Here is a 406961-nt window from a genome sequence, read left to right as displayed (position 1 = left end):
CGCAAGCCGCCGCCCACATGTCCCTTCATCTAAACCTACAATGTCAAAGAGCCGACAAAAAGACCGACACTCGCATAACTTCCCTTTCGAGAAGCTTGGAGCATCTGGTTTTTTGCGACCGCAGCAACCAGACCGTGTGGCCGTTCGCTGCGGTGACACCCCTCTAGGCACCTCCCCCAACCCCGTCAAATGCAAATTTCACTTTTATGGCAATTTTTGACTGATCACGGTCGAAAGCCCTCTGGCCGGCTCCTCGAGAGCTTCCAGCGCTAATAGCTCGAGCGTAAGTTTGCGCTGCCATGCAGCAGAGCAAAAAGCCGCTGCTTGGGTGAGCATGGACGCAGAACGTCAGACATGAAAAAACCGGCGCACGCCTGATTGCGTACGCCGGTTCTGTCTCTCGGTCAGCTGGCACTCGGCCAGGCTGGCATTACTTGCGGAGCGTGAGACCGCCACCGAAGCGCTTGTTGAAGCGCGCGACTTGGCCGCCCGTGTCGAGCATCGTGCCCCGACCGCCGGTCCATGCCGGATGCGCGAGCGGATCGATTTCGAGCGTCATCACATCGCCTTCCTTGCCCCAGGTCGACCGCGTCTGGTACTTCGTACCGTCGGTCATCTGGATGGTGATCATGTGATAGTCGGGATGCGTATCGGCCTTCATCGAAAGTCTCCGGTATTGTGGCTGGTTCCGACCAGCCTGAAAGGAAGGCGCGCCCGTACACCGCAGCACGCCGAGTTACAAGATGGGCGGTTTCATGCCTTGGGCGGATCCGCGATCATCGCCGTGAAATTGGCTTCGGCGACAAGCTGTCCGTCGACAAGAGCACGACCCGCGAACTTGCAGACGCTGGCGCGCTTCTGAACAAACGAGACGTCGAGCTGCAGGAGAACGCCGGGTTCCACGGGCTTGCGGAACTTGGCGCCGTCGATCGCCATGAAATAGACGAGTTTGCCCGAGCCGGCGAGGCCGAGCGACTCGACCGCGAGGATTCCGGCCGCCTGCGCCATCGCCTCGACGATGAGCACACCCGGCATGATCGGGCGCCCAGGAAAATGTCCCTGGAAGAACTGCTCGTTCATCGACACCGCCTTGATCGCCGTGATCGACGTGTCGGGGACGAGGTCCACGACACGATCGACCAGCAGCATCGGATAGCGATGCGGCAGCGCCGCCATCACCCGGCCAATGTCGAGCGGACCGCTCGACTGGCCGGATGCGGCGTCGGATCCAGTGTGTCCGTTGTCAGCGCTCACGGAATCGCGCCTCAGCGACCCTGGGGCTGCGTACGCGCTGGTGCGCCACGCGCAGGAGCCGCCGGTGCAGCGGCAGCCGCGCCACCCTGCTGACCCTGCTGGTTGGGCTGCCAGCCTGCGGGCGGCGTGATGCCGACCGTTGGAACCAGTCGGTCGAGCTCGGCCGTGATCGACGTGGTGATGTCGGCCGCCGGCTGCGCGAACAGCGCTGCGTCGGGACGCAGCAGGAGCGTGACGTTCTTTGCGCGCACAGCGTTGGTGACCGCGTCGCCGAGCTTCGCCTGGATCTGCTCGATCACATATTGCTGCGCACGCTGCGCGGGCTGGGTCAGGCGGGCGAGCTCCTGATTGGCTGCGGTTTCGCGTGCCTGGATCGTCTGCGCCTGAGTCTGCAGAGCGGCAGCGTTCGGTGTCGGTGCGCGCTGCGCGGTCTGGAACGCGGTCACGAGCGGCTGAAGCTCACGTGCGATCGCCTGGCGACGCGTTTCAGCCTGATCGAGCTGAGCCTTGTAAGTCGTCTCGATCTGACCACGCGCGGTGGTCCACGCCTTGGAGGCGGCAATCGCGCCCTGGGGATCGGCGACTGCGATACCCGAAACCTGGGCCTGCGCCGCGGGAGCGACGATCGCGGCGGGCGCGAGCACTGCCGCAGCGAGGAGAAGCGTCTTGAACGTCGTCATCAGAACTGTGTCCCTACGTTGAAAGTAATAAGCTTGGGGTCGTCACCCGGCTGCGTGAGCAATGCCTTGGCGAGATCGATACGCAGCGGTCCGAACGGCGAATTCCAGTTCACGCCGATACCGACCGACAGACGCGGTCGCGGCGAATTGCCGAGGAAGGTTTCCTTGAACGGCGCGATCGCGCTGGTCGCGATGATGTTCGCCTCTGCCCCGGCGCACGCGCCGCCGAGCGTATCCGAATAGCCGGTCTGGCACGTCGTGGCACGCTGCGCGGTCTCGGTCGCGCCGGTCGGCGTATACGTATTGAAGTAGAGCTGGCGACCCGCGCTGTCGAACAACGGCGTGTTGATCGGCAGCACCGTGACGTTGCCGTTCGCGTCGACCGAGGTCGGGAAGGTCGCCGTCGGCAACGGCCGCGTGATCCCGAACAGGCTGCCGACCTGCGCATAGATCGTCGGACGAAGCCCGAGCTCACGAGCACCCGAGCCCAACGGGATCTCGATTTCCGCGCGCGCCAGGTAATAGGCCCTGCCGCCAAGCGCGTCATCGACGATCTGGTTACGATCGGTCACGACGGTCTGCGTGCCATCCGCCGCGGTGACATATTGCTGGCGCAGCACGCGCGGCCCGACGCCGCGAATGTCGAAGCCACGGAACTGAGGCTCGCCAAGATAGAAGCGGTCCGTGATCCGGACGCGGTCGACGCCTTCGCCACGGCTCTTCTCGAGCGAATGGATATAGCCGCCCTCGGCGATGACCGACCCGATGAAGCCGCTGCCAAGATTCCAGAACTTCGACCCTTCGGCACGGGTACGAATATATTTCACGTCGCCGCCAAGACCGGCGAAGTCCTGGCTGAACGAGAAGCGCTGGCCCGCGGTCGGACGCAAGCGGCTGTTGAGCGTGTCGTAGATGAGCGAGTAGCCGATCGACGACGTCCAGCGGTTGCCGAGCGCCTCGCAGAGATAACGACCGGCCTTGAGCGGATCGCAAACACCGTTCGTGAAATAGGAGGCCTGGTCGAGGCCGACCTCGTCATAGGACAGGCCGTATCGACCGGAAAGCGACCAGAATTCGGTCAGCGGCACGCCGGCGCGGATCTGGAAGCCGGTCGAGACCTGCGAATAGGTCGTCTGGCGATCGTTGCCGACATAGTTGAACGAGTTGAAATCGCGCCGGAAGAGGTCGCCGCCGATCGCGATATTCTTGTCCAGCAGGTAGGGCTCGGTGAAGCCCAGTTCGATCGATTTCGAATAGCTGGAATAGTTCACGCCGGCGCGGAGTTCCTGCCCCTTGCCGCGGAAATTACGCTGCGTGATGTTGGCCTGGATGATGAAGCGTTCGAGGCTCGAATAGCCTGCCGACAACTGCAGTTCGCCGGTCGACCGTTCTTCGAGATTGGTCTCGAGAATGACGCGATCGGGTGCGGAACCCGGCGTCTGCTTGATTTCCATCTTGTCCTGGAAATAGCCCAGCGAGTTGATGCGATCCTGCGAACGCTTGACCTGGAAGCTGTTGAAGGCGTCGCCCTCGGCAAGGCGGATCTCGCGACGCACGACCTTGTCCTGCGTCTGCGTGTTGCCGTTGATCTCGACGCGCTCGACATAGGTACGCTTGGCTTCGGCGATGTTGAAGTTAATCCCCATCGTCAGCGTTTCGGCGTCCTTCTGGAACTCCGGGTTCACCTCGGTGAACGCATAGCCGAACAGGCCCGCGGTCTGGCTCAGATTGTCGACCGAATCCTCGACCAGCTTCGCGTTGTACCATTCGCCCTTCTTGAGCGGCAGCGTCGACGCGAGCTTCTTGTTGTCGAAATCGCGGATCTGGCTGTCGACGGTGACGTCGCCGAACTTATACCGCTTACCCTCCTCCACCACATAGGTGATGATGAAGTCCTTCTTGTCCGGCGTCAGTTCGGCAACGGCGGACGTGACACGGAAATCGGCATAGCCTTCGGTCAGGTAGAACTGGCGCAGCTTCTGCTGGTCGTAGCTCAGGCGATCCTGGTCATAGCTCGTCGCGGACGACAGCAGGCGGAACAGACGTGCCTGCTTGGTCGCCATCTGTCCGCGGATCTGGTCGTCGGAGAACACCTCGTTGCCGAGGATGTTGATCTGACGGACCTTGGACTTTGGTCCTTCGCTGATCTCGAACACCACATCGACGCGGTTCTGGTCGAGATTGACCATCTTCGGGTCGACGACCGCAGCAAAGCGACCCTGCCGGCGATACAGCTCGATGATCCGCGCAATGTCCTGACGGACCGCGGTGCGCGTGAAGATCTGGCGCGGCGCGAGCTTGATCTCCTTGGTGATCTTGTCGGCCTTGAGCGCCTTGTTGCCCTCGAGGATGACGCGGTTGATGATCGGGTTCTCGCGGATGCGCAGGACGATGTTGCCATCCTCCACGCCCGAGATCGAATAGTCCGCGAACAGGTCGCTGGCCTGCAGGTCCTTGAGCGCCTGGTCGAGCGTTTCGGCGGTGTACGGAATCCCCACGCGCAGCTTGGTATAGCTGAGCACCGTCTCCGGCTCGATGCGCTGCGAACCCTCGACGCGCAAAGTCTTGATCAGCGTCTGGGATACAGGAGCCGCCAAGGGCGTTGTAGCTGCAGGTCGAGGGGTAGCCGCAGGTCGCGCGGCCGCCGGTCCCGTCGACCGAGCGACAGGTGCCGGTACGGTCTGTGCCCAGACGGGCACGCCGGACAGCATCGTTCCTGCGAGAAGCAGGGCGCCGTTACGCGCAAAAGTGTAACCGTTGATTGCTGTCACCAAACCCACCCCAAGAAACTTGCATACGCAAGGGCGCGCCCGCCCTGCCCTAACCGCGTCACCCGATCAAGCCGGCCAGATTCTTCCACAGGCCGAAATTGCCCAGATCGTTGAAGGTCACGAGAAGCATGAGCGCAAGAATGGCCGCCAGCCCGCCGCGGAAAGCCCATTCCTGAACCTCCGGGTCGACGGGCCGGCGACGAACCGCCTCGATCGCATAGAAAAACAAATGTCCGCCATCCAGCATCGGCACTGGCAGGAGATTGATGAACCCCAGATTGATGGAGACGAGGGCAATAAGGAACACATAGGCCTCGATCCCCAGCGACATCTGCTCGCCCGACACCTTGGCGATGCTGAGCGGACCGCCCAGCTCCTTGACCGAACGCCGCCCGGTTATCACCTGGCCGAGCGTTTCCACCATCATCGACACGATCTCACCCGTCCGCTTGACCGCGACGACGGGGGCCTCGAGCAGCCCGACGGGAACGATCACGGGCTTGGACCCGGCAATCCCAAGCCGACCGACTCGAAATTCATTGCCAAACCGATCACGCTGCAAGTCGGTCGCGATGACGAGGTCGCGCGAGATCTGCTGCCCGTCGCGCGTCACGTCGATGCGGACGCGCTCGCCGGCACGGATTCGCGCGAAGCGGGCCATGTCGTCGAATGTCTCGATCGAGCGACCGCCGAGCGCGGTGACGCGGTCTCCCGCCTGAAGCCCTGCCGCGGCCGCCGGACTGCCCGGCATCGCCGCACCGACGACGGGCGGCATGCGGATATCGCCATAAGCGAGCGCGAAGCCGCCGAGTATGACGATCGCGACGATGAAATTAATGACGGGCCCCGCGGCAACAACGATCGCGCGCTGCCACACGGATTTTGCCTGGAACGTCTGCCGGCGCTCGGCCGCTGGAAGTGCAAGCCAGTCCGCGGAAGGCTGGCTGGCCGGGTTCATGTCGCCGGCAAACTTCACATAGCCGCCGAGTGGCAGCCAGCCGAACTTCCAGCGCGTCCCGCGCTTGTCGGTGAAGCCTGCGATCTCGCGGCCAAAGCCGATCGAAAACGCGTCAGCCTTGATGCCGAAATACCGGCCGGCAAGATAATGGCCCATCTCGTGAACGAACACGAGCGGTCCGATCACGAGGACAAAGGACAGGATCGTCAACAGGATACCCGGCGTTTCGATCAAACCACGCAATCCTTTACCCGCTTGTCCGCCAGTATCCGCGCCTCGGTATCGATCGCCAGCACGGCCTCGACGCTGTCCGGCGCAACCGGGTCGTAGCACGACAGCGTATCTTCCACGATTGCGGCTATTTCGAGGAAGCCGATACGTCGTTGCAGGAAAGCCTCGACCGCGACTTCGTTGGCAGCATTCAGGATCGCTGGCCGGGCCCCGCCCGCTTCCAGCGCCTCGCGGGCCAGCCGGAGCGCAGGGAAGCGCGCCGGGTCGGGCGCTTCGAAATCGAGGCGGCCGATCGCGACCAGATCGAGCGGCGCCATCGGCGTCGCCATTCGTGCGGGCCACGCCAGCGTGTGCGCGATCGGCGTCCGCATGTCGGGGGGGCCGAGCTGCGCAAGGACCGATCCGTCCTGATAGTCGACAAGCGAATGGATCACCGACTGCGGATGAATGACGATTTCGATCCGGTCATGCGGAATCGGAAACAGCCGGGCCGCCTCGATCAGCTCGAGCCCCTTGTTCATCATCGTCGCGGAATCGACCGAGATCTTCGCGCCCATCGACCAGTTGGGATGCTTGACCGCCTGTTCGAGCGTGACGTCGCGCATTCGTTCGGTCGTCCAGTCGCGAAACGGACCGCCGCTGCACGTCAGGATGATCCGTCGCACGCCCTCGGGGCGCGCGGAGTCGAAGCACTGGAAGATCGCGTTGTGCTCGGAATCGGCCGGCAGCAGCACCGCGCCCGATCGCGCCGCGGCGGCCAGGATCACGTCGCCCGCGGATACCAGCGGTTCCTTGTTCGCGATGACGACGGTGCCGCCCTGCTCGATGGCAGCCATGACGGGTTTCAGCCCCGCACATCCGACGATCGCCCCCATCGTCCAGTCCGCGCCCGATGACGCGGCCTCCGCGATCGCGTCCGCGCCCCCGCCTGCGCGGATACCGGTGCCGGCAAGCGCCGCGCGCAGATCGGCGAGGCACCGCTGATCGGCAACGACCGCAAGCTCGGCGCGCGTACGGATCGCGGCCGCCGCCAATCGGGCGACGTCGCAGTTGGCAGTCAGCGCGACGACGCGGAAGCGATCGGGCTCGCGTTCGACGAGGTCGAGCGTCGAGGTCCCGACCGAGCCGGTCGCGCCGAGGATCGTGATCGTCTTCATGGCAGGAGGTGCGGCAGCAGGATAAGCAGCGCCGCGACCGGTGCAACGGGAACGAGACCGTCGAGGCGATCCATGACGCCGCCATGGCCGGGCAGGATATTGCCGCTGTCCTTGACGCCGGCGACGCGCTTCAACCAGCTCTCATAAAGATCGCCGCCTTGCGCCAGTGCCGCGAGGATCGGGGTCGCCAGCGCCAGGCGGAGCGGCAGTGCATAGCTATAGTGCAGCGCGGCCGCGACGAGGCTTGCAAGGACAATCCCGCCGATCAGGCCCGACCATGTCTTGTTCGGGCTGATCACCGGTGCGAGCTTGGGGCCGCCGAGCGTCCGCCCCGTGAAGAACGCGCCGATGTCGCAGGCCCAGACGAGCGAAAGCGCCCAGAGTGTATAGAGAATGCCGTCGTCCTGACGGCGGATCACCATCAGCGCGAGCACGGGCAGCCCGCAATAGATCACCCCAAGCGCGAGCCGCGGCCGGCGGGTAATGATGACAACGAAGAACGTCGCGCCGGCCAGCAACCCGAGCGTGAAGAAGTCGCGGACGACGATGATCAGCGATGCAGGCGCCATCAGCGCGAGTGGAACCGACAGCGCGAACTGCGCGGTCCGCTTGGTCGCGCGATCGACGCCCTGAAGCATCGACCATTCGGCCATCATGAACAGCGCGGCGAGCACGCCGAGCAGCCAGAAGACGATCCCGCCCATCATCAGCGCGACGGTCGCGACCGCAATCATCGCGACGCTCGCGATCATCCGCAGTTGCAGGTTCGACGGTGTGCGAAGCGCCTGATCGGGCGCCTTTTCAGGGTCGGTAAGCGTCACAGCCCACCATAACGGCGCTGGCGCAGACCAAACGCCGCGACCGCGTCGGCGAGCGCGACGCCGTCGAAGTCGGGCCACAGCGTGTCGACGAACAGCAGCTCGGCATAGGCTGCCTGCCACAGCAGGAAGTTCGACAGACGCTGCTCGCCCGAGGTGCGGATCATCAGGTCGAGCGGCGGCAGGTCATGCGTGTCGAGTTCGGCCTCGATTCCCGCCGCATCGATGTCGGCAGGATCGAGCGAGCCGTCGCGCGCACGCTCGGCGAGGCGCCGCGCGGCGGTCACCAACTCGGCATGCGCGCCGTAGTTCAGCGCGATCGCCAGGATCGGACCGGTGTTGGTCGCGGTGCGCGCGATCGCATCGTCGACCATCGCCACCAGATCGGGCGAAAAGCTGTGATAGTCGCCGATCACGCGCAGCCGGACATTCTCGCGCGCGAGTTCGTCGAGATCGCTGCGGATGAAATGCCGCAGCAATCCCATCAGATCGCTGACCTCCTCGACCGGGCGACGCCAGTTCTCGGACGAGAACGCGTACAGCGTCAGCGCCTCGATCCCCATGGCACGCGCGGCGCGCGTCACCTTGCGCACCGCCTCGACCCCGGCCTTGTGCCCGGCAAAGCGCGGCAGGAACCGCTTCTTCGCCCAGCGGCCATTGCCGTCCATGATGATCGCGACATGACGCGGCACCGCGCCGCCCGAAGGGACGGCAGCCAACGGCGCAGTCGAAGAGGCCAACGGCCTCACTTGCCCAGGATTTCCTTTTCCTTGGCGGTCGCGGTCGCATCGAGATCCGCGATCGTGCTGTCGGTCAGCTTCTGGACTTCGACTTCGTGACGCTTGCGCTCGTCCTCGCCGAATACGCCCTTCTTCTCGTCGACCTTCAGCGAATCCATGCCGTCGCGACGCACGTTGCGCACCGCGATGCGCGCCTTCTCGGCATACTGGCCGGCGAGCTTGGCGAGCTCCTTGCGGCGCTCCTCGGTCAGGTCGGGAATCGGCAGACGCAGCGTCTGGCCGTCGACGATCGGGTTCAGCCCGAGGCCGGCTGAGCGGATCGCCTTGTCGGTCGGGCCGACATTCGACTTGTCCCAGACCTGCACCGACAGCATCCGCGGCTCGGGCGCGGACACGGTCGCGACCTGGTTGAGCGGCATCGACGAGCCGTAGACCGTCACCATCACCGGATCGAGCAGCGCGGTCGACGCGCGGCCCGTGCGCAGACCGGCCAGGTCATGCTTCAGCGCTTCGACGGCACCCGCCATGCGGCGTTCCAGGTCGCTCTTGTCATACGCTGCCATCTTAACTCTCCTGCTCGTTCTGAACGACCGTCGACACGCCATCACCCGCCAGCACCGCGGCGAGATTGCCGGGTTCGCGGATGTTGAAGACGACGATCGGGATATTGTTGTCGCGGCACAGCGCGATTGCGCTCGCGTCCATGACCTTGAGGTCGTCGGACAGCACGCGGCTGTACGACACCGTCTCGTATCGCACCGCGTCGGGGTGAGTCTTCGGGTCGGCGTTGTACACGCCGTCGACCGAGGTGCCCTTGAACAGCGCATCGCACTTCATCTCGGCAGCACGCAGCGCGGCGCCCGAATCGGTGGTGAAATAGGGGCTTCCGACGCCCGCCGCGAAGATCACGACGCGACCCTTTTCAAGGTGGCGCTCAGCGCGGCGGCGGATGAACGGCTCGCACACGCTCGCCATCGGGATCGCCGACTGGACGCGCGTGTCGATGCCGATCTGCTCGAGCGCGTTCTGCACCGCGAGCGCGTTCATCACGGTCGCGAGCATGCCCATATAGTCGCCGGTCGCGCGGTCCATCCCGCGGGCGGCGCCGGCCATGCCACGGAAGATGTTCCCGCCGCCGACGACGATGCAGATCTCATAGCCCTTGGCTCTGATGTCGGCGATCTCCTGCGCGACACGCGCGGTGACGGTCGGATCAATCGACAGGCCGGACGGTCCCATGAGGACCTCGCCCGACAGTTTCAGCAAAATACGTTTGAAGCGCGGAGGCGTCATAAATCTCGAATTGTGATTGGCGGGGCGGCGCGGACCTTAGGCGGCGAGCGCCACGATGGGAAGCGCTGCGCAACGCCTGCACCGATTCCTGACGGCAATTCGACGGAAAAATCATCGGCCTCGGTCGTGCGCACACGACAAGTAGCGTCATTCCCGCGGAGGCGGGAACCCATAATGGCTGGCGTCTGTATCGATCACCGCCCGTGGAGGATGTGGATCCCCGCCTGCCCGGGGATGACGGAGCGGGCGGAATACCACCGCCTTGTCCTTCTCCCCTTGGGGAGAAGGTGGCCCGGTAGGGCCGGATGAGGGGGCGTGAGGTTCGCGACCTCGCCACTCCCCTCACCCTTCCCACGGCCAAGCGGCCGCGGGCCCCTTCCCTCTCCCCGGACAGGAGAGGGAGAGTAGGGTTACGCCTGCGGAACGCCCGATGCGGCAGCGACTTCGGCTGCGAAGTCGGACTGCTCCTTCTCGATGCCTTCGCCGAGCTGGAAGCGGACATAGTCCACCAGCTTGATCTCGGCGCCCGCATCCTTGCCGGCCTTGGCGACGACGTCGGAGATCTTCGTCTTGCCGTCCATCACGAACAGCTGGCTGACCAGCGCGTGCTCCTTGCGGTACTTGGCGATGCCGCCTTCGACCATCTTGGCGATGATGTCGGCAGGCTTGCCCGATTCGGCCGCCTTCTCGGTCGCGATCGCGCGCTCGCGCTCGATCTCGCCCTCGTCGAGGTCCGCTTCGTTCAGCGCCTTCGGGAATGCGGCAGCGATGTGCATCGCGAGCTGCTTGCCGAGCGACTGGAGAACCTCGTCAGACGCCTCCGATTCGAGCGCGACGAGCACGCCGATCTTGCCGAGGCCGGGAGCAGCGGCGTTGTGGATGTAGGGAACGACCGCACCCTTGCTGACTTCCAGCGTGCGCGAGCGGCGCAGCGACTGGTTCTCGCCGATCGTCGCGACGTTGTTCGTCAGGACTTCCTCGACGGTCTTGCCCGACGGCATCGCCTGCGACTTGAGCGACTCGATGTCGCCGCCCTTCGCGAGCGCGATCTGAGTCACGTCACGGACGAACGACTGGAACTGGTCGTTCTTGGCGACGAAATCGGTTTCCGAGTTGACTTCGACCGCAGCCCCCTTGGTGCCCGACACGGCGACGCCGACGAGGCCCTCGGCCGCGGTACGGCTGGACTTCTTGGCGGCGGCAGCGAGACCCTTGGTCCGCAGCCAGTCCATCGCCTGATCCATGTCGCCGGCGTTCTCGCTGAGCGCCTTCTTGCAATCCATCATGCCCGCGCCGCTCTTTTCGCGCAGATCCTTGACCATTGCTGCCGTGATATCGGCCATGTCTCTCATCCTTGTTTAGGTCTGAATGTAGTTGCGGGCGAGGCAGAGCGAATGCCCTACCCCGCCCGCATGACGGTTCGGCGACGACGCTTATGCGTCGATCTGGCGCTCACCCTCGGCCGCGAACTCTGCGGCGGTCTCGGCATTCGCCGCAACCTGTGCCGTGTCAGCCGAAGCTTCCACGACCGGCTCGGCAACAGCCTCTTCCTTCGGCGGCTCGATCATCGCACCGATGTCGGCACCCGTGCGGCGCTGCTGCTCCTGGCCGCCACGCGTCGCGGCGATCGCGATCGCCTCGCAGTACAGGCGGATGGCGCGGGCGGCGTCGTCGTTCGCGGGAACCGGGAAGGCGATGCCGTCCGGCGACACGTTCGAATCGAGGATCGCCACGACGGGAATACCCAGCGTGTTCGCTTCCTTGATCGCCAGCTCTTCCTTGTTCGCGTCGATCACGAACATCACGTCGGGAATGCCGCCCATGTCGCGGATGCCGCCGAGCGAGAGCTCGAGCTTGTCCTTCTCGCGGGTGAGCTGAAGGACTTCCTTCTTGGTCAGGCCGACGGTGTCACCCGACAGCATTTCCTCGAGCGTCTTCAGACGCTTGATCGAACCCGAGATGGTCTTCCAGTTGGTGAGCATGCCGCCCAGCCAGCGATGGTTGACGAAGTGCTGGCCTGCGCGACGTGCGGCGTCCGCGACGGGCTCCTGCGCCTGACGCTTGGTACCGACGAACAGGACCTTGCCGCCGCCGGCGACGGCCGACGAGACGAACTCGAGCGCGCGTGCGAACAGTGGCACGGTCTGCGAGAGGTCGAGGATGTGGACGCCGTTGCGGTCACCGAAGATGTAAGGCTTCATCTTGGGGTTCCAGCGATGCGTCTGGTGACCAAAATGTGCGCCCGTTTCAATGAGCTGCTGCATCGAGACGACTGGTGCCGCCATAGGGATATATCCTTCCGGTTGTGCCTCTGGGAAGCGGATGACGTGCCGGCCGAATGACCGAAACGCACCGGGCTATGATGCCTCCCATGCGGGGTTAGAGGCGCGGCCCTTAACCGGGTGCCAGGCAAAACACAAGCCACAGAGCGTCGCTTGACAGTCGGAACGCAATGAGAACATAAAGGGTTCAGAGGGGAACAGATGTTCGACTCGGCGCAGATTCGGCCCCGCATGACGGGAATCAAAATGCGACGAACGGAACGAAGTTTCTGGCCAAGTGTTTGCGGACGTTAGTGAATTGTTCGCAACTTACAGGAAGGCGGACGTGATGTTGGTTCTGAGCTTCGTGATATTCGCAGGTGCATTCGGGGTTGCAGGGATGACGATCGTCACGGCGATCGCCCCGCAATGGAACCGTATTGTCCGGCTTGCGCTCGGCAACGTCGAGCCCGCCTTCCAGCCGCTCCGGGCGCTTGCGGTTGCCGAGCGCCGGATAGCGGTCAGGCGCTGGGCGTCGACGTCGGTTCAGCCACCCGCGCGCCGCTGGAACGCTGCCGCCTGACCTTGGCGTAGCTTGCGATGCTGAACGGCATCGAGATCAGATAGAGAATGCAGATGATGCTGAGCGTGTGCCATGGCGCGCTCACCAGCGCTGCACCGAGCAGGACGACGAGCGCAAGCGCCTCGAACCTGACGTTCCGGCGAAGCTTGAGCGACCCCCAGGAATAGGTCGCGATGCTCGATACCATCAGCAGCGCGACGAACGCGATCCACGGCGCCACCAGATAGGGCGACGCGAAACGCGGCTCGTCGGTCCAGAACCAGAAGAACATCGGCATGAGCGCGAGCCCGGCCCCCGCAGGCGCGGGAACGCCGGTCAGGAAGCCCGCGGATTTATGCGGCTGGTCGCTTTCATCGATCTTGGCGTTAAAGCGTGCGAGACGTAGCGCGCAGAACACTGCGAAGATTAGCGCAGAGATCCAGCCGACACGCGGAAGTGCGGCGAGCGACCAGAGATAGACGATCAACGCCGGCGCGACGCCGAACGAGATCGCATCGGACAGCGAATCGAGCTGCTCGCCGAATCGACTCTCGCCGTGCAGCATCCGGGCGATCCGGCCGTCGAGCCCGTCGAGCACGCCCGCGACCATGATCATCGCGACCGCGCTCTCCCATTGTCCACCGATCGCGAACCGCACACCGCTCAGGCCGGAACACAGCGCGAGCGCGGTGACTGCGTTCGGGGCGACGGCCCGCAGCGGAAGACCGCGCGGGGCGCGACGCGGTCGACCGGATCGAATCGGGCCACGCGCGTCCGCCGGCACGGCCGGATCGTGTTCGATCACTGCGCGATGCCGCCGACCGGCACGCCGCCGACGCGGCCCAGCACGGTCTCGCCTGCGATGCTGCGCTGACCGAGGCACACCTGCGGCACGACATGATCGGGCAGGTACACGTCGACCCGGCTGCCGAATCGGATCAGACCGATCCGCTGACCGACCGCAACCATGTCACCCGCCTTCACGAAGCCGAGAATGCGTCGTGCGACGAGGCCCGCGATCTGCGTGAAGCCGATTCGCATGCCGTTGCGATCCTCGACGACGAAATGCTGACGCTCATTCTCTTCGCTCGCCTTGTCGAGGTCGGCGTTGAGGAACTTGCCCGAGATATAAACGACCTGGCGGATCGTGCCCGCGATCGGCGTGCGATTGATATGCACGTCGAACACCGACATGAAAATCGACACGCGGACGAGCGGTACGTCGCCCAGCCCGTTCTCGCCGGCCAGTTCGCGCGGGATCGGCACGCGCTGGATCATCGTGATCAACCCGTCGGCGGGCGCCACGATCAGACCTTCGCCCTGCGGCGTGGTGCGGACGGGATCGCGGAAGAAGGTCGCGACCCAGATTACGACGCCGACCATCGGCCAGAACAGCACATGGCTGACCATCGTCAGCAGCAGCGTGATGCCGGTCGCGATCGCGACGTATTTATAGCCTTCCGGATGGACTGCGGGAAATCGCCATTTGACCGTGGAGGTCGTGACGGGCGGCTTGTCGAGCGATGCCATAGCGTGCGGGTCTATCCGTGCTGAACGCGCGATACAACGCCGAACCTGAACGAGCCCGCGATCAACGCTGTCGTCAATTGCCCGGCCGGGCGGTTGATCGACGCCGTCGGCTCCCCTAGACGCTCGTCCAACCCCCTCCCCCGAAGGACCGACTATGGCGAAGATCAAGGTAAAGAATCCGATCGTGGAGATCGATGGCGACGAGATGACCCGGATCATCTGGGAATGGATCCGTGAGCGCCTGATCAAGCCGTATCTCGACATCCAACTCGATTATTACGACCTCGGCGTCGAGCATCGCGACGCGACCGACGACCAGGTCACGATCGACAGCGCGCTCGCCACGCAGAAGCACGGCGTCGCGGTCAAGTGCGCGACGATCACGCCCGACGAGCAGCGCGTGACCGAATTCGGCCTGAAGAAGATGTGGAAGTCGCCGAACGGCACGATCCGCAACATCCTCGGCGGCACGATCTTCCGCGAGCCGATCGTGATCAAGAACGTCCCCCGCCTGATCCCGGGCTGGACGCACCCGATCGTCGTCGGCCGCCATGCGTTCGGCGACCAGTATCGCGCGACCGATTTCCTCGTCCCCGGCCCCGGCAAGCTGCGTCTCGTGTTCGAAGGCGATGACGGCGCGACGATCGACCGCGAGGTGTTCCAGTTCCCGTCGGCGGGCGTCGCGATGGCGATGTACAATCTCGACGACTCGATCCGTGATTTCGCACGCGCGTCGATGCATTACGGCCTGAACCTGAAATGGCCGGTGTACCTGTCGACCAAGAACACGATCCTGAAGGCCTATGACGGCCGCTTCAAGGATCTGTTCGCCGAGGTGTTCGAGGCCGAGTTCAAGGACAAGTTCAAGGAAGCGGGCATCGTCTACGAGCATCGCCTGATCGACGACATGGTCGCATCGGCGCTGAAGTGGAACGGCGAGTTCGTCTGGGCCTGCAAGAACTATGACGGCGACGTCCAGTCGGACCAGGTCGCACAGGGCTTCGGCTCGCTGGGTCTCATGACCTCGATCCTGCTGACCCCGGATGGCAAGACCGTCGAGGCCGAGGCGGCGCACGGCACCGTCACGCGCCACTTCCGCATGCACGAGCAGGGCAAGGCGACCTCGACCAACCCGATCGCGTCGATCTTCGCATGGACCGGTGGCCTCAAGTATCGCGGCAAGTTCGACGACACGCCCGACGTCACGAAGTTCGCCGAGACGCTCGAGCGCGTCTGCATCAAGACGGTCGAGGACGGCCACATGACCAAGGATCTCGCGATCCTGATCGGGCCCGACCAGCCCTGGATGACGACCGAGCAGTTCTTCGAGCAGGTCCGCTCGAACCTCGAAACCGAAATGGCCAACTGGGCGTAACTGAATTCCCCCGCTCCCCGATGACGGGAGCGGGGTTTTTCGTCAGACACTGCCCCCCTCCCGTCATCCTGACGAAAGTCAGGACCCAGAGCCAAAACCGCAGCGCTGTGTGACCCTGGATCCTGACCTTCGTCAGGATGACGGAGGAGTCTGAGGACGATGCAACACCACGGGTGACAATTCCGCCACGCCTCCCCTAAGGTTGCAGGCATGGCATTACGGCTCGACAACCAAAGTTTCAGCGACGCGCTCGTCATTCTCGGCGCCGCCGGGCTGGTGATCCCCGCATTCGCGCGATTCAAGGTGAGCCCGGTCATCGGTTTCATCCTGGTCGGATTGCTCGTCGGCCCTGCCGGGCTAGGTGCGCTCACGGGCGCCGCGCCGTGGCTTTACTACCTCACCATATCGAACCCCGAATCGATCGAACCGTTCGCCGAGTTCGGGATCATCCTGTTGTTGTTCTCGATCGGGCTCGAGCTCTCGTTCAAGCGGCTGTGGTCGATGAAACGGCTCGTGTTCGGCACCGGCGCGGCCGAGCTGATCGGCTCCGCGCTCATCATCGGCGTCGCGCTCCACTTCATCGGCCAGGGATGGGCCGGCGCGATCGGGCTGGGCTTTGCGCTCGCACTCTCGTCCACCGCGCTGGTCCTCCCGCTCGTCGGCACCACCGGCGCGGTCGGGCGCGGCGCGTTCGCGATGCTGTTGTTCGAGGATCTGGCGCTCGTCCCGATCATCTTCGTGCTCGGCGCGCTCGCGCCGACCGCGAGCGCCGATGGCTGGGTGGATATCGCCGGCGTGGCCTTGCGCGGCGGGCTGACCGTCGTCGCGATGTATGTCGGCGGCCGTGTCGTCCTGCCGCGGCTGTTCGGCCAGGCTGCACGGACCAAGAGCCCCGAGCTGTTCCTCGCGGCGTCGCTGCTGGTCGTCATCGTCGCCAGCGTCGCGACCACCGCCGCCGGGCTATCGCCGATCGTCGGGGCGTTGCTCGCCGGACTGCTGATCGCCGAGACCGAATATCACAGCGAGGTCGAGGTCATCACCGCGCCGTTCAAGGGCCTCGCGCTCGGCGTGTTCCTGATCTCGGTCGGGATGAGCCTCGACCTGCGGCTGATCGCGCAGAACTGGCCGTCGCTGCTGCTCGCGGTGACGGGCGTGGTCGCGGTCAAGGCGGTCGTGACGTTCCTGTTCCTGCGCGTCGCCAATTCGCGGCGCGGGGTGGCAGCCGAAACGGGCCTGTTGATGGGCAGCCCGTCCGAGACGACGCTGATCGTGCTCGCTACCGCCGCGCAGGCGCAGTTGATCATGCCATCGACCGCGTCGTTCTGGCAGACCGTCACCGCGATCGGCCTGACGATCACGCCGTTGCTCGCCAAGCTCGGCCGCACCGTCTCGCGCCAGCTGGAAAGCCGGGCAGTCGCGGACACGGGCGACATCGAGATCGACGACGACGGCCCCGGGACGGTCGTGATCGGCTTTGGTCGCGTCGGCAGGATGGTAGCGGACATGCTCGCCGTGCACGGGCAGAAATATGTCGCGGTCGAGGCGGATATCGATTCGGTCGAGGCCGCGCGGCGGCAAGGGCACCCGGTGCTGTTCGGCGACGTTTCGCGCGCGGAACTGGTCGACCGGCTGAAGCTGCAGACCGCGAAGGCGCTGATCCTGACGATGGACGATCCGGTGCTGACGGTCCGGCTCGCGCGGCGGGTGCGCGCGTTGGCGCCGGACCTGCCGATCGTGGCGCGTGCGCGTGATACCGCGCATGCTGCCGAACTCTACCGCGCCGGCGTGACCGATGCGGTGCCCGAGACGCTGGAGAGTTCGCTCCAGCTGGCCGAGGCGGTACTCGTCGATCTCGGCGTCGCGATGGGTCCGGTGATCGCGTCGATCCACGAGAAGCGCGACGAATTGCGGCAGGAGATCAAGAAGGCGGCGGACATGCTGGTCGAGCCGCGTATCCGGAAGGCCAAGCGCACGCCGCGCTCGGTTTAAGGCGCGAACTACGAGCTAAGCGCCGTTGTCGGCCATTTCCAAAAAAGGTCGACACCGCGCCGCTCCGCACGCCGGAAAGGCACGGTATACGACCGCACTCGATTACGCCGCCAGCGCGAAATCCTTGAAGCGATCGCGGAGCGCGGTCTTGAGCAGCTTCCCCGTCGCGGTGTGCGGCAGCTCGTCGACGAAGACGATCGCGTCGGGCAGCCACCATTTGGCGACGTGTTTCGCGAGGTGATCGAGGATCGCCTGATCGGTAACCTCGCTGCCGGGTTTGCGGACGACGATCAGCAGCGGGCGCTCGTCCCATTTGGGATGATACACGCCGATCGCCGCCGCCTCCGCGACTCCCGGACAGCCGACCGCGGCGTTTTCGAGATCGACCGAGCTGATCCATTCGCCGCCGGACTTGATGACGTCCTTCGAGCGATCGGTGATCTGCATCGTGCCGTCGGTGTGGAGCATCGCGACGTCGCCGGTGTCGAACCAGCCGTCCCCATCGACCGCATCCTCATCCGCGCCGAAATAGCGTTGCACCACCCACGGCCCGCGGACCTGGAGCTTGCCCGCGATCGACCCGTCGCGCGGGAGGACATTGCCCTCGTCGTCGACGATGCGCAGCTCGATCCCGAAGGGGACGCTGCCCTGCTTGCCGACGAGATCGAGCTTCTCGTCATGCGTCATGTCGTCCCAATGCGGCGGCGCGAAGCCGGCTGTGCCGATCGGCGAGGTCTCGGTCATGCCCCAGAGGTGCTTCACATCGGCCCCCATCCGCATGATCCGGTCGATCATCGCGCGCGGCGCCGCCGAACCGCCGATCGTGACCAGCTTCAGATACTCGGGCGCCTCACCGGTCGCGTCCATATGGCCGAACATCGCCAGCCACACGGTCGGCACGCCGGCGGAATGCGTCACGCGCTCCTGATTCATCAGGCGGCACAGCACCGCAGGATCGTTGACCGCGGAATAGACGACCTTCGCCCCCGACAGCGCGCAGGCGAACGGCAGCCCCCAGGCGGCGGCGTGAAACATCGGCACGACCGGCAGCACGACCGCGCTCGGCGACAGATCGAACACCCAGGGCGCGACCTCCGCCATCGCGTGGATCATCGTCGAGCGGTGCGTGTAGAGCACGCCCTTCGGATTGCCCGTGGTGCCGCTGGTGTAGCAGAGCATGCACGGATCGCGTTCGGGGCCTTCGACCCAGTTGTAATCGCCATCCTCGGCATCGAGCAGCGCCTGGAAACCGTCGGGGCCGAGATCGTCGAAGCAGATATAATGGCGGACGCTGGTCCACTGCCCGCGCAGCCGGTCGACGAGTGGCTGGAACGCCTTGTCGTAGAGCATCACGCGGTCTTCGGCGTGGTTGGCGATGTAGACGAGCTGTTCGTCGAACAGCCGCGGGTTGATCGTGTGGATCACGCCGCCCATGCCGATCGTCCCGTACCAGGCGATGAGGTGATGCGCGTGGTTCATCGCGAGCGTCGCGACGCGGTCACCGGCCGCGACACCGAGCTTTTCGAGCGCCTGCGCGAGCTTGCGCGCGTCGCGCGAAATGCCCGACCAGGTCGTGCGTGTCTCGCGACCATCGGCCCAGTAGCTGACGAGTTCCCGCGCCCCATGTTCGCGCGCAGCGTGGTCGATCAGCCGGGGGACGCGAAGCTCGAAATCCTGCATTCCACCCAGCATTCTCGCTCTCCCAAGCTGTTATCCGACCAGAGCGAGCCTCGTTTCAGAGGTCTTCAGCTCCACCTTGGTCACACCGTGCAACGACTCGATGTGCTCTGCAAGTTCGCCGTCGAGCAGAAAGTCGCGGCCGAGCAGGATGCAGACCTCGCCATCGGGGAGCGGCGCGCGGACCCGTACCTCGCCGCGCGCGCCGCGGTGCTCCGCGAGCAACGCGGCCAGCCCGGCGAATGCGGCCATGTCCGAGATCGTCACCACCACCTGGAACCGCGCGAGGTTGGCGAGCCCCTCGAACGGCTGGATCCGCTTGATGCTGACTCGCGGCGTGTCCTCGCCGGGCTTGCGATCGAGCTCGACGGTGATGAGCCCGCAACCGCCGGCCTTGGCGGCTTCCTCCAGATCCTTCGAAACCTGCTCGTCGAAGCACGTCGCCATGAACTGGCCGCTGGCATCCGAGCACTGCGCCATCATGAAGCGCTTGCCGCGCGCGGACGTGCGGTAGCGCGCGTCCTCGACCAGCACCGCCATCGTCGCGCCCGCGCGGCTGCCGTCGTCGGGGATGTTGAGTTCGGACAGAGCGGTATAGGCGCGCGCGCCGTGGCTGTTGGCGATGTGGCGGTGGCGATCGACCGGGTGCGCGGAGAAATAGAAGCCGAATGCCTCCTTCTCCTGGTCCATCCGCTGGCTGAGCGTCCAGCGCACCGACGGCGGCAGCTTGATCGCGTCGCCCGCGGGCTCGGCATCGCCGAACAGCCCGCCCTGCCCGCTCGTCTTCTGTTCGTGCGTGCGCGCGGCGATCGCAAGGATCGTCTCGGCGGTGGCATGGATCCCCGCACGGTTCGGGTCGAGCCCATCGAACGCGCCCGCGGCGGCAAGCGTCTCGAGCTGGCGCTTGTTCAGGAGCCGCGGGTCGACCCGCTTGGCCAGTTCGTCAAGACCGCCGAACCGTCCGTTCTGGACGCGCTCAACGACGAGCTTCTCCATCGCGCCCTCGCCGACCGACTTCAGCGCACCCAGAGCATAGCGCACCGCCAGATTGTTTCCCCGCGAAGGCGGGGACCCAGTCTGGGCACCCGCCTTCGCGGGTGAACTGTCTTCTTCCTCGGTGTCGGGCAGCACCTCGACGTCGAACTCGGCCTGGCTGGCATTGATGCACGGCGGCAGCGACGTGATCCCGAGGCGGCGCATGTCGTCCGTGAAGATTGCGAGCTTGTCGGTCTGGTGCAGGTCGTAGCACATCGACGCGGCGAAGAATTCGTGCGGGTAATGCGCCTTCAGCCATGCTGTCTGGTAGGCGAGCAGCGCATAGGCGGCCGCGTGGCTCTTGTTGAAGCCGTACCCTGCGAACTTGTCGATCAAGTCGAACAGCTCGTTGGCCTTCGCCTTCGGGATGTTGTTCACCTTGGCGCAGCCCTCGACGAAGATCGCGCGCTGCGCGTCCATCTCGGCCTTGATCTTCTTGCCCATCGCGCGGCGCAGCAGATCGGCGCCGCCGAGCGAGAAGCCCGCGAGGATCTGCGCGGCCTGCATGACCTGTTCCTGGTAGACGAAGATCCCGTAGGTCTCGGACAGGATCGTCTCGAGCGCGGGGTGCGGATATTCGATCGTCTCGGTGCCGTTCTTGCGGCGGCCGAAGGACGGGATATTGTCCATCGGGCCCGGTCGGTAGAGCGAGACGAGCGCGATGATGTCGCCGAAATTGGACGGGCGGACCGCCGACAGCGTGCGGCGCATGCCCTCCGATTCGAGCTGGAACACGCCGACCGTGTCGCCCTTCTGGAGCAGCGCGTAGACGCCGGCGTCATCCCATTCGAGCGCGTCGAGATCGACCTTGACGCCGCGCTTGGCGAGCAATTGCACGCCCTTCTGGAGCACCGACAGCGTCTTCAGCCCGAGAAAATCGAACTTCACGAGGCCCGCACCCTCGACATATTTCATGTCGAACTGCGTGACGGGCATGTCCGAACGCGGATCGCGGTAGAGCGGCACGAGCTGCGCGAGCGGCCGGTCGCCGATCACCACGCCCGCGGCGTGGGTCGACGAGTGGCGCGGCAGGCCCTCCAGCTTCATCGCCAGATCGAGCAGCTTTCGCACGCCATTGTCGTTGGCATATTCCTTGGCCAGCTCGCCGACGCCGTTCAGCGCACGCTCGAGCGTCCAGGGATCGGTCGGGTGGTTGGGGACGAGCTTGGCGAGCCGGTCGATCTGGCCGTAGCTCATCTGCAGCACGCGGCCGGTATCCTTGAGCACCGCGCGCGCCTTCAGCTTACCGAAGGTGATGATCTGCGCGACCTGATCGCGGCCGTATTTCTCCTGGACGTAGCGGATCACCTCGACCCGCCTGGTTTCGCAGAAATCGATGTCGAAATCGGGCATCGACACGCGTTCCGGGTTCAGGAAGCGCTCGAACAGCAGGCCGAGCTTGATCGGATCGAGATCGGTGATCGTCAGCGCCCAGGCGACGACCGAGCCTGCGCCAGACCCACGGCCCGGACCAACCGGAATGTCGTGATCCTTCGCCCATTTGATGAAATCGGCGACGATCAGGAAATAGCCGGGAAAGCCCATCTGCACGATCACGCCGACCTCGAACGCGAGGCGCTTGCGATACACCTCGCGCCAGCCGTCCTCGCCCTCCCCGTGAAGCTCGGTGATGCGCGCCAGACGCTTTTCGAGCCCGGCCTCGGCGTCGTCGCGCAGCAGCTTGGCCTCGCCCTCGATATCACCGGCAAGGCTGGGGAGGATCGGCTTGCGGTACGGCGCCATCACCGCGCAGCGCTGCGCGACGACCAGCGTGTTGGCGATCGCCTCGGGCAGGTCGGAGAACATTGCGTGCATCACCGGCGCAGGTTTCATCCACGCTTCGGGGCAACTGCGGATGCGGTCCTCGGTCTCGACATAGGTCGAATGCGCGATGCAGAGCATGGCGTCGTGCGCATCGCCGAACGCGCTTTCGGTGAAGCAGCACGGGTTGGTCGCGACCAGCGGCAGGGTGCGCTCGTAGGCGATGTCGATCAGCGCCTCCTCGGCCGCGATCTCGGTCGCATCGCCGCGGCGCGAGAGCTCGATATAGAGCCGGTCGCCGAACAGCCCTTGCAGCCGGTCGAGATAGGCGCGCGCGCGGTCGGGCTGGCCTTCGGCGAACAGGCGGGCGAGACCGCCCTCGCCGCCCGCGGTCAGCGCGATCAGCCCGTCGGTGTGGCGTTCGAGCGCGGCGAAATCGACATGCGCGGGCATCTCGATCGGGCGGTCGAGATGCGCCATCGAGACGAGCGCGCAAAGGTTGTCATAGCCGGTCGTGTTCTGCGCGTAGAGCGCGATCCAGTCGAACGGGGTGGTGACGCCGTCGGGCATGTCGGGGCGGCTGAGCCCCAGCATCACGCCGATGATCGGCTGCACGCCGTCCTTCTTTGCCGCGTCCGAATAGGCCATCGCGGCGTACAGCCCGTTGCGGTCGGTCAGCGCGGCGGCGGGAAAGCCGAGCGCGCGCGCCTGCTTGGCGATCGCCTTGGGATCGATGGCGCCGTCGAGCATGGTGTAGCAGGAGAAGACGCGGAGCGGGACGTAACCGGAATGCATGGGTGTGAGGTAGGCGTTGCGGCGTGATTCGACCAGTCGCGTTGGGGGAGAAGCCGGGCCAGGACGCGATGAGTTGAGGCGGGCGGTGTGGACGGCGACAACGGAGGCGCCTCCGCTGAGCTTCGACCGTCATTCTGGGCTCGACCCAGGATCCAGAGTCGCGGGCGACGGACTGCGTGGCTCTGGATCCTGACTTTCGTCAGGATGACGGGGGGATGTGGGTTGGGCGGTGCGTTGGCGCTGGCGCGCGAGACGGGCGCGGCCACGGTTGGGTTTAGAAGTGTTCTCCCGCAAAGGCGGGAGCCCAGTCTGGGCCGCCGCCTTCGCGGGGGGACACGCTTCTTCGGTTGCGAGCCTTATCCCCTCAAGCACCACCCCGGCGGAGGCCGGGGTCCAATTGGGGGACGGTGGTGGCGGAGGGTGCGCTTCGTTACTGCGACCTTTCCAATTGGGCCCCGGCCTTCGCCGGGGTGGCGGTGCGAGGGGTGACGGCGCGTTAGAGCAGCTTCTCGATATCCGTCCGAATGTCCGCAGGCTTGGTCGTGGGTGCGTACCGATCGACCACATTGCCCTCCCGGTCGACGAGGAACTTGGTGAAGTTCCACTTGATCGCCTTCGACCCGAGCACGCCCGGCGCATCCGCCTTCAGCCTCTCGAACAACGGATCCGCCTCCCCACCGTTGACGTCCACCTTCGCGAACACCGGAAACGTCACGTCGTAGGTCAGCGAACAGAAATTCGCGATCTCCGCCGCGTCGCCCGGCTCCTGCCCGCCGAACTGGTTGCAGGGGAAGGCCAGCACCTCGAACCCACGGTCGGCATAGTCGCGGTGGAGCGCCTCGAGCCCCTCATATTGCGGGGTGAAGCCGCATTTCGAGGCGGTGTTGACGATCAGCAGCACCTTGCCGGCATAGGCCGCGAGCGACGCGGGGGTGCCGTTGGCGGCCTTCACGGTGAAGTCGGTGATGGTCATGCGCGGTCCTCGTGTCGGGCGAGCAGATAGGTCAGGTTCTGACGGACGCCCGGCCATTCGTGGCGCAGGATGCTGTACACGACGGTATCGCGCAAGCGGCCGTCGGCCATCACCTGGTGCCCGCGCAGCACCCCGTCGCGCTTGGCGCCGAGCCGCTCGATCGCGGCCTGTGAGCGCTTGTTGAGGCTGTCGGTGCGGATCTGGACGCATTCGCAGCCGAGCGTGTCGAACGCATGGGTCAGCAGCATCCGCTTGGCCTCGGTGTTGACGCCCGTGCGCTGGACCGCGGTGGCGTAGAAGGTGCCGCCGATCTCGAGCCGCCGGTTCGCCGCGCTCATCCGCATGAAGCGGGTGCTGCCGCGGACGATGCCGTCCACCACCACCGCGAAGACCCGCGCGCGGCCAAAATCCTGCTGCTCGAACGCCGCCGCGAGCCAGCGGTCGGGGGCCTTCATCAGCGCGACATTGGCGTAGAACAGGTCCCAGAGATTATCCGCAGACGCGGCGGCGACCAGCGCGTCCTTGTCCGCCGCGACCAGCGGGCGGAGCGTGACGTGACGCCCGACGAGCGTCGGTGTCGCGTCCCAGCTCAAGCCAGCCGGCCCTCGTGCAGCCGGAACACGCGGTCCATCCGCGCGGCGAGCCGCTCGTTGTGGGTCGCGACCAGCGCGGCGGTACCCTGCTCGCGGACCAGCCGGACGAATTCGGCAAAGACGATGTCCGCGGTATGTTCGTCGAGATTGCCGGTCGGCTCGTCAGCCAGCACGAGCGCGGGCTTGTTGGCGAGCGCGCGGGCGACCGCGACGCGCTGCTGCTCGCCGCCCGAGAGCTGGCTGGGGCGGTGCGTGAGGCGGTGGCCGAGCCCGAGCTGGGTCAGCAGTTCGGCCGCGCGCGCATCCGCCTGCGCGCGCGTCGCGCCATGGACGAGCTGCGGCAGGACGACATTCTCGGTCGCGTTGAAATCGGGGAGCAGATGATGGAACTGGTAGACGAAGCCGAGGCTGTCACGCCGCACGACCGTGCGCTCATGCGCGTTGAGCTTCGACGCCTCGGTGCCGGCGATCTTGATCGATCCCTGGAAGCCACCTTCCAGCAGCCCGACCGCCTGGAGCAGCGTCGACTTGCCCGAGCCCGAGGGGCCGAGCAGCGCGACGATCTCGCCCGGTGCGATTCCGAGGTCGATGCCGCGCAGCACGTCGATCGTCGCGCCGCCCTGCGTGAAGCTTTTGGTCAGACCGCTGGTCTGCAGGACATAGTCGTACGCCTGCGCGCTGCGCCGCTCGATCGGAAGGCCATTATTCATAACGCAGCACCTGCACGGGGTCGGTACTCGCCGCCTTCCAGGCCGGATAGAGCGTGGCGAGGAAGCTGAAGATCAGCGCCATCAGCGCGATCACGATGATCTCGACGGGATCGGTCTTGGACGGGAGTTCGGTCAGATAGCGGATCGAGGGATCCCAGAGATTCTGCCCCGTCACGAGCTGGACGAAGTTCACCACCCCCTGCCGATAGAACAGGAAGACGAAGCCGAGCCCGAGCCCGGCGAGCGTGCCGAGTGCGCCGATCGTCGTGCCGACGACGATGAAGATCCGCATCAGCCCGCCGCGCGTCGCGCCCATCGTCCGCAGGATCGCGATGTCGCGCGTCTTGGCGCGGACCAGCATGATCAGCGACGACAGGATGTTGAAGACCGCGACGAGGATGATGATCGACAGCACGGTGAACATCGCGACACGCTCGACCGCCAAAGCCTCGAACAGCTGCGCGTTCATCGTCCGCCAGTCCTGGATGACCGCGCGGCCGCCGATCTTCTCGGCGAGCGGCCTCAGGATCTCGCCGACCTTGTCCGCATCGACGGTCTTCAGCTCCACCATGCCCGCGGCGTCGCCCATCAGGAGGAGCGTTTGCGCATCCTCGATCGGCATGATGATGTACGCCTTGTCATAGTCGTAGACGCCGATCTCGAAGATTGCGCCGACCTTGTAGCTGACGATGCGCGGCACGGTGCCGAACGGCGTGGTCTGCCCCTGCGGGCTGAACAGCGAGATGTCCGAGCCGACCTGCGCGCCGAGCGACTCGGCGAGCCGCGAGCCGATCGCGATCCGGCCGGACCCTTGCGTGATCGACTGGAGCGACCCCATCAGCACCTTGTCCTGGATCGTCGGGTTGCGGCGGATGTCGTCGACGCGCATGCCGCGGACCAGCACCGCCTCCGCGCGGCCGTTATAGGTCGCGGCGAGCGGCTGTTCGATCAGCGGCACCGCGCTGGTGACGCCGGGGGTGGCGCGCGCCTGTGCGACGATCTCGCGCCAGTCGGGCATCCGGCCGCCGAGCGGCTGTACCACCGCATGACCGTTGAGGCCGACGATCTTGTCGAACAGCTCGGCGCGGAAGCCGTTCATCACGCTCATCACGATGACGAGCGCGGCGACGCCGAGCATGACGGCGACGAGGCTGATCGAGGCGACGAGGAAGATGAACGCCTCGCCCTTGCCCGGCAGCAGATAGCGCCGGGCGATCATCCGTTCATAGCGTGACAGGATCATGGGTGCGGGGGTTCGATCGTTAGAAAAGACAGTCCTGCGGCTCTAGGACGCGGCCCGGCGCTAGGCAACCACTCCGCCCACCCGCTATCCGCTCAGCCCCTGAGCGCGCATGGCTAGATTGGTCTGTTGCGGATTCGACACAGCACCGATCCAATCGTGTGGTGCCGCCCGCAAACAGGGTGACAAACCCCCTGTAAGTATTTAGCAAAAACCTCGCTGAGACACAGGCAACGGCCGTGGTTCGGGGAATGCTTCTACGCCGCACCCAAGGTGCTGAGCGGAAGCGAAAAAATGGGGGCTGACGAGCGATCGTCACGCAGGCGCCCGGATCGGCAACGGTCCGGGCGTTTGCTTGTCCGGGACAGTTCTGGACTTGGGCTGTACTTCATCATCGTAGATTAGTTGCCGGGCGGAAAGCGGGAGCTTCCGGATCTCACTTCCCGCCCGGCGCCCCCCTTAGAGGGGATTCCTTTGCATATCCTTGCTGAACCGCATCAGAACGACCGCGATACCGTGACGCCGTAAGTGCGCGGATCGCCCGGCTGGCCGACGATCAGCCCCGTACTGCCCGACTGCAGCGCAAGGAGTTCGTAATAGTCCTTGCCGAACGCGTTGCGGACCCAGGCGAATACGTTCAGCCGGTCCTCGCCACGGAAGCCGAGGCGGAAGTTGCTGAGCGCATAGCCCTTGATGTTGGTATAGGCAGAGGGCGACGGGTTGGAGGAGAAGGTCGAGCGATAGCTTCCGTCATAGCCGAGATAGACCTGACCATCGAGATCACCGATCCGGGCCGGCAGGTCGTATTCCGCCCCGTACGAAAACGCCCATTTCGAGATGCCGGGCAGCCGCTGACCCGAGATGTTACAGTTCGACGGGCTGACGGTGCCGGTGCCCGCAGGCGCCGCAGGGCTGGTCGCGGTCGGTGCCGACCCGCCGGAGAGCTCGGGCGGACACGGCGCGTCGACGAAGCGGACATATTTGGCGTCGGTATAGGCACCGTTGGCATAGACGTTGAACCGCGAGGTCGGGCGGAACGCCGAGTCGAATTCGAACCCGCGCGTCCGGACCTTGCCCGCATTCGCGAGATAGCCGCGAAGCACCCCCAGCTGCCCGTTGGTGACGGTCGCCTGGTAGTCGTTGATCTCGGTCCAGAAGCCCGCGAGGTTGAGCGTCACGCGACGATCGAGAAACTGCGTCTTCAGCCCCAGCTCATAGTGGTTGACGGTCTCCGGCTTGACCGTCGCCGAGGCGAGGATCGGGTTGTTCGCGCCGTCGAGCGGGAGCCCCGACAGGTTGATGCCACCCGATTTGTAGCTCCGCGCATAGGTCGCATAGGCGTGAATGTCCTGCGCGACGTCATAGGCGAGCGTCGCATCGCCCGACACATTCCAGTCGTCGAAATCGGGGGTGTAGACCTGTGGCGCGAGCGTGCCGCACTGGTCGCGGACGACCGAACTCGCCCCCTGCGCCGCGGTCGAGCAATTCAGCACCGCGCCCGCGCCGGTCGTCACGACCGATACGTAGGAGCCCGTCTTCTTGTCATAATTGACGCGGACGCCGGGTGCGAAGGACAGCTTGTCGGTGACGTGCCACGTCAGCTTGCCGAACCCCGCGGCCGACGTGTTCTCGAACCCGATCGTGTTCACCGAGGTAAGCCCGTTGAGCACCGCGGGGTTCGACGCGTTCGCGCTGGTCGGGTTGAGCAGATAGCGACTCGCGGCGGGGCCCTGGACCTGCAATCCCTGGGTATCGATCGTCTGGTGGAAGTAGAACAGCCCCGCGACGTAATCGACGGTGTTGCGACCGTTGGACGACAGGCGAAGCTCCTGGCTGACCTGTTCCTGCTGCGACGGGTTCGCCGACACGGTGGTGATCGGCAGGCCGATGAAGTCGCGGTCGTTCGACGGCTTCCAGTCCCAGAACCGCCACGCGGAGACAGACGTCAGCGACACCGCACCCAGATCCCATTCGGCGAGCAGCGAGGCGCCGCCCAGTTCCTGCCGGGCACGCAGCGGGGTATCGAGATCGGTGACGCGGTCGAACGCGTCGCGCGATGGCGGCGCATAGCCGAACGCGGCCGCAAGCGCGTCGTACTGACGCGCGGTCGGCCGCTGCGTCTTGCCGACACGCGCGAAGATCTGCGCGCAGCAATCGGGGTCCTGGTGGTTGTAGTCACCCGACAGCGTCAGATCGAGATTGCCCGTCGCATGCCAGTAGAGCTGCCCCCGCAGGCTCTGATTGTCCTGCGCGTTGACGTCCTTGCCCGTGCGGACGTTCTCGATCGTCCCGTTGCGGCGCGTGATCGACGACGAGAGCCGGATCGCAAGCCTGTCGTCGACCAGCGGCCCCGACACCGACGCCTTTGCCTGGACGAACTGCAGATTGCCAGCGGTCAGCTCGATCCGCGCCTCGGGGGTGAAGCTGGGCTTGCGCGTATAGATGTTGATCGCGCCCGCGGTGGTGTTCTTGCCGTACAACGTGCCTTGCGGGCCACGCAGAATCTCGATCCGCTCGGTATCGGTGAAGTCGAACGTCGCCGAGGCGATGCGGCTGTAATAGACCTGGTCGACATAGATGCCGACGCCCTGCTCGATCCCGTCGTTGGTCAGCCCGAACGGCGCGCCGAGACCGCGGATGTTGGCGGCCGAGTTACGCGGATTGGTCGAATAGAATTGCAGCGTCGGCTGGAGCTGCGTGATGCGGTTGACATTGTACGCGCCGGTGTCGGCAATCGCCTGCCCGCCGATAACCGAGATCGCGATGGGGACGCTCTGGATCGTCTCGGCGCGACGACGCGCGGTGACGACGATGTCCCCCCCGCCCTGCTGCGCGGTGCCGAGCCGTCCGGTCTCGCGGGTGGAGTCACGCGACTGCCCCGCCGCGTCGGTGGGTGTGGACTGGGCCGAATCGGGCGCAGGTTGGACGGGTACGGCCGCCTGCGCCGCGAGTAGAAACGCTAATGTTATCGACATTCCGTGATTTCCCCTGAGCCGTCCCCGTTAAAGTCTACTGATTTGGTGGACGTTCAACGCGATTCGGCTTGGCCCCGGGAAAGCGTGCCTATCGACGCGGATAATTTTCCCCTGGTCGCGGGGATTTCGCCCTCTTGACGGATCCGGACGCGATCCCAGATCTGCACCGTGCAGTGCCAGACGGGCTGCGCGCCCAGGTCGCGCACAGGCGGACATGGGCTTTTGTTGGATTGCTCAAGACGAGGATTTGACCATGCGACTCGACCTTACCCCCTATCGCCGCTCGACCGTGGGTTTCGACCGGCTGTTCGACATGATCGAGACGAACGCGCGCGCTGCATCGTCCGACAATTATCCCCCGTTCAATCTCGAACGCATCGCGCAGGACCGCTATCGGATCACGCTCGCGGTCGCTGGTTTCGCGCGCGACGAGATCGCGATCACCGCGCAGCAGAACCTGTTGCTGGTGTCGGGCAAGAAGGACGAGAAGGCGCCCGAAGGACAGTTGCTCCATGTCGGCATCGCCAACCGTTCGTTCGAGCGGCGCTTCGAGCTCGCCGACTTCGTTCTGGTGCACGACGCGCGGCTTGCAGACGGCCTGCTGGTGATCGATCTGGTCCGCGAAGTGCCCGAGGCGATGAAGCCCAAGAGCATCGCGATCAAGACCGGCGCGCCGCTGGCTGCGGTCGACGCGAGCGCGGATCCGGCGGCGATCGACCAAGCCGCCTGAACGACGTTGCTTAGGGCTGTTGGGCGTCCGGACTCTTGGGTCCGGGCGCCTTTATTGTGTCTGGGGTTCGGAGTGTAGAAAAGTTCGCGCGGAGGCGCGAAGGCGCGAAGATTTTGGGATCTTATGAGGGTGGCGCCTGGATTTGGGTCCCTCGGCGCCTTTGCGCCTTCTCGTGATCAATACTTCGCTTTCGTGGGCGCCCTTTGGGGGGCGCCCACTGCGGTTCAGACCAGGCGGCTCTGCTTCACGGCGGCTTCGATGAAGCTGGCGAACAGCGGATGCGGGTCGAAGGGCTTGCTCTTCAGTTCCGGGTGGAACTGGACGCCGACGAACCAGGGGTGGTCGGGCCGCTCGACGATTTCTGGGAGCGTACCGTCGGGCGACATGCCCGAGAAGACGAGGCCGCCGCGCTCGAGCGCTTCCTTGTACCCGGTGTTGACCTCGTAGCGATGACGGTGACGTTCGGAGATCTCGGTGCCGCCATAGATCGACGCGACGACGCTGTTGCCCGCGAGCTTGGCGTCATAGGCACCGAGTCGCATCGTACCACCGAGATCACCCTCCGCCGCGCGCGTCTCGAGCCCCTCGCGACCCATCCATTCGGTGATCATGCCGACCACGGGCTCGTCGGTCGGGCCGAATTCGGTCGACGAGGCGTTTGGCACGCCGCTCAGGTCGCGTGCGCCCTCGACGCACGCCATCTGCATCCCGAAGCAGATCCCGAAATACGGGATCTTGCGCTCACGCGCGAACTTGACCGAGGCGATCTTGCCCTCGGCACCACGCTCGCCGAATGCGCCGGGGACGAGGATCGCGTCGCACGGCTCGAGCTGGCCGGCGATGTCGCTCTCGGCATTCTCGAACAGCTCGGCGTCGATCCAGCGGACGTTGACCTTGACGCGGTTTGCGATTCCGCCGTGGACCAGTGCCTCGTTGAGCGACTTGTACGCGTCCTGCAGGCCAACATATTTGCCGACCACGCCGATCGTGACTTCCCCTTGCGGATTGGTCAGCCGGTCCATGATCTCGGTCCAGCGCGACAGATCGGGTGCCTCGGCAGGCTCGATCCCGAACGCGCGGAGCACTTCGATGTCGAGGCCCTCGCCGTGATACTGAAGCGGCACGCCGTAGATGCTCTTCGCGTCAAGCGCGGGGATGACCGCGCTGGCGGGCACATTGCAGAACAAAGCGATCTTGGCGCGCTCGGACGGCGGCAGCGGGTGCTCGCAGCGGCACACGAGCACGTCGGGCTGGACGCCGAGCGCTGCGAGTTCGCGGACCGAATGCTGCGTCGGCTTGGTCTTCAGCTCGCCCGCGGCGGCGATATAGGGGACCAGCGTCACGTGGATGCTGATCGCCTTGCCGCGCCCTTCCTCGTTCTTCAGCTGGCGAATCGCCTCGATGAAGGGGAGCGATTCGATGTCGCCGACGGTGCCGCCGATCTCGCAGAGCACGAAGTCGACATCGTCGGTCTCGGCGCGCGCGAACGCCTTGATCGCGTCGGTGACGTGCGGGATGACCTGCACCGTCGCGCCGAGATAGTCGCCGCGGCGTTCGCGGGCGATGATCTGCTGATAGATGCGGCCGGAGGTGACGTTGTCCGACTGGCGCGAGGGCACGCCCGTGAAGCGTTCATAGTGACCGAGGTCGAGATCGGTCTCGGCCCCGTCGTCGGTCACATAGACCTCGCCGTGCTGATAGGGCGACATCGTGCCGGGATCGACGTTCAGATACGGATCGAACTTCCGGATCCTGACGCTGTAGCCGCGTGCCTGGAGGAGGGCGGCAAGCGATGCCGCCATGAGACCTTTACCGAGCGACGATACCACGCCCCCGGTGATGAAAATGTACCGAGCCATGGGAAGAGTCTCGTAGCGTGTGTTGGGGACGAACGACAAGAGCCCCGCGGATCACGCAGGGGCCTTTTGTCGGCGAATGGAGTGTTTAGTTGGCTAGCGGGACGGCGCCGTTGTCGGCCGGGGCCGGCGCAGCGACGCCCGCATTCTCGGCACCACCGGCGAACGGCGCGGCGTCGCCCTTGGGCTGCGCGGTCGGGACCGCGGTGGCCGCTGCGGCTGGCGTGCGTGCCAGCGAGGTATCGATCTCGCTGGTGCGGTGATTCGCGGCAAGCACCGCGAGCAGGATCGAGAAGAGCACGAACATCGTCGCGAGGACACCGGTCGCACGCGTCAGGAAATCCGCCGCGCCTCGTGCCGACATCAGCCCCGCCGGGCTGCCGCCCATGCCCAGACCGCCGCCTTCCGAGCGCTGCATGAGGATCACGGTGACAAGGGCCGCCGCGATGATCGCGTGGATGACAAGCAGAAAGGCGAACATTGCGCGGAAAACCCCGGAACTTTTGCGAAGGCGCGCACATAGGCGAGTCAGCGGCAACGATCAACCGCAACCCGGGCTCCGCATATCGCACCATGGGCCCGAAACCACGGAAACAAGCCGCGAGGGCGGGCGTTGTGACACCGTAATGACGCTCTTGGATGAGCATCGTGCTTAATATTCAGATGGCGGATCAACGCTGTGGCATCAATGGCAGTCAATACCCTATCAACCTGGATGACGGCTTTGGTTGATTATGTCCGGTCGGGTGAACCTGATCTGACCAATCGCCAGATGGCGCTCCTCCTGCTCGTCTACCTCAAACCCGGCCCGCATACCGTGCGCGGTCTGGCGCGTGCACTGAACGTATCGAAGCCCGTCGTAACGCGCGCCTTGAACAGGTTGGGTGCCCTCGGCTATCTGCGCCGGCAACGCGACGATAGCGACAAGCGCAACATCTTTGTCGCACGGACCAGCGAAGGGGCAGTGTTTCTTGAAGAATTCGGGCAATTCATCGGCGATAACGACGCCCAGCCCCACGCAGCATAAGCCTGACACCGTCTCGCCGCGCCGGGACGCCGTTGATTCGCCCCGGCAGAGCTTTGCGCTGACGGGGCGGTCGGTCGAGCTCGACCCGCGGACGCACGCGGTACGGCGCGACATTGCCGACATCCGCCTCGCCGAGCTCGTTTTCGCGCCGCATTACGCCGTTCCCATGCCGCGTACCGTCGCCCGCCCGGTGACGTTGCGCAGCGCGCGCGACGGCGACAGTGCACCAATGGCAACGCTCAATAGCGGCGACACGATCGAAGTGCTCGAGATCGCGGGCAAGTCCGCCTGGGGCGTTGCGCGGCCAAGCGGGCTGGTCGGTTATGTCGATCTCGATGCGATCGATCAGGCAGCGCCGGCGGCGGTGGCGGCATGAGCGCGACGGTCTTCATCGATGGGGCGGTCGGTACCACCGGGCTCGAAATCCGCGACCGGTTGGCGGGTCGCATCGATCTGGCGATCGCATTGCTGCCCGAAGAGCGCCGCAAGGATCCCGAGGCCCGTCGTCAGGCGCTGAACGACGCCGATTTCGTCATTCTCTGCCTGCCCGACGATGCCGCGCGCGAAGCGGTGGCGTTGATCGACAACCCGCGCACGCGCGTGATCGATGCGTCGAGCGCGCATCGCGTCGCGCCGGGCTGGACCTATGGCTTTCCGGAACTTCCGGGACAGGCGGAGCGGATCGCGAACGCCGCGCGCGTCGCCAATCCAGGCTGCTACCCGACCGGTTTCCTCGCGCTGGTCGCGCCGCTGGTTGCCACCGGGCTGATCCCCGCGGACCTGCCGTTGAGCATCAATGCCGCATCGGGCTATTCGGGTGGCGGCAAGTCGATGATCGCCGAGTTCGAGGCTGGCGGCGCGACTACCGCGTTCCGCGCCTATGCACTCGGTCTCGCGCACAAGCACATCGCCGAGATGACGCAGCACGCCGGGCTGACGCATGCCCCGATCTTTGCACCCGCGGTCGCCAACGCGTATCGCGGCATGGTGGTCGAGGTGCCGCTGCACCTGCATGCCCTGCCCGGCCGCCCCTCGCTCGCGGCCATCGAGGACGTACTGCGCGCCGCGTTCGAGGGATCGACGCTCGTCAACATCGCCGCCGGTGACGCTGGCGCGGTCGAGATCGAGGAGAATGCCGGCACCGATCGGCTTACGCTGAGGGTGTGCGGGAACGACGCGGTCGGCCATGCGCGGCTGATCGCGACGCTCGACAATCTGGGCAAGGGTGCCGGCGGCGCCGCAGTCCAGAACCTCAACATCATGGCCGGGGTCGACCCGGTCGCCGGCCTGGTCTTCTGACCGGGCAGTTCAGGAGCTTCCATGCATCGTAATCCCGTAGCCAAGCTGCTCCTGTTCGGCGCCACCGGCGATCTCGCGCAGCGCATGCTGCTGCCGTCGCTTTATGGCCTTCACGCCGACGGGCTGTTGCCCGAGGAGCTGACGATCACCGGTGCCGCGCGCCACGAATATGACGATACGCAGTACCGCGCGTTCGCCGAAAAGGCGCTCGGCGAGTTCCTGTCCGACGACCGCAAGGACGAGACCGCGATCGCGTCGTTCCTCGAGCGCATCCATTACCAGCCGACCGACCTGTCCGATCCCGCCGCGTTCCAGCCGCTCGCGGACAAGATCGGCGACATTTCCGGCGGTCTTGCGATCTATCTCTCAACCGCACCCTCGCTGTTCGAATCGGCGATCGAAGGCCTGCACAAGGTCGGGCTTGCGGGCGAGACGGTGCGCGTCGGTCTCGAAAAGCCGCTCGGCTACGACCTCGACACCAGCCGCGAGATCAACGACGCGGTCGCCCGGGCCTTCCCCGAGGAGCGGACCTACCGGATCGATCATTATCTCGGCAAGGAAACCGTCCAGAACATCCTCGCGCTGCGCTTCGGCAATTCGTTCTTCGAGCCCGTCTGGAATGCGCAGGGGATCGACAACGTCCAGATCACGATCTCGGAGACCGTGGGCCTCGAGGAACGTGCCGGCTATTATGAAAGCGCGGGCGCGCTGCGCGACATGGTCCAGAACCATATCCTCCAGCTGCTGGCGCTGATCGCGATGGAGCCGCCCGCGCGGTTCGAGGGTACCGACGTCCGCGACGAGAAGTCGAAGGTGTTCCGCTCGCTCCGCCTCATCAAGCCCGAGGAGGTGCCGCACGTGACGGTCACCGGCCAATATGGCGAAGGCGCGGTGAACGGGAAGTTCGTGAAAAGCTATGCCGACGAGCTCGGCGAAGCGTCGACCACCGAGACGTTCGTCGCAATCAAGGCGCATGTCGACAATTGGCGGTGGCGCGGCGTTCCCTTCTATCTGCGCACCGGCAAGCGCATGGCCGCCCGCCGCAGCGAGATCGCGATCCAGTTCAAGTCGGTACCGCATTCGATGTTCGCGGGGCGCGGCGGTCTGCTGCAGCCGAACATGCTGATCATCCGCCTCCAGCCCGAGGAATATGTCCAGCTGCTGGTGATGGCCAAGGAACCGGGTCTCGACCGCGAGGGCGTCCGCCTTCGCGAGGTGCCGCTGAACCTTAGCCTCGATGCGGAATTTGCGGGTACCCGCCGGCGGATCGCCTATGAACGCCTGCTGCTCGACCTGATCGAGGGCGACCAGACGCTGTTCGTGCGCCGCGACGAGGTCGAGGCGCAATGGACGTGGATCGATGCGATCCGCGAGGGCTGGAAAGCCAATGGAATGAAGCCCAAAAGCTATCCGTCGGGCAGCTGGGGCCCGTCCGCCGCGATCGCGCTGACCGAGCGCGACGGCGTGACCTGGCAGGACGACTGAGTTTTCTTCGAACGTGACGAACGCACCCCTAAAGTCCGTTCGTCCCGAGTAGTCATCGAGCTTGTCGAGATGGCGTATCGAGGGATTGGCCCGCTTGTGGCATTGTACCTCGATACGGGCTTTCGGCTTCGCTCGATCCCTACCCGGCACGAACGGTACCGTCGGGGCACGAACAATAATTACTGAGTGAGTTTGAGCATATGACCGAGATCGAATGGTGGGATTACGAGGATTCCGAAGAACTCGCCAACGCCGTTGCCGGCGATATCCAGTTCGTCATCGAGAGTGCGCTCGACGCGCGCGGCTCGGCGGTGATCGCGCTGGCGGGCGGCAAGACGCCGATGGCGGCGTATGAGAAGCTCGCCCAGGCCAAGCTCGACTGGAAGAAGGTCACGATCATCCCCGGCGACGAGCGGATCGTGAAGCTGGGCGATCCGCTGTCGAACGTCACCGCGCTCGCCAAGATCTTCCTGCCCAAGGGCGCACGCGTAAAGCCGATCGTCCCCGATGCGATCTCCGACTATAAGGCCGCTGCCCGCTCGGCGGATGCGCTGATGCAGGACCTGCACTGGCCGCTCGACTTCTGCCTGCTCGGCATGGGTACCGACGGCCATACCGCGTCGATCTTCCCCGGCCCCGATTTCGACGAGGCGCTGAGCGGTCCCAAGGAACGCCGCGCGGTGGGCGTGATGCCCGAGCCGCTGCCCCCCGAGGCGCCTGTGGCGCGCGTCACCCTGTCCGCGGCGGCGATCGCTTCGTCCAAGGCGCTGATGATCATGATCACCGGCGAGGAGAAGAAGACGCTGCTCGAACAGGCGATCGAGCAGGGTCCGTCGTCCAAATATCCGATCGGGCGCGTGCTGGCCGAGGTCGAGCTGCCCGTCGACATCCACTGGGCCGCCTGAGATGCTGAACGCCGTCGTCTCCGCGGTCACCGACCGGATCATCGAACGGTCGCGCGACAGCCGCGCCGCCTATCTCGCGCTGATCGACCGCGAGGGCGAGGCGCAGGTGCGCCGGCCGTCGCTGGGCTGCGCGAATCTCGCGCACGCCTATGCGGGGACCGAGGAGGACCGCGATGCGATGAAGGCCGATGCCGGCATGAACATCGGCATCGTGACGGCGTATAACGACATGCTGTCGGCGCATGCGGTCTATTACCGCTATCCCGAACTGATGAAGGTCTGGGCGCGCGAGGCCGGCGCCACCGCGCAGGTCGCGGGCGGCGTGCCGGCGATGTGCGACGGCGTGACGCAGGGCTATCCGGGGATGGAGCTGTCGCTGTTCAGCCGCGACACGATCGCGCTGAGCACGGCGATCGCGCTGAGCCACGGCACGTTCGAGGGCGCGGCGTTGCTCGGCATCTGCGACAAGATCGTGCCGGGACTGCTGATGGGCGCGCTGCGCTTCGGGCATCTGCCGATGGTGCTGATCCCGGGCGGGCCGATGCCGACCGGGCTGCCCAACAAGGCCAAGGCCGCGGTGCGCGAGAAGTTCGCCGAAGGGCTGGTCGGCCGCGAGGAACTGCTCGAGGCGGAGATCGGCGCCTATCATTCGAAGGGTACCTGCACCTTCTACGGCACCGCCAACACCAACCAGATGATGATGGAGGTCATGGGCCTCCACATGCCGGGCGCGGCGTTCGTCAATCCGGGCACCAAGCTGCGCCAGGAACTGACGCGCGCGGCGGTGCATAGGCTCGCCAAGATCGGCGCGCGCGGCGACGACTACCGGCCGCTCGGCCGCTGTGTCGACGAGCGCGCGATCGTCAATGCGGCGGTCGGCCTGCTCGCGACGGGCGGGTCGACCAACCACCTGCTCCACGTCCCCGCGATCGCGCGTGCGGCGGGGATCGTGATCGACTGGGAGGATTTCGATCGCCTGTCGGCGGCGGTGCCGCTGATCGCGCGCGTCTATCCCAATGGCTCGGCGGACGTGAACGCGTTCGAGGCGGCGGGCGGCATGCCCTATGTGATCCGCGAACTGCTGAGCGAAGGCCTGCTCCACGGCGACATCATGACGATCGGCGGGCAGGACCTGTCGGCCTATGCGAAGACCGCGGTCGTCGCGGACGGCGCGCTCGAATGGCGCGACACGCCCGACAGCGGTGACGAGACGATCCTGCGCCCCGCCACCGCGCCGTTCTCGGCGGATGGCGGCATGCGGATCCTCGCGGGCAATATCGGCCGCGCGTGCATCAAGGTGTCCGCGGTCGAGCGCGATCGCTGGATCGTCGAGGCGCCCGCGATGGTGTTCGACGACCAGCTCGACGTGATCGAGGCGTTCAAGCGCGGCGAGCTGGAAAAGGACGTCGTCGTCGTCGTCCGCTTCCAGGGGCCGCGCGCGAACGGCATGCCCGAGCTGCACAAGCTGACGCCGCCGCTCGGCGTGCTGCAGAATCGCGGATTCAAGGTGGCGCTGGTCACCGATGGGCGCATGTCGGGCGCGAGCGGCAAGGTGCCGTGCGCGATCCATTGCTCGCCCGAGGCGCTGCTCGACGGCGCGATCGGGCTGATCCGCGACGGCGACATGATCCGAGTCGATGCGGTGAACGGCACGCTCGAGGCGCTGGTCGACGCGGACGTGTGGGCGACGCGCGAGATGGTGACGTTGCCCCCCGCGGTCAGCGGCATGGGCCGCGAGCTGTTCGGCATGTTCCGCGGGCTGGCCGACGAGGCCGAGAAGGGCGCGTCGGCGATGCTGGCGGGCGCGGGACTTTAATAGATCCGTTCGTCCCGAGGAGGGATCGAGCGAAGTCGAGAGCCCGTATCGACAGGCGCGACGGCTACTCGGGTTGAACGGCAGGATTCAGGAGTGATGACATGGAAATCGTAGCGGCAGATATCGGCGGAACGCATGCGCGCTTCGCGATCGCCGAGGTCGAGAATGGCCGCGTCGTGACGCTCGGCGAGCCGGTGACGATGAAGACCGCCGACCACGCGTCGCTGCAGACCGCCTATCAGGCGTTCGAGGCGGGGCTGGGACGGCCCCTGCCCCGCGCGCTGGGCATCGCGGTCGCGTCGCCGGTCGCCAACGACGTGATCCGGCTGACCAACAATCCGTGGATCATCCGCAAGTCGCTGATCACCGAGCGGCTGAACGCGGACCAGTGGGTGGTGGTCAACGATTTCGGCGCGGTCGGCCATGCGGTCGCGCAGGTGCCCGACAGCGACTTCATCCACCTCTGCGGTCCCGATACCCCGCTCCCCGCCGAGGGAATCACCACGGTCTGTGGTCCGGGCACGGGGCTCGGCGTCGCGCAGGTGCTGCGTCACAAGAACCGCTATCAGGTGCTCGAAACCGAGGGCGGCCACATGGACTTCGCGCCGCTCGACGGGATCGAGGATGCGTTGCTCAAGCGGTTGCGCAAGACCTTCACCCGCGTGTCGGCCGAGCGCGTCGTCGCCGGGCCGGGGATCGTCGCGATCTACGAGACGCTCGCGGAGATGGAGGGCCGCTCGGTCCCCAGCCGCGACGACCGGACGATCTGGACCGAGGCGATCGACGGCACCGATTCGATCGCGCTCGCGGCGCTCGACCGTTTCTGCCTCGCACTTGGCGCGGTCGCGGGCGATCTCGCGCTCGCGCAGGGCGCCAAGGCGGTCGTGATCGCGGGCGGGCTCGGCTTCCGGATCAAGGATCGCCTGATCCGCTCGGGCTTCGACCAGCGCTTCGTCGCCAAGGGCCGGTTCCAGACGATGATGGCGGCGATGCCCGTCAAGCTCATCACCCATCCCCAGCCCGGCCTGTTCGGCGCCGCGGCCGCCTTCGCGCAGGAGCACACCCAATGACCACGACCCCCACGATCGTCGACATCATGCAGACCAGCGCCGTCATTCCGGTGCTGGTGATCGAGGATGCCGCGCTGGCGCGTCCGCTCGCCGAGGCGCTGGTCGCGGGCGGGCTTCGCGTGCTCGAGGTGACGCTGCGCACCGGCGCCGCGCTCGAGGCGATCGCTGAGATGAAGAAGGTGGAGGGCGCGATCGTCGGCGCGGGCACCGTCGTCAACACGCGCCAGTTCGGCGAAGTGATGGACGCGGGCGCCGAGTTCATTGTCTCGCCGGGACTCACCGAACGGCTCGCGACGCCGATCATCGAAAGCGGCGTGCCGTTCCTGCCGGGCATCGCCAATGCCGCCGACATCATGACCGGGCTCGACCTCGGCCTCACGCATTTCAAGTTCTTCCCGGCGGAGGCGAGCGGTGGGCTGAAGGCGCTGAAGGCGTTGGCCGCACCCTTTTATCAGGCGCGCTTCTGCCCGACCGGTGGGATCACCGAAGCCAGCGCACCCGAGTGGCTCGCATTCAAGCCGGTGCTGTGCGTCGGTGGGAGCTGGGTCACCGGCGGCACGATGGCGGAGATCGAGATGAAGGCGCGCGCGGCCAACGCGTTGCGGGGGTAAGGATCGGACGTGCGGCACTGGTGCCCACGTCCCCCCCTTCCCGTTCGTGCCGAGTAGAGACCGAGTAGCCCCGATGGGGCGTATCGAGGGCTCGTATCGAAGCACCGCTTATCCGAAGAGGGGGTATCGACGGAGGGGGCCCGTGCGCCAATTGTCCCTCGATACGCCGCTTCGACTTCGCTCAGCAGCTACTCGGGACGAACGGGGTGGCTGAGCGACCCGTCGCCATGCTGTCAGGCGCCGAGGGGGCGATTACATCTCGCCGCGGGCCTTGCGGATGGCGTACCATTTGCGGACGTTGGCGTTGTGCTGGTCGAGCGTGTCGGCAAACACATGGCCGCCGGTGCCGTCCGCGACGAAATACAGTGCGTTGGTCTGTGCCGGGTCCAGCACCGCATCGATCGACGCGCGGCCGGGATTGGCGATCGGCCCCGCCGGCAGCCCCGCACTCGCATAGGTGTTATACCCGTTCTTCGCGCGCAGCTCGGACCGCAGGATACGCCGGCCCAGCGGGCGCCCCCTGGTGATCGGGTAGATCACGGTCGGGTCCGCCTGAAGCGGCATGCCGTTCCGCAGGCGATTGCCGTACACCGCCGCGACCATCCGGCGCTCCGACGGCTTGCCCGTTTCCTTCTCGACGATCGACGCGAGGATGATCGCCTCGGCCGGGGTCGATACCGCGATGCCCGGCTTGCGCGCGGCCCAAGCCTTGGCGAGGTACCGCGTCATCGCGCTCTGCATACCCGCCACGACCGACGCGCGCGTGTCGCCGCGCTGGAAGGCGTAGCTGTCGGGAAGCACCGATCCCTCGGCCGGGACCGCTACCGTCCCGGTGAGCCCATCGGCCTTCATCAGCGCATCATGGACGAGCACCGACGGATAGCCCTCGGGCACCACCACCAGCCGCTGGAGCGTCTTGCCGCCCTGCAGCAGCTTGAGGATGTCCGACTGGCTCAGATGTGGCGGGATGCGGTATTCGCCCGCCTTGATCGGATCGCCCGAGCCGAAGATGCGGGTGTAGAGTCGGAAGCGGCTGGCGGAGCGGATCGCGCCGGCCTTTTCGAGCTCGGTCGCGGCGGCGGCGAGGCTCGACCCTTGCGCCACCTGGACGGTGAGCGTGCGCGCGGCCGGGCCGGCGCCGCCCCAACCCTGGACGACGAGGAACAGCGCGACGATCGCCACGAGGGCGAGGATCACTCCGAAACAGCCGACCTTGCGCATTAAAGTTCCCCGGCGAAGGCCGGGGCCCAGTTGGGCAGGCCCTCCGATAAAAGCACCATTCACCCAACTGGACCCCGACCTTGGGCCCCATCGAAGTATTACTTCGATGGGTGACCCTTCGCCGGGGCGCAGCGGTTACTTGACCAGCGTCATCACCAGCGAGGCATTGGTCCCGCCAAAGCCGAACGAGTTGTTCAGCACCGCACGGACTTCGCGCTTCTTGGCGACGTGCGGGACGAGGTCGACCCCCACGCAGCTGTCGCTCGGATTGTCGAGGTTCAGCGTCGGCGGGACGATCTGGTCGCGCAGCGCGAGGATGCAGAAGATGCTCTCGACCGCGCCGGCGCCGCCGAGCAGATGGCCGATCGCAGACTTGGTCGACGACATCGACAGGCCCGAGATCGCATCGCCGAATAGACGACGCACCGCGCCGAGTTCGAGCTCGTCGCCGAGCGGCGTCGAGGTGCCGTGCGCGTTGATGTAGTCGATGTCCTCGAGCTTGAGGCCCGACTTCTTGATCGCCATCTGCATCGAGCGGAACGCGCCGTCGCCGTCTGGATGCGGCGCGGTCACGTGATACGCGTCGCCCGAAAGGCCATAGCCGATCACTTCGGCATAGATCTTCGCGCCGCGCGCCTTGGCATGCTCATATTCCTCGAGCACCACAACGCCCGCGCCCTCGCCCATCACGAAGCCGTCGCGGTCCTTGTCATAGGGACGCGACGCCTTTTCGGGCGAATCGTTGAAGTTGGTCGACAGCGCGCGAGCCTGCGCGAACCCGGCGATGCCGAGCGGGCAGACCGTGCCTTCCGCGCCGCCCGCGAGCATCACATCGGCATCGTCCATCGCGATCATCCGCGCGGCATCGCCGATCGCATGCGCACCGGTCGAGCAGGCGGTGACAACCGCGTGGTTCGGCCCGCGCAACCCGTATTTGATCGAGACCTGACCCGAGATCAGGTTGATCAGCCGGCCGTGGACGAAGTGCGGAGAGACGCGGCGCGGCCCCTTGGTGTGAAGAACGATCGATTCGCTCTCGATCCCCGGCAGACCGCCGATGCCCGAACCGATCGACACGCCCGCGCGCCAGCTTTCCTCGACCGTCATCTCGGTCAGGCCGGCGTCTTCGAGCGCCTGGCCCGCGGCGTCGATGCCGTAGATGATGAACGGATCGACCTGCCGCTGGACCTTGTGGTCCACGCGCTTGCCCGGATCGAAGCCATATTCGTGATCGGCCGGCTTCACCTCGCAGGCGATCCGACAGACCTGATCGGACGCGTCGAAGCGCGTGATCGGGCCAGCCCCCGACTTGCCGGCGAGAATGTTCGCCCAAGCCGTTTCAACATCGGCCCCCAGGGGGGTGACCAGGCCTAGCCCGGTTACGACGACACGCCGCATGACCTCAAACTCCGTAAGCTTTCAAAACGAAACGGCTCCCCGCCCTCTTAGCCCAAGGACGGGGAGCCGCTCAGATCAAACCCATCAGGGCAGGTCCGAAGGCTCGGACCTCAGGCCCTGATCAGGCCTTGTGCTCGTCGATATAGGTGATCGCGTCCTTGACGGTGGCGATCTTCTCGGCCGCATCGTCAGGGATCTCGACGCCGAATTCTTCCTCGAACGCCATGACCAGCTCGACGATGTCGAGGCTGTCGGCACCCAGATCGTCGATGAAGCTCGCATCTTCGGTCACCTTGTCGGCTTCGACGCCGAGATGCTCGACGACGATCTTCTTCACGCGGTCTGCGGTCTCGCTCATGTTCGTTCCCTCTATCTTTGGGGGTTTTTGACAGTTCCTGAACGCCCGTAGAACGGGGTCCGTTTCGTGGCAAGCGTCAGTTCATCGGGTTAGGCGCTCACTCCACGCGATTGCGCGTCAGATCATCGCCATTCCGCCGTTCACGTGCACGGTCTGCCCCGTGACGTACCCGGCCTCGCGACTGGCGAGATAGACGACCGCCGCGCCGATATCCGCGCCCTCGCCCAGCCGGCCGGCCGGAATCTTCGTCGTCAGCGCGGTCTTCTGTGCCTCGGGCAGCGCGTCGGTCATCGGCGAGGTGATGAAACCCGGCGCGACGCAGTTGACGGTGATACCGCGGCTGGCAAGTTCCTGCGCCATCGATTTCGACATGCCGATCAGCCCCGCCTTCGACGCGGCATAGTTCGCCTGGCCGGGATTGCCGGTGACACCGACGATCGACGTGACCGAGATCATCCGGCCGAAACGTGCCTTCATCATCGGCTTGGCGGCGGCGCGCATGAGGCGGAACGCGGCTTCGAGGTTGACGCGGATGACGCTGTCCCACTCCTCGTCCTTCATCCGCATCGCGAGATTGTCGCGCGTGACGCCGGCATTGTTGACGAGGATATCGATCTTCCCGAGCTTTTCCACCGCCTGCGGCACGAGCGCGTCGACCGCGGCGCCATCGGACAGGTTGCACGGCAGCGCCACGTGATCACCACCGAGGCTGGCGCGAAACGCCTCCAGCTTGTCGGCATTGGACCCGGATACCGCCAGCCGCGCGCCTTGGGCTGCGAGCGCCTTGGCGATCTCGGATCCGATCCCGCCCGATGCGCCGGTAACGAGGGCTGTCATGCCTGTGAGGTCGAACATTCTAATCTCCAGTAGATTGGTTCACGCGGAGACGCGGAGCCGCGGAGGGGCGATGGTCGTTGACGATCCGTCGCACGCCTTCCTTGAGCGTCGCGCCACCGAAATTGATCAGCAACCCCACGGGCTGCCTGGTGAGGCGTAGATAGGTGAGCAATTGCTTGCCGTGGACGGCGGTCAGTTGCTCGACCGATTTGATTTCCACGAGAAGGCGCCCGTCGACAAGGAGGTCGATGCGAAAGGCCGCGTCGAAGCGCATCCCTTCAAATTCGATGTCTACCGGTCGCTGCCGCGCCACATGGTAACCCAGACTGGCAAGCTTGCCCGCAAGGACCAGCTCGTAGACGCTTTCGAGCAGACCCGGTCCCAAGTCGCGATGGATGCGGAGTGAGAGATCGAGCACATCACCGCTGATCTGATCGATCTCTGTCAAATCTTCTCTCCGCGGCTCCGCGTCTCCGCGTGATCACATCTTCTTCACCAATTCCTCGATGTCGTCCATCGTGATGACGCTGACCGTCTCGACGTCGGGGGCGATGCGCTTGACCATGGGCCCGAGCACCTTGCCGCCGAATTCGACGACCTGCCCAACACCCGCCGCGTGCATCGCCAGCACCGATTCGCGCCAGCGAACCATGCCCGTCACCTGCCGCACCAGCAGATGCCGGATCGCGCCTGGCTCTGCGACCGCGACCGCGTCGACGTTGGCGAACACCGGTACCAGCGGCGCGCGCAGGTCGGCCTCGAGCAAGGCCGCCTCCATCGCGTCGGCCGCAGGCTGCATCAGCGGGCAGTGGAACGGCGCGGAGACGGGGAGCAAGACCGCGCGCTTGGCGCCTAGATCCTTGGCGAGCGCAATCGCCTTCTCGATCGCGCGGCGGTGGCCGGAGATGACCACCTGCGACGGATCATTGTCGTTGGCGACCGTGCACACCAGCTCGGGCCCGCCCTCGGCGAGGATCGAATCGACCGCGGCGCCCGCGATCAGCTGCGCCTTCTCCAGATCCGCGCCGAGCAATGCGGCCATCGCCCCCTCGCCGACCGGTACCGCCGCCTGCATTGCCCGGCCGCGCAGCTTGAGCAGCCGCGCGGTGGTCGACAGGTCGAGCGCGCCCGCGGCGCACAAGGCGGTATATTCGCCGAGGCTGTGCCCCGCGACATAATCGGCCTTGTCGGCAAGCCGCAGACCGCCTTCCTTCTCGGCGACGCGCAACGTGGCGATCGCGTTCGCCATGATCGCCGGCTGTGCGTTCTCGGTGAGGAGCAGGTCGTCCGCCGGCCCCTCGCTCATCAGCCGGAACAGGTGCTGGCCGAGCGCCTCGTCGACTTCGGCGAAGACGTCACGGGCGATGCTGCTGGCGTCGGCGAGCGCCTTGCCCATGCCGACCGACTGGCTCCCCTGGCCGGGGAAGATGAACGCGCGCATGACCTCTCCTCTTTGAAGCGGGCGGACTAGAAAGGTGCGGCCCGAGTTGCAACCGCACGAACCTGAACGAAGGCGCCGGGGTTGCGACAAACTGCGACCATTTCGCCGTCCCTGCGACAAGCGCCTGCGACAACCGGCCCCCAGATTATGGAGGACGCCGCAGCAACGGCGCCGTGTTTCAACGGGAGATTACCCATGAAGAAGTTCATCCTCAGCGCACTCGCCGCCACCCTCGTCGCGAGCCCGCTGCTCGCCGCCGCCCCGGCCGAAGCGCAGCAGCGCCGCGAAGTGACCACCGTGCGCCAGAACAACAATGGCCGCACCGTCGTCACCAAGAAGACGGTCGTCCGCCCGAACCAGTATCGCAACTGGCGCGCCGGCCAGCGCTTCGATCGTCGCCAGGCGCAGAACTACCGCGTGATCACGACGTACCGCAACTATCGCCTCGCCGCACCGCCGCGTGGCAGCCAGTGGGTCCGCTCGGGCAATGACGCGGTGCTGATCAACGGCCGTGGCAACGTGGTCCAGGTGCGTGGCGGCGCGTTCCGGTAAGACCGTGTCGTCCTGAGACCCGCGCCGTCCTCGATAGACCCCGTCATCCTGACGAACGTCAGGATCCAGAGTCAGCCAGGACGGCGCTCCGTTACTCTGGATCCTGACGTTCGTCAGGATGACGGAGGAGGGGGTGGACGACGGAGGGGTAGAAGGGCCACCAGCACCTTCGACACCTTGCCTTTCCCCGCCAATCGGGTAAGGGCCATCGCAACCGGGGTGAGAGATTCGCGTCTCTCGCCCCTGTTTGCATTCTAGACGACAGCCGGAGGGGTGCACGCATGGGGCGTGTATCAGCGATCGGCCAAGACGAAGGACAAGACATGGCTCTTTACGAGCACGTGTTCCTTGCGCGCCAGGATCTGGCACAGGCGCAGGTGGACGCTCTGGCGGAAATCGCCACCAAGATCGTGAACGACAACGAAGGTCGGGTCGTAAAGACCGAGAACTGGGGCCTGCGTTCGCTGGCGTACAAGATCGCCAAGAACCGCAAGGCGCACTACGTCATGCTCGAGATCGATGCCCCGGGCAACGTGATCGCAGAGCTGGAGCGCCAGACGCAGATCAACGAAGACATCATCCGTTACATGACGGTCAAGGTCGACACGCTCGAAGAGGGCCCGACCGTGATGATGCGCAAGTCGGACCGCGACCGTGAGCGTCGTGGCGACCGCGAAGGTGGCCGTGAGGGCCGTCCTGACCGCGGCGATCGTCCGGACCGTGGTCCCCGTCGTGACCGCGAAGAGGGAGCTGAATAATCATGGCACGTCCATTCTTCCGCCGCCGCAAGAGCTGCCCGTTCTCTGCCAAAGACGCTCCCCGGATCGACTATAAGGACGTCCGGTTGCTGCAGGGCTTCGTGTCCGAGCGTGGCAAGATCGTCCCGTCGCGTATCACTTCGGTGGCCGCAAAGAAGCAGCGCGAACTGGCCCAGGCCATCAAGCGTGCGCGTCATCTGGGCCTGCTGCCCTACATCGTTAAGTAAGGAGCGCCCCCATGGACGTCATTCTGCTTGAGCGCGTCGAAAAGCTCGGCGCCATCGGCGACGTGGTGAAGGTAAAGGACGGCTATGCCCGTAACTTCCTTCTCCCGAACAAGAAGGCGCTTCGTTCGAACGAAGCCAACCGCAAGGTTTTCGAAGCGAACCGTGCGCGGATCGAGTCGGACAACGCATCGCGCCGTGCCGATGCCGAGACCGAAGCGAAGACCTTCAACGACACGACCGTGACCCTGATCCGTCAGGCGTCGAACACCGGTCAGCTCTACGGTTCGGTCGCGGTTCGCGATCTGGTCGACGCGCTGGTGGCCGACGGTCACAAGGTCGGCAAGTCGGCGATCGTGCTCGACAAGCCGATCAAGGCAATCGGCCTGTATACCGTCAAGGTATCGCTGCACCCCGAGGTGTCGGTGGCCGTCAAGGTCAACGTCGCCCGCTCGCCTGAAGAGGCCGAAATGCAGGCTTCGGGCGTCGACGTGATGTCGTCGATGTTCGAGCGTGACGAGGCTGGCTTCGTCGAGGATTACGATCCGAACGCAGAGCCCGGCGCCACCGCCGAAGCCCCGCGCGACCAAGAGGAAGAGGCGCAGGGCTAACCCCCTCGCCTTCTCCAGGCCAATACGAAAAGGCCCGCCCGGAGCGATCCGGGCGGGCCTTTTTGCTGTGTACGGCGGGGGAAACCTCAACCGGTCCTATGCCACGTATTCAGGGGCAGGTGACGCAGGCCCCGATCATCGCGGCCAGCGGGATCAGGGCGAAGACGATGGGGAATAGCTGTTTCATGGCCTGAACTCTTGGGAGACGGAATGAAACCGGAATGCGCAGCCGCGGGAAAGGTTGCGACAGGATTAACGCCGGAGGATCACGTCTAGCACGCCGTTCGGATACCCCTTTGACCGCGCGGGTTTTTTCCAGCCAGCCGGCGTAAAGTTTTTCAAACCCGTCAGGCCCGCCGCATCATGACTGTCGAGGTCAGGCGCCGCCGACACCGTGCTTATGGCACGATCGCATAGCTGACGAAGACCTGCGCCCGCGTCTCGATTGGCTTTGGCTTGAGGTCGATCGGGATCGCCGCGGTCATGCTCGGCGCGGGCGGTGCGGGGGGCGCACCCGGCGCGACGCGCGCTTGCGCGCCAAACTCGAAATTCGCCTGGTCGCGGACGCTGACGATCGGTCCGAGCCGTACCCCGGCACCGCTCGCCACGGCTTCGGCCCGCTGGCGCGCGGCTGCGATCGCGGCGGCACTGGCGCGACCCTGCGCCTCTTCCGGGTTCGCCAGGGCAAAACCCTGCAGCCGCGCATCGCTCGCACCCAGGCGCGAGGCAAGGCCGGCGGCGGTTCCCGCCTTGGCGACGTTCCGCGTCCGGACGGCGTTCTGCATCGTCGCGATATAACCGGTCACCGCGCAGTCGCCCGTGTTGAGCCGCGGCTGGCTGCCATAGCCGCGCCCGTCCGCACACGTCCCGCTACGCGCCTCGATGACGGTGATGTTGCTCGTGGTGAGTTCGCTCCCGGCGCCGAGCAATCCCAGGACGCCGCCCGTCACCGCCTTTTGCTTCGCCGCCAGCGCGGTGGTCGCCGCATCCGGCGTCGCGCCCTCGCCGCGCAGATAGACGTCGAGCAGTGCCAGATCGGGCGCGGTCTCGACGCTCGCCGTCCCGGTCACCTGGATGATCCGCTCGGACGACTCCTGCGCCAGCGCGGCCTCTGCAGGCACGATCTGCGGAAGCAGCAGCGCGACCAGGGCAAAGCGGTACATCATCGTCCATCTCCCGCCGCCCCTGTCCCCGGGTACCGGCGGCCGGACTATAGCAAGGCCGCAAAGCGGCGCCAGCCACGCCGCAAGGCGGTGCCTGCACCATAGGGCCAGCCTCGGTCACCCGAATGCCGACCGGGGGCCGCATCAGGATTGGTGGCAGACACACCCCTCCCCGCCCGCAGAAACGGGGAGGGGTGTGCCCGTTTATGCGAGCCTCAATATCCGGCACCCGCATATGACGTGATCACCATCGCCAGGGCATCCGGATCGCCGGTGGATGCGATGCGCGTCGTTTTCGCCTCTTTGCGAAGCAGCGCAACCTGCCGGTCATAATCGGCATAGTTGGCCGCGAAGAGAAGGTTCGCGACAAAACGCTGACCGGACCGGAACCCGTCCGGCATCACGGGCAACGTCCCCAGCCGGTTGATGGAGAGCATCGCGGCCCTGTCCAATCGCCGGTCACCCGATTTCCTGGTGACGGTCAGCGCCGTCGGTCGATTTGCACCATCGGCCCGGAAGCTGACGGACACGATCCCGCTTTTTGGCACCTCGTTGATGAATTGCGGGAAGACCATCACCCGCTCGAGTTTGCGGCTCACCGCGGTCACCCACCGGGCGGGCGTCTGCTTCAGAGCCTGGACCTGGATGTCCTGCTCCTGCGAGTTGGCGTATGACGACGATGTCGCGAACAACAGCCCAAGCGCGGATATGAATGCTTTGAGAAGTGTCATCACGATCTCCATTTCAGGACGATCGGCCGATGAGCGCGCGCATACCCTCTGCGGTATGAGCAGCGTCGATGTCACGGTCGAAGGGGGCGGCGTGATTCTGCGGTCAACGCGCCTTCCCGCGCTCGCTCTCCCGCAACCGGCAGCCGCGGTCAATTCGTAGAACTACCTAGGCGGCGCCGCGACATGTCCGCGCGCGCCTGACCCGGCTATTTGCGCCCGAACAGTTTCTCGATGTCGCCATGCGCCAGCTTCACCCAGGTCGGGCGCCCGTGATTGCACTGGCCCGAATGCGGCGTGATCTCCATCTCGCGGAGCAACGCGTTCATCTCGGTCACCGACAGGATCCGGCCCGCACGGACCGAGCCATGGCACGCCATCGTGCCCGCCACCGCGTCGAGCCGCTCCTTCAGCGACAAGGCCTCGTCGAAAGCCGCGAGTTCGTCGGCGAGGTCGGTGACGAGCCCCTTGGGATCGCTCTGGCCGAGCAACGCGGGTGTCGCGCGGACGAGCATCGCGCGCGGCCCGAACCGTTCGAGGTCGAGCCCGAACTCCGACAGCTCGGCCGCGCGCGATTCGAGTCGGTCGCATCCGGCCTCGTCGAGTTCGACGACCTCGGGGATCAGCAGCGCCTGGCTGGCGATCGTCCCCCCGACAAGCGCCGCGCGCATGCGTTCGAGGACGAGGCGTTCATGCGCGGCATGCTGGTCGACGAGGACGAGGCCGTCCTCGGCCTCTGCGACGATATAGGTCTTTGCGACCTGGCCGCGCGCGACGCCCATCGGGAAGGCGCTGGTCTGCGGCGGGGGCGTCCAGGCGGGTTCGGCGCGCGCCTGCGGGGGGGCGGCGAAGAAGGTCGGGCGGGCGTCGCTGACGCTGGCGTAGCTGCGGTTTTCCAGCGGCAGTCTTTGGTGCATGCCCTCACCGTCCCACCCACCTTGCGGGCGGGCCCCTTCCTCCCCCCCGGGGGGAGAGGCGGTTCCTTGTTGCCACATCGACAGGGCGGAGTCGCTCGCGCGCTGGCTGCGGTGGCCGGCGGCGTCGAGCGCGCGGCGCAGGCCCGAGACGATGAGGCCGCGGACCATCGCCGGGTCGCGGAAGCGGACCTCGGTCTTGGCGGGGTGGACGTTGACGTCGACCTGGTCGGTGGGAACGTCGAGGAACAGCGCGACGACCGCGTGCCGGTCGCGCGGGAGCATCTCGGCATAGGCGCCGCGGATCGCGCCCATCAGCAGCCGGTCCTTCACGGGCCTGCCGTTGACGAACAGATACTGGTGGTCGGCGATGCCGCGATTATAGGTCGGCAAGCTCGCGACCCCGCCAAGCACGAGCATGCCCGACTCGACCGGGCGCTCGATGTCGATCGCGACCGAATTGTCGGCGAGCGCGCGGTCGGTCAGCGTCGCCACGCGCCCCGGGCGATCCTCGACCTGCATCGCCGACATCGCGCGCCGGCCGTCATGCTCGATCGTGAAGCCGATATCGGGACGGGCCATCGCCAGCCGGCGAACGACGTCGAGACAGGCGGCATATTCGGCGCGGGGGGAGCGCAGGAACTTGCGACGGGCGGGAACGCGCGCGAACAGGTCCTCGACGATCACCCGCGTACCGGGGGGAAGCGCGGCGGGCGCCTCGCGCTCGACGCGACCATTGTCGACGATCCGCGACCACCCCTCCTGTCCACGGACGCGGCTCTCGATCGTCAGCCGCGCGACGCTCGCGATCGAGGGCAACGCTTCGCCGCGGAATCCGAGCGTCACGACCGATTCAATAAGCTCGTCCGGCAGTTTCGACGTCGCGTGACGCTCGAGCGCGAGCGCCATGTCGGCGGGTGTCATCCCGCATCCGTCGTCCACGACTTCGATCCGCGCGGTGCCGCCGTCGACCAGCACGACGGTGATCCGCCCCGCCCCTGCGTCGATCGCATTCTCGACAAGTTCCTTCAACGCACTGGCGGGCCTTTCCACCACTTCACCGGCGGCGATACGATTGACCAGATGCTCGGGTAGACGCCGTATTGACATGGGTTTGCGTCTAGACCAAGCGACGGCATCCCGCGACCCGCAAACGCCCCTCTTCTTTAGTTTAGGCACCCGGTGGAGGACAACGCCGGCGGGCCTCGCGAGATTATTGTGCGATGTGCTGCCCGTCCGGCGGCCAGGAATACGGGACCCTGATTGAATGGCCTTTTCGCGTTTCTTCAAGTTCATGTCGCATGACATGGCGATCGATCTCGGTACCGCGAATACCGTCGTCTATGTCCGTGGCCGCGGCATCGTCCTGAACGAGCCGTCGGTCGTCGCGGTCGAGACGATCAACGGCATCAAGCGCGTCAAGGCCGTCGGTGACGACGCCAAGCTGATGATGGGCAAGACCCCCGGCAACATCGAGGCGATCCGCCCGCTTCGAGACGGCGTGATCGCCGACATCGACGTCGCCGAGCAGATGATCAAATATTTCATCCAGAAGGTGCACGGCCCCCGCCGCTTTGCCCGCTGGCCCGAAATCGTGATCTGTGTGCCGTCGGGCTCGACCAAGGTCGAACGTCGCGCGATCCGCGATGCCGCGTCGAACGCGGGTGCCAGCACGGTCTGGCTGATCGAGGAGCCGATGGCCGCCGCGATCGGCGCCGACATGCCCGTCACCGAGCCGATCGGTTCGATGGTCGTCGACATCGGCGGCGGCACGACCGAAGTCGCGGTGCTCAGCCTGCGCGGGCTCGCCTACACGACGTCGGTCCGCGTCGGCGGCGACAAGATGGACGAGGCGATCGTCAGCTATGTCCGCCGCAACCACAATCTGCTGATCGGCGAAGCGACCGCCGAGCGGATCAAGCAGGAAGTCGGGATCGCCAAGCCGCCCGCGGACGGGATCGGCACGATCATCCACATCAAGGGCCGCGATCTCGTCAACGGCGTGCCCAAGGAAATCCAGATCAACCAGGGCCAGATCGCCGAGGCGCTGAGCGAGCCGGTCGCGACGATCGTCGAGGGCGTCCGCGTCGCGCTGGAGAACACCGCACCCGAACTGGCCGCGGACATCGTCGACCAGGGCATCGTCCTGACGGGCGGCGGCGCGCTGCTCCAGGGGCTCGACGAGGTGCTGCGCGACGAGACCGGGCTGCCCGTGACGGTCGCCGAGGACCCGCTGACCTGCGTCGCGCTCGGCACCGGTCGCGCGCTCGAGGATCCGCTGTTCCGCGGCGTGCTGATGAGCGGCTAAAAGAGGACTGGGGTGGAAATCGCATCGTCGGGACCGCGGGGATAGGGCCCCCGGGGCCGGCGATGCCCGAGAGCAAGGGGACAGGCGCATGGCGCCAGCCCGCGACCGTCGCACGGGGTTTTCAAGGCGACGCCAATATGGTGTGTTCGTTGGCTACGTGCTCGCGGTCGCTGGCGCGGCGGTGGGCGCGGCGCTGCTCGTCATGTCGACGTTCAACCCGCCGGCGTTCAGCGCCGCCCGGATGGGGATCGCGGGTGTCACCACGCCGGTCTCGTCGGGTCTCGCCTGGGCCGTCGGCGGGATCGCCGCGATCCCCGAGGCGATCGGCCAGTATTTCTTCGTGAAGCAGGAAAACATCGCGCTGCGCCGCGAACGCGACCAGACGCGCGCGCTGCTGATGCGCGCACGGGTCATCGCCTATGACAATCGCCGGCTGCGGTCGTTGCTCCACGTGCGAGACCGGATCGCCGATCCGGTGGTGTCCGCGCGGCTGGTCAGTTCGAGCGCGTCGAGCGGTCGCCGCTTCGCCTTGCTCAACGCGGGGCGGTGGAGCGGCGTCGGCCAGGGGATGGCGGTGCGCGGTCCCGACGGGCTGGTCGGCCGCGTCATCGAGACGGGCCCCAACGCAGCACGCGTGATGCTGCTCACCGACGTCGACAGCATCGTGCCGATCCGCCGGACCCGCGACGGCCTGCCCGCGATCGCGGTCGGGCGCGGCGACGGGATGATCGACGTGCGGTCGGTCAACGCCACCAACGTGCGGTTCAAGGCGGGCGACCTGTTCGTGACGTCGGGCGTCGGCGGGCTGTATTCGCCGGGCATCCCCGTCGCACGCGTGATGCAGGCGGGCGCGGATTCGGTGATGGCGCGGACCTTCGCGCATCCCGACACGCTCGACTTCGCCGTGGTCGAGCGCAGCTTCATGCCCGTGCCCCCGCCCCGGCCGATCGCCGCCCAGCCCGACGCGCGCCCGTGAGCACGCGAAACTCGGTCGACTACAAGCCGTTCGAACCCAAGGTCGCGGGCGGACGCGCGCGCGCGATCCCGTGGCTGACCGTCATGGCCGGATCGCTGATCACGATCGTGCCGATCGTCGCGACGATCCCGATCCTGCCGCCGTTCGGGTTCGTCATGCTGCTCGCGTGGCGGCTGCTCGCGCGCTACGCGTTGCGCCCCTGGGCCGCGGCGCCGCTCGGGCTGTTCGACGACCTCCTCAGCGGCCAGCCGCTTGGCAGCGCGGTACTGCTCTGGTCGCTCGCCTTCGTCGTGATCGACATGATCGAGCAACGGCTGGTGTTCCGCGACTTCTGGCAGGACTGGCTGATCGCGAGCGGCGGGATCGCGTGCTGCGCGCTCGGCGGGCGATTTCTTGCGGTCAGGGTCGGCACGCATGTCGACACCGTGCTATTGGCGCAGATCGTGATAACCATGATGCTTTTCCCCTTGGCCGCGCGCATCGTGGCGATGATCGAACGGCGTCGTGCCCAGGAATGAGTCGAATTCAGCAATGAGACGCCCGCCGCGCGTGGTGACCGAAATGTCGCAAGCCTACAGCTTCTCACGCCGCGCCTGGATATTGGGCGCGGCGCAGGGCGGCGTGGGCCTGATGCTGGCGGGGCGGATGGCGTGGCTGTCGATCGCGCAGAACGACCGCTACACGATGCTGTCCGAAAGCAACCGCGTGAACATGACGCTGTTGCCGCCACGACGCGGCTGGATCGTCGACCGCCACGGCGTGCCGATCGCGAACAACCGCACCGATTTCCGTGTCGACATCATCCCCGACCGGTTGCGCGACAAGGAGCGCGTGCTGCCGCTGCTCGGCCGTATCCTCCAGCTGCCGCCCGAGGAAGTCGAGCGGATCGCGATCGATCTCGATCACGCCGCCGGGTTCCAGCCCGTGCAGGTCGCGGAGAATCTCGACTGGGAGCGGTTCGCCGCGGTCAGCGTACGGCTGCCCGAACTCCCCGGCGTCGCACCGACGCGCGGCTTTGCGCGCAACTACCCCGCCGGCGCCGCCGTCGCGCATCTCACGGGCTATGTCGGCGTGCCCAATGTCGAGCAGTACAAGAAGACGCGCGACCCGTTGCTTGTCACGCCGGGCTTCAAGCTCGGCAAGGACGGGCTCGAAAAGATGCTCGAGGACGAACTGCGCGGCCAGGCCGGCGCGAAGCGCGTCGAGGTCACCGCACGCGGCAAGCTGGTCGCCGAACTCGCGACCAAGCCCGACGTGCCCGGCAAGACCGCGCGCCTGACCATCGACGCAGGCCTCCAGGAATATGCCGCACGCCGGCTCGGCACCAATTCGGGTTCGGTCGTCGTGATCGACTGCCGGACAGGCGAGATGCTCGCGATGGTGTCGATGCCCGCCTATGATCCCAACAGCTTCTCGGACGGGATCAGCCATCTCGAATGGCAGATGCTGAGCGACGACGATCACGTGCCGCTGATGAACAAGGTCACGCAGGGGCTGTATCCGCCGGGCTCGACGGTCAAGCCGATGAACGGGCTCGCGCTGCTCCATGCGGGCATCGAGCCGGGCGCGCGCGTCAACTGCTCGGGCGCGATGCGGCTGGGGACCAGCGTGTTCCACTGCCACAAGCGTGGCGGGCATGGTCCGCTCGATCTCAAGAACGCGATCATGCAGAGCTGCGACATCTATTTCTACGAGATGGCGCGGCGCGTCGGCTATGACCGGATCGCGCCGATCGCGCGGACGCTGGGACTCGGGCAGAAGTTCGACCTGCCCTTCTCGACGCAGCGCTTCGGGACGATGCCCGATCCGGCATGGAAGCTGCGCAAGTACAAGCGGCCATGGACCGTCGCCGATTCGCTCAACGCCTCGATCGGTCAGGGCTATGTGCTCGCCAATCCGCTTCAGCTTGCGGTGATGGCGGCGCGGCTCGCCTCGGGGCGCGACCTTCAGCCCAGCATCCTCGCAAGCCAGGTGCACCGCGACGCCCCCGCGCTCGACATTGATTCGGAGAACCTCGCCCGTGTCCGCGAGGCGATGTTCGGGGTGATAAACGGCGGCGGCACCGGCGGTGCAGCCCGGCTGCTCATCCCGGGCGTGGCGATCGCGGGCAAGACCGGCACCGCGCAGGTCCGTCGCATCACGATGGCAGAGCGGCGTTCGGGCGTGCTCAAGAATGGCCAGCTGCCGTTCAAGCTGCGCGACCATGCGCTGTTCATCGGCTTCGCGCCCGCCGACAACCCTCGCTACGCGCTCGCGGTCGTGCTCGAGCATAACGGCCATACGGTGCGCAACCTCGACACGCCGATGATCGCACGCGACATCATGACCTACATGCTCGACCGCGAACGCGCGCTGAAATCGCTGGCGGAGGTCGAGCCGACCTGGGGCGGCGACATCAGGACACGAATGGCGGCGACCGCGGCCGCCTATCGCACCGCGCAGTCGGCACCACCCGCCGCGATCGCGACGAAGACCGACGCAATCGTCCCCAGCGACGCGCCCGCGGTTGCCAATGCGACCGACAGCGCCAACCGCGCGCAGGCCGATCTGGCCACGTCCGACGGCGGCGTCGCCGAGGACGGCACCACGGAGCGTGTCCAATGACCTCGCGTATCGTCCCAGAACAGCTTGCCGCGCTGCCGTGGCGCACGCTGCTGCTCGTCGCCGCGATCGGCACCTTCGGGCTGGTCGTGCTCTATTCGGCCGCCGGCGGCTCGCTGCGGCCCTGGACGCTGCCGCAGGGCGTCCGCTTCTTCGTCCTGCTCGCAGGGTCGGTCATGCTCTCCCGCATCCCCGAACGCGTCTGGAAGGCGGCGACTTGGCCGACCTATGGCGCGCTCGTGCTCGCACTGGTCCTCGTCGAACTGCTCGGTGCGGTCCGGGGCGGGAGCCAGCGCTGGCTCGACCTCGGCTTCATCCGGCTGCAGCCGTCCGAATTGATGAAACCCGCGATCGTGCTCGCGTGCGCGCGCTTCTACGACATGCTGCCGCCCAACGAGACGCGGCGGTTCGCAGGGATCTGGCCCGCCGCGGTGCTGATCGGCATTCCCGCGGCGATCGTGATGAAACAGCCCGACCTCGGCACCGCGCTGATGATCTGCGCGGGCGGCGCGACGGTGATGTTCCTTGCGGGCATCCCGATCAGGCTGTTCGTCGGCGGCGCGGTCGCCGCGTCGGTCGCGATCCCGCTCGCGATCAACTTCGCGCTGCACGACTACCAGCGCAACCGCATCCTGATCTTCCTCGATCCCGAGAGCGATCCGCTGGGCACCGGCTACCACATCAGCCAGTCGAAGATCGCGATCGGATCGGGCGGGCTGTGGGGCAAGGGATTCCTCAACGGCACGCAGAGCCATCTCGACTACCTCCCCGAGGGGCATACCGATTTCGTCTTCGCGACGATGGCCGAGGAATGGGGGCTGGTCGGCGGCTGCCTGCTGATCCTCGCCTTCCTGCTCGTGATCCGCTGGGGGATCGAGGTCGGGCAGCGCGCGCAGTCGCGGTTCGCGCGGCTCGCCGCCGCAGGGCTCGCCACGACGATCTTCTTCTATGTCGCGATCAACCTGATGATGGTGATGGGCCTCGCCCCCGTGGTGGGCATCCCGCTGCCGCTGGTGAGCTATGGCGGGTCGTCGCAGATGACGGTGCTGTTGTGCCTCGGGATTTTGATGTCGATTGATCGCGAAAATCGAAAAACTGTTCGCTGGTAGGACGAAAAGGGGTTGCGGCCCCCGATGAGTCTGCTAACAGCGCGCCTCCAGCAGCGGGGCGCCACACCAAGGCGCCACCAAAACCGCCCCGGAATGGACGCATAGCTCAGTTGGTAGAGCAGCTGACTCTTAATCAGCGGGTCCTTGGTTCGAGCCCAAGTGCGTCCACCAGAGTTTCCAACGGCCTTGCAGCGATGCGGGGCCGTTTTGGTTTGGGCCATCCCTGACTCTCCCCGTTTCCCTGCGCTACATGAGTTCGGCGGACCCGCTGTGAGCTACCAGTCGCGTTCCACGCTCAGCCCTCTCCCATTTGATACAGAGCAACGCTTCAACCGCTTGAAAACGGACAATGTGGAGATATGGTAGCGCTAACGATAGGATAGGGGAGGATTGCTGATGGGCACGCAGTATCGCGCGTGGTTGATTGCCGCGCTTCTCGCAACGAGCAGCACGGGGGTGACGCAGGCGTCCGATCGTGCGCCACTCCGGCTCGACCGCTCCGATTATTTCGAGGCGCCGGGCGTCAACTGGCTCGTCTTTTCCAACGTCAACGAAGGGTTGTTCGCCGACGCCAAGATCAGCGGCGTCGAACTCATCCAGCAAGGCGTGCGCACCGCCACCAACGGCGATGTGCGCCTGTCCGCGACGCCGGGTCAGTGGGATCCGGCCGCCACCTTCGTCCGCCGGCGGGTCGACAAGGCGGCGGGTGTGATCGAGGTCGCGATGCGCTATCCCGACTTCAGCTATACCGTCCGCGCCGAACGGCGCGGTGCCATGGTCGTCCTGTCGGTGCTGCTCGACCAGCTCCTGCCAACGGCACAGGTCGGCAAGGCGGGGCTGAACCTCGAATTCGTGCCTTCTGCCTATTTCCACAAAAGCTATGCCGCCGACGGCAAGCCCGCGCTTTTCCCGCGCTATCCCGCCGACGCGATGACGCTGGCACCCGAGCGCAATCTGGCGAGCGGGCGCAGCGATGGTCCGGGCGCCGAACCGCAAGCCTTTGCGAGCGCGCGGCAGCTGATCCTCGCGCCCGAAGACCCCGCGCGGCGCGTCGGCATCACCACGCGCGAGGGGGCGGTATCGTTGTACGACGGGCGCAACCAGGCGCAGAATGGCTGGTATGTCGCGCGTCAGCTGCTGCCCGGCGGTCGGACAGGCAAGGTGATCGAATGGACGCTCGACGCCAACAGCGTTCCCGACTGGCTGCGCCCGCCGGTCATCGGCCATTCGCAGGCCGGCTATCGCACCGATCTGCCCAAGGTCGCGACGATCGAGCTCGACCGCGACGATCGCCGCGCGCTCCGCCCTCGCCTGCTGCGGCTGAACCCCGACGGCGTCTTCGCGCCGGTGGCGGCGGGGTCGACGCGCGAATGGGGCAACTATCTGCGCTATCGCTACGTCCGGTTCGACTTCAGCACGGTGAAGACGCCGGGCACCTATGCGATCGACTATGGGACGACGCGCAGCGCGCCCTTTCCGATCGGAGCCGACGCGCTGACGGGACTGTGGCACCTCCCCAACGACGTCTATCTGCCGATCGCGATGGATCATGTCGCCGTCAACGAAGCCTATCGCGTCTGGCACGGCGATCCGCACCGCGACGATGCGCGACAGGCCCCGGTCAAACACGAGCATATCGACCTGTATCGGCAAGGGCCGACGACCGACACGCGTTTCAAGCCCGGCGAGCATATCCCCGGCCTTGCGGTCGGCGGGTGGCTCGATGCCGGCGATTTCGACATCCGGACGCAGACCCAATATCAGGTCGTGCGTCAGCTCGCCGACGCGGTCGAGACCTTCGGGATCGACCGCGACACGGTGGCGGTCGACTGGACGACGCGGCGCGTGGAGATGCACGTGCCCGACGGTGTGCCCGACATCCTGCAACAGATTCGCCACGGCAGCCTGCAATTGCTGGCACAGTATGACGCGGTCGGCCATGCGATCCACGGTATCGTCGAGCCCGACGTTGGCCAGTACACGCATCTGGGCGATGCGGCGACCAAGACCGACGGGCTCATCTATGATCCGACGCTCAAACCCTATCAGCGCGCCTATGATTCGCGCGGCGGGCGCAGCGGTACGCCCGACGACCGCTGGGCCTTCACGACCAAGGCCTCCGCGCTCGATTATGGATCGGCGGCGGCGCTGGCCGCGACCTATCGCGTGTGGATGACGCGCGATCCGGCGTTCGCCAAACGCTGTCTCGACCGTGCGCAACAGGTGTGGGCCGACGAACACAGCCATGCACCCGACCTGTTCCGCCACGGCAACACGACGGGTGGCCCGCTCGACGCCGAAGAGTTCACCGCCGCGGTGGAGTTGCTCGTCGCGACCGGCGACACGCGCTACGCCGAACGGGTCGAGGCGCTTGCCCCGGCGATGCTGCGTCGCTTCGATGCAACTGCGACGACGATGGTGAAGGCGCTTCGCCACATGCCGGATGGCTATCGCCGGCAGGTCGAAACCGCGGCGCGCGACTGGGCAGCCCGCGCGAAGGTGATCGAGACCGCCAATCCGTTCGGCGTGCCGATCACCGCCGGGGGCTGGGCCGGGAGCGGCGCGGTGCTCAATTTCGGCCTGACCGCCGACGCGCTTCACCGCGCCTTTCCAGCGGTGGTCGACACCGCGCCGGTGCTGCGCGCGCTCGACTTCCTCCACGGGCATCATCCGGCGTCGGACCGCTCGTTCGTCTCTGGCGTCGGCGCGATGTCGAAGGAAGTGGCCTATGGCAGCAACCGCGCGGACTTCTCGTTCATTCCCGGCGGTGTGGTGCCGGGCGTCCTGCTGCTGAAGCCCGACTATCCGGAGAACCGCGACGACTGGCCGTTCTTCTGGGGCGAGAACGAATATGTCGTCCCGGAAGGCGCGATGTATATCACCCTCGCGAGCGCCGCCGCGCGGCTTTGACGCTCGATACCGGAGGCGCGCCACGCACGCGCCTCCGTCGGTTACCGGTCGAGCGTCGCATTCAATAATGCTGCGACCGACTGACGGACGCTGACGCCTCCTCCCTCGCCTTACCACGTCGGACGCCGGTTCATCTCCGCGATTTGACCGATTTTGCCGCCCGGCTTGCGGCTCGCGAATGCCGTGACGGGAGAGGTAACCGGCTGGCCCGCGGTCGCGCGGGTACAATGCGAGGCTAGCTCCATACACACGCGCTGGCCCTGCCGGATATATCGGCTATGCTGGATACATGGATATCGGCTTGGCAATTACCGCGCTCGGGGCGCTCGCGCAGGATACGCGCCTCGATGCGTTCCGCCTGCTTGTACGACACGAGCCGGACGGGATGGCGGCAGGCGAAATCGCCCGACAGCTCGGCGTGCCGCAGAACACCATGTCCGCGCATCTCGGCATCCTCGCCCGCGCCGGCATCGTGCGCTCCGAGCGGCACAGCCGGTCCATCATCTATCGCGCCGATCTGGACGGGCTGCGCACGCTGACGCTGTTCCTGATCAAGGACTGCTGTGCCAGCTCGGCCGAGCTGTGTGCGCCGCTCATCGCCGAACTGACCCCCTGCTGCTGAAAGGACGCGCCATGGCCGTCGACGTCGTGATCTATCACAACCCCGCCTGCGGCACGTCGCGCAACACGCTGGCGATGATCCGCAACGCCGGTATCGAACCGCACGTCGTGGAGTATCTGAAGACCCCGCCCTCGCGCGCGCTGCTGGTCGAACTGATCGACCGCGCCGGCATCACGCCGCGGGACCTGCTGCGCGAGAAGGGCACGCCCTATGCCGAACTCGGTCTTGGCGACGCCTCGCTGAGCGACGACGTGCTGCTCAACGCGATGATCGCGCACCCGGTCCTGATCAACCGCCCGCTGGTCGTCTCGCCCCTCGGCGTGAAGCTCTGCCGCCCGTCCGAAGCCGTCCTTGATCTGCTCCGCGAGCCGCAGCGGGGGGCGTTCGCCAAGGAGGACGGCGAACAGGTGGTGGACGCGGCCGGGCAGCGCCTCGGCTGATGCTCCTCGCCCTCGCCATCTTTGCCGTTACGATCGCGCTCGTCATTTGGCAGCCCCGAGGCCTCGGCATCGGGTGGAGTGCGCTCGGCGGCGCAGCCGTAGCGCTGCTCGTCGGAGTGGTCTCGCTCTCCGACGTCCCGGTGGTGTGGGGCATCGTCTGGAACGCGACCGCGACGTTCGTCGCGATCATCATCGTCAGCCTGCTGCTCGACGAAGCCGGGTTCTTCGATTGGGCCGCGCTCCACGTCGCCCGCTGGGGCGGCGGGCACGGCCGACGGCTGTTCGTCCTGATCGTCCTGCTCGGTGCGGCCGTGTCGGCGCTATTCGCGAACGATGGCGCGGCGCTGATCCTGACGCCGATCGTCATCGCGATGCTGCGAGCGCTCGGCTACCGCGACAGGGCGACGCTGGCGTTTGTCATGGCGGCGGGCTTCGTGGCCGACACGGCCAGCCTGCCGCTGATCGTCTCCAACCTGGTCAACATCGTGTCGGCCGACTTCTTCCGCATGGGGTTCGCCGACTATGCAGCGGTGATGGTGCCGGTCGACCTCGCCTCGATCGCCGCGACGCTGGTCGTGCTGCTGCTGTTCTTCCGCCGCGACGTGCCGACCAGCTACGACGTGGCCCAGCTCCGCGCACCGGCAGACGCGATCCGCGACTCGGCCACGTTCCGAACCGGCTGGATCGTGCTTGCCGCGCTCCTGGCGGGCTTCTTCCTGCTCGAACCGATCGGCGTGCCGGTCAGCGCGGTCGCCGCGGCCGGCGCGGTCCTGCTGCTTGTCGTCGCCGCACGCGGCCACGTCATCGAGACCCGCAAGGTCCTGCGCGGAGCGCCGTGGCAGGTCGTGATCTTCTCGCTCGGAATGTATCTGGTCGTCTACGGACTGCGGAACGCCGGCCTGACCGATCACCTCGCCGGTCTCCTCGATCGCGCCGCGCAGGGCGGCGTGTGGGGCGCAGCGTTCGGCACCGGCATCATCGCTGCGTTGCTGTCGTCGGTCATGAACAACATGCCGACGGTGCTCGTCGGCGCTCTGTCGATCGACGCGACCCACGCCACGGGCGCGGTCAAGGACGCGATGATCTACGCCAACGTGATCGGCTGCGATCTCGGCCCCAAGATAACGCCGATCGGCTCGCTGGCGACGCTGCTGTGGCTGCACGTCCTCGGGCAGAAGGGCATCCGTATCGGCTGGGGCTATTATTTCAGGGTCGGCGCGACCCTGACCATCCCGGTCCTGCTGGTGACGCTCGCCGCGCTCGCGCTGCGGCTCGGTGCCACCTGATGCCGCGGAATCGAACCAACCAAACAGGGACATACCCCCTGATGCCCCTACGCACGCTCCCCGACCCCGACCCCGACCACGTGCCCGCGACGGCGGCACCGACGCCTTCACCTGCCTGGCCGGCACGCTCGCACAGGAGGTGCATCAATCGCACCCTATTGCGCGCGAGGCATAGGCGGTAATTACCGGCCCCGCGACCACGCTGGAGGACGATGTCGCCGAGGCGCTGGCTAATCACGACGTCGCAGGCGATCCTCCAGCGGTGCGCGAGAGCATGCAGCATTTCAACCACGACATGACCCTGCTTTGCCAAGGAGACGAATGATGGGCGATATCCGTGAACTCAGTGTCGAGCGCCGCATAGCGGCTCCCTTGGAGGATGTCTGGCGGATCATGACGGATCGTTTCGAGGAGTGGTTCTGCCCGCGGCCCTGGCGCGCCGAAGCACGCGACATTGAGTGGCGTCCCGGAGGTCGTAGCCTGGTAGTGATGCATGGACCCGACGGCGAGGAAATGCTCAATGAGGGGGTGATCCTCGACTATGAGCCGAACCGCCGCTTTGTGTTTACCGACGCCTTCACCGTCGGCTGGAAGCCGAGCGGGCCGTTCATGGTCGGCGTGTTCGAGATCGTGCCCGACGGCGACGGCACCCGCTTTACCGCCACGGCGCGCCACTGGACCGACGATGCCCTGGAACAGCACCGCTCGATGGGCTTTGAAGGCGGCTGGGGCGCGATGGCCGATCAGCTCAACACGCTGGCCGAGGGAGGCGAGCTGTGACCTCCGCTTCGCCCGCCCCGCCGACGCCTTCCCCGCCGCCGGGGCTCGGACTGAACGGAATGGTGGCTTTCGGTCAGAGCAGACGCGCAGTTTTGCCGGGCCAGATCGTCGGTCGACCGACGTCGGTCCATGCCGGAATGCCTGTTCCGAGCCAGTTAGCCTGCCCACGGACCGGGGCGCTGTTTCAACGGGCCGGGACGACATAGTCGTGTGTTCCGATTTGCCGATGCAGCTTGAGTGAGCCGTCTGCCTGGCGCTGCCACAGCCGGATGCCGCCGCCCTTGACGATGCCCGACTGGCCGCCCGCGGTCCAATCGACGCGAAATCTGGGATATTCGATCACCCACGCACCGTGATTTTCGAACGCCAGGGTCCATACCTGGACATCGCGGAAGGTCGCGCCGGTTCCGGCCGCAGTATAGGCGGTCAGATAGGGGCGGATCTCGGCCATGCCGCGTTTGGGCGTATCGGCGAAGGGCATGAAGATGGCGTCGTCGGTGTAATCCACGAGTTTCGCCTCGACATCCTTGGTCCGCACAGCCTCGGCGTCGCGGTCATTATGCGCTCGCAGAAATTCGCCCAAGGGCCGGTCGGCTGCGGCTGGCGGGATCGGCGCGGCCGACGACTCCGGTATCGCGGTGAAGAAGCCCGCGGGATCGGCGAGGGCGCGGAAATAGCCCCAGGTGTCACCCTTGAGCCTGAGGCTGCCGTCCCGCTCGACGCCCCAGACATAAGCGTATTTCCCGCGCTCCTCGTCGGCGCGGTCGGACCAGCGGGTCGTGAAGGTTCCGATCTTGACCAAGGTGTCGCCCAGGTCGAACACGTCGCTCGGGACCGGGACATAATCGATCACCCGCCGCCGTTCGCGCATGGCGCGGTGATAGGCGGCAATCTGGCGGGTGCCCTGCAGCACCGGTTGATATTCGGGCATGCTTCGCGCGTCGGCGCGGTAGAGCGCGGCACGCTTATCGACATCGTTGGACAGTATCACCTCGCGCAGCATTCCATGCGCGGCGTTGACCCGCTCGCCAGGCGTTACCGGCGGTCCGAACAGCAGGGTTCGCGCGAAGAAGGGCAGAAGATCGGTGTAGAAACGTCCCTGTTCGCCCCAATGCCGGTCGCGAAAGCCGCCGCCATGCTCCTCGGCTTCGTGCGGCACGCCATATTCGGCGAGGAGATTGGACAAGGCCTGCGCGCCATAGACATGATCGACCAGCGTGTCCTGACGCCCCCAGTCGAACTTGAAGCCGCGCAGCGATTTGAGATTGTCGGCATGAGCGGGGAGCAAGGCCGTCAGCGCGAATCCCTGTTTAAAACGCGCCGTACGATCGCTGTCCACTACGATGCGCCCGTCGACACGCCGCGCCGGTGGATCGAAGAACAGCGGCGGTCGGTTCGGGTTCGGCGAGAAGGCCTGATAGATCGACGTGAAGATCAGCGAGAAGCCGTCGTCCCGCAGATCGTCGAGCGATGTCGCGCGCGCCATGCGTTCGAAGTTCGGGCGGCTGTGCGTCGGCTGGATATTCGGCCCGCTTGCCACCGGCTGCAGGCCATAGACCGCGCCGAACATTTCGGGATGGCGCATGCCGAAGCGGATCGCGCCATAAGCCCCCGGGCCATCCCCCGCGATCCCGCGCGAATCCCGGGTGGCGAGCGTGCGGTAGGTTGCATCGATGTGCGGCACCAGCTCGCGCACCATGAAGTCTTCCCAATTGCCCGTCACCGGCGAGTTCACGTACCACGAACTGCCCGCGGGGGTCGTGAAGTCGGCGGTCACGACGATGACGTCGCCGATCACACCTTGCGCGATCGCTTTGTCCAGCAGCGCCTTTGCGCCGTGGCTGGCGAAGGGTTCACGGTGATCTTCGAAGAAATAGTTGAGGAAATAGAGGACGGGAAAGCGCTTGCCCGGCTCGGCGTAGCGCGGCGGCAGATAGACCGTGAGGTTGCGGACTGGCGAGATGCCGATCTTGCTGCCGGCGAAGCTGGTCGATTGCAGCGTGCTGACAACGAGCCGGCTCTGCGGCTGTGCCATCGCCGGAGCGACGAACAGCGCCAGCAAGCAACAGGCAACGGCGTAAAGCTTGCGTAGCGCGCTCATGACGGTGCTCCATCGCTTTGCCGCGTGGGGAATGATGTACGCCGGAAGGGAATCACGAGTGTCTCGCGTTCCTGGCCCTCCGAGCGATTGAGGAAATAGACCGTGAAGCTATCCGGCCCGGTTCGCGAGAAAGTCGCGCCGTCGAAGTAGAAGCTGGTCGAATCGCGATCGACCAGCGGGCGGTCGATATAAGCCGCCTGCGCTTCCCAACCGGCGAGTTCCGGCGTGAAGTGCTTGACCCGAAGCGTCAGCGAATTTCCAATCTCGGCGAACACGCCGATCTCGTAAAAGGCCAGGTTCTGGGGAGCGAGCGCGCGGACGAAGCCCGGAAGCTGCCCAAAGCGAGGACTGAGAAGCACATGCTCGACCGGCCCATCGGGCATGTCGCCGATCCAGTGGCCCTCGATCCACGCCATGTCGGCGATCGTCGCACGCGGGGCCAAGCGGCCTTCGACGTGGAGCTTGATCGTGGCCCGGGGGTTGGCGAGCTGCGCCGATGAAGGGCTTGCGGGGAACAGGATCGCCAGCGCGAATACCGCCGTCGGAAACCTGAAGAGGGCATATGCCCTGTGCCTCAACCCCATGCCCACCCCCTGTTTTGGTTGAGCGGCATACGGGCCCGGAACGGGGTTTGCCGGCAATGGATTTTCGCCGGGCGGGTCCGGCGGATCGCCAAGCGGGATCAGCGGGTAAGGTAGACGTCGATTGGCTCGCGGTATCGCCGGCTGAACCGAAGTTCCGCGCCGCACGCCAGCCGCGCCACGCCGTCGCCGTGCGTGCCGGACCGGACTTCGACCAACCGGTCAAGCCGGACGATCGCGGCGCGATGGATGCGCGCGAACGCGGCCTGGGGCAACCGCGCCTCGAGCGACGTCAATGATTCGTGGATCAGCAAGCTGCGTCCGCCGGCATGGACTTCGGCATAGTCGCCGGCCGCACTGATCCAGTCGATCTCGTCGAGCCGAACCAGTTGCGCCAAGCCATTGCCGCGCGCGACGAGCCGGCCCTGCCCGCCGAGCAGCGATCGCATACCGTCGCGCTGGCCGCCGCCCATGCCGAACTGTCGCCGCACCCGCTCGATCACGCGGGCAAAGCGCTGGTCGTCGAACGGCTTGAGCAGGTAATCGAGCGCCTCCGCCTCGAACGCGCGCACTGCATAGGCGTCGAACGCCGTCACGAACACGACCAGCGGCATCGCATCCACGCCGATTGCCTCGATCACGCCGAAGCCGTCCATCTCGGGCATCTGGACGTCGAGAAACACCAGATCGGGCCGCAGCGTGCTGATTGCCGCCACCGCTTCCGCCCCGTGCCCCGCTTCGCCGACCATCTCGAAATCGCCGAACCCGGCGAGCGACTGGCGCACTGCGCGGCGTGCGAGCGGCTCGTCATCAATGATCAGGGTCCGGATCACCGCGGCACCAGGATGGTGACGCGAAAACCTTCGCCCGGCGCCGTGTCGATCTCGAGCGACTGGCGCTCGCCATGCAGCTGGCGCAACCGCAGCCGTGCGTTGCCGAGCCCGACACCCTCGCGGATCGCGCCCGCGCCCTTGCCGTCGTCGGCGACGCTGATCCTCAGCTTGTCGGCTGCGGGCTTCGCCTCGATCGTCAGCGTGCCGCCTTCGATCGACGGGGCAATCCCGTGGCGCACCGCGTTCTCGACCAGCGGCTGTAGCAGCAGCGCCGGCACCTGGACGGTCTCCAACCCGGGCGCGATATCGCGGACGATTCGCAGCCGTTCGCCCAACCGCGCTTCCTCAATCGCGAGATACGTATCGGTGAAGTCGAGTTCATCGGCGAGCGCGCTCTGCTGCGACCTGCGTTGGTCAATCGACAGCCGCAGCAGATCGCCCAGCCGCGCTATCAGCCGCTGGGCCACGATCGGATCGTCGGGCACCAGTGCGGAAATGGCGTTGAGCGTGTTGAACAGGAAGTGCGGCTGGAGCTGCGCGCGCAGTGCCGCGGTTTCCGCCTCTGCGAGCTGCGCCTCCAGCCGCGCCTCCGCGACTTCGCGATCGCGCATTGTCCTATAAGCGCGCGCGCCGAGCACGATCGCGACAAGCAGCGCGTAGATCATCAGATGAACGTGGATGCTGGTCGCCAGCTTCGTGATCAGCAGCGCAGTGCTCCACGGCGCCCAAGGCGCGCGGAAATAGAGCATCGCGTTCATCGCGCTGTACAGCGCCGCGTGCAGCACCGCGAAGACGAGCCCAAAGGCCAGATGAATGGCAAGCAGCCTGCCCAGCCGCCGCTCGTCGGCGAACGCGCGCGCCACCCGCACAACTCCGGGCGTTAGTGCGGCCCAGGCCGAATACCAGATCAGCCCATTGACCAATGCCTGCCCCGGCGCGAGCTTGGGGCCGCCCGCGAAACCCGCGGCATAGGTCTGGAACGCAGTCACCACCGCGATCGCCAGCCACGCGGCCCAAATGCCCAGATAGCGAAGGACGCCTTGTCGATGCGCTGCGGTCATGGCCAATCATGCACGATCGCCCAGCATTGAACAGCCGCGTGCCAGAGACCGCCCGTGACAGATGAAGGTGATGGAACCGCTCGACTGCGGTCGGCTGCTCGTCGCCAAGCCCGCCATGATCAAGACCGAAGCGCTTTGCAGATCGCCCACGCCCGCGACCACTCGCCCTGATCCGCTCCGTGCGTCCGTCAACGTCCATATCCGGCGAATCCAGACAAGCTTGCGAGTTTTTTCGATGATGCCGCGCATGATATGATGAAACAACGATCAGCAATCAGGTGGAGAGATCCGATGGCAGGCGTCTCCAATTGGCTCCTTGATCATACCGGCATCGGTGTCACTGACATCGTTCGATCTGCGCGGTTTTACGAGGCAGCACTTCGCCCCCTCGGGGCTAAAGTCGTCATGCGGATCGACTCGACTATGGCGCTGGCTGACGATGGCGACGGTGATTTGGCAGGCGTTGCTTTTGGTGCCGAATATCCCTCGTTTTGGCTCGACGTTTTTCATCCAACCGGGGTGAAGCAACACACTGCGTTCCGCGCTACGTCTCGCGAAGCTGTCGAAGACTTTCACCGATATGGGCTCGCTGCTGGAGGGGTGGATAACGGTGCACCGGGTCTTCGTTCGGATGGCTACCCCGAGGCCTATTATGCTGCCTTCCTGTATGATCCCGACGGAAACAATATTGAGGCCGTGTACCGTGAGTCGAGAGCGCCGACCTAGGGCACGTATCTCGTCTGGACCGGGAAAGGCGGTCCGCGCGTACTGTCGCGCGCCGCCAATGCCTCGTGCACGTAATCGAAGTCAGGCAACCCGCCGATGCGTCGGAGCAGGTGATCGGCAGGGGCATGATCGTCGAGCCGGACCCCATAAAACAGTGCGCATTGCGCATCTGCCCCCATAATGTTCGTGATCCTTCAATGCCTCTCGAATGTGGATTGCGCTTCCAGCCCATGTAGATAACCGTTTCCAGCGATCTCAGACGTTTTGCCACGTGCCTAAGCGGTGGTTAACGCCGCGCTGGCACCAATTGGCGTACCATCCTGATCTCTATACCGCCCTGCGCTGGCGGTCTTGCCGCCCTAGGTGCAGTGCGGATGAGGTAGATCGCTTCCGCGGCGCCATCAGCGTTCTGTTTCTGTACGCCACTCACCCTAGATTCGATGGCGCCGAGCTCAATCGTCCGCGGCGGCACGATTGTGAAGCCGCCACCTGCGCGCGCCTGTGCCGCCGCGATCAACTGCTGCCACACAGCTTCGTCGATCACGCCATCCGTGTTGGTCATGCGAACCGCGCAGGCATGGACCGGAGGCGCCTCCAGCGTGATGACGATATTGCTGGTACTCGCCTGTATGACCCATCCGTGCCCTGGGTCGTCGCGCAGATAATCCTTCACTTCCGTCGACGTCAGCGCACGCGCGCCGGGGAGCTTTGCCATAGTGGAGTCGATCCGCGCCTCGTCGGGAAAAACCCGGCCGCAGATCATATCGAAGATCTTCATCTGCCCCTCACCGCGGAAACGCGGAGCGTCCGCAGAGGAGGGCGCGGCGGCTTGCACGGCAAGGACGGCCAGGGCGGCAATCATCTGTTTTCCTCTTCCGGCGATGTCTTAAGCTGCCAAAGACCTCGGCGTTGCGCCAGTTGCGCCGCGGCTATACTCGCCACCTCGATCCACCGGTCTAAGGCCAATTCGTATCTGGCAATTTGCAGCAGGTTCGCGGTTGGAACCGGATCGTGCCTATCCCGTCACGGGAAGCAGACTCGGGATTCCGCGGGCGGCGACGACCCATCGATAAAAAGCATCGACCAAATAGACCCGCAGCATGGTCGGATCGATTGTCACTGCTTTTGTTGTTCCCAGACAGTCGCGCCCTTGGATTAGGATCGCCTGCTCTAATCCGCTTTCCAGATCTGATCCAGGCGAGGAGCGTACCAGGCGTGTCGTCAATTCAGGCTGGACCCGCACGAGGCATGCCGAAAACAGCAAGGCATCGAGATCAGATTTCAAGCGAAAGCGGTTTCGTCGACTTTCGGTGCGATTAAATCGACGGCGAACGACGAGATCTTCGGTCTCTGCGAGCGTCAAAGCGGCATCGGGTGCATAAAGACGCAACGCCGCTTCAAGGATCGCCCCGCGATCCAGTTTTGACGTCCCCCTTAACCGGATATCGCCCTCAGCGCTTCCCGACGGGTACCCGGGATAACACGCTCGATTGGTGACAATGATCCAACCTTGCGCGAATTGCGCCGACGAAGTGCCTGGTGGCCCGTCTATGACCTTGGAAAGCATGACCGGATCAAATGTGCCCACGCACTTGGCGAACATTTCAGACCGTTCATAGCTGATCTTTGATCCAAGCGCGGTTTGGTAATTCAGTGTGATACGCGTCGGCAGCTTATCTTTAGGAATGCGCAAGGCCCGAATGATGATCTCGTCGCTGGCGTCTGCATCCGGCAATACGGGGGCGGCGGCGCTGCCCGGAAGAGTGGCGTCTTGTGCGAACGCCAAGGTGGCGTTGGCGACGGCAAATAACAGTGACATCAGCCGAGCCATTCTGCGCATTAGCCACTCCCGGAAATAGTGTGCCGTTGATACCCAAACGCGAATAGCATGAATAGATGTCCGCTTTAAGGTCCCCATCCACACGATCGAAGCCTCAAGACTTGAGTGAAACTGGCCCGGCGGCGTGAGGCGACCAGGAAACAGTTCGGGTCAGCGGGGAGCGGCATGATCGAGTCCCGCCTCCAAACGCTCGTTCCGCTCGATCATTTCCAACGTTCGGCGACCCGGATCACCGTTTCAGACCGTTCGGAATGACGATAGCGGCGCGAGTGCTCCCGCCGACGATGGCATCTGGCTCGCTGCGCCGCCGCATCACATCAAAACCGCCCGGTCGCGTCGAACGCGGTTGTCCCAGTCAGCGAGAACGAGGCTATCGGGCATTGTCCTGCAAAATCCATTCCCTGCATACCAGCGCGCCCGGTAAAGATGAGGACCAGTTCCGAACGAACCTTGCCGACTTTATCGGCCTACACCAAAGCCTGATCGCTCCAAACGCTCGATAGCCCTTGACCTGGACGTCCATTGCCAGCTTCCGATTTTGAGCGCGCGAGCGGTTCATCGTCAGTGTTATCGCAGAAATCTCGCCATCAACCATCCAGAGCGAATTAAGGAGTTTTCAGGTTTCGGTTGAGCACATCGCTGCGCCGGACGTCTATCTATCATGATGAAGCCCACGCGACCTGCCGGCGCCACGCCTTCGCGCGACCTGTCGGCGCTGATGGAACGCATGCGGCCGGCGCTGATGGCGTTCTTTATCCGGCGGCTCGGCGATCCGGTGCAGGCGGAGGACCTGATCCAGGATCTCTTCATCCGCATGGCGACGATGACCAGCCCGGCGACGAACAATCCCGAAGGCTATATCTTCCAGGCCGCGGCCAACCTGCTGCGCGATCATTATCGACGCGAGGCCACGCGCTCGCGGTATCAACGCTCGAATGCGGGCGATCCGGACCTTGCGATCGATCCGATCGACGCCGAACGATTGCTGTCCGCGCGGCAGAGCGTCGGCTGCGTGGCGCGGACGCTCGGTGGGCTGCCCGATCGCACGCGTCAGATCTTCATCCTCTACCGGCTGGAGGGCATGCAGCGAAAGGCGATCGCCGACGCGTTCGGCATCTCGGTCAGCGCGGTCGAAAAGCATATCGCCAGCGCGATGCGCGCGTTGCTGGCCGTCATGGGAGAGGCGAAATGACCGCGCTCCGCCCCGATGCCGACGCCGATGCGGACGTCATCAACTGGTGCCTGCGCCTGAGCAACGGCACGATGTCGCCGCAGGACCGCGAGAGACTGCACGAGTGGTTGGCCGGCGACGCGGCGCGCGGCGAGCAACTGGGGGCGGCACTCGCCGCCTGGGACGCGGTCGAGGCGGATGCCGACGCGCCCGAGATGCTGGCGCTGCGCCGCGACGCGCTCGGCGCGGTCCACCGCGCCGGGCAACGACGCTGGCTGCGAACCCGGTTCGTGCCCTCCCCCATTCCCTGGGCCCGCCCGATGCTGTGGGCGATCGCCGCGGCGCTGGTGTTGACGCTGTCGGTCGGTTCGCTGTTGTGGTGGCAGGGCGGGCGCGATGCCTATCGCACCGGGATCGGCGAACGTCGCGTCATCGCGCTGGCCGATGGCTCGCGCCTGTCGCTCGATGCCGACAGCGTCGTCACGGTCGCCTTCACCGCACAGCGGCGGAACATCGTCCTCGAAAAGGGCCGGGCGCGGTTCAAGGTCGCAAAGGACCCGCTTCGCCCGTTCGCGGTGCGCAGCGGCCGCAACGTGATCGTCGCGACCGGGACCGAATTCTCGGTCGAACGGCTCAGCCGCGAGATCCGGGTCGCGCTGTTCGAGGGGCACGTCGCGGTGCTGCGCGATACGCCGCAGGGCCAGACGAACGCAATCGTCCGTCGCGACGGTCGCCGCCTCACGGTCGAGCGCGCGCTGACACCGGGCCATGAGATTGGCCTGCCAGTGTCGGGGACGATCGGCTCGATCGGTCCCGCGCTCGGCCCCATCGCCGGCGGCGAAAGTTGGGGCGCGGAACAGATCAGCTTCACCGCGGAGACGCTGGGTGCCGCCGCGGAACGGATGAACCGCTATGCCGAGCGACGCCGCATCGCGGTCGATCCCGGCGTCGCGGACGTGCGGATCAGCGGGGTGTTCAACGTCGGCGATGTCGACGCGTTTGCGCAGGCGATCGCCGCGACCTTCCCCGTCGACGCCACCGTCGACGACGCAACCATCCGGTTGAAACGCCATCGTTGATACCGGTTGCCGACCAAAGGAAGATCAATTGAAGATAATTGCGGCAATTTGCTGAGCATCTCGCCACCCCGTGCGTCATAAAAGTATAACAACACTAGGGGGCGGTGGATGACTGTGACGAAGCGTATGATCCTCGGCGCGAGCGGCGTTGTGATCGCGACGATGATGACGGCGGCGCCGGTGCTGGCACAGACGGGCCAGACCCAGCGGGTCGTCCGTGTCGACGTACGCGCCCAACCGCTTGGTCCCGCGCTACGGTTGCTCGGTCGGCAGATGCACGTGCAGTTGGTGTTCGACGAAGCCGCGCTTGGTGGTCGCGTCGCGCCTGCCGTCAATGGCGCGATGACCGCGGACGCGGCGCTGGGCCAATTGCTCCAGGGCAGCGGTCTGACGATGTCGCGGACCGGCCAGGGCGTCTATGTCATCACGCGCGCGGCCGCGCTCACGCGGGTGTCGATGGCGGCCCCCGGACAACAGACCGCGGGCGGTCAGGACGGTGCAGCGAGCACGACCGGCGACGCCGCGGCAACGACGGACGATGCGGTCCCGACGCCACCCCCCGGCGGCGACATCGTCGTAACGGGATCGCGCATCCGCTCGAAGAACCTCGTCGAAACCGCGCCGGTGACCAGCGTCACGCAGGCCGACATCAAGCTGCAGGCGGCGTTCAGCGTCCAGGAGGTGCTGAACCGCGTACCTGCGATCAAGAACAGCGACACCAATTTGTCCAACGGCAACGGGCGACAGCAATTCGATTTCCACGGGCTCGGTACCAACCGGACGCTCACGCTGATCGATGGCCAGCGGATCGGCGTTACCGAGGGCATCGACGCCTCGGTCGTGCCGGTCGGGTTGATCGAGCGGGTCGACCTGCTGACCGGCGGGGCGTCCGCGGTCTACGGGTCGGACGCGATCGGCGGGGTGGTGAACTTCATCCTGCGCAAGGACTTCGAAGGCGTCAACGCGAACGTCAATTACGGCTTCTACAATGCCGACAACCGCGACAACATCGCCGCGCAGGCCGCGCGCAATGCAGGGTTTGCGGTGCCCAGCGGCATGACCAACGATGGCGGCCGGTTCGATGCCAATATCAGCATGGGCAAGAACTTCGCCGGCGGTCGCGGCAATATCTCGATCTTCGGCGCATACAGTCAGGTCGAGCCCGTGCTGGCGTCGTCGCGGTCCTTCTCGGTCTGCCCGATCACGCTGTCGGGCCAGTCGGTGGTCTGCGCCTCGCCGTCGTCCGCGACCTCGGCGGGCTATTTCCAGGCGCTGTCAGGGCCCGCACAGAATGGCAGCATCCTGACCAATGCGGCCGGGGGTGGCCGCGAATTCGTCCCGTTCACGGGGACGAATGGCTATAATTACAACGAAAGCTTCTTCTTCCAGCGCGAGAACACGCGCTACAACGGCGCGGCGTTCCTCAATTACGAGGTGTCGCCCGCGATCCAGCTCTATGCCAACGGCCTGTATCTGCGGTCGGAGTCGCAGAGCCAGTCGGATCCCGCGACGATCCAGCCCGGCTCGACGCCGTACGACATCAACTGCAACAACCCCCTGCTGTCGGGACAACAGGCGGCGGCATTGTGCGGATCGGCGGCCGGCACGGGCACGAGCGTCCGGACCGACGTTCGCTATCGCTTTACCGAACCCCAGACGACCCGCTCGTCGAACGAGATCTATCGCGCGGTGGCGGGGGTTCGTGGCGATCTCGGCAGCGCCTGGCATTACGACGTCGGCGGAGTCTATTCGACCACCCTGTACCGGCAGCAGCAGACCGGCCGGATCGATCCCACCAAGGTCGCCAAGGCACTGCAGGTCGTCGACGTCAACGGCACGGCGACCTGCGTCGCGGCGGTCAACGGTACCGACCCCGGGTGCGTCCCGCTCGACATCTTCTCGACCAATGCCCCCAGCGCCGCCGCGGTCGAGTATCTGTCGTTTGCGCAGGGCGGCGGCGTTTTCCGCGAGCGCTATGAACAATGGGTCGGCAACGCGAACCTTTCCGGCGACCTCGGCGACTATGGGCTGAAAAGCCCGTTCTCGAGCAAGGGCATCGATATCGCCCTGGGTGGCGAATATCGCGCGAACACCTATCGCTCGCGCCCCGATGCCGCGTATCAGGCCGCGTTCGGCGCGACACCGTCGACGCTGTCGAACGATGCCGTGGATCTTTACGGCGAGGTCAACGTCCCGCTGGTCAGCGACAAGCCGTTCATCCGCGACCTGAGCATCGGCGCCGCGATCCGCGGGTCGAAATATTCGGGCGTCGAGAACATCCGGTCGACCTACAAGATCGACGGCAGCTGGCGACCGGTCGAGGACATCCTGTTCCGCGCGAGCTACAACAAGGCGACGCGCGCGCCGAGCATCTACGAGCTCTCGTCGAACGCCAATACCAGCTACGGCACGCTCGACACGAACACGCTGGGCGACCCCTGCGCCGGGACCAGCCCGGTCGCGAGCCGGGAGATCTGTGCAAGCACGGGTGTCACCGCAGCCCAATATGGCGCGATCCAGCAATGTCCGGATTTCCTGTGCACCGTGCGCAACGGCTCGGAGGGGCTGGTGACGCCCGAGGTGGCGCATACCTATACCTACGGCCTCGTCCTCACGCCGCGGATGCTGCGCGGTTTCTCCGCCACCGCCGATTATTACAGCATCGAGATCCAGAACGGCATCGGCTATTACCGCGCGATCGACTTCCTGCAGACCTGCGCCAACACCGGCTATGACTTCTTCTGCAGCCAGCTGCAGCGCAACGCCGACGGGACGCTGTTCAGCGATGCCGGCGCCGCGACGGGCTATATCAACCAGGGATACAGCAACCTCGGCCGGACCAACGCGCGCGGCTTCAATTTCTCCGCCAATTACGACACGCGGATGGGCAGCTGGGCGCGGTTCTCGACAAGCTATGTCGCGACGCTGCAGACCGCGAAGGGTGGCGATCTCGGGCTGCCCGATACCGACTATAATGTCGTCGGGCTGTTCGGCCCCTATGCGGGACAGGGCTATCGCCGCTATCAGCACAGTTTCCGGTTCACGCTGAGTTCGCCCGAGTCCGCGCAGACGCAAGGACTGGTCTCGGTCAATTGGCGTCACAATTCGGGGCTGAAGAACTCGCGCCTCGCTGGCAACCCGATCTTCGGCGAGGACGATCCGACCGTGCCGGCGGAGTACAAGTACCTGCCCGCCTACGACGTCTTCGATCTCAGCGGCAGCGTAACGGTATCGCGCGCGCTGACGTTGCGGCTGGTGGTCAACAACGTGCTGAACCGCGCGGCGCCGGTCCGCCCCAGCCCGCCGCTCGAGGCTGCCGAACGCGTCAACACCTCGCCTTCGGTCTACGACGCGCTGGGTCGGTCGATCAATATCGGGGCGACGGTCGATTTCTGAGCTGGGCACCAGGTCCCCCGCGTCCGGCTACGTATCGCGTCGCGCGGTCCTGGCCGGGGGTACGGGGTCGGTGCTTGCCGGCCTGCTCGCCGGAATGGGCGATGCTGCTGCCGAGCCGGGGACGGACGCACGCCACCGGATCACCGCCGATCAGCCCGCCACCGAGTGGTTGCTCGGCCATCCGGTCGGGAACGGGCAGCTGGGGGCGATGATGGGCGGCGGGATCGCGCGCGACGTGATGTCGCTCAATCACGACACGCTGTGGAGCGGGCAGCCAGCAGACACCGCCGATCATGACGGCCGGGATGCGCTGGCGGCGGTCCGTCAGTCCGTCTTTGCGGGCGATCCGGTGAGCGCCGATCGGCACAGCGCGGCGCTGCAGGGGCCGTTCAGCGCCAGCTACGCGCCGATGGCGGATCTCGAACTCGAGATGGATCATAGCGACGCCCCGCAGGCGTATCGGCGCGTGCTCGACCTCGATCGCGCGGTCGCAACAGTCGGCTATCGCTGTGGCGACGCGACCTATCACCGCGAATTGTTCGTCTCGCATCCCGACTCGGTGATCGTCCTGCGCCTGACCGCGGACCGGCGCGGGAGGATCGATTGCCGCCTCAAGCTGACCAGCAAACTGCGCGCGACGGCGACCGCCACCGCAAATGCCGGCGGCAACCGGATCACGCTGGTCGGCAAGGCGCCGACGTTGTGCGAACCCAATTACCGCGACGTCCCAAACCCCGTGCGCTATTCGGACACGCCGGGTCGGGGGATGGCGTTCGCGACGCTCCTGTCGGTCGAGACCGATGGCGGCGCGGTTACCGCATCGGACGGTGCGCTGCGCATTCGCGGCGCCACCTCTGTGACCGTCCGGATCGCCGCCGCCACCGGATTCCGCCGCTTCGACCTGATGCCGGACACGCCCGCGGCGGCCGTGCGCGCGTCGGCGGAGCGCATCCTCGCGACCGGCGCGCGGCATGGCTATACGGCGCTGCTCGACCGTCACGTCGCCGATCATCAGGCGCTCTACCGTCGCGCCGATCTCGCGCTTCACGGTGCAGCGGGTGATCGCGATACCCCGCGCGCCGCGCGCCTGTTCCAGCTCGGCCGCTACCTGATGATCGCCAGTTCGCGTGAGCACACGATGCCCGCCAATCTCCAGGGCGTGTGGAATACCGAACTGCGCCCGCCCTGGAGCGCGAACTACACCACCAACATCAATCTCCAGATGAACTACTGGCCCGCGGAGAGTTGCAATCTCGCCGACTGCCATCTGCCGCTGATCGACCATATCGAGCGGCTTGCGGCCACCGGCGCGCAGACCGCCCGATCGCTTTACGGCATGCCGGGCTGGTGCGTGCATCACAACAGCGACCTGTGGGCGATGAGCCATCCGGTCGGCGCGGGCGTCGGCGATCCCAATTGGGCGAACTGGCCGATGGCGGGACCGTGGCTGGTCCAGCATGTCTGGGAGCATTACCGCTTCGGCGGCGACCGCGCGTTCCTCGAGGCGCGCGGCTTCCCGTTGATGCGCAGCTGTGCCGAGTTCTGCGCGGCGTGGCTGGTCCGCGATCCCCGCAGCGGCCATCTGACCACCGCCCCGTCGATCTCGCCCGAGAATTTGTTCATGACGGCATCCGGCAAGACCGCGGCGATCTCGGCCGGCTGCACGATGGACCTCGCGCTGATCCGCGAGCTGTTCACCAACTGCATCGCGGCGATGCGCGTGATCGGCGACGTCGACGGACTGAGCGCCCGCCTCGCGGGATTGCTTAAGCAGCTCGAACCGTACCGCGTCGGCCGCTACGGCCAGCTGCAGGAATGGTCGACCGACTTTGCCGAGCAGGATCCGGGGCATCGCCACATCTCGCATCTGTATCCGCTCTATCCCGGCGATGCGATCGACCCGGTCCGGACACCGCGGCTCGCGCAGGCAGCCCGCGCATCGATGGCGCGGCGCGAGGCGCATGGCGGCGCCAGCACCGGGTGGAGCCGCGCCTGGGCGACCGCGGTGTGGGCCAGACTCGGCGACGGCGCGCAGGCCGGACGGTCGCTCTCCGCGTTCATCGCCAACAGCGTCGCCGCCAATCTGCTCGACACCCACCCCGCGCAACCGCGTCCGGTATTCCAGATCGACGGCAATCTGGGGATCACCGCCGCGATCGCCGAGATGCTGCTGCAAAGCCGCGAGACGGAAATCGCGTTGCTGCCTGCGCTGCCGCCGCAATGGACCTCAGGGCGCGTTGCCGGTTTGCGCGCGCGCGGCGGTCACGAAGTCGCGATCGCCTGGAGCGACCGGCATGTCGACGCGACCGTGACCGCCGGGGGCGAGCGCCTGACGGTCCGGACGCCGCCGGGGTTCGAAGCGGTGACGGTATCGCAGCACGGCAAGGCGGTCCGGTTCGAACGGACCCCGCATACGATGACGTTCGCGACCACACCGGGCCGCCCCTACCGCGTCGCGCTGCGCAGGCGTTCCGACGCCGCATGACCCAAGAGTTTTCAGGAGCCGCCATGTCGATCATCACCCGCCGCAAGATGCTGGCCTCGGGGCTCGCATCGGGCCTGGCCTCGATCAGCACGTCGAGCGGCTGGGCGCGCAAACCCGCGTCCGGGGCCGCGCCAGCACCCTGGGGCGCAACCCCCTCCCCGCGCCAGCTAGCCTGGCATGCGCGCGAGCAATATGCGTTCGTTCACTTCTCGATCAACACCTTCACCGATCGCGAATGGGGCTATGGCGACGAGGACCCCACATTGTTCGCGCCGACCGACTTCTCGGCGGATCAGATCGTCGGCGCGGCCAAGGCGGGCGGCCTGCGCGGTATCGTCCTGACCGCCAAGCATCACGACGGTTTCTGTTTGTGGCCGACGCTGCTGACCGAGCATTGCGTGCGCAACAGCCCGTTCCGCGACGGCAAGGGCGATATCGTCCGCGAGTTCGAACAGGCGGCACGCCGCGCCGGCATGGATTTCGGGATCTACCTGTCGCCATGGGATCGCAACCACGCGGACTATGGCCGCCCCGCCTATCTCGACTATTACCGCAAGCAGATCGTCGAGCTCTGTACGCGCTACGGTACGCTGTTCGAATTCTGGTTCGACGGCGCGAATGGCGGCGATGGCTATTATGGCGGTGCGCGCGAGACGCGGAAGATCGATTCCGAAACCTATTATAACTGGCCCTCGATCTTCGCATTGGTCCACCAACATCAGCCGATGGCCTGTACGTTCGAGCCGCTCGGCGCCGACCTGCGCTGGGTCGGCAACGAGGACGGGGTCGCGGGCGATCCGTGCTGGCCGACCATGGCCGATCACAAGCCGAGCCAGGCCGAGGGCAATGCCGGTTTGCGCGGCGGCCCCTTGTGGTGGCCTGCCGAGACCAACACCTCGATCCGGCCGGGCTGGTTCTATCACGCCGACGAGGATTCGAAGGTGAAGGATCCCCAGCGGATGCTGAAACTGTTTGACGAATCGATCGCGCGGGGGACCAATCTGATCCTCAACCTGCCGCCCGACCGCCGCGGTCGCCTCGCCGACCCGGACGTCGCGGTGCTGCACGCGTTCGGCGATGCGCAGCGCGCCACGTTCGCGAAGGATCGCGCCGAGGGTGCGATCGCATCGGCCGACCATGTCCGCGGGCCGGGCTTTGCCGCGGCCAACGTGCTCGACCGCGATCCCGCGCGCTATTGGTCGACGCCCGATTCCATCCATACGCCGAGCCTCGTGCTCGACCTGCCGCCCGGCACCAGCTTCGATCTCGTCCGTATCCGCGAATTCCTGCCGCTCGGCGTGCGCGTCGACCGGTTTGCGATCGATATCGACCATGGCGCGGGATGGACGGAGGTGGCCCGCGGCGACTGCATCGCGGCGCAGCGCGTCGTCCGCCTGCCGACGCCGGTCGTCGCGCGACGGTTGCGGCTGCGGATCGTCGCGGCACAGGCCTGCCCGGCGATCAGCGAAGTCGCGCTGTTCCGACAGGTCACCCCCGTCGCCGTGCAATTGCCCGCCGCCCGTGCGCGCGACGTGTTGCCCTCATCCGACCTCTCGGTCGTGTCCGCGACAGGGTCCGGCGCGGGCGCGCTGATCGACAATGATCCGGGCAGCGTCTGGCAGGTTCCGGTCGCAGCCGCCGCGGGATCGGCGACGGTCACGCTCACGCTCGCCAGGCGACAGCCGCTGGGGGGCTTCATCCTCACGCCCTCGCGCGCGGTCAACACCGACAGCGCGCCACCCAAACGCTTTGTCGTGGAGACCAGCCTCGACGGTAAAAGCTGGAGCAAGGCGGCGTCGGACGAATTCTCGAACATCGCCAACGCGCTCTCGCCGCAGCGCATCCTGTTCGGCACGAAGGCGGACGCGGTCTATGTGCGGATGACGTTCATCGGTCTTGCAGCGCCCAAAACCTATCTGGCGATCGCGGGCATCGACCTGTTTCGATGACTTTCGGACCAGGATCGGACTTGAGCCAGTCGGTATCTACCCGACAGAGCATAGTAGTAAGTGCGTGATTTACGTAGTCTACCTGGTGGCGAGCCGCATCGGCAACTTTATAGTTTACGACTTGGAGCTCACGTCTTGAAGCGGCCGATCGGAGATTTCTGATGAAGATCCAGGGCTTGTACGCGGTGGCATGTGTAACGGACATGCCGCGCGCTGAAGATTGGTATACGACGCTACTCGCCCGACCCGCTGACGACCATCCGATGCCCACGCTGACGCAGTGGCGGAACATCGGCACGGCAGGTATCCAACTGATCCTCGACGCCGATAAGGCCGGACAGTCCGTACTTACGATCGTAACCCCCGACATTGCGTGGGAAAGAGACAGGCTTGCCGATCTCGGTGTCGATATCGACCCGATCAGCCGGGGTGGTTTTGGCGCGATAGCCGAGATTTCTGATCAGGATGGCAACAGGATCATCATAGCGGAGCCGCCAAAGGGTTTCACGGGTTGACGTGAAGTCGGTCTCCTGGGTCACCCTCATGATCGCGGCCGGCCGTCTTAGTGCTTTGCTCGGGGCCGTCTTGTAGCGCCCGTTTACAAACTCGCGGAGCTTCGGACGTCGGCCCTGACTATCAAACCATGCCGCACTGGCTCCTGGTCCCTCCAAGCCGTGTAGGAGTCTTCGAACATCCGGGCACGGACGCCCCGCCGGGCTGGACCGATGTCCGCTTCCGCCGGGGCGACGGTAACTGGGCGGGATTGCCCAGCAGCGCGAGACTGCGGTCGCCCGCAACCTGGCGCCGGAAACCGGATGTTAAGCCCGCTGATGCATCCGTGAACGATGCTTCATCTCGCCATGCTGCTCGTGCAGGCCGCCCCCGCCGCCATCCCGTCGCCGCCGCCGCAACAGCCGATCGGTGCGGACGCGTCCGGCACAGCCGCCCCGGTTTCGCCGCCGGCCCCGTGCAGGATCCGGGATCGCAGGGGGCGGCTGGTGGACTTCAAACCGACGTTTTGCGAATCGCTGGCGAATTTCTTCAAGCCCCGTGCGCCCGCAGCGGGTCCGCCGTACACACTGTTGCAACTCGGCGTCGATCCGACGGGCAAGGTCGACCAGTGCAGCGTCGTCGAATCAAGCGGCGTGCCCCGGCTCGATGTGAGGGCGTGCGCGATCGCGATCGACAAGGCCCGCTATACCTCGACATCCGCGAAGGGCAGCCCGCGACGCCAATCGGTGCGGCTGCGTATCAGTTGGCCCGCAAGCCTCGCGACCATGATCGCAACACCTGTCCCCGCTTCACCCGCGGACGCTGCGAACGGCGCGGCAGCCTCGCCTGTGGCGCGTCCCGTGACAAGGCCGGTAGCGCAGCCTGTAGCCGAGCCGGTCGTCCAGTCGCGCCCCCTGCCCGCACCGGACCGCCGCGTCCCCGCGATAGCCCAGCGCACGGCGAGCGCAGCGACACCAAATGCCCCGAGCTATGCTGAAAAGCTCGCAGCGCAGCGCGGCATCCGCGGGCGCAATGTCGAACAGGGCTGGACGATCAGCGACTAGTGGCGTGACGTCGGCCCCGCGCCGCGCACCCGGTTACTTGCGTTTGCAGGGATATGCGCGCTGCAGGGCGTCGCGGACGACGAACGCGGGTGCGCCGGTCGCCGTCTTCCCGCGCGTGCGCAGATATTTGCGGACGATCGCGAGAACCTTGACCGTCGTGGCGCGCGTCGATGACGGGCAGATCTGGCGGGACCGCGACAGCGTATCGAACGCCCCGAGGATGTAGCCCGTGCAGAAATCGGGCGTCGGATCGGCGTCCTTGCCCCGACACTGCGCGACGAGCTGTTCAGTGGTGAGCGCACTGACGACCACCGCATCGCCGGGCGACGGAGTGCCCCGCGCCGGCGGGTCGGCCATGAGCAGCGCGGCCAGCGTCAACAGGATCATGATCGTCCTTCCGAACCCGCCCGTCGATCCGCCTCGACCGGCGCTTTGGCGAGCGGTCCGGCCGGCGGTATGTACGGCAGCAGCCGCAGGCGGGGAAACACCTCGTCGACCGGCCGCGAGTCGGGGAGGACGTAGACGATCCCGCCCTTTTTCTGAAACAGCGGGCGGAGCGTCTTGGTATAGAAACTGGTACCGACGTTGATGCAGCCGAACGTGACGCGATTGTCGTCGGGCGTCGGCGACAGCAGCCGCGCGACCCGGCGCTCTTTCTTGTTCGTCGTGATCACCGCATGCAGCGCGACCGAGTTGGCATAATCGACCCACAGCACGCGCTGGTTGCCGAACGCGCGACCGAACTTGGCGATGAAGCGCCCTGCCGGGGTCGTCCGTTCGGCCGGGCCGATCTCGGCAAGGCTCTTCGCGCCGACGCCGGGCGACGAATCGTCGCCGATGCCCAGACCGAGCAGCACGGGTGTCTGCCCCAGCGCCTTCCCATCGCCACCGAACAGCAGAAGCAACGCATTCTGCTTGTCGATCACGATATAGGGCATGCCGCGATTGTCCTTCGCGGCGGCGACCCAGGCGACGAGACGATTGGTCGCCTCCGAGGGCATGGGAGCGTCCGCCAGCGCCGCCTGCTCGATGGCAAGCGGTTCCGCACGCGGTTTGGGCATTGCCTTGCGCGCCCGCCGCTCGACACCCTTCGCCGGTACCGGCGCAGCGGTCACGGGCTGCGCCGCCAGCAGCGCGAGAACGGCGCTGGCGGCGATGCCGAGACGGCGGGCGTCATGGAAAGGCGCTGTCGCCGTCGTCCGGAACACGCGTGCGGGGCCGGGTCTTAGCCGCGGGGCCGGCGCTGCTGACGCTGCTGCTGCTGCTGCATCTGCTGGTCGAGGCCATCGACGCGGCCGTTGATCTGATCGATGCGCTGCGCGTTCTGCTGCGCCTGACCGGCAGCCGCCTGCGCCTGCGTGAGCGCCTGACCCGACGTTCCCTCGACGGTCCGAAGCCGGCCGTCCATCCCGTCGATCCGCGTGTTCACGGTCGCGATCTGCTCCCTGACGAAGCCCTTGGTGGCGCATCCGCCGAGCCCGACCGATCCGACCAAGATCATCGCAACTGCCGAATATTTAGGGAAACTTGTACGCATAGCTTGAACCTCCAAGATGGATTTGCGCACCCAGCGCGGGGTCTGTCGGACTGACAATCGATATTAGTCGAGACGTGCAGATCCTGCGGCGGGAAACGCGCGCCGGCCGGGCGCCGATCAGCAGACCCGCGAGCGCCGTGCGGACTCGGTCGGGCCGGGACGTTAACCAAACAAGGCGCTCAAAAGCGGCGGGTTTCGACCGAGGTCCCCGTCTTGACCCGGTAGTCGACGGGACGGTCCGGATCGATCGTCTGCGTCCAGTCCGCACCCGCATAGAGGCGGCGCGGCGGGAGCGTGCGGCAATCCTTGCCCGCCGCATCGCACTGGCGCCCTTCGTAGAGCTCGACATTGGTGCTGCCGGTGTTCGCCAGCACGAGCGCGGTTGCGGCGCGGGTGGCGGTGATCGTGCCGGCGAGCACCGGCGGGCGGACGATCACGAGCACGTCATAGCCGACGAGCAGCTTCAGCGCCGACCCCGCCGCGGAAATCTCGCCCGCGACCGGTTTGACGGTGACGCGGTAGATCCGGTCGCGCGCGCGCCGCGCACCGATCACCGCGATACGCAGCAGACGCCGCTCGCCGGGCTCGAGGATCAGCTTCTGCGGCGTGACCAGCAGGCCACTCGCTGCGGGATCGACGCTGGCAACGCGGCGTTCGCGCGGCGTGCCGGGATCGACGATCTCGGCCGGCTCGGCGACGACGTACATCCGCTCGGCCCCCGTGTTCCACGCCTCGATGTCGGCGCGTGGCGGGCCGCTGGCTGCGAGATCGACGACGACCTGGCTCAGCACGAGGTCCGCTTGTGCCGGCGTCGCCCCCAACAGCGTCGCGAACGCCAGCGCCGCAATCCATCGCATCATATGCCCGTCCTCCTTCGTCACGGCGTCGAATCCGCCATCTGCCTCGATGAAAATGCGCGCACGCAGATCAGCGTACCGATCGCCGCATAGCCCTCCGCGCCCGGCGTCGCCGCGACCGGCAGGCGGCATTGCCCGCCATCCGCCGTCTGCACCTTGAGCGTTGTCCGCACGCCGGCCTCGATCTGGAAATAGCCATTCTCGTCGGTCGTTCCGATCGCGTCGCCCGCATCGACCGCGGCGTTCGCGATCGGCGTGCCGTCGGCATGGACGATCCGGCCGAACATCGCGACGACGGGGTACGCCGTCCAAGACGCGCGCGCGACGGTGCCGGGATACACGCTGACGTCGCGCGCGCCGCCGTCGACATGAACCAGATCGGCGCCCGTCGACCGGATCCGCACCGCATAGCGGCGATAGGCCGGCACCGGCACCGACGCGGTGCGCCCCGCGCGAACGACGCCCCGCACCGTGCCGTCGATCAACAGCTCGAACGTTGCACTGGGATCGAGGCCGGCACCCTCGACCCCGACGAGGATCACGCTGTCGCTGCGTTCGCGCCCCTCGAATGCGAGACCCTGCCCGCTAAGGGCCGCCGTCGTCTGGAAGCCGAGCGCATATTGCGTGGCGCCGTTGCGCTCGCCGACCGGCTGCGCGAGATCGGCGGACACCGTCGCTGCGCGCGTTCGAAGATCCGCATGCCCCCGCGCCAGCGCACCATAGACCTCGCGCTCGAGCCCACCCGACAGCGCGACGTTACCGCCGAGTACGCCATCCCGCTGCCATGCACCGCCGATCCCGCCGACCAGCGCGGTCCCGCCACCGAGACGCGAACCGCCGTCGTCGCGCGCGCCGCCCCCCGCGCCCGATATCGTGCGTATGCCGGCATTGGCATAGGTCGACGACGCCCCGCGCACCCGTTGGAGGCTGAGCCCGAAAAACGCCGAACGGCCGCGATTGGACAATGTCATGTCACCGCGCAGACTGACCTGCAGCCCGCCGCGCTCGATGAGCGGCATGTAGAGCGTGGGGCCGATCCCATAGCTGCGACTGGCGCGGGCGTCGTCGCGGTAGAAGCCGGTGACGCCGATCTGGCCGGGGCGCAGCGTATAGCTGAGCGTGCCGTAGACCTGGACAAACGATCCCGCGCCAAGCCCGCGGACGCTGTCGATCGTGCCGACATCATAGCCGCGCGACAGGTCGCCGAGCGGGATTAGCGGCCGGTCGCCCCGGCTCCACACGCGCCGCGCGTCGAGCGTGTAGTTCAGCCTCGCGGATCCCGGCGAGGAAATCTGGACGAGCAGACCGGCATCGCCGCGGACCGAGGCAAGCGCCGCACCGCGGATCTGCGCGCGTTCGCCCAGCCAATAGCCGCCCAGCTCGAGCATCGCGGTGCGGTCGGTCCCCAGCAGCGTGGCATCGACCGCGACATGCGGCGACAGACGGCGCGCCACGCCCGCCTCGTAGAACGGCGTCCGCGACACCGCGACCGGCGTCCCCCGGCGGTCGTTCGCGAGCAGCCCCGCATAGGCGAAGAAGATCGGCTCGCCGACCGCCGCGATCGCGGCGTCCTTGGTAAAGAAACGCCGCTCGTCGCGAACAGCGCCGCCCGCTTCCTGGATGCGCAGGATCACCTCATACGCGCCGTCGGGCAGGCTCGAGCTGTCGAGCGCGTGGTTTCCCGCGTCATAGGTCCGCGACGACACCAGCCGCCCCTCGCGCAGGATGTCGACGCGCGAGCGTACTGCGAGCGACACGACCAGCGGACTTCCCGCGATCAGCATGCGGTCGAGCCGCGTATCCTGCTGGCTCTGCACACCCGCACCGACGATCTTGCGGCGGCCGGTGAGATCTATACCCGGCGCCCATAGCGCCCCGGCGGCATAGCGGACGCCGGGCTTGTCGAGTTCGGCGGCAAGCGTATCGACGACCAGACCGAAGCGCGACGAATAGAACATCTCGTTGCGCAGCCGCGCGTTGCGGTAGCCGAGGATCGCACGATTGTTCAGCGCGATCTCGGCAGTACCGCCGCTCCCCGCGATCGTCCCGCCAAACTGATCGACCAGCGACAGCCCGGCGGAAGGCAGCGGCAGATAGTGGCGCTCGGCAGCGGCATGGACGGACAGGGCCGACGGATTGACGACGATATCAACGCGGAACCGCGGCTCGTCGAAGACCACGCCCGCGATAGCCGGTTGCAGCGTCGCACATGCCGCCGGGACCGCGTCGGCCGCACAGACGAGCTCGGCATGCGCATCGAGCTCGGGCGCGCCCAGGACGACGCGGATCGCGGCGGGATCGCGCAAGTCCGGGATCAACGCGATCACCGCATCGACATCGACGAAGGTCAATCGCCCGGCCGCGTGGATGATCTGCGCCTGTCCGACGATCCGGCCGCCGATCTGCACGTCGACCACCGCCTGCTGAACGCTCGCGAGCTGATCGAAGCCCGCTGGCTGACCGACGACGACACCCGTCTTGCCGGTGCCGTCCTGCGCGAGCGCGACGATCGGCGCGATCGTGCCGGCGAGCAGCAGCGGCACCGCCAGCCTGTCGAGCCGGAGCCCGGATCCAGACATCGCCGATCCGCCGCTATTCTGCAGCGACGAGCAACGTGAGCGTACCCGTATACGCACCCGCGGTCGCCGCGCTGAGATCGGCTGCGCGGAGCGCGATGATCAGGCTTGCCGAGTCGTTACCAAGCACGCACCCGAGATTGAGCCCCAATCCCGTCGAGACGAGACCGCCCCGCGTGGTCCCGGGCTGGAGGGCAAGGCCATTCGACTGATTCGGACGCGCCGCCCATTGCACGTCGTACGCCATCGGCGCGCCGGCCCCTGCGAGCGTGAAGGCGCCACCGCCGCCGCTGCCGATCGCTCGGATGCTGTAGCCGCCCCCGAGCGATGTGGCCGAGACGCAGACGTTCCTGCTCTGCGTCACGTCACCCGCTGTCGTCGCCAGCACACCGAAGCTGAAGTCGGCGAGCCTGGTGATCTGCACCTGCTGCGCCCATGCGCGCTGAAGCAGGCAGGGCGACAGCGCGAGCGCGATCCCGGTCAGCAGCGTCGGCAGAACCCGCATCGCGCTGCGCGCCGCTCAGCCGGTCAGAGCGGGTTGACGAGCAGCGTCAGCGTACCGGTATAGCTGGTCAGCGATGCCATCGCCTGGAGCTGGGCCGGCGCGATCGACACGACGAGCGACGACGTCGTCGTTGGTGCCGTCGCGCAACCGGGCAGGACCGCGGTCGACACGAAGCCCGCCGACGCGGTCGCGGGGACGAGCGCAGTGCCCGTCGTCTGACCCGATTGCTGGCTCCACGCCACCGCATAGGTGACGGGCGTCAGCGCGCCCGACGCCAGCGTGAACGCCCCCCCGGTGCCGCTGCCGGTCGCGGTGATCGTATAGCCCTTGGTCGCGGTATTGCTCCATACGCACGTATCCTGCGGCTTCCGGGCTTCCGCGCCGGGGTCGACATTGGCGAGTGTGATGTCGGTAAGCCCGGTGATCTGCACGCGGCTTGGAACCGAGACCGTGATCTGCACGCTGCCCGTCGACGTCGCGCCCAGCGTGCCCTGCGTCGACGCCAAGGCCGGCGAGGCCAGCAGGACGGGGGCGACAGAACACACCGCCAGACCCAGTCGTCTCGACGTCTCTGGCAAAAAGCAGCCACGAACCATAGTGATGATCCGGTTCTTAATAGAACCCAGACCGGTTTCAACGCCAGACACCAATAAAGTCACTGCCATTCTCCGCCCAATCGCTGCTGTCGGCAAACATCTGTTCAGCAACCGTGGTTGAGCTTCGATTTGGCAGGCCGTGATTAACGAAACGTAATTACAGAGTTGACTGGTTCGCAAACAGGGGATTTATCGAAGTCATTCCCGTTTCAGTATCACCAGAACCGGTTTGTCGAGTTATTGCACATGGCGCCACCGGCCCCGCCGGTCGAGGGATCGCGAGATCGCCTGCGACAGCGTCAGCGGATATTGGCCGCGTCGGCATGGATTGAGAGCGAGCCCGCCCGGGCACGCGACCGCGGCAGGCTCTTCAGGCGAGCGCGTCGCGACTGCGGCGCAGGATGATGTAAAGCGCGCCCGCGCCGCCGTGGCGGGGATGCGCGCCGCGGACCGCGACGATACCGCCCGCATGGCGCGAGATCGACAGCCAGTCGATCACCGCGGCACGGATCGCGCCGCGCGCGTGCGGTCGCTCACTTTCGGGGCGCGGCGGCTTGCCCGTCACCAGCAACAGCACACGGTCGCCGCGCGCGATCGCACGCGCCAGCCCGGTATCGAGGATCGCATGCGCCGACGACAGCGTATGGCCGTGAAGATCGATCGAACTGTCGGGACTGACGGCGCCGCGCAGCAGCCGCTTGTCCCATCCGCCGTCGAGCGTGTTCGCCGGAGCGAGGCCCCGCGGCGCGGTCTTGGCCGGAGCGGAAACCACGGCCGCAGCCTGGGTCGGCATGCGAATGCCCTTGGTCGGTTTCACCTTGCGTGCCGGCCCGTTCGCGGGTGCGGCAGCGGGCGTTGGTGGCGCAAGCACGGCCGACCGCAGCGGCACCGCGCGGATCGGGCGCACGGTGGCCATCACGCGCGCCCAGAGCTGCGCCTCGTCAGCGTTGAGCGGCCGACCCGTCATAGCGCGCTCCATTCGCTGTTCCGGCGTTGAGCCGCGCCACCGTACCGATCGGCAGCAGCAGGAACGCGGTACCACGCCCCGCCATCCCGCCCGCGGTCGCCTCCGCCGCGGCGCCTGCGCCCCAGAAGGTGTCGAAGCGGTTGCTGCCCTTGATCGCGCCGCCCGTGTCCTGCGCGATCCACAGCCCGGTCGCATCCTGCCGGTCGAGCGACAACACGACCGGCGCGCCGAGCGGGACGAACTTGACGTCCGCCGCCGCGCTGACCTGCCCCGTCACGGCATACCCCATCGCCCCCTGCGGCGGACCGTCAAGTTCGCGGAAGAAGACGAAACTCTTGTTCTCGCGCATGATCGCCTGCCCCTCGACCGGATGATCGTGGAGCCAGCCGACGATCCCCTGCATCGATGTCTGCCCCGGCTGGAGCAGTCCGCGCGATTTCATCAGCGCGCCGATCCCGGTATAATCGCGCCCGTTCTGCGTGTCGTAGCCGATCCGCAGGATCGACCCGTCGGGCAGCCGGAGGCGTCCCGACCCCTGGATCTGCAGGAAGAACAGCTCGACCGGATCCTTCGCCCAGGCGAGGATCGGCGCGCTGTCGGTCAGCGCACCCTGCTCGATCGCGGTACGATCATAATAGGGAATGAAATTGCTGCCCGACACGCGCCCGCGGATCTTCTTGCCCTTGAGCGATGTCGAAAACGCGCCGAGATCGACGTCGATCAAATCGCGCGGTCGGCCATAGACCGGCGCATAGCCGTCGCGCCGGTCGAGCGACCCGGCGATCTCGGGCTCGTAATAGCCGGTTGCGAAGGCCTTGCCGTCGCCGACCTGAACCGCCTCGAACCACTGCGTGAAGAACGTACGCGCACCACCGCGTGGAACCGACGCCGCAGCGGCGCAGGCGGGCTGCCAGTCCGCGCCGCGCGTGAGCCCTGACTGATCGGTGCGACGCTGCAATCCCGGGCAACTTGTGAGAAACGCGACGCGTGCGGCTTCGGCCTGAAGCTCGCTGATCGGCAAGCTTGCAATGTCGGGGCCTGCAACGACACCCGCGGCGACGGCACGATCGGCCGGCGCGAACGGCGGCGCAATCGGAACGGGCAGGATCGGCACTGCGCCGACGATCCGCGCAGGATTCTGGATGCCGCGAATGTTCTCGCTGTTGCCCGCATCGCGCACCGGATGGACCCGACCAGGCTTGGCACGCGGATCACTGGTTCCGGCGATTGGCGAACGACCAGCCGACGGACGATCAGTGGGGGGCGCAACGCCACCCACGCACCCGCTCAGGGCGACGGCAAGAGCCAGTCCCCCGACGATTCCCCCCCGAACGCGCATCACGCCTCGTCGGTATCCGCCAGCTTCCAGTTCGGATCGCTGCTCTTCAGCGTCCGCGCAAACGTCCACACGTCATGCGTCTCGACCGCGTCGGTAAGCGAGCCCGCAATGACTTCGCCCGCCTCGTTGCGCGTGATCGCGGCGATATCTGCATCGAACCGCACCGTGATGCTGGCGTCGCGACCCGACACCGCGGCATCCGCGATGACCGCGCGCTCGATCGTCACGAGACGATTGTCGAGCGTTTCACCCGCCGCCTTGCGGGCTTCGATCGCCTCGACGAACGCCGCGCGGACGTCGTCGTTCGCCAGCGTGGCCAGCGTGTCCGCGTCACCCTTCCAGAACGCCTCGAGCGTCATGCGATACGCCGCCTGCGCGCCCTCGAGGAACTGGTTGACGTCGAACCCCGGCTCGCCGGCGACGATCGAGCGCAGCGCGGGCTCCGCGCGCGGCTCGATGTTGCGGTTCGCGATCGTCCGCTGTTCGGGCGTCGCATCGACCGTGCGCGCGATCGGCACCTGCGCGGGACGCTCCTCGGCCGCACGGGGCAAGGGCTGCTCATGACCGGTTCGCTTCCCGAGCACGCTATAGAGACGCATCGCAAGAAACCCTGCGACCATCGCGAGAAGAACAACGTAAAACAACACGGCCTCCGATCTTCCGGCCAACATAGGCCAAAGGCGTTACGATTCAAACCCGCTGCAAAATCCGAAGCCGTTGAAACGCCCGTCGGGCACTGCTACGCGCACCGCCTCAAGACACGAACGCGCGACACCTCCGCTTCGGTCCAATTTCATTCGCATGAAGGACTTGCAGATCATGGACGACCAGAACGGCATGACGATCGCAGATCAGCCGCTTGCCAATGGTGCCGACGAAGCGCCTGCAGCCGGCTTGATCTCGCAGTACGTCAAGGACCTCTCGTTCGAGAACCCGAACGCCCCCGCAGTCTATCAGAACCAGACGCCGCCCGCGATCGACGTACAGTTCAACATCGGCTCGGCACAGGTTGGCGACGAAGTGCACGAGGTCGTGCTCAAGATCGACGTTCGCGCCGAGACCGACGGCCAGGTCGCGTTCATCGTCGACCTGTCCTTTGCCGGGCTGTTCGGGCTTCGCAACATCCCCGCCGAGCACGTCCAGCCCTTCCTGCTGGGCGAGGCCCCGCGCCTGCTGTTCCCGTTCGCACGCCGCGTGCTGTCCGACGCCGTGCGCGACGGTGGCTTCCCGCCGCTGCTGCTCGAGCCGATCGATTTCGCGCAGCTCTACGTCCAGCAGTCCGAGCAGCAGGGCATCCAGCCGAACGTCGGCGATTTCGGCCAGGCCTGATCCGGGAGATCGGGGGCTGATCGGATGAACCTCGCCAAGGCGCTGGGATCGGTTGGCGGGCTGACGCTCGCCAGCCGGGTCCTGGGGCTCGTCCGCGACTCGCTGTTCGCGCGGTTCGTGGGCGCGGGGTTCGCCTCCGACGCGTTCCTGATCGCGTTTCGCCTGCCCAACATGTTCCGCGCGCTCTTCGCCGAGGGTGCGTTCTCCGCCGCGTTCATCCCGATGTTCAACCGCAAGGTCGGCGACAAGGACGGCCGCGGCCTGCCCGATGGCATCAGGTTCGCCGAGGACGCGCTGTCGGTACTGCTGCCCGTGCTGATCGGCATGACGGTGCTGCTCGAGCTCGCCGCATGGCCCGTCACCTGGCTGCTGACCTTCGGGTTCAACGGGGCGAGTGCGGAGCGGTTCGCCTATGTCGTCCACCTCTCGCGCATCACCCTGCCCTATCTGCTGCTGATCAGCCTCGTCTCGCTGCTCGGCGGCATCCTCAATTCGCTGCACAAATTCTGGATCAACGCCGCCGCGCCGATCCTGCTCAACGCGACGCTGATCGCCGCGCTGCTGCTGTTCCACGAGCACCAGCCGCTGCTCACCGCGCGCAACCAGGCGATCGCGGTGACGGTGTCGGGCGCGCTCCAGCTTCTCTGGCTGATCTGGGCCTGCCGCAAATCGGGTGTCGTGCTCAGGCTCAAGCGGCCACAACTCAATCCCGACGTGAAGCGGCTCATGGCGCTGATCTGGCCCGCCGCCGCGGGTGCGGGCGCGGTGCAGATCAACCTCGTCGTGTCGACCGCGCTTGCCGCCGCGCTGCTGCCTGCGGGATCGGTCTCGTACATCTATTTCGCCGACCGGCTGAACCAGCTGCCGCTCGGGCTGATCGGCATCGGGCTTGGCACCGTCCTGCTCCCCACGATCTCGCGCCAGCTCGGCCGCGGCGAGGAGGCGGAGGCGATGGCGACGCAGAACCGCGGCATGGAGCTCGCGCTGTTCCTGACGCTGCCCGCAACGGTCGCACTGATCGTGTGCGGCGTGCCGATCGTCGGCGCGCTGTTCCAGCACGGCAAGTTCGCGCTCGAAGACAGCGTGCTGACCGCGCAGGCGCTCGCCGCCTTCTCGATCGGGCTGCCGTCCTACATCCTCGTGAAGGTGCTGACGCCGGGCTATTATGCGCGCTCGGACACGCGGACGCCGGTGCGCTATGCGACGATGTCGATGGTCGTGAACCTCGTCCTCAACCTCGCCTTCATCAAGCCGCTCGGCCATATGGGCCCGCCGCTTGCCACCGCGATCGCGAGCACGGTCAACGTCGCGATGCTCTATCGCACGCTCGTCCGGCGGGGGCATTTCACCCCCGATGCGCGGCTCGTGCGGCGGACGTGGCGGCTGCTCGTCGCGGCGCTGATCATGGGCGGCGTCATGTATTTCCTCAACGACCTGTTCCAGCCGTTCGTGACGGGGACCGGAACCGAGCGCTGGGGGGCGATGCTGGTGCTGGTCGCGACCGGCGGCGTCGTCTATGCGATCGCCACCCTGCTCACCGGCGCGTTCCGGCTGGGCGACATCTCCACGCTCCTGCGTCGTTCCAGATAGGTTTTCCCATGCGCGTCGTCTCCGGCATCAAGCCCACCGGTAATCTCCATCTCGGCAATTACCTGGGGGCGGTGAAGCAATGGGTGACGCTGCAGGACGACGTCGTCGCGCAGGGCGGGGAGTCGATGTTCTTCATCGCCGACCTGCACGCGCCGACCGAATGGATCGCGCCCGCCGAACTGTCGTTACACACGCTCGAGGTCGCCGCGACGATGATCGCGGCGGGCGTCGATCCGGCCAAGTCGATCCTGTTCAACCAGGCGCGCGTGCCAGCGCACAGCGAGATGGCGTGGCTGCTCAACACCGTTGCGCGCGTCGGCTGGCTGAACCGCATGACGCAGTTCAAGGACAAGGCGGGCAAGAACCGCGAGGGCGCGAGCGTCGGGCTGTATGACTATCCGGTGCTGATGGCCGCCGACGTGCTGCTCTACAATGCGACCCACGTGCCGGTCGGCGAGGACCAGAAGCAGCATCTCGAGCTTGCGCGCGACATCGCGACCAAGTTCAACGGCGATTACGGCGTCGACCTGTTCACGCTCCCGGCGCCGCTGATCAGCAAGGCGGCGCCGCGGATCATGTCATTGCGCGATGCGTCGGCCAAGATGTCCAAGTCCAATCCGTCCGAACAGTCGGTGGTCAAGCTGATCGACAGCGACGACACGATCGCGGACAAGTTTCGCAAGGCGAAGACCGATCCCGACCTGCTGCCCGCGACCGTCGACGAGCTCGGCGACCGCGCGGAGGCACGCAACCTGCTGACGATCTATGCCGCGCTCGCGGACAGCGACCTGGCGAGCGTGCTGGTCGAATATGGCGGCAAGGGGTTCGGCGCGTTCAAGCCCGCGCTCGCAGATCTCGCGGTCGCCAAGCTCGGACCGATTCGTGACGAGATGGTGCGGCTGCTCGACGATCGCAGCGCGGTGACCGCGGTGCTGCGCGACGGCGCGGAGAAGGCGCGCGCGCTGGCGGCGCCGGTGCTCAAGCGTACGCAGGATGCGATGGGGCTGCAGGTCTAGGCTGCCGCGCACCCGTTGCGCCGACGCACCCTCCCGTCATCGTGATGCCCCCGTCATCCTGACGCCACTCCCGTCATCCTGACGAAAGTCAGGATCCAGGGTCACGAGCGGTGTGGGTTGTAACTCTGGATCCTGACTTTCGTCAGGATGACGGCGCCGGGTGTGACCGGCCTCAGCCCTCGAGCTCGCGCATCAGCACACGCACCGCCGCGTCGATATCGCGGTCCTGGTCGCGCAGTTCCTCGATCTTGCGGACCGCATGGATCACCGTCGAATGATCGCGCCCGCCGAACCGCCGGCCGATCTCGGGCAGCGACCGCGTCGTCAGCCGCTTGGCGAGATACATCGCGATCTGCCGCGGCCGCGCAACCGCACGCGCGCGTCGCGCCGAAATCAGGTCGAGCGGCTTCAGCTCGAAATGCGCGGACACGAGCTTCTGGATCTCGTCGATCGTCACGCGCTTCTGCGCCCCGCGAAGCACCTCGCCCAACGTCGCCACGGCGAAATCGAGGTCGATCGTGTCGCCCGTCAGCTGCGCATAGGCGACGACGCGGTTGAGCGCGCCTTCGAGCTCGCGGATGTTCGCATGGATCCGGCTCGCGAGCAGGTCGAGCACGTCGGTCGGCACGCGCATGTCGGGCAGGTCGACCAGCTTGCGGTCGAGGATCGTCCGGCGCAGTTCGAGATCGGGCGCCTTGATGTCCGCGACGAGACCGACCGCCATCCGGCTGATGATCCGCGATTCGACACCCTCAAGTGCCTGCGGGCAACGATCCGCGGAGATCACCAGCCGCTTGCCCGCCGCCATGATCTCGTTGACCGTGTGGAAGAATTCTTCCTGCGTCGCGTCCTTGCCGGCGATGAACTGAAGATCGTCGATCAGCAGCAGGTCCGCGCCGCGCAGACGCTGCTTGAACGCATGCGTGTCGCGCGCGCGCATCGATGCGACGAAATCATACATGAATCGCTCGGCGGACATGCACAGCACCGTCGCACGCGGGTTCGCCGCGAGAAACGCGTGGCCGATCGCGTGCATCAGATGAGTCTTGCCCTGCCCCGTGTCGCTATGCAGGAACAGCGGGCTGAACCGCACCGGACCCGGCTCGGCAAGCACCTTGGCGGCGTTGAACGCGACCTTGTTCGACGGATCGACGACGAAGCGCTCGAACGTGTAGCGCGGATCGAGCGGCGGGCGCTCGGGAAGGTGCGCCGCGATCGTATCGGCGGCGGACGGCGCGGGCTTCAGCGCCGGGTCGACGCCGAACTTCAACGACGCCTGGGCGGGCTCGACGACGGGCGCGGGGGCGGGTTTCGATGCCGCGTTCGCCTTCGTCCCCGACTCCGCCTTCAACTCCGCCCTGGCATCCTCCGCCTCGACAGCCGGTACAGCCTGCGGTGCGGGCTCATCGGGGACGATCGCGAGCACGACCGGCGCGGGACCGGGCGCGCGCGTCTCAATCTGCACTGTGCGGACCTGCGGCATGATCTGGCGGAACTCGAGCGCAAGCCGGTCCGCATAGTGATTGCGGACCCAGTTGGTCATGAACGCCGAGGGCAGCGCGAGCCGAATCGCATCGCTGTCCTCGCTCGGGATCAACTCGATGGGTTTCAGCCATTGCTCGAACAGCCGCGCGCCCGCGGATTCGCGCAACGACGCACGCACGCGGCCCCAAGCCTTTTCGGCCTCGGTCGCATGCACGGTCGATCCTCGCAAATTCGTCACGCGCACGCTTCTCCGACCCCGCGCGACAGCCACGCTGGTGATATAGTCCCGACAGAAAATGATACCCCGCGACAGCCATTTAGACCGCCCGGCATCTTCGCCCTATTGCCCGCGCGGTGATGATCCACGTCCGTGATTCACCGCCGCTGCGGGTTGCAGTTATGAAGCGATCGGCCCGTGTAGCAAGGCCCACGCACGTCACATTTTCGAAATAAAGCGGGTTGACTTGATCAACCCCCGGAAATGCGTCGATATTTTTATAAGTGGCTGTGTTTACGCATTTTTTGCGTTTTATGGCTTGGTGCGGCTTGACGTCGCGCCACTCGAATCGCGGGGAATCCTAGGGTTGCGCAACCACGCGATGGGTTCCCTTCGCAGACGCAAAAAACCCGCCGGAGAAACCCCGGCGGGTGATCTACGCAGCAGTGACGGTTCGCTCAGGCGAGCCCGGTCACGGCCTTGGTCAGACGCGCGAACTTGCGGCTCGCGGTGTTCTTGTGCAGCACGCCCTTGGCGACGCCGCGCTGGAGCTCAGGCTGTGCCGCGGCCAGTGCGGTGGTCGCTGCGCCCTTGTCGCCCGAAGCCAGTGCGGCCTCGACCTTCTTGATGAAGGTACGGATACGGCCGACGCGGTTGCCGTTCACTTCCGCGCGACGGTCGTTGCGACGGATACGCTTTTTCGCCTGCGGCGTGTTCGCCATGAAGCCCTCTGGATGTTCGAATGATGAAAAGGGGCGCCGGATTGCTCCTACGCCCTCTCGAAGCCGCGGCCCTAGCCACTCCGCGCCGAATCGTCAACCGACTTCGATCAGCCACGTTGGCAGCGGGGACACCAGAAGGTCGACCGCCCGCCCTCCGTACGCCGCCGCACGACCGCGCCGCATTCGCACGGCTCGCCCTCGCGACCATAGACGCGCCACTGCTTGGAGAAATAGCCGAGTTCGCCGTCGGGCCTGACATAATCGCGGAGCGACGAGCCCCCGGCGAGGATCGCGGCTGTCAGCACGGCGCGAATCGCCTCGACCAGACGGTCGAGCCGGAACAGCGAGATCCGCCCCGCCGCACGGCTCGGCGCGATCCTCGCCATGTGCAGCGCCTCGCACACATAGATATTACCGAGCCCGGCGACGATTCGCTGATCGAGCAGCATCGCCTTGATCGACGCGCCGCGCCCCTCGAGCGCGTCGAGCAGATACGCGCCGGTCAGATCGGGGCCGAGCGGCTCGGGCCCCATGCTCAGGAACGGGGGATAGTTGACGATATCGTCGGTCGCCCAGAGATCGAGAAACCCGAAGCGTCGCGGATCGTTGAGTGCGACGACCCGCCCCGCAGCCGTTCCGATCAGCAAATGATCATGCGCGAGCAGTTCGCTCGGATCGACTCGCCAGCGTCCCGACATGCCGAGATGGAACACCAGGGTATCCCCGCGATCGGTGTCGATCAGCCCGTATTTCGCGCGGCGCCCGAGCGCGGTGACGGTCGCCCCGGTCATCCGCTGGCGCAGGTCGACCGGGATCGCCTTGCGCAAGTCGGCACGGCGCGGCTCGACCGAGGTGAGGCGCTGGCCCTTGAGCACAGGCTCCAGCCCGCGCACGGTGGTTTCGACTTCTGGTAACTCTGGCACGATTTGCAGCTAGGTTGCGTTTGCCCGCGCCACAAGGCGCGGCTAGAGCGCAGCATATGAACGACTTGATCGCGCCCCCGGCTGCTCTCACGCCAGACACCGTCTCCTTCGGCTACGAAGACATCCCCGCCACCGAGAAGACCGCCCGCGTCGGCGGCGTCTTTTCGAACGTCGCGTCCAAATACGACCTGATGAACGATGCGATGTCGGGCGGCATGCACCGGCTGTGGAAGGACCGCTTCGTGCGCCGCGTGAAACCGCGCGAGGGCGAGCAGATCCTCGACATGGCGGGCGGCACGGGCGACATCGCGTTCCGCATGGAGCCGTCGGGCGCCTCGATCACGGTCGCCGACATCAACCCGCAGATGCTCGAAGTCGGCATGGAGCGCGCGCAGAAGCGCGGGCTCGACGGGTTGGTGTGGACCGAGGCGAACGCCGAGACGCTGAACTTCCCCGACCGGTTCTTCGACGCGTACACGATCGCGTTCGGGATTCGGAACGTCACCGACATCCCCAAGGCGCTGCGCGAGGCGCACCGCGTCCTGCGGCGCGGCGGGCGGTTTTACTGCCTCGAATTTTCGACCACCGTCTGGCCCGGTTTCGCCGAGGTGTACGACGCCTATTCGCACAAGATGGTCCCGAAGCTCGGCCAGTTGCTCGCGCAGGATGCCGACAGCTATCGCTATCTGATCGAGTCGATCCGCCGATTCCCGGACATGCCCAAGTTCAAGGGCATGATCGCGGATGCGGGCTTCGTGCAGACCAAGGTCGAGCCTTTGCTGGGCGGTCTGGTCGCGATCCACTCGGGCTGGAAGATCTAGTGATCACGCGAAGGCGCGAAGGCGCGAAGAATGGTTCACGCGGAGACGCGGAGACGCGGAGAGTAAGAGCCGCGGGCGCGCAACAGCGCATTTCCACTCTCTCGCTGATGATGAAGAGCCGCAGCCGCGGCGAGGCGTACCCCCTCCGCGCCTCCGCGCCTCCGCGCGAACCCATTCTGCCTTCTCTTCGCGCCCCTTCGGCGCAGCTCAGGACAGGCTTCGCGCCTTCGCGTGAACCAATCTCTATCTCCGGCGCACACGGCCTGTGACCGCCTCGACCACGCACATCTGGCGGCTCTTCAAATGGGGCCGCATCCTCGCCCGCCACGGCGCGCTGCGCGGGATCGAGCGTGACCCAAACACGCCCGCCCCCGTCCGTCGCCTCGCGCGGATCGCCAGGCTCGGTGCGCGCGTCCCCGCGGTGCCGCGTTATGCCGACGCGTTCCAGGCGATCGGCCCCGCCGCGATCAAGCTCGGCCAGACGCTCGCCACGCGCCCCGATCTCGTCGGTGAGGAAGCGGCGCACGACCTGCTCCGGTTGCAGGACCAGCTCTCCCCCGTCCCCTATGCGACGATCGAGGCGGCGATGCTGGCAAGCTTCGGCAAGCCGCTCGAGACGCTCTTCTCGCGCATCGACCAGGTCCCGGTCGGCGCCGCGTCGATCGCGCAGGTCCACCGCGCGGTCACGACCGACGGCCGCCAGGTCGCGGTCAAGGTCCTCCGCCCCGGTGTCGAGGATGATTTCGCGCGCGCGATCGACACCTATAGCTGGGCCGCCGCGCAACTCGAGGCGCTCAGTCCCGAGGCGATGCGGCTGCGCCCGCGGCTGACGATCGAGACGTTCAAGCGCTGGACCTTGCGCGAACTCAATTTCCGTCGCGAAGCCGCCTCCGCCTCCGAGCTCGCCGAGGGGATGACCGCCGAGCCCGATTTCATGATCCCAGCGATCGACTGGGCGCGCTCGACCAACAAGGTCATGACGATCGAATGGATCGACGGCATCAAGCTGTCCGATCGCGCGGCGCTGGTCGCCGCGGGCTATGACCTGCCGGGCCTCGCGCAGACGCTGGTTCGCGCGTTCCTGCGCCAGGCGATCGCCGACGGGTTCTTCCATGCCGACATGCATCAGGGAAACCTGTTCGCGCTGCCCGGCAACCGCATCGCCGCAATCGATTTCGGCATCATGGGCCGGATCGACCGGCGCGCGCGCGTCTGGCTCGCCGAGATCCTCTACGGCCTGATCACGGGCAACTACAAACGCGTCGCGGAGATCCATTTCGAGGCGGGCTATGTCCCCGCGCATCACGACGTCGCCGAATTCGCGACCGCGTTGCGTGCGGTCGGTGAGCCGATGCGCGGGCTGCCGGTCAAGGACATGTCGATCGGCATGATGCTCGACAGCCTGTTCTCGATCACGCGCGATTTCGACATGGTGACGCAGCCGCATCTGCTGCTGCTCCAGAAGACGATGGTGATGGTCGAGGGCGTCGCGACGAGCCTCAACCCCGACATCAACCTGTGGGAAGCCGCCGAGCCGTTCGTCCGCGACTGGATCCGCGGTGAACTTGGCCCAGAAGCGATGATCGCCGACCGGCTGATTGCGGATGTCCAGACGCTGACGCGGCTTCCCGAGCTCGTCCGCCGGATCGAGGCGCATTATCCTGCGCCGGGCGGCGCACCCCCGACGATGCCGCTGCGCGAGATCGAAGTCATCCGGATCGGCGGTGGCTGGCGCTACGCGCTCGTCGCGATCCTCGCCGCCGCCGCCGGCGTCGCGTCGACGCTCGTGTTCGGCTGAGTCGCGCGTGCGATGAACACGCGCAAGCGCTCGGGATTATGGCTTGCCGGCCCGACCCGGTTCGCCGGACTACCGCAGGCGCGGGCGCAGATGTACCTCGCCGTGCTCGTCCTGCTGCTCGCCTGCCTCGCGGTGATGGGCCCGCCCGCCCTCCCCTCGCTCGCGACCCGGGTCGGCGATCAGACCGACATGACGCTCTATCACGCCGTGATCGACCGCGTCCGTCACGGCGAACCCTATTACACCGTCGTCGCCGAGCTTCACCGCGCGGGCGGCTATCCGCTCAAGCCCTTCTTCACCGTGCGGCTGCCGACGCTCGCCATGGTCCAGGCGATGCTGCCGCATCTCGTCGTCCGGATGATGCTATGGCTGCTGTGTCTTGGCACCGCCGCCGCCTGGATCATCCGCGTGCGACGGATCGCGCCGCGCTGGCCGCCCTTGGCGCTGACCGGCGCCACGCTGATCGCGGCGATGGTGGTCAATGTGCAGCCCGGTCTCGACGTGTTCCATGAAACCTGGGCGGGGCCGTTGATCGCGCTGTCGCTCGCGCTTCGGCGTCCGGGCCAGTGGACCGCATCGGTCGCGCTGGGGCTGTCGGCGATGCTCCTGCGCGAAACTGCACTGCTCTATGTCGCGATCATGGCCGCCGCGGCGTTGATCGACGGCCAGCGTCGGGAAGCGGCGGCATGGATCGCCGCGATCCTGATCTTCGGCATCGCGCTTGCCGCGCATGCGCAAGCGGTCGCCCGGATCCTCGAACCGCTGGATGCACCGTCGAACGGCTGGTTCGGCTTTCTCGGGCTGGGCTTTTTCCTGCGTCTTGCGTCGCTGTCGACCGCGCTGACCTTGGCGTGGCCATGGCTCGCGTCGGCGATCCTCGTCGTGAGCGCGCTCGGCTGGACGGCATGGCGCGATCCGACCGCGTCGCGCGCGGTTGCGACGATCGGCGGCTATGCCGTGCTGATCGCGGTCTGCGCACGCAGCGACCATGTCTATTGGGTGCTGATGGTCACCCCGCTGCTTTTGCTCGGACTCGTCTTCGCGGTCGACGGCCTCCGCGACCTGATCGTCGCGGCGATGGACACGCGCCGCATTACGGTGACGCGCATAATCCGCTAGGGATCGTCGCCATGAAGCGCATTCTCCTCATCGTCGGTGGCGGGATCGCCGCCTACAAGGCAAGCGAACTGGTCCGTCTGCTCCGCAAGCGCGGCCATGCCGTCCGCTGCGTGCTGACCGAGGCGGGCCATCATTTCGTCACGCCGATGACGCTCGCCGCGCTGAGCGAGGACAAGGTCTATACGACGTTGTGGGACCTGAAGGACGAGGCCGAGATGGGCCATATCCAGCTCAGCCGCCAGGCCGACCTGATCGTCGTCGCACCCGCGACGGCCGACCTGATTGCGCGGATGGCCGCCGGGCTCGCCAACGACCTCGCGACCACGCTGCTGCTGGCGACCGACAAGCCGGTGCTCGCGGCCCCCGCGATGAACGTGCGGATGTGGACGCACCCGGCCACGCAGCGCAACGTCGCGCAGCTTCGCGCCGATGGGATCACCGTGATGGCGCCCGACGAGGGGCCGATGGCGTGCGGCGAATATGGTCCGGGCCGCCTGCCCGAGCCCGAGGCGATTGCAGACGCGATCGAGCAGGCGCTCGGCGAGGGTGCGGCGCCCGATATGGCTACCGGCCTGCTGGCGGGGCGACACGTCCTCGTCACGGCGGGGCCGACGCACGAGCCGATCGACCCGGTCCGCTATATCGCCAACCGCTCGTCCGGACGGCAGGGATTCGCGATTGCCGGCGCGCTGGCGGCACTCGGCGCCCGCGTGACGCTGATCGCTGGCCCGGTCACGCTCCCGACGCCGCCGGGAACGACGCGCGTCGACGTCGAGACCGCGCGCGAGATGGCCGCCGCGGTCGACGCTGCACTGCCCGCCGACGCCGCGGTGATGGTCGCGGCGGTCGCCGACTGGCGCGTCGATGCCGCCGGGCTGAAGATCAAGAAGGGCACGGCAGCGCCGACGCTCAACCTCTCGGAAAACCCCGACATCCTCGCGACCGTCGCGCACGCCGCACGTCGCCCCGCCTTGGTCGTCGGCTTTGCCGCGGAGACCGATCACGTCATCGAGCATGCCACCGCGAAGCTCGCCCGCAAGCGCGCGGACTGGATCGTCGCGAACGACGTATCGGGCGACGTGATGGGCGGCGATGCCAACACCGTCCACATCGTTACCGCGCATGGCGTCGAAAGCTGGGAGCGGCTCGACAAGACCGAGGTCGCACGCCGGCTCGCCGGAAAGATCGCCGAGGCGCTCACGGCCAGGTGAGCCGCTAATCCGCCTGATATTGATCGAGATTGCCTAGGAAGTCAGGACATTAGTGTCTCTGCCCAGCGTTGAGCAGCGCCAGCGAGTGGCACCGGAGAGACAGATCATGGCTGTGAAATTTGCAGGAACGATGAACGCGATCAACCGCGGCCTCGATTCGACCAAGCCCGCCAAGGGCGCGGACATCGTCGAGGATTGGGAGGCCGCACTGGCCGATATCGATACGCCGGGCGCAAAGGGCATCCTTCGCGACCTCACGTCGCTGCGCAAGCAGCTTGAAAAGGGTGAGCCCGACGCGGACCGTATCCACGCGCTGCTCCACCGCCTGGGCACCGCGACGACCAAGATCGCCGAAAAGGCGGACAAGTCGCAGGACAAGCTGAAGGCGCTCGGCGAAGCGCTGACCGAAGCCGGCGAGGACACGCCGGACGAAGACGAGGACGTCGAGGCCGCAGCCAACCCGAAGCGCGCGCGCAAGAAGGGCTGATGCAGGAACGGGCCGGATCACTCCGGCCCGTTCTATTTCGTGTCCACCGACCCGGCCGATCCCCCCGCCCCGTCTGTTTTGACAACAGCGGCATCCGTCGGGAGTTCGGCCGGTCACGTTACCGGCGAATCAGCCCGATTGCCTCAGCGTAACGGCTGATCGCGGCTCGCAAGCAGGCTCGTCGGAACAACCGGCCGAGCAGGGTTGGCGCCGATTTCCGCCACGAGGGCATCGAGCACGGTCGCGCGCGACTTTGACGACGCATGTGTTCGACTCCGGAAAAGCCCGCCATCGACGTCGCCGCCCTTCGTACGCCAGAATTGCGGTGCGGATCGCGGATCATAGCCGGCATTGGCCAGCAGATAGACGCCAAGCCGGTCGGCTTCGTCCTCGGTCTGGCGGATCAGCCGGCCGTTACGACCAAGCTCGGCAGTCAGCCCGCGACTGACCTTGGCCGCGTCGAGCCTTTCGCGGTGCCGCAGGATGTTGTGCGCGAGCTCGTGCGCGACGACCACCGCGATCTCCGCGTCGCTATAGCCTTCAAAGAATCGCTCGCCGATCTGGACGACCGCGCCGTCCGCGCTCGCACCCAGACCGCTCCCGAGCAGGATCTCGAATCGCGATCGACAGCCGGGCTCTGCAGGCACCGCCACCGTCAATGGCTTGCCGCCCCGCAGCAGCATCACCGGCACGGGCCGTCCGGTCGGGAGCGCCGCGACGATCGCCTCGGCGGCATCGCGATCCGCTGGCGTCTCGGTCCCCTGCGCGGCGCCGATCGCCGGAAGCTTTCTGTCACCCAGCGCGACGATCGAATCGCCTGCCGCGATCCCGGCCCGCGCCGCCGGGCCACCCGGGACGACCGCTTCGACCGCGACCAGCGTCTCAAACCCGAAGACCGCCATCGCATTCGGCCGCGCGTCGGTGCCATATTGGTTGAGCGCATGGATCGGCATGCCAATCTGTGGCTGTCGCCGGTCGCACAGCGCGACGTTGGCGGACGTCAGCCGGTATCCGATCGTCGCCAGTCGCAGGTCGGCCGCGCGCAAGGCCTCGAAAAACGCCTTGGGTGGCGGCGATTCGGCGGCTGGCGGACTTGCGGGCGCCATTGCGGAGACCGGGCCGATGATCGCCGCACCGAGCAGCGCGGGAAGCAGACGCAGGATAGAAGACATGACCGCCTCCCTACCGCGCTTGGCGGTCGACGCCACCCATCTTGTGCCCGCCCGGCGACCGGCGACCCAAACTGGCGCAGTCGGAGAACCGAGCGGTTCAGCGTGCGTTGTGACCGCTGCGGTAACGCCCTATGGCCCGTCGCAACGGATAGCTATTTTATGATCATGAAGTTTTTTCGGTCCAAGGACACCCGGCCCGCCGGCCGCGGGCCCAAGTCGACCATCCCAGACGGCCAGCGTGTCTATGCCGTCGGCGACATCCATGGCTGCGCGGATCTGCTCGACGATCTGATCGCGCAGATTGAGGCGGATGATGCCGCGCGTGGTCCTGCGGAGACGACGGTCATCTTCCTCGGCGACATCGTCGATCGCGGCCCTGCTTCGGCGGGCGTGATCGATCGTCTCATCATGCTGTCCGATGCTCGCCCCAACGTCCGGTTCCTGCTCGGCAATCACGAGGAGATCTTCCTCGGTGCGCTCGACGGGGAACCCAAGGCGCTGCGGTTGTTCTGTCGAATCGGCGGGCGCGAGACCGTGCTGAGCTACGGGATGGACGCAGCGGAATATGAGCGGCTCGACTATGAGGAGCTCGTCGAACGGCTCGGCCAGCTCGTTCCGGCCAGGCACCGGACCTTTCTCGACGCGTTCGAGGACCTGATCACGATCGGCGACTATGCGTTCGTCCACGCCGGCGTCCGGCCCGGAACACCGCTCGAGGATCAGCGGTCGTCCGACCTTCGCTGGATCCGCGATCCGTTTCTCGACCATCGCGGTCCGCTCGCCAAAATGATCGTGCATGGCCACACCGTCACCGAAGCCGTCGATCCGAAAGCCCACCGAATCGGAATAGACACGGGCGCCTATGCGACCGGACGTCTGACGGCGCTTGGTCTTGAGGGCGACCAGACCTGGCTCCTTCAGACCGGTTCCGCGATCACCTCGTCGGGAAACACGGCCGATCTCTGAATTCGCCTATTCTTTCTTTACCCGCATTGGCTATACATAGGTTGCGACGACGGCGTGTTGCCTTGTCGCAACAGTGTGGAGCGCTTCCACATCGTTTTGCATACTCGGTTGCCTCAGGCAGGCTTTCATGCCATTGCCTGACGCGACGAGCACAAAGGGAGTTCATCATGCGTCTTGGGAAGTACATCCTGACCGCAGCAGCAGCCACGATGGCAGTTGCTCCGGCCATGGCAGCACCGGCAAATTCGGCAGCTAGCCTTTCGGTTTCGAAGTCGGTTCGCACCGGTTCGGCATCGGCAAAGAAGAACGAGCTGGCAGGCGGCGGCATCATCGTCGCAGTCCTGGCAGCTGCAGCAGTTGTCGCGGGCATCGTGATCGTTGCCGACAGCGATGACAATTCGGACAGCAACTAAGCCTAGGCTTGGTTACTAAGGAATAGCGGCCTCCGGGCCGCTATTTTTTTGCCTGCTGAAGATCGGGCAGACGATCACAGTGAAGGCCTGGGGCGCTTTGCCACGCGATCCGCCAGCGGCAAATACCGCCCCCCCCTGTCACGGCGATGCTCGGACATCGGTGACACAGCGCGGTCATAACAGCCGAACAAGCTTGCCGCCACCGCGTTGACGCAGATCGCCGGCAAACCGCATCGTCATCCGCGTTACCAGGGCCCAAACGACGATAGGCCCGGGCCGACGCCGCAGCGCCGGCCCGAGCCGATCGAATCACACCATCATCGCGCGAGGGGCAGCGCGGACCGCCGCCCCGTCGTGTCGATCAGCGTGGCTGCGGAGCCGGAGCGCCGCCGCCTGGCATGCCGGCGCCGGGAGCACCCTGCATCTGCATTTGCATCTGCTGCTGCGCCTGCATCTGCTGCACGACGCTCTGCGGCAGGAAGTCGAGCAGTTCGACGTCGAAGATCAGCGTCGAATTGGCGGGGATCGGGCCGCTCGCCTTGTCGCCATATCCAAGCGACGGCTTGAGCCAGAACCGGTATTTCGAGCCCTTCGGCATCAGCTTGAGCGCTTCGGAAAAACCGGGAACGACGCCCGTGACGGGCAGCGGGGTCGGCTGCTGCGACTTGTCGAAGGTCGTGCCGTTGAGCAGCTTGCCCTCGTAATTCACCAGCGCGACGTCGGCATCGGTGGGCTTTGCCGCACCGGGCTTGCCTGCGGTCAGCACCTTGTACTGAAGGCCCGACGCGGTCGTGACGACGCCCTTTGCACGGGCGTTGCGCGTCAGCGGGTCGTCACCCTGACGGGCTAGCGCGACCGCACCGATAAGCGCCAGCGCGATACCGAGCCAGAGATAGACGAGATAGCTGCGCCTCACCGGCTGCAGCGGTACGGCGGTGACGGTCGACATCGGATGACCCCGGGTCTTCTGGTCACGCCCGGACGTCGTGCGTGCCGTGAATGAAACGATGCGGGGCGACCAATGCCGCCCCGTGAAGCCCCGACCCTATCTGAGGGCCGGGCGATACGTCTGGCCGGTCTTACCGTGCGCCGTCACGCTCGGCGCGCTTGCGCTCGAGCTTGCGCGAACGACGGATGGCAGCAGCACGCTCGCGCGCACGCTTTTCCGACGGCTTCTCGTAGTGGCGGCGCAACTTCATCTCGCGATACACGCCTTCGCGCTGCAGCTTCTTCTTGAGCGCGCGAAGGGCCTGGTCGACGTTGTTGTCGCGGACGATGATTTGCATAAACCCGTTAAGCTCCGGTCGAATAGATACGAATAGATAGCGCCGTCGCGAACAAGTCCGCGCCGCATGAACGGGAGCCCCTAACAGCGTGTGCCGCGGGTTTCAAGCCAAACCACCATATGCGCCGACCCGGCTGGCGGGTTTGCGACACCGCAGGGCCAAGGCTAAGAGCCGATGATGACCAGCCCCGCCCAGCCTTCTGCCCAGCGTCCCGAGAAGCACGCCATCGAGCGCGCCGACGAAGCCGCCATGCCGCTCACCCTGTACAACAGCCTGACGCGGCAGCTCGAGCGATTCGCGCCGATCGATCCGGCCAATGTCGGCATCTATTCGTGCGGACCGACGGTCTACAACTATGCGCATATCGGCAATCTTCGGGCCTATGTCTTCACCGATACGCTGTCGCGCGTGCTGTCGTGGAAAGGATACAGCATCACGCACATCATCAACATCACCGATGTCGGCCACCTGACGTCCGATGCGGATCTGGGCGATGACAAGATGGAGGCGGCCGCGCGGGCCACGGGTCAGGACATCTGGGCGATCGCGCGCCACTATACCGAGGCGTTCAAGCGCAACCTCGTCGATCTGCACATCCGGACGCCGACCCGATTCCCGCTTGCGACCGATCACATCGCCGAGATGATCGCCTTCGCCCAAGCGATCGAGGCCCGGCATTGCTACCGGCTCGCCGACGGGCTTTATTTCGATACCGCCACGGTGCCCGACTATGGCCGGCTGGCGCGGTCGCAGGACGATGCCGGCGAGAGCCGGATCGACCCCGTCGCGGGCAAGCGCCATCCGCAGGATTTTGCGATCTGGCGTACCTCGAACGCCGGCGAGAACCGCCAGATGGAATGGGACTCGCCATGGGGCCGCGGCGCGCCGGGCTGGCATCTCGAATGCTCGGTGATGAGCAAACAGTATCTCGGCGAGCGGTTCGACATCCATACCGGCGGGATTGACCACCGCGAGATCCACCATCCCAACGAGATCGCGCAGAACCAGGCGCATTGCGGATGCGCGGATACCGGCGCAACGCTCTGGATGCACAACAACTTCCTGGTCGAACGATCGGGCAAGATGTCGAAATCGGGTGGTCAGTTCACCACGCTCCAGACGCTGGTCGATCGTGGCTTCCACCCGCTCGCCTATCGCCTGATGTGCCTGCAGGCGCAGTATCGCAGCGAGCTCGAATTCTCGTGGGACAACCTCGTCGCGGCGACGACGCGACTGAAGCGGCTCGCGCTGACGGTGCAGACGCTGCGCGATCGCGCCGCGGCGTCCACGGCCGCGCCGGCCGACGCGCGGGTCGACGCGCGGCTTCAGGACTATCGGTCGCGGCTCGATGCGGCGATATCCGACGATCTCGCGACGCCGCGCGCGCTGCCGATCCTCGACGAACTGCTTGCCGACAAGCGCCTGTCGCCCGCGGATCGGCTGAGCGCGCTCGCCGATTTCGACGCGGTGCTCGGCCTCGATCTCGCGACGATTCGCCGCGAGGACCTGCGCGTCCGGCCAGCAGCGGCGACGATCGACGCGCAAGACGTCAGCGATCGGCTTGCCGAACGTCGCGCCGCGCGGGCGGCAAAGGATTTTCCCCGGTCGGATGCGATCCGCGACTCGCTGATCGCCGACGGGGTGGAGGTGATGGACGGCGACCCGATCGAATGGGACTGGCGGCTGGCCTGAATTCGCCACGATCCGCGCCGGAGCGGCCGGGATCGCTGTTGGGCGCGCGCCGGTAACGCGCTAGGTCTGGCCGGATGAAAGCCGTCCTCCCCGCCGCCGCCCGCCCGCTGCTCGAGTCGCATCTCCCGTCCGATCTCGCGGTGACGTGGTTCTCCAAGCCGGACGAGGCGATGACGGGAATCGCCGACGCGGAGATTGCGTGGGTCGACATGCAGCCCACCCAGCTGGTCGCCGACGCGATCCGCGCATCCGGCGCGCAGCTCAAATGGGTGTCGACGATCTACGCCGGTCTCGACGCCTTCCCGCTCGACGTCCTCCGCGAGCGCGGTGCGATCCTGACCAACGGCGCAGGCATCAACGCCGTCACGGTCGCCGAATATGCGGTGATGGGGGTCCTCGTCGCCGCCAAGCGCTTCGACACCGTCGTGCGCGCGCAGGATCGGCGCGACTGGCTGAAGGACGCGCCCGGCAAGGTCGAGCTGGCGGACACCAGCGCGCTGGTCATCGGCTACGGCACGATCGGCAGGATGATCGGCGAGCGACTCGCAGCCTTCGGCGTAGCGGTGACGGGGGTGACGCGTACCGGCCGCGACGGCACGATCACGCCCGATGCGTGGCGCGCCCGGCTTGGCGACTATGACTGGATCATCCTCGCCGCACCGTCGACCGGCGATACCAAGGCGCTGATCGGCGCGGACGAGATCGCGGCGTTCCGGAAAGGCGCCTGGCTCATCAATATCGCGCGCGGCGACATGATCGACGACGACGCGCTGCTCGCCGCGCTCGAAGCCGGGACGATCGGCGGCGCGTTTCTCGACCCGACGCATCCCGAGCCGCTTCCCGCCGACCATCCGCTCTGGTCTGCGCCGAACACCATTCTCACGATGCATCTGTCCGGCCGCAGCCAGACGACGATGTTCAAGCGCGGCGCAGCCTTGTTCCTGGAAAACCTGGCGGCGTTCCGCGCCGGTGCACCGATGACGAACGTCGCCGATCTACAGGCGGGCTATTAGGCCATTTGCGGCACGCGCCGCAGGGCCGTTGCCGTATCGGCGATCAGCTGCCCGCGACGCGGTTGCTCGACCGGTTATAGTCCTTGATACCCCGCCGCCGCAGGTTGACGCGACGCCGACGTTTGGCAGCGATGATCAGCACCGGCACGCCGACGAGCACGCCAGCGCCGATGATCGACAACGCAATGATGATACGCATTGGGATATCCATCGGAACGGCATGCCAAATTCGCGCGAAAAATAGAACCCCTCTCCTGACCCATATCTGTCATTATCCCGGTTCAGAATGCTGCGAATTCCGCAGCGCCTTAACCGAGCCGCGATGAACGGAACCGGCGCGATGCGATTTGGCCGCAAACGCGCGGTGGCGGACGCGGCTGCCACCACCCGATAGCTTTACTTCGTTGCGCAAAAACGCGTTTTGGCGCATGGCCGCGCCTCGAATTCATCAATCGGACGAACAATTATGGCCGCGAACTGGGCCCCCGACAGCTGGACCACGCACGAAGCTCGTCAGCTTCCGCTCTACCCCGACGCCAACGCGCTCGACGCCGCGACGGCGCAACTCGCGACCTTCCCCCCGCTCGTCTTCGCCGGCGAGGCGCGCAACCTCACGGCAAGCCTCGCCGATGTCGCGGCGGGCAAGGCGTTCCTGCTGCAGGGCGGCGACTGCGCCGAAAGCTTCGCCGAGCACAGCGCGAACAACATCCGCGACACGTTCCGCGTCATCCTTCAGATGGCGGTGGTGCTCACCTTCGCCTCGAAGCTGCCCGTGGTGAAGCTCGGCCGCATGGCGGGCCAGTTCGCCAAGCCCCGTTCCGCCAATACCGAGACGATCGGCGGCGTGGAGCTGCCGAGCTACCGCGGCGACAACGTCAACGACATCGCGTTCACGCCCGAATCGCGGATGCCCGACCCGCAGCGGATGATCCGCGCCTATTCGCAGTCGGCTGCGACGCTCAATCTGCTGCGTGCGTTCGCGCAGGGCGGCTATGCCAATCTTCACCAGGTGCATCGCTGGACGCACGACTTCATGGGCCGCAGCCCGTGGTCGAAGAAATATGCCGAGACCGCCGACCGGATCGGCGAGGCGCTCGAGTTCATGGCGGCGTGCGGGATCGACCCCGAGACCGTGCCGCAGCTCGCGCAGACCAATTTCTACACCAGCCACGAAGCGCTGCTGCTGCAATATGAGCAGGCCCTGACGCGGCAGGATTCGCTGACCGGCGACTGGTACGACACCAGCGCGCATTTCCTGTGGATCGGCGACCGGACGCGGTTCGAGGGTTCGAGCCATGTCGAATATCTGCGCGGCATCGGCAACCCGATCGGCATCAAGTGCGGGCCCAGCCTCGAACCCGACGCGCTGCTGCGGATGCTCGACACGCTCAACCCGGGTCGCATCCCCGGTCGCATGACGCTGATCACGCGCTACGGCTACGACACGATCGAAGCCGCGCTGCCCCGCCTGGTGCGCGCCGTGACGCGCGCAGGCCATCCGGTGGTGTGGTCGTGCGACCCGATGCACGGCAACGTCGTCAAGGCCGCCAACGGCTACAAGACGCGGCCGTTCGAGCGCATCCTTGCCGAGGTCCGCGGCTTCTTCGCCGTGCACCGCGCCGAGGGCACGCATGCCGGCGGCATTCATATCGAGATGACCGGGCAGAACGTTACCGAATGCACCGGCGGCGCGGTCGACGTGACCGAACAGAGCCTTGCGGATCGCTACCACACGCATTGTGACCCGCGACTCAACGCCAGCCAGAGCCTCGAGATGGCGTTCCTCCTCGCCGAGATGCTCAACGCGGAGATGGCGGAGCGCAAGAAGGTCGCGGCCTGACGATCCCGGTTGCCCCATCTGTTCGTACCGCGCGCCCGGTGGCCGCGGGATGCGTGGATGGGGCAACCGAGCGGTATCACTGCGGGATCAGCGGTCTTCACCCCGATCCCGCCCAAAACGACGTCCCATCCGCGATTTACGCATCAAGTCGCTTGACGCCCGCCCGCCCCTTTCGTAGGAGCGCGCCTCGACTACACGGCCCCTTCGTCTAGCGGTTAGGACGACGCCCTCTCACGGCGTAAGCACGAGTTCGATTCTCGTAGGGGTCACCAGTCCTTCATAACAGATTCAAGACTTCAAGCAGGCGTGGCCATTGACCCGCTGTGTGGTTGCCGCTCGTAAAGCCGACCACCGGTCGTGATACGTGACCCAGCACGACTGCACGCGCCGGAGCCTGCCCATCGGCTCAACAAAGATACATGATCAAGATTGAACGCGACTCGCGGCCCTTTGGGCCATGCGCGTAAATGGTCGGGAAGAGAGGATTCGAACCTCCGGCCCCTGCCTCCCGAAGACAGTGCTCTACCAGGCTGAGCTACTCCCCGACGGAGTCCGGCGCGGGGCCCTAGGGGCCCGGCCGGTGACTGGAGGGGCGCGTATAGCCAGCCGTTTCGGGCTATGCAAGCGGGTCCCGAACGATCTTCGCGTAAGTTTTCCGAACCGCGCGAAAAGACCGCAGTCGCGCGCATACCGCCCGCAGGGACCGTCATGATGACATCGATGGAGAATGGTGCACCCAGAGCGATTCGAACGCCCGACCCTCAGATTCGTAGTCTGATGCTCTATCCAGCTGAGCTATGGGTGCATCGCCGTGCAGAGGCTGCACGACAAAGCCGCCGTGAGGCGGGAAATCCTGGTGCACCCAGAGCGATTCGAACGCCCGACCCTCAGATTCGTAGTCTGATGCTCTATCCAGCTGAGCTATGGGTGCACTGGAGGGGCGCTGATAGCAGGCATTTTTCGCGGCGCAAGGGTGCTTGGCGATAAAGTTGTGCGGCGCGTGCCGTCGGCATACAGCGAACGGCATGAAACACGACCGCGCCGCCCGCCCTCTTTCCTCCGACGCCATCACGCGCCGCCCCATCCCCGCGACCGGAGCGCCGCTGCTCGCAGCGATGCTGCTCGCCACCGCCGCGTGCAGCAAGGACACGACCGTCTATCCGTCGCTCGGCATTCGTCCCGCCGAAAGCATCGGTTTTGCCGAGCCCGAGGTGAAGACGGTGGTCGCGAGGCCAGATCCGGCGCTCGATAGCGACATCGCACGCTACGAGGGCCGGCGCGTGGCTGTTGCTGCCGGGTTCGCCAAGGCGTCGGTGAGCGCGGAGCGATCGGCACGCGCGGCGCGCGGCAAGCCCGTCGGAAGCGAGGCGTGGCTTACCGCACAGACCGATCTTGCGCAGCTCGACGACTGGCGCGCGCAGGCGTCGCTGCTCGTCACCGACATCGAACGGCGCGCAACGGATCGCGCCGCCAAGCTCGAGCCGGCCTATCCCGCGCTCGACTCTGTCCGCGAGCGTGCGCAGGCCGACTCGGACCGCATCGGCGAGACGATCGGGCGTATCCAGGCGACGCTGCCCGCCGCCTGACTCCGTTTCGCGAGGCTTACCAGAGGCCTTTGAGCAGCGGCAGGATCGTCGAATAGTCGTCGGTCCACGGTGTCGTGCCGGGCGCCGCAACAATTGGCGTCCAGTCCGGGTTGGCGGTCGTCAGCGTGTCGATGACCCGCGGATCCCGCGAGAGCGCGATCCAGTCCGATGGCGACGCACGGTCACTCTCGGTCGGGGATGGCCGATACAGCAGGTGTGTCGCGGTCCAGCCGCCCTCCCGCGCCGTGGCTGCGACCACGGGCTGCAGGTCGAGATAGCGGTTCGAGATATGCACGAGCAGCAGCCCGCGGGGCGACAGCACGCGGCCATAGGTCGCGAACGCCTCGCGCGTCATGAGGTGCATCGGCACGGTGTCCGAGGAGAAGGCATCAAGCGCTAGCAGGTCGAGGCTCGACGAGCGCTCGCCCGCGAGCACGATACGCGCATCGCCGATCCGGATGCTGGGTTTCGGAAGGCACTGCGAGAGGTAGGTGAACTGTCCCGTGTCGCGCGCGATCCGCACGACCGCCGGATCGATCTCGTAGAACCGCCATGCCTGCCCGGGCTTCGCATAACAGGACAAGGTCCCCGTCCCCAGCCCGACGACGCCGACGCGCGCGCGGGGTCCGTACAGCGCCGGGAGCGCCTGCATCGCCTGGCCGATCCCGGAATTTGCGACATAATAGGTGGTCGGCGTCCGTTCGCGGGCGGGGGATCCGCGCAGCTGCAACCCGTGCACGGTGGTCCCGTGATCGAGTTCGCGGACCGCGCCGTCGCCGCGGACGGTGTACACGCCGAAATAGCTCCGCTCGCGCGCGCCGCTCTCGGCGCTGAGCTGCAACGCACGATATCCGCCGAACATCACCAGCGTGCTCGCCAGCACGATCGCATAGGGCAGCCGCGCCCCCAGCGTCGCAAGCCCGATCGCCGCGATCAGCAGGAACGCCGCCCCCTGGTGCTGGTCGCCGATGATGCCATCGGGATTCGTTATCCGCATTCCTGCCGCGACCGCGAGGATCACGACGATCACGCCCAGCGCGACGAGCCGGCGCATGCGATTGCCGATCCAGAGCGACCGGAACGTCGCGGTCAGGTACATCTGAGGCACCAGCACGCCCGCCGCCAGGATCAGCAACGGATATTCATAGGTCCAGTCGAAGATCACCGGTGCGAGCAACGCCGCGAAGACGCCGCCGAGCACGCCGCCTACCGACATGGCGAGATAGAAGCCCGTCAGGCGGTCGGCCGCCGGTCGACGCCGGTACATCGCCGTATGCAACGCGACCGACACCATGAACAGCAGCGTCAGCGCGATTCCCGCGCTGAACAGCGGCTTGTCGTTGAACCCGCCCATGATGATGCCGCCGAACAGCAGGATCGTCACCGGCGCGATCCGGGTCAGCAGATCGGCGAGCGTGCGATCCTGCGCGAAGGCGATCGAGAAGCTCAGGAGATACAGCCCGAGCGGCAGCACCCAGAGCAGCGGCATCGCGACGATATCGGTGGTGATATAGGTCGAGGTCGCAAGCATCAGCCCCGACGGGACGAGCGCCAGCGCGATCCAGTGCAGGATCTGCATCCGTCCGGGCGCGGGGCTGCTAGCGGCGACGTGCTCCGCGGTCGCGGTCCGCGGCAACCGCGTCGCGCAGACGGCGACCAGCACCGCGAGCGCGGCATAACCGATACTCCAGAACAGGCTCTGCCCGCGGTTCGCGAACAACGGCTCGACCAGCAGGGGATAGGCGATGAGACCCGCAAAGCTGCCCAGGTTGGAGGCGGCGTACAGCGCATAGGGATCCGCCCCGCCGCTCGACACGCTGAACCACCGCTGGATCAGCGGCGCCTGCGCCGATACCGCGAAGAACAGCGGCCCGATCGACAGGCCGAGCAGCCACGGCACCCAGACCGCGGGCTGCGCATCGGTTGGCAGGTCGAGCGCGAACAACCCGATCGGCAGCCATAATGCGGCCACCGCCAGCACGCCCAGATGGATCGCCGCCTGTGCGCGCGGTTTCACCCGGCCGAGCCAATGCGCATAGGCATAGCCGCCGAGCAGCAACGCCTGATAGACGAGCATCGCCGAATTCCACACCGCCGGGGCTCCCCCGAGCCGCGGCAGCGCCATCCGCGCCACCATCGGCTGGACGAGGAACAGCAGGAACGACCCGGCGAGGATCGTCAGCACGAACAGGGTGCGGCACCACCGCGCCATCACGGGGGACTCAGGCATTGGCAGGTCGCTCGATACGATAGAGGATGTGGCGGCGAAGCGGATCGGATAGGCCGAGTTCCGGATGGTCGAAATCGCCGTCCTCGACGCGGTGCATGCCCAGACGCTGCATCAGCCCCCGGCTGCGGCTGTTCGCCGGCACCGTGATGGCGACGATATGGTCGACGGACAGGTTCGCCCAGCCCCAGTCGAGGCTCCTTGCGGCCGCGTCGCGGGCATAACCCTGTCCCCAGGCATGACGCGCAAGACGCCAGCCAATCTCGATCTCGCCTGCGATCGGCGGTTTGGCGGGAAGCAGTCCGCAGAAGCCGAGGAACATGCCGTCCGCTTTGCGCTCGACGGCCCAAAAACAGTGGCCGCAGGGTTGCTGGCGCTCGACCATCCGGCCGATCGCGGCTTCTGCCTCCGCGCGCGTCGCCAGGCGGCCGAGATAACGCATCACCTCGGGATCGCGCCCCATCGCGGCAAAGGGTTCGATATCGCCGTCACGCCACGACCGAAGGATCAGCCGGCCGGCGTCCAGCCGAAACTCACCCATTCAGCAGCTTTGCCGCGTGTGCCGCATGATAGGTCAGCACGCCCGAGCATCCCGCCCGCTTGAACGCCATCAGCGTCTCGAGCACCAGCGCGTCGCGGTCGCCGGCCCCGGCTGCGACCGACGCCTCGAGCATCGCGTACTCGCCCGACACCTGGTACGCGAACACCGGCACCTCGAACGCCTGGCGGACGCGGACGATGATGTCGAGATAGGGCAGGCCGGGCTTGACCATCACCGTGTCGGCGCCCTCGGCGAGATCCATCGCGACCTCGCGCAGCGCCTCCTCGGCGTTGGCATTGTCCATCTGGTAGGTCTTCTTGTCGCCCTTCAGCAGCCCGCGGCTGCCGACCGCATCGCGGAACGGGCCGTAGAAGGCGCTCGCATATTTGGCGGCATAGGACATGATCTGGACGTTGTGATGCGACTCCGCCTCGAGCGCGGTGCGGATCAGGCCGATGCGGCCGTCCATCATGTCGCTCGGCGCGATGATGTCCGCGCCCGCCGCCGCCTGGTTCAGCGCCTGCGCGACCAGCATCTCCGCGGTCGTGTCGTTGACGACATAGCCCGCGGCGTCGACCAGCCCGTCATGGCCGTGGCTGGTATAGGGATCGAGCGCGACGTCGGTCAGCACGCCGATCTCCGGGACCGCATCCTTGAGCGCGCGGATCGCCTGGCACATCAGATTGTCGGGGTTGAGCGCCTCGCGGCCGTCCTCGGTCCGCCGTTCGGGCTGCGTATACGGGAACAGCGCGACACAGGGGATGCCGAGGTCGCGCGCTTCGCGAGCGCGCGCGACGATCTGGTCGACCGACCAGCGCGACACGCCGGGCAGGCTGGCGATCGGCTGTTCGACGCGCTCCCCCTCGACGACGAACAGCGGCCAGATCAGGTCGGCCGGGGTGAGTACGGTTTCGGCATGCAGGCGCCGGCTCCAGCCGGTCGAACGCGTGCGGCGAAGGCGAAGCGCGGGATAGCTTGCGGACATGCGAAGGGCTTTGCGGGATGGCAGGAAGCGAGGCAAGCACGGGCTTCACGCACGAAGAATTTTCCGCTGAAGCGTTACGGGTGCGAAACCGCGTTCCGTGCGTTGTGCGCTCGATGACCACCGCCCCATCCGATCCCGCCCCGATCAAGTCGGCTGCCCTCGTCGTGAACGCGAAGTCGCGCAAGGGGCAGAAGATGTTCAAGCGCGCGTGCGCGAGCATGTCCGGCCTGCCCTTTCCGGTCGATGCGCATGCGGTCGACGATCCCGATGATCTGGAGCAGACCGTCAGGACCGCGCTTGCCAAAAAGCCCGATCTGCTCATCCTCGGCGGCGGCGACGGCACGATCAGCGGGCTAGTCGATCTGATGGTCGGCCACGACGTGATTCTCGGCGTTCTCCCGCTTGGCACCGCGAACAGCTTTGCGCGTACGCTCGGCATACCGCTGACGGTCGAGGGCGCGGTCGATGTCATCCGGACGGGGGCGCCGCGGCGCATCGATCTCGGGATGATCGACGGTGACTATTTCGCCAACTGCGCGGCGATGGGGATCAGCCCCAAGATCGCCGAAACAGTCCCGCACGGCCTGAAGAAGATCCTCGGCCGGGTGGGATATCTCGGCTGGGCGGCGTATCAGTTCGCGCGCTTCCGGCCCTTCACGCTGATCGTCGGCGAGGGTGACGACGCGGTGCGCATGCGCGTCGTCGAGGTCCGTATCTCCAATGGTCCGTTCCATGGCGGTACCGAACTCGTCGATGCCGCCGCGGTCGATTCGGGCGAGATCGTCGTCCAGGCCGTGATGGGGCATGTGAAGCGCCGGCTCGTGATGAACTGGCTCGCCAGCGTCTTCCGCCACGAGTCGCGCCATGAAAAGGTCCGCGACTTTCGCGGCAAGAGCCTGAAGATCACGACGATCCCCAAGCTGCCCATCTCAATCGACGGCGAGGTGCTGGCAAAGACACCCGTGACCGCGAAGGTTGCCGCGGGGATCATCCGCGTGATGGCGCCGGTTTCCGTTCCGCCGGAGCGCTGATCGCGCGCTTGGCGGCGACGCTCAGCCGACGGGCATCGATCGGGCGGTCGGTTCGCAATCAGCTCTGGTCTGCTCGCCCGCGCCCTCCCCGGTGGCGTCCTGCGCGTTCGCTCCCGCAGCCCCGACTGATCCCGGCGCGACGATCCGTCCCCGCCGCCATCCGCCTCGCGCATAATAAGCGATCGTCAACAGCATCGACGCGAGCGATCCCGCGGGAAAACTCCACCAGATCGCATCCGCGCCGAGCATGGGCTCGAGCGCATAGGCGAGCCCGAAGCGGACCGGCCCCATCGCGATCGCAAGGATGACGAGCGGCCCGACGACCGCCCCGTTCGCGCGTACCGTCGCGGACAACACCATCGACACGCCGAACAGGATGAAGCTCCACCCCGCGATCAGGTTGATCCGCGTGGCGATCTCGATCGCACCGCCGTCCTGCCCCAGGAACAGCCACAGCACGTGCCGGTCGAGCAGCGTCAGCAGCGCGACCAGCCCGCCGGTCAGCGCAAGGTTCATCATCAGCCCGGCGCGCGTGATCCGGTCGACCCGGTCCCAGCGCCCCGCGCCGATATTCTGCGCCGCCATCGCGCTGACCGCCGCGCCGACCGCCATCGCGGGCATCTGGACATAGGTCCAGAGCTGGTTGGTCGCGCCATAGGCTGCGGTGGTCGTCGTGCCGTGACGGTTGACGAGCCCGATCATCGCCAGCGCCGAGGTCGAGACGACGAGCATCTGCAACCCCATCGGGACGCCCTTCACGACGATCGTCCGCAGCAGCGCGCGATCGGGCAGGATATAGCGCAGCTCCGCGCCGCGCAGCCGGATCGGCAGGTCCTTCGCATAGATATAGGCGAGCAGCGCGACGAACGAGACGGTGTTGGCGATCAAAGTCGCGAGCGCGGAACCCTCGATCCCGAGCGCGGGGATCGGCCCCCAGCCGCGGATCAGCAGCGGGTTAAGCGCGACGTCGACGACCGAGCCGAGCGCCATGAACTTGAGCGGCGTCAGCGAATCGCCGGTGCCGCGCAGCGCCATCGTCAGCAGCACGGTCAGGAACCCCGCGGGCATCGCGACGAAGATCACGCGCAGATAGGCGAGCGCGAGCGGATAGACCTCGGCAGGCGTCGCCAGCACCCGCAGGATCGCCGGCGCGACCAGCCAGCCGATTGCCACCGTCAGCACCGAGATGATCGTGAACAGCCCGAACGACGTGCCGAGCACGCGGCGCACCGCATCGATGTCGCGCCGCCCCATATTCTGGCCGATCAGGATCGTCGACGCCATGCCGAAGCCGAACACCGCGGCGACCAGCAGGAACATGATGATGTTCGCGTTGGTCGTCGCCGCCAGCGCGCGCTCGCCGAGAAATTGGCCGATCCACACCGCGTTGATCGAGCCGTTGAGCGATTGCAGGACCGACGATCCGAGCGTCGGCAGCGCGAACGCGAGCAACGTCTTGCCGATCGGCCCCGCGGTCAGGTCGCGCTGGCCGGTCTTCGCTGCAGGCGTGTCCGTCGCGTCAGGCATCGCAGTCGGGTCCCCTCCCCTGTGCATGCGGGGTCAGGACAGGCCCCGACCCCATATGCTGGCAGCTCTCGTAACGCACGCTCATGCCCGTCGCGTACAGCGGACGGAAATCAGCCCAGCCGGCCCAGCGCCGCCTGCAGCCGCGCGGCTTCCGCCGCCTTGTCGGCGTGATCCGCCTTGGCCTTCTCGACCGCTTCGGGCTTGGCGCGCTCGACGAAGCTCGCATTGCCGAGCCGGCCCGCCAGCGCGTCGCGTTCCTTCTCCGCCGCCGCGATCGCCTTGGTGAGACGCGTGCGCTCGGACTCGAGATCGATCACGCCTTCGAGCGGCAGGACGAAGGTCGCCTCGTCGACCACGACCTGCGCCGCGCCGCCGGCGGCTTCGCCCTCGGCATGCGTGACGCGCGCGAGGCGGGCGAGCGCAGGGGCCTGGCGTTCGAGCCGCGCCAGCGTCGCCGCGTTGGCATCACGGACGTGCAGCGGTAGACGCGCACCCGGCGGCACGTTCAACTCGTTGCGCGCGGTGCGGATTTCCTGAACCAGCCGGATCAGCCAGTCGACCTCCCTGCTCGCCTCGGGATCGAGCGACCGCGCATCCGCCATCGGCCACTGCGCGACGATCAGGTCGTGCTCGCGCGGATGGGCGGGATCGGCCATCGCGTGCCACAGCTCTTCGGTGATGAACGGCATGAACGGGTGGAGCAGCACCAGGATCTGGTCGAGCACCCAGCCCGCGACCGCCTTAGATTCGTCGTCGATCTGGCCGCGCTCGTCGCCAACCATCTGCGGCTTGATGAGTTCGAGATACCAGTCGCAGAAGCGGCTCCACGCGAACTGGTAGATCGCGTTGGCGGCGCCGTCGAAGCGGTAGTCGGCAAGCGCGAGGTCGACCGTCTGCACGGTCGCGATCGTCTCGGCGATGATCCACTTGTTGACCGCGAGCTCCGCGCGCGGCGCCTCCAGCGTGGTGCTTGCGACGATGCCGTTGGCCTGCGCGAAGCGGGCGGCGTTCCACAATTTGGTCGCGAAGTTGCGATAGCCCTCGACGCGCTTCTCATCCATCTTGATGTCGCGGCCCTGGCTCTCCATCGCCGCCATGAAGAAGCGCAGCGCATCGGCGCCATATTGGTCGATCAGCCCGAGCGGGTTGACGACATTGCCCTTCGACTTGGACATCTTCGCGCCATCGGCGGCGCGGACGAGGCCGTGCAGATAGAGCGTGCGGAACGGCACGTCCTTCATGAAATGCAGCCCCTGCATCATCATCCGCGCGTTCCAGAAGAACAGGATGTCGAAGCCGGAGATCAGCACGTCATTGGGATAGCGCCCGCCGAGCGTCGGGTCGGACTCCTCAGGCCAGCCCATCGTCGCAAACGGCCAGAGCGCCGACGAAAACCACGTATCCAGCACGTCGGGATCGCGCACCAGCGTCACCCCAGCGCCGGCGAGCGCCTGCGCTTCGGCCTCCGTCTCGGCGACGTACGGCGTGCCGTCCGGCCCGAACCAGGCCGGGATCTGGTGCCCCCACCACAGCTGGCGCGACACGCACCAGGGCTGGATGTTCTCCATCCAGTTGAAGAACGTCTTCTCCCAGGTCTTGGGCACGATATCGATCGCGCCGACGCGCACCGCCTCGATCGCGGGCTGCGCGAGCGTCTTGGCGTCGACATACCATTGGTCGGTCAGCCACGGCTCGATCACCACGCCCGAGCGATCGCCGTACGGCGTCTGAATCGTGCGCGGCTCGGCGTCGTGCTCGACGCCGTCCTTGTCGACATGCGCGATCAGGAAGCCCTCGGCCTTCAGCTGCGCGACGACAGCTTTCCGCGCCTCGGCGGTCGTCAGCCCGAGCAGGTCGGCGGGGATCAGCCCGTCGGACACCTGCACGACGCGCGCCTTGGCATCGAGCATGTTGAGCATCGTCCCCGCGGCCATCCCTGCCCGCTTGCCAACTTCGAAATCGTTGAAGTCATGCCCCGGCGTGATTTTGACAGCACCGGATCCGAGTTCGGGATCGGCATGATCGTCGGCGATGATCGGGATCAGCCGGCCGGTGATCGGCAGCTTCACCTGCTTGCCGATCAGCGCGGTGTAGCGCTCGTCGGACGCGTTGACCGCCACCGCCATGTCGGCGAGCATCGTCTCGGGCCGCGTCGTGGCGACCTCGATGAAACCCGATCCGTCGGCGAGCGGATAGCGCAGGTGCCAGAAGCTCCCCTTGATCTCGCGCGTCTCGACCTCGAGGTCGCTGATCGCGGTGCCGAGGCCCGGATCCCAGTTCACGAGGCGCTTGTCGCGGTAGAGCAGCCCCTGCTTGTGGAGGTCGACGAACACCTTGAGGACGGCCTTCGAAAAGCCCTCGTCCATCGTGAAGCGTTCGTTCGCCCAGTCCATCGAGCAGCCCAAGCGGCGGAGCTGCTGCGTGATCTCGCCGCCGCTCTCCTCCTTCCACGCCCAGACCTTGGCGATGAAGTCCTCGCGCGAGAGGTCGGTGCGCTTCTGCGGCGGGGACATTGCGCCCATCTGGCGCTCGACGACCATCTGCGTCGCGATGCCCGCGTGATCGGTGCCGACCACCCAGAGCGCGTCCTTGCCCTTGAGGCGTGCGTGGCGCGTCAGGATATCCTGCAGCGTGTTGTCGAGCGCATGGCCGATATGCAGGCTGCCCGTCACGTTGGGCGGCGGGTTGACGATCGTCCAGGGTTCCGCGTTCGGGCGGTCGGGGCGGAACTGGCCACTGGCCTCCCAATGCGCATACCAGCGCGATTCGATGGAGGCGGGGTCGAAGGTTTTGGGAAGCTCGCTCATGTCCGACGCCTTAGCGAGCGCGTCCGGGCTAGACTAGCCTCACGTCCGCGCACCCGGCTTGTCGAGCACCGCGCGAATCCGCTGGTTGAGTTCGTTGCGCCGATAGGGTTTGCGGATCAGTTCGAACGACCGGCTCCCCTCGTCGATCGCCTCGTCGGCAAAGCCCGTGGTCAGCAATACCGCGATATGCGGGAAGTCGCGCCGGACGCTCTGCGCCAGCGCGACGCCGTTCATGCCGCCGGGCATCAGGATGTCGGTGAACACCAGGCGAAAGTCGGTGTCCGCCGCGAGCGTATCAAGCGCGGCGCGCCCGCTGTTCACCAGCACGACGTCATAGCCAAGATCCTCGAGGATCGTCTTGCCGAGCTCGCCCACCTCGATCTGGTCCTCGACCATCAGCACGCGCTCGGCGCCGCCGGTACGCGGCGCGATCGGCCCGGCTGGCTTGCGCTCGACCGCACCGCTCGCGCGCGGGAAATAGAGCGAGACCTCGGCACCGCCGCCCGGCGCGTTCTGGATCGTGGCGAGCCCGCCCGACTGCCGCACGAAACCATAAACCATCGCGAGACCGAGCCCCGCGCCCTTGCCCATCTCCTTGGTCGTGAAGAAGGGTTCGAACACCTTGTCCGCGGTCGCCGGATCGATGCCGGGCCCGTCATCCCTGATGCTGAGGACGACATATTCGCCCGGTTCGAGCTTCGCCACGCCGTCATCCTCGGGCAGGACCGCGTTGCGCGTCGTGAGCGTGACGGTCCCCGCGCCGCCGAGCGCGTCGCGCGCGTTGGCGATGACGTTGAGCAGCGCCATCTCGGCCTGGACCGGGTCGATCCGGCAGTTCCACAGGTCGTTCGCCAGTTTCCGTTTGAGCACGACGCCATCGCCGATGCTGCGATCGAGGATCGGTCGGAAGTCGCCGATCAGCTGGTTGAGATTGAGCAGGCGGTCGCGCAACTCCTGCTTGCGCGCAAAGGCGAGCAATTGCTGGGTCAGCGTCGCGGCGCGCGATGCCGACGTCGCGATCGCATCCACCGCGCGCCGTGCCGCGCGGTCACTCGCGTCGATCCGGGCATCGAGGATATCCGCATAGCCCTGGATGACCTGAAGCAGGTTGTTGAAATCATGCGCGATGCCGCCGGTCAGCTTGCCGACGGCCTCCATCCGCTGCGCCTCGTGCAGCGCCTCCTCCGCCTCGCGCCGCCGCGAGATGTCGAGCTGGCTCGCGAAAAAATAGCGGAGTTCGCCGTCGTCGCCGAAGACCGGCGACACGAAGAGCGCGTTCCAGAAGGTCGAGCCGTTCTTGCGGTAATTGAGCACCTCGACCGCGATTTCTTCGCGCTTGGCGATCGCGGCACGGATCTCGTCGACGACGGTGCGGTCGGTTTCGGGCCCCTGCAGGAACCGGCAATTATACCCGAGGATCTCGTCCTGCGAATAGCCGGTCAGGAACGAGAACGCCTCGTTGCAGAAGATGATGGGGTTGTCGGGCCGGTGCGGATCGGTCACGACCATCGGCATCCGCGTGGTCTTCACCGCCGCGAAAAAGATGTCGCTCCCGGCGCCGGCGGGCATGATGTCGTGCAGGTGCGCGCTCGCACTCAAGGCATCGGTGTCTGTATCGGGCGCGGGCGGTCTGGACATGCCCAACCAAACCAAGTCCGTCGCACCGTGGTTCCGCCGGACTCCTGCCAGAACACGCGATTTGCGACGGAAGACGGGAGCCGGCCGCGCTTGAGCTTGTCCTCCCGCGACGGGTACATCTTCCGTAGCTCAGCGTCAGGTCAGGCTCGGGAAACGATGGGCGGGCCGCGATCTGACAGCCCGCCGATGATCAGGGCTGCTGGTTCATGATCTTGGCGATTTCGCGCGCGACCATGTCCTCGACCATATGCGGCAGGTTCGCATCGATCCACTCGCGCAGCATCGGTCGCAGCATCTCGCGGACCAGCCCTTCGAGCGTACCGTCACTGTTTGCGTCGGGCTTCACCATCATGCGCGTCAACGCCTCGAGCGGCGCGCGCGTTGCAGCGGCGGTTTCGCGCGACACGATCGGCTCGGCGGGCTCTTCCGGAACCGGGGCCTGCTGCGCCTGCGGGCGAGGCGCGGCCGGCCGTGGCTCGGCGTGACGTGGCTCGGCGTGCCGCGGTTCGGGCACCGGATCCACCGACGTCAGCACCGGCGATTTCGGCGGGCGGGGCGTACGGTCTACCATCGGCATCGGGTCGCTCAGTTCGAGAATTTCGTCGTCGTCGATCTCGTCGTCATAGTCGACCGACGGTGATGCCTGCATCGTGCGCGCCGGACGCCGCTGGCGGCTCGGCATGCCATCGCCCTCTTCGGCGATGATCCGTTTGATCGACGAGAGGATTTCCTCCATCGACGGCTCCGCGCTGATATCCCCCATCCGGACCATCCCAAACCCCATGGCCGGTCCCGCCCCTATTGGCGGCTCGGCGCGTCCCTACCTGTCGTCAATGCCGGGTTCCTGTCAACCGGACTGTCGAGCAACGGATCAAGTTCACGCCGCACATCGGCGGTCTGCGTGGGCGACTGAACGGTGCGCGTCGCCACCGGCAGCGCCTGGCCATCGCCGCCGAAATCCCAGATCTTCTTGTGGACGCGGTCATAATTGACGACCGGGTCGTAAAGCACGCCGCCGTCCAGACCCAGATCGCGCGCCTCGGCCTGCCCCATCGCCGCCAGCAGCGCAAAGCCCGCGACATAGGCGTCGCGGCGCGCGGTCACGAGCGTGACCTGGCTGTTGAGCAGCTCCTGCTCGGCGTTGAGGATGTCGAGGATCGTTCGCGTGCCGACGCTGTTTTCCGCGCGCACGCCCTCAAGGCTGAGCTTGTTCGCGTTCACCGCGGTCTCGGACGACTGGATCACCTGTTCCGACGACCGCCAGACCGCAAAGGCCGAGCGCGCCTGCGAGATCACGTTGCGTTCTGCGGCGGTGACATTCTCGATCGCGCGCGCATTGAGCGCCTCGGCCTGGCGGACCTGTGCAGCCGGACGCCCGCCCTGGAACAGCGGCATCGTCAACGACAGCCCGGCCTGAACCGACTTGTTCGCGTTCGGTACCGAGCCGGTCGTGCCCGTACCGCCGACCGCCGGGATCGAGCCAAGATAATTGGTATAGCTGCTCCCGCCGACCGCGTTGATTTGCGGCAGGCGCGTCGCGCGCGCGACGCCGATGTCGTACCGCGTGGCGTCGCGTTCTTTGGCCGCCGCGATCAGCACCGGATTGTTCTCGATCGCGACGGTCACCGCCGACGCCGGGCTGTCGGGCAGATGCGGCAGCGTCGGCGGCGGCTCCAATGTTCCCGCGGGCGTGCCGACGAGGCGGATATATCCCTCACGACTCGAGATCAGCTGCGCCTGCGCCGACTGCAGCTGCGCGCGTGCGAGTGCCAGCCGGGCCTCGGACTGCGCGACGTCGGTACGCGTCAGATCGCCGACCTGGAACCGGTCGCGGCTCGCCTGCAGATTGACGTCGAGAACGCGGACGTTCTGCGTATTCAGCCCGACGATCGCCTCGTCGCGGATCACGTCCATATAGGCGGCGACGACGTTGGTGAAGAGATCGGCCTCGGTCCCGCGCAGCGTCGCGCGGCCTGCCTCGACGCGGATCTTCGCCGCGGCGACCGAATTGCGGACCTGCCCGCCTAGATACAGCGGGATCGACACGTTGGCGCGTGCCACGCCCTGGCGCTGCGGGACGACGAACGAGTTGGACGCGTTGAGGACGAACTCCGAATAGTCCGCGGTCGCATTCGCAGCGGGCAGTCCGGCCGCGCGCGCGATCGGGACATTCTCGTCGGTCGCGCGCAACGTCGCACGCTGTCCGGTGATCGTCGGGTTGGTCGTGTAGGCCTTGGCCAGCGCCTCGCGTAACGTCTCCGCATCGACCGGTGCAGCGCTATAGATCAGCGCCACACCAGCAAGCAGGAAGCGGAAGGATGCGGCGCGCGGCATGGTCTTGCCTCAGAACTTGAAGGGTTGAGGAGTTGCGAATCCCGGCAGCACCACGCACTCGACGTCGACAAACGCCGCCATCGCGAACCCGCCATCGGTCTTGCGCCCCGATGCGAGCCGCGTCAGCCCACGCTCGGCGAGACCGGCGGCGACGCGTCCACCCGATCGAAGCTGCGCCACCAACATGTCGGGGATCGATTCGACCGCACCGTCGATGATCAGCACGTCGTACGGCGCGCCTGCCGCATGGCCCTCGTTGAGAGGCCCTTCGACGAGTTCGACGGTGTCGATGCCGGCCAGCGCCTCGCGCGCGACGGCGATCAGGGCGGGGTCGCTCTCGACCGCGACGACCGACGCGACGATTTCCGACAGCACCGCCGCGGTATAGCCGCTTGCTGCGCCGATCAGGAGGACCCGGTCGGTCGCGGTGAGATACGCCTCGGTCAGCAAGCGCCCCGTCGCCATGGGCAGGTTCGCGTAACGCCCCGCCCCGAGCGCGATCGCGGTGTCGCGATAGGCGATGCTGCGCACGTTCGCCGGCAGGAAATCCTCCCGTGGAACACGCGCCATCGCGGCGACGACGCGCTGGTCGTTGACGGCATTGGTACGAAGCTGGCTGGCGACCATCGCATGGCGCATCGCTGCGAAGCCGGAGCTGGTGGTATCGGTGCTGATCGTCGTCATGGCCTATCCTGTCGCACAACTGTTTTAGGTGCGCAATACACTTGTTTGCTGGCCAAGCTGTACCGTGCCGCTGCCGTTGCGCCAAGCGACTGCGGGGTGAAAATCGCAGCGAAAGCCGACGAAACCGGATCGTGGCGCGAGGTCCGCAGCGGATTCCGGGCGATTTCAACGAGAAGCGATGGGCGCCCCGCCCGCCCGTGTGACACCAAGATGCCGCGGGCGGGACGCCGAGGGCGCACGCATGGTTGCGGCACACCTCATCCCCGGCCTAGCACGTCCGCCTCGGGCGATCGCATCAATTCGCCCGCAATTTCAATCCGGATCGGGTGCAGGCGGCGTGTCGCCGTCGGAGAGGCCGAGCGGCGTGCCCTCCTGGGCTCCCATCGTCGGCACCGACGTCGACGCCATCGCGGCGATCGTCGCGGCCTCGATCATGCCAGGGGGCAAGGGCGATGATCCAGCCGGCGGTGCAGACACGGGCGCGGCTGGCGTACCGCGCGGCGCAGCATCGCCCTGGGGTCCCTGCGCCGGCGTCCCGCTGCCGATCGGGGCTATCGTCGACGGCACGTGCAGCACCTGCGTCGCCGCGCCGAGCACCGCGGCGCGCGCGCGGACGCTCGCGTCGAGGAACGGCGTGCTGCTCGCCATGAACCGCCGCGGCGTCATCCCGAGAAACGTATCGGCGTCGCGGAGGAAATGCGACATGTCGAAATAGCTCGGGTCGATCAGCGAATAATCGACCGTCCCGGGGGTCCTGAACAGCCGCAGGAACGATCGCAGGAAGCGCGCGCGGCGCAACAGCATCTTGGGCGTGAACCCGAAATGCCGGACCGAGATACGCCGCAGGGCATGGCCGGTGATGCCGAGCTCGGCAGCGACGGTCGCGACGTCGTGCGATCCGTCCCGCCCGATCATGTGGCTCAGCTGCCCGATCAGCGCCGCCTCGGCAGGCGGTGGCCCGAGCAGGTCGCACAGGATCGTGTCGAGCGCGGGCGCGACCTCGTCGTCACACGCGGCGAGCCGCAGCGCATCCATGAACCGTCCGGTCGCGATCGGCCCCATCGCCTCGCCCAGGGGCACGATCTTGTTGCAGTAATCGCCCGCCGACCGCCTAAACAACCGGCTCCAGGCAAGCGCGCTGACGCCGAACCCGATCATGATCCCGCCATTGGTGATCGCCTTCAGCGCGGTTCCGGTCGGGCCGTACAGCGTCGCGGGTGGCAGGTCGGCGAAGGTTCGGCGCCCGATCGAGACCGACACCGGCCCCGCATCGATCGTGAACCTGACATTCGCGGTACCGGGCAGGAAACGGTCGACCTGGCCCAGGCTTTCCGGTCCCGACGACCGGTAGACGTGATAGCCCGTGATGAGGTCGGTCAATGCGGCGCAGGGCTTGTCGTACCGGATCGCCATGCCGGGCGGCATCGCAAAGATCTCCGGCTGCACGCCGCCAAGGTTGGTCCCTCCCCTCACATCGATCGTTTTCACCAGAATCCCCGTTTAATCGCAGAATCTTGACACCTGAGTGCAGCAACTTGCGCACCACGACAAGCGGCGACCATGACGGCCAGATCCCACTCTCGGACTGGCTTCGAGGTTATTTTAGGCGCAAATTTCGCTCGAACGGTTGACCCGCCCGGTAAAAGCACGCATCTGCGCCCTCCGCAGCGCATCGAGGCCCGATGGCGGAGTGGTGACGTAGAGGACTGCAAATCCTCGCACCCGGGTTCGATTCCCGGTCGGGCCTCCAATCTGTCTAACTGTTATTTTACAGTGACTTAGCGCTGTCCAACCGCGCCACGTTGCAAATCTGGACATGCCCCCTCGGGTTGGATGTCCGGCATTGGTGGAGAGCAGACATTGCTGTTCTACTGTGGTCCGGTTCATATGAGCTATGCTCAACGGTCCCTACTGCTGCGATTGGATGGCCAGCGACCTTGCACATACGTGCGCGATGCACCCGGACCGAACAGACTGCCCAGACGCTTTCATAACTGAAATGAACGGGGGCTTCGGCCTGATGGTTCACGATGGCGGAAGCAGCGCTATCGAGATCGGCTTCTGTCCGTGGTGCGGCATTTCTCTTCCATCAATGGACCGTTGATGGTGGAAAGCGGTCGTTAGTACCCGCAAGGGGTAGCTATGCTCGGTCGATCATGCTCAGCGACATACAGGCCTGCTTGGAAGAAATTCTCGCCGCCGAAGAAGCGCCTTTGGTGGACTGGCCTTCGGTTGATCGCCTTTGCGAAAAGCTGGACCGCCAGCTTGAAGCTTCCGAGCAGGACGTGCCCGAAATTGTGGCTCATTTTCTTTCCGACAGCGATATTCGTGCCCGCGACAGGAGGTATGGCGACGCTCAGCGCAAGGCTATTCGCACCTATCTTTCGACCGGTGACTATTTCGACGGCGTGGCGGTGCCTTGGTGGGGGTGCTTAGCGCTGGTCGCAGGCTTCGGGGTGGTAGCCGTGTGGGCGCTGGCTTAGCCGGATGTCTGCAAGTGGGCGGAAGCGGAATGACCGGAATTGGTGATGAGGAGACCGGCAGCTTTCGGGCGCAAACCTCGATTAACTGCCGTTGAAAGGCTCCTCTAGCTCTTTAATCCAACCGCGTTCCGACAGGTCAGGTTGGAGACTCGCGAGCGCTTCGTTGAAGTCACGTTCCCACGGGAACCGTCCAGCGCCATCGGCCCGCACGAGTTGAACCGCCGGGAACTCGGTCCCTCGGTAAAACCATTCACTCGACCGCAGATATTTGACCCCGGCGTTTCGCTTTACCGGAAGGAGGTATACCGCCTCGTTAGACAAGACGTCCTTGATCGGCTGGCCAACACTAAACCGATGGCCCGCCCGCATTTTCTCGATCATTTGCGCAAACACATCGTGGGCTAGCTGTGGCGGGAAGTCGAACACGACTACTTCCGGCTGTTCGACGGCGAGCCAAAACCCGGTCGTATAGCTGAAAGCAGGATCGCCATTATCGTCGGACCCGACAGAGGTCGTCTGCCAGCCGTGTTCCTGAACCCGACCAATCAGCTCCACTTCGTAAGCCTTAAGGTTCGAGGGCGGATCGCTGATGACGGTCGTGGATGGTGGCATAGCTTATGTATGTAGCCGAAGCCCGGCGTCGGCAATTGGGAACGGCAACTTGGCTGGCGAACGACCGCATGTGGGCGTAAGCGGAACGGCCGGAGTTGGTGGTAAGCGGACCGACGGTTTTCGGGACGACTGAGTTCGTAAAATGACATTCGAATGCTAACGTCATAGGATGGGTAGAGACAGAACACGTACGAGCCGATTCCTAGGTGGTGGAGTCGTAGCTGCGTGGACCGTTTTGGCCTGGTACCCCGTAGCTTTCTTCGCAGGATGGACCGGGTCGATTTCCGATGTCCTCTTAAATCAAAACGGCGATCACCTCTGGGCGACGCTCGCCGTGTGGTTGATCGCGCTATCCCCCTCTATCGGTTGGTGGATGTTGCTCAAAGGTAAGTTCAATAACTTCTGACGACCGCGTTTGGGCAAGAACGGAATGGACAGAACGGACGCTATGGACGCTGACGGCGTACGCTCAGAACGGTTCCGAAAGTCACTAGCCCGCAAGCCAGAGCGAAATAAAGACTCCCTGCGAGCACCCCTAGTCCGGACAGTCCGTCTTTAGGAGCGGTATGCAAGTACCACTCAGTCAAAGCCACCTTCATTGGGTAGAAGCCCGTGGGGAGAGCAATAGCGCCCAGCAGAGTGGCGAGACTAAGTCGTTTCCACGTCATCCAGTAAGACTGCCAGCATAAACGATTGTCTGCAATTGGTGGATGCTTGAAGATCATTGAACGAGCGCATGTGGGCGTTAGCGGTCATTCGACGCGTGATGCGAAAACGCTCAAGCTGCCTTTACCTTCGTCCTAATATAAGGTTCCGCCAGTTAGCCATCACCCTTGGGACGCGGCGGAATGCCGTTGCTGTTAAAGCCTAAGTTAGACAACGTATCCGTTTGTTATTGCTCGTTTGTTCAAGGCCCGGTCGGGCCTCCAATCTTAGCGTTCAGGCGCGATACCGCGCCTCGCGGCTGCCCTAGATCAGATCGTAAAGGGCAGGCAATTCGCCCCCGGTGCCGCGGTCGCCTGTTCGCCCAAAGTGACGATATGATCGACGATGTCGTTGGGAACCGGGGTCGCGGCTTCGAGCCCGAACTCGCCGAGATACGACCAGGCTACCCAGCCCGAATACCGCGTGAGCCCCGGAATATCGAGCGTCAAGAAGCGGCCGATCGTGACCCCATAGTCTGACCGGATCCGGAAACCGCGCGACGACACGTCCTGGATATTGGCGGGATGCGCGTCGCCAAGCGGCGTTATCAGGAAGACGTCCAGATCGACGGCCCGCCTGGTCGAATAGCGCCTTTCACTGAGATCGGGCGAGGAATCGCTCGCAATACGCCGGTAGACGTTCACCGTTCAGCCTCGGACACCCCTGTCGGGGCGACAAGGGTCTCCTTCGGGATCTCCTCACCATCACCCCTGATGCTGTTCACGATCGCTTCCGCTTTGATCTTGAGTTCCCAGAGCACCGCCCTGTCCTCCTCCGTGACCACCTCACGCGCCTTCTGGTCGAACGCACACAACGCGCCGAGTGCCGCCCCATTCTCATCGAGCAGCGGCGCCGCGATGTAGAACCGTATGCCTTCGATCGTGTCGACATAGGGATTACCCGCGAACCGTTCGTCCGCGGCGGTGTCGGGCACGACGGTGAGGGAATCGGGCGACAGGATCGTATGCGCACACAACGACGACGATCGCTTGTAGATGCCGGCATCGAAACCGAGCGCGGAGACCAGATACGTCGAGTCCTGGTAGACGATCGTGATGGCGGCGGCCCGCGCGTGCAAAGCCCCTCTCACGCAGTCCAGGATCGAATGAAATTTTTCCTGATGCGGCTCGGCAAGAATACCGGTTCTGGCGATCGACTTCTCGCGATCGGATTCATTGTCCGGCTTACTCGCCACGCTATAAAACGAGATGGACATAACGCGCTCCCAGCACCGCAACCTGATCGTGTCGATCGAGCAGATGGGCAGCCACGCGGGTCCATTTGCTGGTCTCCGAATCTAGAGGCGAATGGCTAAAAAAGCGTTTTGAACGGCGCGACAGGACAGGAAAATATCGTGCACATCCCGGTACAAGCGGCGTTTGAGCGCTGCTCCGCTCACGCAGGCATCCAGTAGGGCGGCGCGCGGGGCGTCAGGTCGCTCCGGTCCGCTGGCCGCATCATCGACCAGCCTCGACGGTCAGTTGCGGTTGGTGAAATCCTTGATCTCGTCCGGCGTCGCCAGCCGTGGTCGCGCCTTGGCGTCGGGAGGCGTCGGCGCCGGCTTGCGTTTGACGGCGGTCGCGGCACGCTCGGGCGTTGGCGCCGCCGATACCGGGCTTCTGCTCGTGCCGCTGGTATCACTGACGGAGGATTCGGTCAGGTCGGACATGCCGCCATTGGCCTTGACCTCGAGTGCCTCCACGCGACGGGTGAGCAGATCCAGATCGAGCTTTTCCGGCGTCGTCTGCAACGCACCGACCTGTCGCTCGAGCTCATCGATACGCTTGTTCGCCGCTGCGATCCGCACCCCCGCCTCGAGACGATCGAGATCCTGCACGAGGGGATCCTGCTTGGCGACGTTCCGGTCCGTCGAAGGTGTCGGGGGCCGGTCGCATCCTGATGACAGGATCAGGCAGACGAACGGCAGGATAACTCGCGATCGGTGAAGCATCACCCGCGCTTACGATGCCGCCGACGGCGTGTCAGCCTGATTTGCACCCGCCGGGTTGGCGTCCGGCGCTGCTCCCGGCAATCGGATGGAGCAGCCGGCGTTCCGGTTCAGGCGTTCGGCAGTCTCGTCGTGCGCAGCCGCGACAGCAGCGCTTTTGCGTCGGCGGGTGCTGCCTGCTGGAACAGGCTGAACAGGGCTGCGTCGTCCATGTCGTCGATCGCGAAGCCGATCGGCAGCGCGATCGGCTGGCGGATCCGCGCGCCCGGCTGTGCTTCGAGCACCAGCGCGAACCAGGTCATCCCGACCGGCGAGGCGCCGATGTCGTCGGCGAATTCCTGCGCCACGGCCTGGCGAATGCGGATACGACGATCGGGGTTTGCCGCGAACCACGCGATGTCGCCCTGCTTGGCGATCTCGATAAGCCGTGCCTGCATTGTCTGAGCTCCACCGGTCATCTTCGCCTCCTCGCGCGCCTCGACGCGAAACCCGCCGGCCGCCCATAGCAAAGCCCTGCTCGCCGCCAACCCGCATGCGCCTCGTAAAGTGCTGCAATTACCCACCGTCGTGAAAATGCGACCGCTTGACGAAGGACCGCGCCGGACCCAACACTGTCGCCCGAGCGACGGACAGTGATCCCTCGCCGCCAGGAGAGGCATCATGAAAAGCACTTACGCAGTCGCGCTGCTGCTCGGCTCGATTCTATCAGCCGCCGGCCCTGCTCACGCACAGACCGCCACCACGGCCGGCACGGCCAGCGCGGGCGACCCTGTCGACCGCATGATCGTGTTCGGCGACAGCCTCGCCGATGGCGGTTACTATCTGACGCTCGATCCGCGGCTCGCGCGCGATGCGGGCAGCTTCACGACCAACCCCGACCCGGTCGCCCCCGAGGTTCTTGCCGCGCGACTCGGGCTCCCGCTCGACCCCGTCTATGGCAAGGGCGGGACGAACTATGCGGTTGGCGGCGCACGCGTGACCGCGGCGAACGCGCTGTCGATTCCGATCACCACGCAGATCGGCAACTTCCTCGCCGCGGGCGGCAGCTTCGGGCCGCGTGACCTCGTCTATATCCAAGGCGGCGGTAACGACTATTTCGCGTTTCAGGCGGCGGGCAGCACGAACAACGCGACGCTGACGACCGCCGCGACGCAGCTCGCCGCGCAGGTGTCGCGCCTGCAGACGTCCGGCGCGACGCGCATCGTCACGCTCGCGGTCCAGTCCGGCGGCGCCGCGGGGATCCAGCTGTTCAACCGGACCTATGCCGCCGCGCTCGCGGCAGCGAACGTCAACGCGCTGTATTTCGACACCGATCGTTTGTTCAACGAGCTCGTCACCAGCCCGTCGACCTATGGCTATACCAATATCACGGGTGTCGCCTGTACCGTCCCGTCGTCGCTCGCCTGCACGCGGTCGACGCTCGTATCGCCCAACGCGAACGAGACCTACATCCTCGCCGACAGCGTCCACCCCGCGGGCATCACGCAGCGGATCCAGGGGCAGGCGGTTGCAAGCCTCGTCAAGGCGCCCGAACAGATCGCCGGGCTCGGCTATGCCGCGCAGGCGATGTTCAGGGCCCAACGCGACCAGCTCGAAGGCCCCGAGCGTGGCGGTTCGCAGCGCGTCGGACGCGGGCTGTCGATCTTCGGCGGTGCCGCCTATCATTATTATTCGAGCGGCAATTCGGCGCAGCGCGTGGGGCTGAACGAACGCGGGTTCAGCGGGACGATGGGGGCCGACGTCGCGATCGGCGACGCCTCGGGAATCGGCATCGCCGGGGGATATTCGGACGGCAAGGGCGACTTCCAGTCGGGCGCAGGCAGCTACAAGCCCCGCGCCTGGTCGGCCAGCGGCTATGCGCGTGGTGAACTGGGCCCCGTCCGCCTGCTCGCCGACGGCTCGTACGGCGAGATCGACTATCGCCGGATCCGCCGCACGGTGCAGCTCGGACCGGCGATCCGCTCGCACGATGGCGAGACCGACGGCAACTACGTCGCCGGGCGAGTCACCGCCGCCTTCGACCTCGTCTCGCGCGGCGGTATCGCGTTCGGACCGGACGTTGCGGTCCAATATGACCGGGTCCGCATCGCGGGCTACGCGGAGAGCGGCGGGCTTTCGACGTCGGCGAGCTTTGGCAAGCAGGAGATCGAGAGCCTGACCGGTCGCTTCGGCGCGGTCGTCCGCTCGACGCCGGGGCAGCCGGTACGCGTCTTCGCGCGCGCTGGTTATGAGCGTGAATTCGACGACGATCCGCGCATGCTCGTGATGACGCCCGCCGGGGCGCCGATCAGCTTCACCAGCGGCGTCGAGCGGGCCGATCGCAACTATATGAGCTATGCGATGGGCGTCGACGGCCAGATCGCGGGCGCGCTTTCGCTTCGTGGTGGCGTCTCGGGCTATGCGCTGCGCGACGATCGCGACAGCGTCACCGCGTTTGCCGGACTCTCCGCCGCGTTCTGAGATGGACGACGCGCGCCGGGATGCAGCAGCCGCCTGTGTCCCGGCGCGCGGACAAGCGAGCGAAATCGCTGCACCCCGAAGGGTAAGTCATTGCTGGACTGGTGTTAAATGGCGGAGAGGGTGGGATTCGAACCCACGGTACCCTCGCGGGTACGCCGCATTTCGAGTGCGGTACGTTCGACCACTCTGCCACCTCTCCGCAAGGTCATCCGAAGTGCTGCGAGCAGCGCCTCCGATCGGTCGAGGGCGGGCCTCTAAATCAGACATGCGGTGAACGCAATAGGGGTTTTGGCGATTTTGCACACATGCCGCCAAAGCCGATGACGCGGGAGGGTCGCCCTGCCCGCGCCCGGCGACACCGCTTGTGCGGCGCAAAACAGCGCTTAGATTGGCAGCATGCCTCACCATGATATCCCCACCGATCCCGCTGCCCCCGATATCGCGGTTCCCGAAGGCAGCGTTGCCATCGCCCGGCAGGGTGGAGCATCGGACGTCATCGCACCGCCGATCGTCCACGCCAATTTTTCGATCGGCGATGTCGTGCGTCACCGCATGTTCGATTTCCGCGGCGTCATCTTCGACGTCGATCCCGTCTTCGCGAACACCGACGAGTGGTACGAGGCGATTCCGGAGCAGATGCGGCCGAAGAAGGACCAGCCCTTCTACCACCTGCTCGCGGAAAACATGGAGTCCACCTACGTGGCCTATGTCAGCCAGCAGAACCTCGTTCCCGATTCGACGGATGAGCCCGTCGATCATCCCGCGATCAGCGGCCTGTTCGGCGAATTTGCGAACGGCCGCTACACGCTGCGCCAGCTTCACCGCCACTAAAGCCGCCGGCCGCACCCGCGAATCGGCGCGTGGATCGATCGGGGGGCGTTTTCACGCGAGAATTACCGGTTGCGACCCCTTGATGGTTGACAGGACGGCGCCCCTCGCTTAGCTCCCCGGCTTCTCCCGGCGGACCCTGCGTTCGTGGGGCACATGTATTTGGAAAGTGACAAGGGCCATGTTCGCAGTCGTGCGCACGGGCGGCAAGCAGTATCGCGTCGCCGCCGGAGATAAGATCGTCGTCGAGAAGATCGAGGGCGATGCAGGTGCGTCGGTGACGCTGGGCGATGTGCTGCTGGCGGGCGAAGGCTCGGAGCTGCGCTCGGTCGAGGGTTTCACCGTCGCCGCAGAGATCATCGCGCAGGCGAAGGCGGACAAGGTCATCGTCTTCAAGAAGCGTCGTCGTCACAACTATCGTCGCAAGAACGGCCATCGCCAGCAGCACACGATCCTGAAGATCGTGTCCGTGGGTGGCCAGACCGCCAAGCAGACCGAGGCTGATGCCCCGGCCGCTCAGGCATAAGGAGTAGCTTCAGATGGCACATAAGAAAGCAGGCGGCTCTTCGCGCAACGGTCGCGATTCGGCCGGTCGTCGCCTCGGCGTCAAGAAGTTCGGTGGCCAGGCCTGCGTCGCCGGCAACATTCTCGTGCGTCAGCGCGGGACGAAGTTCTACCCTGGCACCAATGTCGGCATCGGCACGGACCACACGCTGTTCGCACTCGTCGATGGTCGCGTCGTGTTCAGCCAAGGCAAACTCGGTCGCAAGTTCTGCTCGGTCGAACTGGCAGCGAACGATGCCGCCGATATGGCAGTCGCAGCCGAATAACATCGGGTAACCGTCCGGGTTGCCCACCAGGGGGACCCGGGTCGCGAAAGCGAACCTGAACAAGGGAGACGGGTCACCCCGGCTCCCTTTTTTATTGCTCCCTCCCCGCGCCCGTCGCTGCCCCGTCATTCGGATGTGGCAGGAGGACAGGTGCGATGCGTCGAGGAGAGCAAGGCATGTTCGCGCGCACCAGAAGATTGACGTTACGCCCCGGCTGGCCGGAGGACGCGCCCGCATTGGCGAAGGCGATCGCCCATGAATCCGTGATCGCAAAACTCGCGCGCGCGCCGTGGCCCTACGCCGTCAGCGATGCGGATGCGTTTCTCGCCCAGCCGCGTGCCGGTCACGATCCGCGCTTCCTGATCGAGACGATGGAAGCGGGGGCACCGCGGCTGATCGGCGGCATCGCGATCGACCCGGACGGCGAGACGCATCAGCTCGGTTACTGGCTGACCCCCGACGCCTGGGGTCGTGGCCTCGCGACCGAGGCGGGTGAAGCGGTGATCGCGATGGCCCGCCACGCATTGGGCCTGCGCAGGCTGGACGCCTTCCACTTCGTCGACAATCCGGCCTCGGGCCGCGTGCTGACAAAGCTCGGCTTCAGGCCGACCGGGCGAATCGAACCGCGCGCGTCGCTCGGTCGCGGCGGCGAAGCACCCGCGGTGCTGCTCGAACTCGACCTCGAAGACCGATGTGCACCCATGCCGCTGGCGGCGTGATTTAGCCTTTGTTTGCTTGGCGCTTCCCACCACCCCGGCGAAGGCGGGGGCCCAGGTGGAAAGATCGCAGTAACGAAGCGATGACCTTCGCCAGCACCGTCCCATGATTGGGCCCCGGCCTTCGCCGGGGTGGTGCGTTTGGTGACGGTCTGTGACCTAGACCGTCATCCTGACGAAAGTCAGGATCCAGGGTTACGGGCAGTCCCGTTACGACTCTGGATCCTGACCTTCGTCAGGATGACGGGCCGCGTCACGCCACCGCCGCCACCCGCTTCGCCACCGGGAGCACCGCCGCCTCATACTCGCTCTCCGCCAGTCCGATCAGCGCGCGATCGTCATGCTTCCACGGATGGAACCGCGGCAGGAAATAGGCGGCCCAGACGCCCGCTATCTTGCGCGCCATCCCCGGATTGCCAAACGCATACCACGCCATCCGCGCCCAGACGCGGGGCCCCGTCAAACCGTCCTGCCGCAGCAGTTCGGCCATCCCGCGCGCCCGGCCGGTGAAGAACCGCCACGTCGTGATGAGCATCACCAGCGACTTCACCCGCCAGCGCGTAAAGCGCGGCCAGTCGCGGGTCGCATGCAGCCAGGTATCGTAGGCAACACCCTTGTGCTCGATCTCCTCGGCGGCATGCCACAGCCACAGCGCGGCCGCCTGTTGGTCGCCACCGCGCAGATGCTTCGGATTCGCGATCAGCTCGTGCGCCAGCATCGCGGTGAAATGCTCGAGTGCGGTGGTCGCCGCGAGGCTCGCGATCGGCGGGCGCCCCTTGGTCAGCGCCAGCGCGGCATCGACATCGGCCATCAGCGGCGCGACGTCATAGCCCTGGTCGGTGACATGCCGGTTGAACGCGACATGCTCGCGCGTGTGAATGACTTCCTGCTTAATGAAGGCGTTGATCTCGCCCGTCAGCCGGGGCGGCGTCCCCTCGCGAAATTGCCGGACGCTGTCGACGAAATAGCCTTCACCCTTGGGAAACGTGACCGACAGCGCGTTGTAGAACGCGGTCGCGATCGGATCGTCATTAAGCCACCAGCGACGAATCGCCGCACCGCGTCCGAAGCGTCGGTCGCGCGGCGTGATGGTCAGATCGGCGGGCGTGGTTGCTTTCGCCACGGAAACCTCCAAACAGGAATGGAAACACGTTACTTACAACGATGTAAATAGGTCTTCCGTTCCGTGCCGTCAACGCTCCGTAAACGCCTCTCTCCCACCGAATCGCGTGAGGCGGCGGTCGAAGCCGCCCGCGCCTTGCTGATCGAAAGCGGTCCCGGCGGGGTCACGCTGAAGGCGGTCGCCGCACGCGTCGGCCGCACCCACGCCAATCTGCTCCACCATTTCGGGTCCGCGGACGGGCTGCACACTGCGCTGATCACGCGGATGGCCGCCGACATCGTCGGGACGATCCGCGCCGCGGTACTCCAGGTTCGCAGCGGCGACGGCGATCCGCGCGACGTGGTCGAGATGACGTTCGACGCGTTCGGCAAGGGCGGCGCGGGAGCGCTGGCGAGCTGGATGATCCTGTCGGGCAATACGGTCGCACTCGACCCGATCCTGACCGCGATCCACGATCTGGTCGACGAACTGGCCGGCGGCGAACTGCCCGGTACGCGCCCGATCCAGGAGCAGACCTTGACGCTGGTGCTGATGGCGCTTGGCGACGCGCTGATGGGGGCGCCGATGGCGCGTGCGCTCGGCCTGCCGACGACCAAGGCGCGCGAACTCGCGCTCGACGCGCTGCTCGCGAGCAAGGACGCCGCCGCCTCCCCACTGGCCTGAACATCCCCGACTCGGAGAGGGTGGAGATTTTCGCCAATTTCGCTATGGGGCGGCGATGCATTTTCTAGACCAAGCCAAGATCTACGTACGTTCGGGTGAGGGCGGCCCCGGTGCCGTCAGCTTCCGTCGCGAGAAATATATCGAATATGGCGGCCCCGATGGCGGCAATGGCGGCAAGGGCGGCGACATCGTGTTCGAATGCATCGCCGGCCTGAACACGCTGATCGACTTTCGCTACACGCAGCATTTCCGCGCACCGCGCGGCTCGGGCGGGTCGGGCTCGAACCGGACCGGCGCGGGCGGCGAGGATCTCGTGATCCGCGTCCCGCTCGGCACGCAGGTGCTGTCGGAGGACAAGGAAGAGGTGCTGATCGACTTCACGCAAGTCGGTCAGCGCGAAGTGCTGTTCCGCGGCGGCGACGGCGGGCGCGGTAACGCCAGCTACAAGACCTCGACCAACCGCACGCCGCGCCAGCACGGCACCGGCTGGCCATTCGGCGAGGCGTGGGTCTGGCTGCGGCTGAAGCTGCTCGCGGATGCGGGTCTGGTCGGGCTGCCCAACGCGGGCAAGTCGACCTTCATCAACCAGGTGACGAACGCACAGGCCAAGGTCGGCGAATACGCCTTCACGACCACGCGGCCGCAGCTGGGCGTGGTGCGTCACAAGCAGCGCGAATTCGTCGTCGCGGATATTCCGGGCCTTATCCAGGGTGCGGCCGAGGGCGCAGGCATCGGTGACCGCTTCCTCGGGCATATCGAGCGCTGCCGCGTGCTGCTGCATCTGGTCGATGCGAACGACGCCGACGTCGCCGAATCGTACCGCATCGTTCGCGACGAGCTCGAGAATTATGGCGAAGGTCTGACCGACAAGAACGTCATCGTCGCGCTCAACAAGGTCGACATGCTCGACGCCGAACTGATCGCGGCGCTTTCGGCGGAGCTGGCGGAAGCGAGCGGCGCGGAGGTGATGGCAATCTCGGGCGCAAGCGGCGCGGGGATCGAAGCGCTTCTCGACAAGCTGATCGGCGCGATCGGTCCGGCACCCGGCGCGCCAAAGGAACTCGAAGAGGGCGAAGTCCCGGTCGCATGGTCGCCGCTCTGACCCTTAAAGCCCTCTCCCCTGCGGGGAGAGGGTTGGGTGAGGGGCTGTTTCAGGCGACACCGCCCATGGCCGCCCCTCACCCCGGCCCTCTCCCCGGCGGGGAGAGGGAGCAGTGATGTTTCCACCCTCGTCCTGCGCGCGGCTGATCGTGAAGATCGGCTCGGCGTTGCTCGTCGATCCCGACGGCAGCGTTCGGCGGGACTGGCTCACAGACCTTCTCGCCGACATCGCCGCACGAACTGGCGAGGGGCAGCAGATCGCGATCGTCTCCTCCGGCGCGATCGCACTCGGCGCGCGCCGACTCAGGCTGCCCAAGGGTGGGCGCGCCAGTCTCGAAGACGCGCAGGCCGCCGCGGCGACCGGCCAGATCGCGCTCAGCCAGGTCTGGGCCGAATTGCTGGCCGCGCAGGGGCTCAACGCCGCGCAGATGCTCGTCACGCTCGACGACCTCGAGGACCGCCGCCGCTATCTCAATGCCGCCGCGACGCTCAACCGGCTGTTGTCGCTGCGAGTCGTCCCCGTCATCAACGAAAATGACAGCGTTGCGACCGCGGAGATCCGGTTCGGCGACAATGACCGCCTTGCCGCGCGGGTCGCGCAGGCTGCGGGCGCGCAGGGCGTGATCCTGCTCTCCGACGTCGACGGCCTCTACACCGCCAACCCGCACACCGATCCGTCCGCGACTCATATCGCGAGCGTGGATCGGATCGATGCGGTCGCGGGCATGGCGGACGACGGGTCGGGCTCCGGCATGGGATCGGGCGGCATGGCGTCGAAGATCGCCGCCGCGCGGATCGCGACCGGCGCAGGCATCCCGCTGGCGATCGCATCCGGGCGGATCGCGCATCCGCTCTCCACCCCCGCCCGCCACACGCTCTTCACCGCCGAGCGCACGGCGTCTGCGCGGAAGGCATGGCTCGCGGGCGGGCTGACCGCGAAGGGTGCGATCCACGTCGATGCAGGCGCCGCGGCCGCCCTTGGCCAGGGTCGCAGCCTGCTCGCGGCGGGGGCGACGCGGATCGACGGCGGTTTCACGCGCGGCGACCTCGTGACGATCGAAGGGCCCGAGGGCACGATCGCGCGTGGGCTGGCGGAATACGACGCCGCCGATACCGCACGCCTGCTCGGCCGGCACAGCGACGATCACGCTGCGATCCTCGGCTATGCGCCGCGGTCCGCGCTGGTCCACCGCAACCATCTCGCGCTGCTGTGATCGGCCGCGCCATGAACACCCCGGGAGCGCGCGCATGATTCTGGCCATCACCGGCGGCACGGGGTTCGTCGGCAGCCACCTGATCGACCATGCGCTCGAGACCGGGCACACGATCCGCGCGCTCGCCCGCAAGCCGCAGGCCAAGCGCATCGGCGTGACCTGGATCGAAGGCGCGCTTGATCGCCCCAAGAGCCTCGCCACGCTGGTCGACGGTGCCGATATCGTCATCCACGTCGCGGGCGTCGTCAACGTGCCCGACCGCGCCGCATTCGCCGAGGGCAATATTGCCGGCACCGAGGCGATCCTGAAGGCGACGCGGCTCGCCGGCATCCGTCGCTTCATCCATGTCTCGTCGCTTGCCGCACGCGAGCCGGGGCTCTCGAACTATGGCTGGTCGAAGGCGGAGGCGGAGACGCGCGTCACCGCATCGGGTCTCGACTGGACGATCGTCCGCCCGCCGGCGATCTTCGGGCCGCGCGACCATGATCTGCTCGACGTGTTCAAGGCGGCGCGGTCGGGCTTCGTGCCCGTGCCGCCGGCAGGAACGCGAATCTCGCTGCTCTATGTCGAGGACCTGACGACGCTGTTGCTCGCGCTCGCCGAGATCCCCGCCGCGCCGTCGATCATGGAGCCCGACGACGGCGTCGCAACCGGCTGGGACAATCGCGATTTCGCGCGCGCGATCGGCACCGCGGTCGGCAAGCCGGTCCGCGTGCTGCCGACACCGCGCATGCTGATGCTGCTCGCCTCCGCCGCGGATCGTCTGATGCGCGGCAAGAAGGCGCGGCTGACGCGCGACCGCGTCCGCTATTTCTGCCACCGCGACTGGGTGTCGCACCAGCCGCCCCCGCCCGCTTTGTGGACCCCCGCCGTCCCGACCCGCCAAGCGCTCGCGCAAACCGCCGCATGGTATCGCGCCGCGGGGCTGCTATAGCGCCGAAAAGCCGCCGCAATTCCCTGTCAGGGATAACGGCGACACCGAAGGGATTATCATGAGCGACCGCCAGCAGATCTACGACACCGTCACCGCGCAGATCGAGCCGTTCAACAAGAAGGGCGTCGCACTGACCGACGCGACCACGTTCCAAGGCGACCTCGAGTGGGACAGCCTGACCGTCATGGATTTCGTCGCCGCGATCGAGGACGAATTCGACATCATCATCACGATGAACATGCAGGCCGAGATCGAGACCGTCGGTCAGCTCGTCGACGCGGTGGCGAAACTGAAGGCCTGACCCCATTGCCGTTCGTGCCGAGTAGGGATCGAGCGTAGCCGAGAGACCGTATCGAGGTACATGTCCCTCGATACGCCATTTCGACAGGCTCGATGGCTACTCGGGACGAACGGTCTGAGGCGTTATCACAGTCCAACCTCCTGGAACCGAACATGACCGAAGCCGCCACCACCGCCCACGCCCTCCCCCTCGACGTCGCCGAGGTCGCCCCCGAACGCGACCTGATGTCGAAGTTCGACGGCCTGATCGCCGAGCGCGAGGCGCTCGTGCGGTCCGGCGTGCGCAACCCGTTCACGATCGTGATGGACGAAGTGAAGTCGCCGACCCAGGCGGTGATCCGCGGCAAGGACACGATCCTGCTCGGCACCTACAATTACATGGGCATGACGTTCGACCCGGACGTCATCCAGGCGGGCAAGACCGCGCTTGACCGGTTCGGCTCGGGCACCAACGGCAGCCGCATGCTCAACGGCACGTTCCACGATCACATCGACGTCGAACAGGCGCTGCGCGACTTCTACGACATGACCGGCGCGATCGTGTTCTCGACCGGGTACATGGCCAATCTCGGGATCATCTCGACGCTCGCGGGCAAGGGCGAATACGTCATCCTCGACGCCGACAGCCACGCCTCGATCTACGACGGCTGCAAGCAGGGCAATGCCGAGATCGTCCGCTTCCGCCACAACGACGTGGCCGATCTCGACAAGCGGCTCGGCCGCCTGCCCAAGGAAGCCGGCAAGCTCGTGGTGCTCGAAGGCGTCTATTCGATGCTCGGTGACATCGCGCCGCTGAAGGAGATGGTCGCGGTCGCCAAAAAGCATGGCGCGATGGTGCTGGTCGACGAGGCGCATTCGATGGGCTTTTTCGGTCCCAATGGCCGCGGCGTGTACGAGGAAATGGGCCTCACCGATCAGGTCGATTTCGTCGTCGGCACCTTCTCGAAGTCGGTCGGCACGGTCGGCGGCTTCGTCGTGTCGAACCATCCGAAGTTCGAGATGGTCCGCTTCGCCTGCCGTCCGTACATCTTCACCGCCTCGCTGCCGCCGTCGGTCGTCGCCACCGCCGCGACCTCGATCCGCAAGCTGATGACCGCGCACGACAAGCGTGCCCAGCTCTGGAAGAACGCGCGGGCGATGCATGCCGGCCTCAAGGCAATGGGCTTCAAGCTCGGCACCGAAACGTCCGATTCGGCGATCATCGCGATCATCCTCACCGACCAGGAACAGGCGATCGCAATCTGGCAGTCGCTGCTAGAGGGCGGGCTGTACGTGAACATGGCACGTCCGCCGGCGACGCCCGCGGGCACCTTCCTGCTGCGCTGCTCGCTCTGTGCCGAGCACACCGACGAGCAGGTGCAGACGATCCTTGCCATGTTCCGGGAGGCCGGACGCGCGGTTGGCGTGATCGGCTGACCTTCATCCCCGCGTCCCGCCGGCGAAACGCTACCGCGTCCGCCATCTCCGGGCTGACATTGCCTCGTCGGTATAACGCAGGCTATCGTTCGTCCGTGACGCAGGACGAGGCCGACGCTATCGCCGTTGGGGGCGGCGGGACCTGGCGGACCATCACGCTCATCGTGATGGCACTGCTCGGTGCGGCGGTACTGGTCGCGCTCATATCGACGCTGAGCAGCGCCAATCGCGAGCGCGACCGCGCGCTCCGCCTCCAGGCGCACAGCTATGACGTGATGATCCTCGCACGGACGCTGTCGAGTACGATCGCACGATCCGAAGCCTCGCTCGGCCGCTACGTCATCAGCGGCGACAAGCAGCTCGGCCGGCTCTATTTCGAGGAATGGGTGCTCGCCGGGACCCAGATCAACCGCCTCGAGCGGCTCACCTTCGACAATCGGGAGCAGTCGGCGCGCGTCGCCGAGTTGCGCACCGCGTACGAGGATCGCGGCCGCGAGCTGTCGCTGACCGCGCTGAGCACCAATTACGGCAAGAACAGCCAGGCGCTCGCCCGCTATTATCAGGGCCGCAACGCCCCCACACTCATCGCGATCAACCGCACCCTCGACCAGCTGATCGCGAGGGAGCGGGCGCTGCTCGACAGCCGGACCTCCGGCGCGATGGGGTCCGTCGAACGATCCAGCTCGATCGCCGGCGTGCTCGCCGTATTCGGCATGTTGATCGTGCTCGGTGCGATCGGGCTGGGCTGGTTCACGATCCGCGCGGTCAGCGACCGGGTCGATGCGCAGGCCGATGCCGACATGGAGCGCGGCAGGGCGGAAGAGCTCTCGGCGGCGGTCGAGCAGGCGACGACCGAATTACGCGTCCAGGAATCGAAGCTCCGCCAGATCCAGAAAATGGATGCGGTGGGCCAGCTGACTGGCGGAATCGCGCATGACTTCAACAACATGCTTGCGGTTGTTCTTGGCGGCCTCGAACTCGCGCAGCGGTCGATCATCCGCGATCCCCTGACCGCCCGCCGTCACATCGAAAGCGCGACCGACGGTGCCAACCGGGCAGCGGCGCTGACCCGGCGGCTGCTCGCGTTCAGCCGCGAGGATTCGCTCAAGCCGGAGACACTCGGCGTCGCCGGGCTGGTCGAAGGCATGTCCGACCTGCTCGACCGCACGCTGGGCGATGCGATCACGCTCACCGTGGTCGACCGGTCCGACGGCTGGCGGGTTCGCGCCGACCGCGTCCAGCTCGAGAATGCGGTCCTCAATCTCGCCGTCAACGCGCGGGATGCGATGAACGGGCGCGGGACGATGACCGTGACGACGGGCGCCGTGGGCCTGGCCGCCAACGCGGTCGGCCATTGTCCTGCCGGCGACTATGCGACGATCGCCGTCGCCGACGACGGCAGCGGGATGAGCCCCGACATCGCCGAACGGGTGTTCGAACCCTTCTTCACCACCAAGGAAACCGGCAAGGGAACGGGCCTCGGGCTCAGCCAGATATTCGGACTCGTTCGCCAGCTCGACGGCGAGATCGAAATCGTCAGTGCGGTGGGCGAGGGAACGACGGTCACGCTCTATCTGCCGCGCGACCTTGCCGACCCCGTCGTCGAGGCCGATCCCGAACCGTCCGGCGAGACGGAAGGCGGCGACACCGACGTTCTAGCGTCGGAACAGGCGGCCGAGCCGGCGGTCGCCAGTGCGGGGTTGCGTATCCTCGTCGTCGAGGACGACCCGCGCGTCCTCGCATCGACGATCAACGCGCTCGAGGAACTGGGCCACAACCCGATCCCGTGCGACGATCCAGTCAATGCCGCCGCTCTGCTTGCGCGCCACGGCGCGGTCGACCTGATCATTTCCGACGTGCTGATGCCGCGCCAGACCGGCCCGGAGATGATCGCGGCGCTGCGCCCGATCTTCCCCGATGTCGCGGTCCTCTTCGTGACGGGGTTTGCCGGCGAGTCGGCGACCAGCGAGTTCGGTGATCACCAGGTCCTGCGCAAGCCGTTCACGCTCGCCGGACTCGAACGGGCGGTGATCGCCGCGATGGCGCCGGGCCGGCCATCGCCGCCGCGACAGATCGCTGCGGAATAGGCCGCGACCTCCGCGCCATACCACCTCTATATCCCGGCACGAAAGCTGGTATAGACCCGCGATTACTCCTCCGTCCGCGCTTCTCGCAGAGCCCCGCCTCATGAAATCCATCGACCGCTACATGGCCCGGCTGATCGCGGTCCCGCTCTTTTCGACGCTCGTGATCGCGGCGATGCTGCTGGTGCTCGACCGCATGCGCCGGCTTTTCGACTTCGTGGCCACCGAGGGCGGTCCGATCAGCGTCGTCTGGCGCATGCTCGCCAATCTGCTCCCCGAATATCTCGGGCTCGGCATCCCGATCGGCCTGCTGCTGGGCATCCTGCTCGCGTTCCGCAAGCTCGCGACCACGTCCGAGCTCGACGTCCTGCGCAGTGTCGGGATGAGCTACACGCGGCTGCTCCGCGTACCGTACATGTTCGCGATCGTCCTCGCGATCGCCAACCTCCTGATCGTCGGCTATCTCCAGCCGATCGCCCGCTATTATTACGAGGGGTTGCGCTTCGAGCTGCGCACCGGTGCGCTTGGCGCGTCGATCAAGGTCGGCGAATTCACGCATCTCGGCGACCGGATGACGCTGCGCATCGAGCAGAGCCGCGACAAGGGGCGCGAGCTGTCGGGGATCTTCGTCCACGCGCAGACGCCGAAGAACGACTGGATCGGCGTCACCGCGGCCAAGGGCCGGTTCCTCGCGACCGACGATCCCAACGTCATCATTTTCCGGCTCGCAAATGGCACGTTGATCCATGAGCGCCCCGAATTCAGGACACCGCGCGTCCTCACCTTCAGCAGCCACGATCTGCCGATCAACCTGCCGAAGTTCGAGAGCTTTCGCGTCCGCGGCGGTCGCAATCTGGAATTCACGCTTCCCGAACTCGCGCGCGCGGGCCACGAGGCCGCGACCCCCGAGTTGCGCGATGCAAGCCGTTCCGAGTTCCACTTCAGGCTTGCCGAGGTGGCGATGATGTTCCTGCTGCCGATGCTCGCGGTCGCACTCGGCGTGCCCGCGAAACGCTCGACATCCGGGCTTGGCGTCTTCCTGTCGATCGTGATGATCGTGACCTATCACAAGGTCAACCAATACGCCGCGGATGTCGGCGAGCTCGGGCGGATCGACCCGCTGATCGCGCTGTGGGTGCCGTTTACCGTCTTTGCCGGGCTGATCCTCTGGATGTACTACACCATCGCCTATGTGCCCGGCGGCGAACCGATCGGCGCGCTCGAGCGCGGGATCAGCCGTACGGTCAAGATGGTCACGAGCCGCCTGCCCGGCCGCCGCCGCGACAAGGAGGGTGCGGCATGAGCCGGGTGATGATGTTCCCGTCGCGCACGGTCGCCGTCTATATGGGCCGGCTGTTCATGACGCGGACGTTCAGCATCCTCGCGGCGCTCGTCCTCGTGCTGCAGGCGCTCGACCTGCTCAGTGAATCGGGCAACATCCTCGCCTTTGCCGGCAATGGCGACGCGCAGGTGTGGCACTATGTCAGCCTGCGCGCGCCGCAGATCATCGCCTTCGCGCTGCCATTCTCCGTGCTGCTGGGTACGATCCTGACGCTGATCACGATGAACCAGAACAGCGAGATTATCGCGCTGAAGGCGTCGGGGCTGTCCGCGCATCAGGTGCTCGCACCGCTGCTGATCGCGAGCCTTCTCGTCGCCATCGTCAGCTTTTCGTTCAACGACCGCGTGGTCTCGCGGGCAACCGCGACGCTGACGCAGTGGCAGAAGGTCAATTACGGCAAGATGCCGATCGACCGCGGTGACCGGGCGAATGTCTGGGTGCGCGACGGCGACGATCTCATCCAGGTCGAGCAGATCCGCGGCCGCGCGGCCGCAACGCGTCTCGGCGGCATCACGCTGTACGATCGCGCAGGCGGCAACCTCGTTTCGATCGTCCGCGCACCGCATGGCAAGCGCGTCGCCAATGGCTGGGAGATCGGCCCCGCGACGCGGTTCGACGTCGCCAGCGGCAATCTCTCGCAGCTCGGCACGGTCGTGGTCGGGCGCGACGTCAGGCCCGATCAGTTCACGCTGGCGACCGTCGATGCCGACAGCCTCTCGTTCGGTGCGTTGAAGGCCGCGATTGCCGATCTGGCCGATGCCGGAAGGCCGACCAAGGCGCTCGAGGGGTCGCTCTGGCATAAATTGTCGGGGCCGCTCTCGTCGGTGCTGATGCCGTTGCTCGGTGCCGTCGCAGCCTTCGGGATCGCGCGATCGGGCAAGCTGTTCATCCGCGCGGTGATCGGCATGGGGCTCGGTTTTGCCTATTTCGTCGCGGACAATTTTGCGCTCGCGATGGGCAATCTGGGGGCCTATCCGCCATTTCTCGCGGCATGGGCGCCGTTCCTGCTCTTCTTCCTGATCGGCGAAGCGGTCCTGTTCCGCACCGAGGAATAGCGGGTATACGATCGCTCGGGCGGCGGTTATCCGCTTGCCCTGGTGAATGAGCTTCGAGGGGCGATCGAATGGCTGGTACGATAACGATCCGCAAGGTCGAGACGACGCGCGATCGCAAGACGTTCATCGACCTGCCCTTCCGCCTTTATGCAGACGATCCTCACTGGGTGCCGCCACTGAAGTCCGAGGCACTCGGCCTCATCACGCCCGAGAAGAACGGCTGGTTCAGCCACGCCAAGGCGCAGCTGTTTCTCGCCGAGCAGGACGGGCGCGTCGTGGGTCGCATCTCCGCGCATATCGACACGCTGGCCCTGACGATGCCGCCCGAGCAGGGGTTCGGCCCGGGCGTCGGCCAATGGGGGCTCATGGAGGCGGAGCGCGAGGACGTCTTTCAGGCGCTGTTCGCTGCGGCCGAGGCGTGGCTGCGCGATCAGGGTATGAAACGCGTGCTGGGTCCGATCAGCATGTCGGTCTGGGAGGAGCCCGGGCTTCTGATCGAGGGGTATGACCATGCGCCGACGATCATGATGGGCCACGCCAAACCGCAATATCGCGGCTGGATCGAGCGCGCGGGCAACCTGCCCGTCAAGCAGCTGATGACCTATGAGGTCGATATCACCCGCGAGTTTCCGCCGATCGTCCAGCGGATCATCAAGTCCGGCGAGAAGAATGGCCGGATCGTGATCCGCAACGTCGACAAGTCGAAGTTCGATACCGAAGCGGCGATCATCCTTGGTATCCTCAACGACGCATGGTCGGACAATTGGGGTTTCGTTCCGCTCACCCCGCCCGAGATCAAGGACGTCGGCGTCAAGCTGAAGCCGATCGTGTTCAACGACCTGATCCGCATCGCCGAAGTCGATGGCAAACCGGTCGCGTTCATGATCACACTCCCCGACATGAACGAGGCGATCAAGCCGCTGAACGGCAATCTGCTCCCGTTCGGATGGGCCAAGCTGCTGCTTTGGCTGCGCAAGCCCCGGGTGCGGACGGTCCGTGTGCCGCTGATGGGCGTGGTCAAGGAGCTCCAGTCGTCGCGTATGGCGAGCCAGCTCGCCTTCATGATGATCGAATATATCCGTCGCGCATCGCTCGCCAACTATGGCGCGACGCGCGCGGAGATCGGCTGGATCCTCGACGACAACCAGGGGATGCGTTCGATCGCCGAGACGATCGAGAGCCGGATGAACAAGAAATATCAGGTCTATGAAAAGGCGCTCTGATCGCGCCTGACGCCCGGCACGCTAGAGAATGAGGCTGCTGCTTCCCGGACCATCGCCGCGCGCGTCGCGCGCGAGGATGCGGCCCATCGCCTCGAACAGCGCATCCATCGCGACCGGCTTGAAGATGACGTCGTCGGCCCCCGCGGCGATGCACCGCTCGCGCAGGTCGGGCGCGACGTCCGCGGTAATGACGATGATGGGCACCTTGGCCTTCTCGTCGCCGCGCGCGCGAATGATCGTGATCGCCGTGATCCCGTCCATCCCCGGCATCCGGAGATCGACCAGAACCATCTGAAAATCCTGCGCATCGAGGATCTCGAGGCCGCGCTCCGCACTCTCCGCTTCGGTCATGGTCGCACCGGCAACGCCGAGCATATCGCCAACGACCCGGCGATTCATTCGATCGTCCTCAATGAACAATATGTTCAAGACTTCCTCCGCGACGGGACCGGCAAGGCAGGCAGGCATTCCGTTACAAAAGGCTGTACGCTTCAAGCTGCCTCGGAGACAAGATCGGCAATTAAGTTGTTTTGCATTCCGGCGCTGTCAAAAAGGGCCGCGAGCAGTTCGGTACCCGAAACGGGCTTCCCGACGACACGCGTCGGCTTGACGATCAGCGCGTCGAGTTCAGGCAAACGTGACGCTGGCCAGAGCAGCGTGGTGGCCGCATCGCCCGCCGCGGCATGGATCCGCGTGATCTCCGCAGTGACATTCCCGGCGGCGTGCACCGTGACGTCGTCGATGAGGATGTGTGCGACGCGCGTCGCTTTCAGCGTCTCAACCGCCTCATCGACCGATGCGACGGCGAGCACGGAGTCGACATAAGGTGCGACCAGCGTCTTGAACATGCTGCGCATGATCGGGTTGCGATCGACGATCAGGAACGACGCGCTGGCCACCGAACCGCTTCCAGTCTCCGACCGCACGACGCTGTCGGCGACGATCAGCGGCAGGTCGAGCGTGAAAATGGTGCCCTGCCCGACCACGCTTTCGACGACGATCTCCCCGCCCATGGCCCGGGCCAGATTGCGCGAGATCGCAAGGCCAAGCCCGGTACCGCCATATTGGCGGGTCGTTCCCGCGTCGGCCTGACGGAATGATTCGAAGATATCGGCGAGCTTGTCGGCCGGGATGCCGATCCCCGAATCGGTGATATCGAGCAGCAACCGCGTCTCGCTCGAACGCAGGGTCACCGTAACGGCGCCCGCATGCGTGAACTTCAGCGCATTGGACAACAGGTTGAAGACGATCTGCCTGATCCGTGCCGCATCGCCCATGATCGTCGCCGGGCACCCCGCCATGTCGATGGTGAACGCCAGCCCCTTCCGCTCGGCCTGGACCTCCCACATCCGCGCGGCATCGCTCACCGTCGAACACAGGTCGAGCGGGCCATGCTCGATCGTCAGGTTCCCCGTCTCCATCTTCGCAATGTCGAGGATGTCGTCGACCAGCGCGCGCATCGTGACGCCCGCGCCGTGGACCACGCCCAGCCGGTCGCGCAGCCTGGTATCGAGCGCGGCGTCCGCGAGCATCACCTCGGTCATACCCAGGATGCCGTTCAGCGGCGTACGAATCTCATGGCTAGTCGTCGCGAGGAATTCGGTCTTCGCCGCCAGCGCCTTGGCCAACGCGCCGTTCGTCACCGCCAGATCGTCGTTCGCGGCGCGCACCTTGTCGCGGCTTCGACGGATCGTGACGAGGCCCACCGCGAGCATCCCGATCACCGCCAGAACCGCCGCCGCTCCCGCCAGAAACAGCAGGCGCTGCGTCCGTGCGCGCGCCTGTTCATACGCCACGCTGCGCTGGAGCTCGTCGGCGTGGAGCTTCGAGATCTTCAGTTCCTGGTTCGCAAAGTTGAACCGCGCGGCCATCAGCGCGGTGCTCGTGTTCGTCGCGAGCTTCGTCGCCTGATCGTCGAGCCGCTTGAGCGCCGCGAGATGCACGAGCGCCTCGTCGGGCCGCCCGATCGCCTTGTAAATGTCGTAGGCGACGGCATGCGCCTCGCGGAATGGCAAATTGGTCTTGGACAGGTCGACACCGTCAAAAAGCGGCGAGATCAGGGATGCCGCCCCCGCGTCATCGTGCCGCATCAAGGCAAGCCGTGCAGCGACCGGGAGGAGTCTTAGCAGACCCTGTCGAGCGTCATCGCGCGATGCGATCTGCAATGCTTCGTTGATTGCAACTTGCGCCCGCTTTGGATCTCCGGCTTGTAATTTGGTTTGCGCGATGTTGCCAAGGATCAACGACTCCAGCAACGGGCTGTCCATCGGCTTGACGGTTTTCAGCGCCAGCCGGAATTGCCCCTCCGCCTCTGGATACCGCCCCAGATCTTGCAGATACGACCCACGATTATTGTACATCGATACCAGTACGCCGGGATCCCCGCTGTACAGATCCAGCGCTTGTCCGAGATAGCGCAGCGCCGTCTCCGGATCCTTTCCGTCGGCGTAAAGTCCGCCGATCAGCATGAGAGCCTTGGCGCGATTGCGCGTGTCGGATGTCTGCCGAAAGATATCGTGCGCAGCGAGATAGTTGGCCAACGCAGCCCCGGCTTCGCCCTGTTCGCCATTTGCCCCACCGCTCGTGAGCAAAATGTTGCCGTGGAGGTTCGACCCTCTGTCAAACTTGGTGATCGTGTTAAGAGCAAGTTCGATGATCGGCGCTGCCCGGTCCGGCTGATCCAACCGGAGATAGGCCTCCCCCTGAAGCCAGTCCGCAGTCGCCGCTGCGATATGCCGGCGCCGACGATCTGGGATCTGGTTCGCCAGGGCTTGCGCAGCGAGTGCTTTGCGCACGACTGTATGGGGATCGGCCTGCATCGTCGCTTTCACATCGGCGATTGCGACGTCGAACCGTTCCTGCGCGCTTCTGGCCGTCGCGGCGATGGCAGGACCCGTTGCGAATATCAGTGAAACCGCGGCAAGCCCGGCAACGAACCTGACAGGCGCTAACACGCGGACTTCAACCGGCCTTCGCGACGACAGAGACGCGGCCGAACGGAGAGCGAATCTCCTGCGCGACACCGAGATGACGCTCTTCGTCGAGGAATGGCAGCAACGCGTCGATGCCGATCGGGCGGCTGATGAGGAACCCCTGAACCATGTCGCACCCCATGACGGACAGGAGCGCCATTGCGGATGCGGTCTCGACTCCCTCGGCGACGACCTCCATCTCGAGCGCGTGCGCGAGGTCGATCGTCGAACGGACGATCAGCGGATCGCGGTTCGAGCTCGTCAACTGCGTCACGAACAGCTTGTCGATCTTGAGTTCGCTCGCCGGCAGCTGCTTCAGATACGCGAGCGACGAAAGCCCGGCGCCATAATCGTCGATCGCGATGACGATCCCGATGTCCGCAAAGACCTGAAGATTGCGAATCGCGCTGTCCGGATCGCGAATCACCGACGTCTCGGTAATCTCGAAACCGAGCTGCGCCCCGCTCTTCTCGATCAAGGCACAGGCCTGTCGCACGAATCGGGCATCCGAGAGCAGCACGCCGGCGATATTGATGAAGATCGGGAGATCATGGCCGCGCGCAACCAGGATCCGCTGGTCGCGAATCACCTGTTCGATCGTCCACAGCGTCAACGTGACGATATCACGGCTGTCTTCGGCGATCGGGATGAAGTCGCTGGGCAGGACGAGACCGCGCGTCGGGTGGCGCCACCGCACCAGTGCCTCGACGCTCGACACCTCCTGCCGCCGCAGATGGACCTTGGGCTGATACTGCAGGAACAGCTGATCGCCCCCGATCGCCTGATGCAGTTCGCGCGCGAGAAGCTGGCGATCCACCGACGCATTGGCGATCGACGCATCGCGCGCGATCGGACCATGCTCGATTCGCGCATCCGCGAGCGCGAGTTCCGCCTCCTCGATCAGCCGCACCTCGTCATGCTGCGGCGCGTGAACCGAGGCGCCCCCGAGCGTCAGCTGGATGAGATAGCACTCACCGTCGATATCGAACGGCGTGGCGAACGCGCGCTCGATCTGATTCAGCACGAGATCAAGCTCGCACTGCGCATCGCCCTGCAGGCTGATGTCGATAAGGTCCCGTGCAGCCACCTCGGTTCGCGATTGCGGCAGCAGGGTCGCGATTCGCAGCGCTATGTCTGCAACGAGCGTATCGGCCCTGCGACGGCCGACGTGGCGCCGAAGATGCACGAAGTTGCCGACCTCGGCCAGAATGGCAAACTGCCAGCCGTGAAACGCGACCGGCGGCTGCGCGATCTCATTTGCCAATGACTCGCCTCCGGTCATGCGCACACCGCTGCATGGCAGGCCGCTAGGCGCGCAACCCGGCACGGGGCGGACAGGCGATAAAAGGGCTCGCTCATGGTGCCGACGCTAAGGGCGACGCCTGAAGAATGCGTTAAGCCTTCCCGCAACGGGACGTGACGATGGTTAATACGTCGTATACCACGTTGTTTTTTACTTAACGGCGCGTTAACTCAGTATTGCGCATCAACAGGCGCAAACAAGGGAGAACAAAAAATGCTGAAGTTCATTCTTTCGCTGGTGTACGGCACGCAGATCCGTCCCTGGTAAATCGTTAACGGTCCGGCGATCGCATGATTACGCGGAGTGACGCGCAGTCTGAGATCGCCGGGTCACTTTTGTGACAATGCATTTCAAGTTTATTTAACGCCATTTTGGGTTTGAGGCGTTTTGTAAAAGCCTGCGATCCGTAAGGGATTTTGGTCTTACGCAGGAGCGATCCTGCTCGCGTAAGCACGGCCTCCACTCCCCGTGTCATTGCCGGGGCCGAACGCAGAAGCGCGTAATTTTCGCTAGTTCGATCCAAGCGGCATCGACCGGCGCGCGCAGCCGGCCGCCCTCAAAGGCAACATCATTTCGCGATGACATGAAAAAGCCGGCACCCGTCTGATCGGATGCCGGCCTTTATCGTTTGCTCTGTCGCCCGCCGCGGTGCGAGGCGCTCAATAGTCCTTCGAGTATTTGACGCTCGCGTTCTGACCACCCTGCGACCCGGTCGACGACAACAGGCTCAGCGCCTTGGTCAACGCGATCTCGAGCTGCGTCGAGGTGAAGCCCTTCGCGTCGGTCACGATCTCCACATAGATGTTGTCGGTCAGGTACTTGCCCGCCGCGAGGCTCGTTCCACGCCCGCTCGCCTCGTCGGCACCCAGCACGCGCAGGCGATCGAACCCCGTCGCGGACCGCAGCTTGCCGAGCGGGTTGAGCCCGCCCCCACCCGACCCCCGCAGCGAATTGAGCGCGGCTGCAAGCTGGATCGCCTCGGTCGCCGATAGATTTTCCGGGTTCGTCCCGAACAGGAGCCTGCTCAACACCTCGTCCTGCGGCAACGCGGGAGTCGATGTGAACGCGATCTGCGGCCGCTCGCCGGTACCCGTGACGTTGATCACGACCGTGATGTTGTTGGTCGTCGTCGTCGCCTGGATATTGATGTCCGGATCGGTCAACGCACCGCCACGGAACCGGATCGTGCCGCGGTTCACCTCGAACCGCTTGCCTGCGAAGGAATAGGTACCGCGGACGATGTCGAGCCCGCCAGTGACGACCGGTGCGACCGACGTCCCACTGATCCGCATGTCCATCTCCCATTCCGACTCGAGGCCCATGCCGGACACGAACAGCTGGTTGGGCGCACGCACGCGCAGATCGAGCTTGATGAGCCCGGCCGGAGCCGCACGCGCCGGGCGGTCCGTCGGTCGACCCGGGCGGATCTCGCTCTTGCGACGTACGCCCGTAAGCTCGGGGACCTCGGCCTGACCCTGGCGGATGATCTCGTATCGCGCCTCGGGAACCTGGAGATCGCCCTGCAGCAGCGCACCGTCGCGGCCGTTGGTGAAGCGCACCGTACCCGTCGTCGTCGCACTCAAGGCATCGCTCTTGGCAAGCTGTGCATTGTTGAGCGTCGCGCGCAGATCGATCGGGAACCCGCTGTCAGCCGCAAGCCCGACGCTGCCCTGTGCCTGGACGGTACCGTCGCCAGCACGTGCCGCCAGCTGCGTCAGTTCGAGGCGGTCATTGTTGAACCGCGCGTTGATCCGCATCTGCGACAGCCGCGTGCCATATTGCTCGTTGTCATACGTCAGCGAGTCCGCCCGGATCAGACCGTTCAGCCGCGGCGCCTGCAACCGGCCGGAGAAATCGGCCGCGATCGCGATCGGCCCTGACAGTTGCTGGTTCGGCAACGCCGCGAGGCTGAACAGCACCGCGGACGGACCATTGTAGCGGATCCCCCCGGACAGCGGTGCAGCCATCAGTCGCTCCGACCACGAGGCCCCCGGCCCGAGCGGCTGGAGATTGGCGACCATCCGGCCGACGACGGTCGGCCCGCGACGGACGAGTGCGCGGCCCGTGCCGCCTTGTGCGCCGAGCGTCCCGGCGAACACGATGTCGACGGGGTCGGAAATCGCGGCGATCCCGGTCCGCGTGAAGTTGCGGACCGTGACGCGGGCATCCGCCGTCGGAACCGCCGCGCTGCCCGATTGCGCGAAGTCGAGGCTTCCCGTGGCGTTGCCGCCGATACCGAGGCTCGGCATGAGTGCGCTCAGGATCGAGAGATCGAGCTTGTCGAGCCGCAGCTGAGCATTGAGCCCGCTGCCATAGCTTCCCGCGAGGCGCGCCGCGCCCGCATTCGGTCCCTGCCCGAAATCGATCCGCGTCGGCGCGAGCCGGTAGGTCCCTGCCGTCGCGCTGATCCGGGCTGGATTGGCCGTGCGGAAATCGATGCCGTTCGCCTGGCCCTTGAGCGCGACGAGATACGAATCGGGGCTGAGCTGCGCGTTCATCGCGACGCGGAACGGTACGCCGCTCGACCCCGTCGCCAGCGCCTGCGCGGTACCCCGGCCACCGACATAATTCACCTTCGCGCGCGCGGCCGACAGCACGACCTCGCCGTAGCGCATGTCGGCGACCTGGACGTCGGCGATCACTTCCGGCGCCTTGGGGTACATCACCGCGTGCGCGTTCACGATCGCACGCCCGATGGTGAAGTCGACCATGCCGGGAATCTTGGCGCCATAGGCACGCGCGGCGACATCCGCGCGCTGGTAACCGCCCTGGTTGCCCAGCCGGACGTTCCCCTGGAGCCCCTGCCCTGCGAACTGCAGCGCGCCCGCGAACGGCCCCGGTGCCGTCTGCACGACCCGGCCGCTCGCGACGATCCCTGCGAATACGACTCGCCTGACGTCGACCGCCAGCTGCGCCGCGGGCGTTACGAGCACGTCGGCGGTGAACGGACCGTAATTGGTCCCCCCGCTCGCGACGACCGCATAGGCGCCGTTGCGTCCGACGATCCGCGCCTGGAGATTGACGAGGCCGACGCCGACGCCCGGCCGCGGTGCGCGCAGGACGACGACGGGCGCGGTCGCACTGCCCGTCACGCGCGCGGACAATGGGCCATACACCGTCGAATACGCGTCGGCATTGACCAGCACCACGCCGCTGGCCGGATCGAACCGCCCCTCGCCGCGCGTGATGCGGAACTGGGGTGCATTCATCCGCAGGTTGCGGAACGTGACGATCCCCTCGGGGCTGTAGCCGATGTCCGAACGGATGATCGCATTGCCGCCGAGGAACGTGCGTGCGCCCTCGTTGAAGATCTGCGACGTCTGCGCGACGACGCGGCCGGTGATCCCGAAACCACCATTGGCCCCGGGGACCAGCTTGGCGTCGGTCGACAGGTTGACGATCCCGATACCGTCGACGCGGTAGTTGTTGATCCGGCCCTTCAGCGCACCGGTGTAGCGACCCGTCGCCATGTTCGCGACGACCACGGCGGTCGCGTCGATCTTGTCCGACCGGATCTTGAGGTTGTCGGACAGGACGTTGACGCCCGAGATCGCGAAATCGCCATCGATCGCGACGTTGGTCGCAAGTCCGCCGACCGCCGCGTTGAGCCCCGTCACGCGACGCGCGCGAGCCTTGACCGGTACCAGGATCCGGTCGCTGTTGATGCGTGCCAGACCCTCGGCGTAGAGGTTCTCGACGCCCATGTCGCCGAATGCGATCGTTGCGGCACGCACCTTGTAGTCGACCGTCGGTGTCGCGAACGCACCGTCAAGCACGACACGCGCCGTCACGTCGCGGCCGCGCAGATTGGGGAGGATCGCACCCGGCGTCAGCAGCTTCGCGTCGACCGCAAAATTACCGAACCGGCTGTTCGCGAGATCGATCAGGCCGCCGGCGTCCACCGCCAGCGCATCCGACTTCAGCGTGATCCGCGTATCCGCCTTGCGGTCGTTCAGCGTCGTGTCGATCGCGACGTCGAGCTGCGGCGCGGTCAGCCGTTCGACCGGCCCTTCGAGATAGAGGCCCGGGCGAGTCGCGCCGCGCACCTCGATATGTCCGTTCTTCGCGGTCAGCGCGAGATTGGCGAGCTGCCCCCCGCCAAGTGTCGCGACCGCACGTCCCTGCCATGCCGCCCAGCTGCCGCGGCCATCGACGGTTGCCGTCAGTGGCGCCTTCAGCCCGCCCATCGTCGCGACCACGCCGCCAACGGGCGCCGCGAGCTTGAGATTGACGTCGAACTTGTTCTGCTCCGGCACCGCATCGAGCCGCAGCATGAGCCGATCGCCACCGGCAACGCCCGGCCCGCGCAACGCGGCGGCGTTGGTGGTCAGCTGAGCGCGCTTGTCGGCGATATGCACCGCGCCATCGATCCTGACGATATGCGTCTGCCCCGTGACCGGCTTGCCGATCACGAACCGGTCGATCCGCAGCCGGTTCACGTCGATGTCGAGGTCGGGCAGCAGCGGCGCGTTGGGATCGCTCGGCGTCGCTTTCAAAATCGGCCGGCGCTGGAGCGTCACCAGCGGGGTCGTCAAAGCACGCACGTCGACATGATTGCGCGCAAACGCGAACGGCCGCCAGTCGACCGCCAGCCGTGGGCTGGTGAGGAACACGCCCTTCGTATCGGACACGCGCAGATCGCTCAGCGTCATCGCGCCATAGATCGAGCCATCGATCCGCCCGACCTTGATGTTAAGGCCCGACGCGGTCGTGTAGCCGCCAATCTGATCCGCAACGAGGCGACGGCCGGGATCGGTGTTGATCCCGAACAGCACCAGCAACAGCAGGACGACGATCCCGACCACCGTCACGACGATCCATTTCAGGATACGCTGCCAGAGGGGGCGCTTGTCGATGCCCCCGCCGTCCGCGTTCGTCACAGGGTCGACCACCGGGTCGTGAGCGGGAGGGGTGCCGTTTTCGGCCATCAGAATGCCTGCCCGATCGAGATGTAGAGTGCGACCTTGCCGTCACCCTCGCGCGGGTTCAGCGGCGTCGCGATATCGACGCGCATCGGCCCGAAGCTGGTATAGAAACGCCCGCCGATACCCGCGCCGTAGCGCAGGCTCGAAAGGTCGGGCGTCGTGCTCTCGTAGCTGTTGCCCGCATCGACGAACGGGACGATCCCGAAATCGCCGAACCGGTACCGCGCTTCGAGCGCGAATTCGTTCAGGCTGCGTCCGCCGACCGGATCGCCATTCGGATCGAACGGCCCCAGCCGCTGATACCCGTACCCGCGCACCGATCCGCCGCCGCCGCCATAATAGCGACGCGACGGCGCCAGGTCGTCGCGGGCGACGCCCTGGATCGTCCCCGCCTTGGCGCGGCCTGCGATCACGATGCTGCTCGATACGGGATAGTAGAACGTCCCCTCGACCATCGCGCGGACATAGGGCCTGACCGCCCCCTGGACCGACGTTTCAGGACTCAGATTGACGCGGAGGCGATAGCCCTTGCTCGGATTGAGCAGGCTGTCCGACCGATCGAACAGCACCTGCCCCGGCAGCGCGACGATGCCATAGGTCCGCCGGACGTTTTCGCCACGCGTGAAGTCGTAGACGCTCTCGTTCGTACCGACGAGCTCGCCGCCATAATAATATGTCAGCGGCTTTTGCCAGATCGGCGTCGAATCGTAGCTCCAGCGGACGCCGACGCTCGTCGTGAACGCTTCATAGGCGTCGTAGTTCGAGTGGTTCGCACCCGCGGTCAGGCTGAACGTCCGATCGCGGCGGCCGGCATTGGCACGACGGAACGTCCCCGCGACACCCTGCTCCTGCGTGCCTGCGATCACCGACGCGATCAGCGCGCCTTCGTACGGGAAGAGATTGCGATGCTGCCAGGTGCCTTCGGCGCGGAACCCCTGCCCCGTCGAGAATCCGACGTTGCCGCCCAGCGTTCGTGCCGGACCCTTGGTCTGACGGACCAGCAGATCGACCTGCTCGGTGCCATCGGCATTGATCTGTCCGGTGCGCTGCGGGACCACCGAAACGCTCTGGAACAGGCTGGTCGCGACCAGTGCGTTGCGCAGGTCGTCGGTCAGGCGGTTGTCGTACAGTTCGCCAGGCTCGAACCGCGGGAAGACGTTCAGATGCTCGATATTGAAGACCGTGTCGCCTTCAGTGCGCAATTGCCCGAACGACGCGCGCGGCCCGACATCGACCGGAAGCGTATACGCGCCCGTCGCGGTCGGCGACTCGTCATCGAGCAGGATATCGCGCTCGCCGACCTTGACGAACGGATAGCCCATCTGCGGGAGCGTCAGCGAGACGTTCGCCTCTGCGCCCTGGATGCGGTCGGCCTGGATCGCATCGCCGACCTTAAGCGGCAATTGCTGCCGCACGAGATCGGGTGGTGTCGTCTGCGCGGCCTGCACCACGATCGACGACAGCGTGTACAGCCGGCCGGGCTGCGCGCTGACGATGGCCTTCAGTCTGCCCGGCGTTCCGGCGGCGGTCTCGATCGTCGAAATGGCGGTGGCATCGTAATATCCGAGCGATTTCAGCAGCCGGACGACCAGCGCCTCGTCTTCCTTCGCCCGCGCCGAAACCTGCGTCGCGTTGGCGGCCTTGCCGCCGCCCTTGAGCGCGGACAACGCCTTGTATCGTGCCTCCAGCCCGTCCCCGGCATCCGCAAGCCCCTTGATCTCGGCATCGTACCGGATCTCGGGGGCATTCTTGTCGCGGATGTCGGCACCGGTCGCCAGCGGCGCGGTGTCGTAGCTGGCGAGCGCGGGGAGCGGCTCGACGAGCTGCGGATCGTTCGGCCCGATCGGCGGCAGCACATCGCCGGACGCGGTGACCGCCGGAGCGCTCGACGTGGCCGGCTGAGTCGCTGGCGCGGTCTGCGGCGTGTCGGCGATCATCGGCTCGAGCGCCGCGTTGATATCGCCCGACAAGGGCGGCAGCGCGCTGTTGAATTCGGCGTCGGGAACGATCGGCGCGTCGGTCGCAGGGGACACCGGCGTCGACGATTGCCGATCGATGCGAGGGGCGTCAGGCCCCTTGGCAGGCGCAGACCCGGGCTGTGCGAGCTGCGCCGCGGCGGGCTGGATGAGGCCATTGGCGCCCGCCGCCAAAGCGATGGCGAGCCAATAATGCCGTCCGGTCGAACCTGTCACGCTAACTGCGAGTCCCCTTTGAATAGGGCGACCGCATTCGATTCATCCCCGTTAGCTGTTCCGAACGCTCGAAAGTTCTGAAAGTTTCGCACCGTTGCGATTTACGCGCAGCCGACCATGCCCGCGACCGGCAGGATCACCGTGTCGCGTCCCGGCCGGTCGATCCGTAGCGTCGCCGCAGGGATCATCGCCCCCGACGCGAGATCGTCGCGCGACACGATCGTCATGTCGAGCGCGATCGTCAGATCGCCGCCGCGATAGGTCGTGACACCGGCAAAGCCGAAGCCGCCGGCGCCGCTTTCATCGGCACGCAGGTAATCGATCGGCTTGCCGTCGATCGCGACCCGGATCCGCCCCGTTTCCGCCCCGGCCATCGCCACCAGCGTCCGGTCGGTCGTCCCCCACAGGAACGCGGCACACCCCTTTGCGGGCATGACCTGCTTGCCGATCGGACCCAGCATGGGCGCCGTGCTGCCCGATTGCCCCCCAGTCAACGAAGGGGCGGTCTGCGGAGTAGCGGTCGGTGGAGACGCGGTGGACGACGCTTGCAACGCAGCGGCAAAAAGCAATCCGATCATGGCGCGGTCGTTATCATGAATAGCCAGGCCGGATAAGCGGCGATCGCGAGCAATGCGCCGAACGGGAGCGCGGTGTCCGCGGTCACCGCGGCGCCGCGCAGCCGCGCCGACAGTACGACACCCAGCCCGATCATGCTGCCGATCAACAGGATCGCGGGCAGCATCTGCCAACCCACCCATAACCCGATCGCCCCGAACAGCTTCGGATCGCCGGCGCCCATCCCCTCGCGGCCCCGCAGCCGTCGATAACCGGCGGCAATGAGCCACAAGCTGCCATAGCCCACGCCGCCGCCGATCAGCCGGTCGATCGCGATCGGTCCGATACCGGCGATCCCACCGATCGCGCCGCCGATCGCCAGCAGGCCGGTCAATCGGTCGGGAAGCCAGAACGCGACGATGTCGAGCGCGGCAAGCGCGAGCAGGATCCAGCCAAAGACCGCACCGGCGACGCCCTCCGCACTGGGGGCAACGATCCCGGCGACCGCGCCGATCGCAACCGCGCAGGCCTCGATCCGCCAGTGGATCGGATCGATCGGCGCGCGGCAATGCCTGCACCTTCCTCGCGTCAGCACCGCACTGACGAGCGGGATCAGCTCGATCGGGCGAAGCACGCGACCGCAATGATCGCAGCACGACCGTCCCTCGACCACCGAACGATCCTGCGGCCAGCGGATCACGAGCGCCGCGATGAAGCTTCCGAAGATCGCACCCAGCCCGCCGAGAAGGACCGCGGCGACGAGCGGCATCGGCAGGTTTGCGATATCGATCATGCCTGCCGCGTGACGAGCGCCTGCCCCGCCGTCAATCAGGGAAGCGTTTCTTCCGCATCGACACCCCAGAGCGCATCGACCCTGACGAACCCGGCCTGCCCCTTGACGTCCATCAGGCACCAGCCGTTCGCGCACTGGCTCAGCCGTCCGACCACGCCGGGTGCGGCCCGCCACAGCAGTTTCGCGCTTTCGCTCGGACGCGCGCGCAGATCGATCGGCACCCCGCCGCGGACGATCGCGGTCCGCGTGGCGCTCATCAGATTGGCCTGCATCCAGCCTTCGGTGCCATCCGGATCGGCGATCTTGCGCCATTCCTTGTGGATCGCGACGACTTTCACGGGCAGGTCGGCGCGCTGGTACAGCCAGCTTGCCGGATAGGTGCGCGCAGGCCCCGTCCGTGTCCGCGCCCGCCCCGCCGCGATCGACGCGTAATAGGGGACCTTCCGGTCCGGATCCGCCGCGGCCGCCGGTTCGACGATCAGAAGCAACGTGGCGGTGACGGCGAAACCGACGGCAAAGAGGCGCATGGCGATATCCTGTAGCCCGACGCAGCCCGCGGGTTGCCAATCCCTATCGCGCCGAATGCTCCGGTTTCAACCACTAAGCGCAGGCCAGTGCGATCGCGCGCGATCGCGGGAACCGGCACGTGCGACGGGACCCTGCCGCTTCTTCGTTGACGCCTGCGACGGGGTTCGCCAAGCCGTCGGCATGCCCGATACCCGTCGCTGCCCCAATCCGAAGGTCGTCGTCACGCGCGAACTCGCGAACGTGGTCATGGACCGGATGGAGGCGTTGTTCGAAACGCACAACAACCGCGCAGACGAGAAGATGTCGCGCGACGCGCTGGCGGCCGCGATGGCCGACTGCGACGTGCTCGTTCCGACGGTGACGGACGATATCGACGCCGCGCTGATCGCCGGTGCCGGCGACCGCCTCCGCCTGATCGCGAATTACGGCGCCGGGGTGAACCACATCGACCTCAAGGCCGCACGCAACCGCGGGATCATCGTCACCAACACCCCCGGCGTCCTCACCGAGGACACCGCCGACATGACGATGGCGCTGATCCTGTCGGTGCCGCGCCGGCTGGCGGAGGGCGAAAAGCTCGTTCGCTCGGGAAGCTGGACCGGCTGGAGCCCCGGCGGGATGCTGGGCCACCGGATCGGCGGCAAGGCGCTCGGCATCGTCGGCATGGGTCGGATCGGCCAGGCGGTCGCGCGGCGTGCGGCCGCGTTCGGGCTGTCCGTCCACTATCACAATCGGCGCCGACTGCCCGTGTCGCTCGAAACCGCGCTGGGTGCGACATGGCATGATTCGCTCGACGAGATGCTCGCCGCGGTCGATATCGTCACGCTCCACACGCCGCTCAATGCCGACAGCCGCGACCTGGTCGACGCGCGTCGGATCGCGTTGCTTCGCCCCCATGTCTTTCTGATCAACGCGTCGCGTGGTGGTATCGTCGACGAGGACGCGCTGATCGACGCGCTCGAATCGGGGCGGCTTGCGGGCGCCGGACTCGACGTCTGGCGGCATGAGCCCGAGATCGATCCACGGCTGCTCGCGCTCGATAACGTCGTGATGCTGCCGCACATGGGCTCCGCGACGTTCGAAGGCCGGATCGCGACCGGCGAGAAGGTCATCCAGAATATCCGCATGTGGGCGGACGGACACCGCCCCCCCGATCAGGTGCTCGAAGGCTGGGCCTGACCGGTTTTTGGGAACCGATGCTGCGACGCGGCATTAGTTGGATACCCCCGGAGAGAAGGAGTATCCCCATGAAGAAGATCGCAGTTTCCGCCTTGCTGGTCGCATCCGCCGTTTCGATGAGCGCGTGTTCGACGCTGAAGGGCGCCGGCATCGGCGCAGCGGGCGGCGCAGGCGTCGCCGCAGCAACCGGCGGTAGCGTCGAAAAGGGTGCGGCAATCGGCGGCACCGGTGGTGCGGTCGTCGGCACCGTGGCAAAATGATCGGACGCGCGGGCCGGCCAACGGCCCGCGCGAACCGCGTTCAGGCGTGCGTGCCGAGCAACGCTGCGCCGAACCCGATGAAGATTCCGCCCGTCGCGCGATCGAACCCGCGGCGCAACGCGGGACGCCGAAGATGCCGCGCCAGCGTGCGCCCGCACATCGCGTAGACCCCGTACCAGAAGCTTTCCACGACCGCGAAAGTGACGACCAGGATCGCGAACTGCGGCGCCTGCGGGAATCCCCTGTCGACGAACTGCGGCAGGAACGCCGCCGCAAACAGCAGCAGTTTCGGGTTGCTGATCCCGATCACGAAGCCGCCGCGAAACAGCCGCCGCGCCGAGGCCGCGACGGGCAGCGCATCCGATCCGACATCGACCGGCGCACCGGCGCCACGCCATGCCTTGATCCCGAGAAACACGAGATAGGCGACACCGGCATAGCGCAAGGCGTCGAATACGCGCGGCCATGCAGCGAGCAACGCGGATACCCCCGCCGCCGAGGCGGCCAGCACGAGCAGGAGCGCGCACAGGCATCCCGCCATCGCGGCGATGCTGCGCCGCGCCCCGAACGCAACGCTTCGCGTCATCACATGCAGCATGTTCGGCCCCGGCGTCCCGCAGAGCAGGAACACCGCGACGACGAACAGCCACCAGAGATGCAAGGTCATCGCCACCCCTCCCCGTCACCGCCGAACGACGTTTAGTCGCCCGTCAGGATCCGATCGACGAGCTGCCCGACGCTTGGCACGAAGCCGTTCGAGTAGAACGGGTCCTTCTTGAAGTTATACGCGGCATGGCCCGCGAACATCAGGTTCTGCTCGATATCGCCGCCATGCGCGATGTCCTGCAACGTCTTCTGGATGCAGAAGCTGCGCGGGTCGGCAAGGCGCCCGGTCGAATTGGTCTCGGTATCCGCCCAGCTCGAGAACGAGCATTGCGACAGGCAGCCCATGCAGTCGGCCTGATCCTTGCGGATCATGCCCTTCTCGTTCGGGCTGACGAACACCAGCGTGTTGTCGGGCGTCTTGAGCGCATCGGTATGCCCCTCGCCGAACCACTGGCGTGCGCGCAGCAGGTCGTTGCGCGTGACCCAGAAATTCTTGCCCTTCACGCCGACGTCGAGCTGGAACACATGGTCGCCCGCCTCCTGCGTCGAGAACGCAATCTGGCGCTCGGACCGCGCCTCGAGGCTGCGCAGGAACGGGTTGCGCACCGCGGACGAATAGAAGCCGGTCGGCGAGAATTTGTGCAGCAGCACGTCGCCTTCTTCGATCTGCGTCAGCGCGTTCTTCCAGCCCTCGGGAATCGGGCTTTCGCGCGTCAGCAGCGGGCGCGTGCCGAACTGGAACGCGATCGTGCCGAGCTCGGGATTGTCGATCCAGTCGTTCCAGTCGCGTAAGTACCACACGCCGCCCGCCATCACGATCGGCACGTCGTCGGAGATGCCGCCCTCGCGCATCACGTCGCGCAGTTCCTTGACGCGCGGATAGGGATCCTGCGGCTTGAGCGGGTCCTCGGCGTTCGACAGGCCGTTATGCCCGCCCGCGAGCCACGGATCCTCGTACACGACCGCGGCGAGCCACTCGGCCGCCTTCGAATAGGCGCGCTTCCACAGCGCGCGGAACGCACGGCCCGAGCTGACGATCGGCAGATAGCTGACGCCGTAGGACGCGGTGATCTCGCTCAGCTTGTACGGCATGCCCGCGCCGCAGGTGACGCCCGCGACCTTGCCGCGCGTCCGCTCGAGGACGCCGTGCAGGATCCGCTGCGCGCCGCCCATCTCCCACAGCACGTTGATGTTGATCGCACCCTTGCCGTCGGCGATCTCGTACGCGCGCTCGACCTGCTGGACCGCACCGTCGATCGCGTACTGGACGAGCTCCTCGTGCCGGTCGCGCCGCGTCAGCGCCGCATAGACCTGCGGGATGATCTTGCCGTCGGGATCGTAACTATCTGCGTTCACGGCGGAAACCGTGCCAATGCCGCCCGCTGCAGCCCAGGCGCCAGCGGACGCGTGATTGGTCGCAGCGACACCCTTGCCGCCTTCCACGAGCGGCCACACTTCGCGACCGTTATAGACGATAGGCTTCAGGCCCTTGAACACGACGTCACCTCTCCCGGAAAATACGGCCCCCTATATCGCAAGGACGCAACGTGCGAGCAAATTCAGAGCGGGGTCAACGCCCCCGGCCGCCCCAGCGCCTCTTCGTACAGCGTCCGATAGCGCGCGATCATCACCGACTCGTCGAATTCGGCCGTCGCGCGCGCGCGGTTCGCAGCGCCGATCGTCGCGCGCAACGCGGGATCGGACACGAGCGCCTGCAACGCGTCGCGCAGCTTTACCTCGTCGGCATTGGCGGTGATGAAGGGCGCGTTTTCCGGCGACACCATCCGGGCGACATCGCCCACCGGATAGCTCGCGATCGGCAGCCCCGCCGCCATCGCCTCGACCACCGAGATCGGAAATTGCTCGCTGCGCGACGATAGCGCGAGAATGTCGAAATGGCCGATGTAGCGATAGGGGCGGTCGAGAAAACCGGGCATCACCAGCACTTTGCCAAGCCCCATTGCGGCGGCGGCCTGCTGGATCCGGGCGCGTTCCGGACCCTCGCCGATGATTACCAGCCGCACGCGCCCCGACACGCCGCCGACCGCACGCACCAGCGCGGCCAGGTCCTTCACCTCGCGCAGTCCGGCAAGCGCGCCGATCACGACCTCCTTGCTGTTCGGGACGAACCCGGGGATCGCCTTGGGGTCGGGCTTTTGCGCGTAATAGGCGGTGCCAATGCCGTTCACGATCCGGTGGACGCGCTCGCGGGGTTGTTTCCACGTCCGCAGCGCGATGTCCTCGAGCACTTCCGAGGGCACCGCCAGCGCGTGCGCCGCCCCCAGCGCGAGCCGGCGATAGATGTTGCGCTCGATCTTGAGGCCACCGGCTTCGTCCGCGTTGAAGCCGTCCTCGTGGTGGACCAGCGGCGGCGCCCCCTTGCCGAACGCGCGGCGCGCCATTGCCCCGTCGATCGCGCCCCAATTATACGTCAGCACGAGGTCGAACCGCCGCATATACTGCGCGATCGCCTCGTACCGCTTGACCGACGGCTTGCCGGTCAGCGGCGGCGGGTTCTGCGCGATCTCGTACCGGATGCCCTTGGCGATCGACGCCTGCGCGCCCAGCGCATCGGGCACGCCCGACACGATGCTGTGCTTCGCGCGATCGCCGAACGCGTTCATCAGCCGGACCGCCCGCGCCTCCTTGCCGCCGAGATCGAACGAGGAATGGAGGTGGAGGATGTTGACGGGAGCGGCCATGCCCGAGCGATGCCGATTCCCGCCGCCGGGTTCAAGGCTCAACAGCGTTTTCGCATGGTCGCCGCATTCAGGCTGCGAAGACCTGCTTCGGGATATGCGTGATCCGGCACGCCAGATCCGCCTCGCCGCTCGCGACGACGTAGAAATCGCCTGCGTCCGCGATGCCCGTCGTGAAGACGACATTGTCGAGATACAGGCTGTCCTTCAGCGGCTCGGTCAACGCGGGGCTGGGCTCGAGCAGCGGGGCGTGCTCGGTCGCGATCGTGATCGACGGATCGTCCTTGTCGAGGATCGACCAATAGGTGCGATAGATTCCGACCACGCCCGACGGCTCGACACCGTGCCACAGCGTCAGCCAGCCGCGATCGGTGAGGATCGGCGGGGCGCCGCCGCCCATCCGCGCGGTCGACACGGTGGCGGCATGCGGCCGGATTCCAGGCTTGTCGTGCGGCTTCCAGTGCAGCGCATCGGGCGAGCGCGACAGGTTGATCGAGGGGCCGGCGCGCCACTCGCTGCCCGGCGGATAGGCGAAATACAGGTCGCCGAGCGGCCGCGTCTGCGCCCAATATTGCCCGTCGATCAGCCCTTCGAAAATCAGCATGTCCTTGTTCTGGTGATCGAGGACGATCCCCTCGAGCTGCCAGTCGAGCGCGTCGTCGGACGAGTAAAGCGTGGTCGAATGCCGCTCCGGGCTGACCGAACAGGTGGTCATCAGATAGCGGTCGCCGACCTTCGAGATCCGCGCATCCTCGACCCCGTAGCACTGGTACGACGTGCGCGGCGCGATCGCCTTGTCGTAATGCACCGCGACGACCGAGCGGCCCTCGGGGTCGAGCTCGACGGGCAGCAGCCAGGACAGCGAGGTCAGCGCCATCACCTTCCACCCGCCGCCGCGCATCATGAACTTGCGCGGATCGGCGGTGTCGACAAGCTGCAACGGCCAGGGATCGAGCAGATAGGCGCCGTCCTGCCAGCGGATCGCATGGACGTTGCCGCCCTTGATCGGCTCGCGCAGCGCCTCGGCCACGCGCACCATCATCAGGAGGTTGCCATTCGCCAGTCGCGTCATCCCGGGATTGAACGCGCCGAGGACATAGGTCTCGGCGGCGACCTTCCCCGCCAGCGGCGAGCGCGACAGGTCGATGTCCGCGGGGGTGAAGACGAGCTGATCGAACATGCTATTCTCCTTGATGCGAAAGGCGATACCGCCAGTTCCTGATCGTCATCCTGACGAAAGTCAGGATCCAGAGCCACGAAAGACGGCCCTCGGTCACGCTGGATCCTGACTTTCGTCAGGATGACGGTGCGGGTGTGGCCTTCGACGAGGCTGCGCCGTCCGCCTGCGTTATTCCCCCTCGAGCGCGCGGGGCACGATGACGAGCTGCTGGATCACACTCCGTGTCGGCTGCGTCAGCAGGAACTCGACACCTGCCGCGATGTCCTCGGCGCGCAGCATCTGCTCCGCCGCGACCATTTCCCGCTGCTTCTCGTCGGGCACGTCGGGATATTGCATGTGGGAGCCGACCTTGCCCGGCTCGATCAGCGACACCCGGATCCCCTTGGGCCCCAGTTCGCGACGCAGCGCCTCGGCGAAGCCGGCGATCCCCGACTTGATCCCCGCATAGACGGTCGAGCTTGGTCCCAGGATATGCGCGCTAAGCGAGCCGATCAGGACGAGGTCGCCGATCGGCGTCATCCGGTGCGCGGCATGATGCGCGCTGAGCAGATAGGCGGTGAAATTGACCGCGATCGCATAGCGCAGCGCGTCCTCGTCCATCTGCGTCAGCCCGCCTGCAGCGACCGCGGCGTTGACGACGGTGATGTCGAAGCCGCCGAGATAGGCCTCGCCCGCATCGAAGAACGCGCGGACCTTGTCGGGATCGGCCAGTTCGGTGATCATCCCGTCGCCGTCACCGACCTCGCGGATCATTGCGAGCGCATCCTGCAGATACTGTTCGTCGCGTCCGCAGATATAGACCTTCGCGCCTTGCGACGCGAGCAGCACGGCGATCGCCCGGCCGATCCCCGTCGTCCCGCCCGTGATTATCGCGCGGCGGCCTTTGAGAGGGCGGACATGGGTATGCGCGTCGGCAGGTGAGGTCATGAAATATCCCGAGTGAGAAAAGCCTGGAGGACCGCGTACGAGCGATGTCCGTCGCATCTCCCCTTAGGTCGCGACGGCCGCCCTCTCAAGCGCACGGTCGAGCAGCCGGTCGATCGGCCCATGCAGCATCGTCTCGCTCAGCGTCGGCGAGTGCCCGACCCCCGGCACCGTCACCAGCTCTGCCTCGTCGAGCGACGCCGCCATCCGCTCCGCCACCGCGGCCGACAACAGGTCGGAGCGGCCGCCGCGGACGATCAGCGTCGGCACGTCGCGCAACGACCCCAAGGCCTGCCACATGTCCGGCCCCGCCTCATTGCCCGGGACCCTAAACGGCTCGGCGATCTTCAGGTCGTAATCGAGCACGATCCGCCCCGCACTGTTCAGCCGGTAAAGCCGCTTGGCCATCGCCAGCCAGTCCTCGATCGACCAGTCGGGATAGACGTCGGCGTTGTTCTCCGCGACGCAGCGCGCGGCATGCATCCAGGTCGGGAAGACGCTCGCCTTGCCGACATAGCCCCGGATCCGCGACAAGCCCTGCGCGTCGATCTCGGGGCCGACGTCGTTGAGCAACGCGGCGACCATCCGGCCCCGCGCGGGCCCGCCCATCAACATCGTCACGATCCCGCCGAGCGACGTACCGAACGCGACATAGCGATCGATCCCCTGCTCGGTCAGCAGCGCCTCGACATCCTGGACATAGGTGAGCGGGACATAGGACATCGGGTCCTTCGCGAACGCGCTCTCCCCACGGCCCCGGAAATCGACCGCGATCACGCGCCAGCGCCCCGCAAGCCGGGCCGCCAGCGCGTCGAAGTCGCGCGCGTTGCGCGTCAGCCCGGGCAGGCACAGGATCGGCGGCCGCCCCGGCTCGCCCCCCGGATAGTCGCGCGCATGCAGCCTGAGCCCGTCGTTGGACCACCAATAGAGGTTTTCGTAAGCGGCCATGGTTGCGTCCTTCGGGTAGCGGCCACCATATCGCTGCATGCCCATCGACCCGCAAGCCTCCCCAGCCTATCGCCCCGAAACCACGCTGCTTACGCTTGGGGATGCGTTCTTCGATCCCGTCATGGCGGCGGATTTTCCCGACACCATATTGCGCTTCCGGAACGACCGTGCTGCCGCACAGGTCGGGCTCGCCGGACTCGACGACGCGGAATGGACCCAGCATTTCGGACGCTTCGCGCCATTGCCGGACACGCTGCTCGGTCCGCTCGCGCTGCGCTATCACGGGCACCAGTTTCGCAACTACAATCCCGATCTTGGCGACGGCCGCGGCTTCACCTTCGCGCAGATGCGCGACGATCGCGGCCGGCTGATGGATCTTGGCACCAAGGGATCGGGCCAGACGCCGTGGAGCCGCGCGGGCGACGGTCGCCTGACGCTGAAGGGCGGCGTGCGCGAAATCCTCGCGACTGAAATGCTCGAGGCACTGAACGTCCCGACCTCGCGCACGCTGTCGCTGATCGAAACGGGCGAGCGGTTGCAGCGCGGCGACGAGCCCAGCCCGACGCGCTCCGCCGTCCTTGTCCGGTTGAACCACAGCCATGTCCGCATCGGGACGTTCCAGCGGCTCGCCTACGAGCGCGACGAGGCAAGCCTGCGCAAGCTCGTCGGCTACACGCTGCGCAACCTTTATGGAGAGGACAGCGACGACCCTGTCCTGCTGCTCGACCGCGTCGTGGGCCGCACCGCGCGGCTTGCGGCACGCTACATGGCGGCGGGCTTCGTCCACGGCGTGCTCAATTCGGACAACATCAACGTGACCGGGGAGAGCTTCGACTACGGCCCGTGGCGGTTCGCGCCGACCTGGGACCCGGGGTTCACGGCCGCCTATTTCGATCACGAAGGCCTGTACGCCTTCGGTCGCCAGCCCGAGGCAATCCACTGGGACGTGATGCAGCTCGCGGTCTCGCTCAGGCTTCTTGCCGAGAGCGAACCGCTGATCGCGGCCCTCGACACGTTCGGCCCACGCTACCAGACCGAGGTCAGCGAGGCGATCCTCTGGCGCCTCGGCGTCCAGCCAAGCGATCCGGATGGCGATCGTGCACTGGTCCAGGCAACCGAGCAGGCGCTTCGCACGACAGGCAGCAGCCTCGACCGCTTCTTCTTCGATGCGTTCGGGGGCGACCTGCCGCCGGAATATGGCGCGCCATGGGACGACGTCCGAACGCGACTCGCCGGGTATGCCGCGCGCAGGGATCGCGCGCATCCCTATTGGTCGGGAAGCCCGTGCAGCATGCTGATCGACGAGGTCGAGTCTATCTGGTCGGGCATCGCCGACCACGACGACTGGGGTGCGCTCGAGGCCAAGATCGCGGCGATCAGGGCGATGGGAGAGGCGCTCGCCTGATCCCGCAGGCAGCAACGCGATGCAGACGCCGAGCGCCATGGTGGAAACGGCCTGGAATTTCAGGCAAGAGCCGGACATGGCCGACGAAATTCTTTCCTACGAACCTGCGACCGGTGTCCTGTTGTGGCGCCACCCGATCGGCGATGTCGATGCCGAAGTCGGCATGGCGCGCGGCGGCTGGGCCGGCTGGGCATCGAAACCGCTCGCGTTCCGGATCGAGACGATGCGCCGTTTCGCCAACGTCGTCCGCCAGCGCAACGACGAGTTCACCGACCTGATCGCGCGCGAAACGGGCAAGCCCGTCTGGGAAGCGCGGAGCGAGGTCGAGACGGTCATCGCCAAGGTCGACATCTCGGTCAGCGCCTATGCCGAGCGCACCGCGCAGCGCCGGATGGAGGCGCCGATGAACAGCCGCGTCGCGCTGCGTCACAAGCCGCATGGCGTACTCGCGGTGCTCGGCCCGTATAATTTCCCCGCGCACCTTCCCAACGGACACATCGTGCCCGCGTTGATCGCCGGCAATGCGGTGGTGTTCAAGCCGTCCGAAAAGACCCCGGCGACGGGTGCGTTCCTCGTCGAATGCTACCGCGCGGCGGGCGTGCCCGAGGATTGCATCCGGTTGCTCGTCGGCGGCCCCGCCGAGGGCAAGGCGCTCGCCGCGCATCCAGATATCGACGGCCTGCTGTTCACCGGCTCGGCGCATACCGGGCTCGCGCTCAATCGCGCCTTTGCGGAAAAGCCCGAGAAGATCCTCGCGCTTGAAATGGGCGGCAACAACCCGATCATGGTCTGGGACACGCCCGACCTTCACACCGCCGCGGTGCTCGTGGTCCAGTCGGCTTTCACCACCGCCGGGCAGCGTTGCACCGCCGCGCGACGGCTGATCGTCCAGGAACGCCTCGCCCAGCCACTGCTCGACACGATCGAGGCGATGATCACGCGGATCATCGTCGACCACCCGCATGCCAACCCGGCACCCTTCATGGGCCCGGTCATCGACAATGACGCGGCCGATCAACTGACCGAGAGCTTTCTCGCCCTGCTGATGCGCGGGGGGCGCCCGATCCGGCATCTCGAGCGCCCGGTCGACACGCTGCCGTTCCTGCGTCCGGCGATGATCGACGTCACCGACATGGCGGACCGCCCCGACCTCGAGCTGTTCGGACCGATCCTGCAGGTCTTCCGGACCGACGATTTCGACGCCGCGATCGCCGAGGCAAACAACACGCGCTACGGTCTGTCCGCCGCGCTGATCAGCCAGACCCCGTCGCTGTACGACCGTTTCTGGGCGAACATCCGCGCCGGGATCGTCAACTGGAACAAGCCCACCAACGGTGCGTCGTCAGGCGCACCGTTCGGCGGCGTCGGCTGGTCGGGCAACCACCGGCCGAGCGCCTATTACGCTGCCGATTACTGCGCCTACCCCGTCGTCAGCAGCGAATCCGAGACCGCGCGCGCGAGCATCGGCATCGGCCTGCGCGACGCCTGACGCGGGGCGACAGGCGGCGCCGCGCACGCCGTCATTTCACCCCGCCGAGCCAGTCGTCGATCTTCTTCTCGAGCACGGGCATCGGCAGCGCGCCGGTATCGAGCACCTGCGCATGGAACGCGCGCGGATCGAATGCTGCCCCCTGCGCGGCCTTGGCCTTCGCCTTCACCCTGAGGATCGTCAGCTGGCCGATCTTGTATGCCAGCGCCTGCCCCGGGATCGCGATATAGCGCTCGACCTCCGCGGTGGCATCGGTTCGTCCCATCGGTGAGTTCTCGAGCATATAGGCGATGGCCTTGTCGCGGCTCCAGCCCTTGGCATGGATCCCCGTGTCGACCACCAGCCGCATCGCGCGCAGCATCTCGTCGTTCAGCCCGCCCATCCGCTGATACGGGTCGGTCTCGACGCCGAGTTCCTTCCACAGAGTCTCGGCATATAGCGCCCAGCCTTCGACATAGGCGGTATTGCCGCCGAACCTGATGAACGCGGGCAGCGCGACGTTTTCCTGTGCCAAGCTGATCTGGTAATGATGCCCCGGCACCGCCTCGTGCAGGTACAGCGTCTCCATCCCCCAGAGATAGCGCGTCGGCAGGTCATAGGTGTTGTAGTAGAAGATCCCCGGCCGCGTCCCGTCGGGCGTCCCCTGCTGGTACGAGCCGCCGGCATCGGTCTTCGCGCGGAAATCGGGGACCGGGCGGATTGCCAGCGGGCTCCTCGGGACCAGCGAGAACTGCGTCGCGATCCGCGCATCGACGCGCTTGCCGATCGCCTCATAGCCCAGCCGCACCGCATCCGCGGTCTTGGGCTGGAATTTCGGATCGGTGCGCAGATAGTCGAAGAATGCCGGCAAACTGCCCTTGAAGCCGACCGCGGCCTTCTGCGCCTCCATCTCGCGCGTGATGCGTGCGACTTCGGAAAGCCCGAGCCGATGCACCGCATCGGGCTCGAGCCGCAACGTCGTGCTGTCCTCGATCCGCTGCGCGTACAGCGCCGCGCCACCCGGCAGCGCCGAAAGGCCGACCGTGTCACGCGCCTTGGCGAGATATTCGTTCGCCAGGAAGTCGCGCATCCTCACATGCGCCGGGTTGATGACCTCGCGGACCTGCTTTGCATATGCCGCGGTGAGCCGCGTCCGGTCTGCCGCCGGGATCGACGCCGGAAACAGCGTCACCGGCGCATAGAAGGTCGATTTCTCGACGCCCTGCGCGATCAAATTGTCGAACTGGCCGATCATGTTGCGCACGACGAGCTTGGGCTGCGTCACCCCCTTTGCCATGCCTTCGCGCATCAGCGCGATCGCGCGGTCGAACACGGCTGCGTACCCTGCGTTGCGGCGCAGGTTGTTGTCATAGTCCATGACTGTCTTGAACGGCGCCCCGCCAGTGCCCGACGCGAAATCGGGATAGAAGGTCTGGAACCCGCCGAAGTGATTGATCGGTAGCAGCCGGTCGATGGCGACGATGTCGGGCGCAAGCCCCCGCAACGCCACCTCCTTGCCATAGCGGAACACGTCGTACGCGATCTGGTCGACGCGGGTCAGCTTGCTGCGGTCGATCGCGGTAATCGCCGCGAGGTCGCTCTCCGCGTTGCGCCGGTCGCGCGCGGTGCGTGCGTCGGTGAGATACTCGCCGAAGCTTGCCGCATAGCGCAGATCGCCGCGGAAGATCGCCTGGATCGGATCGTTGCGAAGATCGCGCTCGTCGCTGTCGTAGAACAGCCGCTTCAGCTTCGCATCCTCGGGCCCGTCGCCGGGGATCGGCGTGGGCGGCGGAAGCGCCTGGCCCGCCGCCGGCACCGCGCCGATGAGAGTGGTCGCGAGCAGCAAGGCGGCAAGGCAGATCGGGCGCTTCATCAAGATATCCTCACGTCGCTGGATCGACGATTAATCACCGCCCCTATCGCGCCGATTTCGACGCCACCAGTCCACAAACGGCATTTGGGGAAAGCAGGACTAGGATCGGGCCAAATAATGCTGGTGTCGCCTTTCTCACGGCGAGCCCCCATCTCCTTATCATGGCTAGTTTGTTGGATCCGAACGCGCGTGGGCGCGTCATTCTCGTCGGTGCCGGTCCCGGCGATCCCGGGCTGCTCACCGTTCGTGCGGTCGAGGCACTCGGGATCGCCGATGTCGTGGTGCATGACGGTCTGATCGATCCGCGCGTGCTCGATTTCGCATCGCGCCGGGCGCAGCGCATCTCGGTCGCCAAGCAGCGCGCGCGTCACACGCTGCCGCAGGAGGCGATTAACGCGCTCATCATCGCGCACGTCAAGACGGGGGCGGTCGTCGTCCGTCTCAAGGGCGGCGATCCCTTCGTCTTCGGCCGCGGCGGCGAGGAGGTTGAGGCGGTCCGCGCCGCGGGCCTGCCCGTCGAGGTGATCCCGGGCGTCTCCGCGGCGCTCGGCTGCGCGGCCGAAGCGATGCTGCCGCTGACGCACCGCGATCATTCCAGCGCGGTCAGCTTCGTCGCCGGTCAGTGCAAGGGGCTGACCGAACAGGACTGGTCGGGTCTGGCCGGACAGGGACGGACGCTCGTGATCTACATGGGCATCGCGACCGCGACCGACATCGCCGACAAGCTGATCGCCGACGGCGTCGCGCCGGACATGCCGGTCGCGGTGCTCGAACGTGGGACATTGCAGGGCTCGCGCGCGATGCGGACGTTGCTGGCTGATCTCGGACCGATGGTGGCCCGCGAACGTGTCGCCAGCCCGGCAATCATCGTGGTAGGCGAAGTCGTCGAACTGTCCGACGCGACCGACAAGCTCGCGCGTTGGGCTCGGGTGGCAGATGCTATGGGTGACGAGGTGCAGGCGTGAGAGTGCTGACGGGAAATGATCTGCCGACGGGCGACGTCATATGGTGGACCGGCAATGGCTGGTCGCGCCATATCGAGGACGCGGTCGATGTCGGCGTGGCGGGTGAGTCGATCCTCCGGGCGGAGGAAGGCGCACGCCGCGTCAACGTCCCCTATCTGATCGAGGCGACGCAGACCGACGACGGCCCCCGCCCCGCGCACATCAAGGACCGTATCCGGGCGCTTGGCCCGACGATGCGGCCCGACCTGACTCTCAAACCCGCGGATCCATCTGCGGGGAGCTGGGTCATATGATTCACGCGAAGGCGCGAAGGCGCGAAGAAATCAGTGAGAAGGTGGTTCGCGCGGAGGCGCGGATACGCGGAGGTGTTGCGCGTGCCGCGCAGCGGTACTCAAACTCGCTGATCGAGACAGATCCGATACCCGCTGACGCGGGTTCTTTCTTCTCCGCGTCTCCGCGCCTCCGCGTGAACCCGATCTTCTTCGCGCCATCGCGCCTTCGCGTGAACCAAATTCTACCGGGAACCCCCCATGTATAAGTACGACGAATACGACCAGGCGATCGTCGACCAGCGAGTCGACGAGTTCCGCGACCAGGTCCGCCGCCGCCTTTCGGGCGAGCTGACCGAGGACCAGTTCAAGCCGCTCAGGCTGATGAACGGCCTGTATCTCCAGCTGCATGCGTACATGCTGCGCGTCGCGGTGCCGTACGGCACGCTCGACGGCCGGCAGATGCGGATGCTCGGCCACATCGCGCGCAAGTACGATCGCGGCTACGGGCATTTCACCACGCGGCAGAACATCCAGTTCAACTGGATCCAGCTCGACCAGACCCCGGACATCCTCCAGGAGCTGTCGACGGTCGAGATGCATGCCATCCAGACGTCGGGTAACTGCATCCGCAACATCAGTTCCGACCAGTTCGCCGGCGCCGCCGCGGACGAGGTCGCCGATCCGCGCCCCTGGGCCGAGCTGATCCGTCAGTGGAGCACGTTCCACCCCGAGTTCACCTACTTGCCCCGGAAATTCAAGATCTGCGTGATCGCGGCGGACGAGGATCGCGCGGCGATGCGGCTGCACGATATCGGCATCGGTCTGCACGTTCGCGACGGTGAACTCGGCGCGAAGATCTATGTCGGTGGCGGCATGGGCCGCACGCCGATGATCAGCCACGAGATCCGCGATTTCGTCCCCGCCGACGACCTGATGAGCTATCTCGAGGCGTGCCTGCGCGTCTATAATCGCTACGGTCGCCGCGACAACATCTACAAGGCGCGGATCAAGATCCTGCTGCACGAGATCGGCCCCGACGAATATCGTCGCCAGGTCGAGGAGGAATTCGCCGCGGTGAAGGGCCTCGGCCTCGATCCGCCGCGCGCCGAGCTTGAGCGGATCACGAGCCATTTCGGTGCCCCCGCGTTCGACGAGAGCGCGTCCACCGAGATCGACCGCAGCGATCCCGACTTCGCGGTCTGGCTCGACCAGAACGTCAAGGCGCACAAGCAGCCCGGCTATGCGATCGTCAACATCAGCCTGAAGCCCGTCGGCGGCATCCCCGGCGACGCGTCGGCGGACCAGATCGACGTGATGGCCGATCTCGGCACGCGCTACAGCTTCGACGAGCTGCGCGTCACGCATGCGCAAAACATCGTCCTCCCGCACGTCCGCATGGCCGATCTGCACGCGGTGTGGTCGACGCTCAACGAGGCGGGCCTGGCCGAGGCCAATCTCGACCTGATCAGCGACATCATCGCCTGCCCCGGTCTCGATTATTGCAGCCTCGCCAATGCGCGCTCGATCCCGCTCGCACAGAAGATCGCGACGCGCTTCGGCAGCCTCGACCGCCAGCGCGACCTGGGCGAATTGAAGCTCAAGATCAGCGGCTGCATCAACGCCTGCGGGCATCACCATGCCGGCCACATCGGCATCCTCGGCGTCGATAAGAAGGGCACCGAGAATTACCAGCTCTCGCTCGGCGGCTCGGGCGCGGAGGATGTGAGCCTCGCCAAGATCACCGGCCCCGGCTTCTCCGAGGACGGCGTGGTCGACGCGATCGAACGCGTCACCGACCGCTATCTGCAGGTGCGTGATCCGGGCGAGCGGTTCCTCGACACCTACCGCCGCGTCGGATTCGAGACGTTCAAGGAGGCGATTTATGGTTGAGTATCCGGACCAGACGCTGCTCCGCTTCCGCGACGACGAGCCGCATGACGAGCCTGCGGTGACGCTCGATTCGTTCATCGGCCAGAGCAACGCGGCCGCGGTGCGGCTCGAGGCGGGCGACGATGCGCGCGCGCTGTTGCCGCAGATCGACCAGCTCGCGCTGATCGAGGTGAGCTTTCCCGGCTATCGCGACGGGCGCGGCTATTCGACGGCGCGGATCCTCCGCGAGGCAGGCTATACCGGCGAGCTGCGTGCGCAGGGTGACGTACTCGTCGACCAGATCCCGCTGATGCGGCGCTGCGGCTTCGACAGCTTCGCGCCCCAGGCCCCGATCGACATCGACGTCCTGCGCGCCAGCCTCGAACGCTATGATTCGCCCTATCAGAAGGCCGCGGACGGCGCGGTGCCGATCTGGAAGCTGCGCCATGGGTAAACCTGCGCGCCAGCTCGACATGATCGACGTGACGCCCGCCTTCACCCGCGCGGATGCGCAGGCGATGCAGGCGCGGTTCGAGGGCGTGTCCGCGCAGGACATGCTGCGCGAACTGCTCGCGGGCGAGTTGCGCGGGCGGATTGCGGCGGTGTCGTCGTTCGGCGCCGAGTCGGCGGTGCTGCTGCACATGGTCGCGCAGGTCGATGTCGACGTGCCGGTGGTCTTCACCAACACGCAGAAGATGTTCGGCGAGACTCTCGCGTACCGCGACGAGCTAGCGGAGAAGCTCGGTTTCACCGACCTGCGCGTATTCCGGCCCGATCCGCGGTTGCTCGCGATCAAGGACAAGACCGGGCTTCGTTGGTCCTACGATCCCGACGGCTGCTGTGACTTGCGCAAGGTCGAGCCGCTGCGCCGCGCACTCGCGCCGTTCGATTCGTGGATCTCGGGGCGCAAGGGGTTCCAGTCGGGGACACGCACCGCGCTGCCGCGGTTCGAGGAGGACGAGGGCCGGCTGAAGATCAACCCGCTGGCGGATTGGGACAAGGCCAAGCTCGACGCCTATTTCGCCGAGCACGACCTCCCCCGGCATCCGCTCGAGGCGCAGGGCTATCTCTCGATTGGCTGCGCGCCCTGCACGACAAAGGTGGCCCCGGGCGAAGATCCGCGCGCGGGGCGTTGGCGCAGCTTCGACAAGGTCGAATGCGGCATCCACGCCCCCGGGGGTTACGACCCGGTCATCTGATCCGTGTCCCTCTCCCCGCCGGGGAGAGGGAGGGAGGAGCCGGAGGCGACGGAAGGGTGAGGGGCGTTGGGAGGCAACGTCCCGAGCCTCACGCCCCCTCACCCTTCCCACGGCAAGCGCCGCGGGCCCCTTCCCTCTCCCCCGCGGGGAGAGGGAGATACACTCAATACTCGGCCAGATCCGAGAACTTCGTGATCGTCGGATCGAACTTCATCCGCACCTTGCCGGTCGCGCCGTGACGCTGCTTGGCGATGATCAGCTCGGCCAGGCCATAGACGCGTTCCATCTCCGCCGCCCATGACGCGTGATCCTCGAAGATCTTCGCGCTGTCGCCTTCGGTCGGGCGTTTGGGCTCCTTCGACGCGACGTAATAATCCTCGCGGTACACGAACCAGACCATGTCGGCGTCCTGCTCGATCGAGCCCGATTCGCGAAGATCCGACAGCATCGGCGTCTTGTCCTCACGCGATTCCACCGCGCGGCTCAGCTGCGACAGCGCGAGCACCGGGACATTCAGATCCTTCGCCAGCGTCTTCAGCCCGCGCGAGATCTCCGAGATTTCCTGGACTCGGTTGCCATCCTTGCTCTTGCCCGACCCCGACAGCAGCTGGAGATAGTCGACCACGACCAGCCCGATCTCGTTGTTGTGGCGACGCTGCAACCGGCGGACGCGTGTGTGCAGCGCGCCGATCGACAGACCGCCGGTATCGTCGATGAACAACGGCAGATTCTCGAGCTCGGCCGCGGCGGCCGCAAGCTGTGCGAACTCGGTACGGCTGATCTTACCCATGCGGAGCGATTCGGAACTGATCTGCGACTGCTCGGCGAGAATACGCGTCGCCAGCTGATCCGCGGACATTTCCAGCGAGAAGAACGCGACCTTCGCCCCCACCGAATCCTTCGGCGCGATCCCGTCGGCCATGTCGCGCATCCAGCGCCGCGCCGCGTTGAACGCGATATTGGTCGCGAGCGACGTCTTGCCCATGCCCGGACGGCCCGCGAGGATCATGAGATCGCTGTGATGCATGCCGCCGATCTTCGCGTTGATCGAATCGATGCCGGTCGTGACGCCCGACAGGTTGCCGCCGGAATTGAGCGCACGCTCGGCCATCTTGACCGCCGCGGTCGTCGCCTGCGCGAACGACTTCACCGAATTCTCCGAGCCGCCATCCGCCGCGACCTTGAACAGCTCTTCTTCGGCCAGTTCGATCTGCGCGCGCGGATTGACCTCTTCGGAGGTGTCCATCGCGCGGTCGACGAGCGTCCGCCCGACCGAAACGAGCGCCCGGAGCATCGCAAGGTCGTAGATCTGCTGTGCGAACTGGCGCGCACCGATCAGCCCGGCGCCGCTGCCGGTCAGCCCGGCAAGATACGCCGGCCCACCCAACTCGCGCATGCCCTCGTCCGCGTCGAACATTGGCCGAAGCGTGACCGGCGTGACCAGCATGTCGTTGCCGCGCAGCGTCTTGATCGCGGCGAAGATCCGCCCGTGGACGGGTTCGAAGAAATGCCCGGGCTCGAGCTTGTCGACCAGATCGTCGGCGAGCCGGTTGTCGATCATCATCGCGCCGAGCATCGCCGCCTCGGCCTCGACGTTGCGGGGAAGCTGCTGCGGCTCGGCCACAGCGGGGACGGGAAATGCGAGAGTTGCCATGCCGCGTAATACGCACTGCGCTGCGCCGCTCCAAGCCGGGTGCGTCAGAATGATGGGGATAAGTGGCGAAGCCGTGACGGCGCGACGTCATGCCCCTGCAGCAGAGAAGTGACAGGCGTAACGACCACCGCTATCGAACGTCGCATGGCCGACCCGCGGATCATCGACGTACAGCTCGACGAGCGCACCATCGCGTGGCGCACCGCGGACATCGAACAGGAGCGGCGGATCGCGATCTTCGACCTGATCGAGGGCAATCACTTCGCGCCGCAACGCCAGCATTCCGACGGCTATGCCGGCCCCTACCGAATCAAGCTCGAGACCGAGGAAGGTCGTCTCGGCATCCATATCCACCGTGAGGACGACACGCATCTTGAGACACTGGTGCTCGCGCTCGGCCGTTTCCGCCGACCGATCAAGGACTATTTCGCGATCTGCGACAGCTATTACCAGGCGATCCGCCAGGCGACGCCTGCCCAGATCGAAACCGTCGACATGGCCAGGCGTGGCATCCACAACGAGGCCGCCGAGCTGCTCAAGGATCGCCTGGCGGGCAAGATCGAGGTCGATTTCGACACCGCGCGCCGGTTGTTCACGCTCATCTGCGTGCTGCACCTGCGCGGTTGAGCAACGCTGATGGCGAATAGCATGTTGAAGATCGCGACGCTGTTGTTCGGCGCCGGCGGGCTCGGGATCGGCGGCTGGGCCTATGCGACCCAGTGGCATCCTGCGGCGGCGCTCTACCCGTTGCAGGGCATCGATCTGGGCGAGAACCCCCCGCCGGTCGAGTGGGGCACGGTGCGCGCGCGCGGGGCCGACTTCGCGTACATCGTCGCGACCTCGGGCAGCGACCGGCGCGATCCCGCGTTCGAAACGAACTGGGCGGCGCTGCCCGAGGCAGGGCTGCGGCGTGGCGCGGTTCACGTCTATTCGCTTTGCCAGCCCGCGGTCGATCAGGCGAACGCGTTCAACACCTTCGTTCCCGCCGCCAAGGATGCGCTTCCGGTCGCGATCGACATCCAGTTCCGCGACGATTGCACCGCACGGCCCGACAAGGCCATGCTCGTGAGCGACCTGACGCGGTTCGTGACGATGGTCGAGACGCACACGGCCAAGCCCGTGCTGCTCCGCATCGGCAAGTCGGTCGAGTCGACCTATGGATTGTCCGCCGCACTGCCACGGCCGATCTGGGCGATGGCCGATATCGTCACGCCCGATTATGCGGCGCAGCCGTGGCGGATGTGGCGTGCAAGCAGCTTTCGCCGCATCGAAGGCATCAAGGGACCGGTGAATTGGGACGTAGTGGCACGATGAGCGAGATATTCGATACCGAGCAAGCAACCCGCCTGATCGCCGCGGCACGCGATGCGGCGCGACATGCACATGCCCCCTATTCGCGGTTCGCGGTGGGGGCGGCCGTGCTGCTCGAAGACGGCAGCATCGTCACCGGCGCGAATGTCGAAAATGCGAGCTACGGACTGTCGCTCTGCGCGGAGACCGTCGCGATCGCGTCGGCAAGCGCGCAGGGCCGGCTGCGCGAGGTCGTGGCGATCGGCGTGATCGGCGGCGCGATGGATGCGGATGGCAGGGCGACCGGGATCGCCCCCGTCAGCCCGTGCGGCCGATGCCGCCAGGTGATCAACGAGGCCGCACAGCTGGGCGGACGCGATCTGCCCGTTCATTGCGGTGCGGCCGAAGGCGATGCGATCCGCAGCTATTCTCTGTCCGACCTGCTGCCCGACGCCTTCGGCCCCGCGGATCTCGGGATCCGCTGACCCCTGTCGGATCAGGTCCGCAGCGGTCGTCGGTCCCCGTCCGCATGCCGCACGATCGCCTCGCACAACCGGTGCGTCTCGACGATATCGGCGGCATCGGTCGCGAGTCCCGTCCGGACCGCGTCGAGAAAGTCCGCGCACATCGCCTCGAACCCGCGTTGGCGCGCGACCGGCGTCCAGTCGCCCCGACGGCGGTGGCGCTCGACGCCGTCGCACTCGATCGAGTCCGACATATTCGCCACCGACACCGTCCGGTTATCGCCGATCACGGTCAGCCGCTCCTCGTCGAGTCCCGAGTCGCGCTGCATCGTCCCCACCGCGTGAAAACCGTCCCCCGCCAGCGTCATCGTCACACCGTGGAGCCGTCGGTCGCGAACGATCGTCTCGATCGTCACGCGCGGCGTCGGGACCGGTGCAAGGAAGCGTAACGTGTCGACGACATGGATGAAGTCGTCGAATACGACGCGGCGTGGCGTGTCGGGCTGCGCGTACCGGTGCTTTTCCATCAGCACGAACGACCGGGCCGTGTCGCGCAGCGCGACATAGCCGGGTGCGTAGCGGCGATTGAAGCCGACACGCAGCAGGCATCCCTCCATCACGGCGAGGTCGACCAGCCGCTCCGCCTCTTCCCACGAGTCGGCGAGCGGCTTGTCGACGAACACCGGGATACTCCGGCGCAACAGCGTTTCGACCATCGCCGGATGCGCTGCCGTCGCGCTGTGGACGAACGCCGCGTCGAAGCCCGTCGTGGCAAGCGCCTCGTCGAGGCTCGAATGCAGCCCCGAGATCCGATACATCGTTCCGAGGCTGGCCAGCGTGGCGGGATCGCGCGTCGCGAGACGGACCTCGAGCCCCGGCGTCGACGCCAGCACGGGGAGATAGGCCTTCCGCGCGATATCGCCCAACCCACATAGCAGTACGCGCATCCCGTCCCCCGTCCCTCGGCGATGGCTCGCCGGCAGGCGCCCTTCTCTATCGTCGGTTTGCGCGCTGTCGAGCTTCCCCCTTGCCGTGGCACGCCATCCGCGCGAAAGCCCCGCGCGAAGGGGAGCTATCATGTCCGTCATGTCCGACCGCTGGATCCGCGAGCGCGCGCTTGGCGACGCGATGATCGAGCCATTCCACGAAGCGCAGCGACGCGACAGCTGCATCAGCTACGGCCTGTCCTCCTATGGCTATGACGCCAGGGTCGCGGACGAGTTCAAGATCTTCACCAATGTCGACAGCGCGATCGTCGATCCGAAGAACTTCGACGCGAACAGCTTCGTCGACCGCAAGACCGACGTCTGCATCATCCCGCCGAACAGCTTCGCACTGGCGCGGACCGTCGAATATTTCCGGATCCCGCGCGACACGCTCGTGATCTGCCTCGGCAAGTCGACTTATGCGCGCTGCGGGATCATCGTCAACGTGACCCCGCTGGAACCCGAATGGGAAGGCCATGTGACGCTCGAATTCTCGAACACCACGCCGCTCCCCGCCAAGATCTATGCGAACGAGGGCGCCTGCCAGTTCCTGTTCCTGCAGGGAAACGAGCCATGCGAGGTGAGCTATGCCGACCGCGCGGGCAAATATATGGGACAGCGCGGCGTGACGCTGCCCCGGCTCTAGTCGCGGGCAGCAACCTACATATCAGGAACGGTGCAAGGCGCGACGGGTAGCGCCCGCGCGCCGAACACCCCCCGCTTGACGCTTGCGGCTTTACCGCGTGGCGAGCTGTACCGACGGCGTGCCGAGCGCACGGCGGGCCAGCTCATGCGACGACACGACCTCGCCCGATGGCATGTCCATCGCGACCGGACGCCGCTCGAGCACCTCGGCGTACAAGGCGCGGGCCGCGGTCGCGCGTCCCGTCTTGCGGTACACCGCGGCCAGATTGAGCATCAGTTCGGGACGATCGGGATAGATCTGCCGCTCTGCGACAATGCTGCGTTCGGCGGTCGCGAGATCGCCCGCCACGATCGCCTGATACCCGTTCTGATCGGCGGCCAATGCCGGAGCCGCGACACCGGCGAGCGCGAGGATCACCAACCCGGAAATGCGCATGACTTCGTCTCCTATCGCCCTTCCTTGCCGGAAGGTTTCACTTTTGTGACACTGGTGTGTCACTTCCGTGACCGAGTCGCAAGACGTGATTCTTACTGCGCAGGACCGAGACGGATGGGCGGTGCGGCATCCCCGGCGGACAAACGAAAAGGGCGGCCCGTGAGGACCGCCCTGGACGTCGTTCCGGAGCTGTCGCGTGACTTAGAAGTCGTTGCGATACTGCTCGTTGCCGATGAAGCCGAGCTTGCTGATCGCCGACCGCTTCACGACGGCCAGCGTGCGATCCACGACTTCATACCGTGCCTGCGGATCAGGCTGGAAGTGAAGTTCGGGCTCGGGGTTCATGCTTGCCGTCTGGTCGAGATACTGACGCAGCGTCACCTCGTCGACCGGCGACCCGTTCCACGCAACCGTGCCCGCGGCATCGATCGAGATCTTGTTCTTCTCGGGGTCGATCGGGTTCTGCGGCGGGTTCGGGCTGTTGACCGGAAGGTCGACCTTGACCGCGTGCGTCTGGATCGGGATCGTGATGATGAACATGATGAGGAGAACGAGCAGGACGTCGATCAACGGCGTCATGTTCATTTCCATCATCGGCGAGCCGTCTTCTTTGCCGCCGCTCATTGCCATATTATGCTACTCCTAAATACGTCCGAGCGACCGTCAGCGTTCGGTGGTGCCGCCGGGGGGCGGCTCGGAGATGAAGCCGACGCGGGCAAAGCCGGCGCGCTGCATCGTATAGATCGTACCGCCGATGCACTTGTACGGCGTGTTCACGTCGCCGCGGATATGCGCCTCGGGCAGTTCCAGACCGGCAGCGTTCACGCCACCCTGACGATCGATCTCCGCCTTCAGCTTGGCCACAGCGCGATCGAGCAGCTCGGTCGACGTGACCGGGGACAGACCCCAATACACCGCACAGCTGCCATCGGCATTGGTGGTCACCGACAGCGAGACGTTCTCGGGCTTGGTAGTCGTCGGGTCGAACTTAACCTCGGGAAGCTTCAGCTGCACTGCCTGGACCGCAACGGTGGTCGTCACCAGGAAGATGATCAGGAGCACGAGCATGACGTCGACCAGCGGCGTCGTATTGATGTCCGATATCGAACTCTCGGTGGAATCGCCACCAACACTCATCGCCATGTGCGAACTATCCTATCCATTTAATCGCCGCCGGAACCGCCGGCGGCAATGAAGCGGGGCCACTGTCGCCAGCAGCCCCGCCTTTTCGCGTCTTAGTTGGCGCGCGGCACGCCACCGGTCTGGCCGGCGGTCGTGGTCGGCGTGACAGGCTTCACAGGAGCAGGCTTGGCACCCGATGCGAGGATCGGACGCACGGCGCCGTTCGAAGCAAGGAAGCCCAGCACGTCGTTCGAGAAGGCCGACAGGTCTTCTGCGATCGACTTGTTGCGGCGCTGCAGCCAGTTGTACGACAGAACGGCAGGAACCGCGACGACCAGACCGAGCGCGGTCATGATCAGTGCTTCACCGACCGGGCCTGCGACCTTGTCGATCGATGCCTGACCCGATGCGCCGATCTTCACGAGCGCGCGGTAGATGCCGATAACCGTACCGAACAGACCGATGAACGGCGAAACCGAACCGACCGTCGCGAGGAAGGCGAGACCGCCACCCAGCTTCGAGTTGATCGCGGCTTCCGAACGCGCCAGCGAACCATGCAGCCAGTCATGCGCCTCGACCGGATCGGTCAGCTTCGAATGCTGCTCCTGAGCGGCCAGGCCGTCGTCGACGATCTGCTTGTAGGCCGAGTTCTTCTCGAGCTTGGCCGAACCCTCGCGCAGGCTGTTCGAGGACCAGAAGGCCTGACGGACGCGCTTGCCCTGGCCGATGATCTTCTGCTGCTCGAACAGCTTCGAGAAGAGGATGTAGAACGACACCACCGACATCAGCACCAGGATGCCGAACACGGTCTGCGAAATCAGACCGCCTTCGCGAAGTGCCGCTTCAAGGCCGTACGGGTTGGCTTCGGCTGCTGCGGGCGCCGCCGCGGCAAGGATAGTGGTGAACATGGTCGGATGATCCTCTTAAGATTCGTTGGTCTGTTGCGCCGAGACGCGGATTAATTTTCCGGCAACGTCCACCGGATACGCTGCGTCGCACTCGATCGCATCGGATTGCCGTTCTGGTCGAGCGCCGGCGAGTAGCGACCACGTCGCGTCATCGCGGCACACGCTGCACGATCGAGAGCAGGCGAGCCGCTCGACGTCGTGACGGTGCAATTCTCGACGCGACCCTGGGCGTTAATATCCCAGCGCATCGCGACCGCGCCCTGCTCACCCGCACGGATGGCGCTTGGCGGATAGTCGTCGACGCTGACCCACGAAGCCGGGTTGCCCTTCGCGCCGGCAGCCTTGCTGACGGCCGGAGGTGCAGGCGGTGCCGGTGGCGACGGCGGCGCGGGAGGCGCCGGCGGAGCGGTTGGCTGGCTCAGCGGGATGATGTTCGACGTCGTGATCGCAGGCGCAGGCGACGGCGTCACCACGACCGGCGGCGGCACCACGACAGTGGTGGGCGGCGGCGGCAGGTTCGGCTGGTCAGGCGGCGGCGGCGGGGGCTCGTCCGGCGGAGGAGGCGGCGGTGGCGGCTCCACGTCGAACGTGTTTAACTTTTCGGTGGCCTTTTTCACGTACTGGTACGCGAGGCCGGTGACGAAAGCATAGCCCAAGGCAGCGTGAATCAGCGCGACGATGATGATCGCGACGATTTTGCCTGAGGACATCTTCTGGTCAACATAGGCCATTCAGCAACGACACTCCCTTATTCTGTCTGCCTTCACGCGGTCGCGCATGGGGGCAGGCGCAACGCAAACGTGTGCCGTGAAGCAAAATTCCACGCGGCAGTGCCTAATGTCTATCGCCACGTCCTGCGACACGCAAACGCTTTGTCAGACGCAACAAACGTACAAGCGCTCGATGGCAGATTTATTTCTGTAACGTTCATCCGCCATCGCGTAGCCAAGGGCGATGACCCTGACCCGCCACATTCCGTCGATCCTTACTATTTCGGCTCTGTTTGCAACGACGTCCGTGCCCTGGCAGCAGGTCGGCGCGCAAACCCCGCCACAGGCGTCGGCCCCCGCCCTGACGGTGCCCGGTCCCGTGTCGGGACAGGATGCCAGCCCCAGCCCGGCGTCACCCCCCGAGGCGAGACCCGGCCCGGCGACCGACGGCGTCACGACCATGACGCCCGAAGAGCTCGATCGGCAGTGGAATGCCGGATCGACGGGCGATTCGGGCGCCGCACCTGTCCCGATCCGGGGCGACGGCGCTTCCGTTTCGTCGCAAGCCGGCGACGCCGGCGCCGGCTATGCGGATCTGGCCGACCTGATTCTCGGCGCGCCGGTGATCGCCGACGGCGTGATTCGCTCGACGACGCGGATCAAGGGCGCGGAGGCTGCGGGCGTGGCACCGGGCCAGACGCGCTTCTATGTCGAGCTCGACGTCACCGCGCTGATCCGCGGCAGCAACGGCGTGGCGCCGCGGATCGGCTATCTGCTGGATGTCGCGCCGGATGCAAACGGGCGCCTGCCCAAGCTGAAGCGTGCGCGCGTGCTCGTGTTCGCGCGTCCGGTCGCGGGTACGCCGACGCAGGTCCAGCTGGCCGGCCGCACCGCGCAGCGCGACTGGACCCCGGAGCTCGACACGCGCGTGCGCGCGATAACAAAGGCGATCCTCGCGAATGACGCGCCGCCTGTGATCACGGGGACGGGCAACGCGTTCCATGTCCCCGGGGCGCTGCCGGGCGAAGGCGAGACGCAGATATTCCTGACGACCGCCGACCAGCGCCCCGTCTCGCTGTCGATCCTGCGCCGTCCGGGCGAGCAGCCCCGCTGGGCGGTGGCGCTGAGCGAGATCGTCGACGAGGCGGCAGGGCCCCCGGCGCGCGGCACCCTGCTCTGGTACCGGCTCGCCTGCGGCCTGCCGCCGGTATTGCCCGACCGCAGCACCGCGTCGCTCGCGCCTTCGGATGCGCAGATCGCGCGCGACGACTACCGGTTCGTGATCGCCGCGCTTGGTTCGTGCGGCCGCGCGCCGAGCTGAGCTAGCGCAGTTCGAGAACCTGCCCGGTCGTCGACCGCGCATTGTCGAGAAACGCGACCGCGCTCGCGACGACATCGGGCGTGGTCGTCGCGCCGGGCGCGACGGCGTTGATGCGCACCCCCGGCGCATGTTCGACGGCGAGCGGCCCGACGGCCGCGCGCGACAGCGCCGCCGCGAGCGGATCCGCACCGGGCGCGATCACGACCACGATCGACTCCGCGCCATCGGCGGCGGCGTCGCGCACCAGCGTCGCGATGTCCCCGCCGGGTGCAAGCGTCAGGATCACGCGGTCAGCGCCGATGGCGGACCAGCGTGATGCCGATCGCCTCGCCTGCCTCCGCGATCGCCAGCTTCACGATCTTGACGACGACCCGCTGGACACGCGCGTCCTGCAGGAACAGCGTCTCGCAGATATGATCGGCGACCGCCTCGATGAGCGTGAAATGCACCCCCTCGGGAAGCGCGGTCGTCGCCGCATGCTTGAGATCGAGATAGTTCTTCGACGCCGACAGCGGCGTATCGGGGTCGAACCGGCTCGGGCACGTCAGGTCGACGGTAAGCGAAATGCGCAGCGGTTGCGGCAGGTGCGTCTCCTCCGAATAAATTCCGGTGAGCACCTGCACTTCCATGTCGTGCACTTCGAGCTGAAGACTGTCTTGCATCGGCGCGCTCTAGCAGAGCCGTTACTGGAGGGAAGCCCGTGCGCCATCGTCGCGCGCGATCGGTTCCGCTTGCGTTCGACGCCGCCCTGCGTAAAGCGCGCGGCCCCGGACGCGCTCCCGTACCGGCGCTGGAGACACCGGTGATCGAGATCATCCCCCTGCACGACGTATCGGCCGATGCCGTCGAAGCGCTGCTCGACGAGGCGTTCGGCGCCGATCGCCATCGCCGCACGGCCTATGTGATCCGCGGGTCCGCGACGGCGATCGCGTCGCTAAGCTTCGCGGCGATCGAGGAGGGCACGCTTGTCGGGTCGATCCAGTGCTGGCCGATCGCGCTTGTCACCGCGGCCGGACAGCTGCCGCTGGTGATGGTCGGCCCGGTCGCGGTCGCGCCCGGCCACCAGGGCAGCGGCGTCGGACGGACGTTGATGGGGAGCGCTCTGGCGGCCGCGGAGGCGACCGGCCTTGGCGACGCGATGATGCTGATCGGCGATCCCGACTATTATGGCCGGTTCTTCGACTTCAGCGCGGAGCGTACCACCGCCTGGGACGCCCCGGGTCCGGTCGAGCGCCACCGCCTCCTGGCGCGGGGACCCAGGGTTCCCGACATGCCCGGCCTGCTGGCGCCGCGCGCGCGGATCGACGCCTGACGCGCTCGGGCGAAGCGGATATTGAAGCGAGGCGGGACCGTTTTGGTACATATCAAGCGTCATCAATCACCCCGCTTTGACCGTACCAAGGCTTTACGACAGGCCCGCCGCTCCTTACCTCGCGCCAATGCCCATGGATCCGCTTCCCGACCTGTCCTCGTTGAGCCTCGCCGAGATCGCGCGGCTAGCCGACGAGCAGAAACTGCCGCCCGTCGACAAATGGAACCCCAGCCACTGCGGCGATAGCGAGATGCGCATCGCCCGCGACGGCACCTGGTATCACCAGGGCACGCCGATCGGCCGCGAAGCGATGGTCCGGCTGTTCTCGACGATCCTGCGGCGCGAGGCCGACGGCAAGTACGTCCTGGTGACCCCCGTCGAGAAGCTGGACATCGTCGTCGAGGACGTCCCCTTCGTCGCCGTAGAAGTAAAGGCGGATGGCGCGGGCACGTCGTCGCGGCTCACCTTCCGTCTCAATACCGGCGATCTCGTGACTGCGGGCGAGCGGCATCCGCTGCGGTTCGTCGAGGATGCCGACGGGCCCCGGCCCTATCTGATGGTGCGGGGCGGCATGGAGGCGCTGGTGGCGCGGTCGGTCTATTACGAGCTCGCCGAGCGTGCGATTGCCAGCGACGACCAGCCCGTCGGACTGTGGAGCGATGGCATGTTCTTCGCGCTGCAGCCCGGTACCACGCAGGATCCGCCGGAAGACATCGCTGCGTGAGCCTGGCCGATCGACTGCACGCCGCACTCTCGCGCGACGTGGCGCCCGGTGTTGTTCTGCTCAGCGGCGATCATCCGGACGTCGAGACATCCCCGGACGTACCGGCCTGGCCCGCGGCGGTGCTCGTCGCGATCACCGAGCGGCGCGAGCCCGGCGTCATCCTGACGCAGCGGACCGAGACGCTGCGCAAGCATGCCGGTCAGATCGCCTTTCCCGGCGGACGCGTCGATGCCGGCGAGGACGTCGTCACCGCAGCCTTGCGTGAAGCCGAGGAGGAAATCGCCCTCTCACGCGACCATGTGACGGTCATCGGGCAGGCGGACGGCTATCGCACCGTGACGGGGTTCCAGGTCACGCCGGTGATCGGGGTGGTCCCCCCCGACCTTCTGCTCCAGCCAAGCGAGGCCGAGGTGGCGAGCGTGTTCGAGGTCCCGCTGGCGTTTCTGCTCGATCCGGACAACCACGTGGCGGCACAGGTCGAATGGCAGGGACGGATGCGGCACTATTACGAGATCCTGTGGCACGACCGTCGCATCTGGGGCGCAACCGCCGCGATGATCGTCAACCTTGCACGGCGGCTGCAATGGGCGTGACCCTGCCACACGCGGCGTGGCGGACGCGCCCGGGGCTCGAGGCGCTCACCGCGGTGCTTGGCGGCGGCGCGGACTCGCGGTTCGTCGGTGGCGCGGTCCGCGACACGCTGCTCGGCGTCGCCCCTGCCGCCCCCGACGCACTCGATGTCGACATCGCGACTCGCCATTCGCCGCAGGAGGTGCTCGACCGGCTTGCCGACGCGCGGATCAAGGCGGTCCCCACGGGGCTGGCGCATGGCACGATCACCGCGGTCACCGAGGGCGGACCGGTCGAGATCACGACGCTGCGACGCGATGTCGCGACCGACGGCCGCCATGCGACGATCGCCTATACCGATGACTGGCGCGAGGACGCCGCACGCCGCGACTTCACGATGAACGCGCTCTACGCCGACCCGGCGAGCGGCGAGATCTTCGACTATTTCGGCGGTCTCGACGACCTGACCGCTGGGCGCGTGCGCTTCATCGGCGATCCGCGGCAGCGTATCGCGGAGGATCACCTGCGCATCCTGCGGTTCTTCCGCTTTCACGCGCGGTTCGGGACTGAGGCCGACGCGGCCGGGCTCGAAGCCTGTACCGAGCGTGCGAACGACCTCATGGCGTTGTCGCGCGAACGGATCGCCGCCGAGCTGCTCAAACTGCTGGTCGCGCGGCGTGCGGTATCGGTAACGGGGCTCATGGTCGAACGCGGCATCTGGCGTGCGGTGTTGCCCGAGATCGATGCGGACGGCGTTGCCCGGCTCGCCGCGCTGGCCGAGCGGGAGCACGCAGCGGATATCCCGCCCGATCCGATCCGTCGCCTCGCCACGCTGATCCCGACCGCGGACGGCGATAGCGTGGCCGCGCGGCTCAAGCTGTCGAACACCAATCGCAAGCGCGTCGTCGCCGCGACGCAGGGTCCTGGCGACGAGGGGCCGCGTGCGCTTGCCTATCGCTGCGGCGTCGCGGGCGCGGTCGACCGGTTGCTGATTGCGGGCGACGATATCGCTCCGATCGCCGACTGGACGCCGCCCGCCTTCCCGATCAGCGGCGGTGCGCTTGTCGAACGCGGGTTGCGCAAGGGTCCCGACGTCGCGGCGATGCGCCGGCATATCGAGACGCAGTGGATCGTCGAGGGTTTTCCCGATGCGGCGCGGGTCGATGCGATCGCCGATTTGGCGGTCCGCGACGCGCTTGCCGAACCGCGCGCTATTTCAGGCTGATCGATGCAAAGGCCGCGTCCGCTTCGAGCGGCCGCGCGAAGACATAGCCCTGCCCATAGGTGCAGCCCAGCGCGCCGAGCGTCTGCGCGAGTTCGTTGGTCTCGATTCCCTCGGCGGTGGTCTTCATGTTGAGCGCCTGCGCGAGGCTCAGGATCGCGCGCACGATCGACACCTTGTCGCGGTCGGCGAGCATGCCGGTCACGAAGCTGCGATCGATCTTCAGAATGTCGATCGGCAGCTTCTGCAGATAGGCGAGGTTCGAATAGCCGGTGCCGAAATCGTCCATAGCGAGCGTCGTGCCGAGATCCTTCAGCGCATGCATCGCGGTCGCGATGCCATCCGGATCGGTGACGATCGCGCTCTCGGTCAGCTCGAGCGTGAACCGGTCGCCGGTCAGCCCGGACCGGCGCAACGCGGCTTCGACCACCGGTGCGATCGCGTCGCGCTGCAGCTGGATCGCCGAGAGGTTGACCGCGACGCGGACACCGCATGATCCGCCCGCGGCGGCGTCCCATGCCGACAGCGTCCGCGCGGCCGCATCGATCGCCCAGCGGCCGAGCGGCACGATCAGCCCGCATTCCTCGGCAACCGGAATGAACTTGGACGGCGGCACCTCGCAGCCATCGTCGTCGGTCCAGCGCGCAAGCGCCTCGAACGCGACGATCCGCTGCGTCGCCAGATCGCAGATCGGCTGAAACGCGAGCCGGAGCCGGTCGTTCTCGATCGCACGCCGCAACGCGGTCTCGAGCCCGAACTGTTCGCGCGCGATCGTGAATTCCTGGCGCTTGTACGTCTCCGAGCGCCCCGTGAGCTTGCCGCGCTTGACCGCGAATTGCGCGTTGCGGATCAGCTCGGCGATGTCGCCCGGCTCGTCCCGGCCATAGGCGATGCCGATCGAGCATTCGACGCGGATCTCGTAGTCGGTCAGCCGGAACGGTGCGACCAGCGTCCGCTGGATCCGTTCGGCCAGCCGGTGCGCCTCGTCGGGGTTTTCGTCGATCGTCATCAGGACCGCGAATTGATCCCCGCCGATCCGCGCCAGTGTGTCGCACGCGCGCAGCGCCCCCTTGATGCGACGCGCGACGGTGATCAGCATCTCGTCACCCGCGAGCGATCCCAGACATGCGTTCAACCGGCCGAACCGTTCGAGATCGATCGCCAGCACCGCATGCGAGTCGCGATGCTCGATCCCCTCGACCAGATTCTCGAACCCCTCGCGGTTCGGAAGCCCGGTCAGGCTGTCGGTCGTCATCTCGCGCTGCATGCTGCGCTCGGTCTGGATTCGCGATGTCTGGTCGATGAAGCTGATCGTGCACCGGTCATGGACGTGCGGCCCGCTCCGCGCGATCGTCACCCGGTAGAAGCGGCAGTCGATCGCTTCGCCCAGCGACCAATCGAAGTCCGTCCGCGTCTGCGCCGACCGGATGAAGGCCGTGATCCTGGGCGTCAGATCGGCCAGCATCGGCGAGCGGCCCGGCACGACGCCAAGCCCCGCCAGACGATAGGCGCGGTTCATCGCATAGAAATCGAGTCGCCCCGAATCCAGCGTCACCTGGACCATCGGGATCGGGATGAGTTCAAGCCCTCGCGCGACCAGCTCGGCCGGGACGATCGGTGGCGCTTCGGCGTCGTGGAGGACCGATTCCATGCCCCCTCGTACCCAAGCTTCGTTAATACGGCATAAAATTTACAAAAGACCCGCAGTGACTGGAACTGCAACCGGTTGGCAATGTTCTGGCCGCGGACGCCGGTCTATCGCCGCCTAGCTCTAGCCAAACCGGTTATCGCGCGGGAACCCGGTCGGTGGCATCCGCCCCGCCGCGCCGCGCGCGGTACGCCACGGTCCCAGATCCGCCTCGGTCCGCGTCCGCTTGGTCTCGCCGCCCATCGCCCAGCTCAGCCCGTTGGCGAACACGAAGGTGATCGCATCCGCCAGTCCGCCGTCGCGATAGCGTTGCAGCTGCACCCCCTGCCCGCGGCTCATCTCGACCAGCTCGTTGATCGGAAACACCAGCAATTTCCGGTTATCGCCGATCGCCGCGACATAATCGTCCGCAGGATCGACCGGACGGACCAGCTTGACCTTCTCGCCGATTCGCGGCGTCATCACCGTCTTGCCCTTGCGCGTCTCGGCGATCACGTCCGCCGCGGTCGCGATGAACGCGCGGCCATCGGTCGCGGCCACCATCAGCTTGGCCTGCCGCGCCGCCGGCAACAACGCGACGATCCCGACGCTGCCGTCGAGATCGATCATCGCGCGCACCGGCTCGCCGAAGCCGCGCCCGCCCGGCAGCTTGTCCGCCGCCAGCGTGAAGAACCGCCCATTCTCGGCCGCCAGCAACAATTTGTCCGTCGTCTGCGCGTGAAAGGCGAAGGCGGGGCCGTCGCCCTCCTTGAACTTCAGCGCCTCGGGACTCGCCAGGTCGTTATGGCCGCGCATCGCCCGGATCCAGCCGCGCTGCGACAGGATGACGGTGATCGGCTCCCGCTCGATCATCGCCTCGAGCGGGATGTCGCGCGTCGGCGCGGCCTCCTCGATCGTCGTCCGCCGCTTGCCGAGCAGCGTCTCGGCGCCATAGCGGTCGCGGATCTTGCGCAGGTCCGCCTTCATCCGCTTCTTCTGCAGCTTCGGGTCCGCGAGCAACGCGGTCAGCGACGCCTGTTCCTTGTCGAGCTTGTCGCGCTCGGTCTTGATCTCGAACTCTTCGAGCCGCCGCAGCGATCGCAGCCGCATGTTGAGGATCGCCTCCGCCTGACGATCGGTCAGGTTGAACTCGGCGATCATCACCTTTTTCGGCTCGTCCTCGGTGCGGATGATCTCGATCACGCGGTCGAGATTGAGATAGGCGACCAGATAACCGTCGAGCAGCTCGATCCGGTCGGCGATCTTCTCCAGCCGGTGCTGCGTCCGCCGCGTCAGCACGACGAACTGATGCTCGACCCACGCCGCCAGCGCCTCGCGCAGCGACATCACGCGCGGCGTGCGATCCTTGTCGAGCACGTTGAGGTTGAGGCTCACCCGTGTCTCGAGATCGGTCAGCCGGAACAGCCCGTCCATCAGCACCTGCGGATCGACGGTGCGGCTGCGCGGTTCGAGCACGATGCGGATCTCGGCGTCCGATTCGTCGCGCACGTCCGCCAGAATCGGCAGGCGCTTGGCGTTGATCAGGTCGGCGATCTGTTCGATCAGCTTGCCCTTCTGCACGCCATACGGGATTTCGGACACGATCAGCGTCCACATGCCCCCCTTTTCGCGCTCGATGCTCCAGCGCGCGCGCACCCGGAACCCGCCGCGCCCGGTGGCATAGGATTCGCGGATCACCGCGGGGGGATCGACGACCAGCCCGCCGGTCGGAAAGTCCGGCCCTGTCACATGCGCCAGGATCGCGTCATTGTCGGCATCGGGCTGATCGACCAGCAGGATCGCCGCCTCGATCAGTTCGGCGGCATTGTGCGGCGGGATGCTCGTCGCCATCCCGACCGCGATTCCGCTCGCACCGTTCGCGAGCAGATTGGGGAACATGCCGGGGAACAGCTCGGGCTCCTCGTCCTCGCCATTGTAGGTCGGGCGAAGATTGGCCGCATCCTCGTCGAGCCCGTCCATCAGGTCGACCGCGACCTGCGTCAGCCGTGCCTCGGTATAGCGGTAGGCGGCGGCGTTATCCCCGTCGATATTGCCGAAATTGCCCTGACCGTCGACGAGCGGGTAGCGCAGCGAGAAGGTCTGCGCGAGCCGGACCATCGCGTCATATACCGACTGGTCGCCATGCGGATGATATTTGCCGATCACGTCGCCGACGACGCGCGCGCATTTCTTGTAGCCCTGGCTCGGATCGAGTTTCAGCAGCCGCATCGCCCACAGCAGCCGCCGGTGCACCGGCTTCATCCCGTCGCGCACATCGGGGAGCGACCGCGCGGTGATCGTCGAGAGCGCATAGACGAGGTACCGCTCGCTCAGCGCGCTGTCGAAGGGGGCGTCGACGATGGAGTCGAAGGGATCTTTGAAATCGGTGACCATAGATTGATGTGGGATAGCAAGCGCCGCGCGAAGGTTCCACTGTTGTTCTCAACACCCCGAACAGGGTCAAAACGCCTACCCTGATCCGCCCCCGTCCCCGTCATCCTGACGAAAGTCAGGATCCAGAGCCAGGCCCCCAACCCATCTTGCACCAACCCGCAACGTTCGCCACCGTCCCGCTACGACCGCCCCGTACCCGCCGCCCAATCCTGGAAAGGCCCCGCAACACCGTGATCCGCCTTGCCTTTCTCGCGCTGGCCGCCATCTCCTCCCCGGTGACCGCAGAACCGCCCGCGCCCAGGCTCCTGACCTGGCCCGACCTCGTCAAACGCCCGAAGCCCAGCCCCGACGCGACCATCGCCTATGGCCCCGACCAGATGCAGAAGGTCGATGTCTGGCGACCAGCGGGCAAGGGCCCCTTCCCCGTCGTCGTGATGGTGCATGGCGGGTGCTGGACGACGAGCATCGCCGATCGCAGCCTGATGAACTGGGTCGCCGACGATCTGCGCAAGGACGGCATCGCGGTCTGGAACATCGACTATCGCGGCGTCGACCGCGCCGGCGGCGGTTATCCCGGCACGTTCGAGGACGCGGCGAAGGCGACCGACGCGCTGAGCGCCAACGCGGCGACGTTCGACCTCGACACGCGCCGCATCGTTGCGATCGGCCATTCCGCAGGCGGCCATCTCGCGCTCTGGCTCGCCGCGCGCGCGAAGCTCGCCCCGACCAGCCCGCTCTACACCCGCGCGCCGCTGCGCATCGACCATGCGATCAGCCTCGGCGGCCTTCCCGATCTCGAGGCGACGGCGGCCACCCCCGCCAATGGCTGCGGCACCGAGGTGGTCACCAAGCTCGTCGGCAAACCCAGCCCGGCCCGCGCGGACGTCTACGCCGACACCTCGGTCCCGCGCCTCCTCCCGCTCGGCATCGCGCAGGACCTGGTCAACGGCCGCGAGGACCGGATCATCCCCTTCCCCTTCGCCACCGACTATGTCGCCAAGGCAAGAACCGCCGGCGACACCGCGGTCCTCCACACGATCCCGGCGACCGGCCATGTCGAACTCGTCGCGCCCGAGAAGCCCGCCTGGGCCGAAGCGAAGCGACTGATCGCGGCCGCCCTGAAATGACCCTAGACCCGCCCGCACCCACAAAGGCTCGACCATGACCCTCGACGAAGCCCGCGCACTCTACGCCGCCGATCCTCTGGCAGCGTACCGCGAGCAGTTCGCGCTGCCCGACGGCGTGATCTATCTCGACGGCAATTCGCTCGGCGCGCTCCCCAGGGCGACGCCCGCCGCGCTCGCCGACGTCGCGACTCGCCAATGGGGCGACCGCCTCATCCGCAGCTGGAACGAAGGCTGGATCGACGCGCCCCAGCGGATCGGCGGCAAGATCGCCCCGCTGATCGGCGCCGCCGCCGACGAGGTCATCATCGGCGACACGACCTCGACGCATCTGTTCAAGGCACTGGTCGCCGCGCTCCGCGCCAACCCCGACCGCCACACCGTCCTGAGCGAGTCGGGCAATTTCCCGACCGACCTCCACATTGCCGAGGGCGCGGTCGCCTGCGTCCCCGGCGCCCGGCTAAAGGTGGTCGCGCGCGCGGATCTCGCAGAGGCGCTCGACGAGGACACCGCGGTGCTGCTGCTCACCCATGTCCATTACAAGACCGGCGAACGCTTCGACATGACCGCTTGGACCGCACGCGCGCAGGCCGCGGGCGCGCTGATGCTCTGGGACCTCAGCCACAGCGTCGGCGCGGTGCCGATCGACCTGACCGGCGCGGGCGCCGATCTGGCGGTCGGCTGCACGTACAAATACCTCAACGGCGGCCCTGGTGCGCCCGCCTTCCTCTACGTTGCCAAGCGCTGGCAGGAGGCCCTGGCCAGCCCGCTGTCCGGCTGGATGGGCCATGCAGCCCCGTTCGCGTTCGAGGATGCCTATCGCCCCGCGCCGGGGATGAAACGCTGGCTGGCGGGCACCCCCGCGATGCTGTCGACCGCGGCGCTCGAAGCCGCGCTCGATCTCTGGGCGGACATCGACCAGCACGCGGTCGCCGCCAAGAGCGCGCAGTTCTTCGACATCCTCGCCGCCGCCGGCGACGCGCTCGGCCTCGAATGTGTCAGCCCGCGCGATCCCGCCCAGCGCGGCAGCCATATCAGCTTCCGCCACCCCCATGCGCATGCGATCACGCAGGCGCTTATCGCGCACGGCGTCATCGGCGACTTCCGCGACCCCGACATCCTCCGCCTCGGCCTGACGCCCTTGTACCTGAGCCACGAGGATGTCTGGCGCGCAGGCGAGATCCTGCAGAAGGTCATTGAAACTGGCGAATGGCGTGCTCCCCAATATAGTCAAAGACTTGCGGTCACCTGACCATTTTCGCCCAACGTTGATCCTTATGATTTCCGGACCACGCTCTATCTTTTGTCACGCCCTCCGCTAGCTCTGCACTTGCAGCCTGCCGGCCAATACAGTCGTTGCATGGCAGCAGCGGTGCAGCGGGGGCGCAGGCATGACGAATCAGCGATCGGGGCAGGCCGAGTTATACGGCGTACAGATGTTGCGCGCCGTCGCCGCGCTCGCAGTGGTCGTTCATCACACGCTCGAGCAATCGAACGGGGCGGTCCACCGATTCAGTCCGGACTGGCTGACCATATCGGGTGCGTCCGGGGTCGACATATTCTTCGTCCTCAGCGGCTTCATCATGCTCCACGTCAGCTTCCGCGGCACCGACGCGCCGCCGACGCCGGGCGCCTTCCTTCTCCGCCGTGCGACGCGGATCTACCCGTTCTACTGGCTGTGCTGCCTTGGCGTCCTGACGATCTCGGCGATGGGATTCCTCGCCACGCATCATTTTCCGGCGAGCAGGGTCGTCGCCGCCCTCCTGTTGCTCCCGGGCGACACGATTCTCGGCGTTTCGTGGACGCTCGTCTACGAGGTCTATTTCTACCTGTTGTTCGCAGCGACCCTCAAGGCGCGTTCCGCGACCGTGTCGGTGCTTGCCACGACGGCGGCGATCCTGGCGTTGCAGGTCGCCGGCGCGCTTCTGCCTGCAAGCGACACGGCGTCGTTCCTCACGAGTCCGCTGCCGCTCGAATTCTGCTTCGGACTTGTCCTGGCCTACGCCCATGCGGCCTGGAGTCGACGGAACCGCAGCTGGCCCGTGCCGCCGATCTTGGCACTCGCGCTGATGGGACTGATGGCTGCCGCGCCGCTGTTCATCGTGCATGATGGCACGGCCGGCCTGCCGGCACTGCCGCGGGTGTTCGCCTGGGGCATTCCCGCCACTCTCGTCGTCGCCAGCGCGCTCTCGATCGGCGCACCACGCGGCGCGATCGCCCGGCTCCTCGTTCTGCTCGGCGACGCATCCTATGCGCTCTACCTCACGCACGTGTTCGTGATGATGGGCTATGGCCGCGTGATGAAGATCGAGGCGTTCCGTCACCTGCCGCAGCAGGGCTTTGTCGTGCTGATCGTCCTGCTTTGCCTGGCCGTCGGGCTGGTCGCGCACCTCGTTCTCGAAAAACCGCTGCTGGCGGTGGTCCGTCACGTGACGCGCCACCAGCCTCGTCGCGCAGCACCGATCGACCAGCCCGCGTGATCGGCGCCGCGCGTAACGCATACCGGATAGCGTACCGATCCGATTGCACCCCCCGCGCCCTTCGCCTATAGGCGCGGCCTATCCCGGCTCCGGCTCCGCGATCCGTTTCGTGGGGGCCGGGGCCGCTCACTTTTCAGGGGACCGCGCATGGCTCGCCGCCGCCAGATCTACGAAGGCAAGGCCAAGATCCTCTACGAGGGTCCCGAGCCCGGCACGCTGATCCAGTATTTCAAGGACGACGCCACCGCGTTCAACGCCCAGAAAAAGGGCACGATCAACGGCAAGGGCGTGCTCAACAACCGGATTTCCGAGCACATCTTCACGCTGCTCGATCATATCGGCGTGCCCACGCACTTCATCCGCCGGCTCAACATGCGCGAGCAGCTGATCCGCCAGGTCGAGATCGTCCCGATCGAGGTCGTCGTGCGCAATGTCGCCGCGGGCTCGATCTCGAAGCGCCTCGGGATCGAGGAGGGCACCAAGCTGCCCCGCACGATCATCGAATATTACTACAAGGACGATGCGCTCGGTGATCCGATGATCTCCGACGAGCATATCGCCGCGTTCGGCTGGGCGAGCCAGGAGGAGATGCATGACATCGCCGACCTCGCGATCCGCGTGAACGACTTCCTGTGCGGGCTGTTCGCCGGCGTCGGCATCCGTCTCGTCGACTTCAAGCTCGAATTCGGCCGCATCTTCGACAACGACTATGGCCGGATCATCCTCGCGGACGAGATCAGCCCCGATGGCTGCCGTCTGTGGGACATGGAAACCAACGAGAAGATGGACAAGGACCGCTTCCGTCGCGATCTCGGCGGCGAAGTCGAGGCCTATCAAGAGGTTGCACGCCGTCTTGGCCTGTTGCCCGAAGGTGGCGACAATTCGGTCCTCGACCTCGAAAAGCATCGCAAGAACCGGGGCAAGTAAATGAAACTCAAGGTTTTCGTGACATTGAAGCCCGGCGTGCTCGACCCGCAGGGCCGCGCCATCCACCACGCGCTCGGCAGCCTCGGCTTCGACGGCGTGCAGGACGTCCGTCAGGGCAAGCTGATCGAACTCGAGGTCGCCGACGATACCGACGACGCGACGATCGACGGCATGTGCCGCAAGCTCCTCGCCAACACGGTGATCGAGAACTACCGGGTCGAGAAGGCATGAAGGTGGTACTGTCATGAAGACTGCAGTCATCGTGTTCCCAGGATCCAACTGCGACCGCGACATCGCCGTCGCGCTGGAGGAAGTGACCGGCGTCAAGCCGCTGATGGTCTGGCACGGTGACGCGGACCTCCCCGCGGATGTCGGGCTGGTCGCAGTGCCCGGTGGCTTCTCCTACGGCGACTATCTGCGCTCGGGCGCGATCGCCGCACGCTCGCCGATCATGCGCGCGGTCGTTGAGCAGGCGGGCAAGGGTTTGCCCGTGCTCGGCATCTGCAACGGCTTCCAGGTGCTGACCGAAGCGGGTCTGCTCCCCGGTGCGCTGATGCGCAACGAGGGACTGAACTTCGTCTGCCGCGACGTCGCGCTGACCGTCGAGACCGCGCAGTCGCGCTTCACGTCGGGCTACACGGCGGGCGAGCGCGTCTCCTTCCCGGTCGCGCATCACGACGGCAATTACTTCGCCGACACCGAGACGCTCGACCGCCTCGAGGGCGAAGGCCGCATCGCGTTCCGCTATGCCGAAAGCGTCAACGGCTCGGCGCGCAACATCGCGGGCCTGCTCAACGACAAGGGCAACGTGCTCGGCATGATGCCGCACCCCGAACGCCGCATCGAAGCCGCGCACGGCGGCACGGATGGTCGCCGCCTGTTCGAAGGCCTGATGGAAGCCGTCAGCGCCTAAACCGTCAGCGCCTAACCCGTCAGCGCATAGACCGTCATCCTGGGCTCGACCCAGGATCCAGGGCCAGGAGCGGCAACTTTTGTAGCCCTGGATCCCAGCCTCCGCTGGGATGACGGACTGTCAAACCCGTGTGCGGAACGGCGAGAAGTCCGTCCCCTCGTCATAGACGTCGACCCCCTCGCGGCGCTTGAGCCATCCCACCGCGAGATAGGTCAGCGGGGTCAGCAGCACCTCCCACGACACCTTCAGCGCGAACTGGCTGATCATCACCATCAGCATCGCCTCGACCGGCCAGTCGGGCGCGCCATAAAAGGCGAGCGGATAGAAGATCAGGCTGTCGAATGCCTGCCCGACGATCGTGCTGCCGATCGTGCGCGTCCAGAGCATGCGGCCTCCCGTCCAGATCTTCATCCGCGCGAGCACGAAGCTGTTCGCAAACTCCCCGACCCAGAAGGCGGCGATCGACGCGAACACGATCCGCGGAACCTGCCCGAACACCGACTCGTAGGCGGCCTGCCCGGTCCACCCGGCATCGGGCGGCAACGCGACCACGACCGCGGACATCACGACCATGAACAGCATCGCGCCGAACCCCGCCCAGATGCAGCGGCGTGCATAGGCATAGCCGTACACCTCGGTCAGGATGTCGCCGAGCACGTAGCTGACGGGGAAGAACAGGATCCCTGCCCCGAACGGCCAGACCCCGATCAGCGGTAGATCGATGACCGCGCGCTTGCCCGCCCCGATGACGTTCGACAACAGCAGGATGGTGACGAATGCCGCCATCACGAAGTCGAAATAGCGGAACCGGCCACCCTGTACCGCATGCGCCGCGACGGGTGCGGGGGGATCGTTTTCGACGATATTCATCGCCGGGTTATGATCATGGTTCCAAGCCCGCGCAATGCGCGCTAATCGGTGGCCGTGCGCGCCCGTAGCTCAGTTGGATAGAGCAAGGAGCTTCTACCTCCTCGGTCGGGGGTTCGACTCCCTCCGGGCGCGCCAATCCCACTCATAAGACGGCGGAATTCAGCCACTTTCAGAGACGTGGGTGTCTAACCTCTCTGCACGGTTCGACATCTCCCAGCGCGCGAGGATGCCAATTGCGTCGTCTGCCATGCTGCGCTGATTGGCCGCTTCCGTATAGCGAGCGACCTCCTCGTTTTTCCTGTGACCGGACACCGCCTTCCTGGTTTGGTTGCCTTGGTTGAGTTCGGCCATGCGGCGCATGATCGCCTTGCGCAGTCCGTGCGCCGTGCATTGAGGGAACCCGGCGCGTCGCACTTATCGCGGAACCAGTTGCCGAAACCCGCTCGCGTGAACAGACGCCCCTGTTCGTTGATCAGGAAGCACAGATGGTTCTTGGCGGCGGGCATCGCGACGATTGCCTCCAGCAGCTGGGGCGCGACCGCGATCCACAAGACCTTCCCTGTCTTGTCCTGTACAACCTTGATCCGGCCGTCGACGATGTGCTGTCGGCCCATCCGTATCGCGTCGCTGCGGCGCTGGCCGGTCCAAAGCAAGAGTTCGAGCGCTAGACGGGCATTGGTTCCTAGCTGGTGGCGCGCGCGGTACTGATCAATCTCGTCTTCGGTCCAAGTATGATAGCCGGCGGATCGCTGCTCGACCAATAGCTTGACATGATCCGCCAGCAAAACCGGGTTGGTTGGGATCATGCGCAGCTTCACGGCGAAATTGAATAGGCGCACCAGCTCCTTGCGCAGCTTGCCGGCTGCGACTGGCCCGCCGATCGGGCGCAGGCCGCGCGCGGTGTGCACCATCTTCCGCTGCGTCTTCGCCGTCACGATGGCGTCGATGTGTTGGAACCCAACCCAAGCGACCGGCAGCTTGCCGTATTCCTCGCTGAACCGGCCGACGATGCTGCGGACCTTGCTCTGGGTGATCACCGTGGGGCCAAGGCGCGTCGGGGTCGCGAAGTAGCGCGCGACGAGATCAGCAATCGTGCCCGGGATCGCACGGTCGACTGCAACCCCGACCGTCTCGCTAGCATCCATGAATGCGCGATACTCGGTACGGAAATCCTCGGTGCCGAGGGCCGACTTAAAATAGCCGCCCGCGAAACCTTTGCGGCGGAATCGCAGCCGCTCCTTGCCATGCCGATCCTTGAAGCTGCTGACGTATTCGGGGAGGAACCGGCGGCGAGTCATATGGGGGTCACCTCTCCACGATCATTAATTCGGTCAGGCTTTGCCAATGACTATATCCCAAGGGTTCGGATCGGTGGGAGGGGCGACCGATTGACTTAGGATGACGATCTTTCCGTTCGGATCAATCTCAATGCGACCGACCATCATCCCGGCCTTCGCTGCGCCGCGCACCGCGCGGGTCACGTCGGCTTCCTTGAAGCGTGCTGCGGCGCTCATGCTGCTGCCCTTTCCTGCACTACATACCCCATTGCGCGGAGATCCATGTTCATGCGCGTGAGGAAGCGAATGCCACGATCGCGCGGCATGCGTTCCCACCAGAGCATCGCCTCCAGTGCCGCCGTGCAACCTTCATGATGGAGGAAGGGCCGCACCCGTGCGGTCGACGGATCATGCGAATCGACCAGCGCCCACAATTCCGTCATCGAGCGCACTAGAAAGCCCTCGCCGTACTCATTGGCGATCGCCTGCCGCGCTCGCTCCATCCGTTGCCGATGGCCGGCCAGCGCGCCCTGAATGCTTTCGATCCGTTCCGGCCTAGTCGTCGCATCGATGGGGGGCAGCCGGAGTTTCGCGTAATGCTGCCAGTCGATGGCGATCGTCGCGGCAACCCGCAACCGAGTAGCCGCGACCGCCGCCGTCATTCGACCCTGCTCCACGAGGGCGGGATCGCCTTCGGCACGCTGCGCGCGAACGTGCTCTGCTACGATCGCTAGTTCGTCGTAGGCATGAGTGAAGCGGGGACGTGTGTTCATGTGGTCGGCACTCCCCGCTTTCGGGGCTTTGCTACCGTACGACGCTGGAGCTTTGCGACGACGCGCACTTTTACCTTTGCGGCGAGGCGATCGGCAATGTGCTCGACGATCGCCTCAGTTGTGCGTGTCGCCGCCCAACTGATCAGCTGCATGGAGGCGCTCATGCGCAGGCCTCCGCGCGTGCGAGGGTGAGGACGGAACGGATCTCTTCGGGATCGGCAAGATCGAGCTGCCAGCTGCTCTGATAGCCGTGCTCCGTCGCCCATTCGGCAAAGACGCGGTTCAACCGCCGCGACAAGTCCGCGCATGCCTGATCGTTCCAGTGCAGCGGCCCGCCTTCACCGTTCTCGCCGAAGTTCTGATCGTTGAGCGAGTCGAAGCGATCGAAGACGGGCGCGACGTTGGGTTCGAAGACATTGAGATCGTTCTCGAATGGCTTCCCTTCCGCGACCGCAAACCGCGATCCGTGACGCAGCTTGCCCTTTGCAATGGCCTCGTCGCGGGTAGCGGCTGGGCCAAACCAAAACTCGGATGTCACCGTGCGTGCGTGGTGCCAAGGCATCAGAATGCACCCACGGCATACGCCCAGGCCAAGCGGCCAGCGATCATGATGAACAGCGCCATGGCGATGAACAGGCAGGCGACACCGATCCGATCCTGTCTCGCGCGCAACGAGCGAACGACGCCGATCCAGAACGGACATTCAGCTGGCGCCATCATGGCAGAGTGACGGCGCCGCATGGCTCGAACACTGTCGGGTGCCGCGAACGGCAGGCTCAGCAAGGAGCCGTCGGGCGCGCATGTCTGGCTGAACGCTAGGGCTGCGCAAGCGGTCGTCATCGATCGGCTCATCGTCAGCAGCAGGACTACGGCGCCGGTGCTGCGTATCGAGAACACGTACGCTGTCTCGATCACAGTGAAGGAATGCGTGATCGCCGTCCCGGCCGGCACGCTGCTCCAGTGGGGCGGCAAGGCTGCCCGGGTGACTTGGGGTAAGAACTGCACCCGCGATGCCAGGGGCTATGCGGTAAACACGCCGGTGACGGTCGCCGCGCCGCGGGGGTTCGATGCGGGCCAAGTTCTCGATGATCGCGATGGCAACGGGCTGGTGAAGCTGGGCGCGGCATGGGCCAAGAAACTTCAGCTGCCGACCGGCACGACGGTCCGATCGATTGGGGGCACTTGGTACGAAATCAGAAATTCAGCCAAAGCTCGCGCTGAGGGTAGGTAAGGACGCGTTATGCCGGGTTGCCAAACCGCTCGCGATGCACATAGCTCGAAGCTGTTCAAAATCAGTGAGTAGCAAATGGCTATCGAATCGGTTCGCGATGTCGTGTTTGGCGGGTTTTGCGTGGGGTGCGGCGGTTGCGCGGTCATGTCTAAGGGCGCGATAGTGATGGGTTTCAGCGAGCATGGCTCAGCACAGCCTGATCTCAGACTGTCGGATCAACGTGCAATCGAGCTTCCGCAAGCCTGTCCATTTTCAGATCGTTCGCCAAACGAAAACCAGCTCTCTCATCGTTTTAACGATGGGAAACATGCGTTCGACGAGCGGATAGGGCATTATACGGATCTAGCGGCAGGGCGCCTATCCGACGATGCCGCGTTGCAAGATAGTAGTTCGGGCGGTTTGACAAGTTGGCTCGTCGCACAGTTAATGGACCGCGATCTTGTGGATGGTGTCATACACGTCGGCCGGGAGCCGGATGGTGAGCAGAGGCTATTCGGTTACGTGATCTCTCGCGGAGATGTTCTGCGTCCCGAACGACGAAAGTCCGTGTATTATTCAACACATATGGCTGACGTCCTGCAATCAATAATCGGCGATGGGCAACGGTATGTAATAGTTGGCGTACCCTGTTTTATTAAAGCCGCCAGCATTCTGATGGGTGAGATACCGGATTTGGACGAGCAAATACGCTTCCGGGTTGGACTAGTATGCGGACATTTAAAAACGTCAGCGTTCGCCGAAGCTTTAGCATGGCAAGCCGACGTCCCGCCGAACGATCTTTTTGCTTTCGATTTTCGCGTCAAGGTTCCCGGCGAACCAGCCAATGCATACCGTCATGCAGCGCTTAGCTCACATGATCAGGAATGGCACTCAAAGCAGACAAATAGGACCCTCGGTGGCAATTGGGGCCACGGCATGTTCCAGCTAAACGCTTGCAACTTTTGCGACGACATTTTTGCAGAAACTGCAGACGTCTGTTTTGGCGATGCGTGGCTCCCCCGATATAGCCAGGACAGCCGGGGCACGAATCTGATTGTGTCACGCAACCCTGCCATCGACGCGATCCTAGAAGACGGGAAATCATCCGGCGCGATCGGATACGACACGCTAACGCCAAATGAAATCGCAACCTCCCAGGCTGGCAATTTCCGTCATCGATGGGATGGCTTGTCGGTTCGGCTAGCCGATGATCAGCGCTTGGGGCGCCCTGTTCCTACAAAGCGCATCGCCCCCGGTAGTCGCCCTGTGCCAAAGCTACGTCGCACCGTAATTCGCCTGCGACGAGCCATGGGCGAGCTAAGCCACGCAGCGTTCCGGCGTGCGAAGGCTGCGAACAACTTTTCGGTTTTCCAGGCAGAAATGGAGCCTCATGTCCGTCAGATGGCAAAGCTCGGCCGCCTGGAGAAACGGATTGGCCGGCTGCCGATCGTCCGAAACATCGCCAAACGGCTTAACATCATCTAGGGGCATCGACGTCTGCCGGAAGGATTATCGAACGCTATGAAAAAAATTGTGACGATCACCAATATGACTGGCGCCCGGAACGGTGGCTGCGAGGCACTGGTCGCGTCCATTGCAGATGGCGTCGCCAACAGTTGCGGTAGACAGAATGTCACGATCAATCTGGATAGCGCTGACGCGGTATATGATGCGCGCGCCTTCGCGGACCGTATCGATCGCGTTTTTCCGACCTCGCCAATCCCAAAGCCATCATGGTCACCCGCCGCTCAGAAAGCTGCGTATGCCACTATCGGCGGCATCGCTGAGAAGCGGGGAAAGGGTTCGGCGGCAATTGCCAATTTGCGTCGCTCCGACTTGTTGATAGCCACTGGGGGTGACGTGTTCACCTCCGACTACGGCGGCTTAGCAAAGCATGCCCGGACTCTTGCGGTAGGCCGACCGGTCGCGCTTCTTGCACAAACGCTTGGACCGTTTAGCCCGGCCGCTGAAGAGCGTTTCCGTAAGCTCATGTCGACGGTTGTCCTTTGCACTGTTCGCGAGTCCGAGACGCTTGGCTATCTTCAGGACAAGTTTCCCGAACTGAATGCCGAGCAAACGGCTGACGTAGCATTCCTACTGCCAGTTACGCCGAAGGAGGAGGCGCGTTCGATCCTCGAAGACATTTACCGGTTTCCGGTAGCCGGCCGCAAGCTGGTGGGCTTGTCGGTGAGTTCAGGTATCCTCTCATTCCGCTCCGAATTGAAGCCGGACGAGTATCTTAATGAGATTGCCGCATTCGTCGATCACCTTAATGCTAAGGGGTACGGCGTTGTTGTGATCCCGCACGTGCAGGAACGTGACCCCAAGAACAACGATATCTACGCTTGTCTCGAGGTGATGAAGCGAGTGAAAGCCCCTCAGGAGAACGTACTGCTCTCACTGACGACTCTCTCTGCATCTGATTACAAGGGCATTATCGGATTGTGCGACGCGCTCGTCGGGGCAAGGACCCACGCGACGATCGCATCGATGTCACAGGGCATACCTACTGTATCAATCGCGTACTCACGAAAGGCGTGGGGCATTATGCGCGACTACTATGGTCAGGAGCTTGGCACCGCTCTGACGATCGACGTCGCGAACCTGACGACCGCACGGTTGATCGAGGCGTTCGAGGCGGCAATCGATAACGGGCCGACAACAAACACGGCTGCTGAAATGAATAATCGTGCTTCTATAAACTTCGAACGCGTCAAAGAATTTCTGCGCCTTTGACCGTTATTGTTTATAAGCGCGAAGACTTAAACCTCGTACAGTAGTTTTGAATGTCGCGGCTTGCGGATCCAGGCCGCGACAGTTCTCTGGCTAACATGGCACGGCTACCATCAAAGAATTCTTCCAAGTCGAGGAATGCGTCGTCGTTATCGATTAGCCAAAATGTACCGCCTCCGTCTTCTGTCTCGGGCGCATAAAATTTCGCATCGCCCTCTTCGACCCATGCCTTAAGTGAACAATAATCCAGAACCAGATAGATCCGATCGGTTGGTGTATTAGGCGGACTACGGTTCACGATACTATCAGCCACGACGCTGATTTTAGAATTATCGTTGGCAAAGAAACGCATTTCTATATCTCCGGGACAGACGCGGTTTTCGCGCGGCTCATAAGCCATAAAAAGTGAGCACTAGGCCACGTATTGCGGGGCATGCCGCGAGCAACCACAAGGCATAGCTAACCCTCGCGATCGGCCTCGGCCACGTAAATTCACACGCTCTTAACGGGCGCAGGCATGAACCGCTCGATGCGTCCACCGATGGCACGCGGCAAGAGCGGCTGGAGCTCGCGGATGTTTGCCACCGTAAACTTGCGGGCGAAGATCAAAAGCGCAGCGAGATAGACCATGCCGCCCGCCCCTACACAGAGCACGAAGCGCGCGATCGCAGGAACGTCGTCGAGAACGAATAGCCGCAGCGTCGTAATCACAATCGCCATCAATGCGCCGCAGATAAACGGTGGCGCGATATTGGTGATGGCGCGCCATGGAGATACGCCGATACCTTTCTCAACAAAGCGCAGAGACAAGGGGGTAGTGATGTACGCCCGGAGAGTATGTCCCGCCGCTACAGCGATGGGTCCGAAACTGACGGTGCACAGCGCCACCACGAGATTGCCCACGAACCCTACCAGGGTCGCCCAGAATGTGAGGCCGGTACGCCCCGCAGCGGACAATGCCGGATTCTGAAAATAATTGAGCGTCGCTGGCCCGACCACCAGTGCAAGTGCGATCATGATCAATCCGGCCTCGTGCCATTTTGGACCGAACATCAGACGTACGATGTCAGGCGCCGTCGCGGCCATTCCGAAAAACAAGGGACAGGTTAGTAGCGCACAGGCGCGGGTAACGCGCAGATACGCAGGACCTATCTGCCCATTTGTCTCGTGGACGCGAGAAAAGGCGGACATGGAGGCCGACTGCAAAGGTGTGATCACCAGGCTGACGAGCATATTAAGCGCGCGCGATCCGACGCGATACTGCGCAATTGCGGCCGGTCCAAGAAAACTACCGATCAGCAGCGCGGTGACCTGAGCATTGCCGTTGGCGAGCAACTGGCTGCCAAGCTGGTGCGAACTAAACCGACCGAACTGCCTGTATTCGGCGAATGAGAAATGAAACCGCGGACGGAAGCCAGAGGATTGCCAGAGCAGCAGACTCGACATGCCCGACGCAAAAAGCCGGCTGATGACCATAGCCCACACGCCCCAGCCCAAATAGGCTAGCGTGACGCCAATGATGCCGCCGATGACGTTGGCGCTCATGCTTCGCCGTGCAATGATCTTGTGGCGAAACTCGCGCCGCAGCTTGGCGGTATGGACCGTCGAGGCCCCCTCGATCAGCAAAAGCGCCGACAGCGCCGCAAGTACATAACTGAACGTCTGGTCGTAATAGACGCCAGCGATTGGTGCGACGACGAAGCACAGGATGGCCGCGATCGCAATGCCGATGAAGATGTTGGTCCAGAACGCGGTACTCGACACGTCCCGGTCCCATTCCGGCCGCTGGATCAACGCATCCGGTATGCCGGCGACCACGAGGATTCGGCTGAACTCGATAAAGACCGAGGCGAAGGCCACGATGCCGAACTGTGCGGGGGTTAACAGCCGCGCCAGCGCAATGAAGACCACCATGGTCGATACGTTGTTGAAAACGCTGGCTGTCACCGTCCACACGCTGCTGGCAGCAAGCTTCCGCTTCACATTCATCCGACGGTGACCTTCTAATCGCATCGACGCAGCGTCGGCTTTTACGTGTGATGCCCGTTAAAAAGGGCGAGAGTAAATTGAAAGAAGCAATTTGTAAGGCCGCTGGCTCGATTGGCGACACTTGGCATGAGATTGCAAGGTGATTGATCCAGCCACGCCGACGCTTATCGCGCCTGACCGGAAGGCAACCGACGACGTCGCCGACAGAAGTTCAGGCAGCATGTCCACACAAATCGCTCTGTTGCCGAGCCTTTACGCCGGAGCAGAATCACCGTTGGACAGGGGCTGCCCTAGCGCTAGCTGACCCCTGCGACCTTTCCAGGGCAAAGGCGTCAGGGGCCAGTTGCGGCAATTTCAGCTGGCGACACCGGCTTCTTGCTCACCGTAACTCTCTTGGCGAACTTCATGAATGGCTTTTCTATGCCGAAGAACAGCGCGAGGCTGAATAGCGCCGCGATTGGAATTGCAATCAGCTGCACCGCCAGCATTCCGCGTTGCGATGCGCCAACAGCCCCAGCGAGAATGACTGCTAAGATGACCTGGATCGGCCGATGAAGCAGGTAGAGCGAATACGAGGCTTCTCCAAGAATAAATAAGGGCTTCGGGGTCGTTACCAGCCGAAACATCCGCCCAGTGAGCCGGTCGTTGTTCTGCCATAACAGATAACTATAAAATGCGCCCCAGATTGCTAATGGAACGGCATCTTTAGTCAGAGATATCGCTACTGATACAGCCAAGACAGCAGCAGGCAAAGGCGAGACCGGCAGGTTGACGAGCTTCGGGAATGCCAGCCGCGAAGCGATGCCGATTGCGAAATAGGGCGACGCCATCGCAATGAATGAAAGACCAAGAAAGTGACCAAAGAGGCCCTTCCATGCAAGCGCATAGAGGGCTGCGGCAGTCACCGTCAGCACAGTCAGACCTCGCGACGAGCGACACGCCGCGAGGATTAAAGGGGCAATGAGGTAGAATTGCCACTCGAGAGAAATGCTCCACGCCGCGGGTAAAAAGGTACGAGCCGCGTAGGGTAGGATCTCTCGCGGGATCATGCCGTGGAGCATCGTCGCATGTGCGAACAAATGCGCTGCCAAATGTTCGCGTTGAGACGTAGCAATGCCCTCAACGGCATTGGCATACGCCGTCCATCCTTTCTCATCTGACCACGGCGCGGCCGCAGTAAGTTGAGCCCATGGCTCGATTAAAAAGTACCCTAGCAGGCTGCACACCACGAACGCTGGATACAGCCGAAAAAACCGACGAATGATATATGGCACGTAAGCTTCGCGGCTAGTGGCGATGAGATGCGCAATCACAAAGCCGCTAATGATCATAAAGATGACCACCGCAGCATCGCCGTTTAGTAGAAGGCTAGTAACCGGACTGGACTCGTCGGCATAACCGGCGAGCCGCATGCCGTGCCCGACCGCCACCCATACGGCGAGGTAGAATCGCAGGCCAACAATCTCGTTAAAACGCTGATTCATTTCGCCCCCGCTTTGCCGGGAACCGCATACCGAACTCTTTGACAAGCGCAACTGAGCGGCCGACGCAAAGTGTATATTTGCGGGATGCTAATCCCGCTTCAGCGCATCAATAATGTCTCATCGCTTGGACGGTAGAGCGGGTCACCTTCTGCCGTTCAGTGCCCGCCCCCCCCTCGATCGCGTTGCGCTCCATAGAACCGGCGCCAACAGACTGGGGCCGCGCCCGCATTCAGCACCAACCCGACTCGCCACCGTCGAAGCGCGCGCTTCGACGGCTAAGGCACGGGTTCGATCCCCGATCGACCGGTAGCCAGCGACCTTGTTATCTAGACCGAAACGGTATCGCATCGGTATGCTGCGGATCCCGATAGCATAGATGTTGTCTAGGGTCATTGAAGCTTGGTCAGTCATGCGACATAGAACCGCGCACTGCCTAGCTTGAGTATGGGTTAAATGCCGTACGACTACTTTTCGCCGAGAGAGCCCGCGTCTGGATTCGCTTTTTATAATAGATAGTATAGCATTGCTAGATACCGTCGTCTTTAATAACTACCCCGTCGTCTAATACATACGCAGCGGGCATCGCCTTATACCAGGGAGGACGATAAGAGAAACTATCAACCGTCAGTGCGACACAACACTATCCTCTTTTGAGTAAGAGGCATACAATTCTACTGCCAAATATGATGCCCGGCGGCATCGACGTTGATCGACAATAAGGAGCTTCAGCAAATGGCATCTAAAATGATATGGAGCGCCATCTTGATCGCCAGCCCTGCGATTGCGGCATCTAGCGTTACACCGAAGCCCAATGCTCGCATTGGATCAGTTCAAAAGCCTTATATTTCAGCTGGCTCCTACCGCTGGCTGGATGACAACAAAGGGGATCCATCTGGAACCGTGATTGTGAATGCGACGATCAGCGCCAACCAACGGGGAGTCAACTTGGAACGGGAAAGCAGTAACATTACGATACGAGACAGCACTATCTCTGGCGTCAAACCGCAGCCCAATACCCTCTATCCTGCGGGGGTCTACGCCGAGCACGGTCAGAGTCTCTTGATAGAGCGCACGACGATCCGCGATTGGACGACAGTCCCAAACGAAAAATATCGTCAGGGAGACTGCATCGACGCGGAATGGGGATTTGTTGGACTCACGCTACGTGACGTAGTTTTATCTGGCTGCACCGATGGTGGTTACGATGGCAAAGCGCGCGACGTATTACTCGATCGCGTAAAGTCTACCGGTAATAAGAAGAATTACCGTTTTTGGTATTCGATGGTATCAGCGACTAGTATCGACAGCATAAATCCATCACAGATACACATAGAGACCAACACTCGCACTGATGGAACACACGGAATGGGCGCGGGGTCACTGACGGCTAAAAGGGTGACATTCAAATCAGGGGGTAAGCAACCACTTTTGTCATTAGGACCGAATGCATTTGTCAAAATCGATGAATGTGTGATCGCCGTTCCGGCCGGCACCCCTTTTGTTCGCTATCACGATGGCGGAAGTGCCTCCAACGTAAAGCTTATGCTCGGCAAAAGTTGCGGCCGCACAGCCCACGGAAATGCGATAAATACGCACGTCAACGTGCGTTGAGTTCCGGGCGTTCCCTAAGCCACCCTCACCGAGTGTTTGTATAGCCGTAATGGCCATATTTACGGCAACTGTACCCTTTTAGGAAATTGTAAGAATCAAATGCACCTCTCCCGCTTTTCCGCGTGATACCCATGCGGAAATTTTGCTGGGGGGGATAATGAAAAACAGTCAGTCACAAGTTTATTCTATACAGGGACTTCGAGGCTTAGCCGCTCTTGCCGTTGTGATTGCTCACTCGCTAGAACATGGAAAGCTCGGCGGCGTTCCTGCACTATTTACCGGGCGATTTGGCGTTGAGATATTCTTTGTTATAAGCGGGTTCGTAATCACTCTAGCTTCTGGCAATGGACGGTTTAGCCCTAGTAATTTTGCGATACGACGGTTTATGCGCGTAGTACCGCTATACTGGATTACGACATTGTTAGTTGCTGGCTTGGCAATCGTACTTCCGTCTATGTTTAAAAATACTACCTTCGACATCTTGTACTTTATCAAGTCGTTGGCTTTTGTTCCAGACCCGCTGCCCGGCACTAACGATTGGCGCCCATTGTTCAAATTAGGGTGGACCCTTAACTATGAGATGTTTTTCTACGCGATAGTCTGCACCCTTTTTTGGTGTCGCACCGGCCTCATCAGATCGGTATGCCTGATTTCAATCATGATCGTATTGATATTCGGCTCGTTCGGAGTTGAAATTCGCAGCGGCATACCTGCCTTTTATTTAAACTTGAATCTGATGCCATTCGCAGCAGGTGTTGTAATTTGTGAAGCATTCCGCCAGCGCCCCACGTTGATGGAGGGCGTCTCACCTTATTTCCCGTTTCTTGTAGTGGTCGCTATCGGCTCCATTTACTGGGCTTTGCAATATTCACATGAGGAATATCGCGCGCTTCCTGGACACTTGGCGCTAACATCGGCAGCGGTATCGGTGGTACTTACTGCATTATCCGCTGAGCGTTTCTTCAAGCGATCTGGGGCGCTTTGGTCATGGCTCGGAAATATCTCGTATTCTCTATATCTTCTACACATGTTTATTGTTGGTGCCGGTTGGGCTATAATAAGACGTATGGCGCACGGTCAAAGTGAAGCCATCATTACCTCGTCCGGAATACTTGCAATTATAATTATCAGTCTTGTTGCAGCGACTATAAGCTATAAATTATTCGAAGTTCCATTAGCGAAAATTGCAAAAGCCGTAACTGGAAAAAGTGGTCGATTTTCGGCAAAGGCACCAGTTATTGCTCCGGCCGCCTAACGCTATGATAGTTCCTACAGCATGTGAGACCCTGCCCAAGGTCGCACATGCTGTAGACTTGCCCACTTAACAAAGTGTTTTCTAACCAAGCATTCAATATGCTACCGCCAATGTAAGGGTTATTGGCTAATGATAGTTATATATATTGCGCTATGTATATTTTGGTTGGTTCCACTATTCCTTATTCTAACATTAGGATTTATTTGCCTTGCCTCAAACCGTTTCTTGCAACTTGTACGGGACCATCTGGGGATTTAAACATTGGCCTCGAGGTTGCGAACGACTGTACGGTTAGATTCACCAACTCGTCGATGCGCATACGGCACCCGAATTTGACCTTTGATGACCGAATAACCTCTGCTGGAGTCTCCGATCTCTGACTTGAGTGTTGGTATGTGGATCCTTAGGCCGTTCGTTAGCGGAAGAATCGCGTTCCCCGCTCGAACCCGCCCGGGCAAAGTGCGCACCAGCATCTGCAAATGAGCGAAGGCCTCTTGATAAGTCATATCCCTTTGCCCTGCATAGATTGGTTCTGCTGCACGCGTATTTTACGGCAAAGCTAGCTGCAATCCTGACGCGTTTTTGATATCTCACAACTACCGCGAACCGAGCCGCCTTCGGTTAGACACCAGCAACGGGACGCCGCAGAACGCCGTCGCCATTGCGGGCTGGGTTAGACTACCCATGCTATTGAATTTGCACAATTATTGAGACCCCTCCGGGCGCGCCAATCCTCGTCATTGGCTTGATCGCGACCAGCTGTACGGACCTACCAGCGTCCCCGTGAAGCCACCTGCGGTGCGCGTCGACAGGAACCGCGCATCGACCGTGTCCGCCAGCGTCCGACTGGTCCCAGCAATCGTGTAATCGAATGCCAGCGTCCCGCCGTCGGCACGAAGCGTCAGCGTCACCGGCCCCGTCTTCTGAAGCGGTGCCGATCCGACCAGCCGCTCGGCGCCCCCCTTGTCGCGGGTGTAGAGCGCGACGGCGGGTGTGCCGGCGATGCGCGTGATGCCGAAGAACAGATAGCTCGCGTCGCTCTGCATCGCGACGAGCCCCGCGCGGTCGCCGTCCTGTGAGGGGGTGAAGCGGACGGTGGTGCCGATCGTCGCGACGTGGTGCTGCTGGCGGCGTCCGACAAAGCCGGGAACGCCGGTGATGTCGCCGATCGGCGCGCCGCCGGTGATCACGAGGTCGCCGCGATCGAGCGTGTAGAACGGCGTCCGCGGCGTCCGCACGCCAACCCACTGCATCGCGAGCGTCTTGCCGTCGAACTCGTCGACATAGCCGAAATCGCCGCTGGTCGGCAGCACGGGCTTCGCACCGCGTGGCAAGGCCGGGGCGGTTGCGGCAAACGGGATCGCCTTCCCCCGAGGCAGGATCACGGGCCAGCCGTCCTTCCACGTCACCGGGAGCAGGAACGTCTCGCGTCCGATATTGTAAAAGTCGCCAGTATAGGGGCGCACCGCGAGAAAACTCGCCCACCATTGCCCGGTCTGCGTCTCGATCAGCGTGGCATGCCCCGCGGAGGTGATCGCATCGGGCCGCTCGGCGGGAAGGTCGCGCTGCGTCAGGATCGGATTGCCGGCATAAGCTTGGTATGACCCGCGCAGCGACTTGGCGCGCAGGATCACCTGCGAATGATTGACACTCGTGCCGCCCTCCGCCGCGCTCAGATAGTAGAAACCGTCCTTGCGGAAGATATGCGGCCCCTCGATCCAGACCGGCTTCTTGGTGATGTCGACCCCGCCATTGATCAGCTGCGTGCTCTCGCCGACCATCTTGCCGGCTCGCCAGTCATATTCCTGGATCCAGATCGCGCGGTGCCCGTCGTACCGCGGCGGCTCGTCGGGCGCGCGGTTGTTGACGATATAGGCGCGGTCGCCCTCCCAGTAGATCGAGGGGTCGATCCCCTCGAACGGCAACCAGATCGGGTTCGACCAGGGTCCGGCCGGATCTCTGGCGGTGATGACGAAATTGCCTTTGCACTCGACGCAGGTGTTGACGATGTAGAACACGCCGTCGTGATGCGAAATGTCAGGCGCGAATACCGCCTGCGAGGTGCGCATCCCCTTGAAATCGAGCTGCTCGGGGCGATCGATCGCATTGCCGATCTGCGTCCAGTTGACGAGATCCTTCGAGCGGAAGATCGGCAGGCCCGGAAAATGCGCGAACGACGACAGCACGATGTAGTAATCGTCGCCGACGCGCGTGATCGACGGGTCGGGATAATAGCCCGACAGGATCGGGTTGCGATACTCGCCGGGACCGACCGTCACGCGTTCCTGCGAGCGCCCCTCATAGGTGAACCGGCTGAACCGCGCCGGCTCCGCGGCGAATGCGGCCCCTGCGAGAAGCGGCAGGGTCAAGGCTGCTGACAGCGTTCGAAGTCGCATGGGGTAAAGATCCTCGTCCATTGGCGCGCGTCCACCTCACGGTGTGGATCACGATTGATACCGCTCCCATGACAGTAATCGCATCATGCTGTTGATGAAAAGGTCCGTGGGGCGCCCGCTGACGATTCTACCCCCCGGCATAGTCCTTGCGGATCACGCACAGCGATCTGTCGGCAGCTATCAACGTGGCAAACGTGAGGGATGCCACTGTGATGACGACGGACCAGATCGATCAGGCGAAGGACGAAGACGACGCCGCCTATTTCCAGCGCCGTGCCGAATGGCATCGTGGCCGCGCGAGTGTTGCGGACGATGTCGCGACGCGGCGACTCCATGAGAAATTCGCCCGGATGTACCATGACAGGGGTACTGACTAACCCGGAGCAGGATGGTATTTTTGGCCCAATTATAGACACATAAATACCAGGAACTTGCGAACCGGCTCAAGGTTTAAGCGTCCGGTCCGGATGCGATGATGCGCCCGGCAGAGCCGGAGATGCAGCCTTGAAAAGAGTGATCGCGATCATCGCGCCGTTCGCACTCGCCCTGCCCATCGTTGGATGTGCGGCTCCGGCGACGCGCATTTCGACGGGCCTGCAGCGCTATGGCCTCGACGCCTCGCGCGCGGATTGCGTCGGCACGCGGCTCCAGGCCAATCTCTCGCTCGGCCAGCTCCAGCGTCTTGGCAAGGCCGCCACCGCTTATCGTCGCGACGACACGACGCCAGGCGTGCTTACCCCGTCCGATCTGATCCGCGTTGCGGGCGAAGTGAAGGATCCGGCGATCGCGCTGGAAGTGGGCAAGGCCGCCGCGGGCTGCGGCGTGCTGCCCTGAACCCCATCGATCCACTCAACCAAAGGATGACGACATGAACAAGGACGAATTCCAGGGCGGTACGCGCTACGTCGGCGGCAAGGTCGAGAAGGCCGTCGGCGACACCGTCAACAGCCGCGACTGGCAGGTCGACGGCGTCGTCGACCAGGTCGCGGGCGGCGCGCAGAACCTCTATGGTCGCGCGAAGTCCGCGATCGGCGATGCGGTCGACGGCGCACCCGAGCTTGCCGACAAGATCGGCGCCGAGGCGCGCGATGCCGGTGAGCGTGCTGCCGAGGCGGCGCGTCGTGGCGCGCATGCGGCGCAGGCATCCGCCGAGGATGCCCCCCTTCTCTGGGCTCTCGGCGCCGCTGCGATCGGCTACGGCATCGCATGGCTCGTCCACGGACGTCGCGACTAAGTCATGGCGACCGCCCCTGTCCTCAAGACGCTTCGCGACTCCGCGGATCTGCGCCACCTGCGCCAGATCATCGCGGGGCTCGACGAAGGCGTGATCCTCGTCGATCCGGATCAGTCGATCCTGTGGGCGAACGATGCCGCGCTGGGGATGCACGGGGTCGACGCGGTCGAGCAGCTCGGCGGCACGGTCGATGATTATCGACAGCGCTTCCAGCTGCGCTACCGCAACAATCACAAGGTCGCCGGCGACGATTACCCGATCGAGCGCGTCGTGTCGGGCGAGGCGTTTTCGGAAGTCGTCGTCGAGGTCGCGGTCGCCGGCGAGGACGAACCGCGCTGGACGCATCAGGTGCGGAGCCTCGTCCTGACCGACGACAATGACGAGCCGGAATGCCTCGTCATGATCATCCAGGACGTCTCGGCGCAGTTCGAGGCGGAGGATCGGTTTCAACAGTCGTTCAACGCCAACCCCGCGCCGGCGATCATCTGCCGGCTGGCGGATCTGCGCTATGTGAAGGTCAACCAGGGTTTCCTCGACATGACCGGTCACACGCAGGACGCGGTGCTGGGCGAGACGCTCTATGCGATCGATGTGCTGGCAAACGCCGAGAAGCGCGACCTCGCCAAGGAACGGCTGTGCCAGGGACGGACGATCCCGCAGATGGAAGCCGACCTCACCCTGCCCGACGGCAGCACCAAGCTGGTGATCGTCGCGGGTCAGCCGATCGACATGGGCAACGAGCCCTGCATGCTGCTGACGTTCGCCGATCTCGAGCCGCGCCGGAAGGCGGAAACCGCGCTGCGCCAGAGCGAGGAACGCTTCACGCGGACCTTCGCCTGGGCGCCCGTCGCGCTTGCGATCGGTACGCTCGACGGCAACCGGCTGTGCGACGTCAACGAGACGTTCACCGACCTGACGGGCTTTTCGGCGGACGAGATCATCGGCCGACCGCTGAGCGAGGTCGGCCTGTGGGAAACGCCCGGCCTTGATGACGCGATCGACGCGGAGATCCGCGCAGGCCGGTCGATCCGCGACCGCGAGGTGCGGATCAGGACCAAGGCGGGCGACGTGCTCGACGGGATCGTGTCCGCCGAACAGATCGAGCTCGCGGGCGAGACCTGCGTGCTTTGGGCGATGCGCGACATCAGCGTGCGCAAGGCGTCGGAACGCGAGCTGGTCCGCGCGATCGAGGCGGTGATGCAGGATACGAGCTGGCTGAGCCGGTCGATCATGGAAAAGCTCGCGCGGATCCGCGCGCCGCAGGCCGAACCGCCGGGCGTCGGGCTCGACGAACTCACCCCGCGCGAACGCGACGTGCTCGCGCTGATCTGTCGCGGGCTCGACGACAAGTCGATTTCGCGGACGCTCGACGTCTCGGGCAACACCGTGCGCAACCACGTCGCGCGGATCTATTCGAAGATCGGCGTCAATCGCCGCAACGCCGCCGCGGCCTGGGCGCGCGCGCGCGGCTTCGACGGCGAGTCGGTGACGATATCGCACGATCGCGGCACCTCATTGCTGGAGACTGCATCATGACCACCCCCAAGCCCAAAGGCGCCAAGGCAGACGGCATCGAGCCCGCGGGCGCGGCCTCGAAGGGTCGTGCGCGGCAGGCGAAGGGATCGGTGCAGGAAGCGATCGGCAAGATCATCGGCAACCCGGTGGTCGAGCAGCAGGGATCACGCGAGACCGCGGCCGGCGCGCGTCAGGCGCGTGCCGAACACCCCGCCACACCCCCCATCGATACGGACGACAAGGACTGAGCGCGTCCGTCGACAGCTTTGATACAACAGGAGATTCTATGACGACCAATGTAACACCCGGCGTTTTGCCGGTCGACGACGCACGCTACGGCAAGGGCGTGACGCGCCTGTCATGGGGCGCGATCTTTGCGGGCGTCGTGCTCGCGGTCGCGGTCCAGCTCGTGCTCGGCATCCTCGGCACGGGCATCGGCCTGACGATGGTCGATCCGGTCGAGGGAACGACCCCGGGCGCTGCGGGCTTCGGCATCGGTGCCGGGATCTACTGGCTCATCACCACCGTCATCGCGCTTGGCGCAGGCGGCTATGCGGCGGCGCGCGTTGCCGGCGTGCATGACCGGTTCGACGGTCTGGTTCACGGTCTGGTCGTCTGGGGCGTGACGCTGATCCTGACGATGTACCTGCTCACCTCGGCCGTCGGCGGGATCATCGGTGGGGCCTTCCGCACCGTCGGTTCGGTCGCATCGGCTGCCGGCACTGGTATCGGTGCTGCAGCACCCAAGGTCGCCGACGTCGCCGGCGTCGATACGGGCGACGTCCGCGAGGAGGCCGCTGCCTATCTGTCCGACGCACCGTCCGATCCGGCACGGATGACGCCGGAACAGGCGCAGAAGGAAATCGCCAAGGAGCTCCCCGCGCTTGCCCGTGGTGGCCAGGACGGCGTCCAGGCCGAACGCCGGATCGTCGACATCGTCGCGGCGCAGCGCCAGATCAGCCGTCCCGAGGCTCAGGCGCAGGTGACGCGTGCCAAGGCGCAGTTCGTCAAGACCAAGAACGAAACGATCGACACCGCCAAGTCGGCGACCGACACCGCCGCCGGTGCCGCCGCAGGGACGTCGTTCATGATCGTCATCGCGCTGCTGGTCGGTGCGGCCGCAGCCGGCTTCGGCGCAACCACCGCGACGCGCCACCGCCGCGTCTGAACGAAGACGGCGTCGATCATCCCCGTGATCGACGCCGCTCCACCTATCGTGACGGCGACCGGCCCTGCCGTGCCGCCGTCACCCCGGTCGCGCCTATTTATGCGCGGCGATGTAGCGCTCGACCTGCTCGTCCAGAACGTCGAGCGGCAGTGCGCCCTGGTCGAGTACCGCCTCGTGGAAGTCGCGGATGTCGAACTTCGGCCCCAGCGCCTGCTCGGCGCGCTTGCGCAGCGCGGTGATCTTGAGCTGCCCGACCATGTAGCTGGTCGCCTGGCCCGGCCAGTTGAAATAGCGGTCGACTTCGCGGGCAATGTCGGTGTCCGAGACCGAGCTGTTCGCCTTGAAATAGGCGATCGCCTGCTCGCGCGTCCATCGGCGTGAATGGATGCCGGTATCGAGCACGAGCCGGATCGCGCGCCACACCTGCAGCGACAGCATCCCGAACCGGTCATAGGGCGTCTTGTACACCCCCATCTCGTTCGCGAGCCGCTCCGAATACAGCCCCCAGCCCTCGATATACGCGCCATATCCGCCGAACTTGCGGAACTTCGGGATGCCGGTCAGCTCCTGCTGGCGCGCGATCTGAAAATGATGACCCGGCGCGCCTTCGTGCGCGGCGATGCCCGCGACCTGAACCTTTTGCGTCTGGTTCATGTCGACGAGGTTGACGTAATAGATGCCCGGCCGCGATCCGTCCGCCGACGGGGGATTGTAGAACGCGGTCGACGCGGTCCCCTCACGCCATTTCTCGACCGCGCGCACCTCGAGCGGCGCCTTGGGCAAGGTCCGGAAATAGCGCGGTGCCGCCACCATCACCGATGCGATCACACCGCGCGCGTCCCCCAGATACTGCTCGCGACCCGCCGCCGTATTGGGATATTTCAGCGCCGGATCGGTCCGGATCTTGTCGAAGAACTGCTCGAGCGTACCCGTGAACCCGACCTCGCGCTTGATCGCCTCCATTTCCTGCCGGATCGCCGCGACCTGTTTGAGGCCGAGTTCATGGATCTGGTCCGCGGTCAGGTCGGTCGTGGTCGAATTCTTGAGCCGGTCGGCATAATAGGCCGCGCCGTTCGGCAGGCTCCACGCGCCGAAATTGCCCTTCGACAGCGGCTCGATCGCGTCGAGCGTCGCGAACATCGTGTCGTAGCCGCGACGGAACGGCCCCGTCAGCGCGGCGCGCGCCTCCGCCAGCAATTTCGTCTTGGTCGTCGCGGGGGCGTCCAGCGCCGCGACCTTCTTCGCGAAATCGGCCATGATCGTCGAATCCGGCCCCGTGTCGAACGGCGCACCCGTGATCACCGCGCGCGCATCGGCGCGTGCGGGGGCGAAATTGACCTTGTTCGGAATGATCCCGGCGGCGGCCTGAGTCCGCATCGTCGCCGACACCTCGCGCATCACTCGCTCGGTCTCGCGAAGCCGTGCGATATAGGCCTGCGCATCCGCGACGCTGGCCACCTTGTGGTTGTTGATCAGCAGCACGGGGATGTCCCCCGCCGGGCTGCCATTGGTCGACACCGGGAAACGCAGCGTCCGGAACGGCAGCGAGGCCCGGCCGCGCGCGACCTCATATTCGAACAGCCGGTAGCTGACGCGCGCGCTTTCGCCGAGCATCTCGGGCTTGAACTGCGCGTGCATCGCGACAAGTTGCCGCTCCGACAGCGCCTGCGATCGCAGCGCCGCGGCGTCGGTATAGTCGTCGAGCCGATCGTAATTCGTCTTCAGGCCCAGCTGCGTCTGCGATTCCGGGCTGAGCGCGAGTTGCGCGTCATAGGACTCGTCAAGAAACGCGAGCAGCGCGGCATCCTGCACCCCGGTCTTCGACGCTTGCGGCGTCTGGGCCGGTGCGGACGCACCCGTCAGGACGAGCGGGATCGTCGGCAACAGCATGAGGGCAAGGGCGAAACGCATGGCAGTCTCCTGTGGGAATGCGCGCTTCTCGCCCGCCGCCCCGCCCGACGCAATCGCACCGTCACGGTTTTTAGCGTTCGCCGCCCCGCCTCAGAGCGCGGTCGCGTACAGCGCGTGATGCGTCAGGATGAACAGCGTACGCCCCCCCTCCCCGCCGATCACGAGCTGGAGCGGGCGTTCGGGCACGTCGATCCGCCGTGCCAGCGCGCCGTCGGGCCGATAGACGAACACCTGCCCGTTCGCGACATAGACGTTCCCTGCCGCGTCGCGCGTCGCGCTCTCGCCGCCGCGATCGGCGACGACCTTCAGGTCGGTTACCTGTCCTGAATCGCCGACCAGCCCGCTATAGGTCCGGTTCTCCGATCCGTTGGTCAGGACGACGCGCTCGCCCGGCCGGGTGCCGACCAGCCCATAGGCGTCGAGCGTGTCAGACCAGCGCCACCCGCGATGATCCTCAGGCCCCTGGTTCCACACGCGAAACGCGGGCAGCGACAGCGATCCGTCGGGCGAGACATATTCCTGCGCGCGCGTCTCGCCCAGCTTGGCGGCGAACAGGTCGGCCATCGTCGGGTATTGATAGGTCACAGGGTCGATCCGGTCGTCGAATTCACCGTTTGCCCACACGTTGACGGGCATCAGCGTGCGCGATCCGCGGTGCGGCCGGGTCGCGGTGGGTGCGATCACGCGGACGTCGTCAGGCTTGGCGGGATCGATGCTGTACACGCTGCCGTCGCGGCCCGCCGAGGACTGCACGAGCAGGCTCCCCGACCCGTCGACCGCGAGGTTGACCGCATCGAGCGGCGCATCCGCAACGATCGACAGTCCGCCCGCCTTGGTCCAGCTGTGGATGCGCTGGAAATGACGGTCGATGAAGTATAATTTGCCCTGCGCGTCGACCGCGCCGCCGGCGATCGAGTAGAAGCCGCCCGCGAGCTTTTCGACGCCGGTCGAGACGGGGATCGCCGAGGTCGTCGCGGCCAGCGCGGGTGCTGCCGGGACATCGAGCCGCGCAAACTCGCGCTCGCGCACCTGTTGCTGCCGTGTCACGTCGAGGATCGCGTTCTCGAACGGGTATTTGCTCGCGCGCAGAAACGTCCCGCACCCCTTGGCGTCGCAGCTCGCGAACCCGCTCTCGGCGTTCACATGGACGTTGCGAAAGCGGATATTGCCCGATGCGTAGAGCTTGACCGCCGCGTCCATCGGTCCGGCGGTCCGCGTGACGCGGTAGCCATGGTAATTGGCGAACAGGATATTGCGCGAGTTCCGCATCTCGGTCGAGACCGCCTCGACCCCGTCGCGAACCTCCTGTTCGGTCTGGGGAGCGAGAAACTCCCAGTTCTCGACATGATCAAGGACGATTTCCGCCCGATAGTGATGCTCGGCCGACAATTGATAGACGTGCCCCAGCGTCTTGGTGTTCGACACGTAGAACCCGGCGGATGCGAGCGTGTTCGGTGACCAGAGCGCGGCAAAGGTGCCGCCGCCGCCATCGGTCACCCAGATGCTGGGATATTGGCCGTCGAAGCGCGAGCGGGGGTCGCCGAAGCCGATCGGGCTCCCCTTGGTCAGCACGGTCCCGCCGCCGCCTTGGATCTTGACGTCGTTGACCAGCGACGCCTCGCCCGCGCGCCAGAGCAGCGCGGTCGCACGCGGATTGACACCCCCCGTCCACAGCCCGAGCCCGGACACGATCGCATCGCCCCCCTTTGCACTCTGGATCAACGCCTTGGCGCCGCCGACCCCCATATAGGCGGGCGTCTCGTCGGGCAGATAGACGTGTGTCAGGCTCGGATGCAGGGCGATCAGGACGCTGTCGGGGCGCAGCTTGAGCGTTTCCGTCACGCGGTACCGACCCATCGGCAGATACAGCACGCGGTGCGTATCGATCGCACGTTGCAGCGCCACGGTATCATCGGTCGTATCGTCGCCCTTTACGCCCAGATCGCGGACGTTCGCCCACGACCGTACCGGGGGCAGCGCGCGGATCGCGGGCGCGCGCCGTGCCGGCAAGCGTGACAGCGGCGCCATGTCGATATCGGTCGCATATGCGCCGATCATCCCGAGACCGGCGAGCTTCAGCCCGTAGGAGAAGTCCTTGACGCGGTAGCGCGCGGCGGCACCGGCGATCGTCTTGCCGCTGTCGCGGAAGCTGACGAAGGTCGGGGTGTTCGCGGCGACCGCATTGTCGAAGCCGATCTGCGTGAAGACGCTGTTCTCGGCGGATATGACGACGCCGGCGCGGCTGACATTCTCGAACCGGACGTCCTTGCCCCACAGCGAGTCCGAATGGCCGCGGTCGATCTCGATCCCGACCGGCGTGTTGCGGAACGCGACGTTCACCAGCGTCAGGTCGACCTCATGTTCCCGGATCGCCGCATCGCGCTGCCCGTCGAAGTCGGAATCGATCAGCGTGAACTGCCATGCCGGCGACGTCTTTTCGGACATGATCCCATAGCGACCGCCGAAGAAGCGAAGGTCCTCGAACTCGTTGCCCGCCTGATACACGCCCGCCAGACCCGAGCCGATATGGAAGTCGCAGTGCCGGATGACCCCGTGCTGTGCGACGCGAAACCGGACCGCGACGGCGCCGGCATTGCCCGTGCCGATCCTGAAATCGACGTTCGAGATCGCCGAATAGAAGGTGCTCGATGTCGCATCGAAGATGCTGGGGTCGAACGGCACGCTGGTGCGCGGCGGCACGGGCGCCTTGCCGACGCGGTACTGGTCCTCGCCGGTAAAGCTGACCATCGCCGCGACGCCCGATCCGAACCCCTGCGCGGCGTCGCCCAGCAGGATTTCGGGTCGCGTCGCACCGACGCCGAAGATCCGCACGGCAGACCGCACGAAGATCGTCCGGCTGATCCGGTATCGGCCCGACGGCAGGAACACGACCCCGCCTTTCCCGTCCGCCGCGGCGGCATCGATCGCCTGCTGGATCGCGGCGCTGTCGTCGGCCCGGCCATCGCCGACCCCGCGGACGGTGATCGCGCGCGGATCCCCCGGCGCGCTGAGATAGACCGAGCTGGTCTTCGCCAGAGCCGGGGTCGGGAGCAGCAGCGCCACCCCGCAAAGCAGCCATCTCACATCCATCATCCGTCTCCCGTCGCTGGTCGCGTCGTGTAGGGCCAGGCCGTCCGCGCATCACGTGCCACGGCCGTCGTCGTCGTCGTCGTTCTCGTCGTCGGGCATGGGTCCGGTCCGGCGCAGAGCGCACCGGCCGCGCCACATGGCGGTGCTAGGATCCGCCGATCGCAAGGCCCTGCGCGACGATCGCCGCCTGCGTCCGGTTGCGGACGTTGAGCTTGCGCATCAGCGCGGTCATGTGGACCTTCACCGTGGCCTCGGCGATCCCGAGGTCGAACGCGATCTGCTTGTTGAGCAATCCCGAATGAACGCCGCGCAGCACCTTGATCTGCGTCGGCGTGAGACGGGGCATCGTACCGTGCGCCCCCGGCGTACCGTTCGCGGCTGCGGCTGCGGCTGACGGATCGCGGATGTCGAATGCGGTCGCTTCCATGGTCATCCTCCCTGTTTTCGCGGCCTTTTGTGGCGGCGGCACATCACCGCGACCCGGCTTCGACTGTTGCTTCTGCGATCCGGTTGTGCGGATTCGGTTGGACAGGTTTTCGGTATGGCGCGTTCATTTGTTCCCAATCAAGCCTTTTTCTTGCCAGAATGAAAAAGTCTGTCGTACAGATCCTGCCATGAGCGACAGGCGAAGACGCCGTCGGATCGAGAGGACATGCACGATGGCACGACCCCAGCAGACCCGATCTGCGCTGCCGACATCACGCCTGCCGGGCACGCATCGGTGATCGGCAGCGACTTGCGCCTGGTCATCGCGGCGGTCTCGGGGATCCTGCTCGCGGTGGTGATGATCGTGCGCGGGCGGCTGCATCCGTTCATCGGCCTGCTATGCGGTGCCTTCACGGTCGGCCTTCTCGCCGGATTGCCGCTGCCCGACGTCGCCAAGGCGGTGCAGAAGGGCGTGGGCGACATCATTGGCGGCACCGGGCTCGTCGTCGCGCTGGGGCTTTCGCTCGGCGCGATGCTGCATCTGTCGGGCGCCGCCGCGTCGCTTGCCAAGGGGGCATTGCAGCTGACCGGCGCGCGCGCGGCGCCCTGGGCGACGCTGGGCATCGCGATCGTCGTCGGGCTGCCGCTGTTCTTTGAGACGGGGCTCGTGCTGCTGCTGCCGATCGTGGTCGCCGCCGCCGAGGAAATGGCGGGCAGCGATGCGGCGGACCGCGACGCCGCCAAGCTCAGGCTGATCATGCCCGCGCTCGCCGGGCTGGGCGTGGTGCACGCGCTCGTCCCGCCGCATCCGGGGCCTCTGCTCGCGGTCGAGGCGCTCGGCGCCAATCTCGGGCGGACGATGCTCTACGGCATCATCATCGCCATCCCCACAGCGATCCTAGCCGGCCCCGTGCTCGCCCGGTTCACGACGCGCGGCGTGCGGCTGGTCGAGCCGGTGCTCCACGATGCCGGGCTGTCGATTCCTGCCCCGCCGCGCCCCTCCGCGCTGCTGATCGTCCTGCTCCCCGTGCTGATGATCGCGACCGGCGAGCTCGGCCAGATGATCCCCGGGCTCAAGGGCACCGCATGGCTGGTCGCGGCGAGCAACCCGGTGATCGCGCTGCTGCTGACCAACCTGCTCGCGCTGCCGCTGCTGTTCGGGCGACGCCTGCGCGAGGCGGCGATCCAGGACGCGGTCTGGCACGAGACGATGGGCGCGGCCGGCGCGATCCTGCTCGCGATCGGTGCGGGCGGTGCGCTCAAACAGGTGCTCGTCACCGCCGGACTGTCCGACCTGCTCGCGCGGACGGTGCTGATGTACGCGATATCGCCGTTGCTGCTCGGCTGGCTGGTCGCGGTCGGGATCCGCCTCGCCGCCGGGTCGGCGACGGTCGCGACGATCACCGCCGTCGGGATCATGCCGGGCGTCGTCGCCGGGTCGGGCGTGTCGCCCGAACTCGTCGTGCTCGCCGTCGGCGCGGGGTCGGTGTTCTTCAGCCACGTCAACGATCCGGGCTTCTGGCTGGTCAAGAGCTATGTCGGGACGAGCACCGCGGACACGTTCCGGACCTGGTCGATGCTGGAGACGACGATCTCGGTGGTGGGGCTCGCGATGGTCATGGCCATGAGCTATGTCGTCTGATTCCAATACCCTGTCTCAGGAGGCTCGCGTGGAACGGTCGCTTCCGGCCGAAGGTCGACTGGCGGATCGCGCCTATACCGCGATCGTCCAGATCATCGCGCGCGACGGGCTCGCGGTCGGCGACCGGCTCCCCGCCGAGGCACAGCTCGCGGCGACGTTCGGCATGTCGCGGACGATCGTCCGCGAGGCGCTTGCCCGGCTGGCATCGGACGGCATCACCCAGGCGCGCCGCGGTGCGGGCTCCTATGTGAAGCGCCGTCCGTCCGAACGGCTCGGCACGCACATGCCGATGGATGCGCTGGCGACGACGCTCGGGACGTACGAGGTGCGGTTCGTGCTCGAGGCCGAAGCCGCGCGTCTGGCGGCGCAACGCCGGTCGCGCCAGCAACTCGATGCGATCGAACGGACGCTCGAGGCGCTTCGCGCCGCGCTGCTGTCCAACGCCCCCGCGCATGACGAGGACTGGCTGCTCCACCGCGCGATCGTCGAGGCGACCGCGAACGCGGCGTTCGTCCATGTGTTCGACCATCTCGAGGACGCGGTGATGCGAATCCTGCGTGCCGGCGTCGACATCTCGCGGTCGCGCCCGCCAGAGGCGATCAAGGCGATGATGGACGAGCATGACGCGATCGTCGAAGCGATCCGCGCGCAGGACGCCGACGGCGCGGCGCTCGCGATGCGCTGGCACCTGTCGCAGGGGCGCAAGCGGCTGATGCCCTGACGACCCACCGGCCGGGCGCCACGGCCGGCCCCCGACCGAATTGCGACGTTGGTCGTAGATGCCCGATGCCCCGCCATATCGTACACCATGGCTGCAACGAAACGGGGTAGAACTGGACAGCCAGTCGACGTCCCCGTGCATCAAACGGGGATGGATGATGACAACGCACGCCGGGCGCACTCTCGCAGCAGTATTTGGTACCGCTACCAGTCTCTATGTCCTCGCGACCGCGCTGGCCTGTGCGCCGGCCTTCGCACAGACCAGTCCCGCGCCCGTGCTCCAGCCCACGCCCGCCGCCCCGCCGCAGGACAGCGCGGCAACGCCACAAGCCCCGTCCCCCGCGGACATCGTCGTCACGGGCACGCGCATCACCTCGAGCGGGTTCAACGCGCCGACGCCGACGACGGTGATCGGCGAGGATCAGATCCTCAAGAACGCACAGCCCAACATCTTCAACGCGATCGCGCAACTGCCTTCGCTCCAGGGATCGACCGGCGCATCGACGGGGACGTTCAGCACGTCGAGCGGTACGCAGGGGCTCAGTTCCTTCTCGCTGCGCGGGCTCGGTCCGATCCGCACGCTGACCTTGCTCGACGGGCAGCGCGTCGTCGGTGCGAACGTGACCGGGGTGCCCGACATCAGCATGTTCCCGCAATTGCTCGTCAAGCGCGTCGACGTCGTCACCGGCGGCGCGTCCGCGTCCTACGGCTCGGACGCGGTCGGCGGCGTCGTCAATTTCATCACCGACACGCGGTTCACCGGGTTCAAGGGCAATATCCAGGGCGGCATCACCAATTACGGCGACGATCAGCAGGCGCTGGTCCAGGCGGCGTTCGGCAAGGCGCTGCTGGGCGACCGGCTGCACCTGATCGTCAGCGCCGAATACGACCATGAGGACGGCGTCGGCCCGGGCGATTTCGGCACCGATCTCGCCAAGGGGCGTGACTGGTACCGCGCGACGACGCTGGTCAACACGGGGCAGGCGAACAACGGCCTGCCGCAGTTCAACTACCGCGATTACGCGCAGCCCTATCAATATGCGCGGTTCGGGTTGATCAACAACGGCCCGCTGCAGGGCATTGCGTTCGACCAGAACGGTGCGCCGTTCAACTTCAACTACGGGTCGAACGGGCGACCCACGGGCACCGGCGGCGTGACGGGGTGCTTCCCCGGCAACAGCTTCTGCGTCGGCGGCGACCTGTCGGGTGCGCCGGGATCGGGCGCGTCGCTCAAGTCCGCGCTCGAACGCCTCAACGGCTTCACCCGCGTCGGGTTCGATTTCGCCGACAACAACGAGGCGTATGTCACGGTCAACCTCGCGCAGGTGAAGACCAGCAACCAGCCGAGCCCGGGCTACAACCGCCCGAACCTCACCGTGCAGTGCGCCAATCCGTATCTGCCGCAGCTGATCCGCGACCGCTGCGCGACCGCCGGCATCACGCAGTTCGGCTTTGGCACGAGCAACGGCAATTTTCCCGATCCGCTCGTGCAGACCGACCGCCGCCAGTACCGGTTCGTCGGTGGGCTGAAGGGACGGTTCGACGTCGGCGGCACCGCCTGGAATTATGACGGCTATTACGAGCACGGCATCACGCTTGCGCATATCGATGTCGACAACACCGTGCTGCAGAACCGCTATGTCGCCGCCGCCAACGCGATCACGCTGAACGGCGCGATCGTCTGCGCAGACGCCGCCGCACGTGCCGCCGGATGCCAGCCGATCAACATCTTTGGCGGCGCGCAGCCTTCGTCGGCGGCACTCGCCTATGTCACGCCCGCCAACGGTCCGCTGCAGCGGACCAAGCTGACGCAGGACGTCGCCAGCCTGAACTTCTCGGGCGAACCGCTCAGCCTCTGGGCAGGACCGCTCGCCGTCGCGTTCGGCGGTGAATATCGCCGCGAGTTCTACCGCGTGCACGGCGATCCCTACGGCGCCGGCGTCACGCCGCTCAGCCCGAACAGCGCCGACTATCCCGCAGACCCGCTGCTCAACTCGACGCTGGGGAGCAACTGGGCGGCGGGCAACTACAAGAACGGCGGCGGCAAGTACGAGGTATATGAAGGCTTTCTCGAGCTCAACCTGCCGCTGTTCGGCAGCGACGCGGTCGGCCGTGCCAATCTGAACGGTGCGGGCCGCGTCACGCACTACAGCACGTCGGGAACGATCTGGGCGTGGAAGGTCGGCGGCACCTGGGAGACGCCGTTCGACGGCATCCGCCTGCGCGCGGTGACGTCGCGCGACGTGCGTGCGCCCAATTTGTCCGAACTGTTCGCCGCGCCGACCGTCACGACGCTGCCCAATTTCACCAACCCCTTCCCGCCCGGCGGCGGCGTCCAGGCGTTCCAGAACACCATCGGCAATCCGAACCTGAAGCCCGAGATCGCGCGCAATACCGAAGCCGGCATCGTCCTGTCGCATCCGTCCTGGCTGCCCGGCCTCGGCCTGTCGTTCGACTATTACAGCATCAAGCTCGACGGCGTGATCTCGACGCTGTCGGCGGACCAGATCGTCCGCTTCTGCTTCGAGGGCAATCAGGCGTTCTGCGGCGGCTTCGTCCTCAACAGCCCGACGCAGGGGGGCAATTTCATCAACGTCCAGCCGTTCAACCTCGCCTCGTGGAAGACCAGCGGATTCGACATCGAGGCGAGCTATCAGTGGAAGCAGCCGCTCGGCCTACCGGGCAACTTCACGATCCGCGCGCTCGGCACCAATGTCCGCGAATTCCTCGTGAAGGCCGGTATCGAAGGGGTCGCGACGGTCGACCAGGCGGGTGCGAACAATGGGGCGACCCCCGACTGGAAATGGCTCGCGACGCAGAGCTACGACAACGAGGTCTTCAGCCTGACGCTGCAGGAACGCTGGTTCTCCGACGGCAATTTCGGCAACCAGTATGTCGTCTGCACGACCGCTTGCCCGATCTCGACCGCGAACCATCCGACGATCGACTACAACACGATGAAGGGCGCCTTCTACTTCGATCTCGGCGGATCGGTGAACCTCTCCAAGCAGGTCAGCCTGTTCTTCAAGGTCGACAACATGTTCGATCACGACCCCGAGCCTGCACCGCAGACGAACACCGGGCTCGACGTCAATCCCGCGCTCTACGACACGCTCGGCCGCTTCTACCGGCTCGGCATGCGCGCGCGGTTCTGATCGCCGGCCCCGCGGTTGCGCCCGACCGCGGCCCGGTCCACCATGTCCTCGATCAAGTCGCATAGGAGAGAAATCGCCATGGACATCGCACGACGCGATCTCATCATTTCGGCAGCAGCGCTGACGCTGACCTCGGGGGCCTGCGCGGCGGAACGTTCGGACCGGCCACTCGGCTACGCGATCGTAGGGCTCGGTTCCTACGGTCTCGGCGTCATCATCCCGCAGTTCAAGAACTGCACGCACAGCCGGCTCGCGGCGATCGTCAGCGGTGATCCGGCCAAGGCGAAGCGCGTCGCGGCCGAGCATGGCCTGCCCGCCAGCGCGATCTATTCCTACGCCAATTTCGACTCGATCCGCGACAATCCGGACATCGACATCGTCTATGTGTGCCTGCCCAACGCGCTCCACGCCGAATACACCATACACGCGGCCAAGGCGGGCAAGCACGTCATGTGCGAAAAGCCGATGGCAGTCTCGGTCGCCGAATGCGAGGCGATGATCGCCGCGTGCAAGACCGCGAACCGCAAGCTGATGATCGGATACCGCTGCCATTTCGAACCGTTCAACGTGGAGGCGATGCGGCTCGCGCGCGCGGGCGCCGCGGGGAAGATCCGCTATGTCCGCTCGGAACATGGCTTCACGCAGGGCGATCCGTCGAAATGGCGTCTGAAGCGCGCCTTGTCGGGTGGCGGTTCGTTGATGGACATGGGCATCTACAGTCTGCAGGCGGCGCGCTACATGACCGGCGAGGAGCCGATCGCGGTGACCGCGCGCGAATCCACCGACCGCCGCGACCCGCGTTTCGCCGAGGTCGAGGACATGATCGACTGGACGCTCGAATTTCCCTCCGGCGCGATCGCCGGCTGCCAGTCGATGTACAGCGCGAACCAGAACCATATCCTGTTGATGGGCGACAAGGGGCGGATCGAACTCGAGCCCGCGACGCGCTACGAGGGCAACCAGATGTGGACCGGCAAAGACGGCCGCGAGCAACAGGTCACGCCGCCGCCCGGCCCCGCCAAGACGCAGTTCGCCGGCCAGCTCGATCACCTCGCGCAGTGCGTTCGCAGCGGTCGCGAACCGATCGTGTCCGGCGAAGAGGGCTTGCGCGACATGCGGATCGTCGAGGCGATCTATCGCTCCGCGCGCGAGGGGCGGACGATCGGGCTGGGCGGCACGGCATGATCGCGGCGAACGGCGTCAAGGCCGCTGCGCTCGCGCTGTTCGCGGCGAGCGTGCCGGCAATGGCGCAGACGGCCGACCCGACGCGCTTTGCGACCGGTCCCGACGTGACCGCGCAGGTTGCGGCGATGGCGAAGGCGATGAAGCCCGGTCAGGGCTTTGCCTGGCAGCCGCCGGTCCGCGACGGCAAGACGGTCGCGGCGCTCGAATATTGGAAGGCGCCGGGCCGTCCCGCGGTGCATCCGGCAGAGGCCGAATATGCGATCGTCATCGCCGGCAAGGGTACACTGCTGTCCGGCGGAACGCTGGTGGCACCGCGGCCCGTCAAGCCGGAGCTGACCGAGGGCGACCGCATCGTCGGCGGCACCACCCGGTCGCTCGCGCCGGGCGACGTCCTGCTGATTCCTGCGGGCGTCCCGCACGGGTTCGGGATCACCGGCGACCGGCTCGTCCTGCTGGGGATGAAACTCCCGCGCTGACGCCGGCGATCAGCCCTGCCACCCCGCGCGCAGCGGCAGGCGCAGCACCCGGTCGTTCGCCGCCATGTAGAGCGCGCGACCACCCTCGCCGAACGCGCAATTCGCGATCGGTGCGCCGGTCGCGATCAGCGCGATCGGTTCCGCCTCGGGCGTCATCATCATCATCCCGCCGGGTACCGAGCAGACCAGGGTCCCGTCGCGCGCGACCTTCATCCCGTCGGGGAGCCCCGCGCCACCAGCCGCCTTCATCGGCGCCGCGTCGAGCAGCACGCGGCGATTGCGCGCCTGTCCGCTCGCATCGAGATCATAGACCATGATCCGCGGCGCGACCTCGTCCGACACCGAGACATAGAGCCGCCGTTCGTCGGGCGACAACGCGATCCCGTTCGGCCGCGTCAGCGTCGCGTCGAGCAGGTCGATGCGACCACCGGGCCGTCGCCGGTACACGCCGTTGACGCGCATTTCCTTCAGCGGTGAATCGTCTCCCTCCGCCAGCCCGTACGGCGGGTCGGTGAAGTAGATCGCACCGTCCCGCGCGACGTGCATGTCGTTCGGGCTGTTGAAGCGTTTGCCCTCGAAACGCTCCGCCAGCACCGTCCGCCGCCGCGTCGCGAGATCGAACCGGTCGATCGTCCGGCCGCCGCTGTTCGCGAGCAGCAGCCGACCCTGCCTGTCGAGTGTCAGTCCGTTCGCACCGGGTTCGCGGATGAGCTTGGGATCGGTGCCCCCCGCGCCGGAGGGCGTGAGGAAGACACTTGTCCCCGATGCGCGCGTCCAGCGTCGCACGATGTTGGCAGGCGGATCGGAGAAAAGCAGATAGCCGCCGTCCGGCACCCAGACGGGCCCCTCCGCCCAGCGAATCCCCGTTGCGATCACCTCGACCCGCGTCCCCGGCGCCACGATACGATCAAGCGCCGGCGACATGCGCTTGAGGGTCGGCACGCCGGTTTCGGCCGCGCGTGCAGCCCCCCCGAACAGCGCGAGGCAGCCGATGGCCAGACCACCCGTCACGGCATCCGTGAGCACGCGGCGTCGATCGGGCGTGAACGGCAACTCGGTCAAATCTTCATCTCCTGCCATCCCCGCATGAGCGACCAGTCTAGGCATCACCGCACGCCCGCGCCACGGATCATTTCGCGCGCCGTCGGTGCGGGGGAATTTTACAAAAGGTTCACCGTCCGGCGCACTATTTTTATCTTGCTCACCCGCCATGTCGCTGGGAACGCTGATGTTCTCGCGCCGTTCAGAAAATGCGCGGCAATGGCCCGCAGGGAGTGGCCATGCTTAAGCGTACCGACAATATCACCCTGCCGGGCGAAACCGACCTCCGGCAACAGGCCAGCCTACCCGCGATCGTCGCCGCGGACATCGTTGCAACGAACGCCGCACGCTGCATCCTCGTCGTCGAGGACGACCAGCGCGCCGATCTGATCGCGCGGCTTGCCGGTGCGTTTGCCCCCGACACGACGGTCGTCCATCTCGTCGCGAGCGATGCGCTGCCCGGCGATGACGCCCCCGCCAGTGCCGCCAATATCGGCCAGCGCGTCGCCGCGCTGCGCCGGCTGCGGATCGCCGCGACGGCGCCGTCACCCGCCCCGATCCTGCTCGTCCTCTCCGCCGAGGCGAGCGCGGTCCGCTACGCTGCCCCGTCGGCATTTGACGAGGCACCGCCGCTGCTGAAGGTCGGCGAGCCGATCGATATCGCCGGCCTGCCCGATCTGGCCGATCATCTGGGCTATGTCGTCGACGACCGCGTCGACGAGCCCGGCGAGATCGCGGTACGCGGCAATGTCGTCGACATCTTCCCTGCCGACCAGGTCCATCCGGTGCGGATCGCGTTCGAGGATGGGATCGTCACGAGCATTCGCCCCTATGACGCGGTCACGCAACGGGGTCTCGACGACGTCGCCGAGGTGATGATCGGTCGCGCAAACGAACCCGCGCTCGGCGAGGGTGTCTCGATCACCGACCATCTGCCCGATGCCGTGATGTATCTCGACCCGACCGTCGCAGCGCGCCGCGCGCGCTTCCTCGCGCTCGCGCTCGACGGTGCGGCGAAGCGGTCCGTGGCACCCAGGCTTGTCGACGCGGCGGCATGGGACGCGTCGACCAAGGTGTCGCGCATCATCCGCGACGACGAGCCTGTCGAGCAGACCCCGCGCTTCGTCGAACGCCGCGATCCGGTGCGGGCGTTCCGCCGCTACGCCAAATCGGTGACCGCCGATGCACCGCTGACGATCGCCGGGTCCGCGCGGGACCTCCGCTTCCTGGCCCCGCGTCTCGGCATGACGGTGGAGACCGCCGCGACGCTCGACGATGCGCGCAAGGTACCGGCGGGCACGATCGCATTGCTGTGCGCGCCGGTCGAGCGCGGGTTCGTGCATGACGGCCTGACGATCGTCGCCGCCGCCGACCTGCTCGGCAGCCGCGCGAGGCTTGACGATGGTCCGGTCCTGACCGGCATGGGCTTCGACGAGGGACGTGCGCTCCACATCGGCGATCTCGTCGTCCACGAAGACCACGGCATCGGCGCGGTGCGGGGTATCGAGACCGTCCAGATGGACGAGACGACCGCGAGCGACGCGATCGTCCTCGAATATGCCAAGGGCGCACGCCGCCTCGTCCCCGTCGCCGAAGCCAACCGGATCTGGCGCTATGGCGCGGATGCCGATGCGGTGACGCTCGATACGCTCGACGGCGGCAGCTGGAACAAGCGGCGTGCGGGCATCGACGCGGCGATCGCCGAAAGCGCGCGTGCGCTGAAGGATCTCGCCGCCGAGCGCAGCGCGCGGTCGACCGATCCGATCGCCCCAGATTCTGCAGCGTACGAGACGTTTGCGGCAGGCTTCAAATTCTCCGAAACCCCCGATCAGGCACGCGCTATCGCCGCGGTCCGCTCGGACCTCGCCAGTGGCACGCCCATGGACCGGCTGATCGTCGGCGATGTCGGCTACGGCAAGACGGAAGTGGCGTTGCGCGCCGCCGCGCTGGTCGCACTCGCGGGCCGCCAGGTCGCGCTTGTCGCGCCGACCACCGTGCTCGTCCGCCAGCATCTCGATACGATGCGCGCGCGCTTTGCGGGGTCGGGTTACGAGGTGGCGTCGCTGTCGCGCCTGTCGAGCGCCGCCGAGCGCAAGCGGGTCTGCGCGGGTCTTGCCGACGGATCGATCGCGGTCGTCGTCGGGACCAGCGCGCTGGGTGCCAAGAGCGTCGCCTACAAGGACCTCGCGCTCGTCGTGATCGATGAGGAACAACGGTTTGGCGCGAAGGCCAAGCAATCGCTGCGCGAGATTGGTGCCGGGCACGTGCTCACGCTGAGCGCGACACCGATCCCGCGTACGCTCCAGTCGGCGATGGTCGGGCTTCAGGCGATCTCGATCATCGCGACGCCGCCGGCGCGACGCCAGCCGATCCGCACCACGATCGCCACGTTCGACGAACTCGCGGTGCGCAAGGCGCTGCGCCGCGAACGCGCGCGTGGCGGACAGAGCTTCGTCGTCGTGCCGAGGATCGAGGATATCGAACCGCTGGCCGCGACGCTGCGCAAGCTCGTTCCCGAGCTCGGGCTCGTCGTCGCGCACGGCAAGATGGATGCGGCCACGCTCGACGAGGCGATGGCCGGGTTCGCAGCTGGGGACGGCGACGTCCTGCTCGCGACCAACATCATCGAGGCTGGGCTGGACGTCCCCCGCGCCAACACCATGATCGTCCATCACGCGGACCGCTTCGGACTGTCGCAGCTGCACCAGCTGCGGGGCCGGGTCGGTCGCGGTGGACGACGCGGACAGATCCTGCTGCTGACCGCGGGCGACGCGACGATCGCGGACGCCACGATGAAGCGCCTGCGCACGCTCCAGGCATTCGACCAGCTCGGTGCGGGGTTCGCGATCAGCGCGCGCGATCTCGACATGCGCGGTGCGGGCGATCTCGTCGGCGAGGAGCAGGCCGGGCACATGAAGCTGATCGGCATCGATCTGTACCAGCATCTGCTCGGCCAGGCATTGAAGGTCGCGCGCGGCGAGCCGGCGGATCGATGGCAGCCGGTGCTGAACCTCGGGATCGACGGCATGCTGCCCGAGGACTGGATCCCCGAGACCGATCTTCGCCTGACGCTCTATGGCCGGCTCGCGCATCTGAACGACGTTGCCGCGCTCGACGCGTTCCAGGTCGAGCTGGAGGATCGGTTCGGCACGGTGCCCGCTGCTGCGATCCGTCTGCTCGATGCGGCGCGGATCGGCGCGCTCGCGTGTCAGGCGGACATCCGCCAGATCGACGTCGGCCCTGGGGCGATCGCGGTCACGATGGGTGATCCCAAGGCGACGCTGCCGCCGCCGTTCGAGGCGTCGAAGCGACGCTGGCTCGTCCGCGAGCGGATCGACGACGTTGATCGCCGCATCGAGCGAACGCGCGAACTGCTAGGCGAGCTTACCGAATAGGCGAGATCGCAGGCCGATCAGTCAAACCACGTCATCATATCCCTTGACCACCAAACCCTAGAGACGGACCGAGACGGTGATGCTGGCAACGGGTGCGACCTGGGGTATCTGCGCTGCGGCGACGGCCGGGATCATCGCGCGGCCGTTCCGCTGGCCCGAGATGGTCTGGGCAGTGTCGGGCGCGGCGCTGCTGCTGCTGCTCGGCCTGCTCCCCGTGCCACTCGCGCTCGTCGCGGTCGGCAAGGGGATGGACGTCTATCTGTTCCTGATCGGCATGATGCTGCTGAGCGAGACCGCGCGCCAGAACGGATTGTTCGACTGGGTCGCCGCCGCCGCGGTCCGCCATGCCGGGGGATCCAAGCCACGGCTGTTCCTGCTCGTCTACGCCGCCGGGATCGTCACCACGACGTTCCTGTCGAACGACGCGACCGCGGTCGTGCTGACGCCCGCGGTCTACGTCGCCGCGCGGCGTGCCCGGGCAGAGCCGCTGCCGTTGCTGTTCGCATGCGCGCTGATCGCCAACGCTGCGAGCTTCGTGCTGCCGATCTCGAACCCCGCCAATCTCGTGCTGTACGGCGGGACGATGCCGCCGCTCGGCCAATGGTTCAAATCGTTCGCGCTTCCCTCGGTCGCATCGATCGTCGTCACCTTCCTCGCACTGCGCTGGGTCGAGCGCAGCCGGATCGCCGGCACCTGTGCCACCGGGGATTCGCCGGACGCCGGGACCGCCACGCTGTCGCCGGGCGGCAAGGCGGTATTGGCCGGGATCGTCGCCACCGCCGCGATCCTGCTCGTCGCATCGGCGCGCGACGTCGAACTCGGCCTGCCGACCGCGATTGCGGGGATCGCGACCACGCTTGTCGTCTGCGCGCTGACCCGCAGCTCGATCGTCGCCGTCGCGCGCGACGTGTCGTGGAGCGTATTGCCGCTGGTCGCGGGGCTGTTCGTGCTCGTCGAGGCGCTCGATCATACCGGCGTGATCGGGCGGATCGCCGATACGTTGCGCACGATGTCCGCCGATCCCGTGCAGGCGGCGGCGGTCGCGGGCTCGACGCTCGCCTTCGGGTCGAACCTCATCAACAACCTGCCCGCGGGGCTGATCGCGAGTACCGCCGTCGCGCAGGCGCATCCGCCGCGGATCGTCGTCGATGCGTTGCTGATCGGCGTCGACCTCGGCCCCAATCTGTCGATCACCGGCTCGCTCGCGACAATCCTGTGGCTGCAGGCGATCCGCCGCGAAGGCGAGGATGTCGGCTTCTGGCAGTTTCTCAGGATCGGCATCGTGACGATGATCCCCGCGCTCATCGCCGCGCTCGGCACCCGCTTGCTGATCGGCTGACGCATGACCCCGCTTTCCGCCCCCGTACCGCCCCCCTTTCCCGCCGCTGAGGATCACGCATGGCAACGCTAGCAACATCGGTTCCGTCGGGACGCTCCGCCCCGCCCCGCAAGACGCCGGGCAAGACGCTCGATGCGCTCAACTTCTTCCTGGCCGACGTTCGCGATGGCCTCGGGCCCTATCTCGCCATCTACCTGATCGCGGTCCGCGGTCCTGCGCATGGCTGGAACGAAGCGACGGTCGGGCTGGTCCTGACGATCGCCGGGATCGTCGGGCTGCTCGCGCAGACACCCGCAGGCGGGCTGATCGATCGCAGCAAGAACAAGCCGCGGATCGTCATGGCCGCCGCTTTGCTCGTCACGATCTCGAGCATCTCGCTGCCGATCGTCTCGGGCTTCACCGCGGTCGCCGTGACGCAGTCGATCGCTGCGGTGGCTGGTGCCGTCTTCGCGCCGGCGATCTCGGCGATCACGCTCGGGCTGGTCGGCGCAAAGCATTTCGCCAAGCGGGTCGGGCGCAACGAGGCGTTCAACCATGCCGGCAACGCCGTCTCCGCGGCATTGGCGGGGGCGTTGGCGTGGAAGTTCGGGCCGGTCGTCGTGTTCTGGCTGATGGGCGCGCTGACCGTTGCCAGCATCTTCACCGCATCGCACGTCCCCAACGACCAGATCGACAACGCGGTCGCGCGCGGTCTGGACTGCGAACCGGAGGAGGATTGCGAGGAGGCGAGCGGCTGGAAGACGCTGGTGGAGAACCGTCCGCTGATGGTGTTCGCGGCGATCGCCTTCCTCTTCCACCTCGCGAACGCGGCGATGCTGACGTCGGTCAGTCAGTTGCTCGCCAAGACGCTGGGCAAGGATCAGGCGACCTCGCTGACCGCGGCCTGCATCGTCGCCGCGCAGCTGGTGATGGTACCCGTCGCGATCTTCGTCGGGCGGCACACCGAACGGATCGGGACAAAGCCGATCTTCCTCGTCGCCTTCGCCTTCCTCGCGGCGCGCGGCGCCTTGTACACGGTCTCGGACGCCCCCTATTGGCTCGTCGGGGTCCAGGCGCTCGACGGCATCGGCGCAGGGATCTTCGGCGCGCTGTTCCCCGTCGTGATCGCCGACCTGACCAAGGGCTCGGGCCGGTTCAACGTCAGCCAGGGTGCGGTGGCAACCACGCAGGGGCTTGGTGCGGCACTGTCGGCGACGCTGGCGGGGTCGATCATCGTATGGGCCGGCTACAGCGTCGGCTTCCTCACGCTCGCCGCGATCGCGGCCTGCGGCTTCGTGCTCTATCTCGTCGCGATGCCCGAGACGAAGACGCACGACTGATCTCGCACCGGTTCATGCACACCGCGGCGCAGCAGATAGGTGTCCATGATCCAGCCATGATCCGCCCGGAGCCGGGCGCGTGCGCGCGTGATCGCCGGTCCCGCCTCCACCAGCGGACCGGCGATCAGCGCCTCGTGCGGCATGCCGAGATAGGCGCCCCACCAGATCGTCACGTCCTCCGGCACCAGCGTGGTGAAGGCGCAGCCGCCGTCGAGCATCACCGCGAGCGTATCGATCCCGTCGGGCCAGCCCGCGTCGCGCAACCGGCGCCCCGTCGTGATCAGCACGGGCGCCGCGATGTCGTTGAGCGGTATGGCGTGCGCCGCGGTCAGCGCCTGCAGGCTCGTGATCCCGGGAATGACCCGCACGGTCAGCGCCATGCCACCCGCCCCCAGCCGCGCGGCGATGCGCAAGCTGCTGTCGTACAGCGACGGATCACCCCAGACGAGCAACGCGACCCGCCCGCCTTCGCGGGGAAGATGCTCCCCGATCTGCGCAGTCCATACGCGCGCGATGGCATCATGCCAGCGATCGACCGCCACGCGGTAGGGCCCGGCCTCGTCGCGTTGGGGCAGGTCGAACTCCACGATCCGCGTCGATGTCGGCGTCGTCAGCATCTCCGCACAGATCGCGCGGCGCAGGTCGATCAGGTCGGACTTGCGGTCGCCCTTGCGCGGCAGCAGGATCAGGTCGGCGGCGTTCATCGCCGCGATCGCAGCGCGCGTCAGGTGATCGGGGTTGCCCGTCCCGATGCCGATCAGGTCGAGCGCGATCACGGCTCCATCAACGGCCCGTAGAGGATCAGCGCGGGTTTGCTCGACACCGTATCCTTCAGGCTTTCGGCCAGCGATGCGATCGTCGCGCGCGTCAGGCTCTGATCGGGGTGCCCGACATTCTCCGCCATCAATGCAGGCGTGTCGGGGGCGAGCCCGTGGTCGATCAGGCTGGCGGCCAGCGCGGGAAAGGTGCGCTTGGGCATGAACACCACCGTCGTCGCATCGGCATCGGCGAGCGCGGCCATGTTGCGCTGCTCGGGCAAATGGCCGGTGACGTCGTGCCCGGTGACGAACTGGACGCGTCGCGCCGCCAGCCGCCGCGTCAGCGGGATGGCGGCTGCCGCCGCCGCCGCGCTCGCCGCGCTGACGCCGGGAATGATCTCGAACGCGATGCCTGCGTCGCGCAGCGCGAGGATTTCCTCCTCCAGCCGCCCGAAGATCCCCGCGTCGCCAGACTTGAGGCGGACCACGCGAACGCCCGTCCGCGCATAGTCGACGAGCAATTGCGAGACGTGCGCCTGGCTTGGCGAAGGGCGCCCCGCGCGCTTGCCGACCGCGATCAGGTCCGCACCCGCGCGCGCGTGGCCGAGCACCGCCCCCGATGACAGGTCGTCGAACAGCACCGCGTCCGCCGCTTGCAGCCGCGCGACCGCCTTGAGCGTCAGCAGCTCGGGGTCGCCCGGCCCCGAGCCCACGAACGAGACGAACCCGGCTGCAGGCGTATCGGAGCCGGTGTGGCTCTGCTCGGTCATCCGGCGGCTGCAATCATGTGGAAGAACGATCCCGTTGCGTGGCCACGATGCGATCCCGTCTCGGGCACCGCGGCGCCCTGCGCATCGGCGACGCGGGCAAGCGGGGCATCGGGCTGTTCGATGATCGTCGAATAGTGGAATTCATGCCCCGCGAGCAAGTCGCCCGCAGCGAATCCCGCCATCGGCGCCTGCAGCGTCGCACGCCGATAGCCCAGATGCATCTTGCGCTGCGCATAGCTGGTAACGAGGCCCAGCAGGCCCGCCATCCGGTGCGCGACACCGTCCGCGTCGATGAGGGCCTCGCCAATCGCCATGTAGCCGCCGCATTCGCCGTGGACCGGGCGGGTGCGGGCATGCTCGACGAGCGCGGTGCGGAAATTTCCCGCCTGCGCTAGGCGACCGGCATGGAGTTCGGGATAGCCGCCCGGCAGCCAGACGAGGTCGGCATGGCGCGCGGGCGCCTCGTCCGCGAGCGGCGAGAAGGGCAGGATCTCCGCCCCCGCATGCCGCCAGCCTTCGAGCACGTGCGCATAGGTGAACGAGAATGCCGCGTCCTGCGCCAGTGCGATCCGCTGTGCAGGCGGGCGCTGCCAGACGGCGGGCATGTCGTCGGGCGCATCGGTCGCCTGGTTCGCCGCCGCCGCCGCCCGCAGCGCCGGCAGGTCGACATGCGCGCGCAGGAAGGTGGCATAGGCGTCGATCTGGACCTCGAGCTCGGGATGCTCGATCGCCTGGACGAGCCCGAGATGCCGTTCGGGCAGCTTCAGGTCGCCGCGTCGCGGCAGCGCACCGAATACGCGGATCCCCGCTGCCGCCATCCCGCTGCGCGCCAGCCGCTCGTGCCGGTCGCTGGCGACGCGGTTAAGGATCACCCCCGCGACCGTCACGCTCGGATCGTAGCGGCTGAAGCCGAGCGCGGTCGCGGCGGCGGACTGCGCCTGCCCCGACACGTCGATGACCAGCACGACCGGCCAGCCCATCCGCCGGGCAATGTCCGCGCTGGCGCCGTTGCCGACCGCGCCGGGGGTCGCGACACCGTCGAACAGCCCCATCGACCCTTCCGCCAGCGCGAGATCGGCATCGCCGCTCCGTGCCGCGATCGTATCGAGGATCGCCGGGGGCATCGCCCAGCTGTCGAGATTGTACGACGCCCGCCCGCTCGCCGCGCGGTGAAAGCCGGGGTCGATATAGTCGGGCCCGCATTTGAACGGCTGCACGACCAGCCCGTCGTCACGCAGCGCCCGCAGCAGCCCGAGCATCACGGTGGTCTTGCCCGTGCCGGAGGCGGGCGCGGCGACGAGCAGGCCGGGCGTCACGCCTCGTGCTCCGCAAACCGCGAATCCGCCGATTGCGGGCGGAAGCGGCGGTCATAGTCGACCGCGTACAGGCTGCTCTCGGCGAAATCCGTGGGGTCCAGCACGCGCCCGACGAGGATCAGCGCGGTCCGATCGGCCTGTCCCGCGACCGCCCCCTGGATCGTCGCCAGTGTCGCGCGGACGATGTGCTGGTCGGGCCAGCTCGCGCGCCAGACGACCGCGACCGGGCAATCCGCGCCATAGGCCGGGGTCAGGTCGGCGACGACCTTTGCCAGGTTATGGGCCGACAGGTGAACCGCGAGCGTCGCCCGCGTCGCGGCGAATGCCGCGAGCGTCTCCGCGGGCGGCATCGTGCTCGCGCGGCCCGGCGTCCGCGTCAGCACCACCGACTGCGCGAGTTCGGGGAGCGTCAGCTCGACCTCGAGCGCGGCGGCGGCGGCGGCGAAGGCGGGGACGCCCGGGGTGATCGTCACGGGGATTCCCAGCGCGCGCAGCCTGCGCAACTGCTCCCCCATCGCCGACCAGATCGACACATCGCCCGAATGCAGTCGCGCGACATCGTGCCCGGCGCCGTGCGCGACGCGGATCTCGTCGATGATCTGGTCGAGCGACAGCGACGCGGTGTTGATCACCCGCGCGCCCGGCGGGCAATGGTCGAGCATCGCCGCCGGGATCAGCGAGCCTGCATACAGGCACACGCGCGACGCGGCGATCCGATCGCGGCCGCGCAGCGTCAGCAGGTCGGGCGCGCCCGGTCCGGCGCCGATGAAATGAACCGTCATGCGTTGTGTCCTCGACAAGTGCCCCGCGCGATGGCGCACGTCGCCATCCGGTCGGCAGAGATGTGGCGGCTGGTCAGCAACACTGCGCCCGGTCCTGCCGCGGCGAGGGCCGCCGCCTCGGCGACGCTCCCCGTCGCGCGGTGGCGGATGCTGGCGATCGACCGCGTCGGTGTCCGCATCGCCTGCAACGCGGCGGGCGACACGCCAATGACAGTCAGCGGGCATCCGCCTGCTCGCGCCGCAACACGGTCGGCCGCGAGAAGGTCGGCAAGGGCCTGCACGAGCGCGATCTTGTCCTGCGGTACCGCGAGGATCTCGACCGGTGGGCATCCGTGCTGCGCAGTCGCCAGCGCCGCACGCAGCGCGTCGAGCCCTGCTGCGGCACGAAAGCCGAACCCCGCGACGATCACAGGACGACGCTCCATTGCACCACCGGATAGCGCGCCTGCCAGCCGCGCCGGGTGCCGAGCGGCACCGCTTCGGCCAGCTCGATCCGCAGCAACGTCCCGCCGTGCACCGCGTGCCATTCGCCGAGCAGCGCCTCCGATTCGAGCGTCACCGCGTTGGCGACCAGCCGCGTACCAGCCGGAAGCGTCGTCCAGAGTTCGGTCAGCAACGCGTCCGAAAGCCCCCCGCCGATGAACACCGCGTCCGGCGGGGCATGCCCTGCCAGCACCGCGGGCGCCCGCCCCTCGATCACCTCCAGCCGCTCGACGCCGAGCGCCGCTGCGTTTGCCCGCGCACGCGCGGCGCGCGCCGGATCGGCCTCGAACGCCAGCGCCTGCGTCGACGGATCGGCGAGCAGCCACTCGATCCCGACCGATCCCGACCCCGCGCCGATATCCCACAGCCGCTCGCCCGGCCGGGGTGCGAGCGCGGACAGCGTCAGCGCGCGAACCGGGCGCTTGGTGATCTGGCCGTCATGCGCGAACCAGCTGTCCTCGATCCCGGACGCGCGCGGCATCACCGCCCCCGCCCCGGCAAAGACGATACCGACCGCGACCGGATGCGCGACGTCGTCGAGCCCGAACGTGGCGGCCGTCGTTTCGCGATGCCGTTCGCGCGGGCCCCCGATCGCCTCGAGCACGTGCATCCGCGACGCGCCGAACCCCAGATCGGACAGATACCCGGCCAGCGCCCGCACCGCCGCGCCATCGCGTACGAGCACGATCGCGCGCGCATCGCGCACGGCATGACGTCGCAGCCTCGTCAGCGGTGCGGCGTGGAGACCCAGGCAGGTCGTCGTCTCGATGCTCCAGCCGAGCCGCGCCGCGACGAGCGTGAAGGTCGAGAGCGCGGGAAGCGCCACCCATTCGTCAGGCGACAGATGCCGCGTCACCGACGTCCCCGCGCCGTACCAGAACGGATCGCCCGACGCGAACAGGACCACCGCACGTCCGCGCTCGGCGAGCAGCGCGTCGATGCCGGACTCGAACGGGACCGGCCATGGTCGGCGCTCCGCCTTTCCTTCGCCGGCGAGGTCGGGCATCAGCGCGAGGTGGCGTGCGGCGCCGGTCACGATGTCCGCAGCCGCGATCGCCGCCTTCGCAGCGTCGGACAGCCCCGCGGCGCCGTCTTCGCCGATCCCGACGATCGTCAGCCAGGGAGTGTCAGCCATGCCGAATATCCTGATCCTGGGCGGCACGACCGAGGCCAGCGCGCTCGCCGCACGACTGGCGCTGCGCGGCGATCGTGCGGTACTGAGCTTTGCCGGACGCACGGCCTCGCCACGGGCGCAGCCGATCCCGGTCCGCATCGGCGGGTTCGGCGGCGTCGATGGCCTCGCGACGTATCTGCGCGATCACCGCGTCACGCACATCGTCGATGCCACGCACCCCTTTGCTGCACAGATGAGCGGCAACGCGGTCACTGCCGCCACGCGGGCCCGCGTGCCGCTGATCGCGCTGACCCGCCCCGCCTGGGCACCCGCCGCGGGCGATCGCTGGACTCGCGTGCCGGATATCGATGCCGCGGTCGCCGCGCTCGGCGGACCGCCGCGACGCGTGATGCTGGCGCTCGGGCGGATGCATGTCGACGCGTTTTCGGCGCAGCCGCAGCACCAGTATCTGTTGCGCTTCGTCGACCAGCCGGAGTGCCCCCCCGCGTTGCCCGACCATTGCCTCGTCGTCGATCGTGGACCGTTCGACGACGCGGGCGACCGCGCGCTGATGGACGCGCACGGCATCGACCTCGTCGTGTGCAAGAATGCCGGCGGACCGGGCGCAGTCGCGAAACTCCACGCCGCGCGCGCGCGCGGCATCCCGGTCGTCATGATCGATCGCCCCCCGCTGCCCGCCCGACGCGCGGTGCACGGCGTCGACGACGTCCTGCGCTGGCTCGATCACGACGCCGACCGCGGGGTATAGAGGATCGGCCCCACGGGCCGCGCGATGATGCGCGTCTGGCTCGACCCGACGATCACCATTGTCCGCATGTCCGCCATTGCGCCGTGCGCATCGGGCAGCGGCACGATGTCCAGCATTTCGTCCGGGGTCGAGACCGCGCGCGCAAACAGCACCGGACGCACATCGCGGCAGCTCGCACGGAGCACCGCGAACGCATCGTCAAGCGTGTCGGGCCGCGCCTTCGACCGCGGGTTGTAGAACGCGATGGCAAAATCCGCCTCCGCGGCGAGACGTATCCGGCGTTCGATCATCCCCCATGGCTTCAGATTGTCCGAGAGGTTGATCGCGCAGAAGTCATGCCCGAGCGGCGCGCCCGCCCGTGCGCTCGCCGCGAGCATCGCGGTGATGCCGGGGAGCACGCGAATATCGAGCGCGCGCCATGCCGCCGGCCCCGCCTCGAGCGCCTCGAACACCGCCGCCGCCATCGCGAACACGCTGGGATCGCCCGACGACACGACGACGACGCGCCGCCCCTCGTCCGCCAGCCGCAGCGCGTGCGCCGCCCGGTCGAGCTCGACGCGGTTGTCGCTGGGATGCAGCGTCAGACCGTCTCGCGCCGCGACCCGCGCGACATAGGGGACATAGCCGATCACGTCGGTCGCCTGCGCCAGCGCCGCGGTCACCTCGGGCGTGACGAGGTCCGGATCGCCCGGCCCCAGCCCCGCGATCGCCAGCCACCCGGTCATGGCCGCCGCCCCTGCCCGTGGATCAGCAGGATCGAGAAATAGGGCGTCACCGCGTCCGCCTCGCCCAGCCGCGTGACCCGCTGGTCCTGCATCGCTGCATGCTCGACCAGCCATGCCTCGTCCTCGCGCCCCGCCGCCGCCACCGCACGGCGGAGCTTGCCCAGATGCCGGCCGATCTTCATCACCACCAGCGCGTCGGTGTCGCGGATCCGCCGGACCAGATCCTCCTCGGGCAGCGTCGCCATCAGCACGGTGAGGACGTCGTCGCCCCAGGTGATCGGCGCGCCGCTCGCGGTCCATGCGCCCGACATCCCCGTTATCCCCGGCACGACGCACACCGGAGCGATCGTCTGCAACCGCGTATAGAGGTGCATGAACGATCCATAGAAGAACGGGTCGCCCTCGCATAGGACCACGACATCCTCGCCGCCGCGCACCAGGCCCGCCAGATGGTCGATACAGCCCGCATAGAAGGCGGACAGGCAGTCGTTGTAGCGCGGGTCGGCGACCGCGATCTCGGTGGTGACGGGATATTCCATCGCGAATTCGGTGACGTCGTCGCGCAGCATGCCGTCGACGATCCTGCGCGCATGACCGCTGCGTCCGGCCTTGCGGAAATAGGCGATGTGGCGCGCACCGCGGACGAGGCGGTCGGCGCGCACGCTCATCAGGTCGCACGCCCCCGGCCCGAGGCCCACGCCGTGGATCGTGCCGCATCGCACCGCAGAAGGCTGCACGGTGATCATTCCGCCGCGCTCGCCAGCGCGTTGACCGCGGCGACGGTGATCGCGCTGCCCCCCAGCCGGCCCTCGACGATCACGCAGGGCACGGGTTGCGCACTCCACAGCGCGTCCTTCGATTCGACGGCGCCGACGAACCCGACGGGACATCCGATGATCGCCGCCGGCCGCGGACACGCGGGATCCTCAAGCATGGTCAGCAGATGGAACAGCGCGGTCGGGGCATTGCCGATCGCGACGATCGCGCCCGCGAGATGCGGCCGCCAGGCCTCCAGCGCGGCGGCCGACCGGGTCGTCGCCATCGCGGTCGCGAGCACGATCGTTTCGGGCTGGTGCAACGTGCAGATCACCGCATTCTCCGCGGGTAACCGCGCGCGCGTGATCCCCTCGCTGACCATCCGCGCATCGCACAGGATCGGCGCCCCGGCCCGCAACGCGGTCCGCGCGGCGTGGCCGAAACCGGGTGAAAAGCGGATATGCGCAGCGAGTTCGACCAGCCCGGCGGCGTGGATCATCCGCACCGCGACGGGCTCGTCCCCGGGCGCGAACCGCGCGAGATCGGCCTCGGCGCGGATCATCGCGAACGACTGGCGATAGATCGCCGCGCCATCGGTTTCATAGGCGTAGGGCATTCAGGCGGCTCCGAAATGAGCGAGGATCTGCGCGGCGTCGAGACCGGCATGCACGGGCGTCGCGCCGGCGCGCGCGTCGAAGGCGAGGTCGAACACGCCGTCGCGCGCCGTCAGCACGACATCGGCCGGCGCCGCGCGCGCGCATCCCTTCGCACAGCCCGAGACATGGAGCCGGCCACCGACATGCGGCGCCAATTGTCGCGCCAGCGCGCGCGTGGCCGCATTCGCCTGCGGACAGGCGGGCGCGCCGACACAGGCATCGGCGCGCAGCACGGGGGCTGTCGGGTCGACAATCAGCGCGTCGCTGTCGGCCGGGCTCCCGATCGCCGCCGCGGCTTCGCAGAGCAGCATGCGCCAAGGCGTCACGCGTACGGCACCGATCGCCGGTTCGGCCTCCAGCCACCGGATGAACGCCGCCGCGGCGATCCGCCCGAACGGCAGCGCGACCGCCAGCCCGAGCGGATGGACGCCCGGCCGGATACGGGGCGCGGGCATCGCGGGCGGCTCCTGCTCGCGCGCCCATGTCGGCAGCGCCGCGGCATGCCGTGCCATCCGGCCGCTGTCCGCGCCGCCGGTCTCGACGAACCAGCGTGCGAGCGCGACCAGCGTATCGATCTCACGCCCCTGCCCGAGCGGCGTGCCGCGGTGCCGCCCCTCCGCACGCGCGATCAACCCGCCCGACGCCCCCCGTTCGATCCGGAAGTCCGCCGGTGCCTCGTGCAGCACCGGCGCGGTCCCGGCATCGATCGCGAAGCCGACCTTGCCCGGCAGCTCGGGGAGCTCGGCGATCCGCGCATACATGGCTCCCGCAAGGCGGTGCGTATCGTCGCCCGGCACGTGATCGGGCGCGACGATAAGCGCCGCGCGCGCGTCAACGCCGGGGTGGGGATCGATCAGCCCGAGCTCGAGCAGCGCGTCGATGAGCGCGCGCCAGCTATCCTCGCGGACGCCGCGGATCTGCAGCCCGGCCCGACTGGTCACGTCGATCTCGCCATTGCCATGTCGCAGCGCTGCCCGGCACAGGCCAAGGAGCGCCGCGCGCGGCACCCGCCCGAGCCGTGGCCGGACGCGCACGAGCAAGCCATCGCCCGCCATCATCGGCCGCCACGCATCGGGGCACCAGCCCTTGACGACGAACGCGCTCAAGCGGGCATGCCGAGTTGCGCGAGAATGGAGTTGCGCCGCGTCGGCCACAGATTGGCGGCGTGCAGCGCCGCAAAGCGCGCGCGCATCGCCGCCAGTGCCGCGGGATTTGCGGCCTCGAGGAATTCGACGACCGTTTCGCGTGCCAGCGTCGCATCGAAATACAGGTCGATCAGCTCAACCGAGACCGCGTCGGCGAGGTGCGCGAACGCGCCGAGGTGATCGAGCGTCGCGGCGATCTCCGCCCCCCCGCGAAACCCGTGGCGCAGCATCCCGTCGACCCAGGCGGGGTTCGCCGCGCGCGCATGGACGACGCGCGCAATCTCTTCGTGCAGGGGGCGTGCGCGCGGTCGATCCGGGTCGCGCGCATCGAGGTGGTACAGCGCGGCGCTGCCACCCGCGACCGTCTGCGCCGCCGCAAACCCGGCCTCGTGCGCCGCATAATCCGCGGCGAGCAGCAGGTCGGTCTCGGGCAGGTCCTGCACATGAACGAACGCGTCGGCAGCGGCCACGCGGTCGCGGATACCGTGCGGATCGGAGACGTCGCGCCCGTCCTCACCCCCTTCCCCGTCAAGCGCATGGCTCGAGGCCGCAAGCCATGCCTCACCCGCGGCAAGACGGGCGTCGGCGGTATAGGTCTCTGCCGCGTCCCCCATCGCCAGCCCGTAGCGACCCGGCCCCGGGCCATAGACGCGCGCGGTCACGGCCTGTCCGACGAACGGATTCCACGCCGGCGGCTCGTCACGTCGCGCGAGCGCGCGGACCGCCTGCCCGAACATCGCGCACAGCGTCGGGAACGCATCGCGGAACAACCCCGACACGCGCAGCGTGACGTCGATGCGTGGCCGGTCGAACTGCGCAAGCGGCAGGATCTCGATCCCCGTGACGCGGTCGGACTGCAGGTCCCACACCGGTTCCGCGCCGAGCAGGTGGAGCGCCATCGCGAATTCCTCGCCCGCCGTGCGCATCGTCGCCGACGCCCACAGATCGACCACGATCGTACGCGGATAGTCGCCGTGATCCTGCAGATGCCGCCGGATCAGCTCGTCGGCGAGCGTCACGCCCTGCGCATGCGCGGTCCGCGACGGCACCGCGCGCGGATCGGTGGTGTACAGGTTCCGCCCCGTCGGCAACACGTCCGCGCGTCCACGCCATGGCGAGCCCGACGGCCCTCCCGCGACGCGCGCGCCTCGCAGCGCCGTCAGCAGCCCGGTGCGTTCCGCCGCGCCCTGCTCGCCGCGACCATAGACGTGCAGCCCGTCGCCGAACTGGCTCTCCTTCACGTCGCACACGAACGCATCGATCCGCGTGATCGCGTCCGCGGACGATTGCGCGGTGTCGAGATTCAGCGTCGCGGCGAGCCCGGTCGCGTTCGCCTCGTCGCGGATGTCGCGTTGCAGCCGGTCGCGTCGCGCCGGATCTAGCCCGTCCGCATTCGAAAATTCGTCGAGCAGCGCCTCGAGCCGGCCGAGCCCTGCGCCGCTCCGCGTGCGCTCGAGCGGTGGGGGAACATGGCCGAGCGTGACCGCGCCGATCCGCCGCTTGGCCTGCGCGGCCTCGCCGGGGTCGTTGACGATGAACGGATAGATTACGGGCATGGCCCCCACCAGAACCTCGGGCCAGCACGCGTCCGACAGCGCCACCGACTTGCCCGGCAGCCATTCGAGCGTCCCGTGCGCGCCGACATGCACGAGCGCGTCGGTGCCTCGCGCCTGCAGCCAGAGATAGAAGGCGGCATAGGCATGACGCGGACACCGCGACAGGTCGTGATACTCCTCGCTCCGCACGTCGCGCCGTCCGCGCTCGGGCTGCAGCGCGACCAGAACGCCGCCATGCTCGACCGCGGCGAACGCGAACGCGCCATCGACGCACGCGGGATCGCTGTCGGGCGCCCCCCAGCTCCGCTCGAGATCATCGCGCACGTCGCGCGGCAGTCGCGCAAGCGCCGCCTGATACGCCGCGAGCGGCCACGTCATCCGCTTCGTTGCCAACGCGGACTCGCGCTTTTCGCGCGGTCCCTCGCCGAGCGCATACCCCGCCGCCGCCAGATCCTCGAGGATCGCGTCCGTCGATGCCAGCGAATCGAGGCCGACCGCATGCGCCATCTGGTACGCCTTGCCCGGATAGGTCGACAGCAGGATCGCGACCCGCCGCTCGGCAGCCGGCTTGCGCGCGAGATCGACCCAGGCCGTCACCCGCGCCGCGATCGCAGCGATCCGGGCCGGGTCGCCGCGGTGCTCGCGACGCGCATATTCGAGCGCGCGGTCGCGCGTGCCATCCTCCTTGAAGCTCGCGACGCCTGCGAACAGTCGCCCGTCGACCTCGGGCAGCACGACGTGCATCGCGAGATCGGCCGGGGACAGCCCGCGGCTCGACCCGGCCCAGGCGGCGCGATCGGAGGTCGCCAATGCGATCTGGAACACGGGCACCCCTGCACCGTCGAGCGGTGTCGTCTCGCCGGACCCCCGCGCCGAAAACGCGGTCGCGTTGACGATCGCCGCGGGCGCCAGCGCCGCGACCCAGCGCGCGAGCCACCCGGCCGCGTCGGGCGCCTTCAGCGACGGCGCGAACAGGCCCAGCACGTCGAACCCGTGTCCGGTGAGCGCGGCATGCAACGCGTCGATCGGATGCAGGTCCGCCGCCGTCAGATAGGAACGATAGAATATCAGCAGCACACGCGGGCGCCTGGCGGTCAGCGCGAACGCCGCGGGGCACGACACGCCCCCGCCCGGCTGCCACCCACCGACTTCGGCGATCGTCCGCACGCCCGGCACCGGCCCCGCATACAGCCCCGCCGCAAGCGCGAACTGCGCAAGTGCCGCCTGCGCCGCGACCGTGCCGCCGGTATCGCAGAGCATCGCCAGCTGCCGGAGCGTCGATACCGGGATCGTCGATGCGGCATCGAGCCTCGGATCGATCCGCCCATCGGCCGACAGCACCGCCAGCGCGATCCCCCTCTCGCGCGCGAGCGCCTCGACCTGTTGCAGGCCATAGCTCCAATAGGCGCGGCCACCGATCAGCCGGATCAGCACCCCCTTCGCACCCGCCAGCGTCCGCTCGACATAGGTATCGACCGAGAGCGGATGCGCGAGCGTCGACAGGTTGGCGAGCCGGACCGACGGCAACGGGCTTCCCGCCGCATCCGCGCGCCGCCACCCCGCCGCGAATGCGCCGAGGTCGCTGTCGGAAAACGACAGGACGACAAGGTCTGCGGGGGTCTGCGCCAGGTCCTGCGGGACCGCGCTTTCCTCCAGCCCATGCGTCTCGCGAAAGACGACGTGCATCGTCGTCAGGCGTCCAGCGCGGCCCTGATCTGCACCGCGTCGATGCGATCATGCTCGGCGATGACGACCAGCTGCGTGCGCCGCGGCTCGTCCGCGCGCCACAATCGGTCATATTGCGTCCGCACGCGCGCGCCGACCGCCTGCACCAGCAGCCGCATCGGCTTGCCCGCGACCGCGGCATAGCCCTTCACGCGCAGGATGTCCGCACTGCGGGCCAGCGCCTCGATCCGCGCGGTCAGGGCGGCGGGGTCGGCAATCTCGCCCAGCTCGACGACGATGCTGTCGAAATCGTCATGCTCGTGATCATCCTCGCCGTCGTGATGCGAGGGGCGTGCGGCGATATCGTCCTCCGCCGCCGCGCCGAGCCCCAGGATCACGCGCGGGTCGATCACCCCGTCGGTCAGGTCGATTACCGGCAGCGGCCGTGCCGACTCCGCCGCGATCACCGCACGCGCCCTGGCCACGCCCTCGGGCCCGGCGAGATCGACCTTGGTGAGCAGCACCAGATCCGCGCATGCCAGCTGGTCCTCGAAAACCTCGGACAGCGGCGTCTCGTGATCGACGCTCGGATCAGCGGCGCGCTGCGCATCGAGTGCGGCGAGATCGGGCGCGAACCGCCCGGCCGCGACCGCCTCGGCATCGGCGAGCGCGATCACGCCGTCGACCGTGATACGCGAGCGGATGGCCGGCCAGTCGAACGCCTTGAGCAGCGGCTTGGGCAGCGCCAGCCCCGACGTCTCGATCAGGATATGGTCGGGCCGCGGGTCGAGCGCGAGCAGCGTCTCGACGGTCGGGATGAAATCATCCGCGACGGTGCAGCAGATGCAGCCATTTGCCAGCTCGACGACATTCTCCGCCGGACAATCGGGGATCGCGCAGCCCTTGAGGATGTCGCCATCGATCCCGAGCGTGCCGAATTCATTGACCACCACCGCAAGCCGCCGCCCGCCCGCATTGCGGATCAGGTGGCTGATCAGCGTGGTCTTGCCCGCCCCGAGGAACCCGGTGACTATCGTGACGGGAACCTTGGCCAGGCTCGGGGGGGCCGGATTCGGCTGGATATCGGACATGCTTGCTCTCCACGGCGTCGGAACGACGGCCACGGACGGACGCACGTCCGCAGCCACACGCACGCACGACCTTGCGGCCGCACGCGTTCGTCGCTCAGACGGGTTACCGTGCCGCGACCATCCCCTGGATCAAGGCAAGAGCGACCATAACGCTGGCAGGTCTCCTGGCTCGCGGGTCAAAGCTCGATGCACGCCTTCCCAGGTCCGCGACCCAGTGGCTGCCCCCGCGATGGAGGGCCCGTGCGTCTCGCTCACCGCTTACAGTTGCAGGGACAGCCGCGGCATTGGGAGCAAAGCCCCCGCACCGCATTCCCATTCAAGCCCCGAAGGGCACCGGCGCGATCAACGAGGATCGGTAGAACCAATCCTCGAGGACCAACTTAGAGCAATTCGCAAAGGCTGCCAATGCACATCGCCCTCACAATCCTCCCCCTGGCGGGGGAGGATCAGCGAAGACCTTACCCGTGCACCACCTCGATCTCGTCGAACCGCTTCCACCGATAGATCGCAAAGCTCAGCACCCAGCACGCGACGAACAGCGCGATGATCGCGAACCCCAGCCCGTTGAAATTCTCCCCCAGCGCGGCAGCAGCGTCCCACACGCCCCCGCTCAGCCCGAGTTTCGACCCGATCAGCGCCAGCGTCTCGATTCCCCCGATCGCGATCGCGACGATCGCCGAGATCAGCGTGATCGTGATGTTGTAGTACAGCTTGCGGATCGGCTTCACGAACGCCCACTCATATGCGCCGAGCATCACCACGCCGTCGGCGGTGTCGACCAGCGCCATGCCCACCGCGAACAGCACCGGCAGCACCAGCACCGTGCCGATCGACAGACCGTCCGCCGCCTGGCTCGCGGACAGCCCAAGGATCGCCACCTCGGTCGCGGTGTCGAACCCCAGCCCGAACAGGAACCCGAGCGGCGCCATGTGCCAGCTTTGCGTCACCAGCCGGAACATCGGCCGGAACAGCCGCGCGAGCAGCCCGCGATTGCCGAGCAGCAGGTCGAGATCCTCCTCGACATAGGCCCCCCCGCGCCGGACGTGCCCGAACGTCCGCCACACCGATCGCAGGATGATCAGGTTCATCGCCGCGATCGTGAACAGGAACAGCGCGGAGATCATCGTCGCGACGACGCCGCCGACCTGCTTGAACGCCTCGAACTGCGACAGCGCATTGGCGGTCAGCGCGATCGCGACCGCGGCGATCAGGACGATCCCCGAATGCCCGATCGCGAACCAGAATCCGACCGCGATCGGCCGCTGCCCCTCCTGCATCAGCTTGCGCGTCACATTGTCGATCGCCGCGATATGGTCGGCATCGACCGCGTGACGCAGGCCAAGCCCCCAGGCGAGCAATGCGGTTCCGAGCATCAGCGGCTGTGCGTGGAACAGCGAGAACGCCCACCCCCATGCGGCGATATTCGCCGCGACCAGCATCGCGAACATCACACCCACACGCTTGCGCACGGAGCCTCGCACCGGTCGTTCGATCGTCAAGCTCGTCATGTCTACCCCCCGGCGTCCGACGCGGGCGGGGGCCTGCCGCGCGAACGGCCGGGACGTGCGCCGGCCGGACGCCATGAGCGGCCGGCACGCGTCGCCGATGCGGCCCCAGCCACATGGTCGTCGCTCAGACGGCGCTTGCCGTGCCTCGGTCACCCCCTGGACCGGGACAAGAGCGACCAGACGCCGGCAGGTCTCCTGGCTCGCGGGTCAAGGCTCGACGCACACCTTCCCAGGCCGATGGCCCAGTGGCTGCCCTTTTTGAGGGGGCGCGTGCGTGTCGCTCGCCGCTTACAGTTGCAGGGACAGCCACGGCATTGGGGCGAACCCCGCACCGCATTCCCATTCAAGCCCCGAGGGGCACCGACGCGATCTGTACCGATCCGGGTTGCGCCGGATCAGCGAGGCCGGGTTAGCGCGCTTTGCCGCGGCTGACGACAGGATTTGCATGCGGCACCGTCGCGCACCGCGATCCGCAACGTCTCGGCGGGTCGGGACGTTATCCCACCATCGCCACCCGTAACGCGGCCCGTTATCCCCGTTCGCGGGTTCATACGAGTAGCCGCGTACCCCCATTTGCCTCCAGCCCCCCTGCATCCTTTCCCTCGCCTGCCCACCGGAGCCTTCATGCCCCCTCTCGTTCCCGTTGCCGAAGCCCAGGCCCGCCTTTTCGCGATGGCCGCGCGCGTCCCAGCCGAGCGCGTTCCCTTGCGCGCCGCGATCGGGCGCTGGGCGGCGGAGGATATCCTCGCGCGCCGGACCCAGCCCGCGACCGATCTTTCGGCGATGGACGGCTATGCGATCCGCTTTGCCGACATGCCGGGGCCGTGGCGCGTGATCGGCGAAAGCGCTGCGGGCCGCCCCTTTGCAGGGATTGTCGGCGCGGGTGAGGCGACCCGCATCTTCACCGGCGCCGCGATGCCCGCCGGTGCGGACACCGTGCTCGTCCAGGAAGAGGCCGCACGCGACGGCGACCGCCTGTCGCTCGATGGCGAAGGCCCCGCGTACGAAGGCCGCAACACGCGGCGGAAGGGCCTCGACTTCGCCACCGGCACGCGGCTGATCGCGCAGGGCGACCGGCTGAGCCCGGCGCGCATCGCCGTCGCGGCGACCGGCGGGCATGGCGCGCTCCCCGTCGGGCGGCGCCTGCGTGTCGCGGTCGCCGCGACCGGCGACGAACTCGTCCCCCCCGGTTCGACCGAGGATCCCGTCCCTCTGCCCGAATCGAACGGCATCATGCTCGCGGCGCTGCTCGCCGATCTGCCCGTCGACATCGTCGATCTCGGGATCCTGCCCGACCGTCTCGACACGCTGCGCGACGCATTTGCGGGCGTCGACGCCGACCTGCTCGTGACAACCGGTGGCGCGTCGGTCGGCGACCACGATCTCGTCCGCCCCGCGATCGAAGCGGCGGGCGGCAGCATCGACTTCTGGCGGATCGCGCTTCGCCCGGGCAAGCCGATGATGGCGGGGACGCTCGGTCGGACGATGCTGCTCGGCCTGCCCGGCAACCCCGTTTCCGCCTTCGTCACGGCGATCCTGTTCGTCCGCCCGGTCGTCGCGCACATGCTCGGCGCACGCGATCCGCTCCCGCAGACGACGCACGCGCTGCTCGGCGAGGATCTGCCGCCCAACGAGTCGCGTACCGATTACATGCGCGCCGAACTGCGCGACGGGCGCGCCTATGCCTCGACCATCCAGGACAGCTCGATGCTGCTCACGCTCGCGCGGTCGACCTGCCTGATCGTCCGCGACGGCGACGCGCCCGCAGCACGTGCGGGCGACTCGGCGGAAATCCTCATCATCGCCTGACGGATCGCTTGACGCCGGCCATTGTGTTCCATAGAAGTTCCTCGTCTGTTCCGGACGGAGAACCGCTATGCTCACGCGCAAGCAGCACGAGCTTGTCTGCTTCATCAACGATCGCCTCGCAGAGACGGGCGTTTCGCCCTCGTTCGAGGAGATGAAGGACGCGCTCGACCTGAAATCCAAATCGGGCGTCCACCGCCTGATCAGCGCGCTCGAGGAGCGCAATTTCATCCGCCGCCTGCCGAACCGCGCGCGCGCACTCGAAATCCTGCGGATGCCCGAGCGCCCGGACATGCCCGCGACGAAATCGGCCGCCGCGAAGCCCGCGCCCCCGGCCGGTCCGGCAAACGCCGAGCCGTCGCCCAGCGTGCGCCCGGCCCATATCCCGGTCGCCGCGAACGACGTCGTCGAGATTCCGCTGCACGGCCGGATCGCCGCAGGCGTGCCGATCGAGGCGTTCGAAGGCAGCTCGATGCTGGCGGTCCCCGCCGCCTTGCTCGGTTCGGGCGAGCATTATGCGCTCGAGGTGTCCGGCGACTCGATGGTCGATGCGGGAATTCTCGACGGCGACTATGCGCTGATCCGCCGCACCGAGACCGCCCGCGACGGCGAGATCGTCGTCGCGCTGATCGAGGACAGCGAGGCGACGCTCAAATATTTCCGCCGCGAAGGCGCGATGGTCCGGCTCGATCCCGCCAACCGCTCCTATGACCCGCAACGCTACGCCCCCGCGCAGGTCCGTGTGCAGGGCAAACTGTCGGGCATCCTGCGGCGTTACGACTGACGATAGGGTCTCCGGGAAGGTAGATGACGAAGCAGTCGACTCCCTCCTGCCCCCTATCGCCAGCTGTCAGAGCCGGAAAAAAAGTGCCTCACCCCAAGTCCGAATCTAATTTACCCCCGTCATCCTGACGAAAGTCAGGATCCAGAGCCAAGAGCGTCGTCCCGTTCGCCCTGGATCCGCGATCTGGTCAGCGCGCCGGGCCCAGGCTCGACGCGGGAGCCGGAACTGATCCAGCCCGCACGATACAGCAAAGCCATTACCGCCAACGGTCCATCCGCCAGAAAATCTCGCCAGTAGTAACGCGAGCGCGTTGCCATCCCGCGCGTCAGTGCGCTCCGCTTACGACCAGGACCGGACCCGGCGCCCGGCCCCGTGGCCGAACCGCCCCGCGGATCGTCTCAGCGTCGGTGGCATACGCCAGGGATGCCGGTCACCGGGTTCGAGGACCGTCGCCACCCGCCCCATCCGCAACGTCAGCGCGACACCGCCGGTACGCTCCAGCGTCGACCGGTCAAGCCTCAGCCACCGCGGCTCGCACGTCTTTGGCAGCCCCCGCTCGCTGACGACGATATCCGCTGCGCGACACGCGGCGACGAGGTCGGCGATCGGCACGCGATACATGCTGCGCGTCGCCAGCACGCGCCAGCGCCGTCCGCCTGCGACGACATCCATCATGCACAGGTCGCGGCTGCACCGGGCGTCGGGCTGATCCGCCAGCAGCAACGGCTCGCCGTCGACCCCGCCATTTTCCGCCAGCGTGTCGCGCATATACGCCCCCGCCCGGTCGCGCAGCAGCGCCAGCCCCGCCGCCGTCCGCACTGCGACGTGCCGCCCGTCGCCGGTCACCAGGATATCGGGCGGCGGCGTCGTCAGCGCCCAGATCGCGCCGATCGCGAGCGGGATCGCACCCAGCCGGCGCCAGCGCGTCCGCCAGACCGCGATCCACAGCCCGCCGGTCACCATCGCCGCGAACGCCGCGTCGGGCATCGCGGGCAGCGATCGGACCGCGCCGGGTGCCGCGGCGACCCGGCGTGCCAGCCAGAGCAGCGCGTCGAGCGGCAGCTGAACGAGCGGCCAGACGATCCCGCCAGCCCCGACCCCGTCGAGCAGGAGCGCCAGCGCCTCAAGCGGCATGATCACGAACGTCGTCAGCGGGATCGCGACGATGTTGGCGAACGCGCCGTAAACGCCCGCCTTGTGGAAGTGATAGACGGCGATCGGCATCAGCGCGATCTCGACGACCAGCCCGGTCAACAGCAGCGATCCGAGCCCGCGGCCGACCCGCGCCAGACGCCGCTCTTCGTGTGCACCGAAAAAGTCCCGAATCGCAGGATGTTCGTGAAGCGCGATGATCGCCGTGATCGCGGCGAACGACAACTGGAAGCTCGGCCCCGCGGCGGAGTCCGGGCGCACCAGCATCACACACATCGCCCCCGCCGCGACCAGCCGCAACGTCATCGCCTCGCGCCCCATCGCCAGCGCCGCGAGCACGAGCAGCGCGGCGACGCAGGATCGGATCGTCGGCACCTGGCTGCCCGTCAGCAACGTATAGCCGATCGCCGCGGCGGCCCCCGCCATCGCCGCGATCAGCGGCAGCCGGACGTGGCGCGCCAGCCAGGGAAACAACGCGAGCAGCCGCATCACCACCAGCATCGTCGCCGCGACCGCCGCGGTGATGTGCAGTCCGCTGACCGACAGGAGATGCGCCAACCCGGCGCGGCGCATCGCCTGCGAATCCGCGTCGCTGATCGCCCCGACATCGCCCGTCGCCAGCGCCGCGGCGATCCCCCCCGCACTCCCCGTCAGCCGCGATTCGATATGCTGCGACAGCGTCACGCGTATCCCCGCCCCGCGACCGCTCGGCACGATCACCCGGACCGGCGCGAATCCCCTGCCCGTCGCGCCGATCTCCGCGAACCACGCGACGCGGGCAAAGTCGTAGGCGCCCGGAACGGCCGGCAACGCGGGCGGCATCAGCCGCGCGCGCAGACCGATGATCGCACCACGCCCGAGCGGCGTCGGCACGTCATGCTCGGCGAGGTTGACGCGGATCCGGTAGGGCAATGCCACCGGCCGCCCTTGGCCATCCGCGCCCGCGCCGTCGGGCAGCAGCGTCAGACGGACGAGTTCGCGGTCGACCAGCGGCTCGATCGATTCGACCCGCGCCCGGAACGTGGCGAAGGTCGGGCCGCCAAGCACGGGTCGCGCGACGCTGTCCGACCTCAGCCAGGTCAGCCCGAGGCCAAGCCCCGCGGCCAGCGCCCCGATCGCGAGCGCGCGCGCCGCGCGCCCGCCATGCCCGATCGCCAGTCCCGCCAGCGACACCGCCGCCAGCATCAGCAACGCAACGCGCCACGCCGCCGGACCGGGCAGCGCGAACCACAATGCGATCCCGCCCCCCGTCATCACCGGCAGCCACAAGGCGAGCTGATCGCGCTCCGCCTCCAGCCAGCGCTCGACCGCAATGCCTGCCGCCACCGCCCATTGCGGCACGCCCATTTGTCGCCGCCACGGACGCATGCTAGGGGCGGCGACGGCTGTCATGGCCATCGTTTCTCCATCGTTTCTACAGTCTGGGAGCACCCGCGGTTGGGCGCAATATCTGATACGGATGCCGTCGGTTCGGCCGCACCCGTGGTTACCCGTTTCGCTCCGTCGCCGACGGGGTTCCTGCATCTTGGCGGCGCGCGCACCGCGCTGTTCAACTGGCTGTTCGCAAAGGCGAATGGCGGCAAGTTCCTGCTCCGGATCGAGGATACCGACCGGGTCCGCTCGACCCAGCCGGCAATCGACGCCATTCTGGACGGAATGCGCTGGCTCGGGCTCGACTGGGACGGCGACGCGATCATGCAGTTCGCTCGCGCCGACCGTCACGCGCAGGTCGCGCACCAGATGGTCGAGGCGGGGCACGCCTATCGCTGCTACATGACCAACGACGAGATCGCGGCGATGCGCGCCGAGGCACAGGCAGCCAAGAAGCCGCTCCGCATCCGCAGCCCGTGGCGCGATCGCCCGGCGAGCGAGGCGCACGATCTGCCGCATGTCGTCCGCCTGCGCGCACCGCAGGAAGGCGCGGTCACGATCGAGGACCGGGTTCAGGGCGCGGTCACCGTCCGCAACGAGGAGATCGACGACCTCGTCCTGCTCCGCTCCGACGGGACGCCGACCTACATGCTCGCGGTCGTGGTCGACGATCATGATATGGGCGTGACGCACGTGATCCGCGGCGACGATCACCTTAACAACGCGTTCCGCCAATTGCCGATCTACCGCGCGATGGACGCGATCGAGGGCGGCTGGCCCGATCCGATCTACGCGCACATCCCGCTGATTCATGGGTCCGACGGCGCCAAGCTGTCGAAGCGCCACGGCGCGGTCGGGATCGAGGCGTATCGCGACGAGATGGGCATCCTTCCCGAGGCGTTCGACAATTACCTGCTTCGGCTCGGCTGGGGACATGGCGACGCGGAGATCATCAGCCGCGATCAGGCCGTCGCATGGTTTGACCTCGGCGGCGTCGGCAAGTCACCGTCGCGCTTCGATCTCAAGAAGCTCGAAAACCTCAACGGTCATTATATCCGCGAGGCCGACGACGCACGGCTCGCGCAGCTCGCGGCGGATCGTCTCGGCCACGACCTGCCGACCGGCGGACTGGACCTCCTCACGCGTGCAATGCCCGTCCTGAAGCCGCGTGCCGCCAACCTGAACGAACTGGCCGAGGGGTCGAATTTCCTCTTCAGCCAGCGTCCATTGGCGATGGACGACGCCGCAGCGAGCCTTTTGCAAGGTGAGGCGAGTGCGATTTTGGGGAACGCCCATGCTGAACTTGACGCGCTCGACCAGTGGGATACGGAGGCCCTCGAAGGCGCGGTACGGCGCGTGGCCGAAGCGCGGGGCCTCAAGCTTGGCCAGGTCGCGCAACCACTCCGCGCCGCGCTGACGGGACGCAAGACGTCACCGGGAATATTCGACGTGCTCGACCTGCTCGGGCGCGACGAGAGCCTCGGTCGGATCGCCGACCGGATGGCAAGCTGATAAGATTTCGAGGAAGGATACAAGCATGAGCGAGACCGCAAACCTCAAGGTCGATGGCAAGGAATTCGATTACCCGGTCATGTCGGGTACCGTCGGCCCCGACGTCATCGATATCCGCAAGCTGTACGCACAGACGGACAATTTTACCTATGATCCGGGTTTCACCTCGACGGCATCGTGCCAGTCGAAGCTGACCTATATCGACGGTGATGCGGGCACTCTGCTGCACCGCGGCTACACGATCGGCGAGCTCGCCGAGCAGTCGAACTTCATGGAAGTCGCTTATCTGCTGCTCAACGGCGAGCTGCCGAGCGAGGACGAGCTCGCGACCTTCTCGAACACGATCACGCGCCACACGATGGTGCACGAGCAGCTCGCGCAGTTCTTCCGCGGCTTCCGTCGCGACGCGCATCCGATGGCGATCCTGTGCGGCGTCGTCGGCGCGCTCTCGGCCTTCTATCACGACTCGACCGACATCCATGATCCGGCCCAGCGCGTCATCGCGTCGCACCGCCTGATCGCCAAGATGCCGACGATCGCCGCGATGGCGTACAAGTACAGCGTCGGCCAGCCGTTCGTCTATCCGGACAACACGCTGAGCTACACGGGCAACTTCCTGAAGATGACGTTCGGCGTCCCCGCCGAGAAGTATGTCGTGAACCCGATCGTCGAAAAGGCGATGGACCGCATCTTCATTCTCCACGCCGATCACGAGCAGAACGCGTCGACCTCGACCGTCCGTCTCGCCGGGTCGTCGGGCGCCAACCCGTTCGCGTGCATCGCTGCGGGCATCGCCTGCCTGTGGGGCCCCGCGCATGGCGGCGCGAACGAAGCCGCGCTCAACATGCTGCACGAGATCGGCACGGTCGACCGGATCCCCGAGTTCATCGCGCGTGCGAAGGACAAGAACGATCCGTTCCGCCTGATGGGCTTCGGTCACCGCGTCTACAAGAACTACGATCCGCGCGCGGCCGTCATGCAGACGACCGTCAAGGAAGTGCTCGGCGAGCTGGGTGTGACCGATCCGGTGTTCGACGTCGCGATCGAGCTCGAGCGTCTCGCGCTCAACGATCCGTACTTCATCGAGAAGAAGCTGTTCCCGAACGTCGATTTCTATTCGGGCGTGATCCTGTCGGCGATCGGTTTCCCGACGTCGATGTTCACCGTTCTCTTCGCGCTCGCCCGCACCGTCGGCTGGGTCGCGCAGTGGAACGAGATGATCACCGATCCCGACCAGAAGATCGGCCGTCCGCGTCAGCTGTACAGCGGCCCGACGCAGCGTGACTACACGCCGATGGCATCGCGTTGATGCGCGTCCCTGCCTCGAAGATCGGGTGCTGAGATGAAGTTCAGGCCGATCCTGATTGTCATCGGCGTGGTCTGCACGCTGATGGGGTTCCTCTGGATCGGCCAGGGCCTTGGCTACGTCCATTGGCCGCAGTCGAGCTTCATGCTCGACCAGCGGCCATGGGCGGACCGCGGCGCCGCGCTCGCCGTCTTAGGGCTGGTGCTGATCCTGGTCGCGCGCCGCCTGCGTCGGTAACGTCAACACGAAGCGCGCGCCCTCACCGGCCGCGCTGTCGATCGTCAGGTCGCCGCGCATCGCACGCGCAAGGCGCCGCGCGATATAGAGCCCCAGCCCGTTGCCGCCGGGCTCCGACGGATCGACCCGCTCGAATTTCTCGAAGATGCGCGTTTGGTCGGCAAGCGCGACGCCCTTGCCCTCGTCCGCGACCGTCACCGTGGCGCGGTCACCCTCGGTGGTCGCGGTCACGACGACCGTGCCCCCCTTTGGCGAATACCGGACCGCGTTGCCGATCAGGTTCACCAGGATCTGCAGCACGCGGCGGAAGTCACCCTGCGCGGCGATGCTCGCGTCGAACGCCGGCCGCGCGACGCCGACATCCGCGTTCGCCGCCCTGACCGACAGCAAACCCGCTGCCCGACGTGCGATGTCGGCGACGTCGATCGGCTCCGGCAGCAGCGTGAAATCGGGTCGTTCCACGGCCTGCAGATCGACCAGATCGTCGACGAGCGCGAGCAGATGGCGCCCGGCATTGGCGATATCCGATGCATAATCCGCATAATCATGACGTACCGGGCCATCGGCCTGAGCATGGATGCTGTCCGCATTCGCGACGATCCGCGCCAGCGGCTTTCTGAGCGCGCGGTCGAGCCCCGCGGTGAAGGTCGGTGACAGCTGATCCGACTCCGGTCTGGCCTCGACCACCCCGCGCTCGCCGCCCGCGGTGAGATCGGTAACGACCTGAACGCCCCCCACATAGCCGGCAAAGGCGCCGTGCGCGTCATGGCGCGTCTCGGCGGATAGACGGACCCGCAGCCCTGTCCCCTGAAACCGCGCGGGCAGCATCGAGAGCGCGCGCCGCTGCGACAGCGCATCGAGGATCGCCGCGGCCTCGTTCTGGTCCGCATCAAGCGCGACCATCGCCGAGATCGGCTGGCCCAGCAGCGCGAGCGGATCGAACCCGTATTTCGTCCCCGCGTCGAGCGAGACGAACGTCAGGTGCAGGCTCGCATCGGTCTCCCAACGCAGATCCGCCCCGGTCGCCTGAAAGTCGAGGACTGCACGGCGTGGCGAGGCGGGCGCCCGGGACGGCGGAACCTCGCGCCAGCCACTGACGGCCAGGCGGATATGGTCGCCATCGGGCTGCGCGCGGACCCACAGGTCGATATCGACATCGTCGTCGGCGATGACCGTCCCGCGCGAGACGATGATGCCGAGCCTTTGCGACAGTTTCGTGATCGCAGCGAGCTGCGGCACCGCGAGCGGCGCGCCGATCATGCCGCCCGCGCGCGTGTTCAACGCCACCAGTACCGGGTCCGCCGACAGCAGCACGCCGTCGCGCGCGACCGCGGCCTGCGCCACGGCCGGATCGTCGGCCGGGTGATGAAACGAAGCGTGCGTCGTCATTACCGGTCAGAACGCGTGAGCGCGCGCAATGCAACCCGGAAATCGCGGTGGAGCGAGAGCGGTGCGATCGCAGCCCGCGCATCCGCCTCGGTGACCGCCATGATGCCGTCCAGCGCCTCGGCGAAGCTCTCGATATCGCGCCGTGGATCCGCCTCGGACAGCGCAAGCCCGATCCGCGCGATCGTCTCGCGGTCGAGGTTGTTCGCGCGCAAGGCAAGCCAGAGCTGGTCGCCCTCGGGATCGACGACGATCGCCCGCGCCTGATCGAAATCCATGCCCGTGGCCGATGCCAGCACCGCGATGAACAGCGCGAGCCGACGGTCGCCCAGTGCCTCGACGAGCAACGCGGGCAGTTCGTCGGGTCGCGCGTCGATCGCAAGTGCGAGCCGCGCGGCGACCGCCTCGAGCCGCTCGCCTTCGTCGTGCGCCGCCAGGCAGCGCAGCGCGGCATCGGTGATCGCCCGATCGCTCTGCACCACGCCCCCGGTCGCGGACGGTACGCCCGCATCCTTCATCAGATCCTGAAGGCCCTCGCGGATCGCCGCCGCAACCCACCAGACGAGCCGGTGATGCAGTTCGGCGGGGAGTTCGCTCCGCGAGCCCGCCCCCGTCTCGTTGGCGGTACGCCGCCGGCTGTCCGCCACCAGCAGCGCGGTCGCGGCGGTCGCGACGATCGTATCCGGCACCGCGGCCAGCCGGACGAGCAGGCTGGCGGCATCGGGCCCGGAAATCGCGCTCGGGAGCGCCTGCGCGATCAGGTCGTGACGAACCCGCGCGATCAGTTCGCCCATCAGATCCCGGTCGCGCAACAGTCCGGCGCGCGTGAGCCGCAGCATCGCGCCGCCCTGCGTCAGCATCGCCTCCGCGCGCGCGGTCTCTCCCGCGGCGACGAGCAGTCGCGCCGCATGCCGTCGGATATCGGTCTCGATTCCCCCGACAACGCCGCGCAGCCACTGCGCGATCAGCGCACGCGCGCGGTCATCCAGCCGTGCCGGGGTATCGAGGAAAAAGTCGGCGATGGCGCCGTCGAGCCGATCCTCGCCACGCGACCGCGCGCGCTCGGCACGCGCGATGGCATGCAGGCGGGACAAAGCGGCATCACGCATCGGGTCAGGACCGACCGACATTTCGCCGGAACTAGCGGCTTGTCGTTAAAACGAGACTAAGGTTGAAGACGAAGTCGTTCGATTGCCGCGGCAAGTGTCACCGTTGCATAGGCCGCCGCGGCGGCGAGGCCGGCCAGCGGAAACCCGACGAGTTCGAACAGCGTCACGACCAGCAGATACGCCGGTGCACTACCCCACCACAGCCGTCGCTCGCGTTCGACGATCGCGCGTTCGCCCAGCGTGGCGATCGCGACGAGCGCGGTCGCGACCGCCAGCATGGTGTTATCGCCGCTGTACCCGGTCGTGAAATAGGCGAACACCAGCACCGCCAGCGCGCAGACGATGCCGATGCCGCGCGTCTGGACGACGGCGACGGCTTCGTCGTCGCGTAGACCGCTCAGCACCGCCCCCATCGCCAGCCCGATCCCCGCCACGCTCGCGAGCACGAGGCCCGTCGTCAGCCAGCCGAACCCCATCGCGACCAGCCCGACCAGCGCGACGCCCACCGCGCCGCCGCCGACCGCGGTACCCGCGACGTTCCGGTCGACCAGCATCGGCAGCGCGAGGCGCGCGATCGGCGCCAGTACATAGCGGTCGAACCAGCCGCTGCGTCCCGAGACGATCGTCGCGAGCACCGCGCGCCCGCGTTCCTCGAGCGTGCGTGCCTCGCGTTCGATCCCGTGGCCGCTGCGAATCGCGTCGGTCGGCAACAGGATCTGCACCGCGCGCGCCTGCACCGCCATCCGAAGCAGCGTCGATTGCAGGTCGTAATCCTGCGGCAGCCCCGCCACTTCGGCGATCCGCGCAGGGTCGAGCCGCGCAACACCCGCCCAGGCCATCTGCCCGCCGACACGTTCGAACCCGGGCCCTGCATCGTCCTCGGGCACGACGAGCAGCGCATCGCCGCCCTCGTTGGCGATCGCGGCCACGATGCTTTCGGTCGTCACGAGCCCGTCGCCGAGCATCAGCACGCGCGCGAGCGGATGAAGCTTTTCCATCGCCTCGCTCGCGGACCGGACCGTGTCGACGGTGATGCCACGGCGGTTGATGCGGTTGATCGCCCCGAGCAGTTCGGGAGTCAGCCGCGCGACGACGACGATCATCTGCCGTACGCCCGCGGCGATCAGCAGTCTGGCCTGATACTCGATCAGCGTCACGCCGCTGAACGGCAGGGTGGCGGCAAGACGATCGGGACGATCGTCGGCGTCATGAATAGCAAAGAGAAGCCCGGCAAGCATCTGCGGCTGTTAGGCTCCATAGCGCGAGATGCAAAGCCCGCGCAGCATGCCGATAGGACCGTTCGTCCCGGCGGGCCTGCCAAACGCCCGGCCTGATGCAGATCAATTCCGCATTATTGCGCGCGCGGATGCGATCGGGCTCGCTAGAGACGCGCTACCTCGTGATCGATCCGGCGCATCACCTCGGTATCGTGCGGCGTGCTGTCGATCGCCGCCGTCGCCGCCGCCATCAACCGCACCGCACCAAAGCTTGCCGCAAGCCCCTTCATGCGCCGTGCGGCGAGCGTCCACGCTTCGATGTCGGTCGACATCCTCATCTGCGTCAGCGCCGCCTCGACGCTGGCGATGAACGCGAGCCGCAGCTCCGCGATCAGCAGCGGTTCGTCGCCCACCGCGGCCGCGAGCGCCGCATCGATTGCTCCGGGATCATACGCCATGAGCCGACCCCTAGATGCGATAGGCTTAAGAGGAGGTTGCGCTATTCGCTTTGTCGATCGCGAAATCATGGTAAAACCCAGATCATGAACGGGGGTTCTTCCATCATCGGCCTACGTGCGGAGCCCGCACCGGACCCGTTTCGTGCGGACGTCCCACCACCGCCTTTGAAGGGACCCGCGTCCGTGTTTACCGAAGACTATAACGACCCGACCGACGACGCATGGGACCAGGGCCGCACGCTCGCGCTCGTCGCGGGTGGCGTCGTCGCGGTCTGGCTCGGCAGCATGGCATGGATCGTTCGTGGCGCCATCGGCAGCATCGATCCGGTCACGCTCGTGCAGTTGATCGCGGCGCTATGCGTCGTCCCCGCGCTCGTCGGCATCATCTGGCTGCTCGCGATGCGCACCAGCCGGAGCGAGACGCTACGCTTCGGGGTGACCGCGCGCGCGATGCAGGACGAGGCGGCGCGTCTCGAGCGTACGGTTGCCGCGATTGCGGGAACGATCGATCGCAACCGCGCCGATCTCGCCGATCAGGTCGATACGCTGATGACGATGGGCGACACCGCGCATCAATTCCTCGGCGCGATCGGTGCCGGGTTCGCGACCGAGATCGAACGCGCCGACGCGCACACCCGCAGCCTGGTCGCGGCCGCAGATGCGACGCAGACCTCGCTCGGCGTCCTGCTGGCCTCGCTGCCGCGTGCGCAGGCGGAGACCGAAACGATGGCGGACAATCTCCGCCAGATCGGCCTGTCGGCGAACACGCATGCCGCCGCGCTCGACGCGCAGATCGTCGCGCTCGCCGAGCGCGGGCGCGAGGCGGATGCGATGGCGAGCGGTGCCGCACAGCGCCTCGCTGCGCATATCGTCCGCATGGAGGCGACCAGCGAGACCGCAGGCGCACGGCTCGAGGATGTCACCGATTCGATGTCCACCGCGGTCGATGCGCTGCTCGGCCGAACCGCCGACGCGGTCGACGAGGCGCGCAAGGGGATCGCCGCGCAGGGCGACGCGATGCTGGCGATGGTCCGCACCAACCACGCCGCGCTCGACACCGCGACGCGCGAGAGCGCGGAGGCGCTCGCCGACCAGGTCGCCAGCGTCGAGGATGCGATCGGCCGCGTCGCGCAACGGCTCGACCAGCAGCGCGCATCGGGCGATGCGATCGTCGACACGCTCAATTCCGGGCTCGGCGGCGTCGAGACGCGGATCGAGACGCTGCACCGCCAGGGGCTCGAGCGGACGCAGTTGCTCGCCGCGTCGATCAGCGCGCTTGGTGGCTCTGCCGATGCGATGACCGAGGCGCTCAAGTCGGGCGAGGCGATGGCCAACCGGACGATCGGCACGACCGAATCGCTGCTGATCGCGCTCGACGCGGCCGCGCGCGAGATCGACGAGACGCTGCCCGACGCACTCAGCCGTCTCGATGCGCGCGTGGGGCAAAGCAAGGCGATCGTCGTCGCGGCAAAACCCGAATTGCTCGCGCTCGTCACCGCGGCCGAGAGCACGCACGACGCGATCGATGCGATTGCCGGCGTCATCGCCGAACAGCGCCACGTCCTCGACCGGCTTTCGCACACGCTGATCGAAACGCTCGCCTCGGGTCGCGCAAAGGCCGATGCGCTCGGTCAGATGGTCGACGAGACGATCGGCCGCACGAACAGCTTTGCCGAAGACGCCGCTCCGCGCCTTGTCGAGGCGCTGCTGCGTGTCCGCGAGACCGCCAGTGCTGCTGCCGACAATGCACGCGAGACGCTGGCCAAGGTCATTCCCGACGCCGCCGCCGCGCTCGAGGCTGCCAGCAGCACCGCGATGCGCCGGGTGACGAGCGATACCGTCGACCGCCAGATCCAGGCGATCGCCGAATCAGCGGACGCCGCGGTCGATGCCGCGACGCGGGCCACCGAGCGGCTCGCGCGACAGGTACAGGTGGTCGCCGACCAGACCGCGATCGTCGAGACGCGGATCGAGGATGCGCGCAACGAACGCGAGACCGCCGACCGCGACACGTTCGCGCGCCGCGTTTCGCTGCTGATCGAATCGCTGAACTCCGCCTCGATCGACATCACCAAGACCTTCGCGCCCGAAGTCTCGGACAGCGCATGGGCGGCGTATCTCAAGGGGGACCGCGGCGTCTTTACGCGCCGCGCGGTCCGGATCCTCGACGCGGGCGAGGTCCGGGCGATCGCCGGGCTGTACGACGACGATGCGGGCTTCCGCGAGATGGTGAACCGCTACATCCACGACTTCGAGTCGATGCTGCGCTCGATCCTCGCGCAGCGCGATGGCTCGCCGCTGGGCGTCACGCTGCTGTCGTCGGATATGGGAAAGCTCTACGTCGCGCTCGCACAGGCGATCGAGCGGCTGCGCTGACGTCGCGGGGCGTCGTTGGCGTTTAGCGGCGGACCATGTCGCGGGTGTCGAAGAAGTCGACCATCTGCGGCGTGACCCAGCCATAGTGGTAGTTGAGCTGGAAGAGCACGAACAGCGCGGTCGCGACGATCGTCACGCGCCACGCGACGCGGCCTGCGCTGAATTCGTGCGGCGCGCTTTCGGACTGGCCGGGGACATGATCGCCCCCGGCCTCGCGCGTCGTCCGCACGCCGAACGGCAGGACCAGGAACACCGAAAACGCCCAGAACAGGACGTAGATCGCAAGTGCCGAGGTCCAGCGCACGGGCTCAGCCCTCGATCAGCAGGACGTCGACGATCGGCTTCTTGCCCGTCCAGCGCGTCGAGACCTTGCGCACGGCGAGCCGGACCTGCTCGCGCAGCTTGTCGATGTCGCGCTTGCCGCCCCGCACCGCATCCGCGGTCGCCTTGACCGCATCCGCGACGAACGCCGCACGATCCTCCTCGACCGGCACGCCCTGAACGCGAACCTGTGGCTGGCCGAGCATCCGCCCGTCCTTGCCGATCGCGACCGCAACCGAGATCTGGCCGTTGATCGCAAGCTTGCGACGCTCGTTCAGCGTCGTGCCGTCGGCGGGCAGGATGACGTCGCCGTCGAGCACGAGGCGCCCCACGGTGGCGTTACCGATCTTGACCGGGCCCTTTGGCGCCAGCCGCACGATGTCGCCGTTGCTCTGCACCAGCGCGCGCGGAATGCCCTGTTCGAGCCCGAAGCGCGCATGCTCCATCATGTGGCGCATCTCGCCATGCGTCGGCACCAGTACGTCAGGCCGCAGCCAGTCGTACATCTGCGCAAGCTCGGGCTGACCCGGATGCCCCGAAACATGGACATGCGCCTGACGCTCGGTGATCATCCGGATGCCCTTGGCCGCCAACGTGTTCTGGATGCGGCCGATCTGCACCTCGTTGCCCGGGATCTGCTTCGACGAGAAGATCACCGTATCGTCGGGGTCGAGCGTAATCGTGTGGCTGCCATTGGCGACCCGTGCGAGCGCCGCGCGCTCCTCGCCCTGCCCGCCGGTCGCGATGATCAGCACCTTGTTCTTGGGCAGCCGCATCGCGGTCTCGGGATCGATCGTCTCGGGGAAGTCCTTCAGATACCCCGTCGCGCGCGCGACCTTGATGATCCGGTCGAGCGAGCGCCCGGTGACGCACAGCTTGCGCCCGGTTTCCTTGGCGACCTCGCCGAACGTGTGCAGACGCGCCGCGTTCGATGCGAAGCTGGTGATCATCACGCGGCCCTTGGCCTTGCTGACCTCCTCGAACAGACCCTTGCGGACCGTGCTCTCGCTGCCCGACGCGGTGGTGTTGAAGATGTTGGTCGAGTCGCAGACGAGGACGTCGACGCCCTTGTCGCCGATCGCCATGAACCCCTCGGGCGTGGTCGGGTTGCCGATCACCGGGTTCTTGTCGAGCTTCCAGTCGCCGGTGTGGAACACGCGCCCATAGGGCGTGTCGATCAGCAGCGCGTTCGCTTCCGGAATCGAATGCGACATCTCGACGAAGGTGAAGCCGAACGGCCCGAGCTGGAAGCTGCCCCCCATCGGGATCATCTTGAGCTTCACGCGGTTGGCGATGCCCTCTTCCTCGAGCTTGCCACGGACCAGCCCCATCGTGAACGGCGTCGCATAGATCGGCACACCGAGGTCCTCGGCGAGATACGGCAGCGAGCCGATATGATCCTCATGCCCGTGCGTGATGACGATCCCGAGCAGGTCGTCGATCCGGTCCTCGATGAAGGACAGGTCTGGCAGGATCACGTCGACGCCCGGATATTGCGGGTCGGCGAACGTGATGCCCAGATCGACCATCACCCATTTGCCCTGGCAACCATAAAGGTTGACGTTCATGCCGATCTCGCCGGAGCCACCCAGGCCACAGAAAAGAAGTTCGTTCTTCGGAGTCATTGATTACTTTCGGTATTACATGGAAGTGCGGCCCGCAGGCCGGTCGGCGCGAGCCCTAGTGGCCCTTGATATGGTGGCGCGCCCACATCATCGCCAGCCCCTGGATCGTCAGGTCGGCTTCGATGACGTCGAACACGTCGGTCTGTTTTTCGAAGAGTGTGGCAAGGCCGCCCGTCGCGACGACCTTCACGGGGCGACCGATCTCGGCCTTCATCCGCGCGACCAGCCCCTCGATCATCGCGACATAGCCCCAATAGATGCCGATATGCATCTGCGAGACGGTATTGACGCCGATGACGCTGATATCGCCCGGTGCCTCGATCGCGATCCGCGGCAATTTCGCCGCGGCGGTGACGAGCGCGTCGAGCGACAGGTTGATCCCCGGCGCGATGATCCCGCCCTTGTACGCGCCGGTATAGTCGACCACGTCGAACGTCGTCGCGGTCCCGAAGTCGATGACGATCAGGTCGCCCTTGTGCAGCGCATGCGCCGCGATCGTGTTGACCGCGCGGTCCGCGCCCAGCGATGCGGGCTCGTCGACGTCGATCGCGATCCCCCATTCGACCGGCGCCTGCCCCGCGATCAGCGCCGTCGTATGGAAATATTTGGACGCCAGGACCTGAAGATTGTGCAGCGCGCGCGGCACGACGGTCGCGACGATGACACCCTCGATCGTCGAGCGGTCGTGCCCGCCAAGCTGCATCAACTGGCTCAGCCACACCGCATATTCATCCGCCGTACGCCGCGGATCGGTCGCGATCCGCCAGCGCGCGACGATATCGCTGCCCCGCTCGGTCTGGTTGACGAGCGCGAACACGACATTGGTGTTGCCGGCATCGATGGCGAGCAGCATGGGGCCTTCAACCTTTCCGTTCGCGTCGGGCATAGGCCAGACGTCGGGCGATGGCGACTGGCGGCATCACAGCAGGAAGACGTCGGCGGCGTGAATGACGCGGCGCTCGCCCGACGCCACGCGCAGGATGAGTGCACCGTCGGCGTCCAGCCCCGCGAACAGTCCCTCGACCGTGCTGCCGTCTGGCAGATGCGCGGTGAGCGCGGTGCCGACCGGGTGCGCACAATCGACCCAGCGCTCGCGCACCGGCGCAATTCCCTCGGTGCGCCACCGCGAGACCCAGCGCGCAACGCCATCCGCCAGGATGTCGAGGAACATGGCGGGCTCGACGACCACGCCGTGCGCCGCGAGATCGGTCGTCCGGCGATCGGGCAGATCGGGGTGATGGGCGATGTTCACGCCGTAGCCGATGATGACCGCATCATCCGCGCGCTCGAGGAGGATGCCGGAAAGCTTCGCGTCCGCGAGCAGGAGGTCGTTCGGCCATTTCAGCGCGAGGATAGCGCTGGAGTCAGTCGTGCCCTGACAGATGCCGGCGACGAGGAAGGTCGAGACGGTTTCCTGCAATGCGACCGCTGCGACGAGCGCAAGGCTCGCAGCAGGTGGGTCGCCCGCGCGGAGGCGGACCAGCGTGCTCGCGTAGAGATTGCCTTCGGGCGAATTCCACGCGCGCCCCATCCGCCCGCGGCCCGCCGTCTGACGGACCGCACGCAGCCACGACCCGTCCGCCGCACCGCTGCGTGCGAGCGCCATCAGGTCGGCATTGGTCGATCCTGTCTCCGCAACGGTCCTGATCGTGGTCAGAACAGCGCCCGTGCCGCAGCCATCGTCCATGCGCCGATCACCGGGATCAACAGATAGCCCGCCGGCGACACGAAGATCGCTGCCAGTGCGATCAGGCCGCCCTCGACCTTGTTGTCCATCGGCGCGAACGCCGGGGCCGGATCGTCGAAGTACATCGTCTTGACGACACGCAGGTAATAATAGGCGCCGATCACCGAGGCGGCGATGCCGACCACGGCGAGCGGGAACAGCCCGGCGTCGACCGCAGCGCTGAACACCGCGAACTTCGCGTAGAAGCCGAACAGCGGCGGGATGCCGGCAAGGCTGAACATGAAGATCGCCAGCGCCGCAGCAAGACCTGGCCGCGTCCGCGACATCCCCGACAGGCTGGCGATGCTCTCGACCGGCTGGCCATCTTCGCCGCGCATCTGCAGCACGACGAGGAACGAGCCCAGCGTCATCGCGACGTAGATCGTCAGGTACATCAGCACGCCCGACACGCCCTCGGGCGTACCCGCGGCGAGGCCGATCAGGGCGAAGCCGACATTGTTGATCGACGAATAGGCGAGCAGCCGCTTGACGTTGGTCTGGCCGATCGCAGCAACCGCGCCGAGGATGATCGAGGCGAGTGCCGCGAAGATCACGATCTGGCGCCACTGGTCCGTCGCCGGCCCCATCGCTTCGACCGCGACGCGCACCGACATGGCAAGCGCGGCGACCTTGGGCGCCGACGCGAAGAACGCGGTGACCGGGGTCGGTGCGCCCTCATAGACGTCGGGCGTCCACATGTGGAACGGTACCGCGCTGATCTTGAACGCGAGCCCGGCGAAGACGAACACCAGACCGAACAGCAGCCCGAGCGACGGCGTGCCTGCATAGGCATCGGCGATCCCTGCGAACACGGTCGTCCCGCTGAACCCGTAGACGAGCGAGATACCGTAGAGCAGGATGCCGCTGGCCAGCGCGCCGAGCACGAAATACTTCAGGCCCGCTTCCGCCGACCGTCCGTCGCGCCGCATGAAGCTCGCAAGGACATAGGCCGCAAGGCTCTGCAGCTCGAGGCCGACATACAGCGTCAGCATGTCGCTCGCCGATACCATGATCCCCATGCCGCACGCGGACAGCAGGATCAGCACCGGATATTCAGGACGCAGATTGTCGCCCTGGGTCCGCGCGAAGAAGCTCGGCGCCATCATGATCGCGACAGCGGAGGCGATATAGATCAGGACCTTGGCAAACGTGCCGAACGCGTCGGCGCGGAACATGCCGTCAAAGGCATAACCACCCGACGATGCGGGACCGGTCAACGCGATACCCGCGCCGACAAGGACGAAGACAGCAGCGATCGAAATCGCACGTGTGGCCTTCTCCCCGCCCCAGGCAGCGACGAGCATGAGCGCGATCGCACCAAGCGCGAGCACGAGCTCGGGCAAGGTCATTGCGATGTTAGCGGCGTAATCCATCAGTGTGCCTCCCCGTGCGCGGCGTCATGCACGGTGGCGGGCTTCCCCGCAGTTGGGTTCGAATCGCTGGCGGGCTTGGCGCGGTCGACGCGGGCGAGCAGCACGCTCACGTCCTTGCGCATCGGTGCCAGGAAGCTCTCCGGATACACGCCCATCCACAGCACGACGGCGGCGATCGGTGCGAGCAGCCAGAATTCGCGTGCCGACAGGTCGACCATGCCCCGTACGTCGTCCGACTTGATCTCGCCGAACACCACGCGACGGTACAGGTACAGCATGTACGCAGCACCGAGGATGATGCTCGTCGTGCAGAGCAACGCGGTCCAGGTCGAGACCTGATAGGTGCCCATCAACGACAGGAACTCGGCGACGAAGCCGCTGGTGCCCGGCAAACCGATCGACGCCATCGTGAAGAACAGGAACAGGACCGCGTAGCGCGGCATGTTGATCGCGAGGCCGCCATAACGCGAGATCTCGCGGGTATGGAGCTGGTCGTAGATCACGCCGACGCACAGGAACAACGCGCCCGATACCAGCCCGTGGCTCAGCATCATGATCATCGCGCCCTCGATGCCCTGCCGGTTGAACGCGAAGAGACCGATTGTCACGATCGCCATATGCGCGACCGACGAATAGGCGATCAGCTTCTTCATGTCCGACTGCACCAGCGCGACGAGGCTCGTGTAGATCACTGCGACCGCCGACAGGCCGAAGATCAGCCAGGTCAGCTGGCCCGACGCTTCGGGGAACATCGGCAGCAGGAACCGCAGGAAGCCGTATCCGCCGAGTTTCAGCAGCACGCCCGCCAGGATCACCGACCCTGCGGTCGGCGCCTGCACGTGCGCGTCGGGCAACCAGGTGTGGACCGGCCACATTGGCATCTTGACCGCGAACGATGCGAAGAACGCCAGCCACAGCCAGGTCTGCACATGCGCCGGGAAATCATAGTTCAGCAGCGCCGGGATGCTCGTCGTGCCCGCGGTCTTCGCCATGTACAACATCGCGATGAACATCAGGACCGAGCCGAGAAGCGTGTACAGGAAGAACTTGTACGACGCGTAGATCCGGTTCGCGCCACCCCAGATGCCGATGATCAGGTACATCGGGATCAGGCCGGCTTCGAAGAACACGTAGAACAGGAACAGATCCTGCGCCGCGAACGTGCCGATCATCAGCACTTCGGTGAACAGGAACGCCGCCATGTACTCGGGCACGCGGGTCGTGATCGAGCGCCAGCTTGCGCCGATGCAGATCGGCATCAGGAACACGCTGAGCATGATCAGCATCAGCGCAAAGCCGTCGATGCCGAGCGACCAGCCGAACGGGCCGAAGATGCCCGGCGCATGCTCGACGAACTGCCACTGCGCGCCGCCGATGTCGTAATTCATCCACAGCATGATGCCGAGGACGAAGTCGATCAGCGTTGCGGCCAGCGCCAGCATCCGCGCGGTGTTCGCCGAGACGAACAGGCACGCGATGGCCGCGATCATCGGGACCGCGATCAGGACGGAGAGGATAGGAAAGCCGGTCATCAATAGAGTCCGATCGCCCAGGTGACGGCTGCGGTCAGGCCGATCAGCATGACAAAGGCATAGGTGTAGAGATATCCCGTCTGGAAGCGGCCAGCGACGCGTGCGCCGATCTGGACCAGCCATGCCGACCCGTCGGGGCCGAACCGGTTGATCGTCTTCTCGTCGCCGCGATGCCACAGGAAGCGGCCGATCGCGAAGGCGGGGCGGACGAAGATCAGGTCGTACAGCTCGTCGAAATACCACTTATGCAGCAGGAAGTCGTAGAGCACGCCGAATTGCTCGATCACCTTGCCCGGGAAGGACGGGTTCTTGATATAGGCGTACCAGGCGGTCAGCAGGCCGAGCAGCATCGCGATCGTCGCCGACAGCTTGATGAACAGCGGCACACCGTGCATCTCGTGCATCAGATGTTCGCGGAACGCGAGTGCGCCCTTCCAGAACTCTTCGCCCGCAGATGGCTCGATGAAGTAACCGTGGAACACGAAGCCCGCGAGCACCGCGCCGATCGACAGGACGATCAGCGGGATCAGCATCGGCAGCGGGCTCTCATGCGGGTGATACCCGCCATCGCCTTCCGCCGGTGCATGCGCAGCGTCGTGATGATCATGCGGCGCGTGACCTGCGTCCTCGGCCTGGGCCGGGTTCGCATGATGGTCGTCCGCATGATGCACGTCGTGCGCACGGTCATGGCCGTGCGCGTCGTGGAGCGCATGCTGGATATGCTCCGATGCGGCCCAGCGCGGCTTGCCCCAGAAGGTGAGGAACATCACGCGCCACGAGTAGAAGCTGGTGAGCAGCGCGACGAGCACGCCGACGAACCACACGCCCGGCTCACCCGCAGCCCAGCTCGCCTCGATGATCGCATCCTTCGAGTGGAAGCCCGCGAACCCGAACGCGGTGTTGCCGAAGATGCCGGGGATGCCGACGCCGGTGATTGCGAGCGTACCCGCCATCATGCCCCAGAACGTCACCGGGATCTTCTTACGCAAGCCGCCATAATAGCGCATGTCCTGCTCGTGGTGCATCGCATGGATCACCGAACCGGCACCCAGGAACAGCAGCGCCTTGAAGAAGGCGTGCGTGAACAGGTGGAACATCGCCGCGCCATAGGCGCCGACGCCGGCTGCAAAGAACATGTAGCCGAGCTGCGAACAGGTCGAATAGGCGATCACGCGCTTGATGTCGGTCTGCACGAGCCCGCAGGTGGCGGCGAACAGGCAGGTCGCGGCACCGACCGAAGTGACCACGGTCAGCGCGACCGGGCTCATCTCGAACATCGGCGACAGACGGCACACCATGAACACGCCCGCGGTGACCATCGTCGCCGCGTGGATCAGTGCCGACACCGGCGTCGGCCCCTCCATCGCGTCCGGCAGCCAGGTGTGCAGGCCGAGCTGTGCCGACTTGCCCATCGCGCCGACGAACAGCAGCAGACAAAGCACCGTCATCGTATCGAGACGGTAGCCTAGGAAGCCGATCGTCGATCCGGCCATGCCGGGCGCCGCGGCGAGGATCTCGGGGATCGAGACCGTGCCGAACACGAGGAACGTGCCGAAGATGCCGAGCATGAAGCCCAGATCGCCGACGCGGTTGACGACGAACGCCTTGATCGCCGCGGCGCTGGCCGATGGCTTGCGGAACCAGAACCCGATCAGGAGGTAGGACGCGAGGCCCACGCCTTCCCAGCCGAAGAACATCTGCACGAGGTTGTTCGCGGTCACGAGCATCAGCATCGCGAAGGTGAACAGCGACAGATACGCAAAGAAGCGTGGCTGGTCGGGATCCTCGTCCATATAGCCCCAGCTATACAGATGGACGAGCGCCGAGACCGACGTGACGACCACGAGCATCACTGCGGTCAGCGCATCAACGCGCAGCGACCACGCGACGTTCATGTCGCCCGACTGGATGAAGTCGAGCAGTGGCGCGACGGTCGCGGTGCTGGTGCCCGCCATGAAGCCGAGGAAGATCGGCCAGGACAACAGGCACGACGCGAACAATGCGGCCGTGGTGACGATTTTCGCCGGCACGTTGCCGATCGCGCGGTTGCCGAACCCGGCAACGATCGCGGCCAGTAACGGCAGGAAGACGATAAGCTGAATCAACCGTATTACCCCTTCATCCGGTTGACGTCGTCGACCGCGATGGTGCCGCGACCGCGGAAATAGATGACGAGAATGGCGAGACCGATGGCGGACTCACCCGCGGCGACGGTCAGCACGAACATCGCGAAGACCTGCCCGACGAGATCGTTCAGGAACGCCGAGAAGGCGACCAGATTGATGTTCACCGCGAGCAGGATCAGCTCGATCGCCATCAGGATGACGATCAGGTTCTTCCGGTTCAGGAAGATGCCGAGCACCCCCATCGTGAACAGGATCGCCGCGACGACCAGGTAATGGACGAGACCGATCGTCACAGTTCGACTCCCTGCCCGACGACCGGGCTCGTGTTGCGCGTGGCGTCCTGCGGACGGCGCGCGTTCTGGCGACTGATATTCTGAGTCTTGACCCCGCCACGCTGACGATGCGTCAGGACGATCGCCCCGATCATCGCGACCAGCAGGACGAGACCGGCGACTTCAAACACGAACAGATAGCGCGTGTAGAGCAGGTTCCCGATCGCCTGGATGTTGGGCACGGTGTCGGAGATCGGCGCTGCACGGCGCGCGAGCTGGATCGGCCCGGTGCTCCATGCGCCGACCGCGATCATGACCTCGGCCGCCAGCGCGACGGCAAGTGCAAGACCGATCCCGAAATAGCGCGCGACGCCCGCGCGCATCTCGGTGAAGTCGATGTCGAGCATCATGACGACGAACAGGAACAGCACCGCGACCGCACCGACATAGACGATGACAAGCAGCATCGCGATGAACTCGGCGCCGACCAGGATCATGAGACCCGCGGCGTTGAAGAAGGCGAGGATCAGCCACATCACCGAGTGGACGGGATTGCGCGACGCGATGGTCATCGCGCCCGACAGCACGACGACGAACGCGAACAGATAGAAGGCGAGTGCCTGGATCACGGTATCACCCTCCGCGTCACACCAGCAAAAGCTGGGGCGTTCCGGTTGCAGAGCGCGCCCTTGCGGCACGAGATCCCAGCCTGCGCTGGAATGACGGAGTTAATCTGGGTCATCGCGGCGCTCGCTTAACGGTACGGCGCATCGGCGGCAAGGTTCGCCGCGATCGCGCTTTCCCAACGGTCGCCATTATCGAGCAGCTTCGACTTGTCGTAGATCAGCTCTTCACGCGTCTCGGTCGAGAATTCATAATTCGGCCCCTCGACGATCGCGTCGACCGGGCACGCCTCGGCGCACAGCCCGCAATAGATGCACTTGGTCATGTCGATGTCGTAGCGCGTCGTCCGGCGCGAACCGTCGTCGCGCGGCTCGGCCTCGATCGTGATCGCCTGCGCAGGGCACACGGCCTCGCACAGCTTGCACGCGATGCACCGCTCTTCGCCGTTGGGATAACGACGCAGCGCATGCTCACCGCGAAACCGCGGGCTGACCGGGTTACGCTCGTACGGATAGTTGATCGTCGCCTTTTCCTTGAAGAAATAGCGAAGCGTCAACGCGTGCGCCTTCACGAATTCCCACAGGGTGAACGACTTGATGATCTGAGCGACGCTCATGAACCCACTCCAACGCGCATCAGCATGAGATAGCCCGACACAAGGAAAACCCAGAACAGCGAGACGGGGAGGAAGATCTTCCAACCCAGCCGCATCAGCTGATCATAGCGATAGCGCGGCACGGTCGCCTTGACCCAGCTGAACAGGAAAAAGAAGAACAGGATCTTGGCAAACAGCCAGATGATCCCCGGCACGTAATAAAGCGGTGCCCAGTCGACCGGCGGCAGCCAGCCGCCCCAGAACAGCGTCGCGTTGAGCGCGCTCATCATGATGACGTTGGCATATTCGCCGAGCCAGAACAGCGCGAACGCCATCGACGAATATTCGGTCTGGTACCCGGCGACGAGTTCGCTCTCCGCCTCGGTCAGATCGAACGGCGCGCGCTGCGTCTCGGCCAGGCTCGAGATGAAGAACATCACCGCCATCGGAAACAGCAGCGGGTTGAGGATGTACCCGTTGAAGAACCAGACATGCGACTTCTGCGACAGCACGATCGTCGACAGGTTGAAGCTGCCCGACCACAGCACGACCGAGATCAGGATGAAGCCGATCGCGACTTCATAGCTGACCATCTGCGCGGCCGCACGCAGCGCCGAGTAGAAGGGGTATTTCGAGTTCGACGCCCAGCCCGACAGGATCACGCCGTACACGCCGAGCGACGACGCCGCGAGCACGTACAGCAGACCGACGTTGATGTTGGCCAGCACGACGCCGGTCTGGAACGGTATCACCGCCCATACGATCAGCGCCGTGGTGAAGGTGATGATCGGCGCCAGCAGGAACAGGCCGCGATTGGCCGCGGCCGGGACGATCGTCTCCTGAAGGAAGACCTTGAGGCCGTCGGCGAAGCTCTGCAGGAGGCCGAACGGCCCGACGACGTTGGGACCGCGACGCAGCGCCATCGCCGCCCAGATCTTGCGATCGGCATAGATGATCATCGCCACCGCGAGCATCAGCGGCAGCGCGATCGCGAGGATGTCGATGATCGTCGCGATGAAATACGCCCAGCCATAGCCGAGCGCCGGTTCGAACCAGGAGATCATTCGGCGGCCTCCGCAAAGTCTTCCCCGTGGAGAAGTTCTGCCGAACAGCGCTGCATCGTCGGCGATGCGCGGCAGATCGCGTTGGTCAGGTAGAAGTCCTTGATCGGATAGCCGGCGAGGACGCCGTGGCCGCCCTCATTCCCGGCGTCCGTGCCCGACGGCACGGCCCAGTCGAACGTCGCGAGCGCCTGGTGACGCAGCGCGGGGACGGCGGCGAACATCTCTTCGCGCAGACCCTCGAAGCTGTCGAACGGCAGCGTGTGGCCCAGCGTGTCGGACAGCGCGCGGAAGATCGACCAGTCGTCACGTGCGTCGCCCGGCGCGAACACCGCGCGCTCGCCGCGCTGGACACGACCCTCGAGGTTGACCCACGTGCCCGACTTCTCGGCATAGGTCACGCCCGGCAGGATGACGTCGGCAGCCGCCGCGCCCTTGTCGCCGTGATGCCCCACGAACACCTTGAAGCCAGCAAACTGGCTGAAATCGACTTCGTCGGCGCCGAGGAAGAAGCCGAGCTTCGCCCCCATCACGTCGGCGATGCCGCCCGTCTGCGCATAGCCGAGCATCAGCCCGCCCATTCGCGACGCCGCCATATGAACGACGTTGAAGCCGTTCCAGTCGTCCTTCACGAGCCCCAGCGTATCGACCAGCTTCAGCGCAGCCGCATGGCCGCCCTTCAGCGCCGCGCCACCGACGATCACCATCGGACGCTCGGCCTTGCCGAACGCCTCGGTCACTGCGTCGGGCAGATTGCCGAGCAGCGCCAGATCGTCGCCGAGCCATTCGACCTTGTACGTCAGGTCCGTCTCCGGCCCGATCGCGAAGACCTTCGCGCCCTTCTTGATCGCCTTGCGCACCCGCGTGTTCACCAGCGGCGCTTCCCAGCGCAGGTTGGTGCCCACCAGCAGTATCGCGTCGGCGCGCTCGGTGCCGGCGATCGTCGTGTTGAAATTGACCGCAGCGATGCTTGACGTGTCATAGGCCATGCCGGTCTGGCGGCCTTCGAGCATCGTCGAGCCCATCTTCGCGAGCAAAGCCTTGGCGGCGTACATCGTCTCGCAGTCGACCAGGTCGCCGGCGACAGCAGCCACACTCGACCCGGCGTCAACCGCCTTGATCGCCGCGAAGGCCTCGTCCCACGTGGCGGGAACCAGCTTGCCGTTCACGCGGACATAGGGCTTGTCGAGCCGACGACGCACGAGACCGTCGATCGCGTGGCGCGTCTTGTCGGTTGCCCACTCCTCGTTCACGTCCTCGTTGATCCGCGGCACGCAGCGCAGCACCTGGCGACCACGGCTGTCGAGCCGGATGTTGGTGCCGACCGCGTCCATGACGTCGATCGTCAGAGTCTTGCGGAGTTCCCAAGGACGCGCCTCGAACGCGTAAGGCTTCGACGTCAGCGCGCCGACCGGGCACAGGTCGACGACGTTGCCCGACAGCTCGCTCTTGACCGCATTCTCGAGATACGAGGTGATCTGCATGTCCTCGCCGCGGAAGATCGCACCGATCTCCTCGACGCCCGACACTTCCTCGGCAAAGCGGATGCAGCGCGTGCACTGGATGCAGCGGGTCATGACCGTCTTCACGATCGGACCCATATACTTCTCGGTGACCGCGCGCTTGTTCTCGTCATAGCGCGAATGGCCGCGACCATAGGCGACCGACTGGTCCTGCAGATCGCACTCGCCGCCCTGATCGCAGATCGGGCAATCGAGCGGGTGGTTGATCAGCAGGAATTCCATGATGCCCTCGCGGGCATTCTTGACCATCGGCGAGTTGGTGAAGATCTCCTGCTTGTCCGCCGCCGGCAGCGCGCACGACGCCTGCGGCTTGGGCGGACCAGGCTTCACCTCGACCAGGCACATCCGGCAGTTGCCGGCGATGCTCAGCCGCTCATGGTAACAGAAACGCGGGATCTCCTTGCCGGCAAGCTCGCACGCCTGCAGCACGGTGGCACCCTGCGGCACCTCGATCTCTACGCCATCGACTTTGACTGTAGGCATTACTCTGCGGCTTCCATCATCGGCGCGGTGTCGCCACCACGTTCGCGGATACGGCGTTCCATCTCTGGGCGGAAATGCTTGATCAGGCCCTGAATCGGCCACGCTGCGGCGTCGCCGAGCGCGCAGATCGAGTGACCCTCGACCTGCTTGGTGACCTGCTGGAGCATGTCGATCTCGGACAGCTCGGCGTCGCCGGTACGCATCCGCTCCATCACGCGCCACATCCAGCCGGTGCCTTCGCGGCACGGCGTGCATTGGCCGCAGCTCTCATGCTTGTAGAAGTACGAGATGCGGCTGATCGCACGGACGATGTCGGTCGACTTGTCCATGACGATGATCGCCGCGGTACCGAGGCCCGAGCCGACCGCCTTCAGGCCGTCGAAATCCATCGCGCAGTCCATGATCTGCGCGGCGGGGACCAGTGGCACCGACGAGCCGCCCGGGATCACCGCGAGCAGATTGTCCCAGCCGCCACGGATCCCGCCGCAATGCGTCTCGATCAGGTCGCGGAACGAGATGCTCATCTCTTCCTCGACCACGCAGGGCTTGTTCACATGGCCGCTGATCTGGAACAGCTTGGTGCCGCGGTTGTTCTCCGCGCCGAAGCTCGAGAACCACGCCGCACCACGCCGCAGGATCGTCGGCGCAACCGCGATCGACTCCACGTTGTTGACCGTCGTCGGGCAGCCATACAGCCCCGCGCCCGCCGGGAATGGAGGCTTCAGCCGCGGCTGGCCCTTCTTGCCCTCGAGGCTTTCGAGCATCGCGGTCTCTTCGCCGCAGATATAGGCGCCCGCGCCGCGGTGGACGAACACGTCGAAGTCGTAGCCCGACCCGCACGCATTCTTGCCGATAAAGCCGCGATCATAGGCCTCGGCGACCGCCGCGAACAGCGTCTCTGCCTCACGGATATACTCGCCGCGGATGTAGATGTACGCGGCGCGCGCGCGCATCGCGAACCCGGCGATCAGCGCGCCCTCGATCAGCTTGTGCGGATCGTGGCGGATGATCTCGCGATCCTTGCAACTGCCAGGCTCGGATTCATCGGCGTTGATGACGAGGAAGTTCGGCCGGTCGGGCTTAGGCTCCTTGGGCATGAACGACCATTTCGTGCCGGTCGGGAACCCTGCCCCGCCACGGCCACGCAGACCCGACGCCTTCATCACGTCGATGATCGCGTCCTGGCCGAGCGCCATCAGGTCCTTGGTATTATCCCAATCGCCGCGCATGATCGCTGCGTCGACGTTCCACGGCTGGAAGCCGTAGACGTTGGTGAAGATGCGGTCCTTGTCGGCGAGCATCAGGCCCACTCCCCCCGGTAATCGTGGTTCGCGTCGACCATCGCCTTGAGCGAGGTCGGGCCGCCCTCGGGGCAGCTCGCACGGCGACCGAACTGCGGCCCCGGCGTCGGCGTACCGCCGTTGGCGAGCGCCTCGAGGATCTCGGTCGTCTTGTCGTAATCGAGATCTTCGAAGTTATCGTCGTTGATCTGCACCATCGGCGCGTTCGCGCAAGTGCCAAGACACTCGACCTCGGTCAGCGTGAACATGCCGTCGGGGGTCGTGCCGCCCTTGACGAGACCACGGTTCTTGCACGCCGCCAGCACGTCGTCCGACCCGCGCAGCATGCACGGCGTCGTGCCGCAGACCTGCACGTGATAGCGGCCAACCGGTGCCAGGTTGAACATCGTGTAGAAGGTCACGACCTCGTACACGCGCATGTATGGCACGCCGATCTGGCGCGCGACGAACTCGATCACCGGAACCGGCAACCAGCCCTGCGTCTGCGTTTCCGCACCCACCTGGCGCTGCGCAAGGTCGAGGAACGGGATCGACGCCGACTGTTCGCGGCCCTTTGGGTAGCGCCCGAGGATCTCGTTCGCCTTCACCTGGTTCTCGTCCGTCCAGGCGAACGAACCCCAGCGTGCGCGGGTCTCTGCCTCATCGGGAATTTTCGGAGCTTCAGCCATCAGCGATCACATTCACCAAAAACGATATCCATCGCGCCGAGGATCGCGGTCGTATCCGCCAGCATGTGGCCCTTCGCCATGAAATCGAAGGCCTGGAGATGCGAGAACGCGGTCGGGCGGATCTTGCAGCGATACGGCTTGTTGCTGCCGTCGGCGACCAGATATACGCCGAACTCGCCCTTGGGGCTCTCGGTCGCGACATAGACGTCGCCGGCGGGCACATGAAAGCCCTCGGTGTAGAGCTTGAAGTGATGGATCAGCGCTTCCATCGACTGCTTCATCTCGCCGCGCTTCGGCGGCACGACCTTGCGGTCGAGCGAGGCGATCGGTCCCTCCGGCATGTCGCGCAGGCACTGCTTCATGATCCGTGCGGACTGACGCACTTCCTCGACGCGCACCATGAACCGGTCATAGCAGTCGCCGCGCGTGCCGACCGGCACGTCGAAGTCCATCTTGGCATAGACGTCATAGGGCTGCGACTTGCGCAGATCCCAGGCGATGCCCGAGCCGCGGATCATCGGACCCGAAAAGCCCCATTTAACCGCATCGTCGCGGCTGACGACCGCGATGTCGACGTTGCGCTGCTTGAAGATGCGGTTGTCCGCGACGAGCGAAATCGCGTCCTCGAACAGCCGCGGCAGCCGCGTGTCGAGCCAGTCGCCGATATCGGCGAGCAGCTTAAGCGGCGCATCCTGATGCACGCCGCCGGGACGGAAATAGTTGGAATGCATGCGCGCGCCGCTCACGCGCTCGAAGAAGTTCATGCAATCCTCGCGGATCTCGAACATCCACAGGTTCGGCGTCATCGCGCCGACGTCCATGACGTGGCTGCCGAGGTTGAGCATGTGGTTCGAGATGCGCGTCAGCTCGGCGAAGAACACACGCAGATACTGCGCGCGCTCGGGCACTTCGAGGTCGAGCAGCTTCTCGACCGCGAGCACCCAGCTATGCTCCATGCACAGCGGCGAGCAGTAATCGAGACGATCGAAATAGGGCAAAGCCTGCGTGTACGTCTTGTACTCGATCAGCTTCTCGGTGCCGCGATGAAGCAGCCCGACATGCGGGTCGACGCGTTCGACGATCTCGCCGTCGAGCTCCATGACAAGGCGGAGAACGCCGTGCGCCGCGGGATGCTGCGGACCGAAGTTGATCGTGTAGTTCTGGATCGTGACGTCGCCGGTCGTGGGATCGGCGGCATCCGCCTCGCCCAGAAGCTCCTCTACGTAGAGACTCACTGGTTCTGTCCTCCACCCTTGGTCGGGATCACGTCCGACTCTACGGGCTTGTCCTGCTTCTGGTTGCCCGGATCGGGCTCGCCCGCACCGCTCTGCGAGGTATTCTGGACGTCCTTCTTCGCATAGGGCTCGCTCGGCGCGTCGGGCGCCTTGGTCGTGCTCTGCGCCGCATCCGCCTTGACGATCGTATCGGCCGAGAGCGGCGTCTGCGCGCCCTTGGCCTGCGGCAAGGCGCCCTTCTCGTCACCCGGAAGGACGTATTCGGCACCTTCCCACGGGCTCATGAAGTCGAACGTGCGGAAGTCCTGCGCGAGCTGCACCGGCTCGTACACGACGCGCTTTTCCTCTTCCGAATAGCGCAGCTCGACATAGCCCGTCAGCGGGAAGTCCTTGCGCTGCGGATGACCGCGAAAGCCATAATCGGTCAGGATGCGACGCAGGTCCGGGTTACCGCTGAACAGCACGCCGTACATGTCGTACACTTCGCGCTCGAGCCAGCCGGCGACCGGCCAGATGTCGGTCACCGACGGCACCGGCTTCTCCTCGTCGGTCGCGACATGCACGCGCAGGCGGTGGTTCCGCGTCAGCGACAGCATGCAATAAACGACCTCGAACCGCTCCGCGCGATCGGGATAGTCGACGCCGGCGATTTCCATGAGCTGCTGATAGGCGAGCCCCGGCGTGTCGCGCAGCGCGATCATCGCGTCGTACAGGTCCTCGCGACGGACGTGGAGGGCGACCTCGCCGACCTTGTCGACCGCGTCGAGCAGCATGCCGCCGAGCGCGGCGCGGGCCGCGTCGATGGTGCCGTCGTTCGCCGCATAGGCTGGTGCGGGCGCCCTCACCGTTCGATGCTCCCGGACCGCCGGATCTTCCGCTGCAACTGCATGATGCCGTACAGCAGCGCTTCCGCGGTCGGCGGGCACCCGGGAACGTAGATGTCGACGGGCACGATCCGGTCGCAACCGCGGACGACGCTGTAGCTATAATGATAATAGCCGCCGCCGTTTGCGCACGATCCCATCGAGATCACGTATTTCGGCTCCGACATCTGGTCGTAGACGCGACGCAGCGCAGGCGCCATCTTGTTGCACAGCGTGCCCGCGACGATCATCACGTCCGACTGACGCGGCGACGCGCGCGGCGCAGCGCCGAAACGCTCGAGATCATAGCGCGGCATGTTCACGTGGATCATCTCGACCGCGCAGCATGCGAGCCCGAACGTCATCCACCACAGCGAGCCCGTGCGGGCCCACTGGAACAATTCCTCGGTCGACGTGACGAGGAAACCCTTGTCGGTCAGTTCGCCATTGAGGCTGTCGAAAAAGCCCTGATCGGGTGGCACCAGCGAGCTGGGCGAACCGGGTGCGGGCTGAAGCTCTACTCCCAATCGAGTGCTCCCTTCTTCCATGCATAGGCGAGGCCGAGGGCCAGTTCGCCGATAAAGATCATCATCGAAATCCACGCGGTCCAGCCGAGCGTGAACACCGAGACGGCCCAGGGGAACAGAAACGCCGCCTCGAGATCAAAGATGATGAAGAGGATGGCGATCAGATAGAAACGGACGTCGAACTGGCTGCGAGGGTCTTCGAATGCGGGAAAGCCGCACTCATACTCGCTGAGCTTCTCGGGCGTCGGCTTGTGCGACCCGGTCAGCCGCGAGACGGCCATCGGCAGGAAGACGAACGTGCTCGACAGCGCGATCGCGACGCCGAGAAACAGGAGGATGGGTAGATATTGCGACAGGTCGACCAAAGGGGTTCTCGCATGTGCGAACAGATGGGGAGCCTTTAGGCCGATGGGCCCCGTGGGGCAAGGCTGGGAGCCCGTGAGAATCACTCGCAACAGCTGTATCAGCCCGTCGGGACACCTGCGTTACCCGGTATGGGCGTGGTAGCTGCACGCGTAAAAGCGGTGCGATGTCACCGGATCCGGCCAGCAATTCCCAGCCGGTTCCGGACCACACGGCAGGGCAAATCACCGATCCAGAGGGGACACGGGGCTGCTGATGCCAGCGCGACCCGATCCTCCCCCACCAGGGGGAGGTGTCGCCGAAGGTGACGGAGGGGGAGGACACGCAACCAGGGTGATCCCCGAACGCCCCCTCGGCCAGACCAACGCCCGCCCCCTCGCGGGAGCGGAACCGTCGATCGGCTCAGCGCAGCGCGCCGGCCACCAGCTTATGCAGTCGCGAATGCAGCGCGTCGTTCGCGGCGAGGAACTCGTTGCGCTCCATCGCGCGGTCGCCGCCGCGGAAGTCCGTGACGTAACCGCCCGCTTCCTTGACCAGCAGCATCCCCGCGGCAACGTCCCAAGGTTTCAGGTTGGATTCCCAGAAGCCGTCGAACCGCCCGGCCGCGAGCCAGGCGAGATCGAGCGCCGCGGCACCGAGACGACGGATCCCCGCAACCTCGGGCGCGACCGCACCGAAGATCCGGCTCCACTGCGCGAAATCGCCATGGCCAAGGAACGGGATACCCGTCGCGATGAGTGATTCGGACAGATCGCGACGCGACGACACGCGCAGCCGCTGGTCGGTCAGCCAGGCGCCGCGCCCCTTCTCCGCCCAGAAGCTCTCGTCGGTCAGCGGCTGGTACACGAGCGCGGTCGTGACCTCGCGCTTGCCGTTCGCCATCGGCTCCTCGACCGCGATCGAGATGCAGAAATGCGGGATTCCGTGAAGGAAGTTCGACGTGCCATCGAGCGGATCGACGATGAAGCGCGGCTTGTTCGGATCGCCGGCGACCTCGCCGCGCTCCTCCATCAGCATGCCCCAGTCGGGACGCGCGTGGCTCAGCTCTTCGAAGATCGTCTGTTCGGCGCGCTGGTCGGCCTGGCTGACAAAGTCGGCGGGCCCCTTGCGACTGACCTGGAGCTGCTGGACCTCGTTGAAGTCGCGACGCAGGCGCGGCGCGGCCTTGCGGGCGGCGCGCTCGATGACGGTCATGATGCCGGAATGGCTTGGCATTTTAATCCTTTCAGCCCCTCCCCTTCAGGGGAGGGGTTGGGGTGGGGCAGTGCCGCAGACGCAGGCCGCGGGCAAAGCCCGCGTCGTCGGCCGGGCCATGCCCGCCGGCCGGGCCGGCGGGTCGTGCGGATAGCTTAAGCTATCCGTCTCGGCCGCTCGGCCTCAATCAGCACGCCTTACATAGGTCTGCTCGTACACATCGACCACGATCCGCGTACCCGCACCGATATGCGGCGGCACCATCACGCGCACGCCGTTCTCGAGCACCGCGGGCTTGTAGCTCGACGACGCGGTCTGCCCCTTCACGACGGCATCCGCCTCGACGATCAGCGCCTCGATCGTGTCGGGAAGCTGGACCGAGATCGGCCGCTCTTCCCAGAGCTCCATCACCACGTCCATGCCGTCCTGCAGGAACGCCGCGGCGTCGCCCAGGATGTCGGCGTCGAGCGTGATCTGCTCGTAATTGACCTTGTCCATGAACGTCAGCGCGTCGCCGTCGCGGAACAGATACTGGAAGTCGACGGTGTCGAGCCGCACCTTCTCGACGCTCTCGGCGGAGCGGAAGCGGGTGTTGTTCTTGCGGCCGTCGATGAGGTTCTTCATCTCGACCTGCATATAGGCCCCGCCCTTGCCGGGCTGCGTGTGCTGAATCTTGACGGCGCGCCAGATGCCGCCCTCATATTCAAGGATGTTGCCGGGACGAATCTCGACCGCGTTGATCTTCATGACCGATTCCTGCTGGAAAGAGCTAGGGGCCGTCCGCCAGGCAAGGCCGTGCGGAAACCCGAAGCCGCGCGCTTTAGCGGGATGCCCGGGTTCCGGCAAGCAGGGGGTACGGGTTGACGTCCTCCCCCTGCCACCAGCGGTCTTGCGGCTTCGTCCGCGTGACCGCGAAATGCAGATGGTAATTGCCCGGCCCCGCATCGCCGGTATCGCCGACATAGCCCAGGTGATCGCCGGTCTTGACCGCCATCCCCTCGCTGACCCCCGCGGCATAGCCCGCGAGATGCGCGTAATAATAGGTCCAGTGCCGGTCGTGCGACCGGACATAGAGCGTGATCCCGCCGAGCGTGCTGTCGAAAAGCTTCTCGACGCGGCCCGGCGCGGCGGCGACGACGACGGTGCCGCGCGGTGCCATGATGTCGGTGCCGCGGTGCCCCCGCGTGCCGTCACCGCGCGCATCGTCCCAGCTGTCGGCGATCGCGCCGGCACGCACGCCGATCACGGGCACCGCCAGCCTGCCCGGCGACGCGCTGGTCGAGCCCTCCGCCGGCGCCGCTTCACCGGCTTCCCGCTCGACCGCCGCGGGCGCGCTGCCGTTCCCGAACGACAGCATCGATGCGAACCCGCCGCCGATCACCACGATCAGTCCGAGCATGATCCAGAACGTCCGGGTCATCAGCTCAGGCCTGGAATTTCGCCTTGGTTCCCGGCTTGACCATCATCGACAGACGCGCGGCATCCCAGTTGGTCAGGCGGATGCAGCCATGGCTTTCGGCGCGACCGATCGTCTCGGGGCTTGGCGTCCCGTGGATCCCGTAATGCGGCTTGGAGAGGTCGAGCCAGACCACGCCGACCGGACCATTCGGCCCCGGCGGCAGCATCTCCTTCTGCTGGCCCTTTTTCGCATCCCAGAACAGCGCCGGGTTGAAATGGAACTTGGGGTTATAGTCTGCGCCCTTGATCGTCCACGTGCCCAGCGGCAGCGGATCGTGGCTCGATCCCATCGTCGCCGAGAACTGCGCGATCAGCTTGTCGTTCTTGTCGAGCACGCGCAGCACGCTGTCCGACTTGTCGACGACGACGTGATCGGCCTGCGGCTGCGTCGCATCGACGTTGAGCATGGTGAGCGTGGCCCGCCATTCGGGGGTGAGCTTCTCGTCATAGGCGCGCGACGACGGCAGCGCATTGGGGAACACGACCTTGGTGCCCGGCGCCAGTCGCGTGCCCGGCGCATTCAGTGCCATGATGACGGCCGGCGTCGTGTGGAACATCTCGCCCAGCTTCTCCATCACCGTTCGATAGCCGAGCGACGGGAGTTCGGCCTGCTTCGCCGGATCCTTGGGAAGCGGATTGACGAACGGTCCGGCCAGCATGTCGGGCGTCAGTGCGATCGTCACCGTCGGCCGCGCGGCGCGATAGGGATAGAGCGCGCGCATCGTCTGCGGATCGGACTTGCCCGTGATCGGCAGCCCCTTTGCTTCCTGGAACCCCTTGAGCGCGGCAACCAGCGACTGTCCGCCGCGACCATCGAGCACGCCCGGACCAAAGCCGAGATGATCGAGAATCACCTGCACATGCAGCACGTTGCGATCGATCGGCACGGGGGGCCCCGACGCCTGCTGTGCAAACGCGGGCGTTGCGGCGCCCAGGAGACAGGCGGCAAGAACCGAGGTCTTCGTCAGAAATGCTGTCGTCATGCCATGGTCCCAAACCGTTACGCCTGTGGACCAAACGGTCGGCGCGTCGGTTGTTTCCAACGGCTTGGCGCGGCATGCCAAAGGCCGGCGGCGTAGCGTCCGCACCGCCCGGCCCGCGCCCGGCTCAAGCCTTGGCGAGCACCTCACCGAACGCCTTGATCGCGGCGACTTCGTCACCGTTCCAGACCGCGCCCGACACGGCGATGAAGTCTGCGCCCGCTGCGGCCAGCGGCGCCGCGTTCTCGGGCGTGATGCCGCCGATCGCGACGCACGGCATCTCGAACAGCGTCGACCACCAGGACAGCGTCACCGGCTCCGCCATATGCTCGACCGTCTTGGTCGTCGTCGGATAAAAGGCCCCGAACGCGACATAGTCCGCGCCAGCCTCGCCCGCTTCCATCGCCAGATGGCGGCTGCCGTGGCAGGTTACGCCGATCTGCGCATTGGGGCCAAGCTGCGCGCGCGCCTCGCGCGGATCGCCGTCGCCCTGCCCCAGGTGAACGCCGTCTGCATCGAGCCGCTTGGCGAGGCCGATATCGTCGTTGACGATGAACGCGACGTCGCGCTCGGCGCAGATCGCGCGCAGCGGCGCCCCCAGCGCCGCGGCGGCATGCTGGTCGATGTCCTTCACGCGGAACTGGAACGCGGCCACCGGCCCGGCATCGAGCGCGCGCGCCAGCCGGTCGGGAAAGTCGCCGGACACGTCGAGCGGCGAGACGAGATAGAGCTGACATGGCGGCCGCCGCATGTCGCGACGGAAATTCTCGGCGAATGTCGGGTCGAGCGGGCCCAGCGGATCTTCTTCGGTCATGCCCGCGGCCGTAGCCGGTTAAGCGCGTCGGCGAAACCGGCAGGATCATCAAGACGGTGCGCAATCGTCGATATCTGCCGCCGCCCCACCGCGACGGGCGCCAAAAGATCAATAACCGTATTGGGGTAGGCGATCAGCGCGAGGTTCAGCACATGGCGTTGCTTCAAGGTCGCGGCATCACAGGACGACCGAAGCCCTGCAATCTGCTGGGTCGCCACGCTGACCGAGCGCAATCGGCCTGTCCGCATTAGGAGCCGGTCCGCCTCGAGAACAACCGGCATGCTTCGAAATGCCCGGACGACCGTCACGAGCCACATTATCATCCCGAGCGTCACCGCTGCGACGGCGATGGCGATACGCGGCCACCAATGCGCCAGCAGCAGATGGACCACGACCAATTCGACGGTCGACAGCCCGATCAGGACCCAGATCATCGGGGCGATCGCTTTGTGATAAGAGAACGCCCCGATCACAAAGCCTTATTCCTCGTTCTTGTAGATGCGGATGATGCGGTCGAGCATCGCCAGCGCCTCGTCGCGCGGACGCTGGAAGGTGTTGCGGCCGATGATCGAGCCGTTGCCGCCGCCGTCGCGAATGTCGCGCGCGTCCTGGAACACCGCGTCCTCGCCCTTCGACGCGCCGCCCGAGAAGACGTTGATGCGACGCCCGGCAAAGCTCGACTGGACGACATGCTTCACGCGATCCGCCTGCTTCGACCAGTCGGTGCCGGCGTAAAGCGACTTGCATTCCTTCTGCTCGATATGATCGGTCGGCAGCTTGGTCTTGATGATGTGCGCGCCGAGCAGCGCCGCCATGTGTGCGGCATAGGCGCCGACGTCGAGCGCGAGCTCGCCGTCCTTGGTCAGCTCGCCGCCACGCGGGTAGGACCAGATCACCGTCGCGATACCGACCGACTTGGCCTCTTCGCTCAGCTCGCGGATCTCCTCGACGAGGTCGAAGAACTGGTCCGCACCCGGATAGATCGTAAAGCCGATCGCCGCCGAGCCGAGCCGGACCGCGTCCGCCACGGTCGCGGTAACCGCCTGATCGATCGACGTCGCCCAGCTGTTCGAGCTGTTGCACTTCAGGATCGTCGGGATCTGCCCCGCGAACGTGTCCGCGCCCGCCTCGAGCATGCCGAGCGGCGCCGCATAGGCGCTGAGCCCGGCGTCGATCGCGAGCTGATAGTGGTAATGCGGGTCGTACGCCGCCGGGTTGACCGAAAAGCTGCGCGCCGGGCCATGCTCGAAGCCCTGGTCGACGGGCAGGATCACGAGCTTGCCGGTGCCGCCGAGCTTGCCCTGCATCAGGATGCGCGCAAGGTTCGCCTTCACCGCCGAACTGGTAGCTTCATACTTGTCGAGGATGGTCTTGATTTGCGGTGTGATCGTCGTGGTCATGGTTGTTCCTTCAAAGCTCGAGCCAACGGCGCAACGCATCGTCGACGCTGGTCATGGTGGTGATGGGAATGGTGCCGACAATCTTCACGATCTCGTCGCGGGCGAGACTATCCAGCTTGTCGACCTGGATTTCGGCGGCGTCGTGAAGCCCGGTGTCCGGGGATGCCTCAAGGGGCACGCGGAACAGATTCGTATCGCTGGTGACACAGGTCAGCGGGCAGACGGACACCGTCGCATGTTCGGCGAACACATCCGACTGGACGACGAGAAAAGGCCGCGGTTTTCGGGGGGCGTCATCTGGCCCCGCCCCGACCACGATCATGCCACGCGAGATCCTCACGCGGACGGCGCCGAAATCAGGAAATCCCAATTCTCGTCCTGTACCGCGCGGTCGCGCGCGGCAGCCTTCATCGACTGCCGCCGCGCCTCCGCGAGAAAAGCCTCGTCGTGGCGCTCGACATAGCGTCGCACGGCTTCACGCGCGATATCGCTCTTGCTGCGCCCCTGGGTACGCGCAACCGCCGCGAGGCGTTCTTCGAGTTCGCTATCGAGCCTGACGCCGAGCATCCGAGTCTCCGTTTAACATGTTAAACATAGCTTGGATGCCGGCGCATTTCAACCGTGGAGCGCGGCGACCCCGGGAAGAGTCTTGCCTTCCATCCATTCAAGGAACGCGCCACCCGCGGTCGACACGAACGTGAATGCCCCCGCCACTCCGGCGTGGTTGAGTGCGGCGACCGTATCGCCGCCGCCTGCGACCGAAACGAGCGAACCGCCCTCGGTCAACGCCGCCGCGGTGCGCGCGAGCGCCACGGTCGCGGTATCGAACGGCGGTGTCTCGAACGCGCCGAGCGGGCCGTTCCACACCAAGGTCCGGCAGTTCTTGAGCACGTCACCAAGCGACTCGACCGCCGCGGGGCCGACGTCGAGGATCATCTCGTCGGCGGCGACCTCGTGGACGTTGATCGTGCGCGTCGCGGGGTTGGGCTTGAACTCCTTCGCGACGACGACGTCGTAGGGCAGATGGACGGTGCAATTCGCCTTGTCGGCAGCGTCCATGATCTGTTCGCAGGTGCTCGCCAGCTCATGCTCGCACAGGCTCTTGCCGACATCGACACCGCGCGCGGCGAGGAAGGTGTTGGCCATCCCGCCGCCGATGATCAGGTGATCGACGCGCGTCACCAGATGCCGCAGCACGTCGAGCTTCGACGACACCTTCGCGCCGCCGACGACCGCTGCGACCGGATGCTCGGGCTCGCCCAGCGCCTTCTGGAGCGCGTCGAGTTCGGCCTCCATCGCACGCCCGGCAAAGGCGGGAAGGACATGCGCCAGACCCTCGGTCGAGGCATGCGCGCGGTGCGCGGCGGAGAAGGCGTCGTTGACGTACAGGTCACCGAGGCTCGCGAAACGCGCGACGACGGCGGGATCGTTAGTCTCCTCGCCGCCGAAGAAGCGCGTGTTCTCGAGCACGGCGATGTCGCCGGGCTCAAGCGTCGCGACCGAATCCTCGGCGCCTTCCCAGTCGACGTAGCGGACTTCGCGCCCCAGGACTTCGCTGTACGGTTTGACGACCTGCGACAGCGAGAAGTCGGGGCTCGGCTTGCCCTTGGGCCGCCCGAAATGCGCGAGGACGAGGACGATCGCACCCTTGTCCGCCAGTTCGCCGACCGTCGCGACGGTGGCCCGAAGGCGCGTGTCATCGGTGACGCGACCCTCGGCCATCGGCACGTTGAGGTCTTCGCGGACGAGCACGCGCTTGCCCTGGATGTCACCCATATCGTCGAGAGTCTTGAAAGGCTTGGTCATGGTTTCTCGATCCTGATCTCGTCACCGACGGCGATCCTGCCGCCCATCAATACACGGGTACACGCCCCGCCCCGCCAGTCGGGCGTGAGCGCGGCGAACAATCCTGGTGCCAGCGCTTCCATCCGTTCGCATGGATCGGTGTGCCGCGTCACCTCCAGCACGACGTCCGCGCCGATGCGGAGCTGCGTGCCGGGTACCTGGGGAAGGTCGAAGCCGTCGACGAGCAGGTTCGCACGACGTTCGTACCAGGGAATATCGCAGCCGACCTCGGCCATCGCGGCATCCCAGTCGACACGCTCGATCAGCGTGACCTGACGCCGCCCCTTGCCGCCGGGCTTCACATAGCCGCGAAAGTCGCCGTGCAGGCCGGCCTCGACGGTGATCTCGACATGGTCGATGACCTCCATCGGGGCTTTCGCGCGGGGGTGGCGGGCGATGCCGGCGATCGTGCCGGCTATCGTTGAAACCCGGGCCACCGCCCCCTCCCCGTTCGTGTCGAGCATAGTCGAAACACCATCTGTCACGAATAGCGACTTCTCGACTGCGCTCGAAGCGAACGGAAGAGGGGGTGCATGGTGCGCAGGCTTAGATGAACTTCGCCATTGCGGTGGCGGTGTCGACCATGCGGTTCGAGAAGCCCCATTCGTTGTCGTACCAGCTGACGACGCGGACGAGCTTGCCGTCGATCACCGCGGTCTCGAGGCTGTCGACCGTCGACGACGCGGGCGTATGCTGGAGATCGATCGAGACGAGCGGCTCGTCCGACCAGTCGAGCACGCCGACCAGCGGGCCGCTCTCGGACGCCGCTTTCAGCACCGCATTCACCTCTTCGCGCGTCGTGTCGCGCGACGGGGTGAAGGTCAGGTCGACCAGCGACACGTCCGGCACCGGCACGCGGATCGCCGACCCGTCGAGCTTGCCCTTCAGTTCGGGAAGCACTTCGGCGACCGCGCGGGCAGCGCCCGTCGTGGTCGGGATCATCGACATCGCCGCGGCGCGCGCACGGCGCAGGTCGGGATGGATCTGGTCGAGGATCTTCTGGTCGTTGGTATAGGCATGGATGGTGGTCATCAGCCCGCGCTCGATACCGATCGCGTCGTTCAGCACCTTGGCGACGGGCGCGAGGCAGTTGGTGGTGCACGACGCGTTCGAGACGATCGTGTGCTCGGCGGTGAGCTGGTCGTGATTGACGCCGTACACGACGGTCAGGTCGACGCCCTTGCCCGGTGCCGAGATCAGCACCTTCTTCGCGCCCGCATCGAGATGCTTCTGGCAGCTCGCCTTGTCGGTGAAGAAGCCCGTGCATTCGAGGACGATGTCGACGCCCAGTTCGGCGTGCGGCAGGTTGGCGGGGTCGCGCTCGGCGGTGACGCGGATGCGCTTGCCGTCGACCAGCAGTTCGTTGCCCTCGGCCGATACCTCGCCCGGATACTTGCCGTGAACGCTGTCGCGCTTGAACAGCCACGCATTCGACTTCGCATCGCCGAGATCGTTGATCGCCACGAGCTCGAGCGCGCTGTCAGCCTGTTCGAGCACCGCACGCGCAACGAGACGGCCGATGCGCCCGAAACCGTTGATCGCAACCTTGACCGTCATGGCTTTATCTCCGCTACGCCCGTGAGTCCGTTCCGGGCGCGCTGCCTTTGCGGGGCGGCGGGCCGCCCTGTCAACACCGTGGGTTGGTCTAAACTGTTCCAATCCAGGCTTGTCGCGCCTCCCTGCCATGCTATCTCGCATGGCATGTCAGACACACTTCCCGACGCGCCGACGGCCGTCGACCGGATCGACGCCGCGATCGGGCGAATCGAAGCTGCGATCAACGCGCGTGCCGAGAGCGGCGCGGCGCTGGCGCGGCGCCACGCCGCACTGAAGGCGCGCATGGCCGAGGCCGTTGCCGCGCTGGACGACGTCATCACCCGCAGCAGCGCCAACTGATGGCGCAGGTCATGCTCGATATCGGCGGCCGTCCGCACGCGGTCGCCTGTCGCGACGGGGAGGAATCGCGTGTCAGGATGCTCGGCGCGATGCTCGCCGAGCGCTGGCCGGTGGCCGATCGTGCCGCAGGCGGGCTCAGCGCCGAGCGCGCGATGCTGTTCGTCGCGCTCATGCTCGCCGACGATCTCGACGAGGCGGCGCATCGCCCGCCCGAAGGCGCCGCGGTGAGCGAGATCGCGCTGACCCGGATCGCCGATCGGCTCGAGGGCCTTGCACAGGCGCTCGAGCAAAGCCCCCTTGAGCAAAGCCCCCCGAGCGCCTAGATTGAGCATGGCGGGTTCTGCCCGGTACGAGCCTTTATTATCCCTGAGGCTATTCATCATCCATAGGGGGCTGTCCCTGTTAGGATCCTGGTCCGAAGCACATGGTCCCCACCTGACGTACCGTGCGTCAGTGGATAACCCGGCACACGGCCATGGTGGGCCCGCCACACCACCCCCTTTCGACGGCTTGCCCGCATGACCGAGAAAAGCGTGCTCAGAGCCGCGCTACGCGCCGCACGAGATGCGTGCGCCCAAGTCGCTATCCCCGTGCCCTCGGCGTTCCTGGCGCGGCTGAAGCCGGGAATGACCATAGCCTCCTATGTCCCGTTCGGCGGTGAGGCCGATCCGTCCCCATTCGCGCGCGCCGCGGTCGACGCGGGCTGCGTCATCGCGCTCCCGCACGTGGTGCGTCGGTCGCTACCGATGCGCTTTCTGGCATGGGAGACCGAGGCCGCGCTGATCGCCGGCCCGTTCGGCCTCCACCAGCCTGCCGAGGACGCGGCCGAACTGGCGCCGGACATCATCCTGGCCCCGCTTGTCGGCTTCGATCGCAGCGGCAACCGAATCGGCCAGGGCGCCGGCTATTACGACCGCGCGTTCCTTGCGCACCCCGATGCGTGGCGCGTCGGGGTTGCGTTGTCAGTGCAGGAGGTCGAAATGCTGACGCCCGATGCGTGGGACGTCCCGCTCCACGCCATCGCCACCGAACGCGAATGGATCACGCTATGACGCCGAGCTGGCGCAAACCCGTTGGGATGCTCGGCATCCTGCTCCTGATCATGCTGTGGTGCGTGGCGATCGTGAGCCTGTCGACCATCGTCGGCAGCTGGCACTGGCTGGCGCAGCTGGTGTTCTATCTGTTTACCGGCCTGATCTGGATCGCACCGTTGAAGCCGGTGCTGCGCTGGATGGAGATCGGGCGGTAGCCAGGCACCCGCCCGCCCCTTCGCCGTTCGTCCTGAGTAGCCGTCGAGTAGTCGCCGCAGGCGGCGTATCGAGAGGGCGTATCGAAGGATACGCTCCTGACGGAGCTGCTCGGTCTCTACTCAGCACGAACGCTATGGGGGAGGAATGCTCGCAGCACGCCTAAATCTGGAAAGGGATCTCGGCCACCCTAGCGAGGGTGGCGCGAGTGACGGGACTCGAACCCGCGACCTCCGGCGTGACAGGCCGGCGCTCTAACCAACTGAGCTACACCCGCATTCCCAATGACGACCCCTGGCGACCCTGGGGCCACAGCGGAAGGCTCGTCAAGACCTCAACACTCTCTCGAACCATCAAACGATGGCGCGAGTGACGGGACTCGAACCCGCGACCTCCGGCGTGACAGGCCGGCGCTCTAACCAACTGAGCTACACCCGCTGAAACAGCGTGGAGGCGGCAACTAGGCGAGGGTTCGGATACCGTCAACCCCCCGTTTCACGTTGTTGCTCGGATGCGTCGCCGCGACGTCGATTTCGCCCCGTCTTGTTCTGTACCAGCGTGCCGTGTTCGAACAGGAACCCCGCGATATCGGGCTTCCCCGCCGCCCCCAGGACCGTCTGGAGGATGATGAGAAGCGGCACCGCGAGCAACGCGCCGAGCGTGCCCCAGACCCATCCCCAGAAGCTCAGCGATATGAGGATCAGCAACGGGGAAATCGTCAGGCGGTGACCGACGATGAACGGCGTGATCGCATTCGCCTCGACCAGATGGAGCCCGTACATCAGCGCGGGCGGCAGCATCGCCATCCAGATGTCCGAGAACGTCATCAACCCGCCCAGCCCCAGCAGGAACGCACCGATCACCGGCCCGAAATACGGGATGTAGTTCAGCAACGCGACGATCCCGCCCCACATCGCCGGATAGGGCATACCGATCGCCCACAACGCGACCCCGGTGACGATGCCGAGCGTGACGTTGATCAGCGTGATCGTCCCCAGATAGGCGGAGACGTCGTCGACGACGTCCTGGATCACGCGCGCCGTCGCCATCGCGCCGTCGAAGCTGGTCCGCCCGGTGATCGTCTGCCGCCGCATGCCGGTCCATCCCGACAGGAAGAAGAACACGATCAGGATACCGAACAGCAGCTGGACGATCACCGCCGGCGCCGAGGTCGCGGCGAATTCGAGGATCGAGCTCGGCGCAGCGACACCCGCCGTCGCCGGTTGCTTGATCGGGGTCGATGCGACCTGGCGCAGCGTCCGGTTCACATATTTTTCGAGACTCGAATACAGGTCGAGCAAAGGCGCGAGATTGCTCTGGATCCGGTCGAGCCGCGTCGGCAGCAGGCGGAAAAAGTCCGTCGCCGGGACCAGGATCGCCGCGATCGCGATGTTCGCCGCGACGAGGAACACCAGGATGCACGCCAGCGCCGCGATCGCCGAAGGAACGCCGCGCCGCTCGAGCCATTCGAGCACCGGGATCAACGCGACCGCGATCACCAATGCGGTCGTCAGCGGCAGGAAGAATTCGGCGCCCGCCTTCAGCGCGAACGGCATGGCGATGACCAGCCCGACGCCCGCGGTCAGCGTCAGTGCGGCGAGCAACCGGTCGCGTCGCTGAGCGATCCGCATCGCGTCCTCGACGCCGACGCCGATCGGCAATCCGAACGCGCCGTCCGCGCCGCTGCCCGGTGACGAACCGTCCGCAGCATTCCGGTTCTGGCCAACATCGGCGGACAAGGCCGGCTCTCCGGAAGATTCGTCGTTCGTCATGTCGCCACCCTCTGCTTCCCCCTCTCCTTGTCGCAATCGCAGCGGGTTACAAGCAGGGATAGAGGCGGCGACCACAGGCGACGATCAGCGCACGCCGGGCACGCGACGCTACCGCACGCCCGTCATCGTTGCCGGATGGTCACGCCCATCGTTCAGGCGCTCGCCATCGCACGGTCGGCAAACAGCGACTGAAGATCCTTTTTGAGGATCTTGCCATTGGCGTTGCGCGGCAGCGTCTCGCCGACGAAATGGATCGCGACGGGTGTCTTGAACGCCGCGAGCCGGGCGCGCACCCATGCCTGAAGCTCCGCCTCGGTCGCGTGCGTCCCGGGCGCCAGATGCACCACTGCCGCGGGCTCCTCGCCGAGTGTACGGTGCGGGATGCCGATCAACGCGCAATCGGTCACCGCAGGATGCTCGTACAGGACGTTTTCGACCTCGGAGGAATAGATGTTCTCGCCGCCGCGGATGATCATGTCCTTGGCGCGGTCGACGATGTAGCAGAACCCCTCCTCATCCAGCCGGGCAAGATCGCCGGTTCGCACCCAGCCGTCGATGAACGTCGCCGCGGTCGCGTCGGGCTTGTTCCAATACCCCTTCACGATCATCGGCCCGCGCGCCCATAATTCGCCGACCTCGCCCACCGGCAGCACGGTGACGCCGTCCTCGGCAACGATCTTCAGGTCGACCACCGGCGCGGGCGGCCCTGCGCTGGTCGGGCGGTTGAGATAATCCTCCGCGCCGTGATGCGTCACCGTCGCCATCGTCTCGGTCATGCCCCAGCCATTGCCGGGCAGCGCGCCGAGTTCGGCATGGATCCGCTTGACCAGTTCGGGCGCGGACGGTGCCCCGCCATAGGCGACCGATTCGAGCGACGACAGGTCATAGCGATGGCGGTCGGGATGCTCGATCAGCTGCCACGCGATCGTCGGCACCCCCCCGGTCACGTTCACCTTCTCGCGCTCGATGATCTCCATCGCACGCACGGTGTCCCATTTGCGCATGAAGATCATCGTGCTGCCCGTCGCGATCACCCCCATCATCCCCGCCGAACAGGCGGTGACGTGGAACATCGGGATCACCGTCAGGCTGACGCGGGGTGTCGGCTCGGGCGGCGTTTCGCCGCGGCGCAACGCCGACCGCGCCCCCGAATACCCGCCCGTCATGATGTTCGACATCATGTTGCGATGCGTCCCGAGCGCCCCCTTCGGCGCGCCCGTCGTGCCGCTGGTGTAGAAGATCGTCGCGTCGTCGTCGGGCGCGATCGTCGCGTCGGGGAGCGGCTGCTCGGGCAGCGTCGCCCACGCCTGTGGCGGGCCGATGATCTGCTCGAGCGGCGACGCGATTCCACCAAGCGGCTCGACCGCGCGGCTGACGAGCACATGCTCGAGTGACGGGAGCGTGGCATAGGCGGTCTCGAGCCGGTGATGCCGCTCGTCGTCGGCGATCAGCACCCGCGCACCGGAATCGGCAAGCCCGTATTCAAGCTCGGCGCCCGTCCACCACGCATTGAGCGGCACCATGATCGCGCCGATCGCGGTGGCGGCAAAGAACGCGACCGGCCATTCGGGCAGGTTGCGCATCGCCAGCGCGACGCGGTCCCCGGGTCCCACCCCGAGCGCGCGCAGATGCGCCGCGAGCGCCGTGACCGCGCGCCATGTCGCCTCGTAACTGACGCGCTCGTCCTCGTAGATCGTGAACAGACGCTCGCCATGTGCGCGGGCCGCCTCGATCAGATAGCGCAGCGACGGCGGTGCGTTCTTCCAGATCCGCGTCTCCACGCCGCCTATCGTCACCACGTCCATCTCGAACTTGGTTCCAGCCGCGGTCAGCAGCCGCTCGGTCTCGGTCATGGACATGACGGGCCAGCGCGGGTCCAGGGCGATGATCGGTTCTTGTACCAAGGCCGGTCCACTCCAAATATGAATTTCGGGTTTGGCTTATCGCCCAACTGGCAGTGGGTTTAGAGTTGATTTACGCCGCGCTCAAGGCAATAGCATGAACAATGTTCGAACCGGGGGTATGGTACATCATGAGGCATGCGCGATGACCGGCACGATCCTCGGCGATCCCGAACGGCATGGCTTTGATCCTGCACGCCTTACCGCGATCGATACGCTCCTTCGCGACCGGTATGTCGCGTCGGGACGGCTTCCCAACGCGCAGTTGCTGATCGCGCGCGACGGCGAGATCGTGCATTTCTCGCATCAGGGGCTCGCACGCGAGGGCGGCGCGCCGATCGACGAAAGCTCGCTGTTCCGGATCGCGTCGATGACCAAGCCCATCACCTCGATCGCGTTCATGATGCTGGTCGAGCAGGGGCTGGTCGCGCTCGATACGCCCGTCCACCACGTCCTGCCTGAATTCAAGGGGATCGGCGTCTACAATGGCGGCGGCGCAGGCGTGCCGTTCGCGGTGAAGCCGACCGGTGAACCGATGCGGATGATCGATCTGCTGCGCCATACCTCGGGGCTGACCTACGGGTTCCAGAACCGCTCGAACGTCGATGCCGCGTACCGCGAGGGCAAGATCGAGAACTGGCACGGCAATCTCGATCTCGACGGTTTCATCGGCGCGCTGGGGGCGCTGCCACTCGAATTCTCGCCCGGCACGTCGTGGAACTATTCGGTTGCGACCGACGTGCTGGGGGCGGTGATCGAACGGATCGCGGGCGTGAAGCTCGACACGTTCTTCACCACGCGGATCTTCGTCCCGCTCAAGATGGACGACACGTTCTTCCAGGTCCCCGCCGACAAGGTCGATCGCCTGACCGACTGTTACACCGTCGCACCGGGCAAGGGACGGACGATGCTCGACCGCGGCGAGAAGAGCGCGTGGAGCCGTCCGCCGACATTGTTGTCGGGCGGCGGCGGGCTCGTCTCGACCGCGCTCGACTATCATCGCTTCTGCCGGATGTGTCTCAACGGCGGTACGCTCGACGGCGCGCGGATCATCGGCCGCAAGACCCTCGAACTCATGACGCAGAACCATCTGCCCGGCGGAGCGGATCTCGCGACGCTGTCGCAGTCGCTCTTCAGCGAGGCGGCCAATGCCGGCACCGGCTTTGGTCTCGGCTTTGCCATCACGATCGATCCCGCCAAGTCGATGATCGCGGGTTCGAAGGGCGAATATTACTGGGGCGGGATGTTCTCGACGGCGTTCTTCATCGATCCGGTCGAGCGGCTGTCGATGGTGTTCATGACGCAGGTTTCGCCCAGCAGTCTCTACCCGATCCGCCGCGAACTCAAGACGATGATCTATGCGGCGATGACCTGATTTGCCGACATCCAGATATTCCGTCACCCCAGCGAACGCTGGGGTCTCCCCGTTACGAGGAGATACCAGCTTTCGCTGGCATGACGTTCAAACCGCAGGAGAGTATATGACCAGCCCGATCCGCACCGAACGCCATGACGACGTGCTCGTCATCATCTCGAACAACCCGCCGGTCAACGCACTCGGCGCCGCGGTCCGTCAGGGGCTCGAGGCCGCGATCAAGGAAGGCGTCGCCGATGCGAGCATCACCGCGATGGTAATCCGCTGCGACGGCCGCACCTTCTTCGCGGGCGCCGACATCACCGAGTTCGGCAAGCCGATGGTCGAGCCCGGCCTGCCGACCGTCGTCGACATGATCGAGGCCTCGTCCAAGCCCGTCGTCGCCGCGATCCACGGCACCGCGCTCGGCGGCGGGTGCGAAGTCACGCTCGGCTGCCATTACCGCGTCGCCGTCCCCTCGGCGAAGATCGGCACCCCCGAGGTGAAGCTCGGCCTGCTCCCCGGCGCGGGCGGCACGCAGCGCATCCCGCGCATCGCCGGCGTGAAGCTCGCGCTCGAGATGACCGCAAAGGGCGATCCGATCTCGGCGAAGAAGGCGCTCGACGCCGGCCTCATTGACAAGATCGTCGGCGAGGACAGCCTCGAGGCCGACGCGATCGCCTTCGCGCGCGAGGTCGCGACCAAGCGCCCCCTGCCCCGCGCGTCCGAAAAGACCGCGCAGGCCGATCCCGACGCCGTCGCCGCGTTCAAGAAGGAAAATGCGCGCCGCTTCCGCAACTTCGACGCGCCCGCCGCCAACATCGCCTGCGTCGAGAAGGCCGCGGACGGCTCCAGCTTCGCCGAGGGTATCGCGTTCGAACGCGAGCAGTTCATGGCGCTCATGACGGGCGTCCAGTCCGCCGCGCAACGCCACATCTTCTTCGCCGAGCGCCAGGCCGCTAAGATCGACGACGTCCCCGCCGACACCAAGCTGCGCGAGATCAAGCGCGTCGGCGTGATCGGCGCGGGCACGATGGGCGGCGGCATTTCGATGAACTTCCTGTCGGCCGGCATCCCGGTCACGATCGTCGAGATGCAGCAGGACGCGCTCGACCGCGGCACCGGCGTCGTCCGCAAGAATTACGAGGCGACCGCCGCCAAGGGCCGGATGAAGCCCGAGCAGGTCGAGCAGGCGATGGGCGCGCTGAAGCCGACGCTCGATTTCGCGGATCTCGCCGAGTGCGACCTGATCATCGAGGCGGTGTACGAGACGATGGAGGTGAAGAAGGACATCTTCACGCGTCTCGACGCGATCGCCAAGCCCGGCGCGATCCTCGCGTCGAACACGTCGTACCTGAACATCGACGAGATCGCCGCGTGCACGAAGCGTCCCGGGGACGTCGTCGGCATGCACTTCTTCTCGCCCGCCAACGTGATGAAGCTGCTCGAGGTCGTGCGCGGCGACAAGACCGCGGACGACGTGCTCGCGACCGTCATGGCGCTCGCCAAGAAGATCAGGAAGGTCGCCGTCGTCGCGGGCGTCACTTATGGCTTCATCGGCAACCGCATGCTGATGCCGCGCCAGGTCGAGGCGACCAAGCTGTTGCTCGAGGGCGCGAGCCCCGAGCAGATCGACCGCGTGCATGTCGCGTTCGGCATGCCGATGGGCCCGTTCCAGATGAGCGACCTCGCGGGCGTCGACATCGGCTGGCACCGCGACCCGAGCCGGATCGAGAACATCCGCGACGCACTCGCCGCCGAAAACCGCTGGGGCCAGAAAACCAAGGCGGGCTTTTACGATTATGACGAAAAGCGCACGCCCTCGAACAGCCCCCGCGTGGCCGAGATCATCGACAATTTCCGCGCCAAGTCGGGCGTCACCCCGCGCGAGATCAGCGACGAGGAGATCGTCGCGCGCACGCTCTACACGATGGTCAACGAAGGCGCACTGATCCTCGAGGAGGGCAAGGCGCAGCGCGCGTCCGACGTCGATGTGGTGTGGATCTACGGCTATGGCTGGCCCGTTTATCGCGGCGGCCCGATGTTCTGGGCGCAGTCGGAAGGCTTGCCGAAGGTCGTCGCTGGGCTCGAGAAATACGGGTTCCCCGTCGCCAAGTCGCTCAAGGACGCCGCCGCCAGCGGTGGCAGGATCAAGTAATAGCGCCCCCTCCACCCGTCATCCCAGCGAAAGCTGGGATCTCCCGGTTCGAGCCTAGCGCTTCCCAACCGGGATACCCCAGCGTCCGCTGGGGTGACGGATCCGGGAAGCGGTTCACAGACCGAACGATGACAGAGGACAGGATGACCCGATGACCGACCTCGACACCTTCCGCACCGAAACCCGCGCCTGGCTCGCGGAGAACTGCCCGCCCGAGATGCGCAAGCCGGTGCGCTCGGAGGACGACGTCTGCTGGGGTGGTCGCCAGTTCAAGCCATCGAGCCCCGCGCAAAAACAGTGGCTGGACCTGATGGCGGCCAAGGGCTGGACCGTCCCCGACTGGCCCAAGGCCTATGGCGGCGGCGGCCTGTCGCCTGCCGAGACCAAGATCCTCCGCGAGGAAATGGCGGCCATCAAGGCGCGCAACCCGCTCAATTCGTTCGGTATCTCGATGCTCGGGCCGGCGCTGCTCAAATACGGCACCGAGGAGCAGAAGCTCGATCACCTGACCAAGATCGCGCGCGGCGAGATCCGCTGGTGCCAGGGCTATTCCGAACCCAATGCGGGCTCCGACCTCGCCGGGCTCGCCACCTCGGCCGAGGACAAGGGCGACCATTATCTCGTCAACGGCCAGAAGGTCTGGACCAGCTATGCCGACAAGGCGGACTGGATCTTCTGCCTCGTCCGCACCGACAAGACGTCGAAGCAGGGCGGGATCAGCTTTGTGCTGTTCGACATGGCCACCCCCGGCGTCTCGACCAAGCCGATCCTGCTGATCAGCGGCAATTCGCCGTTCTGCGAGACCTTCTTCGACAATGTCGAGGTCCCCAAGATCAACCGCGTGTACGAGGAGAACAAGGGCTGGGACGTCGCCAAATATCTGCTCGGGCATGAGCGCGAGATGATCTCGGGGATGGGGCTCGCCTCGTCGGGCGGCAACCCGCTGATCGACGGCGCGATCGCCACCGTCGGGCTCGGCCATGACGGCCGTCTTGCCGATCCGCTGCTTCGTGCGTCGATCGCGCTGTTCGAGGTGCGCGCCAAGGCGTTCGGGGCGATGTCCGAACGCTTCATCGACGAACTGAAGGCCGGCAAGGCGCACCCCGCGCAGCCGAGCATGATGAAATATTACGGCACCGAGCTGAACAAGTCGCGCTACGAACTGATGATGGCGGCGGGCGGCTCGGATGCGCTCGAATGGGACAGCGACCGCTCGCGCGGCGGTGCGATCCCGCGCTCGTGGCTGCGCACCAAGGCGAACTCGATCGAGGGCGGGACGAGCGAGATCCAGCTCAACATCATCGCCAAGCGGATTCTCGAACTGCCGGCGTAAATTCATTCCCTCTCCCCACCGGGGAGAGGGTGCCGCAGCGAAGCGAAGGCGGGTGAGGGGCAGTGAGGCTCGGACGATCCGCCCCACCACCCCTCACCCCGCCCCTCTCCCCGGCGGGGAGAGGGAGCAGAAGGAACAGAAATGCCACTCTATCTCGACGACGACCAGACCGTCCTTCAGGACACGATCCGCGACTTCGTGGCGGAACACGCCCCCGTCAGCCATATGCGCGCGCTGCGTGATGCCGAGGACTCCACCGGCTTCTCGCGCGACCTGTGGAAGCAGTTCGCCGAGATGGGCTTTACCGGCATCCTGATCGGCGAGGACCAGGGCGGGCTCGGGCTCGGCCATGTCGAGGCGGGCGTCGTGCTCGAACAGATCGGTCGCAACCTGTCGCCCTCCCCCTTCCTGACCACCGCCGTCGCCGCGGTCGAGGCGCTCAAGGGCACCGGTCAGGCCGAACGCTGGTTCCCCGGCATCATCGCCGGCGAGACCGTCGCCGCGCTTGCGATCGACGAGGCTGCCAAGCACCGCGACAGCATCGCGATGACCGCCGAACGCGCGGGCAACGGTTTCAAACTGACCGGCGCAAAGCGCTTCGTCGCGCATGGCCACACCGCCGACCTGATCATCGTCGCCGCGCGTACCGCAGGCGGCGCGGACGATGCCGACGGCATCACGCTGTTCGCCGTGCCGAAGGACGCCGCTGGGCTGAGTGCGAACGCCGAACGCCTCGCCGATGCGAGCCTTGCCGCGCGGCTCGACTTCGACGGCGTGGAGGTCGATGCCGATGCCGTGATCGGCGAGGTCGATGCCGGCCGCGCGCCGCTCGATCGGCTGCTCCGCGCGGGCCGCACCGGCGCGTCGGCCGAACTGCTCGGCGTCGGCGGCGGCGCGATGGACATGACGATCGGTTACATGAAGCAGCGCAAGCAGTTCGGCACGCTGATCGGCAGCTTCCAGGCGCTCCAGCACCGCGCCGCGCATCTCTACTCCGAGATGGAGGTCGCGCGCGCCGCCGTGCTCAAGGCCCAGCAATTGCTCGACCTGGGAAGCGACCGCGCGGACGAGGCTGTCTCGGTCGCCAAGGCGATGACCGCGCTCGCCACGACGCTCAGCGTGCAGGAAAGCGTCCAGATGCACGGCGGCATCGGCATGACCGACGAATATGACATCGGCTTTTACATGAAGCGCGCGCGCGTGCTGGCCGAGCTGTTCGGCGACGCCAACTTCCATGCCGACCGACTGGCCATCGCCGCGGGCTATTGACGCTACGGTGTACCCCCGCGAAGGCGGGGGCCCAGACTGGGCTCCCGCCTTCGCGGGAGAGCATGGAGGTCAGATACGCGTGGATATTGCCGATACGTCCCCCGAAGCCCTCGCCAAGGGCCTTGTCGACCTGCTCGAGATCGAGGAGGTCGATACCGACCTGTATGTCGGCAAGCGCCAGCCCGGCGGTGTCGGCCGCGTGTTCGGCGGTCAGGTGATCGCGCAGGCGCTGCAGGCCGCGCAGCGGTCGACCGAGGCGCCCAAGGCGGCGCATTCGCTCCACGCCTATTTCATGCGCCCGGGTAACGAGGATTATCCGATCGTCTACCGCGTCGTCCGCGACTTCGAGGGTCGCAGCTTTGCGACGCGCCGCGTGATCGCGATGCAGAAGGGGCAGCCGATCCTCAATATGGCGGCATCGTTCCAGACGCCCGAGGACGGCCTGCATCACCAGGACGTGATGCCCGACGTCGCGCCACCCGAGATACTCCGCTCGGACCGTGACCTGCGGCTGGAAAATCTCGACGGCATCCCCGAGAAATTCCGCGCGCACATGCTCCGCTGGCGCCCGATCGAGGTCCGCCCGGTCAACCCGCGCAGCTGGATCGATCCACCCGCGCAGGCGCCGAACCATGCCAACTGGTTTCGCATCGTCGCGCCGATCGGCGACGACCCGGCAATGCACCGCGCAGTCCTGTCCTATGCCTCGGACATGGCGCTGCTGGGGACCGCGTTGCTGCCGCACGGCGTCAACTGGATCACGCCGGGGCTACAGACCGCGAGCCTCGATCACTCGCTCTGGCTGCACGAGGATTTCCGCGCCGACGACTGGCTGCTCTACGCCTGCGATGCGCCCTGGTCGGGCCACGCGCGCGGGTTCAACCGCGGCAAGATCTTCTCGCGCGACGGCCGGCTGGTCGCAAGCGTCGCACAGGAAGGACTGATCCGGATGCGGCGCTGAGCCGACAGCGCCCCGCCCGCCCCCGGGACCGCGTCAGACCGCGGTCTTGCCATAGTCCTGACGCGTCACCGGATGGCTTGACGACAGCCCGCCGTCGACGGCGATCGCCTGGCCATTCACATAGCTGGCATCGTCCGACGCGAGGAACAGCGCGACCTTGGCGAGCTCGTCGGGCTGCGCGCCGCGGTGAAGCGGGTTCAACCGGCCGACCCGGTGCATCTTGTCGGACTCGCGGGCATAATCGAACACCGGTTTGGTCATCCCCGTCTCGGTCAGGCCCGGGCAGATCGCGTTGACCCGGACGTTGGCCCCCGACAATTGCTGTGCCGACACCGCGGCAAGGTTGATCACGCCGGCCTTAGAGGCGGAATAGGCGGGCGAACCGGCGCCCGACCGGATTCCCGCGACGCTCGCGGTCAGGATGATCGCCCCCTTGCCGCGCTCGCCGATCCGCGGTGCGGCATGCTTGACCGCGAGGAACGGCCCGATCAGGTTGACGCGAAGCACCTCCGTGAACAGCGCCACGTCGGTATCGAACAGGTTCGCCATCCCGCCCGAGATCCCCGCATTGGCGAACATCACGTCGAGCCCGCCAAAGCTGTCACACGCCAGCGTCACGGTGCGGACGACATCCTCCTCGGATCCCGCGTCCATCCGGATCGCACTTGCCGTCCCCCCCGCATCGGTGATCATCCGCGCCGTCTCGTCGGCGCCCTCGGTGAGATCCGCGACGACCACCCGGCCGCCCTCCGCAGCGAACAGCAATGCCGCGGCCCGACCGATGCCCGAACCCGCGCCGGTGACGATGATCGACCTGTCCTGAAAACGCATGATGCCCTCCGTTAAATCGTGACCCCGCCGTCGAGGACCATCGTCTGTCCCGTCATGAAGCTGCTCGCGGACGATGCGAGGAACACGACCGCGCCCGCTATCTCGTGCGGCTCGCCGATCCGTCGCAGCGGTACGCGCGTATTCGCGGCCTCGATCCGGTCGGGATGTTCCCACAAGGCGCGCGCGAAATCGGTCTTGATGAGACCGGGTGCGATGCAGTTGACGCGGACGCCCGACGGCCCGAATTCGACCGCGAGATTGCGTGCGAGCTGCATATCCGCGGCCTTGCTGATGCAATAGGCGCCGATCACCGGCGAGCCGCGAAGACCGCCGATCGACGAGATGATGATGATGCTCCCGGCGCCGCGCTCGGTCATCTCCGGCGCGACCATCTGGATCAGCCAGTGGTTCGAGACGATGTTGTTGTCGAGGATCTTGCGGAACTGGTCATCGGCGATACCCGCCTGCGGCCCGTAATAGGGGTTCGAGGCCGCGTTGCAGACGAGGATGTCGATCCTGCCGAACGCCGCCCGCGTCTGGTCGACCAGCGCCTGCAATCCCGCCTTGTCGGAGATGTTGGCCGCGATCGCGATAGCGGTGCCATCGCCGTGCCGGGCGTTGATCTCGCGCGCCACACTATCGCACGCGTCCTGCTTGCGGCTCGAAATGACGACCTTCGCGCCGTGCTCGGCGAGTTCGCGCGCCGACGCGAGGCCGATGCCTCGCGACGATCCGGTGATGATGGCGACCGTTCCGGTCAGGTCGAATTGCGACATCTGCTTGCTCCCTGTTCCGTCGACTGACGGCGTGAACGCCTACCGCTTCTCCAAACCCGTCATCAGCAAAGGCTGCGTTTCGCCAAAGGACGGGACGTCATGTCGCGCGTCTCACGCCCCCGCCTTGACCGCGAACCCCCAGGCCGCATCCGCGAGACCGTGAATTTTCGCCACCGTCTTCTCCGCCTGCGCGCTCGACGCCGTACCGTCGATGATCCGCCGCTTGATCCCCTGGACGATCCCCGTCAGGCGGAAGAGATTGTACGCGAAATACCAGTTGAGATCGGGAACGCCGTCGCGCCCCGTTGCCGCGCAATAGCGTTCGACGACCTGTTCGATCGTCGGGATCCCCGTTTCGTCCCCGGTCATCCCGAGCACGCCGGAGCGTCCCTCGGGCTCGGTCACCCAGCTCATCAGCAGGTAGGAAAAATCGGCCAGCGGGTCGCCGAGCGTCGACAGCTCCCAGTCGAGCACCGCGATCACCCTGGGCTCGGCGGGTGCGAAGATCATGTTGTCGATACGATAGTCGCCGTGCACGATCGACGTCCGCGTCTGCTCGGGCAGCGTACGCGGCAGCCATTCGATCAGTCGCTCGACCGAGTCCATCCGCTCGGTCTCCGCCGCGCGATACTGCTTGGTCCACCGGCCGACCTGTCGCTCGAAATAATTGCCCGGCTTGCCATAGGCGCCGAGCCCGGCCGCGACGTGATCGGTATTGTGAAGCGCGGCGAGCGTGTCGACCATCGCGTCATAATGCGCCCGACGATCGGCACGCGTCGCGCCGGGCATGGAACCGTCCCAGATGGTCCGTCCTTCGACCATCTCCATCACGTAGAACGCCGCGCCGATGACGCCGGGATCCTCGCAGAGCCCATATGGCCGCGGCACCGGAAAGCCCGTCGGATGGAGGCCGGCGATCACCGTATATTCACGGTCGACCGCGTGCGCGGAGGGCAGGATCGGCCCGAACGGTTTGCGTCGCAGGACATACGCCCGCTCGGGCGTGTCGAGCCGGTAGGTGGGGTTCGACTGACCGCCGGCGAACTTGGCGTATGTCAGCGGCCCGGCAAATCCGTCGACGTTCGTGTCCATCCAGGCCGTCAGCCGGTCGAGATCGAGCCGGTCCTTCTCGCCGACCGCGATCGTGCCGACCATCGTGCTGGCTGCGTCGCTGCTCATGCGAAGGTGATCACGCTGCGAGTCGTGTCGCCGCGCCGCAGTTCGTCGAACGCGTCGTTGATCCGCTCGAGCGGCATCCGGTCGGCGATGATCGTGTCGAGATCGAGCAACCCGCGCATGTAGAAGTCGACGAGCCGCGGAATGTCGACGGGAAACCGGTTCGACCCCATGAAACCGCCCTGCAGCCGCTTGCCCGACAACAGGTCCATCGCCGACAGCCCGACCTTCTCGCCGAGCGGCATCATCCCGAGAACCGTCGCGGTCCCGCCGCGGCGCAGCACCTTGACCGCGGTCGCCGCCGATTGCGCCCGCCCGACCGCCTCGATCGCGTGATGAACGCCGCCTTTGGTGATCGCGACGACCTCGTCGGCGGCGGTATCCGACAACGCGTCGATGCTGTGCGTCGCGCCGAGCTTCTCCGCCATCGCCCGCTTTTCGGGGACGGGATCGAGCGCGATGATCTTGCCGGCGCCGGCGATCTTCGCCGCGTTCACCGCCGCGAGCCCGATGCCACCGCACCCGACGACGCACACCGTCTCGCCCGGCGTCACGTCGGTGGTGTTGAACACCGCGCCTGCCCCGGTGGTGATCGCGCAGCCCAGCAACGCGGCGCGATCCATCGGCATGTCGCGGTCGATCGCGACGCACGCATGCTCGTGAACCAGCATCATCTCGGCATAGGCGGACAGGTTGAGCATCTGCGCGATCGGCCGGTCGCCGAGCATGAGCCGCGGCGCGGCGCCCTTGGGACGACGCACCGAAGCGTCGATGCAGAGCGCCATGCGCCCGGTGACGCAGAATTCGCAGTGGCCGCAGAACGCCGACAGACACGTCACGACATGGTCGCCGACCTTGACCATGCCAACCTCGTCACCGATCGCCTCGACCACGCCGCAGGCTTCGTGGCCGGGGATTGTCGGCATCGCATGCGGATAGGCGCCGTCGACGAAGTGCAGGTCCGAACGGCAGACGCCTACCGCCATCGTCCGGATCAGGACCTCGCGCGGGCCAGGCTTCGAGACGGTGACGTCCTCGATGCTGAGCGGGGTATTGGCTTCGAAAAGGACTGCGGCTTTCATGTCTGCCTTTCGCTTGTTTTGCCCCCCCCCAACCCGTCATCCCAGCGCAAGCTGGGATCTCCCCGTTTCGAATCGCGGCACCAGCCAAGCGGGATACCCCAGCTTACGCTGGGGTGACGGGTTTGGCGGAGAGCAGTCTTGAATCCATGCCTAACGGGAAATTACCGGCTCACCCCGATATCCCCGCTCGATACGCCACCCTTGCGGAAGTCGCCGTATTTCCCGAACTCGTTGCGCGCGATCGAGCGGTTGTGGACCTCGTCCGGACCATCGGCGAACCGGAGCGTCCGCATCGCCGCCCAGTCGTGCGCCAGCCGGAAATCGCCCGATACGCCGCCCCCGCCATGCGCCTGGATCGCGTCGTCGAGGATCCTGAGCGCCATGTTCGGCGCGGCGACCTTGATCATCGAAATCTCGATCTGCGCGGACTTGTTGCCCGCCTTGTCCATCATGTCCGCCGCCTTGAGGCACAGCAGCCGCGTCATCTCGATATCGATCCGCGCGGTCGCGATCCGCTCCTCCCACACCGAGAAGTCCGCGATCCGCTTGCCGAACGCGACGCGGGTCAGCAGACGCCGCGCCATCGCCTCGATCGCGGTCTCGGCCACGCCGATCGTCCGCATGCAGTGGTGGATGCGCCCCGGTCCAAGCCGGCCCTGCGCGATCTCGAACCCGCGTCCCTCGCCCAGCAGCACGTTCTCGACGGGCACGCGGACATTGTCGAGCACGACCTCGCCATGCCCGTGTGGCGCATGATCATAGCCATAGACCGACAGCATCCGCTTGATCGTCACGCCGGGCGTGTCCATCGGCACGAGGATCTGGCTCTGCTGCTGGTGACGCGAGCCCTCGAGGCTCGTCTTGCCCATCACGATCGCGATCTTGCACCGCGGATCGCCGACACCCGACGACCACCATTTGGTCCCGTTGATCACGTAATGATCACCGTCGCGCACCATCGACGTCTCGATATTGGTCGCGTCCGACGACGCCACCGCGGGTTCGGTCATCAGGAACGCGGACCGGATCTCGCCGCGCATCAGCGGCCCGAGCCACGCCTCCTTCTGTTCGCGCGTGCCATAGCGGTGGAACACCTCCATGTTGCCCGTATCGGGTGCGGAACAGTTGAAGCATTCGCTCGCCCAGCTGACCTTGCCCATCTCTTCCGCGCATAACGCATATTCGAGATTGGTCAGCTGCGTCCCTTCGAACGCGAAGGAATCATCGACATGCGTCTGGCCCGAATGCGGCGGCATGAAGAAATTCCAGAGCCCCGCGGCCTTGGCCTTCTCCTTCGTCTCCTCGATGACCGGAATCACCTTCCAGCGCTCGCCTTCATGCGCCTGCGCGTCATAATCGGACTGTCGCGGGCGGATGTTCTGGTCGATGAAATCCCGCACCCGGTCGCGAAAATACGTCTCTCGTTCGCTCAAGGTGAAATCCACGTGCGGCCTCCTTCGCAATCCCGTTTCATGACCCGGGTAAACCATACCGCATCTTCGGTAAAGCATCGAACGAGGCGTCAGACGCGCCTTTTACAAGCCACGGCGAAAGCACCTAAAAAGCACTGTATCTTCAAATTGAAACTGTTAGGGTGTTTCGATGAAGATTCCGGCAGCGGCAGGCGACGAGGGCGAACAGGGCACGAAGCGCTTCCGCGCGAAACGTGACGCCATACTTGCCGCAGCGGCAGAGGCGATCAACGAACAGAGCGCGAAGGGCATGACGTTTGCAGACGTCGCGCGTCGCGTCGGCCTCAACACGACGAGCGTTACCTATTATTTCAAGCGCAAGGAAGACCTTGCCGCCGCCGCGTTCGAGAACACGCTCGACTATCTCCTGCGCATGCTCGACGAGGCGATGGAGGAAGCGACGCCGCGCGAACGCGTCGCGCGCTATCTCTCGCTCAACATGGCCCGGCTCGGGCGCGTGCAGCGCGGCGAGGAAAAGTCGTTCGCCGTCCTGTCCGACCTGCGCGCAACCGAGGATCCGATCCGCAGCCGGTTGATGGCGGGCTGGCGCGAGGTGTTCCGTCGGACTCGGCTGCTATGGGGTCCTTCGACGGGCCGCGCACAGACCGACATCCAGAGTGCGCGTGCGCACGTCCTGCTCGAAAACACGTTCTGGCTGCCGATCTGGCTGACGCGGTACGAGCCCGACCAATATGCGCGTGTCGAGACGCGGCTGATGGACGTATTTGCGCACGGGATCGCGGGCCCCTCGGCGCGCTGGTCCCCCAAGCTGATCGACCTGAGCCACGACGATGCCGAACCGGGGCGCGAGGCCTTCCTGCTGGCGGCGACGCGGCTGATCAACGAGCTCGGCTATCGCGGCGCCTCGGTGCAGAAGATCGCGTCCGAACTGAACGTCACCAAGGGCAGCTTCTACCACCATCTCGATGCCAAGGACGATCTGGTCATCGCCTGCTACAAGCGCAGCTTCGACACGATCGCGGATGCGCAGGCGCGTGGCGAGGCGCAGGGCGGCACCTATTGGAACCGGCTGTCGAGCACCCTGGCGACGTTGCTCGACGTCCAGTTCGCCGAGAGCGGGCCGCTGCTGCGGACGACCGCGCTCAGCGGCCTCCCGCCGCGGGTGCGCGATGCGATGGTCGAACGATCGAACGGGATCGCGCGACGCTATGCGGGCATGATGATGGACGGGATCGGCGAAGGATCGATCCGTGCGGTCGACGCGCTGATCGCGGCGCAGGCGCTGATGGCCCTGCAGAATGCGGCGTTCGACATGCGCAAATGGGCAGCGACGATGCCGCGCGAAAAAGCAATCCAGCTCTATGCCTCGACCATCCTCTACGGCCTGTTCGACGACCGCATGGGTCAGGACTGACACGGCACGTCCGCAAGACGGGTGGTTTGACGCGGACCGGGCATCCGCCCGCCCCGCGCCAATTCCTCAATGCGCGCGCGCGGCGGTCACGATGTCCTCGTCCCGCTTGAGCAGCACGCCTGCACGCCAATAGTGGAACAGCGCCCAGGGCGTCATCATGACGACGATGACCAGCGCATAGCGAAGCGAGTCTTCGCCAAAACCGGGCTTCAGGATGTCGCTCAGCCAGCCGACGATCGTCGGGCCGAGGCCCAGCCCGATCAGGTTGATGACGAGCAGCGTGATCGCCGCCCACATCGCCCGGATCCGCAAGGGGGCGAGATGCTGGATCAGCGCGAAACTTGGTCCGAGATAGGAATTGGCGAAGATCAGGTAGATGAAATAGCTGCCGATCGCGATCGCGGGCACGTCGATCATGTAGAAGGCCAGCGCAAACGGCAGCGCGAGCGCCTTCATCACCAGCACCACCCAGGACTGGACATGCAAGCCGTGACGCTTGGCAAGCACGTCCGCGATCTTGCCGCCTGCCAGCGCGGAGATGGCGCCGAACAGCGCCCCCGGCAGCGCGATATAGCGCGACACGTCGAGCATCGAGATCCCGAGCGAGCGTTGCATGAAGCTCGGCCCCCAGCCCGTCAGCGCATACCCGATCATCGACGTGAGCGTCACGCCCATCACCAGATGGCGCGCCGGCGCGCTCGCCCACATCGACGCAAAGCCCTGCGCGATGCTCGGCATCGCCTGTTGCTCCGCCACGCGACTGACATCCGACAGGCCGCGGCGGGGCTCGACCATGAACAGCCGGACCACCACGGCAAGGACGATGCCGGGCAGTCCGACCGTCATCATCGCGATCCGCCAGCCATAGGCATGCGCGACGACACCACCGATCAGCGTACCGAACCCCGCCCCCAGGACGACGCCGAGCGAATAGACCGCCATCGCGCTGGCACGCTTTTCGGGTGGATAGAGATCCGCGATGATCGAGTGACTTGGCGGGCTCGACCCCGCCTCGCCGATCCCGACACCGATACGGAACAACATCAACTGTGTGAAATTCTGCGCTAACCCGCACAATGCGGTCATCGCGCTCCAGATCGTCAGGCTGACCGCGATGATGTTGCGACGACTGGTCCGGTCGGCAAGCCGCGCGACGGGAATGCCGAGCGTCGCATAGAAGATCGCAAAGACGAGCCCGGATAAAAGCCCCAGCTGCGTATCCGTGAGGATGAGATCCGCCTTGATCCGCTCGAGCAGGATCGCAAGGATCTGCCGGTCCATGTAACTGAAGAAATAGGTCAGCGTGAGTAGGGTGAGCGTCAATCCGCGACGCTTCATGGCCAATGCGTCTGCGATCTCGGGGTGCGTCTTGAACGCTGTCGCCATGATCATCCTCTCAACTCGTTACTGGCCTCGCGACCTGCTTGGACCATACCCGATGCAGGAAAGCGAGGCCAGTTGTCGAGAAAATCAAAATCGTTGCGACAAACCGACTTTTGCGGTGAAGCCCAGCGGCGATGCCGTGAACGGATCGTAATTCTGATCCAGCCGGGCAAAGGGCGGGGCACGATCGAAGATGTTGAGCGCGGACAGCGAGATCGTCGATCCCGTCGGCAGCGCGATCCTGAGCGTTGCGTCCATCGTCTTGAACGCACCGATCTCCTTGCCACCCGTAACCGAAGCGCCAGCCAGCGCGCCGAAGTTCGGCCCGAAGATCGCCGCCCCGCGCTGGTCGGTATAGCCGTCGATATAGTTGAACTGAAGCCGAAGGCTGGCGATGTCATAGTCGCCCTGGACGTACCAATTGCCCTTGATCTCGGGCACTGGATAGGCGGTCGTCTGGTAGTTGAGCAGTCCGACACCGTTGAACGCCGGCTGCACGACGACCCCCTCGACCGTCACGTCCTTGGTCTTGTATTCGATGACATAGGTGCCTGTCGCGCCGACGGTGACGGTCGCGAGCCCGATGTCGCCGCGATAGGTCGCCTGGACGTCGAGACCCGAGGTCGTCACATCCGCGCTGTTGACGTACACCGTCCGCAACCGCTGCACGTTCGCAACACCACAGCCCGCACCGGTAAAGGTGAACCGCTGCTGGAGCGCCGCAAACGCCGCATTGCCGCAGTTCGCGATGCCGCTCGCGCCGAACAGCGCATTGACGATGCCTTGCGTCGGCTCCTGCTCGATCGGCCCCTTCAGGTCATAGCGGAAATAGTCGACGCTCGCGTTGAAGCCGCCGATGTCGACGATCACGCCACCGCTGTACGTCGTCGCCTTCTCGGGCGACAGATTGGGGTTGCCGTTGATATCGACCGCGCGGAACGACGTACCGATGATCTGCAGCGCGGTCAGGTTGCCCTCGAGCTGCTGCGCAGGCGGGCCGCGGAACGTCGTGCCCGCACCGCCGCGCAGCGCGAGCCACGGCGCAACCTGGACACGCAGGCGCCCCTGCGGGTTGAACGTCGATCCGACCGCGCCACCATAATCCTCATAGCGCGCCGAAAGCTGCGCGTTGACCGCCTGGAAGATCGGCAGCTGGAGTTCGGCGAACAGCGCCTTCACGTCGCCGACCGACGACGCATTCCGGTTCGTCCCGAGAAAGCCCAGCGCGCCCGTCTGCGGCGTGCAGGTCGCATTGGGGTTGAGCGGCGAGCCGGGGCAAGGGTTGGTCGCGAGGTTGCTGTCCGCGTTGTAGTTCACCGAATAATGATTGCGGCGATACTGGCCACCGATTGCGAAGCCGACATCGCCACCGGGAAGCCGCAGCCCGGTCCGCCCGCCAAGGACGAGGTCACCGACGAACAGCTTGGTGTCGTAGACAGTGCGCGTCGTGCGGAAGAAATTGTCGACCGTCGCAACGTCGTTGACCAGCCCGGCGCCCGGGGTCGTGCTCAGGCCGTTGGTGCCGCGCGATCCGGCATAGGCGGGATTGGCCTGCCCGGTGACGGGGTTGACCGCGACCGCGGTCGAGAAGGGATTGAAGAAGGTACAGCCGTTGGTGCCCGCAAGCGCTGCGATCTGGGCAGCGCTGAGCCCCGCGCGCGAGGCGGTGGTCGCGAACGCGCAATTCGCGCCGCCAAAACCCGCGATCGCGTTCTGGAGCAGGTCGCCGAACGTGTCGGTCCCCTCATTCTCGCGATAATATTCCGAATAGGTACCGCTGGCGGTCAGGTTGATGCGGTCCGTGACTTCCCAGGACAGGTCGGCGGTGAAGCGCATCGAGTCCGACTGACGCTTCGAAAACGCCGATCCGCGATCATTGTCGCCCCCCTGGAAGACGGGATTGCCACCGAGCAATGCGGGCCGGAACAGGACGGGGAACGCCAGCGCAGGCGCGAGTGGCGTCCCGTTCGCCGTGAGACACCCCGCCGCAGTACCATAGGTCTGGCAATAATCACGCAGCGCGGGCGCGTAGGTCGGCACCTGGAAGAACCCCGAACCCCCGCCGGCGGCGTTGGCCGAAGGCGGCAAGGTCGGCAGATAGGTCGGCGACGTGGTGATCCGCGTCGAGGTCGACCCGTACAGCGCGCTGGCGGTGAACTGCAGCGAGCTCGTCAGGTCGATCGCGAATTCGGCATAGGCCTGATAGCGATCCTCGGGCTCGACGAGATTGCCGAACTGCCCGTAATTGTTGAAGCACCGATCCGTCGGCACCGCGATCGTGCCGACCGCGGTCGGCGTCGGCGTGCTCGACCCGGGCGTGCTGCGGAACCCGCCAAGCGATTCGCACCCGAGATCGCGGATGAAGTTGACACCGTTCGACGCGCCGGTCGCGCCATAGCCAGTGAACAACCGCCCGGTTGCGGGGTCGACGAACGGCACCGTCGCGTTGAAGTCGAAATTGCCCGGGTTGCCGCCCCCCGTCCAGCCGCCCTGCGGATTGTTGGCATAGGGCTGGATCGTGAAGTCGCGGTCGGTGGTCCGCAATTCCGACCGGTGCTGATACCCGAACGAGGCGAGCATGCGAAAGCCGTTGCCGCTATGGCCATAGCTGATCGCGGTGCCGTAATCACCCTTGGACCCGTCGATATAGCGATAGTCGCCGGAGACGAGGAAGCCCTTCTGGTCGGTGCGCGTGATGAAGTTGACGACGCCGGCGATCGCATCCGAGCCATAGGTTGCGGCGGCCCCGTCCTTCAGCACCTCGACGCGCCCGATCGCACCCGACGGGATCAGGTTGATGTCGACGATCGGGATACCGCCCCCGACCGGCACCAGCCGCTTGCCGTTGAGCAGCACGAGCGTGCGCTGCGGGCCGAGCCCGCGCAGATTGACCGACGCGACGCCCTCATTGCCCTGGCTGCGGCTGTCGAACTGGTTCGCGTCGCCCGTGACGCCGTTCGATGTCGGCAGGTTCTTGAGCAGCTCGACCGCGGTGGGCGCGCCCTGTTTCGCGAGCTCGTCCCCCGAAATCACGTCGACCGGCGCGGCGGCATCCTCCGACGATCCACGGATCAGCGATCCCGTGACGATGATGTCGGGGCTGCCGTTCTGCACGGCATTCGACGACGCCGCATTCGACGAACTGCCGAGCGTCGCGTCGGCGCCCGTTTGCGCCCCGGACTGCCCCGCCGAGCCGACAGGTCGCGGATCTCCCCCGACCTGCGCCGCAGCCGGCGAAACGAGTGCACATGCGAGTACGGAAAATGCGCACGCGACGAAATAGCGCTGCTTGGCCACATCTCTCTCCCTGTCCGGCCGGAGCACTGATGGCCCGTACCGCAACTTCGAATAGATGCCTCGCAGCGACGATCGTCAAGCGGTAAAAGCGTAGCAAATTGCTACGTAATATTACGGATCCAGGACTGCTCGACAGCCCGTGAAACGTCCGGGTCGGCCAAAACCGCTCTTCGAATTCCTCTGGGTATCGATAGCCGGGAGCCCGCGCATGGGCCAATCCAGGAATGACACGCATTCCGCCTGGATGTGCGACTGATGTGTGCAGGACGTTGGGAAACAGAAGGACGGCGGAAGGTCCGGCCATGCCGGCCTTCCGCCTTATCCCCTCTCCAACCTCGTTACCGGGCGCGACCTGTTGGCCTGCATGCCCCTGGAATGGCCGGACATCGATCATGTCGACGGCACATTGCCTCCGTCACTTCGCTTCGTCTACGAAACTGAAGTTCGGGTATGCGGGCTTCATGGCAGCTTTGCAGACGTGTTGCAAAGGAAGTTTCGGCAATCTGGATCATCCCCGACCAAAGTCGGGGCCGCCGCCTCGATATTGCCCGTGCTGCCCGCTGCTAGGCCTGCGCGCTGGGCCGCGCGGAGGCCCGGCGGTGCCAGTCCGTGAGATTGTCCAGCTCGCCCGGCACGGGAATGCCCACGAAGGTCGCGAAGTCGATCGTGGTCAGCAGCACGATATCCGCGATCGTGTACCGCACGCCGTCGAGCCACGACCCGCCGCTCAGCGCGTGGTCGAACTCTGCCATCGCCGCCAGCACGCGCGGGCGCTGCGTCTCGCCGAACTCGGTATATTGCGGCTTCACGATCCGCGCGGTCCACGGATGCGTATGCTGCCAGACGAGCCCGAGCGGCGTCATCAGCCGCATCTCGACGCGGCGCGTCCACATGTCGACCTCGGCGATGTTGAGCGCCCCCTGCCCGAACAGCGGCGGGTCGGGATGCAGCGCCTCGAAATAGCGGCAGATCGCGACACTTTCGGTCAGCACGCGGCCATCGTCGAACGCGAGCGCCGGCGTCTGCCCATGCGGGTTTACCGCGAGATACGCCGCCGCCTTGTGCTCGGCCTTCGGAATCGAGACCTGCGCCATCGGCACCCGGACGTGCTTCTCGGCAAGGAATATCCGGACCCGGCGCGGATTGGGGGCCGGTGACGCGCTATCGTAGAACAGCATGGGCAAGAGCCTTCACGATTCGGGTTTTCGAACATGGCGTATGGCATTCGCGCGATAATTCGCATAGCCAGGGATCGATGACGACCGCCGCCGACATGCTCGCCACGGGCTTTGCCACGCTCCCCGATCTGATCCGCGCGCATGGCCGCGAACGCGGAAACTCGCTTGCACTCGCGGATTCCCGCCATGCGATCGACTATGCGACGCTCGATCGCCTGATGGACCGGGTCGCCAGCGCGTTGCGTCGTGACGGCGTTGCCAAGGGGATGGCGGTTGCGATCGTCGCCGCGCCGTCGGTCGAGTATATGGCAGTTTTCCTCGGTGCGGTACGCGCGGGCTGCGTCGCGACGCCGATCGCGCCCTCCGCCACGCCCGAAGCGATCGGCGCGATGATCGCCGACAGCGGCGCGCCGATCGTCTTCGTCGATGCCGAGCAGGCGGACATGCTTCGACCGATGCATGTCCCCGCGCGGGCGATCCTGCTTCCGCCCCCCGGCCCGACCGATGCCGATCCGCAGGCACCGGCCGGGCCGCAGCGGTTCGAGGCGTGGCTGGCCGCGGAGGATGCGGTCGCGCCGGACGTGTCGATCGTCCCGGAGGACGCGTTCAACATCATCTACTCGTCGGGCACCACCGGGACGCCGAAGGGAATCGTCCAGAGCCACGCGATGCGCTGGGCGCATATCGCGCGCAACGCCGCGGCCGGGTTCGACACCGCGGTCACGATGATCGCGACGCCGCTCTATTCGAACACGACGCTGGTCAGCGTGCTGCCAACACTTGGCTGGGGTGGCACGGTCGTGCTGATGGGCAAGTTCGATGCGCGCACCTATCTCGTGCTTGCCGAGCGTCACCGTGCGACGCACACGATGCTCGTTCCCGTCCAGTATCAGCGGATCATGGCGCTGCCCGATTTCGCCGATTTCGACCTGTCAGCATTCCGCTTCAAGACCAGCACCAGCGCGCCCTTCCCCGCCGCTCTCAAGGCCGATGTCGTCGCACGGTGGCCCGGCCTGCTCGTCGAATTCTACGGCATGACCGAAGGCGGCGCGAGCTGCGCGTTGAACGCAAGCGCGAACCCGACGAAGCTGCATACCGTCGGCCAGCCGATGCCGGGCCACGAGATCAGGCTGATCGACGACAACGGCAACGAGGTCGCGCCGGGCGAGACCGGAGAGGTCGTCGGCCGGAGCCCCGCGATGATGAATGGCTATCATGGTCGCCACGAGGCGACACGCGAGGCGGAATGGTATGATGCGACGGGCAACCGCTACATCCGCCACGGCGATGTCGGGCGGTTCGACGCGGACGGCTTCCTGACGCTGCTCGACCGCAAGAAGGACCTGGTCATTTCCGGCGGCTTCAACGTCTATCCGTCCGATCTCGAGGCGGTATTGGCCCGCCATCCCGACGTCGCCGACTGCGCGGTGGTGGGCATGCCGTCCGAGGCCTGGGGCGAGACGCCGGTGGCAATCATCGTTCCGCGGACGCGCGACGCCGACGCCGCCGCGATCCTCGCCTGGACCAATGCGCAGCTCGGCAAGACGCAGCGGCTGGCGGGCATCCACGCCGTCGCCGAGCTGCCGCGCAGCGCGATCGGCAAGGTGCTCAAGCGCGAGCTTCGTGACCGGTTGCTCGGCGCATGACGAGTCTGGGGCAGGCCATCGCGGCGCTCGAACCCGTCGACGACGGCTGGCGCGGGAGCATCCCCGACAACTGGCTGCAGGGGCGGACCGCCTATGGGGGCTTTTCGGCCGCGATGGCGCTGCACGTGGCGCAACGATCCGACTCCGACCTGCCACCGCTGCGTTCGGCACAGATCGCGTTCATCGGCCCCTTGTCGGGCGCGATCACGCTGCGCGCCAGCCGGTTGCGCCGCGGGCGGAATGCTGCATTCATCCAGGTCGACGTGGAGAGTGCCGCAGGTCTCGGGCTGCGCGCGACGTTCGTGTTCATGCGCGCGATCGAATCGGTGATCGATCACCGGACGGGCGCGACCCCCGAGTTTCCCGCGCCCGATTCCGAAACGGCGACCTATCGCGGGCACCGCGGCGTCGCCTTCTCGCAGAATTTCGACCTGGTGGACCGGCGCGACGATGGGGTCGGCGCGGCCGAATGGCTGCGCTGGGCAAGGCTTGCCGATCGTGACGGGCTCGACCCGATGGTGGAGCTGATCGCGGTGGCGGATTGCCTGCCGCCCTCCGCGCTCAAGCTGCTCGGCGGCCCCGCCCCGCTCAGCTCGATGACCTGGCTGCTCAACATCCTCGGACCGCAGCCAACGACGCGTAACGGCTGGTGGCTGCTGCGTGCGACGACCGACTATGTCCATGCCGGGAGTTCGAGCCAGACCATGGCAATCTGGAACGCCGACGGGCTGCCGATCGCCGAACAGATGCAAAGCGTCGCGATCTTCGCCTGAATCGCACACCGAGCCATGACCCCGGCGCGCACTGAACCTGCACTGGGACAAGTTGCGACACTTTGCCGACGGGGTGACATAGCCATGCGACAGCCTGCGCCCAGACGTCGGACATTCGATGGGGATCGCCCCCACCCGACCGGAGATCGCAGATGCGCAAGACCATTTTGACCCTGGCGTTTACCGCCGGCACCATCGCGGCCACCGCCTGCGCGGCGCAATCCGCCCCCGCGGCACCGAGCAGCCGCGCCGATACCGCTGCAGCCAATCGCGCCGCATTGTCGGCGACGCTCGCCACACAGACCCAGGAGACCACCGCCCCGGCTCGCCCGGAGATGATGAATCGCGGTCCGCAACGGCGCGGTGGCCCGATGCGCGCGGTGACGCGCGCCGAGGCGATCGCGGACGCCGATGCGCGGTTCGCCCGGATGGACTCGGACGGCGACGGCATCCTGACTGCCGCGGAGCGACGCAGCTTCCGCGAAGAACGGCGTGAGGCAATGCGCGAGCGCCGCGAACAGCGCATGGCGGCGCAGGGCGGGGCTGCGGGAGCGGATCACGCCAATGCTCGTCGCGACCCCGATCGGGGCGCACGGGGCGGCATGGGCCGCGCAGACCGCCAGCGCGCCGGCGCCGGCCGCGACGACGGCGTGGTGACCCGCGCCGAGTTCAGCGACCGCGCCGCGCAACGCTTCGACCGGATGGACGCCAATCGCGATGGCCGCCTCGACGCGAGCGAACGCCCGGGTGGTCGCGCGATGCGTCGTGGTCCCGGCCGCGGTCGGCACCATGCGATGGGCGCGACCGCTTCGCCGACTCGGGACGAGGCCGATCGGGCTGTCGCGGCCACTACCGGCGAGTGACACCCACGCGTCGGACGGGGCGAATCCGTCCGACGCTTCACATGGACACGCACCATGCTAGACGTCGCCCCCATGGGAGACATGCCGCATCTGTTGCTCGTCGACGACGAGCGTTCGATCCGTGAGCCTTTGGCTGCCTATCTGAGCAAGCAGGGTTTCCGCGTCACGCAGGCGGGCGATGCGGAAAGCGCGCGGACGCGGCTGACCGCCTATGCGATCGATCTCGTGATCCTCGACATCATGATGCCGGGCGAGGACGGGCTGAGCCTGTGCCGGCACATCGCCGCGACCAGCGACGTCCCCGTCATCCTGCTGACCGCGCGCGCGGAGGAAACCGACCGGATCATCGGGCTCGAGATGGGCGCCGACGATTATGTCGTGAAGCCCTTCTCGCCGCGCGAACTCGCGACGCGCGTGAAGGTCATTCTCCGCCGTGCGACGGCAGGCGGTGCACGGCAGCACGCCCCCGAGGCCAATTCCTACGCCTTTGCCGGCTGGGTGCTGAAATCGGGCGAACGCGCGCTCGTCGATCGCGAGGGCGTCTCGGTGCCGCTGTCGACCGGCGAATACAACCTCCTGCTCGCGCTCGTCACGCGACCGCGCCAGGTCCTGACGCGCGACCAGCTGCTCGACCTGACGCAGGGCCGCGAGGCCGCAGCGTTCGACCGCGCGATCGACAACCAGGTCAGCCGCCTGCGCCGCAAGATCGAGGCGGATGCCAAGACGCCCGAACTGATCAAGACCGTCTGGGGCGGCGGCTACACGCTCGCCGCCGAGGTCATCCGCCTTTGAGCCGGCCCGCCGCGATCCGCACCCGCCCCTGGCCGCGCAGCCTTGCAGGCCAGATGGCGCTGCTCATCGCGATCGCGCTGTTCGTCGCGCAGGCGATCAACTTCACGCTTATCTTGCGCGACCGTGCGGAGTTTCGCCTCGCGCAGGCGACGCGTCCGGTCGCGACGCGGATCGCCGATGCGCTCGACCGCGAGGCGCATGGCGGCCGCGTTCTCACCGCGGATCGCGGGCGGATCCGGCGCCTGCCCGCCAATCCGATCAGGCACGGCACGACCGAACGCCATCCGGAGGTTGCCGCGGAGCTTCGCCGTCAGCTTGCCGATCAAGGTGTCGTGGTGGGGCGGATCGATACCGGGCTGCGCCCCGAGGACGATGACTCCAACCGGTCGCGGCACCGGAACGGCCAGAAGGCATCCGATACCACGTCCGCCGATCACCGGTCCGACCGGCAGGGCAGCATGTTGCTGATCGCGGTCGAGCAGCCCGGCCATGGCTGGCTGGCGATCACCGCGCCCTGGCCGCAACCGGGTTGGCGCCTTCTGATCGCCGTGCTGACACAGACCGCGATCCTCTACGGGGTCGTGCTGCTTCCCGTGCTCTGGATCGTGCGGCGGATGTCCCGGCCGTTGCGCGACCTGCGCGAGGCGGCGGAGCGCTTCCGCCCCGGCGAGCCCGGCGTACCGCTGTCGCCGCACGGGCCTGACGACATCGCCGCGCTGATCGTCGCCTTCAATGCGCTGCGACTGCGCATCACGGCGATGCTCGACGAGAAGGATCGGATGCTCGGCGCGATCGGCCACGACCTCCGCACCCCGCTCGCGGCGTTGCGGGTCCGCATCGAATCGGTCGATGACGATACCGATCGCGCGCGAATGGCCGAGACGATCGCCGAGATGAACCGCACGCTCGACGACATCCTGTCGCTCGCGCGGCTGGGTCGCCCGAGCGAGCCGCCGACCGATGTCGATCTGGCCGCACTGGTCGACGCGGTGGTCGAGGATTTCCGCGATATCGGCGACGAGGTGACGTTCGTCGAGGCGGACCGGCTGCGGATGCACCTGCGGCCGTCGCTGATCCGGCGCGCGGTCCGCAACCTGATCGAGAACGCGGTCAAATACGGTGGATCGGCAGAGGTCCGCGTCGAGGCGGACGCGCGTTCGGTCGCGATCGTCGTCGCCGACCAGGGGCCCGGGATCCCCGAGGACCGGATGGGCGACGTGTTCGATGCGTTCACCCGGCTCGAGACGTCGCGCAACCGCGAAACCGGGGGGATCGGGCTGGGGCTCGCACTCGCCCGCGCCATCATCCGCGAGGCCGGCGGTGAGATCCGCCTCGTCAACCGTTCCGGCGGCGGACTCGACGCGATCATAGAATTGCCGCGCTGAGGCGAGGCAGGGCGTACACGCCTGCCCCGATCCGTCATCCTGGGCTCGACCCAGGATCCAGAGCCACGACCGCTACGTCATTGGGCTCTGGATCCTGACTTTCGTCAGGATGACGGATCGGGTGAGCGGGCGTCAGTCCTCGACGATCTGGCTGTTCGTCCGCGTGTCCTTCATCATCAAATACACGACCAGCGACACTGCGATCATCGCGGTCACATACCAGTAGAAGCCGCGTTCGAAGCCCGCGTCCTTGAACTTCAGCGCGACGACCTCGGCGGTCCCGCCGAACAGCGTGTTGGCGAGCGCATAGGGCAAGGCGACGCCCAGCGCGCGGATATGCGCCGGGAACAGCTCCGCCTTCACGACCGCGTTGATCGACGTATAGCCCGTCACGATCACCAACGCCGCCATCACCAGCAACCCGGCATAGATCGGATTGGTCGCGGTCTCGAGCGCGGTAAAGATCGGATAGGTGAACAACACCCCGGCAATGCCGAACGCGATCATCAGCGGCTTGCGCCCGACCCGATCCGACAGACCGCCCGCGACCGGCTGCAACAGCATGAACACGAACAGCGTCGCCGCATTGATCTGGCTCGCCACTTCGCGGCTGAACCCGCTGGTGTTGACCAGGAACTTCTGCATGTAGATCGAGTAGGCATAGAAGGCGAGCGTACCGCCTGCGGTCAGCAGCATCACCGTCATCGTCTCGCGCGGATGCTTGGTGACGAGCTGGATGAAGCCCGACTTCGGCTTGCCGTCGCCCGCCTCGGACTTGGCGTTCTCGAAGCTCTGCGTTTCGGCGAGCCCGCGGCGAATGTAGAACACGACGACGGCGAGAACCGCGCCGATCGCGAACGGAATCCGCCAGCCCCAGGAATCGAGCGCCGCCTCGCTCATCGTCGACTGGAGCACCAGCAGCACGCAGATCGCGAGCAGCTGGCCCGAAATCAGCGTGACATACTGGAACGACGAGAAGAAGCCGCGGCGATCCTTGCCCGCCATCTCGGTCAGATACGTCGCCGACGCGCCATATTCGCCGCCGACCGACAGCCCCTGCATCAGGCGCGCGATCACCAGCATGATCGGCGCGAACACGCCGATCGTATCGTATCCCGGCGTACACGCGATGATCAGCGAGCCCGCGCACATCAGCGTGACCGCGACCGTGAGCCCCGCCTTGCGGCCGTGGCGATCCGAATAGACCCCCATGATCCACGCGCCGATCGGCCGCATCAGGAAGCCCACCGCAAAGATCGCCGCCGCGCTCAGCAACTGAGCGGTGCGGTCCGTCGACGGGAAGAAATGCGGCGCGAAATACAGCGTGAACGCGGAATAGACATACCAGTCGAACCACTCGACAAGGTTGCCGGTGGATCCGCCGATGATCGCCTTGAGGCGCGTTTTCTGATCGGGTGCCATCAGTTTGCGCCCTTCCCGGCTTGGCTGGGATCGAAGCCCCGTTTCTTCAGCAGCGCGTTGACGTCCGGATCACGCCCGCGGAACGCGCGATAGGCTTCGGCGCGATCCGTCTCGTTCCCCGTCGACAGCAGGATGCGCGCGAACTTGTCCGCGGTCGGCTTGTCCCACGGGCTGCCCGCTTCTTCGAACGCCGCGAACGTGTCGGCATCCATCGTCTCGGACCACAAATAGCTGTAATAGCCCGCCGAATAGCTGTCGGACGAGAACAGGTGCTGGAACTGCGGCACGCGGTGACGCATCACCAGCTGCTTGGGCATGCCGATTTCGACAAGCGTCGCCGCCTCGAACTTGTCGGGATCGATCACGCCGTCCGCGACTGTGTGGATCTTCATGTCGACGATCGCCGATGACAGATATTCAGCCGTCGCAAACCCCTGGTTGAACGTGCGCGACTTCTCGATCTTGTCGAGCAGGTCCTGCGGCATCGCCGCCTTGGTCTGGTAATGCCGCGCATATTTGTCGAGCACGTCGCGGGTGAGCAGCCAATGCTCGTTCACCTGGCTCGGATATTCGACGAAATCGCGCGGCGTGCCGGCCAAGCCCGGATATTCGACGTTCTGAAGCATCGCGTGGATCGCGTGGCCGAATTCGTGGAACAGCGTCTGCGCATCGTCGAGGCTGATCAGGATCGGCTCGCCGGGCGCACCTTTCGCGAAATTGTTGTTGTTCGATGACAGCACCAGCTGTGCGGGGGCGAGGCCACGCTGGCCGCGATAGGTGTTCGCCCATGCGCCCGACCGCTTGCCGGTCCGCGCGAAGTCGTCACGGTAGAACAGCCCGACATCCTTGCCGGCCTTGTCCGTCACGCTCCACACGCGCATGTTCGGCTCGAACACCGGAACCGTGCCGGTAATCTCCTTGAAGGTCAGCCCGTAGAGCCGGTTGGCGGCATAGAGCGACCCCTGGATGATGTTGCCGAGCTCGAAATACGGCTTCAGCTGCGCCTGATCCAGGTCGTAGCGGCTCTTGCGCACCTTCTCCTGATAGAAGCGGTAATCCCACGGCTCGATTGTCAGCGACGCGCCGGCGATCTTCTGCATGTCCGCGACCTCCTCGGCGACGCGCCCCTTGGCGGCGGGCCAGACGCGCATCATCAGGTCCATCGCCGCGGCGGGCGTCTTGGCCATCGTGTCCTGCATCCGCCAGTCGGCATGCGTCTTGAACCCGAGCAGATGCGCGCGGTCGGCGCGCAGCTTGACGATCTGCGCGATCGTCGCGTTCGTGTCGTTCGCGTCGCCATTGTCGCCGCGGTTGACGAACGCGCGCCACACCTTCTCACGCAGCGCGCGGTCGGTGGCATAGGTCAGCACCGGATCGACCGCGGAGCGCGTGTTGACGATCGCGTAGCCCGGCAGCTTGCGCTCGGCCGCCGCCGCCTTGGCGACCGCCTTCACGCTGTCGGGAAGCCCCGCGAGCTGTGCCTCGTCGGTGACCGAGATCGCCTTGCTCTCGTCCGCGAGCAGCTTCTCGCCGAATGTCGAGAACTGCGTCGCGAGCTGCTGGTTGTACTGCGACAGCTGCGCCTTCTGCGCGTCGTTCAGCTTGGCGCCCTGACGGACATAGCTGTCGTAGATCCGCGTCACGAGCCGGATCTGCTGTGCGTTCAATCCGCTCGAATTGCGCGCGTCGTAGATCGCCTGGATCCGCGCGAACAGCGGCTTGTCGAACGTGATCGCATCCGACGCGGCGGAGAATTTCGGCGACCATTCGCGGTCGAGCTTCTGATACGCGGGCGTGTTCATGTTGCTGGTCATCACGCCGAACAGCGTCATCACCTGGCCATAGCGCTTGCCGACCAGCTGCATCGGCACGATCGTGTTGGCGAAACTCGGCTTGGCCGGATTGTCCGCGATCTTGCGATATTGGGCCGTCCGCTCGGCGAGCGCGGTCTCGAACGCCTGTGGGAACAGCTCGGGTCGAACCTTGTCCCAGGGCGGCACGCCGCCGGTCGGGCCCGCCCAGTCGGCGAGCAGGGGGTTGGCGGCGGGCGCGACGGGCGCCGCACCGGTTTGCGCGATCGCGGACGTAGACGCCATCAGCGCAGCTGCACTGAAGACGAGAGGTAGAAAATGCACATGGTTCTCCCGGACGATGTTGGCCGCAGCATAGCAATAAAGTTGCGTGGCGAAACCCCGTGCACCGCCCGCCTCGAAAAGCGGGCGGTGCGCGAAGTCGTCGCGGCGCGGTTAATAGGGCGTCATCGAATAGGGACGCGCAGCCTTGCTCGTCGCCCATTTCACGTTGGGTTTGGCTTGCATGACGAACCGCAATTCGCCGCCGGCGAGGATTTGCGCGTGAGTGACGACGCTTTTCGCAAGCGGTTTTCCGTTCAGCGTGACGCGCCCGACATAGGCGTTGGCGGGCGTCAGTCCGTCCGCAACCATCGTGAACGTCTTGCCGCCGGGGACCGTCAACACTGCGCGATCGACGAACGGGCGGCCGATGACATATTCGCCGGTACCCGGCGCCACCGGATAGAAGCCGAGCGCGGTAAAGACGAGCCAGGCGGACATCTGGCCCAGATCGTCATTCCCCGACAGCCCGTCCGGCGTCGGCTTGTACTGGCTCTCGACGATCTGCTTCAACCGCTCCTGCGTCCGCCAGGGTTGTCCTGCGAAGTCATAGAGATAGGCGACGTGATGGCTGGGTTCGTTGCCATGGATATATTGGCCGATCAGCCCGGCGATATCCTCGGCATGGCTGTAGTCGATCTTTGAATTGTCGTAGTCGAACATCGCATCGAGCTTGGCGACGACCTTCCTGTCGCCGCCGAGCAGGCGGAACAGCCCGCCCTGGTCGTGCGGCACGAACCAGGAATATTGCCAGGCATTGCCCTCGGTATAGTCCGATCCGTAATTGATCGCCGTCGGGTCGAACGGGACGCGAAAGCTGCCGTCGCTTTTGCGCGCGCGCAGGAACCCGGTCTTGACGTCGAAGCTGTTGCGCCAGTTGCCGGCGCGCTTCTCGAACCGCGCGGCGACGTCGTTCCGCCCCAGCGCGCGGGCCATCCGCGCGATCGTCCAGTCGTCATAGGCATATTCGACCGTCTTCGACGCCGCCTCTGGCTCCTCGTCGATCGGGACATAGCCCTGCGCGATATAGTCGCCGAGCCCGCCATAGGGGGCATAGTCCGCACTCGCGACCATCGCGTCGAGCGCCGCATTGCCATCATAGCCCTGCACGCCCTTCAGATAGGCATCGGCGATGACGGGAACCGCATGATAGCCGATCATCGTCCACGTCTCGCGTCCGGCAAACTGCCACACCGGCAGGATCCCGTGCGGGCTGAACGTCCGGCTTGCGACGAGCGACCGGACGATATCGTCGCTGGTCCGTGCGGGCTGTACGAGCGTCAGCAGCGGATGCTCGGCGCGGAACGTGTCCCATAGCGAAAACGTCGATCGGGCGGTGTAGCCGTCGGCCTTGTGCACCTGATCGTCCGGACCGCGGAACCGGCCATCCGCATCGCTCCAGACACTGGGGGCGAGCAGGCTGTGGTACAGCGCGGTATAGACGTTCGTCCGCATCTTCGGCGCGGCATTGATCGCGACCGCGTCGAGCGCCTGGGTCCAGGCGGACCGCGTCGCCGCGCGAACCGCGTCGAACCCGCCCGGTTCGCTGTCGAGATTGGCGATCGCGCCCGCCTCGTCGACGCCCGACACCGCGACGCGCACCTCGAGCGGCGCATCGAGCGGCCCGAAATCGAGCCGTGCCTCGAGCGCGCGACCGAGCAACTCGGGAACCGCATCGGTCCCGCCCCCCGGTCCCTGGAAGCCCTTGTACGCAACGTCCGTCTCTCGGTTGACGAACGCATGCGCGGTGATCGGCTTGGAAAAGCGCATGGCGAAGAACAGCTTGCGCCCCGGCGCCCAGCCGCGGGTCTCGCGCATCCCGGTCAGCGTCCCGTCGGCGCGCAGCCGCAGCGACGACCAGAGGATCTTGCCGGGATATGCATAGAGCGAACTGCGCAGGTCGATGATCAGATGCGCGGCGGTTGCCGCGGGGAAGCGATAGCGATGCACGCCGATCCGCGTCCCGGCGGTCATCTCGGCACGCACCTTCGCGTCGTCGAGCGTGACCGCGTAATAACCCGGCTGCGCAATCTCGCTCGCATGACTGAACCGCGACCGGTACCCTGTCCCCGGTTTTGCCGGATCCCCCGGATCGAACGACGTCACGTCGCCCGACATCGGCATCACCAGGATGTCACCCAGGTCTGAATGCCCGGCGCCCGAGAAATGCGTGTGGCTGAAACCCTGGATGGTCGGGTCGTCGTAGCGATAGCCTGCGGCATGCGCGTAGCATTTGCGGATCTCGCACCCGGTATCGGTGTCCGGGCTCAGCTGCACCATGCCGAACGGCGCGCTCGCGCCCGGGAACGTATGCCCCTCGCCGCCGGTGCCGATCATCGGATCGACGCTGTCGTACGCCGAAGACCGCGCCGCTGATGCAGCAGCGGCCTCCTGTCCCGCCGCTGGTGCGGCCGCAGAGACGGCGACGGCGAGCGGCACCATGCTCGCCAGGCCGCGCCAGGAGAACCGCCGTGTTCGATCCGCCGGCCGGACCGTAGCCCTCAGGCTATTCGTCACCCTCGTCGTCATCGCCATCCCCCACATCGCCACCGGGGGCCATTGCAGCATCCCTGCGCTGCTTGTCGGCCATATCGGCCGCCTGGATCAAGCGCTGACCCGTTTCGCGCGCTGCCGCCGGGCTGAAGGTGATCGCCACGCCATCGGGGCCGTCCAGCGTCACTTCGCCGCTTTCCGCGGCGGCAACGCCCGGCGTGTCTTCGGATTTCATTCTATCGATCATGCGACGCTCCCGACTAGGTTTCGGCCTTGCCATACAGATAGTCCGGGACGAATTCGCCGATCTTGGCAAGCGCCGAGAAGTCGATGATGTGTCCAGCATTTGCCTTGAAAGTCAACAAGTTGCGCTCGCGCAGCATCCTCAGGACACGATTCACATGGACCCCGGTGATGCCGCAGGCCTCGGCCAGGTCCGGCTGAGTCATCGGCAGCGTGAACCGACCGTCGCTGGCCAGCCCGACCATCTGCAACCGCGTATAGATCTCGCAGAACAGGTGCGCGATGCGGCCTTCTGCGCCCAGTCGTCCGATCCGGAAGATCCATTCGCGGTGCTGTGCGGCGTCGAGCAACGTGCTGAACCACAGCATCCGCGTGAGATGCGGGTGGTTTTCGGTGATCGTCTGGAGCGTGGCATGTTCGAACAACGCGACCTTGACCGGTCCCAGCGCCGCGACGTCGTGATCGAGCCGCTTCATCGGGAAGGCGTGCAGGTCGACGAAATCGCCGGGGACGTGCACCGCGACGACCTGCCGCAGCCCGTCACGGTCGTCCATGTAGCGGCAGATGAACCCCTCGAGCAGCAACGTGCTCGTTTCCACGGGTTCGCCCGCGCGGACGAGCCGGAACCGGCCGGGCATCGTCTTGACGTCATGGACGCTGTTTTCGAGGATCATGGCCTCGTTTTCGGTCAATTCATCCCGACCGCGACCTAGTAGAAACTTACCTGTCAGCATCCCCATCCCTTTGCGGTCGCCATCGCCCGTCCACCCCTGCCTGTAAGCCGCCGGCTGTCTACGCCTGCCTGTACGAACTGAAGTATGCCGGCTGCAAGTTTTCTGACTGATCGAGGTCAACGACTCCGCTCGCAGATGAAACCTTGTGCGTCGTGGACTGTTCGGCGTCGGCATGTATCTCCCCCAGACCCAAAATGACCACCCTCTCGCCCAGGCGTTCATCGCGACGGTTCAGGCTACTGCCTTTCCGTGCGTCGGCGCCAAATCCGCGCTTGGTCGCGGGCAGATGGACATCGTCGTCGCCCGCGATGTGCGCTCGGCCTGGGACGATCTGCGGATCCTCCCGATGCTCGCCGACACGGTACGAAAATACCAGAAGGATCGCGCTATCTTCCGCACGATGGTGGTGCTGTTCGAAGGCCCCGAGCAGCTGAGCGAAGAGGAATTCGAGGCGCATCTCTGGGCACGCGCGCAGTCGCTCAGCGACAAGGACGAATGGCTGGGCAACCGTCCCGATCCGTCGGTGAGCGCCGATCCGGACGATCCACATTTCTCGCTGAGCTTTTCGGGCGAGGCGTTTTTCGTCGTCGGGCTTCACCCCAATGCGAGCCGCCCCGCGCGCCGGTTCCAGACGCCGGCGATGGTATTCAACCTGCACGACCAGTTCGAGGTGCTGCGCACGCAGCAACGTTATGACAAGCTGCGGACGTCGATCCTCGATCGCGATCTGCAACTGGCAGGGACGATGAACCCGATGCTCGCGCGTCACGGCGAGTCGAGCGAAGCGCGCCAATATAGCGGCCGGGTCGTCGACGACTCGTGGAAATGTCCCTTCAAGCGGAGCAGCGCACATGGTTGATACGATCGCACCGCGCTCCGGCGCCGGGTTCACGCTCGATCGCGGCCAGACGCTGACCGTGATCGATCCCGAGGGCCGTCAGGTCGCGGATCTCCTCGCGTACAATCGTGCGGACATTCGCGAAGTGATCTCGTCGGGGCGTACGCTCGATTACGCCAGCCGACTGTATCTGACGACCGGGGACCGGCTCTATTCGAACCGCAGCAACGTGATGCTCGACATCATCGGCGACGACGTGGGGCGGCACGATTTCCTGCTCACGCCGTGTTCGCGCGAAACCTTCGCCATCATCTACGGCGATACCGATCCGCACCGCGGATGCTTCGGCAATCTCGCCGAAGCGCTGGCGCCTTATGGCGTGGAGCCCGACGCCATCCCCACCGCGTTCAACTGTTTCATGAACGTGCCGATCGACGGGTCTACCGGCGCGTTCACGGTAGAGCCGCCACTCAGCCGCGCCGGCGATACGATCACGTTCCGAGCCGAGATGGATCTGATCATCGGACTGACCGCGTGCTCGGCGCTGCAATCGAACGGCGGATCGTTCAAGCCGATCCAGTATTCGATCAGCTGACCGGATTTTTCCTTACAGCTATAGCAGCGCGTCCAGCAGGCCGATCAGCGGCTTGTCGGCAGGCGGCATCGGCAGGTCGTGCATATCACGCGGATAGACCCATCGCAGCGCGTCCGCCTCGAGCGCGCGCGGAACGCCCGTCCACTTCCGCGTGACGAACAGCAGCAGCAGCAGGTGCCGGTCGCCCAGCGGCGCGCTCGCGAAGACCGCCGGCGCGAGGCATGCGTGCGGCACCATGATCGCCAATTCCTCCTCGAGTTCGCGGATCAGCGCGTCTTCGGGCGTCTCGCCCGGCTCGATCTTCCCCCCGGGAAATTCCCAGAGCCCGGCGAGCGATTTTCCCGCGGGTCGCTGCTGCAGCAGCACGCGGCCATCCGCGTCGACCAACGCCGCCGCGACGACGGGCAACAGCGCAGTATCATTGGCCATTCGTTAAGCTCCTGACTTTATTACGACGCGACATGAGGCCGAAACTCCGAAGCGTAAAGCCAGTCTGTGCCCGCGTCCTGCATGCGGCCACCACCCTGCTCGGGAACCTCCGCGGCGCGACGGCGGTCGAATATGGCCTGATCCTGGCCCTCGTCGTGCTCGGCATGATGACGGGGCTTGTGATGCTCGCCGACAGCACCTCGTCGCTGTGGAACATGCTCCACACACGGGTCGCTGCCGCCCGCTAAGCATACGAAAGATTTGCGGTTTTAAGAATTTCTCAACCGCTCGCGCCTAGGGATCGGAATTGCTGTTCCGGTCGATCCGGGCCGGCCGGGTGACTGAAGCTTTTTAACGATGGAGACCGGAATGCAGATGATCCGCAAGCTTTTCAAGGACAACAAGGGCGCGACCGCAATCGAGTACGGCCTGATCGCCGCGCTGATCGCCGTCGCAGCCATCGCCGCGATGCAGGGTCTGGGCACGAGCCTGAACAAGACCTTCAACAACGTCAGCAGCAAGATGACGGCTGGTTGAGCCGCTGCGATCCTTTACCGGATTGTACAGCGAATGGGCGGCGGATCGCAGGATCCGCCGCCCATTTTCGTTCGGACGCGCTGCCCGGCAAGAACGCTCAGAGGCGTCCCATCTTGAGGAACTTCGCCTGACGCTCCTTGCGCAGGTCCCCCGCCGATAGCGGCACGAGCTCGTCGAGCGCGGCCGAGATCGCGGTGCCGAGCGCGTCGATCGCCGTTGCCGAATCGCGGTGAGCACCCCCGAGCGGTTCCGCGACGACCGTGTCGATCACGCCGAACGTCTTCAGGTCCTGCGCGGTAATCCGCATCGCCTCGGCCGCCTCGGGTGCCTTGTCCGCGGTCCGCCACAGGATCGAGGCGCAGCCCTCGGGGCTGATCACCGAATACACGGCATGTTCGAACATCAGCACGCGATTACCCGCCGCCAGCGCGACCGCGCCGCCCGACCCGCCCTCGCCGACGATCGCCGAAACGATCGGGACGCCCGCATTGAGGCACGCTTCGGTCGAGCGCGCGATGGCCTCGGCCTGGCCGCGTTCTTCGGCCTGGATCCCGGGGAACGCGCCCGAGGTGTCGACCAGCGTCACGATCGGCAGGCCGAAGCGGTTCGCCAGCTCGACCAGACGGATCGCCTTGCGATAGCCCTCGGGCTTGCCCATGCCGAAATTGTGACGGAGACGGCTGGCGGTATCGTCGCCCTTCTCGTGCCCCAGCACCATGATCCTGCGCCCGCGGAACGTCGCGAACCCGCCCAGGATCGCCTGGTCGTCACCGAACGCCCGGTCACCCGCGAGCGGAATGAACTCGTCGAACAGCGCGGCGACGTAATCCTTGAAGTGCGGACGCTCGGGATGACGCGCGACCTGAGTCTTCTGCCACGGCGTCAGCCGGGCGAACGTGTCCTTCAGGAGCTTGTCCGATTTGGCCTGCAGACGGGCGATGTCGGCGGACAGATCGACGCTGCCGTCGGTCGCGGTGTCACGGAGTTCGTCGATCCGCCCTTGCAGTTCGGCGATCGGTTTCTCGAAGTCGAGGAAGCTTGGCATCCGCGCCGGTTACGGCTCGCGGACTTGAACGTCAACGCGGGGCGGGTTCGCGGCGTCGTTCAGCGGGTGGCGCGTATTGACCAGTTCGACCAGTTTGCTCGCTTCGACATGGGTATAGATCTCGGTGGTGGCGATATCGGCATGCCCCAGCATCGCCTGCAGCGCGCGCAGATCGGCTCCGCCGGCAAGCAGGTGCGTGGCAAAGGCGTGGCGCAGCACGTGCGGGCTGACGCGGTCGGGCGGGATCCCCGCCTCGGCGGCGAGCGCCTTGACCAGCTGGTACAGCCGGATCCGCGACAGATGCCGCTTGCCCGAGGGGAACAGCCAGGGTGAATCGACGGGGACGTTCGCGCGCCACAGCGCGACGGCGGCGCGCGCGCGATCGGATATGGGCACCAGCCGCTCGCGCCCGCCCTTGCCGCGCAGGATGACGAACGGTCGATCGGGGTGCACCGCATTGCGCGGCAGGCTGATCAGCTCGGTCGCGCGCAGGCCCGAACCGTAGAGCAGCTCGATCAGCGACGACAGCCGCACGTCCCGCGGGTCGGGTGGATCGCGCCCGATTCGCGCGACGATCGCCGCGAACAGCCGGTCGACGTCATCATGCCCCAGGATCTTGGGGAGCGACCGGGCCGTTCCGGGCCGCGGCAGCGCCTTGCCCGGATCGTCCTCCCGGTGCCCCTCGTCGGCGAGAAACCCGAAGAACCGCCGCAGTGCCGCCGATTTCCGGCTGATCGTCGCGCGCGACAGGTCACGCCACGTCGCCGAGAGCCGGACGAGCGCCTCGCCATCCGCGGTCGCCAGATCGCCATCGAGCATCTTGGACGCGAGCGACAGGTCGCTGCGATAGGCGGCGATCGTGTTCGCCGCCGACCCTGCCTGCGCCGCCATCATCTCGAGAAACCGGTCGATCAGCGCACGGTCGGCGATCCTCCCCGACGCATTCGCGTCGGTGGGGACGCCGTCGTCGTCGCCGTCATGCATCACGAGGCCGTCGCGCACGCGGTCGGGCCGATGCGGCGGTCACGCGCGCGCGATCGCCTCGGCGGCCAGCATCCGCGCTTCGCCCTCGAGCCCCACGGCCCGCAGCGCGGCGACGATCCGGTACAGCGCCTCGGGCGGGACACCATGCCAGCGCGCCGTCTGCAGACCGGTTGCCGCAAGAAGCGCGACGGTTCCGGGCTGTCCCGCGCGCGCCGCGCGGTCGAGCGCGCGCGTCCACGCATTCTCCGTCCCGATCGGTACGCCGAGCGCTTGCGCCGCCCGCTCGATATCGCCCGCACTCAGCCTGCCGAGCCCCGCGAGCCCCGCGAACAGCATCCGCTGCTTCAGCGCCGAATCGCCGGGTCCGCCCGAATAGGAGGCGAGATCGCCATAGCTCAACCGGGTCCCCGGATTGGGGTCGGCGAGCACGAGCATCGCCCACGCGTCCCCGCCGCGATCGACGACGCCGAGCCAGCGTGACGCGCTGTGGTCCAGCCCCGCGGACAGCATCGACGCGACCAGCCGGTCGGCGTCCCCCTTGCCCAGCGCCGCCGGGATCCGCACCGCGGCCCGCGCCGTCAGCACCAGTCGCGCATAGGCGGGTGCTGCATCCGTGCTCGCCCCCCAGATCGATCGCAGCGCCGTCAACCGTGCCTCTGCGTTGCGATCGGCATAGGCGGTGCGCAGGTCCTGCGCGGTCGCGGTTGCCGCGCTCTGGACGCTGTCGTCGCCATCGGCTGCCCCGTACAGGTCGACCAGTGCGGCATTCGACAGCACACCCTGCGCCGCTGCCGCCTCGGCCGCCGCCAACCGGTTGCCGATCGTAAGGCCGGGAGACAAGGCGCGCCAATAGGTCGCCTGCGGTCCGACCGTGGCGAACAACGGATCGGGAACGACCACCCCCGTCGCCATCGCGAGTCCGAGCCGCCATGTCGTCAGCTGATCGACGCCGTCCCACTCGATCGTCACCGCCTGGCGGCCCTGCCCGCCGGCGCCGACGACCTTCTGCGCCAGCAGCATGTCGACGCCGCTGGCGACGTTGCGCCGCCGCGCCGCGGTGATCAGCGTCCCCGCCCGTGACGGCTCGCCCGACAGGCCCGCGCACATCGCCTGCGCCAGCGTCCAGCTTCGCGCCGGCACGCGCTGTATCGCGCCGTCAACCAGCGGACACAGACCACCGGGATCGCCCGTCGCCAGCGCGGTGTTCATCGCCACCTGATAGAGCTTGGGCGTGTAGTTGGCGGTGTCGACGCCCTGCACGACCGCGCGCGCCGCAACCGACTCGCCCATTCGCAGCAGCAGCCAGCCGCGCTCGGCGGCGAAATCCGCGCCGTTGACGCCGGCCGGTGTTTCGACGCGCGATACCAGCACGCGCCGCAGCAGGATCGACATCCACCGTGACGGCAGCGGCGCGGTCAGCCGGCGCATCAGCGTCTGAAGATACGGGCCATCGGCCGCACCGAAGGCGTCTGCCGCAACGCCGCCTTCGGTCTGGCCGATCGCGCCGACCCGATCGAGCGAGCGGCGCGCGAAGGCCGGCATCTCATATTGCGCGACGACCGCGGGGTCGATCGGCGCGGGTGTGCCGACCGGGGGCACGATCGGCGCCCCGTCCGGCCCCGTCGGAGGCGACGAGGGCGGCAGTGGCTGGATCGTCGCCAGACCGCCTGGTGGCGCCGGAACGGGTGCGACCGGTTGTGCGGGGGCTCCGGGCTGGCCGGACTGGGCCGGCCGGGCGGGCTGGGCCGTTGAGCCTGCGGACGGTGCCCGCGGGGTCGGCGCCGGCGTCGGCGTCGTGTCACCGAACCCGGGGGGCAGGATCGATTCGGGACGATCCTGCCCGATCGCCGGCGCCAGCGCCGCGAGCGCGCAGGTCGCGGCCAGCGCCGCCAGCGTGACCTTAGGAAAGGTTCGCAAGCGTCACGGCCTTCTCGACTTGCGTCTGGGGGCGTTCGGTGGCGCGCCCTGCGAGCAGGAACAGCCCGCCGATGACCACGACCAGAACGACGACGACCGAGACTATCAGGCGGGACATACGCAAAACCTTGTTGAGACGGATACGAAGAAGGCGAACAGAGCAATTACGCACGTGGTTGGCGTTTCCCCCCGCGCAGCGTCGCTGTATAGCGCGGCCCGCGATGTTGCAAAGCCACAACCCGATTGCCCCCTGGAGCGGCCGCCCCCTCGTCCTCGTCGGATTGATGGGCGTGGGCAAGACGACGGTCGGCCGCCGCCTCGCGCAACGCCTCCGCCTGCCGTTCGTCGATGCCGATCACGAGATCGAGGCGGCGTCGGGAATGACCGTCAGCGAGATCTTCGAAAAATACGGCGAAGCGTATTTTCGCGACGGCGAACGCCGCGTGATCGCGCGGCTGATCGACGGCAAGCCCAAGGTCATCGCGACCGGCGGGGGTGCGTTCATCAACGAGGAAACGCGCAGCCTGATCCTCGCGGAAGCGACCGCGATCTGGCTCAGCGCGCATCCCGACATTCTTGTCGAGCGGGTTGGCAGGCGCAATACGCGGCCGTTGCTGCGCAACCGGGACGCGGGCCAGGTGCTCGCCGAACTCGCGCGGGTCCGCAACCCGATCTACGCCAAGGCGCATATCCACATCGCGAGCAACAAGGCCCCGCATGAAGCGACCGTTGCGTCCATCCTGAAAGCCATCGGACTATGACGACGATCACCGTGAACCTCGGCGCCCGGAGCTATCCGATCCATATCGAGGCCGGATCGCTCGCCGCCGCCGGCGCGCGTCTCGCGCCGCTCGCGCGCGGGCGGACGATGGCCATCGTCACCGATGCGAACCTGACCGGTCATCTCGCGACGCTCCAGGCCTCGCTGACGCAGAACGGCGTCGCGAGCGAGGCGATCGTGCTTCCCCCCGGCGAGGGATCGAAAAGCTGGGCGACGCTCGAGACGCTGTGCGACCGGCTGCTCGATCTCGGCATCGAACGCGGTGATCACGTCGTCGCGCTGGGGGGCGGCGTGATCGGCGATCTCGTCGGATTCGCCTGTGCGATCCTCAAGCGCGGGTGCCAGTTCGTCCAGATCCCGACGTCGCTGCTGGCACAGGTCGACAGCTCGGTCGGCGGCAAGACCGCGATCAACACGCGCGCGGGCAAGAACCTTATCGGCGCCTTCCACCAGCCCGCGATGGTATTGATCGATCCGCAGCTGCTCGACACGCTGCCGATACGCGAGCTGCGCGCGGGGTATGCCGAGGTCGTGAAGTACGGCCTGATCGACGATTTCGCGTTCTTCGAATGGTGCGAGGCGAACGGCGCTGCCCTGCTCGCGGGCGATGTCGCTCTGCGCACCCACGCGATCGCGCACAGCGTCGCCGCCAAGGCACGGATCGTGGCTGCTGACGAGCATGAGACGACCGGGACACGCGCATTGCTCAACCTCGGCCATACTTTCGGCCACGCGCTGGAGGCCGAGACGGGCTTTTCGCAGGCGCTGATACACGGCGAAGGCGTCGCCGCAGGATGCGCGCTCGCCTTCCGCTTTTCCGCGGCACAGGGCATCTGCCCGGGCCAGGACGCGACGCGCGTCGCGGCGCATTGGCGTGCCGTCGGGCTTCCCGATGGCCTCGCCGCCGCCGGGATATCGGCGTCCGGTGCCAGGCTCGTCGACCATATGCGCCATGACAAGAAGATGGCGGCAGGCACGCTGCCGTTCCTGCTCGCGCGGGGCATTGGCCAGACCTATCTCGACAAGACCGTGAACCTGTCGACCGTCGCGGGCTTCCTCGACGCGGAGGCGCGATAATGCCCAACGGAATCGCCAAGCAGAACCTGCCGACCAAGATCTGTCCGGCCTGCGAGCGTCCGTTCACGTGGCGCAAGAAATGGGCGCGCGATTGGGACAACGTCACCTATTGCTCGGACGCCTGTCGCAAGAAGCGCTAGGCGCGCCGCAGCGGAGCCCTCAGCCCCGCGCGCTCCACGCCAGCCAGAGCCAGCCGGCGATGAGCAGGACGCCGCCGATCGGCGTGACCGCGCCCAGCCACCGCGGCGCCCCGAGCGCCATCGCATAGAGCGTCACCGCGAAGATCGCCGCGCCGCCGACGAATAGCCAGGCCGGCCCGCGCGCTTCCATCCGTATCGCCACCAGCGCAGCGACGACATGGATCAGCTGATATTGCGCGCCGGTCTTGAGCCATTCGACCGCCGCGCCGCTCGCACCATGCGCACCGAACGCCCCCGCCGCGACGGCGATCGCACCGGACAGCGCAGCGGCGATCACGGGGAATGAAACGGGTATCATCGCGGATCATTCCCCCATGGAAAGCGCTGCGCGGTCTCTGCCCGCGCCGCGCCGATATCGGACGCCGCGACCTGGATCCGCAACCGTTCCTTGTCGCGCGACCGGTACCGCTCTTCCGCCCGGTCGATCTCGGCGGGCGTGACACCCAGCCCGCGCAGCGCCAGCCGCGCCATCTTCACCGCCGATTCAAGGACCTCGCGCACGACGTAATCGGCGGCCGATGTCTTGAGCTTGACCAGCGCGCGGCGGTCATAGGCGCGCACGTAGAGCGCCGCCTTCGGGAACGCCTGATGGATCGTGTCGAGCATCTCGGCATCGAGCTGGTCGCCGTCCATGCAGAAGCAGATGAGTTCCGCCTCCGCCGCGCCCGCCTGTCGCAACAGGTCGAGCCGCGTGCCGTCGCCATAATAGACCTTCGCGCCGAACTCGCCGGCGATATCGATCATCTCGATATCGGTATCGATCAGCGTGACGGGGATGTCCTGCGCCAGCAGCATCTGCCCGACCGTCTGACCGAACCGGCCATAGCCGACGATGATCGCGTTCGATCCGTCCGCCGTCGGACCATCGCGGTCGCCACCCGCCGCGATCGGTTCGGCGCGGAACCGGCGCGTGATCCCCATCAGGAACGGCGTCGTCGCCATCGACAGGGTGATGATTGCACCGAACAGGCTTGCCGCCTCGGGATCGATCAGCAGCCCGGCCTGCGCCTGCGCGAACAGCACGAACCCGAACTCGCCGCCCTGGCTGAGCAACAGGCCGAGCGCGAACGCCTGTCGCCAGGTCATCTTGAACGCCAGCCCGATCGCCATGATCACGCCGGTCTTGGTCGCGATCAACGCGATCGCCATCGCCAGCACGAAGAAGGGCCGCTCGGCGATCGCGCCGAGATCAAGCAGCATGCCGACCGCGAGGAAGAACAGCCCGAGCAGGATCGAACGAAATGGTTCGACATCGGCCTCGAGCTCGTGCCGGTACGGGCTGTCCGCCAGCATCACGCCCGCGATGAAGGCGCCGAGCGCGGTCGACAGCCCGAGCCATTCCATCACCGCCGCGCTCGCGATCACCGTGAACAATCCGGCGAACACGAACATCTCGCGCTCGCCGAGATTGCCGATCAGCCGGAAAAACGGCCGCAGCAGGAAGCGCCCCGCGATGATCAGTCCGCCAACGGCCACGACGGTGTAGATCGCGAGCAGCCATCCCGGCGGCGCGTTGGCGTCGGCGGGATTGCGGCTCATCGCTGCGACGATCGTGATCAGCGGCACGATCGACAGATCCTGGAACAGCAGGATCGAGAAGGCACGCTCGCCGAACGGCGTCCGCATCCGGCCCGACGACTGGAGCATCGGCAGCACCTGCGCGGTCGACGACAGCGCGAGCGGCAGTCCCAGCGCGAGCGCGGCAGGCAGCGAGAAATGCGCGAAGATCCACACGATCGCGGTGATCGCCAAGCCGCACGCGACCACCTGCATCAGCCCGAGCCCGAAGATCTCGTGCTTCATCCGCCACAACCGCGTCGGGTTGAGCTCGAGGCCGACGATGAACAGCAGCAGCGTGATCCCGAGTTCGGCGATCCCGAGCTTGGCCTCCGCATCGCCGACCAGCCCAAGGACATGCGGCCCGACCACCGCGCCGGCGACCAGATACCCGAGCGTCGCGCCGAGCCCGATCCGCCTGAACAGCAGCACGAAGACCAGCCCGAACCCGAGCAGGACCACCCCGTCCCGCAGCAGTGACGGCGTCGTGCCGTCGTGCATCAGACGTCGGCCCCGGCGGAGGCGGTCGCCGATCGCTGGTCGGCATCCGCTCCCGAACCGCTCTGCTTCGCAGCGGCGGCCGCGGCGTCGGCAGCCGCTTCGAACGCGAGCCGGATCGAGGGATGACGCGCGGTGTAGTCGAGCGCGGGAACGAAGATGTCGAGCCCCGGCCATTCCGGCAGATCGCCCTCGCGCGCGAGCCATGCGGTCAGCGAATCGCGGATCGCGCCGAGTTCGGCGGCATCGTGCCCGACGATGTTCGCCGCCAGCAGCGACGACGACGCCTGCCCCAGCGCACAGGCGCGGACCAGCAATCCGACCGTGTCGACCCGGCCATCGGCGTCGACGGTCACGTCGACCGTCACCCGGCTCCCGCAGATTGGCGAGCGTCGCTCGGCGGTCGCCATCGGCTCTGACAGCCGCTCGTTGTGCGGGATCGACGCGGCGAGGCGCAGGATCTCGGCATTGTACAGCGTGGCACTCATGACGTTGGCTCACTTGCGTTTTCAGAGGGCGATGCCGGCGTTCGCGCGCCGAACACCGGTTTGCCGCGACGACGACGATCGACGAAGTCGGCGATGCTGGCGCTCGTCGCATTCAGCAGCGGATAGGTCCGCGACCCCGTCATCCACGACGGCCGCCGCGCGGGCCCGCCGCCCATCGTGTCGATGACCAGCGTCGCCAGCAGGAACACGAGGCTGGCGAGGATCAGGCCCTTGAGCGCCCCGAACCCGAACCCCAGCGCGCGGTCGACGGGGCCCAGGATCGATGTCCGCGTCCGCGCGCCGATCGCATTGGCGACCAGCCGTCCACCGATATAGGTCAGCCCGGTGATGATCGCGAACGCCAGCACGGCCGCGCCGCTCACCGTCCCTACCAGGGGGGTCAGCGCGGCGGCGACCGGGATGTGGAACAGCTTGAGCATCGCCACCATCGCGACCCAGGCGAACATCGACAGCACTTCGGTGACGAACCCGCGCAACAGGCCGAGAACAGCCGAACCGGCAACGGCGAGCAGGACGATCACGTCGAGGGCGGACAGGTTCATGGCTCTGGAATAGGGACGTGCGCGGGCATCCGCTAGTGCGGCGATGCGGCTTGTCGCCGCCAGCGTCGTCAGCCGCGCCCGAGCATGTGGTCGACGAACGCGGCCAGCGTCTTGAATCCCGACAGCTTCATCCCGCTCTTCTCCCCCGTCATCGATGCCGGGACGAGCGCGCGGTCGAACCCGAGCTTGCTGGCCTCCTTCAGACGCAGCGGACCGTGCGCGACCGGGCGGATCTCGCCCGACAGCGCAACCTCACCGAACACGACCGCATCGACGGGCACCGGCCGCTCCGCCATCGCCGAGATCAGCGCCGCCGCGACCGCGAGATCGGCGGCGGGATCCTGGACGCGGTATCCCCCGGCAATGTTGAGATAGACTTCGGCGGTCGAGAAACTCAGCCCGCATCGCGCCTCGAGCACCGCGAGGATCATCGCCAGTCGCCCCGAATCCCATCCGACCACCGCCCGCCGCGGCGTCGCGCCCGATGCCAGTCGCACCGTCAGTGCCTGGATCTCGACGAGCACCGGCCGCGTCCCCTCCAGCGCCGGGAACACCGTCGCGCCGGTCATCGCATCGTCGCGGTGCGTCAGGAACAGCGACGACGGGTTGCCGACTTCGGCCAGCCCCTCGGTCTGCATCGAGAAGACACCGATCTCGTCGGTCCCGCCGAAGCGGTTCTTGATCGCGCGCAGGATGCGGTACTGGTGGCTGCGCTCGCCCTCGAAGCTCAGCACCGTGTCGACCATATGCTCGAGCACGCGGGGGCCCGCGATCGAGCCATCCTTGGTGACGTGGCCGACCAGCACCACCGCGGTGCCGCGCTCCTTGGCGAACCGGATCAGCTCCTGCGCCGACGCGCGGACCTGGCTGACCGTGCCGGGCGCCCCCTCGATCAGGTCCGAATGCATCGTCTGGATCGAATCGATCACGAGCAGCGCGGGCGGTCGCGTCTGGAGCGTCGTCAGGATGTCTCGCGTCGAGGTCGCCGCCGCGAGCTGGACGGGCGCATTGCCGAGCCCCAGCCGTCGCGCGCGCAGCCGTACCTGATCGGCCGCCTCCTCGCCCGAGACATAGGCGACCGACTGGCCCGCGAGCGCCATCTTCGCCGCGGCCTGCAGCAGCAGCGTCGACTTGCCGATCCCGGGATCGCCGCCGATCAGCGTCGCCGACCCCTCGACGAACCCGCCGCCGAGCGCGCGGTCGAGTTCGGCGATCCCGGTTGCCATCCGGTCGGGCAGCTTGATCTCGGCATCGAGCCCGACGAGCTGGATCGCCCGGCCACCGCTCTGGAGATTGTGCTTCGAATGGAACGGCGTCGCGGCGGTGTTCGCCTCCTCGACCAGCGTGTTCCACTCGCTGCAATCCGCGCACTGCCCCGCCCAGCGCGAAGCGACCGAACCGCAGGCCTGACACACGTAACGCTTCTGGATCTTTGCCATGCCGGCGGTCTAGCCCAACAGGAACGATAAGGGAACATCGTTCGCCCCGATGCGACCCGGCGGCGCTTCGCGGCCGGATTGTCTGGCGCTTGCGGGCGGGCGACGCTATCCGCCCGGGTGATGCAGCCGACCGATCTCCGCGTGGCCCTCTTCAGCGGCAATTACAATTACGTCCGCGATGGCGCGAACCAGTCGTTGAACCTGCTCGTCGGACATCTTCTCTCGCGCGGGGTCAAGGTCCGCGTCTATTCGCCGACCGTCGCGAAACCCGCCTTCCCCGCGATCGGCGATCTGGTCGACGTGCCCGCGATCCCGCTCGTCGGCGGCCGCGGCGAATATCGCGCCGCGCTCGGGATCACGCCGCGCGTCCGCCGCGACATCGACGCGTTTGCGCCCAATATCGTCCATGTCTCCGCGCCCGAATTTCTCGGCCACGCCGCGGTCGCCTATGCGCGCAAGCGCGACATCGCGACGGTCGCCTCGTTCCACACCCGGTTCGAGACCTATTTCCGCTATTACAAGATGGGGTTCCTCGAGCCGCTCGCGAAAAAACGGCTGACCCGCTTCTACAATCTGGTCGACGAGGTCGTCGTGCCCGGGCCGAGCATGGCCGATCTGCTGCGGCACTGGGGCGTCAAGTCGTCGATCGGCATCTGGTCGCGCGGGATCAATCATGACCGGTTCAATCCTGAACGACGCGATCTGGCGTGGCGCCGCTCGCTCGGGATTGCCGATGACGAGATAGTCGTCGGGTTTCTTGGCCGGCTGGTGAAGGAAAAGGGGCTCGACGTCTTTGCCGACGTGCTGACCGAACTGCGCCGCCGCGACGTCCGCCACCGCGTCGTCGTGGTCGGCGAAGGCCCGGCGCGCGACTGGTTTGCAGGGCGTGTCCCGGACGCGGTGTTCACCGGGTTCCAGTCGGGTGATGCACTTGGCCGCGCGGTCGCGTCGATGGACGTGTTCTTCAACCCCAGCGTGACCGAGACGTTCGGCAACGTCACGCTCGAGGCGATGGCGGCGAGCGTTCCGGTCGTCGCGGCGCGTGCGACCGGCGCGGTCGACCTGATCGACGACGGCAGCACCGGCTTCCTGGTCCCGCCGACCGACATTGCCGGCTATGCCGACGCGATCGGCCGGATCGTCGCCGAGCCGGGCCTGCGCCACGCGATGGGCGATGCCGGGCATGCCAAGGCGGCGGGCTATCGCTGGGACGTGATCAACCAGACCGTGCTCGACACCTATCTCGCGGTGATGGCGCGTCGCGAGCGCGCCTGATCGACCCCGATCGGCGGGCCCGTCAGCGTCAGACGGCCACCCAGTCGAACGTCAGCGGCGCCTCGCGGAAGGCGAAGCGATCGAGGTGGCTCGACACCACGCCGCGCATCCGTTCGACATCCTCGCCGTCCGGCACCGTCAGCGCGACGTCGAGCGTCTCGCTGTCCGCGCGCATCTCGAGCACCGCGCCGTTCGGGAAGGCGATACGGCCCTCCTCTTCCGACATCGTGACGTCCATCTTGTGGCTCCAGTGCTTGGCAAGCTGCTGAAGATACCTGCTCGCCGAATGCGTCGGCACGCGTGCGACCGAAACGCTCACTTCAGACGCTCGATCTTCTGCGCCGCCTCGTCGATCAGCGCCGCGACGTCGTGCAGCGTATCCTCGTTGACGTCCTCGCGCATCAACCGGTGCTGGAGCACCTGCCGCAGATTGCCCATCGCCCGCCGGATCGGCGCGCCATCGGTCCGCTCTGATTCCGCGCCCACCGCCGCCAGCCGCGCGAACAGCGCATCGACGATCGCCACGTTCTCGGCGAGATGCGCGCGGCCCTCGTCGCTCGCGGCAAAGCGCTTCTTGGCGCCCTCCGACTGCTGCTCCTCGATCAGCCCCATCTCGTCGAGCATGCTGAGCGTCGGATAGACGACGCCGGGGCTCGGCGCATAGCCGCCGCCGGTCAGCCCCTCGATCTCGCGGATCAGGTCGTAGCCGTGGCGCGGCGCGTCCGCGATCAGCTTCAGCATCACGAGCTTCAGCTCGCCGCCATCGAACAGCCGGCGCCGACCGCCAGGGCCTCCGCGATGCCCGTGACGTCCATGCCCGTCATGCCCGCCGCGACCGCGCGTTTCGCCGTCGCCACGCGGGCCACCGGTCCAGGCGCCATATCCCATGCCAAAACGCATTTGAGTCTTCTCCGATATATCTTAGCTGGTGATCTGTGATATATCGCAGACTATTTCCCATTCAAGGGGCCGGTCAAAAGATTCGCTTGCTCCTGCATCCAGCGCAGGAGGACGATCCATCGAGGGAGGACGCGCATGGATGGGCAAACCGCCGCCCCGCCCCTATCTCTGCGCGATGGCCGACCTCTTCGCGGGCTTCGAACCCGCCGCCCCTACCGAAACGCCCCCCGAGAACGCGCCGCTCGCGGATCGCCTGCGCCCGCGCACGCTAAGCGAGGTGGTCGGGCAGGATCACATCACCGGCCCCGAAGGTGCGATCGGCAGGATGGTGTCGGCAGGACGGCTGTCCTCGATCATCTTGTGGGGCCCCCCCGGCACCGGCAAGACCACGATCGCGCGGCTACTCGCGGACGCGGTCGACCTGCGGTTCGTCGCGATCTCGGCGGTGTTCTCGGGTGTGGCCGAGCTGAAGAAGTCGTTCGCCGAGGCGCGCGAGCACGCCAGGATGGGCAAGCGCACCTTGTTGTTCGTGGACGAGATCCACCGCTTCAACCGCGCACAGCAGGACGGCTTCCTGCCCTATGTCGAGGACGGCACCGTCACGCTGGTCGGCGCGACCACGGAGAACCCGTCGTTCGAACTCAATGCCGCGTTGCTCAGCCGCGCGCAGGTGCTGATCCTCGAACGGCTCGGCCGCGGCGCGCTCGAACAGCTGCTCGACCGGGCCGAGGTGGTGATGGAGCGCCCCCTGCCCGTCACCCCGCCCGCCAAGGACGCGCTGATCGCGAGCGCGGACGGCGATGGCCGGTTCCTGCTCAACCAGGCGGAGACGCTGTTCTCGGTCAGCCTGCCCGAGCCGCTTGATCCGGCGGGGCTGTCGAACTTCCTGCAACGCCGCGTCGCGGTGTACGACAAGGATCGCGAGGGGCATTACAACCTCATCTCCGCGCTCCATAAATCGATCCGCGGCAGCGATCCGCAGGCGGCGCTCTATTATCTCGCGCGGATGCTGACCGCGGGCGAGGAACCGCTGTTCCTGCTGCGCCGTCTGACGCGCGCCGCGGTCGAGGATATCGGGCTCGCGGATCCGCAGGCGCTGGTCCAGTGCATCGCGGCGAAGGACACCTACGACTTTCTCGGCAGCCCGGAGGGCGAGCTCGCGATCGCGCAGGCCTGCGTGTATCTGGCGACCGCGCCCAAATCGAACGCGGTGTACAAGGCGCAGAAGGCCGCGTGGAAATCGGCGCGCGAGACGGGATCGCTGATGCCCCCCGCCGCGATCCGCAACGCCCCGACCAAGCTGATGCGCGATATCGGCTACGGCAAGGGCTATGCGTATGACCATGATGCCGAGGATGCGTTTTCGGGCTCGGATTACTGGCCCGACGAGATGACGCCGCAAAGCTTCTACGTCCCGACCGATCGCGGTTTCGAGAAACGTCTTGCCGAGCGGCTCGCCTGGTGGGACGACCGGCGCCATGCGAAAGACAGCTAGCCGCGCGCTCGTCCCCCTCCTCGTCCTGACAGCCCCGCTCGCGACGGCGACAACGACGGCGACGGCGCAGCAGATCCCGGCCGCCGCCGCGACCACGCACGATCGGGCGATCGCGGCGGGATACAAGGCGGCAATGTACTGTGCGGGGATGTTCAGCGCAGGCCGGACCGCGGGTCAGATCGACCGGGACGAGCTTCGCGGCATCTACCCGCAATATGACGCGATCGTGCCCACGCTGACGGCGCAGGTCGACCGGGCGCGCGGCGTGGTGACGGTCGCCTATGATCCGGCGATGCCCCCGCGCAGCGTCAGCTGGACTGCCGCGAACGGCTGCACCACCGCGCCGATCGGCAGCGTCGCGGGTCGCAGCGCGGCCCCGGCGGCGGCGCCCCGCCCCGCCGCCGCCGCCGACCCCCGCCGCTGGCCGCTCGGCGATGCCGGGATCACGCCCTCGACGAGTCAGCCGCTCCACGCGGCCGTCGCGACGGCGTTCGACCGTGCGACCTATGGCGCGGAATCGGAAACGGTCGGCGTCGTCGTGGTCAAGGACGGCAAGGTAGTCGCCGAGCGCTACCGCGACGGGTTCGGGCCGTTCGTCTCGAACCGGACATGGTCGGTCGGCAAGAGCATCGCCGGGACGCTGCTCGGGATCGCCCTCCACGACGCCAAGCTGACACCCGGTGCGCGCACGACGAACTGGACGCTGGCGGGCGATCCGCGGGGCGCGATCACCTATGACCAGCTGCTGCGCATGGCGAGCGGGCTGCACAGCGACACCGCGGGCAACCGCACCGACGCGATCTATTTCGGCGGGACGACCGTGACCGAGCAGGCGACGGCCTGGCCGCTCGAGGCGAAACCCGGCACGCGCTTCCGCTATGCGAACAACGACATATTGCTCGCGGTGCACAGCCTGCGCGGCGTCATGCGCGACCGCTATCGCGGCTTCCCGCAGCGCGCGCTCTTTGCCCCGCTCGGCATGACGCACAGCGTCGCCGAGACCGACTGGCAGGGCAACTACATCCTCTCCAGCCAGGTCTGGAGCACCGCGCGCGATCTGGCGCGGCTCGGCCAGCTGTGGCTCGACGATGGCGTCTGGAACGGCCGCCGCCTGCTGCCGGCGGGGTGGATGACGTACATGACCTCACCGAGCGGCCCGCAACCCGCAACGGGCCCCGGCTATGGCGCGACCATGTGGCTGTTCGGCGAAAAGCAGGGCCTGCCCGCCGGGAGCTACGCCGCGCAGGGCAATCGCGGGCAATATGTCATGGTCGTCCCGTCCGAGCGTCTGGTCGTGGTCCGGCGTGGCGAGGATCCCGGTGCGGCCCGGTTCGACGTTGCCGGGTTCACCGCTGCGATCCTTGCGGCGACGCGTGCGAGCAGCCGCTGAGGGTGGTGGGTTCACCCGTTCATTTCCGGCAGTTCGCGGTGATCGACTGGTCCGGGGCAAAGGGCAGACGCCACAAGGGGATCGCCGTCGCGCTGTGCGAGCAGGGATGCGCGGCACCCGTGCTGGTCCCCGCACCCGACGGCGTCTGGTCGCGGACCGCCGTGCTCGACTGGCTGCTCGCGCAGCGCGACGCGCCGTTGCTCGTCGGGTTCGATTTCAGCTTCTCCGCGCCGTTCGTCGAGCGGGGCGCACACCTTCCCGGTGACGCCGCGACTTCCGATGCGCGAGCGTTATGGGCGAGCGTCGACGCGGAGAGCGACGACGCCGACCTGGGCGCCGCTTCGTTCATCGAACGGCGACGCGGCACACATTTCTACCTGGGCGCAGCGGACGGTACCAAGGCCGATTTCCTGTACTGGCGACGCTGCGAGATCGCGAGCGACGGGGGACGCAAACCGTCGACGGTCTACGACGCGATCGGCGCCGCGCAGGTTGCCAAGGCGAGCTTTGCGGGCATGCGCCTGCTCCACCGTCTCGATCGGGCGATACCCGTCTGGCCGTTCGATCCGCCGTCGGCGACCGGAGCCACGATCGTTGAGATTTATACGAGCATCGCCGCGCGCGCGGCAGGAGTGCCCGCGGGACGCAGCAAGATCCGTGACCCCGGCGCGCTCGATGCCGCGCTCGCGGCGTTCGGTTCGGCGGCGCACGCTCCGCTTCGCCAGTATGACGATCACTCGACTGATGCGATCGTCGGCGCCGCGTGGCTTCGTCGGCACGCGTGTACGGAAGAATTCTGGCACCCGCCTGCAATGACGGCGCATATTGCGGCCACCGAAGGCTGGACCTTCGGCGTCACCTGACGCATGAGGCGATTCAGGCCGGTTTAGCTCAGTTGGTAGAGCGCCAGTTTTGTAAACTGGATGTCGCGGGTTCGATTCCTGCAACCGGCACCATCATCTCGATCCAGGCACCCGCCGCCGCCGGGCTTCCCGATGATCTGGCGCGACGCACGTGCCCGCGCCTGCACGGTCGATCCGGCTATTTCCGTGTCAGCCCCGATCCCTCGTCCTCCGCCAGCGGGTCGTCCTCGAGCCCTTCGAGCGGCGTGCGGGCGACATAGGTTGCGCGTCCGAGCAGCTGCGCGCCGAGCGGCAGCGTCACGAGCAGGAAGATGATCGTCAGCAACCCCGATTGCGGGCGTGCGACTTCGCCCGTGAGCATCGCGCCGAGGATCACCAGCGCGGTTCCCAATGTCCCTGCCTTGGTCGCGCTGTGCATCCGCTGCAGCGCATCGGGCAGCCGCACCAGTCCGATCGCGGCGACCAGCAGGAACAGGACGCCCGCCCCCATGAGGATCAGCCCGAGCACCGTCATGAGCGCGTCTTTCGTTCGAGGAAGAGCGCAAACGCGGCGGTCGCGACGAAGTTGACCAGCGACAGCACGAGCGCGACGTCGAGAAACCCGCTCCTGCCTGACGCCACCGCGATCAGCGCGGAGAACGCGACCGCGACCGCGGTGAGCATGTCGAACGCGACGAACCGATCCGCGGACGTCGGACCGCGGAGCATCCGCCACGCCGCCAGGCCGGTGACGAGACACAGCATCGCCATCATCCCCCAGACGATCGCGGAAAGGTCGAACGCCATCATGCCTCCAGTACCTTGACCCAGCGTTCGTAGAGGCGGCGGAACCGCGCGATCGTGGCGGCCGGATCGCGCGCATCGAGGACGTGCAGATACAATGTGCACCGGTCGTCGGAGACATGAAGGCATGTCGAACCGGGGGTCAGCGACGTCAGATAGGCGAGCAGCGCGACCGCCCATGGGCGTCGCAGGTCGGTGACCAGAACCAGGATCGCGGGATGAGTCCGTACCGGCCTGCCGAGCACGATCGCGGCGACGCGGAACGATGACACGACAAGATCCCAGAGAAAGACGAGAAGCAGCGCGGGCACGGCGACGAAACGGCGGATAGCCTTCATTGGCCGAGCTCCATCAGCGCACGCGCGGACGCCTCTGCAACGATCCAGAGCGGTTGCGGGAACAGCCCGATCGCGATCGTCGCAATCGACAGCACCGCCATCCCCGCGCGCATCGCATGCGGTATCGCGCGCGCCTGGCGTTTGATCGGGCTGGCCTTCCAGCAGGCCTCCGCCCACAGATTGGCGACCGACACGATGGTCAGCATCGCGGCGATCAGCGCGACGAGTGCCATCCAGCCCATTCCGCCGGCGACCGCCGCACGCAGAATGAAGAGCTTCGCCCAGAAACCGGACAGCGGGGGGATCCCTGCCAGCGACAGCATCGGAACCGCGAACAGGAACACGAACATCGGATCGGAGCGGACCATGCCGCCCGCGCGCTTCAGGTCCCAGCTGCCCGTCGCACGCCGGATCGCGCCGATGCCGAGGAACAGATTGGCCTGCACGATCATCGAATGCACCATGTAGAAGCTCGCCGCCGCCAGCCCGGCCGCCGAACCGATCGCAAGCCCCGCCGCCATATACCCGACCTGCGCCACCACATGGTAGCCGATCAGACGGCGCATGTCGGATTGCGCCAGCGTCGCGAGCGCGCACAGCAGCATCGTCGCCGCAGCGAGGATCGCGATGACGGGCGACAATTGCGCCGCGCCCGCGCCGAAAACGCCGGCCATGACCAGCAGCAGCGCGTAAAATCCCATCTTGGTCATCAACGCCGCGAACACCGCGGCCACCGTCAGCGGCGCGGATGCGTAGGATGCGGGCAGCCAGACGTGAAACGGTGCGAGGCCCGATTTCAGCGCGAAGCCCGACAGCAGAAGCGCCGCCGCGACGCTCGTCGCGACGCTTGGCGGTTGCGTCTTGAGGATCGCGGCGAGGCTCGCCAGATCGAGCGTCCCGGTGGCGCCGTACAGAAGCCCGATCCCCGCAAGGATCGCGGTCGCGCCGACCATGCCGAACACCGCGTACCGCGTCGCGCCGCCGACCTGGTGACGCCGCCGGTCGAGCAGGATCAGGCCCAGCGCCGCGACCAGCGCAAGCTCGAACCACACGTAGAGATTGAACAGGTCGGTGGTCAGAAGCGCACCGTTCACCGCGCCGACAAGCGCGAGCATCAGGGCGTCATAGCCCGCCCGCCGGCGACGTGCGCCGATGTCGGCGATCGCGAAAATCGCCGCCGCGGTCGCGACCAGCGCGACGACGACAACGAGCACGGCGCCCGGAAGCCAGGCCGCAAAACCGATGCCGATGCCTTGCGGCCAGCCGCCAAAGACGACGATCGCGAGCGGCGCCGGATCGATCGCGCGCGCCAGCAACGCTCCCGCTGCCAGCAGCGTGAGCACGGTCATCAGCCCCGACCAGGCCCTGCACAACGACGCGTGGTTCCGCAGCAGCGCCGCGATCGCGGCACCCGATAACGGCACGGCAACCGGCGCCAGCAGCGTGACGGCGTCGTTCATGACGCTGGCTCGATGGATTCGGCGTCGCGCTGTTGCTCAGTGGCTTCGAGATCGCGCGCGTCGAGCGACCCTGTCGAACGCCACCCGCGCAGCACGATCGTCGCCAGCACGATCGTGAGCGCAAAGCCGATGACGATCGCGGTGAGGATCAGCGCCTGGCTGGTCGGGTCCGCGGATGGCCCAAGGACCTGCTCGCCATCGCGTATCAGCGGCGGCTGTCGCACACCGTTTCCGCCGACGACGAACAGCATCACGTTCACCCCCGTCGCCATCAGCGCGAGGCCGAGCAGGATACGCACGAGGTTGCGCGACAGGATCATGTACAGCGCGCAGGCGATGATGACCGCCGCTGCCAGCGCATGGAGAAGGATCATCGCGCCGCCTCCCGCTGGAGCCCGAACAGATAGGTCAATACAGCCCCCAGGACGACGAGATAGACGCCGACATCGAACACGATGGTGGTACCCATCTTGGGCAGCCAGTTGTCCGGCTCCCACCACAGATGCGTGAGGTAGGCGTCGCCCGCCCACATCCCCGCCAGCCCGCTCCCGATCGTCAGCAGCAGCCCGACACCCACCAGCGTGATCGGCGAAACGCGCAACGTGCCCGCTGCCGCGACGGGACCGCGGGCGAGCGACAGCACGGCAAAGGCGAGCGACCCGACCAGGCCACCGATAAAGCCGCCGCCCGGCTGATCATGCCCGCGCCACAGGATCACGAGCGACGCGGCGATGAGCAGGATGAAGAGGGGTTTGGCGGTGGTCGAGAAACTGAAATGGACATCGTGCCGCGCATCGCCGTCATTGGCATCGACGCCCCGCAGCAACGCCGCCCCCAATATCGCTGCGGCGGCGATGACCACGGTTTCGCCCAGCGTATCGAACGCGCGGAAGTCGACGAGGATGACGTTGACGACGTTATGCCCCCGCCCTGCGATATAGCTCATTTGGCCGAAGAAGTCGGACGCAAGCGCGGGATGGTCGATCGCCGCGGCATCGAGCGTCGCAACGAACAGGATCGTCCCCAGTGCCGCCCCAAGAAGCGCGTCGACGCCGCGTTGCGACACCGTTCGCGTGCGCGATGCGACGAGCGGCAGCGTCGCGAGCATCGCGGTCAGCATGACGACCAGCAACGCCTCGACCGCAAACTGCGTGATCGCGAGATCGGGTGCGCCGCCGGCCATGAACAGGATCGCGGCCGCAAAGCCCGTCAGGCCGACCCCCAGCATCGTCGTCAGCAGGTTTGCCGACCGCGCGGCCACGACCGCACCGGCAACCGCGAGGAGCGCGATGAGGATATCGGCGAGATGGGGCGCCGCACCCGGGGAGATCCGAAGCGGCCCCGCGCCGGCAACGATCGCCCACCCGGCGATCCCCGTGATCGTGGCGATGACCACCCCCAGCAGCACGCGGAGGTCGCCATGCTCGGTCCACGCCACCGTCCGGGCGCTGAATGCCATCATCGCGCGCTGACTGCGTTCCCAGAACTGCTCGATACCGAATTGCTCGAACCGGTCGCTGCCGCGCAGCATCGTATGGATCGGCGCCCAGAATACCGCGATGACGACGCCCACCAGCACGACGAGGCCGCTAAGCATGAGCATCGGCGTGATCCCGTGCCACACCGCGACATCGACATCGATCGGCCGGCGATACACGGCAGCGACGGCAGGCCGTATCACCACGCGCTCCATCCAGCTCGGATCGAGACTGAGCAATAGCCCGAGCATCGCCAGCAGCAGCGGCGGCACGCCCAGCGAGATGCTCTCGCGGTGGCGCATCTCGACCGGTTCGGCCGATGCAAGGAAGAACGGCCGCAGCGTCACCACCGCCGCGACGCCCACCATCACGGCGTTGACCAGAACCGCGATCGCGATCGGGACGCTTTCCCAGCTGCTTTCGATCTGCGCCTGGAACAGGAATTCCTTGGTGATGAAGCCGAAAAAGGGCGGGATCCCTGCCATCGACAGGCTGGCCCCCGTGCACGCGATCGCGGTCATCGGCATCCGGCGCGCAAGCCCGCCGAGCGAGCGGAGCGACCCTTGCCCCGTCAAGTGCAGCACCGAGCCTGCACAGAAGAACAACGCGGCCTTGTAGAGCGCGTGCGCAATCAGGAAGCCGATCATCGCGACCGTCGCGGTCGGCCCGTCGAGCCCGATCAGCAATACCAGGATGCCGAGCGAGGCAATCGTCGAATAGGCGAGCGCGGCCTTGAAACTCTCCGCCCGCAGCGCCTGGACCGCAGCGATCACCATGGTCACGCATGCGACGACGATCATGACCGTGCGGCCCCACCCGGTTGCGGCGATCAGCGGCTCGAAGCGCGCGAGAAGGTAGATGCCGAGCTTCACCATCGTCGCCGAATGCAGGAAGGCGGATGCCGGCGTCGGCGCCTGCATCGCGTTGGGCAGCCAGAAGTGAAACGGAAACTGCGCCGACTTGGTGAAGCCTGCGACCAGCACCGCGATGACGATCGGCGTCGCCCAGGGCGATGCAGCGAGTTCGCCACTGCGATTGACCGCCTCGGCAAGCGAATAGCTTCCCAGGACATGGCCGATCATCACGACCGCCGCGACCAGCGCCAGCCCGCCACCCGCGGTTACCTGCAATGCCATCACCGCCGCACGACGCGCGCGGGCGGACCGGCTGTCGAACCCGATCAGCAGGAACGACAGGATGCTCGTCGCCTCCCACATCGTCGCCATCAACAGCAGGTTGTCGGCGAGCACGGTCCCGAGCATCGCGGTCATGAACAGCAGGATCAGCGTGAAGAACCGGGACCGCTGCCGCTGTGGCTTGCCCGTCAGATAGCCGCCCGAATAGGCCATCACCAACGTGCCGATCCCGGTGATCAACAGGCAGAAGAGAAACGAGAAGCCGTCGAGGCGCAATGTCAGGTCGAACCCGATCTCCGGCGACCAGCTGCGCTGCTCGGTGCGCACCCAGCCGCGTTCGACGATGTCGGACATCCGGACGAACGCGACGAACAGCCCGAGCGGAAACAGCGCGACGACAAGCCCCGCCCCGCGCGTCATCACCCGCGCGATGAGGGGAAGCAGGCAACTTCCGATAAGCGAGACGGCGAGAAGTACGAGCATGGGATTGCCATGCAGCACGCTGCCCCGGTGCGCAAATCCAACGCTTGATTACGACGCTGACCACCACCCCCGCCGGCGGATCGCGCGGCACACGAAGCAAGCATAGCCCGGAAGCTAGTTGGTCCCCGGGCGGCAAGTCTAAGAGTTGATTTGCGCCTGTCGACGAATTTCGCGGCGACATCGCCGAGAGCATCCATTGGCGACGAGCATTCACCTTGCGTAATACTGTGACGCTCCAAGGATTTGCGATGGCAGCCGTAGAGCCTGCACAATCTCCGACGCGCGCGGTCGTCCCGGATATTTTCCTATTGATCGATATCAACAACGCCCGCGATCATGGATGAGATGTGTCATCGGCGCGGTGAGTAGAACGCGCAGCGAACGCGCCGCGTCGCCTCATCGCGCGTTGACCGCCTGACATTGTTACAGGAGATCGGGCATGGCATCCGCTGACGTCACAAAGGCCGCTCAGCATGGCGACGACGCGCCACCGACCACGTGGAAGCATGGCGGCGGCACCGAGGTCGCTGGCTTCGTCACGGGAGAGGGCGAATCCTTCGTGGGACGCGCGGTGACGATCAACCGTCCGGTCAGTGACGTGTTCGCCTATTTCCGCGATTTCTCGAATCTCCCCAGTTTCATGGAAAATGTCGAGCGCGTCGAGCTGCTCGACGACAAGCGCTCGCACTGGGTCGTCAAGGCGCCCGTCGGCAAGACGGTGGAGTGGACCTCGCAAATTACCGACGAGGCCCCGGACGGCTTCATCGCGTGGCGATCCGAAGACGGCGCCGATGTCGCCAACAGCGGCCGCGTCGAGTTCCGCGACGCCGGCGCGCGCGGCACCGTCGTCACCGTTTCGATCCTGTACGACCCACCCGCCGGTCTCGTGGGAAAGCTCATCGCCAAGATGTTCCAGCGCGAACCCGCGATCCAGGCACGCCGCGACCTGCGGCGGTTCAAGCAATTGATGGAAACCGGCGAGATCGCGACCGCCGCGATGAACCGCAAGCAGCATGAAGAGGAGATGGCCTGATGCGCGCGCTGGCCTGGCACGGCAAACACGACGTCCGCGTCGATACCGTTGACGACCCCGAAATCGTCAATCCGCGCGACTGCATCATCAAGGTCACCGCGACCGCGATCTGCGGATCCGATCTGCATCTCTACGATAACTATATCCCGACGATGCAGGCCGGCGACATCCTCGGCCACGAGTTCATGGGCGAGGTCGTCGAGGTCGGCGCGAAGTCGACGCTGAAGAAGGGGCAGAAGGTCGTCGTGCCGTTCACGATTGCGTGCGGCAGCTGCTATCACTGCGGCAAGCATCAATATTCGGCGTGCGACAACGGCCTGCCCTCCGACAACCAGGACATCGCGCAGGAACTGTATGGCCAGCCGATGGCAGGGCTGTTCGGCTACAGCCACATGACGGGCGGCTATGCGGGCGGTCAGGCGGAATATGTCCGCGTGCCGTTCAGCGATGTCGGGCCGATCGTGATTCCCGACGGCGTTGACGACGAGAAGGTGCTGTTCCTTTCGGACATCCTGCCGACCGGCTGGATGGCGGCGGAGAATGCGCAGATCGAGCCCGGCGACACGGTCGCGGTCTGGGGTTGCGGACCGGTCGGGCTGTTCGCGGTGCAGTCGGCGTTCCTGATGGGCGCCGAGCGCGTCATCGCGATCGACCATTTTCCTCGCCGTCTCGAGCTCGCCAAGCGGTTCGGCGCGGAGACGATCAACTATGAGGAAAGCGCGGTCTACGAGGCGCTGATGGTGATGACCGGCGGGATCGGCCCCGACGCGGTGATCGACAGCGTCGGACTCGAGGCGCACGGATTCTTCGTCGACAACGTGCTCGACCAGATCAAGGCGTCGACCTTCCTCGGCACCGATCGCGCGCATTCGATCCGCCAGGCGATCATCGCCTGCCGCAAGGGCGGCCGCGTCTCGATGCCCGCGGTCTATGGCGGGTTCATCGACAAGTTCCCGCTCGGCGCGCTCATGGAAAAGGGCCTCACGCTCAAGACCGGGCAGACCCATGTCCAGCATTACATGCCCGCGCTGCTCAACGCGATCATGGAAGGCAAGATCGACACGACCTTCCTGATCTCGCACCGGATGGATCTGGAGGACGCTCCCAAGGGCTACGACATGTTCAAGAACAACCAGAACGAAGTGACCAAAGTCGTGCTCAAACCCGGCTTCAATTAAGAGGATACGAGACCATGGCCGATAAATTCGCAATCATCACCGGTGCCTCGACGGGCATCGGTTTCGAACTCGCCACGCTTGCTGCAAAGGACGGCTACGACATCCTCGTCGTCGCCAACGAAGCGCTGATCCAGTCCGCCGCCGCCGACTTCAAGCAGTTCGGCACCGAGGTGACCGCGGTCGAGGCGGACCTCTCGACGATCGAGGGTGTCGACAAGCTGCTCGCCTCGACCAACGGCCGCAAGGTCGACGTGCTGTGCGCGAACGCCGGCCAAGGTCTCGGCCACGGCTTCCTCGACCAGACGCTCGCCGACTGGCGCAACGTGGTCGATACCAACATCACCGGCACGCTCTACCTCGTCCAGAAGGTGCTGCCCGCGATGGTCGCGCGCAACGACGGCAAGGTGCTCGTGACCGGGTCGGTCGCAGGCTATATCCCCGGCGCGTTCCAGGCGGTCTATAACGGCTCGAAGGCGTTCATCGACAGCTTCACCGAGGCGCTCCGCAACGAGATCAAGGAGGCGGACGGCGTCACGCTGACGACGCTGATGCCCGGCCCCGTCGACACCGAATTCTTCGATCGCGCCGACATGAACGATACCGACGTGGGCACCGATCCGAACAAGAGCGACCCCGCCGACGTGGCGAGGGATGGCTGGGACGCGCTGATGGGCGGCAAGGCATCGATCTTCTCGGGCTGGAAGACGAAGATCCAGGGTGTTCTTGCCAATGTCACACCGGGTTCGGTGCTCGCGGAACAGCATCGCAAGATGGCGGAACCGGGCAGCGCCAAGGACTGAGCTTTCGCCCGGATCACGAACGAGATCGATTGGCCCCGCCATGCTTGACGGGGCCAATCCTGTTTTGAGCGGGCGTTCGCGTGCAGACTTCGGCGCCTCGCACAACACCGACAACCGTTTCACACGCCTATGTTGTGATGCCCTAGGGTGTCCGCTGATCGTTCGGTGAGCGAGTCACAGCGTCACGAGGACGTCCTGGGTTCCCCTGTCGACATGATCGGGCGACACGGCTGTGCCGCCCGATCAAGGTATCACCGACGCGGCGCCGCTGCGAATGCCGCCTTTAGCCGTGCCACGGCAAGGTCGTTCGCATCCTTGGCGCCGCGCACGACCTTGGCCATGCCGAAGAACTCGTGCGTCACACCCGGGAACGTCTTCTGCTCGACCTTCACGCCAGCGGTCCGCATCGCGGTCGCCAGAGTCTCGCCATCCGACCGCAGCGGGTCGATCTGCGCGTTGATGATCGTCGTCGGCGGCAGCCCGCGCAGGTTTGCCGCAACCAGGTTCAGACGCGGATCCTGCGCATCCGCCGAGCTGGTCTGATAGTAGTGGCCGAACCAGTTCAGCATCGCACCGTTCAGCGGCTTGGCATTCGCCGAATCGCGGCGTGACGGCAGCGTCTTGCTGCTGTTCGCGATCGGATAGACCGAAACGATGTGCCGCGGCACGGTCAACCGATTGTCGCGTGCATAGATCGCGGTGGCGACCGCGAGGTTGCCGCCGGCGCTTTCCCCTGCGACCGCGATCTTCGCGGGATCGGCACCCCAGCTCGCGGCATTCTGCAGTGTCCAGCGATAGGCTGCGGCCGCATCGTCGTGCTGTGCCGGGAATTTGAACTCGGGAGCGTGGCGATACTCGACCGACACGACGACCGCATTCAGCGCCTGTGCCATCGCCCGCGGTGCCGCGTCATAGGTGTCGACGTCCGCGATCACCCAGCCGCCACCGTGATAATAGACGATCACCGGCATCGGCGCGCCGCCGGCGGGCGCCGCGGCAGGCTTGTAGATGCGGGCGAACTGCTTGGGGTCCGAGCCATAGGGCACGTCCTTCGTCGTCACGGCGGCATCGGGCGTCGTCGGCATGCCCTTCTTCGCCATCACCGCCTTCGCGCCGTCGGCCGCGGACGGCTGCATCCGGGCTTCGGCGGGGGTCAGCGTCTCGATCGGCTTGCCGCCCAGACCCGCCAGCGCGTCGAGCACCATCTGCATGTCGGGCGCGGCCTTGGGAGGCTGCGTCGCGGTTGCCGGCGGCGGCGGCGGGGGTGGTGCGCTGGGCTGGCGAGCGGACTGTGCGAGCACGCCCGCGGACGCGGTGAGCAGGCTTGCCAGGACGACCGCACGAGCGGACGAACGCTTTGAAATATTGAACATATCTTACTCCTGTTGTGCGACATGAACAAACGGGAGGTGTCCACGTTTCTGTACGGAACCGTGCCAATCAGTCGCGCCGGTAATCAGCGGAGACGGCGTTGCCACCGATTGTCAGCCTTCAGCACACGATGTTTGCAGGGGAATCCCCGCGGTTCGAAGGCCGGTCGAACAACCGGCTTCTGGCCAGCCTGTCCGATGCCGACTTCGCGCTGTTGATGCCCCATCTCGAGCCGGTCTGCTTCGCCGCGGGCGATTTCGTCACGCGCGCGGGCGATCCGATCGAGAGCATCTGCTTTCTGGAACAGGGCATTGCCGGGGTACTCGAAACGCTCGACGGCGATCGTAGCTATGCGATCGGCCTGGTCGGGGTCGAGGGGTTCATCGGCTGGCCACGCCTCCTCGGCACCGACCGGTCACCCTATGACGTCACGGTGCGGGCCGAGACCGGCCATGCGCTGCGCGTGTCGTCGAAAGCATTGATCGCGGCGGTCGATCACAGTGCGACGCTGCGCGCGGCGCTGCTCCGCTTCGTCCACGTGTTCATGCTGCAGATGGGGCGCACGATCGTATCGTCGCTCGCCCACTCGATCGAGCGGCGCATGGCGCGGTGGATATTGCTGTATCACGATCGCGTGCAGGGCGACGAGATCTGCATGACGCACGAGGAATTCCGGCTGATGCTCGGCGTTCGCCGCAGCAGCGTGACGGACGCGTTGCACCGGCTCGAGGAGGAACGCGCGATCCGCGCGATCCGCGCGCGAGTGGTCGTGCAGGACCGGGCAAAACTCATCGCGCTCGCGGGCGGGACCTATGGGCGCCCCGAGCAGGAATATTCACGGCTGTTCAGCGTGTAGCGATCGGTCATCTGGGTGCCGAACGCGCTCAGGTCACCGGCTTCGACGCGTTCGGCACCAAGGTCACGCGAGGCTGCGGCATGACCCTTGCCTCGCCCGACACCCGGTTCCGCCCCGCCGCCTTGGCACGATACAGCGCGCGATCGGCGCGTTCGATCAGGTCGGTGGCGAGCAGATCGGTGGTCAGTCGCTCCGAGCCGAGCGACGCATAGCCCGCACTCACCGTCAGCACCGCTTTCGACGGATCGGGATGCTCGACCTGCAGTGCCTCGATCGCGGCGCGTATATTTTCCGCGACGATCGCGGCCGTACGCGTGGTTGCGTTGGGCAACAGCACGGCAAACTCCTCGCCGCCAAAGCGCGCGACCAGATCGCTGGCCCGCCGCACGACACCGCGGATCGCATTGGCAACAGCCTTCAGGCATGCATCGCCCTGCTGATGGCCATAGGTGTCGTTGAAGGTCTTGAAATAGTCGATGTCGACGAGGATCAGCGACAGGTCATTGCCCGTCCTTGCCGCCCGGCGGATTTCGTCGACCAGCGTCATGTTGAACCGCCGCCGATTGGCAACCGCGGTCAGCGCGTCCGAAAACGCATGGCGCGTGGTCTCGTTGTGAAGCTCGACGGATTGGTGATGTCGGTCGCGATCTTGACGATCCGCGTGGGCTTGCCGTTCGCATCCAGGATCGGGTTATAGCTCGCCTGCAGCCAGATCGGCCGGCCGTCGCTGCCGATCCGGCGAAATTCCGAACGGATGAACTCGCCACGGCGAAGCCGCTCCCAGAACCGGTCGTAGCTCGGATCATGCGCGTCTTCGGGGGTGAGGAACATGCGGTGGTGACGGCCGCGGATGGCGAACTCGGTATAGCCCGTGATCGCCAGATAATGTGCGTTGGCGGACAATATCGTGCCGTCGAGCGCGAATTCGATGATCGCCGTCGACCGCGAAATCGCCTCGAGCATGCTCTGATGATCGGCGGCATGTTCGCGCGCGTTCGTCACGTCCTGCGCGATCTTCAGGATCTCGCGCGGCTCACCGACGGGGTCGCCGATCGTCATGTACGTCGCCTGGAGCCAGACCTCCCGACCGTCCTTTCCGACCCGGCAGAACTCCGACTGCATCGACCGTCCGGTTCGCAACGTATTCCAGAACATCGCATATCCGGCGCTCGCCGCTTCGTGCGGACGGATGAAGACGCTGTGATGCCGCCCGATGACATCGACCGCGTCCATACCGAAGATGTTCAGATAGCGGTCGTTCGCGAACAGCACGGTCCCGTCCAAGCCGAACCGGATGATCGGCATCGTTCGCGCGATGGCGTCGACGACGTGTCGGGACTCGGTCATGTCCCAGCAAGTCTCTGTACCGGTAAGGTTATCGATCGCGCTCATGCCGACACTCATGGAAATGGGCTTCAAGACCCCCGCCCCACCTCCTTTATAGGCTGCACGCGCACCAACCCGACGTCATCGCCATCTTTCAATGCTCGTGGCGCTGCAATCGTGTGGCGAATGCGTATGCCGCAAGCATGCACAGAATCGCGCCGCAACCAATGAGCGCCCCCGGCAGAAAGATCATCGCGGCTGCAATATGCGGCATGTTCTTGTACAAAAGATAATAGGGTCTGTCGGATATGTACAAATACAGGCCGCTCAGAATAAGCGCCGCAGACAAACATATGATAGATGCCGGCATCGCGACATCCCATCTTTTCTGCATTGCAACCACCTCGTCACCCTCACCTTCGGAGATGACGGATAGTGCATATGTCGCTGAGAATCCGAATACTATTCCTACAATAAGTATGACGACAGGCATGTCCAAAATGAGCGAGCAGGCAAGTACAAAGCCGGTCGGAACCATGATCCCTAGTGCAGTGCACAATATAATTGTGAGAAACCTCATTTTCATGGCTCGTCATGTAGCATGCATCTGATCCATCAGACTGTTCATGTAGATATACGTACGGCAAATAGTCGCAACTGTTAGTTTGTAATGACTTTCATTTTCAGGGAGCCTGCCAGCCAGCTTGCCCGCCCGACGCCGCGATCACCCCGTCTGTGCAAACCCACGCAGCGCCACTGCGCGTCTTGTTGGGCGTGCACCCCATGGGGCGGTCGCAAGCGCGACGAACGGTCCGGCCGCGGCCTTGCACTTGCCGGGTTCGTCGGCTATGCGCGCCAGCTTCCAACATCCGATGGTGGAACCTGCGGGAGGCGCGCGTCGTACGCGAGCCGTCATTACCGCTAGACTCGAAACCGGGCGGAACGCGATCGTGTTCGCAGCCCCTATCAAGAGAGTGACATGGCTAAAAAGATTACCGGATACATCAAGCTGCAGGTCCCTGCAGGCGAGGCAAAGCCCGCGCCGCCGATCGGGCCTGCGCTGGGTCAGCGCGGCGTGAACATCATGGAGTTCTGCAAGGCGTTCAACGCCGGCACGGGCGAACTGAAGAAGGGCATGCCGATCCCGACCGTCATCACGGTCTATGCGGATCGCTCGTTCTCGTTCGAGACGAAGACCCCGCCGGCATCGTACCTGATCAAGGAGGCCGCCGGTCTTAAGTCGGGTTCGAAGGAGCCGGGCAAGGTCGTCGCAGGCAAGATCAAGCGCAGCCAGCTGAGCGAGATCGCCACGACGAAGATGAAGGACCTCAACGCCAACGATATCGACGCTGCGACGAAGATCATCGAAGGCAGCGCCCGCGCAATGGGCCTCGAAGTGGTGGAGGGCTGATATCATGGCAAAGCTGACCAAGAAGCAGAAGGCCGTCACGGTCGACACCGTCAAGCTGCACGCCATCGACGAGGCGATCGCGCTCGCACGTTCGGGCGCCACGTCGAAGTTCGACGAGACGATCGAAGTCGCGCTGAACCTCGGCGTCGATCCGCGTCACGCCGACCAGATGGTCCGCGGCGTGGTGACGCTGCCCAAGGGCACCGGCAAGACCGTCCGCGTCGGCGTGTTCGCCCGCGGCGCGAAGGCTGAAGAGGCTCTCGCAGCAGGCGCAGACGTCGTCGGCGCCGAAGACCTGATGGAAACCATCCAGGGTGGCACGATCGATTTCGATCGCTGCATCGCGACCCCGGACATGATGGGCATCGTCGGTCGTCTCGGTAAGGTGCTGGGTCCCAAGGGCCTGATGCCGAACCCGAAGCTCGGCACGGTGACGATGAACGTCGCGCAGGCGGTCAAGGACGCCAAGGGCGGCCAGATCGAATACCGCGTCGAGAAGGCCGGCATCATCCATTCGGGTATCGGCAAGGCGTCGTTCCCGGCCGAAGACCTGCGTGCGAACTTCGACGCGCTGGTCGACGCCGTGGTCAAGGCCAAGCCGTCGGGCGCCAAGGGCAAGTACGTCCGCAAGGTCGCGATCTCGTCGACCATGGGTGCAGGCATCAAGGTCGACACGACCGAAGTGGCTGGCGCCTGAGCCTGAGCCGCACGTGGCTGGCCCGAGCCAGCCACGTGCGGTGCAAGGCCGGCCGGCGCGGTTCCACCGCGACCGACGAGGACGGGATTTACGCCCGTCCTGCTCCAGACATGAGAAAGGGCCGGGAGCGATCCCGGCCCTTTTCTTGTCTGGAGCTATCGGCTCCGTCCTGCGAGCGGCGCTTATTCCGGGAAGTCGGCACCGAGACTCACGTCCCGCGCGCGCTCGATCGCCTCGAGCCGCTCCTTCAGCTTGGCGGTGATCGCGTCATAGCCCCATTTCCCGAGCACCAGATGCCGCGGCGGGTTCGCCTGCTCGACCGCCGCGATGATCGCCTCGCCCGCGCGCACGGGGTCGCCCGCCTGCGTGCCGCTGACCTGCTTGGTCCCCTCCATCCGCGCCTTTGCCGTCTCGGCATAGTCGGCGATCCGGCTTGGCGTCTGGCGCAGCGATCGCCCTGCCCAGTCAGTGCGGAACGGCCCCGGCTCGACGCAGGTCACGCCGATCCCGAGCGGGCCGACCTCGGCGAGCAGCGCGTCAGACCAGCCCTCGACCGCGTGCTTCGATGCCGCATAATAGCCCGATCCCGGAAACCCGATGAGCCCGGCGACCGAGGTGAAGTTGACGATGTTGCCGCTGCCCTGCGCGCGCATGATCGGCAGGACCGCGCGCGTGATCGCGAACAGCCCGAACACGTTGGTGTCGAACTGGGCGCGGATCTCGGCCTCGTCGCCCTCTTCGGCGGTCGCCTGATAGCCATAGCCTGCATTGTTCACGAGCACGTCGATCTGCCCGAACTTCGCGTTGGCCGCGGCAACCGCTTCGTCGACCTGCGCCTGGTCGTTGACGTCGAGCGCGAGCGCGAGCGCGGTCTCGTCATGCCCCTCGACGAGGTCGGCGACCCGGTCGGCGTCACGCGCGGTGACGACGGCACGCCAGCCGCGATCGAGGACCAGCCTGGCGAGATCGCGGCCGAAGCCGGTGGAGCAACCCGTGATGAACCAGACGGGCGATGCGGGGAGAGTCATGGTCGAACCTTTCCGGAGACGCGGGATGCGCGTTCGGGACAGGTAACGCCGGACGCGGGGGACGGGTCCGTAACGCGACCCGCCCCCTGCCCTGCTTACAGCCCGATGATGCCGCCATCGTTCTTGGTGATGACGATCGTCGACGAGCGCGGACGCGACGGGGTCGCGACCGCACCGGCCTGGTTCGCGGGCCAGCTGCTGGTGATGTTGGTCGGGCCACCATTCTCACCGGGATGCTGGATGTTGACGAACAGCGAGCGGCCGTCCGGGGTCGAGTGGATGCCCGTGATCTCGCATTCCTTCGGCCCGACCAGGAAGCGGCGCAGCGTCGTGGCCGGTGCCTTGCCGATCCGCGTCGTCACGGTGTTGCTGGTCCCGCCGAGCGTGCTCGTCACGGCGCGCGTGCCGCCGTCGCCGACACGGCCCGGGATCGCCGCGAGCAGCATGCAGTTGGTGACGTCGGTATAGGCGCCGTCATCGGTCTCGATCCACATCACCGGGGTGACGTTGCCGGTCGGATTGCTCGGCAGGCCGAACCACAGGCCATCGGGCGACGAGAAGTCGTTGGTCGCGTCGAGCCCCGACAGGTTGATGTTGGTCGCGTCGAGATCGCTGCCCGCACCGAACGCGTAGATGTCCCAGGTGAAGGCGGTCGCCTCCGACGTGTCGCCGGTCTCGCGCAGACGGATGACATGGCCGTTGGCATTGCCCGTCGTCTGGCCGCCGGTGGTCTTGGGGTCGGTATAGGCGCGCGGGTTCGACGCATCGACATTGCCCGCGGTGCGCGACGAGTTGTTGGTCAGCGTGCAGTACATCTCGCCCGTCGCCGGGTTCACCGCGGTCCATTCGGGACGATCCATCTTGGTCGCGCCCAGGACATCGCCCGCCAGACGCGCGTTGATCAGCACATCGGCCTGATCCGCAAACGGATAGGTCGTGTTGGCGCTGGTCAGCACCCCCTGCCCGAACACCAGCGGCAGCCACTGGCCCGACCCGTCGGCGTTGAGCTTGGCGACGTAGAGCGTCCCCGAGTCGAGATATTTGTCGCCGATCGCGAGCCGGTTGGTCGCGGTCGCGTCTGCCGCCGACCAGGGCGTCGCGGACACGAACTTGTAGATATATTCGTTCTGCGCATCGTCGCCCATGTAGAAGGCGGGCTTGATGCCCGCGATCGTCCGGCCGATCTCGCAGCCCTCATGGTTCATGCGGCCGAGCGCGGTGCGCTTGCGCGGGGTCGAGGCGGGATCGAACGGATCGATCTCGACTACCCAGCCATATTGGAACGCCTCGTTGCGGAAATCGCCGGTCGCATCGGTCGCGGCGGTCGTGGTGACGTTCCAGCGCGCATAGAGCGTGTTGGCGGGATCGGCCGGCACGACCGACGCCCAGCCGTAATTGCCGTTGAACGTCGTGGCATTCGCGGTTTCGCGGATACCATAGCGCGCGAGCGAGATATTCTGCTTGGCGGTCGCACCGCCGCGTGCGGCGACGTCACCGAACTGGCGGCGGAAATAGCCCGCCCAGTTTTCTTCGTTGGTGAGATAGGTGTGCCACGGCATCGTGCCGTTCGCGCAATTGTTGATCGTCCCGCGACCCGCGGTGCCGTCGGCCGAATAGCGCGTCCGGAGCAGCGCGTTGCCGCGGACTGGGCCGTTGAAGCTCATCGGCGTCAGCGGCGTGATACGGCGGTTGAGCGCCGAGGCGGGGACATAGCTCCACGCGATGGCCGACCGGCTGATTTCGATCACCGAGACGCCGTGGCATTCCATTTCCTTCAGCGCTTCGGCTTCCGGGCGGACACCGCCGACGCCGATCGCGCCGCCGGTGCTGGTTGCGCCGTTGACGTGCAGATAGGGCTGGCTGATATTCTCGTGGTTGAGCACCAGCAGGCCGCGCGAGTTGCTGTTGGCGTCGGGGGTGCTCCCGGTCGCGGCGAGACCGAAATAGCTCATGCCGTCGTGATGGTCGCCCGCGCGCCGCGCGAAGTTGGTGTCGCTGCCGTCATTGGCATAAGCCCCGACGCCGCTCGCGATCGGATCGCCGAGGCGGTACAGCACGGTGACGCTGTAGCCGGCGGGCACGGAGACGACGTCCGCGAGACTTTTGGGAACCGCGGTGAAGTCGAGCCGCGCGGGGCTGACCGTGACGCTGGTCGTCGTCTCGCTGCGGATATTGTCGCTGCTCGTGCCGGTAAAGGTGAAGCTGAGGACGGTGTCGGTCGCGACGCTCGGCGCGGTGAAGGTCGCCGTGGCGGCATTGGCATTGGCGAGCGTCACCGTGGGGCCGCTGACCTGCGCCCAGCCGACGCCCGTCGCGGTACCCGAGGACACCGTACCCGTCAGCGTCACGGTCTTGCCCGCCGATGTCGCGCCGCTCGATCCCGCCTCGATCGTCACCGCGCGCGCGGAGGAATCCTCGTCGCAGCCGGCGAGCAACATGCCACCGAACACGGCCGCAGTCGCCGCCGACAGCCCGCCCATCAACGTCTGGCGCCGCGAATAGCGCACCGCGATCAGGTCGTTGAGGTGCGGATTGGCGCTGGTGTTCGTGTCGATGTCGCCATCGTGATAGGCCATGGTTGCGTTCGTCGGAATCTTCATACGTCCCCCCGGAGCGGCCAGACTGGCCTCTGCGCCGACCTTGTGGCGCGTGAAAAAGGCAGCGCGGTTAAGGTATGAAGACGTCACGACGTCGATTCGGTTACGGTTTTGCGTCGCGCGGCGATGGTGCGGTCCTCACGGGGGATAAGTCGGCGGGTTGGGGAAGGACGCTTCCTGCCGGAACGCGATCGGCGGGACGTTGACTTCGCCCGCGATTCGTCTATGCGGCGGCTTCGTTCGGCGGGCCTGCCCGTCGAACTCCGTCCGAGACAGTGGGTGCACCGGGTTTGCCGGCGCTTAATCTCCCACCTAGACGGGGAATGAGATTTTGTCGGCCCATCTGCGTGCCGCCCCTCTCCCATGCCCCATCTGGGATCCCATCAAAGTATTACTTTGATGGGTGCCCTGTCGAGACACCCGGAAGCGCGGGCTTGTCTGCGCCTCCGGTTAGTAACCGGGTCCACCGTGCAAATGGTGAACCTGAAAACGTGGAGAATGGCATGGATCGTGATCAAAAGACCGCGGCCGTAGCCGAGCTGAACCGCACCTTCTCCGAGGTCGGCGTCGTCGTTGTGACGCGCAACCTCGGCCTGACCGTCGCACAGTCCACTGTGCTGCGGAACAAGATGCGCGACGCCGGCGCGACCTACAAGGTCTCGAAGAACAAGCTTGCCAAGATCGCCATGGACGGCACCGACTACAGCTCGCTGGGCGACATGCTCACGGGTCCGGTCGGTCTGGCCAGCTCCATCGATCCCGTCGCGGCCGCCAAGGTGGCCGTGGAATTCGCGAAGACGAACGACAAGTTCGAAATCGTGGGTGGGGCGATGGGCGCGACGACCCTCGACGTCGACGGTGTGAAGGCGCTCGCAACGCTGCCCTCGCTGGATGAACTGCGTGCCAAGATCCTCGGCCTCATCGTGGCACCTGCCACGAAGCTGGCGACGATCACGCAGGCTCCGGCAGCGCAGCTCGCGCGCGTGCTTTCCGCCTACGCGGAGAAGGAAGCCGCCTGATCTTGCAGGCTCTTTCGTTACTTTTTGAACTGATGGGGCACATGCCCCGAGATGGAGATTTATCATGGCAGACCTGAACGCGCTCGTTGAGAGCCTGAGCGAACTGACCGTTCTCGAAGCAGCTGAGCTTTCGAAGCTGCTCGAAGAGAAGTGGGGCGTTTCGGCCGCAGCAGCGGTTGCAGCACCGGCAGCAGGCGGCGGCGCAGCTGCTCCTGCAGCAGAAGAGCAGACCGAATTCGACGTCATCCTGACCGGCGACGGTGGCAAGAAGATCAACGTCATCAAGGAAGTCCGCGCGATCACGTCGCTCGGCCTGACCGAAGCCAAGACGCTGGTCGAGTCGGCTCCCAAGGCCGTCAAGGAAGGCGTGTCGAAGGACGAAGCCGCCAAGATCAAGGCACAGCTCGAAGCAGCTGGCGCGACCGTCGAGGTCAAGTAAGCCGCAGCTGGAGAGGCGATTTAGCTTCGGCTAAATCGCACTCCAGCAAGGCCGGCCGGCGGTGCCTGCACCGACCGACGAAGCAGGGGCTTTGCCCCTGCTGGCTGCAGCTACAGAAAAGGGCGGCCCCAGCGATGGGGTCGCCCTTTTTCTATTGCGGCCATGACGAGCCGCGCGGGAGCCGACTGGCCAGCCCGAAGCCCGACGGCGCAGCCGACCTCAGCGGTCGACGGCAACCGCGTGCGGACGTGCGGCGATGTTATCGTACATCCGCGCGGGCGCATCGAGCCAGAACGGCGCGAGCTTGGCGGAGTCGACGCGCTCGACCCCGATCGCCCAGGCGCGCGCGGTCTGCGCCGGACCGTCGCCACTGTCGTACAGGATGTTGACCGCGACGATCGGCACGAACATCGGCCGGTTCGCCGCGGTCATGCCGTGGATGGCATCGCGCGGTATCGCCGAGACCGTCCGCACCACGCGGCTCTCGCCAGCGGCGAGCGCGAAGGGCGCGGTCGCCGGCCGGGTCACCGGCGCCGCATTGATCGCTGCGAGATCCGCGTCCTGCCCGGCATGCGCGGTCAGCAGGCTCGCGTGAATGCGAATGCCGCTTGCGGGTTCGACCCCCGTGTTCGTGACGACGATCTGGCATTCGGCCGTCGCGCTGAGCAGGTTGAGACCGGCCCGGAGCGGGCGAAGCTCGACCGAAAGTCGCGCGCGTGCCCGCGCCGGCGCACGCGGCTCGAGAAAGCGTGGCGCGGCCGGCTCGGCTGCGGCTGGTGGAATCGCGACAGCGGCTGGTACCGCAGGCGTGACGGGCCGGGGCGACGGCCGCGTGTCAGCAACGCCCGCTCCGGTTTCTGCAGGCGGCTGGACGATCGAAGCGTCCGGCGCTGGATCAGCCGTTTCCCGCACGTCCGCCCGATGATCTTCGAGCTTTGCGGTCCGGGGGCGGCGCTGCAGCAGCCAGACGACGCCGCACACCAGCGGGATCACCGCGAGCCATAGCCAGAAGGGCATCGACCGCCCGGTTTCGGGGGCCGCGATGGAGGTCTGCGACGAAGCCGCCGGCTCCACGGCGGGCGCGACTGGCGCCGGTGACGGTACAACCTGAGTCTGCGGTTCCGATGCCGAGCCGGCTGGCGGCGCGGTCGCAGGCACCGACGCGGACACGCGCGCTTCGTTGGGCTGGCGGACGTCCTGCTCGACCCGCGCTGGCTGTGACGCAGGCCGCGCGTCGGGCGCAGGATTGGCGCGGTCGCTACCCGTGCCGGGACGCGGTTCGCGAGCTGCCGGCGCCGGTTCGGATCCGCGCTGCTGCCGATCGGTCGGCGACGCCGGCGCGGCCTGCCGCGGCTGGCGCTGGGTCGCAGTATCGCGCGGAGGCCGCGCCGCACTGGGCAGGACGAGTGTCGGCGTATCGGGGACCGGGATCGGCGTGTTGCCATTCGCCTGCAGCGCTTCGAGGCCCCGCACGGGTTCGGTCGTGGTCGGCGACGTGGTCTGCGCGCTGCTCGCGCTCGCCAAGGTCAGCAGAAGCATGGCCGGCGGGATCAGCCCTGCCCCACCCGGTTTGGTCAACATCGTCGGAATTCCCTCACGCAAGACTGCGCGGGGACCCGGAACCCGGGACGACGGCAAGCCGGCATGCGATGAGTTGCACGGCACGAACGACCAGACGATCCGCCTCTCCGCCGCTCAATAGGGCCGGATATGCGCGAACGTCCCTGCCGGCATCGGCCGCCCCCAGTAAAAGCCCTGCGCGAGCGTCGCGCCCAGTCGTCTGGCGACGACGAGATGCTCGTCGGTCTCGATCCCTTCGATCACGGTCTGGACGCCGCGTTGCCGGCACGACCGGATCACCTGCTCGAGAATGCCCAGTCGATCGGGATGTTCGAGACATTGCCGGAAAAACCCCCGGTCGATCTTCACTTCCGAGATCGGCAGGTTGAAGACACGATCGAAGTTCGTCGCGCCCTTGCCGAAGTCGTCGAGCGAAAACCGGATCCCGGCCTCGCGCAGCGTCGTCATGTCGGTGACCAGGGCAGCGATCGGCACGGGCCGGGCGTCTTCGGTGATCTCGATGAGCAATACGCCGACCGGCACTGCGCGGTCGCGGACCTCGCGTTGCAGCGCCTCCTGGAATCCCGGATCGGCGAGGACCGCCTGGCTGCAGTTCACGGCGACCGCCGCCGATCGCTGTTCGATGGCGAGCGCACGCCACAGGGTCAGCGCGGCCCGCACCGCGCAGAGCGTCGCCGCGATCTCAAGCGGCAGGTCCATGACCGCGGTGAACAGGATCTCCGGGTTGATCGACGGGAGGTTGCGCAGCCTTGCCAGGGCCTCATAGCCGGCGATCGTGTCGCGGCGGAGATCGATCTTGGGCAGGAAGTCGTAATAGAGATTGTCGAGCAGGCAGCGTCCGTCAGCCAGCGCATCGAGCATCGCTCGCTCGAGCACCGCAGCGTCGCGCTCCTGCGGCGTGACGGCCGTCAGCATCTCCGTCAGCGCGTCCATCTTGTAGGCCTGGTCGAGCACGCCGAGCACGAGATGCGATCCGCCCGCGGGGCGCCGATCGGGCGCTCGCCCGGCAGGCGCAGCCGGCTTGATGACGACCATCGGGCACGTGCCACCCAGCGCGGCGAGGAGCTCGTCGACACGCCCGCCGACCGCGGCACGGTCACCGACGACCACGTCCGGTCCAAAGGCAACGCCCGCCGCGATCTCCTCGCCGCGGCCGATCCACGCGACCGGATAGCCGATGCCGCGAAGCTCCACCTGGGTCTGACGCGACACGGGATCATAATCATGGACGAACAGGATCCGCGGCAGGCCGCTCGCATACGGCACGACGTATCCCGGCACGGTCCGGGCATCGCTCGGGAGTGGCGAAAGCCGGCCGGGCATCGGCGGCAAGGGCTTCGGGAACTTCTCGTGGATCACCGGCATGCCCCCTGCTGCGCGAGTATCGCTGTCGCGCTGGAGCGCATGGTTTTGGGAGAGGTCACAAACGTCGTGCTCGTCGCGGCAACGGGCCAGTCCCGGTACACCCTTCCCACCTACTGATCCGAATTAGTACTGTCATCCCTTCTCCTCGGTTGCGAGGCGAATGTCGGAACAGGCGATGAGCAAAACGTTGCCGAATAACCCTTTTTATTTTTACAATTCGGCCGCGCGGTCCCGGTGGCCGGGATGCGTCCGCGCCGCACCGTCGACGGGAGCCGCCCGAGACACTGCAGCACGAGGCTTTTGACAGCGCGGTTCGCATCACCTATATGGGCCTCTCACCACAGCATCCGGGAAATGACACGCCGTCGCGCAGCATGTCGATCGTATTGGATGCCGGGGTTTCATACGCCGAAAGCCGCCGCACCTGATGCGCGCGGCCTTTTGTCGTTAATGCACGTCCCGTCCGGGGGTTCCCGGGCACGAAATTACGGCTGACCCGTCAGTTTATTGAGGGCAAATAACCTATGGCTTCCAAGGCGATCAACGAAGGCGGCACGGCCAAGCGCCGCATCCGCAAGGTTTTCGGCAACATCCACGAAGTCGTGCAGATGCCGAACCTGATCGAGGTCCAGCGCGAGAGCTACGAGCAGTTCCTGCGTTCGGACAAGTCGATCGGCCATGTCTCGGGTCTCGAGAAGACGCTGCGCAGCGTGTTCCCGATCCAGGATTTCGCCGGCACCGCCTATCTCGATTTCGACGATTACGTCCTTGAGCCGCCGAAGTTCGACGTCGAGGAATGCCGCCAGCGCGGGATCACCTATGCCGCGCCGATGCGCGTCACGCTGCGTCTGACCGCGTTCGAGGTCGATCCCGATACCGAGGCCAAGTCGGTCATCGATATCAAGGAGCAGGACGTGTACATGGGCGACATGCCGCTCATGACCGAGAACGGCACGTTCTTCATCAACGGCACCGAGCGCGTCATCGTCAGCCAGATGCACCGCTCGCCGGGCGTCCTGTTCGATCATGATCGCGGCAAGACGCACGCATCGGGCAAGTATCTGTTCGCCGCGCGCGTCATCCCGTATCGCGGTTCGTGGCTCGATTTCGAGTTCGACGCCAAGGACATCGTCAACGTCCGCATCGATCGCAAGCGCAAGCTGCCCGTGACGGCTTTGCTCTACGCGCTCGGCATGACGTCGGAAGAGATCCTCAACTATTTCTACAACCGCGTGACGTTCGTCCGCGGCCAGGGTGGCTGGATCGTTCCGTTCCAGGCCGAGAACTGGCGTGGCCAGAAGCCGATGTTCGACATCGTCGATTCGAAGACCGGCGAAGTCGTGTTCCCGAACGGCCAGAAGATTTCGCCCCGCGCGGCGAACAAGGCGTTCAAGGACGGTCTCACCGACCTGCTGATCCCGACCGAGGAAATCTTCGGCCGCTATTCGGCATACGACCTGATCGACGAGTCGACCGGCCGCATCTACATCGAGGCCGGTGACGAAGTGACCGCCGAGAACCTCGAACTGCTCGACCAGGCAGGTATCGAGCGTCTCGAGCTGCTCGACATCGATCACGTTGCTACGGGTCCGTGGATCCGCAACACGCTCAAGGTCGACAAGGCCGAAGAGCGCGAGCAGGCACTGTCCGACATCTACCGCGTGATGCGCCCTGGCGAGCCGCCGACGCTGGAGACGGCCGAGGCGCTGTTCTCGGGTCTCTTCTTCGATCCGGATCGCTACGACCTGTCGGCCGTCGGCCGCGTGAAGCTCAACATGCGTCTCGACCTCGACGTCGAGGACACCGTCACGACGCTGCGTACCGAGGACATTCTCGAGGTCATCAAGACGCTCGTGAACCTCAAGGACGGCAAGGGCGAGATCGACGATATCGACAACCTCGGTAACCGTCGTGTCCGTTCGGTCGGCGAGCTGCTCGAGAACCAGTACCGCGTCGGCCTGCTCCGCATGGAGCGCGCCGTGAAGGAGCGCATGTCGTCGGTCGACGTCTCGACCGTCATGCCGAACGACCTGATCAACGCGAAGCCCGCGGTTGCCGCGGTCCGCGAATTCTTCGGCTCGTCGCAGCTGTCGCAGTTCATGGATCAGACCAACCCGCTGTCGGAAGTCACCCACAAGCGTCGCGTGTCGGCACTTGGACCAGGTGGACTTACCCGGGAACGTGCTGGCTTCGAAGTCCGCGACGTTCACCCGACGCATTATGGCCGCATCTGCCCGATCGAGACGCCGGAAGGCCCGAACATCGGTCTGATCAACAGCCTCGCGTCGTTCAGCCGCGTCAACAAGTACGGCTTCATCGAGACGCCGTACCGCAAGGTCGTCGACCACAAGGTGACCGACGACGTCGTGTACCTGTCGGCAATGGAAGAGGCCAAGCACACGATCGCGCAGGCCAACGCCGAGCTGACGTCGGACGGCGGCTTCACCGAGGAGCTCGTCTCGTCGCGTCAGGCAGGCGAATTCCTGATGGCGCTGCCCGACAACATCACGCTGATGGACGTCAGCCCCAAGCAGCTCGTCTCGGTCGCCGCATCGCTCATTCCGTTCCTGGAAAACGATGACGCCAACCGTGCACTGATGGGCTCGAACATGCAGCGTCAGGCCGTGCCGCTCGTCCAGGCCGAGGCGCCGTTCGTCGGCACCGGCATGGAAGAGACCGTGGCACGCGATTCGGGCGCCGCGATCTCGGCCAAGCGTGCGGGCATCGTCGACCAGGTCGACGCGGCGCGTATCGTGATCCGGGCTACCGGCGAGATCGATGCCGGCAAGTCGGGCGTCGACATCTACACGCTGATGAAGTTCCAGCGCTCGAACCAGTCGACCTGCATCAACCAGCGTCCGCTGGTGAAGGTGGGCGACGTGGTGAAGGCCGGCGACGTGCTCGCCGACGGTCCGTCGACCGAGTTCGGCGAGCTGGCGCTGGGTCGCAACAGCCTCGTCGCGTTCATGCCGTGGAACGGCTACAACTACGAGGATTCGATCCTGATCTCCGAGCGGATCGTGAAGGACGACGTGTTCACGTCGATCCATATCGACGAGTTCGAGGTGATGGCCCGCGACACCAAGCTCGGGCCTGAGGACATCACGCGCGACATTCCGAACGTCGGCGAGGAAGCGCTGCGCAACCTCGACGAGGCGGGCATCGTGTATATCGGTGCAGAGGTCGAGCCGGGCGATATTCTCGCGGGCAAGATCACGCCGAAGGGTGAATCGCCGATGACGCCGGAGGAGAAGCTTCTCCGTGCGATCTTCGGCGAGAAGGCCAGCGACGTGCGCGATACGTCGCTTCGCCTGCCGCCGGGCGTGTCGGGTACGGTCGTCGACGTTCGCGTCTTCAACCGTCACGGCATCGACAAGGACGAGCGCGCGATGGCGATCGAGCGCGAGGAGATCGAGCGCCTGAAGAAGGATTCGGACGACGAGCGTTCCATCCTGAACCGTGCGACGTGGTCGCGTCTCCGCGAGATGCTGCTCGACCAGACGGCCACCTCGGCGCCCAAGGGCGTCAAGAAGGGCGTCGTGATCGACATGGATCTGCTCGACAGCGTCGACCGCCACGAATGGTGGAAGTTCGCGGTCGCCGACGACAAGATCCAGAGCGATCTGGAAGCGGTCAAGATCCAGTATGACGATGCGGCCAAGCTGATCACGGACAAGTTCCACGATCGTCGCGAGAAGCTGGAGCGTGGTGACGAGCTGTCGCCGGGCGTGCTGAAGATGGTCAAGGTGTTCGTCGCGGTGAAGCGCAAGCTGCAGCCGGGCGACAAGATGGCCGGCCGTCACGGGAACAAGGGCGTCATCAGCCGCATCCTGCCGGCGGAGGACATGCCGTTCCTCGCCGACGGGACGCCGGTCGATATCGTGCTCAACCCGCTGGGCGTGCCGTCGCGCATGAACGTCGGGCAGATCTTCGAGACGCATCTGGGCTGGGCCGCACGCGGCCTGGGTCAGTCGATCACTGCGGCGCTCGAGACGTGGCGCGAGGAGAATCCCGAGGCCAAGGCCGGCGCGATGCCGGAAGCGGTCCGCGATCGCCTCAAGACCGTTTACGGCGAGCAGTATCACGCCGAGATCGACGCCCGTTCGGGTGACGAGATCGTCGAGCTGGCCAAGAACCTGAAGGGCGGCGTGCCGATGGCGACGCCGGTGTTCGACGGTGCGCGCGAAGCGGATGTGTCGGCGATGCTGGAACTGGCGGGTCTCGACCCGTCGGGCCAGTCGGACCTGTTCGACGGACGTACCGGCGACAAGTTCGATCGCAAGGTAACGGTTGGGTATATCTACATGCTCAAGCTCCACCATCTGGTCGACGACAAGATCCACGCACGCTCGATCGGGCCGTACTCGTTGGTCACGCAGCAGCCGCTGGGTGGTAAGGCGCAGTTCGGCGGCCAGCGCTTCGGCGAGATGGAGGTCTGGGCGCTCCAGGCCTACGGCGCGGCGTATACCTTGCAGGAAATGCTGACGGTGAAGTCGGACGACGTGGTCGGCCGCACCAAGGTCTACGAGGCGATCGTCAAGGGCGACGACACGTTCGAGGCCGGCATCCCGGAGAGCTTCAACGTGCTCGTCAAGGAAATGCGCTCGCTCGGCCTGAATGTGGACCTGAAGCAGTCGGAGCCCGGCTTCGACAGCGACGGCATCCAGATCGCGGCGGAGTAAGCCTCAGCTAATAGCTCCCCTCCCGCATGCGGGAGGGGCCGGGGGTGGGCTCCCGGCCAGTGATGGAGCGCCAAGATCGCACCGGGTGCCCACCCCTTCCCAAGCAAGAGCTTGGGCCCCTTCCCCTCCCGCTTGCGGGAGGGGAGTTGGAAGGATCAATATATGAACGAGATGACCCCCTTCGCCAATCCGGTCGCCAAGACCGAGACGTTCGACCAGATCCAGATCGGCATCGCGTCCCCCGACAAGATCCGTTCGTGGTCGTTCGGCGAGATCAAGAAGCCCGAGACCATCAACTATCGCACGTTCAAGCCCGAGCGTGACGGCCTGTTCTGCGCGCGCATCTTCGGTCCGATCAAGGATTACGAGTGCCTGTGCGGCAAGTACAAGCGCATGAAGTACAAGGGCATCGTCTGCGAGAAGTGCGGCGTCGAAGTCACCGTCTCGAAGGTCCGGCGTGAGCGGATGGGCCATATCGAGCTCGCCGCCCCGGTCGCGCACATCTGGTTCCTGAAGTCGCTGCCGTCGCGCATCGGCCTGCTGCTCGACATGCAGTTGAAGCAGCTCGAGCGCGTGCTGTACTTCGAGGCGTACATCGTCATCGAGCCGGGCCTGACCCCGCTCGAGAAGTACCAGCTGATGACCGAGGACGAGCTCCTCGACGCGCAGGACCAGTATGGCGAGGACGCGTTCTCGGCCGGTATCGGTGCCGAAGCGGTCCGCATCATGCTGGAGTCGCTCGATCTCGAGGGTGAGCGTACCACGCTGCTCGAAGAGCTCGCGGTCACCAAGTCCGAGCTGAAGCCGAAGAAGATCATCAAGCGGCTGAAGGTCGTCGAGAGCTTCATCGATTCGGGCAACCGCCCCGAGTGGATGATCCTCGAGGTCGTGCCGGTCATCCCGCCCGAGCTGCGCCCGCTGGTGCCGCTGGACGGTGGTCGTTTCGCGACGTCGGATCTGAACGATCTGTACCGCCGCGTGATCAACCGCAACAACCGCCTGAAGCGCCTGATGGAGCTCCGCGCGCCCGACATCATCGTCCGCAACGAGAAGCGCATGCTGCAGGAGGCCGTCGACGCATTGTTCGATAACGGTCGCCGCGGTCGCACGATCACGGGCGCCAACAAGCGTCCGCTCAAGTCGCTGTCCGACATGCTCAAGGGCAAGCAGGGCCGCTTCCGCCAGAACCTTCTCGGCAAGCGCGTCGACTATTCGGGTCGTTCGGTCATCGTGACGGGGCCTGAGCTGAAGCTGCACCAGTGCGGCCTGCCGAAGAAGATGGCGCTCGAGCTGTTCAAGCCGTTCATCTACGCACGTCTCGACGCGAAGGGTCTGTCGATGACCCTGAAGCAGGCGAAGAAGTGGGTCGAGAAGGAGCGCAAGGAAGTCTGGGATATCCTGGACGAGGTGATCCGCGAGCATCCGGTCATGCTGAACCGTGCGCCGACGCTTCACCGTCTCGGCATCCAGGCGTTCGAGCCGGTGCTGATCGAGGGCAAGGCGATCCAGCTTCACCCGCTGGTCTGCTCCGCGTTCAACGCCGATTTCGACGGCGATCAGATGGCCGTGCACGTCCCGCTGAGCCTCGAGGCCCAGCTCGAAGCGCGCGTCCTGATGATGTCGACGAACAACATCCTGTCGCCCGCCAACGGCAAGCCGATCATCGTTCCGTCGCAGGACATGGTCCTCGGCCTCTATTATCTGTCGATGATGAAGGAGAACGAGCCGGGTCAGGGCATGATGATTTCCGACATGTCGGAAGTGCATCAGGCACTGAACGCGCAGTCGGTCACGCTGCACACCAAGATCATCAGCCGCGTTCCGCAGACCGATGAGAAGGGCAAGCAGTACCTCAAGCGCTACGAGACGACGCCGGGCCGCATGCTGCTGGGCGAGTGCCTGCCGCACAGCCACAAGGTGCCGTTCGACACCGTCAACCGCCTGCTCACGAAGAAGGACGTGGGCGACGTGATCGACGAGGTCTATCGTCACACCGGCCAGAAGGAGACCGTGCTGTTCGCCGACGCGATCATGACGCTCGGCTTCCGCCACGCGTTCCGCGCCGGCATCTCGTTCGGCAAGGACGACATGATCATTCCGGACGCCAAGGTTGGTCTGGTCGACGACACCAAGGCGCTCGTGAAGGACTTCGAGCAGCAGTATCAGGATGGTCTGATCACGCAGCAGGAGAAGTACAACAAGGTGATCGACGCCTGGAGCCGTTGCGGCGACCAGGTCGCGAACGCCATGATGGACGAGATCCGTGCGGTGAAGGTCGACAAGGAGACCGGCCGTGAAAAGCCGATCAACTCGATCTACATGATGGCCCACTCGGGTGCCCGCGGTTCGCAGGCACAGATCAAGCAGCTTGCCGGCATGCGCGGCCTGATGGCCAAGCCGTCGGGCGAGATCATCGAGACGCCGATCATCTCGAACTTCAAGGAAGGCCTGACCGTCCTTGAATACTTCAACTCGACCCACGGCGCGCGTAAGGGCCTTGCGGATACGGCGTTGAAGACGGCGAACTCGGGGTACCTCACGCGTCGTCTGGTCGACGTGTCGCAGGATTGCGTCATCATCGAACCCGATTGCGGCACCACGCGCGCACTCGAAATGAAGGCGATCCTTCAGGGTGGTTCGACGATCGCAAGCCTCGGCGAGCGCATCCTCGGTCGTACGACCGCGGAGGACATCGTCGATCCGAAGACCGGCAAGGTCATCATCCCGTCGGGCACGCTGCTCGACGAGCCGATGATCACGACGATCGAAGGCCTCGGCACGCAGTCGTGCAAGATCCGCAGCCCGCTGGTCTGCGAGTCCAAGATCGGCGTCTGCGGCAAGTGCTACGGGCGCGATCTCGCCCGCGGTACGCCGGTGAACATCGGTGAAGCTGTCGGCGTCATCGCCGCGCAGTCGATCGGTGAGCCGGGCACGCAGCTGACGATGCGTACGTTCCACATCGGTGGTGCAGCGCAGCTCAACGAGACGTCGAACCTCGAGGCGCATGCCGACGGTACGGTGCAGTTCCGCGATCTGCGTATCATCGTCGACCAGCGTGGCCGTCGCGTGGTGCTCAGCCGCTCGGGCGAAATCGCGATCGTCGACATGGACGGCCGCGAGCTCTCGGTCGATCGTATCCCGTACGGCGCCTATGTGCTGTTCGACGATGGCCACATCGTGTCGCGCGGCGACCGTATGGCCGAGTGGGATCCGTTCACCATGCCGGTGATCACGGAGAACCCGGGCACGATCAAGTATGTCGACCTGATCGAGGGCAAGACGCTCACCGAGCAGACCGACGAAGCCACGGGCATCGCCCAGCGCGTCGTGATCGAATATCGTGCGGCGACCAAGTCGAAGGAGGATCTGCGTCCGCGCATGACCCTGCTCGACGAGACGTCGGGCGAGACCGGCCGCTACATGCTGGCGATCGGTGCGACCTTGTCGGTCGAGGATGGCGCACAGGTGTTCGGCGGCGACGTCGTGGCCCGCGTCAGCCGCGAGAGCGCCAAGACTCGCGACATCACCGGTGGTCTGCCGCGCGTTGCCGAGCTGTTCGAGGCGCGTATCCCCAAGGACTCGGCGATCATCGCCAAGATCTCGGGCCGCGTCGTGTTCGGCAAGGATTACAAGGCGAAGCGCAAGATCGGCATCCAGCCCGAGGATGGCGGCGACGTCGTCGAGTATCTGGTGCCGAAGTCGAAGGTCATCGACGTGCAGGAAGGCGATTACGTCAAGCGCGGCGACAACCTGATCGGCGGCTCGCCCGATCCGCACGACATCCTCGAGACGATGGGTATCGAGCCCCTCGCCGAGTATCTCGTGTCGGAAATCCAGGAGGTCTATCGTCTCCAGGGCGTGAAGATCAACGACAAGCACATCGAAACGATCGTTCGTCAGATGCTGCAGAAGGTCGAGATCACCGACGGCGGCGACACTACGCTGCTCAAGGGTGAGCAGGTCGATCGCGAGGAAATGGACGCGACCAACGACAAGCTCGACAAGAAGCAGGCACGCGCACAGGGCAAGCCCATCCTGCTCGGTATCACCAAGGCGTCGCTGCAGACCCGCAGCTTCATCTCGGCGGCATCGTTCCAGGAAACCACGCGCGTCCTCACTGAGGCGGCTGTCCAGGGTAAGCAGGACATGCTGATGGGCCTGAAGGAAAACGTCATCGTCGGCCGGCTCATCCCGGCAGGCACCGGCGCAGGCCTCAACCGTCTGCGGGTCGTGGCGAACAGCCGCGATGCGTCGATGCGCGTCGCGCAGCGCAAGATGGCCGAAGCGTCGATCGTCGCACCGAAGTCGGCGAAGGAAGAGCATGACGCCGAGCTGGCCCGCTCGCCGCGCGATGCCGGCGGCGTAGGTGAAGACCCGCTCGCAACCGTCGTGACGTCGGGCACCGGCACCGATGCGGATGCCGGCGACTATCTGAACACGCCCGAGTAATCGGGCGCGTCAGACGCTGACGGCAAAAAGGCCGCCGTCCGGGAAACCGGGCGGCGGCCTTTTTCATGGTCCCGGTCGCGGCGGACGCGGACTAGGCGGGGATCGTGTCGAGCGTCCGCGGGATCGTTTCGAACGCACCGCCGGTGACGCGGATTTCGTTGAACGCCGCGGGGCTGCCGCGAGTCCGCTTCGACAACGTCCCGGCACCGATCATGCGGACGGTCCGACCGCTCCGCTCGACCGGCACGTCGAACGGATCATGGACGTGCCCCGACAGCACCGCATGCGCGCCCGCATCGGCCAGCGCGGTCAGCGCGACGTCGCCGTTGCGCGTCTTGCCCGTGGCGCTGGTCCCGCCCTCGATCAACGGATGATGCGCGGCGACGAAGATCAGATTGCCCGCGGGCACCTGTCCCATTAGCGCGAGCGCACGCGACAGGGATCCCGACCCCACACGCCCCTTCGACCAGTTCCACCGCCATTGTGCGCGCGCGGTCGTCTTGAGCGGGACGATGGTTATCCCGGGCAGTTCGAGGGGCCGCTCAATCATCGTCTCGACCGCCGCATAACGCTGATAGGGGGCGAACAGGCGACGGAACGGGTCCCAGTAATACGGGATGTCGTGGTTGCCGACCTCGAGCGTCACGGGCACGCCGAGGCTTCGCAGCCAGTCGCCGCCCTGCTGGAACTCCGCCTTGGTCGCGCGCATCGTCAGGTCGCCCGTCATGATCACCGCATCGGGACGCTCCGCCTTCACGCAAGCGGAGAACCACGCGATCGCCGCGGGGTCCTCCGCACCGAAATGCACGTCGCTGACATGAAACAGCGTCAGGCCGCGACCACCCTGCCCCGCCTCGTCAGGCAATGTCGGACATCCGTGACGGCTCATGGATCGGGCAGCCGTTGAACGAGCCCCGGAAATCCGCCGACAGCTCGTAGGTTTCCTTGCGCGCACGGTTGATGCCGCCGAGCGGCTGGTGATCGGTGACGCCGTGCCAGACGCTGAACGATAGCGAATCCTCGGTCATTTCGCTCGCGCCGTTCTCCCACGACACCTGCGGTTCGACGGTCAGTTTCCCGACCGTCACGAACGGACTTTGCGCCTGGTCCCATTCCGCCGACGCATCCTCGATCGGCATCGTCTCGAGATCGGTGTTGAGCTGCACACGCAATTCCCACGTGCCGCCATGCTCGATCAGTTCCTCGCGCACGACTTCGCGCAGCGCATCGGGACGCGCGGTGATGTCGACGATGTCACCCGTCAGCCGCGTCAGTTCCGGGGCGACGGGGAACAGCGCGAACTTGGCGATATATGCGCCGTAGCGGAACGGCGTCTGCGAGAAATAGGTCTCACCAAGCGGATGGACGGGCTTGGCGCCCCCCATCGTCTTCAGCGTCGCCGACTCGGTGCCGACGGCTTCCAGCGCGGATTCGACGACGCGCAGCGTGGCCGACATCGCCTTCTTGAGACCATCGAGCCGATCCGTCGTCTTCGACAAAAGCTTGAGGTTCTTCGAGAATGCCTTGGCATCGGGCGCGGCAAACGCCGGTCCGTTGACCATGATGAAATCCTGCGTGGTCGCGTTCTCCGCACCCGGCAGCCGGCTTCCCTCGACGTCGAGGATCTTCAGCGCGACGCCACGCGGCAGGCTCACGCTGTCGTCGAGGATATCGCCCGCGTTGGTCGAAATGCGCAGGATCGCGTCGTGCGTGCCCGGCGTCGCGAAGATTCCCTGCGCGAGGACCGGGGGCAATCCCTCTGCGACGGTGAACATGCCCCGGACGATGCCGTGCGCCTTGGCATGCACGGCGCGGACCGCATGGCCATAATCCTTCGACGTCGTGTCGAGAATCTCGCGAAAGCTGTCCTTGAGCGATGCAAGCGTCTCCGCCTCGTCGTCGGCGATCGTCTCGACCGAGGGGTCAAAACGTACGGGCTGTGTGGCCATGGCGAATCTCCTATCGTTACCTAGCCGTAACCCTCCGCCCTATCACGGCGTTCCCGTTCAACGCGTTGCGTACGGTCGCGCACCGTTGCCGTCCCACCGGGCGACGCCCTGCCGGACGGGGCTGGCACAGCGTTGCAATGCCGGGCCGCGCGGTCCAACGCGCTCCGACCCGAGCCCGGGCTATCGGAGGAGAACCATATGCAGTGTCCCGTCGTCACCGCCCCCACGATCGGAATCGCCGGCGCGACCGATCGCTTTCCCGTCCGCAGGATCTTCTGCGTGGGTCAGAACTATGCCGATCACGCGCGCGAGATGGGCTCCGATCCGGAGCGGCAGGAGCCGTTCTTCTTCTCCAAGCCCGCGGATGCGGTCGTGCCGGGCGGCGGCACGCTGCCCTATCCCAGCATGACGCAGGACCTGCATCACGAGGTCGAGCTCGTCGTCGCGCTCGGTGCCGGCGGCAAGGACATTACTGCCGATGACGCGCTCGCGACGATCTTCGGCCATGCCGTCGGCATCGACCTGACACGGCGCGACCTGCAGGGCGCTGCGAAAAAGGCAGGGCGCCCATGGGACATGGCAAAGGGGTTCGACCGGTCCGCCCCGATCGCGGCACTGACACGCGGTGCGCCGCCCGCGGCAGGACCGATCGCGCTGACGATCGACGGCGAGTCCCGGCAGGCCGGTGATCTGTCGATGATGATCTGGTCGGTAGCCGAGGTGATCGCCGCGCTGTCGCGCTTCGTCGAGCTCGCGCCGGGCGACCTGATCTTCACCGGGACCCCCGCCGGCGTCGGCCCGATCACGCCCGGCCAGCACGTTCGCGCAACCATCGCCGACCTCGAACCACTCGAGATCCGGTTCGCCGACTGATCGTCGCGGCGCATGCGATTGTCCCGGGCCGAGACCTAAGTCGGGTTTCTTTTCGTACAATCCGCCCGCATGGGTGATCGCAATAACTAAAGGATGATGATCATGGCGGATGGATTGACCGGGGGCCTGCTCGACCGGGCACGCACGGTGGCGAGGCCAGGCTTCAATCGCTGGCTGGTCCCGCCCTGTGCGCTCGCCATCCATCTGTGCATCGGCATGGCCTATGGCTTCAGCGTCTTCTGGCTGCCGCTGTCGCGCGCGATCGGGATGACCGATCCCGTCGTCTGCGAGAGCATGACGCTCGTGCAGGCGCTGACGACCACGACGTGCGACTGGCGGGTCAGCGATCTTGTCTGGACCTATACGCTGTTCTTCGTCGTGCTCGGCGCGGCCGCCGCGATCTGGGGTGGCTGGCTCGAGCGCGCGGGTCCGCGCAAGGCTGGCGTGGTCGCGGCCTTTTGCTGGTGCGGCGGCATGGGGATTGGCGCGATCGGCGTGTCGATGCACCAATTATGGCTGATCTGGCTCGGCTCGGGCGTGATCGGCGGCATCGGCCTCGGTCTCGGCTATATCTCGCCCGTCTCGACGCTCATCAAATGGTTTCCCGATCGCCGCGGGATGGCGACGGGCATGGCGATCATGGGCTTTGGCGGCGGCGCGATGATCGGCAGCCCGCTCGCCAACGCGCTGATGAAGTATTTCGCCAGCCCCACGGGCGTTGGCGTCTGGCAGACGTTCCTCGTCCTCGCGGTCATCTATTTCGTGTTCATGATGGCCGGCGCGCTTGGATATCGTGTGCCCGCCGATGGGTGGAAGCCCGCCGGCTGGACGGCGCCGACCGACGCGAAGGCCGCGATCAGCCGCTTCAATGTCCATCTGAAGGATGCGCACAAGACGCCGCAATTCTGGCTCATCTGGGTCGTGCTGCTGCTCAACGTCTCGGCGTCGATCGGTATCATCGGCGTTGCCTCGCCGATGCTGCAGGAGATATTCGGCGGGCGGCTGATCGATGCACCCGGCGTCATCTTCACCGCGTTTTCGGAAAGCCAGAAGGTCGCAGCCGCCGCAGTCGGCGCCGGTTTCGTCGGTGCGATCAGCCTGTTCAACATCGGTGGTCGCTTCTTCTGGGCATGGTTCTCCGACCGCCTGGGCCGCAAGCCGCTCTACGCGGTCATCCTCGCGATCGGTGCCGTGCTCTACGGTATCGCGGCACCCGCACTGGCAGGCAGCAGCCTCGGCCTGTTCATCCTCGTCTTCTGCATCCTCGCCTCGACCTATGGCGGCGGCTTCGCGACGGTGCCCGCCTATCTCGCGGACATATTCGGGACCAAGTTCGTCGGCGCGATCCATGGCCGCCTGCTGACCGCATGGTCGACGGCCGGCGTGGTCGGGCCGCTGCTGGTCGCCAACATGCGTGACGGCCGGATCGCCGCGGGGATTCCGCGCGATCAGGTCTATCAGCCGATTTTCCTGATGCTCGCCGCGATGCTCGTCGTGGGGTTCGTCGCGAACCTGTTCGTCAAGCCGGTCGCCGACCGTTTCCACATGCCGGCGGACGAAACCCCCGCTCCCATCACCGTCGATGGGTCGACGTCCGCGGCCGAAGCGCTCGAGGCGAAGACCGGATCGAGTCCCATGGTCGTGTTCGCCTGGGTCGCGGTCGGGATCCCCATCCTGTGGGGCATCTACATGACCGTGTCGAAGGCGGTCATCCTGTTCGAATAACCTGTCCCGGGCGCCGTCTCACACAGGCGGCGCCCGTCTTTCGCAGACGCGTTCAGAGGATGCCCTGCGGCCCTGCGGCCCAACGTTCCAGATCTCGGGTTTTTTGTCGCAGCGACTGGAGCGGGTGAAGGGAATCGAACCCTCGTCACTTGCTTGGGAAGCAAAAGCTCTACCATTGAGCTACACCCGCATGCCGTATCCGTGCTGGTCGATCGACCAGCCGAACCGCATCGCACTGCGATGGCGAGCGTCTATCGGCTCGGCGCGGACGGCGCAAGATGCTTCTGAGCGATCGGCGCCGCGATCCAGGTCGCGCGCGACACGGGTGACGACTACGTCACTGAACTGTCACCGCCACGTCACCCAGATGCCATCCGCGTCCCATAGGCACCCCCGCAGGCCAGCCGACCAGCTGGACCACTGGGGGAAGTATCATGATCATCGGCCTGTCGCACCGCTCACGCGGTCCCGTTCTCCTGCGCGCGCTGTTGCTCGGCTGTGCGGTGATGCCGCTCGCATCGGGCATTGCGCGCGCCGAGACGAAAGCCGACCCCGCCGGGGCGCCGCGCGCGAGCGGCAGCATCACCGGCGTCGTGTCGCAGCAGGGTAGCGGCGACTATCTCGATGGCGCGTCGGTATCGATCCCCGCGCTGGGCCTCGCCACCGCCGCCGACCGGACCGGGCGGTTCTCGCTGACCGGCGTTCCCGCTGGCACGCACGATGTCGTGATCCGCTATGTCGGCTTCCCCGACGTCACGCGCAGCGTGACGGTCGCGGACGCCGCGGTGCCGCTCGACGTCGCGATGACGGCGTCGGCCCCTGACGCCGATGCGGAGATCGTGGTGTCTGGTTCGCGGCCGATCGCCGAGTCCGAAGCCGCCGCGCTTCAGATCCAGCGGACCAGCCCGTCGCTCGTCTCGGTCATCGCCTCGGACTCGATCGGACGCCTGCCCGACCAGAACGTCGCGCAGGCGGTCAGCCGGCTGCCCGGCGTCGGCGTCCAGCGTGACCAGGGCCAGGCGCGGTACATCACGCTGCGCGGCGCGCCGATCAACTGGACCACACTGTCGTTCGACGGGATCAACGTCGTCAGCCCGGAGGGCCGCGATGCGCGCTTCGACTCGATCCCCTCGGCGATCGCGTCGCAGATCATCGTCCGCAAGGCGGTGACCCCCGACATGACCGGCGAGACGATCGCGGGCAATGTCGACATCATCACGCGCTCGGCCTTCGACTATCCAGGGCTGAAGGTGCAGGCCAAGGGCGGGGCGGGCCATGTCGAGCTCGGCAAGAAGACGGAATATGAAGGCTCGCTCGTCGTCTCCGACCGGATCGACACGGGGATCGGCGAATTCGGCATCGTCTCGTCCGCCAGCCTGTATCGGCGCGGCATGGTCACCGACAATTTCGAGACCGATTTCGAAGCGGTCGATCGCGACCTCCGCCCGGGCTATCAAACGCGCAACTGGGCGCGCGAGACCGAGAACAAGCTCTACCGGCTGACGCGCAAGAACTATTCGCTGTCGACCCGGCTCGACTGGCGCCCTGCCCCCGGTCACAAGCTGTTCGCCGAGACGATCTATTCGGCGTTTCAGGACGACGAGCAGCGCAACAACTACATCTTCGATCTCGATGACCAGCAGTCGCGCACGCCCAACGGCACTGCCGCCTGTTCGGTGAACGCGCGTCCCGCCTCGGGGACCACCGGCTATGCCGACGTCTGCACGGGCAACACGCCGCTGCTCGGGACGGTGTACGGCGTCGATCTCAATTCGAACTTCACGGTGCGCAAGTACAAGCAGTCGGTGTTCACCAACACGCTGGGCGGTGATCACGAGCTGGGCGACTGGAAGGTCGCATGGCGCGGCAACTTCACGCGCTCGATCGACGACCGGTCGCAGCCCGCGCAGCTGAACTATGACAGCCCGTCTTTCGGGACCAACGGCGCCAATGCCGCCAACCGGCTGACCGTCGGCTACGACCTGACCGATCCGCAGCTCGCCAGGGTCGAGTTGTACCGCACGATCCGCAACCCCGACGGCACCTTCTCGCGCGGCGACCGGGTGACCGCGATCGAGGATTTCCCGCGCACCCTCTCGCGCCTGCGCTCGCTCAAGGCGCAGGACGTCACCGAGGCCTATACCGCAAAGCTCGACATCAGCCGTGCGGCGACGGTGTTCGGGGCCTCGACGGTGTTCGCGGCCGGCATCCGCTATGACGACCGCACCAAGATCTCGAACGAATATCTGCTCGACCTGAGCACGCCCGCACAGTTCGCCGCGGCCGGCATCCCGACCAACTATGCGGCGATCGCCAAGCCCGGCGGGTTCCAGGGCGAGATCCCGCTCGGCTACACCTTCCAGTATTTCGACCGCGACAAGGTCCTCGGGCTTGTCGACCAGGCACAGGCCGTCGGCAGCTATGTCCGTACCGATGCCAATTTCTACGACGTGGGCGAGAAGGTCTACGCCGGCTATGCGATGGCGACCGCGACAACCAACTGGGGCAGCGTCATCGGCGGCGCGCGCGTCGAGCATATCCGCAACGATGCGCAGGCCTTCTCGACCGTCGGGTTGCTCGACGTGAAATCGAGCCAGACGCTCGTCTATCCGAGCCTTCACCTAAACTGGGACGTCAACGACCGGATGAAGGCGCGGTTGTCGTTCAACACCGGCGCCGCACGCCCCGATTACGACCAGCTTCGCCCCAACCTGTCTTATGACGACGCGAACCGGACGATCAGCGGCGGCAACCCGGACGCGAAGCCCGAAAAGGCCAAGGGTGTCGATCTCTACGTCGAATATTACACGATGCCGCGCGGCTTCCTGTCGATCGGCGCCTATTACAAGGACGTCACCGACGTCCTGTTCGACTCGACGCAAAGCTTTGGCCGGTCGATCCTGAACACCAATGGGGTCGATCGCTCGGACTATGTCTTCTCGACCGTCGTCAACGGCGGCAGCGGCTATATCATGGGCATCGAAGGCGCGATCCAGCAGCAGCTCGATCCGTTCGTCGCCGATCTTGGCCTGCCCGACTGGATGGGCGGGTTCGGCGTCCAGCTCAACGCGACGATCAACAAGAGCCGCGCCGAAACCCCCGGCACCGCCGCGCTGCCGTCGCGCAAGGTCCCGCTTCCCGGTGCCTCCGACGCGATCTACAACCTGATCGCCTATTACGAGAAATACGGCTTTTCGGCGCGTGTCTCGTATCAGAACCGGTCGGCATGGCTCGATGCGATCGGGGGCACCGCCAATATCTCGGGCCTCGTCCGCGGGATCGACGGTGGCGATTTCTATTGGGCCAAGGACAATGAACTCGACGCGAGCGTGCGGTATGCGATCAACGGCAATGTCGAGATCTACGGCGATTTCGCGAACCTGCTGAACGGTCCCGGTCGCCGCTATGCCGGATCGTCGGCCTACACGATCGAGCACGAGACGTTCGGACGCCGCTACACCGGCGGCGTGCGAGTGACGTTCTGATGCGCGCGTCTCCCCTTGCCGCGCTCCTGCTGTGCGGCTGCGTGACGCAGACGACGTCGCCGCCAGCCGCCGTGCCGACGGTGGCGGCGACGGTGGCGGCGACGGCCGAGACCGATCCGGTGGACAGCGTGTCGGATGCGGCCGATGATCCCGCGATCTGGCGCAACGCGGCCGATCCCGCGAAAAGCCTCGTGATCGGGACCGACAAGCAGGTGGGGATCCATGTCTACAGCCTTGCCGGCAAGCGGCTGAGCTTCACCCCCGCCGCGCGGCTCAACAATGTCGACATTCGCACGTCGGGCGGGCGCGTGATCGCCGCCGCGAGCGACCGTGCCGAGCTGGCGACGGCGCACGTCGCGCTGTTCGTGCTCGACACGGCTGCGGCGCGGCTGATGCCGCTCGGCCGGTTTCCGGTCGGTCCCGGCGAAGCCTATGGCATGTGCCTGTGGACCCGCGCCCGCGACAAGGCGCTGTTCGGCTTTGTCGTCCTTAAGGACGGCCGGATCGACCAGGTCGCGATCGACATCTCGGCTGCTGCCCCCAAGGTCACGACGGTGCGCTCGATGAAGCTTGCCAGCCAGGCCGAAGGCTGCGTCGTCGACGACCGGACCGGGCTGCTCTACGTCGCCGAGGAGGATGTCGGGCTCTGGCGGTTCGACGCGGATCCTGCGGCATCGCCGACCGCGACGCCGATCGCGAAGGTCGACGGCAAGACGCTCGTCGCGGATGCCGAAGGGCTTGCGCTCGCCCCGTCCGGCCGCACGGGCGGCTATCTCGTGGCCTCGAGCCAGGGTGACAATGCCTACACGCTTTACCGACTGCCCGGCGCGACCTTTGCGGGGCGGTTCCGTATCGGTGGCGGCGCGATCGACGGCACGAGCGAGACCGACGGGATCGAACTCGCGCTCGGCAATTTCGGGCCGGACTATCCGACGGGGCTGTTCGTCGCGCAGGACGGCGACAACGCGCCCGACACGCAGAATTTCAAGTTCGTCAGCTGGTCGAGAATACGGCGCGCGCTCAAACGCTGAGATGCGCGCGGCGTTCGACAGCGCGACCACGGAACGTCCGTCCCGGTCCCGCGCTATAGCGGCATGCGCGCGGTCCGATGATCGGATCGCGCGACCGCGAGGACGATGATGACCGAACCCCGTACCGCCACGCTGCACCGGATGGTGCTCCCCGACCATGTCTGCCCGTTCGGCATCCGTGCAAAGCAATTGCTGCAGGCAGAAGGCTATGACGTCGATGACCGCATCTTGCGCGATCGCGACGCGGTCGAGGCGTTCAAGGCCGAGCATGGCATCGCGACGACGCCCTTGATCGTGATCGACGGCGAGACGATCGGCGGCTGCGACGATCTCGAACGCTATCTCGCGGCGCGCTGAGTGATGGCGCCCCCCCTCCCCGCTACCAAGGCCGCGGACGATGCGGTGAACTCGGGCGGCCCCGCGCTGTCACGCGCCGCGTCTGCGCTCATCATCGTCGCGGTGCTCGGCGTGAGCGCGGCGATCGGGCGGCGTAACGCGCCCGATCCGTCGCACCCCGCGACCCGGCGCTGGTACCAGCGGCTCGACAAGCCGTCCTTCACGCCGCCCGATGCGGTCTTCGGTGCGGTCTGGCCCGTGCTCGAGACCGGGCTCGCGGTGGGCGGCTATCGCCTGCTCCGTCAGCCCGCCAGCACGACGCGTACGGGCGCTGTCGGACTCTGGCTGCTCAACACCGCGATGGTCGGCGGCTGGACCGAGGTCTTCTTCCGCAAGCATGCGCTGCGATCGAGCGCCGCCGTCGCCGGCGCGATGGTCGCGACCGGCGGCGCTTACGTTGCGACCGCGGCGAAGGTCGACCGCCCGGCGGCACTGCTCGGCGTGCCGTTTGTCGGCTGGCTGGGCTTTGCGACGCTGCTTGCCGCGCGGATCAGCGCGACCAATACGGATCGCGCCCGATGACCCGCCTGACCGTCTGGCATGACGGCGACTGTCCGTTATGCCGACGGGAAATTGCGATCATGCGGCGCCTCGATCGGCGCGGTGCGATCGAATTCATCGATGCGACCAGCCCCGACGCGACGTGTCCGATCGACCGGCGCGCGCTCTTGGCGCGGTTTCATGCCCGCGAGGACGGCACACTGCTATCGGGCGCCGCCGCGTTCGCCGCGATGTGGCGCGCGATCCCGGTGCTGCGGCCGCTCGGCAAACTCGCACGTAACCCGCTGGCGCTGCGGCTTATGGAACGCGCATATCTCGGCTTCCTCGTCGTCCGCCCCCGTCTGCAACGGCTGCTCGGGGGGCGGGACGCCGTCTGACGCTAGAGGCCGGCACCGCGACGCGCGACGAGCCCGATCGCCGCCCAATCGACGTCGGGACCGTCCTGCGCGATTGCCGTGCGGAGGTGATCGCGAACCACGCCGAGGACGGGCATCGGCGTGCGAAGCGTCCCTGCGGCGGCATCGACGAGGTTCATGTCCTTGAGCCCCAGCGGCGCGGCAAAGCCTGCCGGCGTAAAGCGGTCCTCGACGAGGATCTCGCCATAGGTCTTGTAGACCGGCGCCCCGAACAGCGTCCCCGTCAGCACTTCGAGCAGCATCGCGCGATCGACACCGCCCTTCTCTGCCAGCGTCATCGCCTCGGCCATCGATTCGATCGCCGCCATGATCATGAAATTGCCGCTGAGCTTGACGAGATTTGCCGCCGACGGTGTATCGCCAACGCGAAACACGCGCTGGCCGATTGCCGCAAACAGCTTTTCGCACCGGTCGATGCGGTCATCCGCCCCCGCCGCAACGATGAACAACGCCCCCGCCGCAGCGGCCGGCGGCCGTCCGAACACCGGCGCCGATACGAATCCCCCATCATTCCCCTGATCCGCCGTCAGCCGCTCGGCGAGCGCGACGCTGATCGTGCTGTGCGACACATGCAAGGCGGGGCAGCCGCGGATGCCTCGCTCGCCGTATACGACCGTCTCCAGCGCGGCATCGTCCGCGAGCATCGTCATCACCACCTCGCCTTGCGCCGCGTCAGCCGGCGTCGCCGCCAGCGTCGCGCCGCGTGCCAGCAGCGGGTCGGCCTTTGCCGCCGACCGGTTCCACACGGTGACGTCATGTCCCGCGTCGATCAGGTTGGTCGCCATTGCGATCCCCATCTGGCCCAAGCCGATGAATCCGATCTTCATATGCCGTAATCCTTGTCTCACCACGATGGCGGCGGCCGCCACCTGTCCGTGCCAAAGCGACCAAGCGCTGCTCGCGTTCCGTCGCGGCCAGCACGGGGCCGCCGCCCCTCGCGCCAGCGCGTCCGGCAAACCCCGTGCGATCACTGGACGTTTTCCGCGCCGGGCCTATATACCAAGCGGTATGAATAGGATTTGCGCATTCACCGCCCCGAAGGGCCGCCCTCGGGAGTTCGATCTCGATCAGGCGCTTGCGGCGGCTTTGCGCGTGTTCTGGCGGAATGGCTATGAAGCGGCATCGATGGCCGAGCTGACCGCCGAGATGAAGATCACCAAGCCAAGCCTGTATGCCGCGTTCGGTAACAAGGAAGCGCTGTTTCACAAGGCGCTCGACCTCTACGAGCGTGAGAAACTGGCCTATATGACGTCCGCGCTCGATGCGCCCAGCGCGCGCGCGGTGGCCGAACGGTTGCTGATGGGCGCGTTGCAGATGCAGACGAGCAGCTGTGATCCCAAGGGCTGTCTCGGCGTCATCAGTTCGGTCGCATGCGGCGCCGAGGCCGAACCGATCAAGACCGAGGTCGTCAAGCGGCGCGCATCCTCCGAGGCCGCGCTCATCCGCCGTTTCGACCAGGCCAAGGCTGCAGGCGAGTTTCCCCCCGGGCTCGAGTCGCCCGCGTTGGCGCGGTACCTGTTCGCGATCATGCAGGGGCTGGCGATCCAGGGAGGTTCGGGCGCGACGTGCGACGAACTCAAGCAACTCGTCGCGACGAGCATGATGGTCTGGCCGACGCGCTGAGACCGGTCGGCATCCGGCGGCGACAGCGACGCGGTATGCGACCCGCTTAAATTACCGGCCAGTACAGAATGTGATTGACGCCTCTCCGCCCGCTTAATATACCGACTGGTATTGAAGCTTCGACCGGGTCCGGTTGACGTCTTCTGGGTCAGCTTCGGCGGCCCGACGGGAATTGGCACTACACGCCTCGATACAGACGAGCCTGCGATTGGACGCGTGCGTCACGCTTGCCGGCAGTGTCGATGCGCGATCACGGGACAAGGGGATTCAGCATGGCATATCTCGACCTCGACAACATGTTTGCCGCGCCCTCAGGGTGCCGCGCAGCCTCCGCCACCGTCACGCCGACGGGGTTCTCCGCGATCGAATGGAGCGTCATCGCGATGGCGAAGCGCGACACGTTGCGAAGCCTGACGACCCCCGGCCGTGTTTCGCGCGCGATGGGCAGCCTGTTTGGTCTGGGCGCTGCGTCGCGCCTCGCTGACCCGCGTCTCGAAGCGCTCCGCCGTCTTGCGGTCTATGCCTGGCGCCGCGGCTTCGCGCTGCCGACGGGCGAGATCGCCCGGTTCCTCGACGCGGGCTATACCGAAGCGCAGATCGAGACACTCGTCATCAGCGTCACGGGCATGCGCGTCGGTTCGCAGTCAGCACGCGCGGCGGCTTGACGCCAAATCCTGTTCTGACTGCCGTCAGTCGATCGGCCGACCCGAACGGACCGGGCGCAACGCGACGAAGGCGAGTGCCAAGATCGGCAACGCGGCAATACATCCAATGATCGTCAGCATTACATTGCTCGCAGTCATACAGCCTCTCCATTATTTTTTGAGAAGCTAGACCGAGATCGCGACGCCATGCAAGCGCGTTGCGTGATCCGCAAAAATCGCCGCGAGCGCGCGACACCGTCGCCCGGAGGCGGCTAGATCCCGTCGGGTGCGACCACCCGCCCCGCGGCCTCGAGATCGCGGACGAGATCGGCGATGCACCGGTCGACGAGGTCCGTGTCGGCGCTGCGCACCACGAAATTGGCGCCCGTCCGCCCGTCGCGGAAGAAGGGATAGCTGCCGATCGCAACGCCTTCATGCGCCTTTTCCGCATCGCGCAGCAGGTCGGCCACCTCGCTCTCGGCGACCCAGCAGCCGATCGTCCTCGACACCACGGGGCGACCGCCCTCGAGCGTCCCCGTCAGCGCATCGAGCATGCCCGCGGTGATATGCGGGACACCCGCCATGATGAAGATGTTGCCGATCCGGATGCCCGGCGCGCCCGATACCTTGTTGTCGATCAGTTCGGCCCCCGCCGGCGTCCGCGCCATCCGCGCGCGCGCTTCGCTCAGCCCGCCGCGGGTCGCGTAATAGCGCTCGAGAATGGCCATCGCGCGGGGATGATGCTCGACCGCGACACCCAGCGCCTCGGCAATCGCGTCGACGGTGATGTCGTCATGCGTCGGCCCGATCCCGCCGGTCGTGAACAGATAATCGTTGCGCGCGCGCAGCGTGTTGACCGCCTCGACGATCGCCTCCGTCCTGTCCGCGACCACGCGCACTTCCGCCAGACGGATGCCCTGCACGTTGAGCCACGCCGCGATCTGCGCGACGTTCTTGTCCTGCGTCCGACCCGACAGGATTTCGTCGCCGATGATCGTCAGCGCGGCCGTCCAGATGCGTTCCTGTCCCATGGCCTTTGCATAGCCTCGCAAAAGCTCCGCCGCCACGCTATATCCTTCACCATGACCGAATATGTAACCGTCACGTCCGACGCTCCCGAGGCACGCACCGGCGCCATCAAGCTTCATGGTCCCGCCGCGTTCGAGGGCATGATGAAGGCCGGCCGGCTCGCTGCCGAGACGCTCGACATGATCGTGCCGCACATGGTGCCAGGCGTCACCACGGCCGAGATCGACCGGCTGATCTACGACTTCGTGACCGCTGCGGGCGCCGTGCCTGCGACGCTCGGCTATCGCGGCTACACCCACAGCGTCTGCATTTCGATCAACCATGTCGTCTGCCACGGCATTCCAAGCGAGAAGACGCTGAAATCGGGCGATATCGTCAACGTCGACGTCACCCCGCTGCTCGACGGCTGGCATGGCGACACGAGCCGGATGTACCTGATCGGCGACGTGCCGATCAAGGCGAAGCGGCTGGTCGAGGTCACGTATGAGTGCCTGATGCTGGGTATCGAGCAGGCGAAGCCCGGCAACCGCATGGGTGACGTCGCCAACGCGATCCAGCGTCATGCCGAAAAGCACCGCTACGGCGTGGTCCGCGATTTCTGCGGCCACGGCGTCGGCCGGCTGTTCCACGACGCGCCCGAGGTCGTCCATGTCGGCAAGCCCGGCACCGGCCCCGAACTGCGCCCGGGGATGATCTTCACGATCGAACCGATGATCAACATCGGCCGCCCCGACGTGAAGCTGCTCGACGACGGCTGGACGGCCGTGACGCGCGACCGCTCTCTGTCCGCGCAGTTCGAACATTCGATCGGGATCACCGAGACCGGCTGTGAGATTTTCACTCTCAGCCCCAAGGGCTACACGCAGCCGCCCTACGTCTGATCGCTTGAATTTCGTATATGCACCGACGACGCGACGATCGTCGGTGCATGACGAGGGTCGGGATTGGGGGTCATGCAGTGGTCCCCGCCCGACGCAATTCGAGCGGCAAGAATAGGTTCGGTTCTACCCTGCCATCATTTGCCCACCGGCGGCCGGTAGACGATGAAGCGCTGACCATTCCAGACCGCCATCGCGCTGGATACGCCGTTGCCATATTGCAGCACGTCGCCGGCGTCGCAGGCGTATCGAGACAGGGACGCGAAATCACATGCGGCGCGGCGATCGACACGGTTGACCTTGTTGAACTTGAAATCGTTGCCGACCTCGACCTTCATTTCGACCATAACCACGTCGGACATGAAGGATCGGTACATCATCACCTTGTGAAGATTACCATCCTTGGAAATGGCGACGCGATCCATTCGCCCATCCCTGTCAAAATCACCGGTGATTACTGCGCCCGGTCCGGCCGCTGCTAGCATCATGGCAAGTAACATTGTGCTCTCCCCCCTTTGATGGGAGGAGAATGGCACATTTACGATAGTTGTCCAGCCGCGCCGGCCCGGGTCTGCAGGAAAAGGGCATCCGTGCTGGAAACTACCAGGGCGGGCGGCTATGGCCTCCCCCCATGACCGAGATCACGCCCCAGATCGTCGCCGACCACGGCCTGTCCCCCGAAGAATATGAGCGCGTCCTGCACGCGATCGGCCGCGAGCCCAATCTCGTCGAGCTCGGCATCTTCTCGGTGATGTGGTCCGAGCATTGCAGCTACAAGTCGAGCAAGATCCACCTGATGAAGCTGCCCACCAAGGGCGAGCGCGTGATCTGCGGGCCCGGCGAGAATGCCGGCGTCGTCGATATCGGCGACAACCAGGCGGCGATCTTCAAGATGGAGAGCCACAACCACCCCTCCTATATCGAGCCGTACCAAGGCGCAGCGACCGGCGTCGGCGGCATCCTGCGCGACGTCTTCACGATGGGCGCGCGGCCGATCGCCAATTTGAACGCGCTGCGCTTCGGCCGGCCCGATCACCCCAAGATGCGCCACCTGATCTCTGGCGTCGTTCACGGCATCGGCGGTTACGGCAATTGCGTCGGCGTGCCGACCGTCGGCGGCGAGGTGAACTTCCACAGCGCGTATGACGGCAACATCCTGGTCAACGCGATGACCGTCGGGATCGCCGATCAGGACAAGATCTTCTATTCGGCCGCCAGCGGCATCGGCAATCCGATCGTCTATGTCGGTTCCAAGACCGGTCGCGACGGCATCCACGGCGCGACGATGGCGAGCGCGGACTTCGGCGAGGATTCGGATGCCAAGCGCCCGACCGTCCAGGTCGGCGATCCCTTCACCGAAAAGCTGCTGATCGAGGCCTGTCTCGAATTGATGGCGACCGATGTCATCGTCGCGATCCAGGACATGGGCGCCGCCGGCCTCACCTCCTCGTCAGTCGAGATGGCGAGCAAAGGCGGCGTCGGCATCGAACTCGTCATGGACGACGTGCCGCAGCGCGAAACGGGCATGACGCCGTACGAGATGATGCTGAGCGAGAGCCAGGAGCGCATGCTCATGGTCCTCAAGCCCGGCCGCGAGGCCGAGGCCGAGGCGATCTTCAAGAAGTGGGAGCTCGATTTCGCGGTGATCGGCCGCGTGACCGACACCGGCCGCATGGTGCTGACGTTCAAGGGCGAGACGGTCTGCGACATCCCGCTCGGGCCGCTCGCCGACGAGGCGCCGCTCTACGATCGCCCGCACGTGCCGACCCCCAAGCCCGCGCCGCTCGCGAACGCGCCGCACAGCAACGACATCGCCGCCGATCTGGTGACGCTGATGGGCTCGCCCGACATCGCCTCGCGCCGCTGGATCTGGGAGCAATATGACCACATGGTCGGCGCCGACACCGTCCAGCGCCCCGGTGGCGACGCCGCGGTCGTCCGCGTCCACGGCACGCAGAAGGCGCTGGCGATGACCACCGACTGCACGCCGCGCTATTGCTTCGCCGACCCCGTCGAGGGCGGCAAGCAGGCAGTCGCCGAAGCGTGGCGCAACCTGACCGCGGTCGGCGCGCTGCCGCTCGCGGTCACCAACTGCCTCAACTTCGCCAACCCGCAGCGGCCCGAGATCATGGGCCAGATCGTCGGCTGCCTCGAAGGGATGAGCGACGCGTGCATCGCGCTCGACTTCCCGATCGTTTCGGGCAACGTCTCGCTCTACAATGAATCGAAGGCGACTGGCGGCGGCTCGGCAATCCTGCCGACGCCCGCGATCGGCGCGATCGGCCTGCTCGCCGACTGGCAGAAGAATGCGACGATCGCGTTCAAGGGCTCGGGCGACATCATTCTCGCGGTCGGCACGCGCGGCGGGCATCTCGGTCAGTCGCTGTGGCTGCGCGAATGCCATGGTCGCGAACAGCGCGACGCCGGCCCACCGCCGCCCGTCGATCTCGCCGCCGAACGCCGCGTCGGCGACCTGATCCGCGAGGCGATCGCGCTCGGCCAACTGACCGCGGTCCACGACGTCTCGGACGGCGGCATCGCGGTGACGCTCGCCGAGATGGCGCTTGCGGGCGGCATCGGCGCGATGATCGACCGCAAGCAGCCGTTCGACTGCGCGCGCGCGTTCTTCGCCGAGGACCAGGGCGTCTACATCGTCACGGTCGAGGATCACGCGTTGCTCGACTTCCTCGGCGCGGCGCATGCTGCCGACGTCGAAGCCGAGCCACTCGGCCGCACGGGCGGCAAGCGCCTGATCTTCGAGCGCCCCGACCGCGACGACGTCATCACGCTGGATACGCTTCGAACTGCACACGAAGGCTTCTTCCCCAAGCTCATGGGGACGGACGCGGCGCTGCCCTGAGTCGACCGATCCGGCGTGGCAGTGCCCCCACGCCGGACACCAGGCTTGTTGCGAATAGAACGCAAAAGCGCTTGCGACTGGTTCGCATTATCGCTAGATCATGCGCCTCATAGAGGAGCATTCATGGTCGTCTGCGTTTGCAATGCCATACGAGAATCCGACGTCCGCAGCTGCGCGCGGGGCGGATGCACCACGCCTTGCCAGGCGTTCCGGTCACTCGGCCGTCGGCCGAAATGTGGGCAATGCACGTCGGTCGCGCGCGCGATCATCGAAGACGAACGCGCTGCTGCATAGCGTTTGCATCTAATAACTCTCGGAAATCGGCCAGTATCCGGGCTTGCCGTCTGGTCTGTCACCCCGCTACATGATCGCCAGAGGTGACGGAGATATGGCCATGCGCGGCGACCCCCAAGTAATCGACCTGCTCAACGAGGCGCTCAAGAACGAGCTGACCGCGGTGAACCAATATTGGCTCCACTACCGGATGCTCGAACATTGGGGGGTCTACAAGCTCGCTCAATATGAGCGCATGGAATCGATCGACGAGATGAAGCATGCCGACTGGCTGTCGGAGCGCATCCTGTTTCTCGATGGCCTTCCCAACTTCCAGCTGCTCGGCCGCCTGCGGATCGGCGAGACGGTCGAGGAGGTGCTGAAGTCGGACCTCGCGCTCGAGGTCGAGGCCACGGTCCAGCTGAAGGGCGCCATCGCCTATTGCGAGAGCGTGAAGGATTATATCAGCCGCGACCTGTTCGCGCGGATCCTCGCAAGCGAGGAAGAGCATGTCGACACGCTCGAACGCCAGTTCGAGATGATCGCCCGGATGGGCATCCACAACTACATCCAGCTCAACTCGATTTCCGAGCACGACTCGCCCAAAGCCGGCGCGGCGCCTTATCTGAAGGCGTGAGCGACGCGGTATCCGCTGATCACGATCGCGAGTGATCGGGTTCAGCGGGCCGCGCGTCCTACAAGAATGATCGCGGCCTGACGGCGCGTTTATTCGGTGCCGAAACCGGTGGGTACGGCACGACGCCCGAAGCCACCGCCGACCGGACGGCGCGCGACCACCGGATTGGCTTCCCGCTCGAGCAACGTCAGTGTTTCGCCGAACAGCGGGCGCAGCCGTGCGACATGCTCGAGCGCGGCCTCGGGCGTATCATGCACTTCGATACAGTCCCGCGCGATCGTCTCGATCGTTTCGGCGAGATCGGCGAGCGGCTCGGCGCCGAACTGGCGCGCCTCCCCCTTCAGCGTATGCGCGGGAATGATCAGCGCCGCCGCACTGCCCGCGCGCATCGCCGCCTCGATCGCCGCGACGGACTTGACGCCATCCTCACGGAAATAACCGAGGATGCGGATGAACCCGCCCCCCAATTCGCTGCGGGCCTGCTGAAAGGCAGGCCAGTTGACCAGAGTGCTTCCCTCGAACGACACCGACACCTTCTCCCGTTCGGCTGGACTGCCATGAAGGACGTTCGCGACCTTATGGCGATTGTGTAAAGACAGTGTTGCCGACCGGCCGTCGTGTCACGACAAAAGTTGGCGCAACTGCATCCGTATTGATCGACATATCGGCGCCGGCCGCCGCGGCGACCAGCTTCAATTCGGCAGGCGCCTGCGGATCGTCGGCAAGGATCGTCACCGCGTCCGCGCCCTGGCGCAGGGCCTTGGCAAGCCGGACGGCGGGCCAGGGGCAGCGCAGTCCCCTGGCATCGATATGCATCATCCGCCGCCCCGCTTACTTGTCCTCGTCGTACGGGTTCTTCGGCGCGCGGAACATCAGCCGCACGGGCACCGCGCCGAATCCCAGATCCTTGCGCATCGAGTTCACCAGATAGCGCTCATAGCTCGCGGGCAGCTGATCGACACGCGTGCCGAAGATGACGAAGCTTGGCGGACGCGACTTCACCTGCGTGACGTAGCGCATCTTGATCCGCTTGCCGCCCGGTGCGGGGGGCGGCGTCGCCTCGATCGCGCGTTCGAACCAGCGGTTGAGCTCGCCCGTACCGACGCGCTTCGACCAGGCCTCGCGCGTGTCGAAGCACGCCTGAAGAAGCTGGTCGATGCCCTTGCCGGTCGCGCCCGACACGGTCATCACGGTCACGCCCTTGACCTGGCTCAGCCCGTCCTCGAGCGCGCGCTTGACGCCGTTGAACAGCGACGACGGGCTTTCCGCGACATCCCATTTGTTGAGCGCGATCACGAGCGCGCGCCCCTCCTGCAGGACCTTGTCGGCAATGCGCAGATCCTGCGCCTCGAGGCCCAGCGTGGCATCAAGCAAC

The 406961-nt window shown here is 66.2% G+C and carries 374 protein-coding genes, 12 tRNA genes and 2 riboswitches (1 of these 388 cut by a window edge); of the genes, 171 read left to right on the top strand and 215 right to left on the bottom strand.

Features of this window, described 5'->3' with window-relative positions:
* Positions 1–430: 430 nt before the first annotated feature.
* From rpmE to rpsB, 12 genes are all read right to left on the bottom strand, one after another.
* Positions 431–661, bottom strand: coding sequence for a 50S ribosomal protein L31 (rpmE, locus tag ASE72_RS13555; protein ID WP_031393312.1), 231 nt, complete (start codon positions 659–661; stop codon positions 431–433).
* Between the two features lie 92 nt (positions 662–753).
* Positions 754–1254, bottom strand: coding sequence for a 3-hydroxyacyl-ACP dehydratase FabZ (fabZ, locus tag ASE72_RS13550; RefSeq protein WP_082445989.1), 501 nt, complete (start codon positions 1252–1254; stop codon positions 754–756).
* An 11-nt stretch (positions 1255–1265) separates the two neighbouring features.
* Positions 1266–1934: an OmpH family outer membrane protein gene (locus ASE72_RS13545; protein ID WP_056021964.1), complete on the bottom strand. Its 669-nt coding sequence runs from the start codon at positions 1932–1934 to the stop codon at positions 1266–1268.
* Positions 1934–4645, bottom strand: coding sequence for an outer membrane protein assembly factor BamA (bamA, locus tag ASE72_RS13540; RefSeq protein ID WP_082445988.1), 2712 nt, complete (start codon positions 4643–4645; stop codon positions 1934–1936). Before bamA ends, ASE72_RS13545 begins: the two co-directional genes overlap by 1 nt.
* 118 nt (positions 4646–4763) lie before the next feature.
* Positions 4764–5897: an RIP metalloprotease RseP gene (gene rseP, locus ASE72_RS13535; protein ID WP_056021959.1), complete on the bottom strand. Its 1134-nt coding sequence runs from the start codon at positions 5895–5897 to the stop codon at positions 4764–4766.
* Positions 5894–7051, bottom strand: coding sequence for a 1-deoxy-D-xylulose-5-phosphate reductoisomerase (locus tag ASE72_RS13530; protein WP_056021956.1), 1158 nt, complete (start codon positions 7049–7051; stop codon positions 5894–5896). The genes rseP and ASE72_RS13530 overlap by 4 nt, the downstream gene beginning before the upstream one ends.
* Positions 7048–7803: a phosphatidate cytidylyltransferase gene (locus ASE72_RS13525; protein ID WP_056022404.1), complete on the bottom strand. Its 756-nt coding sequence runs from the start codon at positions 7801–7803 to the stop codon at positions 7048–7050. The genes ASE72_RS13530 and ASE72_RS13525 overlap by 4 nt, the downstream gene beginning before the upstream one ends.
* Before the next feature lie 65 nt (positions 7804–7868).
* Positions 7869–8588 (bottom strand): isoprenyl transferase, encoded by a 720-nt coding sequence (locus ASE72_RS13520; RefSeq protein ID WP_156350444.1) that lies wholly within the window; start codon positions 8586–8588, stop codon positions 7869–7871.
* Between the two features lie 26 nt (positions 8589–8614).
* On the bottom strand, positions 8615–9172 hold the full coding sequence (gene frr / locus ASE72_RS13515) for a ribosome recycling factor (RefSeq protein ID WP_056021953.1): 558 nt from the start codon (positions 9170–9172) through the stop codon (positions 8615–8617).
* Between the two features lies 1 nt (position 9173).
* Positions 9174–9902: a UMP kinase gene (pyrH, locus tag ASE72_RS13510; protein ID WP_056021950.1), complete on the bottom strand. Its 729-nt coding sequence runs from the start codon at positions 9900–9902 to the stop codon at positions 9174–9176.
* 410 nt (positions 9903–10312) lie between these two features.
* Positions 10313–11245, bottom strand: coding sequence for a translation elongation factor Ts (gene tsf, locus ASE72_RS13505; protein WP_056021948.1), 933 nt, complete (start codon positions 11243–11245; stop codon positions 10313–10315).
* A 90-nt stretch (positions 11246–11335) separates the two neighbouring features.
* Positions 11336–12187: a 30S ribosomal protein S2 gene (rpsB, locus tag ASE72_RS13500; RefSeq protein ID WP_056021946.1), complete on the bottom strand. Its 852-nt coding sequence runs from the start codon at positions 12185–12187 to the stop codon at positions 11336–11338.
* A gap of 325 nt (positions 12188–12512) precedes the next feature.
* On the opposite strand from rpsB, the gene ASE72_RS20550 reads away from it, so the two are divergent.
* Positions 12513–12746, top strand: a complete 234-nt coding sequence (locus ASE72_RS20550) for a hypothetical protein (RefSeq protein ID WP_235532361.1) — start codon at positions 12513–12515, stop codon at positions 12744–12746.
* Here ASE72_RS20550 and ASE72_RS13490 read toward each other — a convergent pair.
* Positions 12685–13485: a CDP-alcohol phosphatidyltransferase family protein gene (locus tag ASE72_RS13490; protein WP_200916291.1), complete on the bottom strand. Its 801-nt coding sequence runs from the start codon at positions 13483–13485 to the stop codon at positions 12685–12687. The two genes, ASE72_RS20550 and ASE72_RS13490, sit on opposite strands and share 62 nt — an antisense overlap.
* 41 nt (positions 13486–13526) lie before the next feature.
* Positions 13527–14255: a phosphatidylserine decarboxylase gene (locus tag ASE72_RS13485; RefSeq protein WP_056021944.1), complete on the bottom strand. Its 729-nt coding sequence runs from the start codon at positions 14253–14255 to the stop codon at positions 13527–13529.
* A 154-nt stretch (positions 14256–14409) separates the two neighbouring features.
* Here ASE72_RS13485 and ASE72_RS13480 point away from each other — a divergent pair, with 154 nt between their 5' ends.
* The gene (locus ASE72_RS13480) at positions 14410–15630 is read left to right on the top strand and encodes an NADP-dependent isocitrate dehydrogenase (protein ID WP_056021942.1); all 1221 of its coding nucleotides are present in this window, start codon (positions 14410–14412) and stop codon (positions 15628–15630) included.
* A gap of 210 nt (positions 15631–15840) precedes the next feature.
* Positions 15841–17619, top strand: a complete 1779-nt coding sequence (locus ASE72_RS13475; RefSeq protein WP_056021939.1) for a cation:proton antiporter domain-containing protein — start codon at positions 15841–15843, stop codon at positions 17617–17619.
* A 102-nt stretch (positions 17620–17721) separates the two neighbouring features.
* Here ASE72_RS13475 and ASE72_RS13470 read toward each other — a convergent pair whose 3' ends face one another.
* The 7 genes from ASE72_RS13470 to ASE72_RS13440 all read right to left on the bottom strand — a co-directional run bounded on the left by ASE72_RS13470 (position 17722) and on the right by ASE72_RS13440 (position 29378).
* Positions 17722–19311, bottom strand: coding sequence for a long-chain fatty acid--CoA ligase (locus ASE72_RS13470; protein WP_056021936.1), 1590 nt, complete (start codon positions 19309–19311; stop codon positions 17722–17724).
* 18 nt (positions 19312–19329) lie between these two features.
* A complete protein-coding gene (gene dnaE / locus ASE72_RS13465) occupies positions 19330–22842 on the bottom strand; it encodes a DNA polymerase III subunit alpha (protein ID WP_235532349.1) in 3513 nt (1170 codons plus the stop codon).
* Between the two features lie 541 nt (positions 22843–23383).
* Entirely contained in the window at positions 23384–23860 is a 477-nt protein-coding gene (locus ASE72_RS13460) for a glutathione peroxidase (RefSeq protein WP_056021930.1), read from the bottom strand.
* A complete protein-coding gene (locus tag ASE72_RS13455; RefSeq protein WP_056021928.1) occupies positions 23857–24453 on the bottom strand; it encodes a GNAT family N-acetyltransferase in 597 nt (198 codons plus the stop codon). Before ASE72_RS13455 ends, ASE72_RS13460 begins: the two co-directional genes overlap by 4 nt.
* A complete protein-coding gene (locus ASE72_RS13450; protein WP_042467156.1) occupies positions 24450–25163 on the bottom strand; it encodes an ABC transporter ATP-binding protein in 714 nt (237 codons plus the stop codon). Before ASE72_RS13450 ends, ASE72_RS13455 begins: the two co-directional genes overlap by 4 nt.
* Positions 25156–26406 (bottom strand): lipoprotein-releasing ABC transporter permease subunit, encoded by a 1251-nt coding sequence (locus tag ASE72_RS13445; protein ID WP_056021925.1) that lies wholly within the window; start codon positions 26404–26406, stop codon positions 25156–25158. Before ASE72_RS13445 ends, ASE72_RS13450 begins: the two co-directional genes overlap by 8 nt.
* 494 nt (positions 26407–26900) lie before the next feature.
* Positions 26901–29378, bottom strand: coding sequence for a TonB-dependent receptor (locus ASE72_RS13440; RefSeq protein WP_056021922.1), 2478 nt, complete (start codon positions 29376–29378; stop codon positions 26901–26903).
* Positions 29379–29631: 253 nt separating this feature from the next.
* On the opposite strand from ASE72_RS13440, the gene ASE72_RS13435 reads away from it, so the two are divergent.
* Positions 29632–30108, top strand: coding sequence for an Hsp20 family protein (locus tag ASE72_RS13435; RefSeq protein WP_056021919.1), 477 nt, complete (start codon positions 29632–29634; stop codon positions 30106–30108).
* 224 nt (positions 30109–30332) lie between these two features.
* Here the strand turns inward: ASE72_RS13435 and ASE72_RS13430 are convergent, their stop codons facing one another.
* A complete protein-coding gene (locus tag ASE72_RS13430; protein WP_056021917.1) occupies positions 30333–31967 on the bottom strand; it encodes a CTP synthase in 1635 nt (544 codons plus the stop codon).
* Positions 31968–32052: 85 nt separating this feature from the next.
* Entirely contained in the window at positions 32053–32445 is a 393-nt protein-coding gene (gene secG, locus ASE72_RS13425) for a preprotein translocase subunit SecG (RefSeq protein WP_056021915.1), read from the bottom strand.
* A 234-nt stretch (positions 32446–32679) separates the two neighbouring features.
* On the opposite strand from secG, the gene ASE72_RS13420 reads away from it, so the two are divergent.
* The 8 genes from ASE72_RS13420 (at position 32680) to eda (ending at position 40177) form a co-directional block, all read left to right on the top strand.
* Positions 32680–32991, top strand: a complete 312-nt coding sequence (locus ASE72_RS13420; RefSeq protein WP_056021912.1) for a MarR family transcriptional regulator — start codon at positions 32680–32682, stop codon at positions 32989–32991.
* On the top strand, positions 32936–33367 hold the full coding sequence (locus ASE72_RS13415; RefSeq protein ID WP_235532348.1) for an SH3 domain-containing protein: 432 nt from the start codon (positions 32936–32938) through the stop codon (positions 33365–33367). Before ASE72_RS13420 ends, ASE72_RS13415 begins: the two co-directional genes overlap by 56 nt.
* On the top strand, positions 33364–34290 hold the full coding sequence (argC, locus tag ASE72_RS13410; RefSeq protein WP_056021909.1) for an N-acetyl-gamma-glutamyl-phosphate reductase: 927 nt from the start codon (positions 33364–33366) through the stop codon (positions 34288–34290). Before ASE72_RS13415 ends, argC begins: the two co-directional genes overlap by 4 nt.
* Before the next feature lie 21 nt (positions 34291–34311).
* Entirely contained in the window at positions 34312–35775 is a 1464-nt protein-coding gene (zwf, locus tag ASE72_RS13405; protein ID WP_056021906.1) for a glucose-6-phosphate dehydrogenase, read from the top strand.
* A 200-nt stretch (positions 35776–35975) separates the two neighbouring features.
* Positions 35976–36680, top strand: coding sequence for a 6-phosphogluconolactonase (gene pgl, locus ASE72_RS13400; protein ID WP_056021903.1), 705 nt, complete (start codon positions 35976–35978; stop codon positions 36678–36680).
* 1 nt (position 36681) lies between these two features.
* On the top strand, positions 36682–38496 hold the full coding sequence (gene edd / locus ASE72_RS13395; RefSeq protein ID WP_056021900.1) for a phosphogluconate dehydratase: 1815 nt from the start codon (positions 36682–36684) through the stop codon (positions 38494–38496).
* 101 nt (positions 38497–38597) lie between these two features.
* Positions 38598–39566 carry a glucokinase gene (glk, locus tag ASE72_RS13390; RefSeq protein ID WP_056021896.1) on the top strand — a complete coding sequence of 323 codons (969 nt, stop codon included), beginning with the start codon at positions 38598–38600 and terminating at the stop codon, positions 39564–39566.
* Positions 39563–40177 carry a bifunctional 4-hydroxy-2-oxoglutarate aldolase/2-dehydro-3-deoxy-phosphogluconate aldolase gene (eda, locus tag ASE72_RS13385; protein WP_056021893.1) on the top strand — a complete coding sequence of 205 codons (615 nt, stop codon included), beginning with the start codon at positions 39563–39565 and terminating at the stop codon, positions 40175–40177. The genes glk and eda overlap by 4 nt, the downstream gene beginning before the upstream one ends.
* A 252-nt stretch (positions 40178–40429) precedes the next feature.
* Here the strand turns inward: eda and mltG are convergent, their stop codons facing one another.
* From mltG to fabD, 6 genes are all read right to left on the bottom strand, one after another.
* Positions 40430–41398 (bottom strand): endolytic transglycosylase MltG, encoded by a 969-nt coding sequence (gene mltG / locus ASE72_RS13380; RefSeq protein ID WP_056021890.1) that lies wholly within the window; start codon positions 41396–41398, stop codon positions 40430–40432.
* Between the two features lie 135 nt (positions 41399–41533).
* The gene (gene fabF / locus ASE72_RS13375) at positions 41534–42796 is read right to left on the bottom strand and encodes a beta-ketoacyl-ACP synthase II (RefSeq protein WP_056021888.1); all 1263 of its coding nucleotides are present in this window, start codon (positions 42794–42796) and stop codon (positions 41534–41536) included.
* A gap of 121 nt (positions 42797–42917) precedes the next feature.
* Positions 42918–43154, bottom strand: coding sequence for an acyl carrier protein (locus tag ASE72_RS13370; RefSeq protein ID WP_031393971.1), 237 nt, complete (start codon positions 43152–43154; stop codon positions 42918–42920).
* 117 nt (positions 43155–43271) lie between these two features.
* Positions 43272–44009 carry a 3-oxoacyl-[acyl-carrier-protein] reductase gene (gene fabG / locus ASE72_RS13365; protein ID WP_056021885.1) on the bottom strand — a complete coding sequence of 246 codons (738 nt, stop codon included), beginning with the start codon at positions 44007–44009 and terminating at the stop codon, positions 43272–43274.
* Position 44010: 1 nt separating this feature from the next.
* A complete protein-coding gene (locus ASE72_RS13360) occupies positions 44011–44439 on the bottom strand; it encodes a GxxExxY protein (RefSeq protein ID WP_056021882.1) in 429 nt (142 codons plus the stop codon).
* A gap of 33 nt (positions 44440–44472) precedes the next feature.
* Positions 44473–45432: an ACP S-malonyltransferase gene (gene fabD / locus ASE72_RS13355; RefSeq protein WP_056021879.1), complete on the bottom strand. Its 960-nt coding sequence runs from the start codon at positions 45430–45432 to the stop codon at positions 44473–44475.
* Between the two features lie 195 nt (positions 45433–45627).
* Here fabD and ASE72_RS13350 point away from each other — a divergent pair, with 195 nt between their 5' ends.
* The 4 genes from ASE72_RS13350 to rplI all read left to right on the top strand — a co-directional run bounded on the left by ASE72_RS13350 (position 45628) and on the right by rplI (position 47577).
* Positions 45628–45984 carry an RcnB family protein gene (locus tag ASE72_RS13350; protein WP_056021876.1) on the top strand — a complete coding sequence of 119 codons (357 nt, stop codon included), beginning with the start codon at positions 45628–45630 and terminating at the stop codon, positions 45982–45984.
* Positions 45985–46307: 323 nt separating this feature from the next.
* On the top strand, positions 46308–46742 hold the full coding sequence (gene rpsF, locus ASE72_RS13345; protein WP_031393977.1) for a 30S ribosomal protein S6: 435 nt from the start codon (positions 46308–46310) through the stop codon (positions 46740–46742).
* Between the two features lie 2 nt (positions 46743–46744).
* Positions 46745–46969: a 30S ribosomal protein S18 gene (rpsR, locus tag ASE72_RS13340; protein WP_031393978.1), complete on the top strand. Its 225-nt coding sequence runs from the start codon at positions 46745–46747 to the stop codon at positions 46967–46969.
* 11 nt (positions 46970–46980) lie between these two features.
* Positions 46981–47577 carry a 50S ribosomal protein L9 gene (gene rplI / locus ASE72_RS13335; protein WP_056021874.1) on the top strand — a complete coding sequence of 199 codons (597 nt, stop codon included), beginning with the start codon at positions 46981–46983 and terminating at the stop codon, positions 47575–47577.
* A gap of 398 nt (positions 47578–47975) precedes the next feature.
* Here the strand turns inward: rplI and ASE72_RS13330 are convergent, their stop codons facing one another.
* From ASE72_RS13330 to mutL, 3 genes are all read right to left on the bottom strand, one after another.
* A complete protein-coding gene (locus tag ASE72_RS13330; RefSeq protein ID WP_056021870.1) occupies positions 47976–48743 on the bottom strand; it encodes an SIMPL domain-containing protein in 768 nt (255 codons plus the stop codon).
* Between the two features lie 212 nt (positions 48744–48955).
* Positions 48956–49483, bottom strand: a complete 528-nt coding sequence (locus ASE72_RS13325; RefSeq protein ID WP_056021867.1) for a hypothetical protein — start codon at positions 49481–49483, stop codon at positions 48956–48958.
* 194 nt (positions 49484–49677) lie between these two features.
* On the bottom strand, positions 49678–51492 hold the full coding sequence (mutL, locus tag ASE72_RS13320) for a DNA mismatch repair endonuclease MutL (protein ID WP_056021865.1): 1815 nt from the start codon (positions 51490–51492) through the stop codon (positions 49678–49680).
* Between the two features lie 157 nt (positions 51493–51649).
* On the opposite strand from mutL, the gene ASE72_RS13315 reads away from it, so the two are divergent.
* The 11 genes from ASE72_RS13315 to ASE72_RS13265 all read left to right on the top strand — a co-directional run bounded on the left by ASE72_RS13315 (position 51650) and on the right by ASE72_RS13265 (position 63414).
* Positions 51650–52690: a rod shape-determining protein gene (locus ASE72_RS13315; protein WP_056021862.1), complete on the top strand. Its 1041-nt coding sequence runs from the start codon at positions 51650–51652 to the stop codon at positions 52688–52690.
* A gap of 88 nt (positions 52691–52778) precedes the next feature.
* Entirely contained in the window at positions 52779–53666 is an 888-nt protein-coding gene (mreC, locus tag ASE72_RS13310; protein ID WP_056021859.1) for a rod shape-determining protein MreC, read from the top strand.
* Complete coding sequence (gene mreD / locus ASE72_RS13305; protein ID WP_056021856.1) at positions 53663–54184, top strand: rod shape-determining protein MreD; 522 nt, start codon at positions 53663–53665, stop codon at positions 54182–54184. The genes mreC and mreD overlap by 4 nt, the downstream gene beginning before the upstream one ends.
* Positions 54185–54197: 13 nt before the next feature.
* Positions 54198–56270, top strand: coding sequence for a penicillin-binding protein 2 (gene mrdA / locus ASE72_RS13300; RefSeq protein ID WP_056021853.1), 2073 nt, complete (start codon positions 54198–54200; stop codon positions 56268–56270).
* The gene (gene rodA / locus ASE72_RS13295) at positions 56267–57376 is read left to right on the top strand and encodes a rod shape-determining protein RodA (RefSeq protein WP_056021850.1); all 1110 of its coding nucleotides are present in this window, start codon (positions 56267–56269) and stop codon (positions 57374–57376) included. Before mrdA ends, rodA begins: the two co-directional genes overlap by 4 nt.
* A 95-nt stretch (positions 57377–57471) precedes the next feature.
* Positions 57472–57547: transfer RNA gene (locus tag ASE72_RS13290), tRNA-Lys, on the top strand.
* A gap of 225 nt (positions 57548–57772) precedes the next feature.
* Entirely contained in the window at positions 57773–60286 is a 2514-nt protein-coding gene (locus tag ASE72_RS13285; RefSeq protein WP_056021846.1) for a glycoside hydrolase family 9 protein, read from the top strand.
* Between the two features lie 289 nt (positions 60287–60575).
* Positions 60576–60908: an ArsR/SmtB family transcription factor gene (locus ASE72_RS13280; RefSeq protein ID WP_056021843.1), complete on the top strand. Its 333-nt coding sequence runs from the start codon at positions 60576–60578 to the stop codon at positions 60906–60908.
* Positions 60909–60919: 11 nt separating this feature from the next.
* Positions 60920–61348, top strand: coding sequence for an arsenate reductase (glutaredoxin) (gene arsC, locus ASE72_RS13275; RefSeq protein ID WP_056021840.1), 429 nt, complete (start codon positions 60920–60922; stop codon positions 61346–61348).
* Positions 61348–62634 (top strand): arsenic transporter, encoded by a 1287-nt coding sequence (locus ASE72_RS13270; RefSeq protein WP_056021837.1) that lies wholly within the window; start codon positions 61348–61350, stop codon positions 62632–62634. The genes arsC and ASE72_RS13270 overlap by 1 nt, the downstream gene beginning before the upstream one ends.
* Before the next feature lie 324 nt (positions 62635–62958).
* Positions 62959–63414, top strand: a complete 456-nt coding sequence (locus ASE72_RS13265; RefSeq protein WP_056022394.1) for an SRPBCC domain-containing protein — start codon at positions 62959–62961, stop codon at positions 63412–63414.
* 184 nt (positions 63415–63598) lie between these two features.
* Here ASE72_RS13265 and ASE72_RS19710 read toward each other — a convergent pair whose 3' ends face one another.
* The 4 genes from ASE72_RS19710 to ASE72_RS13245 form a co-directional block, all read right to left on the bottom strand.
* Positions 63599–65515, bottom strand: coding sequence for an alpha/beta hydrolase-fold protein (locus ASE72_RS19710; protein ID WP_082445985.1), 1917 nt, complete (start codon positions 65513–65515; stop codon positions 63599–63601).
* The gene (locus ASE72_RS13255; RefSeq protein ID WP_156350440.1) at positions 65512–65931 is read right to left on the bottom strand and encodes a DUF6265 family protein; all 420 of its coding nucleotides are present in this window, start codon (positions 65929–65931) and stop codon (positions 65512–65514) included. Before ASE72_RS13255 ends, ASE72_RS19710 begins: the two co-directional genes overlap by 4 nt.
* Positions 65932–66197: 266 nt before the next feature.
* Complete coding sequence (locus tag ASE72_RS13250; protein ID WP_056021831.1) at positions 66198–66929, bottom strand: LytR/AlgR family response regulator transcription factor; 732 nt, start codon at positions 66927–66929, stop codon at positions 66198–66200.
* Positions 66926–67990, bottom strand: a complete 1065-nt coding sequence (locus ASE72_RS13245) for a sensor histidine kinase (RefSeq protein WP_056021828.1) — start codon at positions 67988–67990, stop codon at positions 66926–66928. Before ASE72_RS13245 ends, ASE72_RS13250 begins: the two co-directional genes overlap by 4 nt.
* 291 nt (positions 67991–68281) lie before the next feature.
* Between ASE72_RS13245 and ASE72_RS13235 the strand changes: the two genes are divergently transcribed.
* Entirely contained in the window at positions 68282–68716 is a 435-nt protein-coding gene (locus tag ASE72_RS13235) for a VOC family protein (RefSeq protein ID WP_056021822.1), read from the top strand.
* A gap of 286 nt (positions 68717–69002) precedes the next feature.
* Here the strand turns inward: ASE72_RS13235 and ASE72_RS13225 are convergent, their stop codons facing one another.
* Together ASE72_RS13225 and ASE72_RS13220 are read right to left on the bottom strand one after the other, a co-directional pair.
* Positions 69003–69494, bottom strand: coding sequence for a hypothetical protein (locus ASE72_RS13225; RefSeq protein WP_156350438.1), 492 nt, complete (start codon positions 69492–69494; stop codon positions 69003–69005).
* Between the two features lie 237 nt (positions 69495–69731).
* Positions 69732–70535: a hypothetical protein gene (locus tag ASE72_RS13220; RefSeq protein ID WP_156350436.1), complete on the bottom strand. Its 804-nt coding sequence runs from the start codon at positions 70533–70535 to the stop codon at positions 69732–69734.
* Between the two features lie 682 nt (positions 70536–71217).
* Here ASE72_RS13220 and ASE72_RS13215 point away from each other — a divergent pair.
* The 7 genes from ASE72_RS13215 to ASE72_RS13185 all read left to right on the top strand — a co-directional run bounded on the left by ASE72_RS13215 (position 71218) and on the right by ASE72_RS13185 (position 82192).
* Entirely contained in the window at positions 71218–71748 is a 531-nt protein-coding gene (locus tag ASE72_RS13215; RefSeq protein ID WP_200916259.1) for an RNA polymerase sigma factor, read from the top strand.
* The gene (locus ASE72_RS13210; RefSeq protein ID WP_056021811.1) at positions 71745–72806 is read left to right on the top strand and encodes a FecR family protein; all 1062 of its coding nucleotides are present in this window, start codon (positions 71745–71747) and stop codon (positions 72804–72806) included. Before ASE72_RS13215 ends, ASE72_RS13210 begins: the two co-directional genes overlap by 4 nt.
* A 108-nt stretch (positions 72807–72914) precedes the next feature.
* Positions 72915–76202, top strand: coding sequence for a TonB-dependent receptor (locus ASE72_RS13205; RefSeq protein WP_082445984.1), 3288 nt, complete (start codon positions 72915–72917; stop codon positions 76200–76202).
* A gap of 70 nt (positions 76203–76272) precedes the next feature.
* Positions 76273–78687, top strand: a complete 2415-nt coding sequence (locus tag ASE72_RS13200; protein ID WP_056021805.1) for a glycoside hydrolase family 95 protein — start codon at positions 76273–76275, stop codon at positions 78685–78687.
* A 23-nt stretch (positions 78688–78710) separates the two neighbouring features.
* On the top strand, positions 78711–80636 hold the full coding sequence (locus tag ASE72_RS13195; protein WP_056021802.1) for an alpha-L-fucosidase: 1926 nt from the start codon (positions 78711–78713) through the stop codon (positions 80634–80636).
* Between the two features lie 161 nt (positions 80637–80797).
* Positions 80798–81151, top strand: coding sequence for a VOC family protein (locus ASE72_RS13190; RefSeq protein WP_056021801.1), 354 nt, complete (start codon positions 80798–80800; stop codon positions 81149–81151).
* Between the two features lie 483 nt (positions 81152–81634).
* On the top strand, positions 81635–82192 hold the full coding sequence (locus ASE72_RS13185; protein ID WP_056021799.1) for an energy transducer TonB: 558 nt from the start codon (positions 81635–81637) through the stop codon (positions 82190–82192).
* Positions 82193–82225: 33 nt separating this feature from the next.
* Here ASE72_RS13185 and ASE72_RS13180 read toward each other — a convergent pair whose 3' ends face one another.
* The 10 genes from ASE72_RS13180 to ASE72_RS13135 all read right to left on the bottom strand — a co-directional run bounded on the left by ASE72_RS13180 (position 82226) and on the right by ASE72_RS13135 (position 91213).
* Entirely contained in the window at positions 82226–82579 is a 354-nt protein-coding gene (locus ASE72_RS13180; RefSeq protein WP_056021796.1) for a Rap1a/Tai family immunity protein, read from the bottom strand.
* The gene (locus ASE72_RS13175) at positions 82576–83400 is read right to left on the bottom strand and encodes a hypothetical protein (RefSeq protein WP_082445982.1); all 825 of its coding nucleotides are present in this window, start codon (positions 83398–83400) and stop codon (positions 82576–82578) included. Before ASE72_RS13175 ends, ASE72_RS13180 begins: the two co-directional genes overlap by 4 nt.
* A 17-nt stretch (positions 83401–83417) precedes the next feature.
* Positions 83418–83729 (bottom strand): hypothetical protein, encoded by a 312-nt coding sequence (locus ASE72_RS13170; RefSeq protein ID WP_235532347.1) that lies wholly within the window; start codon positions 83727–83729, stop codon positions 83418–83420.
* A 179-nt stretch (positions 83730–83908) separates the two neighbouring features.
* Positions 83909–84589 carry a hypothetical protein gene (locus ASE72_RS13165; protein ID WP_156350434.1) on the bottom strand — a complete coding sequence of 227 codons (681 nt, stop codon included), beginning with the start codon at positions 84587–84589 and terminating at the stop codon, positions 83909–83911.
* Positions 84590–84606: 17 nt separating this feature from the next.
* A complete protein-coding gene (locus ASE72_RS13160; RefSeq protein WP_056021787.1) occupies positions 84607–87165 on the bottom strand; it encodes a TcfC E-set like domain-containing protein in 2559 nt (852 codons plus the stop codon).
* Positions 87166–87178: 13 nt separating this feature from the next.
* Positions 87179–87667, bottom strand: coding sequence for a hypothetical protein (locus ASE72_RS13155; RefSeq protein ID WP_056021784.1), 489 nt, complete (start codon positions 87665–87667; stop codon positions 87179–87181).
* A gap of 23 nt (positions 87668–87690) precedes the next feature.
* The gene (locus ASE72_RS13150) at positions 87691–88212 is read right to left on the bottom strand and encodes a hypothetical protein (protein WP_156350432.1); all 522 of its coding nucleotides are present in this window, start codon (positions 88210–88212) and stop codon (positions 87691–87693) included.
* Positions 88213–88633: 421 nt separating this feature from the next.
* Complete coding sequence (locus ASE72_RS13145; protein ID WP_056021778.1) at positions 88634–89230, bottom strand: Smr/MutS family protein; 597 nt, start codon at positions 89228–89230, stop codon at positions 88634–88636.
* Positions 89205–90569, bottom strand: coding sequence for a murein transglycosylase A (gene mltA, locus ASE72_RS13140; RefSeq protein WP_082445981.1), 1365 nt, complete (start codon positions 90567–90569; stop codon positions 89205–89207). Before mltA ends, ASE72_RS13145 begins: the two co-directional genes overlap by 26 nt.
* Complete coding sequence (locus ASE72_RS13135) at positions 90569–91213, bottom strand: Tim44/TimA family putative adaptor protein (protein ID WP_156350482.1); 645 nt, start codon at positions 91211–91213, stop codon at positions 90569–90571. Before ASE72_RS13135 ends, mltA begins: the two co-directional genes overlap by 1 nt.
* A gap of 175 nt (positions 91214–91388) precedes the next feature.
* On the opposite strand from ASE72_RS13135, the gene secB reads away from it, so the two are divergent.
* From secB to trpS, 3 genes are read left to right on the top strand one after another with little or no spacing between them, the layout of a single operon-like run.
* The gene (gene secB / locus ASE72_RS13130) at positions 91389–91898 is read left to right on the top strand and encodes a protein-export chaperone SecB (protein ID WP_056022382.1); all 510 of its coding nucleotides are present in this window, start codon (positions 91389–91391) and stop codon (positions 91896–91898) included.
* Positions 91899–91922: 24 nt separating this feature from the next.
* Positions 91923–93488, top strand: coding sequence for a murein biosynthesis integral membrane protein MurJ (gene murJ / locus ASE72_RS13125; protein ID WP_056021772.1), 1566 nt, complete (start codon positions 91923–91925; stop codon positions 93486–93488).
* 8 nt (positions 93489–93496) lie between these two features.
* Positions 93497–94504 carry a tryptophan--tRNA ligase gene (gene trpS / locus ASE72_RS13120; protein WP_056021770.1) on the top strand — a complete coding sequence of 336 codons (1008 nt, stop codon included), beginning with the start codon at positions 93497–93499 and terminating at the stop codon, positions 94502–94504.
* Between the two features lie 172 nt (positions 94505–94676).
* On the opposite strand, the gene dnaA is transcribed toward trpS, so the two are convergent.
* The 3 genes from dnaA to mutM form a co-directional block, all read right to left on the bottom strand.
* Positions 94677–96227, bottom strand: a complete 1551-nt coding sequence (gene dnaA, locus ASE72_RS13115) for a chromosomal replication initiator protein DnaA (RefSeq protein WP_056022380.1) — start codon at positions 96225–96227, stop codon at positions 94677–94679.
* A gap of 437 nt (positions 96228–96664) precedes the next feature.
* Positions 96665–96928 (bottom strand): 30S ribosomal protein S20, encoded by a 264-nt coding sequence (rpsT, locus tag ASE72_RS13110; RefSeq protein ID WP_031394736.1) that lies wholly within the window; start codon positions 96926–96928, stop codon positions 96665–96667.
* A gap of 107 nt (positions 96929–97035) precedes the next feature.
* Entirely contained in the window at positions 97036–97851 is an 816-nt protein-coding gene (gene mutM, locus ASE72_RS13105) for a bifunctional DNA-formamidopyrimidine glycosylase/DNA-(apurinic or apyrimidinic site) lyase (protein WP_056021767.1), read from the bottom strand.
* 56 nt (positions 97852–97907) lie between these two features.
* Between mutM and ASE72_RS13100 the strand changes: the two genes are divergently transcribed.
* The 5 genes from ASE72_RS13100 (at position 97908) to ASE72_RS13080 (ending at position 103287) form a co-directional block, all read left to right on the top strand.
* Positions 97908–98672 (top strand): class I SAM-dependent methyltransferase, encoded by a 765-nt coding sequence (locus tag ASE72_RS13100; RefSeq protein WP_056021765.1) that lies wholly within the window; start codon positions 97908–97910, stop codon positions 98670–98672.
* A gap of 265 nt (positions 98673–98937) precedes the next feature.
* Entirely contained in the window at positions 98938–100470 is a 1533-nt protein-coding gene (gene ubiB, locus ASE72_RS13095) for a 2-polyprenylphenol 6-hydroxylase (RefSeq protein ID WP_056021762.1), read from the top strand.
* 12 nt (positions 100471–100482) lie between these two features.
* Complete coding sequence (locus ASE72_RS13090; protein ID WP_056021760.1) at positions 100483–101589, top strand: hypothetical protein; 1107 nt, start codon at positions 100483–100485, stop codon at positions 101587–101589.
* An 11-nt stretch (positions 101590–101600) separates the two neighbouring features.
* Positions 101601–102800, top strand: a complete 1200-nt coding sequence (coaBC, locus tag ASE72_RS13085) for a bifunctional phosphopantothenoylcysteine decarboxylase/phosphopantothenate--cysteine ligase CoaBC (protein WP_056021757.1) — start codon at positions 101601–101603, stop codon at positions 102798–102800.
* Positions 102801–102906: 106 nt separating this feature from the next.
* Positions 102907–103287 carry a hypothetical protein gene (locus tag ASE72_RS13080; protein WP_200916257.1) on the top strand — a complete coding sequence of 127 codons (381 nt, stop codon included), beginning with the start codon at positions 102907–102909 and terminating at the stop codon, positions 103285–103287.
* 143 nt (positions 103288–103430) lie between these two features.
* Here ASE72_RS13080 and ASE72_RS13075 read toward each other — a convergent pair whose 3' ends face one another.
* Positions 103431–104459, bottom strand: coding sequence for a M48 family metallopeptidase (locus ASE72_RS13075; protein WP_056022377.1), 1029 nt, complete (start codon positions 104457–104459; stop codon positions 103431–103433).
* 165 nt (positions 104460–104624) lie between these two features.
* Here ASE72_RS13075 and ASE72_RS13070 point away from each other — a divergent pair, with 165 nt between their 5' ends.
* Together ASE72_RS13070 and ASE72_RS13065 are read left to right on the top strand one after the other, a co-directional pair.
* Positions 104625–105425, top strand: coding sequence for a metallophosphoesterase family protein (locus tag ASE72_RS13070; protein WP_235532346.1), 801 nt, complete (start codon positions 104625–104627; stop codon positions 105423–105425).
* A gap of 167 nt (positions 105426–105592) precedes the next feature.
* On the top strand, positions 105593–105838 hold the full coding sequence (locus ASE72_RS13065; RefSeq protein WP_056021748.1) for a hypothetical protein: 246 nt from the start codon (positions 105593–105595) through the stop codon (positions 105836–105838).
* Positions 105839–106199: 361 nt separating this feature from the next.
* Here ASE72_RS13065 and ASE72_RS13060 read toward each other — a convergent pair whose 3' ends face one another.
* Positions 106200–106787, bottom strand: coding sequence for an FKBP-type peptidyl-prolyl cis-trans isomerase (locus tag ASE72_RS13060; protein WP_056021744.1), 588 nt, complete (start codon positions 106785–106787; stop codon positions 106200–106202).
* A gap of 130 nt (positions 106788–106917) precedes the next feature.
* The gene (gene rpsU / locus ASE72_RS13055; protein WP_031394635.1) at positions 106918–107124 is read right to left on the bottom strand and encodes a 30S ribosomal protein S21; all 207 of its coding nucleotides are present in this window, start codon (positions 107122–107124) and stop codon (positions 106918–106920) included.
* 249 nt (positions 107125–107373) lie between these two features.
* Here rpsU and cysS point away from each other — a divergent pair, with 249 nt between their 5' ends.
* Positions 107374–108816 (top strand): cysteine--tRNA ligase, encoded by a 1443-nt coding sequence (gene cysS, locus ASE72_RS13050; RefSeq protein WP_056022374.1) that lies wholly within the window; start codon positions 107374–107376, stop codon positions 108814–108816.
* 74 nt (positions 108817–108890) lie between these two features.
* Entirely contained in the window at positions 108891–109829 is a 939-nt protein-coding gene (locus ASE72_RS13045) for a D-2-hydroxyacid dehydrogenase (protein WP_056021741.1), read from the top strand.
* Positions 109830–109872: 43 nt separating this feature from the next.
* On the opposite strand, the gene ASE72_RS20300 is transcribed toward ASE72_RS13045, so the two are convergent.
* Positions 109873–110028 carry a hypothetical protein gene (locus ASE72_RS20300; protein ID WP_156350430.1) on the bottom strand — a complete coding sequence of 52 codons (156 nt, stop codon included), beginning with the start codon at positions 110026–110028 and terminating at the stop codon, positions 109873–109875.
* Positions 110029–110295: 267 nt separating this feature from the next.
* Between ASE72_RS20300 and ASE72_RS13040 the strand changes: the two genes are divergently transcribed.
* Entirely contained in the window at positions 110296–111669 is a 1374-nt protein-coding gene (locus ASE72_RS13040; protein WP_056021738.1) for a class II 3-deoxy-7-phosphoheptulonate synthase, read from the top strand.
* 197 nt (positions 111670–111866) lie between these two features.
* Positions 111867–111941, top strand: a tRNA-Glu gene (locus tag ASE72_RS13035).
* Between the two features lie 196 nt (positions 111942–112137).
* Here the strand turns inward: ASE72_RS13035 and ASE72_RS13030 are convergent.
* The 3 genes from ASE72_RS13030 to ASE72_RS13020 form a co-directional block, all read right to left on the bottom strand.
* Positions 112138–112214, bottom strand: a tRNA-Pro gene (locus ASE72_RS13030).
* Positions 112215–112397: 183 nt separating this feature from the next.
* Positions 112398–112474: transfer RNA gene (locus ASE72_RS13025), tRNA-Arg, on the bottom strand.
* A gap of 49 nt (positions 112475–112523) precedes the next feature.
* Positions 112524–112600 (bottom strand) — tRNA-Arg (locus tag ASE72_RS13020).
* Between the two features lie 94 nt (positions 112601–112694).
* Between ASE72_RS13020 and ASE72_RS13015 the strand changes: the two genes are divergently transcribed.
* On the top strand, positions 112695–113255 hold the full coding sequence (locus ASE72_RS13015) for a hypothetical protein (protein WP_235532345.1): 561 nt from the start codon (positions 112695–112697) through the stop codon (positions 113253–113255).
* A gap of 16 nt (positions 113256–113271) precedes the next feature.
* Here the strand turns inward: ASE72_RS13015 and ASE72_RS13010 are convergent, their stop codons facing one another.
* From ASE72_RS13010 to hemB, 3 genes are read right to left on the bottom strand one after another with little or no spacing between them, the layout of a single operon-like run.
* A complete protein-coding gene (locus ASE72_RS13010; protein WP_056021735.1) occupies positions 113272–115485 on the bottom strand; it encodes a fused MFS/spermidine synthase in 2214 nt (737 codons plus the stop codon).
* On the bottom strand, positions 115478–116023 hold the full coding sequence (locus tag ASE72_RS13005) for a GNAT family N-acetyltransferase (RefSeq protein ID WP_056021732.1): 546 nt from the start codon (positions 116021–116023) through the stop codon (positions 115478–115480). Before ASE72_RS13005 ends, ASE72_RS13010 begins: the two co-directional genes overlap by 8 nt.
* Positions 116016–117008, bottom strand: coding sequence for a porphobilinogen synthase (gene hemB / locus ASE72_RS13000; protein ID WP_056021729.1), 993 nt, complete (start codon positions 117006–117008; stop codon positions 116016–116018). Before hemB ends, ASE72_RS13005 begins: the two co-directional genes overlap by 8 nt.
* Before the next feature lie 113 nt (positions 117009–117121).
* On the opposite strand from hemB, the gene ASE72_RS12995 reads away from it, so the two are divergent.
* Positions 117122–118039, top strand: a complete 918-nt coding sequence (locus ASE72_RS12995; protein ID WP_056021725.1) for a diacylglycerol/lipid kinase family protein — start codon at positions 117122–117124, stop codon at positions 118037–118039.
* A 21-nt stretch (positions 118040–118060) separates the two neighbouring features.
* Here the strand turns inward: ASE72_RS12995 and ASE72_RS12990 are convergent, their stop codons facing one another.
* The 7 genes from ASE72_RS12990 to ASE72_RS12960 all read right to left on the bottom strand — a co-directional run bounded on the left by ASE72_RS12990 (position 118061) and on the right by ASE72_RS12960 (position 128517).
* The gene (locus tag ASE72_RS12990) at positions 118061–119566 is read right to left on the bottom strand and encodes an MATE family efflux transporter (protein ID WP_056021722.1); all 1506 of its coding nucleotides are present in this window, start codon (positions 119564–119566) and stop codon (positions 118061–118063) included.
* A 110-nt stretch (positions 119567–119676) separates the two neighbouring features.
* Complete coding sequence (locus tag ASE72_RS12985) at positions 119677–122373, bottom strand: valine--tRNA ligase (RefSeq protein WP_056021720.1); 2697 nt, start codon at positions 122371–122373, stop codon at positions 119677–119679.
* 39 nt (positions 122374–122412) lie between these two features.
* Complete coding sequence (locus ASE72_RS12980) at positions 122413–124011, bottom strand: histidine kinase famiy protein (protein WP_082445979.1); 1599 nt, start codon at positions 124009–124011, stop codon at positions 122413–122415.
* Positions 124012–124201: 190 nt separating this feature from the next.
* Positions 124202–124774, bottom strand: a complete 573-nt coding sequence (locus tag ASE72_RS12975) for a DUF2497 domain-containing protein (protein ID WP_200916255.1) — start codon at positions 124772–124774, stop codon at positions 124202–124204.
* Positions 124775–124809: 35 nt separating this feature from the next.
* Complete coding sequence (locus ASE72_RS12970) at positions 124810–126345, bottom strand: TolC family outer membrane protein (RefSeq protein WP_056021717.1); 1536 nt, start codon at positions 126343–126345, stop codon at positions 124810–124812.
* Positions 126346–126354: 9 nt separating this feature from the next.
* A complete protein-coding gene (locus ASE72_RS12965) occupies positions 126355–127029 on the bottom strand; it encodes a protein-L-isoaspartate O-methyltransferase family protein (protein ID WP_056021713.1) in 675 nt (224 codons plus the stop codon).
* A gap of 312 nt (positions 127030–127341) precedes the next feature.
* Complete coding sequence (locus ASE72_RS12960) at positions 127342–128517, bottom strand: AraC family transcriptional regulator (protein ID WP_156350428.1); 1176 nt, start codon at positions 128515–128517, stop codon at positions 127342–127344.
* A 188-nt stretch (positions 128518–128705) separates the two neighbouring features.
* Here ASE72_RS12960 and ASE72_RS12955 point away from each other — a divergent pair.
* From ASE72_RS12955 to ASE72_RS12950, 3 genes are all read left to right on the top strand, one after another.
* Positions 128706–128779: transfer RNA gene (locus tag ASE72_RS12955), tRNA-Cys, on the top strand.
* Positions 128780–128923: 144 nt separating this feature from the next.
* The gene (locus ASE72_RS21195) at positions 128924–129133 is read left to right on the top strand and encodes a DUF6980 family protein (RefSeq protein WP_082445978.1); all 210 of its coding nucleotides are present in this window, start codon (positions 128924–128926) and stop codon (positions 129131–129133) included.
* A 52-nt stretch (positions 129134–129185) separates the two neighbouring features.
* Entirely contained in the window at positions 129186–129512 is a 327-nt protein-coding gene (locus ASE72_RS12950; protein ID WP_056021707.1) for a hypothetical protein, read from the top strand.
* 81 nt (positions 129513–129593) lie between these two features.
* Here the strand turns inward: ASE72_RS12950 and ASE72_RS12945 are convergent, their stop codons facing one another.
* From ASE72_RS12945 to ASE72_RS12925, 5 genes are all read right to left on the bottom strand, one after another.
* Positions 129594–130124 carry a DUF4262 domain-containing protein gene (locus tag ASE72_RS12945; protein WP_056021704.1) on the bottom strand — a complete coding sequence of 177 codons (531 nt, stop codon included), beginning with the start codon at positions 130122–130124 and terminating at the stop codon, positions 129594–129596.
* A gap of 974 nt (positions 130125–131098) precedes the next feature.
* A complete protein-coding gene (locus tag ASE72_RS12940) occupies positions 131099–131473 on the bottom strand; it encodes a hypothetical protein (RefSeq protein WP_056021701.1) in 375 nt (124 codons plus the stop codon).
* On the bottom strand, positions 131470–132045 hold the full coding sequence (locus ASE72_RS12935) for a GAF domain-containing protein (RefSeq protein ID WP_056021699.1): 576 nt from the start codon (positions 132043–132045) through the stop codon (positions 131470–131472). The genes ASE72_RS12940 and ASE72_RS12935 overlap by 4 nt, the downstream gene beginning before the upstream one ends.
* A 261-nt stretch (positions 132046–132306) precedes the next feature.
* On the bottom strand, positions 132307–132666 hold the full coding sequence (locus ASE72_RS12930) for a hypothetical protein (protein ID WP_056021697.1): 360 nt from the start codon (positions 132664–132666) through the stop codon (positions 132307–132309).
* A 221-nt stretch (positions 132667–132887) separates the two neighbouring features.
* A complete protein-coding gene (locus tag ASE72_RS12925; protein WP_156350426.1) occupies positions 132888–133235 on the bottom strand; it encodes a hypothetical protein in 348 nt (115 codons plus the stop codon).
* 202 nt (positions 133236–133437) lie between these two features.
* Here ASE72_RS12925 and ASE72_RS12920 point away from each other — a divergent pair, with 202 nt between their 5' ends.
* Positions 133438–135237 (top strand): autotransporter outer membrane beta-barrel domain-containing protein, encoded by a 1800-nt coding sequence (locus tag ASE72_RS12920; protein WP_056021691.1) that lies wholly within the window; start codon positions 133438–133440, stop codon positions 135235–135237.
* 109 nt (positions 135238–135346) lie between these two features.
* Here the strand turns inward: ASE72_RS12920 and ASE72_RS12915 are convergent.
* Positions 135347–135436, bottom strand: a tRNA-Ser gene (locus tag ASE72_RS12915).
* 197 nt (positions 135437–135633) lie between these two features.
* Between ASE72_RS12915 and hspQ the strand changes: the two genes are divergently transcribed.
* The 4 genes from hspQ to ASE72_RS12895 all read left to right on the top strand — a co-directional run bounded on the left by hspQ (position 135634) and on the right by ASE72_RS12895 (position 137614).
* Positions 135634–136068 (top strand): heat shock protein HspQ, encoded by a 435-nt coding sequence (gene hspQ, locus ASE72_RS12910; RefSeq protein WP_082445977.1) that lies wholly within the window; start codon positions 135634–135636, stop codon positions 136066–136068.
* Positions 136069–136246: 178 nt separating this feature from the next.
* A complete protein-coding gene (gene rplU / locus ASE72_RS12905; RefSeq protein WP_031393729.1) occupies positions 136247–136591 on the top strand; it encodes a 50S ribosomal protein L21 in 345 nt (114 codons plus the stop codon).
* Between the two features lie 13 nt (positions 136592–136604).
* Positions 136605–136895, top strand: coding sequence for a 50S ribosomal protein L27 (gene rpmA / locus ASE72_RS12900; RefSeq protein WP_031393730.1), 291 nt, complete (start codon positions 136605–136607; stop codon positions 136893–136895).
* Between the two features lie 176 nt (positions 136896–137071).
* Complete coding sequence (locus ASE72_RS12895; RefSeq protein ID WP_200916253.1) at positions 137072–137614, top strand: GNAT family N-acetyltransferase; 543 nt, start codon at positions 137072–137074, stop codon at positions 137612–137614.
* 250 nt (positions 137615–137864) lie between these two features.
* On the opposite strand, the gene ASE72_RS12890 is transcribed toward ASE72_RS12895, so the two are convergent.
* A complete protein-coding gene (locus tag ASE72_RS12890) occupies positions 137865–138734 on the bottom strand; it encodes a metal-dependent hydrolase (RefSeq protein ID WP_082445976.1) in 870 nt (289 codons plus the stop codon).
* 63 nt (positions 138735–138797) lie between these two features.
* Here ASE72_RS12890 and ASE72_RS12885 point away from each other — a divergent pair, with 63 nt between their 5' ends.
* From ASE72_RS12885 to ASE72_RS12840, 10 genes are all read left to right on the top strand, one after another.
* Positions 138798–139397: a TetR/AcrR family transcriptional regulator gene (locus ASE72_RS12885; RefSeq protein WP_056021682.1), complete on the top strand. Its 600-nt coding sequence runs from the start codon at positions 138798–138800 to the stop codon at positions 139395–139397.
* Between the two features lie 55 nt (positions 139398–139452).
* Complete coding sequence (obgE, locus tag ASE72_RS12880) at positions 139453–140499, top strand: GTPase ObgE (RefSeq protein WP_056021679.1); 1047 nt, start codon at positions 139453–139455, stop codon at positions 140497–140499.
* 115 nt (positions 140500–140614) lie between these two features.
* On the top strand, positions 140615–141712 hold the full coding sequence (gene proB / locus ASE72_RS12875; protein WP_056021677.1) for a glutamate 5-kinase: 1098 nt from the start codon (positions 140615–140617) through the stop codon (positions 141710–141712).
* Positions 141713–141746: 34 nt separating this feature from the next.
* Positions 141747–142646 carry an NAD-dependent epimerase/dehydratase family protein gene (locus ASE72_RS12870; RefSeq protein WP_056021673.1) on the top strand — a complete coding sequence of 300 codons (900 nt, stop codon included), beginning with the start codon at positions 141747–141749 and terminating at the stop codon, positions 142644–142646.
* Positions 142647–142704: 58 nt separating this feature from the next.
* Positions 142705–142947: an acyl carrier protein gene (locus ASE72_RS12865; RefSeq protein ID WP_056021671.1), complete on the top strand. Its 243-nt coding sequence runs from the start codon at positions 142705–142707 to the stop codon at positions 142945–142947.
* 152 nt (positions 142948–143099) lie between these two features.
* Positions 143100–144362 (top strand): serine palmitoyltransferase, encoded by a 1263-nt coding sequence (spt, locus tag ASE72_RS12860; RefSeq protein ID WP_056021668.1) that lies wholly within the window; start codon positions 143100–143102, stop codon positions 144360–144362.
* Between the two features lie 167 nt (positions 144363–144529).
* Complete coding sequence (locus ASE72_RS12855; protein WP_082446040.1) at positions 144530–146449, top strand: ATP-binding protein; 1920 nt, start codon at positions 144530–144532, stop codon at positions 146447–146449.
* Between the two features lie 100 nt (positions 146450–146549).
* Entirely contained in the window at positions 146550–147749 is a 1200-nt protein-coding gene (lptF, locus tag ASE72_RS12850) for an LPS export ABC transporter permease LptF (RefSeq protein ID WP_200916251.1), read from the top strand.
* The gene (lptG, locus tag ASE72_RS12845) at positions 147746–148843 is read left to right on the top strand and encodes an LPS export ABC transporter permease LptG (protein ID WP_056021662.1); all 1098 of its coding nucleotides are present in this window, start codon (positions 147746–147748) and stop codon (positions 148841–148843) included. Before lptF ends, lptG begins: the two co-directional genes overlap by 4 nt.
* Positions 148844–148911: 68 nt before the next feature.
* Positions 148912–150066, top strand: coding sequence for a hypothetical protein (locus ASE72_RS12840; RefSeq protein WP_056021659.1), 1155 nt, complete (start codon positions 148912–148914; stop codon positions 150064–150066).
* Between the two features lie 21 nt (positions 150067–150087).
* Here the strand turns inward: ASE72_RS12840 and ASE72_RS12835 are convergent, their stop codons facing one another.
* Positions 150088–150495 carry a response regulator gene (locus ASE72_RS12835; protein WP_056022353.1) on the bottom strand — a complete coding sequence of 136 codons (408 nt, stop codon included), beginning with the start codon at positions 150493–150495 and terminating at the stop codon, positions 150088–150090.
* A gap of 62 nt (positions 150496–150557) precedes the next feature.
* Complete coding sequence (locus ASE72_RS20900; protein ID WP_056022349.1) at positions 150558–152156, bottom strand: sensor histidine kinase; 1599 nt, start codon at positions 152154–152156, stop codon at positions 150558–150560.
* Positions 152157–152468: 312 nt separating this feature from the next.
* Between ASE72_RS20900 and ASE72_RS20895 the strand changes: the two genes are divergently transcribed.
* Complete coding sequence (locus ASE72_RS20895; protein ID WP_235532344.1) at positions 152469–152978, top strand: hypothetical protein; 510 nt, start codon at positions 152469–152471, stop codon at positions 152976–152978.
* A gap of 49 nt (positions 152979–153027) precedes the next feature.
* On the opposite strand, the gene ASE72_RS12825 is transcribed toward ASE72_RS20895, so the two are convergent.
* The 6 genes from ASE72_RS12825 to ASE72_RS12800 form a co-directional block, all read right to left on the bottom strand.
* A complete protein-coding gene (locus ASE72_RS12825; protein WP_235532343.1) occupies positions 153028–154302 on the bottom strand; it encodes an EAL domain-containing protein in 1275 nt (424 codons plus the stop codon).
* 698 nt (positions 154303–155000) lie between these two features.
* Positions 155001–159269 carry a translocation/assembly module TamB domain-containing protein gene (locus tag ASE72_RS12820; protein ID WP_082445974.1) on the bottom strand — a complete coding sequence of 1423 codons (4269 nt, stop codon included), beginning with the start codon at positions 159267–159269 and terminating at the stop codon, positions 155001–155003.
* A complete protein-coding gene (locus ASE72_RS12815) occupies positions 159269–161458 on the bottom strand; it encodes an autotransporter assembly complex protein TamA (RefSeq protein ID WP_056021654.1) in 2190 nt (729 codons plus the stop codon). The genes ASE72_RS12820 and ASE72_RS12815 overlap by 1 nt, the downstream gene beginning before the upstream one ends.
* 101 nt (positions 161459–161559) lie before the next feature.
* Positions 161560–161919, bottom strand: coding sequence for a hypothetical protein (locus ASE72_RS12810; RefSeq protein WP_056021650.1), 360 nt, complete (start codon positions 161917–161919; stop codon positions 161560–161562).
* Positions 161920–162032: 113 nt separating this feature from the next.
* Positions 162033–162806 (bottom strand): prepilin peptidase, encoded by a 774-nt coding sequence (locus ASE72_RS12805; RefSeq protein WP_082445973.1) that lies wholly within the window; start codon positions 162804–162806, stop codon positions 162033–162035.
* A gap of 35 nt (positions 162807–162841) precedes the next feature.
* A complete protein-coding gene (locus ASE72_RS12800; RefSeq protein WP_056021647.1) occupies positions 162842–163333 on the bottom strand; it encodes an SH3 domain-containing protein in 492 nt (163 codons plus the stop codon).
* A gap of 181 nt (positions 163334–163514) precedes the next feature.
* On the opposite strand from ASE72_RS12800, the gene ASE72_RS12795 reads away from it, so the two are divergent.
* Together ASE72_RS12795 and ASE72_RS12790 are read left to right on the top strand one after the other, a co-directional pair.
* Complete coding sequence (locus tag ASE72_RS12795; RefSeq protein ID WP_056021644.1) at positions 163515–164513, top strand: 2-hydroxyacid dehydrogenase; 999 nt, start codon at positions 163515–163517, stop codon at positions 164511–164513.
* A gap of 68 nt (positions 164514–164581) precedes the next feature.
* Positions 164582–164773: a hypothetical protein gene (locus ASE72_RS12790; protein ID WP_200916249.1), complete on the top strand. Its 192-nt coding sequence runs from the start codon at positions 164582–164584 to the stop codon at positions 164771–164773.
* Between the two features lie 40 nt (positions 164774–164813).
* Here the strand turns inward: ASE72_RS12790 and ASE72_RS12785 are convergent, their stop codons facing one another.
* The 6 genes from ASE72_RS12785 to ASE72_RS12760 form a co-directional block, all read right to left on the bottom strand.
* Entirely contained in the window at positions 164814–165440 is a 627-nt protein-coding gene (locus ASE72_RS12785; protein ID WP_056022337.1) for a LysE family translocator, read from the bottom strand.
* Between the two features lie 32 nt (positions 165441–165472).
* Positions 165473–166876 carry an NAD(P)H-dependent flavin oxidoreductase gene (locus ASE72_RS12780; protein WP_056021641.1) on the bottom strand — a complete coding sequence of 468 codons (1404 nt, stop codon included), beginning with the start codon at positions 166874–166876 and terminating at the stop codon, positions 165473–165475.
* A gap of 62 nt (positions 166877–166938) precedes the next feature.
* On the bottom strand, positions 166939–168081 hold the full coding sequence (locus ASE72_RS12775) for a glycosyltransferase family 4 protein (protein WP_056021638.1): 1143 nt from the start codon (positions 168079–168081) through the stop codon (positions 166939–166941).
* Positions 168082–168148: 67 nt separating this feature from the next.
* Positions 168149–169258 carry a glycosidase gene (locus ASE72_RS12770; RefSeq protein WP_056021635.1) on the bottom strand — a complete coding sequence of 370 codons (1110 nt, stop codon included), beginning with the start codon at positions 169256–169258 and terminating at the stop codon, positions 168149–168151.
* 168 nt (positions 169259–169426) lie between these two features.
* A complete protein-coding gene (locus tag ASE72_RS12765) occupies positions 169427–170185 on the bottom strand; it encodes an SDR family oxidoreductase (RefSeq protein WP_056021632.1) in 759 nt (252 codons plus the stop codon).
* A 63-nt stretch (positions 170186–170248) separates the two neighbouring features.
* On the bottom strand, positions 170249–171130 hold the full coding sequence (locus tag ASE72_RS12760) for an alpha/beta fold hydrolase (RefSeq protein WP_056022334.1): 882 nt from the start codon (positions 171128–171130) through the stop codon (positions 170249–170251).
* Positions 171131–171167: 37 nt separating this feature from the next.
* On the opposite strand from ASE72_RS12760, the gene ASE72_RS12755 reads away from it, so the two are divergent.
* Positions 171168–172535 carry a protein adenylyltransferase SelO gene (locus tag ASE72_RS12755; RefSeq protein ID WP_056021629.1) on the top strand — a complete coding sequence of 456 codons (1368 nt, stop codon included), beginning with the start codon at positions 171168–171170 and terminating at the stop codon, positions 172533–172535.
* 76 nt (positions 172536–172611) lie between these two features.
* Complete coding sequence (gene astD, locus ASE72_RS12750; protein WP_056022331.1) at positions 172612–174024, top strand: succinylglutamate-semialdehyde dehydrogenase; 1413 nt, start codon at positions 172612–172614, stop codon at positions 174022–174024.
* Between the two features lie 31 nt (positions 174025–174055).
* Here the strand turns inward: astD and ASE72_RS12745 are convergent, their stop codons facing one another.
* A complete protein-coding gene (locus ASE72_RS12745; RefSeq protein ID WP_056021626.1) occupies positions 174056–175876 on the bottom strand; it encodes a DUF885 domain-containing protein in 1821 nt (606 codons plus the stop codon).
* Between the two features lie 161 nt (positions 175877–176037).
* On the opposite strand from ASE72_RS12745, the gene cobA (ASE72_RS12740) reads away from it, so the two are divergent.
* From cobA (ASE72_RS12740) to ASE72_RS12720, 5 genes are all read left to right on the top strand, one after another.
* Positions 176038–176841 carry a uroporphyrinogen-III C-methyltransferase gene (cobA, locus tag ASE72_RS12740; protein ID WP_056021623.1) on the top strand — a complete coding sequence of 268 codons (804 nt, stop codon included), beginning with the start codon at positions 176038–176040 and terminating at the stop codon, positions 176839–176841.
* The gene (locus tag ASE72_RS12735; protein WP_056021619.1) at positions 176838–177134 is read left to right on the top strand and encodes a DUF2849 domain-containing protein; all 297 of its coding nucleotides are present in this window, start codon (positions 176838–176840) and stop codon (positions 177132–177134) included. Before cobA (ASE72_RS12740) ends, ASE72_RS12735 begins: the two co-directional genes overlap by 4 nt.
* A 237-nt stretch (positions 177135–177371) precedes the next feature.
* Positions 177372–179003: a nitrite/sulfite reductase gene (locus ASE72_RS12730; RefSeq protein WP_056021616.1), complete on the top strand. Its 1632-nt coding sequence runs from the start codon at positions 177372–177374 to the stop codon at positions 179001–179003.
* Positions 178996–179436, top strand: a complete 441-nt coding sequence (locus ASE72_RS12725) for a DUF934 domain-containing protein (protein ID WP_056021613.1) — start codon at positions 178996–178998, stop codon at positions 179434–179436. Before ASE72_RS12730 ends, ASE72_RS12725 begins: the two co-directional genes overlap by 8 nt.
* Complete coding sequence (locus ASE72_RS12720; protein WP_056021610.1) at positions 179429–180181, top strand: phosphoadenylyl-sulfate reductase; 753 nt, start codon at positions 179429–179431, stop codon at positions 180179–180181. The genes ASE72_RS12725 and ASE72_RS12720 overlap by 8 nt, the downstream gene beginning before the upstream one ends.
* Before the next feature lie 163 nt (positions 180182–180344).
* Here ASE72_RS12720 and ASE72_RS12715 read toward each other — a convergent pair whose 3' ends face one another.
* Positions 180345–181835, bottom strand: coding sequence for a replicative DNA helicase (locus tag ASE72_RS12715; RefSeq protein WP_056021608.1), 1491 nt, complete (start codon positions 181833–181835; stop codon positions 180345–180347).
* A gap of 144 nt (positions 181836–181979) precedes the next feature.
* On the opposite strand from ASE72_RS12715, the gene ASE72_RS12710 reads away from it, so the two are divergent.
* From ASE72_RS12710 to ASE72_RS12700, 3 genes are read left to right on the top strand one after another with little or no spacing between them, the layout of a single operon-like run.
* Complete coding sequence (locus ASE72_RS12710) at positions 181980–182462, top strand: UPF0262 family protein (RefSeq protein WP_056021605.1); 483 nt, start codon at positions 181980–181982, stop codon at positions 182460–182462.
* Between the two features lie 21 nt (positions 182463–182483).
* Positions 182484–183149 carry a glycoside hydrolase family 25 protein gene (locus ASE72_RS12705; RefSeq protein WP_200916247.1) on the top strand — a complete coding sequence of 222 codons (666 nt, stop codon included), beginning with the start codon at positions 182484–182486 and terminating at the stop codon, positions 183147–183149.
* Positions 183146–183610 carry a cytidine deaminase gene (locus ASE72_RS12700; protein WP_156350422.1) on the top strand — a complete coding sequence of 155 codons (465 nt, stop codon included), beginning with the start codon at positions 183146–183148 and terminating at the stop codon, positions 183608–183610. Before ASE72_RS12705 ends, ASE72_RS12700 begins: the two co-directional genes overlap by 4 nt.
* Before the next feature lie 11 nt (positions 183611–183621).
* Here the strand turns inward: ASE72_RS12700 and ASE72_RS12695 are convergent, their stop codons facing one another.
* Entirely contained in the window at positions 183622–184536 is a 915-nt protein-coding gene (locus ASE72_RS12695) for a Gfo/Idh/MocA family protein (protein ID WP_056021599.1), read from the bottom strand.
* A gap of 130 nt (positions 184537–184666) precedes the next feature.
* Here ASE72_RS12695 and dcd point away from each other — a divergent pair, with 130 nt between their 5' ends.
* Positions 184667–185221: a dCTP deaminase gene (gene dcd / locus ASE72_RS12690; protein ID WP_056021596.1), complete on the top strand. Its 555-nt coding sequence runs from the start codon at positions 184667–184669 to the stop codon at positions 185219–185221.
* 90 nt (positions 185222–185311) lie between these two features.
* On the opposite strand, the gene ASE72_RS12685 is transcribed toward dcd, so the two are convergent.
* The 5 genes from ASE72_RS12685 to ASE72_RS12665 form a co-directional block, all read right to left on the bottom strand.
* The gene (locus ASE72_RS12685) at positions 185312–185656 is read right to left on the bottom strand and encodes a tetratricopeptide repeat protein (RefSeq protein ID WP_056021593.1); all 345 of its coding nucleotides are present in this window, start codon (positions 185654–185656) and stop codon (positions 185312–185314) included.
* A gap of 201 nt (positions 185657–185857) precedes the next feature.
* Entirely contained in the window at positions 185858–186286 is a 429-nt protein-coding gene (locus ASE72_RS12680; RefSeq protein ID WP_056021590.1) for an ExbD/TolR family protein, read from the bottom strand.
* 33 nt (positions 186287–186319) lie between these two features.
* Positions 186320–186799, bottom strand: coding sequence for an ExbD/TolR family protein (locus ASE72_RS12675; RefSeq protein WP_056021586.1), 480 nt, complete (start codon positions 186797–186799; stop codon positions 186320–186322).
* Between the two features lie 92 nt (positions 186800–186891).
* Positions 186892–187686 carry a MotA/TolQ/ExbB proton channel family protein gene (locus ASE72_RS12670; RefSeq protein ID WP_056021583.1) on the bottom strand — a complete coding sequence of 265 codons (795 nt, stop codon included), beginning with the start codon at positions 187684–187686 and terminating at the stop codon, positions 186892–186894.
* A gap of 50 nt (positions 187687–187736) precedes the next feature.
* Complete coding sequence (locus ASE72_RS12665) at positions 187737–188417, bottom strand: energy transducer TonB (RefSeq protein WP_056021581.1); 681 nt, start codon at positions 188415–188417, stop codon at positions 187737–187739.
* Between the two features lie 223 nt (positions 188418–188640).
* On the opposite strand from ASE72_RS12665, the gene ASE72_RS12655 reads away from it, so the two are divergent.
* Positions 188641–189717: a hypothetical protein gene (locus tag ASE72_RS12655; protein ID WP_235532342.1), complete on the top strand. Its 1077-nt coding sequence runs from the start codon at positions 188641–188643 to the stop codon at positions 189715–189717.
* A gap of 1 nt (position 189718) precedes the next feature.
* Here ASE72_RS12655 and ASE72_RS12650 read toward each other — a convergent pair whose 3' ends face one another.
* Both ASE72_RS12650 and ASE72_RS12645 read right to left on the bottom strand, forming a co-directional pair.
* Complete coding sequence (locus ASE72_RS12650; RefSeq protein ID WP_056021577.1) at positions 189719–190003, bottom strand: Rossmann fold domain-containing protein; 285 nt, start codon at positions 190001–190003, stop codon at positions 189719–189721.
* A gap of 4 nt (positions 190004–190007) precedes the next feature.
* Positions 190008–190379 (bottom strand): dihydroneopterin aldolase, encoded by a 372-nt coding sequence (locus tag ASE72_RS12645; RefSeq protein ID WP_056021574.1) that lies wholly within the window; start codon positions 190377–190379, stop codon positions 190008–190010.
* Positions 190380–190519: 140 nt separating this feature from the next.
* Between ASE72_RS12645 and ASE72_RS12640 the strand changes: the two genes are divergently transcribed.
* The 4 genes from ASE72_RS12640 to ASE72_RS12625 all read left to right on the top strand — a co-directional run bounded on the left by ASE72_RS12640 (position 190520) and on the right by ASE72_RS12625 (position 193548).
* Positions 190520–191029 (top strand): GNAT family N-acetyltransferase, encoded by a 510-nt coding sequence (locus tag ASE72_RS12640; protein ID WP_056022325.1) that lies wholly within the window; start codon positions 190520–190522, stop codon positions 191027–191029.
* 127 nt (positions 191030–191156) lie between these two features.
* Positions 191157–191753: a DUF1285 domain-containing protein gene (locus ASE72_RS12635; protein WP_056021571.1), complete on the top strand. Its 597-nt coding sequence runs from the start codon at positions 191157–191159 to the stop codon at positions 191751–191753.
* The gene (locus tag ASE72_RS12630) at positions 191750–192346 is read left to right on the top strand and encodes a CoA pyrophosphatase (protein ID WP_056021566.1); all 597 of its coding nucleotides are present in this window, start codon (positions 191750–191752) and stop codon (positions 192344–192346) included. Before ASE72_RS12635 ends, ASE72_RS12630 begins: the two co-directional genes overlap by 4 nt.
* Complete coding sequence (locus tag ASE72_RS12625; RefSeq protein ID WP_056021564.1) at positions 192337–193548, top strand: CCA tRNA nucleotidyltransferase; 1212 nt, start codon at positions 192337–192339, stop codon at positions 193546–193548. Before ASE72_RS12630 ends, ASE72_RS12625 begins: the two co-directional genes overlap by 10 nt.
* Here ASE72_RS12625 and ASE72_RS12620 read toward each other — a convergent pair.
* Both ASE72_RS12620 and parC read right to left on the bottom strand, forming a co-directional pair.
* Positions 193535–195196, bottom strand: a complete 1662-nt coding sequence (locus ASE72_RS12620; protein ID WP_082445971.1) for a putative bifunctional diguanylate cyclase/phosphodiesterase — start codon at positions 195194–195196, stop codon at positions 193535–193537. The genes ASE72_RS12625 and ASE72_RS12620 overlap by 14 nt on opposite strands.
* A 120-nt stretch (positions 195197–195316) precedes the next feature.
* Complete coding sequence (gene parC / locus ASE72_RS12615) at positions 195317–197566, bottom strand: DNA topoisomerase IV subunit A (RefSeq protein ID WP_056021558.1); 2250 nt, start codon at positions 197564–197566, stop codon at positions 195317–195319.
* Positions 197567–197796: 230 nt separating this feature from the next.
* Between parC and ASE72_RS12610 the strand changes: the two genes are divergently transcribed.
* The 6 genes from ASE72_RS12610 to purQ all read left to right on the top strand — a co-directional run bounded on the left by ASE72_RS12610 (position 197797) and on the right by purQ (position 203010).
* Positions 197797–198693 (top strand): alpha/beta hydrolase, encoded by an 897-nt coding sequence (locus ASE72_RS12610; protein ID WP_200916245.1) that lies wholly within the window; start codon positions 197797–197799, stop codon positions 198691–198693.
* A 34-nt stretch (positions 198694–198727) separates the two neighbouring features.
* Positions 198728–199942 (top strand): kynureninase, encoded by a 1215-nt coding sequence (kynU, locus tag ASE72_RS12605; RefSeq protein ID WP_056021553.1) that lies wholly within the window; start codon positions 198728–198730, stop codon positions 199940–199942.
* A gap of 139 nt (positions 199943–200081) precedes the next feature.
* Positions 200082–201170, top strand: a complete 1089-nt coding sequence (locus tag ASE72_RS12600; protein WP_056021550.1) for an acyltransferase family protein — start codon at positions 200082–200084, stop codon at positions 201168–201170.
* Between the two features lie 147 nt (positions 201171–201317).
* Complete coding sequence (purC, locus tag ASE72_RS12595; protein ID WP_031396310.1) at positions 201318–202097, top strand: phosphoribosylaminoimidazolesuccinocarboxamide synthase; 780 nt, start codon at positions 201318–201320, stop codon at positions 202095–202097.
* The gene (purS, locus tag ASE72_RS12590) at positions 202098–202328 is read left to right on the top strand and encodes a phosphoribosylformylglycinamidine synthase subunit PurS (RefSeq protein ID WP_031439802.1); all 231 of its coding nucleotides are present in this window, start codon (positions 202098–202100) and stop codon (positions 202326–202328) included. It abuts the gene before it with no gap.
* A gap of 13 nt (positions 202329–202341) precedes the next feature.
* Positions 202342–203010, top strand: coding sequence for a phosphoribosylformylglycinamidine synthase subunit PurQ (gene purQ / locus ASE72_RS12585; RefSeq protein WP_056021547.1), 669 nt, complete (start codon positions 202342–202344; stop codon positions 203008–203010).
* 120 nt (positions 203011–203130) lie between these two features.
* On the opposite strand, the gene ASE72_RS12580 is transcribed toward purQ, so the two are convergent.
* Complete coding sequence (locus ASE72_RS12580; RefSeq protein WP_082445970.1) at positions 203131–203880, bottom strand: queuosine precursor transporter; 750 nt, start codon at positions 203878–203880, stop codon at positions 203131–203133.
* Positions 203881–203938: 58 nt separating this feature from the next.
* Here ASE72_RS12580 and ASE72_RS12575 point away from each other — a divergent pair.
* Positions 203939–204015, top strand: a tRNA-Arg gene (locus ASE72_RS12575).
* A 50-nt stretch (positions 204016–204065) separates the two neighbouring features.
* Here ASE72_RS12575 and ASE72_RS12570 read toward each other — a convergent pair.
* From ASE72_RS12570 to ASE72_RS12555, 5 genes are read right to left on the bottom strand one after another with little or no spacing between them, the layout of a single operon-like run.
* Complete coding sequence (locus tag ASE72_RS12570) at positions 204066–205178, bottom strand: integrase (RefSeq protein WP_235532341.1); 1113 nt, start codon at positions 205176–205178, stop codon at positions 204066–204068.
* Positions 205179–205211: 33 nt separating this feature from the next.
* A complete protein-coding gene (locus ASE72_RS12565; RefSeq protein WP_056021544.1) occupies positions 205212–205394 on the bottom strand; it encodes a hypothetical protein in 183 nt (60 codons plus the stop codon).
* Complete coding sequence (locus ASE72_RS12560; protein ID WP_156350420.1) at positions 205391–205930, bottom strand: hypothetical protein; 540 nt, start codon at positions 205928–205930, stop codon at positions 205391–205393. The genes ASE72_RS12565 and ASE72_RS12560 overlap by 4 nt, the downstream gene beginning before the upstream one ends.
* Complete coding sequence (locus tag ASE72_RS20545) at positions 205927–206094, bottom strand: hypothetical protein (protein ID WP_162235476.1); 168 nt, start codon at positions 206092–206094, stop codon at positions 205927–205929. Before ASE72_RS20545 ends, ASE72_RS12560 begins: the two co-directional genes overlap by 4 nt.
* On the bottom strand, positions 206091–206633 hold the full coding sequence (locus tag ASE72_RS12555) for a hypothetical protein (protein WP_156350418.1): 543 nt from the start codon (positions 206631–206633) through the stop codon (positions 206091–206093). Before ASE72_RS12555 ends, ASE72_RS20545 begins: the two co-directional genes overlap by 4 nt.
* A 36-nt stretch (positions 206634–206669) precedes the next feature.
* On the opposite strand from ASE72_RS12555, the gene ASE72_RS12550 reads away from it, so the two are divergent.
* The 3 genes from ASE72_RS12550 to ASE72_RS12545 all read left to right on the top strand — a co-directional run bounded on the left by ASE72_RS12550 (position 206670) and on the right by ASE72_RS12545 (position 209876).
* Positions 206670–207161, top strand: coding sequence for a hypothetical protein (locus ASE72_RS12550; protein WP_056021535.1), 492 nt, complete (start codon positions 206670–206672; stop codon positions 207159–207161).
* 75 nt (positions 207162–207236) lie between these two features.
* Positions 207237–208625: a Coenzyme F420 hydrogenase/dehydrogenase, beta subunit C-terminal domain gene (locus ASE72_RS19700; protein WP_082445969.1), complete on the top strand. Its 1389-nt coding sequence runs from the start codon at positions 207237–207239 to the stop codon at positions 208623–208625.
* A 36-nt stretch (positions 208626–208661) separates the two neighbouring features.
* Positions 208662–209876, top strand: coding sequence for a polysaccharide pyruvyl transferase family protein (locus ASE72_RS12545; protein ID WP_056021532.1), 1215 nt, complete (start codon positions 208662–208664; stop codon positions 209874–209876).
* A 10-nt stretch (positions 209877–209886) separates the two neighbouring features.
* Here ASE72_RS12545 and ASE72_RS20290 read toward each other — a convergent pair whose 3' ends face one another.
* From ASE72_RS20290 to ASE72_RS12535, 3 genes are all read right to left on the bottom strand, one after another.
* Positions 209887–210225 (bottom strand): hypothetical protein, encoded by a 339-nt coding sequence (locus tag ASE72_RS20290; RefSeq protein WP_156350416.1) that lies wholly within the window; start codon positions 210223–210225, stop codon positions 209887–209889.
* A 140-nt stretch (positions 210226–210365) separates the two neighbouring features.
* The gene (locus ASE72_RS12540) at positions 210366–211862 is read right to left on the bottom strand and encodes a lipopolysaccharide biosynthesis protein (RefSeq protein ID WP_056021529.1); all 1497 of its coding nucleotides are present in this window, start codon (positions 211860–211862) and stop codon (positions 210366–210368) included.
* A 332-nt stretch (positions 211863–212194) separates the two neighbouring features.
* Complete coding sequence (locus tag ASE72_RS12535) at positions 212195–213346, bottom strand: acyltransferase family protein (protein WP_056021526.1); 1152 nt, start codon at positions 213344–213346, stop codon at positions 212195–212197.
* Between the two features lie 705 nt (positions 213347–214051).
* Here ASE72_RS12535 and ASE72_RS20285 point away from each other — a divergent pair.
* Both ASE72_RS20285 and ASE72_RS19695 read left to right on the top strand, forming a co-directional pair.
* Positions 214052–214957, top strand: a complete 906-nt coding sequence (locus tag ASE72_RS20285; protein WP_156350414.1) for a hypothetical protein — start codon at positions 214052–214054, stop codon at positions 214955–214957.
* A gap of 157 nt (positions 214958–215114) precedes the next feature.
* On the top strand, positions 215115–216212 hold the full coding sequence (locus tag ASE72_RS19695) for an acyltransferase family protein (protein WP_082445967.1): 1098 nt from the start codon (positions 215115–215117) through the stop codon (positions 216210–216212).
* 737 nt (positions 216213–216949) lie between these two features.
* Here ASE72_RS19695 and ASE72_RS12530 read toward each other — a convergent pair.
* Positions 216950–218608, bottom strand: a complete 1659-nt coding sequence (locus tag ASE72_RS12530; RefSeq protein WP_056022319.1) for a glycoside hydrolase family 43 protein — start codon at positions 218606–218608, stop codon at positions 216950–216952.
* A gap of 212 nt (positions 218609–218820) precedes the next feature.
* Here ASE72_RS12530 and ASE72_RS20280 point away from each other — a divergent pair, with 212 nt between their 5' ends.
* The 6 genes from ASE72_RS20280 (at position 218821) to ASE72_RS12505 (ending at position 222525) form a co-directional block, all read left to right on the top strand.
* Positions 218821–218985 carry a hypothetical protein gene (locus ASE72_RS20280; protein WP_156350412.1) on the top strand — a complete coding sequence of 55 codons (165 nt, stop codon included), beginning with the start codon at positions 218821–218823 and terminating at the stop codon, positions 218983–218985.
* A gap of 136 nt (positions 218986–219121) precedes the next feature.
* Positions 219122–219442 carry a hypothetical protein gene (locus ASE72_RS12525; RefSeq protein WP_235532360.1) on the top strand — a complete coding sequence of 107 codons (321 nt, stop codon included), beginning with the start codon at positions 219122–219124 and terminating at the stop codon, positions 219440–219442.
* Between the two features lie 34 nt (positions 219443–219476).
* A complete protein-coding gene (locus ASE72_RS12520; RefSeq protein WP_056021520.1) occupies positions 219477–219842 on the top strand; it encodes a CsbD family protein in 366 nt (121 codons plus the stop codon).
* Positions 219843–219845: 3 nt separating this feature from the next.
* Entirely contained in the window at positions 219846–221378 is a 1533-nt protein-coding gene (locus ASE72_RS12515) for a PAS domain S-box protein (RefSeq protein ID WP_056021517.1), read from the top strand.
* Positions 221375–221605: a CsbD family protein gene (locus ASE72_RS12510; RefSeq protein ID WP_056021514.1), complete on the top strand. Its 231-nt coding sequence runs from the start codon at positions 221375–221377 to the stop codon at positions 221603–221605. The genes ASE72_RS12515 and ASE72_RS12510 overlap by 4 nt, the downstream gene beginning before the upstream one ends.
* Before the next feature lie 38 nt (positions 221606–221643).
* On the top strand, positions 221644–222525 hold the full coding sequence (locus tag ASE72_RS12505) for a hypothetical protein (RefSeq protein WP_056021511.1): 882 nt from the start codon (positions 221644–221646) through the stop codon (positions 222523–222525).
* Positions 222526–222618: 93 nt separating this feature from the next.
* On the opposite strand, the gene ASE72_RS12500 is transcribed toward ASE72_RS12505, so the two are convergent.
* The 3 genes from ASE72_RS12500 to ASE72_RS12490 all read right to left on the bottom strand — a co-directional run bounded on the left by ASE72_RS12500 (position 222619) and on the right by ASE72_RS12490 (position 227872).
* Positions 222619–224436, bottom strand: a complete 1818-nt coding sequence (locus ASE72_RS12500) for a DUF885 domain-containing protein (protein WP_056021507.1) — start codon at positions 224434–224436, stop codon at positions 222619–222621.
* 90 nt (positions 224437–224526) lie between these two features.
* A complete protein-coding gene (locus tag ASE72_RS12495) occupies positions 224527–227526 on the bottom strand; it encodes a glycosyl hydrolase family 28-related protein (RefSeq protein ID WP_056022316.1) in 3000 nt (999 codons plus the stop codon).
* A 145-nt stretch (positions 227527–227671) separates the two neighbouring features.
* On the bottom strand, positions 227672–227872 hold the full coding sequence (locus ASE72_RS12490) for a helix-turn-helix domain-containing protein (protein ID WP_056022313.1): 201 nt from the start codon (positions 227870–227872) through the stop codon (positions 227672–227674).
* A gap of 375 nt (positions 227873–228247) precedes the next feature.
* Between ASE72_RS12490 and ASE72_RS12485 the strand changes: the two genes are divergently transcribed.
* The 5 genes from ASE72_RS12485 (at position 228248) to ASE72_RS12465 (ending at position 235130) form a co-directional block, all read left to right on the top strand.
* Positions 228248–229594 carry a GntP family permease gene (locus tag ASE72_RS12485; RefSeq protein WP_056022310.1) on the top strand — a complete coding sequence of 449 codons (1347 nt, stop codon included), beginning with the start codon at positions 228248–228250 and terminating at the stop codon, positions 229592–229594.
* 28 nt (positions 229595–229622) lie between these two features.
* On the top strand, positions 229623–230315 hold the full coding sequence (locus tag ASE72_RS12480; protein ID WP_235532340.1) for a FadR/GntR family transcriptional regulator: 693 nt from the start codon (positions 229623–229625) through the stop codon (positions 230313–230315).
* 157 nt (positions 230316–230472) lie between these two features.
* The gene (locus ASE72_RS12475) at positions 230473–233469 is read left to right on the top strand and encodes a TonB-dependent receptor plug domain-containing protein (RefSeq protein ID WP_082446036.1); all 2997 of its coding nucleotides are present in this window, start codon (positions 230473–230475) and stop codon (positions 233467–233469) included.
* Positions 233470–233547: 78 nt separating this feature from the next.
* Positions 233548–234654 (top strand): Gfo/Idh/MocA family protein, encoded by a 1107-nt coding sequence (locus ASE72_RS12470; RefSeq protein ID WP_056021503.1) that lies wholly within the window; start codon positions 233548–233550, stop codon positions 234652–234654.
* Positions 234651–235130: a cupin domain-containing protein gene (locus ASE72_RS12465; RefSeq protein WP_235532339.1), complete on the top strand. Its 480-nt coding sequence runs from the start codon at positions 234651–234653 to the stop codon at positions 235128–235130. The genes ASE72_RS12470 and ASE72_RS12465 overlap by 4 nt, the downstream gene beginning before the upstream one ends.
* A gap of 9 nt (positions 235131–235139) precedes the next feature.
* Here ASE72_RS12465 and ASE72_RS12460 read toward each other — a convergent pair whose 3' ends face one another.
* Complete coding sequence (locus ASE72_RS12460; protein WP_327196477.1) at positions 235140–236192, bottom strand: SMP-30/gluconolactonase/LRE family protein; 1053 nt, start codon at positions 236190–236192, stop codon at positions 235140–235142.
* Positions 236193–236410: 218 nt separating this feature from the next.
* Here ASE72_RS12460 and ASE72_RS12455 point away from each other — a divergent pair, with 218 nt between their 5' ends.
* The 3 genes from ASE72_RS12455 (at position 236411) to ASE72_RS12445 (ending at position 242224) form a co-directional block, all read left to right on the top strand.
* A complete protein-coding gene (locus ASE72_RS12455; protein ID WP_082446034.1) occupies positions 236411–239566 on the top strand; it encodes a helicase-related protein in 3156 nt (1051 codons plus the stop codon).
* Between the two features lie 76 nt (positions 239567–239642).
* The gene (locus ASE72_RS12450) at positions 239643–240905 is read left to right on the top strand and encodes an arsenic transporter (protein WP_056021497.1); all 1263 of its coding nucleotides are present in this window, start codon (positions 239643–239645) and stop codon (positions 240903–240905) included.
* A gap of 59 nt (positions 240906–240964) precedes the next feature.
* Entirely contained in the window at positions 240965–242224 is a 1260-nt protein-coding gene (locus ASE72_RS12445; RefSeq protein WP_056021494.1) for an MFS transporter, read from the top strand.
* On the opposite strand, the gene cobF is transcribed toward ASE72_RS12445, so the two are convergent.
* The 6 genes from cobF to ASE72_RS12415 are packed head-to-tail and all read right to left on the bottom strand — an operon-like array spanning position 242185 to position 247468.
* A complete protein-coding gene (gene cobF, locus ASE72_RS12440) occupies positions 242185–243000 on the bottom strand; it encodes a precorrin-6A synthase (deacetylating) (protein ID WP_056021491.1) in 816 nt (271 codons plus the stop codon). The genes ASE72_RS12445 and cobF overlap by 40 nt on opposite strands.
* Entirely contained in the window at positions 242997–243752 is a 756-nt protein-coding gene (gene cobA / locus ASE72_RS12435) for a uroporphyrinogen-III C-methyltransferase (RefSeq protein ID WP_056021487.1), read from the bottom strand. The genes cobF and cobA (ASE72_RS12435) overlap by 4 nt, the downstream gene beginning before the upstream one ends.
* Positions 243749–245068, bottom strand: coding sequence for a cobyrinate a,c-diamide synthase (locus ASE72_RS12430; RefSeq protein WP_056021485.1), 1320 nt, complete (start codon positions 245066–245068; stop codon positions 243749–243751). Before ASE72_RS12430 ends, cobA (ASE72_RS12435) begins: the two co-directional genes overlap by 4 nt.
* Positions 245065–245850 (bottom strand): precorrin-4 C(11)-methyltransferase, encoded by a 786-nt coding sequence (gene cobM, locus ASE72_RS12425; RefSeq protein ID WP_056021483.1) that lies wholly within the window; start codon positions 245848–245850, stop codon positions 245065–245067. Before cobM ends, ASE72_RS12430 begins: the two co-directional genes overlap by 4 nt.
* Complete coding sequence (locus ASE72_RS12420; RefSeq protein ID WP_235532338.1) at positions 245847–246275, bottom strand: cobalamin biosynthesis protein; 429 nt, start codon at positions 246273–246275, stop codon at positions 245847–245849. Before ASE72_RS12420 ends, cobM begins: the two co-directional genes overlap by 4 nt.
* Positions 246257–247468 carry a bifunctional cobalt-precorrin-7 (C(5))-methyltransferase/cobalt-precorrin-6B (C(15))-methyltransferase gene (locus ASE72_RS12415; RefSeq protein WP_056021478.1) on the bottom strand — a complete coding sequence of 404 codons (1212 nt, stop codon included), beginning with the start codon at positions 247466–247468 and terminating at the stop codon, positions 246257–246259. Before ASE72_RS12415 ends, ASE72_RS12420 begins: the two co-directional genes overlap by 19 nt.
* Between ASE72_RS12415 and ASE72_RS12410 the strand changes: the two genes are divergently transcribed.
* Positions 247467–248216: a cobalt-precorrin-6A reductase gene (locus ASE72_RS12410; protein ID WP_056021475.1), complete on the top strand. Its 750-nt coding sequence runs from the start codon at positions 247467–247469 to the stop codon at positions 248214–248216. The genes ASE72_RS12415 and ASE72_RS12410 overlap by 2 nt on opposite strands.
* On the opposite strand, the gene cobJ is transcribed toward ASE72_RS12410, so the two are convergent.
* The 7 genes from cobJ to ASE72_RS12375 all read right to left on the bottom strand — a co-directional run bounded on the left by cobJ (position 248192) and on the right by ASE72_RS12375 (position 257258).
* A complete protein-coding gene (cobJ, locus tag ASE72_RS12405; RefSeq protein WP_056021472.1) occupies positions 248192–248941 on the bottom strand; it encodes a precorrin-3B C(17)-methyltransferase in 750 nt (249 codons plus the stop codon). The two genes, ASE72_RS12410 and cobJ, sit on opposite strands and share 25 nt — an antisense overlap.
* Positions 248938–249687 (bottom strand): precorrin-2 C(20)-methyltransferase, encoded by a 750-nt coding sequence (cobI, locus tag ASE72_RS12400; RefSeq protein WP_056021469.1) that lies wholly within the window; start codon positions 249685–249687, stop codon positions 248938–248940. The genes cobJ and cobI overlap by 4 nt, the downstream gene beginning before the upstream one ends.
* Positions 249684–250313, bottom strand: coding sequence for a precorrin-8X methylmutase (locus ASE72_RS12395; protein WP_056021466.1), 630 nt, complete (start codon positions 250311–250313; stop codon positions 249684–249686). Before ASE72_RS12395 ends, cobI begins: the two co-directional genes overlap by 4 nt.
* Positions 250314–251459 (bottom strand): cobalamin biosynthesis protein CobG, encoded by a 1146-nt coding sequence (locus tag ASE72_RS12390; protein WP_056021463.1) that lies wholly within the window; start codon positions 251457–251459, stop codon positions 250314–250316.
* The gene (cobN, locus tag ASE72_RS12385) at positions 251456–254740 is read right to left on the bottom strand and encodes a cobaltochelatase subunit CobN (protein WP_056021460.1); all 3285 of its coding nucleotides are present in this window, start codon (positions 254738–254740) and stop codon (positions 251456–251458) included. Before cobN ends, ASE72_RS12390 begins: the two co-directional genes overlap by 4 nt.
* A 5-nt stretch (positions 254741–254745) precedes the next feature.
* Positions 254746–255810, bottom strand: a complete 1065-nt coding sequence (gene cobW, locus ASE72_RS12380) for a cobalamin biosynthesis protein CobW (protein WP_056021457.1) — start codon at positions 255808–255810, stop codon at positions 254746–254748.
* A 137-nt stretch (positions 255811–255947) separates the two neighbouring features.
* Positions 255948–256163: riboswitch (cobalamin riboswitch) on the bottom strand.
* A 105-nt stretch (positions 256164–256268) separates the two neighbouring features.
* Positions 256269–257258, bottom strand: coding sequence for a HoxN/HupN/NixA family nickel/cobalt transporter (locus ASE72_RS12375; RefSeq protein WP_056022298.1), 990 nt, complete (start codon positions 257256–257258; stop codon positions 256269–256271).
* Positions 257259–257486: 228 nt separating this feature from the next.
* A riboswitch (cobalamin riboswitch) is annotated at positions 257487–257698 on the bottom strand.
* A gap of 244 nt (positions 257699–257942) precedes the next feature.
* Here ASE72_RS12375 and ASE72_RS12370 point away from each other — a divergent pair.
* A complete protein-coding gene (locus ASE72_RS12370; protein ID WP_056021454.1) occupies positions 257943–259127 on the top strand; it encodes a molybdopterin molybdotransferase MoeA in 1185 nt (394 codons plus the stop codon).
* A gap of 67 nt (positions 259128–259194) precedes the next feature.
* Positions 259195–259908 (top strand): transcriptional repressor LexA, encoded by a 714-nt coding sequence (lexA, locus tag ASE72_RS12365; RefSeq protein WP_056021453.1) that lies wholly within the window; start codon positions 259195–259197, stop codon positions 259906–259908.
* Positions 259909–260247: 339 nt separating this feature from the next.
* Here lexA and ASE72_RS12360 read toward each other — a convergent pair whose 3' ends face one another.
* Positions 260248–262458: a ComEC/Rec2 family competence protein gene (locus ASE72_RS12360; protein WP_443024765.1), complete on the bottom strand. Its 2211-nt coding sequence runs from the start codon at positions 262456–262458 to the stop codon at positions 260248–260250.
* Positions 262459–262497: 39 nt separating this feature from the next.
* Here ASE72_RS12360 and gltX point away from each other — a divergent pair, with 39 nt between their 5' ends.
* From gltX to ASE72_RS12345, 3 genes are read left to right on the top strand one after another with little or no spacing between them, the layout of a single operon-like run.
* Complete coding sequence (gltX, locus tag ASE72_RS12355) at positions 262498–263943, top strand: glutamate--tRNA ligase (protein WP_056021448.1); 1446 nt, start codon at positions 262498–262500, stop codon at positions 263941–263943.
* 25 nt (positions 263944–263968) lie between these two features.
* Entirely contained in the window at positions 263969–265252 is a 1284-nt protein-coding gene (locus tag ASE72_RS12350) for a citrate synthase (RefSeq protein ID WP_056021445.1), read from the top strand.
* Positions 265253–265285: 33 nt separating this feature from the next.
* The gene (locus tag ASE72_RS12345; protein WP_056021442.1) at positions 265286–265486 is read left to right on the top strand and encodes a hypothetical protein; all 201 of its coding nucleotides are present in this window, start codon (positions 265286–265288) and stop codon (positions 265484–265486) included.
* Here ASE72_RS12345 and ASE72_RS12340 read toward each other — a convergent pair.
* The 4 genes from ASE72_RS12340 to ASE72_RS12325 all read right to left on the bottom strand — a co-directional run bounded on the left by ASE72_RS12340 (position 265442) and on the right by ASE72_RS12325 (position 269656).
* Positions 265442–266875, bottom strand: coding sequence for a sensor histidine kinase (locus tag ASE72_RS12340; RefSeq protein ID WP_056021437.1), 1434 nt, complete (start codon positions 266873–266875; stop codon positions 265442–265444). The two genes, ASE72_RS12345 and ASE72_RS12340, sit on opposite strands and share 45 nt — an antisense overlap.
* Positions 266875–267966 (bottom strand): DUF2336 domain-containing protein, encoded by a 1092-nt coding sequence (locus tag ASE72_RS12335; RefSeq protein WP_235532336.1) that lies wholly within the window; start codon positions 267964–267966, stop codon positions 266875–266877. The genes ASE72_RS12340 and ASE72_RS12335 overlap by 1 nt, the downstream gene beginning before the upstream one ends.
* Before the next feature lie 71 nt (positions 267967–268037).
* On the bottom strand, positions 268038–269219 hold the full coding sequence (locus ASE72_RS12330; RefSeq protein ID WP_056021431.1) for a hypothetical protein: 1182 nt from the start codon (positions 269217–269219) through the stop codon (positions 268038–268040).
* A 143-nt stretch (positions 269220–269362) separates the two neighbouring features.
* The gene (locus ASE72_RS12325) at positions 269363–269656 is read right to left on the bottom strand and encodes a hypothetical protein (RefSeq protein WP_056021428.1); all 294 of its coding nucleotides are present in this window, start codon (positions 269654–269656) and stop codon (positions 269363–269365) included.
* Between the two features lie 183 nt (positions 269657–269839).
* Here ASE72_RS12325 and ASE72_RS12320 point away from each other — a divergent pair, with 183 nt between their 5' ends.
* On the top strand, positions 269840–272032 hold the full coding sequence (locus tag ASE72_RS12320) for a hypothetical protein (RefSeq protein ID WP_327196476.1): 2193 nt from the start codon (positions 269840–269842) through the stop codon (positions 272030–272032).
* 22 nt (positions 272033–272054) lie between these two features.
* Here ASE72_RS12320 and ASE72_RS12315 read toward each other — a convergent pair whose 3' ends face one another.
* The 30 genes from ASE72_RS12315 to gap all read right to left on the bottom strand — a co-directional run bounded on the left by ASE72_RS12315 (position 272055) and on the right by gap (position 299498).
* Positions 272055–272336 (bottom strand): DUF1467 family protein, encoded by a 282-nt coding sequence (locus ASE72_RS12315; RefSeq protein WP_056021424.1) that lies wholly within the window; start codon positions 272334–272336, stop codon positions 272055–272057.
* 4 nt (positions 272337–272340) lie between these two features.
* Positions 272341–273978 carry a ribonuclease J gene (locus tag ASE72_RS12310; protein ID WP_056021420.1) on the bottom strand — a complete coding sequence of 546 codons (1638 nt, stop codon included), beginning with the start codon at positions 273976–273978 and terminating at the stop codon, positions 272341–272343.
* A gap of 55 nt (positions 273979–274033) precedes the next feature.
* Positions 274034–274831, bottom strand: coding sequence for a type III pantothenate kinase (locus ASE72_RS12305; protein ID WP_056022295.1), 798 nt, complete (start codon positions 274829–274831; stop codon positions 274034–274036).
* Positions 274832–274897: 66 nt separating this feature from the next.
* Positions 274898–275665 (bottom strand): biotin--[acetyl-CoA-carboxylase] ligase, encoded by a 768-nt coding sequence (locus tag ASE72_RS12300; protein WP_056021419.1) that lies wholly within the window; start codon positions 275663–275665, stop codon positions 274898–274900.
* Positions 275632–277077 carry an NADH-quinone oxidoreductase subunit NuoN gene (gene nuoN, locus ASE72_RS12295; protein WP_056021416.1) on the bottom strand — a complete coding sequence of 482 codons (1446 nt, stop codon included), beginning with the start codon at positions 277075–277077 and terminating at the stop codon, positions 275632–275634. The genes ASE72_RS12300 and nuoN overlap by 34 nt, the downstream gene beginning before the upstream one ends.
* Positions 277077–278609, bottom strand: a complete 1533-nt coding sequence (locus ASE72_RS12290) for an NADH-quinone oxidoreductase subunit M (protein ID WP_056021413.1) — start codon at positions 278607–278609, stop codon at positions 277077–277079. Before ASE72_RS12290 ends, nuoN begins: the two co-directional genes overlap by 1 nt.
* Positions 278609–280714 carry an NADH-quinone oxidoreductase subunit L gene (gene nuoL, locus ASE72_RS12285; RefSeq protein ID WP_056021410.1) on the bottom strand — a complete coding sequence of 702 codons (2106 nt, stop codon included), beginning with the start codon at positions 280712–280714 and terminating at the stop codon, positions 278609–278611. The genes ASE72_RS12290 and nuoL overlap by 1 nt, the downstream gene beginning before the upstream one ends.
* A 5-nt stretch (positions 280715–280719) precedes the next feature.
* Entirely contained in the window at positions 280720–281028 is a 309-nt protein-coding gene (gene nuoK, locus ASE72_RS12280; protein ID WP_443019319.1) for an NADH-quinone oxidoreductase subunit NuoK, read from the bottom strand.
* Positions 281025–281636, bottom strand: a complete 612-nt coding sequence (locus ASE72_RS12275; RefSeq protein WP_056021408.1) for an NADH-quinone oxidoreductase subunit J — start codon at positions 281634–281636, stop codon at positions 281025–281027. Before ASE72_RS12275 ends, nuoK begins: the two co-directional genes overlap by 4 nt.
* Before the next feature lie 125 nt (positions 281637–281761).
* Complete coding sequence (nuoI, locus tag ASE72_RS12270) at positions 281762–282247, bottom strand: NADH-quinone oxidoreductase subunit NuoI (protein ID WP_031393837.1); 486 nt, start codon at positions 282245–282247, stop codon at positions 281762–281764.
* A complete protein-coding gene (gene nuoH / locus ASE72_RS12265; protein ID WP_056021405.1) occupies positions 282244–283290 on the bottom strand; it encodes an NADH-quinone oxidoreductase subunit NuoH in 1047 nt (348 codons plus the stop codon). Before nuoH ends, nuoI begins: the two co-directional genes overlap by 4 nt.
* Positions 283287–285293 carry an NADH-quinone oxidoreductase subunit NuoG gene (gene nuoG, locus ASE72_RS12260; protein ID WP_056021402.1) on the bottom strand — a complete coding sequence of 669 codons (2007 nt, stop codon included), beginning with the start codon at positions 285291–285293 and terminating at the stop codon, positions 283287–283289. The genes nuoH and nuoG overlap by 4 nt, the downstream gene beginning before the upstream one ends.
* Positions 285293–286594 (bottom strand): NADH-quinone oxidoreductase subunit NuoF, encoded by a 1302-nt coding sequence (gene nuoF, locus ASE72_RS12255; RefSeq protein ID WP_056022289.1) that lies wholly within the window; start codon positions 286592–286594, stop codon positions 285293–285295. The genes nuoG and nuoF overlap by 1 nt, the downstream gene beginning before the upstream one ends.
* Positions 286594–287262: a complex I 24 kDa subunit family protein gene (locus ASE72_RS12250; protein WP_055877907.1), complete on the bottom strand. Its 669-nt coding sequence runs from the start codon at positions 287260–287262 to the stop codon at positions 286594–286596. Before ASE72_RS12250 ends, nuoF begins: the two co-directional genes overlap by 1 nt.
* On the bottom strand, positions 287262–288497 hold the full coding sequence (locus ASE72_RS12245; RefSeq protein ID WP_056021399.1) for an NADH-quinone oxidoreductase subunit D: 1236 nt from the start codon (positions 288495–288497) through the stop codon (positions 287262–287264). The genes ASE72_RS12250 and ASE72_RS12245 overlap by 1 nt, the downstream gene beginning before the upstream one ends.
* Complete coding sequence (locus ASE72_RS12240) at positions 288494–289342, bottom strand: NADH-quinone oxidoreductase subunit C (protein ID WP_056021396.1); 849 nt, start codon at positions 289340–289342, stop codon at positions 288494–288496. The genes ASE72_RS12245 and ASE72_RS12240 overlap by 4 nt, the downstream gene beginning before the upstream one ends.
* Positions 289339–289887 carry a NuoB/complex I 20 kDa subunit family protein gene (locus ASE72_RS12235; RefSeq protein ID WP_082445964.1) on the bottom strand — a complete coding sequence of 183 codons (549 nt, stop codon included), beginning with the start codon at positions 289885–289887 and terminating at the stop codon, positions 289339–289341. The genes ASE72_RS12240 and ASE72_RS12235 overlap by 4 nt, the downstream gene beginning before the upstream one ends.
* A complete protein-coding gene (locus ASE72_RS12230) occupies positions 289878–290252 on the bottom strand; it encodes an NADH-quinone oxidoreductase subunit A (RefSeq protein ID WP_056021392.1) in 375 nt (124 codons plus the stop codon). The genes ASE72_RS12235 and ASE72_RS12230 overlap by 10 nt, the downstream gene beginning before the upstream one ends.
* Before the next feature lie 400 nt (positions 290253–290652).
* Positions 290653–291465, bottom strand: coding sequence for an inositol monophosphatase family protein (locus tag ASE72_RS12225; protein ID WP_056021390.1), 813 nt, complete (start codon positions 291463–291465; stop codon positions 290653–290655).
* A 162-nt stretch (positions 291466–291627) separates the two neighbouring features.
* Entirely contained in the window at positions 291628–292191 is a 564-nt protein-coding gene (efp, locus tag ASE72_RS12220) for an elongation factor P (protein ID WP_056021388.1), read from the bottom strand.
* A 73-nt stretch (positions 292192–292264) separates the two neighbouring features.
* On the bottom strand, positions 292265–292864 hold the full coding sequence (locus ASE72_RS12215; RefSeq protein ID WP_056021385.1) for a M23 family metallopeptidase: 600 nt from the start codon (positions 292862–292864) through the stop codon (positions 292265–292267).
* A 4-nt stretch (positions 292865–292868) separates the two neighbouring features.
* Positions 292869–293885 carry a L,D-transpeptidase family protein gene (locus tag ASE72_RS12210; protein ID WP_056021382.1) on the bottom strand — a complete coding sequence of 339 codons (1017 nt, stop codon included), beginning with the start codon at positions 293883–293885 and terminating at the stop codon, positions 292869–292871.
* Between the two features lie 124 nt (positions 293886–294009).
* Positions 294010–294696 carry a thiamine phosphate synthase gene (gene thiE, locus ASE72_RS12205; protein ID WP_056021379.1) on the bottom strand — a complete coding sequence of 229 codons (687 nt, stop codon included), beginning with the start codon at positions 294694–294696 and terminating at the stop codon, positions 294010–294012.
* Positions 294693–295169: a hypothetical protein gene (locus tag ASE72_RS12200; RefSeq protein WP_056021376.1), complete on the bottom strand. Its 477-nt coding sequence runs from the start codon at positions 295167–295169 to the stop codon at positions 294693–294695. The genes thiE and ASE72_RS12200 overlap by 4 nt, the downstream gene beginning before the upstream one ends.
* 6 nt (positions 295170–295175) lie before the next feature.
* On the bottom strand, positions 295176–296096 hold the full coding sequence (locus ASE72_RS12195) for a class I fructose-bisphosphate aldolase (RefSeq protein WP_056021373.1): 921 nt from the start codon (positions 296094–296096) through the stop codon (positions 295176–295178).
* A 10-nt stretch (positions 296097–296106) separates the two neighbouring features.
* A complete protein-coding gene (locus ASE72_RS12190; protein WP_056021370.1) occupies positions 296107–296418 on the bottom strand; it encodes a type II toxin-antitoxin system PemK/MazF family toxin in 312 nt (103 codons plus the stop codon).
* 14 nt (positions 296419–296432) lie between these two features.
* Positions 296433–296663 (bottom strand): type II toxin-antitoxin system RelB family antitoxin, encoded by a 231-nt coding sequence (relB, locus tag ASE72_RS12185; protein ID WP_056021367.1) that lies wholly within the window; start codon positions 296661–296663, stop codon positions 296433–296435.
* Between the two features lie 48 nt (positions 296664–296711).
* Positions 296712–297902, bottom strand: a complete 1191-nt coding sequence (locus tag ASE72_RS12180) for a phosphoglycerate kinase (protein ID WP_056021364.1) — start codon at positions 297900–297902, stop codon at positions 296712–296714.
* Positions 297899–298309 carry an MOSC domain-containing protein gene (locus tag ASE72_RS12175; protein WP_200916286.1) on the bottom strand — a complete coding sequence of 137 codons (411 nt, stop codon included), beginning with the start codon at positions 298307–298309 and terminating at the stop codon, positions 297899–297901. The genes ASE72_RS12180 and ASE72_RS12175 overlap by 4 nt, the downstream gene beginning before the upstream one ends.
* A gap of 178 nt (positions 298310–298487) precedes the next feature.
* Positions 298488–299498 (bottom strand): type I glyceraldehyde-3-phosphate dehydrogenase, encoded by a 1011-nt coding sequence (gene gap, locus ASE72_RS12170; RefSeq protein ID WP_056021358.1) that lies wholly within the window; start codon positions 299496–299498, stop codon positions 298488–298490.
* Positions 299499–299642: 144 nt separating this feature from the next.
* Here gap and ASE72_RS12165 point away from each other — a divergent pair, with 144 nt between their 5' ends.
* The 4 genes from ASE72_RS12165 to ASE72_RS12150 all read left to right on the top strand — a co-directional run bounded on the left by ASE72_RS12165 (position 299643) and on the right by ASE72_RS12150 (position 301086).
* Positions 299643–299837 carry a hypothetical protein gene (locus tag ASE72_RS12165; RefSeq protein ID WP_200916243.1) on the top strand — a complete coding sequence of 65 codons (195 nt, stop codon included), beginning with the start codon at positions 299643–299645 and terminating at the stop codon, positions 299835–299837.
* Positions 299837–300160 carry a cell division protein ZapA gene (locus tag ASE72_RS12160; RefSeq protein WP_056021355.1) on the top strand — a complete coding sequence of 108 codons (324 nt, stop codon included), beginning with the start codon at positions 299837–299839 and terminating at the stop codon, positions 300158–300160. Before ASE72_RS12165 ends, ASE72_RS12160 begins: the two co-directional genes overlap by 1 nt.
* Positions 300161–300355: 195 nt before the next feature.
* A complete protein-coding gene (locus ASE72_RS12155) occupies positions 300356–300889 on the top strand; it encodes a 5-formyltetrahydrofolate cyclo-ligase (protein WP_056021352.1) in 534 nt (177 codons plus the stop codon).
* A complete protein-coding gene (locus tag ASE72_RS12150) occupies positions 300886–301086 on the top strand; it encodes a DUF2842 domain-containing protein (RefSeq protein ID WP_056021349.1) in 201 nt (66 codons plus the stop codon). Before ASE72_RS12155 ends, ASE72_RS12150 begins: the two co-directional genes overlap by 4 nt.
* A 198-nt stretch (positions 301087–301284) precedes the next feature.
* Here the strand turns inward: ASE72_RS12150 and ASE72_RS12145 are convergent.
* From ASE72_RS12145 to ASE72_RS12130, 4 genes are all read right to left on the bottom strand, one after another.
* Positions 301285–301361: transfer RNA gene (locus ASE72_RS12145), tRNA-Asp, on the bottom strand.
* An 84-nt stretch (positions 301362–301445) separates the two neighbouring features.
* Positions 301446–301522: transfer RNA gene (locus ASE72_RS12140), tRNA-Asp, on the bottom strand.
* Positions 301523–301566: 44 nt separating this feature from the next.
* A complete protein-coding gene (locus ASE72_RS12135) occupies positions 301567–302715 on the bottom strand; it encodes an AI-2E family transporter (RefSeq protein ID WP_156350475.1) in 1149 nt (382 codons plus the stop codon).
* A gap of 293 nt (positions 302716–303008) precedes the next feature.
* Positions 303009–304715: a class I adenylate-forming enzyme family protein gene (locus ASE72_RS12130; RefSeq protein ID WP_082445961.1), complete on the bottom strand. Its 1707-nt coding sequence runs from the start codon at positions 304713–304715 to the stop codon at positions 303009–303011.
* A 187-nt stretch (positions 304716–304902) separates the two neighbouring features.
* Between ASE72_RS12130 and ASE72_RS12125 the strand changes: the two genes are divergently transcribed.
* The 5 genes from ASE72_RS12125 (at position 304903) to ASE72_RS12105 (ending at position 311832) form a co-directional block, all read left to right on the top strand.
* The gene (locus ASE72_RS12125; RefSeq protein WP_056021344.1) at positions 304903–306132 is read left to right on the top strand and encodes a serine hydrolase domain-containing protein; all 1230 of its coding nucleotides are present in this window, start codon (positions 304903–304905) and stop codon (positions 306130–306132) included.
* A gap of 106 nt (positions 306133–306238) precedes the next feature.
* Positions 306239–308269, top strand: a complete 2031-nt coding sequence (locus tag ASE72_RS12120) for a 3-hydroxyacyl-CoA dehydrogenase NAD-binding domain-containing protein (protein WP_056021342.1) — start codon at positions 306239–306241, stop codon at positions 308267–308269.
* A 151-nt stretch (positions 308270–308420) separates the two neighbouring features.
* Positions 308421–309602 (top strand): acyl-CoA dehydrogenase family protein, encoded by a 1182-nt coding sequence (locus ASE72_RS12115; protein ID WP_056021340.1) that lies wholly within the window; start codon positions 308421–308423, stop codon positions 309600–309602.
* Between the two features lie 141 nt (positions 309603–309743).
* Positions 309744–310871 (top strand): acyl-CoA dehydrogenase family protein, encoded by a 1128-nt coding sequence (locus tag ASE72_RS12110; protein ID WP_056021336.1) that lies wholly within the window; start codon positions 309744–309746, stop codon positions 310869–310871.
* A 79-nt stretch (positions 310872–310950) separates the two neighbouring features.
* A complete protein-coding gene (locus ASE72_RS12105) occupies positions 310951–311832 on the top strand; it encodes an acyl-CoA thioesterase (protein WP_443024762.1) in 882 nt (293 codons plus the stop codon).
* A gap of 33 nt (positions 311833–311865) precedes the next feature.
* Here the strand turns inward: ASE72_RS12105 and ASE72_RS12100 are convergent, their stop codons facing one another.
* The 5 genes from ASE72_RS12100 to ASE72_RS12080 all read right to left on the bottom strand — a co-directional run bounded on the left by ASE72_RS12100 (position 311866) and on the right by ASE72_RS12080 (position 317142).
* Positions 311866–312663 (bottom strand): SDR family NAD(P)-dependent oxidoreductase, encoded by a 798-nt coding sequence (locus ASE72_RS12100; RefSeq protein ID WP_056021333.1) that lies wholly within the window; start codon positions 312661–312663, stop codon positions 311866–311868.
* A gap of 11 nt (positions 312664–312674) precedes the next feature.
* Positions 312675–313439 carry an SDR family oxidoreductase gene (locus tag ASE72_RS12095; protein WP_056021330.1) on the bottom strand — a complete coding sequence of 255 codons (765 nt, stop codon included), beginning with the start codon at positions 313437–313439 and terminating at the stop codon, positions 312675–312677.
* A 111-nt stretch (positions 313440–313550) separates the two neighbouring features.
* Positions 313551–314618 (bottom strand): phosphotransferase family protein, encoded by a 1068-nt coding sequence (locus tag ASE72_RS12090; protein WP_056021327.1) that lies wholly within the window; start codon positions 314616–314618, stop codon positions 313551–313553.
* Complete coding sequence (locus tag ASE72_RS12085; RefSeq protein WP_056021324.1) at positions 314615–315697, bottom strand: Zn-dependent alcohol dehydrogenase; 1083 nt, start codon at positions 315695–315697, stop codon at positions 314615–314617. The genes ASE72_RS12090 and ASE72_RS12085 overlap by 4 nt, the downstream gene beginning before the upstream one ends.
* A 161-nt stretch (positions 315698–315858) precedes the next feature.
* Positions 315859–317142, bottom strand: a complete 1284-nt coding sequence (locus tag ASE72_RS12080; RefSeq protein WP_056021321.1) for an acyl-CoA dehydrogenase family protein — start codon at positions 317140–317142, stop codon at positions 315859–315861.
* Positions 317143–317299: 157 nt separating this feature from the next.
* Between ASE72_RS12080 and ASE72_RS12075 the strand changes: the two genes are divergently transcribed.
* A complete protein-coding gene (locus ASE72_RS12075; RefSeq protein ID WP_056021319.1) occupies positions 317300–318544 on the top strand; it encodes a TetR/AcrR family transcriptional regulator in 1245 nt (414 codons plus the stop codon).
* Positions 318545–318610: 66 nt separating this feature from the next.
* On the opposite strand, the gene ASE72_RS12070 is transcribed toward ASE72_RS12075, so the two are convergent.
* From ASE72_RS12070 to ASE72_RS12060, 3 genes are all read right to left on the bottom strand, one after another.
* Positions 318611–319930: a spinster family MFS transporter gene (locus ASE72_RS12070; protein WP_056022277.1), complete on the bottom strand. Its 1320-nt coding sequence runs from the start codon at positions 319928–319930 to the stop codon at positions 318611–318613.
* An 84-nt stretch (positions 319931–320014) separates the two neighbouring features.
* Positions 320015–323224, bottom strand: a complete 3210-nt coding sequence (locus tag ASE72_RS12065) for a TonB-dependent receptor domain-containing protein (RefSeq protein ID WP_056021316.1) — start codon at positions 323222–323224, stop codon at positions 320015–320017.
* Positions 323225–323787: 563 nt separating this feature from the next.
* Positions 323788–324402, bottom strand: coding sequence for a glutathione S-transferase family protein (locus ASE72_RS12060; protein ID WP_056021312.1), 615 nt, complete (start codon positions 324400–324402; stop codon positions 323788–323790).
* A 77-nt stretch (positions 324403–324479) separates the two neighbouring features.
* On the opposite strand from ASE72_RS12060, the gene ASE72_RS12055 reads away from it, so the two are divergent.
* The 5 genes from ASE72_RS12055 to ASE72_RS12035 all read left to right on the top strand — a co-directional run bounded on the left by ASE72_RS12055 (position 324480) and on the right by ASE72_RS12035 (position 329861).
* Positions 324480–326048, top strand: coding sequence for a class I adenylate-forming enzyme family protein (locus ASE72_RS12055; RefSeq protein ID WP_056021309.1), 1569 nt, complete (start codon positions 324480–324482; stop codon positions 326046–326048).
* Positions 326045–326821, top strand: coding sequence for a thioesterase family protein (locus ASE72_RS12050; RefSeq protein WP_056021306.1), 777 nt, complete (start codon positions 326045–326047; stop codon positions 326819–326821). The genes ASE72_RS12055 and ASE72_RS12050 overlap by 4 nt, the downstream gene beginning before the upstream one ends.
* A gap of 152 nt (positions 326822–326973) precedes the next feature.
* Positions 326974–327684 (top strand): hypothetical protein, encoded by a 711-nt coding sequence (locus ASE72_RS12045; RefSeq protein ID WP_056021302.1) that lies wholly within the window; start codon positions 326974–326976, stop codon positions 327682–327684.
* Positions 327685–327756: 72 nt separating this feature from the next.
* Complete coding sequence (locus tag ASE72_RS12040; protein ID WP_056021299.1) at positions 327757–328476, top strand: response regulator; 720 nt, start codon at positions 327757–327759, stop codon at positions 328474–328476.
* 53 nt (positions 328477–328529) lie between these two features.
* Positions 328530–329861 carry a sensor histidine kinase gene (locus ASE72_RS12035; RefSeq protein WP_200916284.1) on the top strand — a complete coding sequence of 444 codons (1332 nt, stop codon included), beginning with the start codon at positions 328530–328532 and terminating at the stop codon, positions 329859–329861.
* 132 nt (positions 329862–329993) lie between these two features.
* Here the strand turns inward: ASE72_RS12035 and ASE72_RS12030 are convergent, their stop codons facing one another.
* The 5 genes from ASE72_RS12030 to ASE72_RS12010 all read right to left on the bottom strand — a co-directional run bounded on the left by ASE72_RS12030 (position 329994) and on the right by ASE72_RS12010 (position 336885).
* Positions 329994–331283, bottom strand: a complete 1290-nt coding sequence (locus ASE72_RS12030) for an MFS transporter (RefSeq protein WP_056021294.1) — start codon at positions 331281–331283, stop codon at positions 329994–329996.
* A complete protein-coding gene (locus ASE72_RS12025) occupies positions 331283–333379 on the bottom strand; it encodes a M3 family metallopeptidase (protein WP_082445958.1) in 2097 nt (698 codons plus the stop codon). Before ASE72_RS12025 ends, ASE72_RS12030 begins: the two co-directional genes overlap by 1 nt.
* 150 nt (positions 333380–333529) lie before the next feature.
* Positions 333530–335857 (bottom strand): GH92 family glycosyl hydrolase, encoded by a 2328-nt coding sequence (locus ASE72_RS12020; RefSeq protein ID WP_056021289.1) that lies wholly within the window; start codon positions 335855–335857, stop codon positions 333530–333532.
* 64 nt (positions 335858–335921) lie between these two features.
* Complete coding sequence (locus tag ASE72_RS12015; RefSeq protein WP_056021287.1) at positions 335922–336143, bottom strand: hypothetical protein; 222 nt, start codon at positions 336141–336143, stop codon at positions 335922–335924.
* A 25-nt stretch (positions 336144–336168) separates the two neighbouring features.
* On the bottom strand, positions 336169–336885 hold the full coding sequence (locus ASE72_RS12010; RefSeq protein WP_056022274.1) for a Crp/Fnr family transcriptional regulator: 717 nt from the start codon (positions 336883–336885) through the stop codon (positions 336169–336171).
* A 172-nt stretch (positions 336886–337057) separates the two neighbouring features.
* On the opposite strand from ASE72_RS12010, the gene gntA reads away from it, so the two are divergent.
* Together gntA and ASE72_RS12000 are read left to right on the top strand one after the other, a co-directional pair.
* Entirely contained in the window at positions 337058–337744 is a 687-nt protein-coding gene (gene gntA, locus ASE72_RS12005) for a guanitoxin biosynthesis heme-dependent pre-guanitoxin N-hydroxylase GntA (protein ID WP_056022271.1), read from the top strand.
* Entirely contained in the window at positions 337737–338318 is a 582-nt protein-coding gene (locus ASE72_RS12000) for a DUF1989 domain-containing protein (protein WP_056021284.1), read from the top strand. Before gntA ends, ASE72_RS12000 begins: the two co-directional genes overlap by 8 nt.
* Before the next feature lie 18 nt (positions 338319–338336).
* Here the strand turns inward: ASE72_RS12000 and ASE72_RS11995 are convergent, their stop codons facing one another.
* Positions 338337–338747, bottom strand: coding sequence for a (deoxy)nucleoside triphosphate pyrophosphohydrolase (locus tag ASE72_RS11995; RefSeq protein ID WP_056021281.1), 411 nt, complete (start codon positions 338745–338747; stop codon positions 338337–338339).
* Positions 338748–338779: 32 nt separating this feature from the next.
* Here ASE72_RS11995 and ASE72_RS11990 point away from each other — a divergent pair, with 32 nt between their 5' ends.
* Positions 338780–338995, top strand: coding sequence for a Flp family type IVb pilin (locus tag ASE72_RS11990; RefSeq protein ID WP_056021278.1), 216 nt, complete (start codon positions 338780–338782; stop codon positions 338993–338995).
* 121 nt (positions 338996–339116) lie between these two features.
* On the top strand, positions 339117–339284 hold the full coding sequence (locus tag ASE72_RS11985; RefSeq protein ID WP_056022269.1) for a Flp family type IVb pilin: 168 nt from the start codon (positions 339117–339119) through the stop codon (positions 339282–339284).
* Positions 339285–339381: 97 nt separating this feature from the next.
* Here ASE72_RS11985 and ASE72_RS11980 read toward each other — a convergent pair whose 3' ends face one another.
* The 4 genes from ASE72_RS11980 to ASE72_RS21055 are packed head-to-tail and all read right to left on the bottom strand — an operon-like array spanning position 339382 to position 343348.
* Positions 339382–340329, bottom strand: coding sequence for an acetyl-CoA carboxylase carboxyltransferase subunit alpha (locus tag ASE72_RS11980; RefSeq protein ID WP_056021275.1), 948 nt, complete (start codon positions 340327–340329; stop codon positions 339382–339384).
* Positions 340330–340338: 9 nt separating this feature from the next.
* Positions 340339–341313 (bottom strand): tyrosine-type recombinase/integrase, encoded by a 975-nt coding sequence (locus ASE72_RS11975; protein ID WP_056022266.1) that lies wholly within the window; start codon positions 341311–341313, stop codon positions 340339–340341.
* Between the two features lie 39 nt (positions 341314–341352).
* Positions 341353–343230: a hypothetical protein gene (locus ASE72_RS11970; RefSeq protein WP_056021272.1), complete on the bottom strand. Its 1878-nt coding sequence runs from the start codon at positions 343228–343230 to the stop codon at positions 341353–341355.
* Positions 343214–343348, bottom strand: a complete 135-nt coding sequence (locus ASE72_RS21055) for a hypothetical protein (protein WP_268795896.1) — start codon at positions 343346–343348, stop codon at positions 343214–343216. Before ASE72_RS21055 ends, ASE72_RS11970 begins: the two co-directional genes overlap by 17 nt.
* Before the next feature lie 103 nt (positions 343349–343451).
* Here ASE72_RS21055 and ASE72_RS11965 point away from each other — a divergent pair, with 103 nt between their 5' ends.
* Genes ASE72_RS11965 through ASE72_RS19690 form a run of 3 tightly spaced genes read left to right on the top strand, consistent with a single transcriptional unit; the run spans position 343452 to position 345228 of the window.
* Positions 343452–343991, top strand: coding sequence for a shikimate kinase (locus tag ASE72_RS11965; RefSeq protein ID WP_056021269.1), 540 nt, complete (start codon positions 343452–343454; stop codon positions 343989–343991).
* Complete coding sequence (aroB, locus tag ASE72_RS11960; protein ID WP_056021266.1) at positions 343988–345088, top strand: 3-dehydroquinate synthase; 1101 nt, start codon at positions 343988–343990, stop codon at positions 345086–345088. Before ASE72_RS11965 ends, aroB begins: the two co-directional genes overlap by 4 nt.
* The gene (locus tag ASE72_RS19690; protein WP_082445957.1) at positions 345088–345228 is read left to right on the top strand and encodes a DUF2256 domain-containing protein; all 141 of its coding nucleotides are present in this window, start codon (positions 345088–345090) and stop codon (positions 345226–345228) included. The genes aroB and ASE72_RS19690 overlap by 1 nt, the downstream gene beginning before the upstream one ends.
* Positions 345229–345247: 19 nt before the next feature.
* On the opposite strand, the gene ASE72_RS11955 is transcribed toward ASE72_RS19690, so the two are convergent.
* From ASE72_RS11955 to radA, 5 genes are all read right to left on the bottom strand, one after another.
* Complete coding sequence (locus ASE72_RS11955; RefSeq protein WP_056021263.1) at positions 345248–345586, bottom strand: DUF423 domain-containing protein; 339 nt, start codon at positions 345584–345586, stop codon at positions 345248–345250.
* The gene (locus tag ASE72_RS11950; RefSeq protein ID WP_056021260.1) at positions 345583–347346 is read right to left on the bottom strand and encodes a cation:proton antiporter domain-containing protein; all 1764 of its coding nucleotides are present in this window, start codon (positions 347344–347346) and stop codon (positions 345583–345585) included. Before ASE72_RS11950 ends, ASE72_RS11955 begins: the two co-directional genes overlap by 4 nt.
* Positions 347346–347831 carry an iron-sulfur cluster assembly scaffold protein gene (locus ASE72_RS11945; RefSeq protein ID WP_056021257.1) on the bottom strand — a complete coding sequence of 162 codons (486 nt, stop codon included), beginning with the start codon at positions 347829–347831 and terminating at the stop codon, positions 347346–347348. The genes ASE72_RS11950 and ASE72_RS11945 overlap by 1 nt, the downstream gene beginning before the upstream one ends.
* Entirely contained in the window at positions 347828–348394 is a 567-nt protein-coding gene (locus ASE72_RS11940; RefSeq protein ID WP_056021255.1) for a CvpA family protein, read from the bottom strand. Before ASE72_RS11940 ends, ASE72_RS11945 begins: the two co-directional genes overlap by 4 nt.
* A 68-nt stretch (positions 348395–348462) precedes the next feature.
* Complete coding sequence (radA, locus tag ASE72_RS11935; protein WP_056021252.1) at positions 348463–349833, bottom strand: DNA repair protein RadA; 1371 nt, start codon at positions 349831–349833, stop codon at positions 348463–348465.
* A gap of 120 nt (positions 349834–349953) precedes the next feature.
* Here radA and ASE72_RS11930 point away from each other — a divergent pair, with 120 nt between their 5' ends.
* Positions 349954–351108 carry a glycosyltransferase family 4 protein gene (locus tag ASE72_RS11930; RefSeq protein ID WP_056021248.1) on the top strand — a complete coding sequence of 385 codons (1155 nt, stop codon included), beginning with the start codon at positions 349954–349956 and terminating at the stop codon, positions 351106–351108.
* A 28-nt stretch (positions 351109–351136) separates the two neighbouring features.
* Here the strand turns inward: ASE72_RS11930 and ASE72_RS11925 are convergent, their stop codons facing one another.
* Positions 351137–351427, bottom strand: a complete 291-nt coding sequence (locus ASE72_RS11925; RefSeq protein WP_056021245.1) for a DUF2218 domain-containing protein — start codon at positions 351425–351427, stop codon at positions 351137–351139.
* The gene (locus ASE72_RS11920) at positions 351424–352008 is read right to left on the bottom strand and encodes a PadR family transcriptional regulator (protein WP_056021242.1); all 585 of its coding nucleotides are present in this window, start codon (positions 352006–352008) and stop codon (positions 351424–351426) included. The genes ASE72_RS11925 and ASE72_RS11920 overlap by 4 nt, the downstream gene beginning before the upstream one ends.
* A gap of 175 nt (positions 352009–352183) precedes the next feature.
* Here ASE72_RS11920 and ASE72_RS11915 point away from each other — a divergent pair, with 175 nt between their 5' ends.
* From ASE72_RS11915 to ASE72_RS11900, 4 genes are all read left to right on the top strand, one after another.
* Positions 352184–353503: a replication-associated recombination protein A gene (locus tag ASE72_RS11915; protein WP_056022263.1), complete on the top strand. Its 1320-nt coding sequence runs from the start codon at positions 352184–352186 to the stop codon at positions 353501–353503.
* Positions 353487–354893, top strand: coding sequence for a serine hydrolase domain-containing protein (locus ASE72_RS11910; RefSeq protein ID WP_056022260.1), 1407 nt, complete (start codon positions 353487–353489; stop codon positions 354891–354893). The genes ASE72_RS11915 and ASE72_RS11910 overlap by 17 nt, the downstream gene beginning before the upstream one ends.
* Before the next feature lie 5 nt (positions 354894–354898).
* Positions 354899–355756, top strand: coding sequence for a hypothetical protein (locus tag ASE72_RS11905; protein WP_056022257.1), 858 nt, complete (start codon positions 354899–354901; stop codon positions 355754–355756).
* Positions 355757–355773: 17 nt separating this feature from the next.
* A tRNA-Thr gene (locus tag ASE72_RS11900) sits at positions 355774–355849 on the top strand.
* An 85-nt stretch (positions 355850–355934) separates the two neighbouring features.
* On the opposite strand, the gene mnhG is transcribed toward ASE72_RS11900, so the two are convergent.
* Genes mnhG through mbhE form a run of 6 tightly spaced genes read right to left on the bottom strand, consistent with a single transcriptional unit; the run spans position 355935 to position 361434 of the window.
* Positions 355935–356270 carry a monovalent cation/H(+) antiporter subunit G gene (mnhG, locus tag ASE72_RS11895; protein WP_056021239.1) on the bottom strand — a complete coding sequence of 112 codons (336 nt, stop codon included), beginning with the start codon at positions 356268–356270 and terminating at the stop codon, positions 355935–355937.
* Positions 356267–356542 (bottom strand): monovalent cation/H+ antiporter complex subunit F, encoded by a 276-nt coding sequence (locus tag ASE72_RS11890; protein ID WP_056021236.1) that lies wholly within the window; start codon positions 356540–356542, stop codon positions 356267–356269. Before ASE72_RS11890 ends, mnhG begins: the two co-directional genes overlap by 4 nt.
* Positions 356542–356877 (bottom strand): Na+/H+ antiporter subunit E, encoded by a 336-nt coding sequence (locus ASE72_RS11885; protein ID WP_056021233.1) that lies wholly within the window; start codon positions 356875–356877, stop codon positions 356542–356544. The genes ASE72_RS11890 and ASE72_RS11885 overlap by 1 nt, the downstream gene beginning before the upstream one ends.
* Complete coding sequence (locus ASE72_RS11880; protein ID WP_056021230.1) at positions 356874–358337, bottom strand: proton-conducting transporter transmembrane domain-containing protein; 1464 nt, start codon at positions 358335–358337, stop codon at positions 356874–356876. The genes ASE72_RS11885 and ASE72_RS11880 overlap by 4 nt, the downstream gene beginning before the upstream one ends.
* A complete protein-coding gene (locus tag ASE72_RS11875) occupies positions 358334–358711 on the bottom strand; it encodes a sodium:proton antiporter (RefSeq protein ID WP_056021227.1) in 378 nt (125 codons plus the stop codon). Before ASE72_RS11875 ends, ASE72_RS11880 begins: the two co-directional genes overlap by 4 nt.
* Complete coding sequence (gene mbhE / locus ASE72_RS11870; protein WP_056021224.1) at positions 358708–361434, bottom strand: hydrogen gas-evolving membrane-bound hydrogenase subunit E; 2727 nt, start codon at positions 361432–361434, stop codon at positions 358708–358710. The genes ASE72_RS11875 and mbhE overlap by 4 nt, the downstream gene beginning before the upstream one ends.
* Positions 361435–361873: 439 nt before the next feature.
* On the opposite strand from mbhE, the gene ASE72_RS11865 reads away from it, so the two are divergent.
* The 3 genes from ASE72_RS11865 to ASE72_RS11855 are packed head-to-tail and all read left to right on the top strand — an operon-like array spanning position 361874 to position 364445.
* Positions 361874–362467 (top strand): SRPBCC family protein, encoded by a 594-nt coding sequence (locus ASE72_RS11865; protein WP_056021221.1) that lies wholly within the window; start codon positions 361874–361876, stop codon positions 362465–362467.
* The gene (locus tag ASE72_RS11860) at positions 362467–363645 is read left to right on the top strand and encodes a zinc-dependent alcohol dehydrogenase (protein ID WP_056021218.1); all 1179 of its coding nucleotides are present in this window, start codon (positions 362467–362469) and stop codon (positions 363643–363645) included. The genes ASE72_RS11865 and ASE72_RS11860 overlap by 1 nt, the downstream gene beginning before the upstream one ends.
* Positions 363646–363659: 14 nt before the next feature.
* Positions 363660–364445 carry an SDR family NAD(P)-dependent oxidoreductase gene (locus ASE72_RS11855; protein WP_056021215.1) on the top strand — a complete coding sequence of 262 codons (786 nt, stop codon included), beginning with the start codon at positions 363660–363662 and terminating at the stop codon, positions 364443–364445.
* Between the two features lie 251 nt (positions 364446–364696).
* Here ASE72_RS11855 and ASE72_RS11850 read toward each other — a convergent pair whose 3' ends face one another.
* Positions 364697–365818: an alpha/beta hydrolase gene (locus tag ASE72_RS11850; protein ID WP_056021212.1), complete on the bottom strand. Its 1122-nt coding sequence runs from the start codon at positions 365816–365818 to the stop codon at positions 364697–364699.
* A 98-nt stretch (positions 365819–365916) separates the two neighbouring features.
* On the opposite strand from ASE72_RS11850, the gene ASE72_RS11845 reads away from it, so the two are divergent.
* Entirely contained in the window at positions 365917–366672 is a 756-nt protein-coding gene (locus tag ASE72_RS11845; protein ID WP_156350410.1) for a Crp/Fnr family transcriptional regulator, read from the top strand.
* Between the two features lie 28 nt (positions 366673–366700).
* Here ASE72_RS11845 and ASE72_RS11840 read toward each other — a convergent pair whose 3' ends face one another.
* The 3 genes from ASE72_RS11840 to ASE72_RS11830 form a co-directional block, all read right to left on the bottom strand.
* Complete coding sequence (locus ASE72_RS11840; RefSeq protein ID WP_056021206.1) at positions 366701–367219, bottom strand: GGDEF domain-containing protein; 519 nt, start codon at positions 367217–367219, stop codon at positions 366701–366703.
* A gap of 29 nt (positions 367220–367248) precedes the next feature.
* Complete coding sequence (locus ASE72_RS11835; RefSeq protein ID WP_235532334.1) at positions 367249–368064, bottom strand: PAS domain-containing protein; 816 nt, start codon at positions 368062–368064, stop codon at positions 367249–367251.
* 88 nt (positions 368065–368152) lie between these two features.
* Entirely contained in the window at positions 368153–368578 is a 426-nt protein-coding gene (locus tag ASE72_RS11830; protein WP_235532333.1) for a hypothetical protein, read from the bottom strand.
* Positions 368579–368977: 399 nt separating this feature from the next.
* Between ASE72_RS11830 and rplK the strand changes: the two genes are divergently transcribed.
* Both rplK and rplA read left to right on the top strand, forming a co-directional pair.
* Positions 368978–369409 (top strand): 50S ribosomal protein L11, encoded by a 432-nt coding sequence (gene rplK, locus ASE72_RS11825; protein WP_056021197.1) that lies wholly within the window; start codon positions 368978–368980, stop codon positions 369407–369409.
* Positions 369410–369413: 4 nt separating this feature from the next.
* Positions 369414–370106 (top strand): 50S ribosomal protein L1, encoded by a 693-nt coding sequence (gene rplA, locus ASE72_RS11820; protein ID WP_056021193.1) that lies wholly within the window; start codon positions 369414–369416, stop codon positions 370104–370106.
* Positions 370107–370288: 182 nt separating this feature from the next.
* Here the strand turns inward: rplA and ASE72_RS11815 are convergent, their stop codons facing one another.
* Together ASE72_RS11815 and ASE72_RS11810 are read right to left on the bottom strand one after the other, a co-directional pair.
* Positions 370289–371134, bottom strand: coding sequence for an oxidoreductase (locus ASE72_RS11815; protein ID WP_056021191.1), 846 nt, complete (start codon positions 371132–371134; stop codon positions 370289–370291).
* A 95-nt stretch (positions 371135–371229) separates the two neighbouring features.
* Positions 371230–373734: a PhoX family protein gene (locus tag ASE72_RS11810; protein WP_056021187.1), complete on the bottom strand. Its 2505-nt coding sequence runs from the start codon at positions 373732–373734 to the stop codon at positions 371230–371232.
* A gap of 500 nt (positions 373735–374234) precedes the next feature.
* On the opposite strand from ASE72_RS11810, the gene rplJ reads away from it, so the two are divergent.
* Together rplJ and rplL are read left to right on the top strand one after the other, a co-directional pair.
* Positions 374235–374750: a 50S ribosomal protein L10 gene (rplJ, locus tag ASE72_RS11805; RefSeq protein ID WP_031392843.1), complete on the top strand. Its 516-nt coding sequence runs from the start codon at positions 374235–374237 to the stop codon at positions 374748–374750.
* Between the two features lie 64 nt (positions 374751–374814).
* Positions 374815–375189: a 50S ribosomal protein L7/L12 gene (gene rplL, locus ASE72_RS11800; protein WP_031392842.1), complete on the top strand. Its 375-nt coding sequence runs from the start codon at positions 374815–374817 to the stop codon at positions 375187–375189.
* A gap of 219 nt (positions 375190–375408) precedes the next feature.
* On the opposite strand, the gene ASE72_RS20275 is transcribed toward rplL, so the two are convergent.
* Both ASE72_RS20275 and ASE72_RS11790 read right to left on the bottom strand, forming a co-directional pair.
* Positions 375409–376770, bottom strand: a complete 1362-nt coding sequence (locus ASE72_RS20275) for a hypothetical protein (RefSeq protein WP_156350404.1) — start codon at positions 376768–376770, stop codon at positions 375409–375411.
* A 114-nt stretch (positions 376771–376884) separates the two neighbouring features.
* On the bottom strand, positions 376885–378135 hold the full coding sequence (locus tag ASE72_RS11790; RefSeq protein ID WP_056021185.1) for an EAL domain-containing protein: 1251 nt from the start codon (positions 378133–378135) through the stop codon (positions 376885–376887).
* A 524-nt stretch (positions 378136–378659) separates the two neighbouring features.
* On the opposite strand from ASE72_RS11790, the gene rpoB reads away from it, so the two are divergent.
* A complete protein-coding gene (rpoB, locus tag ASE72_RS11785; RefSeq protein ID WP_056021183.1) occupies positions 378660–382817 on the top strand; it encodes a DNA-directed RNA polymerase subunit beta in 4158 nt (1385 codons plus the stop codon).
* Positions 382818–382979: 162 nt separating this feature from the next.
* Positions 382980–387266: a DNA-directed RNA polymerase subunit beta' gene (gene rpoC, locus ASE72_RS11780; RefSeq protein WP_056021180.1), complete on the top strand. Its 4287-nt coding sequence runs from the start codon at positions 382980–382982 to the stop codon at positions 387264–387266.
* A 91-nt stretch (positions 387267–387357) separates the two neighbouring features.
* On the opposite strand, the gene ASE72_RS11775 is transcribed toward rpoC, so the two are convergent.
* Positions 387358–388131 (bottom strand): metallophosphoesterase family protein, encoded by a 774-nt coding sequence (locus ASE72_RS11775; protein ID WP_443024761.1) that lies wholly within the window; start codon positions 388129–388131, stop codon positions 387358–387360.
* Entirely contained in the window at positions 388124–389215 is a 1092-nt protein-coding gene (locus ASE72_RS11770; RefSeq protein ID WP_056021175.1) for a catalase family protein, read from the bottom strand. Before ASE72_RS11770 ends, ASE72_RS11775 begins: the two co-directional genes overlap by 8 nt.
* A 198-nt stretch (positions 389216–389413) precedes the next feature.
* Here ASE72_RS11770 and ASE72_RS11765 point away from each other — a divergent pair, with 198 nt between their 5' ends.
* The gene (locus tag ASE72_RS11765) at positions 389414–390088 is read left to right on the top strand and encodes a fumarylacetoacetate hydrolase family protein (protein WP_056021172.1); all 675 of its coding nucleotides are present in this window, start codon (positions 389414–389416) and stop codon (positions 390086–390088) included.
* A gap of 102 nt (positions 390089–390190) precedes the next feature.
* Complete coding sequence (locus ASE72_RS11760; protein WP_200916241.1) at positions 390191–391813, top strand: OFA family MFS transporter; 1623 nt, start codon at positions 390191–390193, stop codon at positions 391811–391813.
* A gap of 116 nt (positions 391814–391929) precedes the next feature.
* Here ASE72_RS11760 and ASE72_RS11755 read toward each other — a convergent pair.
* A tRNA-Gly gene (locus ASE72_RS11755) sits at positions 391930–392003 on the bottom strand.
* A 244-nt stretch (positions 392004–392247) separates the two neighbouring features.
* Between ASE72_RS11755 and ASE72_RS11750 the strand changes: the two genes are divergently transcribed.
* From ASE72_RS11750 to ASE72_RS11730, 5 genes are all read left to right on the top strand, one after another.
* Entirely contained in the window at positions 392248–395298 is a 3051-nt protein-coding gene (locus ASE72_RS11750) for a TonB-dependent receptor (RefSeq protein WP_056021165.1), read from the top strand.
* Positions 395298–396329, top strand: coding sequence for a phytase (locus tag ASE72_RS11745; protein ID WP_056021162.1), 1032 nt, complete (start codon positions 395298–395300; stop codon positions 396327–396329). Before ASE72_RS11750 ends, ASE72_RS11745 begins: the two co-directional genes overlap by 1 nt.
* Before the next feature lie 108 nt (positions 396330–396437).
* On the top strand, positions 396438–396686 hold the full coding sequence (locus ASE72_RS11740; RefSeq protein WP_056022252.1) for a glutaredoxin domain-containing protein: 249 nt from the start codon (positions 396438–396440) through the stop codon (positions 396684–396686).
* Positions 396687–396689: 3 nt separating this feature from the next.
* Complete coding sequence (locus ASE72_RS11735; RefSeq protein ID WP_082445954.1) at positions 396690–397247, top strand: TspO/MBR family protein; 558 nt, start codon at positions 396690–396692, stop codon at positions 397245–397247.
* Positions 397244–397603, top strand: coding sequence for a thiol-disulfide oxidoreductase DCC family protein (locus tag ASE72_RS11730; RefSeq protein ID WP_056021159.1), 360 nt, complete (start codon positions 397244–397246; stop codon positions 397601–397603). The genes ASE72_RS11735 and ASE72_RS11730 overlap by 4 nt, the downstream gene beginning before the upstream one ends.
* A gap of 2 nt (positions 397604–397605) precedes the next feature.
* Here the strand turns inward: ASE72_RS11730 and ASE72_RS11725 are convergent, their stop codons facing one another.
* Complete coding sequence (locus ASE72_RS11725) at positions 397606–398469, bottom strand: NAD(P)-dependent oxidoreductase (RefSeq protein ID WP_056021156.1); 864 nt, start codon at positions 398467–398469, stop codon at positions 397606–397608.
* A 181-nt stretch (positions 398470–398650) separates the two neighbouring features.
* On the opposite strand from ASE72_RS11725, the gene ASE72_RS11720 reads away from it, so the two are divergent.
* Both ASE72_RS11720 and ASE72_RS11715 read left to right on the top strand, forming a co-directional pair.
* Positions 398651–399265, top strand: coding sequence for a TetR/AcrR family transcriptional regulator (locus ASE72_RS11720; protein ID WP_056021153.1), 615 nt, complete (start codon positions 398651–398653; stop codon positions 399263–399265).
* A gap of 272 nt (positions 399266–399537) precedes the next feature.
* Complete coding sequence (locus ASE72_RS11715) at positions 399538–399930, top strand: hypothetical protein (RefSeq protein ID WP_056021150.1); 393 nt, start codon at positions 399538–399540, stop codon at positions 399928–399930.
* Positions 399931–400181: 251 nt separating this feature from the next.
* Here the strand turns inward: ASE72_RS11715 and ASE72_RS11710 are convergent, their stop codons facing one another.
* The gene (locus tag ASE72_RS11710; protein ID WP_056021146.1) at positions 400182–400940 is read right to left on the bottom strand and encodes a competence/damage-inducible protein A; all 759 of its coding nucleotides are present in this window, start codon (positions 400938–400940) and stop codon (positions 400182–400184) included.
* Positions 400941–400991: 51 nt separating this feature from the next.
* On the opposite strand from ASE72_RS11710, the gene map reads away from it, so the two are divergent.
* Positions 400992–401819: a type I methionyl aminopeptidase gene (gene map / locus ASE72_RS11705; protein WP_056021143.1), complete on the top strand. Its 828-nt coding sequence runs from the start codon at positions 400992–400994 to the stop codon at positions 401817–401819.
* 134 nt (positions 401820–401953) lie between these two features.
* On the opposite strand, the gene ASE72_RS11700 is transcribed toward map, so the two are convergent.
* Positions 401954–402316 (bottom strand): hypothetical protein, encoded by a 363-nt coding sequence (locus ASE72_RS11700; RefSeq protein WP_156350402.1) that lies wholly within the window; start codon positions 402314–402316, stop codon positions 401954–401956.
* A gap of 131 nt (positions 402317–402447) precedes the next feature.
* Here ASE72_RS11700 and purL point away from each other — a divergent pair, with 131 nt between their 5' ends.
* From purL to bfr, 3 genes are all read left to right on the top strand, one after another.
* Positions 402448–404676 carry a phosphoribosylformylglycinamidine synthase subunit PurL gene (gene purL, locus ASE72_RS11695; RefSeq protein ID WP_056021137.1) on the top strand — a complete coding sequence of 743 codons (2229 nt, stop codon included), beginning with the start codon at positions 402448–402450 and terminating at the stop codon, positions 404674–404676.
* A 123-nt stretch (positions 404677–404799) separates the two neighbouring features.
* Complete coding sequence (locus tag ASE72_RS20890) at positions 404800–404970, top strand: (2Fe-2S)-binding protein (protein WP_082445953.1); 171 nt, start codon at positions 404800–404802, stop codon at positions 404968–404970.
* 100 nt (positions 404971–405070) lie between these two features.
* Positions 405071–405586 (top strand): bacterioferritin, encoded by a 516-nt coding sequence (gene bfr / locus ASE72_RS11690; RefSeq protein ID WP_056022246.1) that lies wholly within the window; start codon positions 405071–405073, stop codon positions 405584–405586.
* An 89-nt stretch (positions 405587–405675) separates the two neighbouring features.
* On the opposite strand, the gene ASE72_RS11685 is transcribed toward bfr, so the two are convergent.
* The 3 genes in view from ASE72_RS11685 to der are tightly spaced (at most 49 nt apart) and all read right to left on the bottom strand, a layout consistent with a single transcriptional unit that may run on beyond the window.
* Positions 405676–406113, bottom strand: a complete 438-nt coding sequence (locus ASE72_RS11685; RefSeq protein WP_082446028.1) for an Hpt domain-containing protein — start codon at positions 406111–406113, stop codon at positions 405676–405678.
* A 49-nt stretch (positions 406114–406162) separates the two neighbouring features.
* A complete protein-coding gene (locus ASE72_RS19680; RefSeq protein WP_082445952.1) occupies positions 406163–406405 on the bottom strand; it encodes a sulfurtransferase TusA family protein in 243 nt (80 codons plus the stop codon).
* Between the two features lie 12 nt (positions 406406–406417).
* Positions 406418–406961: the end of a ribosome biogenesis GTPase Der gene (gene der, locus ASE72_RS11675; protein ID WP_056021134.1), read on the bottom strand. It continues 827 nt past the right edge of the window; the window shows 544 of its 1371 coding nt (coding positions 828–1371); its start codon lies off the right edge, out of view; its stop codon occupies positions 406418–406420.

This window comes from Sphingomonas sp. Leaf20, from assembly GCF_001421535.1.
Lineage (GTDB): Bacteria > Pseudomonadota > Alphaproteobacteria > Sphingomonadales > Sphingomonadaceae > Sphingomonas.
This window is presented reverse-complemented; position numbering and strand designations above follow the sequence as displayed.

Excerpts from the sequence above, each read along its gene's own strand:
- rpmE (WP_031393312.1), bottom strand. The coding sequence starts at position 661 with ATGAAGGCCGATACGCATCCCGACTATCACATGATCACCATCCAGATG.
- ASE72_RS13545 (WP_056021964.1), bottom strand. The coding sequence starts at position 1,934 with ATGACGACGTTCAAGACGCTTCTCCTCGCTGCGGCAGTGCTCGCGCCC.
- bamA (WP_082445988.1), bottom strand. The coding sequence starts at position 4,645 with ATGCTGTCCGGCGTGCCCGTCTGGGCACAGACCGTACCGGCACCTGTC.
- ASE72_RS13530 (WP_056021956.1), bottom strand. The coding sequence starts at position 7,051 with ATGAAGACGATCACGATCCTCGGCGCGACCGGCTCGGTCGGGACCTCG.
- ASE72_RS13525 (WP_056022404.1), bottom strand. The coding sequence starts at position 7,803 with ATGATCGCGAGCGTCGCGATGATTGCGGTCGCGACCGTCGCGCTGATG.
- frr (WP_056021953.1), bottom strand. The coding sequence starts at position 9,172 with ATGGCAGCGTATGACAAGAGCGACCTGGAACGCCGCATGGCGGGTGCC.
- pyrH (WP_056021950.1), bottom strand. The coding sequence starts at position 9,902 with ATGACGCCTCCGCGCTTCAAACGTATTTTGCTGAAACTGTCGGGCGAG.
- tsf (WP_056021948.1), bottom strand. The coding sequence starts at position 11,245 with ATGGCCGATATCACGGCAGCAATGGTCAAGGATCTGCGCGAAAAGAGC.
- rpsB (WP_056021946.1), bottom strand. The coding sequence starts at position 12,187 with ATGGCGGCACCAGTCGTCTCGATGCAGCAGCTCATTGAAACGGGCGCA.
- ASE72_RS20550 (WP_235532361.1), top strand. The coding sequence starts at position 12,513 with ATGTTGGTTCTGAGCTTCGTGATATTCGCAGGTGCATTCGGGGTTGCA.
- ASE72_RS13485 (WP_056021944.1), bottom strand. The coding sequence starts at position 14,255 with ATGGCATCGCTCGACAAGCCGCCCGTCACGACCTCCACGGTCAAATGG.
- ASE72_RS13480 (WP_056021942.1), top strand. The coding sequence starts at position 14,410 with ATGGCGAAGATCAAGGTAAAGAATCCGATCGTGGAGATCGATGGCGAC.
- ASE72_RS13475 (WP_056021939.1), top strand. The coding sequence starts at position 15,841 with ATGGCATTACGGCTCGACAACCAAAGTTTCAGCGACGCGCTCGTCATT.
- ASE72_RS13470 (WP_056021936.1), bottom strand. The coding sequence starts at position 19,311 with ATGCTGGGTGGAATGCAGGATTTCGAGCTTCGCGTCCCCCGGCTGATC.
- dnaE (WP_235532349.1), bottom strand. The coding sequence starts at position 22,842 with ATGCTCGACGGCGCCATCGATCCCAAGGCGATCGCCAAGCAGGCGCGC.
- ASE72_RS13460 (WP_056021930.1), bottom strand. The coding sequence starts at position 23,860 with ATGACCATCACCGACTTCACCGTGAAGGCCGCCAACGGCACCCCCGCG.
- ASE72_RS13450 (WP_042467156.1), bottom strand. The coding sequence starts at position 25,163 with ATGAATAATGGCCTTCCGATCGAGCGGCGCAGCGCGCAGGCGTACGAC.
- ASE72_RS13445 (WP_056021925.1), bottom strand. The coding sequence starts at position 26,406 with ATGATCCTGTCACGCTATGAACGGATGATCGCCCGGCGCTATCTGCTG.
- ASE72_RS13440 (WP_056021922.1), bottom strand. The coding sequence starts at position 29,378 with ATGTCGATAACATTAGCGTTTCTACTCGCGGCGCAGGCGGCCGTACCC.
- ASE72_RS13435 (WP_056021919.1), top strand. The coding sequence starts at position 29,632 with ATGCGACTCGACCTTACCCCCTATCGCCGCTCGACCGTGGGTTTCGAC.
- ASE72_RS13430 (WP_056021917.1), bottom strand. The coding sequence starts at position 31,967 with ATGGCTCGGTACATTTTCATCACCGGGGGCGTGGTATCGTCGCTCGGT.
- secG (WP_056021915.1), bottom strand. The coding sequence starts at position 32,445 with ATGTTCGCCTTTCTGCTTGTCATCCACGCGATCATCGCGGCGGCCCTT.
- ASE72_RS13420 (WP_056021912.1), top strand. The coding sequence starts at position 32,680 with ATGACGGCTTTGGTTGATTATGTCCGGTCGGGTGAACCTGATCTGACC.
- argC (WP_056021909.1), top strand. The coding sequence starts at position 33,364 with ATGAGCGCGACGGTCTTCATCGATGGGGCGGTCGGTACCACCGGGCTC.
- zwf (WP_056021906.1), top strand. The coding sequence starts at position 34,312 with ATGCATCGTAATCCCGTAGCCAAGCTGCTCCTGTTCGGCGCCACCGGC.
- pgl (WP_056021903.1), top strand. The coding sequence starts at position 35,976 with ATGACCGAGATCGAATGGTGGGATTACGAGGATTCCGAAGAACTCGCC.
- edd (WP_056021900.1), top strand. The coding sequence starts at position 36,682 with ATGCTGAACGCCGTCGTCTCCGCGGTCACCGACCGGATCATCGAACGG.
- glk (WP_056021896.1), top strand. The coding sequence starts at position 38,598 with ATGGAAATCGTAGCGGCAGATATCGGCGGAACGCATGCGCGCTTCGCG.
- eda (WP_056021893.1), top strand. The coding sequence starts at position 39,563 with ATGACCACGACCCCCACGATCGTCGACATCATGCAGACCAGCGCCGTC.
- mltG (WP_056021890.1), bottom strand. The coding sequence starts at position 41,398 with ATGCGCAAGGTCGGCTGTTTCGGAGTGATCCTCGCCCTCGTGGCGATC.
- fabF (WP_056021888.1), bottom strand. The coding sequence starts at position 42,796 with ATGCGGCGTGTCGTCGTAACCGGGCTAGGCCTGGTCACCCCCCTGGGG.
- ASE72_RS13370 (WP_031393971.1), bottom strand. The coding sequence starts at position 43,154 with ATGAGCGAGACCGCAGACCGCGTGAAGAAGATCGTCGTCGAGCATCTC.
- fabG (WP_056021885.1), bottom strand. The coding sequence starts at position 44,009 with ATGTTCGACCTCACAGGCATGACAGCCCTCGTTACCGGCGCATCGGGC.
- fabD (WP_056021879.1), bottom strand. The coding sequence starts at position 45,432 with ATGCGCGCGTTCATCTTCCCCGGCCAGGGGAGCCAGTCGGTCGGCATG.
- ASE72_RS13350 (WP_056021876.1), top strand. The coding sequence starts at position 45,628 with ATGAAGAAGTTCATCCTCAGCGCACTCGCCGCCACCCTCGTCGCGAGC.
- rpsF (WP_031393977.1), top strand. The coding sequence starts at position 46,308 with ATGGCTCTTTACGAGCACGTGTTCCTTGCGCGCCAGGATCTGGCACAG.
- rpsR (WP_031393978.1), top strand. The coding sequence starts at position 46,745 with ATGGCACGTCCATTCTTCCGCCGCCGCAAGAGCTGCCCGTTCTCTGCC.
- rplI (WP_056021874.1), top strand. The coding sequence starts at position 46,981 with ATGGACGTCATTCTGCTTGAGCGCGTCGAAAAGCTCGGCGCCATCGGC.
- ASE72_RS13330 (WP_056021870.1), bottom strand. The coding sequence starts at position 48,743 with ATGATGTACCGCTTTGCCCTGGTCGCGCTGCTGCTTCCGCAGATCGTG.
- ASE72_RS13325 (WP_056021867.1), bottom strand. The coding sequence starts at position 49,483 with ATGGAGATCGTGATGACACTTCTCAAAGCATTCATATCCGCGCTTGGG.
- mutL (WP_056021865.1), bottom strand. The coding sequence starts at position 51,492 with ATGTCAATACGGCGTCTACCCGAGCATCTGGTCAATCGTATCGCCGCC.
- ASE72_RS13315 (WP_056021862.1), top strand. The coding sequence starts at position 51,650 with ATGGCCTTTTCGCGTTTCTTCAAGTTCATGTCGCATGACATGGCGATC.
- mreC (WP_056021859.1), top strand. The coding sequence starts at position 52,779 with ATGGCGCCAGCCCGCGACCGTCGCACGGGGTTTTCAAGGCGACGCCAA.
- mrdA (WP_056021853.1), top strand. The coding sequence starts at position 54,198 with ATGAGACGCCCGCCGCGCGTGGTGACCGAAATGTCGCAAGCCTACAGC.
- rodA (WP_056021850.1), top strand. The coding sequence starts at position 56,267 with ATGACCTCGCGTATCGTCCCAGAACAGCTTGCCGCGCTGCCGTGGCGC.
- ASE72_RS13285 (WP_056021846.1), top strand. The coding sequence starts at position 57,773 with ATGGGCACGCAGTATCGCGCGTGGTTGATTGCCGCGCTTCTCGCAACG.
- ASE72_RS13280 (WP_056021843.1), top strand. The coding sequence starts at position 60,576 with ATGGATATCGGCTTGGCAATTACCGCGCTCGGGGCGCTCGCGCAGGAT.
- arsC (WP_056021840.1), top strand. The coding sequence starts at position 60,920 with ATGGCCGTCGACGTCGTGATCTATCACAACCCCGCCTGCGGCACGTCG.
- ASE72_RS13270 (WP_056021837.1), top strand. The coding sequence starts at position 61,348 with ATGCTCCTCGCCCTCGCCATCTTTGCCGTTACGATCGCGCTCGTCATT.
- ASE72_RS13265 (WP_056022394.1), top strand. The coding sequence starts at position 62,959 with ATGGGCGATATCCGTGAACTCAGTGTCGAGCGCCGCATAGCGGCTCCC.
- ASE72_RS19710 (WP_082445985.1), bottom strand. The coding sequence starts at position 65,515 with ATGAGCGCGCTACGCAAGCTTTACGCCGTTGCCTGTTGCTTGCTGGCG.
- ASE72_RS13255 (WP_156350440.1), bottom strand. The coding sequence starts at position 65,931 with ATGGCGTGGATCGAGGGCCACTGGATCGGCGACATGCCCGATGGGCCG.
- ASE72_RS13245 (WP_056021828.1), bottom strand. The coding sequence starts at position 67,990 with ATGACCGCAGCGCATCGACAAGGCGTCCTTCGCTATCTGGGCATTTGG.
- ASE72_RS13235 (WP_056021822.1), top strand. The coding sequence starts at position 68,282 with ATGGCAGGCGTCTCCAATTGGCTCCTTGATCATACCGGCATCGGTGTC.
- ASE72_RS13225 (WP_156350438.1), bottom strand. The coding sequence starts at position 69,494 with ATGAAGATCTTCGATATGATCTGCGGCCGGGTTTTTCCCGACGAGGCG.
- ASE72_RS13220 (WP_156350436.1), bottom strand. The coding sequence starts at position 70,535 with ATGTCACTGTTATTTGCCGTCGCCAACGCCACCTTGGCGTTCGCACAA.
- ASE72_RS13215 (WP_200916259.1), top strand. The coding sequence starts at position 71,218 with ATGATGAAGCCCACGCGACCTGCCGGCGCCACGCCTTCGCGCGACCTG.
- ASE72_RS13210 (WP_056021811.1), top strand. The coding sequence starts at position 71,745 with ATGACCGCGCTCCGCCCCGATGCCGACGCCGATGCGGACGTCATCAAC.
- ASE72_RS13205 (WP_082445984.1), top strand. The coding sequence starts at position 72,915 with ATGACTGTGACGAAGCGTATGATCCTCGGCGCGAGCGGCGTTGTGATC.
- ASE72_RS13195 (WP_056021802.1), top strand. The coding sequence starts at position 78,711 with ATGTCGATCATCACCCGCCGCAAGATGCTGGCCTCGGGGCTCGCATCG.
- ASE72_RS13190 (WP_056021801.1), top strand. The coding sequence starts at position 80,798 with ATGAAGATCCAGGGCTTGTACGCGGTGGCATGTGTAACGGACATGCCG.
- ASE72_RS13180 (WP_056021796.1), bottom strand. The coding sequence starts at position 82,579 with ATGATCCTGTTGACGCTGGCCGCGCTGCTCATGGCCGACCCGCCGGCG.
- ASE72_RS13170 (WP_235532347.1), bottom strand. The coding sequence starts at position 83,729 with ATGCGTACAAGTTTCCCTAAATATTCGGCAGTTGCGATGATCTTGGTC.
- ASE72_RS13165 (WP_156350434.1), bottom strand. The coding sequence starts at position 84,589 with ATGATGCGATGGATTGCGGCGCTGGCGTTCGCGACGCTGTTGGGGGCG.
- ASE72_RS13160 (WP_056021787.1), bottom strand. The coding sequence starts at position 87,165 with ATGTCTGGATCCGGGCTCCGGCTCGACAGGCTGGCGGTGCCGCTGCTG.
- ASE72_RS13155 (WP_056021784.1), bottom strand. The coding sequence starts at position 87,667 with ATGCGGGTTCTGCCGACGCTGCTGACCGGGATCGCGCTCGCGCTGTCG.
- ASE72_RS13145 (WP_056021778.1), bottom strand. The coding sequence starts at position 89,230 with ATGACGGGTCGGCCGCTCAACGCTGACGAGGCGCAGCTCTGGGCGCGC.
- mltA (WP_082445981.1), bottom strand. The coding sequence starts at position 90,569 with ATGCGCGTTCGGGGGGGAATCGTCGGGGGACTGGCTCTTGCCGTCGCC.
- secB (WP_056022382.1), top strand. The coding sequence starts at position 91,389 with ATGGACGACCAGAACGGCATGACGATCGCAGATCAGCCGCTTGCCAAT.
- murJ (WP_056021772.1), top strand. The coding sequence starts at position 91,923 with ATGAACCTCGCCAAGGCGCTGGGATCGGTTGGCGGGCTGACGCTCGCC.
- trpS (WP_056021770.1), top strand. The coding sequence starts at position 93,497 with ATGCGCGTCGTCTCCGGCATCAAGCCCACCGGTAATCTCCATCTCGGC.
- rpsT (WP_031394736.1), bottom strand. The coding sequence starts at position 96,928 with ATGGCGAACACGCCGCAGGCGAAAAAGCGTATCCGTCGCAACGACCGT.
- ASE72_RS13100 (WP_056021765.1), top strand. The coding sequence starts at position 97,908 with ATGAACGACTTGATCGCGCCCCCGGCTGCTCTCACGCCAGACACCGTC.
- ASE72_RS13090 (WP_056021760.1), top strand. The coding sequence starts at position 100,483 with ATGAACACGCGCAAGCGCTCGGGATTATGGCTTGCCGGCCCGACCCGG.
- coaBC (WP_056021757.1), top strand. The coding sequence starts at position 101,601 with ATGAAGCGCATTCTCCTCATCGTCGGTGGCGGGATCGCCGCCTACAAG.
- ASE72_RS13080 (WP_200916257.1), top strand. The coding sequence starts at position 102,907 with ATGGCTGTGAAATTTGCAGGAACGATGAACGCGATCAACCGCGGCCTC.
- ASE72_RS13075 (WP_056022377.1), bottom strand. The coding sequence starts at position 104,459 with ATGTCTTCTATCCTGCGTCTGCTTCCCGCGCTGCTCGGTGCGGCGATC.
- ASE72_RS13070 (WP_235532346.1), top strand. The coding sequence starts at position 104,625 with ATGAAGTTTTTTCGGTCCAAGGACACCCGGCCCGCCGGCCGCGGGCCC.
- ASE72_RS13065 (WP_056021748.1), top strand. The coding sequence starts at position 105,593 with ATGCGTCTTGGGAAGTACATCCTGACCGCAGCAGCAGCCACGATGGCA.
- ASE72_RS13060 (WP_056021744.1), bottom strand. The coding sequence starts at position 106,787 with ATGTCGACCGTCACCGCCGTACCGCTGCAGCCGGTGAGGCGCAGCTAT.
- rpsU (WP_031394635.1), bottom strand. The coding sequence starts at position 107,124 with ATGCAAATCATCGTCCGCGACAACAACGTCGACCAGGCCCTTCGCGCG.
- cysS (WP_056022374.1), top strand. The coding sequence starts at position 107,374 with ATGCCGCTCACCCTGTACAACAGCCTGACGCGGCAGCTCGAGCGATTC.
- ASE72_RS13045 (WP_056021741.1), top strand. The coding sequence starts at position 108,891 with ATGAAAGCCGTCCTCCCCGCCGCCGCCCGCCCGCTGCTCGAGTCGCAT.
- ASE72_RS20300 (WP_156350430.1), bottom strand. The coding sequence starts at position 110,028 with ATGCGTATCATCATTGCGTTGTCGATCATCGGCGCTGGCGTGCTCGTC.
- ASE72_RS13040 (WP_056021738.1), top strand. The coding sequence starts at position 110,296 with ATGGCCGCGAACTGGGCCCCCGACAGCTGGACCACGCACGAAGCTCGT.
- ASE72_RS13015 (WP_235532345.1), top strand. The coding sequence starts at position 112,695 with ATGAAACACGACCGCGCCGCCCGCCCTCTTTCCTCCGACGCCATCACG.
- ASE72_RS13010 (WP_056021735.1), bottom strand. The coding sequence starts at position 115,485 with ATGCCTGAGTCCCCCGTGATGGCGCGGTGGTGCCGCACCCTGTTCGTG.
- ASE72_RS13005 (WP_056021732.1), bottom strand. The coding sequence starts at position 116,023 with ATGGGTGAGTTTCGGCTGGACGCCGGCCGGCTGATCCTTCGGTCGTGG.
- hemB (WP_056021729.1), bottom strand. The coding sequence starts at position 117,008 with ATGTCCGCAAGCTATCCCGCGCTTCGCCTTCGCCGCACGCGTTCGACC.
- ASE72_RS12995 (WP_056021725.1), top strand. The coding sequence starts at position 117,122 with ATGACCACCGCCCCATCCGATCCCGCCCCGATCAAGTCGGCTGCCCTC.
- ASE72_RS12990 (WP_056021722.1), bottom strand. The coding sequence starts at position 119,566 with ATGCCTGACGCGACGGACACGCCTGCAGCGAAGACCGGCCAGCGCGAC.
- ASE72_RS12985 (WP_056021720.1), bottom strand. The coding sequence starts at position 122,373 with ATGAGCGAGCTTCCCAAAACCTTCGACCCCGCCTCCATCGAATCGCGC.
- ASE72_RS12980 (WP_082445979.1), bottom strand. The coding sequence starts at position 124,011 with ATGTCCAGACCGCCCGCGCCCGATACAGACACCGATGCCTTGAGTGCG.
- ASE72_RS12975 (WP_200916255.1), bottom strand. The coding sequence starts at position 124,774 with ATGGGGGATATCAGCGCGGAGCCGTCGATGGAGGAAATCCTCTCGTCG.
- ASE72_RS12970 (WP_056021717.1), bottom strand. The coding sequence starts at position 126,345 with ATGCCGCGCGCCGCATCCTTCCGCTTCCTGCTTGCTGGTGTGGCGCTG.
- ASE72_RS12965 (WP_056021713.1), bottom strand. The coding sequence starts at position 127,029 with ATGACGACGATCAGCACCGATACCACCAGCTCCGGCTTCGCAGCGATG.
- ASE72_RS21195 (WP_082445978.1), top strand. The coding sequence starts at position 128,924 with ATGCTCAACGGTCCCTACTGCTGCGATTGGATGGCCAGCGACCTTGCA.
- ASE72_RS12950 (WP_056021707.1), top strand. The coding sequence starts at position 129,186 with ATGCTCAGCGACATACAGGCCTGCTTGGAAGAAATTCTCGCCGCCGAA.
- ASE72_RS12945 (WP_056021704.1), bottom strand. The coding sequence starts at position 130,124 with ATGCCACCATCCACGACCGTCATCAGCGATCCGCCCTCGAACCTTAAG.
- ASE72_RS12935 (WP_056021699.1), bottom strand. The coding sequence starts at position 132,045 with ATGTCCATCTCGTTTTATAGCGTGGCGAGTAAGCCGGACAATGAATCC.
- ASE72_RS12925 (WP_156350426.1), bottom strand. The coding sequence starts at position 133,235 with ATGACCGGTGGAGCTCAGACAATGCAGGCACGGCTTATCGAGATCGCC.
- ASE72_RS12920 (WP_056021691.1), top strand. The coding sequence starts at position 133,438 with ATGAAAAGCACTTACGCAGTCGCGCTGCTGCTCGGCTCGATTCTATCA.
- hspQ (WP_082445977.1), top strand. The coding sequence starts at position 135,634 with ATGCCTCACCATGATATCCCCACCGATCCCGCTGCCCCCGATATCGCG.
- rplU (WP_031393729.1), top strand. The coding sequence starts at position 136,247 with ATGTTCGCAGTCGTGCGCACGGGCGGCAAGCAGTATCGCGTCGCCGCC.
- rpmA (WP_031393730.1), top strand. The coding sequence starts at position 136,605 with ATGGCACATAAGAAAGCAGGCGGCTCTTCGCGCAACGGTCGCGATTCG.
- ASE72_RS12895 (WP_200916253.1), top strand. The coding sequence starts at position 137,072 with ATGTTCGCGCGCACCAGAAGATTGACGTTACGCCCCGGCTGGCCGGAG.
- obgE (WP_056021679.1), top strand. The coding sequence starts at position 139,453 with ATGCATTTTCTAGACCAAGCCAAGATCTACGTACGTTCGGGTGAGGGC.
- proB (WP_056021677.1), top strand. The coding sequence starts at position 140,615 with ATGTTTCCACCCTCGTCCTGCGCGCGGCTGATCGTGAAGATCGGCTCG.
- ASE72_RS12870 (WP_056021673.1), top strand. The coding sequence starts at position 141,747 with ATGATTCTGGCCATCACCGGCGGCACGGGGTTCGTCGGCAGCCACCTG.
- ASE72_RS12865 (WP_056021671.1), top strand. The coding sequence starts at position 142,705 with ATGAGCGACCGCCAGCAGATCTACGACACCGTCACCGCGCAGATCGAG.
- spt (WP_056021668.1), top strand. The coding sequence starts at position 143,100 with ATGACCGAAGCCGCCACCACCGCCCACGCCCTCCCCCTCGACGTCGCC.
- ASE72_RS12855 (WP_082446040.1), top strand. The coding sequence starts at position 144,530 with ATGGCACTGCTCGGTGCGGCGGTACTGGTCGCGCTCATATCGACGCTG.
- lptF (WP_200916251.1), top strand. The coding sequence starts at position 146,550 with ATGAAATCCATCGACCGCTACATGGCCCGGCTGATCGCGGTCCCGCTC.
- lptG (WP_056021662.1), top strand. The coding sequence starts at position 147,746 with ATGAGCCGGGTGATGATGTTCCCGTCGCGCACGGTCGCCGTCTATATG.
- ASE72_RS12840 (WP_056021659.1), top strand. The coding sequence starts at position 148,912 with ATGGCTGGTACGATAACGATCCGCAAGGTCGAGACGACGCGCGATCGC.
- ASE72_RS20900 (WP_056022349.1), bottom strand. The coding sequence starts at position 152,156 with ATGCGGCACGATGACGCGGGGGCGGCATCCCTGATCTCGCCGCTTTTT.
- ASE72_RS12820 (WP_082445974.1), bottom strand. The coding sequence starts at position 159,269 with ATGGCCGAAAACGGCACCCCTCCCGCTCACGACCCGGTGGTCGACCCT.
- ASE72_RS12810 (WP_056021650.1), bottom strand. The coding sequence starts at position 161,919 with ATGCTGGGTCCGATCGGCAAGCAGGTCATGCCCGCAAAGGGGTGTGCC.
- ASE72_RS12805 (WP_082445973.1), bottom strand. The coding sequence starts at position 162,806 with ATGATCGATATCGCAAACCTGCCGATGCCGCTCGTCGCCGCGGTCCTT.
- ASE72_RS12800 (WP_056021647.1), bottom strand. The coding sequence starts at position 163,333 with ATGCGCCTCTTTGCCGTCGGTTTCGCCGTCACCGCCACGTTGCTTCTG.
- ASE72_RS12795 (WP_056021644.1), top strand. The coding sequence starts at position 163,515 with ATGCCCGATACCCGTCGCTGCCCCAATCCGAAGGTCGTCGTCACGCGC.
- ASE72_RS12790 (WP_200916249.1), top strand. The coding sequence starts at position 164,582 with ATGAAGAAGATCGCAGTTTCCGCCTTGCTGGTCGCATCCGCCGTTTCG.
- ASE72_RS12785 (WP_056022337.1), bottom strand. The coding sequence starts at position 165,440 with ATGACCTTGCATCTCTGGTGGCTGTTCGTCGTCGCGGTGTTCCTGCTC.
- ASE72_RS12775 (WP_056021638.1), bottom strand. The coding sequence starts at position 168,081 with ATGGCCGCTCCCGTCAACATCCTCCACCTCCATTCCTCGTTCGATCTC.
- ASE72_RS12770 (WP_056021635.1), bottom strand. The coding sequence starts at position 169,258 with ATGTTCGATCAGCTCGTCTTCACCCCCGCGGACATCGACCTGTCGCGC.
- ASE72_RS12765 (WP_056021632.1), bottom strand. The coding sequence starts at position 170,185 with ATGACCTCACCTGCCGACGCGCATACCCATGTCCGCCCTCTCAAAGGC.
- ASE72_RS12760 (WP_056022334.1), bottom strand. The coding sequence starts at position 171,130 with ATGGCCGCTTACGAAAACCTCTATTGGTGGTCCAACGACGGGCTCAGG.
- ASE72_RS12755 (WP_056021629.1), top strand. The coding sequence starts at position 171,168 with ATGCCCATCGACCCGCAAGCCTCCCCAGCCTATCGCCCCGAAACCACG.
- astD (WP_056022331.1), top strand. The coding sequence starts at position 172,612 with ATGGCCGACGAAATTCTTTCCTACGAACCTGCGACCGGTGTCCTGTTG.
- ASE72_RS12745 (WP_056021626.1), bottom strand. The coding sequence starts at position 175,876 with ATGAAGCGCCCGATCTGCCTTGCCGCCTTGCTGCTCGCGACCACTCTC.
- cobA (WP_056021623.1), top strand. The coding sequence starts at position 176,038 with ATGGCTAGTTTGTTGGATCCGAACGCGCGTGGGCGCGTCATTCTCGTC.
- ASE72_RS12730 (WP_056021616.1), top strand. The coding sequence starts at position 177,372 with ATGTATAAGTACGACGAATACGACCAGGCGATCGTCGACCAGCGAGTC.
- ASE72_RS12725 (WP_056021613.1), top strand. The coding sequence starts at position 178,996 with ATGGTTGAGTATCCGGACCAGACGCTGCTCCGCTTCCGCGACGACGAG.
- ASE72_RS12720 (WP_056021610.1), top strand. The coding sequence starts at position 179,429 with ATGGGTAAACCTGCGCGCCAGCTCGACATGATCGACGTGACGCCCGCC.
- ASE72_RS12715 (WP_056021608.1), bottom strand. The coding sequence starts at position 181,835 with ATGGCAACTCTCGCATTTCCCGTCCCCGCTGTGGCCGAGCCGCAGCAG.
- ASE72_RS12710 (WP_056021605.1), top strand. The coding sequence starts at position 181,980 with ATGGCCGACCCGCGGATCATCGACGTACAGCTCGACGAGCGCACCATC.
- ASE72_RS12705 (WP_200916247.1), top strand. The coding sequence starts at position 182,484 with ATGTTGAAGATCGCGACGCTGTTGTTCGGCGCCGGCGGGCTCGGGATC.
- ASE72_RS12700 (WP_156350422.1), top strand. The coding sequence starts at position 183,146 with ATGAGCGAGATATTCGATACCGAGCAAGCAACCCGCCTGATCGCCGCG.
- ASE72_RS12695 (WP_056021599.1), bottom strand. The coding sequence starts at position 184,536 with ATGCGCGTACTGCTATGTGGGTTGGGCGATATCGCGCGGAAGGCCTAT.
- dcd (WP_056021596.1), top strand. The coding sequence starts at position 184,667 with ATGTCCGTCATGTCCGACCGCTGGATCCGCGAGCGCGCGCTTGGCGAC.
- ASE72_RS12685 (WP_056021593.1), bottom strand. The coding sequence starts at position 185,656 with ATGCGCATTTCCGGGTTGGTGATCCTCGCGCTCGCCGGTGTCGCGGCT.
- ASE72_RS12680 (WP_056021590.1), bottom strand. The coding sequence starts at position 186,286 with ATGGCAATGAGCGGCGGCAAAGAAGACGGCTCGCCGATGATGGAAATG.
- ASE72_RS12675 (WP_056021586.1), bottom strand. The coding sequence starts at position 186,799 with ATGGCGATGAGTGTTGGTGGCGATTCCACCGAGAGTTCGATATCGGAC.
- ASE72_RS12670 (WP_056021583.1), bottom strand. The coding sequence starts at position 187,686 with ATGTTCACCACTATCCTTGCCGCGGCGGCGCCCGCAGCAGCCGAAGCC.
- ASE72_RS12665 (WP_056021581.1), bottom strand. The coding sequence starts at position 188,417 with ATGGCCTATGTTGACCAGAAGATGTCCTCAGGCAAAATCGTCGCGATC.
- ASE72_RS12655 (WP_235532342.1), top strand. The coding sequence starts at position 188,641 with ATGACCCTGACCCGCCACATTCCGTCGATCCTTACTATTTCGGCTCTG.
- ASE72_RS12645 (WP_056021574.1), bottom strand. The coding sequence starts at position 190,379 with ATGCAAGACAGTCTTCAGCTCGAAGTGCACGACATGGAAGTGCAGGTG.
- ASE72_RS12635 (WP_056021571.1), top strand. The coding sequence starts at position 191,157 with ATGCCCATGGATCCGCTTCCCGACCTGTCCTCGTTGAGCCTCGCCGAG.
- ASE72_RS12625 (WP_056021564.1), top strand. The coding sequence starts at position 192,337 with ATGGGCGTGACCCTGCCACACGCGGCGTGGCGGACGCGCCCGGGGCTC.
- ASE72_RS12620 (WP_082445971.1), bottom strand. The coding sequence starts at position 195,196 with ATGGAATCGGTCCTCCACGACGCCGAAGCGCCACCGATCGTCCCGGCC.
- parC (WP_056021558.1), bottom strand. The coding sequence starts at position 197,566 with ATGGTCACCGATTTCAAAGATCCCTTCGACTCCATCGTCGACGCCCCC.
- kynU (WP_056021553.1), top strand. The coding sequence starts at position 198,728 with ATGACCCTCGACGAAGCCCGCGCACTCTACGCCGCCGATCCTCTGGCA.
- ASE72_RS12600 (WP_056021550.1), top strand. The coding sequence starts at position 200,082 with ATGACGAATCAGCGATCGGGGCAGGCCGAGTTATACGGCGTACAGATG.
- purC (WP_031396310.1), top strand. The coding sequence starts at position 201,318 with ATGGCTCGCCGCCGCCAGATCTACGAAGGCAAGGCCAAGATCCTCTAC.
- purS (WP_031439802.1), top strand. The coding sequence starts at position 202,098 with ATGAAACTCAAGGTTTTCGTGACATTGAAGCCCGGCGTGCTCGACCCG.
- purQ (WP_056021547.1), top strand. The coding sequence starts at position 202,342 with ATGAAGACTGCAGTCATCGTGTTCCCAGGATCCAACTGCGACCGCGAC.
- ASE72_RS12580 (WP_082445970.1), bottom strand. The coding sequence starts at position 203,880 with ATGAATATCGTCGAAAACGATCCCCCCGCACCCGTCGCGGCGCATGCG.
- ASE72_RS12570 (WP_235532341.1), bottom strand. The coding sequence starts at position 205,178 with ATGACTCGCCGCCGGTTCCTCCCCGAATACGTCAGCAGCTTCAAGGAT.
- ASE72_RS12565 (WP_056021544.1), bottom strand. The coding sequence starts at position 205,394 with ATGAGCGCCGCAGCACGCTTCAAGGAAGCCGACGTGACCCGCGCGGTG.
- ASE72_RS12560 (WP_156350420.1), bottom strand. The coding sequence starts at position 205,930 with ATGAACACACGTCCCCGCTTCACTCATGCCTACGACGAACTAGCGATC.
- ASE72_RS20545 (WP_162235476.1), bottom strand. The coding sequence starts at position 206,094 with ATGAGCGCCTCCATGCAGCTGATCAGTTGGGCGGCGACACGCACAACT.
- ASE72_RS12555 (WP_156350418.1), bottom strand. The coding sequence starts at position 206,633 with ATGTCCGTTCTGGATCGGCGTCGTTCGCTCGTTGCGCGCGAGACAGGA.
- ASE72_RS12550 (WP_056021535.1), top strand. The coding sequence starts at position 206,670 with ATGGCTCGAACACTGTCGGGTGCCGCGAACGGCAGGCTCAGCAAGGAG.
- ASE72_RS19700 (WP_082445969.1), top strand. The coding sequence starts at position 207,237 with ATGGCTATCGAATCGGTTCGCGATGTCGTGTTTGGCGGGTTTTGCGTG.
- ASE72_RS12545 (WP_056021532.1), top strand. The coding sequence starts at position 208,662 with ATGAAAAAAATTGTGACGATCACCAATATGACTGGCGCCCGGAACGGT.
- ASE72_RS20290 (WP_156350416.1), bottom strand. The coding sequence starts at position 210,225 with ATGCGTTTCTTTGCCAACGATAATTCTAAAATCAGCGTCGTGGCTGAT.
- ASE72_RS12540 (WP_056021529.1), bottom strand. The coding sequence starts at position 211,862 with ATGAATGTGAAGCGGAAGCTTGCTGCCAGCAGCGTGTGGACGGTGACA.
- ASE72_RS12535 (WP_056021526.1), bottom strand. The coding sequence starts at position 213,346 with ATGAATCAGCGTTTTAACGAGATTGTTGGCCTGCGATTCTACCTCGCC.
- ASE72_RS19695 (WP_082445967.1), top strand. The coding sequence starts at position 215,115 with ATGAAAAACAGTCAGTCACAAGTTTATTCTATACAGGGACTTCGAGGC.
- ASE72_RS12530 (WP_056022319.1), bottom strand. The coding sequence starts at position 218,608 with ATGCGACTTCGAACGCTGTCAGCAGCCTTGACCCTGCCGCTTCTCGCA.
- ASE72_RS20280 (WP_156350412.1), top strand. The coding sequence starts at position 218,821 with ATGACGACGGACCAGATCGATCAGGCGAAGGACGAAGACGACGCCGCC.
- ASE72_RS12520 (WP_056021520.1), top strand. The coding sequence starts at position 219,477 with ATGAACAAGGACGAATTCCAGGGCGGTACGCGCTACGTCGGCGGCAAG.
- ASE72_RS12515 (WP_056021517.1), top strand. The coding sequence starts at position 219,846 with ATGGCGACCGCCCCTGTCCTCAAGACGCTTCGCGACTCCGCGGATCTG.
- ASE72_RS12510 (WP_056021514.1), top strand. The coding sequence starts at position 221,375 with ATGACCACCCCCAAGCCCAAAGGCGCCAAGGCAGACGGCATCGAGCCC.
- ASE72_RS12505 (WP_056021511.1), top strand. The coding sequence starts at position 221,644 with ATGACGACCAATGTAACACCCGGCGTTTTGCCGGTCGACGACGCACGC.
- ASE72_RS12500 (WP_056021507.1), bottom strand. The coding sequence starts at position 224,436 with ATGCGTTTCGCCCTTGCCCTCATGCTGTTGCCGACGATCCCGCTCGTC.
- ASE72_RS12495 (WP_056022316.1), bottom strand. The coding sequence starts at position 227,526 with ATGGATGTGAGATGGCTGCTTTGCGGGGTGGCGCTGCTGCTCCCGACC.
- ASE72_RS12490 (WP_056022313.1), bottom strand. The coding sequence starts at position 227,872 with ATGCCCCGTCTCACGCCGACGCAGATCAAGGTGCTGCGCGGCGTTCAT.
- ASE72_RS12475 (WP_082446036.1), top strand. The coding sequence starts at position 230,473 with ATGACAACGCACGCCGGGCGCACTCTCGCAGCAGTATTTGGTACCGCT.
- ASE72_RS12470 (WP_056021503.1), top strand. The coding sequence starts at position 233,548 with ATGGACATCGCACGACGCGATCTCATCATTTCGGCAGCAGCGCTGACG.
- ASE72_RS12465 (WP_235532339.1), top strand. The coding sequence starts at position 234,651 with ATGATCGCGGCGAACGGCGTCAAGGCCGCTGCGCTCGCGCTGTTCGCG.
- ASE72_RS12455 (WP_082446034.1), top strand. The coding sequence starts at position 236,411 with ATGCTTAAGCGTACCGACAATATCACCCTGCCGGGCGAAACCGACCTC.
- ASE72_RS12445 (WP_056021494.1), top strand. The coding sequence starts at position 240,965 with ATGGCAACGCTAGCAACATCGGTTCCGTCGGGACGCTCCGCCCCGCCC.
- cobA (WP_056021487.1), bottom strand. The coding sequence starts at position 243,752 with ATGACCGAGCAGAGCCACACCGGCTCCGATACGCCTGCAGCCGGGTTC.
- cobM (WP_056021483.1), bottom strand. The coding sequence starts at position 245,850 with ATGACGGTTCATTTCATCGGCGCCGGACCGGGCGCGCCCGACCTGCTG.
- ASE72_RS12420 (WP_235532338.1), bottom strand. The coding sequence starts at position 246,275 with ATGGAGCGTCGTCCTGTGATCGTCGCGGGGTTCGGCTTTCGTGCCGCA.
- ASE72_RS12410 (WP_056021475.1), top strand. The coding sequence starts at position 247,467 with ATGCCGAATATCCTGATCCTGGGCGGCACGACCGAGGCCAGCGCGCTC.
- ASE72_RS12415 (WP_056021478.1), bottom strand. The coding sequence starts at position 247,468 with ATGGCTGACACTCCCTGGCTGACGATCGTCGGGATCGGCGAAGACGGC.
- cobJ (WP_056021472.1), bottom strand. The coding sequence starts at position 248,941 with ATGACCGGGTGGCTGGCGATCGCGGGGCTGGGGCCGGGCGATCCGGAC.
- cobI (WP_056021469.1), bottom strand. The coding sequence starts at position 249,687 with ATGATCACCGTGCAGCCTTCTGCGGTGCGATGCGGCACGATCCACGGC.
- ASE72_RS12395 (WP_056021466.1), bottom strand. The coding sequence starts at position 250,313 with ATGCCCTACGCCTATGAAACCGATGGCGCGGCGATCTATCGCCAGTCG.
- cobN (WP_056021460.1), bottom strand. The coding sequence starts at position 254,740 with ATGCACGTCGTCTTTCGCGAGACGCATGGGCTGGAGGAAAGCGCGGTC.
- cobW (WP_056021457.1), bottom strand. The coding sequence starts at position 255,810 with ATGTCCGATATCCAGCCGAATCCGGCCCCCCCGAGCCTGGCCAAGGTT.
- ASE72_RS12375 (WP_056022298.1), bottom strand. The coding sequence starts at position 257,258 with ATGTTCGCGATGCTGGTCGCGGCGAATATCGCCGCATGGGGGTGGGCG.
- ASE72_RS12370 (WP_056021454.1), top strand. The coding sequence starts at position 257,943 with ATGCCCCCTCTCGTTCCCGTTGCCGAAGCCCAGGCCCGCCTTTTCGCG.
- lexA (WP_056021453.1), top strand. The coding sequence starts at position 259,195 with ATGCTCACGCGCAAGCAGCACGAGCTTGTCTGCTTCATCAACGATCGC.
- ASE72_RS12360 (WP_443024765.1), bottom strand. The coding sequence starts at position 262,458 with ATGGCCATGACAGCCGTCGCCGCCCCTAGCATGCGTCCGTGGCGGCGA.
- ASE72_RS12350 (WP_056021445.1), top strand. The coding sequence starts at position 263,969 with ATGAGCGAGACCGCAAACCTCAAGGTCGATGGCAAGGAATTCGATTAC.
- ASE72_RS12345 (WP_056021442.1), top strand. The coding sequence starts at position 265,286 with ATGAAGTTCAGGCCGATCCTGATTGTCATCGGCGTGGTCTGCACGCTG.
- ASE72_RS12340 (WP_056021437.1), bottom strand. The coding sequence starts at position 266,875 with ATGACGACGCACGCTTCGTTTCATCACCCGGCCGACGATCCGGCCGTG.
- ASE72_RS12330 (WP_056021431.1), bottom strand. The coding sequence starts at position 269,219 with ATGCTTGCCGGGCTTCTCTTTGCTATTCATGACGCCGACGATCGTCCC.
- ASE72_RS12325 (WP_056021428.1), bottom strand. The coding sequence starts at position 269,656 with ATGGCGTATGATCCCGGAGCAATCGATGCGGCGCTCGCGGCCGCGGTG.
- ASE72_RS12310 (WP_056021420.1), bottom strand. The coding sequence starts at position 273,978 with ATGACTCCGAAGAACGAACTTCTTTTCTGTGGCCTGGGTGGCTCCGGC.
- ASE72_RS12305 (WP_056022295.1), bottom strand. The coding sequence starts at position 274,831 with ATGCTGCTCGCCATCGATGCCGGCAACACCAATGTCGTGTTCGCGCTC.
- ASE72_RS12300 (WP_056021419.1), bottom strand. The coding sequence starts at position 275,665 with ATGGACGATGGCTGCGGCACGGGCGCTGTTCTGACCACGATCAGGACC.
- nuoN (WP_056021416.1), bottom strand. The coding sequence starts at position 277,077 with ATGGATTACGCCGCTAACATCGCAATGACCTTGCCCGAGCTCGTGCTC.
- ASE72_RS12290 (WP_056021413.1), bottom strand. The coding sequence starts at position 278,609 with ATGACCGGCTTTCCTATCCTCTCCGTCCTGATCGCGGTCCCGATGATC.
- nuoI (WP_031393837.1), bottom strand. The coding sequence starts at position 282,247 with ATGAGCGTCGCTCAGATCATCAAGTCGTTCACCCTGTGGGAATTCGTG.
- nuoH (WP_056021405.1), bottom strand. The coding sequence starts at position 283,290 with ATGATCTCCTGGTTCGAACCGGCGCTCGGCTATGGCTGGGCGTATTTC.
- nuoG (WP_056021402.1), bottom strand. The coding sequence starts at position 285,293 with ATGCCTACAGTCAAAGTCGATGGCGTAGAGATCGAGGTGCCGCAGGGT.
- nuoF (WP_056022289.1), bottom strand. The coding sequence starts at position 286,594 with ATGCTCGCCGACAAGGACCGCATCTTCACCAACGTCTACGGCTTCCAG.
- ASE72_RS12250 (WP_055877907.1), bottom strand. The coding sequence starts at position 287,262 with ATGGCTGAAGCTCCGAAAATTCCCGATGAGGCAGAGACCCGCGCACGC.
- ASE72_RS12225 (WP_056021390.1), bottom strand. The coding sequence starts at position 291,465 with ATGCCAAGCCATTCCGGCATCATGACCGTCATCGAGCGCGCCGCCCGC.
- efp (WP_056021388.1), bottom strand. The coding sequence starts at position 292,191 with ATGAAGATCAACGCGGTCGAGATTCGTCCCGGCAACATCCTTGAATAT.
- ASE72_RS12215 (WP_056021385.1), bottom strand. The coding sequence starts at position 292,864 with ATGACCCGGACGTTCTGGATCATGCTCGGACTGATCGTGGTGATCGGC.
- ASE72_RS12210 (WP_056021382.1), bottom strand. The coding sequence starts at position 293,885 with ATGACGACAGCATTTCTGACGAAGACCTCGGTTCTTGCCGCCTGTCTC.
- thiE (WP_056021379.1), bottom strand. The coding sequence starts at position 294,696 with ATGACCGAAGAAGATCCGCTGGGCCCGCTCGACCCGACATTCGCCGAG.
- ASE72_RS12195 (WP_056021373.1), bottom strand. The coding sequence starts at position 296,096 with ATGACCACGACGATCACACCGCAAATCAAGACCATCCTCGACAAGTAT.
- ASE72_RS12190 (WP_056021370.1), bottom strand. The coding sequence starts at position 296,418 with ATGATCGTGGTCGGGGCGGGGCCAGATGACGCCCCCCGAAAACCGCGG.
- relB (WP_056021367.1), bottom strand. The coding sequence starts at position 296,663 with ATGCTCGGCGTCAGGCTCGATAGCGAACTCGAAGAACGCCTCGCGGCG.
- ASE72_RS12180 (WP_056021364.1), bottom strand. The coding sequence starts at position 297,902 with ATGACCAAGCCTTTCAAGACTCTCGACGATATGGGTGACATCCAGGGC.
- ASE72_RS12175 (WP_200916286.1), bottom strand. The coding sequence starts at position 298,309 with ATGGAGGTCATCGACCATGTCGAGATCACCGTCGAGGCCGGCCTGCAC.
- gap (WP_056021358.1), bottom strand. The coding sequence starts at position 299,498 with ATGACGGTCAAGGTTGCGATCAACGGTTTCGGGCGCATCGGCCGTCTC.
- ASE72_RS12165 (WP_200916243.1), top strand. The coding sequence starts at position 299,643 with ATGTCAGACACACTTCCCGACGCGCCGACGGCCGTCGACCGGATCGAC.
- ASE72_RS12160 (WP_056021355.1), top strand. The coding sequence starts at position 299,837 with ATGGCGCAGGTCATGCTCGATATCGGCGGCCGTCCGCACGCGGTCGCC.
- ASE72_RS12155 (WP_056021352.1), top strand. The coding sequence starts at position 300,356 with ATGACCGAGAAAAGCGTGCTCAGAGCCGCGCTACGCGCCGCACGAGAT.
- ASE72_RS12150 (WP_056021349.1), top strand. The coding sequence starts at position 300,886 with ATGACGCCGAGCTGGCGCAAACCCGTTGGGATGCTCGGCATCCTGCTC.
- ASE72_RS12135 (WP_156350475.1), bottom strand. The coding sequence starts at position 302,715 with ATGCGGATCGCTCAGCGACGCGACCGGTTGCTCGCCGCACTGACGCTG.
- ASE72_RS12130 (WP_082445961.1), bottom strand. The coding sequence starts at position 304,715 with ATGTCCATGACCGAGACCGAGCGGCTGCTGACCGCGGCTGGAACCAAG.
- ASE72_RS12125 (WP_056021344.1), top strand. The coding sequence starts at position 304,903 with ATGACCGGCACGATCCTCGGCGATCCCGAACGGCATGGCTTTGATCCT.
- ASE72_RS12120 (WP_056021342.1), top strand. The coding sequence starts at position 306,239 with ATGACCAGCCCGATCCGCACCGAACGCCATGACGACGTGCTCGTCATC.
- ASE72_RS12115 (WP_056021340.1), top strand. The coding sequence starts at position 308,421 with ATGACCGACCTCGACACCTTCCGCACCGAAACCCGCGCCTGGCTCGCG.
- ASE72_RS12110 (WP_056021336.1), top strand. The coding sequence starts at position 309,744 with ATGCCACTCTATCTCGACGACGACCAGACCGTCCTTCAGGACACGATC.
- ASE72_RS12100 (WP_056021333.1), bottom strand. The coding sequence starts at position 312,663 with ATGCGTTTTCAGGACAGGTCGATCATCGTCACCGGCGCGGGTTCGGGC.
- ASE72_RS12095 (WP_056021330.1), bottom strand. The coding sequence starts at position 313,439 with ATGTCGCAATTCGACCTGACCGGAACGGTCGCCATCATCACCGGATCG.
- ASE72_RS12090 (WP_056021327.1), bottom strand. The coding sequence starts at position 314,618 with ATGAGCAGCGACGCAGCCAGCACGATGGTCGGCACGATCGCGGTCGGC.
- ASE72_RS12085 (WP_056021324.1), bottom strand. The coding sequence starts at position 315,697 with ATGAAAGCCGCAGTCCTTTTCGAAGCCAATACCCCGCTCAGCATCGAG.
- ASE72_RS12075 (WP_056021319.1), top strand. The coding sequence starts at position 317,300 with ATGAAGATTCCGGCAGCGGCAGGCGACGAGGGCGAACAGGGCACGAAG.
- ASE72_RS12070 (WP_056022277.1), bottom strand. The coding sequence starts at position 319,930 with ATGGCGACAGCGTTCAAGACGCACCCCGAGATCGCAGACGCATTGGCC.
- ASE72_RS12060 (WP_056021312.1), bottom strand. The coding sequence starts at position 324,402 with ATGCTGTTCTACGATAGCGCGTCACCGGCCCCCAATCCGCGCCGGGTC.
- ASE72_RS12055 (WP_056021309.1), top strand. The coding sequence starts at position 324,480 with ATGACGACCGCCGCCGACATGCTCGCCACGGGCTTTGCCACGCTCCCC.
- ASE72_RS12050 (WP_056021306.1), top strand. The coding sequence starts at position 326,045 with ATGACGAGTCTGGGGCAGGCCATCGCGGCGCTCGAACCCGTCGACGAC.
- ASE72_RS12045 (WP_056021302.1), top strand. The coding sequence starts at position 326,974 with ATGCGCAAGACCATTTTGACCCTGGCGTTTACCGCCGGCACCATCGCG.
- ASE72_RS12040 (WP_056021299.1), top strand. The coding sequence starts at position 327,757 with ATGGGAGACATGCCGCATCTGTTGCTCGTCGACGACGAGCGTTCGATC.
- ASE72_RS12035 (WP_200916284.1), top strand. The coding sequence starts at position 328,530 with ATGGCGCTGCTCATCGCGATCGCGCTGTTCGTCGCGCAGGCGATCAAC.
- ASE72_RS12030 (WP_056021294.1), bottom strand. The coding sequence starts at position 331,283 with ATGGCACCCGATCAGAAAACGCGCCTCAAGGCGATCATCGGCGGATCC.
- ASE72_RS12025 (WP_082445958.1), bottom strand. The coding sequence starts at position 333,379 with ATGGCGTCTACGTCCGCGATCGCGCAAACCGGTGCGGCGCCCGTCGCG.
- ASE72_RS12020 (WP_056021289.1), bottom strand. The coding sequence starts at position 335,857 with ATGGTGCCGCTCGCCGTCGCCGTCTCTGCGGCCGCACCAGCGGCGGGA.
- ASE72_RS12015 (WP_056021287.1), bottom strand. The coding sequence starts at position 336,143 with ATGAAATCCGAAGACACGCCGGGCGTTGCCGCCGCGGAAAGCGGCGAA.
- ASE72_RS12010 (WP_056022274.1), bottom strand. The coding sequence starts at position 336,885 with ATGCTGACAGGTAAGTTTCTACTAGGTCGCGGTCGGGATGAATTGACC.
- gntA (WP_056022271.1), top strand. The coding sequence starts at position 337,058 with ATGTATCTCCCCCAGACCCAAAATGACCACCCTCTCGCCCAGGCGTTC.
- ASE72_RS12000 (WP_056021284.1), top strand. The coding sequence starts at position 337,737 with ATGGTTGATACGATCGCACCGCGCTCCGGCGCCGGGTTCACGCTCGAT.
- ASE72_RS11995 (WP_056021281.1), bottom strand. The coding sequence starts at position 338,747 with ATGGCCAATGATACTGCGCTGTTGCCCGTCGTCGCGGCGGCGTTGGTC.
- ASE72_RS11990 (WP_056021278.1), top strand. The coding sequence starts at position 338,780 with ATGAGGCCGAAACTCCGAAGCGTAAAGCCAGTCTGTGCCCGCGTCCTG.
- ASE72_RS11985 (WP_056022269.1), top strand. The coding sequence starts at position 339,117 with ATGCAGATGATCCGCAAGCTTTTCAAGGACAACAAGGGCGCGACCGCA.
- ASE72_RS11980 (WP_056021275.1), bottom strand. The coding sequence starts at position 340,329 with ATGCCAAGCTTCCTCGACTTCGAGAAACCGATCGCCGAACTGCAAGGG.
- ASE72_RS11975 (WP_056022266.1), bottom strand. The coding sequence starts at position 341,313 with ATGCATGACGGCGACGACGACGGCGTCCCCACCGACGCGAATGCGTCG.
- ASE72_RS21055 (WP_268795896.1), bottom strand. The coding sequence starts at position 343,348 with ATGTCCCGCCTGATAGTCTCGGTCGTCGTCGTTCTGGTCGTGGTCATC.
- ASE72_RS11965 (WP_056021269.1), top strand. The coding sequence starts at position 343,452 with ATGTTGCAAAGCCACAACCCGATTGCCCCCTGGAGCGGCCGCCCCCTC.
- aroB (WP_056021266.1), top strand. The coding sequence starts at position 343,988 with ATGACGACGATCACCGTGAACCTCGGCGCCCGGAGCTATCCGATCCAT.
- ASE72_RS19690 (WP_082445957.1), top strand. The coding sequence starts at position 345,088 with ATGCCCAACGGAATCGCCAAGCAGAACCTGCCGACCAAGATCTGTCCG.
- ASE72_RS11955 (WP_056021263.1), bottom strand. The coding sequence starts at position 345,586 with ATGATACCCGTTTCATTCCCCGTGATCGCCGCTGCGCTGTCCGGTGCG.
- ASE72_RS11950 (WP_056021260.1), bottom strand. The coding sequence starts at position 347,346 with ATGCACGACGGCACGACGCCGTCACTGCTGCGGGACGGGGTGGTCCTG.
- ASE72_RS11945 (WP_056021257.1), bottom strand. The coding sequence starts at position 347,831 with ATGAGTGCCACGCTGTACAATGCCGAGATCCTGCGCCTCGCCGCGTCG.
- ASE72_RS11940 (WP_056021255.1), bottom strand. The coding sequence starts at position 348,394 with ATGAACCTGTCCGCCCTCGACGTGATCGTCCTGCTCGCCGTTGCCGGT.
- radA (WP_056021252.1), bottom strand. The coding sequence starts at position 349,833 with ATGGCAAAGATCCAGAAGCGTTACGTGTGTCAGGCCTGCGGTTCGGTC.
- ASE72_RS11930 (WP_056021248.1), top strand. The coding sequence starts at position 349,954 with ATGCAGCCGACCGATCTCCGCGTGGCCCTCTTCAGCGGCAATTACAAT.
- ASE72_RS11920 (WP_056021242.1), bottom strand. The coding sequence starts at position 352,008 with ATGCGTTTTGGCATGGGATATGGCGCCTGGACCGGTGGCCCGCGTGGC.
- ASE72_RS11915 (WP_056022263.1), top strand. The coding sequence starts at position 352,184 with ATGGCCGACCTCTTCGCGGGCTTCGAACCCGCCGCCCCTACCGAAACG.
- ASE72_RS11910 (WP_056022260.1), top strand. The coding sequence starts at position 353,487 with ATGCGAAAGACAGCTAGCCGCGCGCTCGTCCCCCTCCTCGTCCTGACA.
- mnhG (WP_056021239.1), bottom strand. The coding sequence starts at position 356,270 with ATGACGGTGCTCGGGCTGATCCTCATGGGGGCGGGCGTCCTGTTCCTG.
- ASE72_RS11890 (WP_056021236.1), bottom strand. The coding sequence starts at position 356,542 with ATGGCGTTCGACCTTTCCGCGATCGTCTGGGGGATGATGGCGATGCTG.
- ASE72_RS11885 (WP_056021233.1), bottom strand. The coding sequence starts at position 356,877 with ATGAAGGCTATCCGCCGTTTCGTCGCCGTGCCCGCGCTGCTTCTCGTC.
- ASE72_RS11880 (WP_056021230.1), bottom strand. The coding sequence starts at position 358,337 with ATGAACGACGCCGTCACGCTGCTGGCGCCGGTTGCCGTGCCGTTATCG.
- ASE72_RS11875 (WP_056021227.1), bottom strand. The coding sequence starts at position 358,711 with ATGATCCTTCTCCATGCGCTGGCAGCGGCGGTCATCATCGCCTGCGCG.
- mbhE (WP_056021224.1), bottom strand. The coding sequence starts at position 361,434 with ATGCTCGTACTTCTCGCCGTCTCGCTTATCGGAAGTTGCCTGCTTCCC.
- ASE72_RS11865 (WP_056021221.1), top strand. The coding sequence starts at position 361,874 with ATGGCATCCGCTGACGTCACAAAGGCCGCTCAGCATGGCGACGACGCG.
- ASE72_RS11860 (WP_056021218.1), top strand. The coding sequence starts at position 362,467 with ATGCGCGCGCTGGCCTGGCACGGCAAACACGACGTCCGCGTCGATACC.
- ASE72_RS11855 (WP_056021215.1), top strand. The coding sequence starts at position 363,660 with ATGGCCGATAAATTCGCAATCATCACCGGTGCCTCGACGGGCATCGGT.
- ASE72_RS11850 (WP_056021212.1), bottom strand. The coding sequence starts at position 365,818 with ATGTTCAATATTTCAAAGCGTTCGTCCGCTCGTGCGGTCGTCCTGGCA.
- ASE72_RS11840 (WP_056021206.1), bottom strand. The coding sequence starts at position 367,219 with ATGACGCTGGTCGACGAAATCCGCCGGGCGGCAAGGACGGGCAATGAC.
- ASE72_RS11835 (WP_235532334.1), bottom strand. The coding sequence starts at position 368,064 with ATGAGCGCGATCGATAACCTTACCGGTACAGAGACTTGCTGGGACATG.
- ASE72_RS11830 (WP_235532333.1), bottom strand. The coding sequence starts at position 368,578 with ATGAGGTTTCTCACAATTATATTGTGCACTGCACTAGGGATCATGGTT.
- rplK (WP_056021197.1), top strand. The coding sequence starts at position 368,978 with ATGGCTAAAAAGATTACCGGATACATCAAGCTGCAGGTCCCTGCAGGC.
- rplA (WP_056021193.1), top strand. The coding sequence starts at position 369,414 with ATGGCAAAGCTGACCAAGAAGCAGAAGGCCGTCACGGTCGACACCGTC.
- ASE72_RS11815 (WP_056021191.1), bottom strand. The coding sequence starts at position 371,134 with ATGACTCTCCCCGCATCGCCCGTCTGGTTCATCACGGGTTGCTCCACC.
- ASE72_RS11810 (WP_056021187.1), bottom strand. The coding sequence starts at position 373,734 with ATGAAGATTCCGACGAACGCAACCATGGCCTATCACGATGGCGACATC.
- rplJ (WP_031392843.1), top strand. The coding sequence starts at position 374,235 with ATGGATCGTGATCAAAAGACCGCGGCCGTAGCCGAGCTGAACCGCACC.
- rplL (WP_031392842.1), top strand. The coding sequence starts at position 374,815 with ATGGCAGACCTGAACGCGCTCGTTGAGAGCCTGAGCGAACTGACCGTT.
- ASE72_RS20275 (WP_156350404.1), bottom strand. The coding sequence starts at position 376,770 with ATGTTGACCAAACCGGGTGGGGCAGGGCTGATCCCGCCGGCCATGCTT.
- ASE72_RS11790 (WP_056021185.1), bottom strand. The coding sequence starts at position 378,135 with ATGCCGGTGATCCACGAGAAGTTCCCGAAGCCCTTGCCGCCGATGCCC.
- rpoB (WP_056021183.1), top strand. The coding sequence starts at position 378,660 with ATGGCTTCCAAGGCGATCAACGAAGGCGGCACGGCCAAGCGCCGCATC.
- rpoC (WP_056021180.1), top strand. The coding sequence starts at position 382,980 with ATGAACGAGATGACCCCCTTCGCCAATCCGGTCGCCAAGACCGAGACG.
- ASE72_RS11770 (WP_056021175.1), bottom strand. The coding sequence starts at position 389,215 with ATGGCCACACAGCCCGTACGTTTTGACCCCTCGGTCGAGACGATCGCC.
- ASE72_RS11765 (WP_056021172.1), top strand. The coding sequence starts at position 389,414 with ATGCAGTGTCCCGTCGTCACCGCCCCCACGATCGGAATCGCCGGCGCG.
- ASE72_RS11760 (WP_200916241.1), top strand. The coding sequence starts at position 390,191 with ATGGCGGATGGATTGACCGGGGGCCTGCTCGACCGGGCACGCACGGTG.
- ASE72_RS11750 (WP_056021165.1), top strand. The coding sequence starts at position 392,248 with ATGATCATCGGCCTGTCGCACCGCTCACGCGGTCCCGTTCTCCTGCGC.
- ASE72_RS11745 (WP_056021162.1), top strand. The coding sequence starts at position 395,298 with ATGCGCGCGTCTCCCCTTGCCGCGCTCCTGCTGTGCGGCTGCGTGACG.
- ASE72_RS11740 (WP_056022252.1), top strand. The coding sequence starts at position 396,438 with ATGACCGAACCCCGTACCGCCACGCTGCACCGGATGGTGCTCCCCGAC.
- ASE72_RS11735 (WP_082445954.1), top strand. The coding sequence starts at position 396,690 with ATGGCGCCCCCCCTCCCCGCTACCAAGGCCGCGGACGATGCGGTGAAC.
- ASE72_RS11730 (WP_056021159.1), top strand. The coding sequence starts at position 397,244 with ATGACCCGCCTGACCGTCTGGCATGACGGCGACTGTCCGTTATGCCGA.
- ASE72_RS11725 (WP_056021156.1), bottom strand. The coding sequence starts at position 398,469 with ATGAAGATCGGATTCATCGGCTTGGGCCAGATGGGGATCGCAATGGCG.
- ASE72_RS11720 (WP_056021153.1), top strand. The coding sequence starts at position 398,651 with ATGAATAGGATTTGCGCATTCACCGCCCCGAAGGGCCGCCCTCGGGAG.
- ASE72_RS11715 (WP_056021150.1), top strand. The coding sequence starts at position 399,538 with ATGGCATATCTCGACCTCGACAACATGTTTGCCGCGCCCTCAGGGTGC.
- ASE72_RS11710 (WP_056021146.1), bottom strand. The coding sequence starts at position 400,940 with ATGGGACAGGAACGCATCTGGACGGCCGCGCTGACGATCATCGGCGAC.
- map (WP_056021143.1), top strand. The coding sequence starts at position 400,992 with ATGACCGAATATGTAACCGTCACGTCCGACGCTCCCGAGGCACGCACC.
- ASE72_RS11700 (WP_156350402.1), bottom strand. The coding sequence starts at position 402,316 with ATGTTACTTGCCATGATGCTAGCAGCGGCCGGACCGGGCGCAGTAATC.
- purL (WP_056021137.1), top strand. The coding sequence starts at position 402,448 with ATGACCGAGATCACGCCCCAGATCGTCGCCGACCACGGCCTGTCCCCC.
- ASE72_RS20890 (WP_082445953.1), top strand. The coding sequence starts at position 404,800 with ATGGTCGTCTGCGTTTGCAATGCCATACGAGAATCCGACGTCCGCAGC.
- bfr (WP_056022246.1), top strand. The coding sequence starts at position 405,071 with ATGCGCGGCGACCCCCAAGTAATCGACCTGCTCAACGAGGCGCTCAAG.
- ASE72_RS19680 (WP_082445952.1), bottom strand. The coding sequence starts at position 406,405 with ATGATGCATATCGATGCCAGGGGACTGCGCTGCCCCTGGCCCGCCGTC.